This is a genomic window from Marinomonas mediterranea MMB-1, from assembly GCF_000192865.1.
GTDB classification, from domain to species: Bacteria; Pseudomonadota; Gammaproteobacteria; order Pseudomonadales; family Marinomonadaceae; genus Marinomonas; species Marinomonas mediterranea.
Genome location: NC_015276.1, coordinates 2190498 through 2651870, shown reverse-complemented (window position 1 = coordinate 2651870; position 461373 = coordinate 2190498). Strand labels below are relative to the sequence as shown.

393 protein-coding genes, 6 tRNA genes and 5 pseudogenes (2 of these 404 running past the window's edge) are annotated in these 461373 nt (G+C 43.6%); 178 read left to right on the top strand and 226 right to left on the bottom strand.

Translation table 11 applies throughout. The features are described 5' to 3' along the window. Window positions 1-754, top strand: the 3' portion of a protein-coding gene (locus MARME_RS12110; protein ID WP_013661551.1) for an SDR family oxidoreductase. It extends 53 nt beyond the left edge of the window; the window shows 754 of its 807 coding nt (coding positions 54-807); its start codon lies off the left edge, out of view; its stop codon occupies window positions 752-754. A gap of 290 nt (window positions 755-1044) precedes the next feature. Here MARME_RS12110 and maiA (MARME_RS12105) read toward each other — a convergent pair whose 3' ends face one another. The 7 genes from maiA (MARME_RS12105) to MARME_RS12075 all read right to left on the bottom strand — a co-directional run bounded on the left by maiA (MARME_RS12105) (window position 1045) and on the right by MARME_RS12075 (window position 7935). Beyond that, window positions 1045-1686 (bottom strand): maleylacetoacetate isomerase, encoded by a 642-nt coding sequence (gene maiA, locus MARME_RS12105; RefSeq protein ID WP_013661550.1) that lies wholly within the window; start codon window positions 1684-1686, stop codon window positions 1045-1047. Between the two features lie 18 nt (window positions 1687-1704). Further along, window positions 1705-3675, bottom strand: coding sequence for a TRAP transporter permease (locus MARME_RS12100; protein ID WP_013661549.1), 1971 nt, complete (start codon window positions 3673-3675; stop codon window positions 1705-1707). A 56-nt stretch (window positions 3676-3731) separates the two neighbouring features. After that, window positions 3732-4712, bottom strand: a complete 981-nt coding sequence (locus MARME_RS12095) for a TAXI family TRAP transporter solute-binding subunit (protein ID WP_013661548.1) — start codon at window positions 4710-4712, stop codon at window positions 3732-3734. 72 nt (window positions 4713-4784) lie between these two features. Beyond that, the gene (locus MARME_RS12090) at window positions 4785-5099 is read right to left on the bottom strand and encodes a non-heme iron oxygenase ferredoxin subunit (protein WP_013661547.1); all 315 of its coding nucleotides are present in this window, start codon (window positions 5097-5099) and stop codon (window positions 4785-4787) included. Between the two features lie 44 nt (window positions 5100-5143). Continuing rightward, window positions 5144-5620, bottom strand: a complete 477-nt coding sequence (locus MARME_RS12085) for an aromatic-ring-hydroxylating dioxygenase subunit beta (RefSeq protein ID WP_013661546.1) — start codon at window positions 5618-5620, stop codon at window positions 5144-5146. A 2-nt stretch (window positions 5621-5622) separates the two neighbouring features. After that, the gene (locus tag MARME_RS12080; RefSeq protein WP_013661545.1) at window positions 5623-6879 is read right to left on the bottom strand and encodes an aromatic ring-hydroxylating dioxygenase subunit alpha; all 1257 of its coding nucleotides are present in this window, start codon (window positions 6877-6879) and stop codon (window positions 5623-5625) included. 69 nt (window positions 6880-6948) lie between these two features. Beyond that, window positions 6949-7935, bottom strand: a complete 987-nt coding sequence (locus tag MARME_RS12075; RefSeq protein WP_013661544.1) for a 2Fe-2S iron-sulfur cluster-binding protein — start codon at window positions 7933-7935, stop codon at window positions 6949-6951. A 127-nt stretch (window positions 7936-8062) separates the two neighbouring features. On the opposite strand from MARME_RS12075, the gene MARME_RS12070 reads away from it, so the two are divergent. Next, the gene (locus MARME_RS12070; RefSeq protein ID WP_013661543.1) at window positions 8063-8968 is read left to right on the top strand and encodes a LysR family transcriptional regulator; all 906 of its coding nucleotides are present in this window, start codon (window positions 8063-8065) and stop codon (window positions 8966-8968) included. A gap of 273 nt (window positions 8969-9241) precedes the next feature. Here MARME_RS12070 and MARME_RS12065 read toward each other — a convergent pair whose 3' ends face one another. Further along, window positions 9242-9886, bottom strand: a complete 645-nt coding sequence (locus tag MARME_RS12065) for a LysE family translocator (protein WP_013661542.1) — start codon at window positions 9884-9886, stop codon at window positions 9242-9244. Between the two features lie 143 nt (window positions 9887-10029). Here MARME_RS12065 and MARME_RS12060 point away from each other — a divergent pair, with 143 nt between their 5' ends. Next, a complete protein-coding gene (locus MARME_RS12060) occupies window positions 10030-10752 on the top strand; it encodes an SHOCT domain-containing protein (RefSeq protein ID WP_013661541.1) in 723 nt (240 codons plus the stop codon). A 215-nt stretch (window positions 10753-10967) separates the two neighbouring features. On the opposite strand, the gene MARME_RS12055 is transcribed toward MARME_RS12060, so the two are convergent. Further along, window positions 10968-11834, bottom strand: a complete 867-nt coding sequence (locus MARME_RS12055) for a hypothetical protein (protein WP_013661540.1) — start codon at window positions 11832-11834, stop codon at window positions 10968-10970. Window positions 11835-11948: 114 nt separating this feature from the next. Here MARME_RS12055 and MARME_RS12050 point away from each other — a divergent pair, with 114 nt between their 5' ends. Continuing rightward, complete coding sequence (locus MARME_RS12050) at window positions 11949-12353, top strand: DUF1801 domain-containing protein (RefSeq protein ID WP_013661539.1); 405 nt, start codon at window positions 11949-11951, stop codon at window positions 12351-12353. Here the strand turns inward: MARME_RS12050 and MARME_RS12045 are convergent. Then, on the bottom strand, window positions 12325-13482 hold the full coding sequence (locus MARME_RS12045; protein ID WP_013661538.1) for an NAD(P)/FAD-dependent oxidoreductase: 1158 nt from the start codon (window positions 13480-13482) through the stop codon (window positions 12325-12327). The two genes, MARME_RS12050 and MARME_RS12045, sit on opposite strands and share 29 nt — an antisense overlap. 19 nt (window positions 13483-13501) lie before the next feature. Continuing rightward, window positions 13502-15523: a LodA/GoxA family CTQ-dependent oxidase gene (locus MARME_RS12040; protein WP_013661537.1), complete on the bottom strand. Its 2022-nt coding sequence runs from the start codon at window positions 15521-15523 to the stop codon at window positions 13502-13504. Window positions 15524-16306: 783 nt separating this feature from the next. On the opposite strand from MARME_RS12040, the gene MARME_RS12035 reads away from it, so the two are divergent. Then, complete coding sequence (locus MARME_RS12035; RefSeq protein ID WP_013661536.1) at window positions 16307-17920, top strand: methyl-accepting chemotaxis protein; 1614 nt, start codon at window positions 16307-16309, stop codon at window positions 17918-17920. 43 nt (window positions 17921-17963) lie between these two features. Here MARME_RS12035 and ilvY read toward each other — a convergent pair whose 3' ends face one another. Next, window positions 17964-18851, bottom strand: coding sequence for an HTH-type transcriptional activator IlvY (gene ilvY / locus MARME_RS12030; RefSeq protein WP_013661535.1), 888 nt, complete (start codon window positions 18849-18851; stop codon window positions 17964-17966). A 192-nt stretch (window positions 18852-19043) separates the two neighbouring features. Here ilvY and ilvC point away from each other — a divergent pair, with 192 nt between their 5' ends. Together ilvC and modF are read left to right on the top strand one after the other, a co-directional pair. After that, the gene (ilvC, locus tag MARME_RS12025) at window positions 19044-20516 is read left to right on the top strand and encodes a ketol-acid reductoisomerase (protein WP_013661534.1); all 1473 of its coding nucleotides are present in this window, start codon (window positions 19044-19046) and stop codon (window positions 20514-20516) included. A 99-nt stretch (window positions 20517-20615) separates the two neighbouring features. Then, on the top strand, window positions 20616-22076 hold the full coding sequence (gene modF / locus MARME_RS12020; RefSeq protein ID WP_013661533.1) for a molybdate ABC transporter ATP-binding protein ModF: 1461 nt from the start codon (window positions 20616-20618) through the stop codon (window positions 22074-22076). 238 nt (window positions 22077-22314) lie between these two features. Here the strand turns inward: modF and MARME_RS12015 are convergent. Continuing rightward, window positions 22315-23254 (bottom strand): annotated as a pseudogene (locus tag MARME_RS12015) (IS5 family transposase). Between the two features lie 325 nt (window positions 23255-23579). On the opposite strand from MARME_RS12015, the gene MARME_RS12010 reads away from it, so the two are divergent. The 4 genes from MARME_RS12010 (at window position 23580) to MARME_RS11995 (ending at window position 28586) form a co-directional block, all read left to right on the top strand. Next, complete coding sequence (locus tag MARME_RS12010) at window positions 23580-24095, top strand: DUF4410 domain-containing protein (RefSeq protein WP_013661532.1); 516 nt, start codon at window positions 23580-23582, stop codon at window positions 24093-24095. Between the two features lie 245 nt (window positions 24096-24340). Beyond that, window positions 24341-24607, top strand: coding sequence for a hypothetical protein (locus tag MARME_RS12005; RefSeq protein WP_013661531.1), 267 nt, complete (start codon window positions 24341-24343; stop codon window positions 24605-24607). A gap of 287 nt (window positions 24608-24894) precedes the next feature. Further along, window positions 24895-27642 carry a KAP family P-loop NTPase fold protein gene (locus MARME_RS21485; protein WP_013661530.1) on the top strand — a complete coding sequence of 916 codons (2748 nt, stop codon included), beginning with the start codon at window positions 24895-24897 and terminating at the stop codon, window positions 27640-27642. Next, on the top strand, window positions 27639-28586 hold the full coding sequence (locus MARME_RS11995; protein ID WP_013661529.1) for a D-2-hydroxyacid dehydrogenase family protein: 948 nt from the start codon (window positions 27639-27641) through the stop codon (window positions 28584-28586). The genes MARME_RS21485 and MARME_RS11995 overlap by 4 nt, the downstream gene beginning before the upstream one ends. A 58-nt stretch (window positions 28587-28644) precedes the next feature. On the opposite strand, the gene MARME_RS11990 is transcribed toward MARME_RS11995, so the two are convergent. Continuing rightward, window positions 28645-28980, bottom strand: a complete 336-nt coding sequence (locus MARME_RS11990; protein WP_013661528.1) for a hypothetical protein — start codon at window positions 28978-28980, stop codon at window positions 28645-28647. A gap of 259 nt (window positions 28981-29239) precedes the next feature. Here MARME_RS11990 and MARME_RS11985 point away from each other — a divergent pair, with 259 nt between their 5' ends. The 5 genes from MARME_RS11985 (at window position 29240) to MARME_RS11965 (ending at window position 31200) form a co-directional block, all read left to right on the top strand. Then, the gene (locus MARME_RS11985) at window positions 29240-29506 is read left to right on the top strand and encodes a type B 50S ribosomal protein L31 (protein ID WP_013661527.1); all 267 of its coding nucleotides are present in this window, start codon (window positions 29240-29242) and stop codon (window positions 29504-29506) included. Continuing rightward, window positions 29506-29649: a type B 50S ribosomal protein L36 gene (ykgO, locus tag MARME_RS11980; RefSeq protein ID WP_013661526.1), complete on the top strand. Its 144-nt coding sequence runs from the start codon at window positions 29506-29508 to the stop codon at window positions 29647-29649. Before MARME_RS11985 ends, ykgO begins: the two co-directional genes overlap by 1 nt. 157 nt (window positions 29650-29806) lie before the next feature. Then, on the top strand, window positions 29807-30277 hold the full coding sequence (locus MARME_RS11975) for a MarR family winged helix-turn-helix transcriptional regulator (protein ID WP_013661525.1): 471 nt from the start codon (window positions 29807-29809) through the stop codon (window positions 30275-30277). A 125-nt stretch (window positions 30278-30402) separates the two neighbouring features. Further along, window positions 30403-30828 carry an organic hydroperoxide resistance protein gene (locus MARME_RS11970; RefSeq protein WP_013661524.1) on the top strand — a complete coding sequence of 142 codons (426 nt, stop codon included), beginning with the start codon at window positions 30403-30405 and terminating at the stop codon, window positions 30826-30828. Window positions 30829-30918: 90 nt separating this feature from the next. Continuing rightward, entirely contained in the window at window positions 30919-31200 is a 282-nt protein-coding gene (locus tag MARME_RS11965; RefSeq protein ID WP_013661523.1) for a YciI family protein, read from the top strand. Between the two features lie 77 nt (window positions 31201-31277). Here the strand turns inward: MARME_RS11965 and MARME_RS11960 are convergent, their stop codons facing one another. The 4 genes from MARME_RS11960 to MARME_RS11945 all read right to left on the bottom strand — a co-directional run bounded on the left by MARME_RS11960 (window position 31278) and on the right by MARME_RS11945 (window position 37365). Beyond that, a complete protein-coding gene (locus MARME_RS11960) occupies window positions 31278-33905 on the bottom strand; it encodes a GDSL-type esterase/lipase family protein (RefSeq protein WP_013661522.1) in 2628 nt (875 codons plus the stop codon). A 163-nt stretch (window positions 33906-34068) separates the two neighbouring features. Further along, window positions 34069-34776 (bottom strand): hypothetical protein, encoded by a 708-nt coding sequence (locus MARME_RS11955; RefSeq protein ID WP_013661521.1) that lies wholly within the window; start codon window positions 34774-34776, stop codon window positions 34069-34071. A gap of 206 nt (window positions 34777-34982) precedes the next feature. Beyond that, window positions 34983-36593 (bottom strand): ATP-binding protein, encoded by a 1611-nt coding sequence (locus MARME_RS11950; RefSeq protein WP_013661520.1) that lies wholly within the window; start codon window positions 36591-36593, stop codon window positions 34983-34985. Continuing rightward, entirely contained in the window at window positions 36586-37365 is a 780-nt protein-coding gene (locus MARME_RS11945) for a response regulator (RefSeq protein ID WP_013661519.1), read from the bottom strand. Before MARME_RS11945 ends, MARME_RS11950 begins: the two co-directional genes overlap by 8 nt. 151 nt (window positions 37366-37516) lie before the next feature. Between MARME_RS11945 and fos the strand changes: the two genes are divergently transcribed. Then, window positions 37517-37915, top strand: a complete 399-nt coding sequence (gene fos / locus MARME_RS11940) for a fosfomycin resistance glutathione transferase (RefSeq protein WP_041648622.1) — start codon at window positions 37517-37519, stop codon at window positions 37913-37915. 113 nt (window positions 37916-38028) lie between these two features. Here fos and MARME_RS11935 read toward each other — a convergent pair whose 3' ends face one another. From MARME_RS11935 to MARME_RS11925, 3 genes are all read right to left on the bottom strand, one after another. Continuing rightward, window positions 38029-40200 (bottom strand): ATP-binding protein, encoded by a 2172-nt coding sequence (locus MARME_RS11935; RefSeq protein ID WP_013661517.1) that lies wholly within the window; start codon window positions 40198-40200, stop codon window positions 38029-38031. Further along, complete coding sequence (locus MARME_RS11930; protein WP_013661516.1) at window positions 40181-41362, bottom strand: ATP-binding protein; 1182 nt, start codon at window positions 41360-41362, stop codon at window positions 40181-40183. Before MARME_RS11930 ends, MARME_RS11935 begins: the two co-directional genes overlap by 20 nt. A gap of 213 nt (window positions 41363-41575) precedes the next feature. Beyond that, on the bottom strand, window positions 41576-42520 hold the full coding sequence (locus MARME_RS11925; protein WP_013661515.1) for a LysR family transcriptional regulator: 945 nt from the start codon (window positions 42518-42520) through the stop codon (window positions 41576-41578). Between the two features lie 103 nt (window positions 42521-42623). Between MARME_RS11925 and MARME_RS11920 the strand changes: the two genes are divergently transcribed. From MARME_RS11920 to MARME_RS11910, 3 genes are all read left to right on the top strand, one after another. After that, a complete protein-coding gene (locus MARME_RS11920) occupies window positions 42624-43289 on the top strand; it encodes an FMN-dependent NADH-azoreductase (RefSeq protein ID WP_013661514.1) in 666 nt (221 codons plus the stop codon). Between the two features lie 211 nt (window positions 43290-43500). Further along, window positions 43501-43998, top strand: coding sequence for a GNAT family N-acetyltransferase (locus tag MARME_RS11915; protein WP_013661513.1), 498 nt, complete (start codon window positions 43501-43503; stop codon window positions 43996-43998). 923 nt (window positions 43999-44921) lie between these two features. Beyond that, complete coding sequence (locus MARME_RS11910; RefSeq protein WP_013661512.1) at window positions 44922-45740, top strand: hypothetical protein; 819 nt, start codon at window positions 44922-44924, stop codon at window positions 45738-45740. 54 nt (window positions 45741-45794) lie between these two features. Here the strand turns inward: MARME_RS11910 and MARME_RS11905 are convergent, their stop codons facing one another. Both MARME_RS11905 and MARME_RS11900 read right to left on the bottom strand, forming a co-directional pair. Then, window positions 45795-46772, bottom strand: a complete 978-nt coding sequence (locus MARME_RS11905) for an IS110 family RNA-guided transposase (protein WP_013660754.1) — start codon at window positions 46770-46772, stop codon at window positions 45795-45797. A gap of 229 nt (window positions 46773-47001) precedes the next feature. After that, complete coding sequence (locus MARME_RS11900) at window positions 47002-47655, bottom strand: hypothetical protein (protein ID WP_013661511.1); 654 nt, start codon at window positions 47653-47655, stop codon at window positions 47002-47004. 509 nt (window positions 47656-48164) lie between these two features. Between MARME_RS11900 and MARME_RS11895 the strand changes: the two genes are divergently transcribed. From MARME_RS11895 to MARME_RS11860, 7 genes are all read left to right on the top strand, one after another. Continuing rightward, window positions 48165-49100: a hypothetical protein gene (locus MARME_RS11895; RefSeq protein WP_013661510.1), complete on the top strand. Its 936-nt coding sequence runs from the start codon at window positions 48165-48167 to the stop codon at window positions 49098-49100. A gap of 66 nt (window positions 49101-49166) precedes the next feature. After that, on the top strand, window positions 49167-49463 hold the full coding sequence (locus tag MARME_RS11890; RefSeq protein WP_041647911.1) for a type III secretion system chaperone family protein: 297 nt from the start codon (window positions 49167-49169) through the stop codon (window positions 49461-49463). A gap of 527 nt (window positions 49464-49990) precedes the next feature. Then, on the top strand, window positions 49991-50713 hold the full coding sequence (locus MARME_RS11885) for a helix-turn-helix transcriptional regulator (protein ID WP_013661509.1): 723 nt from the start codon (window positions 49991-49993) through the stop codon (window positions 50711-50713). 38 nt (window positions 50714-50751) lie between these two features. Then, a complete protein-coding gene (locus MARME_RS11880; RefSeq protein WP_013661508.1) occupies window positions 50752-51072 on the top strand; it encodes a hypothetical protein in 321 nt (106 codons plus the stop codon). Between the two features lie 598 nt (window positions 51073-51670). Then, window positions 51671-51973 (top strand): cupin domain-containing protein, encoded by a 303-nt coding sequence (locus MARME_RS11870; RefSeq protein ID WP_013661507.1) that lies wholly within the window; start codon window positions 51671-51673, stop codon window positions 51971-51973. 241 nt (window positions 51974-52214) lie between these two features. Next, entirely contained in the window at window positions 52215-52874 is a 660-nt protein-coding gene (locus MARME_RS11865) for an NADPH-dependent FMN reductase (RefSeq protein ID WP_013661506.1), read from the top strand. Between the two features lie 69 nt (window positions 52875-52943). Beyond that, the gene (locus MARME_RS11860) at window positions 52944-53387 is read left to right on the top strand and encodes a hypothetical protein (protein ID WP_013661505.1); all 444 of its coding nucleotides are present in this window, start codon (window positions 52944-52946) and stop codon (window positions 53385-53387) included. A 27-nt stretch (window positions 53388-53414) separates the two neighbouring features. Here MARME_RS11860 and MARME_RS11855 read toward each other — a convergent pair whose 3' ends face one another. Then, window positions 53415-53879: a DUF2867 domain-containing protein gene (locus MARME_RS11855; RefSeq protein WP_013661504.1), complete on the bottom strand. Its 465-nt coding sequence runs from the start codon at window positions 53877-53879 to the stop codon at window positions 53415-53417. Window positions 53880-53968: 89 nt separating this feature from the next. Next, window positions 53969-54244: a DUF1330 domain-containing protein gene (locus MARME_RS11850; protein WP_013661503.1), complete on the bottom strand. Its 276-nt coding sequence runs from the start codon at window positions 54242-54244 to the stop codon at window positions 53969-53971. 91 nt (window positions 54245-54335) lie between these two features. On the opposite strand from MARME_RS11850, the gene MARME_RS11845 reads away from it, so the two are divergent. Beyond that, window positions 54336-55256: a LysR family transcriptional regulator gene (locus MARME_RS11845; protein WP_013661502.1), complete on the top strand. Its 921-nt coding sequence runs from the start codon at window positions 54336-54338 to the stop codon at window positions 55254-55256. 357 nt (window positions 55257-55613) lie between these two features. Here MARME_RS11845 and MARME_RS11840 read toward each other — a convergent pair. After that, window positions 55614-56592 (bottom strand): annotated as a pseudogene (locus tag MARME_RS11840) (IS5 family transposase). Window positions 56593-57641: 1049 nt separating this feature from the next. Beyond that, window positions 57642-60155 (bottom strand): CoA transferase, encoded by a 2514-nt coding sequence (locus MARME_RS11830; RefSeq protein ID WP_013661500.1) that lies wholly within the window; start codon window positions 60153-60155, stop codon window positions 57642-57644. A 551-nt stretch (window positions 60156-60706) separates the two neighbouring features. Between MARME_RS11830 and MARME_RS11825 the strand changes: the two genes are divergently transcribed. The 12 genes from MARME_RS11825 to MARME_RS11770 all read left to right on the top strand — a co-directional run bounded on the left by MARME_RS11825 (window position 60707) and on the right by MARME_RS11770 (window position 74865). Beyond that, entirely contained in the window at window positions 60707-62290 is a 1584-nt protein-coding gene (locus MARME_RS11825) for a BCCT family transporter (RefSeq protein WP_041648612.1), read from the top strand. Window positions 62291-62396: 106 nt separating this feature from the next. Next, window positions 62397-63557 (top strand): iron-containing alcohol dehydrogenase, encoded by a 1161-nt coding sequence (locus tag MARME_RS11820; RefSeq protein ID WP_013661498.1) that lies wholly within the window; start codon window positions 62397-62399, stop codon window positions 63555-63557. 127 nt (window positions 63558-63684) lie between these two features. Then, window positions 63685-65181 carry a CoA-acylating methylmalonate-semialdehyde dehydrogenase gene (locus MARME_RS11815; RefSeq protein WP_013661497.1) on the top strand — a complete coding sequence of 499 codons (1497 nt, stop codon included), beginning with the start codon at window positions 63685-63687 and terminating at the stop codon, window positions 65179-65181. 248 nt (window positions 65182-65429) lie between these two features. Next, window positions 65430-66356, top strand: a complete 927-nt coding sequence (locus MARME_RS11810; RefSeq protein ID WP_013661496.1) for a LysR substrate-binding domain-containing protein — start codon at window positions 65430-65432, stop codon at window positions 66354-66356. A gap of 382 nt (window positions 66357-66738) precedes the next feature. After that, window positions 66739-69189 (top strand): DNA polymerase III subunit gamma/tau, encoded by a 2451-nt coding sequence (gene dnaX, locus MARME_RS11805; protein WP_013661495.1) that lies wholly within the window; start codon window positions 66739-66741, stop codon window positions 69187-69189. 15 nt (window positions 69190-69204) lie between these two features. Next, window positions 69205-69531, top strand: a complete 327-nt coding sequence (locus MARME_RS11800) for a YbaB/EbfC family nucleoid-associated protein (RefSeq protein ID WP_013661494.1) — start codon at window positions 69205-69207, stop codon at window positions 69529-69531. Between the two features lie 9 nt (window positions 69532-69540). Then, the gene (gene recR / locus MARME_RS11795; protein WP_013661493.1) at window positions 69541-70134 is read left to right on the top strand and encodes a recombination mediator RecR; all 594 of its coding nucleotides are present in this window, start codon (window positions 69541-69543) and stop codon (window positions 70132-70134) included. Between the two features lies 1 nt (window position 70135). Next, window positions 70136-71287, top strand: a complete 1152-nt coding sequence (gene rnd / locus MARME_RS11790; RefSeq protein WP_013661492.1) for a ribonuclease D — start codon at window positions 70136-70138, stop codon at window positions 71285-71287. A 14-nt stretch (window positions 71288-71301) separates the two neighbouring features. Beyond that, window positions 71302-71592, top strand: a complete 291-nt coding sequence (locus MARME_RS11785) for a YcgL domain-containing protein (RefSeq protein WP_013661491.1) — start codon at window positions 71302-71304, stop codon at window positions 71590-71592. Continuing rightward, a complete protein-coding gene (locus tag MARME_RS11780; RefSeq protein WP_013661490.1) occupies window positions 71592-72071 on the top strand; it encodes a YcgN family cysteine cluster protein in 480 nt (159 codons plus the stop codon). The genes MARME_RS11785 and MARME_RS11780 overlap by 1 nt, the downstream gene beginning before the upstream one ends. 111 nt (window positions 72072-72182) lie before the next feature. Then, window positions 72183-74090 (top strand): VWA domain-containing protein, encoded by a 1908-nt coding sequence (locus tag MARME_RS11775; protein WP_013661489.1) that lies wholly within the window; start codon window positions 72183-72185, stop codon window positions 74088-74090. Next, the gene (locus tag MARME_RS11770) at window positions 74083-74865 is read left to right on the top strand and encodes a class II glutamine amidotransferase (protein ID WP_013661488.1); all 783 of its coding nucleotides are present in this window, start codon (window positions 74083-74085) and stop codon (window positions 74863-74865) included. Before MARME_RS11775 ends, MARME_RS11770 begins: the two co-directional genes overlap by 8 nt. Window positions 74866-74959: 94 nt before the next feature. Here the strand turns inward: MARME_RS11770 and MARME_RS11765 are convergent, their stop codons facing one another. From MARME_RS11765 to MARME_RS11755, 3 genes are read right to left on the bottom strand one after another with little or no spacing between them, the layout of a single operon-like run. After that, window positions 74960-75553, bottom strand: coding sequence for an SIS domain-containing protein (locus tag MARME_RS11765; RefSeq protein ID WP_013661487.1), 594 nt, complete (start codon window positions 75551-75553; stop codon window positions 74960-74962). Between the two features lie 4 nt (window positions 75554-75557). Beyond that, window positions 75558-75950: a YraN family protein gene (locus MARME_RS11760; RefSeq protein WP_013661486.1), complete on the bottom strand. Its 393-nt coding sequence runs from the start codon at window positions 75948-75950 to the stop codon at window positions 75558-75560. Then, a complete protein-coding gene (locus MARME_RS11755) occupies window positions 75907-77760 on the bottom strand; it encodes a penicillin-binding protein activator (protein ID WP_013661485.1) in 1854 nt (617 codons plus the stop codon). Before MARME_RS11755 ends, MARME_RS11760 begins: the two co-directional genes overlap by 44 nt. Window positions 77761-77794: 34 nt before the next feature. Between MARME_RS11755 and rsmI the strand changes: the two genes are divergently transcribed. Further along, window positions 77795-78658, top strand: a complete 864-nt coding sequence (gene rsmI / locus MARME_RS11750) for a 16S rRNA (cytidine(1402)-2'-O)-methyltransferase (protein ID WP_013661484.1) — start codon at window positions 77795-77797, stop codon at window positions 78656-78658. 331 nt (window positions 78659-78989) lie between these two features. On the opposite strand, the gene MARME_RS11745 is transcribed toward rsmI, so the two are convergent. From MARME_RS11745 to MARME_RS11705, 9 genes are all read right to left on the bottom strand, one after another. Then, entirely contained in the window at window positions 78990-80102 is a 1113-nt protein-coding gene (locus MARME_RS11745) for a TfuA-like protein (protein ID WP_013661483.1), read from the bottom strand. After that, on the bottom strand, window positions 80102-81346 hold the full coding sequence (locus tag MARME_RS11740; RefSeq protein ID WP_013661482.1) for a YcaO-like family protein: 1245 nt from the start codon (window positions 81344-81346) through the stop codon (window positions 80102-80104). The genes MARME_RS11745 and MARME_RS11740 overlap by 1 nt, the downstream gene beginning before the upstream one ends. A 253-nt stretch (window positions 81347-81599) precedes the next feature. Then, window positions 81600-82382, bottom strand: a complete 783-nt coding sequence (locus MARME_RS11735; protein WP_013661481.1) for a hypothetical protein — start codon at window positions 82380-82382, stop codon at window positions 81600-81602. Window positions 82383-82594: 212 nt separating this feature from the next. Further along, window positions 82595-83380, bottom strand: coding sequence for a hypothetical protein (locus MARME_RS11730; RefSeq protein WP_013661480.1), 786 nt, complete (start codon window positions 83378-83380; stop codon window positions 82595-82597). Window positions 83381-83569: 189 nt separating this feature from the next. Next, window positions 83570-84727 (bottom strand): S53 family peptidase, encoded by a 1158-nt coding sequence (locus MARME_RS11725; protein ID WP_013661479.1) that lies wholly within the window; start codon window positions 84725-84727, stop codon window positions 83570-83572. Window positions 84728-84926: 199 nt separating this feature from the next. Then, the gene (locus MARME_RS11720; protein ID WP_013661478.1) at window positions 84927-85226 is read right to left on the bottom strand and encodes a DUF1330 domain-containing protein; all 300 of its coding nucleotides are present in this window, start codon (window positions 85224-85226) and stop codon (window positions 84927-84929) included. A 180-nt stretch (window positions 85227-85406) separates the two neighbouring features. Next, window positions 85407-86147: a hypothetical protein gene (locus MARME_RS11715; RefSeq protein ID WP_013661477.1), complete on the bottom strand. Its 741-nt coding sequence runs from the start codon at window positions 86145-86147 to the stop codon at window positions 85407-85409. A 12-nt stretch (window positions 86148-86159) separates the two neighbouring features. Next, window positions 86160-90533 carry a protein kinase domain-containing protein gene (locus tag MARME_RS21480; RefSeq protein WP_013661476.1) on the bottom strand — a complete coding sequence of 1458 codons (4374 nt, stop codon included), beginning with the start codon at window positions 90531-90533 and terminating at the stop codon, window positions 86160-86162. Between the two features lie 24 nt (window positions 90534-90557). Then, entirely contained in the window at window positions 90558-91607 is a 1050-nt protein-coding gene (locus tag MARME_RS11705; protein ID WP_013661475.1) for an FHA domain-containing protein, read from the bottom strand. 890 nt (window positions 91608-92497) lie between these two features. On the opposite strand from MARME_RS11705, the gene MARME_RS11700 reads away from it, so the two are divergent. From MARME_RS11700 to MARME_RS11660, 9 genes are all read left to right on the top strand, one after another. Next, the gene (locus tag MARME_RS11700) at window positions 92498-93274 is read left to right on the top strand and encodes a PAS domain-containing protein (RefSeq protein ID WP_013661474.1); all 777 of its coding nucleotides are present in this window, start codon (window positions 92498-92500) and stop codon (window positions 93272-93274) included. Between the two features lie 255 nt (window positions 93275-93529). Further along, on the top strand, window positions 93530-94282 hold the full coding sequence (locus tag MARME_RS11695; protein ID WP_013661473.1) for a 2Fe-2S iron-sulfur cluster binding domain-containing protein: 753 nt from the start codon (window positions 93530-93532) through the stop codon (window positions 94280-94282). Window positions 94283-94345: 63 nt separating this feature from the next. Next, window positions 94346-95590: an exonuclease subunit SbcD gene (sbcD, locus tag MARME_RS11690; protein ID WP_013661472.1), complete on the top strand. Its 1245-nt coding sequence runs from the start codon at window positions 94346-94348 to the stop codon at window positions 95588-95590. After that, a complete protein-coding gene (locus tag MARME_RS11685; protein WP_013661471.1) occupies window positions 95587-99387 on the top strand; it encodes an AAA family ATPase in 3801 nt (1266 codons plus the stop codon). Before sbcD ends, MARME_RS11685 begins: the two co-directional genes overlap by 4 nt. Window positions 99388-99776: 389 nt before the next feature. Next, on the top strand, window positions 99777-100532 hold the full coding sequence (minC, locus tag MARME_RS11680) for a septum site-determining protein MinC (protein ID WP_013661470.1): 756 nt from the start codon (window positions 99777-99779) through the stop codon (window positions 100530-100532). A 199-nt stretch (window positions 100533-100731) separates the two neighbouring features. Further along, window positions 100732-101541: a septum site-determining protein MinD gene (minD, locus tag MARME_RS11675; RefSeq protein WP_041648606.1), complete on the top strand. Its 810-nt coding sequence runs from the start codon at window positions 100732-100734 to the stop codon at window positions 101539-101541. A gap of 1 nt (window position 101542) precedes the next feature. Beyond that, on the top strand, window positions 101543-101797 hold the full coding sequence (gene minE / locus MARME_RS11670; RefSeq protein ID WP_013661468.1) for a cell division topological specificity factor MinE: 255 nt from the start codon (window positions 101543-101545) through the stop codon (window positions 101795-101797). 218 nt (window positions 101798-102015) lie between these two features. After that, window positions 102016-103233: a cytochrome-c peroxidase gene (locus MARME_RS11665; protein ID WP_013661467.1), complete on the top strand. Its 1218-nt coding sequence runs from the start codon at window positions 102016-102018 to the stop codon at window positions 103231-103233. Between the two features lie 173 nt (window positions 103234-103406). After that, window positions 103407-104459, top strand: coding sequence for an aldo/keto reductase (locus tag MARME_RS11660; RefSeq protein WP_013661466.1), 1053 nt, complete (start codon window positions 103407-103409; stop codon window positions 104457-104459). Between the two features lie 130 nt (window positions 104460-104589). Here the strand turns inward: MARME_RS11660 and fusA are convergent, their stop codons facing one another. The 5 genes from fusA to MARME_RS11635 all read right to left on the bottom strand — a co-directional run bounded on the left by fusA (window position 104590) and on the right by MARME_RS11635 (window position 111008). Continuing rightward, window positions 104590-106674 (bottom strand): elongation factor G, encoded by a 2085-nt coding sequence (gene fusA, locus MARME_RS11655; protein WP_013661465.1) that lies wholly within the window; start codon window positions 106672-106674, stop codon window positions 104590-104592. Window positions 106675-106864: 190 nt separating this feature from the next. Further along, window positions 106865-108037 (bottom strand): cation:proton antiporter domain-containing protein, encoded by a 1173-nt coding sequence (locus MARME_RS11650; RefSeq protein ID WP_013661464.1) that lies wholly within the window; start codon window positions 108035-108037, stop codon window positions 106865-106867. 39 nt (window positions 108038-108076) lie between these two features. Beyond that, entirely contained in the window at window positions 108077-108703 is a 627-nt protein-coding gene (locus MARME_RS11645) for a TIGR04211 family SH3 domain-containing protein (RefSeq protein ID WP_223294971.1), read from the bottom strand. 180 nt (window positions 108704-108883) lie between these two features. After that, the gene (locus MARME_RS11640) at window positions 108884-109363 is read right to left on the bottom strand and encodes a DUF934 domain-containing protein (RefSeq protein WP_013661462.1); all 480 of its coding nucleotides are present in this window, start codon (window positions 109361-109363) and stop codon (window positions 108884-108886) included. Beyond that, the gene (locus MARME_RS11635; RefSeq protein WP_013661461.1) at window positions 109347-111008 is read right to left on the bottom strand and encodes a nitrite/sulfite reductase; all 1662 of its coding nucleotides are present in this window, start codon (window positions 111006-111008) and stop codon (window positions 109347-109349) included. The genes MARME_RS11640 and MARME_RS11635 overlap by 17 nt, the downstream gene beginning before the upstream one ends. Window positions 111009-111302: 294 nt before the next feature. Here MARME_RS11635 and nfuA point away from each other — a divergent pair, with 294 nt between their 5' ends. After that, window positions 111303-111884 (top strand): Fe-S biogenesis protein NfuA, encoded by a 582-nt coding sequence (nfuA, locus tag MARME_RS11630; RefSeq protein WP_013661460.1) that lies wholly within the window; start codon window positions 111303-111305, stop codon window positions 111882-111884. A gap of 149 nt (window positions 111885-112033) precedes the next feature. On the opposite strand, the gene MARME_RS11625 is transcribed toward nfuA, so the two are convergent. Continuing rightward, complete coding sequence (locus tag MARME_RS11625; protein WP_013661459.1) at window positions 112034-113110, bottom strand: 3-deoxy-7-phosphoheptulonate synthase; 1077 nt, start codon at window positions 113108-113110, stop codon at window positions 112034-112036. Between the two features lie 96 nt (window positions 113111-113206). Continuing rightward, window positions 113207-113968 (bottom strand): sulfite exporter TauE/SafE family protein, encoded by a 762-nt coding sequence (locus MARME_RS11620; protein WP_013661458.1) that lies wholly within the window; start codon window positions 113966-113968, stop codon window positions 113207-113209. A 108-nt stretch (window positions 113969-114076) separates the two neighbouring features. On the opposite strand from MARME_RS11620, the gene cysB reads away from it, so the two are divergent. Further along, a complete protein-coding gene (cysB, locus tag MARME_RS11615; protein ID WP_013661457.1) occupies window positions 114077-115051 on the top strand; it encodes an HTH-type transcriptional regulator CysB in 975 nt (324 codons plus the stop codon). Window positions 115052-115078: 27 nt separating this feature from the next. Next, window positions 115079-115450, top strand: a complete 372-nt coding sequence (locus MARME_RS11610) for an MmcQ/YjbR family DNA-binding protein (protein ID WP_013661456.1) — start codon at window positions 115079-115081, stop codon at window positions 115448-115450. A 90-nt stretch (window positions 115451-115540) separates the two neighbouring features. Here MARME_RS11610 and MARME_RS11605 read toward each other — a convergent pair whose 3' ends face one another. Beyond that, window positions 115541-116437: a LysR family transcriptional regulator gene (locus MARME_RS11605; RefSeq protein ID WP_013661455.1), complete on the bottom strand. Its 897-nt coding sequence runs from the start codon at window positions 116435-116437 to the stop codon at window positions 115541-115543. Window positions 116438-116583: 146 nt separating this feature from the next. On the opposite strand from MARME_RS11605, the gene MARME_RS11600 reads away from it, so the two are divergent. Continuing rightward, on the top strand, window positions 116584-117186 hold the full coding sequence (locus MARME_RS11600) for a nitroreductase family protein (RefSeq protein ID WP_013661454.1): 603 nt from the start codon (window positions 116584-116586) through the stop codon (window positions 117184-117186). Between the two features lie 40 nt (window positions 117187-117226). Here the strand turns inward: MARME_RS11600 and MARME_RS11595 are convergent, their stop codons facing one another. The 5 genes from MARME_RS11595 to MARME_RS21475 all read right to left on the bottom strand — a co-directional run bounded on the left by MARME_RS11595 (window position 117227) and on the right by MARME_RS21475 (window position 124379). Beyond that, window positions 117227-118381 carry a putative manganese transporter gene (locus MARME_RS11595; protein ID WP_041647902.1) on the bottom strand — a complete coding sequence of 385 codons (1155 nt, stop codon included), beginning with the start codon at window positions 118379-118381 and terminating at the stop codon, window positions 117227-117229. Between the two features lie 390 nt (window positions 118382-118771). Next, window positions 118772-120682, bottom strand: a complete 1911-nt coding sequence (locus MARME_RS11590; RefSeq protein WP_013661452.1) for a methyl-accepting chemotaxis protein — start codon at window positions 120680-120682, stop codon at window positions 118772-118774. Window positions 120683-121050: 368 nt separating this feature from the next. Beyond that, on the bottom strand, window positions 121051-122043 hold the full coding sequence (locus MARME_RS11585) for an NADP-dependent oxidoreductase (protein ID WP_013661451.1): 993 nt from the start codon (window positions 122041-122043) through the stop codon (window positions 121051-121053). A gap of 166 nt (window positions 122044-122209) precedes the next feature. After that, a complete protein-coding gene (gene trmJ / locus MARME_RS11580) occupies window positions 122210-122968 on the bottom strand; it encodes a tRNA (cytosine(32)/uridine(32)-2'-O)-methyltransferase TrmJ (RefSeq protein ID WP_013661450.1) in 759 nt (252 codons plus the stop codon). A 25-nt stretch (window positions 122969-122993) separates the two neighbouring features. After that, entirely contained in the window at window positions 122994-124379 is a 1386-nt protein-coding gene (locus MARME_RS21475) for a J domain-containing protein (RefSeq protein ID WP_013661449.1), read from the bottom strand. A 178-nt stretch (window positions 124380-124557) separates the two neighbouring features. On the opposite strand from MARME_RS21475, the gene moaC reads away from it, so the two are divergent. The 3 genes from moaC to MARME_RS11560 are packed head-to-tail and all read left to right on the top strand — an operon-like array spanning window position 124558 to window position 125883. Then, a complete protein-coding gene (gene moaC, locus MARME_RS11570) occupies window positions 124558-125064 on the top strand; it encodes a cyclic pyranopterin monophosphate synthase MoaC (protein WP_013661448.1) in 507 nt (168 codons plus the stop codon). Next, window positions 125064-125318, top strand: a complete 255-nt coding sequence (locus MARME_RS11565) for a MoaD/ThiS family protein (RefSeq protein ID WP_013661447.1) — start codon at window positions 125064-125066, stop codon at window positions 125316-125318. The genes moaC and MARME_RS11565 overlap by 1 nt, the downstream gene beginning before the upstream one ends. A 58-nt stretch (window positions 125319-125376) precedes the next feature. After that, window positions 125377-125883, top strand: coding sequence for a molybdenum cofactor biosynthesis protein MoaE (locus MARME_RS11560; protein WP_013661446.1), 507 nt, complete (start codon window positions 125377-125379; stop codon window positions 125881-125883). Here the strand turns inward: MARME_RS11560 and MARME_RS11555 are convergent. The 3 genes from MARME_RS11555 to MARME_RS11545 form a co-directional block, all read right to left on the bottom strand. Next, the gene (locus MARME_RS11555; protein WP_013661445.1) at window positions 125880-127127 is read right to left on the bottom strand and encodes a tyrosine-type recombinase/integrase; all 1248 of its coding nucleotides are present in this window, start codon (window positions 127125-127127) and stop codon (window positions 125880-125882) included. The genes MARME_RS11560 and MARME_RS11555 overlap by 4 nt on opposite strands. Before the next feature lie 152 nt (window positions 127128-127279). After that, window positions 127280-128158 (bottom strand): protease HtpX, encoded by an 879-nt coding sequence (htpX, locus tag MARME_RS11550; protein WP_013661444.1) that lies wholly within the window; start codon window positions 128156-128158, stop codon window positions 127280-127282. A 234-nt stretch (window positions 128159-128392) separates the two neighbouring features. After that, window positions 128393-129610 carry a pyridoxal phosphate-dependent aminotransferase gene (locus MARME_RS11545; RefSeq protein WP_013661443.1) on the bottom strand — a complete coding sequence of 406 codons (1218 nt, stop codon included), beginning with the start codon at window positions 129608-129610 and terminating at the stop codon, window positions 128393-128395. A 97-nt stretch (window positions 129611-129707) separates the two neighbouring features. Between MARME_RS11545 and msrB the strand changes: the two genes are divergently transcribed. Continuing rightward, on the top strand, window positions 129708-130133 hold the full coding sequence (gene msrB, locus MARME_RS11540) for a peptide-methionine (R)-S-oxide reductase MsrB (RefSeq protein WP_013661442.1): 426 nt from the start codon (window positions 129708-129710) through the stop codon (window positions 130131-130133). Window positions 130134-130271: 138 nt separating this feature from the next. Here msrB and MARME_RS11535 read toward each other — a convergent pair whose 3' ends face one another. Next, the gene (locus MARME_RS11535) at window positions 130272-130841 is read right to left on the bottom strand and encodes a YajG family lipoprotein (RefSeq protein WP_013661441.1); all 570 of its coding nucleotides are present in this window, start codon (window positions 130839-130841) and stop codon (window positions 130272-130274) included. 182 nt (window positions 130842-131023) lie between these two features. Between MARME_RS11535 and MARME_RS11530 the strand changes: the two genes are divergently transcribed. The 11 genes from MARME_RS11530 (at window position 131024) to MARME_RS11480 (ending at window position 138645) form a co-directional block, all read left to right on the top strand. Next, window positions 131024-131099 (top strand) — tRNA-Glu (locus MARME_RS11530). A gap of 50 nt (window positions 131100-131149) precedes the next feature. Continuing rightward, window positions 131150-131224, top strand: a tRNA-Gly gene (locus tag MARME_RS11525). A gap of 21 nt (window positions 131225-131245) precedes the next feature. After that, window positions 131246-131321: transfer RNA gene (locus MARME_RS11520), tRNA-Glu, on the top strand. Window positions 131322-131405: 84 nt separating this feature from the next. Further along, window positions 131406-131480 (top strand) — tRNA-Gly (locus MARME_RS11515). A gap of 55 nt (window positions 131481-131535) precedes the next feature. After that, window positions 131536-131611 (top strand) — tRNA-Glu (locus tag MARME_RS11510). A 48-nt stretch (window positions 131612-131659) separates the two neighbouring features. Next, complete coding sequence (pabC, locus tag MARME_RS11505; protein ID WP_013661440.1) at window positions 131660-132535, top strand: aminodeoxychorismate lyase; 876 nt, start codon at window positions 131660-131662, stop codon at window positions 132533-132535. Then, window positions 132522-133550, top strand: a complete 1029-nt coding sequence (gene mltG / locus MARME_RS11500; protein ID WP_013661439.1) for an endolytic transglycosylase MltG — start codon at window positions 132522-132524, stop codon at window positions 133548-133550. Before pabC ends, mltG begins: the two co-directional genes overlap by 14 nt. A 32-nt stretch (window positions 133551-133582) precedes the next feature. Further along, the gene (tmk, locus tag MARME_RS11495; protein ID WP_013661438.1) at window positions 133583-134209 is read left to right on the top strand and encodes a dTMP kinase; all 627 of its coding nucleotides are present in this window, start codon (window positions 133583-133585) and stop codon (window positions 134207-134209) included. A 30-nt stretch (window positions 134210-134239) separates the two neighbouring features. Continuing rightward, complete coding sequence (gene holB / locus MARME_RS11490) at window positions 134240-135151, top strand: DNA polymerase III subunit delta' (protein WP_013661437.1); 912 nt, start codon at window positions 134240-134242, stop codon at window positions 135149-135151. Between the two features lie 7 nt (window positions 135152-135158). Next, complete coding sequence (locus MARME_RS11485; RefSeq protein ID WP_013661436.1) at window positions 135159-135965, top strand: TatD family hydrolase; 807 nt, start codon at window positions 135159-135161, stop codon at window positions 135963-135965. 220 nt (window positions 135966-136185) lie between these two features. Continuing rightward, window positions 136186-138645 (top strand): Lon protease family protein, encoded by a 2460-nt coding sequence (locus MARME_RS11480; protein WP_013661435.1) that lies wholly within the window; start codon window positions 136186-136188, stop codon window positions 138643-138645. A gap of 83 nt (window positions 138646-138728) precedes the next feature. Here MARME_RS11480 and MARME_RS11475 read toward each other — a convergent pair whose 3' ends face one another. Beyond that, the gene (locus MARME_RS11475; RefSeq protein ID WP_041647894.1) at window positions 138729-139025 is read right to left on the bottom strand and encodes a hypothetical protein; all 297 of its coding nucleotides are present in this window, start codon (window positions 139023-139025) and stop codon (window positions 138729-138731) included. A 311-nt stretch (window positions 139026-139336) separates the two neighbouring features. On the opposite strand from MARME_RS11475, the gene MARME_RS11470 reads away from it, so the two are divergent. The 8 genes from MARME_RS11470 to MARME_RS11435 all read left to right on the top strand — a co-directional run bounded on the left by MARME_RS11470 (window position 139337) and on the right by MARME_RS11435 (window position 149090). Beyond that, the gene (locus MARME_RS11470; protein WP_013661433.1) at window positions 139337-141202 is read left to right on the top strand and encodes a methyl-accepting chemotaxis protein; all 1866 of its coding nucleotides are present in this window, start codon (window positions 139337-139339) and stop codon (window positions 141200-141202) included. An 89-nt stretch (window positions 141203-141291) separates the two neighbouring features. Next, complete coding sequence (locus tag MARME_RS11465) at window positions 141292-141729, top strand: cytochrome b562 (RefSeq protein WP_013661432.1); 438 nt, start codon at window positions 141292-141294, stop codon at window positions 141727-141729. Window positions 141730-141823: 94 nt separating this feature from the next. Then, window positions 141824-142210 (top strand): hypothetical protein, encoded by a 387-nt coding sequence (locus tag MARME_RS11460; RefSeq protein WP_223294970.1) that lies wholly within the window; start codon window positions 141824-141826, stop codon window positions 142208-142210. 89 nt (window positions 142211-142299) lie between these two features. Beyond that, entirely contained in the window at window positions 142300-143379 is a 1080-nt protein-coding gene (locus MARME_RS11455; RefSeq protein ID WP_013661430.1) for an AraC family transcriptional regulator, read from the top strand. Between the two features lie 122 nt (window positions 143380-143501). Continuing rightward, a complete protein-coding gene (locus MARME_RS11450) occupies window positions 143502-145250 on the top strand; it encodes an acyl-CoA dehydrogenase (protein ID WP_013661429.1) in 1749 nt (582 codons plus the stop codon). A 138-nt stretch (window positions 145251-145388) separates the two neighbouring features. Further along, window positions 145389-147041 (top strand): electron transfer flavoprotein-ubiquinone oxidoreductase, encoded by a 1653-nt coding sequence (locus MARME_RS11445; protein WP_013661428.1) that lies wholly within the window; start codon window positions 145389-145391, stop codon window positions 147039-147041. A 159-nt stretch (window positions 147042-147200) separates the two neighbouring features. Beyond that, window positions 147201-147653: a YaiI/YqxD family protein gene (locus MARME_RS11440; RefSeq protein ID WP_013661427.1), complete on the top strand. Its 453-nt coding sequence runs from the start codon at window positions 147201-147203 to the stop codon at window positions 147651-147653. A gap of 147 nt (window positions 147654-147800) precedes the next feature. Beyond that, window positions 147801-149090, top strand: a complete 1290-nt coding sequence (locus MARME_RS11435; RefSeq protein ID WP_013661426.1) for an NAD(P)/FAD-dependent oxidoreductase — start codon at window positions 147801-147803, stop codon at window positions 149088-149090. A 109-nt stretch (window positions 149091-149199) separates the two neighbouring features. On the opposite strand, the gene MARME_RS11430 is transcribed toward MARME_RS11435, so the two are convergent. Further along, window positions 149200-150864 carry an alpha-glucosidase family protein gene (locus MARME_RS11430; RefSeq protein ID WP_013661425.1) on the bottom strand — a complete coding sequence of 555 codons (1665 nt, stop codon included), beginning with the start codon at window positions 150862-150864 and terminating at the stop codon, window positions 149200-149202. Between the two features lie 163 nt (window positions 150865-151027). Here MARME_RS11430 and MARME_RS11425 point away from each other — a divergent pair, with 163 nt between their 5' ends. Next, window positions 151028-152179, top strand: a complete 1152-nt coding sequence (locus tag MARME_RS11425) for an MFS transporter (protein WP_013661424.1) — start codon at window positions 151028-151030, stop codon at window positions 152177-152179. Between the two features lie 31 nt (window positions 152180-152210). Here MARME_RS11425 and MARME_RS11420 read toward each other — a convergent pair whose 3' ends face one another. Further along, window positions 152211-153089, bottom strand: a complete 879-nt coding sequence (locus tag MARME_RS11420) for a LysR family transcriptional regulator (protein WP_013661423.1) — start codon at window positions 153087-153089, stop codon at window positions 152211-152213. 97 nt (window positions 153090-153186) lie between these two features. Here MARME_RS11420 and leuC point away from each other — a divergent pair, with 97 nt between their 5' ends. The 7 genes from leuC (at window position 153187) to MARME_RS11385 (ending at window position 159511) form a co-directional block, all read left to right on the top strand. After that, a complete protein-coding gene (gene leuC, locus MARME_RS11415) occupies window positions 153187-154614 on the top strand; it encodes a 3-isopropylmalate dehydratase large subunit (protein WP_013661422.1) in 1428 nt (475 codons plus the stop codon). A 10-nt stretch (window positions 154615-154624) separates the two neighbouring features. After that, a complete protein-coding gene (gene leuD / locus MARME_RS11410; protein WP_013661421.1) occupies window positions 154625-155275 on the top strand; it encodes a 3-isopropylmalate dehydratase small subunit in 651 nt (216 codons plus the stop codon). Window positions 155276-155285: 10 nt separating this feature from the next. Further along, window positions 155286-156365: a 3-isopropylmalate dehydrogenase gene (gene leuB / locus MARME_RS11405; RefSeq protein WP_013661420.1), complete on the top strand. Its 1080-nt coding sequence runs from the start codon at window positions 155286-155288 to the stop codon at window positions 156363-156365. 81 nt (window positions 156366-156446) lie between these two features. After that, window positions 156447-157565: an aspartate-semialdehyde dehydrogenase gene (gene asd / locus MARME_RS11400; RefSeq protein WP_013661419.1), complete on the top strand. Its 1119-nt coding sequence runs from the start codon at window positions 156447-156449 to the stop codon at window positions 157563-157565. Between the two features lie 195 nt (window positions 157566-157760). Continuing rightward, window positions 157761-158153 carry a ribosome hibernation-promoting factor, HPF/YfiA family gene (gene hpf, locus MARME_RS11395; protein WP_013661418.1) on the top strand — a complete coding sequence of 131 codons (393 nt, stop codon included), beginning with the start codon at window positions 157761-157763 and terminating at the stop codon, window positions 158151-158153. A gap of 144 nt (window positions 158154-158297) precedes the next feature. After that, window positions 158298-159182, top strand: coding sequence for a hypothetical protein (locus tag MARME_RS11390; RefSeq protein WP_013661417.1), 885 nt, complete (start codon window positions 158298-158300; stop codon window positions 159180-159182). Next, window positions 159170-159511 (top strand): hypothetical protein, encoded by a 342-nt coding sequence (locus MARME_RS11385; RefSeq protein WP_041647891.1) that lies wholly within the window; start codon window positions 159170-159172, stop codon window positions 159509-159511. The genes MARME_RS11390 and MARME_RS11385 overlap by 13 nt, the downstream gene beginning before the upstream one ends. A 176-nt stretch (window positions 159512-159687) precedes the next feature. Here the strand turns inward: MARME_RS11385 and MARME_RS11380 are convergent, their stop codons facing one another. Both MARME_RS11380 and MARME_RS11375 read right to left on the bottom strand, forming a co-directional pair. After that, window positions 159688-162486, bottom strand: coding sequence for a bifunctional aconitate hydratase 2/2-methylisocitrate dehydratase (locus MARME_RS11380; protein WP_013661415.1), 2799 nt, complete (start codon window positions 162484-162486; stop codon window positions 159688-159690). Between the two features lie 317 nt (window positions 162487-162803). Continuing rightward, window positions 162804-164528, bottom strand: coding sequence for a formylglycine-generating enzyme family protein (locus MARME_RS11375; RefSeq protein WP_013661414.1), 1725 nt, complete (start codon window positions 164526-164528; stop codon window positions 162804-162806). 191 nt (window positions 164529-164719) lie between these two features. On the opposite strand from MARME_RS11375, the gene miaE reads away from it, so the two are divergent. Continuing rightward, window positions 164720-165331 carry a tRNA-(ms[2]io[6]A)-hydroxylase gene (gene miaE / locus MARME_RS11370; RefSeq protein WP_013661413.1) on the top strand — a complete coding sequence of 204 codons (612 nt, stop codon included), beginning with the start codon at window positions 164720-164722 and terminating at the stop codon, window positions 165329-165331. Window positions 165332-165440: 109 nt separating this feature from the next. Beyond that, window positions 165441-165755 (top strand): hypothetical protein, encoded by a 315-nt coding sequence (locus MARME_RS11365; RefSeq protein ID WP_013661412.1) that lies wholly within the window; start codon window positions 165441-165443, stop codon window positions 165753-165755. Window positions 165756-165888: 133 nt separating this feature from the next. Here the strand turns inward: MARME_RS11365 and MARME_RS11360 are convergent, their stop codons facing one another. From MARME_RS11360 to queC, 4 genes are all read right to left on the bottom strand, one after another. Then, window positions 165889-166659, bottom strand: coding sequence for a UDP-2,3-diacylglucosamine diphosphatase (locus MARME_RS11360; RefSeq protein ID WP_013661411.1), 771 nt, complete (start codon window positions 166657-166659; stop codon window positions 165889-165891). Window positions 166660-166665: 6 nt separating this feature from the next. After that, complete coding sequence (locus MARME_RS11355; RefSeq protein WP_013661410.1) at window positions 166666-167163, bottom strand: peptidylprolyl isomerase; 498 nt, start codon at window positions 167161-167163, stop codon at window positions 166666-166668. Between the two features lie 56 nt (window positions 167164-167219). Beyond that, on the bottom strand, window positions 167220-167870 hold the full coding sequence (gene queE / locus MARME_RS11350) for a 7-carboxy-7-deazaguanine synthase (RefSeq protein ID WP_013661409.1): 651 nt from the start codon (window positions 167868-167870) through the stop codon (window positions 167220-167222). Window positions 167871-168032: 162 nt separating this feature from the next. Continuing rightward, window positions 168033-168692 (bottom strand): 7-cyano-7-deazaguanine synthase QueC, encoded by a 660-nt coding sequence (queC, locus tag MARME_RS11345; protein WP_013661408.1) that lies wholly within the window; start codon window positions 168690-168692, stop codon window positions 168033-168035. A gap of 281 nt (window positions 168693-168973) precedes the next feature. Between queC and MARME_RS11340 the strand changes: the two genes are divergently transcribed. From MARME_RS11340 to cysS, 5 genes are all read left to right on the top strand, one after another. After that, window positions 168974-170005 carry a bifunctional helix-turn-helix transcriptional regulator/GNAT family N-acetyltransferase gene (locus tag MARME_RS11340; protein WP_013661407.1) on the top strand — a complete coding sequence of 344 codons (1032 nt, stop codon included), beginning with the start codon at window positions 168974-168976 and terminating at the stop codon, window positions 170003-170005. After that, on the top strand, window positions 169998-170753 hold the full coding sequence (locus MARME_RS11335) for an AzlC family ABC transporter permease (RefSeq protein WP_013661406.1): 756 nt from the start codon (window positions 169998-170000) through the stop codon (window positions 170751-170753). Before MARME_RS11340 ends, MARME_RS11335 begins: the two co-directional genes overlap by 8 nt. Window positions 170754-170759: 6 nt before the next feature. Beyond that, window positions 170760-171089 carry an AzlD domain-containing protein gene (locus tag MARME_RS11330; RefSeq protein ID WP_013661405.1) on the top strand — a complete coding sequence of 110 codons (330 nt, stop codon included), beginning with the start codon at window positions 170760-170762 and terminating at the stop codon, window positions 171087-171089. A gap of 89 nt (window positions 171090-171178) precedes the next feature. Then, window positions 171179-172852 (top strand): glutamine--tRNA ligase/YqeY domain fusion protein, encoded by a 1674-nt coding sequence (locus MARME_RS11325; protein ID WP_013661404.1) that lies wholly within the window; start codon window positions 171179-171181, stop codon window positions 172850-172852. A 10-nt stretch (window positions 172853-172862) separates the two neighbouring features. Next, window positions 172863-174248 (top strand): cysteine--tRNA ligase, encoded by a 1386-nt coding sequence (cysS, locus tag MARME_RS11320; RefSeq protein WP_013661403.1) that lies wholly within the window; start codon window positions 172863-172865, stop codon window positions 174246-174248. Between the two features lie 131 nt (window positions 174249-174379). Here cysS and MARME_RS11315 read toward each other — a convergent pair whose 3' ends face one another. Beyond that, window positions 174380-174826 carry a universal stress protein gene (locus MARME_RS11315; protein WP_013661402.1) on the bottom strand — a complete coding sequence of 149 codons (447 nt, stop codon included), beginning with the start codon at window positions 174824-174826 and terminating at the stop codon, window positions 174380-174382. A 63-nt stretch (window positions 174827-174889) separates the two neighbouring features. On the opposite strand from MARME_RS11315, the gene MARME_RS11310 reads away from it, so the two are divergent. Beyond that, window positions 174890-175366: a hypothetical protein gene (locus MARME_RS11310; protein WP_013661401.1), complete on the top strand. Its 477-nt coding sequence runs from the start codon at window positions 174890-174892 to the stop codon at window positions 175364-175366. 91 nt (window positions 175367-175457) lie between these two features. Here the strand turns inward: MARME_RS11310 and MARME_RS11305 are convergent, their stop codons facing one another. Next, window positions 175458-176246: a hypothetical protein gene (locus tag MARME_RS11305; RefSeq protein WP_013661400.1), complete on the bottom strand. Its 789-nt coding sequence runs from the start codon at window positions 176244-176246 to the stop codon at window positions 175458-175460. A 187-nt stretch (window positions 176247-176433) separates the two neighbouring features. On the opposite strand from MARME_RS11305, the gene topA reads away from it, so the two are divergent. The 3 genes from topA to MARME_RS11290 are packed head-to-tail and all read left to right on the top strand — an operon-like array spanning window position 176434 to window position 179819. Then, window positions 176434-179064, top strand: coding sequence for a type I DNA topoisomerase (gene topA / locus MARME_RS11300; RefSeq protein WP_013661399.1), 2631 nt, complete (start codon window positions 176434-176436; stop codon window positions 179062-179064). Next, on the top strand, window positions 179061-179537 hold the full coding sequence (locus MARME_RS11295; RefSeq protein ID WP_013661398.1) for a DUF6586 family protein: 477 nt from the start codon (window positions 179061-179063) through the stop codon (window positions 179535-179537). Before topA ends, MARME_RS11295 begins: the two co-directional genes overlap by 4 nt. A gap of 3 nt (window positions 179538-179540) precedes the next feature. Further along, on the top strand, window positions 179541-179819 hold the full coding sequence (locus MARME_RS11290) for a hypothetical protein (RefSeq protein ID WP_013661397.1): 279 nt from the start codon (window positions 179541-179543) through the stop codon (window positions 179817-179819). A gap of 204 nt (window positions 179820-180023) precedes the next feature. On the opposite strand, the gene lexA is transcribed toward MARME_RS11290, so the two are convergent. After that, the gene (gene lexA, locus MARME_RS11285; protein ID WP_013661396.1) at window positions 180024-180647 is read right to left on the bottom strand and encodes a transcriptional repressor LexA; all 624 of its coding nucleotides are present in this window, start codon (window positions 180645-180647) and stop codon (window positions 180024-180026) included. A gap of 69 nt (window positions 180648-180716) precedes the next feature. On the opposite strand from lexA, the gene dinG reads away from it, so the two are divergent. The 14 genes and pseudogenes from dinG to MARME_RS11215 form a co-directional block, all read left to right on the top strand. Further along, window positions 180717-182840 carry an ATP-dependent DNA helicase DinG gene (dinG, locus tag MARME_RS11280; protein ID WP_013661395.1) on the top strand — a complete coding sequence of 708 codons (2124 nt, stop codon included), beginning with the start codon at window positions 180717-180719 and terminating at the stop codon, window positions 182838-182840. 210 nt (window positions 182841-183050) lie between these two features. Next, on the top strand, window positions 183051-184382 hold the full coding sequence (locus MARME_RS11275) for a DEAD/DEAH box helicase (protein WP_013661394.1): 1332 nt from the start codon (window positions 183051-183053) through the stop codon (window positions 184380-184382). Window positions 184383-184505: 123 nt separating this feature from the next. Next, complete coding sequence (locus tag MARME_RS11270; protein ID WP_013661393.1) at window positions 184506-185924, top strand: protein adenylyltransferase SelO; 1419 nt, start codon at window positions 184506-184508, stop codon at window positions 185922-185924. 28 nt (window positions 185925-185952) lie between these two features. Then, window positions 185953-186972: an NAD(P)H-dependent glycerol-3-phosphate dehydrogenase gene (locus MARME_RS11265; protein WP_013661392.1), complete on the top strand. Its 1020-nt coding sequence runs from the start codon at window positions 185953-185955 to the stop codon at window positions 186970-186972. A 15-nt stretch (window positions 186973-186987) separates the two neighbouring features. Beyond that, the gene (locus MARME_RS11260; protein ID WP_013661391.1) at window positions 186988-187245 is read left to right on the top strand and encodes a DUF4389 domain-containing protein; all 258 of its coding nucleotides are present in this window, start codon (window positions 186988-186990) and stop codon (window positions 187243-187245) included. 78 nt (window positions 187246-187323) lie between these two features. Further along, on the top strand, window positions 187324-187800 hold the full coding sequence (locus MARME_RS11255) for a SixA phosphatase family protein (RefSeq protein ID WP_013661390.1): 477 nt from the start codon (window positions 187324-187326) through the stop codon (window positions 187798-187800). Between the two features lie 21 nt (window positions 187801-187821). Beyond that, a complete protein-coding gene (locus MARME_RS11250; protein ID WP_013661389.1) occupies window positions 187822-188682 on the top strand; it encodes an alpha/beta fold hydrolase in 861 nt (286 codons plus the stop codon). A 75-nt stretch (window positions 188683-188757) separates the two neighbouring features. Next, window positions 188758-189561 carry a DUF4892 domain-containing protein gene (locus tag MARME_RS11245; RefSeq protein WP_013661388.1) on the top strand — a complete coding sequence of 268 codons (804 nt, stop codon included), beginning with the start codon at window positions 188758-188760 and terminating at the stop codon, window positions 189559-189561. Window positions 189562-189752: 191 nt separating this feature from the next. After that, on the top strand, window positions 189753-190517 hold the full coding sequence (locus tag MARME_RS11240) for a hypothetical protein (protein WP_013661387.1): 765 nt from the start codon (window positions 189753-189755) through the stop codon (window positions 190515-190517). A gap of 94 nt (window positions 190518-190611) precedes the next feature. Continuing rightward, complete coding sequence (prmB, locus tag MARME_RS11235; RefSeq protein WP_013661386.1) at window positions 190612-191514, top strand: 50S ribosomal protein L3 N(5)-glutamine methyltransferase; 903 nt, start codon at window positions 190612-190614, stop codon at window positions 191512-191514. A 25-nt stretch (window positions 191515-191539) separates the two neighbouring features. Next, window positions 191540-192640 carry a chorismate synthase gene (gene aroC, locus MARME_RS11230; protein ID WP_013661385.1) on the top strand — a complete coding sequence of 367 codons (1101 nt, stop codon included), beginning with the start codon at window positions 191540-191542 and terminating at the stop codon, window positions 192638-192640. Window positions 192641-192796: 156 nt separating this feature from the next. Beyond that, window positions 192797-193360, top strand: coding sequence for an inosine/xanthosine triphosphatase (yjjX, locus tag MARME_RS11225; RefSeq protein WP_013661384.1), 564 nt, complete (start codon window positions 192797-192799; stop codon window positions 193358-193360). A gap of 64 nt (window positions 193361-193424) precedes the next feature. Beyond that, a complete protein-coding gene (yjjG, locus tag MARME_RS11220) occupies window positions 193425-194117 on the top strand; it encodes a pyrimidine 5'-nucleotidase (protein WP_013661383.1) in 693 nt (230 codons plus the stop codon). A 126-nt stretch (window positions 194118-194243) separates the two neighbouring features. Beyond that, window positions 194244-194840 (top strand): annotated as a pseudogene (locus MARME_RS11215) (acetate uptake transporter); the annotation flags it as partial. A gap of 74 nt (window positions 194841-194914) precedes the next feature. On the opposite strand, the gene MARME_RS11210 reads toward MARME_RS11215, so the two are convergent. Beyond that, window positions 194915-195667, bottom strand: a complete 753-nt coding sequence (locus MARME_RS11210; RefSeq protein ID WP_013661381.1) for a helix-turn-helix domain-containing protein — start codon at window positions 195665-195667, stop codon at window positions 194915-194917. 136 nt (window positions 195668-195803) lie between these two features. Here MARME_RS11210 and MARME_RS11205 point away from each other — a divergent pair, with 136 nt between their 5' ends. The 5 genes from MARME_RS11205 to MARME_RS11185 all read left to right on the top strand — a co-directional run bounded on the left by MARME_RS11205 (window position 195804) and on the right by MARME_RS11185 (window position 202687). Beyond that, window positions 195804-196133 (top strand): hypothetical protein, encoded by a 330-nt coding sequence (locus MARME_RS11205; protein ID WP_013661380.1) that lies wholly within the window; start codon window positions 195804-195806, stop codon window positions 196131-196133. An 80-nt stretch (window positions 196134-196213) separates the two neighbouring features. Continuing rightward, the gene (locus MARME_RS11200) at window positions 196214-197020 is read left to right on the top strand and encodes a DUF2145 domain-containing protein (RefSeq protein WP_013661379.1); all 807 of its coding nucleotides are present in this window, start codon (window positions 196214-196216) and stop codon (window positions 197018-197020) included. Between the two features lie 233 nt (window positions 197021-197253). Beyond that, complete coding sequence (locus tag MARME_RS11195; protein ID WP_013661378.1) at window positions 197254-199242, top strand: methyl-accepting chemotaxis protein; 1989 nt, start codon at window positions 197254-197256, stop codon at window positions 199240-199242. 266 nt (window positions 199243-199508) lie between these two features. Next, window positions 199509-199988: a MerR family DNA-binding protein gene (locus tag MARME_RS11190; protein ID WP_013661377.1), complete on the top strand. Its 480-nt coding sequence runs from the start codon at window positions 199509-199511 to the stop codon at window positions 199986-199988. Then, window positions 199985-202687, top strand: a complete 2703-nt coding sequence (locus MARME_RS11185) for a heavy metal translocating P-type ATPase (RefSeq protein WP_013661376.1) — start codon at window positions 199985-199987, stop codon at window positions 202685-202687. The genes MARME_RS11190 and MARME_RS11185 overlap by 4 nt, the downstream gene beginning before the upstream one ends. Before the next feature lie 477 nt (window positions 202688-203164). Here MARME_RS11185 and MARME_RS11180 read toward each other — a convergent pair whose 3' ends face one another. The 3 genes from MARME_RS11180 to MARME_RS11170 form a co-directional block, all read right to left on the bottom strand. Beyond that, complete coding sequence (locus tag MARME_RS11180) at window positions 203165-205195, bottom strand: hypothetical protein (RefSeq protein WP_049787825.1); 2031 nt, start codon at window positions 205193-205195, stop codon at window positions 203165-203167. 2 nt (window positions 205196-205197) lie between these two features. Then, on the bottom strand, window positions 205198-205791 hold the full coding sequence (locus tag MARME_RS11175) for a TIR domain-containing protein (protein ID WP_013661374.1): 594 nt from the start codon (window positions 205789-205791) through the stop codon (window positions 205198-205200). Window positions 205792-206195: 404 nt separating this feature from the next. Beyond that, complete coding sequence (locus tag MARME_RS11170) at window positions 206196-207143, bottom strand: AraC family transcriptional regulator (RefSeq protein ID WP_013661373.1); 948 nt, start codon at window positions 207141-207143, stop codon at window positions 206196-206198. A 116-nt stretch (window positions 207144-207259) separates the two neighbouring features. Between MARME_RS11170 and MARME_RS11165 the strand changes: the two genes are divergently transcribed. After that, a complete protein-coding gene (locus MARME_RS11165; RefSeq protein WP_013661372.1) occupies window positions 207260-208846 on the top strand; it encodes a phytoene desaturase family protein in 1587 nt (528 codons plus the stop codon). Then, on the top strand, window positions 208843-209082 hold the full coding sequence (locus MARME_RS11160) for a hypothetical protein (RefSeq protein ID WP_013661371.1): 240 nt from the start codon (window positions 208843-208845) through the stop codon (window positions 209080-209082). Before MARME_RS11165 ends, MARME_RS11160 begins: the two co-directional genes overlap by 4 nt. A gap of 200 nt (window positions 209083-209282) precedes the next feature. Here the strand turns inward: MARME_RS11160 and MARME_RS11155 are convergent, their stop codons facing one another. The 10 genes from MARME_RS11155 to MARME_RS11110 form a co-directional block, all read right to left on the bottom strand. Then, window positions 209283-209867, bottom strand: coding sequence for a cupin domain-containing protein (locus tag MARME_RS11155; protein ID WP_013661370.1), 585 nt, complete (start codon window positions 209865-209867; stop codon window positions 209283-209285). Window positions 209868-209912: 45 nt separating this feature from the next. Further along, window positions 209913-211043 carry an FAD-dependent oxidoreductase gene (locus tag MARME_RS11150; protein WP_013661369.1) on the bottom strand — a complete coding sequence of 377 codons (1131 nt, stop codon included), beginning with the start codon at window positions 211041-211043 and terminating at the stop codon, window positions 209913-209915. A 1-nt stretch (window position 211044) separates the two neighbouring features. Further along, entirely contained in the window at window positions 211045-211422 is a 378-nt protein-coding gene (locus MARME_RS11145; protein WP_013661368.1) for a Rieske (2Fe-2S) protein, read from the bottom strand. Next, on the bottom strand, window positions 211419-213929 hold the full coding sequence (locus MARME_RS11140; RefSeq protein ID WP_013661367.1) for an efflux RND transporter permease subunit: 2511 nt from the start codon (window positions 213927-213929) through the stop codon (window positions 211419-211421). Before MARME_RS11140 ends, MARME_RS11145 begins: the two co-directional genes overlap by 4 nt. Next, entirely contained in the window at window positions 213926-214987 is a 1062-nt protein-coding gene (locus MARME_RS11135) for a WD40/YVTN/BNR-like repeat-containing protein (RefSeq protein ID WP_013661366.1), read from the bottom strand. The genes MARME_RS11140 and MARME_RS11135 overlap by 4 nt, the downstream gene beginning before the upstream one ends. Further along, complete coding sequence (locus MARME_RS11130) at window positions 214984-216150, bottom strand: MFS transporter (protein WP_013661365.1); 1167 nt, start codon at window positions 216148-216150, stop codon at window positions 214984-214986. Before MARME_RS11130 ends, MARME_RS11135 begins: the two co-directional genes overlap by 4 nt. Before the next feature lie 245 nt (window positions 216151-216395). Continuing rightward, the gene (locus tag MARME_RS11125) at window positions 216396-217349 is read right to left on the bottom strand and encodes a VOC family protein (protein WP_013661364.1); all 954 of its coding nucleotides are present in this window, start codon (window positions 217347-217349) and stop codon (window positions 216396-216398) included. 22 nt (window positions 217350-217371) lie between these two features. Next, window positions 217372-218529 carry an alpha/beta hydrolase family protein gene (locus tag MARME_RS11120; RefSeq protein ID WP_013661363.1) on the bottom strand — a complete coding sequence of 386 codons (1158 nt, stop codon included), beginning with the start codon at window positions 218527-218529 and terminating at the stop codon, window positions 217372-217374. Window positions 218530-218689: 160 nt separating this feature from the next. Next, window positions 218690-220051 (bottom strand): DUF1329 domain-containing protein, encoded by a 1362-nt coding sequence (locus MARME_RS11115; protein ID WP_013661362.1) that lies wholly within the window; start codon window positions 220049-220051, stop codon window positions 218690-218692. Between the two features lie 15 nt (window positions 220052-220066). After that, the gene (locus tag MARME_RS11110) at window positions 220067-221665 is read right to left on the bottom strand and encodes a DUF1302 domain-containing protein (protein WP_013661361.1); all 1599 of its coding nucleotides are present in this window, start codon (window positions 221663-221665) and stop codon (window positions 220067-220069) included. A gap of 147 nt (window positions 221666-221812) precedes the next feature. On the opposite strand from MARME_RS11110, the gene MARME_RS11105 reads away from it, so the two are divergent. Then, window positions 221813-222724 (top strand): LysR family transcriptional regulator, encoded by a 912-nt coding sequence (locus MARME_RS11105; protein WP_013661360.1) that lies wholly within the window; start codon window positions 221813-221815, stop codon window positions 222722-222724. Window positions 222725-222753: 29 nt separating this feature from the next. Here MARME_RS11105 and MARME_RS11100 read toward each other — a convergent pair whose 3' ends face one another. The 13 genes from MARME_RS11100 to MARME_RS11040 all read right to left on the bottom strand — a co-directional run bounded on the left by MARME_RS11100 (window position 222754) and on the right by MARME_RS11040 (window position 239800). Then, the gene (locus tag MARME_RS11100) at window positions 222754-223653 is read right to left on the bottom strand and encodes a hydroxymethylglutaryl-CoA lyase (RefSeq protein WP_013661359.1); all 900 of its coding nucleotides are present in this window, start codon (window positions 223651-223653) and stop codon (window positions 222754-222756) included. Then, window positions 223650-225671, bottom strand: coding sequence for an acetyl-CoA carboxylase biotin carboxylase subunit (locus MARME_RS11095; protein ID WP_013661358.1), 2022 nt, complete (start codon window positions 225669-225671; stop codon window positions 223650-223652). The genes MARME_RS11100 and MARME_RS11095 overlap by 4 nt, the downstream gene beginning before the upstream one ends. A gap of 5 nt (window positions 225672-225676) precedes the next feature. Next, window positions 225677-226468, bottom strand: a complete 792-nt coding sequence (locus MARME_RS11090; RefSeq protein WP_013661357.1) for an enoyl-CoA hydratase/isomerase family protein — start codon at window positions 226466-226468, stop codon at window positions 225677-225679. 95 nt (window positions 226469-226563) lie between these two features. Continuing rightward, on the bottom strand, window positions 226564-228171 hold the full coding sequence (locus MARME_RS11085; RefSeq protein ID WP_013661356.1) for a carboxyl transferase domain-containing protein: 1608 nt from the start codon (window positions 228169-228171) through the stop codon (window positions 226564-226566). Window positions 228172-228193: 22 nt separating this feature from the next. Continuing rightward, window positions 228194-229129 carry an NAD-dependent epimerase/dehydratase family protein gene (locus tag MARME_RS11080; protein ID WP_013661355.1) on the bottom strand — a complete coding sequence of 312 codons (936 nt, stop codon included), beginning with the start codon at window positions 229127-229129 and terminating at the stop codon, window positions 228194-228196. Between the two features lie 112 nt (window positions 229130-229241). Beyond that, entirely contained in the window at window positions 229242-229754 is a 513-nt protein-coding gene (locus MARME_RS11075; RefSeq protein WP_013661354.1) for a cupin domain-containing protein, read from the bottom strand. A gap of 2 nt (window positions 229755-229756) precedes the next feature. Further along, entirely contained in the window at window positions 229757-230728 is a 972-nt protein-coding gene (locus tag MARME_RS11070) for a fumarylacetoacetate hydrolase family protein (RefSeq protein WP_013661353.1), read from the bottom strand. A gap of 487 nt (window positions 230729-231215) precedes the next feature. Then, window positions 231216-232148 (bottom strand): NmrA family NAD(P)-binding protein, encoded by a 933-nt coding sequence (locus MARME_RS11065; RefSeq protein WP_013661352.1) that lies wholly within the window; start codon window positions 232146-232148, stop codon window positions 231216-231218. 142 nt (window positions 232149-232290) lie between these two features. Beyond that, a complete protein-coding gene (locus MARME_RS11060; protein ID WP_013661351.1) occupies window positions 232291-233721 on the bottom strand; it encodes an aldehyde dehydrogenase family protein in 1431 nt (476 codons plus the stop codon). A 37-nt stretch (window positions 233722-233758) separates the two neighbouring features. Continuing rightward, the gene (locus MARME_RS11055) at window positions 233759-235279 is read right to left on the bottom strand and encodes a class I adenylate-forming enzyme family protein (RefSeq protein WP_013661350.1); all 1521 of its coding nucleotides are present in this window, start codon (window positions 235277-235279) and stop codon (window positions 233759-233761) included. Between the two features lie 62 nt (window positions 235280-235341). Beyond that, window positions 235342-237018: an FAD-binding oxidoreductase gene (locus tag MARME_RS11050; protein WP_013661349.1), complete on the bottom strand. Its 1677-nt coding sequence runs from the start codon at window positions 237016-237018 to the stop codon at window positions 235342-235344. Next, on the bottom strand, window positions 237018-238304 hold the full coding sequence (locus MARME_RS11045) for a (Fe-S)-binding protein (protein WP_013661348.1): 1287 nt from the start codon (window positions 238302-238304) through the stop codon (window positions 237018-237020). Before MARME_RS11045 ends, MARME_RS11050 begins: the two co-directional genes overlap by 1 nt. A gap of 44 nt (window positions 238305-238348) precedes the next feature. Next, the gene (locus MARME_RS11040) at window positions 238349-239800 is read right to left on the bottom strand and encodes an FAD-binding oxidoreductase (protein ID WP_013661347.1); all 1452 of its coding nucleotides are present in this window, start codon (window positions 239798-239800) and stop codon (window positions 238349-238351) included. A gap of 190 nt (window positions 239801-239990) precedes the next feature. Here MARME_RS11040 and MARME_RS11035 point away from each other — a divergent pair, with 190 nt between their 5' ends. Then, window positions 239991-240998 (top strand): AraC family transcriptional regulator, encoded by a 1008-nt coding sequence (locus MARME_RS11035; RefSeq protein ID WP_013661346.1) that lies wholly within the window; start codon window positions 239991-239993, stop codon window positions 240996-240998. A gap of 29 nt (window positions 240999-241027) precedes the next feature. Here the strand turns inward: MARME_RS11035 and MARME_RS11030 are convergent, their stop codons facing one another. From MARME_RS11030 to maiA (MARME_RS11000), 7 genes are all read right to left on the bottom strand, one after another. Further along, window positions 241028-241798: an IclR family transcriptional regulator gene (locus MARME_RS11030; RefSeq protein WP_013661345.1), complete on the bottom strand. Its 771-nt coding sequence runs from the start codon at window positions 241796-241798 to the stop codon at window positions 241028-241030. Between the two features lie 205 nt (window positions 241799-242003). Next, window positions 242004-243353, bottom strand: a complete 1350-nt coding sequence (locus tag MARME_RS11025) for a TRAP transporter large permease (RefSeq protein WP_013661344.1) — start codon at window positions 243351-243353, stop codon at window positions 242004-242006. An 8-nt stretch (window positions 243354-243361) separates the two neighbouring features. Next, complete coding sequence (locus MARME_RS11020; RefSeq protein WP_013661343.1) at window positions 243362-243994, bottom strand: TRAP transporter small permease subunit; 633 nt, start codon at window positions 243992-243994, stop codon at window positions 243362-243364. A gap of 251 nt (window positions 243995-244245) precedes the next feature. Next, the gene (locus tag MARME_RS11015; protein ID WP_013661342.1) at window positions 244246-245319 is read right to left on the bottom strand and encodes a TRAP transporter substrate-binding protein; all 1074 of its coding nucleotides are present in this window, start codon (window positions 245317-245319) and stop codon (window positions 244246-244248) included. A 258-nt stretch (window positions 245320-245577) separates the two neighbouring features. Further along, window positions 245578-246276 (bottom strand): fumarylacetoacetate hydrolase family protein, encoded by a 699-nt coding sequence (locus MARME_RS11010; RefSeq protein ID WP_013661341.1) that lies wholly within the window; start codon window positions 246274-246276, stop codon window positions 245578-245580. A gap of 44 nt (window positions 246277-246320) precedes the next feature. After that, on the bottom strand, window positions 246321-247352 hold the full coding sequence (locus MARME_RS11005; RefSeq protein ID WP_013661340.1) for a cupin domain-containing protein: 1032 nt from the start codon (window positions 247350-247352) through the stop codon (window positions 246321-246323). Window positions 247353-247390: 38 nt separating this feature from the next. Continuing rightward, a complete protein-coding gene (maiA, locus tag MARME_RS11000) occupies window positions 247391-248032 on the bottom strand; it encodes a maleylacetoacetate isomerase (RefSeq protein WP_013661339.1) in 642 nt (213 codons plus the stop codon). 427 nt (window positions 248033-248459) lie between these two features. On the opposite strand from maiA (MARME_RS11000), the gene MARME_RS10995 reads away from it, so the two are divergent. Both MARME_RS10995 and MARME_RS10990 read left to right on the top strand, forming a co-directional pair. After that, window positions 248460-249365, top strand: a complete 906-nt coding sequence (locus MARME_RS10995) for a LysR family transcriptional regulator (RefSeq protein ID WP_013661338.1) — start codon at window positions 248460-248462, stop codon at window positions 249363-249365. Window positions 249366-250219: 854 nt separating this feature from the next. Then, window positions 250220-251497 carry an RNA polymerase sigma factor gene (locus tag MARME_RS10990; protein WP_013661337.1) on the top strand — a complete coding sequence of 426 codons (1278 nt, stop codon included), beginning with the start codon at window positions 250220-250222 and terminating at the stop codon, window positions 251495-251497. On the opposite strand, the gene MARME_RS10985 is transcribed toward MARME_RS10990, so the two are convergent. Further along, complete coding sequence (locus MARME_RS10985) at window positions 251498-251851, bottom strand: YciI family protein (protein WP_013661336.1); 354 nt, start codon at window positions 251849-251851, stop codon at window positions 251498-251500. 101 nt (window positions 251852-251952) lie between these two features. Continuing rightward, entirely contained in the window at window positions 251953-252837 is an 885-nt protein-coding gene (locus MARME_RS10980; RefSeq protein WP_013661335.1) for a LysR family transcriptional regulator, read from the bottom strand. 105 nt (window positions 252838-252942) lie between these two features. Between MARME_RS10980 and MARME_RS10975 the strand changes: the two genes are divergently transcribed. After that, window positions 252943-253320 carry a DoxX family protein gene (locus MARME_RS10975; RefSeq protein WP_013661334.1) on the top strand — a complete coding sequence of 126 codons (378 nt, stop codon included), beginning with the start codon at window positions 252943-252945 and terminating at the stop codon, window positions 253318-253320. A gap of 129 nt (window positions 253321-253449) precedes the next feature. Here MARME_RS10975 and MARME_RS21470 read toward each other — a convergent pair whose 3' ends face one another. From MARME_RS21470 to gcvT, 8 genes are all read right to left on the bottom strand, one after another. Continuing rightward, window positions 253450-254325, bottom strand: a complete 876-nt coding sequence (locus tag MARME_RS21470; RefSeq protein WP_013661333.1) for a glycosyltransferase family 2 protein — start codon at window positions 254323-254325, stop codon at window positions 253450-253452. Between the two features lie 90 nt (window positions 254326-254415). Continuing rightward, the gene (locus MARME_RS10965) at window positions 254416-257589 is read right to left on the bottom strand and encodes an error-prone DNA polymerase (protein WP_013661332.1); all 3174 of its coding nucleotides are present in this window, start codon (window positions 257587-257589) and stop codon (window positions 254416-254418) included. Continuing rightward, window positions 257589-259097, bottom strand: coding sequence for a Y-family DNA polymerase (locus tag MARME_RS10960; RefSeq protein ID WP_190273403.1), 1509 nt, complete (start codon window positions 259095-259097; stop codon window positions 257589-257591). The genes MARME_RS10965 and MARME_RS10960 overlap by 1 nt, the downstream gene beginning before the upstream one ends. A 16-nt stretch (window positions 259098-259113) precedes the next feature. Next, window positions 259114-259848, bottom strand: a complete 735-nt coding sequence (imuA, locus tag MARME_RS10955) for a translesion DNA synthesis-associated protein ImuA (protein ID WP_013661330.1) — start codon at window positions 259846-259848, stop codon at window positions 259114-259116. A gap of 204 nt (window positions 259849-260052) precedes the next feature. After that, complete coding sequence (locus MARME_RS10950; RefSeq protein WP_013661329.1) at window positions 260053-260778, bottom strand: flagellar brake protein; 726 nt, start codon at window positions 260776-260778, stop codon at window positions 260053-260055. A gap of 41 nt (window positions 260779-260819) precedes the next feature. Next, window positions 260820-261947: a 4-phosphoerythronate dehydrogenase gene (locus MARME_RS10945; protein ID WP_013661328.1), complete on the bottom strand. Its 1128-nt coding sequence runs from the start codon at window positions 261945-261947 to the stop codon at window positions 260820-260822. After that, window positions 261928-262470 carry an elongation factor P hydroxylase gene (locus tag MARME_RS10940; protein WP_013661327.1) on the bottom strand — a complete coding sequence of 181 codons (543 nt, stop codon included), beginning with the start codon at window positions 262468-262470 and terminating at the stop codon, window positions 261928-261930. The genes MARME_RS10945 and MARME_RS10940 overlap by 20 nt, the downstream gene beginning before the upstream one ends. A 208-nt stretch (window positions 262471-262678) precedes the next feature. Continuing rightward, a complete protein-coding gene (gene gcvT / locus MARME_RS10935; protein WP_013661326.1) occupies window positions 262679-263773 on the bottom strand; it encodes a glycine cleavage system aminomethyltransferase GcvT in 1095 nt (364 codons plus the stop codon). A 360-nt stretch (window positions 263774-264133) separates the two neighbouring features. Between gcvT and glyA the strand changes: the two genes are divergently transcribed. The 5 genes from glyA (at window position 264134) to MARME_RS10910 (ending at window position 270181) form a co-directional block, all read left to right on the top strand. Then, complete coding sequence (glyA, locus tag MARME_RS10930; RefSeq protein ID WP_013661325.1) at window positions 264134-265411, top strand: serine hydroxymethyltransferase; 1278 nt, start codon at window positions 264134-264136, stop codon at window positions 265409-265411. A gap of 56 nt (window positions 265412-265467) precedes the next feature. Beyond that, entirely contained in the window at window positions 265468-265854 is a 387-nt protein-coding gene (gene gcvH / locus MARME_RS10925) for a glycine cleavage system protein GcvH (RefSeq protein ID WP_013661324.1), read from the top strand. Window positions 265855-266004: 150 nt separating this feature from the next. Next, window positions 266005-268863: an aminomethyl-transferring glycine dehydrogenase gene (gene gcvP, locus MARME_RS10920; RefSeq protein ID WP_013661323.1), complete on the top strand. Its 2859-nt coding sequence runs from the start codon at window positions 266005-266007 to the stop codon at window positions 268861-268863. Between the two features lie 379 nt (window positions 268864-269242). After that, window positions 269243-269551, top strand: a complete 309-nt coding sequence (locus MARME_RS10915; protein ID WP_013661322.1) for a hypothetical protein — start codon at window positions 269243-269245, stop codon at window positions 269549-269551. 36 nt (window positions 269552-269587) lie between these two features. Continuing rightward, window positions 269588-270181 carry a CBS domain-containing protein gene (locus MARME_RS10910; protein WP_013661321.1) on the top strand — a complete coding sequence of 198 codons (594 nt, stop codon included), beginning with the start codon at window positions 269588-269590 and terminating at the stop codon, window positions 270179-270181. Window positions 270182-270320: 139 nt separating this feature from the next. Here MARME_RS10910 and tusA read toward each other — a convergent pair whose 3' ends face one another. Beyond that, entirely contained in the window at window positions 270321-270563 is a 243-nt protein-coding gene (gene tusA, locus MARME_RS10905) for a sulfurtransferase TusA (protein WP_013661320.1), read from the bottom strand. 16 nt (window positions 270564-270579) lie between these two features. Then, on the bottom strand, window positions 270580-271167 hold the full coding sequence (locus tag MARME_RS10900; protein WP_013661319.1) for an alpha/beta family hydrolase: 588 nt from the start codon (window positions 271165-271167) through the stop codon (window positions 270580-270582). A gap of 370 nt (window positions 271168-271537) precedes the next feature. On the opposite strand from MARME_RS10900, the gene hemN reads away from it, so the two are divergent. Genes hemN through MARME_RS10885 form a run of 3 tightly spaced genes read left to right on the top strand, consistent with a single transcriptional unit; the run spans window position 271538 to window position 274262 of the window. Further along, entirely contained in the window at window positions 271538-272908 is a 1371-nt protein-coding gene (gene hemN, locus MARME_RS10895; RefSeq protein WP_013661318.1) for an oxygen-independent coproporphyrinogen III oxidase, read from the top strand. A 16-nt stretch (window positions 272909-272924) separates the two neighbouring features. Beyond that, complete coding sequence (gene fnr, locus MARME_RS10890) at window positions 272925-273692, top strand: fumarate/nitrate reduction transcriptional regulator Fnr (protein ID WP_013661317.1); 768 nt, start codon at window positions 272925-272927, stop codon at window positions 273690-273692. Window positions 273693-273719: 27 nt separating this feature from the next. Beyond that, on the top strand, window positions 273720-274262 hold the full coding sequence (locus MARME_RS10885) for an adenine phosphoribosyltransferase (RefSeq protein WP_013661316.1): 543 nt from the start codon (window positions 273720-273722) through the stop codon (window positions 274260-274262). Between the two features lie 147 nt (window positions 274263-274409). Here MARME_RS10885 and MARME_RS10880 read toward each other — a convergent pair whose 3' ends face one another. From MARME_RS10880 to MARME_RS10865, 4 genes are all read right to left on the bottom strand, one after another. Further along, window positions 274410-274970, bottom strand: coding sequence for a YfaZ family outer membrane protein (locus MARME_RS10880; RefSeq protein WP_013661315.1), 561 nt, complete (start codon window positions 274968-274970; stop codon window positions 274410-274412). Window positions 274971-274980: 10 nt separating this feature from the next. Next, window positions 274981-275817, bottom strand: coding sequence for a tRNA 2-thiocytidine(32) synthetase TtcA (gene ttcA / locus MARME_RS10875; protein ID WP_013661314.1), 837 nt, complete (start codon window positions 275815-275817; stop codon window positions 274981-274983). 109 nt (window positions 275818-275926) lie between these two features. After that, window positions 275927-276457, bottom strand: a complete 531-nt coding sequence (locus MARME_RS10870) for a SprT family zinc-dependent metalloprotease (RefSeq protein ID WP_223294969.1) — start codon at window positions 276455-276457, stop codon at window positions 275927-275929. 4 nt (window positions 276458-276461) lie between these two features. Continuing rightward, entirely contained in the window at window positions 276462-278189 is a 1728-nt protein-coding gene (locus MARME_RS10865) for a RecQ family ATP-dependent DNA helicase (protein ID WP_013661312.1), read from the bottom strand. 108 nt (window positions 278190-278297) lie between these two features. On the opposite strand from MARME_RS10865, the gene MARME_RS10860 reads away from it, so the two are divergent. Continuing rightward, on the top strand, window positions 278298-278972 hold the full coding sequence (locus MARME_RS10860) for a YecA/YgfB family protein (protein ID WP_013661311.1): 675 nt from the start codon (window positions 278298-278300) through the stop codon (window positions 278970-278972). A 103-nt stretch (window positions 278973-279075) separates the two neighbouring features. On the opposite strand, the gene MARME_RS10855 is transcribed toward MARME_RS10860, so the two are convergent. The 7 genes from MARME_RS10855 to MARME_RS10825 are packed head-to-tail and all read right to left on the bottom strand — an operon-like array spanning window position 279076 to window position 286861. Continuing rightward, the gene (locus MARME_RS10855) at window positions 279076-280233 is read right to left on the bottom strand and encodes a response regulator (RefSeq protein ID WP_013661310.1); all 1158 of its coding nucleotides are present in this window, start codon (window positions 280231-280233) and stop codon (window positions 279076-279078) included. An 8-nt stretch (window positions 280234-280241) separates the two neighbouring features. Then, a complete protein-coding gene (locus MARME_RS10850; RefSeq protein ID WP_013661309.1) occupies window positions 280242-280544 on the bottom strand; it encodes an STAS domain-containing protein in 303 nt (100 codons plus the stop codon). Between the two features lie 20 nt (window positions 280545-280564). Further along, window positions 280565-280873: a BolA family protein gene (locus tag MARME_RS10845; protein ID WP_013661308.1), complete on the bottom strand. Its 309-nt coding sequence runs from the start codon at window positions 280871-280873 to the stop codon at window positions 280565-280567. After that, window positions 280870-284310 (bottom strand): SbcC/MukB-like Walker B domain-containing protein, encoded by a 3441-nt coding sequence (locus MARME_RS10840; protein ID WP_013661307.1) that lies wholly within the window; start codon window positions 284308-284310, stop codon window positions 280870-280872. The genes MARME_RS10845 and MARME_RS10840 overlap by 4 nt, the downstream gene beginning before the upstream one ends. Before the next feature lie 7 nt (window positions 284311-284317). Next, window positions 284318-285064, bottom strand: a complete 747-nt coding sequence (locus MARME_RS10835; protein WP_013661306.1) for a DUF4194 domain-containing protein — start codon at window positions 285062-285064, stop codon at window positions 284318-284320. Further along, window positions 285064-286455: a Wadjet anti-phage system protein JetA family protein gene (locus MARME_RS10830; RefSeq protein WP_013661305.1), complete on the bottom strand. Its 1392-nt coding sequence runs from the start codon at window positions 286453-286455 to the stop codon at window positions 285064-285066. Before MARME_RS10830 ends, MARME_RS10835 begins: the two co-directional genes overlap by 1 nt. Before the next feature lie 28 nt (window positions 286456-286483). Beyond that, window positions 286484-286861: a sirohydrochlorin chelatase gene (locus MARME_RS10825; protein ID WP_013661304.1), complete on the bottom strand. Its 378-nt coding sequence runs from the start codon at window positions 286859-286861 to the stop codon at window positions 286484-286486. 165 nt (window positions 286862-287026) lie between these two features. Here MARME_RS10825 and MARME_RS10820 point away from each other — a divergent pair, with 165 nt between their 5' ends. After that, window positions 287027-287935, top strand: a complete 909-nt coding sequence (locus tag MARME_RS10820; RefSeq protein ID WP_013661303.1) for a TIGR01777 family oxidoreductase — start codon at window positions 287027-287029, stop codon at window positions 287933-287935. Between the two features lie 13 nt (window positions 287936-287948). Here MARME_RS10820 and MARME_RS10815 read toward each other — a convergent pair whose 3' ends face one another. The 6 genes from MARME_RS10815 to MARME_RS10790 all read right to left on the bottom strand — a co-directional run bounded on the left by MARME_RS10815 (window position 287949) and on the right by MARME_RS10790 (window position 292788). Then, window positions 287949-288377 carry a DNA topoisomerase family protein gene (locus MARME_RS10815; RefSeq protein WP_148231105.1) on the bottom strand — a complete coding sequence of 143 codons (429 nt, stop codon included), beginning with the start codon at window positions 288375-288377 and terminating at the stop codon, window positions 287949-287951. 84 nt (window positions 288378-288461) lie between these two features. Continuing rightward, window positions 288462-288836 carry a hypothetical protein gene (locus MARME_RS10810; protein WP_013661301.1) on the bottom strand — a complete coding sequence of 125 codons (375 nt, stop codon included), beginning with the start codon at window positions 288834-288836 and terminating at the stop codon, window positions 288462-288464. Continuing rightward, entirely contained in the window at window positions 288836-289552 is a 717-nt protein-coding gene (locus tag MARME_RS10805) for an HAD family hydrolase (protein WP_013661300.1), read from the bottom strand. Before MARME_RS10805 ends, MARME_RS10810 begins: the two co-directional genes overlap by 1 nt. 327 nt (window positions 289553-289879) lie before the next feature. Then, window positions 289880-290878, bottom strand: a complete 999-nt coding sequence (hemH, locus tag MARME_RS10800) for a ferrochelatase (RefSeq protein WP_013661299.1) — start codon at window positions 290876-290878, stop codon at window positions 289880-289882. A gap of 136 nt (window positions 290879-291014) precedes the next feature. Next, complete coding sequence (locus MARME_RS10795; RefSeq protein WP_148231025.1) at window positions 291015-291794, bottom strand: hypothetical protein; 780 nt, start codon at window positions 291792-291794, stop codon at window positions 291015-291017. A gap of 58 nt (window positions 291795-291852) precedes the next feature. Further along, the gene (locus tag MARME_RS10790) at window positions 291853-292788 is read right to left on the bottom strand and encodes a chemotaxis protein CheV (protein ID WP_013661296.1); all 936 of its coding nucleotides are present in this window, start codon (window positions 292786-292788) and stop codon (window positions 291853-291855) included. A 286-nt stretch (window positions 292789-293074) separates the two neighbouring features. Between MARME_RS10790 and MARME_RS10785 the strand changes: the two genes are divergently transcribed. After that, window positions 293075-294106, top strand: a complete 1032-nt coding sequence (locus MARME_RS10785; RefSeq protein ID WP_190273402.1) for an EAL and HDOD domain-containing protein — start codon at window positions 293075-293077, stop codon at window positions 294104-294106. A 99-nt stretch (window positions 294107-294205) separates the two neighbouring features. Then, window positions 294206-294973 (top strand): TatD family hydrolase, encoded by a 768-nt coding sequence (locus MARME_RS10780; protein WP_013661294.1) that lies wholly within the window; start codon window positions 294206-294208, stop codon window positions 294971-294973. A gap of 271 nt (window positions 294974-295244) precedes the next feature. Here MARME_RS10780 and MARME_RS10775 read toward each other — a convergent pair whose 3' ends face one another. The 5 genes from MARME_RS10775 to MARME_RS10755 form a co-directional block, all read right to left on the bottom strand. After that, complete coding sequence (locus MARME_RS10775) at window positions 295245-295913, bottom strand: TetR/AcrR family transcriptional regulator (protein WP_013661293.1); 669 nt, start codon at window positions 295911-295913, stop codon at window positions 295245-295247. Window positions 295914-295916: 3 nt separating this feature from the next. Then, window positions 295917-298496 (bottom strand): EAL domain-containing protein, encoded by a 2580-nt coding sequence (locus tag MARME_RS10770; RefSeq protein ID WP_013661292.1) that lies wholly within the window; start codon window positions 298494-298496, stop codon window positions 295917-295919. A 305-nt stretch (window positions 298497-298801) separates the two neighbouring features. Further along, window positions 298802-301198, bottom strand: coding sequence for a DNA polymerase II (locus MARME_RS10765; RefSeq protein ID WP_041647885.1), 2397 nt, complete (start codon window positions 301196-301198; stop codon window positions 298802-298804). Window positions 301199-301211: 13 nt separating this feature from the next. Further along, entirely contained in the window at window positions 301212-303668 is a 2457-nt protein-coding gene (locus MARME_RS10760; RefSeq protein WP_013661290.1) for an ABC transporter permease, read from the bottom strand. Between the two features lies 1 nt (window position 303669). After that, entirely contained in the window at window positions 303670-304347 is a 678-nt protein-coding gene (locus MARME_RS10755; protein WP_013661289.1) for an ABC transporter ATP-binding protein, read from the bottom strand. Window positions 304348-304376: 29 nt separating this feature from the next. Between MARME_RS10755 and MARME_RS10750 the strand changes: the two genes are divergently transcribed. From MARME_RS10750 to MARME_RS10725, 6 genes are all read left to right on the top strand, one after another. Beyond that, window positions 304377-305027, top strand: a complete 651-nt coding sequence (locus MARME_RS10750; RefSeq protein WP_013661288.1) for an arylesterase — start codon at window positions 304377-304379, stop codon at window positions 305025-305027. 9 nt (window positions 305028-305036) lie between these two features. Further along, window positions 305037-305972, top strand: coding sequence for a D-2-hydroxyacid dehydrogenase (locus tag MARME_RS10745; protein ID WP_013661287.1), 936 nt, complete (start codon window positions 305037-305039; stop codon window positions 305970-305972). Next, window positions 305973-306725, top strand: coding sequence for a pseudouridine synthase (locus tag MARME_RS10740; protein WP_013661286.1), 753 nt, complete (start codon window positions 305973-305975; stop codon window positions 306723-306725). 15 nt (window positions 306726-306740) lie between these two features. After that, window positions 306741-307085 carry a stress response translation initiation inhibitor YciH gene (gene yciH / locus MARME_RS10735; RefSeq protein WP_013661285.1) on the top strand — a complete coding sequence of 115 codons (345 nt, stop codon included), beginning with the start codon at window positions 306741-306743 and terminating at the stop codon, window positions 307083-307085. A gap of 161 nt (window positions 307086-307246) precedes the next feature. Beyond that, window positions 307247-308251, top strand: a complete 1005-nt coding sequence (locus MARME_RS10730; protein ID WP_013661284.1) for a GGDEF domain-containing protein — start codon at window positions 307247-307249, stop codon at window positions 308249-308251. A 21-nt stretch (window positions 308252-308272) separates the two neighbouring features. Continuing rightward, window positions 308273-308734 (top strand): acyl-CoA thioesterase, encoded by a 462-nt coding sequence (locus MARME_RS10725; RefSeq protein ID WP_013661283.1) that lies wholly within the window; start codon window positions 308273-308275, stop codon window positions 308732-308734. Between the two features lie 42 nt (window positions 308735-308776). Here the strand turns inward: MARME_RS10725 and MARME_RS10720 are convergent, their stop codons facing one another. Genes MARME_RS10720 through MARME_RS10705 form a run of 5 tightly spaced genes read right to left on the bottom strand, consistent with a single transcriptional unit; the run spans window position 308777 to window position 312675 of the window. Further along, window positions 308777-309619 (bottom strand): class II fructose-bisphosphate aldolase, encoded by an 843-nt coding sequence (locus MARME_RS10720; RefSeq protein WP_013661282.1) that lies wholly within the window; start codon window positions 309617-309619, stop codon window positions 308777-308779. Window positions 309620-309631: 12 nt separating this feature from the next. Beyond that, on the bottom strand, window positions 309632-310003 hold the full coding sequence (locus MARME_RS22695) for a 5-deoxy-glucuronate isomerase (protein ID WP_263053299.1): 372 nt from the start codon (window positions 310001-310003) through the stop codon (window positions 309632-309634). Between the two features lie 8 nt (window positions 310004-310011). After that, on the bottom strand, window positions 310012-310476 hold the full coding sequence (locus MARME_RS22690) for a 5-deoxy-glucuronate isomerase (protein ID WP_263053298.1): 465 nt from the start codon (window positions 310474-310476) through the stop codon (window positions 310012-310014). A gap of 14 nt (window positions 310477-310490) precedes the next feature. Continuing rightward, window positions 310491-311504, bottom strand: a complete 1014-nt coding sequence (iolC, locus tag MARME_RS10710) for a 5-dehydro-2-deoxygluconokinase (protein WP_013661281.1) — start codon at window positions 311502-311504, stop codon at window positions 310491-310493. After that, on the bottom strand, window positions 311497-312675 hold the full coding sequence (locus tag MARME_RS10705; RefSeq protein WP_013661280.1) for a Gfo/Idh/MocA family protein: 1179 nt from the start codon (window positions 312673-312675) through the stop codon (window positions 311497-311499). Before MARME_RS10705 ends, iolC begins: the two co-directional genes overlap by 8 nt. Window positions 312676-312933: 258 nt before the next feature. Here MARME_RS10705 and MARME_RS10700 point away from each other — a divergent pair, with 258 nt between their 5' ends. After that, window positions 312934-313962 carry a LacI family DNA-binding transcriptional regulator gene (locus tag MARME_RS10700; RefSeq protein ID WP_013661279.1) on the top strand — a complete coding sequence of 343 codons (1029 nt, stop codon included), beginning with the start codon at window positions 312934-312936 and terminating at the stop codon, window positions 313960-313962. Window positions 313963-314066: 104 nt separating this feature from the next. Here the strand turns inward: MARME_RS10700 and MARME_RS10695 are convergent, their stop codons facing one another. Together MARME_RS10695 and ygiD are read right to left on the bottom strand one after the other, a co-directional pair. Then, window positions 314067-315251: a Gfo/Idh/MocA family protein gene (locus tag MARME_RS10695; protein WP_013661278.1), complete on the bottom strand. Its 1185-nt coding sequence runs from the start codon at window positions 315249-315251 to the stop codon at window positions 314067-314069. 310 nt (window positions 315252-315561) lie between these two features. Further along, a complete protein-coding gene (gene ygiD, locus MARME_RS10690; protein WP_013661277.1) occupies window positions 315562-316425 on the bottom strand; it encodes a 4,5-DOPA-extradiol-dioxygenase in 864 nt (287 codons plus the stop codon). Between the two features lie 155 nt (window positions 316426-316580). Between ygiD and dgt the strand changes: the two genes are divergently transcribed. Then, entirely contained in the window at window positions 316581-318113 is a 1533-nt protein-coding gene (gene dgt / locus MARME_RS10685) for a dGTPase (protein ID WP_013661276.1), read from the top strand. Between the two features lie 150 nt (window positions 318114-318263). On the opposite strand, the gene MARME_RS10680 is transcribed toward dgt, so the two are convergent. From MARME_RS10680 to MARME_RS10640, 9 genes are all read right to left on the bottom strand, one after another. Next, the gene (locus tag MARME_RS10680; RefSeq protein ID WP_013661275.1) at window positions 318264-318653 is read right to left on the bottom strand and encodes a nuclear transport factor 2 family protein; all 390 of its coding nucleotides are present in this window, start codon (window positions 318651-318653) and stop codon (window positions 318264-318266) included. Between the two features lie 763 nt (window positions 318654-319416). Further along, complete coding sequence (locus MARME_RS10675) at window positions 319417-320577, bottom strand: MFS transporter (protein ID WP_013661274.1); 1161 nt, start codon at window positions 320575-320577, stop codon at window positions 319417-319419. 1 nt (window position 320578) lies between these two features. Then, entirely contained in the window at window positions 320579-321832 is a 1254-nt protein-coding gene (locus tag MARME_RS10670) for a metal-dependent hydrolase family protein (protein ID WP_013661273.1), read from the bottom strand. Beyond that, on the bottom strand, window positions 321829-322560 hold the full coding sequence (locus MARME_RS10665) for a type 1 glutamine amidotransferase domain-containing protein (protein ID WP_013661272.1): 732 nt from the start codon (window positions 322558-322560) through the stop codon (window positions 321829-321831). Before MARME_RS10665 ends, MARME_RS10670 begins: the two co-directional genes overlap by 4 nt. Before the next feature lie 17 nt (window positions 322561-322577). Continuing rightward, window positions 322578-322874 (bottom strand): cupin domain-containing protein, encoded by a 297-nt coding sequence (locus tag MARME_RS10660; protein WP_013661271.1) that lies wholly within the window; start codon window positions 322872-322874, stop codon window positions 322578-322580. After that, entirely contained in the window at window positions 322871-323329 is a 459-nt protein-coding gene (locus MARME_RS10655; RefSeq protein WP_013661270.1) for an ester cyclase, read from the bottom strand. Before MARME_RS10655 ends, MARME_RS10660 begins: the two co-directional genes overlap by 4 nt. Beyond that, complete coding sequence (locus tag MARME_RS10650; RefSeq protein ID WP_041647882.1) at window positions 323298-324695, bottom strand: pyridoxal phosphate-dependent decarboxylase family protein; 1398 nt, start codon at window positions 324693-324695, stop codon at window positions 323298-323300. Before MARME_RS10650 ends, MARME_RS10655 begins: the two co-directional genes overlap by 32 nt. Continuing rightward, window positions 324692-325258: a hypothetical protein gene (locus tag MARME_RS10645; protein WP_013661268.1), complete on the bottom strand. Its 567-nt coding sequence runs from the start codon at window positions 325256-325258 to the stop codon at window positions 324692-324694. Before MARME_RS10645 ends, MARME_RS10650 begins: the two co-directional genes overlap by 4 nt. After that, a complete protein-coding gene (locus tag MARME_RS10640) occupies window positions 325255-325695 on the bottom strand; it encodes a hypothetical protein (protein WP_013661267.1) in 441 nt (146 codons plus the stop codon). The genes MARME_RS10645 and MARME_RS10640 overlap by 4 nt, the downstream gene beginning before the upstream one ends. A 324-nt stretch (window positions 325696-326019) precedes the next feature. On the opposite strand from MARME_RS10640, the gene MARME_RS10635 reads away from it, so the two are divergent. Then, on the top strand, window positions 326020-326526 hold the full coding sequence (locus MARME_RS10635; protein WP_013661266.1) for an Lrp/AsnC family transcriptional regulator: 507 nt from the start codon (window positions 326020-326022) through the stop codon (window positions 326524-326526). 601 nt (window positions 326527-327127) lie between these two features. Here MARME_RS10635 and MARME_RS10630 read toward each other — a convergent pair. Next, entirely contained in the window at window positions 327128-327694 is a 567-nt protein-coding gene (locus MARME_RS10630; protein ID WP_013661265.1) for a nuclear transport factor 2 family protein, read from the bottom strand. A 77-nt stretch (window positions 327695-327771) separates the two neighbouring features. Here MARME_RS10630 and MARME_RS10625 point away from each other — a divergent pair, with 77 nt between their 5' ends. Both MARME_RS10625 and MARME_RS10620 read left to right on the top strand, forming a co-directional pair. Continuing rightward, on the top strand, window positions 327772-328734 hold the full coding sequence (locus tag MARME_RS10625; protein ID WP_013661264.1) for an AraC family transcriptional regulator: 963 nt from the start codon (window positions 327772-327774) through the stop codon (window positions 328732-328734). Between the two features lie 737 nt (window positions 328735-329471). After that, a pseudogene (locus MARME_RS10620) lies at window positions 329472-329930 on the top strand (IS110 family transposase); the annotation flags it as partial. A gap of 133 nt (window positions 329931-330063) precedes the next feature. Here MARME_RS10620 and MARME_RS10615 read toward each other — a convergent pair. The 9 genes and pseudogenes from MARME_RS10615 to MARME_RS10590 form a co-directional block, all read right to left on the bottom strand. After that, on the bottom strand, window positions 330064-330624 hold the full coding sequence (locus MARME_RS10615; protein WP_223295027.1) for a glycosyltransferase: 561 nt from the start codon (window positions 330622-330624) through the stop codon (window positions 330064-330066). Window positions 330625-330979: 355 nt separating this feature from the next. Further along, window positions 330980-331927 (bottom strand): GDP-mannose 4,6-dehydratase, encoded by a 948-nt coding sequence (locus MARME_RS10610; protein ID WP_013661263.1) that lies wholly within the window; start codon window positions 331925-331927, stop codon window positions 330980-330982. Between the two features lie 38 nt (window positions 331928-331965). Continuing rightward, on the bottom strand, window positions 331966-333000 hold the full coding sequence (gene gmd, locus MARME_RS10605) for a GDP-mannose 4,6-dehydratase (protein ID WP_013661262.1): 1035 nt from the start codon (window positions 332998-333000) through the stop codon (window positions 331966-331968). Between the two features lie 74 nt (window positions 333001-333074). Then, window positions 333075-334100: a glycosyltransferase gene (locus MARME_RS21465; protein ID WP_049787773.1), complete on the bottom strand. Its 1026-nt coding sequence runs from the start codon at window positions 334098-334100 to the stop codon at window positions 333075-333077. 74 nt (window positions 334101-334174) lie between these two features. After that, window positions 334175-334768: pseudogene (locus MARME_RS21460) on the bottom strand (hypothetical protein); the annotation flags it as partial. 39 nt (window positions 334769-334807) lie between these two features. After that, window positions 334808-335377 (bottom strand): hypothetical protein, encoded by a 570-nt coding sequence (locus tag MARME_RS21455; RefSeq protein WP_148231022.1) that lies wholly within the window; start codon window positions 335375-335377, stop codon window positions 334808-334810. Window positions 335378-335409: 32 nt separating this feature from the next. Further along, window positions 335410-335784, bottom strand: a complete 375-nt coding sequence (locus MARME_RS21450; protein WP_049787770.1) for a hypothetical protein — start codon at window positions 335782-335784, stop codon at window positions 335410-335412. A gap of 266 nt (window positions 335785-336050) precedes the next feature. Then, complete coding sequence (locus tag MARME_RS10595; protein ID WP_013661261.1) at window positions 336051-337019, bottom strand: transposase; 969 nt, start codon at window positions 337017-337019, stop codon at window positions 336051-336053. 767 nt (window positions 337020-337786) lie between these two features. Then, the gene (locus tag MARME_RS10590) at window positions 337787-339616 is read right to left on the bottom strand and encodes an NAD(P)/FAD-dependent oxidoreductase (protein WP_013661260.1); all 1830 of its coding nucleotides are present in this window, start codon (window positions 339614-339616) and stop codon (window positions 337787-337789) included. A 407-nt stretch (window positions 339617-340023) separates the two neighbouring features. On the opposite strand from MARME_RS10590, the gene MARME_RS10585 reads away from it, so the two are divergent. After that, window positions 340024-341994, top strand: coding sequence for a sigma-54-dependent Fis family transcriptional regulator (locus MARME_RS10585; RefSeq protein WP_013661259.1), 1971 nt, complete (start codon window positions 340024-340026; stop codon window positions 341992-341994). A gap of 3 nt (window positions 341995-341997) precedes the next feature. Here the strand turns inward: MARME_RS10585 and MARME_RS10580 are convergent, their stop codons facing one another. The 5 genes from MARME_RS10580 to MARME_RS10555 form a co-directional block, all read right to left on the bottom strand. After that, window positions 341998-342168 (bottom strand): helix-turn-helix transcriptional regulator, encoded by a 171-nt coding sequence (locus MARME_RS10580; RefSeq protein WP_223295043.1) that lies wholly within the window; start codon window positions 342166-342168, stop codon window positions 341998-342000. 178 nt (window positions 342169-342346) lie between these two features. Beyond that, on the bottom strand, window positions 342347-344503 hold the full coding sequence (locus tag MARME_RS10575) for a DEAD/DEAH box helicase (protein ID WP_049787769.1): 2157 nt from the start codon (window positions 344501-344503) through the stop codon (window positions 342347-342349). Further along, complete coding sequence (locus tag MARME_RS10570) at window positions 344500-346161, bottom strand: dsDNA nuclease domain-containing protein (RefSeq protein ID WP_013661256.1); 1662 nt, start codon at window positions 346159-346161, stop codon at window positions 344500-344502. Before MARME_RS10570 ends, MARME_RS10575 begins: the two co-directional genes overlap by 4 nt. A 1506-nt stretch (window positions 346162-347667) precedes the next feature. Further along, window positions 347668-347755: transfer RNA gene (locus tag MARME_RS10560), tRNA-Ser, on the bottom strand. A 102-nt stretch (window positions 347756-347857) separates the two neighbouring features. Further along, complete coding sequence (locus MARME_RS10555; protein WP_013661254.1) at window positions 347858-348424, bottom strand: nitroreductase family protein; 567 nt, start codon at window positions 348422-348424, stop codon at window positions 347858-347860. A gap of 215 nt (window positions 348425-348639) precedes the next feature. Between MARME_RS10555 and MARME_RS10550 the strand changes: the two genes are divergently transcribed. Further along, on the top strand, window positions 348640-350181 hold the full coding sequence (locus tag MARME_RS10550; RefSeq protein ID WP_013661253.1) for a coiled-coil domain-containing protein: 1542 nt from the start codon (window positions 348640-348642) through the stop codon (window positions 350179-350181). Between the two features lie 92 nt (window positions 350182-350273). Here the strand turns inward: MARME_RS10550 and MARME_RS21445 are convergent, their stop codons facing one another. The 5 genes from MARME_RS21445 to MARME_RS10525 form a co-directional block, all read right to left on the bottom strand. Then, window positions 350274-351020 carry an HvfC/BufC N-terminal domain-containing protein gene (locus MARME_RS21445; RefSeq protein WP_013661252.1) on the bottom strand — a complete coding sequence of 249 codons (747 nt, stop codon included), beginning with the start codon at window positions 351018-351020 and terminating at the stop codon, window positions 350274-350276. A gap of 3 nt (window positions 351021-351023) precedes the next feature. Next, window positions 351024-352025: an MNIO family bufferin maturase gene (gene bufB, locus MARME_RS10540; RefSeq protein ID WP_013661251.1), complete on the bottom strand. Its 1002-nt coding sequence runs from the start codon at window positions 352023-352025 to the stop codon at window positions 351024-351026. 3 nt (window positions 352026-352028) lie between these two features. Beyond that, window positions 352029-352661: a hypothetical protein gene (locus MARME_RS21440; RefSeq protein ID WP_013661250.1), complete on the bottom strand. Its 633-nt coding sequence runs from the start codon at window positions 352659-352661 to the stop codon at window positions 352029-352031. A 77-nt stretch (window positions 352662-352738) separates the two neighbouring features. Then, window positions 352739-354178: a ferritin-like domain-containing protein gene (locus MARME_RS10530; protein ID WP_013661249.1), complete on the bottom strand. Its 1440-nt coding sequence runs from the start codon at window positions 354176-354178 to the stop codon at window positions 352739-352741. Between the two features lie 373 nt (window positions 354179-354551). Continuing rightward, window positions 354552-355697 (bottom strand): M14 family metallopeptidase, encoded by a 1146-nt coding sequence (locus MARME_RS10525; RefSeq protein WP_013661247.1) that lies wholly within the window; start codon window positions 355695-355697, stop codon window positions 354552-354554. 36 nt (window positions 355698-355733) lie between these two features. Between MARME_RS10525 and MARME_RS10520 the strand changes: the two genes are divergently transcribed. Further along, window positions 355734-356249 (top strand): hypothetical protein, encoded by a 516-nt coding sequence (locus MARME_RS10520; protein ID WP_013661246.1) that lies wholly within the window; start codon window positions 355734-355736, stop codon window positions 356247-356249. Further along, window positions 356242-356730: a putative 4-hydroxy-4-methyl-2-oxoglutarate aldolase gene (locus MARME_RS10515; protein WP_013661245.1), complete on the top strand. Its 489-nt coding sequence runs from the start codon at window positions 356242-356244 to the stop codon at window positions 356728-356730. The genes MARME_RS10520 and MARME_RS10515 overlap by 8 nt, the downstream gene beginning before the upstream one ends. A 160-nt stretch (window positions 356731-356890) precedes the next feature. On the opposite strand, the gene MARME_RS10510 is transcribed toward MARME_RS10515, so the two are convergent. After that, window positions 356891-357802 carry a homocysteine S-methyltransferase family protein gene (locus MARME_RS10510; RefSeq protein WP_013661244.1) on the bottom strand — a complete coding sequence of 304 codons (912 nt, stop codon included), beginning with the start codon at window positions 357800-357802 and terminating at the stop codon, window positions 356891-356893. Window positions 357803-358082: 280 nt separating this feature from the next. Between MARME_RS10510 and MARME_RS10505 the strand changes: the two genes are divergently transcribed. Beyond that, window positions 358083-358847 (top strand): DUF4344 domain-containing metallopeptidase, encoded by a 765-nt coding sequence (locus tag MARME_RS10505; protein WP_013661243.1) that lies wholly within the window; start codon window positions 358083-358085, stop codon window positions 358845-358847. Window positions 358848-358988: 141 nt separating this feature from the next. Here MARME_RS10505 and MARME_RS10500 read toward each other — a convergent pair whose 3' ends face one another. From MARME_RS10500 to MARME_RS10485, 4 genes are read right to left on the bottom strand one after another with little or no spacing between them, the layout of a single operon-like run. Next, complete coding sequence (locus MARME_RS10500; protein WP_013661242.1) at window positions 358989-361715, bottom strand: Hsp70 family protein; 2727 nt, start codon at window positions 361713-361715, stop codon at window positions 358989-358991. Then, window positions 361715-363463 (bottom strand): Hsp70 family protein, encoded by a 1749-nt coding sequence (locus MARME_RS10495; protein WP_013661241.1) that lies wholly within the window; start codon window positions 363461-363463, stop codon window positions 361715-361717. The genes MARME_RS10500 and MARME_RS10495 overlap by 1 nt, the downstream gene beginning before the upstream one ends. After that, a complete protein-coding gene (locus MARME_RS10490) occupies window positions 363464-364057 on the bottom strand; it encodes a DUF2760 domain-containing protein (protein ID WP_013661240.1) in 594 nt (197 codons plus the stop codon). A gap of 5 nt (window positions 364058-364062) precedes the next feature. Beyond that, on the bottom strand, window positions 364063-366000 hold the full coding sequence (locus tag MARME_RS10485) for an ATP-binding cassette domain-containing protein (protein WP_013661239.1): 1938 nt from the start codon (window positions 365998-366000) through the stop codon (window positions 364063-364065). 264 nt (window positions 366001-366264) lie between these two features. Between MARME_RS10485 and MARME_RS10480 the strand changes: the two genes are divergently transcribed. The 5 genes from MARME_RS10480 to MARME_RS10460 all read left to right on the top strand — a co-directional run bounded on the left by MARME_RS10480 (window position 366265) and on the right by MARME_RS10460 (window position 372682). Next, entirely contained in the window at window positions 366265-367377 is a 1113-nt protein-coding gene (locus tag MARME_RS10480) for an efflux RND transporter periplasmic adaptor subunit (protein WP_013661238.1), read from the top strand. 11 nt (window positions 367378-367388) lie between these two features. Next, a complete protein-coding gene (locus MARME_RS10475; RefSeq protein WP_013661237.1) occupies window positions 367389-370514 on the top strand; it encodes an efflux RND transporter permease subunit in 3126 nt (1041 codons plus the stop codon). Between the two features lie 161 nt (window positions 370515-370675). Then, window positions 370676-371443 (top strand): motility protein A, encoded by a 768-nt coding sequence (locus MARME_RS10470; protein WP_013661236.1) that lies wholly within the window; start codon window positions 370676-370678, stop codon window positions 371441-371443. Between the two features lie 2 nt (window positions 371444-371445). Next, window positions 371446-372210, top strand: a complete 765-nt coding sequence (locus tag MARME_RS10465) for an OmpA/MotB family protein (RefSeq protein ID WP_013661235.1) — start codon at window positions 371446-371448, stop codon at window positions 372208-372210. A gap of 37 nt (window positions 372211-372247) precedes the next feature. Beyond that, the gene (locus MARME_RS10460; protein ID WP_013661234.1) at window positions 372248-372682 is read left to right on the top strand and encodes a PilZ domain-containing protein; all 435 of its coding nucleotides are present in this window, start codon (window positions 372248-372250) and stop codon (window positions 372680-372682) included. Window positions 372683-372803: 121 nt separating this feature from the next. On the opposite strand, the gene MARME_RS10455 is transcribed toward MARME_RS10460, so the two are convergent. The 15 genes from MARME_RS10455 to MARME_RS10385 form a co-directional block, all read right to left on the bottom strand. After that, complete coding sequence (locus MARME_RS10455) at window positions 372804-373976, bottom strand: O-succinylhomoserine sulfhydrylase (protein ID WP_013661233.1); 1173 nt, start codon at window positions 373974-373976, stop codon at window positions 372804-372806. Between the two features lie 126 nt (window positions 373977-374102). Continuing rightward, on the bottom strand, window positions 374103-375611 hold the full coding sequence (purF, locus tag MARME_RS10450; RefSeq protein ID WP_013661232.1) for an amidophosphoribosyltransferase: 1509 nt from the start codon (window positions 375609-375611) through the stop codon (window positions 374103-374105). 76 nt (window positions 375612-375687) lie between these two features. Next, window positions 375688-376221 (bottom strand): CvpA family protein, encoded by a 534-nt coding sequence (locus MARME_RS10445; protein WP_013661231.1) that lies wholly within the window; start codon window positions 376219-376221, stop codon window positions 375688-375690. Window positions 376222-376291: 70 nt separating this feature from the next. Next, entirely contained in the window at window positions 376292-376903 is a 612-nt protein-coding gene (locus MARME_RS10440; RefSeq protein ID WP_013661230.1) for an SPOR domain-containing protein, read from the bottom strand. Between the two features lie 14 nt (window positions 376904-376917). Then, entirely contained in the window at window positions 376918-378150 is a 1233-nt protein-coding gene (folC, locus tag MARME_RS10435) for a bifunctional tetrahydrofolate synthase/dihydrofolate synthase (RefSeq protein ID WP_013661229.1), read from the bottom strand. A gap of 4 nt (window positions 378151-378154) precedes the next feature. Continuing rightward, the gene (accD, locus tag MARME_RS10430) at window positions 378155-379021 is read right to left on the bottom strand and encodes an acetyl-CoA carboxylase, carboxyltransferase subunit beta (RefSeq protein WP_013661228.1); all 867 of its coding nucleotides are present in this window, start codon (window positions 379019-379021) and stop codon (window positions 378155-378157) included. Between the two features lie 19 nt (window positions 379022-379040). Then, the gene (gene trpA, locus MARME_RS10425) at window positions 379041-379853 is read right to left on the bottom strand and encodes a tryptophan synthase subunit alpha (RefSeq protein WP_013661227.1); all 813 of its coding nucleotides are present in this window, start codon (window positions 379851-379853) and stop codon (window positions 379041-379043) included. 1 nt (window position 379854) lies between these two features. Beyond that, a complete protein-coding gene (trpB, locus tag MARME_RS10420) occupies window positions 379855-381066 on the bottom strand; it encodes a tryptophan synthase subunit beta (protein WP_013661226.1) in 1212 nt (403 codons plus the stop codon). Then, entirely contained in the window at window positions 381063-381686 is a 624-nt protein-coding gene (locus tag MARME_RS10415) for a phosphoribosylanthranilate isomerase (protein ID WP_013661225.1), read from the bottom strand. The genes trpB and MARME_RS10415 overlap by 4 nt, the downstream gene beginning before the upstream one ends. A 1-nt stretch (window position 381687) precedes the next feature. After that, window positions 381688-382500, bottom strand: a complete 813-nt coding sequence (gene truA / locus MARME_RS10410) for a tRNA pseudouridine(38-40) synthase TruA (RefSeq protein ID WP_013661224.1) — start codon at window positions 382498-382500, stop codon at window positions 381688-381690. Then, window positions 382493-384811 (bottom strand): FimV/HubP family polar landmark protein, encoded by a 2319-nt coding sequence (locus tag MARME_RS10405; protein ID WP_013661223.1) that lies wholly within the window; start codon window positions 384809-384811, stop codon window positions 382493-382495. Before MARME_RS10405 ends, truA begins: the two co-directional genes overlap by 8 nt. A gap of 122 nt (window positions 384812-384933) precedes the next feature. Then, window positions 384934-385662 (bottom strand): EAL domain-containing protein, encoded by a 729-nt coding sequence (locus MARME_RS10400; protein ID WP_041648558.1) that lies wholly within the window; start codon window positions 385660-385662, stop codon window positions 384934-384936. A 191-nt stretch (window positions 385663-385853) separates the two neighbouring features. Then, window positions 385854-387491, bottom strand: a complete 1638-nt coding sequence (gene groL / locus MARME_RS10395; protein WP_013661221.1) for a chaperonin GroEL — start codon at window positions 387489-387491, stop codon at window positions 385854-385856. Window positions 387492-387542: 51 nt separating this feature from the next. Next, on the bottom strand, window positions 387543-387833 hold the full coding sequence (locus MARME_RS10390; RefSeq protein WP_013661220.1) for a co-chaperone GroES: 291 nt from the start codon (window positions 387831-387833) through the stop codon (window positions 387543-387545). A gap of 124 nt (window positions 387834-387957) precedes the next feature. Further along, on the bottom strand, window positions 387958-388431 hold the full coding sequence (locus tag MARME_RS10385; RefSeq protein WP_013661219.1) for an FxsA family protein: 474 nt from the start codon (window positions 388429-388431) through the stop codon (window positions 387958-387960). A gap of 51 nt (window positions 388432-388482) precedes the next feature. On the opposite strand from MARME_RS10385, the gene MARME_RS10380 reads away from it, so the two are divergent. Continuing rightward, the gene (locus MARME_RS10380; protein ID WP_013661218.1) at window positions 388483-388797 is read left to right on the top strand and encodes an MGMT family protein; all 315 of its coding nucleotides are present in this window, start codon (window positions 388483-388485) and stop codon (window positions 388795-388797) included. A gap of 50 nt (window positions 388798-388847) precedes the next feature. On the opposite strand, the gene MARME_RS10375 is transcribed toward MARME_RS10380, so the two are convergent. Further along, the gene (locus tag MARME_RS10375; protein ID WP_013661217.1) at window positions 388848-389333 is read right to left on the bottom strand and encodes a YajQ family cyclic di-GMP-binding protein; all 486 of its coding nucleotides are present in this window, start codon (window positions 389331-389333) and stop codon (window positions 388848-388850) included. A 167-nt stretch (window positions 389334-389500) separates the two neighbouring features. On the opposite strand from MARME_RS10375, the gene MARME_RS10370 reads away from it, so the two are divergent. Next, window positions 389501-390523, top strand: a complete 1023-nt coding sequence (locus MARME_RS10370) for a ketopantoate reductase family protein (protein ID WP_013661216.1) — start codon at window positions 389501-389503, stop codon at window positions 390521-390523. 165 nt (window positions 390524-390688) lie between these two features. Here MARME_RS10370 and MARME_RS10365 read toward each other — a convergent pair whose 3' ends face one another. Continuing rightward, window positions 390689-391522 (bottom strand): CvfB family protein, encoded by an 834-nt coding sequence (locus tag MARME_RS10365; RefSeq protein ID WP_013661215.1) that lies wholly within the window; start codon window positions 391520-391522, stop codon window positions 390689-390691. Between the two features lie 52 nt (window positions 391523-391574). Beyond that, complete coding sequence (locus tag MARME_RS10360; protein WP_013661214.1) at window positions 391575-392138, bottom strand: DUF1415 domain-containing protein; 564 nt, start codon at window positions 392136-392138, stop codon at window positions 391575-391577. A 182-nt stretch (window positions 392139-392320) separates the two neighbouring features. On the opposite strand from MARME_RS10360, the gene MARME_RS10355 reads away from it, so the two are divergent. Then, window positions 392321-393532, top strand: a complete 1212-nt coding sequence (locus MARME_RS10355; protein ID WP_013661213.1) for a DEAD/DEAH box helicase — start codon at window positions 392321-392323, stop codon at window positions 393530-393532. Between the two features lie 183 nt (window positions 393533-393715). Here MARME_RS10355 and ribA read toward each other — a convergent pair whose 3' ends face one another. Continuing rightward, window positions 393716-394336, bottom strand: coding sequence for a GTP cyclohydrolase II (gene ribA / locus MARME_RS10350; protein WP_013661212.1), 621 nt, complete (start codon window positions 394334-394336; stop codon window positions 393716-393718). A 144-nt stretch (window positions 394337-394480) separates the two neighbouring features. After that, window positions 394481-394954 (bottom strand): Lrp/AsnC family transcriptional regulator, encoded by a 474-nt coding sequence (locus MARME_RS10345; protein WP_013661211.1) that lies wholly within the window; start codon window positions 394952-394954, stop codon window positions 394481-394483. A gap of 185 nt (window positions 394955-395139) precedes the next feature. Between MARME_RS10345 and leuA the strand changes: the two genes are divergently transcribed. Next, the gene (gene leuA, locus MARME_RS10340; protein WP_013661210.1) at window positions 395140-396813 is read left to right on the top strand and encodes a 2-isopropylmalate synthase; all 1674 of its coding nucleotides are present in this window, start codon (window positions 395140-395142) and stop codon (window positions 396811-396813) included. A gap of 181 nt (window positions 396814-396994) precedes the next feature. Here leuA and MARME_RS10335 read toward each other — a convergent pair whose 3' ends face one another. The 9 genes from MARME_RS10335 to MARME_RS10295 form a co-directional block, all read right to left on the bottom strand. Beyond that, window positions 396995-397909 (bottom strand): GGDEF domain-containing response regulator, encoded by a 915-nt coding sequence (locus MARME_RS10335; RefSeq protein ID WP_013661209.1) that lies wholly within the window; start codon window positions 397907-397909, stop codon window positions 396995-396997. Next, on the bottom strand, window positions 397906-402357 hold the full coding sequence (locus MARME_RS10330) for a PAS domain S-box protein (protein WP_148231021.1): 4452 nt from the start codon (window positions 402355-402357) through the stop codon (window positions 397906-397908). The genes MARME_RS10335 and MARME_RS10330 overlap by 4 nt, the downstream gene beginning before the upstream one ends. Before the next feature lie 109 nt (window positions 402358-402466). Then, window positions 402467-404473, bottom strand: a complete 2007-nt coding sequence (locus MARME_RS10325) for a coiled-coil domain-containing protein (RefSeq protein ID WP_013661207.1) — start codon at window positions 404471-404473, stop codon at window positions 402467-402469. A 123-nt stretch (window positions 404474-404596) separates the two neighbouring features. Beyond that, window positions 404597-407233, bottom strand: coding sequence for an aminopeptidase N (pepN, locus tag MARME_RS10320; RefSeq protein WP_013661206.1), 2637 nt, complete (start codon window positions 407231-407233; stop codon window positions 404597-404599). Window positions 407234-407244: 11 nt separating this feature from the next. After that, entirely contained in the window at window positions 407245-408072 is an 828-nt protein-coding gene (locus MARME_RS10315) for a DUF2797 domain-containing protein (protein ID WP_013661205.1), read from the bottom strand. After that, a complete protein-coding gene (locus MARME_RS10310; RefSeq protein WP_013661204.1) occupies window positions 408065-408370 on the bottom strand; it encodes a YeaC family protein in 306 nt (101 codons plus the stop codon). Before MARME_RS10310 ends, MARME_RS10315 begins: the two co-directional genes overlap by 8 nt. 78 nt (window positions 408371-408448) lie before the next feature. Next, on the bottom strand, window positions 408449-409312 hold the full coding sequence (locus MARME_RS10305; RefSeq protein WP_013661203.1) for a rhomboid family intramembrane serine protease: 864 nt from the start codon (window positions 409310-409312) through the stop codon (window positions 408449-408451). Between the two features lie 38 nt (window positions 409313-409350). Further along, window positions 409351-410232 (bottom strand): NAD(+) kinase, encoded by an 882-nt coding sequence (locus MARME_RS10300; RefSeq protein WP_013661202.1) that lies wholly within the window; start codon window positions 410230-410232, stop codon window positions 409351-409353. Between the two features lie 185 nt (window positions 410233-410417). Further along, entirely contained in the window at window positions 410418-411404 is a 987-nt protein-coding gene (locus MARME_RS10295; RefSeq protein WP_013661201.1) for a 1-aminocyclopropane-1-carboxylate deaminase/D-cysteine desulfhydrase, read from the bottom strand. A 158-nt stretch (window positions 411405-411562) separates the two neighbouring features. Here MARME_RS10295 and ydiJ point away from each other — a divergent pair, with 158 nt between their 5' ends. Continuing rightward, window positions 411563-414628, top strand: coding sequence for a D-2-hydroxyglutarate dehydrogenase YdiJ (gene ydiJ, locus MARME_RS10290; RefSeq protein WP_013661200.1), 3066 nt, complete (start codon window positions 411563-411565; stop codon window positions 414626-414628). Between the two features lie 9 nt (window positions 414629-414637). Then, window positions 414638-415375, top strand: a complete 738-nt coding sequence (locus MARME_RS10285) for a fused MFS/spermidine synthase (RefSeq protein WP_013661199.1) — start codon at window positions 414638-414640, stop codon at window positions 415373-415375. A gap of 171 nt (window positions 415376-415546) precedes the next feature. Here the strand turns inward: MARME_RS10285 and pgm are convergent, their stop codons facing one another. Together pgm and MARME_RS10275 are read right to left on the bottom strand one after the other, a co-directional pair. Beyond that, window positions 415547-417184, bottom strand: a complete 1638-nt coding sequence (gene pgm / locus MARME_RS10280) for a phosphoglucomutase (alpha-D-glucose-1,6-bisphosphate-dependent) (RefSeq protein WP_013661198.1) — start codon at window positions 417182-417184, stop codon at window positions 415547-415549. A gap of 147 nt (window positions 417185-417331) precedes the next feature. Next, window positions 417332-418456, bottom strand: coding sequence for a beta-ketoacyl-ACP synthase III (locus MARME_RS10275; RefSeq protein WP_013661197.1), 1125 nt, complete (start codon window positions 418454-418456; stop codon window positions 417332-417334). Between the two features lie 236 nt (window positions 418457-418692). Here MARME_RS10275 and MARME_RS10270 point away from each other — a divergent pair, with 236 nt between their 5' ends. After that, complete coding sequence (locus tag MARME_RS10270) at window positions 418693-419853, top strand: patatin-like phospholipase family protein (protein WP_013661196.1); 1161 nt, start codon at window positions 418693-418695, stop codon at window positions 419851-419853. A gap of 66 nt (window positions 419854-419919) precedes the next feature. Here the strand turns inward: MARME_RS10270 and aceF are convergent, their stop codons facing one another. The 3 genes from aceF to MARME_RS10255 form a co-directional block, all read right to left on the bottom strand. Next, entirely contained in the window at window positions 419920-421872 is a 1953-nt protein-coding gene (gene aceF, locus MARME_RS10265; RefSeq protein WP_013661195.1) for a dihydrolipoyllysine-residue acetyltransferase, read from the bottom strand. A gap of 96 nt (window positions 421873-421968) precedes the next feature. Beyond that, complete coding sequence (gene aceE, locus MARME_RS10260) at window positions 421969-424635, bottom strand: pyruvate dehydrogenase (acetyl-transferring), homodimeric type (RefSeq protein ID WP_013661194.1); 2667 nt, start codon at window positions 424633-424635, stop codon at window positions 421969-421971. Window positions 424636-425373: 738 nt separating this feature from the next. Further along, window positions 425374-426165, bottom strand: coding sequence for a hypothetical protein (locus MARME_RS10255; protein WP_013661193.1), 792 nt, complete (start codon window positions 426163-426165; stop codon window positions 425374-425376). Window positions 426166-426324: 159 nt separating this feature from the next. On the opposite strand from MARME_RS10255, the gene nadC reads away from it, so the two are divergent. The 12 genes from nadC to MARME_RS10195 all read left to right on the top strand — a co-directional run bounded on the left by nadC (window position 426325) and on the right by MARME_RS10195 (window position 437700). Continuing rightward, window positions 426325-427179, top strand: coding sequence for a carboxylating nicotinate-nucleotide diphosphorylase (nadC, locus tag MARME_RS10250; RefSeq protein WP_013661192.1), 855 nt, complete (start codon window positions 426325-426327; stop codon window positions 427177-427179). Further along, entirely contained in the window at window positions 427176-428372 is a 1197-nt protein-coding gene (locus MARME_RS10245) for an acetate/propionate family kinase (protein WP_013661191.1), read from the top strand. Before nadC ends, MARME_RS10245 begins: the two co-directional genes overlap by 4 nt. 21 nt (window positions 428373-428393) lie before the next feature. Beyond that, on the top strand, window positions 428394-430499 hold the full coding sequence (pta, locus tag MARME_RS10240) for a phosphate acetyltransferase (protein ID WP_013661190.1): 2106 nt from the start codon (window positions 428394-428396) through the stop codon (window positions 430497-430499). A 198-nt stretch (window positions 430500-430697) separates the two neighbouring features. Next, a complete protein-coding gene (locus MARME_RS10235) occupies window positions 430698-431525 on the top strand; it encodes a putative metalloprotease CJM1_0395 family protein (protein WP_013661189.1) in 828 nt (275 codons plus the stop codon). A 100-nt stretch (window positions 431526-431625) separates the two neighbouring features. Further along, complete coding sequence (locus tag MARME_RS10230; protein ID WP_013661188.1) at window positions 431626-432081, top strand: pilin; 456 nt, start codon at window positions 431626-431628, stop codon at window positions 432079-432081. A 3-nt stretch (window positions 432082-432084) separates the two neighbouring features. Beyond that, a complete protein-coding gene (locus tag MARME_RS10225; protein ID WP_013661187.1) occupies window positions 432085-433029 on the top strand; it encodes a GspE/PulE family protein in 945 nt (314 codons plus the stop codon). A gap of 2 nt (window positions 433030-433031) precedes the next feature. Next, entirely contained in the window at window positions 433032-434159 is a 1128-nt protein-coding gene (locus MARME_RS10220; protein WP_013661186.1) for a hypothetical protein, read from the top strand. Beyond that, window positions 434149-434982, top strand: coding sequence for a prepilin peptidase (locus MARME_RS22865; RefSeq protein ID WP_083799765.1), 834 nt, complete (start codon window positions 434149-434151; stop codon window positions 434980-434982). The genes MARME_RS10220 and MARME_RS22865 overlap by 11 nt, the downstream gene beginning before the upstream one ends. Next, window positions 434982-435587 (top strand): dephospho-CoA kinase, encoded by a 606-nt coding sequence (coaE, locus tag MARME_RS10210; protein ID WP_013661184.1) that lies wholly within the window; start codon window positions 434982-434984, stop codon window positions 435585-435587. The genes MARME_RS22865 and coaE overlap by 1 nt, the downstream gene beginning before the upstream one ends. Beyond that, window positions 435577-435801, top strand: a complete 225-nt coding sequence (gene yacG / locus MARME_RS21850; protein ID WP_013661183.1) for a DNA gyrase inhibitor YacG — start codon at window positions 435577-435579, stop codon at window positions 435799-435801. The genes coaE and yacG overlap by 11 nt, the downstream gene beginning before the upstream one ends. A 22-nt stretch (window positions 435802-435823) precedes the next feature. Continuing rightward, window positions 435824-437029 (top strand): response regulator, encoded by a 1206-nt coding sequence (locus MARME_RS10200; RefSeq protein WP_013661182.1) that lies wholly within the window; start codon window positions 435824-435826, stop codon window positions 437027-437029. Between the two features lie 11 nt (window positions 437030-437040). Continuing rightward, entirely contained in the window at window positions 437041-437700 is a 660-nt protein-coding gene (locus MARME_RS10195) for a sensor histidine kinase (protein ID WP_013661181.1), read from the top strand. 102 nt (window positions 437701-437802) lie between these two features. Here the strand turns inward: MARME_RS10195 and MARME_RS10190 are convergent, their stop codons facing one another. The 6 genes from MARME_RS10190 to MARME_RS10165 all read right to left on the bottom strand — a co-directional run bounded on the left by MARME_RS10190 (window position 437803) and on the right by MARME_RS10165 (window position 444225). After that, window positions 437803-438513 carry a sensor histidine kinase gene (locus MARME_RS10190; protein ID WP_013661180.1) on the bottom strand — a complete coding sequence of 237 codons (711 nt, stop codon included), beginning with the start codon at window positions 438511-438513 and terminating at the stop codon, window positions 437803-437805. Continuing rightward, the gene (locus tag MARME_RS10185) at window positions 438510-440177 is read right to left on the bottom strand and encodes a response regulator (RefSeq protein ID WP_013661179.1); all 1668 of its coding nucleotides are present in this window, start codon (window positions 440175-440177) and stop codon (window positions 438510-438512) included. Before MARME_RS10185 ends, MARME_RS10190 begins: the two co-directional genes overlap by 4 nt. A gap of 31 nt (window positions 440178-440208) precedes the next feature. Continuing rightward, window positions 440209-440832 (bottom strand): GntR family transcriptional regulator, encoded by a 624-nt coding sequence (locus tag MARME_RS10180; RefSeq protein ID WP_013661178.1) that lies wholly within the window; start codon window positions 440830-440832, stop codon window positions 440209-440211. Between the two features lie 13 nt (window positions 440833-440845). Next, entirely contained in the window at window positions 440846-442009 is a 1164-nt protein-coding gene (locus MARME_RS10175) for a benzoate/H(+) symporter BenE family transporter (protein ID WP_041647875.1), read from the bottom strand. A 154-nt stretch (window positions 442010-442163) separates the two neighbouring features. Continuing rightward, window positions 442164-443576, bottom strand: a complete 1413-nt coding sequence (locus MARME_RS10170) for an ATP-binding protein (RefSeq protein ID WP_013661176.1) — start codon at window positions 443574-443576, stop codon at window positions 442164-442166. Beyond that, window positions 443566-444225 carry a response regulator gene (locus MARME_RS10165; RefSeq protein WP_013661175.1) on the bottom strand — a complete coding sequence of 220 codons (660 nt, stop codon included), beginning with the start codon at window positions 444223-444225 and terminating at the stop codon, window positions 443566-443568. Before MARME_RS10165 ends, MARME_RS10170 begins: the two co-directional genes overlap by 11 nt. Before the next feature lie 426 nt (window positions 444226-444651). Between MARME_RS10165 and MARME_RS10160 the strand changes: the two genes are divergently transcribed. Beyond that, window positions 444652-445608 carry a hypothetical protein gene (locus tag MARME_RS10160; RefSeq protein ID WP_013661174.1) on the top strand — a complete coding sequence of 319 codons (957 nt, stop codon included), beginning with the start codon at window positions 444652-444654 and terminating at the stop codon, window positions 445606-445608. A gap of 69 nt (window positions 445609-445677) precedes the next feature. Here the strand turns inward: MARME_RS10160 and MARME_RS10155 are convergent, their stop codons facing one another. Next, entirely contained in the window at window positions 445678-448146 is a 2469-nt protein-coding gene (locus tag MARME_RS10155; RefSeq protein WP_013661173.1) for an EAL domain-containing protein, read from the bottom strand. After that, on the bottom strand, window positions 448143-449261 hold the full coding sequence (locus MARME_RS10150) for an ABC transporter substrate-binding protein (protein WP_013661172.1): 1119 nt from the start codon (window positions 449259-449261) through the stop codon (window positions 448143-448145). The genes MARME_RS10155 and MARME_RS10150 overlap by 4 nt, the downstream gene beginning before the upstream one ends. A gap of 79 nt (window positions 449262-449340) precedes the next feature. Here MARME_RS10150 and MARME_RS10145 point away from each other — a divergent pair, with 79 nt between their 5' ends. Further along, window positions 449341-450402: a substrate-binding domain-containing protein gene (locus tag MARME_RS10145; RefSeq protein ID WP_013661171.1), complete on the top strand. Its 1062-nt coding sequence runs from the start codon at window positions 449341-449343 to the stop codon at window positions 450400-450402. Between the two features lie 159 nt (window positions 450403-450561). Here the strand turns inward: MARME_RS10145 and amt are convergent, their stop codons facing one another. Next, window positions 450562-453639, bottom strand: a complete 3078-nt coding sequence (gene amt / locus MARME_RS10140; RefSeq protein ID WP_013661170.1) for an ammonium transporter — start codon at window positions 453637-453639, stop codon at window positions 450562-450564. Window positions 453640-453953: 314 nt separating this feature from the next. On the opposite strand from amt, the gene MARME_RS10135 reads away from it, so the two are divergent. Next, entirely contained in the window at window positions 453954-455948 is a 1995-nt protein-coding gene (locus tag MARME_RS10135; protein ID WP_013661169.1) for a sensor domain-containing protein, read from the top strand. 119 nt (window positions 455949-456067) lie between these two features. Here the strand turns inward: MARME_RS10135 and queF are convergent, their stop codons facing one another. Genes queF through MARME_RS10120 form a run of 3 tightly spaced genes read right to left on the bottom strand, consistent with a single transcriptional unit; the run spans window position 456068 to window position 458584 of the window. Beyond that, window positions 456068-456880 (bottom strand): NADPH-dependent 7-cyano-7-deazaguanine reductase QueF, encoded by an 813-nt coding sequence (gene queF, locus MARME_RS10130; protein ID WP_013661168.1) that lies wholly within the window; start codon window positions 456878-456880, stop codon window positions 456068-456070. 10 nt (window positions 456881-456890) lie between these two features. Continuing rightward, entirely contained in the window at window positions 456891-457664 is a 774-nt protein-coding gene (locus tag MARME_RS10125) for an ABC transporter permease (RefSeq protein WP_013661167.1), read from the bottom strand. Window positions 457665-457669: 5 nt separating this feature from the next. After that, window positions 457670-458584: an ABC transporter ATP-binding protein gene (locus MARME_RS10120; RefSeq protein WP_013661166.1), complete on the bottom strand. Its 915-nt coding sequence runs from the start codon at window positions 458582-458584 to the stop codon at window positions 457670-457672. A gap of 94 nt (window positions 458585-458678) precedes the next feature. Here MARME_RS10120 and MARME_RS10115 point away from each other — a divergent pair, with 94 nt between their 5' ends. Next, window positions 458679-459086 (top strand): PA2817 family protein, encoded by a 408-nt coding sequence (locus MARME_RS10115; protein WP_013661165.1) that lies wholly within the window; start codon window positions 458679-458681, stop codon window positions 459084-459086. 82 nt (window positions 459087-459168) lie between these two features. On the opposite strand, the gene fabF is transcribed toward MARME_RS10115, so the two are convergent. From fabF to fabG, 3 genes are all read right to left on the bottom strand, one after another. Next, window positions 459169-460410, bottom strand: a complete 1242-nt coding sequence (fabF, locus tag MARME_RS10110) for a beta-ketoacyl-ACP synthase II (protein WP_013661164.1) — start codon at window positions 460408-460410, stop codon at window positions 459169-459171. A 121-nt stretch (window positions 460411-460531) separates the two neighbouring features. After that, window positions 460532-460765, bottom strand: a complete 234-nt coding sequence (acpP, locus tag MARME_RS10105) for an acyl carrier protein (protein ID WP_013661163.1) — start codon at window positions 460763-460765, stop codon at window positions 460532-460534. 129 nt (window positions 460766-460894) lie between these two features. Beyond that, window positions 460895-461373: the 3' portion of a 3-oxoacyl-ACP reductase FabG gene (gene fabG, locus MARME_RS10100; RefSeq protein WP_013661162.1), read on the bottom strand. It continues 256 nt past the right edge of the window; only the last 479 of its 735 coding nucleotides appear in the window; its start codon lies off the right edge, out of view; it ends in the stop codon at window positions 460895-460897.

Here is a 461373-nt window from a genome sequence, read left to right as displayed (position 1 = left end):
TGGACAAGCCGTTGCCGAACTATTTTTTGCTGAAGGCGCACAAGTCATTTTATCTGATATTAACGATGAACTAGGGCAAGCTGTAGCGGATAAGATAGGAGCCAACTCTAAATACCTTCATCTAGATGTATCGAAAGAATCTGATTGGCAAAGAGTGTCAACGTTTATTGAAGAGAACTATGGGCGGTTAGATATTGTCGTCAATAACGCAGGTATAACGGGTTTTCTTGAGACTCAAGGCCCGCATGACCCAGAGAATCTTGATATTGATAGTTGGCACAAAGTTCACGAAACAAACTTGGATGGTGTCGCACTTGGGTGCAAATACGCCATTAAACTAATGAAGAGTGCTACCCACGCCAGTATTGTGAATATTTCGTCGAGGTCTGGCATTGTTGGCATTCCAGCGGCGACTGCATATGCTTCAAGTAAAGCGGCCGTTCGAAACCATACAAAGTCAGTGGCTCTTTATTGCGCAGAAAAATCCTATCCTATTCGGTGCAACTCAATCCATCCCGGCGCAATATTCACACCGATGTGGGATATTATGCTGGGTCAAGGCGTGCAAAGGGAGCGCGCGATTCAAGACGTTGCTTCTGGCGTACCGCTTGGCGTGATGGGAGAACCAAAGGACGTTGCCTATGCCGCATTATATTTGGCGTCAGATGAATCTAAGTACGTAACGGGTATTGAGCTTAACATTGACGGTGGAATTCTTGCAGGCAGTTCAGCGGCACCTTCATCAGAAAAATAACGCCAAAACTCGGCGCTCAGCTTTTTCCATCGATGCGAGTTCTCCTGCTTCTAACTGCAGAGGCTTCAGATTTTTAAATCCCAAATTAGGGTTTGTGTTTTACGTGATGGAACGTGATAGGGCAATACCACCCTCATATTGGGCCACAAAGGGACGAGGTTCTGCTCCTCGAGATCGTTTCTATTTCATTGAAGTAGCTCTTCTAGCGTGCCTAATGTTTGCATTGTATGCTCCTCAATGGATTTTTATTTTTATTTGAGACCTTGGCGTCGCTCGTGACGTCAAGGTCTCTATTCGATAAAATCGGGCTGGCGTTGTGGTTCCGCTTCTTGAAAAGCCGCTTGTTGCTGACAGTGCTTATAGACCGCCATCACGTTTGGGAAGCCAGACATCGAGCAACCGAAGCGAATAGAGTTTGCGACTTGAGGGACAAGACAGCAATCGGCCAGTGTGGGTTGGTCTCCAAAACAAAAGGGGCCGACTCCATGACGCTCTAACAGTGTTTCAACGGCGGTTAGGCCTTGGTTTACCCAGTGCTGATACCACACTTTCTTGTCTTTATCTGAGATGTCCAAAACATTTTTTAAGTAACCTAGAGAGCGAAGGTTGTTAATAGCGTGCATGTCACACGCGATCACATTGGCTACTTCTAAGACACGTGTTCTCAGTTGCGGATCGTCAGGCAGCAACGCCGGAGTAGGGTAGGTTCTTTCTAAATAATCTAAAATGGCCATCGACTGGGTGAGACGCTGTCCATCATCTAAGATCAGCACGGGTACACCTTTTGACGGGTTTCGTGCGATGTGTTCTTCCGTCAGCTGATCGCCTATACGAATGTTGACGCCTTGATAATCGTAAGCCAGTCCTTTGATTGCTAATGCAATTCGTACTCGATACGAGGTTGAACTATTGAAAAAGCTATAGAGTTGCATGATACGCTCCTGTTGCAATCAAAGATGAGTTGATTTTGTGACGGAAGAATTAGGCTTTTTTTCGTGATCCTTAGAATGACCGAATCGGGTCGTGGCTACCGCTGCGATAAGCAGAATGACTCCGGCAACCTTTAATTCAAAAAACGAGTTGTCGCTGCCTAGATTTGGCCATAAAAATAGCCCACCAGCGGCCACAAATGCCAACCGATATAAAACATTTAGACGAACTTTAAAGAACCCTGCGAACCCTACTGAAACTGACCAAACGCCGATCAGGGCGCAACTGATGGTTACGACAATTTGCGACCAGTCTCCGATCAATAAAAGCGCGGGTGTCGTCACGAACAGGAATGGAATGATGTAGGCAGTCCAGCCCAATCTCATTGCTGATACAGCGGTTTTCATCGGGTCCGAGTCCGCTATGCTGGCGGCGAAAAAGGCACCAATGGCAATCGGCGGTGTCACCATAGACATCATACCGAGATAGAATATAAAGAGGTGCGCGGCAATGGGTTCAACCCCAACCTGAATAAGAGAGGGAGCGACGAGCACCGCCAGTAAAAGGTAAACGCCGACTGTTGGCATGCCCATGCCCAGTACAATGCAGACCAGAGCGGAGATGAGAAGCAGTACCAACAGGTTGCCTTGACCTAGCTCTACCAAAAAATACGTGAGTCCAAAACCCAGTCCCGTGATGTTCAAAATACCAATAATGAACCCAGCAGACGCGCCGATCATAATAATATCGACAATAGAGTGTCCGGTTTCTTGCAAGCACTCTTTAACGACCTTCGCGTTCATCTTTTTGCCTTTATATCCTTTTACCATACCGACAACCAAGGCACCGAGAGCACCCCATAACGCGGCGGTTTCTGGACGCTGGTTGAAGGTGAACAACGCTAAAATAACGGCGGCAAAAGGAATAATGAACACCCAACCATTGCGAAGAACGTGTCTTTTGGATGGGATCAGGTCTGGATCAATGGGTAAGATATTCTCCTTTGCGGCTTCTAGGTCTACTTGAATGTAAAGGGCGATGTAATAAAGAACGGCGGGGACAAGCGCAGCAAGCACAACGGCGCCGTAGCTGATTTGTAAAAACTCCGCCATCAAAAAGGCGACCGCTCCCATGACAGGCGGCATGATTTGCCCTCCTGTAGAAGCAACCGTTTCAATCGCGCCTGCCGTATGAGATTTAAAGCCGCCTTGTTTCATCATACGAATGGTCACGACACCCGTCGCGACAATGTTGGAGACAACGACGCCTGAAATAGAGCCAAAGAGTGCAGAGGCGATGGTTGCAATTTTGCCTGAGCCACCGCGACGTTTTCCCATCAACGCCAGAGCCATGTCATTGAAGAAATCAGCGCCGCCAGAGCGAAGCAGCAATTGCCCAAACAATATAAATCCAATAACAATGGTTGCTGCGACATTGAGTGTCAATCCCAGCATGCCATTGGTATCAACGCCGATGTAAACAAACAGTTGGTCTAAGCCGATGGCTCTGGTTTGCAGTGGGCCGGAGAAATGACTGCCGACTAGTGCAAAGGTCATAAAGAGCAATACGACAATAACAAGCGTTATGCCAACAACTCTGCGTAGCCCTTCTAACACCAATGCGAAAAGAATCGCTGAAACCATCAAACCATCCAATGGTAGATCAAGTTGATGTTCCACCAGATTGGGGTAACTAAAGGCCAGATATAGGCTGGTAACAAAGCCAAGGCCAGCGCAGATCAGATCGACAGTGAGTGTTAGACCTGAAGTCTGAACACGATTCTCACCCTTTTGTTTCTTTTGCTTCAGGAACACAAGCGCAAGACTCGCGCCGAGAATCACCGCCAAATATTGCTCTGTATAAATTGCTAACCCCAGCCGACTAAAAACGTCGGCGGAGAAGCAAATGGCAGCGATGGCAATAAATGCGCCTAGCGTATTAGATAACGTATCTATGTAGTTCCCTAGAGTCGTGGTTTGGCACGCTTTCATTGGATGTACCCTTGTCAAATGCATATATAACGACGGATTAAGTCAGGATGAACGCTTTAGTTCTGATCCTGCCAAAGCCCTTTTTCTTTAAAGTAGCGGATCGCGCCAGGGTGATAGTCAATTCCAGGGTAAGGCGTGTTGACCGTATCGACTGCGAGCGCACGGAATCCCGGAAAAATCTTGACCAGCGCATCGCGGTTTTCAAGAATGGTTTTGACCATCTTATAAACAGCATCGTCTGACACTCTGTTGTTCACAATGAGCACGTTGTCCCACGTCAGCATTGCTGTAGGTGCTTCGACCCCGACAAGGTGTGGTGCTGGGTTCACTGTCGTAAAGTAAAACGCAGGTCGTACTTTTAGTACGGCATCGAGTGATGTTTGATCTGTGCTAACAGGGAGGAATTTCACGCCGTCAACAGAGGCATCGACTTCCGCCACTTTGGGGCCACCCACGGCAAAATACGTGGCGTCCAGACGTCCAGACGATAAGTTGTCAGCGGCTCGAATAAGGTCGGGAACAGGTACTTTTCTGACGTCGTCCCAAGTTAGGCCGCCAGTTGCAAGCATTGCCGTCATATGAGGTCGGCCAATTGGAAACGCATTCCAGCCGGAAGCCACACGTTTTCCTTTTAAGTCTTCTATGCTGTTGATGCCTGAATCTTTGCGTACGAAAATGCCAATAGGTTGAGGGCTAATACGCATTGCGACGCGTAAGTTGGATCGTTTTCGATCCTTATAATCGGCCTCGCCTTGGTGTGCAACAATCGCATCGTTTACGTCATTAATCGCGAACTCTGCTAAACCTTGATTGACGGCATCCATCATAGCGCGGTTGCCGCTATAAGGTTGCACCACGAGATTGATGCCTGCTTTGGAGCGACCGATATTGGCAAAGCCATTACTCATTGTGTTCCAAACTGAGCCTTGAGGCGGTGATGCGATTGACATGATTTGAGCGGACGCGTGCCCAGACATCATGGTCAGTGTGGCGATTGTTGCGCCGATCGCAGCGACGGTTAAAAGCGACTTTTTCATTGTTGTTCTCCAGTGTATTTATAGTTATTTTTCTGGCTTTTTATTTAGGCCGTATTGTATGGCGGTCGTGCTTTATCCTAGTTTTATAAAGACCTGATCTCCCTCCGTTTTAGTCGGATAGGCCGTGATATCGTGTGTTAACGGTTCACTCATTGCTTTGCCACTTTTAATGCAAAAACGGCCTTGATGAAGAGGGCATTCGATTTCTCCGTCTTCGAGAAAACCGTCACTCAACAGGGCTCTTCCGTGAGAGCAAACATTGTCTGTGGCAAACACGCCGTCTTCGACTTTATAAAGGGCAATAGGGTGACCTTCTACGTTGATGCCGATGACATCGTCTTCAGGAATGTCATCCAATTGAATCGTTTTTATCCAGTTTTCTTGCATAATCGCCTCGTTATTAATGGTTGTTATTTGAGTCGGATGCTCCGTTAAATCGGATAGATTAGGGAGTTCAATATCATGTCGTTATCAAAAATACAGAGTCGTGATTCAATCTTGATTTTACCGTCTACTAAACGCAGCCGATCAAGGTATCGCCCGACGTTGAACACCTCGGCAATACCATCGTTTTTAGTGCGGTAAACGCTATAGTTCGCCTGAGATTCAATGATGTTTCCTGACGATGACTCACTTAGAATTAAGGGCGAGTTCACGGTATGAAGTTGGTGATACGGATCGTGAAATATGGTTTCTGTTATTCCGTAAATACGGTCCTTCAACATGCCGATGCCAGTGAGAGATAAAGTGGCCATAGGCAAGCTGCGGTCGTAGTTTTCTCTCGATTGAATTTTATAAGTGCAATCGTCGCTAAACAGAGCCAGCCAATCCTCCCACTTTGCTTGGTCGGTGATCGCGGCGTACTCTTGATAAAACTGACTGACCAGTAAATACTTTTCGGGCTGCATGGTTACACCTCCATCAATTTTCGCCAATAGTCATACATGCCTCGAATGAGGGTTTCTGAAACCATATGATCTGTTTCTTCTATTCCTTTGCCACCTAACTCGGCTAAAGAACGGTGGTTAGGTTTTTGCTCGAATCCTTGTTGTGAAAATTCGATGACTTCGCCGTCGTCTGCCGACACGAATCCAGCAGGCCCAAATAGATTGGCTTGGCGTAAGCGGCGTTCGGTCATTTCTTCTGTGTCGTCTTCGTAGCCAAAATGAGTCCACACAAAGTCAAATGAACCGTGTCCATTTGGCTGTATATGCCTTGTACTGACGCTGTTTACTTGTTGTTGCAGGATCACGCTTGGGAAAATGGTCATCATGACGGCAGTTGGGCCATCCCACCAAGGTTCCACTTCTACATCTAGGAAGCTTGGGTCGTTTAACGTCATTGACTCTTTGAAGCTCGAAACGTTCGTCGTTTGAGCGTTTTCGCCACCGGCGCCACGCGTTGATATCATTGCAGCATGACGAAAGTGATCATCCATTTTTAGCTCTGAGCGATTATCTGCTCGCCATAAACCAAATGTGACAAACCAAGTGTGCAGTAGGCCAGGGTGGTAGGGATCTTTGATGTTTTCCTGCATGAGTTTCCAGTTTCCTGGAATGCGTTGTTTGTTGTAGCCCAATAGAGTGAGCTTTCTACCGTTAAACATACGATCGAAATAGCTGAGGATCGTTGGACCGAGAAAATCTTCAAATGATTCGATATCGTGATCGAAGCTTGCGAATACGACACCGCCGCGTTGTGCAACGCGAAGCTTGGTAAGGTGATGATCTGCTGGTTTAAAGTCTTTTGGCATTCCACCTTTAACTTGCCCGTCTTGTTTTACACCTCGACGAAACGGCACGCCTTGCAGATTGCCTTCAAGATCATAATTCCATTGGTGATAGGGACAAGTGAAGCTTTTTGTATTGCCTTGCTTCTCGCGACAAAAACGCATGCCCCGATGCGCGCAGAGGTTTTCGACGACATAGATACTGCCGTCTTGATCTCTAACCATAATGACGGAGCGTTCACCTATGACGGTGCGTTTGAAATCCCCAGGGTCTGGTATTTCAGCTTCTAGGCCGACATAACACCAGTGCTTTTGATAGAAGAGGCGTTCAAGTTCTTTTTTATGAACGTCTTCATTGGTATAGGTCCAAAAAGGAATGCGACAGGTTCCTTCTTGGTTCCAAACATGTTCGTTTGTATTGCTGTTTATCTGACTCATTGTATTACCCTTTTTATCTTTATTTTTGGGTTAAAACGTTGTGTTACTCATTCCTGTTTATTTTTCCGGTCAAACACCACTTGGATAAAACGCATCCGCGTAAATTTGTTCGATGTTTGCTCCTCGTTTCGTACAAGCAAGCGATGCGGCTTCGACCATAGAGGGCGCGCCAGCTAGGTAAATGCGCCAATTGAGTAGATCGATAAAGTGCTCTGTAATGGCATCGGTCACCAGACCACGAAAGTAGTTGGTGCCCACTGGAAAATGGTCAAGCGTGATCATGTACTGAAAATTCGCGTACTTGTCTTCGAGCTGTTTAAGGACATCGGTGCCATATAAATCTTTTTCGGTACGCGCTCCGAAGATCAAATGAATGTCGTTTTTCATACCGGACTCAAGCGCTCCACGAACGATAGACAGTATTGGTGCTAGGCCTGTTCCTGTAGCGACGCACAGCATAGGGGACGTGGTTTTTCTGCGAAGGTATGATGCGCCTAATGGACCATTGAGTTTTATGCTTTCGCCGATTTTTACGGTATCGTCAAGACGCCCAGTAACGCGGCCATTGGGGACAATTCGAATGTGAAATTCCAACAGTTCATCTTGAGTGACGCCGGCCATTGAGTAAGACCGTGTGCCGTCTTCTCGCCAAAATGTCAGGTTTGAAAATTGCCCCGGAGCATACTCAAACGTTTTGCTTGGCTTTAATAACAAGCGGCGAACATCGGGAGATAACGTTTCATAGGCCACTATCTTGGCTTTTAGCGTTTTGGTTGGGTGCGTCACAATCTCATCGGGTTCTGGAATCTCAATGACGCAGTCGGACTCGAGTCTGCTTTGGCAGGCCAAAACATACTGACCATGTCTTGCAAGTTTGCCTTCCGCTGCTGAGGGCCCCGCGACTGCGCCGTCAAGAATCTTGCAACGGCATGTTCCACAACGACCAGACAAACAACTGTAGGAAATCGGGATGTCGTTTTCCATTAGGGCTTCCAATAAGGTGGTGCTGGAAGAAGCGTTAATGGTTTTATTGATTGGTTTGATTAGTATGTCCATCGTTGCTCTTAATGATTGTTGTTGGATATGTGTGCAATCGCGTATGGTCTAAACTATAGAGTCTGATAAGATATTCAGATATAAAATAACGATAATAATAGATATTCATGCTGGTGAGGTCTCAATTATGATTCGACTTCAAGACATCGATTTAAATCTTCTGGTTGTATTTCAGTTGATGTACCGAGAGCGCAAAACCGGCCCTGTCGCCGAGCAGTTAGGATTGACTCAACCTGCTGTTAGCAACGCGTTGGCGCGTTTGAGAAAGGCGCTTAATGATGAACTCTTTGAACGAACGGCGCGCGGTATGCGGCCAACCCCTTTCGCGGACAGTATTGCCGAATCTGTTGGGTATGCATTGAGTACGCTTCAAGACGGTCTGAACTACAAAGAGCGTTTTGATCCTTTAACAAGTGACCGTTCTTTCTGTATTAACATGACTGACTTGGGAGAGATGTACCTATTGCCACAGCTCATGGCGCATCTTGCTCAGTACGCTCCGAATGTGACCGTAAGTACAGTACGAGATCATGGCCACACCCTAAAAGAAGAGCTTGAGACAGGAAGTATCGACTTAGCGATCGGGCTACTTCCCCAATTAGAAGCGGGGTTCTATCAACGTCGCTTATTTGATCAGGATTATGTCTGCTTGATGCGAAAAGACCACCCTTTTGCTAAAGGTGAGCTGTCGCTTGAGGAGTTTGCAAAATCGGAACATATCATTATTGAAGCGCACGATACGGGACATGGAAGAGTAGAGAAAATACTGACGAAAAGTGGTATAGCAAGGGTTAGCAAACTCAAATTACCGCATTTCATCTCCGCACCCTACATCGTTGCAAATACGGACTTAATTGCAACGGTGACAGAGAAGCTGGCTTTACAGACAGCAGAAACCCTATCGTTAGAAATTAAAAAACACCCTATAGAGATACCGCCGGCGCAAATCAATATGTTTTGGCACCGGCGTTTTCATCAAGATTCAGGCAATGTGTGGTTTCGAAACTTGATATTTGAGATGTTCTCTGAGTAGAGTTATGGTTTTAGCATGGCAAGCTTTGCACCAAAGCCCATAAAAATAACGCCTGTCGTTGTAAGGAAGGTGTGAACAAGTCTACTGGCTTCAGCGTGTGGATAACTCTTCTTTATTCGAGGCAAGTTTCGCCGTCCAATATTGAGCATATTGGCAAGAAAGTTAACAAAGAATTAAAGAGAGTTTAGCCCTCGCCCTTTGGGTCTTTCAGAGAAACAGCCTATCTTCGTTAAGAGTGATTGAAAGGTATTAACATTCCTGCTCACTCTCGCCTTAATAAGCTGTTTCTCTGATAAGACTGAATTTCATAAGACTTATTCGTACCTTCCTTGACCATTTCTGGAACGTCTTGTTGCGGGTTGTGTTTGACAGTTTCGCTAACAGCAAGACCATACCTGCAAACCATGCGATATTTAGTAAAGAATGTACAAATACCAAAGTAAAAGCCTCTGTCGCATTTGCGCCAGCAGGCAAAAATTGAGGAAATGCCGCAAGGTAAAACATAGCCGTTTTAGGGTTCAGGGCATTGGTTAGGAAACCCTCAAAAAAAGCACCCATTAAATGGACTTTCTTGTCTTTATTTTGAGGCACATTTTGAGAGGCCTTCTGTGCTGTTGAGGCTTGACTTCGCCCCCACGCTGATCGAATTGCTTTTATTCCAATCCAGCATAAATAAGCAGCGCCTAACATTTTTACGATGAAGAAGAGTTGAGCGGATTGAGTCAGTATCAAAGCAATGCCCAATATTGACAGGCTGCCTTGTAAGAAAAAAGCCGTAACAAAGCCAAAAATATTTGCGAATCCGGCTGATTTTCCCGAGATTGGCACCGTTTTAGCGATCAATAGTCCGTTTGGTCCCGGCGACATAACAAGTAAAGAGGCAACGAGTGCAAAGCTAATAACGTTTGATAAATCCATAATTATCCTTTTTAGCTCAACAATTGAGCGTCTTGTCTGTTACATTACTGTATTGCGATATTTAATTCGAAATCAATTCTTTATAGAGGGTTGATAGTTCATGTGCACGCATATTGTCGAGTTTGGAAAGAGGAAGAATAGATATGATAAAACGTTGGCTGTTTCTCATTGTTGTTATGGTGGGAGTAAGTGGGTGTTCTACGCTTTATTATCCGTCTCCCATGTTGGAGACAGAAGTATTCAAAAAAATGATCAGCATTGAGCCTGTTGCCCCAAAAGAAAAGATTTATCGACAATATGTCAGTAATGGTTTGTATATACAGTTTGAGCGACTGGGTGAAGATAACGTGCTTTATGGCTGGTATACCTGTACGGATTGTACTTGGACGCGCTCCAAAGTGCTTGCGGTGTATGATGGAAGCTACTTGTATCTAACCTATGGTCATCACGAGGAGTTTTATCTTGAGGCTCCTCAACCTGTACGCCAACATCCTGATAATTCGCATTGGTCGTGGAGTGTGATTGAAAAGTTCCAGATAGAAGGTCGTAACCTAATCAAGCTTGGGCAAATACGTAAGTGCACCTATGACACCCAGTTAATACGAGAGTGGAAAAATAGGCCTTGGAGTGGGGGAGGTGACTATGATTGCCGCTACCAAAAACAAGGTTCCTATAATTCCATTTTCGTAGCAACAATCGATGAAACGATTACAGGTAAACGTAGCTCTATTGTGGGTGAAGAAAGTGACGTTATATCTAGCGAAGTACGTGTAAAATTACAGACATTGAAAGAGTTATTCGACGAAGGACTAATCAATAAATCTGACTTTGAGTCAAAACGTAAAGAGTTGCTGGATTCGCTGTAGCAATTCCATTAAACCACTCTTCACGAAGATAAGTTGTTTCTCTGAAAGACTCAAAGGAGATACGCTGGCTATCTTTATTGTGTCTTTGAGTGATTAAAAATAAAAAAGGAAGGCTTTATGCCTTCCTTTTTTATTTTTGCATGTTTCTTCGTTACTTACGCTGGTGTATTACATTGCATCGCTTCAGTGTTCTGGATCACATTACGACTGAATGGTTAAACGCCTATTATGTTACTGCATTGATCTGGCATGCCATCTCTTTTGCCATAGATAGGTCGATAACGTTTAACACCCAAAAACTCTTTTGTTTTCACGTAATCCATTAGGAATGGCGACTCATTCCATTTTGACGCAGCGTTATACAACTTACCTAAATTTAAGAGAATGATATTGTCCAAAATAAAGACCATATCATCTTGCCAGCCGCCTTCTTTGCCCAAAATAATTTTAAGGTCGCCCTCAGTAAGCGGGTAATGCGGTGGGTAAAAATCAGGTAAACTCGTTAAGAGTTTGACGCCAATCCCACGTGGATCGGCAATGAATTCGGCCAATTCCGGAAATATAGTCACTTCTTCAACCATTGCTTGGGCGAACATTAAGCGATAAAGCGTAATATTGAGAAACTTTTTCTCAATATTGTTTTCTAGTGCAACACACCCTTCATAGCGCTTAAAACCGTCCAATATGGTGGAGTTGTGAGCGATATACCATGTCTCTGGCGTTGGGTTGTTGATAAAGTTTAGCCAATTTAAGACAGGCATTGGGGCATCAGGGTTGGTAACGTTGTTTTCTTTCATTGCGCCTGCAAGTTCGGACATGAAGATGAAGTTGAGATTGGTATTCCTCCACCACACGCTGCCAGGCTGTTCTTTGTCGTCAAGAGGGTTTAAAACACCGCGTTTGATCTCCCATTTCAAAAACGCAATTTCGGATCGACCATAACTGTGTCCATCTTGTACGCAGTAGCCGTATTTTTCGTAGAACGCCTGTCGTACTTGCAATCGTTTTTCGGGGAAATTTGCAATGCTCTCGGTTAAAGCTCGTACTTCTTGTACCAGTTCGTCGTATGTTTTATTACTCACTTTGACACTCCTTAGTTTTAGACAATTTCACGTTGCAAACGTACAGAAAGTTGGCTTAATCTGTAATCTATATTGGATTCTAATTCGAGTAAATGACGTTTGAAGGTAACAAAAATGGATGTGCTGGTAAAAAACAAAGTTGATTTGTACCCTCGTGAAGCCGTGTCTGTTCTTATTCAAATTCGCCAAGCAATCTACGATATTGCAGACGAGTATCAACTTGGAAACGTCGAAGAGACTTTGAAGTGGGGGCAGCCAAGTTACCTCGTAAAAGGCGGAAGTACGGTGCGTTTTGACTGGAACCCCGACTTTCCAGAGCGTTGCTTCGTCTTTTTTCATTGTCAAACTAAGCTGGTGGAAACATTTCGCGAAGTCTATGGCGATCAGTTAGAGTACCAGGGAAAACGCGCTATCGTATTAAGAATTAAGGCGCCGTTTCCCTCTGTCCAATTAACGCATTGTCTGTCGCTCGCGTTGCGTTATCATTCGCTTAAGCAGTTGCCGCTTCTGGGTTGCTGATGGCGCTTTGATTTTCACTGTCTGAATCGCGTCGTTTCTCGTATCGGCATTGGTTTATCCAAAACTCGGTTTGGTAAAATCGTTTTGCTTGCTCATAAAGCGCGATTCTTTTTTGCATGTACACTTTTGCGACCTGTTTTAGAGTATCGCCATAGTGCTCTAGAGCACGCGTTCGATCTGGGCTGTTGAGTGCTTTATCGAGCATGCCCGCTGTGGCAATAGCGTTGTATATTCCCTGCGAGGAAACAGGATCAAAGCCAATTGCCGCGTCGCCACACGCAGCCCAACTTGAGCCAAAGGGTGTATCCAAAACAGAGCTTCGGGCATTATGCGTGTTGACTAATGTGTTCTTGAGTAGTGAAACAGGGAACGTTTTGGATATAAGATTGGTTTCGAGCAAACTTTCGAACCAAAGTGAATGATTATGTGCAGCTCGTACTGCAAAGCTTGAGTCAGTATGAAATACAAACATGAGCTTTCTATTAGGCAGTTTCGCCGCGTACCACCAACCATTATGCTGTGTTTCAATAAGCGTTTCGCTGCTAAGATATTGATAGCGTTCTTCACTGATTTCGACGCTCGCCCAGAGCGCGATCAAGGGTTCGCTTTTGTATTTTTTAACGTTTAATTTTCGTGCAATGAGGCCGCTTCGGCCGCTAGCATCGATAATAAATTGGCTGATATAAGGCAGAGAGCGTGATGTGGTGGATACACACCAGATGTGAGAGCCGTTAATAGCATCACTCTTGCCTAATTGAGTTGCTTGCGTTGAGACGACCTCGACGCCGCTTTGAATGGCTGCATCGAGAAGATCTTTTTCGAATTGCCGTCTATTTAGGCGCCAGTCTGATCCGTTTAAGTGCAACATAAAGTCGTATTTGACTCTGCTGCCTGACCAGTAGGCGTCGCTTCCTGCTATGCGGCAATGATGTTCGTCGGTCAACTCGGGCAGTCCTAGTTTCTTTAATAGAGGGTTGAAGCTAGCTGGAACGGATTCACCTACTTTTTCAGCGTGGGGATCTGAATTATCAATGAGAGCGACTGTTTTTCCTTGTCGAGCTTGTAGGGTCGCGACGGCAAGCCCCGCAGGGCCTCCGCCTAATACAATCAGATCGTATTGAGTATTCATATTGTCGAGTAGGTTGTTCCTAACGTTTTGTTGGTTTTCGTTGGCGAAGTTTTACTGCGTCTTGCAGCTGCTCTTCGCTTGCCCATCCAGCCTCGTCCAATTTGTGAGCTCGGCTTCCTTTTGTCAGAGTGGCAGCGGCTTGTAATAGTGTCTTAGCGTCGCTTTCTGAGTAGCCATTGTTTTCAACGTAAATGACGTCAGGGAAGTCTGGGTCGTCCTTAAATCCGGGGCGAGCTTCTATTATACCTTGCGCACTGAAATCTGCGATCATCCTATCCATTACTTGCGCGATACTCGGTTTATCGCCATTGTCGAGCGGCTTATCAATAAAACGATTCCAACTAACGCGGCGGCTAAACACCGCATAGCGTGCATCGCGATCAATGTTTTTGTCCATCACAAGCTCATAGTCTTTTTCGCTTAAAATGGTATTTGGAACGCGTGCAGGCCAAAAGCTTGGTTGAAACTGATCATACTCGATGTCATAACCTGCTCGGCAATAGGCGGTGTCTCCTTGCCAAGGTAACCCCATCCAGCGTGTAAGGCCGCCAGGAGGTTGCGCGTGCAAAGGACCCGTTAACGAGAGCGCTTGTTGTTGATTTAGGCTGTCGCCCCATTTATCCGCTTTTTCTTTTTGGTGACTTCGACGAATTCTAAAAGGCGCGGAATACATGCCAGGATGTCGCATTGGCCACGTCATTTCACACCCCGGGTGGAACGCATCGGCAAGACAAAAGTGCATTGCTGCTTTGTCTAACTCGTGAGGTTGTTGTTCGAGCTCCAAATCGTCTATAGAGGTGGCTTGAGTGGCCTTTGGGTCCCAGTCGTCGATGAACTGACCTTTTGCCCAACGTTGTAAATGAAGCTGCTGCAACGCTGGCAATGCGAGCATCGTATTAGGTGAGCTCTGAAACAAATTGCCACCAAAATCGTCTCCGTACAACCATGGCCACAATCGAGGGTCATTGAATTCTACTTGATTGGGTCGGAAGCTGTTCAAAAGGAGATTGCGAAGCTCGCCAAACGAGTCTATATCAGGGTTGATTAACGACGGTTTTTTGGAAAGCTTAGCGATTAAGGTGTCGTCGTCAAAATTCATTTGTGCACCGCTACCGAACATCGCAGCGAAACCTTTATTGACCCACTGTAAGTTAGACAGCCGTTTTAGTTGTGGTAGTACGTCGTTCGTAAAAGACGTGGTTTCAGGCACGGGCATCCAGCCATTGTCGACATAAACGTCCACCATTAAGTCGTACATGGTGCGCCAGCTTACAATATCTGGAGCATAATTAGGCGGGGTGCAAACTACCCATGCGCCTTCTACAGGAATGTCTTTGCCATCGATTATGACCGATGCGTCCACAGGGCCGTCTGACATATCGTCGTACCAATCCGCGGCATTATTAAAGGAATCACCGTTTTCTGGATCGTAGGGTGGTTTCCCAGAAGGGGAGTCAGATAAGCCGTGACCCCCTAAAAATAGCAGGCGCCCTTGTTCGTCGGTTTGCAGTTCACCAAGGTAAACGTTGACGTCTGTTGCATTCTTTACATCGCTGTTGAACGTGCCATTAAACTGGTAGTCGTTTCCCTTTGTTGATTGGCCCGAAATCGTGACGGGAGCGGGCGCGATAACAAGTTGTTCTCTATCCGAGCCTTTAACCGTTGGGTTCCGAGGTTTAACGACAAGGTCTTTTGTTTCAGGGATGTCCATTGCTGTAATAAAATGGAACCAGTTAGCCTTCGCATTTGCGACTTCTACTGTCCAGTTTATTGTCGCATCATCGGGCGTGATTTCCTTAACAACATCGCCGTTTTTGTTGTAGCCGAAGATGCGAAAGCGAGCGGCTTGTCGCTTTAACTCTCCTTCAGGCGTGCGATAGAAATTTTGCGGTGCAGAAGCGGGTGTGCTGACTTCGGGACCGATAAAAAAGTCGTCTTTGGCGTTGCCGACTCGTGCCACCCCGATCCCTGGATGAATTGCTGCTCTGACAATGTGGGTATCGATGTCTTTTGTATTGGGTTTGGAAGAAGTCGTTTCCATATCGCGTCCTTTAAAGTACTTAAGGTGAAAAAACACTGCGAAAAATTGAGTAAGACCGTGTGTGTATAACGCGATTTACACGGTCTTACCTAAGTTTCTGAAAGCAAAGCGGTCCTGAAAACAAAGGGGTTCTGTAAACAAATGGACTGTCAGTAAGACTATAAGATTTGACCGACATTGAAAATTACACGGCGTTACACGAACCCATTATTGGTCTCGTTGAGGATCATGAGCGCAAATGCACTGCTTACTTTCTTCACCTACCTCTCCGCAATAGTGAAAGAGTAATTTTTAGAATATTTAATAAATTATTTATGAAAAATATTTAATGGCGCTTTTATCTATAAAAAGCATGAAATATTTTAAGGAAGGTACGAATAAGTTGTATGAACCTCAGCGTTTTCCTTGTTGGCGTTCTAGTCAATATTCTCAATAATGGAGGGCGCTTGTTGCCTTGAATTCTCTGGGCTTTTGCCGAACTTTTTAGTGTTATTGGGCTTTTTTGTTTTTGTAAGCAAGCAATTGCCTAAAAGGTGGTTGCAAATGTAGATAGCTTCTCTTTAGTCCTATTTTTTTGCTAATTGTGAGAAAATAAGCAAATGAGCTTATTTTAGAAAATATTAACTAGAATATGTACTTAGAAGCAAGATTGGAAGATGTTCATGTTGCATAATAAGGAGAACGAACTTGGCTTGTTTGACCTGAAACGTCCTCTAAAACGCCACCGCTTCTACTTAATTGGATGAAAAAAGCCCCTCTTGGGCGTATAAAAAAAGGATTAACATGAATAATCTATCAATGAGAGCAAAGTTTATTGCACTTGTCAGTTCCATCATTATTGTGTTCTTAGTCGCATTAAGCGTAATGAAGTCTAAAAGTACCGAGTTGGTCGACAGCTTCAACCGCTTTTATAATGAAAATCACGCGACTTCATTAAACTTAGAGCGCATTAAAGAAGCTCAAGTAAGCATTATGCTTAATGTGAGAGGTCTGCAAATTGCCTATTTATTGTCTTTAGATAAGCAAATCCCACCGTATTTAGACGCCATATCAGAGGGCTATAAGAACACGCCCGAACTATTTTCAAACTTAAACGAAGGCTTCAATGGTGAAGCAAACGCGCTGAGAAAACTGCAAGATCTAACCGACGATTTTGAAGGTAGGACGCGAGATTTTGTCAAAGCGATGCAAGATGCCGATGACAACAAAGCACCGTTTTCAGTGTTTTCTGCGTTTATCACGTCTTACAATAAACTCATGGAGCACTTCTCTGATTTGACGAAACAAAATAATTCAGAGGTTCTAAAAGCCAAACAGGCAAGCGAAACGCTTGTAACGGAAATAGAATTTAACTTCTGGGGTGCCATCCTAATAGCTTTGGCCGTCTCGTTAACGCTGGGCTACATCATTTCCAACAACATTGTTAACGGGATTCGTACTGTTCGAAGCGCTGCTCAAAGCATGGCAGAAGGGTATTTGAATAAGCCTATTTCGATCGCTGGACACGACGAAATCTCGGACTTGGGCGGTGCGATCAACACCACAACCCAAAATCTGCGAACGGTGATCGATAATGTGTTGAGTTCGGTTAACACTGTTAATGAAAACAGCCAAGGTGTACTTAAGGCCAACAACGATGTTGCGGAGTGCTCACTGGAAATTATGGAGAACACTGAACAAGTTGTTGTTGCTCTTGATCAGATGTCAGCCAATAACCACACCATTTCTGACAATACACAGCAGTCTGCGGAAGCCGCCAATGAAATTCGGAAGGTAGCTCAAACCAGTCTATCAACCGCTCATAACACGCTGGATGCCATTAATGAATTGGTTGCTGCTTTGAAGGAAACCAACGGCGTTGTCAGTGAACTGCGTAACGAAACCAATAATATTGAAACTATTCTGGGTGTTATACGAGGCATTGCAGAACAAACCAATCTGCTTGCGCTAAATGCCGCAATTGAAGCGGCGCGTGCAGGGGAAAGTGGACGGGGTTTTGCGGTCGTCGCTGACGAGGTAAGAGGCTTGGCTCAACGTTCCCAAGACAGTGTAAATGAAATAGAAGCACTGCTACTGAAGCTAAACAACGCCAGCAATCGAGCGGTTAGCCAAATGGACAGTAGCCTAGTGCTCGTTGAGTCCTCTCACGATCAAGTTGCGCAAGGCAATGAACTAACGAGCAATATACTGGAGCGTATTGAAGGCATTTCTGACCAAACTCAGCAGATTGCGTCGTCCGCAGCGGAACAGATCTCCGTGTCAGAAGACATTAATAGAAAAATGCACTCTGTTCGCGATTTGACACAGCACAATGCTGAAATCGCGAAAAGCTCCGGTCTAGATATGGCAGAAAACAGCGTCGACGTACAGCAGCAGCTTAGCTTCTTTAAACTCTAGCGTTGTTCGCTCACACTTAAAGCGATGACAAGTAAATTGGACACTATTTACTTGTCATCAAACTCCAAAAGGCTTCTACCATTGGGTTCTCGAGGCTTTTATTTAGGGTGAATAAACCAATGTCGTACGGCGCGAGTTCTGGTTGAACGTTCCACACTTGCACGCGGTCTTTTAATGGACTGTTGTCCAACACGATTTTTGGCACAACGCCCACGCCAAACCCCAAACTCACCATACTAACAATGGCTTCATTACCGGCAACCTGCGCATAAATCGTAGGGGAGATGTCTTGCTTACGAAACCATTGATCAATGCTGTTTCTTGATACGCCTGCTTCTGACAAAATCATCGGAACCTTGCTCCAATGTTGTGCTGTTTCTGGCGGCGTGGTTGGCACGGTCGGTAAGTGCTGTTCAATGGGGGCGATAAAGACAAGAGGGGACATTGTAATGGGTTTAAACGCTAAGCTTTTAGCGACGGAAGTAGGGTGAGCAGCGATGGTAATGTCTTCCTTGCCATCTAGAATTCGGGCAATGGCTTCATCTGGATCTCCTGTATGGAGTTTGATTTCGATACCAGGGTGCACTTGTCGAAACTGATTAAGCAGTTCAAACAAAAAGCTGTAACTTGCAGTAACCGAACAATAAATACTGATTTCACCGTGCAATTGATCGGAGCTGTCGGTCAACTCGTGTCGAATGAGTCGCCATTGACTAACAGCATCGCGCGCATATGTCAGAAATTTCTTTCCTTCTTGAGTGAGCGTTACGGTTCGGTTATCACGCGTAAACAGTTCAACGCCTACTTCGTCTTCCAATTGGCGAATGTTTCTGGATAGAGCAGAAATACTGATATTGCATTCGTCGCTTGTTCGACCAAAATGCAAGGTTTCTGCTAACGCTAAAAAGTGTTTTATCGATTTTATATTCATAATGTCCATTCTAAATCAGTATTGCAAAAAATGGGACGTTATATTGCAAATATATCAATTTACGAAAGAAAGATAATTAATTAAAGTAACGCTTATTGTTTACATTGACCGCCAAAAGTCCTTGTAACACGTATTTAATATCAGTGTGGCTTGATCACTGATACCACTAAAACAGATTAGGAAATGCTTATCATGGCTAACTATTTCAATACTTTGCCGCTTCGCGAGCAATTAGAACAACTAGGCAAATGTCGTTTCATGGACAGCTCTGAATTTGCTGACGGCGTAGAAGCGCTAAAAGGCAAAAAAATGGTTGTGATCGGTTGTGGTGCACAAGGCCTTAACCAAGGTTTGAACCTGCGTGACAGTGGCCTTGATGTATCTTACGCTTTGCGTGAAGCTGCAATCGCTGAAAAACGTCAGTCTTGGAAAAATGCTACGGAAAACGGCTTCGTTGTTGGTACATACGAAGACCTAATCCCAACAGCTGATGTTGTATTGAACCTAACACCTGATAAGCAACACACTCCAGTTGTTAAAGCGGTTATGCCTCTTATGAAAGAAGGCGCTTGCCTATCTTACTCTCACGGTTTCAACATCGTGGAAGAGGGCATGCAAATCCGTGAAGACCTAACAGTAATCATGGTTGCTCCTAAGTGCCCAGGTTCTGAAGTACGTGCTGAATACGTTCGTGGTTTCGGTGTACCAACGCTTATCGCTGTACACGAAGACAACGATCCTAAAGGCGAAGGTCTTGCACTAGCGAAAGCTTACGCTGTAGGTACTGGCGGTCACAAAGCAGGCGTTCTAATGTCTTCTTTCATCGCAGAAGTTAAATCTGACCTTATGGGTGAGCAAACTATCCTTTGTGGTATGTTGCAAACTGGTTCTATCCTTTGCTTCGACAAAATGGTTGAAGAAGGCATCGACGCAGGTTACGCATCTAAATTGATCCAGTACGGTTGGGAAACAGTAACAGAAGCATTGAAATACGGCGGCGTGACTAACATGCTAGATCGTCTTTCTAACCCAGCTAAGATCAAAGCATTTGATCTTTCTGAAGAGCTTAAAGTGATCATGCGCCCTCTATACAACAAGCACCAAGATGACATCATCAACGGTACTTTCTCTCGCGTTATGATGGAAGACTGGGCGAACGATGATAAGAACCTTCTAGGCTGGCGCGCAGAAACGGCTGAGACTAATTTCGAGAAAACACCAGCAGGTGATGTTGAAATTTCTGAGCAAGAGTTCTTCGACAACGGTATCTTGATGGTTGCTATGGTTAAAGCAGGTGTTGAGCTTGCATTCGAAACGATGACAGCAGCGGGTATCATCGCTGAATCTGCATACTACGAATCTCTGCACGAAACACCACTAATCGCGAACACAATCGCTCGTAAGAAACTTTACGAAATGAACGCGACAATCTCTGATACAGCTGAGTACGGTTGTTACCTATACAACCACGCTTGCCTACCGCTTCTAGGTGACTTCATGAAAGACATCAAGACTGACGTAATCGGTAAAGGTCTAGATCTTGAAGACACTGGCGTAGACAACGCTCGTCTAATCGAAGTAAATGACGCGCTACGTAGCCACCCTGTTGAAGCAATTGGTGGTGTTTTGCGTGGTCACATGGCTGACATGAAGAAAATCGTTTAATCGGTTGATTCATTAGTCATACCTATAGAAAAGCCGAGTCGTAATTTGACTCGGCTTTTTAGTTTCTGTTCACACACTTTTTTGTTTGGTAAGTAAGATATGGATACTCAAAATAGCTTAGACGGCATTCGCCTAGAAAACCTAACCGTCAACTTTGATGAAAAATTTACGCTATGCAATATTGATTGGACAATTGAACCAAGCCAACATTGGGTGATCACAGGAACAAACGGCTCAGGTAAATCGGCGCTTGCTGCGATACTTGCAGGAGTAGGGGAGATTACGTCCGGTAAGATCGAAGGAGTACCGAAAAATATTGGGCTCGTGTCGTTCGAAGCTCAGGCAGAATTGATTGCCAATGAGCTTAAGAAAGACGATGCCGACATCATGGATGTTATCTCATTAGGAACACCCGTTCATGAAATGATCTTCACGGATTGTTTAGACCCAGAACTGGCGACTGAGCTGGTGGAAAAATTTGGCCTGACTTCGCTCATGGATCGTGCGTTTCGCAAGTTATCAACCGGTGAAACACGCAAGGTAATGCTTATTCGGGCATTATCGAACAAACCTGATCTACTGCTGCTAGACGAACCATTTGATGGGCTAGATGCAGACACCCTCGCCATGCTGCAAGCTCATTTGGCATCCATCATCGAAACCACGCCCATGATCATGGTGTTAAATCGTTTTGACGAAATGCCAGACTTTATTACCCACATCGCCTACATGGATAAACAGGGCGACAGCGCAGGACAACTGAAATACACCGTCAATCGACAAGATGACGTGGCTTATAATGAGCTTTACCAGTTATTGCACCTTAAAACGACGGATCTTGATGTCCCCGAGATGGATGAGAGCGAAAAACCGCCCGCGTTAGATCCAAGCCAGCCTTTAGTAAAGCTCACTGATATCAGCATCAAATACAGCGATACCGTGATTGTCGATAAGTTAAATTGGACGATTGAGCCCGGAAAACACTGGCAACTCAGCGGCCCAAATGGCTGTGGTAAAACAGGCATATTATCCCTAATTACAGGCGATCACCCACAGTGCTATGTAAACGACATCTTTGTGTTTGGTTTTCAGCGCGGTAACGGCGAAAGCATTTGGCAGATTAAGCAGTACATTGGCTATGTTTCCACCTCATTGCAATGGGAATACCGTGTCAGTACTAGTTGTCGAAACGTGATCATTTCAGGCTTTTTTGACAGTATTGGCATGTATTCACGGCCGTCAGATAAACAGAAAAAAATCGCAGACGAATGGCTAGCGTTGCTTGGTATGACCGACCGAGCGGATCAACCGTTCAATAAACTTTCTTACGGCGATCAGCGTTTACTTCTCATTGCCCGTGCGATGGTAAAACACCCACCGTTACTCATCCTCGATGAACCTTGCCTTGGACTAGACGACATGAACCGCCAACTGGTTTTAGCGCTTATTGAAAAGATCTGCGCAGGCTCAGAAACCACCGTCCTTTATGTAAACCACCATGCCGAAGACAAAATCAAAGGCATTGAAAACTACCTCGCCATGACGAAAAATAAAGGGTGAACTAAAAGTTCACTTTTACGAATGCTCCCTTGCCTTGAGATAGGGGGGGCTTAATAGCACCTACGGATTGTCAGATTCCCTCCCCTTACCAAGGGGAGGACTAGGGAGCCTACGAATAACTCAGTCTATTAGTCGCTCAGCGTTGAAGTTTTGCATTTGTGTTCTATAAACATAAATTTCGAGCGCTTTTAACGCCATTTTGAGAGTGTCATTTCCATTGTTTGGGACGCTAGACGGACTAACCCCGTGCAGATCGTATCAAGACGGCAAGCTTGTTGTCATTCTTCGACAAGCCTTTGTAGGCGACTTTTCGGAAGCCAAACTGGCATTATAGTATTCTAAACGGGTGCTCGACTTTGGCTCTGATACTGGCCTTTAAATACTCTGTTCGGATGGGGTTCTTATTTATACGAGGACGTTTCTTCCAAGCTCGTATCTTACTGGGCATTTCAGCAATCAACCAATCCAGCTTTTTTCTTTTAGTTTCCTCTCGTTTTTCTACACCACGGTAGCCTGAGTCAGCTGACACAAATGACTCGTCGCCATGTATGAGGTCATGGATTTGGTTTAGATCATGATCATTGGCGGGTGTAGTAGTAAAGCTATGCACTAAGCCGCGCTTTGCATCGACACCAATATGTGCTTTTAATCCAAAGAACCATTGATTTCCCTTTTTGGTTTGATGCATTTCAGGATCACGCGCATTCGATTTTTTTTTTGGTTGAGCTTGCAGCTTCAATAATCGTCGCGTCAACGATGGTCCACTTCCTTGAAGTGGACTCCTGAGTCAAACAACCATTTATTCACTTCTTTAAAGAGCTTACGACCAAGTTTATGCTTCTCAAGCAAATGACGGAAGTTCATGATGGTTATGTGATCAGGAATGGCACCCTCTAAAGACAAGCCTGCAAATAAACGCATAGAGGTTATCTCATACAGAGCATCTTCCATCGCGGGATCACTCATGTTGTACCAGTTTTGCATAAAGTGAATGCGTAACATGGTCGCAAGCGGGTAAGGACGTCGCCCGTTACCTGCTTTCGGGTAAAAGGGCTCTATTTGAGCTTCGAGTTTTTGCCACGGAATCAAAACTCATCCATTCGACCCAGAAAAAGCTCTGTGCGGGTTTTACGGCGTTTACTGGTGAATTCGGTATCTGCGAAGGAGAGTTGGTTCATGGTTGATTAGGAGTCTTGGTCGGCTTAAGTCGGTGAGATTGCCTCATGTTGCCGACTTATTCGCAGGTTCCCTAGCTACCCATAACTTAGTAATTAGGTGCTGTACACAGTACCCACGACATTGGCTTGAAGCGGAGGAAACACCAATTTATTGGAAAAAGTAAATAACATTCGATAAATCGGGGCTTCAGGAGGAGACTAAGTGGACGATAGAAAAATCGTCACTTGAACCAAAACTGTAAGGGATTTGGCTTGCCAATCTCCATATATTTGGGTGAAACTAAAAAGATAGAATTGTTATGTACTCATGGAGATTTAAGATTTAATGAAAAACTTTTTTTTGATCATGATCGTTTGTTTTATGACAGGCTGTGCGGCAAATGTTCAACAATCCGTAAAAACGTCAAACGTGCAGGATGGCACTATGCCAGATAGCATAACGCTTGATATATCCGCTTCTCAATCAGTTTCAAGAAGTAATGATTTATCAAAAAGTATCAATGAACTGAATCAATTAATTTCTACCGATTATAAAGGTAGCGTAATGCCTAAGGGCTCACCTAATGAAGCTGATATTTCAGTAGAGATAACTATTGAGCATTTTCGTTATGTTTCAGGTTTTGGCCGCCTGATGGCTGGCGCATTAATAGGCAATGCGGAATTAAGACTCAGCGTTAAACTTATCGATGTAGCCACCAATGAAGTCGTAAGTGAATCTCAGCTCGATACACGTTCAGGCTTTAGTGAAGGGCTGTTAGGCGCGACAACGTCGAGGCAATTAGAAGCGATGTCTAAAAAGATAGTTAGTATCATTAACTCAAGTGTAAATAACCACCAATAACGACCTTAAAAGAAGGCAAAGTGCTTGGCTTGCGCTCCTTCGGTGCTAATTTCAGTTAAGTTAAGCATTTTGTGTTCATTAGATATGCATCGTTAAAGCTAGACAATGTTGACGCAGAAGAAACTTCTAGTTTAGTAGGACTAAATTGTACAAGCGAGCTAGATTCACTGAATCGCGACATTGCTTATCGTTTTATATTTAAAGAGAACTAGTTTAAGAGTGGTAGTCTAAAAGGAGCAATTTAGATGAATCAATCTGACCCAAAAAAAGCCCGAGAGGCGATGCTAGCGGCTGTCGAAAACCAGCTAAAAGCGAATGATCCACCAAAGGTCAAAGAAACCTTCAATCGACTTGTTTCAATCGGCATTAGTAAACAAGATTCTAAGAAATACATTGCGTGCGCTTTGTCAGTGGAAATTTTCGGTGCCATGCAAAATCTCGAAGAATTTAACCCTCAAAGGTATGAGCAAAACTTAGACAGTTTGCCAGACATGCCGTGGGAAGATGAGTAGCCGATGCCTTGTCTGCATGAGCTAGTACAGCTCAGGCCTGATTACGTATTCTGCTCGTCTGTCACTCGCAACGCTGTTTTAACGTCATTATTGGCAAAGTCTACCCAAGTTTACCAATGCAAGGCCAGCTTCGGGTCTTGCTGCTTTTACCGCGCATCAAATTTAAATACTTCATCCCCATCGTCGACATCCATTTAAAACTGAGTGACGCTCGTTTTTAAAAACTGATATATTTGAAGGCATCTGCTTAACCTGCCTAATAATCACTGTCGCAAAAGGACATTGCTGTGCCAACAAACCAACCTCTCACTGTTGAAGAGAAAAGTAGTTTACAAGACAGATTAGAAAAACTCGATAAAGAAGCCATTTTGCTTTTTTCTGCCCGTTGTGCATTACGGGTGTTTCCATTATTAGCGCAAAAGAACGATCACAATGCGTCTTTTTATTATTGGGACGAGCAAGATAAAACCCGATGTTTGTTGGCTGTTTGGCGAGCATTACTGTTCTATTATCGCTATAATAAGAGTGACGCCAGAGCCGACGACGCCGCCGCCAGAGCCGCCTACGACGCCGCCGACAACGCCGCCGCCAACGCCGCCTACGCCGCCGACGCCAACGCCGCCAACGCCGCCTACGCCGCCGACGCCAACGCCGCCAACGCCGCCTACGCCGCCAGAGCCGCCGTCTACGCCGCCTACGACGCCGCCGCCGACGCCAACGCCGCCACCAGAGCCGCCAGAGCCGCCTACGACGCCAACGTCGCCACCAGAGCCGCCATAGCCGCCACCAACGCCGCCGCCTACGTGGATTATTTTCCAGATATTAGAACAGAGTTAGAATCCGATTTAATACAATTGAAAAAGGGCAACCGAGCTGTACTAGATCGCTTCCCTCTATGGCAAAAAACAGATCCAGACTATCTAAACTGGTTAGAAAAGCATCTTCCTGAGGCATTGAACGAGTTATCTGAAGAACAATCTGTACCAAACGTCAAAGCCATCATTGATGACATTTGGCCCATCTATAAGGGAATATTTGAAGGCAAACCAGATAAGGGAGCAATCAACCAAACACTTGGTCAACTGGAGTCGTTTTTTTCCCACAGTGATTCTGTTTCCGAAAAGAATAATGAGGATGAACCCCCATCCGAAGTGGATGTTAGCTCAGAGCAAAATAACGGCACGGCAGAACCACCTTATGATCAAGAAACGCCGATTGAGAGCATTGAAACTATCCCAGGTAATCGCCACAGCAGCCACCAACATGCGGCGGAAGATAAGCTCAATCGCCAACATTTAGTGAACAGCCTAGCAGCGTTATTGCGAGACAAAAACAACCCTCATCATCAAACCATCGGTTTATTGGGCCACTGGGGCGTGGGGAAAACTTCCGTTGTGGAGTTGCTAAAAACCGCCCTGAAAACAAGAATAGAAGCAAACGAGCCTGAGTTTCTATTTGCTGATTTTAATGCATGGGAATACGAGCACACGGACAACCTGCAAGCCGGTATTGCCCAAGAAATGATTAAGGCGCTTTCTAGCCCAGAGCCTGAGCCGACGTGTTGGGAAAGCACCTATTGGCCTCTTCGAAAAATCTGGCTGACTGCTCGGTTTGCATGGCGCCTTCATGGTTTAAAAGTATTGATCCCATTGTCCTTGTTTGTTTCGTCTCTCGCGCCGTTATGGATACCGGATTCGTTAAAAGAAGTATTATCCAATTTGGTTGAGCCATTGGGGACAGGCGTTGCCTCTATTTTCCCTTACGCTTGGATTGGCACTTTTTTGCTGCCTGCGCTAAAACATACGAAAGCCTTATTTGCGGGGCCATTGGCAAAAGAGTTGTTGACCTATTTAAAGCTGCCGAATTATGGCCAACACCTAGGCACGATTCCGGTGATGCGCGAGCACATTAAAAAGCTCACCAAAGTACGCCTAGGTAATAAAAAGCGTTTGCTGTATGTGGTGGACGATTTAGACCGTTGTGGGCACAAAGGCATTGTCAAAGTGTTGGAAGCGGTGCGTATGGTGTTGGATTTAGACAATGTGATTGTGGTGATCGCTGTGGATCAGCGGATTGCCCTTGCAGCGTTAGCCCTCCATTACAAAGAACTCGCTACACAGCACCACAATGAAGACCCTAAATTGATCGCCCGTGATTACTTGGCAAAAATCATTCATCTTCCGATCGTGCTTACGGAGCCAGATGATGCCTCTGTCACCCACTATTTAGAATACCTTTGGGATCAAACCAGTTCACCCGAAAGCAAAGAGCAGGGCGATGGCGCTTTAGCTAAAACGGATGACGGCTTGGCTAACGGATTGCCTAACGACAACACTGAGCGTGAAAATCAAACCAAGACTACAGAGAAAGTAAATCACGTTAGCCAAGAAGAAAATAATCCTCTCAAGACTGATCGAAATATTAACTCTGAAGCAACAGATGCTCCTTCTTTTACAGGAACGTTTACAGGGACTGAAGCTCATCCATCAACAGAGCCAGACAGGTTGAAAGAAACGCTTAAAGAGGCGCTTAAAAAAGAGTTTAAAGAAAAGTATAAAGAATTGAAGCAAGTCGAGCAGCTTACCGAACCACAAAAACGCGCTTTTGCCCACTGGATAAAACATTTCGGGCTGTCCAACCCACGTCAGATAAAGCGCTTACATAACAGCTATAACCTGTTGCTTAATCTATACCCTGATCAGGATAAAGAGTCCGTTGAGTTAACAAGGGAAGACGTTGAACCGCCATTAGCAGCGCACCATTTCCCGATGATGGTGACCTTGTTTGCTATGGAGTATTTAAATAACCTTGAAAGCATCACGATGCGCAAGGCGCTTAAAGAGCGTTTCAAACAAGAAGCTGGATCGAAAGACACAACTCCTGAAAGTGAAGAGCACGATAAAATCACGGACATCGTGATTAAACTAGGCCAAATGAAGGTGGCAGGGAAAACGGCGATAAAGGCCATTGAGCCTTTTGTGTTGCCAAGTATCGACATCGATGTAAATAGGGATAATGACGAGGAAGCCCCATGAAAATCGCGATTCTAGATGATTACCAAGACGTGGTAAAAAAACTCGATTGCTTCGCGTTGTTGAACGACCACGATGTCACGGTATTTACCGACACGCTTATCGATGAGGTGGCACTTGCTGAACGCTTGTTTGATTTTGACGCTTTGGTGCTCATCCGTGAGCGGACGCACATCACGGACAGCCTGCTTAGTCGATTACCTAATCTGAAGTTGATTAGCCAAACAGGGAAGGTGAGTAATCATATCGATGTGTCGGTGTGTGAAAAGCACGGTGTAAAGGTGTTGGAGGGAAGAGGTTCCCCTGTTGCGCCGTCGGAATTGTGTTGGTCATTGATCATGGCGGCTTCGCGTAACCTCCCTGATTACGTCGAACAATTCAAAGCGGGCGAGTGGCAGCAATCGGGCAGCCTTGATCTAGGAAGGACGTTAAGCGGACTCACTATTGGGATTTGGGGCTTCGGTAAAATCGGCCAACGTATCGCGAAATATGCCAGCGCATTTGATATGAAGGTCATGGTTTGGGGAAGTGAAAGCTCGCGTGATAACGCCGTTTCAATGGGGTTTACAGCGGCAGAAACGAAGCAGGCATTTTTCCAAAAGGCCGACATCGTTTCATTACACTTGAGGCTAAACGACGTAACTCGTGGGTGTGTTAAGCGCTCGGATTTAGATGTAATGAAGGCGGACGCTTTGCTAGTGAATACCAGCCGCGCCGAGTTAATAGAAGAGGGCGCTTTGTACGCAGCAATGGCGTCTAACCCGACCAAGCGTGCCGCTATCGATGTGTATGAAACCGAACCTGCTAATCTCGCAAACGAGCCATTACTTGGTTTGCCGAATGTCTTGTGTTCCCCTCATATTGGTTATGTTGAGCGCAACAGTTACGAATTGTATTTTAGCGTGGCGTTCGAAAATATCCTACAAGAGGTCGAGACCCATCCATAAAAGGTAAATTGGCGGGAGTGGCTGCTTGGAACCTCTCTCGCCTTATTGTCTTTGATAATTATACTTCTTGCAGCTTTCTTACTCGGCTTCCTACTCTTTTAGCCCAGTTAACATTTCCGTGTTGGAGTATCATAAAGTAGGCGTCTTCTTCGCTGTCTATTCCGAACATTTTTGCCAACCAGAGTTTGTCTAGTTTGTCGGTTTCTCTCACGTACTGTGCAAATGCGCTTGAAATAGTACGAAGGGCGGAATCTGAGTCATCATCCGGGTCAAGACCGTTTTGATTACAGATTATTGCTACATGGTCGAGGATTGAATCCCAGTTGTCATCAATTTTTGTTTCTAACACTCGAAAAATCAATTTAGTTAAAGCCGATACGATTGGATTGCTCATATTGTTCTCCTTTAGTGATCCTTGAGTTTTAATTGTCTGTTTTATGTACAGACAATTTGACGTTAGCATTCAAGCAAAATTATTGAAATGAACTTTTCGGAATATGAAATAGGTTTATATATCGCAGAGTAATTAACGAGAGTGTAGAGGCGGCTTATGAGATATAACTTATCTAAAAATACAAATGAAACTTGTTATCATTATTATTGTTATGATATAACATATCTTAACGATAGCTAGATAAACAAGGAGACTGACATTGCGTTCTAATATTCACCCTGATTACCGCAAAGTGGTATTTCACGACACGAGTGTAGATAAGTATTTTTTAATTGGCTCAACCATTCACACAACTCAAACCATTGAGTGGGAAGATGGTAATACCTATCCATACCACTCGATTGAAGTGTCTTCTGCGTCGCACCCTTTCTACACTGGTCAGCAGCGCTCCGCACAGTTGGAAGGCCGAGTACATAACTTTAAGCGCCGTTTTGGTGAGCGTAAACTGGTCGGAGGCAAGAAATAATGCAGGTTTTGTCTTCTTTAAAAAGTGCTAAAAAGCGTCATAAAGATTGTCAGGTCGTTAAGCGTCGTGGCCGCGTCTTTGTAATTTGCAAGTCAAACCCACGATTCAAAGCCGTTCAAGGGAAGGGCGGTAAGAAGCGATAGTAAAACGCGCTAAAGAGTACCTGCGCCGCAATGTCACAAACATTGCGGCGCTTACGACACATTAAACTGAGAAAAGAACGGATCAAAAACTTGCTATTAAATAGCGCGCTATGTAATATGATCACCATTGATAGATAAATGAGTGTTAGGTAAAGCGATGAGTGAGGAAAACAAACTAGTCCAAGCGTCCGAAAATGACGGGCAACTCGACTTGGACAACCAGCTTTGTTTTGCCTTATATTCAGCTTCGTTAGCGATGAACAAGCTTTATCGTAAGATGCTTAAACCATTGGACATCACCTATTCCCAGTATCTTGTGCTTCTCACTCTTTGGAAACAGGATGCGCTGTCCGTCACAGATATTGGGGAGCAGTTGTTTCTTGATTCTGCGACGCTAACGCCGTTATTAAAGCGCATGGAAAGTGCAAATTTAATCGAGCGTAGACGAAGTGAACAGGACGAGCGTCATGTCATTATTTCGTTGACGGAAGAAGGCAGGTTGCTCAAGGAGAAAGCGAAAGATATCCCAAACGAGGTGTTTTGTCATACAAACTGTGATTTGGACACCTTGTTGGAAACGAAAGCGAACCTTGAATCGCTACGCAAGAATTTACTGTCCCGTATTTAGGGTTGGTATTAAGTAAGGCAGAGATGCCTTTTTATTGACATATAAGTAGTGTGCTATTTAATAGTTGGCTATTTATTTTGGCGTATTTTATAACCGTATTTGATAAAAAACAGTAGGAGACGAAAATGTCCTTAGATTCTGTAGTATACACAGCACAAGCGAATGTTATTGGTGGTCGTGAGGGTCGGGCGACGGCAAACGATGGTGCCATTGACCTGAAACTGAGTACACCGAAAGTGCTGGGCGGCGCAGGTGGCGATGGCACAAACCCAGAGCAGCTTTTTGCCGCAGGCTATTCAGCCTGTTTTATGGGCGCTTTGAAACTGGTTGCTTCTCAACAAAAGGTGGTTATTCCAGCAGACACAACGATTGAAGGGATTGTTGGCATTGGTCCTGTTGGTCAGGCTTTTGGGATTCAAGTTGAGCTTAAAATCACGGTGCCAACTCTTGATAAAGCGTTGGTTGAGCAATTGGTTGCGACTGCGCATGAAGTTTGCCCGTATTCGAACGCAACACGTGGCAATATTGATGTCACACTAACGATCGTTTAAATCGAGACAAAACGAGTTTAACTGATTTAAGTAGGCTTTTGTTTTGTCGGTACGCGCTAGCATAGTCATTTACGTATAGGAGAGGTTCGAGTGTTTGTTGTTTCAATTACCTACAGTGTGGCGTTGAGTGAAGTCGATGCTTTGATACCGGATCATATCGCGTTTTTAGATCAGTATTATGAGCAGGGGAATTTCATTGCTTCTGGCCCTAAATTGCCTAGGACAGGCGGCGTGATCTTAGCGCAAGCAGAAAACAAAGAGGCTCTCTTATCGCTTTTGACTCAAGACCCGTTCTATAAAGCTGGCATTGCAAACTATGAGGTTACCGAGTTTGTTGTCAGTAAAAAAGCCCCGGCGTTTAGTTTCGAATAGTGTTCAAAGCCCAGCGCTATGCGTAATAAATACACATAGCGCTGGGGCTTTTTACGAAGGAATAAACTGCGCTTTCGCTAGCCTTTTCTTAACGCGTCGCGTATTAGCTTTCCGAGTAGACCATAACCCGCTAGGTTAACGTGCAATGGGTCATCATCATAAAAGGCGCCGCTTGGCGTTCCGTCTTGGTTAAGCATCGGTGAATGGAAGTCAATATAACGCCATTGATCGTCCTGTTCTATGGTCTGATATATCAACTCGTTGGCACGTTGAATTGCTGGAAGTAAATGCTTTCTAAATGGGCTCGGTTTAATGGATATAAAATAGCACTTCGTGTGCGGCAGTTGCTCATTGACTTCCGACATGAACAAGCGGAACTCATGAGCGACTTGATCACCAGAAGCGCTGCTTCCTATGTCATTATCACCCACATAGATGATGAGCGTGTCTGGGTTATGAACCGTAACGAGTCGCTTAAAATATGTTCTGCACGCAATTAGGCTGGCACCACCAAAACCTAAATTAATGATATCTGGCAAGCCGATGTCATATTCTGCGTCTTCCCAAAGTCGAAAGGTTGAGCTTCCGAACAGCGCGATTTTACTGCGTTGTTGCTTTTCCCAGAGTCGGCTTTCTAAATCTCTGACGTCCGTCTCGAACTCTTCTTCAATTGGGCTGACTAGGCCCGCATTGGTCACTAGCCCGTCTGGTAACGTGCCTGAATTTGACTGAACTAGATCAGCGAGCTCTCGAGCTTCTTCGACATAACCTCTGAATGTTTTGCGGTACTCGGCCAAAAACGTATTCATTTCGTCTTTGTCGTCGACGTTTTTAACGTAATCACTAATTTTAAAAGGCGGCTTGATTACTGCGGCGTAAGTCGTATGCGAAACCGGATAATCGAAGTTAGCCAGCGCAATCGGTACTAAATAAGGCTCAGGTTTGAGTTTTGCCGCTAATAAAAACGCACCTGATTTCAGTGGCCCGGGTGATGTTGTCGTAAGGTTGTCCTCGGTTTCTGATGTTCCTTCTGGTGCGATTGCCAGCGGTCGACCCTTGTCAAAAACACGTTGAGCCTCTAAAAATAGACGCTCTTTGCGTTGCTGTTTTTCTTCCGGTGTTTCGTCTATCCAATCGGAATCTGCGTTGTCGACAAAAATGTTATCGAGCCTTGCGTAGTAGCCATTACGCCAAAATTCCGTATTGCGACTAGAGCGAACGATGCGTTGTCCGCTGTCGCCGTATTTTGGTAGCAGTATTTTCGAACTGATGAACTGAGAGTCAATCGAGAACGCGTGGCCGTTGGCAAGGTCATTGTCCTCAATGGCGGCCAAATGATTGTAGAAGAATATATTCGTCGCGGTCTCTGGCAAATTCTCCATGCCCTTTATGACATAAGCGACTTGATCAAAGGCGCGGGCGAAATCTGAATTGGATAGCTCTCGGACTCGTTGTGAGGTCATGCTGGCTGGCGCGCCAGCAACGCGATTGTAGACCGCCGTAAGGCTTTTGAAAAAACGGTGCTGGCGTTCGACACCATGAAGCAAGTCAATCATAAGCCCAGCGATGGATCGTTCCGCATCGTTTCCATGAATGACCGCATCATAGATGGCGTTCAGAGCGTTGCCGACGGTAAAACGATTGCGCAAGCTATGAGGCGTGCTGTACAAGCTGGAGGTAACAGGGATGCGAGCTTTGTTGTCTTCAAGCAACGCTTCCATATGAGACGCAACGTCGTCGATTTCCCCATTAGCAAGACCGGCGGCGGTTTGTTGGTAGCGCCCAATTTGCCAGATTTGTTGTAGTAATAGGGTGCATGCCAATGACGGCGCTTCGTCGACTAAACGGCGCATGTTGTCTTCAGAGAGACATAACATGGTGGTATCACGCGAGGCGATCAGTGTATAAGGTGCGGGTAAACGTGAACGTCCGTTACTCCAAGACAGTGCCACACCTGGCCGTGCGACGGCGCGAGATTTTTGAGTCTGAGACTCTGAGCGGTTATCGGTAAAACTAGCAAGAAGGCGGCCTGAAAAGAGTATATTTACGTTGTTCGACGGCTCGCCTTCTTTGTTAATGGTCTCGCCTTTGGAATACAAGCGCAACTCAGAGAAGGGAATAAGCGCTTCAAGGCTTTCTTTTGTAAAAGGTGCGAAGAACGCTGATTCGCCAACGCGCCGGACAATATCGTAGTCAGTCGAGTGTGACACGCCTTTCGATACGTCTCCTTCTAGTGGAGTCGGCGATGTTTTTAAACCACGGGTTTGCCATAACAAAGAGGTTGCACAGGCTAGAACAAGAGAAAGAAACGCCGTCGCAAAAGCCGGGTCGCTAATGAATAACTCGCGCAGCTCTTTTAGCTGTAATGTAATGACTTCGCTTTTTTCCTCCACTTCAATTTGGGACATATAACGTCCCGGAGAGTTTAGGCCAGAGATACCCAGAGGCGAAAAGGCGACTTGCGTTGTTGCAATAGTGATCGCTTCAGAGGTTCTGTGTTTGGTAAATGTCGCTTTTCCATCCAGCAAAAAGCTTAAATGTTTCGCTATTCCGTTCTGTTCAGCAAGAACGGTTTGAGACGTAAAAGTAGTGCGAGAAGCGAGCGCTTCGAACTTTTCAATGGTTGCGTTGGACGCGTCGAAAGAAATATTTTGGTCGATCGCCTTAGAACGAAAAAGATCATACAGTGGAGTCTCTGCTGGCATGAACGTGAATCCTTTTCTGACTATTAGACTTTCATATTAACTCAGACAGGTAAAGGGTCAAGCACATCATTTCCCCGTTTGACGATAAACGGGGAAATGATTGGGGGAAGAGAAGAGGCAATTAACTAGAACTTATAAAATTGCATTAGAGTAGAGCGCGGGCTTAGAAGTGATACGCGACGGTAAAGTTAGCAAACGGTGCAGGGCCTTCTGTGTCGTCAATGATTTGTTTTCGTTCCGCTTCCAACTCAGCAGTAGAAATCGATTTATTTCCGCTTGAAGAGACGTTGACATCGGCTTTGCCTATGAAAGCGACGCCGAGTTCTGCTTGAAAGTCAAAACCAGGCGCGCCTTGAATTTTGTTACCCCAACCAAGGCTGACATAAGGGATCACTTTTTCTCGCGTAATATTTGCTTGAAATGAGGTTAGGTCGCTTGGGTTAATTTGCGTTGAGCCAACGGTATAAGACTTTCCTTTATCTGCATAGATGGTTGAATCTAAATCCAAATAGAGCGCTCCACCAGAGAAAAAGATTTTCTCCGTCCATCCGCTCTGCGATGGGTACCAATCTAACCCAAGCTGAAAAGCGTGGGAGTCGTAGTCGATTTTATCGTAATTGATCCCAGCGATGTCCGTGTCGTACCCACCTGTATCTCCTTCAATTGTACTCGCTATCGCGCGTATTTGGATTTGATCACCGCTTTTGATATGCCAGTCGGTTTTATGTGCTGCACTGAGTCCAAGACCAAAGTTACTCACACCGAGTCCAACTGAATACGACGGCGAGTTTTCATTGACGCTTAAATCAGCAGCTATGGTGGGTTGAATCCATACAAGCATGGATGCAGTTAAGGCAGTTAATATCTTCATTTCTATCTCCAGTCTCGTCTAAATGACAACGTTGTGTTGTTTCGATAAGAGATATGTTGAAGGAAATCAGACTCGAAGTATGTGGCGACTACTGGACAGAATGTGACGATGTTTTGGTCGCATTCTGTCCAATTCTTTTTTAGGAAATGGAGTGTGCAAAATACACGTAAAGTGAAGAACGCAAGTCAGTAAAAACAGTCGGAGGCTTAGCGCTTTATTGGCCACTTTATAGTGATTTTGGCGCCGCCAAGGGAAGACGATTCGATATAAGCTTCGCCGTCGTGCCAATCGGCAATTTGCTGGACAATCGCAAGGCCTAATCCGTGCCCTTTGGCAGACTCCCGTTGCTCGTTATCGAGTTGCTTAAAAGGTAAGAAAACACGTTGTCGGTCCTTTTCAGGAATCCCTAGACCGTCGTCCTCTACCGATAGATAAAAGTGCTCGTCGTGCAACTTAAAACCTACTGCGACCATCGAATTGCCGTATCTGAGCGCGTTGGTGATTAAGTTGTTCAGCGCGCGCAGCATGGCTTTTTGATCGACGAATACCTCAGTGTCTTGGAGTTCTTTTGATACGTTGCCTTGGAAAACGTGCGATGGATGCTCATCAGATTGAAAGTCTATCTCCGAGAGAATCAATTGCCCTAGTGGGTGATGACCAAAATGAGTAATGTCTGTTGCACGGCTATAGCGGGATAGTGCGAGAATTTGATTGATCAAATTGTCTAATGTGTGAATGCCTGACGCGATGCTTTTTTCATAACGTTTTTTTTCATCTTCAGAGATGTTTTCGGAGCGGAGCATTTCGAACGCAAAGCTTAAACGAGAGAGGGGAGTTCGAAGGTCATGGGCAATGGCGTTTGTAAGATCTCGTTGGCCCTTGACCATTTTTTCGATTTGGTCGGCCATGGTATTAAAGGTCGTGGCGACCTGTCGTATCGAGGAGAAACGACCAATTTTAGCGCGTTGGGTTAGATGCCCTTCACCAAACTTCGCTGAAGAATGAGCGAGCTTGTTGAGGTCTCTCCAAAGCGGGTAAATGAAGCTCAAAATACCAAAAGAGACACACGATACAATCACGAGAATGATAAAGAGAAGCGCCGTTAAACTTGAACCAGGCAACAGAATCGGACCTGCTACTAGAATGGATTCGTTATCGGGGGCGGTCATATAGAGATACGTCGTATCCTCTTCTGTGTCTCGCCAAGTGACTCTAATGTCTTGGAGTTGGCGTTTTTTTGCGTCGCTCAAGTCGCTTAAATCGGACAGTTCTTGTTGGGTTATTAAATCCAACTCGTAGCCAAAGTTTGGTTGAATGGATTTCAATGCACTGCGCCATTCTTCTTTTGGCGTGCTATTTAACAGCTCCATTAGTAAGCTGTGTGTTCCGGCGACTGCTTCAAGCACCGCTTGCTCTTCCTTAGAGTCAAGTTCCATATATAGGTACCATTGACCATCGTACAAGTGCTTTATTATTCCAGTCAGATCGCTTTCTTCATCGAACACAGACACATATTCGTTGGGTTTAAGCTTTGACAGGTCGCCTTGGTAATCTTCCACCGTGCCGTCAGCGGGCAGTAATTCAATGTGATACGCAAAGTCGGCGGTGATCTCTGGAAATTTTTCGGGCCATTGAGACGGAGGCAAGACGTTCAGCTTCTGCTCAATCAGGTAGAAGGTGCCTTTGTAGGCTTCGACAATCCTGTTATGAACAAAGTTGTGGTTAATGGCGGCGATAGGGCTGTAAGAACTCGATAAAATCAAAAAGAGTAACGGTACAAAAACGAAAAAAGACAGCCGAAAAAAGAGCTTAATCATCCAGTTTATTTCCTATCACCTTAATCGGTGCGCAGAGTAGGTAGCCTTTCCCTCGGATGGTCTTGATAACGCGTGGGTTGATCGAGTCGTCGTTTAGTTTTTTTCTCAGGCGTGAGATTCGACGGTCAATTGAACGATCTAAGCCATCGTATTCAAAGCCTCTTAAGTTTTGTACCACCTCGTCACGAGAAATAATCTCTCCTGCGCTGTCGATAAGCATTTTTAAAAGATCATACTCCGCCGTGGTGAAGCTAATAAGCGCGCCTTTATAAGTGATGCTTCGCTTCGAAAGGTCGATTTCCAACGCATTTGATTGGCTACCTGATTGACCGTCTGTCACATTAGAGCGCGAGGTATTCATGCTCTCAAGTTGCGTTTGGTTGACGACAGATCGTCTTAACAGCGCCTTGATTCGTGAGAGTAGCAAGCGTGGCTTTACAGGCTTGATGACGTAGTCGTCGGCGCCCAGTTCAAGACCAAGCATCTGGTCCATATCTTCGTCTAACGACGTGAGCATCAAAATAGGGTTATTGAATTGTGTGCGAACGGTTTTACACACGTCAATTCCAGACATTCCGGGCAGCATAATGTCTAACAGAACAAGATCGGGCTGTTCATTCAATATGAAATCGACGGCCTCTAAACCATTGGAAATGACATCAACCTCATAGCCGTTCTTCGACAGAAACTCTTGTACAAGTGACGCGAGTTCAATGTCGTCCTCTACGACAAGGAGTCTAGTGTTGTGTTCGTTTAGAGTATAGTTGTCCATATCGGCCCTTATCTTACAGTCTCTTATTATAGAAATTTTGTCATGAATCGCGATTCATTGCCTTTGAACTTTTGTGACAGTATTGGACAAGTGTATGATAAAAAAAGCGTACTTGGTGACAACTAACTTGAAAAATGCCGAGGAGTTTTACGTGGTATCTGGACTTAATCATATAACGCTTTCAGTAAGTGACCTAGCGCGTTCGCTAACATTCTATGTCGATCTTTTAGGCATGAAAGGCCATGTAAAATGGGATAAAGGCGCTTATTTGTCTTGCGGTGATTTATGGTTGTGCCTTTATTGTGACGATGTCTCCCCAGCGGGAGACTACACGCACATTGCCTTCAACGTCCAAGAAGCAGACTTTACCACCTGTCGTGATAAATTAAGACAGGCAGGCGTCACAGAGTGGAAAGTGAATTCAAGCGAAGGCGATTCCGTATACTTTCTTGACCCTGATGGACACAAACTAGAGATCCATTCCGGTAACCTCATGAGTCGTTTAGAAAGCCTCAAAGAAGCGCCTTACTCGGGATTGGTGTGGTTGTGACTGGCTTTGAATTACTCTTTAAATCACTCTTTTAATCACTCTGCTGCCAGTACTACCTTAAATTCACTAAATTCAGAGAATAAGCGCCTGATAGATTGAATGGCTAAAGTCCCTTATGAGTAAGTAATTGCTAGGTCATCAACTGTCGCCAGCATTTCTTCAACGGTTTCTTTTAGTTCTGAACCCATACGTAAATATTCATTCGGGTATTCATCTTTCATTAAACACATTAGCGTGTAATACAGAGGTTTGAGCTCTTCTGTTAAATCAAATTCGTTTAACCAGTTTTCTACTAGGTAAGTTTGTTTTTTGGCTAAAAAGAAAAGAATTAAATCATTTATGTATTCAATATTTTCTTCGATGCTTTGTGTTTCTATCATGCCCTTTAAGAGTTTTTCCATGGCTGTGGTTGCCGTATTTAACTCATTGTTCCATAGCGCAACAGATGTGAGGGCATATAAACTTAAGAAGTTTTCAAAATGGATAACGCCTTTTTTAGCATAGGCCAGCACTTGCTCTTTTTTATCAGATGAATTTTTTCCAAAATACAGCAATGCTATACGATAATAAGTATTAACTTCACCATGTTTGATAGCGTCAAGGTACATTTGTTCCGCTTTTGAAAAGTCGTTTAATTCAATATAGTATAAATCCCCTAAACATAGATAAGCCTCAGTTACTTCGTGCTTAATGGCCTTGAGGTAGTTCTCTTCGGCTAATTTGGGGTTGTTTAGTTTAAGATGGTACAAATTGCCTATTAATATATAGGCCCTAACGTGTCCCTTTGACGCTGCTTTTTCAAAACACTTAATTGCTTCGTCAAATTCTTCTTTGTCCATATGAGCATATGCTTGATCAAAATATTCTTTGCCGTCTATTTCAGGTAATGAACTTAGATAACTCTCATCACTTTGTTGTTTAAAGAAATCATGAGCATGCTGATATATCTGCTCTTTTTCATGGATGCTGATGGTTTTACAACCGAGTAGGGCGGAAGTGTAGGCTAACGTGCCTGGTAGGTACGCATCGTTATTTAGCCCAGATGAAAACTGAGCGATTCTGTGTGTTAAGTCTTCTTGGGTGCACCACATTTCAATAAATCGGGTTAACCAAAGTAATTTGTTTTTATCCCGACGGCGGCCATAGCGCATTAGATACCAAATATTGAAAAACCGTTCATGAATGCGGTAAAGATGGTTTTTATTGTCGGTAGGGATTTTCTCTACTATCCACTGCTTTTGTAATTGGGATAATTGAGCCGAGATGGTTTTACTGTTGATACGAGTCTTTTGCGCAATCTCTTTTACTGAGATGGCATCCCAGTGTTTGGCAATGGCGTGTACGATGGGTTTTTGTTGTTTACTGAGATCGTCCATCCGATGTTTGTATATCGGAGAGGCCATGTCTAGGGTGTCGTCTAAATAACCAAAGGTCGTGCCGTGAGGGCCTTCCGCTAAGATATCAAATAACAATGCGATGGTTCTTGGGACACCGCCAGTAAGCCGCCGAATGGATTCAATTTTTTCAGGTTGTTGCTCTATGGCTAAGGTAATTTGCTTAACAGCCTCTTCGCCTGCGACTTCTGCCAGTGCTAAGAGTAGATCCAGAGTTTCCTGCTTGCTTAGTGAGTGTAAGGTGATGACGTTAAAAAACTGGTAAAAAGGGTGTTGATGATCATAGAAGTTTTCAAGCGAAATCGCAGAGCCGCCAATGATTCTTAGGTTGGCACTTTGGCTTAATACTTCCCTAAGGGTCGCTATATCGACCTTAGTGAAGTGATCAAATAGTTCCGCAATATTATCAATGAAAATAATGATTTTTTGTTGCTGGTGGTTTAAAGCGTTGTTTAGGAGTTTGAACGCCATTTTTGCGTCTTCGCCATCTTCTTGCTCTATGTCTTCTATGTCTTCAGCGAGACCTTTAAAGTGTTTGCCGTATAGAGGGTGTTCTTCCAAATCTTCCGCAATGCGCAACCAAAAGCTAAACAAAGAACTGATGCCATATTCTTCTTCTTTTAGCTGAATGGGGATCAACCAACTTGATAGGGTATCGCTTTCTTCCACCTCAATACATAACCGCGTGAGTAACGTGGTTTTCCCTGCTCCTCTTACCCCTTGAATGATGTAATGTTGTTCAGGAGATTCCATGGTCGACTGTGATATCGCTTTCCATAAGCGTTTAAACTCCTTTAGCCTGATGGCAAAGGTATTTTTTAATACCGCTGTGGACGTATTTTGCGGATTGTACTTTTTGGGAATTTCGTTTTTATAAGGCACGGTTGGCATGTCTGTTCCACCAGTCTTTTAAAATGGGTGAGGTAAAGCGATAGGTTTTTGGTGATGTCTCAAAAATGTAGCCGTCGTGCTCTAAGCAATCGATGACGTAGCCATGTTGGGTATCTTGGTATTTTTCTTGTTGGCTAAGGTTAAAATAATCGTTATATGAGGCTTCTTCTGATCTGGCGAGCAAGTTTAAAAACGCTTTCGCCAATGCTCTTTCTGATGTTTCAAGGCGTTTAAGACGTTCAACCCAATGGTTAAAGTTGGACCGGTAAGTTTGCTCAAACAAGGCAGTATAAGCCATGTCTACATCGTCCGTTGTGGGCGTCGTTTTCTCAATATCGAAACAATGGTCTTCGAGGCTTTCCCACAAAATCTCAATATAGTAAGGCATTAACCATTGCACTTTGTTAAGCATATAAGCGGCAATGTCAGATTCGATTTGCAATGTGCTGTTGTTTTTAGTGGTTAGGAAGCGAATAAAGGCCACACCATCCGTTTCATTTAGAGTGGATATACTTAATTTCTGCTGATCATTAATAAGGTTGGAGACTTCTAGTCTATTGGCTAATGAATCTAAACCAATAGAGCCAGTGAAGATGAACTGTACCATGTCGTTGAGTGACGTATCCTGACACAAGGTACGGGTATTTTTCATGAATTTTTTGACCGCTGTTATACCGTCTTTTTCGTAAATGGACTCTATAAGATCTGGGTACTCATCAAACACGATGACTAATTTTTTATCCAATTGAAGCTTACGAATAACCGTTGCCAAGTCTTGATAGGTTATATGGCGGTTTTTGTCGGTTAACTTGACCCCTGAACCTGCAATGTTAATGCTATCAATGCTGTTTAATACTTTGCTCAGAAAATCTTTGCCCTTTTGGTTGGCTCTTTCTAGGTTTTTTATAAAATCGGTATCGTACAATTGATCAAATATTTGCTTGTAGAATTCCTGTTCTGTCGTGCAGGACTGAACCATGGTATATAAAAAAATGTAATCATTGTTAGGGTTTTGCTCTAAATGCCTAAGCAGGGATGTTTTGCCTGATCGCCTTGGCGCAAGCAAAATGATATGAGCGCCCCTGTCTAAGTATCGCCAGACCTTTTGCTCATCCTTGCGACGTTCAAAGTACTTTTCTCCGAATACAACCTGTCCTGACATGTAACCTCCATGTTGATTTGACTATGAATATTTTGTTAGGTTAGATGGCAATAAAAATATTGTCAAATTATTTAACTATAAAAAATTAGTTAAATCCCTCGAGATCCATTCCGGTAACCTCATGAGTCGGTTAGAAAGCCTCAAAGAAACGCCTTACTCGGGATTGGAGTGGTTGTGATGCAGTACGTCTCGAGCGTGTTGTTAAAGAGAGATTTAGCCAGTTTTCAACAAGAGTGTAAGCCAGTCTCTAAAAAGCACCGCCGCGTCTTTATTGATGTTCCAACTTGGAATCACGCAATAGTGATCAAGACCCTTCAAGCAAATCGATAGTTCCCTCGGTGCTTCTTCTAGCCACGTAGCCGAAACCGGTTTAGTGGCAAGCAACTCACTGACAACCGAGACACCGTTACCCGAAAGCGCCGCTTGAATGGTTTGGTTTTCATCCTCGAACGAGTGCAGTGTTGCGTTCTTTATCCCAAGATTTGAAACAGCTTGCGCCACATTAGACTGACTAAGGTGCGGATTCTTCCATTGGGTGTAGTAAATCTCGATGTCATGCGTGCTAGCTTGATATTGCTGCCAGAATCTCGGCGTTGCGTAGGCTTTTAGTTTTTCTTGGTGCAATAGAACATGATGATCACCGTGTTCGTTATCCTGCTTTGTATAGTGTCCCGACCGTATCGCAACATCGATGTGTCTGCTTTGTTCTAAATCGACGAGCTGATCATCGGCTTTTATTCTGACATCTATATTGGGATGCAATGCTGTAAAGTTCGCCAGGTTTGGCACCAACCACATCGCTGCAAATGCATTGGTCGTTCCGATCGTAAGCGTCGTAGGCGCGTCTTTTAATTCATCAATGGTTGCTTTAAGTCCCTTCATTAACTTGTGTGTAGATTGAAACAACGCGCGGCCTTCATCGGTTAGTAGCACCTCGCGCGTTCTTCGTTCAAACAAGATTACTCCCAACTCTTTTTCAAGATTGCGGATTTGATGCGACACCGCCGTAGACGAGACATTCAACTCATTCGCAGCGTCTTTGAAACTGCATAACCTCGCTGCGGTTTCGAAGGATCTAATACTGGTTAACGATGGAAGCTTTGCAAACACACTGTTCTCGATGATTTTATTGACGTGTATATATGCCTGAACTGACATAGATGAATTTAATTTTGTAGGTGTAAAAATAATACCTTTTGTCAGAAAATACTATCCGATGAACACTAAAGCCTCAAAACACCCCAAATTAAAGAGGCCATCTATGAATAATCTGTTAAAAGTCGACGTCAGTGTTCGCAAGCTTCATCATCAAGTTGAAGGTTACCGTTCCATTACTCGTCAACTTGGTGAAGAATTTAGTCGTTTATGGATGAATAAAAATAATGCATGTAATGTGGTTAATAGGGATCTTGCACTTGAACCACCATCGTTTATCACTGAAGCGTGGTTAGCAGCGGCATTCACAGAAGAGCAAAAGCGAACGACCGAGCAAACGACGGAATTAAGCGAGTCCAATACGTACTTTCAGGAAGTTCAGCAGGCCGATCTCATCGTAATTACTTCCCCTATGTATAACTATGGAATGCCTGCCGCCTTGAAAGCCTGGTTTGACCAAATAATGCGAGTGAACAAAACATTCTCGTTTGATCTGTCGAGAGGCGATTATCCTATTGAACCTATCTTGTCGGGAAAAATCGTTGTTCTTCTTTCATCGTGCGGGGAATTTGGCTTTAGCGAAGGGGAAGAACGAGCACACCTTAACTACCTCACTGGTCATATTCAACTGCTTAGCAAATACCTTGGGGCCACAGATTTCTATGAAGTGCGTTCTGAATATCAAGAGTTCGCCGATGATCGATACGAAGCCTCGCTGATGAAAGCCAAAAAGGATATGGCAACGGTAGTCGATAAACTTTCGAGTGTTTGATCTGTTGCGGCTGACTTTCTAAAAACATAGGCGTTGCAAGAAGGGTGAATTCAGATATGCATGTAAATAAGCAAATGGCGTAGCAAAGGTCGGGATTGCGAACTGTATGCCTAAGTATGTTGTTGGTTTTAGTTTTTGCCGTACCCGTTGCAGATAATTTCGCATTCATGTAAAAGCAGCGCTAACTATATAGGAGTAGGAGCTTAGCCGCATGGAATTGGTAGTACGCAAAGTCACCTTAGAAGATGCCGAAGGCATCACTAATGTTCTCAACCCGATCATTGTTGAAGGTTTGTTTACGGTTTTAGATACAACCTTTACCGCCGAAGAGGAAAAAGAATTCATTGCTGACTTCCCAGAGCGCGGCGTGTTTACCGTAGCGCTGTCTGAAGAAAATACGGTTATTGGATTCCAAAACATTGAGCCTTTTGCACAATATACAAAAGCGTTTGATCATGTCGGTATTATCGGTACGTTTGTTTGTGAAAGTGCCCGTGGACAAGGTGTTTCCAAACAGCTTTTTGAATCGACGTTTGAGGTCGCAAAGCAAAAGGGCTATGAGAAACTATTTGCGTATGTTCGCAGCGATAATGAGCGTGCTTTGGCAGCTTATGTTAGGCAAGGTTTTGAGGTTGTAGGCACTGCAAAAAAACATGCAAAGGTTCGTGGCGAATACGTCGATGAAGTTCTAATTGAAAAGTTTTTATAGCTTTCTTGCCAGGTAAATAAATAGGGCATAGAGGAGCGAGTGATTTGTAGAGTCTGCTGTCTTCATTCTATGTCGGATGCGTTTAAATTTATGAATTTAAGGGCACGGTACAGCTGGATTTCAACTTGCCTAAGCGCTTTTACCTAGAATTTACGAATGATCAAGGTGGGTCTGAGCAACCGATCATCTTGCATTAGGCCTAGGCCTTTTACGGCTTGGTAGAACGTTGGATCGGTATATTGCTCGAAGCATCACAAGGTGTATTGCTAGAATGGATACATCCTCAGCCTGTGGTCTTGGCGACAGTCAATGATTCCGTCTTGAACTACGTGAACATAACCCGAGCGAACTTATAACAACAAGGTATCAACGTACTATGTGAATTTGGAGATCACTCAGTGGATCGAAAATATAAAACGCAGCTTTGAACTTAAAATTCCTAACATCGTCGTTATCGGCGAACAAGGAACAAAAACTGGATTGCTTTCCTACTGTCGCGGTAAGCTGGTAGAGACAGTTGAAGGTCACAAAGTTGCCGATTTTCTATATGTAAGCAGGTGTTGTGATAAAAGGAGACCATTATGACAAGTGACACCTGATATGCCGAAAACATTGGCGGTCTTCTTATTTATAGGGAAGCAAAAAACTTGATTAGAGCGAATTTTAATCAACTGAAAGCTTGCTAATTCTTTATGATCACGTTAAAAATAGAGTGATAAATGAGCAGAAAAGTTCAAAAAAGAGTTTTTCTGCTCTGCTATAGTGGTAAGGTCACTCGAAAACGTACCGCAAAGAAACAGGGAGGTCTCACCATGAAAAAAGTAAACTTCCTATATAAATGCGGCTGCTAGAGAAGCGTTAAATGTGGCTGTTCCAGTGTATGACGCTTAATTGTTATGTCTAAATGTACGTAAAGGAAGTTTATGGTAAACACTAAGCAATACTTCGTTCTGACTGGGCTTGTCGTTGCAGGGTTGGTGTTGATTGTAATACAGCAATCTCTAGGAAATGAGCATTGGGCCAATAGTTACCTAAATGCAATTTCAAGCACTTTGTTTATGGGAGGAGTGTTAGGTGTTCTATATAAAAAATATATTGATGACGAGCATTATAAAGAATTGAAAAAACTGTTACGGATTCATGAGTCTATAGAGGACTCAGGGCTTCTTGAATACCATGTTAAGTCTAATGACTTCAATTACTCTCACCTGATTACTGATTCAAAAGAGTTGACAGTTGTAGTGAATGATGGGCATAAATGGGTAACTATAAATGCAAATGACCTGAGGGAGAGATTCAATAGAGATACAACTACGAGATTTATACATCTAGATGGAAATAACCCATTTGTCCATGCTCTTGTGATTAAAACTGGTTATCGGCACGATGAGTTTGTAAGTAAGCTGGACACAGCAAGAACTGAGCTGATTAAGATATATGAAGAAAGTAAAAAAAAAGGAAGATTGGAAATATACGCAATGGAAACATACCCAACTCATTCAATATATCTAACCGAAAGGAAGCTCGTAATAACTCCATATCAAATATCTTCTAAACGTTTGAATATTCCTGTTTATATATATGACGCAACCAGTTCGGATCGTGGATATTTTAAAGATGTAAAATCAGATCTAGAACATATAGTTTCCGATGCAAAAAGAATATTCCCTGCGCCTGAAAATGATATAGAAAGTCAAAGTGCTCGGACATCACTTAGTTCCGTCGAAAAGGCAAACGCATGAATATCATTTTGAATTTAGGGTTAGATACGTCAGGGTCAGATACCGTCTTGAATTTCAAGCATTGAACACTTTATTTTTGTCAAAAGGTTCATTGCTTTTAAGTACGCCATAGATGATATGAATTAGCTTACGCATCGCTGCGCCGATGATCACCATTTTGGTTTTGCCTTTCTTACTGAGTCGCTCTTTCAGTCCTTTAAGGGCTGGATTATATTTTAGTGCCACCATTGCTGGAAGAAAAAGCGATTTTCGTAAATGTGCTGAACCTATCTTTGACATCGGCCCCCGACCTTTTATTGAGGTTCCCGATTGGTACTCACGAGGTGCAACCCCACAAAATGAGGCTAACTTCTTAGCACTGGCAAACTTGTGAATAGCCGAAAAATAAGATAACACCGTTGCCATTGTCTTCGCACCAATACCTGGAATTGAGAGCAAGAGTTTTTTCTTTCTCTTCAAATCTGGATCAAGATTAATATGGTCTTCAATCTCCCCACGTATGTTGTTGATGCGTTGTTCTAGCTCTTTAATATGCTGGTGAATATCGCCTTGCACAACCTCATCAGAGACGTCGAGTCGATTGACTTCTTGTTGCCTCATATCAATCAGCATATCGAGCCGTCTAACCATCGCTTTTAGCTGCCGAGTACTAAGGGGTTCCGGCTGCCAAAGATCGGGTAAAAGTGATTCACAGAACCGAGCGATGAGCGCAGCGTCTTGTTTATCATTCTTTATACGCAGCAGCTCACTTTGCGCAAAACCTTTTATTCGAGTTGGATTGACGACGCTAACCTTATGGTTTTGATCATACAAGTACTCAGCTAACGCATTTCCATAAACATTGGTGGCTTCCATGCAAGCATGTGTCTGTTCGACATCAAGCTGGTTTAGCCAATGAGTAAGTTTTTGGAAGCCTTCACGGTTATTTGTGAACGCTTTATGTTTCCATTTTCCAGAAGGTAAATGGAGCGCTACATCAAATTTCTTTTTTGAAATATCGATGCCGAGAGTGGAGGTGATGGATTGATTCATGTTTTACTAACCTTGTGAATACAGGCTTTGAATGCCTAAGATACCGTCCAGTAAGAAACAAGAAGGTGAGGGAATAATCTGACCCACAGGTTGAATCACCCAAGATGAAAACATCCTCACTCACCCAGCTACATTACGCTTGTACAAACATAATGTAGCTGTTGATCAAGATACAAGATGAAAATAGATTCCAATTCTTCATCTGACCCTAAATTCACTAAATTCAGTATTAGCTGTTTTTAAACGCTATCAATGAGTCATCGCTGTCAGATTGAGTTCTATTTTCTATGTCGGATGGTAAATTATGTATCTGAGAGTATAAAGAGCGCTTAAGGATTGTTCTTCCTAACGGCGTAAGTAATACGCTAGACGGAGCACAGCATAATAGACCAGGGATAGTAAGTAATGTTGGTAGTATTAGGCTATTTTCGAGCGCGTTAGGCCCTGCAGCTCTATATAAAAGAGCATACCCGATAAACATGATCGCCATTAAAGAGACTATTGTTATCGCTAGTGTTTCTGAACGACGTAGGAACTCTGGAAGAACCAAGCCGACCAATATACCTAAAAATACTAAACTTAATAGAGCGCTAAGAAAAAAAACAGGCTCATTATAGAGTCCGGCATTCTTGATTTTAGTGAGGAAAATATCGCGTTGTTCGGGAGGTAGGTGTTCGGCAATGACATCACCATGGACTCCCTGCTGCTTAAAAAAGGTTTTGTTGTCATACTTTAGCTTTAAGCCATTGGCTCTTTCCTTGACTGTTCTGCTTAGACCACGATTCCATTCTACGTCACAGGTGATCCCTACTTCGTGTAGCTGCTTAATAAAAGAGGATAGTTTCTCTTGATCGAATACTTCGCTTCTAAATTGACCGCGCATATTTACATCTCCTTGTTGAATAACTTATATGCTTTAAAAATCACTATACTAGAGCTCTGATTCGGCATGATTCATAGTAAAGCCGCCTTTTTAGAAAAGTTAAGTTTTAATCTAAAAAAGGCATTACTACTGCAAAAATGATTTCCATATCAGATCCGAGTAGGCGCATGGTATATATTGTTATGATGAATGTAAATAAATGCTTTTGAATCTAGGGTTTGATGAAAAAATCCAATTCTCATTTGACCTCTTTAGTCTTGGGAAGGTACGAATAAGTCTTATGAGCTTCAGTCTTATCATAGAAACAGCCGAGCGAGGGCTAAACTCTCTTTAATCTTGTTAACTTTCTTGCCAATATGCTCAATATTGGACGACGGCATTTGGCCTTGAAACACTTGCCTCGAATAAAGAAGCGTTATCCACACGCTGAAGCCAGTGGACTTGTTCACATCTTCCTTAATGTGTCTCAGTAAATTTCTGGTGAAGATGGAAAAACATAAGGTGATGGTATGTCCATATCAAAAAGCTCAGGGTTTGCTTTTAGAGATGTCTCTGAAATAAGTCAATCTAGCGTAAATACAAAAAAGTTATTGGAACAAGGCAATCTGAAAATAGGGGATCACAACTACAAAGTTTCGCTTAGAAATGGCTCTATTGCAGTTGAGCGCCACCATCAGAGTTCTGGTAATAAAGTTAAGAGTTTTTTTAGCGCTGCGAAAGAACAGTTTACTCACCGTATGGCAGAGGGTTCCAAATTCTCCAGGAGTGATCGTGCTGCTGATGCACTGAACGGCATTAAAAATAATGAGGATTTTCACTCGGCCCAGCAGGCAAGAATCCAGAAAATTAAGAATCAGCGTACTCAGACACAGCCGCAGTCAAGCTCAACCCGTGTGAATCAACACGCTCCTACACTGCAATCTTTTAGTAGCTTCCGACAGAACGAACTTGACGCAGCCAGCCACTATGGAGAAAGGGCAAACGAGCGAGTTATTAAAGAAAAATACCAAGAATACACAAGTGCACGGAATTCGAATCAACAGCCAGAGGCTAGATTACAGACTGGCCTGAAACGCCAATCTAAGACTCAATTGCCACCGCCAAATTTGATGGATTATGCCAGTTTCAAAGAGAATGTTCGCGGCCAGGATCGTTACGAAAGTGTACACACGCCCGAACATCAAATTCGTCAGGAATACTCCCGTTATAAGAAGGGCGTTGAACAGGAATACAACCAGACCACAAAAGCGGAGCCACGGACAAGGCCTGCCCCCAAAACTCCTGAACGCTATGATTCAGTCTCTTCAAGTCAAAGTTCTCCTGCCAGTTCAAGGAGCCGCCAATCTGATGCGGACTATTACGGACATGAGTCTGGTCTAACAAAGCATGACAGTTTTATGGACGAAGTAGACGCATTAACGAGAAAGTACCTTGGAGAAGACTGATCTTCGGATCAGCCATCAAAAGAAAACGAACCGCAGTGATACTAAAGGCTGTGTTCAGGAGGAAAAATGTCGGATGTATTTATGAATACTCTCTTCTCTGATGTATTTATGAATACTCTCTTCTCTGATGTATTTATGAATACTCTCTTCTCTGATGTGTTTAAAAGCATGGGAATGACACTTGACGGTAGCGCAAATACTGGCGAGTACGAATTGGTGTTTGATGACGAGTATCCCGTTCTCATGTCCTATGACTCAAAAGCCGAACGTGTTTTATTAATCAGTATGGTTGATATCGAGACGGTTCCCCCAGCAATGCAAGGCAGGTTTTTCAAGAGAAGCGCTGAACCCTATCCGCAATGATAGCCCCGGCATTGGTATCGACAAAGATTCACATGTCTGCTTCTCCTATCTTGCATTACCAAGACAGTTTATCGATGCGAAAGCAGTTTGTGAAAAACTGGCAGAGTTGGTTGAGTGGAATAAAGGCCTGATCAGTCGGCTCGCTTGAATGTCATGATAGATGTTGTAACTGCGATACAAAGGCAGAGGGAGATTAATGTCTAGTACTAATGGCGACTAATGGAGCAGGGTAAAAGTTCAGTCCCTAAATTCTCAACAATGAAACAAGGCGCATCAGGCAAAAGGTTCTGAGGGCTTAGGCTTGCCAATCACCTACTATCTGGGTAAAACTACAGCGGTCGACGATCAAAAAGAGTCTTCTTAAGGGCAAGAATACTCGTAAACACACTACAAAGACACAGGGAGGTTACATCATGCAAAAACCAACCCTCCTATATAAAGACGCGGCGGCTCAACAGACGACTATAACTGCGACTGTGCCGTATAACCCTTAATTGTTAGGCTCGTTAGAGTACATCCAATAATTTATGAGTAAATCTGACAGGTTGTTTCAGCTTACTAATATCTTGAGAGCTCATCAGCCGATTACTGCAAGGGAGCTTTCAGAACGCCTTTGTGTCTCAGAAAGAACTATCTATAGATATATTGATGACCTTTCTGTGTCTGGTGTCCCTGTATATGGTGAAGCGGGCGTTGGGTATAAACTTTCCGAAGGGTTCGAACTGCCGCCATTACAGTTAACTGAACAAGAACTTGAGGCTTTGATTGTTGGCGTGAATATGACTTTTTCATGGACTGGACCAATGTTGAGTAAGGCATCTCGTTCTTTATTGAGTAAGATAGAAGCTGCTTTACCACATACAGTTTCAACTCAATCAAATAATCAACGAACTGTAAGGACGCCTGGAGAACATATTCGTGCAATTGATTCTTGTCATTGGGATGAACTTCATCAACTCATTCAAGAAAACCAATGGGCTCAGATATGTTACAGGTCTTTATCAGGCACAGAAACCAATCGTATAATTTTCCCGCTGGGTCTATTTTTCTGGGGAGGAAAATGGACTATTGGTAGCTGGTGTAGCTCTAAAAATGCGTACCGTGATTTCAGACTTGATCGTATAGATACTCTTGAGCCAGCATCTGCTCCTGTAAAACTACCAGACTCTGTTAACCTAAATAACTACATCGAATATCAAAAAAATCGATCGACGCACAATACCACTGACACAACGCTGTCAGGAGTATAGATCGACAATGATATCTCCAAACATAAAGGAGAGGATATATGATATTTCAAGAAAATACATTTGAATTTGTAGGGTTTGAGTTTGCAGTGTTCCAGCTAAAAAAAGGCGTTGTTGAAGAGCAGCTTTTAGCTTTATCCAAGGAAGTTGATGATAAGTTTCTATCTAACGAGAACGAGCTTTTGTCTCACTTCCTGTTAAAAGGTAAAGATGGCAAATACGCTGATGTCGCCATAGCTACAACTCAAGCAAAAGCAGAAGAAATATGCCGACTCTGGCTTCATAATGATGTAGCTCAAAGATATTTAGACTTACTTGATCACGACTCAGTCGACATGTCTTTTTGGTCAAGGATCAGCTGAAACATTAGTCTAATAGGTAAATCCTGAAGGCGATCTGATTTGGGCGTTGGCACAGCCCGCTAGGTCAAGTAAAACGCAGAGGTTCAGGTCTAATTAATAGACTAAATTTTCATTTCAAAATAGATGAGTGAACACGTCAGAAGAAGCCTACAATAGCGTAAGCCATTCACAACTTAGGGTCAAGGTGAAAATAAATTCCAATTCTTTATTTGACCTTAAATTCAGACCCTAAGTTCAAGGAAAATGCCATCAAATTGTTGGACACAAAACAAATAAGACCAGATTTGTGGGTGTTTTGCATTATAATAAGTATCAAAAAGAGCAACCATGATCAGGCGAAAGGTTCCGAGGGATTAGGCTTGCCAATCACTTATAATCTGGGTAAAACTATAGATATGGGTGGTCAAAAAATGATCAAAATGGATTTTTCTTAGCCTAGTTTAAGAATAAGAGCACTCGAAAACACACCGCAAAGCCACAGGGAGGTCGCATCATGAAAGACAAATCCCTTATAAAAACGATAACGCAGTGTTTCAACAGACATTTATAACAGCGGCTGCGCAGCCGTATAACCCCTTAATTGTTATGCATAAATCATATGAAGAATATATTTTCGCACATCGCCAAGATTGAAAAAGAATGGTTCTCTGAAAGTATAGGATCTCCAAATGGAAACCCTATATCTGTTAGGGTAATGAATGATATGGAAGCTAAATATCATACACATGAAAACTCTGATGAAATGTTTTTAGTGTTGTCAGGCCGAGTCAATATAGATACTAAAGACGGAACCATTGAGCTCTTAACGGGACAGTCACATACAGTTCTCGCTGGAGTTGAGCATAGGGCTCGTGTCAAAGGTCGAGCTGAATTAATTGTTTTCGGTGGGGCAAATACATAGCAATCAGTTCAACCCGATCTTCACAACGTTGGATGTTTTGTGCTTTTCCGCTGCTCTCGCGCAAAACATCCAACTCCGTTTCGGCGGTTTAACTGGCCGGTATGACTCCCCACGTCAGGTAAAACTTAGGGAGTCAGGCCTAATTTAATAGGCTATTGTCCACTTCAAAATTGAATTCATCCGAAGTCATGCATGAGGATTTGTGCGAATATTCGTTGTTCTGATTGAGTGGAGTGAAATGATGAAGTTTCTAGTGTTTCTAGGTAGTGTTCGCAACAGTACGCCGCCAAAACCTGCTCGCGTGGGTGAACGTGTTGCGAAAGCGTGTTTAAGTCGTTTCGTAGCGCGTTTTGAAGAGCATGAAATTGAGCTTATTGATGCACTGGATTATCTAATAGAACCGGTTTTTAAACCACATTTTTCCTATGTAAAAGGTAAAGCGCCAACGGCGCTGGATGAATTAGCTAAGAAGATTGCCGTCGCGGATGGTTATCTCATGGTAAGCCCAGAATACAATCATTCAATGAGTCCAGCATTGGCTAATTTGTTAAATCATTTTGGTAGCTCTATTTTTTCCTACAAGCCAAGTGGCATTATTACTTATTCAGCTGTTCAGTGGGGCGGTATGAGAGCCGCCTTAGGTATGAGAAACTTTCTAGGCGAATTGGGGTGTTTGTCAGTATCCGCTATGATTCATGTGCCTAAAGCACAAGACGTTTTTCATGAAGACGGCACTTTACAAGCGGATGAAGACGAAAATGCTTGGTTTGATTATTTCGATCGCTGCTTTTATCAGTTAGTTTGGTGGGCGGAAGCGACCAAGCAGCAAAGACAAATCGAAGACCCTTTTACCCATTCTAAAGCCTTTAATGCCTCGCCTTCGCAACGTAATGCACCCTGATGAAGTGTTAGGGTAAAAGGTGGCGCCTTCGCGACGTTATAAGCTTTCAATTTTAAGTATCGAGGATAAATGAAGTATTTAATAACGTTTTCTATCTTCTTGTTGTTTGGGTGCAGTCAAGATACTGAAACAGGACAATTAACCCCTGTTGCTTCTGGTGATTTTAAGGTTGGTAATCATTTGGCAAGTCAAGATGCCCTCAACACGTTTAAATCTTATCTCGATAGCCGACACATACCATACGAAATTATGCCAGAAGAGCCTTTTGTTGTATGGTGGCGCCCTTATAATAAAGAGCATGACGAGCTTATTGTGCGTGAAGCATTTGGTATTCCACCCAATCAAGTTCAAAAAATATTTGAATCTAAAAACCAGGCTGATGAGCTTTTAGATGTTTTAACTAGACTGAGCGTCGAGCATTCAAAAGGACCAATTGACGATGGTTATCTGGTTCTGTATTTCCTCGTTTCTGATGAGCAAAGACACAATATTGAAAGTATTCTTAAGCAATAGTCTTCCAATTCCCTATATTTCTTGTCCCTAAACTTTCACGCTACCTAAGTGAACTCGAGCCAAAGCATCGCGTGAAATCAATTTATGAAAAGGCATAATGGTTTTCAGGTACAGTCGCCCCAAGAGGTTGTTAGGGTGAACCCAAGTCGCTAAATAAATATGTCCATCTAGTGTCATCACAGAGACGCGAAAGTCCAAGTGTTTGTCATTAAAACCCGCGATCAGTTCTGTGGGGGTGTCCGATTCCACAGGAAAAAAGCCAACTTGATCTTCGGTTTTAGGACCTTCTTTTAATAGCCCAAATGGTGTGGTGACGATGTTTCTAATGCTCACAAGAAGTCGCGCCCATCCCGGAAAGTCGGTAATGATGTTGGCGGCTTGACGCGGCGAAAGGTTTGATTCAACGGAGTAGCAATCAACGAAGTCCTTTGTTTTCATACGATCGTGTAAGGTGCTTTTAGAGGGAAGATGCGTTGAAATAACCTTAATCATACTGACCTACATTGTTTAGTGTATTGGGAGAAATACGCTTGCAAGCAAACGTATTTCTATTGGCTTTATATATAGATGGTAAGTAGCCGTTAAAGCAAGTGAAACTGGCACTGTATTGCTTGTTCCCGAATGGGAATGATGGCTTGGTAAGCGTCGCTGTGATACCAGTTGATCGCACTTTCTTTATCTGGAAACTCAAGGATGGCTTTCAGTGGGTGCGGTTTGTCACCATGCAGTGCTTGGCTTTCACCTTTTGCGATAAAGTGGCCATTAAAAGGGGCGAGAGTTTCCGCAGCAAGGGCACTGTATTCTGCGAGTTTTTCTTTGTTTATTGGGGTTAAGTCAACGACAATGTAACTGGGCATGCTGTATCTCCAAAGTGATGATGGTTGACCTAGCTTAGGTTTGTATAAGATAGTAGACAATACCCATTAAATTAACGTGTTGTTTAAATATATGAACACTGTGAAGCTGGCGCCATTACTATTAATTTTTGTCGAAGTGGCAAAAAAACGTTCGTTTACTGCAGCGGCTAAAAAGTTGGGTATGAGTAAATCGGCCATTAGCCAACAAATAAAACGGCTAGAAGAGTCGATTGGTCACCAATTATTGATACGCAATACCCGGGGCGTGGTGCTGACTTCAGCTGGCGAAACACTGTTGGCTCGCAGTGAATTACTAAACGAGCAACTCAGTTTAACCTTGACTGAGCTGAACAGTGAAAAAGAGCAACCCAGCGGTCATTTTAAGGTATCGGTGCCGCCGTTTTTTGAAAAAGGCATTGTTATACCGGCTTTAAAGCAATTGTGTCTGGAGTTTCCAAAGCTAACCCCAGAAGTGGTGGTCACCGAGAAATGGCAAGATTTGATCGAGCACAATTTGGATGCGGCAATTTTTGGGGGCGACATCAAGAATTGCGATTATCGTGCGTTGTCTGTTGGTGTTGTCTCTGAGGTGTTCTGCGCTTCACCACGTTATTTGAAACAATATGGTGATGTGACCTCCATTGAAAACCTGTCTGAACATAAATACATTGCGACGGCTTGGCATCGTGAGAAGATACAGATATTTGCGAATGACTATAGCAACGAACAACGAATAGCGCTGCCTTACAGTGCTAAGGTCAATACGTTAACATCTGCCTTAGAAGTCGTATTGAACGACATGGGAGTGGCTTTACTGCCTGAGTTTCTCGCTCAAACGCACCTGAATCAAGAAAACCTTGTTAGAGTGCTACCTGACCTAAGAGGCCGGAGCTGGCATTTTTATTTTTTACATCAATATAAAGGTGAAAAACCGATTCACGTTACGCGTTTTTATCAGCTGTATCGGCATTACTTCAACAAAGGCATTGCCCCTTTTCAGCCTTCAACATGAGCCTCGTTCATACTCTATCTTTCAATTGGTTTTGGTGGGATTGGTCAAAAACGGTCTTTTATAAGGTTTGGAATGACGTTATATTTTTTCACTGGAAAAAGGAATAAATTGCTTTATCAGTAAGGTGTTATTTGGAGTTGCCTCAGTACCTGTCCCAAAAGTCAATCGTTAGGGGGAAATGTTTCCGGAGTTTAATTGGAGTGAATGATTATGAAAAAGTTAGGGAGCCTGCGAATAAATCAGTCTATTAGTCGCTCAGCGTTGAAGTTTTGCATTTGCGCTCTATAAACATAAATTTCGAGCGCTTTTAACGCCATTTTGGGATTGTTACTCCCATTGTTTGGGACGCTAGACGGACTAACCCCGTGCAGATCGTATCATTTGGTCGACTCGCAGTACGTTTCCAAGCGCAAATAAGACGGCAAGCTTGTTGTCATTCTTCGACAAGCCTTTGTAGGCGACTTTTCGGAAGCCAAATTGGCATTATAGTATTCTAAACGGGTGCTCGGCTTTGGCTCTGATACTGGCCTTTAAATACTCTGTTCGGATGGGGTTCTTATTTATACGAGGACGTTTCTTCCAAGCTCGTATCTTACTGGGCATTTCAGCAATCAACCAATCCTGCTTCTTTCCTTTAGTTTCCTCTCGTTTTTCTACACCACGGTAGCCTGAGTCGGCTGACACAAATGGCTCGTCGCCATGTATGAGATCATGGATTTGGTTTAGATCATGATCATTGGCGGGTGTAGTAGTAAAGCGATGCACTAAGCCGTGTTTTGCATCGACACCAATATGTGCTTTTAGTCCAAAGAACCATTGATTTCCCTTTTTTGGTTTGATGCATTTCAGGATCACGCGCATTCGATTTGTTTTTGGTTGAGCTTGCCGCTTCAATAATCGTCGCGTCAACGATGGTCCACTTCCTTGAAGTGGACTCCTGAGTCAGATAACCATTTATTCACTTCTTTAAAGAGCTTACGACCAAGCTTATGCATCTCAAGCAAATGACGGAAGTTCATGATGGTTGTGTGATCAGGAATGGCACCCTCTAAAGACAAGCCTACAAATAAACGCATAGAGGTTATCTCATACAGAGCATCTTCCATTGCGGGATCACTCATGTTGTACCAGTTTTGCATAAAGTGAATGCGTAACGTAACATGGTCGCAAGCGGGTAAGGGCGTCGCCCGTTACCTGCTTTCGAGTAAAAGGGCTCTATTTGAGCTTCGAGCTTTTGCCATGGAATCAACTCATCCATTCGACCCAGAAAAAGCTCTGTGCGGGTTTTACGGCGTTTACTGGTGAATTCGCTATCTGCGAAGGAGAGTTGGTTCATGGTTGATTAGGAATCTTAGTCGGCTTAAGTCGGTGAGATTGTCTCATGTTGCCGACTTATTCGCAGGTTCCCTAGTGAAGACACTATATCTAATCGTTTTTTTTGCACTTGTTTTTTTGGGGTTAGAGTATTCTTTTTCAAGGTTTTTTTTGCATGATGAAGGAGGAAAAGTATACGCTAATTATTATTCTCAGGTAGAAGGGAAAATGTTGAGTTCCGTTGAGTTTAATGAGTTGATGGAGATGGCCGATCGAGAAATAGAAAGACAACTAGAGAATTATGATCAGTCTGTAAAAGTATACTTCTTTAAATGGGCTATATTTGGCCTAACGGTGTCTTTCTTCACTTTGTATATTCTGTTTAATATTTTATCGAAATTCGACTTTTACGTTTCATACTTTTTTTCTCCTGTCATCGCGTCTTTTATTGTTTTTCCTATCTTCATGACTATAGCGTTGATGGTTTTTTTATGGGTGTTTTTTTTAGTGTTCAAAAGAAGGTTTAATCTCAATAGATTGATAGCTTGATTGGCCCCTTCAGTTTTGGCTCAGAACCTTGAATTTTATACTTTTTTCGCCAAAAACTTTTGTTGGGTGTTAAATGAATAGCTTCGAAATGTTGGCCTGTTCCACACAATACGATTTTGGTTGTATTTCTTCTAAGGCATCATAAGCTATCAAGTTCTCGCACGTAAGTGGCGCCCGCAAACCTTCCTCGAATTGGCAGGGCAAGATCACGTCTTGCAGGCATTGGTTAATGCGTTGCGTCAACAGCGTTTGCATTACGCCTATTTTATTCCTGAAATCTGAGGGCTTAATGCCTCATAATAATTAAAGATAGTAGATGTGAAAATTGTATGGGGTATATTGGCGAATGGGCAATACGCTGTTTTTGTTGGAGCCGTTTTAGAAGTCAGTGGTGGTGTTATAAGGGCAAACGTTACCGCCTAGAAAGAGCCATGTTTATTAAAAATTCGCGCTGCTTTATCAATTAAAAAGCCAAGCAAACCGACTTGGCTAGCTTGGCTCTTTTTATTTAAGATCAATTGTTTAGCTTGGTAGGAACTCGTTACTCCAACCTTTCGCTGCAATTTTTTTCTCTAGCATCAAATCAATTTCACTATTGCTGTAGCCTAGGCTGCTTAAAACAGTCTCGGTTGAATTACCGAATTTTTCAGCAGGTGTTACAGCGCTAATCGATGCTTCAGATGGGCGGATCGAATAGGGGTCAATTTGTGTAATGCAGTGGCCGCTTGGGTGATCTGGATAGATCGAGAATGAAAAACTTCCTCGATCTATCCCGGCTGTTTGATCTGCTACACGGCTATTGTGTTCACGTAAATATTCAATAGAAATTGGTTCTGCGCAGGCAACGTCAATTTCAATGAATGCTTTTAACCAATATTCAGAAGGCTCTTTGGCAAAACTTTCGCGTAAGAACTCGCCTAAATCCTGACATTCTTGAATTCCTTCAAGGCCTTTAATTGTCGCAAGTGTAGCAAGCTCTCCTTCATTTGAATCTAGGAATATCCAACCGCTCTTCGTGTGGTAGAAGTGTGATAGTTCGTTGTTACCTAGCGCTTCACGACCTGATGCTTCATTAAAAGGAGCACGTCCTTCATAATCAAAGGCAAAAGGAAGCTGGGCAATGTTAGTTACTGCGGCTAGAGAGGTTCTAACACGGGTGATTTTCCCTGTTTTGCGTTTTTGGTATAGAGCAATAGCCATACCTAAGCCGCCAGCGAAACCACAGTTTACATCAAGCGTGCCTATGTGGGCATGTTCTTCAGGTGTTTCCGGTTTGCCGAATCGACTCATAATTCCGCTGTTAGCTTGAATAATATCATCGTAACCGATGTAGTTTGTTTTGCTGCCGTTGCGAGGGGCACCGAAACAATCAAGACGACAGAAAAGAACCTCTGGGTTTATGGCGCTTATTGTTTCTTGGTCTAGCCCAAGAGGTTTTATTTGACGCTCAGGGGCATTGATAACAACAATATCCGCTTCTTTTACAAGGCGCTCTAGTACTTCACGGCCTTCTTCCGTCATGATATTAACCAAAGCGCTTTCTTTGCCGACGCCTGTTTGGAATGTATATAAAATTCCAATCAATGGGTCATACAGCGGTGTTATAGGGTCCAGTTTCGTAATTTCTGCACCGAAACGTGCTAAAAACGCTGTGGAGTGAGGGCCAGCAATAACGTTAGTTAAATCTAGAACTTTAACGCCTTTTAACCAGCCATCACCGCTAGCTTTATGTATTTCTTGACCGACAGGTCGTGGAGATTTGTCAAATTCAATTGCTTGCTGGAGGCGATTTAGCGCTGTCTCGAAGTCAACATCTTCACGAGAATTCGGTGTTAACATTGCGTCGGCTTCATTTTCAAACCAAACAATCGGGCCAGGCTGCATCATTTTGCCGAATTCTTTGTCTTCTACTTCGACAAACAGTCCTGACTCTTTGCTGTATTCACTGTTTACCCATTCTTGAGTTGTGCGGTGAGGAGCACCAGGGATCTGGCCTTCACCAAAAATAACACCCCATTCTTCAGAGGTTTTTTGTAAAAAGGCCTTTTTCATTTTTTTGGAAATTATATCCGCCCATTTTTTCGGTAGAGGGTAAACGCCAATAGATGTTTCGCCGTCCCACTCGCTGATAGGAGCGTGTAGATCCTTAACATCAGGCAGGCCTTCGGCAACCAATTCATCATAAATACCGAGAACTTTAAGTGCGCGTTTTGCATGGTTACGGTGAGAAGGGCAAACGCAATAGAACATGCGGCCGTCGGCACACGTATAAGTGCGAAAGAAAGGGTCTAAGTACTCTTGAAGTTCATCGTAACTTAGGTCCATTTCAATATTATTTTCTCTGCGGTGCTCAATTTCGAGTTCACGCATTGTTTTATAGCGCTCAGGAAGCTGATCAACTACATAGGAATTGTAAGACAGTCCTTCCATAAGAGCGGCTGCGATCGGCACTTCAATTTCATCACCACGGCCACTTTTTTCTCGTTCAAATAAAGCAAGTGCAACAGAGCTTGTTGCCAATGTAATTGCGTATGAGGACCCTAATGGAAGAGGAGAGAAACTAGGGTTAACGCCCATCAATACACGGTTGAATCCCATGTCTGTAAAGGCTCCACAGGTTGCTGTAACGATAGCTTCTGTCGCTTTCCAATCGCGACGTAACTCATCATTGCTTGCAAATCCAGGCATAGAAAGAGTAATCAATTCAGGACGTTGTTGACGCAGCTTAGTGAAATCAACACCCAGCTTTTGCATTTCGCCAGGACGGAAACCCTCAATCACAATGTCAGCATTAGAAATTAGCTCTAATGCCTGATTTAAGCCTGATGAGGTTTTCAAATCTAAGCTTAAAGACGATTTATTGCGATTTAAAACAGCGTTAGCGGGATGTTGCCAAGTTGGCCCATTAGGCGGATCTATATGTACAACGGTTGCACCTAGATCAGCTAAAACCATCGCGACGGCAGGTGCAGCAATTTGTTGTCCAAAATCTACAACACGAACGCCAGCTAGAGGTAATTGATTTTTTGTATTCATAACGCTTCAAGTCCTAATCAACCTAACTTCAGCTCATACGTAAACGATTAGTTGGCTGAAATTATTTATTTTTATACCGGTGAACCGGCTGCTTTTAGGTTTTGTGCGATATCGTTGGTATTTATATCTTTACTCAACGTAGTATCGAAGGCTGCATCTTAGGAGCGAATTTAAAAACGAACCAGCAATATAAAAATGGTCTGAGACATGATTTTTTTTATATCTAATTTGAAATAAATATGACTGAAAAATGATCCATAAAAATTAAGGGGTCTTAGATAGATTTTTTATTGCTTCTCAGTTCGGGATAGATTCATAACAATGATTTCTGCAACAACAATATGTAGAATTACCTTCCGTCTAAAAGTGTCACTTTTTTAGACTTCATAAGGTGTTTCTAATGAACACAATAAAAATAATAGCGAGAATGACTGCATGAATAATAAAATCAAGCTGAGTTCCATACTTATGGAGCGGTCACGACCGGTAGGTTTAATTGACATAGAAACAGATAATTATAATGAAACTATGAGGTTAACCCGATGAATCCGATGAATGACAAGTCTTATACTTTGCCAAAGACAGGGCTGTTTTCTGGCACACACCCTATATTAGCAGTTGGCTCAGCAGTGCTGATGGTTGCTTTTGTACTGTTTACTGTAATTAACCCCACATTAGCAAATTCGGTTTATAACGCTGCAAATGGTTACATATCGTCAAGCTTAGATTGGTATTACATTGGTCTAATTAGCTTTTTCTTAATGTTTGCTGTTTGGATTAGTTTTAGCCGATACGGAAATATCAGACTAGGTAAAGACACTGATCGCCCAGAGTTCAGTAATTATGCATGGTTCTCCATGCTTTTTAGTGCAGGCATTGGTATCGGTATCCTCTTCTGGAGTATCGCTGAACCAATCTACCACTTTCAAAGCAACCCGTTTATTGGTGAAGGTCAAGCGGGTACAGTAGAAGCTGCTCAAGTTGCGATGCGTATAGCTATCTTCCATTGGGGATTGCATGGCTGGGGGCTATTTGCGGTTATCGGTCTAGCATTGGCTTACTTCTCTTACAGAAAAGGTTTACCTCTTTCAATTCGTTCGAGTTTATACCCAATTTTTGGGGACCGTATTTACGGGCCAATCGGACATGCAGCTGATTTGCTAGCTGTATTTGGTACTGTATTTGGTATCGCTACATCTCTGGGTCTAGGTGCTCAGCAAATGAATGCAGGGCTTTCTTATCTGTTTGGGTTTGAGGTATCAACATCTAACCAAATTATTCTAATTGCTATCCTTTCTGTCATTGCTACGGGCTCCGTACTAACGGGTTTGAACAAAGGTATTAAGATTTTAAGTGAATGGAATATGCATTTGACCATTATTATCTTGGGCTTATTCATTATTTTTGGTCCAACGGTATATATTCTAGGTGCATTCTTCACTAACGTCGGCGACTACATTTTCCACGTTGTAGAGTTAGGTTTCTGGGTTGATCCTGATCCTGAAGGTCAATGGCAAGGTTGGTGGACTATCTTCTACTGGGGGTGGTGGATTGCTTGGGCTCCTTTCTGCGGTATTTTCATCGCTCGTATTTCTAAAGGTCGTACTATTCGTGAATTCGTGTTTGGTGTACTGATTGCTCCAACAGCGCTTGCCGCTTTCTGGATCTCTATTTTCGGTAATACTGCGATGTTCGTTGAATTGTTTGGTGCCGGTGGTATTACAGAAGCGGTAAACTCAGATACAACAATGGCTTTGTTTGCAACCATTGAAAGTATGAATGCAGGCGATTTTGTTACTATGGCGATCTCTGCACTATGTACAATTATGCTAGTAACGTATTTTGTTACTTCTGCAGACTCTGCAACATTGGTTATCTGTACTATAGTGTCCTTTGGTAATGAACATCCGCCAGCAAAATTCAGAGTATTCTGGGGTGCTGCTATTGGTGCAGTTGCTGCAGTACTTCTATACGCAGGTGGCTTAAAAGCATTGCAAACTGCTTCGATTGTGGCTGCATTACCATTTTCTTTTATCGTTTTGATGGCAGCCTACGGACTGGTTAAATCATTACGAGAAGAAGTGAAAGGTCAATCAACCGAAGACCTAACACCACTCACTGAGAATACTCAGTAACCGTTTAATATGAGAGCGGCTTAACAACACTATAATGTAAGCCGCTTACATATTTTTAAAACACGCTCTATCAGCTATTAGAAACGCTTAATGCTAGGAATAAAGTATGTCTACTCAAATCATTCTTCCGCGTATGTTACAGGTCGGCGAAAATGCAAGTCATGCCACTCCAACAGTTCTCGCAAGTCTTGGTTGCAGTCGTCCTCTTATAATTACTGACAAAATGATGGTGCAGCTAGGCTACGCCGCAAATGTCCAAGCAGTGCTTGCCGAACAAGGCATGCAGGCTGATATATTTGATGACACTGTACCTGAACCAACTGTTGCTTCTATTCAAGCAGGAGTGACAAAAATCTCAGAAGGTGATTACGACAGTATCATCGCATTGGGAGGCGGTAGCCCAATTGACAGTGCTAAAGCTATCAGTATTTTGGGTAAATTCGGTGGTGAAATGCGCGACTATAAGTTTCCGCGTGTTGTAACAGAATCTGGTTTGCCTATTGTCGCAATCCCTACGACTGCAGGTACTGGCTCTGAAGTTACAAAGGTAACCATCATTACTGATGAAACGACAGATGAAAAGATGCTTTGTATGGGCGTTGGCTTCATGCCAATTGCTGCGCTAGTTGACTTTAGTCTAACGCTATCTGTGCCGGCGAGAACGACTGCAGATACAGGTATTGACGCGCTAACGCACGCGATGGAAGCGTACGTAAGTAAAAAAGCAAGTCTATACAGTGATACGCAAGCCCTTGAAGCGATGCGTCTTATCGCTCCGAATTTACGTCGTGTTTACCATGATGGAGCAGATAAAGAAGCTCGCGAAGCGATGATGTTAGGTTCTACGCTTGCGGGAATCGCATTTTCAAATGCGTCTGTTGCTTTGGTACACGGTATGAGCCGTCCTATTGGTGCTGCATTCCATGTTCCTCATGGTTTATCCAATGCCATGCTTTTGCCTGCTGTTACCGAGTATTCAATTCCTGCGGCATCTGAGCGTTATGCTGATTGTGCGCGAGCGATGGGTGTGGCGTCTCAACAAGACAGTGACGAAGCTGCAAATGCTAAGTTAGTTGCTGAGCTTAAAGCGTTAAATGAAGAGCTGAAGGTTCCAACTCCTGAAGAGTTTGGTATCGATAAAGAACACTTCATGTCTCTTTTGGATACGATGGCAGAGCAAGCTTTAGCATCAGGTTCGCCTAATAACAATCCTCGTGTTCCAAGTGCTGAGGAAGTTATTGAGTTATACAAAGAGCTTTGGGCATAAATTATAAAATGGCGATATGAAACACACTTTTTAGATGTGTTATATCGTCAAACACTTTAAATATAAAACAAGAAAACGAGTGATATAAACCTATCATCTCCTTGAATTCTGATCTGAGGAAAACGAAATGAGCACAGTTGGACAACTTATTAACGGCGAAATTTTCATTGAAGGAACTCGTCAACAGGATGTGTACAATCCGTCAACAGGCGCGGTAACTAAGCAGGTAGACCTTGCTTCTAAAAAAACGGTTGAAGAAGCTATCACTGTAGCTCAAGCGGCTTACCCAGCGTGGCGAAATACTCCACCAATCAAACGTGCTCGTATCATGTTCAAGTTTAAAGCGTTGCTAGAAGAGCACGCTGACACTATCTGTAAAATGATTGGTGAAGAACACGGTAAAATCAGCCATGACGCTGCGGGTGAGTTGCAACGTGGTATTGAAAACGTTGAGTACGCATGTGGCGCTCCAGAGTTGCTAAAAGGCGAACACAGCAAAAATGTTGGTCCTAACATTGATTCTTGGAGTGAGTTCCAACCTCTAGGTGTTGTTGCCGGTATTACTCCATTTAACTTCCCAGCAATGGTGCCACTGTGGATGTTCCCTATGGCATTGGTATGCGGTAACTGTTTCATTCTTAAGCCGTCTGAACGTGATCCAAGCTCAACGCTTTTCATCGCTCAACTGTTGAAAGAAGCAGGCCTACCTGACGGCGTTATGAATGTTGTTAATGGTGATAAAGAAGCAGTTGATACATTGTTAAATGATGATCGTATCAAAGGGGTTAGCTTTGTTGGTTCAACGCCTATCGCTGAATACATTTACACGACAGCTAATGCTAATGGTAAGCGTTGCCAAGCTCTAGGTGGTGCGAAAAACCACGCTATCGTAATGCCTGATGCCGATATGGATAACGCTGTTAACCAATTAGTAGGTGCTGCATTTGGTTCATCCGGCGAACGTTGTATGGCTCTATCTGTCGCTGTTACAGTTGGCGATGCAGCAGGTGATGCTTTAATTGAGAAGATGCAAGCGGCTATGCAAGGCCTAAACGTTGGTCCATACTCTGATGCAAACAATGACTTTGGACCAGTAATCACTAAGGCTCACCAAGAAAAAGTTATTGGTTACATCGACAGTGCTGAGCAGCAAGGTTCAACCATTGTTGTTGATGGGCGTAATGCGAAAGTTGAAGGCTATGAAGATGGTTTCTTTGTTGGTGCAACGTTGATCGACAATGTAAACACTGATATGACAAGTTACAAAGAAGAGATCTTTGGTCCTGTTCTTCAAGTTGTTCGTGTTCAAACGATGCAAGAAGCGATGGATCTTATTGATGCTCACGAATACGGTAACGGTACTTGTATCTTTACACGTGACGGTGAAGCTGCTCGTTACTTCTCTGACAATATCCAAGTGGGTATGGTTGGTATCAACGTACCATTACCTGTACCTGTTGCTTACCATAGCTTTGGTGGGTGGAAGCGTTCATTATTTGGTGATCTGCATGCTTACGGTCCTGATGCAGTTCGTTTCTACACTAAACGTAAAACTGTGACTCAGCGTTGGCCTTCTGCTGGTATTCGTGAAGGCGTTGAGTTCTCAATGCCTACTATGAAGTAAAAGAGTTTAGCTAAGGACAGCAAAAATGTTAGCCTCTGAAAGCCATAGCCCTTATTAAGGGTTATGGCTTTATTTTATGTGAATTGTAAATTATAAATATAATGGTTAAAAAATTATAAAAATAAATATATGTAATACATGGCCATAAAAAGTCTATTAAGTTCAACTTCAGCTTATGTTTACTGAAATATGAAGTTTTGACACACCATTTAATAGCAAACATTGGAATATATGTTGAGATTACAAACATGAAGAAAAGACTGCCACCACTTAACTGGCTACGCTCCTTTGAAGCTTCTGCACGCCACCTCAATTTCACTCAAGCTGCTAATGAACTCAACCTTACACAAGCTGCAATTAGTCAACAGGTCAAAAGTCTAGAGTCGCAACTCGGTACAACTCTTTTTAAACGATTGCCGCGAGGGTTGGCATTAACCGATGCGGGTATGGCTTATATGCCTGCCATCCATGATTCCGTTGAAAGACTTACTGCTGTCACCGATGAATTATTCGGCCAAGGTCAGAGTCGGCAGGTTACAATCAGAGTTAGCTTAGTCTTTTTTACTACTTGGTTAGCACCCAAATTGCCGTTGTTTTATGAGCAACATCCGGATGTAAAAATTCGCTTCACAAGCAATATTTGGCAAGAGGAAAAGCAAAAGGACACCGACTTAGGCATTCGTTACGGTCAGGGAGTATGGCCTGACGTAAAAGCTGAGCGTTTAACTTGGGACGAACTGTTTCCTGTCTGCAGTCCCGATCTTTTAAGGGAATATGTTCAGACGACATCAGAACAAATGCTACCCTCACTAGAAGAAGTACTACCCAATCATACGTTGTTACATGTACTCGGTTACAAAGAGGGGTGGGGGTACTGGTTGAACCAAACGAGTACAGATTACACAGACAATGGTAAGGGTATTCAATTTGATACGTTAATTTCCGCATTAGAAATGGCAAAACTAGGCCAAGGTTTTGCTTTAGGTCGTACATCTGTTGTAAAAGACATGATTGAAAATGGTACTCTTATTGCACCTTTTGAAAAAACACTTGAGACTTCGGAAGCCTTTTTCTTAACCTACCCAACGCATCAATATCTTAGCCCAGGTGCAGAAGTTTTTAAGCAGTGGATTCTGGATGAATCACAAAAACAGAAAGCTCAAAAATTGATATAAAGCAAAATGATAGGTAAAAGCCAGCAGATTTTTGGCTTTTACCTACTGAGGCTTAAACAGTTCATTGGCAATATAATTTGTTCTTTTCCTCTCGTTATCTTGATGAACGTTGTCGTATCTATGCTCTGAATTCTATTCTTAAGTGCGATGCTCTTTGTTAAAATCGCTAAAGATACTTTTGATTATTTGGGGCGCCAGCAAGGCTTTTTATACAGGTTTTTTGTGTCCTGATCGTAAGTGGTTGTGGATTTAGGTTTTGGCTCAGAACTTTGAATTTTATACTTTTTTCGCCAAAAACTTTTACCGAGCGTTAAATGAATAGTTTCGAAATGTTGGCATGTCCCGTACAATACGATTTTTGTTGTATTTCTTCTAAGGCATCATGAGCTATCAAGTACTGGCACGTAAGTGGCGCCCGCAAACCTTCCTCGAAATGGCAGGGCAAGATCACGTCTTGCAGGCATTGGTCAATGCATTGCGTCAACAGCGTTTGCATCACGCCTATTTGTTCACTGGAACTCGCGGAGTAGGTAAAACAACCATCGCCCGCATTTTTGCGAAAAGTTTAAATTGTGAGACGAATGGCATCTCTCCGGAGCCTTGCGGCACTTGTTCTAGCTGTACTGAAATTGCTGAGGGTCGATTTGTTGATTTGATCGAAGTCGATGCGGCCTCTCGTACCAAAGTTGAAGATACGCGTGAGTTGCTTGAAAACGTACAATACGCGCCAACAAGAGGCCGATTTAAAGTGTACCTGATCGATGAGGTACACATGTTGTCGACGCACTCTTTCAATGCGCTTTTGAAAACGCTGGAAGAGCCACCCGAACACGTTAAGTTTCTGCTGGCGACGACAGACCCTCAAAAACTGCCTGTTACTATCTTATCTCGCTGTTTGCAGTTTAATCTTAAAAACATGTCAGCCCAGCGGGTCGTTGATTATTTGCACACTGTGTTGAATGCCGAAAACGTCGGTTATGATCAAGCCGCTCTCTGGCAAATTGGTCAGGCTGCAAACGGAAGTATGCGAGATGCGTTGAGTTTGACGGATCAAGCGATCGCATTTGGTGACGGCCAGATTACCGAGACAGGCGTAACGTCCATGCTTGGTCTGGTGAATCAAAGTCAGATTATTTCGTTGTTGGAAGTCGTTGCTGACAGAAATGCCGCACTGACGTTACAAAAGATCAATGAACTGGCTGACTATCAACCTGATTTTGCGGCGATTTGCGCGTCTTTACTCGATACCTTGCATCGCGTCGCGGTTGAACAGCAGGTGCCTGGTGTGCTTGTAGATCAACTCGGGGATTTAGAACGAATCCAGCACATTGCTAGAACCGTCATGCCGGAAGATGTTCAGGTAATGTACCAAAGCCTAATGGTAGGGCGTCGAGATCTTCATTTGGCTCACAGTCCCAAAGCCGGTTTTGAAATGTTGATGTTGCGTATGATTGCCTTTAGGCCGCAATTGGGTATGACAGTCAGTCACGATACGCCACCAACTGTCTCAGTATCCTCTTCACCAGCTTCGTCTACATCGCCTGTTTCAGAGCCATCCGTGTCTGCACCAGAGTCTGCATCACAGCCTACCGCGTCAATGGAGTCTACTGACTCGTCGGTGAGTCAGTACGGTGATGAGATAAACACAGGAGCGGTTCCGCCAAAAAAGCCGGAAGCGCAACCAAATGATTCTACGTTAGCTAATACCGTTTCGACTCAACAGCCAGTTGATAGCGCTGAAGTGGTTGTTAGCACAGATGCTGCGCCTAGCTATGAAACGACCGCGAGTAAAATCAGCATTGCTAACGAAACGGCTGCCGTAGCGATTAAAGCTGACGTGGCGGAAGAAGTAGAAAACGAAGTCGAAAAAGAAAAACGCCTACAAAGAAATGTGGCGGAAAAAAGCGTTGTAGAAGAGCGCATCGCAGAAAATAAAGAGCTTGATCATCAAGATACGCCACCGTGGGAAGAAAGTGTCGCGTCGGCACAGGTTGATGTCGCAACCGAAAGCGCGCCTTCACTAAATGAATCTGCGCACGCTGAGTCAAATATTCCAGCACCTCAAGAAGAACATACATATACTGAAGACGTCCCAGCAGTCTCCGATAACGCGTCTGCGGCGGTAAATGCCACAGACTCTGTGAAAGAGCATGATGGCGCGGCTCGAATGCGAGAAGTGAGTGAGCTTTTGTCACAGGCTCCTGTCGAAGAGCCCGATGACGAGGATGAAGACGAAGCGGAAGAACGTGCCATTGCTGAAACGGTTGATCCGTTTAATCCAGCGGCCGATTTGGTCGATAATATTGGTGTCTCCGACTCGCATAACGCTGATCAAGAAGAAAGCGCATCGGCGGAACAAAACAGTCAGCAAAAAACATCCAAAGTGGATTCAGTCACGCAACCTGCGCTTGGAATGCCACTACCGTCTATTGCTCACTTTAGTGAGACGACGATGCAAATTTGGTGGTTGATTGCACCAAGGTTGCCACTGACTGGATTGGTGTACAATATTGCAATGAATTCCTCTTTGATTTCGGCATCGGAACAAGGATTGCGTTTGCAAGTGCCGTTGGAATACGGGCACATGCTCAATCAAAGTCGATACGAACAAATACAATCTTCTCTGTCTGACTTTTTTAATATGCCCGTGCCGCTCATCATTGATACGGTGGAAGAGGTAGAAGGTGTAACAGCGGAAGAATTTGCTGCGAGTAAACGAGCAGAAGCGCTCCAAGCTGCAATAAATCATTTAAACAGCCACCCCGTCGTGCAAGCAATAAGCAATGCCTTTGGGGGGCAATTAATCTACGACACAGTAAAAGTAAAAGCTTAATTGGAGAAAAACACTATGTTTAAAGGTGGAATGGGCAACATGATGCGTCAAGCGCAGAAAATGCAGGAGAACATCCAAAAGGCCCAAGACGAAATGGCAAACATGGAAGTAGAAGGTCAGGCGGGTGCTGGTCTTGTTAAGGTTGTTATGACAGGTCGTCACGATGTTAAACGTGTTTCTATCGATGATTCTTTGATGGAAGACGATAAAGAGATGTTGGAAGATTTGGTTGCTGCTGCACTAAACGACGCAGTACGTAATATTGAATCGACTCAGAAAGCAAAAATGGACGCAGCGACGGAAGGCATGTCTCTTCCACCAGGCTTCAAAATGCCGTTCTAGGATACGACTTTGTTTAGTCCTCTTATCAAAGAACTGATGGAATCGCTTAGGTGCCTACCCGGAGTAGGCCCTAAATCTGCTCAAAAAATGGCGCTCTATTTGTTAGAGCGCGACAGTCAAGGAGCAGATAGATTAGCCAATGCACTTCGCGACGCGCTGGACAAAGTCGGGCGCTGCGCAACCTGTCGAACATTGACCGAAGATACAGAATGCTCTATCTGTCTGGATCAAGCACGCGATGGCACTAGGTTGTGTATTGTCGAAACGCCAGCAGATGTTATCGCAATGGAAAATGCTGGCTCATTCGATGGTCGATATTTTGTTTTATTAGGTCACTTGTCTCCAATAGATGGGATAGGGCCTGAAGAGCTTGGTTTAGATCGACTGGAAAATTTAGTCCGTAACACGGACGTTGAGGAAGTCATTATAGCGACGAACTCAACAATAGAAGGTGAAGCAACGAGCCACTACATCTCTGAGTTGCTGAAACCATTAAATATTGAACTAAGCCGCCTTGCTCAGGGAGTGCCAATGGGTGGTGAGCTGGAATATGTCGATGGCAATACATTGGCACTGGCGTTGAAAGGGCGAAAGAAACTTTAGTATGACAATAGTAGATCAGAGTTATGACATTGTTTGGGTGGAGACCGACGCCGAGTTGGCCTCTTGGTGTGAGTACTGGTCTACTCTGAATGTCATTGCCGTTGATACCGAGTTTTTACGCCGCACAACGTATTATCCGATAACGGGGTTAATACAAATAAGTGAAGGCGAAAAAGCGGTATTAATTGACCCTCAAACCATTACCGAATGGGCGCCATTAAAAGACTTAATGGTTAACCTTGATGTTATGAAGGTATTCCATGCCTGTTCTGAAGACCTTGATGTGTTTGATCGTCTTCTTGGCGTATTGCCAACGCCTTTTTACGATACTCAGATAGGTGAGGCGTACGCAAACGGCCAATGGTCGGTCAGTTACGTTAAGTTAATACAAGCGTATCTCAGTATTGAAGTCGCAAAAGACGAAACGCGTTCTGATTGGACCGTGCGTCCTTTGACGGAGGCGCAAAAACGTTACGCGGCTTTAGATGTGGTTTATTTGGCGAAGGTGTACCCTCAACAGATTGAAATGCTACAAAAGAAAAATATGTTGGATTGGGCGCTTGAAGATTGCGACACGTTAAAGTGGCAATACATGCAAAACGGCGATCCAGAGCAGAACTGGAGCAATGTTAAAGCGGCGTGGAGACTGAGTCCAAAGAGTTTAACCTTGCTTCGAATGTTGTTTATATGGCGTGAAGAACAAGCAAAATCAGAGGATGTGCCCAAGGGGCAGGTGCTCAAAGATCGCAGCTTGTGGGCCATCGCTAAATTTATGCCAGATCACCACAAAGCGATCTCTAAAACCGAAGATCTGACGGGTAAGCAGCACCGATTGTATGGCGATACTATTTTAGAGAAAGTAAAAGTGATTAAGTCGCTATCGGAAGATGAATATCAACTCATGCTACCGATGCCCTTACCATCGCAGGCTGGTGAGCTGTCAAAATCCATCAAGAGTTATATAAGAAAGCGTTCCGAAGAGTTGGGTGTTGCGCCAGAAGCGGTCATGAAACGGAAATTGTTAGACCCCATCGTCCGCCACTTATATGAGGGTGGTGAATTGGATTGGTCAAATCCAGCGATGGTAGGGTGGCGTAAAGACACGATAATTGAGCCAATTTTGAGCAATTTTGGTGAGCAATCCTCTAACTGATTAGTGAATTAAATATGAGCAGAATAATCATCGAAATATTTCGTTCTTCAAAAAAAGACGAAATGTATTTATATGTCGAAAAGTCAAAAGGATTGACGGAAATACCAGAAGCTTTGATGGAGCGCTTTGGCAAAGGCATCAGTGCAATGACGATGCTTCTCACAGAAGAGAGCAAGTTGGCACGTGCTGATGCGAGTGCAGTAATGAAAGCAATTCAAGAGCAAGGTTTTTATCTACAGTTGCCGCCAGTTCGCGATGACTATTTGCTGGATCTATATAAGACGCCAACGGAGGCGGCTTATTAATGATTGCTAAGCGTTACGAACCCTTTTGGAAGACAACCACGCTTGAGGACATGGAATCAGATCAATGGGAATCTATTTGTGACGGATGTGGCAAGTGCTGTCTTCAAAAGCTGCAAGACGATGAGACAGATGAGGTGTATTACACGGATTTGTCGTGTCATCAGCTTGATATTGCTAAATGCCAGTGCAAAGTGTACGAGACAAGAGAGCTGCTAGTGGAATCGTGTTTGACGCTGAAGGTAGAAGACATTCCAGAATTCCACTGGTTGCCTGATACATGCAGCTATCGTGTGCTGTCAGAGACGGGCGACTTGCCGAACTGGCACCCGTTGGTTGTTGGCGACGATAAAGAAATGCAACGCCAAGGGCTAAAAGTCTCTCATTACGCGGTAAGCGAATCCAAAGTGGACGAGGAAGACTGGGATACTCATATTATTCGCTGGGTTCATGGTATGCCTGAATCCTACGATCCTTTTTAAATTCGTGGCATCATGCGAGAAAAGCGTTAACTCAGATACACTAACCTAATAACCCAATGGGAGAAGCTTTCGCTATATTGTAGTGAAAGCCTCATACGCAAGGAGTAGAGAGTGATTCTTAGAATGCAATCTTTGTTATGTGGAGCATTACTTCTCGTATGTTCTATTGTATTTCCCAAAGCGTTTGCTGACACACAATTTCGTATTATTGTTGACGCGTCAGGCAGTATGGTTATTAGTGACCCTGATAAGCTTACATCCGAAGCGCTAAAACTGATATCCAATCTCGCGCCTGAAGAGCATGCCACGTTAGGCGTTTGGCTATTCGGAGAAGAGCCTCGTGTACTTCTACCGGAAGCGCCAATCAATAAAGAAACCAAAGCAAAGCTCGCCAGTTACGTTGACAACTATGTCACGCAAGACCTCAAAACCGATCTAGAATCCATTATTGAACTGCTTCTAAAAACACCTGATACACCCTCACTAAGCGATGGTTTTGACCGTCATTGGATATTGGTGACGGATGGTATGGTGGACGTGAGTCTGGACAAAGACGTTAACGAAGCCTCTCGTCGTAGGATTATGACGACGTTAACGGAAGCGTTGGAAAAGCGCGGTATTCATTTGCACACTGTCTCAATGACGGGCTATACAGATGAAGACATGCTTAAGCAGCTTGCGGTGAAGACCAATGCTTCTCATACGGAAGTGGCATCACCAGAAGAGTTGTTAGATACGTTTGATCGTATTTTTGCTCAAGCAGATCCAGCTGAAGAGTTACCATTTGAAGGGAATACGTTCTTTATCGATCCATCGATAGATGAGGTCACGCTGCTAGTTTTTCATGAAAGCTCAAACGTTACGCCTCAGTTATTGAAGCCCAATGCTGTGAATGTTCCGCTTGTGTCAAATGGGTCGGTTGCAGTGTCACGTACGCCTTATTACACGTTGGTTACGATTACCTCACCAGAAAGCGGGACTTGGGAAATCAAAAATGTTGATATCGAGAGAAGCTCGATTCGCATCATTACGTCTTTGAATGCGCAAGCAACAAAGATCTCGCCCGTTGTTTTTGTTAATGAGCCTGTTTTTTCAACGGTGGGATTGTTTGAAAGTAATAACCTAATTAAAGATCCGAAAGTATTGGATCTTATGGACGTTACTCAAGAGTTATCGTTAATCACGGGCGACAGTCGTCAAATTTTAGAAAAACAGCCAATGATTCAGGCTGCGAGTCAGTTTAAAAACAAGGTTGAAAAACTGACAACTGAAGGCAACTACTCGATAGCGAGCAAGGTTGATGGACAAACCTTCACCCGTAAATTAACACAGTATTTTTCAGTCTTCCCAGCGATTAAGTTCGAGTCGGCGAATAGAGGGGAGAATTTCGTTGCTTTTAGTGCGACACCAACGAATTTACGATTAAACACGCTTCGCAGTAACGTTAAGCTTGAGTTGGCTTATAAAAACGGAACGACGGAAGTGCAAGAAATGCCGTTCGTTGGTCAAGGATATTGGGAGAAAGTGTTCCCCATCGACCCTGAAAGCGTGATTAGGGCTAAAGCGAAACTGATTGGTATTACGCAAACGGGTATACGTTTTGAGTACGAATCCGAGCCTTGGACTGTTGAACGTAAAGCAGCGGGTGACGTAACGCTTTCAAAAGGCGATCAAGTGCTTTCAACAGAGGCGCTCACCGCTTTAGCGACGACAAATAGAGAGGTTATGCCAGTTGTTGTAGCACCACAAATTACCATCGTGGCAGAAGAAGACGTCGAAACTGAACCTGACGTTACTGAAGCGGCTGAAACGGACGCTAACGCAGAACCAGAAGTCGCAGACTCATTGCCTGAAACACCGCCAGAAGAAGTCGCGACGTTTGGTATGGGAGATTGGTTATTGTATGGCGGGTTGAACTTGTTGGCTGTCATACTGATTGGCGGAGGTTACTTTGTTTACCGCCGTATTAAACGTAATAAGCAAAATACAGAAGAGATTGAAGTAGAAGACGATGTGTGAGTTATTGGGCATGAGTGCCAATGTGCCAACCGATATATGTTTTAGCTTTTCGGGTTTGAGAGCAAGAGGTGGTCGCACTGGCCCGCATAAGGACGGATGGGGAATGGCCATGTATCGCGACCGTCAGGTGTGGTCGATTCATGATCCTAGGCCCAGTGCGGATTCCGATATGGCGGAAGTCATGAGTCAAACGTCTTTAAAATGTGACATCGTTATTAGCCATATCAGACAAGCCAACGTTGGTAACGTTTGCCTGCCTAATACGCATCCTTTTAGTCGTATGTTATGGGGTGAAACCTGGGTGTATGCGCATAATGGGCAACTTGAAGGGTCAGATAAGCTCGCGTTAGACCACTATCATCCGATTGGCTCGACGGATTCCGAACGAGCGTTTTGTTGGATCTTGGGGCGGCTGGCCGCTCGTTATGGAGATCAGCGCCCGAGCTTAGAGGTGTTATCCAGCTTTTTGTATGAGCTTACCAGCGGCCTCAAGCAAAAGGGTGTGTTTAACATGATGCTGTCTGATGGTGATTCTCTTTTTTGTTACTGCACAACAAAGCTTCATTGGATAACACGCAGGGCGCCCTTTAAGAAAGCGACGTTGTCCGATGAGGACGTCAGCGTAGACTTTAAAGAAGTCACAACCGACAAAGACGTCGTAACGGTCATCGCGACGCAACCCCTTACGGAAGACGAAGTCTGGAATCAGATGGAAGAAGGGGGGTTGTGTGTATTCAATGCCGGAGAAGTGGTGTTTAAGCGAAATACTGTCTAATGTTCGATCTATTCGCTTTGTTTAAACGCGCCCGTCTAGTTTAAACAAAAGGCGTTTTTTATGACTCAAAAACGCCTTTTATGATTCATGTCCTTTAGTCTTCGTAGCCGAATAACTGTCTCTCCAGCAAATCAACCAAAGTATGAATAACCGTAATTTGGCATTCCTGTACTCGCGCTGTTCCGGTTAGATTGATCTTAATTTCAGTATCATCCCGAGAGGTTAAAGACGAAACATTCTTCGCATCAGGGGTGGTCAAAGCAATAATTGCGATCTTACGCTCGTGAGCTGCTTGAATCGCTTGAATAATCGGAGACGTATTTCCTTTGTTCGCAATAACAAACAGCACATCTCCAGGGTTCCCAAGCGCTGTAATCTGCTTGGAAAACACATCGTGATAACTGTCATTATGCGTGATCGATAAGATCGTAGGTGCATCAGCGTTCAGCGAAAATGCTGGCAGTCCTGGGCGCTCCCTGTCCATTCGATCGGATAGGAGCGTGCTAAAGTACTGCGACAAATGGGCGCTGGTGCCGTTGCCGATACAAATGACTTTACCACCTGAAGCAATGCTGCCAAATAGCACTTTAGCAGCATGTTCTATATAAGGAGGTAAGCTCTCAAGAGCTTGCTGTTGTGCTTCAAAGCTCTGTGCGAATTGAGTGTAAATTGCTTCTTGAAGATCCATACTACTAAATGATTGCCTTAAGCCAGTTTAAACTTGTTTCATCTATAATTTTGTCGAACGTAACGGCGTCAAAACGTACTGGACTGTGCTCATGTTTATGTCGCTTGATCCAATATTGCGCGGTTAACAGTATCTTTGAAAGTTTCGACGGGGTGATGCTTTCAACGGCCTTACCCCGAGTGTGGTTTTTCCTGAATTTTACTTCAACAAAAACGACCACTTCGCCTTCCTTGCAAATAATGTCTATCTCACCATAGCGGCTATGAAAATTTCTGTCTATGACGGTTAAGCCATTGCGTTCCAGAAACTCGGCAGCTAAGTGCTCTGCCACTTTACCACTTGTGGAGTGCTTTTTACTGAGTTTCTTCTCCTTGAAACTTGAAAGCAGTTTGAGCATCTACGATTTTCCCTTTTCTGTAGGTGACAATATTTGGACGACGGTGAAAAACACCTTGCTCATCCAATGTGATAATGCCTGTTTTCGCTGACAGTCTTGCATTAGCAAGCTGTTCGAAAACAGGGTAGCGATTCGCAAGAAGTAGGGCATCCGATCCCATCGCCTTCAAGCGTAAAATAAGGTTGGAGTCTGTTGAACCCGTGTCGTTGGTTTCTACCAACAGCTCTGGAATTTCAGTAAATAATATTCTTTCGATGTCTTCTTTTTTGGCCAGCTTATAGGGTGGTGTGTCGTTGAGTGAATTTGTCGACAACAATGGAATATGATCAGCAAAGTAGAAATCGACCAGTGGACGAATTTGCTTGGCATCGGTTATTTTTCCAACGAAGAAGATGTAATCAAGGTCTTCACGTGCACGAGAGATACTTTCAATCGGTTCGCCTATCCATTTAGAAACCATCTTCTGCCTTTTTTCGCTTTCATCAACCAGAAGTATTTTCTTGATGGCGTTTTGTCGTCCACGGGGCGTGTCTTCATAGCTTAGGTTCATCGCAACGGGCACGGCCGCTTCTTCGGCGACGGCATTGAATTCGTCGCCTTGGCGCAGAGCCCAAGTAGCTTGTGTGGTTAAGATAGCCGCTTTCTCGGCCCCTGCTTGTTTCGCCACATTAATTAGCTCGCTGATGTCGTCTGCAACGTTCAGGGAGAAGTAAAAAAGGTTGTCTCTTGATTGGTTGTTTTCAAGACGATTGAGCGTAATCGTAGGAATACTTAAGTAGGTATTCGCCAGTCTTGCAACATTGCTTTTTCTCAATGGCCCAATGACAACGTCAGGCGTATCGCTTGTCGCATCCAAATACGCTTGTTCAACATGTTCGTATTGGTCTGTATCGATGACCTTTATTTTCGGGCGAAGTCCCGTCGTTGCGTAGTATGTTTTTAAAAAGCCTTCTAATATCGCATCTGATGCAGGTTTAAGCTCGTTGCTCATAGGCAGCATTAGCGCAATGGATGTCGGGATAAGGTCACCGAGAGAGGCAATAAGTTGAAAATCAATCGGCGGATTGATCGACGCAGGATGAGATGGGTGGCTTGTTCGCCATTGACTAAATGCGTTGAGTTGCTGCTCTAATGTTAAAGACTGGTCGCGCAATAGTGAGCTGACGTCTAACCAACCACGCAAAATAATATTGTTGTCGTTACGAAGGTAATCTAGCTCAACATTGGTTAAGTTCTGAGCCGCCAACCAAAGTTTTGATTGATTGTCTGCTCTTTGATCTGGCGGTAATGTAAGTGAAAGCTTAAGACGTTCTTTTAACGTCGCGGGCCAGTTTTCTAGCGCTTCAAGCACCAATGCACGTTGCAAACCAAGTTGATTTTCGGATGCGGGTGTTTGCGCGATAGGCAAGCGTTTTGCGCGTGACAAGGCGGACAACGCGTCCAGAGGCTTCTGTAACTCTGCATTGGCTTGTGCTAACAGTAAATATCCTTGAAATTGAACCGAGCTAGAAAAAGGCGTGACCTTTTCGTTTAAGATACTTGCTGCGGATTCCCATTCCTCAACAGCCATCATTTCCTTCGCCGCGTGGAAATAGAGAAGTATTGATTGTTCAATGCTTTCTGCGTTTTGGGCACGCCATAAAGCAAATTCTACCGGATCTGTGGGTGCTGTTTCCTCAACGATCAGTGGAATCTCAGGTTGAGAACCTGCCGCCGACGCCGTGTCTTCGTTTGTTTCGATCGATCCGCACCCAACAAGCAACAAAGTGAATGTAGATAGTGCTATGATACGCGAATGAAGAGATCTCATAAGCTCAATACTTCAGTTGTTTCAAAGAGGTAACATGGTAACACAGACCACGCCTGATGTGAGAGGAAGCTTTTACATCGTAGCGACACCAATCGGCAATTTAGACGATATTAGCGCCCGCGCTCTTAAGGTGTTAGAAAACTCGGACTTCATTGCGGCAGAAGATACCCGCCATAGCAAAAAGCTCCTAAATCATTTCGGAATTGAAACGAGGCTTTTTTCAGTTCACGACCATAACGAACGCGACAAAGTTGATTACATTAAAAGCCTACTGGACGATGGCAAAAACATCGCGCTGGTCTCAGATGCTGGCACACCGTTGATCTCAGACCCCGGCTATCACGTTGTTAATGGTTTAAGAGACGACGGTTATAACGTGGTCCCCGTCCCCGGCCCTAGTGCGTTAATCACCGCGTTGTGTGCGTCAGGTTTACCGACTGACCAATTTTCGTTTCTTGGTTTTTTACCCGCGAAATCCAAAGCTCGAAAAGACATTGTATCGAACTGGGTTAACGTACCTGGTACCGTTGTATTCTACGAGTCGACGCACCGTATTATTGACTCGGTCAAAGACATCAATGAAGTGCACGGCAACCAAGTAACCTTGTCTTTAGCGCGTGAACTGACGAAAACGTTTGAGACCTTTTTACACGGTACGCCAGCAACCATCCTTGATATGTTCGCTGAGGATTCCAATCAAACCCGTGGTGAATTCGTTGTCATGGCATCTTTGAAAAAAGACGATGTCGATGAAGAGGAAGCGAAAGCCAACGAGATGCTGGATTTACTGCTTCCCGAAGTATCTGTTAAAAAAGCGTCTGAAATTGTCGCTAAATTCCTCGATTTAAAGAAAAATCAAGTTTATAAGCTTGCTTTGGAAAAGAGCAAAAACGACTAGTATTGATCTACTTTTAGCGCTAAGAGTCGGCTGTATGTGTCTAAGTACGACGTCTGCTTTAAACCGCTTTAATTTGCTCCCTGACTTAAAGGGGAGGGAATAAATGCTGCTTGCTCCTCCCCCTTGCTTAAGGGGGAGGTTGGGAGGGGCTTATCTACTAAATACCCCAGTTAAACCTGACTCGCAACTTGCTCCTCCCCCTTGTTTAAGGGGGAGGTTGGGAGGGGGTCTTGTCTACTAAATCCCCCAGTTAAACCTGACTCGCAACTTGCTCCTCCCCTTTGTTTAAGGGGGAGGTTGGGAGGGGGTCTTACCTACTAAATACCCCCAGTTAAACCGACTCACCCGCTGCAAAAAGCGTCGCATCGATTATGTGCTCATTACCCACTTCAACTTGATAAGCGTAGGCCAATAACATAGCTTCCCGCTCGATCCAGCGGTCAAACTGTTGCGTTGATAGACCTAAAGCAAGCATCTTCTGGCTGACTTTCCCGAAGTCAATTTGCCCATCTTCGTCCACACAACCCCACTTAGTAACGACTTTGTGAAAGGCGGGGCGGACCCACGGCTTAAATTCAATGCCAATCGCTTCAGCGTGCTCCAACGCGCGTGCGCGAAGTGTTGCGTCGAATTTAGCCAACGGGTCGTCAGTATCAATACTGTCAGAGCGGTTTTCAGGCAGATCCACCTCGATACGTGTTGCTCGAGTAGGGGAGACATCGTTAATCAGAGTTTGCCAAGCGTCATTTTCCTGAAGTGTATAATCTACTTTCTTAGGAGCAAGATGAGCAAGGTCAATATCCGCCGCTAAACGAATCAACTGCTCAGCGTCCTGTTCCTTTAATGAGACAGCTTCATTTTTTAAGAAGGACTCTAATAACGTTAATGTGCGGGAATCCAACAGCGTATTTGCAAACGTAATCAAAGCCGCGTGATTACGCTCTGGATACCAAAGGCTTTTTAGGTGAGTTTCAATAGCTTGAGCGTGTTCTTCGGTCAGAATGCCATTGTTTTTAGCACAAGTTAGGTCATGGCGTAAATCGGCCATCGCGCGTGATATCGGCATAAACCCAAGCTCAGCTGGGCCGTGAGTCAACGCAACTTCATCATCGTCTTCGAACGTTAGGCTGGCGTAATTTTCAAAAATGTCACCGACACCCACCATACCAAATGGCACTAACTCAGCTGCACGCAATGCTCCCATGCTGGAGCTACCGTAAACATGTATGCCGTTAGACATGGCATACAAGACTTCCTTATGCCACACCGCAGGAACACTTTCGAAAAAGCCGTCAATTAGTAAGATAACCTGAGGTTTATCCCGCGTTGCAAGGTAAACATCGCCTTGCTTCGCAGGAGGGCGGACATCCGCTTCAGGCAAGGTTTCGAGAATTTTTTCTTTACGAATTGAAGGGCCTGCAAACACAATCATATTCGAACTCATTACAAAGACTCCTTAACCGCTTTAACGTTTGCTTGGAACGCCAATGCACGTTTACCGAACTTATACCCAGGCACATCGTGAATGCCTTCTAACCCAGGCGAAATAACCTTAACGACCGGAATATCAAACTCCGTCTTCGTTAAATCAATAAACAGCGGGCAAGGTAACCCCTGAGCAGCAAGCTTGGCTATCTGAAGTTCTAAATCTTCTTCAATCGTATCGAATATCCAACTATCAATTTTGTTAAAATCCACGAAAGAGGGCGTTTCCATCAACTCTTTGCGAATGCGTCTTTGGTATTCCATTTGTTGACGTGTTTCATAGATCTTGATGCTTGCATCGTCGCGCGAGCCTGAAATAAGTGTTAACCGCGCTTGAACGGCTTCCGTGATCGCTCGCATAATCGCAACATGTTTGTCTACATGCGTACCGGAACCCGACATAGAATACAGAGGGCGGTATTGGCTTTCGGTTTTATTGATAATAGTGCAAACAAACGTCGCAATGCCGATGTCCGAGGTGGCATCCCAAACACTCACAGCCACATCCGCTTCTTCCAATTTATTAAGCAAGCCGCCTATGGTGGGGTCGGTAATGGTCGATAAATCCACCTTTCGTTTACCTTGCTCCTCTGACGATAGAAAAGACCACAAGGTCATCGCATCCCGTTCGATCAACTCGCACAAAGCGTGGCTTGCTGCTTCATTAACGGTATTACCCGATGCAAGACCATTGGTACTTAACTGAAAACACCCGCTACCTTGAGGCAGTGGAAGGGTAAAGTCACAATGCGCAAGGTCATAAGGGACATAATACGAATGCTCTCGGTTTAAATCTTGCGCTTCAATCCAAAGACGGCGTTCATCAGGGTTAAAAGGTTTCACATCCATTTTAGGTAAGGTGTCTAAATCGACAACAACATGGTTTTCTTTTAACGCATTAAATGAGCAAAAACGCGTAGGTAGATCAATGTTCTCCGCATGCCAGGTCTCAATCGCCTCCATCGCCGCCGACGCCTTCGCCGCATCAACAGAAACGCCCTTGCCTTGAGAGACCGAAATCGCCTTCGCATTGGGGCGACAAGCCGTAATAACCGGCACACCAATATCATCTAACCCCGTGACATCAGCTAAACGAGTAATCCCCATTTTCAACAACAACGGCGTGATCTTCTCCAGAGTTTCCTTCGGCGAAACCGTTCGGTGCGTCCCCGTCGTATAAGCTTTAACCTGCTGTGTTTCCAAAACATCTCCTTATCGTAAAAGTTGCTAAACAGACCGTAATTCGGGACACGCTTAGAGTCAAGGTGATTCGCTCCATCGTACTAATACTCATATCGACAAAAGCGTAGGTCGGGCGAGTTTCGAAGAAACGACTCCCGACGTTGAAATGGTCGGGTGTATAACGCCTCATGCCAATTCTACATTGCAATGTCGGGAGACGGTTTTCTCTTCGGGTCAATACCTTTCCCGACCTACGTATTGTGATCTACTTTGTTTACCCTTTAAAAGTCCGCAAATTAGCAACGTAGCAAGTTAAGCACGCCATCGCCAAAGGAGATCCTTCCAAATCCATCGGACTCAACGCCGTCGCTTGCACACCCGTTTCTCCATAGTAGGTCTCTAAATGCTTGGTCGTAAAATCCACATTCGGCTCTAAGCCCTCATGCCCATCGGCCAATTTACCCAACAACTCTGCGGAGTATTCCCACTTGTCTAACTCTTCGGCGGTGATGTAGGCCACTGAGTAGCTGTAGAATTGGTTTATAGAGCGGGTTTTGTTTGGATGGTTGAAGAAGGCGAGGTAGAGGTGGTCTTGCTCTGGCGTTTCTTTTAGTTGATGTTGAAACGCCTCTGGCACCAACTGATAGCCTGAGTCCGATCTTGGTAAATCGGTAACGGCTTGATCTGCGGGGTAATTCGGTTCTTCCCCGATAAATATCATGCTTAAGCGATCCATCGACATGCGGCGAAGGTCGAGGAAGTAACCGGCTTGAGGCGTTACGTCTGATTGTTTCGGGTGTACTTTGGGTTCACCTTCGTCTGTTTGCAGGTTCCAGTCAATGACCTTGGTGACCGTTGGCCCAGCAAGGTTAAATGGGTATGAGCCGTCTTTGTTTAGAAAGAAACGCTGTGCATCGCCGTTTACCTCAACCGACTCAATGATTCGGCTTAGGTCAGAGTAGACACTGTATGGGAGGTAGGCGATCTTTCCGTTTGGACGCATGATAAACACATCTTGAATCGATTCTTCGTTGAACTCGTATGGACAATTTGACATAGCTAGTTCCTTGATATTCCTTCATTGATTAAAAACGCATTAATACTCATATCAACAAAAGCGTAGGTCGGGCGAGTTTCGAAGAAACGACTCCCGACGTTGAAATGGTCGAGTGTATAACGCCTCATGCCAATTCTACATTGCAATGTCGGGAGACGGTTTCCCCTTCGGGTCAATACCTTTCCCGACCTACGTATTGTGATTTACTTTGTTTACCCTTTAAAAGTTCGTATATTCGCAATATAGCAAGCCAACAGACATTGTGATGGAAAGGCACTCCCTTTGGTGTCCATCGGACTCAACGCCGTTGCTTGCACACCCGTTTCGCCGTAGTAGGTCTCTAAATGCTTGGTTGTGAAATCAACATTCGGCTCCAAGCCCTCATGCCCATCTGCCAATTTGCCCAACAACTCTGCGGAGTATTCCCACTGAGTCAGCTCGTCGGCGGTGATGTAGGCCACGGAGTAGCTGTAGAATTGGTTAATAGAGCGGGTTTTGTTGGGGTGGTTGAAGAAGGCGAGGTAGAGGTGGTCTTGTTCTGGCGTTTCTTTTAGTTGATGTTGAAACGCTTCTGGCACCAACTGATAACCCGAGTCTGATCTAGGTAAATCGGTGACGGCTTGGTCGGCTGGGTAGTTTGGCTCTTCCCCAATAAAGATCATGCTTAACCGATCTATCGACATACGGCGAAGATCGAGGAAGTAACCCGCTTGAGGTCGTATATCTGATTGCTTAGGGTGTACTTTTGGTTCACCATTTTCTGTTTGCAGGTTCCAGTCAATGACCTTGGTAACCGCTGGCCCCGCAAGGTTAAAAGGATACGAACCGTCTTCGTTTAAAAAGAAACGCTGTGCGTCGCCGTTTACCTCAACCGATTCGATAACGCGACTTGGATCGGAATAAAAACTGTATGGCAAGTAAGCGATCTTCCCGTTTGGACGCATGATAAACACGTCTTGAATTGACTCTTCGTTGAACTCGTATGGATAATTTGACATAGCTAGCTCCTTGGTATTCCTTCATTGATTAAAAACGCATTAATACTTATATCGACAAAAGCGTAGGTCGGGCGAGTTTCGAAGAAACGACTCCCGACGTTGAAATGGTCGGGTGTATAACGCCTCACGCCAATTCTACATTGCAATGTCGGGAGACGGTTTCCCCTTCGGGTCAATACCTTTCCCGACCTACATATTGTGATCTACTTTGTTTTCGCTCAAATACTGTTTAATGGCTGCCAATAGCTTCATACCATTAGGGCTACCAAGTCCCACACACGGGTTCCACTTGTGTCCGCTTGGATAACCATTTTCGCCTTCAATTTTAGAGTTGAATACGTCGCTGCCGATGTGTTGGTAAAGTAGGGCGTTGATGTCGCCAAAGGGGTTTTTAAGTTCAGTTTTGATGCGAGCGATTAGGGCGGTGAGTATTGGTGCGGATGTGCTGGTACCCCATGCTTTGGCGAGTTTTCCGTCGCGCATTACGGCGCTTGGGTATTCTATACTGGCATTGGCAGATAGGTCGGGCGTTGCGATATTGTGAGTGCCAATCTCAGGGTGACAATGGTTGTAATGACTTAGCGCTTCTGTTTGGAATTCGGGAGCGGGGGTCATTAAGCTAAAGCCGCCGCCAGAGGAAAAGGGCGCTTCATTCCAAACGGTTTCGATGCCGCTGGGAGTGAGCGCTGTGCCGCCACAAGCGATGACGTTGGGGAACCCTGCTGGAAGGTTGATGCCGGGGACGCGTCGTTTGGCGGTGGTGCCACTTTGGAAGATGCCTTCATCGCCGGATGCGGCAAGCAGAGTCACGCCGCGCTCACATAATTGATTGGCTTGTGAAAGCAGCGTTTCTTTTTCCTTTCGGGTTAGATATTTTTCACCGATGGCCCAGCATATATTAATAACGGATGGCGTGTTTTCCTTGTCATCAATAATGTCTTGGAAGGCGTCGCAAAAGTCTTTGCCATAGTACAAAACGATTTTTGCTTTCGGTGTTAGTCCAGCAATAAGTTGAATGTCCATATTGGTTTCAAGGTCAGCGAACTTCTTATTTTCTTCTGAAAGCACTGGCTCAGTGCCAACAATAGATACCTCAGGCATGTCGATATTGAAGTGTTTGCAATAGGCGTTTAATTCCTCTGGATTAAAAGCGCCTCCTAGTGTCATCACTCCAATGGTTTGACCTTCACCTAAGTTTTCTGGAAATTGATAGAAATCGGCGACGGCTTTAGGCGTATGATAATGCGATAAAGCTTGCTTCAAACGCTGTGATACAGAGTTGAGAAAAGGATTCTCTGATCCTGAGAAAGGCGTAGTAACCGACGTGTTAGGTGTGAACTGTTCCATGATCGTGACATCGTCCTTTTGAAGAGTGTGTCAATTCAGATAGTAAATTCACCATACCGTTCATGCTAAGTCAGTCTAAATTAAATCTGGATATGAGCTTTGCTAGGCTCATTGACAGAAATTATAGTATGGAGTGAGCTTAATGTTTAAATTAAGCTCACTCCATTGAGAAGCACTATTTAGGTATGAAAGTGCAAAATTAGCTTTCGCCGTTTTCAACGTCGATTAGCAGATAACGACATTTTGCTCCTTTTAAGCGAGCGTCTCTGTAAGGAGAATATTCATCTGAATTGTAAAACTCCTTTGCTTTTTCTCGTGACGGAAACTCAACGATGCCCATTAGCTGCGGTTTATCTGAGCCTTCGATCAAGTCTATTGTTTCAGTGGCCGTTACATAGCGACCTCCACATTTTAAAAGCATTGGAGTAACATTCTCGGAATATTTCTCCATCCAAGATGGATCGGTTACTGTTAGCTCTACTACTGCAAAAACAGACATAGTTACTCCATAGGAAATTGATTTTTATAGTGTCAGTGTTTTATTTTTTAATAAAAAAGTTTGTATTGTTGTGAATAGGTTACGAACACTATTTATATTCGCCGACTCTTATTACTCACTGTACAAAACTCATTTTTGCAACAGCATGCCACATCTCGACCATGCTGTTGCACATTTACATTATTTAAATGTTTCTAAGTTTGCTACATAACAGGCGGCAAATGCTAATGAAGTATTTACTTCTTGAGCCAAAGCGTCAGGAGAATAGCCAATATCTAGGGGATTAATCGATCCCGCTTGAACTCGAGTATCTCCATAGTATGCTTTTAGATGCTGTATAGAAACAGTATCAGTTTCGGATACTATATAGTTTTCGATATCGTCATGCGGAATGTATGCCACTTTGTAGCTATAACATTCTGAATCCGAACGAGTTTTGGTAGGTTCAGAAAAATACGCTATATATAGGTTGTTTTTTTGTGGAGTCTCTCTAAGTTGATATTTTTTTTCATTAGGGACTGGGATAAATAGATTGTCGGTTTTAGGTAGGTTTTGACTTGGAATCGGGGTGTCTGCTTCCGGACTATTATTTTCTAGCACATCTACCATGTTTACTCGATTCATTCCAAGCTTTCTTAGGTCTATAAAGTAACCTGTTTCTAAATTTTCACTATCTTCTAAGTTCCATTCTATAACTTTTGTTACCGCGGGGCTTAATAAATTTGAAGGATATACTCCTTCATAGTTCAAAAATACTCGTTTTATAAATTCACCATCTACGGATACAGATTCGACAACTCTATCTGGATTTTTATAATTATCTAGAGTTAAGTATGCAACTCTTTTATCTGGAAGGATGATGTATATATCATTCATTGATTCTAGTATGTCATTAAGAGTTTGTTGTTGATTTTCTATCATTTTTATATCCTTTTAAATTAGTTTGTGTTTTGATGTTACATTTTCTATTTTGTCTATTTCACTGAGGCCAATCTCCCCAAATGTAATGATCTCTCTTAGAGTTTTTACTATTTCTTCAGGTAATTTAGATTGTTTCTCTTTTAAGATTTCTTTCGCTAGATCTAGTTCTGTTAGCTGATTAGGATATACAATATCGCCATAGTATTTTTTCAATACGATAGCATGTAAATGTGATGTCCAAAGAAATGGGAATGCAATTTTTTCACCAATTTCATTCCATATGATCAAGCTTTCTTTTATGTTATGGCATGAATCACTATACTTTTTTTGCCTAAAGTAGCACCAAGATATATTCGCTAAAGATACTGCTCTATATTCCTCCATAGGTGAGGACTTAAGAACTAGTACAGCTTTTTCCGCATTAACTCTACATGAGTGGATATTCCCTGTTAAACGATAAGCAATCGATAGATATACTAAGCAACGAATAGTTAAGGTTTTATCACAGTTGCTCTCGGCTTGTTTTAGCGCGATTTCAAGGTTTTTGACTGCTTCCTTATATTCTTTACAGAGTATGAGGCTAAATCCTAAGCCAAACACGGTAGTTGCTAATGTTATCTTGCAATGCGACGACTTTGCATATTTAATTGCGTTTTTCGATGGGGCAATATAATCGTCGCAAGGAGCGTAAGATTTTATCCGGTATAAGAATTGAAGTTTGTTTAAATAGAAATGTGCAAGTTTTAAGTGGTTACCTAGACGGAATAGTTTATCTTCTAGGTCAATTAAAATAACGTGCATTTTTTCTGTGTCTACAAGCCAGTAATAGACATACACTTTGGCACTTTTTATCTCCAACCAAACCTGCCACCAGTTGCTTTTATCTGGCTCCTCGGAGTGCGGTGCTTTCTCAAGTACTGCTAAAGCCTGTTCATAGTATTTCAGTGCATCATTATGCTGGTGAATCACTTCGTAGGTTTTACCCAATGCCACTAAACTCGATGCCAACCACTCGTACTGCTTGTCTATTTCAAGAAGTGAATTGAGTTCTTCTAAGTAAGTTCGAGCATTTTCATGTTGGCCGTCGCGGCTAAGGCAGGCGGCAAGGCCGTCGAGTATGTCTTTGAGTTTTAGCGTGAGGGCTTCTGAGGTGTTCGAATTGTGGCTTTCATGCTGATCGTCAGTGGCTACGGCATTTAAGAGCGGTTGGTTTATTTGTGCTCTGCGAACGTTTGTTAGGGCAGCTTCATATAGGTGTATCGCATCGTCAATGGCGAAGGTGTCTTTCGCGGCGGTGGCGGCTTGGTTATACCATTGGCACGCTTGTTCAGGTACACCTGCTTTTTCGTAGTGCTGTGCCAGTTCGGTGGCAACGAAGCGGTCGCTTATGTCTGCATGCTCTTGAATTGCGTCGGCGATGAGGCCATGAATGGCAGGTCTTGCTTGTGTATCAATGCTGTCGTAGCCCGCGTCACGTACTAAGGCATGCTTAAACAGGTAACGGTCGCCGTCGACGTGTCGTTGTTGAATAATGACCTGATTGTTGATGAGTTCATCTAGGTCGTTTTGAACCTGAAGTTCACTGTACGGTGATGCGGCAACCAAAAGGTTATAGCTAAATTGACGACCAAAGGAAGAGGCCAGTTGCAAGGTGTCTTTGGCGTAAACAAGGTGGTCGATTTTGCTTTGAATCGATTCGCGCAAGCTACTCGGGATTTGGTCAATATTGTCTGGGTCGGTAAAGTCGACGGTGTTGTTTTGTATTCGTACCGTATTGTTCCGACGCATGGCAGTGGCCAGTTCTTCAATAAAGAGCGGTATGCCATCAGTGCGTTCTAGAAGGACGTTTTTTACCGCGTCGGAAATGTCTGCGCCCCCAAATAGCTCCGAAATAAAGGCTTCTGTTGCGGCTTGATCCAAGGGTGCTAGAGCAATCGGGTAGATACTGGAATCGTTAAGTTGGGCGGGCAATTCGTTTCTAGATGTGATGACGATCGACGGTTGGTCGTTATGTTCCGCTTTGTTTTCGTTGTTGCTTTCGCTTTTGTGCTGCGCCTTGCTTTCGTCATCGTATTCAGATGCCGATTTTAGGTCATCGGAATTTAGGTTATCAGAGCCTAGGCCTTGTTCTATTTGTGTGACTGTTTGCTCTGATTGTTGCTGTTTTGTCTGTTGCGCTGTGCTCTGCAGTGCGGCGATAAATTCCAATGTGGTGTTGTCGGCCCAATGGATGTCTTCGAAGATATACAAAGGATGCAGAGTGGTGTTTTCATGCAATAGGTAAGCAAGCCCTTCGAACAGCAGTTCTTTTTGTGCTGCGGGTGACAAGCTAGACAAGCTTTTATTGTCGATGTCTGGAAGGTTTAGCCAGATCGCTAATAAGGTTGTGATCTCGTCTTTGGAGCCCGTAAACTCTGCATCGACCAAGGTGTCTACAAGGTGGCGATACTCGCTGCTGTCTTCAAGTGTGTGCTGAGTTAGATGGCGTTTGATGACGGTGAGTACGGGGTAGAGTGCGTTGTTCTGGTGCTCTGGCAAACATTGAAATATTTTTTGTGAGCGAGTGCTTTCATGGCGGCGAAGTTCTTGAATCAGTCGGGATTTTCCGACGCCCGCGTCGCCATGAATGTAGACGGCTTGGTTTGTGTCTCTCGTGTTAGTCGTATTGTGAAGTGCTTTGTCTTCCGGTGCGTATTGTTCTGGGCGTGTAATAGAGGCGCGAATCTGATTCAGTTCGGTTTGGCGTCCAACAAGTGGGTAGGCGTTTCTTGTGCCACGAATAAAGCCAAACGCTTCGATGACACGCTCTGAGGTTAATTCAGCGTGACGTTGTGCTGTGTTGTTTTTTTCAGCGTGACGGTTTTCAGTAAAGTTATAATAAGGCGAAAGGATCGCTTGAGTATCGGCAGAGCAGAGTATTTGCCTATTGCTCGCTGCTTGAGCCATTTGTGTGGCAGTGTGTGAGGTGAAGCCTTCAGGAACTTGGTTACTGCGTTTTAGCATGATGCCGCTGTGTATGCCGCAGTTGGTCTCAAAGGTACAGCCGTGTTTTTTAGTGAGGTACGATGCTTGACGCTTAGAAAGGCTTAGGATTTCTAACGCGGTTCGAGCCGCGAGCCTTGCATCATGATCTGACCCCACCGGGTAGCCAAAATAAAAGACGCTTTGGTTGCTTAGGTTACCGACGTGGAAACCACCGTAGCGGCGAGCGACGTCGATGTATTGATTTTGTGTGGATTGAAACAAGGCTTCTACCACATCGGCTTCTGCTGCATCGTAACGGTCAGTGTGTAGCACGTTGATCGTGAGCGAGAGAACGGTCATATAGCGACGTTCGATTGACTGTGTTGCAACCGAGGGGATGAAATTTGGATCGTCGGTACGGAGTAAGAGGGTGGCGGTGTTGTTTGCGCCCGTATTTTCAAGTGAGTTTAAGCTGGTGGCGTTGCTTGAGTCCGGGAGTAGTTTGCCTACAAGGTTGTTAACGAGCAATGAACTTAAGTCGTCAAAAAGTACTTGTGCGTCGTCTATTCTGTCTTTCGGGTTTTTGCGTAGTGTTTTTTCGAGAAGTGCGCCTAGTGGATGATCAAGCAGTGGCGCTGGGATTTTTATGGGAACATCGTTGAGGTGTTGATGGTAAATCTCTGCAACGCTGGTCCCGGGGACGGCGGGGGCGCCAGTCAGGCATTCTATGAACACCAGCCCCCACATATATAAGTCGGTGCTGAATGTGGTTAATTCGCCCCTTAGTTGTTCGGGCGAGCAGTAGGTTGGGGTACCGAGCGATTCTTGGGTGATCGTGATGGCTCGGTAATCCTCGGGTTGCTGACCGAGTGTTAAGGTACTTATGCCGAAATCCAGTAATTTGGCGTGAAGCTTTGCACCAGAGTGGTTGAGCATGATGTTCGATGGCTTCACGTCGCGGTGAATAATGCCTTGTGAATGCGCATAAACGATGGCATCGAGCACTTGCAGCATGATGTCATAGGTTTCATTGATGCTGAGTGCGCCATGTTGTTTTATATGGTCGCTTAACGACGTGCCTTCTACGAATTCGAAAACACTAAAAACGGTTGTGTCGTCCATGACGCCTTTGTCGAGAAGGCGAACGATGTGAGCGTGGGATAGTTGAGAGACAATGTTGCTTTCGCGTTCAAATCGGGCCAATTGGCGAGCTTGCTGGCCAGTGTCTTTTTCTTGAGATATGTGTAGGAACTTGATCGCAACAGGTTGGCCTGTGCGTTTGTAGACGGCTTTATAGACGACGCCAAAACCACCTTCCCCAATTTTATGTAGGAGCTCATAGGCATTCGAAATAAAGCGAGTGCTTATGTTGGTGAACCTTTGGTTCACTTCGGTGGTAAGGTTATTCTCTATCTGTCTCACGTTTTCTCATCTTATGTTTGAGGTTTAGTGATGTTCCTTTCTGTTTTCCGAGTCATTTCCCTTAATTACGGTAATATTTTCGCTGTTAAAGCGGATTTCTCCGTCTTTTAATTGCAGTAGCTCACAGGCGTCGAATCCACTAAAACTGACGGAGTCTCTGAGCCTAGTACGCAGTCTATGGAGACGAATGCGCGTGTTTTCGGGTTCGATGCCTAGGGTTTTAGAGAGTTGCCTAAGCGCAATCCAACCTCGGTTGTTGTCTGAATACCCAGCCTCTTTGTCAGCAATGCTTTTACGTGCAAGGCAGAGCAGTAAATAGAGTTGGCTTTGGATTCGGTGTCCCGCGACTTCGGTTGTTTGGTGAGCGTCTTGGATAATGAGCTTGATGTGCTCTTCGTCGTCGGAGACTTCAAGTTTAAAGTCTAAGTCCGATGCTGAGTGCGCTGTTGGACGGTTTATTAGGGTATCGTGTTCGATTATGTTGGTTTGGAGTCGGTAATACGCGCCGCCACATTGAAGAAGTTCGCCATTTTGAATCGGGAAAGGTTGGCCACCTTTTGATCGATCGATAAATTTCCACCCCAAGCTTCCGTAGGTCATGCTGATGTTTTCATTGATATCGGTCTGGGGTTTGTTCAGTGGGATAGCAGGTTTAGACGGGTTGATATGAATGAGTAGGTCGCATGGTGGAAGTAGGCTCAAGACCTTAAACGATTCGCCGTCTCTCGACGATAAGATAATTTTATCGTTTATGTGTAATTCAATAGGGGTGTCTTTGGCGACCTTTTGATCGTTTATCCATACGCCATTGGTGCTTTTGTCTTCTAAGTGCCAGCGGTCGTTTTTCCAACAGATGAGTGCATGGATGCGTGAAATATCTTCTCTTGAGAGTAGTGTGTGACAGCCTTGCATGCGGCCAAAAGAGTGATACTGGCGTAAATAAATGAGTTGGCCTGAGCTAGATTGTAGAATGCCACCAGCGAATGTATTCGCAGAAATGGGTAACGCATTTTGATTGATGTCTAGTCCGTTTGTTTTGCCGGCTTTTGTATTTTTTTTGATAGCATCTGGCATGATCCCGCTCCTTTTTGAATTCCTTGTTACACGCCTTTATTGCTTTTATATCAACTAAGTTCGCCCTAGAAGATTTACACTGCCCACATAACTTACAACACTTGTTTCAATTAATAAAGCGTACATTTGCGTAATAGAATGTTAAATAGTTTATATCTTGTTTACATACTGAAACCTAGTCGCAGCTATGTAATAACTGTGTAAATATGTAGGGAAGGTACGAATAAGTTTTATGAGCTTCAGTCTTATCAGAGAAACAGCTTATCAAGGCGAGAGTGAGCAGGTTGATACCTTTCAATCACTCTTAACGAAGATAGGTTGTTTCTCTGAAAGACCCAAAAGGCGCGGGCTCAGCTCTCTTTAAATTCTTTGTTAACTTTCTTGCCAATATGCTCATATTGGAAGGCGACACTTGTCTTCAGACACTTGCCTCGAATAAAGAAGCATTATTCACACGCTGAAGTCAGTGGACTTGTTCACACCTTCATCTCGCTTGTAGTATGTATGTTTAGTTGGATTTAAATAAATGAGTAAGCGTTCCTCCATCCATCTGGCGTGATATTCTATAAAATTGAATGGTAGTTCATAAAATTTAAAGCGCCAAAGTTTATGACGTGTTGTCTACAAGCCCCGCTGTAACAGCGCCTTAGGCAAAGGGATGTTGAGGGAGTAAATAACGAATGCTTTTTCTGAATAGGCTCAATATTGGCCTTTTTGGTCACACTAAATTCTTAATTTGCTTACTTCTGTCACCCTATTACGCGCCAACAATCAAACTCATACAAAATGCTACAGAGCGAAAATGCAGCGGCTGCTAGAGTTTTAGTCATCCACTTTTTTGGTTAGATGGTGTGTTTTGACGAATTTAGACGTTGAGTGTTGGAGGTACAATGAAGAATAACGGCCTCTGTGTGGTTGTGCTGTCCTCTTTTGTTGGTTTTAGCTCCTCAACACTTTTATTTAAGGGATTATCGAGTGAGTACGGCGTACTTGCGTTAGCGCTGCTTATTTTTTCATTCATTGGGCTTGTTGTGTGTATTATTCGGCGCAAGAAAGAGCTTAAAGAGCTGCATTCAGTCGATAATGACAGTGCGATGCCTACTAGAAATATGTTTGACGGCATCGAAATGCTTCAGCGCTTCTCAAGAAAAGTTGGAAGCTTAACGCGGCAGCGTGATGAGGCTCGCCGGAGTCACAAGCATGCAGAGAAAGGGCGTCAGTTTGCTGAACAAATTCTTGAGGCGGTACTCAATAACCATCAGATAGCGGCGCTGCTGATCGACCGAAACGGTAAAATCATAGAAGCCAATGATTCTGTGTTGACGATCGTTGGCTCTCGTCGAGAGAAAGTGATTCATCGTAACGTTGAGTTTTTGACGTGCTTTCCTTTTTTACGTGATATCTATAAACGAAATTGGCTAGCCGAGCTGTCTGCCAATGGTCCTGCTATTTTAGGGCGATCACACGAAGGGATTATCTACTCTCACAATGGCGGCATTAGTCTGCGTTGTGATTGGGAAATGAAAGAAATTACACTGGATAATCAACGTATGTATCTCGCCTTCATTCAACCGTCGATCGGTCAGGTTGTGAAGAAACGCTTCACTCTAGTTAAGTCATCTTACGAACCTCGCGCTAAGCGACGTCCCCCCGCCCAACCTTTATAGCCCAATGCGAATCCGAAGTGTGCCATAATATGAACCATTAGAGCGGATCTAGGAATGAGTTTGTGTTTTAGAATGAGCCAGTGCTTAGCTTCTTCAACTTGGTTTTGCTCTTAGGTCGTTGACTTAGGTGGCTGAATTAAGTGACTAACTTAGATGTCTGGCTTAGGCCACTGGCTAGAAGCGGACTCAGAAGAGCATTACACAGAGGTCCGCTTCTGATCGTATAATATAGTCATTAGATGTTGCGGGTGGTCAATGAATGTAAATCTAGATGGCACGTTGTTTCAAACAGAGGAAGAGGGTGTAAACCTACTGAGTTTTCTGCTTGAGCGCGGAGTCGATATTGCCTACGGTTGTCGAGCGGGTGCGTGTTGCTCATGCAGAGTTCTTGACCTTGATTCAAACCGTGATTTGCTTGCTTGTCAGACGCCAATAAACCGTTCGTTTAATTTGTCGTTGGCGTCTCCCGAGGTTGAGAGCAGTCCCGTTAATGTTAATTTCGTTGAGTCATTGCGCTCAGGTACGTTGTTAGTCGGTGCGGCGCGCTGTTTGCTTACTTTGGGCGATAAAGTAAGCTTTGATGCTAAGCCTGATGTGTGGACGGTGGTCGGCGGTAATGCGAATGGCACGTGCTTTTGGTCGTCGAATAGTTACGCTTCTCCGTTACATTACAAAATGCTAACTCGCGCTCAAACACGCCCCTCCAAATCATCAGACTCAAATTTAACATCGGCGTTTGACGGACGAGTGCTACTTCTCGTCGAGCCATCGCTTTTTGAATTAGTTGAGTATATTGAAACGCTGTATACCGATCATACTGAGAACACCATGATAGAAGGTGAGGGCTATGATATTGATCTAAGCGCCTTTCGTTTCCAGCGCTTTCAGAGTGTTGTTATTGTTGGACAGGCATTGTGTTCTAGGGATTGGGAAAAGGTACTGTTAGAGGCGAAAATGCGCTCGGAGCATCTTATTTCTCTCCCTTTAGTGAGTGCTCACCGTTCTTAGTGTTTATGATTCGTTTCTTCTTTGAGCCTTCTTTACTCTACCGTCAGTGAAAATGTTACGTTAATGAAAATTTTACACACTTCTGACTGGCATCTTGGCCAGCATTTTATGGGAAAAACGCGTCACGAAGAGCATCGTCAGTTGATTGATTGGATGGTTTCTTTGGTTGAAGTTGAACAAATAGAGTTGGTTATATTGGCCGGCGATGTGTTCGATACGGGCGCGCCTCCGAGTTACGCGAGAGAGCTTTACCATTCGCTTGTTGTCTCTTTGTTTAATGTTAAGTGTCAGCTTCTGATTCTTGCGGGGAATCATGACTCCGTCAGCATGCTAAATGAATCGAAAAGCTTATTGTCGTATATGAACGCCAATGTCGTGACCGTCCCTGTGCTTGAACTTGAAGAGCGTCTAGACAATGTCTTGATGATGAAAAATGCAAGTGGAGAGCCTGCTGCCATTGTCTGTGCGGTCCCATTTTTGCGTCCTAAAGACTTGTATCAGTCATTCGAAGGTGAATCTGAGCAGTTTAAGAAAGATAAATTGTTGAGCCATATTGCGGCGTATTACCAAAAGCAGTTCGATCAAGCGTTGCGTTTGAGAGAGGGACTGGATCTTGCAGAAGGCCAAGCGGTTCCTATCATCGGTACCGGTCATTTGACTGTCGTCGGTGGCGATGCTACAGAATCAGTGCGCGATATTTATGTGGGCAGTGTTGATAATGTGCCTGGCTCGACGTTCCCTGAGTTTGATTATCTCGCATTGGGTCATATTCATCGACCGCAAAAAGTCGGACGTGAAGGGCGCATACGGTATTGCGGCTCACCGATTCCGTTGAGTTTTGACGAGGTCTCTCATATCAAGCAGGTCGTGGTGTTTGAAAGCACGGATATCGCTAACACCCTACGAGAAGTCGCTGTTCCTCGTTTTCAGCCGATGATGTCGATTAAGGGATCGTATGCTGAGGTTACAGAGGCAATAACCACTGAGACGTTTGATGGCGATAAACCAACTTGGTTAGAGATTAAAGTCGAATCGCTTGAATTTGGCGCCGATGTACAAAACCGTATTAATGATTTATTAGAAGGGAAAAACGCCGAATTACTTCGTTTAACTCGTGTTAAACCGCTCAATACTCTACAGCAAGATGTTGCAAACAATGAAACACTTGATGAGTTGTCTGTGACTGATGTGTTTGAGCGTTTGATTGATGAGGTGGACGGCGTTGACGATGAGCAAAAGCGGGTTCAAAGGGTTTTGTTTGCTGAGCTTTTGTCCGAAATGAATACGGACAAAGGAGCCGAAAAATGAAGATTTGTTCGTTAAGACTTAAAAACCTAAATGCGCTTAAAGGAGAGTGGTATTTAGATTTCGAGTCTAGCCCATTCGACGAAAATGGTTTGTTCGCGATTGTCGGTCCGACCGGCGCTGGCAAGTCCACCTTGTTGGATGCTATTTGTCTTGCTCTTTATCACGAGACGCCTCGCGGTCTAAAAGTATCGAAAAGTGTCAATGACATCATGACGCGTTCAACGTCGGACTGTTTGGCTGAGGTTGTTTTTGAGGTTAACGGTAAACGCTATCGCTCATTCTGGAGCCAGCGTCGTGCCAGAGGACGGTCTGATGGCAATCTACAAGACGCAAAATGTGAGATCGCCGATGGCGAAGGCAAGCTGCTAACGACTAAGACAAACGAGAAAATACGTTTGATCGCTGAGTTGACGGGACTGGACTTTGGTCGTTTTACCCGTTCAATGATGTTGGCTCAAGGTGGTTTTGCTGCGTTTTTGAATTCTAATGAGCGTGAAAAAGCGGAATTGCTGGAGGAGTTAACCGGAACCGAAGTCTATGCGCAGATTTCAAGTTTTGTGTTTGAGCGGTATCGCGAAGAGAAGCAGGCCATTGAGCAACTTGAGGCGATTCATGGCAGTGTCGAGGTTATGGAAGACGACGTACTGGATTCATTGCGTCTTGACCTAGATTCTGTGCAAGAAAAGGCAACTCAATTAAACACGCAGTTGCAAAATCATCAATACGCCTATCAATGGCTTCACGCTTTTCTAAGTGCTCAGTCTCAACTGTCTAACGCCACAGCGCGACAGGCAGAGGTCGTTCATCAATCAACGCTATTTAAAGATGAAGAAGCGCAACTGGCTTTTCATGAGAAAGCTGTGTCATTGAATGAGGTCCGTGCGGCGTTATTGGCTTCGCAGTCCAAGTTGGCAACGTTAGACAAGAGTCAATCTGATTTGATCACAACCGCCGCAAGAGAAGCGGACGTTATCAAGACCATAGAAGCGGAGTTGTCCCAAAGTCGACAACAATTAGCGCATAGCGAGCAAGCGTCGGACGCATTTGAGGAAAGCGTGAAGCGTGATATTGAGCCTTTGTTGCGTTCACAAGAAAGGGAGCAGCAAACGTCAGATGGGCTTTCTCTGGCATTGAAAGAGCAGATGCTTTCGCTCAATGGCATGACGACTCAATACGAGTTGGTGAGCAAGAAACAATCTGATTTGGTGGAACGCCAGACTAAGTTAGTCTCAGTGTTGTCTAACGCACCCGATAACGTACAAGCGCGAGTGAGTCAGCTGCCCTATGTGTTGAATCTAAAAGAACAGTATCTAGAGCTGAAACAGGACAACGCGCAACTGGCGCTGCGTAAAAAAGACCTCAATGCGACGAGTCAGCTCTGGCGCGATAAGGAAGAATCCACCAAGGCAGAGCAAACCAACACATTGGTTGTCACTCGTGAGCTCGACACTGAGCTCGAAGCGCTCTTAGATTCGGCGGAAACTGATCGACTTTCTATTGATCGATGCCATCGAGTGAAAAACCTACTGCCTAGTGTGATGCGTCATAAAGAGAAGAGCGATGCACTGGGTATGCTTAGTGCGACATTGGATGAGCATCGTGCGGAGCTTAATCGGCTCGAAAATAGCTCCGAAGTGGTGACTAACGAGCTAGGTGTATTAAGTGCTCAGCATGAGGAAGCAAAAGCCTTCTTAGAGCATTTATCGAAGCGAGTTGAGTTAGAGCGCCGTGTTGCGAGCCTAGAAGCAGAAAGGGCGCGACTGATTGATGGTGAAGCCTGTCCGCTTTGTGGTAGTGATACTCACCCTTGGGCAGAAGATACTCCAACTCATACGGACAGTTTAGAAATAGAGCGCCTTAAAAGGCAGGCTTTATACGACGACCTTGAGCACAAGTTGCAAGAAAAACGTCTTGAAGTTCGCGGTATGACCGAGCGTATGGCGTTAACGCGTAATACAATTGAGCAGCGAAGCCTTGAGTTCGAAGCGCAAAAACACGAGCTTGAGTCTATCGAGATTGATTTTTCTAGTGGGTTTGAAAACTTGGCGTTGATGTCTCCAACCGAACGTGTAGAAAAACTCGAAAGTGAGCTTATCGTGTTGTCGGGCGCAGTAACCTTGGCAGAAGAGCGAGATAAAGCACGTGACGATGCTAATGAAAGAAAGCGTCATTTAGCGAGCCTTCTAAAAGATCACCAGTATTCTCTTGTGAACATTGCTCAAGAGATAAAGCGACACACAGAATCGATTGGCGAGTTGGATCATCGTATTGATCAAAACACCAGTGCTATTGAGGATACGTTCGAAAAAATGAGGGTTGGCGTTGCTGAGCTTAAAGGCACGGGTAACATCGATGAGCAGCTCGGCACGCTGGATAATAACAATACTCTAGATAGTTTTCCTGAGGTGTATCGTTACCATTCAGAAAAGGAAGCCAGTCTAAAGGAATGGGATCTAAATAATGCAGAGCGGGAGATCTTTAAGGCGCTCGCGTTATTGGAACGGTGTTATCAAGAGTGGGTTTCGGCATCGACAGCGTTAGACCTTGTAGAGCGAGACCTCCGTGAGATAGAGATTAAACGAACACACCTAGAGGCTGGTAAGCGAGAGTTAACAGAAAAAGCCGATGCGCTTAAGGTTGATTTTGAGCGCGCTCAAAAAACGATTGCTGAAATTGAACAAGCATTGTTTAAGTTCTTAACTGGGCGTTCTCTGGATGCCGTGAGAGCAACGTATGTTAAGGCGGTGGATTCGTGCAGACAGAGCCTTACAGTTTTTGAGCAAAAGTTACATCGTCAGCAGGTATCAGTGGCGGAATTAAAGCAGAAAGAAATACTCAATACTCAGTTGATTGTGCAAGAACGAGAAGTGCTTTCGCTTGCCGATCAGAAATGGTGTGCTGAGCGCTTGGCAAAAGGCTTTCATGATGACGCTTCATGGGAGGCAAGTCAGTTAAATGATGAGCTGTATCAGTCAATGAAACAGCGTCAAGAACGTTTAGCTAAGCAATTGGAAGAGGCGACACGTGATGTCGATGCAGCGACGTTGGCGCTTGAATCCAGTAAAACGGGTAAAGAGGCGTTTGAGAAAAACGGCTTTCAAATCGAATTAAACGAAGAAGGTTTGCTTCAGTTACAGGGTGTTGTCTCTGAGGTGTCAGATTCTTTGAGTGCAACACAGCAGGAAGTAGGAGAGCTTAAAGCAACGCTTGAGCATGAGCTTGCTAAAAGAGCGCGTTTAAAGGAGCAGTTTGCGGCGTTGCACGCTAGAAAAGTGCAGTTTGAAGCGATTGCGACCTTGAATAACTTGATTGGCTCGGCAGATGGCGCCAAATTTCGCCGCTATGCGCAGAGCGTAACGCTCGACAATCTTGTTTATTTAGCGAATCGACGCCTGAAAACGGTGCAGCCTCGATATCAGCTAAAACGAAACCTACAGGAAGGTCTGTCGTTGTTGGTTGTGGATACTTGGCAAGCGGACATCACGCGTGATACCAAAACCTTGTCAGGAGGTGAGAGCTTTCTCGTTAGTTTGTCTTTGGCGCTCGCGTTGTCGGATCTAGTGTCGCATAAAACCAGTATTGACTCTCTTTTCCTCGACGAAGGCTTTGGGACGCTTGATGACGACACACTTGAAATTGCGCTAGATGCGTTGGATCAGCTTAATGCGTCCGGCAAACACGTTGGGGTGATTAGTCATATTGACGCGCTGAAGGAACGTATACCCACTCAGATAACCGTGTCGAAGCAGGCTGGATTAGGGTTTAGCCGTTTATCGGAGTGCTACTCTGTTCGGTAACGTTTCTTGATGCGTTTCATTAAGTGCTACTTGGTGTTATTACCTAATATTGCCGGAGGCTAATTGCATCTCGATAGAGAGGTTGTTTTCATGTTTTGCCTCTGTCATAAAATTGGGCAGAGGTTTTCCCCAGATATCTAGGTAAAACCTTGTAAATAACTTAAAAAAAGCCATAAAATACATAGAGTTACTGGCTTGGTCATATTTGGTATGTTTTACTGTAGTAGTGATCGATTAGTGCGCATTTGCGTAAATAGTGCACTGACATTTTATTAATCGCTTTGAAATTAATATGATGGACTTACTCATATCTTGTTAGAATACGGGGAAACGTCAAATTGCGCCGTTTAATGGCCTTGCTAGGCGTTGTACGTAAGAAGGAATAGTCGATGTCAGATATTAGCTTCCGCTTAAAAGGAAGTGTTGTAACTACCGTGCTACTTGAGATTCATGAACCTGAATTGGATCGCATTCGAAAGGATCTAGCTCAAAAAATTGAACAAGTGCCGCACTTTTTTAATCAAGCTCCCGTGATTGTTGATCTGGCTAAATGCAGAGCGGTTTCGCTGGATGAATTTGAGATGATGGTTAAACTCATTCGAGACCTAGGAATGAGTGTTATCGGGTGGCGGTCAAAAGATAATTTGCCAGATTGGTTGGACGCGTCGAGCATTCCTCAGCTTCCCGATTCAAAATCGCGTGATATTAAAGTCGCTCCAGTCAAGGAAGTGGTTTCTGACGTGAGCGCTTCTTCGAACGACGCTTCTGTGAATGAAGCGAGCGTGGTGATCAAGAAGGTCATTGAAGAGAAGCACATTAACCAACCTGCAAAAGTGATTACAAAGCCGATACGATCCGGGCAGCAGGTTTACGCAGAAGGCGACTTGATCGTCTTGTCTCAGGTCAGTGCTGGAGCGGAGGTGCTGGCGGATGGAAACATACACGTATACGGCGCATTACGCGGACGAGCGTTAGCCGGCGTTCGTGGTGATGAGCAGGCACGAATTTTTTGTAAAAGTTTGGAAGCGGAGCTTGTGTCTATCGCAGGGAACTTTATGCTTAGTGATTCGTTGCAAAAAAACGTTTGGAAAGAAAGTGCTCAAGTGGCGCTGGTGGACGACAATTTAGAAGTCGCGCCACTTTAGAGTGTTGAGCGGTCGATTGTAACGTCGAACGCAAGACAAGAGCAGAGCAAGAGAAGATGAATGGAATGGCCTATCTATTAGCGCTGTTTTTGCTTTCATTTAGAGAAATTAATATTCAGTAGGTTGTTCAGGGCTCTTTTTGAGTGACGCCAGAACAACTTACCAGAACCTATACGACAGAGAGTTGGGGGATTTAGCATTGGCGAAAATTATAGTTGTCACGTCTGGTAAGGGTGGTGTGGGTAAGACCACCTCCAGTGCTGCATTAGGGACAGGGATTGCACTTAGGGGTCATAAAACCGTTATCATCGATTTTGATGTTGGTTTGCGTAACCTTGATTTGATTATGGGGTGTGAGCGTCGCGTTGTTTACGATTTTGTAAACGTGATCAATAAAGAAGCGACGTTAAATCAAGCGCTGATTAAAGACAAGCGAACGGACGGGCTTTACATTTTGCCTGCTTCACAAACCCGCGATAAAGATGCATTGTCTTTAGAAGGTGTTGATGCTGTCTTGCAGGAGCTCGCGCAAGATTTTGATTACATTATATGTGACTCGCCAGCAGGGATTGAGCGTGGGGCGCAAATGGCGTTGTACTTCGCTGACGTAGCGGTGGTGGTTACTAACCCTGAGGTCTCTTCTGTACGAGATTCCGATCGTATTCTAGGTATCTTGCAGAGCAAGAGTCGTCGTGCGGAGCGAGGCGAAGCGCCGATTGAAGAGCATCTGCTTATCACACGTTATCACCCAGAGCGCGTTTCCGCCGGTGAGATGTTGAGTGTCGAAGATGTGGAAGAGATTTTGGCGATTCCATTGTTGGGTGTTATACCAGAATCTGAATCTGTCTTAAAAGCGTCTAACCAAGGTACGCCTGTTATTTTAGAGGCAGAATCGGAAGCTGGTTTGGCCTACTCTGATGCGGTAGATCGATTGATGGGTGAGGAGCGTCCAATGCGCTTCCTTGATGTGCAGAAAAAGGGATTCTTTAAGCGTTTGTTAGGAGGTTAACGTGGGTATATTTGATTATTTTAAAAGCAAAAGTCAGCCCTCGTCGGCGTCCGTAGCTAAAGATCGTCTTCAGATCATCGTTGCTCATGAGCGCTCTAAGCGTCAGCAGCCAGATTACCTGCCGCAAATGCAGCAGGAAATCATTGATGTGATTCGTAAGTATGTTCAGGTTGATTCTAAAGATGTTCAGATACAGCTTGAAAATATAGAAGATTGCAGTGTACTGGAGTTAAATGTCACTTTGCCTGATCAGTAGGTGTGACATTGTAAGGTTTTTGTAAGATTAGAATGAGCGCCTACTCCTACGGTAGGCGCTCTAATGCGTCGTCGACGTAAAAATAAGGAAATTGCGTTAATAGCTGATTCGTCGCAATTAATAGTCTGATCATGCGTGATATATTCTGAATCAACCGATTTATGTGATGGTTCATGTTTCAGCGCTGTCTTACGTTTTATTTTTATTGAGAGAAAGAGATGTATCGTCTACTCATTTCAAGCCTGGCCCTATCCGCTTTATTAGTTGGATGCGGTTCTGATGTTAATCAAGTGTCGCAAACTAATCATAAGCCTGTGAAGGCTCCCCCGGTAAAACGTTCAGATTTGCCAGTTCCGTTAGACGATTCCAAAGCGCTTTTGGGTAGCCAGCTTTTCTTTGATACCAATTTGTCGAAAGAACGAAATCAGTCCTGTGCCTCGTGTCATGATATGGGGGCCGCGTTTGTTGATCATCGTAACTTAGCGGGTGACGGGGCGGTTTCACTTGGCAGTGACGAGGTCTCTCAAGGCGATAGAAATGCACCTACCGCCGGTTACGCTGCATTTTCACCTCCTTTTCACCGTAAAGCGAACGGCGAATATCGGGGAGGGCAGTTTTTAGATGGCCGTGCAAATGGGTTGGCAGAACAGGCGGCAGGCCCTTTCTTGAACCCTCTTGAAATGGCGCTTAAAGATGAAACGGAAGTCATGGATCGTATTCGGGAAAATCCAAGTTACTTAACGCAACTTGAAGAGATTTATGGCAAAGATGTGTTGTCAACCGACAAAAAAGCCTATGCGGCGTTGACTGACTCTATTGCCTATTTTGAGCGAACGGAGTTGTTTATGCCGTTTGACTCGAAATACGACCGTTCGTTACGCGGTGAGGTCAAGTTAACGCCAGAAGAGGAGTTAGGTAAAACACTTTTCTTTTCTCAGCAATTTACTAATTGCAATGCCTGTCATCAACTTCGACGTTCTCCGATTCATCCGCAAGAAACCTTTTCTAACTACGATTACCGCAATATTGGCGTGCCCTCTAACCCCGATATCGTTGTTCACAATGAAAAAGGGTATGACATTGGTTTGCTGAACAATCCTGCGGTAACCGATCGCAAATACGAAGGGCAGTTTAAGGTGCCGAGTTTGCGTAACGTCGCAGTCACGGGTCCGTATATGCACAATGGTGTGTTTAAGGATTTAAGGACAGTCGTATTGTTCTACGATAAATACAACAATCCTAAGCGTAAAATAAACCCTGAAACCGGACAACCGTGGCGAGATCCAGAAGTGGCTAAGTCTATTGACTTTAAAGAGCTTGAAAAAGCGCCTGCGCTGGATGATCGACGTGTTGATGCGTTGGTTGCCTTTATGAAAACGCTGACAGACTCCCGCTATGAGCATCTTATTGATGAGTCGAGTAAGGGCAGCCTGTAGCGGGTTTGTATTTAAATGGGCCTAGATTGAGAGAGCCGTTCTGTTGTTGCAGGGCGGCTTTTTTGTGGGTGGCAAATGCACAAACTTTCCTTTCGTGACTCTGGTGCTTGAGCGTTAAATTGATTACATTGGATTGGTATGTTTGATTTAATTTTATTAAGGAACACTTAGCAATGAAGTATTCAACGTTAGGTCGTACTGGTTTAGAGGTGTCTCGTGTTTGTTTGGGGACGATGACATGGGGTACGCAGAACACCCAAGAAGACGCAGACGCGCAAATTGAGTATGCACTGGCTCAAGGTATTAACTTTTTTGATACCGCAGAAATGTACTCTGTGCCACCAACGCCTGAGTCTTATGGGAAAACTGAAACGATAATTGGTGATTGGCTTTCGCGTAACCCTCATCGCAGGGATGAATTTGTTCTGGCGACTAAGATTGCAGGCAATGGTCTTCGTTATATTCGCGGTGGTGGTGATATTACGGGGGAGGCGATTATTAGCTCTATTGACGCGTCGCTTGAAAGGTTGCAAACGGATTACATCGATCTTTATCAGATGCATTGGCCGAACCGTACGACGCCTCATTTTGCAAAACATCATCCTGGTCGTATAACTTTTACAGATGTTGATACCGAAGCGCATAAAGCACAAATGCTTGAGATCTTACAGGCATTAGATGAGAGCGTGAAGGCTGGGAAGATTCGTCACTTTGGCCTGTCAGATGATACGACTTGGGGTATCAGTGAATACGTTAAGTTGAGTGAAAAACATGGCTTGGCGCGTGTTGCGTCTATTCAAAACGAGTTTAGTTTACTTCACGCGAAAGACTGGCCGTACCTAATAGAGCAGTGTGTGCGTGATGATGTTGCGTATTTGCCTTGGTCGCCACTGGCGGCGGGTGCGCTGACGGGCAAATATTTGAACGGAGCGCGCCCTGAAGGTAGTCGTTGGAGCTACGCGCAGCGCAATGGCTTGTTCCGCGATACAGAGCTTTCTAATGCTGCTATCGCCGAGTATTGTGATGTTGCTCAAAAGCACGGTTTAATGCCCGCTCAGTTAGCGTTAGCATGGTGTGACCAAGTAGATGGTGTAACATCAACGATCATTGGTGCGACGAAAATGGATCAGCTTATTGAAGATATTGGTGCGTTTGAAATTGCATTGTCAGATGATGTTTTGAAGGATGTGGCAGACGTATTTAAACGTTATCCAATGCCTTACTAAAGATTTAGAGCTTAAAAGTTCTAAAGCGTTAACATTTGAAAAACCGTCTAGTCAAAAAACAGCTAATAAAAAACCCGGCATATGCCGGGTTTTTTTAATGCGTTAGATTATTGCGTATTCGCAATGAATCTTAGCTGTCACGACGCTCTTTTGCAGCTTCGATTACAGACTCAGCAACGTTCGCAGGACATGCATTGTAGTGAGAGAACTCCATAGAGAACTGACCACGACCAGATGTCATTGTACGTAGTTGACCGATGTAACCGAACATTTCAGAAAGCGGTACGTCTGCCTTGATGCGAACGCCAGTAACACCTGCTTCTTGGTCTTTGATCATGCCGCGACGACGGTTAAGGTCACCGATTACGTCACCAACGTGGTCTTCTGGAGTGAACACGTCTACTTTCATGATAGGCTCAAGAAGTTGTGCGCCTGCTTTCGGGATAGACTGACGGAAAGCGCCTTTAGCTGCGATTTCAAACGCCACAGCAGAGGAGTCAACCGCGTGGTAGCTACCGTCGAACAGTTCAACTTCAACGTCTAGTACAGGGTAGCCGGCAAGAACACCTTCTTCCATCATAGACTTGAAGCCTTTCTCAACAGCAGGCCAGAATTCTTTAGGTACGTTACCACCAACAACAGAAGACGAGAACGTGAAGCCAGAGTTTTGCTCACCAGGCTTGATGCGGTAGTCGATCTTACCGAACTGACCAGAACCACCAGACTGTTTCTTGTGAGTGTAGCTGTCTTCAACTTCGCGTGTAATTGTTTCACGGTAAGCAACTTGTGGTTGACCCACTTCAAGTTCTACGCCGTAAGTACGCTTAAGAATGTCAACTTTGATGTCTAGGTGAAGCTCACCCATACCTTTAAGGATAGTTTCGCCAGAATCTTCGTCTGTTTCAACTTGGAAAGATGGATCTTCTGCAACCATTTTACCGATTGCGATACCCATTTTCTCGTTGCCGCCTTTGTCTTTAGGCTTAACAGCGATAGAGATTACAGGCTCTGGGAAGATCATCGCTTCAAGAGTACATTCGTGCTTAGGATCACATAGAGTGTGACCTGTTTGAACGTTCTTCATACCTACAACAGCAAGGATGTCACCAGCTTGAGCTTCAGAGATCTCGTTACGGTCATCAGCTTGCATTTCAACCATACGGCCGATACGCTCAGTTTTACCTGTTGCAGAGTTAAGGATCGTGTCACCTTTCTTAAGACGACCAGAGTAGATACGGATAAAGGTTAGGGCGCCGAAACGGTCATCCATAATCTTAAATGCCAATGCACGTAGTGGCTCATCAGCAGAAACCGTCGCAACTTCACCAGTAGGCTCACCTGTTTCAGCATCTGTAAGAGGCTGAGGATCAACTTCTGTTGGTGCTGGTAGGTAATCAACAACAGCGTCAAGAACCAACTGAACACCTTTGTTTTTGAAAGCAGAACCACAGAAAGTTGGGAAGAAAGCAAGTTCGCGAGTACCTTTACGGATACAGCGCTTAATGTCTTCTAGAGAAGGCTCTTCACCTTCCATGTAGGCTTCCATTAGGTCGTCATCCATTTCAACAGCGCTTTCTACAAGCTGCTCATGGTATTCTTCAACCTGATCAACCATGTCTTCTGGTACGTCAGTGATTTCGTAGTTTTCAGGAAGACCAGTGTCATCCCAAATGTACGCTTTCTTAGTTAGTACATCGACAACGCCAGAGAACTCGTCTTCTGTACCGATTGGCAATGTCATAACAAGTGGGTTCGCACCCAATACGTTTTTAACTTGCTCTACAACGCGGAAGAAATCTGCACCTAGGCGGTCTAGTTTGTTAACGAAGATACAACGTGCAACTTCTGATTCGTTAGCATAACGCCAGTTAGTCTCTGATTGAGGCTCTACACCACCAGAACCACAGAATACACCGATACCACCGTCTAGAACTTTAAGAGAACGGTATACTTCTACTGTGAAGTCAACGTGTCCAGGAGTATCGATAACGTTTAGGCGGTGCTTTTTCCACTCACAAGTTACAGCAGCCGATTGGATAGTAATACCGCGCTCTGCTTCTTGTTCCATGAAGTCTGTAGTAGATTCACCGTCGTGAACCTCACCAGTTTTGTGAATCTTACCAGTAAGTTTCAGGATTCGTTCTGTTGTGGTTGTTTTACCCGCGTCAACGTGGGCAAAAATACCAATGTTTCTGTAGTGTGATAAGTCAGCCATTACTTTACTCTATAAGTTTGGGACGAAAATTTTCGCGATAGTATACAAGACTTTTTTGCATTTGTAGTCAGGTATTGGCGCGTATTCTATTATATTTTTAGTAAACAAAGAAAGGGGCGTTTTTAAACGCCCCTTTCTTTGTTCAATTTTTTTCGCTAAAAGCTGAATTTTCAGTAGCTTAACGCTTCTTTTAGTCTTTTCTTAAGCGGTCTGATATCGCAATTGGGTTAGGGTAGTTCAGGATAACCACATAGGTCGATAACGCGAAGCTTAAAATGGCCGTTGCTTGGATGACATGACTTGCTTCTACGCCGATTAATCCAATGGACGCGGCGAGATAGGCAATAAGCAAAGAGAACTCGCTGACTTGCCCTAATCGAAACCCAACCTCCCAAGAGGTTGATTTGTCTTCTTTCAAGCCTTTTAGAAGGTATCTAAACACCGTTGGCTTAATAAGTAGCGCACTCACAGCCAGTACGATCGCTGGGACAATAACCGTGCCGAGTAGAGCGAGATTAAAGCTTGCTCCTATTGAGAAGAAGAATAGGATTAAGAAAAAATCTCTTAGCGGCTTAAGGTTGGTGGCGATGTATTGTGAAATGGGGCTGGTTGCGAGCGCCACACCAGCGATAAATGCACCCATTTCTGCGGAGAGGCCTGCTGTCTCAGCCGCGACGGCCATCGCTAAACACCAACCGATAGAAACAAGAAAGATGTATTCATGAAAACGGTCAAACTTAGCGATGAGTTTAAGGAGTACATATTTCACAAATAGGAACGCGCCGCCAACTAAAATCGGCAATCCAAGAACGGGTTTGGCATACCGCATGAAATCGCTGGTGTCTTCACTGCTGCCAATGCTGTAAAGGACCAGTAATACAGCGATCGCAATAATGTCTTGTAAAAGCAAAAGTCCCACGACAAGTTCACCGGTGTGTTTGTGGTGTAATACGGTAGTGGGTAATAGTTTTATACAGACGATGGTACTTGAGAACATCATTGCCAAACCGACAATAATGGATTCTGTCTGTGTGTAACCAAATGCGGTGGAAACTAGGTATCCTAAGGCTGCAAATGCGATGGATGACGCGAGGGCAACCCAGGATGCTTTTTTGAGCATATTAATGAGGTGACTCGGTTGCATGTCTAGACCGAGCAAGAACAGCAGGAATATGATGCCTATATGAGACATTTCATCCATTAGTTTTGGTTCGTCTATCAACGAAAGTGCAGAAGGCCCAAGCAATACCCCCAGTGCGATATACGCGAGAATCATTGGTTGACGAGTATATAACGCGATAGAGGCGACGACCGCCGCCCCAGCAAAAATCAAAAAAAACGAATGTACGATCGATACGTCCATATAACTCGTTACCTTTTTAGCGTCAAGATCGTGTTGATTTTAGCTCCAAGAGCCCGTCGACGTTTTTTTCTTGCGTGTAGCTGGAAGGACGAGTCCTGCCAATACACCAATGATAATTGTCGTGGCTCCGATGATAAACCAGCGTTGTTCTTTGGACGACTTTAGCATCTGGTTTTCGCCTTGAATGGCATTCAGTTGCTGCTGTAAAGATTCGATTTTGTACGCTGATTCTTCGTTGGCTTCGACAATAGATCGCGCCTTTTGAGCAAGCTCATTAATTTCGTTCAGTTGATTTTGAAGAGAGGAGCGCTCTGAATTTAGTTGTTGTACTTGGTTAACTAAATCAGTCGTTTTCGCTTTTTCTTCATCGAGTGCTTCTTCGGCGTTTAATTTTGCCTCTGCTGCCTCTGTGAGTTTGGTTTCTAATCGCACTAGTTGATCACGACTTACTCGGTTCTCACTTAGAAAATAATCCGCTGCCCAACCTTCATTCCCTTGGGGGGTGCGAACTTTTGTATAGCCGCTGCTCTTATCTAGGACAACAAGAGGTGTGCCGCTTTTTAAACCGCGCTCGACGGCTCTTGTGTTGTTGCTTTGGCCCTCGCGAATAGCGATAAACTGGATATCTGAAACATAGACGGTTTCAGCCATAACACTGGTAGACATTAGGACGCCAAATGCAAGGCTGGTAAGACATTTTTTGAACACGTTAAGACCCTTTAACAATCAATCACTTCAGCACTATAAGATACTGGGTTCTGGTAGGTGTATGCAAATAAAAAAGGCTCCGAAGAGCCTTTTTTTAAGAACGACCCTGCATGTCGTTATGCAGGTGAGGGTTGTCTTTTAGCCTCGGCGAAGGAAAACCGGGCGAGGGTCAGCAACGTCCCCTTGATATGCCACGCTAAAAGGCTTGTGCAATTCGAGGGCTTTTTCAAGATTTACGTCTTGTTCGAAGTCAAAAGCACTGAACCCGCAGCGTAGTAAGTAGCCTAGTTGGTCAGGAATGAAGTTACCGATCGCACGAACTTCTCCCTTGAACCCAAGGCGTTCGCGAACGAGGCGACCGTAACTGAAACCACGGCCATCGGCGAACGCAGGAAAGTTAACTGCAACCACATCTAATTGACTCAGGTCTTGATTTTCCAATGCTTCGACACCTTCGCCAGCGTCAATCCAGATGCCCGCAACCTTACCAAGTGTGTCAGCGTTTTCGATCCATTGTTGCATTGGAACGATGCTATTCTCGCTGATTACTTGTTCAGCATCGTTCACTAATGAATACGTATTGTCGACGATCGCGCCGTCTTTAATTAGCTTTTGCATATGCGGCCTCTTTAAACGGTTTGATGCCGATTCGGCGGAATGTATCGATGAAGCGTTCTTCTTCTGTGCGCTGATCTACATAGAGGTCGATGATGCGCTTCATTACTGAACCGATTTCTTCTTGAGCGAACGAAGGGCCCAAGATTTTACCAATGCTTGCATCGTGGCCAGATGCACCACCCATGGAGACTTGGTAGAACTCTTCGCCTTTTTTATCTACGCCCAAGATGCCGATGTTACCAACATGGTGGTGTCCACATGCGTTCATACAGCCGGAAATGTTTAGATCAACTTCCCCGATGTCGTATAGGTAGTCTAGATCATCAAATGTGTCTTGAATTTGTTTGGCAATCGGGATGGATTTAGCGTTTGCTAGTGCACAGAAGTCACCGCCTGGGCAGCAAATCATATCCGTTAATAGACCCAGAGTAGGGGTCGCGAAACCAGACTCTTTTGCCGCTTCCCAAAGTTCAACAAGTTGGTCTTGTTGAACATCAGCAAGTACTAGGTTTTGCTCATGACTAACACGAAGTTCACCGAAGCTGTATTTATCAGCAAGGTCTGCCGCTTTATCCATTTGCTCTGACGTAGCATCGCCAGGCGCTTGGCCATTCTTCTTAAGTGTAAGCGTAACAATACGGTAGCCAGCTTTCTTGTGAGAGAAGGTGTTGCGTTCGTACCAACGGGCAAAACCAGCGCTGTTTGCTAATTTGTCGGTCAAAGACTGAGGTTGTTCTTCAAGTGCTTTGTAAGCAGGCTCTGTGAAGAAACCTTGTAAGCGTTCGAACTCGCTCATTGGCACCGTGCTTTCTTTTCCGCGCAGGTGTTCCCACTCAGCGTCAACAAGCTTGCGGAATGCATCGATTCCCAGCGCTTTAACCAGTATTTTAATACGAGCTTTGTATTTGTTGTCACGACGACCATTTTGGTTGTAAACACGGATGATCGCATCGAGATAGGTCAAAAGGTCTTCGCGAGGGACAAACTCGCTAATGGTTACACCAACCATTGGGGTACGACCTAAGCCACCACCAACGATGACTTTAAAGCCAATTTCGCCTGCGTCATTCTTTTTGATGTGCAGTCCTATATCGTGGACTTGTGTTGCTGCACGGTCTGCTGACTCAGTCGCATTTACTGCAATTTTGAATTTACGCGGTAGGAAGGCAAATTCTGGGTGGAACGTAGACCATTGACGAATAAGTTCGCAGTAAGGTCTTGGGTCAACAATTTCGTCTGCGATTACACCAGCATACTGGTCGGTCGTTGTATTACGAATACAATTACCACTTGTTTGAACCGCGTGCATTTCGACTTCCGCCAACTCAGCAAGAATGTCAGGGACAGATTCCAGTGTCGGCCAGTTAAACTGAAGGTTTTGGCGCGTACTGAAGTGGCCGTAACCTTTGTCATAACGGCGACCGATGTCGGCAAGGGTTCTAAGTTGCGCACTAGAAAGCATGCCGTATGGAATCGCCACTCGCAACATTGGAGCGTAACGTTGAACGTACAATCCATTTTGAAGTCGTAATGGCAAAAACTCTTGTTCACTAAGCTCGTTGTTTAGATAGCGGCGTGTTTGGTCGCGAAATTGCGCTACACGCTCTTGTACGAGCTGCTGATCGATAGCGTCGTATTGATACATAAGAAGACAAAACCGTTGTTAATAAATTTTTAGTGGCGGCATTCTAGCAAAGTTCGCTTATTCTAAAAATGAATATTTATCTATATCTTTAGGGTTTTTACTAATAAGTAATATAGGTAAAGTGAAATAAGAAAATAACGCTATGCCATTGATGAGAATGAGAATTCTTCTATTTTTATATCAGTCTAAAAAAACGTGCAAAAATACCTTACTTTTTTACTTGGTCTTTCGTTTTAATGCATGAAGCGTTATCATTTGGGTAAAGAAATTAAACGAAGTTCCATAAGGGGTGTTATGAATATCACTATTACTGACAGTGCTCAGGAATATCTATCAGGTTTGCTTGATAAACAAGGCATTGAAGGTATGGCCGTGCGTATGTTTATCCAACAACCTGGTACTCCCTACGCAGAGACGTGCTTGGCTTATTGCCGCCCTGATGAAGTCAATGAAACTGATGAGATTTTAAACCTTCCTAAGCTGAAGGTTTTTATCGAAAAGAACTCTGTTGCGTTTTTAGATGAAGCGTTTGTCGATTACGCAACGGAGAAAATGGGTGGTCAGCTTACTATTAAAGCGCCTAATGCGAAAATGCCTAAAGTAACGCCAGACAGCCCGATTGAAGATCAAATCAATTATGTTTTGTACTCGGATGTGAATCCTGGTCTTGCGGCACATGGCGGCGAAGTGAAACTGGTTGAAGTGATTGAGGGCGGTGTCGCTGTTCTTCAGTTTGGTGGTGGTTGCCAAGGTTGCAGTGCGGTCGACCTTACACTGAAAGAAGGTGTTGAAAAAACGCTGATTGAGAAGGTACCTGGACTCACCGCGGTTAAAGACTCGACGGATCACACCGTGACCGATAATGCGTTTATGTAATTAAGACCGTTATGCTTGAGTGTTGTGCGTTTAAATGCGACAGTGCTCAAGCTTAAACAGTCAATAAAAAAGGAGTGCCATAAAGCACTCCTTTTTTGTACAAATTAAACGCTTTTAATTCTGGTTCTGGCAAAAGGCGTTTTGTAGGGCTAGGCTCTTGGGCGTTTTGGTAGAACGTCTCGTAAAGCAGTTGCCATATCAATTAAGGTTTTTTCTGTTGTGTCCCAATCAATACAAGCGTCTGTAATAGATACGCCGTATTTTAGGTCGCATTTGTTTTCAGTTACTTTTTGATTACCCCACCCAATGTTGCTCTCAATCATTAGTCCCATAACTGAGTTGTTACCTTCTAGGATCTGGCGTGTCACATCCAGTGCAACTTCTGTTTGCTTTTCAGGTTTCTTTGCCGAGTTCTCATGAGAGCAATCTACCATAATGTTATGTTTTAGATTGGCTTTGTTCAGCGCTTCTTCACTTGCGCTCACATGTTCCGCTGAGTAGTTAGGTTTACCATTTCCACCGCGCAGTACAATGTGACCGTAGGCGTTGCCTTTAGTGTTGACTATGCTAACTTGACCTTCTTCATTGATGCCAAGAAATGAATGAGGGTGTGAGACGGATTGCATCGCATTGACGGCAACGGTCATTGAGCCATCTGTGCCGTTTTTAAAACCAACCGGTCCAGATAGACCTGACGCCATTTCACGGTGAGTTTGAGATTCCGTTGTACGAGCGCCGATAGCCGACCAGCTGATTAAGTCTTGGTAGTATTGTGGCGAAATAGGATCAAGCGCTTCAGTCGCAAGTGGAAGTCCGAGTTCAGACAAGTCAATCAATAACTGACGTGCGATCCCCATTCCTTTTTCAATGTCGAAACTGCCATCTAGGTTTGGATCGTTGATTAAGCCCTTCCAACCAACGGTAGTACGCGGTTTTTCAAAATAGGCACGCATAATGATGTAAAGAGTGTCACCCACTTTCTCTGAAAGCGCTTTTAAGCGTTTTGCATAATCGATAGCGGCATCTGTATCGTGAATAGAGCAGGGGCCTATTACGATCGCGAGACGGTGATCTTTTCCGTCCATGATGTTTTTGATGTCTTCTCTAGAGCGAGAAACAATATCGCGTACAGTTTCGGATAAAGGAAGCGTGTTTTTTAGACTAGCAGGTGTAACTAGAGGCGTTAACGAAGCAACATTCAAATCCTCTAAGCGTGTATCACTCATTACGGGGTACCCTAATTATTGATTTTAATTAAGGCGTAACCCTACCTGTTTTTTCGGCAATATTGAATATTTAATATAACTTTTTTCGCACTTTAATTAGAAGAAAAGATATTTAACGCCAAAAGCCATTAATGTCGAGGCTAAAATAGGTTGTAAAACTTGGTTTGGTACAAAACTGGCTAGCCGTGTTCCGACATAAATAGCAGGAATAGAGCCAATCAGTAGTCCTAACAACAAGAAATAATCGACGTTTCCAAGGAATACATGACCGATACCTGCCACCAAGGTTAAGGGGACAGCATGGGCTAAGTCTGTACCGACGACATTCTTTGCTTGCATAAGTGGGAATAAAAGCAACAGCATGGCAGTGCCAAGTGCACCAGCGCCAACCGAGGTGAGGGTGACTAGCACGCCTAAAACGATGCCACCAAAAAAGATGTACGTTCGACTTTGTTGTTCGGTTAAATTGGGGTTCAAAAAGCTAAGTAGACGCTTTCTAAATATGAGTACCGCAGCGGTTAATACGAGCATGAACCCCAGCGTTGCTGAAAGCGTGCTTTGGTAATGCTCAGGGTGCTCAAAGCCTGAGAGTACCCAAATGGTGATCAAGGAAGCGGGGAGACTACCCGCAGCCATCGCCCCCATTATTTTCCAGTTAACGTTGCCTCGACGCGCGTGCATATAAACACCCGTACTTTTGGCTATGCCGGCATACATGAGGTCTGTCCCTATGGCGATATGAGGGGGAAAACCAAATAACAAAAGCAGTGGTGTCATAAGAGAACCGCCTCCTACTCCTGTAATACCAACCGCTAAACCAACGCCAACACCCGCAGCAATGTACCAAAAAATTTCCATCGTGTTCGTTCTTTAAATGAATTAAGCTAGCAACACTAGAGGTTTTTCTCTATTCTATAAAGTAATATTTTTTTATGTTTTTAATTCTTTTTCGAATAAGGGCAGTCTATGAAGTTACAGCAGCTTCGATATATTTGGGAGGTCGCTAGGCATGATCTTAATGTATCGGCGACAGCTCAGAGTCTGTATACATCTCAACCCGGCGTCAGTAAGCAGATTCGGCTGCTAGAAGATGAGCTTGGAATTGAGGTATTTGCTCGAAGTGGTAAGCATTTAACTCATGTTACGCCAGCGGGTGAAAAGATTATTGAACTCGCGGGTGAAATACTAAATCAAACTCAAAACATAAAAAAAGTGGCGAAAGAATTCAGTGATGAGCGTAAAGGATCACTAGATATCGCCACCACTCACACTCAAGCGCGTTATGCTTTACCTAAAATTATTCACGACTTTATCGGTGGTTATCCTGATGTGACCTTGCATATGCATCAAGGTACACCAATGCAAATTGCCGAAATGGCGAACGATGGCGTGGTTGATTTCGCGATTGCAACGGAAGCCTTAGAGCTATTTGGAAACTTGGTCATGTTGCCCTGCTATACGTGGAATCGTTCGGTGGTTGTTCCTAAAGATCATCCGCTCGCTCAGACCTCTAAGCTGACGCTAAAAGAGCTGGCAAAGTTTCCTTTGGTAACGTACGTATTTGGTTTCACTGGGCGCTCGCAGCTTGATAAAGCCTTTCAAGATGCCGAGCTTGATCCGAATGTCGTGTTCACTGCTGCGGACTCTGACGTCATCAAGACATATGTGAGGTTGGGGCTGGGTGTTGGTATCGTCGCAACAATGGCACATGATCCCAAAATCGATTCTGATTTAGTGGCTATTGACGCGTCTCATTTGTTTGAAGACAGTACGACAAAAATCGGTATACGCAACAATACCTTCATCCGTGGTTATATGTATAAGTTTATTGAGTCTTTTGCTCCTCATTTAACTCCAGACTTGATAACGGAAGCGATGGAGCTGTCAAACAGGCATGGGGTTGAAGCTCTTTTCGAAGGGATTGAGCTTCCCAGATACTAAACTCTTTATTTGAAGGCGCCATCACTGATGACTTACGAGGAATTTAACGAGTTCTGCGCATCGTTGGTTTCAACTACTCATGTGATTCAATGGGGTGGTTCTCATGTTTGGAAAGTGGGCGGTAAGGTATTTGCGATTGGCGGCTGGCAGAAGTCAGGCGAGCTGGGCTTTACCTTTAAGGTGTCTGAGTTGCACTATGAAATATTAAAGGATGAGCCTGGATATCGCCCCGCGCCCTATCTTGCGTCTAGAGGTATGAAATGGATTCAGCAATATGATCTTCCCTCTAGTGCTGACGATTCTCTTAAATATTACATTACTGAATCCCATCGCATCGTTGCATCTGGACTGTCTAAAAAGAAGCAAAGAGAGTTAGGTGTTCTTGTTGAGAGCGAATGAGTGAATGATGGTTTTTTCACTCTTCTAGTTGGTAACCAGTTTTCTTGGATGGTTTACGTTCGCAGATAGTGGTAACCCGTTTATGTCTCTTCATTCGTTCGCAACACGATTCATTATTAGATCAATCATGGCTCGTACGATGGGTTTTTGAGCCGACGAGGCTTTCCAAACTAAATACATAATGGCGTTGTCCTGTTCCGTCAAAGATGCATTCCACGTTGGCAATACTTCGATCAAACTGCCGTTTTTTAAATCACGCTCAACGAAATACTTACTGACGAGTGCGATCCCTTGATTTGCACGTGCCCACATCAGTAAGGGAGTGCCGCCTTCTGAAGTCAGTGTCGGGTCGATGCGAACTTTTCTCTGCTCATTATTCTTTTCAAAATACCACCACGTATGCTGGCGAGACTTGTAAAACGCCAAGCAAGAATGAAGTTTTAGATCATCAGGCGATTCTAAAGGAGGCGCTTTCTCCAAGTAGTGCTCAGATGCGATGAGGATAGACGGCATCTTTTTTAATGGTCGAAAAATTAGGTTGGAATCGTCAGGGCGTCCATATCGAATGGCGATGTCGAAAGGGCTTTTGTGTAGGTCGGCGATGGTGTTGTCGAGACCGATTGTTACTTTTGTATTGGGGTGGGTGTCGCGAAATTCCGCGATGAGTGGCACCAGTACAGATCTTCCAAATGAGTCAAAGGTGGTGATGGCAATTGTGCCTTCTACACTCGTACGCTTTTCTATAAAGCTGTGTTTCGCAACTTGGACCGACTCGAGAATTTGCTTGCACTGATTGTAGAACTGCTCACCATCAGACGTAAGCTCTAATCTGCGAGTAGAGCGTATTAGTAGCTTTGTTTTGAGTTCTTCTTCAAGCTGGTCAAGTTTTCGTGTTAGTGAGCTTGGGCTTTTGCCGAGGGATTCTGCAGCGGCACTGAATGTGTGTAGCTCTACTATTTTGATAAATTGTTCCATTGCTTCAAACATTCGAAGACGCCTTTGATCTTATCGTGAACGTATTATTATTCAGTTTTGCGTTTTATGCAAAATAGGTGATGTAAGAAACGGTATTTTTGCAAGAATGATTGTCAGGCAATATGCGTATATCGAAATCAAAACCATTGGATTGAAATATGAGTGCACTAAACATTATCGAAACGCGACGTTCTATAAAGCATTTCGATTCAGATCATGCTATGCCTGATTCCACTTTTGAACGTATTCTTAATGCCGCCATCTTGGCACCCACCTCTTTTAATATTCAACATTGGCGTTTTGTGAGAGTAAAGAATCCATTGTTGCGACAGAAAATCAGAGAGGCGGCGTGGGATCAAGAGCAGATTACAAGCGCATCAGAGCTCGTAATAGTATTGGGTAACTCAAAAGCGTGGTCAGAAAACCCTGAAAGATATTGGAAAAATGCACCGACTGATGTGCAGGGAATGTTAGTCCCCATGTTGCAGCAATTTTATCTGGGGCGAGAATGGTTGCAGAGGGATGAAGCCATCCGTTCGGGGGCAATGGCGGCACAAAACATCATGCTCGCGGCAGAGGAAATGGGCTACAACACCAGCCCAATGATCGGAATAGATTTTGATCAAGTCGCGGAACTGATTAATTTACCCGATGATCATGTTGTTGTGATGCTATTAGCCATTGGCAAAGGCATACAGCAAGCCAAGCCCAGAGGAGGGCAGTTGCCTTTGCGTGAGCTATTGGTCGAGGATGCGTTTTAAGTACTCGCGTTGAGGTTTAAATGACTCGTTCCACTATCCATTAAATAACTCTTTCCACTATCCAGTAGTAGGCATAACCTGCAATCACTGCAGGGATAGTGGAATATACGGTCGCGAGAAAAGCGGCTTTGGGTGCAAGCGCTATTGCAGGAAAGAGCGCATCACCATCATTGCTAATGGCGTTAGCCAGCTGTGCGGACAATGGGATGGCGCCTTGAATATATAGTCCAGTTACCATTATTTGTGGCCCACAACCCGGTAGCAATCCCACAACAGTTGCAAACAAAATGCTTGTGCTGCCTAGGCTATGCAAAATATTGAGAACGTCCTCCCCGAAAATATGTAGGATCAATTCAAACACTATAAAGGCAACCACCACCCAGCTCGTCACAAATTGCGTGTCTTGCGCTACTTTTCTAATCCAATGTTTTGGCAGTATGTTCTCATTCTCTTTGGCCAGTTCTGAATAGCGGTCACTTTTTGCTGACATTGCCCAAAGACACAGGCAAGCAAACCCGGAGATAGCACCAAGTGTTTCGATGCTTTTGTCTGGGAGCGCTAATAATGCGTTTACGTCGTATTGCATGGCCAACAGAAAGGCAATTATCGTCGCTGGTATGATTAACATACACCAAAATGCAATGCTGATACGTGATAGCCAGATATCAGCGATTGTTGGCGTAAGAAGTGCTGTGTCGGGGTGCGCTTGCTTCTCTAGATTTGTATGCTCGGGGAGCAAATTTGGGTTCGGGTTAATTTTATTTACGACTAGTCCAGACACTATTCCTACGGAAACGCTGATCGATAAGACGATTATTGCGTCGACGGGCTTTTGGCTGATTAATAAGAATGCCGCGTCCCCCATTGTGCTGGTTAATACAGCGACAACGGCGCCAAATCCGATTTTACGTTGAGTGTATTGAGTGATGACAATGATGGCGCCACCGCAACCAGGTAAGACACCCATTATGCCTGCGAAGATAACTTCAGTGTATGGGCGATGCTGCATCCACTGCTGTATCTTTGATGAATTGAAGTGATGGCTAATCCCATAATAAAGGGCAAGTGTGGCAGCGACAAAAGCCGATACTTGCAGAAAAGCATCTGCAAGAACCGACGCAATATCCTCACTTAGTGTCGGGATGAACCAGAGCACTGCGACTAAAAAAGGAATAACCATCCTCTTGTTCAGCATTAGACTAGGGTGTCTTAGTATTTGGGAGGGCACAATTGCCGCATATTTGGTATTAATAACGCGCACCTAAATTTGTTAAATATGATCGTAATGAAAATGATTATTGTTAATTTACATAAGTAAATCAAGTAATGATTCTCAAGTTTTCGCTATGGCTCTAATAGGGCGTCTAAAATAGGGGTAAAAATAAGGCTGTAAATAAGGTTGGCGGTAAGGTAATTGTAGGATGGGAGCGCGGTTAAAAGTAAGAGCGAAAAGTGAGGTGGTAGGTGAGGCTGAGCGGATAAACAAGAGCCAGTGATTCTGTATTACACACTGACTCTTATTGCTTGGCTCTTAATACTCGACTCTTATTATTCAGCAATCAGAGCTAGATTACATGGAGTCTAGTTAGGTTTTGAAGTGGTTGATATTTTTAGCAAGCGCTTCCGCTAAGTGTTTTACTTCTTCAGATTGTTCTGCGCTGCGTTTTGCGAATTCAACCAATTCCAGAGAGCTGTTTGATACCTCTTCAGTATTGTCATTGATGTCTTTTGTTACGCTTGTTTGCTCTTCAGTTGCGCTGGCAATTTGAATCGCTCTTTCATTTATGTTGTTTACTGAGAGTAAAATAGTATCGAGACTGTTTTTAGTTTCATTGATATCCGCCACACTGTTATTCGCTTGTTGATAGCCTCGTTCAATACTTTCTACAGCAGATTTTGTTGTTCGTTGCAGTGTTTCAATCATCTTTTGTATTTCTTCGATTGAACTGTATGTGCGCTGACTAAGCTCTCTCACTTCATCAGCGACCACGGCAAAACCACGTCCTTGCTCGCCTGCTCTCGCGGCTTCGATTGCTGCGTTTAGGGCTAATAGGTTTGTTTGCTCCGCGATATTCGAAATGGTCGTCAATATGCCATTAATGTCGTCGGCATTGTCATTCAGTTCGTTGATCACCTCGGCAACGCCTTTGATGTCGGTTGCTAACGAACTGATGGTGTTTTGACCCTTTTCAACTTGTGCTTGTCCTACACGACTTGCCTCTAAAGAGTCATTTGCTTCTTGTGCTGTGGTTTGAACACTTGTTGCTATCTCTTGAGTCGCTTGGGACATCTCGGTGACGGCAGTGGCGACAAGGACAATCTTTTCCTGTTGTTTGTCCGACAGCGCTGCACTTTGTGACGACGTTTCGTGAGAATGCTGCACTTGCGCTTCTAAGTTTTGGCCGATGTTTTTTACATTTGTAATAGTTTGATGCAAGGTGCTGACGAACTTATTGAAGCTATTTACCAATGCCGCGATTTCGTCCTTAGAGGTGGTTTCGAGCCGTTGAGTTAGGTCTCCGTTCCCTGTGGCTATATTTTCCATCGTTGTGGTCACGCGACGCAAATCTCTAAGTAACCAATTAACCAAGCGCATGAGAATTAGAAAGGCGGCAACTAAGATCACAAGGCAAATAACCACGATATGAAAGCCGTAGCTTGAAATAGGGGTATTAAGTGTCGCCTTATCCAAGACGAGTCCAACGACCCAGTCGCTGTTTTTTAATGGTTTGAGGTAAAGGTATTTGTCATTGCCTTTTTCTTCAAAATCTATGAACTCACTCACTGGTGTGTTGAGGCTTGCCATTTTGGCCTTGGTAAGTTCAGGGGTAACCTCTGTGCTTTCTTTGAGGATCAGCGCTTTGTCTTTATGGGCAATGATCTTCCCACTGCGGCTTAATATGATTAAGTGGCCGTTACCAGCGACTTTGAGATCCAGAAGGGTGTCTAAGATACTATCAAGGAACACTAAGGTACCGATTGCGCCTTTAAACTGCCCACCAACTTGTACTGGTTCGACAAAGGTCATGGAGAGCTTTTTAGTCGATGATGAAATATAAGGGGCAGTGACATAGTCTTGGCCTGTCGACTTAGCTGTTTTGTACCAGCCGCGTACTCTCGGGTCATAACTCGCACTGTTAAGAGAAGGGTCGTGGCGATACATATGACCGTTCTCTAACCCGAAAAAGGTCATCCCAAAATTCAGACTTGATTGAGCCTGCTGTAATACAGGGAGAATCTCTTTTTCGTTTTCGCCAACGGAAGACAATTGTTTTTCAAAACGTGCCTTCAATGTCGCAGCGGTACTTTTTCGATCTGTCATCCAGCTGCTAAGGTAAGCTTCTATCGCTTCTGCCTGTGATTCAGCTTCTGAGAAGGTGGCTGTTTGAATGGAGTTACGGTATTCGTTGTAAGAGTAACTGCCAATGCTAATTGCAATGATGATAGCGAGTGCTATTGAAAAAGTTGTGATTTTTGTCTGAAGAGACATGGCCATAGGTAGAGTCCTTACTTTCGGAGATTAATTACGTCAAAGACCTTTTCAAAACGTTGAATAATTATAAAAGTTAGTTAAAAAACCTCGACGGCAATGAGAATGGCCGCCGTATTCAAACGATTTCTTTTGTAAGTTATGTAACTAGGATAGGTCTGAAAAGTGACAGGGAGGTTACTCTGAAGCAGCTTTTAGTCAAGCTATTAATCTTAACGCCGATCCGTTAAAGCAAAAAAGTTGACTATAACGTCAAGATAGAAGACTAGGTTAGCGTGTCAGGTCGAAAATACAGAGAATCATAACGAATTTTTCCGTATGTTTGACCCGATCGCTATACTGTATAAAGGCTACTGTGAGCAGGTAAAACGACGTTACAGCTTAACAATAAGCTTGCCTTTATTTTCGCCGCTAAACAGTAAGTTGATACCGGAAGTGGCGCTGTTGATGCCTTCGAGAGTGTGGGCTCTGTATTTAAGCTCGCCCTTCATCAACATTTGGCCAAGTGCTTTGCCATATTCGGGGAATTTGTGAAAATGATCGGGCATCGTAAAGCCTTGGATGTTTAAGCGCTTCTTGATTATACCAACCCAGCTCGGCCCTGCTGAGGCTTCGGTTTTGTTGTATTCTGCGATAAGGCCACAGACGGCGATACGGCCGTGTGCATTCATGGCATTAAAAATAGGGGCTTGTGCTGTCCCACCCGTATTTTCGAAAAAGAGGTCGATTCCGTTGCTGGATGCGTTTGTAAGCTGGTTTTGGAAGTCGTCGGCTTTGTAGTTTAAAGCATGGTCAAAGCCAAGTTCTTCTGTTAACCACTGACATTTTTCGTTCGTTCCAGCGACACCTATGACGGTAAGGCCAAGGTTTTTCGCCATTTGACCAACCAATGAGCCAACGGATCCTGCTGCTGCCGTAATGGCAATCGTTTGACCCTTTTGTGGCTTAAGGACCTCGAAAAGGCCGTGATATGCTGTCACTCCAGGAAGAGCGACAACGGAAAGGATCGCTTCTTGAGGTATCTCTTTGGGAACAATGTTCAGATTTGAACCATCACTCACAGCGTACTCTGTTAAGCCCATTAGGCCCATTACTCGGGTGCCAACCGGAAATTGCTCATTCTTAGATTCGACAATGTCGCCTACACCGCTTGCACGCATAACATCGCCAAGTTTCACGGGCGGAATGTAGCTGTTTTCGTCAGGGCTCATCCATCCTCGCATGGCAGGGTCGAGAGAAAGGTGACTAAGTTTAACCAGTACTTGTCCATCCAAAAGGTCAGGCTGGTTGAGTTCTACAACATCAAACAGGTCTTCGCTGATAACGGTTTCAGGGCGTTTTTTTAGAGTGATGGCTTTGTAAGACATTATTTAATCCTTCTGTTTTCATCGTCTAATTTAAGTTCTGTTAATGGTAGCGTGAAAAAACGAAGTGTTGTTTGGATCAAATATGGAGATTGATAGGTAGGCTGCTTAATAGTGGAGTGGTGATGATCTTTCACGTACCCCACGTCGTGAGTCTTTGCTATGTTTACTATTCTGAGCCGTCTTTTGCGTCGCTGTTCTTGGTCGAAGGTGTTAGATTGGCTTCGCGCTGAACGGCGGCTAATACACCGCGTAAAATACCAAGCTCTTGTTTTTCAGGGCGAGAACGATTGAAGAATCTTTGGAGTTTCTCAAGGACTTTGCCTGGGTGGTTTTTGATGATGAAATTTAAGCCGTAGAGCGTTTCTTCTAAATGCTCATGGAACAGGTCCATTTCTTTTTTACGAGGGTACTCGGCGGTTTCCTTCGCATGGATGGATTGATCTTGATTCGCCATCCAAATCTCGTAAGCAACGATTTGTACTGCTTGGGATATATTTAGAACCGGGTATTCGTCGTTAGCGTCGATATATACTTGGCGATGGCATTGAGCAATTTCTTCGTTCAGGAGACCTGTTGTCTCACGTCCAAACACAATGGCGACATCGTGTTGTTTTGCTTCTGGGATGACCGTTTCAGCACATTCTCGAGCATTCATAATAGGAAGCTGGAAGGTTCTATGACGCGCGCTGGTGCCAATAACCAAGCTACAATCTGAAATGGCTTCTTCAAGAGTGCTAACAATCGTCGCGTTTTCTAATAGATCAACCGCACCTGCCGCGCGACTGGTCGCTTCATCAGAAGGGTAGTCATTTGGATCCACCAGATACAGATTAGAAAGGCCCATATTTTTCATTGCGCGTGCAATCGCGCCGACGTTTCCAGGATGGAAGGTGTTAATTAAAACGATTCTGATGTTACTTAACATGAAACTTGTATTTCTCTATTAGGCCTTAAGGGCGCAATGTGATTGAGCGTTCAGTGCTCGTAAAATCAACAGAGTCCATTAAGGTGTGTTCTTGATCATTAAAAACAAAATGTTGGCAGGCGCGATGATACAGGGAACCTGTTTCTAAAACCAATTTGTATTTGCCTCTAGGGATGTAATTGGCCGCAAGGGCTTGTTTGGCATGAAGGTAGATGGCAAACGGAGGCGCTCCTTCTAACGACTCAAATCGCAACATGCTCGCGTGAGGTAGCTGATTGAGTACGCGTAACCGACTCTTGCCAGCGGGCTTTTTATGCGAGCCGTTAGTACGCTCTACTAATTCCCCATGATCGGGAGCGATACCTGGATGACCGTGACAGCCATAAATCTCAGCATTTTCAAACGTTCCGAAACCAAACTTTGATGCGCTTGCCCACCCAGTGTGATTACTAAATTTCAATGCCAGCCAATTCCCTTTCGCCTGTTGAACTGTGACGTTTAAATTCGAAGGGATGTCCATTAGGGGTGGGTTCGATGAGTTAGGCTCTGAATACATAGGCGTCACGTCTAGGGTATAGGCATCGCCTAATCTTAGATTGGGGTAGAGTCCAGCAATATAGCCAATTTCATCTTCTGCCGTGTTCGGGTTTGGCACATTTACTTCTTGCCAATATAGGGTTGTGTAAATGCCCGCTGCAAAACAGGCAATATATGTTGTGGCTCGAAAGGCGAGTTTTGCAGACTTTAATCTAATCGGACTTGTTGTTGGTTTAGGTTGTTTAGACGATGTATTGTCTGTATCGAAGGATGAAAATGGGTTTTGGAATGTTTCACTGTCAAACTGATATTGAGTGTTTGTCGTCGTGTCATTGTTTGGATTGATGTCTGAGTGCTTAAAGAGGTTTTCTTGTTGAGAGTCTGCGTCTGAATACGGCGATGAGCTTTTTGAACCGTAGTCGAATGATTTCTTTTGCTTAAACGCCTCTTCGTATAGGGCTTTTACCCTTCTTTCATTCAGGGTATTACGTGCGGCGCGTATTGCTTCGTCTCTTGCTTGGTCCTTTTTGGCGTTGTTGCGCTTCATTTCTTCATAAGCGCGCTGCCTCTCGCGTACGAGTTCTTCTTGTGCCGTATCATTTTTGAAGCTAAAGCCTGATTTCGTAAAAGATGAGGGCTTTGCTTCACTTGCAAAATGATAGGGTTGCCAGTCCTGAGGTTGCGTTCCCGACTTTATAGCGTCCAGCACGTTTTGATAGGCTGATTGAAGCCGTTGAAACAACTCCGTTGTATCGTTATCTGGGTTTTTATCCGGATGATACTGACGAGCTAGACGTCTAAAGGCTGCTTTAACATCTTGTTCCGTGGCCGTTGCCGGTATTTGTAGTATGTGATAATCGTCTATCAGGCTCATCGTGATTTAGTGTTTGCCTCTTGGTGTTTCAATATTATGCCCGAACTCACTCGAAGCGCAAACTATGGAGACGTTTCCCACTTAATTGTCGTAGCGATTTTGCATTTTCTCCCCTATGTCCTTGCAATTTTTCGTTTATTTTACAAGTATAGGTTGTTTGATTTTATTCGAGTTTTTTATGAGTACTGAAATAGGCACTGAGTCCTTAACGCATCTGGATGCGAAGGGGAATGCGCATATGGTCGATGTGGGCAATAAACAGATAACTGAGCGTTCAGCGACGGCAAGGGCGTTAGTTGAAATGAAGCCAGAAACCCTAGCGAAAGTCATTGCAGGTGGTTTGCCCAAGGGGGATGTGCTGGCGACGGTCAGAATCGCAGGTATTCAGGCGGCAAAGAAAACGCCGGACCTTATTCCGCTTTGTCATCCTTTGATGCTGACAAAAATAACGCTCGATATCGAGCCGATTAACGAGTCTCAAATTGAAATACGCTGTACGTGCAAGCTTAGTGGTAAAACGGGCGTAGAAATGGAAGCTTTGACGGGAGCCAGCGTAGCCGCGCTGACACTTTATGATATGTGTAAGGCGGTCGATAAAGGCATCACTATTAAAGAAACTGGCTTGCTGACCAAAACGGGCGGCAAGAGTGGAAATTGGAATATAGATCAAGAGGGAAGTAAGTGATGGCGAAAATTAAAGTGGTGTACTTTGCTTCAATTAAAGAAATGCTGGGCAAAGACTCCGAAGTAATCGAATTAGACGCGTCTTTATCTGTATCCGATCTCAAAGAGCGGTTAGCAAGTCAATACGCTCAGCCTGAGTTGGCGTCGTCGAAAACCAAAGCGGCTATTGATCAAGAGTTTGCGAGAGATGGCGATATTATCGATCCATTAAGTGTAACGGAAGTTGCGTTTTTTCCTCCAGTAACCGGTGGTTAGTTCGAGTGTATCTAGGTCGAGAGTTTCTAGTTCGAGTGTTTTTAGTTCGAGAGTGTAAATGGCATATCAAAAAGTAAATATAGACGTTAAGAAGTCAGTTAAGACTGTTATTAGCGTTCAGACCGACGACTTTTCAGTGGCAGATTTATACAGTGGTTTATCCTTAGACAAAGCGACGGGCGGCATTGCTATGTTTGTTGGTTTGGTCAGAGATTTCGCTGGTGCCGAACACCATTCGGTTGCTGTTGATGCGGCCTTTGAACTTGAGCACTATCCTGGAATGACGGAAAAAAACATGGCGTCGATCGTTGAAGAAGCGACGAATCGATGGGGGTTGCAGGCGGTGACCGTGGTTCATCGAGTGGGGCGGTTAAACATTAGTGACCAAATTGTATTTGTTGGCGCGAGCGCCGCTCACCGAACGGAGGCGTTCGAAGCGTGTGAATACATAATGGACTATCTAAAAAGCCGAGCGGCATTCTGGAAAAAAGAAACCGTTGCGGGCAAAGGTGCGTGGGTAGAAGCCAAAGACCATGATAAGCAGAGTTTAGACCGTTGGCGCTAAACAGGTCGTAGCGCTTTCTTTTTAGCACTGGCGTGGCGTTCACGATATTCTGTGTCTATGTATCGATCGGTTGTTGCCATACTTGCGTGCCCAGCGTCTTCTCTTACATGCTCTTTAGGTCTGACTTTTACATCCTCAGATATTCCCGTATGTCGTAGCCAATGCACGGTTGCAACGCGCAAATCTTCGGCGTCTGTTTTCATTCCGTCTTCACACATTCTCTGATAAGCCGAATCAAAACAAAATTGGACAATGTTTCGCACTTGACGTGAGCTTGTCATGGCGCCCTTGCCACGATTTTTAGGGATCACGGGCGTCATTTCTGCCACGGTAGGTAAATCAGGTAAGTCCCTAAAGCGGCGGTAACGCGTTAAAGCTGTTAGCATTTCATCCGAGACGCTCACTAGGCGCTCTTTGTTGCCTTTTGAGAGCACTTTGAACCACCAATGACCGTCGGCGTCTTTAATAAAGTCTCCCATAACGGGGGCAGAACGTTCATCTGCGACCAATTCAGAGATACGTAAGTACATCCCTAAAAGCGCGTTCATGATAAACAAGGTGCGCTCATGCATGTTCGGGTCTTGCTCTGCGAGCATTTCTGCCGTTTCTATCACGTAATCCCATTGTAGGTTTGAGATACGCCTAACTTGTCGCCTGGTAATTTCTTTTTTTACAAATTTACTTTTTTGACGAATCAGAGCAACTGGGTTTTGACTGATTGCCTCTTCTTGCATCAAGAATCCATAGTAAGACGACAGTATTGAGAAAATAGCGCGAATGGCGGCTTGAGAGAGTGAAAACTGCGAGGACTTAGGGTTTTCTCCATTTCTAAATTCGACCTTGGATATATGTGATACAAAAGGGCGCCATTCTTTATTTGGTACGCGTTGACCCATATGGTTTTTGTATCGTGCTACGTTTTTGGTGCCAATCCAGTCCTCTGGTGGCGACACGCAAAAATGTATAAATTCTTCAACTTGGTCTCGCCTTAAGCTGGAGGTAGGGGATTCATTAACAAACCAAGACCAGAGAATAAGGCGCTCAACCTCTCGGCGATAAGAATTAAACGTCGCCTTAGAGCCGTTGTAACTGTAGATGAAGCATAAGGCGAGCTGAAGGTCCCTTTTGTAATCGACTTCTTCTAGAAGTTTGATCTGCGTTTGCAGTGGCGAAACAATATGATCGAATTGAGTGAAAGGGTTCGCGAGTTGCTCTAAGTTATCGATTATCGGACTGGGCGTCATTTGTGGCTCATTAGTGTAGGCTTATGGCGATAGTAACAAAAAAATTATCGGAAATAAAAATGCCTTCCAGAAGAAGGCATTTTAGAGGCGAAACGTTCGCTTTATAACGTTACGTTCACGTTATGGGTGTTGTGCGGCTTCAAGTTCCGTGTTTAAAGCTGTTGCAACGCGTGTATGCGCTTTTCAATTGGAGGGTGACTAGCAAACAGTTCACCCAACTTTGGACTTCTGCCTAAGCGGATACCAAACGCTAGCATGCCTTCAGGCATATGTGATTCTTCGTGCTCTTGTTGCAAACGAGCGAGTGCCGCGATCATTGACCCTTTACTGGCTAGGCGAGCGCCTGCTTCATCTGCACGGAATTCACGGTAGCGAGAGAACCACATTACAATGGTCGACGCCAGAATGCCAAAAAGAATCTCGAAAATAAAAGACGTAATATAGTAGGTCATACCAACGCTGCCTTCTTCGTCATCTTTACGCATAAATTGATCGACAGCGTAGGCAGCAATACGTGCGAAGAACATGACAAACGTATTGACGACGCCTTGTACTAAGGTCAGTGTAACCATGTCGCCATTTGCCACGTGACCAATCTCATGACCCACCACGGCTTCTATTTCGTCTGGTGGGAACCGATCCATCATACCGCTAGAAACCGCCACGAGTGCGTCGTTTTTGTTCCAGCCCGTCGCAAAAGCGTTGGCGTCGTGTGAGGGGAATATCGCCACTTCAGGCGTTTTGATGCCGGCTTCTTTTGAAAGTCTGGTAACGGTATCGAGTAACCAAGCTTCTTTGTGATTTTGTGGCTGAGTGATGATATTTGCGCCCGTGCTTCGTTTCGCCATCCACTTCGATATAAATAGCGAGATGAAGCTGCCAGTGAAGCCAAATACGGCACAAAATATGAGCAGAGAGGTTAAGTTGAGTCCTGTACTTGAGATGTATCTGTCTACGCCGAGTAGGCTTAGAACAATACTCGCAACCACGAGAACGGCGATGTTTGTCACCAAGAAAAGTAAGATACGCATTGAGAGCTCCAATATAGTTATATGAAAGTGAGACAACTTTCCTTACAAGGAGTTCTTTGTCTCTCTTTCTGAGCATCATAGGGGCAGTGAAGGGTATTTCAAGGTAATGAAGAAGTATAAGCGAAATTTATTACTTGCTTGTGCCTCTTCATCTCTAGCGCTAATGGCGTCGCACTAATAAAGTCTGAGTTTTATCAGTGCAACGCTCGCTCAGATTGGTAGCGAATGCGTGGCTTATTTAGTGCGCATACGGTGTAGAAAGTCAGCAAAACGAGACATTGCTGGTTGTAGTTCTTCGACATGTGGCAAGAACACAAAGCGAACGTGGTCATGGGTCGGCCAGTTGAACCCAGTACCCTGTACTATCAGTACCTTTTCCTCTTTTAAGAACTGAAGCACGATGTCGATGTCGTTTCGAATGTCGTACATTTTACGATCTAACTTAGGGAACAAGTACAGTGCGCCTTCGGGCTGGTGGCACGTCACGCCAGGGATGTTGTTGAGTGTTTCCCATGCGACTTTACGTTGTTCGTAAAGCCTGCCGCCTGGCACTATCAATTCGTTTATACTTTGATAACCGCCAAGCGCCGTTTGAACTGCATGCTGAGCGGGAACATTGGCACAAAGACGCATTGAACTCAGCATGTCCAACCCTGCAATATAGTCCGTTACGCCAACTTTAGGGCCAGTTAGGATCATCCAGCCTGCTCTAAATCCAGCGGTACGATATACCTTCGACAAGCCTCCGAATGTGATGCAGGGAATGCGTCCTTCGGTCAGTGTGGAAGTTGGCAAATGAGTCGCGCCATCGTACAAAATTTTGTCGTATATTTCGTCAGAAAACAGTAATAAGCCATGTTCTTCTGCCAGTGCTACCAGTCCTTGCAGCGTTTCCTTTGTATATACAGCACCCGTTGGGTTGTTAGGGTTGATAATAACCAGTGCTTTTGTTTTGTTGCTTATCTTCGATTTGATATCTTGAAGGTCTGGTTGCCAGCCGTTGTCTTCATCGCATAAGTAATGTTTTACATAACCACCTGAAAGGGTAGCGGCAGCAGTCCATAGCGGATAATCAGGCGCAGGGACGAGGATTTCATCGCCGTCATTAAGGAGTGCTTGCATTGCCATAACAATCAACTCACTAACGCCATTCCCCATCCAAACATGGTTAACGTCTGCTGATTTGACGCCAAGCGCCTGATATTTTTGCATGACGGCCTTTCGGGCAGAAAAAAGGCCTTTCGATTCACAGTAGCCTTGGGCGGTTGGTAAGTTTTTTATAACGTCGACCAGAATTTCGTCTGGTGCTTCGAAACCAAATGGGGCAGGGTTACCTATGTTTAACTTAAGGATTCGTTGCCCTTCATCTTCCATGCGCATGGCTTCTTCCAAAACGGGGCCACGAATTTCATAACAAATGTTTGCAAGTTTATTGGATTTGCGAATTAGCACCTTGATTCCTTACTATTAACCCTCATCGATACGGCTATACTTTTACAAAACCGCAAGTTCGGTTCTAACGTACGATATTTATTTACGGAGTGTTCTTATGCCTCATGATACCCCTAAGACGGAAAAAGTCACGAAGTCGGACGAGGAATGGCGTGCTCAATTGACTGAAGAGCAATATGTGGTGACCCGCCAAAAAGGAACAGAGCGAGCTTTTACCGGGAAATACGACAAATTCTATGAAGATGGGGAGTACCATTGCGTGTGTTGCGGTGCGCCGCTTTTTACTTCTTCTGCAAAGTACGATTCGGGATGTGGTTGGCCGGCCTTTTACGAAGGCATAGAAGAAAACATTGATGAGCACGAGGACAACTCGTGGATGATGCGGCGTACAGAAGTCGTTTGTTCAAATTGTGATGCTCATCTTGGCCATGTCTTTCCTGATGGTCCTCAGCCAACGGGCAACCGTTATTGCATTAATTCAGCATCAATTGCGTTTTCAGGTGATGACTCAAAAGACGAATAGGGTAGAGCTTATAAAATCAAACTAACCCTTTATTAAGATAAAAGGGACGCAATGTCCCTTTTATCTTTTTGTAACACAACCTTATTACGCCTTGCCTTACTGTATCTTACGTCTATATAGCCTGTTTGATTCAGTGCTCTACTTTTGTAAGAGCAAAATGACGTTAGGGTCATTTAATAGTCGTGTGACGGTATCGGATGCTAATTGACTCATTGCCTCTTGAACTTCTTCTTGCGTAGGGAGTGAGCCATACTCATCAATCTTTTGAGAAACATAGTTCGCTCGGTACGTTTTGTTTTTGGCTTTTAGTTCAAGAGAGAGCGAGTAGTCTAATGTTGCTTCCGTTTTTAGTACCTTTTTCGTTGTCGTATAAGACAGCTTAGACAGAGTCACCTTTAAGTCCGCTGGTGGCTGCCCCCCTTTATTTGGTTTAAAGCCGAGCTTTATTAATCCTTCGGTAAGCGCTTTTTTAATATCCTCTTTCGATGTGGCTGACAGCATGATGTCTGCATGCTCACCGATGCCTGTATTTATTTCTCCAATTTTTCCATCAAAAGACGACAGAACCGTAATATCGATAATTTTGTCATTGGTAAGCGTGTTCATGCTTACTTCTGGGGTAGGGGTGATATTAATAGTGTGTGTTGTGCTCGCACAGCCGCCTACTATAAGCGCACTGACTAAAATGGGTAGGGCGATAAACTTCATAGGGTATTAACTCCATTTTGTACAAAAAATATAAAAAACAACGGACTAACCTAAAAGAGTGAGAGTTTTTTTAAAAAAACTGTTGATTTTCAGATTAGTAACAGTAATATACGCACCCGCTCACACAGCAAGACTTTAAACGCTAAAGCCACTCTACGTCGAGTTGGTTATGTGTGAATTGTGTCCCATTCGTCTAGAGGCCTAGGACACCGCCCTTTCACGGCGGTAACAGGGGTTCGAACCCCCTATGGGACGCCACTTAACGTAAGCGTTGAGTATAAAGAAGTTGTATTGCAATGTGAATGTTTGCGGGAATAGCTCAGTGGTAGAGCACAACCTTGCCAAGGTTGGGGTCGCGAGTTCGAGCCTCGTTTCCCGCTCCACTTTCTACGGAAAGTAATTGTGTCCCATTCGTCTAGAGGCCTAGGACACCGCCCTTTCACGGCGGTAACAGGGGTTCGAACCCCCTATGGGACGCCACTAATTTTAAAGATTTGTTGGTAAGGTTTATATCTTATTAACGAGTTAGCTAGATCAAACCGAATAGGGGAGATCAGCGACAATGCGGGAATAGCTCAGTGGTAGAGCACAACCTTGCCAAGGTTGGGGTCGCGAGTTCGAGCCTCGTTTCCCGCTCCAATGTTTAACGTTGGTTTATTTATAGAGTTGAAATCTTTCTACGGAAAGTAATTGTGTCCCATTCGTCTAGAGGCCTAGGACACCGCCCTTTCACGGCGGTAACAGGGGTTCGAACCCCCTATGGGACGCCACTTCCTTTTACGTTATGATACCAAACAATTCCTATTGGAAGCCGCATTATGGTTTGGTTTGTAAACTTTCAAAAAACAGAGCATCTTTCAGTCAATGACCGAGGTTTTTCCTATGGTGATGGCGTTTTTGAGACTATGTTGTTTCAAAATAAAGAGGTTCGACACTCCCAATTACATCAAAACCGTTTACGAAGAAGCTTGCAGCGTCTTTTTTTTGACGCAAAATCGTCCCTAGATTTGAATGGAATTTGGTCGTTTATCCACGCTAATGCCCCTTCGTTTGGCGAATCTGTACTTGTTAAGTTGATTGTTACTCGCGGTGAGGGTGGAAGAGGTTACCTCCCCCCTGAGCATCCTCAATTAAATGTTCTGATCTATTTTGGTAAGCCTCCTTGTTATGCGAATGAACGCGTGAATGGCGTTAAACTTGGTGTCTCATCTATTCCAACCAGTATTAACCCTTCTGTTGCGGGTTTAAAACACCTAAATAAGTTAGAAAATGTCATGGCGAAACGTGAATTAGCCTCTGGCTTTTATGATGCGCTGATGCTCGATCCAAAAGGCTATGTCGCGGAGTGTATTCAAAGTAATATAGGTTGGTTTAAAAATAATCTGCTTTATATGCCCAGTATTGTCGATTCCGGCGTGCAAGGAACAATGCGGAGCTTCATTTTAGAGGAGTTTGACGGTGTGATAAACGTTGGGCGCTTTACCCTTGACGATCTTTTACGGGCCGATGAAGTCTTTGTATGCAACAGTCTGATGGGGATATCAGGTGTTGTGTCTATTGAAAACCCGAGAACCTTGGGTTGTATTGGTATTGAAACTGAAATATCGGCTTTTTGTCGGTATTATTCTATTGGCGAAAATATAAAAAACGTACAAAGTCTTTTGGAAAGTAAGGAAAACCATGTCTGCAGTTAAATGGCTTGTCTCTTTAATTTTTTTGTTACTCACATTAATGGCCGCGGCTGCCGGTGGGGTCTACTACGGTGTTACACAACCGCTTATGATAGACGAGGCGCAAGAGTACGAAGTCCAGTCTGGTAGTTCCTCTACGCGTATAGGTCAGCAACTTGCTGCACGAGGTTGGATTTACCACCCTATGCTTACCAAGGTTGTTTCTCGCTTGAATCCAACTTTAGTTCCAAAAAAAGGCCGTTATTTGATTGAGCCGGGGCAAAACTTAATACAAGTTTTTCAGTTATTTGACTCGGGGAAGGCGATATACCACGAGGTAACCTTGCTTGAAGGCAAAACGGTTAAAGACTACATAAGCACGTTAGCGGCGAAGGGCAATATTGAAATGACGATGGAAGGGTTCAGTGCCGAGCGTGTTGCTGAGCACATGAAGCTAGGATATCCGTCCGCTGAAGGGTTATTTTTTGCAAATACCTACCGTTATCATGATGGTGATACGGACGTTGATATTTTACGTCATGCTAATGCGCTTTTAATAAAAGAGCTAAAGACAGCCTGGGGCATTCGCCACACTCCCATACCAATAAAAACGTCTTATGACGCTCTAATTTTAGCCTCTATTATTGAAAAAGAAACAGGTGTTCCATATGAGCGTCCGTTGATATCAAAAGTGTTTATGAACCGTCTTAAACGTAAAATACGATTGCAGACCGATCCTACGGTTATTTACGGTCTAGGTGATCAGTATAACGGCAATATTACGAGAAAAGACCTTCGTAGCAAAACACCCTACAACACTTACGTTATTAAAGGGTTGCCACCTACGCCAATCGCAAATGTAGGTAAAGAGGCAATCTTGGCAGCGGTGCAGCCAGGGGAAACGGCTGCCTTGTATTTCGTGGCAAAAGGAGACGGTACGCATGCATTTTCACGGACGCTTAGAGAGCACAATAATGCGGTGGCTAAGTATCAAAAGTTCCAGCGAAGAAAAGATTACCAATCTTCGCCAACAAAATAATACAGATTGTACGTTTAACGAGAGAGTATTTAGTGAAAGGTAAGTTTATTACGCTTGAAGGTGGGGAAGGAAGTGGCAAAAGTACCGCCATTGCCTGCCTCGAACAGTGGATGAAGGCCCAAGGCATTCCCTATCTTCTGACTCGTGAACCCGGTGGTACGCCTTTAGCAGAAGAAATACGTCAGGTCGTACTAAGTAAGCGTGACGAAACAGTTAATTCAATTACGGAACTTCTTCTTGTCTTTGCTGCAAGGGCGCAGCATGTCGCGCAAAAAATTGCGCCTGCACTTGAATCTGGTGTTTGGGTTATTAGTGATCGATTTATTGATTCCTCATATGTCTATCAAGGTGTGGCTCGTGGGTTGGATATCGAGGATATTGACAGTTTGGTTCGTTTAGCAGTTGGCGCAAGTCTTCCGGATAAAACGATTTTACTAGATGTACCCGTTTCAGTTGGCATGGCGCGTGTCTCAGCGCGGACTGGTAATGACAGGTTGGATGGTGAAAGCACGCAATTTCATGAAATGGTGCGTGCAGGCTTCTTAGATCTGGCGAAAAGAGACAGTCATCGCATTTCTATTGTGGATGCGAGCGTCCCTCAAGAAAATGTTTTTGAGCAGATTGTGACGATACTTGAACAAGTAAAACAAGCAAAGTAATAGAGGTGTTCTATTAGTATCTCCCCTTGGTTGGAATCATTACACAAAAAGGCGTGTGAGTGGCGTAAAAACGGTACATTTCACCATGCATTGATGCTCACTGGAGAAGAGGGTGTCGGTCAAGATGTGTTGGCTAGGGCACTAGCGGACCTGCTCATGTGCGAAGTGAAAGCTGCACCATGTGGGCAATGCCATTCCTGTCAGTTGATGGCAGCGGGTTCACACCCCGATTACCTCTTTGTTGACGGATCGGAAGGGACGATCAAAGTTGATGTTATTCGCCAACTTATTCAAAGAGTGTCTAAAAAAGCACAAGTTGGAAAAACGAAGGTTCTTTTATTTAAAGACGCACATGCCATGAATATCAATGCCGCAAACGCGGTGCTGAAGGCCTTAGAGGAACCGCCTGAAAATACGTTCTTTATTTTGACGACCTCTAACTCATTTGGGATGTTGCCGACAATACAGAGTCGCTGTCAAAAAATGGTATTGGACAGCCCTACAAAAGAAGAAGTGATTGCTTGGTTAGAGCGGGAAGGACATACGGAGGTAAGCGATCTCTTTTGGCTTGCACAACAGCCGTTTCACTTATTGGCTCTAAAAGAGAGTGGATATGACAAGTTATACCGCGCTTTGCCAGAGAAAGTGTGTTCGTTACTTCTAGGGGAAGACAGCGTTACCAATATCGTAAAGGGCGTAGATCAATCTAACATACACGCTCTGTGTGATGGCTATGCTGCGCTTATTCATCAAGTGATTCAGTATTCTGCTACCGGCCACCTGCCTGAAGAGCTTACCAATGTTTCTAACTTGATGCTTACCAAGCGAAGTATTTATCATTTAATGGATCGATACAAAGGAATGATTGATCTTAAACAGCGCCTTAAGCGCTCAAACTTAAACCCCGTTATGCAATTAACGCACGAATTAAATCAGTGGTAACTGTTACATGTTGATCGACACTCATTGTCATTTAGATAAGTTAGACCTCACTCCTTATAACGAAAACGTCAAAGGAGCATTAGATGCAGCGGCAAATAATGGCGTAAAACAAATTTTGACGATTTCTGTCGACTTGGCGTCGTTCAGTAACGTGCATGAATTTACGCGACAAAGTGGGGTTTTTTCTAGTTGTGGTGTGCATCCCTTACATACCGAGGGGTTGCTCGACGATGCTGAGAGGCTGATTCAATTAGCATCGTTAGAAAAAGTCGTCGCGATTGGTGAAACGGGTTTGGACTATTTCTATGAAAAAGATTTAGCGGTTCACGCGGCACAGCAGAAGAGTTTTGCGCTTCACCTTGAAAGCGCCGCCAAACTGAAATTGCCTGTTATTGTCCATACTCGTGAAGCGAGAGAAGATACCTTGGCTCTTATACGAGAGCATGGAGACGCAGACGTTGGTGGTGTTTTGCATTGTTTCACCGAAAGCTATGAGATGGCAGCGAAAGCGCTAGACGAAAATTATCTCATCTCTATTTCGGGCATCGTGACGTTTAAGAATGCTGCGGAGCTACGTGAAACGGTTAAAAAATTACCGCTTGATCGCTTGCTCGTTGAAACAGATTCCCCATATTTGGCTCCGATCCCTCACCGTGGGCAAAAGAATGAACCTAAATATGTGAAAGACGTTGCGCAATTTGTTGCCGATGTAAAAGGTGTTCGTTATGAAGAGTTGCTAGAGATTACAGCAAGAAACTTCCACGAGAAATTTCGAAAGGTCATTCGTGATGAGGTGCTCATTGAATCTTGTTGATTTACAAGAATAAAACGAAAAAAGAAGTGATTTTGATAGGATTTTGTATGGTCATGCATTACGCTTCTTAATATAACTTAAACAAATTACCCCTCCTAATTTTTAGAGCGAGTAAATCCACCTAAAAGATAAAGCGTGTTTTGAAAGAGTTTCGCACTGATATTAGGAGTTGCCAATTGCAGTTTGATGTCTGTGATTGGCTCATATAATAAGGACCTTCATGATGTCAAATACGGTTCAGCCTCTTAATAAGAGCGCGTTGTACGCTAGCGTCCCACCAGAAAACCTTCCTTTTGAAAAGCTTAGTGATATAGAACCTTTGAGTGGAATACTCGGTCAGGAAAGGGCTGTTGAGGCTATTCAGTTTGGTGTTGCTATGCAGCGCCCAGGTTACAATATTTATGTAATGGGAGACTCTGGTACAGGACGCTCTTCCTACGTTACCAATTATTTAAAGAGTGAGGCGAAACGAAAAGCCGCACCCAATGAATGGGCGTATGTTAATAATTTTACCGATACGCGTGCGCCAAAAACGATCGAGTTTATGCCAGGTAAGTCGTCAGTATTTGAGAAGGAAATCCGTTCACTTATCGATGCAGTGATGGCGACTTTTCCAGCCGCGTTTGAAAATCCAACTTATCAGCAGTACAAAAGTGCCATTGATCGTGCATTTAATGAAAAATACGAAGGTGCGATTAACTTAGTTGAACGTATGGCGTTGCGTATTGGCGTTGCCATGTTCCGTGATGCGTCTTCGGTCAGTTTTGCGCCCATGAGGGATGGAAAAGCATTAGAAGAAGCCGACTTTGCTGGCCTTTCGGATGATGAGCGAGACGCTTTTCAGGCTGCGGTATCTGAGCTAGAAACACAGCTTAATGACGAATTGCTTGGATTGCCTCAATGGAAACGAGCATCTTACGAAGAATTGCGTGAACTGAATCTAGAAACTATTAAAGAAGCGCTTGACCCTTTAATGGCGCCGCTGTTTGAGAAGTACTCTGAAAACACCACCATCACGGCTCATTTGAAAGACATGCGTGATGATCTGGATAAAGTGCTTATCGATCAAATTACGGATGAGCGCGCCGCAGAGAGTCGAGACGAAGTTAGCCGTCGCACTATGTACGAAGAGTTCTACCTACCAAATATCGCGGTTACTCACGAACCTGACGGAGGGATGCCGGTTGTCTATGAGCCTCACCCGACGTATCGAAATTTGTTTGGGCAGGTCGAATACAGCAGTGATCAAGGGATGCTTATCACCAGCTATCGGTTAATTCGTGCGGGAAGTTTACATGCCGCAAATGGCGGTTACCTCATACTCGACGCGGAAAAATTACTGACAGACCACTACCTGTGGGAAGCATTAAAGCGCGCTTTAAAAAGTAAGACTCTTCGGATTGAGCACCCTTACGCAGACATGGGGTTGATGAATACCACCACACTGTCTCCTGAAGATCTGCCTTTGCAAGTTAAAGTGATCTTGATCGGGTCTCGTGAAATATACTACCTATTGCAGGATGCTGATCCCGATTTTCAAGAAATGTTCCGTGTGCTAGTCGATTTTGATGACACGCTAAAACGTGGGCAAGGCTCTGAACATGCATTCGCACGTCTATTAAAGGATCGTGTTGATCAGGAAGGGTATGCGGACGTAACACGAGAAGGCGTCGCAAGGCTTATAGAATACAGTAGTCGCTTAGCTGAGCATCAGAAAGAAATGGTCGCTCGTATTGGAGATGTCTTTGAGTTATTAAGTGAGGCTGATTTTGTCCGAGATATGGCAAAAGACGACGTTATTTCAGATGAGCATGTAAAGCGAGCGCTGTTAGCGAAGAAGCACCGTACCGGCCGCGTAAGTGAGAAGATCATTGAAGAGATTCTTGAGGGAACGGTTTTGCTTGATAGTGATGGCGAAGCCATCGGTAAAATTAACGGTTTAACGGTGATGCAGATTGGGGACAGCAGTTTCGGCGCACCAGCTCGGATTTCGACTACGGTTTACCCTGGAGGTAAAGGCATCATCGATATCGAGCGCGAATCGAACTTAGGTCAAAATATTCACTCTAAAGGGGTGCTCATACTGTCAGGTTACTTAGGTAACAAGTATGCTCAAAAATACCCTCTGGATATTTCAGCGTCGATCGCAATGGAGCAAAGTTATGGATACGTCGACGGTGATAGTGCGTCTACCGCTGAGTTGTGTTGTCTTCTTTCAGCACTGATCCAAGTGCCATTGCGTCAAGACTTAGCCATCACAGGGTCTTTAAATCAATACGGCGAAGTGCAAGCCATTGGTGGCGTAAATGAAAAAATTGAAGGCTTCTTCAGTGTTTGTAAGGCTCGCGGTTTGACCGGAACTCAGGGTGTTTTAGTCCCTAAATCCAATGCCAATAATCTGATGTTAAACGACGATGTGCTAGAGGCAGTCGAGAAAGGGCAGTTTTATATTTACGCGATTGAGACGGCAGACCAAGCGCTTGAATTATTAACCGGTAAAGTAGCAGGTCAAGCAGATAAAGATGGAAATTACCCAGAAGGGTCTTTGTCTGCAATGGTCATAAAGCGTTTGGAAGAAATTTCAAAGCTCGGAGACGAAGAGAGTGAAGACGAAAAAGGCGAAGAGACAAAACAAGACGAGCAAAAAGGACAAGCTCAGACTGAAAAAAGCGATGCTTAATGGTTTTTTTTAAAGTAAGCGGCACGTCGTCCCTTTATCTTTAGAAGTGGTGTTGCTCTCTCAATGTCGTACTAGTGAGCAGCCTAGTAACGTCCTTTCGTCCGTTTGATCATGTGTGCAACGCAATCGTTGCTCACCAGAGTGTATATCGTGTAATACAAGTCGCCGGCTTTTATATAGCTGGCGACTTCTTTTCTTTTGCTAGGGTGATGACGTTTTAATACCTTAGCTCGTTTGAACACCTCTCCATTCATTAGCGCTTGGCTGTATTCATCAGCCACTTCCATTGATTTTTTGTCTGAACATTCCGCACCATAGGCGGTACTGCCCATCAAAATTGATAAGAATATTGCGGTTTTTCTGTGTTTTATTAAGTTCATATTTAGCTATTAGTTTTTGTGGCACATTATTGCCTTGGCTATAATTAAGATCCGTGCTTACTCAGGGGAGGGTGTTAATCTTAGATGTTGGCCACGGTTGATATAAGTCTCTACGATCAATAGAAACGATTGTAATTAAGCCTAATTCTGACCTAAAAATCAAAGGTTGTCATTGTGTGCTGAATTGTGTTTTATTGTTTCTCATAAAAATAAGTTATCTATTTGTTTACCCATCTTTTGTGGCGGTATTGTGATAGTAAGTGATAGTGGAAGATTAATACTTCCTGTTTTTTTTAAAAAGGTCCAAATTAATGACGTTGAAAAGAAAGTTCTCTTTAGTTGTGTTTCTAAGCGCGGTTTCCGTGGCGGTTATCATCGGTCTTTTTAGCTATTACCAGCTAAAAAACACACTTCTTGAAGGGATTAACCAAAAAATCGAGGCGATAGCAAAAGGACATTCGAATACCATTCAGGAGTGGAGTATCAGTAAGGCAAATGCGATTGAAGCGTTGGCGACTTATTTAGGGAAAGAAGACGTTTCCCAAGAGTCGCTTCAGTTGGCGTCAGATGCCGGTGATTTTAGCCTAGCCTACTTTGGAAGTAGCGATGGTAAAATGCTAATGAATGATTTGATGGATTCGTTGCCAGAGGGTTATGACCCAAGAATTCGACCTTGGTATAAATCTGCGGTAGTGTCTGGTAACGTTGAGTTTACCAAGCCTTATATCGATGCTACAACAGGTAAACTGATTATTAGCGCAGCGAAAGTGGTTAATAAAGGTGGCGCAGTCGAAGGCGTAGTTGGTGCCGATCTATACATTAATGCGGTGACATCAGCGGTCTTGAACGTCAACCTTGAAGGGAAAGGGGATGCGATTCTTGTTCATAAGAACGGTGAGATTCTCGCGCACAAGAATAGTGATCTGATACAAAAAGACTTTAGCACTGAGTTGGGTTACTCCTTTGATTCATTGTCTACCAAATCGCTTGTAGAAGTTTCTTCTAAAGGTATGGCATTGCTAGCGAGCAAAATAAGCATTCCTAACACGGACTGGCTCGTTGTCTATGAGTTGAATGAAAGCAAGGTACTTGCTCCACTAAACAGCCTTATCATCTTGTTGATCGTTGCTGCCGTGACAACAGCCCTAATTGTCAGTGGTGTGATGGGGGTTGTAAGTGCCAAATTATTGTCTGGAATTACGCAAGTTAATGCCGTTCTAAAACAAATCAGTCAAGGTCAAGGCGATCTAACGATCCGTATTCCACAAACCAGCAATGATGAAGTTGGTATGTTGGCGAAGTACTTTAATGATTTCCTAGAAACGTTGTCAGCAATGGTTCAAGACATTAAAGGGATGTCGTCGAATCTGAATGACTTGGCGCAAAATACGACGCGCTTAACCACTCAATCTACTCAAGATCTCCAAGTTCAGCTGGATGAAGTCACAATGGTAGCAACCGCGGTCGGTCAAATGTCTGCCGCGACTCACGAGATAGCTAGTAATGCGGACAATACAGCTACCTCAGCAAAGGCGGCTCATGACCAAAGCCTTGAAGGGAATAAGGTGGTGCTTAAGAGTAGTGACTCTATTAATAACCTAGCCGGCCAAGTTCAGAGTGCTGCAACGGTGATGGGGGATCTTGATGAGCAAGTGCAGGGTATTAGTTCTATCCTTCTTACTATCCAAGATATCGCTGAAAAAACTAACTTGCTTGCACTAAATGCGGCGATTGAAGCGGCTAGGGCAGGTGAGCAAGGGCGCGGTTTTGCGGTGGTTGCCGATGAAGTGCGCGTTCTGTCTCAGAGAACTCAATCATCCACTGAAGAAATTAAAGATAAGATCGACGGCCTTAATAAAGCCACCGTCAGCGCTGTTGGGTTGATGTCTGAGGGTCGAACACTTGCTGAAAGCACGGTTCAAGACGCAGAAGAAGCAGCAAGAACCCTTGAATCCATTCAAGAATCTGTTCAAGTGATTACAGATATGTCGATTCAGATCGCAAGTGCCGCTGAAGAACAAAATATCGTGACAGGCGACATTTCTAAAAACAGTGAGTCAATCAAAGGTATTGCGAACAAGTTAGCAAACGAATCGCAAGAAAGCTTAGAGGGTGCGAAGTCTTTGTCTGAGGTGGCTGCTAGATTGGAGCAGCAAGTCGGGCGCTTTACAGTTTAGGTGTTAAACTCGTTTTTGATCTAGGATACTATTAGTAAAATCGAGCTTTGTGGTAAAGCTCGGTAACTAACCAAAGCAAGGTGGGCTCTATGAAATTAACGAATATGTTTGCGGCAATGGGTATGGTTGTAGCTTCGTCAGTAGGTTTTGCTCATGGTCATGGGTCTTGTTCAGAGACTGAATTGCATGAACACATGATGTCCATTAAAACTGAACTGAGGTCACTTGCACAAGACGTCAAGTCAGACGATCTTGACGGTGCGAGCGGGCATGTTAAAGCGCTCATAGGCTTATTCGAAGATTCTAAGGCTGAAACGCCATACCTTTTCAAAGAGCAAAAGCTCACAGGCTCTGCGTTAGAGTCTAAGCAAGCTGATTATGTAGCCGTATTAGACGATGCTATTGTTAAGTTGAAGGACATCGACTCAAAAATCGCGATGGGTGATTCTGGTAAAATCGGATCTGCGGTTCGAGAACTGGGTAAATATCGTAAGATAGGCCACAGCAAATTTAAAGCGGACTGCTAGTGGTTAGGTAACCCTATTGCGGTTATTTAGCGCTTAGCAGTATATTAATTGCTGAACGTGCATTGTCTTACTATTCTACTTGGTGAACTCTTGTATGAAGATTGATACAATGAGGGATCGATTAGAGGTAAATATGGCACGAGTTAAGAAATCCAAAAGTATTAAAAGCCGATTAGGGCGTTCTGGCAAGACTGGCACAAAGGAAATGCTCAAAGAGCAAAATAAAGCGCGTAAAGCTTCCAAGCACAGTAAGTTTCAGTCTAAAAAAGCAAAAGAACGTAAAGATCAGGCACGTAAAAAACTAGAGCGTTTAGGAATTGCTCCTGAGGCCGAGTCAACGGTACAGGCACCTCGCCCTAGAAGGTTCACTATGCCCGTACGCGAGCAAAGTGTGCCCGATGTTGAGGTCGAAGCTCAGGTAGACTCTGAAGAGTTAACAACAAACGATCTACTTGACGCGCTTACCGAAACAGACCAATAATGCTTGATGTGATAGTGTAAAAAGGCTGCGTATGCAGCCTTTTTTGACGGAAAAAAATAATAAAATCAACGTTTATAAGGGACTGGGCTATGAATTCTAAAGCATCTGTGCCGATGTCTAGTGTGAAGTTTTTACTTAAAGCAGTAGAAGCGAAGGGTCACTGTATTCCTACTTTATTGGAAAGTTTAGAGATAGACCCTAGTTATATCGATAAAAATGACACTTTTCCCGCTTATGAGTACGGCATGCTCTATCAAAAGATCATGTGGTTAGAGCAAGATGAATCGTTCGCGATGCTAAGTGGCGGAAAGATGCCGAATGGCACGTTTCGCATGATGTGTCTTTGTATTATTCATGCTCAGAGCCTTGCTAAAGCGTTATATCGATGTAGCGACTTTTTCGATGTGTGTCGAAGCTCAACGATCAAGCCCGTGCTAATAAAAAAAGGGCGTTATGCGTTGGTAACATTTGCGCCTGTCGATTTGGTTGATGAAGACGTTGCTGCTGACATTATGGCAAATGAGCCAATCGAAAAGATCCGCACCAGTATGTCAATATGGCATCACTTTATAAGTTGGTTAATTGGTCGACGACTTGCACTCAAGGCCGCGTATTTTACGGCAAATCGCCCAACGGATGTTGATTATTATAAAACGCTTTTCCAGTCAGAAGTACGGTTTTCCCAACATGCGAATGCGCTCGTATTTCCCGCCAGCTATCTTGATATGCCGATTGTTCAAACAGAAGATACACTAAGAGGTTTCTTAAAAACTGCCCCCTATCAACTGTTAGTGATGGTCGAAAACGACAATAGCTTGAAATCCCAAGTAATGGCTTTGATCGGAAAAGATTTTTCGAGAGAATTGCCAAGCGCGGATGAAGTATCGTCGACCCTCAATATGAGCGTCTCAACTCTGCGTCGTCGCTTAAGTGACGAGAGTACCTCTTATCAACAGATTAAGGACGAATGCCGTAAAGAGGCTGCAATCACCTATATGAATGCACCGAGATTATCGATAAATGATATTGCCTCGTTGATGGGGTTTGATGAACCCAGTGCATTTTTCCGCTCATTTAAGAAATGGACCGGGATGACCCCTGGCGAATATCGAAAAAGTGAGCAATATGTCCGTTTTGAGAAATCTCTCAAAGACAGAAAGACTAGGTAACTAGAACAGTCGTGATTGGTTTTGTTATCAATATAGCATTCTAATGTTATTGCTGAAATTCAATCTGTTTACCATCCTATAACGATAGAATAACGCTCGAAAATAAGTCGGAGAATAAGAATATGAGCGACTATCGTTACCCTTATAAAGATGTATTGTTTGCACTCAATCACGTGGCTAACATCGGTCGGTTAAACGACCTTGTTGATGAGCCGCTTTCCCAAGATTTACTTGAAGCCATATTGACCGAGTCCGCAAAGCTCAGTGAGCAAATCATTGCACCTCTCAATTGGAGTGGCGATCAGCAAGGTGCTGAACTTAGAGAAGGCGAAGTATATGAGGCCGAAGGATTTAAAGAGGCTTTTCGCTCCTATGTAGAAGGCGGCTGGGCGTCTCTTTCTGGCGATGAGGTGTATGGTGGACAAGGTCTTCCTTCGACACTGGCAACGGCTGTAAATGAAGGGATTCAATCTGCTAACTTAGCGTTTTCTTTGTGTCCGTTACTCTCAAATGGTGCCATTGAGGCACTGGAGAAATATGGCAGCCAATTATTAAAAGATACTTACCTAGAAAAGCTCGTTAGTGGTGAATGGACTGGGACAATGAACCTAACGGAGCCAAATGCAGGCTCTGATCTTGCCGCCATACGAACCAAAGCCACTCCTCATGAAGACCATTTCCTGATTCAAGGGCAAAAAATATTCATTACCTGGGGCGATCATCAAATGAGCGAGAATATCGTTCACCTTGTATTGGCTCGTTTACCGGATGCACCAGAAGGTGTTAAAGGCATTTCTCTATTTGTTGTGCCTAAGTTTTTGGTTGACGAGAATGGCGCATTAGGAAGAAGGAATGATGTCAGTGTGGCCTCATTGGAACATAAAATGGGCATACATGCGTCACCGACATGCGTTATGGCTTTTGGTGAAACCAGCGGTGCTGTTGGCTACCTAGTCGGAGAGCCTAATCAAGGCTTAAAGGCGATGTTTGCAATGATGAATAACGCCCGTCAGGGTGTTGGTTTACAAGGTCTTGCTATCGCTGAACGAGCCTATCAGCAAGCGTTAGAATATGCTCAAGAGCGCGTGCAAGGATACGATAGTTCGAGAAAAAATCGTGTGGCTATTGTTGCTCACCCTGACGTTAAACGAATGTTAATGACAATGAAGTCATTGATCGATGCTTCTAGGTTATTAATATACGTGGCAGCGGTTGAGAATGACGTGTCTAAATTAGCCGTTGGGGATCAAGCTAAGACTGCTGCTGAGCTTACTGCACTGTACACACCTGTTGTAAAAGGTTGGATCACAGAGATCGCACAAGAAGTCACATCGCTTGCTGTACAAGTTCATGGTGGCATGGGGTTCATTGAAGAGACTGGGGTTGCTCAGCATGCTCGAGATGCCAGGATTCTTCCAATATATGAAGGCACAAATGGTATTCAGGCAATCGACTTAATTGGCAGAAAGCTATTAGGTGATAATGCGTCTGCGATGGCGACCTTGATCAATCAAATTGTGGCTGATGTTCACGCTTCTCAATCGAAATACTCCGAAGCGGTATTATCGGAAGTGGCGCTTTTTAAGCAGACAACGACGGTTTGTTTGGAGTCCATGAAGGAAAATTCCACACTTGGAACCTATAATGCTTACCCATATATGATGCAATTTGGGTATGTCCTAGGTGCTTGGCTGATGCTCAAGGCTCAAGCTGAAACAGCTTTAGAGGGCGAATCTGCTTCGAATGAAGAGCGTTTGCGTTGTGCCTCAATTGATTTCTATTGTCAGCAAATCCTTCCAAGAGCGCGATTATTTGGAAGTATGATAGAGAACGGTACTGAGGACGTAGATGTCTCTATCTTTAAGCAATAAATAAAACGTAATCATTAAATGAGATCCTTGTGCGGCTACTGTGCTTTTGTCTTCCCTTGCTACTTCGTGGAAGTGCACAGGTCTCGAAAAATAATAATATACACATAAGGTTTAACCCGCTTCTAAGGGGTACTGAGTATGATCGAAAGAGAAGTAATGGAATTTGACGTCGTTATTGTCGGAGGCGGACCGTCAGGACTTGCGGCGGCATGTAGGTTAATGCAAAAAGCGAAGGAGTTAGAGCTTGAGCTTACCGTCTGCTTAGTCGAAAAGGGGTCGGAAATAGGGGCGCACATTGTTTCTGGTGCCGTTGTTGACCCCAAAGCGCTAACGGAGCTTTTTCCACAATGGGAAGAAGATGGCGCGCCGTTGATTTCTAATGTTGGACGCGACGAAGTATATTGGCTTGGCGATGAAGCCAATTCAAGGAAACTAGCACATTGGATGGTCCCTAAATCGCTGCATAACGATGGTAATTACGTGATCAGTTTAGGGAATTTATGTCGTTGGTTGGCTGAACGGGCCGAGGCGCTAGGCGTCGAGATTTTCCCTGGATTTTCAGCTCAGGAGATATCCTACGACGACGCTGGTCACGTGCAAGGGGTAATAACGGGTGATATGGGAGTCGCATCCGATGGCTCCGAAAAAGACGGATACATGCCCGGTATGCTTCTTAAGGCTAAGCAGACGGTTTTTGCCGAAGGCTGTCGAGGTCATTTAGGTAAGTCCCTTATTGAACACTTTAACTTAGATGAAGGCCGTTCTCCTCAGCACTATGGCATCGGAATTAAGGAACTTTGGGATGTGCCTGAATCGATCAGTGAGCCAGGTGCTGTTATTCATACTGCTGGCTGGCCTCTAGGTTCCAACTCTGGAGGGGGCGGTTTTTTATATCATCTGGAAAATAACCAAGTCGTTGTTGGTTTAATTGTTGATCTGAATTATAAAAACCCTCACTTAAGTCCATATGAAGAATTTCAGCGTTATAAACACCATCCATTGATCTCGAATATTTTAAAAGAAGGTAAAAGAGTCTCCTATGGGGCGAGAGCAATTGCAAAAGGCGGGTTGAATTCCTTACCGCAAATGGCATTTGATGGTGGGCTGTTAATAGGGTGTGATGCAGGAACACTAAATCCAGCGAAGATTAAAGGCACTCACACTGCGATGAAAAGTGGCATGATTGCAGCGGAATGCATTGTAGATTTCTTGTCTAAGAGCGATTCCTATGGCCACAAACTTTCTGACTTTGAGTCTTCTATCAACCAATCTTGGCTTGGAGAGGAGCTTAAACAGTCTAGGAATTTTGTGCCAGTCATGCATTCTTTGGGAACATTTTGGGGTGGTGCGTATAATTGGATGGATCAAAATGTGTTTAACGGTAAATTACCGCTGTCTTTCAAAGACAATGTGCCAGATTATGCTGCATTAGAACTTGCTTCACAGCATAAGAAAATAGACTACGATAAGCCCGATGGTGTGCTGAGCTTTGATCGCCTCTCTTCTGTCTTTTTGTCCAATACAAATCATGAAGAAGATCAGCCTTGCCATCTACGTTTAATTGATGAAACGGTACCTGTTAACTACAATTTGGCTCAATATGATGAACCAGCTCAGCGATACTGTCCTGCGGGTGTTTATGAGATTGTAGAACAAGAGACAGGGCCTTCACTTCAGATCAATGCACAAAATTGTATCCATTGTAAAACGTGCGATATAAAGGATCCGTCACAAAATATTAGGTGGGTAACACCAGAAGGGGCTGGCGGCCCAAATTATCCTAATATGTAACTACGCTATTACCTAATTTCATCAAAGTTAAAAACCAATTGTATCTTCATCGTATAATTGGTTTTCTTTTGAAAGATAATTGATTTTTATAAACTTATGCTTGCAGCTACTGCCACTATCGCTGTTTAATAATAGCCCTGTTAAATAAGGGGTATTTCTATGCGCATATGGGTTGACGCCGATGCCTGTCCAAACGTCATTAAACAAATATTGTTTAGAGCCGCAGAGCGTGTTCAGCAAAAGTGTATCCTAGTGGCAAATCAAGCAATTAGCATTCCGCCGTCTAAATGGATTGAGCGACAAGTCGTGCAGTCCGGCTTTGATGAAGCGGATAACTATATCGTTGATAACCTCGTTCCTGAAGATCTAGTCATTACCGCGGATATACCGTTAGCGTCGGATTGTGTTGAAAAAGGTGCAGTGGCGATTAATCCGAGGGGGGAAGAATACACTAGAGAAAACATTCGTCAGAGATTGAATATGCGAGACTTTATGGAGCAAATGCGCTCTAGTGGCATTCAAACAGGCGGACCTCAGGCGTTTAATCAACAAGATCGTATGGCATTTGCAAACTCTTTAGATAGAATCCTTGCGCGTAAGTTAGGTCAATAATACGTAAGTCACCGATCTACTACCTGGTGGCATCTTCAAGAGGATGCCATTGAGTCATTTGCTAAGCTTTGAAATTTGTATTGCGATACTCAATACGTTTGAAAGCCAAGGTTTAGCAAATGATTTAATACTTTCGGGGCTATAAATATGAAAAAAATTGTTGTTGTAGGTGGCGGTGCGGGCGGCTTAGAGCTGGTTACCAAACTAGGACATACTTTCGGTAAAAAGCGTCAAGCTGAGATCACGCTTGTCGATCGAAGCCAAACTCATATCTGGAAACCACTTTTGCACGAAGTTGCGACGGGTTCTCTTGATATCAATACGGATGGTGTGAATTATCGTGCTCACGCAGCCAAGCACAACTATACTTTTCAACTTGGTAATGTCACCGCAGTCGACCCTAATGCAAAAACCTTGACGCTAGAACCTATTCAAGATGATAAAGGCCACGTGGTCTTGCCTGAGCGCGAGGTTAGCTTCGACATATTGGTTATGGCTGTTGGCAGTGTAAGTAATGATTTTGGTACACCGGGTGTGGCGGATCATTGCTATTTTCTTGATTCCCACCGTCAGGCGGATCGTTTCCAACAAGCGCTGTTAAATCAGTTTCTTCGTATTCATCAAGCGGGTGATGATACAAACTTAAAAATCGCCATCGTCGGTGGTGGTGCGACGGGCGTTGAGCTGTCCGCGGAGCTATTTCATGTCGCCGATTTGCTTAAAGCTTATGGAATGCCTGAAATGTCTGGTAAACGTGTTCGTGTTGAACTTATTGAAGCTGGACCTCGTATTTTACCCGCATTGCCTGAAAGAATAGCGGCCTTGGCGTCTAAAGAGCTTAAGCGCTTAGGCGTTTCCATTAAAGAAAACACTCGAGTAACCGAAGCGTTCGATAGTGGAATGAAAACCTTTGAAGGCGATGATGTTGAAGCGGATCTTATGATTTGGGCAGCAGGCGTCAAAGCGCCGGAGTTCGTGAAAGGGATTGAGGGATTCGAAACCACACGAAGTAATCAAATCAAAGTGCAGCGTACATTACAGGTACCAAACTTTGAAAATATCTTTGTTATCGGAGACTGCTGTGCCTGTGAGCAAGATGGTGGAAAGTTAGTGCCACCACGTGCGCAGTCTGCGCATCAAATGGCATCGTTAGTACATGAAAACATTAAAGCGATGTTCCGCTCTGAACCACTAAAGGAATACACCTATAAAGACCATGGCTCACTCGTGAATCTAAGCCGCTACAGTACAGTCGGTAGTTTAATGGGGAACCTAGGTGGCGGCTCGATGTTTGTCGAGGGACGAATTGCTAGATTTGTTTATATTTCACTCTATCGCTTACACTTGATTGCGATTCACGGTTGGTTGAAGGCGACCATTATCATGTCCGCACAACGAATCGGTAAAGTGGTGAAACCAAAGTTAAAACTTCATTAAAGCGACGTGCTTAAGAGATGTTTGTCTGCTAGTTGCAGCGTTTACTTAGCAGAGAAACATAAGTAAGTAGCGACATAGGTGAAAATGAACACCTATGTCGCGTTCACCCTTATAAGCTAGCAATATAGATGGAATACGGCGCAAGGTGGATGTCTGTGTCGACTCTTGTGCCTGACGTTAATCCTATCGGTATTTCGATCTGTCTAAGTGCTGTGCTCTCACTACTATCTGGAAACGCAAACTTTGCTTCAGACAGTGAAAGTGCCGCTTTTTCAGCGCCAGTGTTGAGTGCAATTAATAGCGTTTCGGTGGGGGAGGTACGCGTAAACATGAGCGTTTCTTTATCATCATGAAGAAACTCTATGTCTCCTGAAACGAGTGCAGGGTGCTGCTTCCTAAACGCCAGAAAGGTTTTGTAAGTCTGTAAGATGGACTCCGACTCTGCTTCCTGTTGTTCGGCGGCATAGGGCAGGTGTGCATCAACCACTGGAAGCCATGGCGTACCGTCTGAAAACCCTCCGTTTTGCTTACTGGTCCACGGCATAGGCGTTCGACAGCCGTCCCTTCCTTTGAAATCTGGCCAAAATTCGATTCCAAATGGATCAACAAGCTGGTCATAGGTTAGTTGGCCTTCAGGAAGGCCAAGCTCTTCCCCTTGGTATAGGCAAACGCTACCACGCATGGACAAAAGCATGGCCATATGGATTTTACTGCGTTCATGATTAATCTGTTCGTCTTTTTCAGCCCAACGTGATGCCACTCGCTCAACATCGTGGTTTCCGATCGACCAACACGGCCAGCCATCCCCAAGACCGCCTTCGATCTCTTCCATTGTTTTTCGAATGTGCGTCATGCTTGAATCATGGGTAAGAAGGTCAAACGAGTAGCACATATGCAATTTGTCGCCCCCCTGTGTGTACTTCGCCATTGTTTCGAGCGCAAAGTCACAACCCACTTCACCAACGGTAGTGGTTTCTGGGTACTCATCCATAAGTGCACGAAGGCGCTTGAGGAAAGCAATGTTTTCTGGACGAGACTTGTCGTACTCATGGAATTGATAGGCGTAAGGGTTATCAGCACGTACCCCAATACTGCCTTCTTCAACTTCTTCTTTTGCTGAGTTATTTCTAAGTTCAACATCATGGAAGAAATAGTTGGCGGTATCAAAGCGGAAACCATCAACGCCACGGTCTAGCCAGAACCTAACGGTATCCAATACTGCGTCGATCACGTCAGGGTTATGAAAGTTTAAATCTGGCTGGCTGGATAGAAAGTTATGGAGATAGTATTGTCTGCGTCGGCTGTGCCACTGCCAAGCTGGACCACCGAACACGGAAAGCCAGTTATTGGGAATGGTTCCATCAGGGTTTGGATCTACCCAAACATACCAATCAGATTTTGGATTGTCTAAACTGCTAGAGGACTCTTTGAACCACGCGTGTTGGTCCGACGTGTGATTTAAGACTTGGTCGATCAACACTTTTAAACCAAACTTATGTGCGGTTTCTATCACATCATCGAAGTCTGAAAGCGTTCCAAAAATGGGATCGACATCGCAATAGTCTGAAACGTCATAGCCGAAATCTTTCATCGGTGACGTGAAGAATGGGGATACCCATATGGCATCAACTCCGAGTGACGCAATGTAAGGGATTTTCTCAACTAACCCTGGTAGGTCGCCGATACCATCGCCATTAGAGTCAAAAAAGCTGCGAGGATATACTTGATAAATGACGCAACCTCGCCACCATTCTGTATTTTTAACGTCGGACATGGGCGTTTCCTTGAAATCTGGTTTGTTTGTTGCATTGATTCTTTGATTTACGTTGTAAGTAGCGGATACGTCCTTTAAATTCGGCCACTTCGCGCTTGCTATATGTATTACTAATATCCGATAGGGTTAATTACAAGTGTTAATTTATTAGGGAGTTACTATTATGTTCGATAAAAGGTCGCTTCCGATTGCTGTTCCTTTGTTTTCATACTTCTTTTTCTATTGTGCTGCTATCGGTATTTTGATGCCTTACATGTCTATTTACTACAGCTCAATCGGTTTGAACGGCTCTCAAATTGGTCGATTAATGTCTACCTTTACGTTGGCCTCGATCATGGTGCCGCATTTCTGGGGCTGGCTAACAACAAAATTTGGTTTGCCGAAGAAGGTGATGCAGATATGCATGCTGGGTACTATTCTGTCATTTTTTCCGTTTAATTTTACCGATCAATTTGACACTCTATTTATTCTTACCTGCGTCATGGCAATGTTTTATTCAGCGCTGATGCCCCTAGCGGATGGGCTTGCCGTCATGAGCATTCAAAATACTCGGATACCTTATACACGCATTCGAGTAGGGGGCTCGATTGGCTATATTGTCTCTGTTTCACTCATTGGTTTTGCGATAAAAGCGTTTGGCGTGGGTGTTGTCGTACCTTCAATATGTGTTTGCTTGGTTTTGGCGTTCATTACGAGCTTATTTATCAAAGAAAAGCCTTATAAAGTCTCATCCGCTCATACAGAAGGAAATTTCAAAGAATTATTGTTTAGAAAAGAAGTTGCTTTGTTTTTTGGCTTGGCTTTCTTGTCGTATATGGCACACGCGCCTTTCAATATATTTTTTGCCGTTCATCTTTCTGATGTCGGCTACTCAGGCGCAAAAATAGGCTTGTTGTTAGGTTTCGGTGTCGCCATTGAGGTGCTTCTGTTCTTGTATTGTGGTCATTTTGTTCAGCGTTACTACGCAATTCATCTATTGTTACTGTGTTTTGTGTGTGGTGTTATTCGATGGGCGTTACTGGCTTGGTTTGCTTCTTCTGTATGGGTCGTCTTATTTACTCAGCTTATGCACTGCATTACATTTGCGCTCTTTCATATGGTATCAATAGATCAAGTGCGACGACTTTTCCCAGACAGATTCGGAAGCCAAGGGCAGTCTACGTACAGTGCTTTTGCCGTTGGGCTTGGCAGTGGCGTCGGAATGATATTTGCTGGATACAGCTGGGACCTTATAGGTGGAAACTGGACGTTTACCGTCTCTTCTTTTATGTCCGTTGCTGCCATAGTGCTTCTGATTAGAAGTCAAAAAGAATAAAAGAATAATAGAGACCTTGCTTGGAATGATTCTAGCGAGGGTTGGGTTCATTTTGAAGCATGTCGATAAAAGCGCGTGCTGCTCGACTTAGCGTTCTTTGGTTGTGGTGTATTACGCCTAGCTTTCGTTCGACATTAAAGGCAGGTAAGTCCAATACTTTAAGTTGTGTATCCACTAAGGTAGATGGCAGAACCGACCAACCCCAACCGATGGTGACTAACATGGCAAGGGTTTCCAAGTTATTTGTGTTCATCCGCACGTTCGGTTTGACTTGATGGGAAGCGAACACCGTTTCGGCAATTTGGCGGGTGAAGGTATTTTCGTTAGGAAGGACGCATTGGTATTTAGACAGTGCCAGTACATCAACTTGCTCTTCGTCTGCTAATGGATGATCGTTACTAACAACGCACTTTAATGGATCTGACCAGATTGGTATTGAAGTGACGTATTGATCTGGTGAGCTGTTAAGTGTGATGATTCCTATTTCGACATCTCCCTGAATAACTTTTCGATAGGCGTCTTCCGACTGAGTAAACTCAATGTCTATTTGCGCATTGGGGTATCTATTTTGGAATTGTTTTAAAGACTTTGGCAGTCGATGCAATCCGATATGATGACTGGTTGATATGCGTAACAGTCCGCTTATTTCGTCCATTTGCAATGTCATACTGCGCTTTATATCGTCCAGATCGTTTGATATTTTTCTGGCTTTGGGCAGCAACCTTTCGCCCGCTTCTGTTAACTGGACTTTTCGTCCAATACGGTCAAATAGCTTCACGCCTAAGTTCGCTTCTAGCGACGCAATTCTTTTGCTGATTGCCGGTTGTGTGAGGAATAATTTGTCGGCTGCGTCCGAGAATGATTCTAATTCCGCAACTTGTATGAAAGTGATTAATTCGCCGATTTCCATGATTCCTGCCAGTAATCCAAAATATGAAAAATATGAATTTGAGTAATTTAAAGGAAGCGTATAGGATTGTCCACAAGTCAGCTTAGGAGAGAGAGAAATGGCAGGCAAAACCTTATACGATAAGTTGTGGGACGCTCATTTGGTTCAGCAACGCGACGATGGCAGTGCATTAATCTACATCGATTTACAGCTTCTACACGAAGTAACTTCCCCTCAAGCATTTGAAGGTCTTCGTTTGCACGGCCGCAAGCCGTGGAGAACGTCAGCAAGCTTAGCGACGCCTGATCACAACGTTCCGACGACAGTCGAAGAACGCAAGAGCGGCGTTAACGGTATCGAAGATCCGGTTTCTAAAATCCAGGTGACTACTCTGGATGAAAACTGTGATGAATTTGGTATCACAGAATTTAATATGATGGATATCCGTCAAGGTATTGTGCACGTTGTTGGGCCAGAGCAAGGTGCTACGTTACCAGGAATGACCGTTGTATGTGGCGATTCTCATACCTCTACACACGGTGCCTTTGGTGCGTTAGCGCACGGCATTGGTACGTCAGAAGTTGAACACGTTCTAGCAACTCAGTGTTTGGTCGCTAAGAAGATGCGTAACATGTTGGTGCGAGTTGATGGCCAATTATCGCCGTGGGTGACCGCTAAAGACGTTGTGTTAGCTATTATCGGTAAAATTGGTACGGCGGGTGGTACCGGTTTCGCCATTGAGTTTGGTGGTGAAGCGATTCAGTCTCTTTCTATGGAAGGGCGCATGACGATTTGTAACATGGCGATCGAGGCGGGTGCTCGAGTAGGCCTTATTGCTGTCGACGATACAACGATAAACTATGTAAAAGATCGACCTTACGCGCCGACTGCTGATCAGTGGGAGATGGCGGTCGATTCTTGGAAAGACTTAGTGTCTGATAACGATGCTGAATTTGACGAAGTGGTCGTATTGAAAGCGGAAGAGATCAAGCCGCAAGTAACATGGGGAACCTCGCCTGAAATGGTGATCCCTGTTGATGCATCGATACCAAAACCGGAAGATCAACAAGATCCTGTTCAGCGTGAAGGTTATGCACGTGCATGGAAATATATGGGTCTAGAAGGCAAAGAGACGCTTTCTGATATCACCCTAGACAAAGTGTTTATTGGTTCTTGCACTAACTCTCGCATCGAAGACTTACGTTCTGCCGCTGAAGTGGTAAAAGGTCGTAAAGTGGCGGATACGATCAAAGAGGCTATTGTGGTACCAGGCTCGGGTCTTGTTAAGGAACAAGCTGAAAAAGAAGGCTTGGACAAAATCTTTACCGAAGCAGGGCTTCAATGGCGCGAGCCGGGTTGTTCTATGTGTTTGGCAATGAATGCCGATAAATTAGGTGCGGGTGAACATTGTGCTTCGACCTCTAACCGAAATTTTGAAGGCCGTCAGGGTTTTGGTGGTCGAACACACTTAGTTAGCCCAGCAATGGCGGCAGCGGCGGCGATTGCTGGTCACTTTGTTGATGTTAATGAACTAGTTAAACATTAAGGAGACATAGATGCGTCCATTTACAGTACACACAGGTATCGCGGCTCCTTTAGATTTAGCTAACGTCGATACTGACATGATCATTCCAAAGCAGTTTTTAAAGTCGATTAAACGAACTGGCTTCGGAAAAAATTTATTTGATGAATTACGCTATGAAGACGAGGGGCAGCCAGATCAGGAATGCACCGGACGTCCTTTGCGTAAAGAGTTTGTCTTAAACCAAGCGCGTTATCAGGCGACCAGCGTACTGCTTGCTCGCAACAACTTTGGTTGCGGCTCTAGTCGTGAACATGCGCCATGGGCGTTGGATGACTACGGTATTCGTGCCGTTATTGCTCCTAGCTTCGCTGATATATTTTTCAATAACTGCTTTAAGAATGGCTTGCTTCCTATTGTGTTAGATGAGGAAGAGGTGGATGAACTATTTAAAGCCGTTGAAGCTAATGAAGGTTACGAGCTTACGGTTGATTTAGGCGCTCAAGTGGTCACAACACCGGATGGTAAAGAATATTCATTCTTAGTTGATTCGTTCCGTAAGCATTGCTTATTGAATGGGTTAGACGATATTGGCCTAACGCTTCAAGAAGCGGACAGCATCAAAGCATATGAAGAAAAACGCAAACAACAAGCGCCATGGTTGTTTGCTGAGCGCACTCTTTAAGGAACATAACATGACTAAAAACGTATTAATTTTGCCGGGTGACGGTATCGGACCAGAGATTGTCGAACAAGCTGTGCGTGTTCTGGATCAAGTAAACGCTTCATTTGACCTTAACATCGAACACGAAAGTGCGCTTGTAGGTGGATCAGCGTACGACGAAACAGGCTCACCATTGCCAGAGGTAACATTAGACAAAGCGAAAGCCGCTAATGCTATTTTGCTTGGCGCGGTTGGTGGACCAAAATGGGATGGGCTTGATATGTCGGTTCGCCCAGAAAAAGGCTTGCTTGGCTTACGCTCAAACCTTGAATTATTTGCGAACCTGCGTCCTGCGATTTTATATCCTCAGCTTGCAGATGCGTCTAGCTTAAAGCATGAAATTGTCGCTGGTTTGGATATTCTGATTGTTCGTGAATTGACTGGTGGTATTTACTTTGGTCAACCTCGTGGTATTCGCACGTTAGAAAATGGCGAGCGTCAGGGTTACAACACATACGTTTATTCAGAATCAGAAATTCGTCGTATTGCGCGTTCTGCTTTTGAGGCGGCACGTCAGCGTAATAAGCGCGTTTGCTCAATCGACAAGTCAAATGTTCTTGAAGTGACAGTTCTATGGAAAGAAGTCATGGAAGAAGTGGCTAAAGAATATCCAGATGTTGAATTAAGCCATATGTTGGTTGATAATGCCGCGATGCAACTTGTGCGCGCGCCAAAACAGTTTGATGTTATGGTAACCGGCAATATGTTTGGTGATATTCTTTCGGATGCCGCCGCTATGTTAACAGGCTCAATTGGTATGCTACCATCAGCGTCTTTGAATGCAGAAGGTCGCGGTATGTATGAGCCGTGTCATGGCTCTGCACCAGATATAGCGGGTCAAGGTAAAGCGAATCCATTGGCGACGATCCTTTCTGTTGCTATGATGTTGCGTTATTCGCTTGAAGCGAAAGAGGCGGCAGATGCAATTGAAACCGCGGTCAGTAATGTACTTGATCAAGGCTTAAGAACGGCCGATATCGCATCAGAAGGTTGTACAACAGTAAGCACTGCTCAAATGGGTGATGCTGTGCTTGCTGCTTTAAAGGCCTAGTGAACTAAAAAAGTCACAGGCAATCATTAGGGATACTGCTCTTGGTATGAGTGGGCCCACACTAAAAAAAGGTAAAAGACCATGTCAAAACAAACTGTAGGTTTAGTCGGATGGCGCGGAATGGTAGGTTCCGTGCTTATGCAACGTATGCGAGAAGAAAACGATTTTGATCATATTGATCCTGTTTTTTTCTCCACATCACAAACGGGTCAAAAAGGCCCAGAGATTGGTAAAGATATTCCTTTGCTTCAAGACGCGAATGATATTGAGTCTTTGAAGAAAATGGAAATTATCATTACCTGCCAAGGTGGTGACTATACGAAGGCGATTTATCCTAAGTTACGTGAGGCTGGTTGGAAGGGTTACTGGATTGATGCGGCATCATCGTTACGTATGGAAGACGAATCGATTATCATCCTTGATCCAGTGAACCAAAACGTCATCAAACAAGGTTTGAAAGACGGCGTTAAAACCTTTGCGGGCGGTAACTGTACAGTTTCTTTGATGTTAATGGCGCTTGGTGGTCTTTTTGAGAAGGGCTACATCGAGTGGATGACATCGATGACTTATCAGGCGGCATCGGGTGGTGGTGCTCGTCATATGAGAGAGCTTATCAATCAGATGGGATTGTTGAACCAAACGGTTGCCTCTGAACTTGCAGATCCAGCAAGTGCTATTTTAGACATTGACCGCAAGGTCGCAGAAAAAATGCGTTCTGCTGATATGCCTGTTGATCAATTTGGTGTTCCTTTAGCGGGGTCGTTGATTCCGTACATTGATAGTCAACTGGATAACGGTCAAAGCCGCGAAGAATGGAAAGCGCAAGCTGAGACGAATAAAATTCTTGGTAATTTTGGCTCTCAAATTCCGGTTGATGGTTTGTGTGTTCGTATTGGCGCAATGCGATGCCATAGCCAAGCGTTTACCATTAAGTTAAACCAAGACATCCCAGTGACCGATATTGAAGGCCTGTTAGCGCAACATAATGATTGGGTTGACGTTGTGCCTAATGATAAACAAGCATCAATGGAGCGTTTAACGCCTACCGTCGCGACAGGTACTTTAAGCGTGCCTGTTGGTCGTATTCGCAAGTTGAATATGGGACCTGAATACATCAGTGCATTCAGTGTTGGCGATCAGCTTCTATGGGGTGCAGCGGAACCGCTTCGTCGTATGCTAAGAATACTGCTTGAAGATTAATCCTCTGCAATGTTAAAAAAAGCCGTCTTTATGACGGCTTTTTTTGTCTCTATTGATCTGTGTAATGTTTCGTTTATTAAAGTAAATTTGGGGTTGAATTTGTCTGATAAACCCTTAAGTTAATAAGTGTAGTAAGTTGAAAAGGAGTAATGCACGCGTTTTCCATCCATCTAGAATAATAAGGAAAGTTTGCTTATGTATAAACTGAACATTAGCGGCCATCACGTTCAATCTGGTGAAGAAGTACAAACCGCTGTAAAAGAAAAATTAGACCATTTAGCCAGAATCAATAGTCACATCACCACAATTAATGTCATTTTAAATACTGAGAAGCATAAAGCGCATGAGCTTATTGTTGAAGCCAGCGTCCACATCCCAAATCACGATCTTTTTGCAACCGTTAAAACAGACAAGCAGCTTGCTCCCGCATTAGATATGCTGGTAGCAAAACTTGAAAAGCAATTGCTAAAATATAAAGCGAAACACGAGGGTAGAAAGCATCATCCTGACTCGAGAGATCTAGAAAGTGATCGCGAGAGGGAAGAGCAAGATGAATTCAACGAGCTTGCTGAGCGTAGCGTTCTATAGAGGCGTTTTCCAAAAATTGTAATATTAGTCCACTCTTGAGTTTGGATTAAATAAGCTCAAGAGTGGTATATTTCTAAGTTCTATTTGTCGTCAATAATCGCCATATCATCCAACGGATAGGCATGATTTCATTAGGTTAGAGATATGGTCTGTATAAAAACTTCAATCAATACCTTTCTCGTCACAGTGTGTTTTTCAATTGTTTGTTTTTCTTCTGCCAGTGTTAATGCGTTTTCTCTTGGTGATCTTGATGATTATTTGGATGACGCTGAAACGGATATTCAAAATGAAATTGATACGATCGAGCAACAAATAGAAGAGTTGGAAGAAGGTCAGACCCCGACACAAGCACTTCAAAACCAAATTGATAAGAATGCACAAGATATTCTGGCGCTAGCTGAAAATGTGAAACAGAACATTAGTTCTGAGCTTTCAAATGTGCGAACCGATACAAACAACCAATCTGATCAAGTTGCTGCCACTCTGGAAGAGGCAATACTAAAGTATGACGATAAAAAAACATATTATGAATCATTAGCGAAAGCCGCTGGTGAGCAAGGCCAAGCTTCATTAGAGAATGCGTATGAAGAAATGGCAAACGCATGGGCGTTGCGGTTATCTCAATATGAAGCTGAGCTTGAAAGCCAGTATCAGACTATTTTAGAAGATATTACAACGGCTGAAGAATCAAATATCGTTCTTATTGGTCAGAGTGCGCAATTTGAAAACGTTGAAGAGGTTGATGATTCTTCACCACAATTGTATCCAAACTCTTCAGTTGGTCTGAGTGCTTCCTCTGATGGCTATATTATTCCATTTAACTATACCTTTTCAGATTGGGCTCAAGTTTCTATGGCGGCCCCTTATTCAAATGGGACCTTTAAGGCCCCTTTGTTGACGTTAGGTGTGTTCGTAAACGATTGGGTATTTGATTATATCGGTGTGCGTGGTCAGGTTTTAGCTGACGATGAATCTAAGTATGGTTATGGCATAAAGCTAAAAGAAAGGCTGGAGCATTGGCGTTGTTAGTTGACTACGCTTCCGGTCAGACTAACTACAAGTACGATTATGTCAGTTGGCGCTATGGGGTAGGGTGGCAATTTGAGGCGTCTTTATTGTATGGCTTATACAATGATATGAGGGTTGCTCCAGATCATAGTGCGGTTCGACTCTTTTCAAATGATGTGACGCTGGGGGTTCAAAAAAGAGTAATGTTATTTGGTCTTTACCCTCCCGGTATTAATTTTAATCTCAGTGTCACTACGCCTCAAGAGAACGAAATGCAATTCAATGGAAAAACCAGGTCATTGGATGGTGAGGATTGGCGTTATGAACTTGGCTTGAATGCTAAGTTCTAATCGTTTCCGTGTGTTTGAGGTTGCTCTAATTGCGCCGTTCTAGTTTTGAGAGCCCATGCGGTCATAAAAAAACTTGTTTTAAAATGACTTGTCTTAAAAAGAGTGCTCCTATAAAAAGAGTCGTCATAAAAAAGCCCGCAATTGCGGGCTTTTTAGTTCAAAGGTTTAAATGATGATTAGTTAGCGCTTACAGCGATAAGTTCTGGTTCCGCAGTCATTTCTTCAGCTGGTGGAACGAAAGAAGTCAAATCAATTCCGTCAACGGCTGATAAGTACTCGTCCATTGTAGGGAATCGACCCAAGATGGTTGAAAGTACGACCAACGGGGTAGAACCTAGTAAAGATTCACCTTTTTTCTCAGCTGAGTCAGCTACAACTCGACCTTGGAATAGGCGTGTAGATGTTGCGATAACAGTGTCACCTGGTGCCGCTTTTTCTTGGTTACCCATACATAGGTTACAGCCAGGACGCTCTAAATACAGAATGTTTTCGTAAGAAGTACGCGCTGCATTTTTTGGATTTGAATCATCGAATTCGAATCCAGCGTATTTAGCTAGAATTTCCCAGTCGCCTTCTGCTTTTAGCTCGTCAACAATGTTGTATGTTGGTGCTGCAACAACAAGAGGTGCCTTAAAGGAAACGCTACCTTGTTTGGATTCAATGTTGCGAAGCATTTGAGCGATGATTTGGATATCGCCTTTATGCACCATACAAGAACCAACAAAGCCAAGGTCAACAGGCTTCTCATTGTAGAAAGAAACAGGGCGAATGACGTCATGTGTATAACGCTTAGACACATCATCGTTATTAACGTCAGGGTCAGCGACCATTGGCTCAGCGATTTCATCTAGGTCTACTGTGACTTCTGCGTAGTACTTAGCGTTGTTGTCAGGTGCAAGAGCAGGTTGTTCTCCTGACTTGATGCCCGCAATACGTTTGTCCGCTAGAGCGATCAAACCGTGCAATGTTTTCGCTTCGTTTTCCATTCCTTTGTCGATCATAATTTGAATACGGCTTTTCGCCAATTCAAGAGATTCGATCAAAGTATCATCCGTTGAAATACAGATAGAAGCTTTCGCTTTCATTTCTGCTGTCCAGTCGGTAAACGTGAATGCTTGGTCAGCAAGTAATGTACCGATATGAACTTCGATAATGCGACCTTGGAAAACGTTTTCGCCGCCAAACTGCTTAAGCATTTGAGCCTGCGTTGCGTGTACGACGTCACGGAAATCCATATGACTCTTCATATTGCCTTTGAAAGTCACTTTTACAGAGTCAGGGATTGGCATCGCTGCTTCGCCTGTAGCAAGTGCTAGCGCAACAGTGCCGGAGTCAGCACCGAATGCGACACCTTTAGACATACGGGTGTGAGAGTCACCACCGATGATGATCGCGCGGTCATCTATGGTAATGTCGTTCAACACTTTATGGATAACGTCAGTCATTGGCAAGTATACGCCTTTTGGATCACGTGCTGTGATCAGACCGAATTTGTTCATAAAGCTCATTAGTTTAGGGATGTTGGCTTTTGCTTTGTTATCCCAAACAGATGCTGTGTGACAGCCAGACTGGTAGGCGCCGTCAACAATAGGAGAGATAACTGACGCAGCCATCGCTTCTAGTTCTTGAGCTGTCATTGGGCCAGTTGTATCCTGAGAACCAACGATATTTACTTTAACTCGAACGTCAGAACCTGCGTGTAATGGTGTTTCTGATGCCACGCCAACTGCGTTATTGTTGAAAATCTTTTCTACGGCCGTTAGACCTTGGTTTTCAATAGAGATTTCTTTCGACGGTGCGTAGACTTGAGGTGCATCAACTCCTAATGTCTCTGCAGCAAAAGTTTGCAGCTTCTTACCGAAAACAACGGCATAGGAACCGCCGGCTTTCATGAACTCAACTTTTTGTGGGTCAAAAGAGTCAGATACGTCAGCAAGCTCTGTGTCACCGTTGTATAGTTTTTTCGCTTTCGTGTCGATTGTTAACACGGTGCCAGTTGCAACCGAGTAAGCTTCTTCCAAAACAGGGTCGCCGTTCGCATCAAGGACTGTGTTGCCTTCCGCGTCAACTTTTTTGACCCAGTTTTTAAGATCGATACCAATACCGCCAGTCACGCCAACAGTTGTTAGAAAGATTGGCGATATACCGTTAGTACCAGCAACAACAGGGGCAATATTGATGAAAGGAACGTATGGGCTTGCTTGTTTACCCGCCCACAATGCAACGTTGTTCACGCCAGACATACGAGAAGAACCGACACCCATTGTGCCTTTCTCTGCGATAAGCATGACTTTCGCATCAGGGTGTTTCTCTTTTAATTCTACAATTTCTTGCTGAGCTTCTGGAGAAATCATGCACTTACCGTGCAGTTCACGGTCTGCACGAGAGTGAGCTTGGTTACCTGGAGACAGTAAATCGGTAGAAATATCGCCTTCACCTGCAATGTAGGTAACGACTTCAATTTTTTCTTCGATTTCAGGTAATTTAGTGAAAAACTCCGCTTTAGCGTAGCTTTCCAGAATGTCTGTAGCGATCGCATTGCCCGCTTTGTAAGCGTCGGATAGTCGATCCATATCTGCTTCGTACAAAAACACTTGAGTTTTTAGAACGTCAGCCGCCGCAGATGCAATTGCCGCATCGTCTGCTAAAGCAAGGTCAATGAGTGCTTCAACTGATGGGCCGCCTTTCATGTGAGAAAGGTATTCGAAAGCGAGTTCAGGACTAATTTCTTTAACTGACTCTTCTCCTAAAATAATTTCTTTTAGGAACTGAGCTTTAACCGCCGCAGCGCTTGTTGTACCGGGTAGCGTGTTGTAGACGAAAAAGTTTAGAGACCCTTCGCGGTACTTGTGCTCAGTGTCTTTAATTTGAGCAATGATTTCAGTTAGCAGTTCACCGCTGTCGATTGGCTTAGGGTGTAGCCCTTCACCTTTGCGGTCTTCAATTTCGTTTAAGTATTCTTGATACAGGCTCATTTAACACCTCTAAACTTTTAATAGCGAAAATATTACGTATATAAAGGACCTACTCAGAGATCCACCTTTATTATTAAGGAAACTTCCCTAAGGAAGCTTAGGGTACAAATACGAAGCTTCCATTGTAGTCTATACGTTTGGCTTAATTATAGTATAGGAAAAATTGCTTCAAGAGTGGCTATCCGCCATAACAATATCGAATAGGTGACATTTAGCGAAATTATTCTGCTACTTCTAAGGCTTTGTTTTGGTTAAGAAACCGACGACTCACTCTGTGTTTTTGTGCGCAATTCATCTCTTCTCCTGTAGCTAGAACGCTAGTTTTTTAAGACTCTGACCAATCGAAATCCCCAGTTACTGGCACGCATGTCCGGCTCTGCGGGGTAGCGGGTTGCACTTCGTCCTACTGTCGGCTCATCAAACCAAGAACCACCTCGAAGTACTCTCTGCTCGCACTGGTTTGACAGCCAAATGCTATTCGTCGTTGGGGCACCTTCGTAGCTGGCGTGATAGCAATCTTCGACCCACTCTGCGACATTACCATGCATATCGAATAGGCCAAATGGGTTGCTTGCTTGTGACCCTACTGGTGCAGAAGAGACGCTGTCCCATTGTGTTCCACAGCTTTCACAGACGCTAAAGCCTTCTTGTAGGTTGTCTCCATACCAATACGCCGTTTTGGACCCTGCTCTAGCAGAGTATTCCCATTCTATTTCAGTGGGTAGTCGATAAGATTTTCCCGTTTGCTCAGAAACCCAAGCTGCGTAAGCTTTGGCATCATACCAAGAGATATTAATAACTGGGCGATTATTGCGTCCCCAGCCATTGTCTGGCGGGAGGGCTCTTCCGGTGGCTTTAGCAAACCGATCATATTGAGCAAAGGTTACTTCATGTTTACTCAAGTAAAAGCCAGTAGGGATATTAACTTCATGTTTCGGTAATTCGTTCTCGTAACCGTAGCCATTCAGGTCGCCCATTTCGAAAATGGCCGGTGCAATCTTTTCGACTTTTGGGGCATTCCCTCCGTCTTTAAGCGGTTCTTCGAGGACTTGCGGTAAGCTTTGAAAGTCGTTCTCAACAACGTCAGGAATGTCGGTTTCGGTGTCGGAAAAGTTGACTAAACCAAGTATAAAGGGGAGTGCTATGGCGGCACTTGTTAATGTGAGTGCAGGTATGCCTATTTTTAGCCATCGGCTTCCGCCGCTGTTTTGTTTGCGTGGTTTGCTCTTCTTTGGTCTAACGGTTCCGTTGGATGTTGTGCTTTCATAGAGGTCCGCTCGTAAAATGCGCATTACCTCGACCAGCGATTTAGGGCGATGCCTAACCGCAGGGCGGCTCCAGTTTTTTATCTTGTTCCAAGCGTCTGGACTAAGAGAATCAATTTCCTTAGGTAGGTTGTTGGTTGCTCTGTCGAGAATGGATTCTCCAAGTAACGCGGCGAGTAGCAACTTCATGAACATGTATCGATCGATCGATGGGCTGAGCGTTTGGTGGCGTTTTTTGTATTCAGGTGGAAAAAATCGTGCGTCCATGTCTTGGCCGGTGATTTTGTTCATCCAATTTAAGGCGCCAAACCCCGTCATTACGCCGCTGCCGTTTACGACATGAACGCTGTTCAAATCAAGCATTCCGTGCACTAACTCTCGTTCATGTACCTGATCCAATGTTTTGGACATAGAGTCAAATACGCTTAATACGATATTCAGTGGCGCGCCGTCTGGGTATTTTCCAAGAAAGCTAAATAGGCGTTCACCCCCACACACCGCAGAACAAGAAAAAACCCACAAATTTGAGTAGAAAGGAGGGTAGTTAGGCGTGATTGATGAATGCTTTATTTGCGTATATTTACGCGCGTTGGACAAGAAGTCTTCGAGTTCGCCTCGTTGTGGCTCATAAAAACGCAAAACAAATGAGCGGCCACCTTGATCGGCGACCCAAGCTGTTTTGCTCTCATTGAGAGGGTAGTTGAGGGTGTATGGATCGAGCTCCATCCCAACATGTTGACCAATTCTTAAATTGTTTGGGTCGTAATACTGCTTCATGAGTGACTTGATATCCAAATCAATATCTACGGAGCATTAAATAATGCCAAAGGTTCAACAGAAAGAAGGATGCATATGTGTAACTTTCTTTGCTATGACTGAAACTTAGGTCAGTTATTCGTTGCTTCCATTAATGCGTGGTTATTCATTCCAGAGTATAATCTCGTTTTTTAAAAGAAAAAGGTAGAGAAATGTTATCTGCATATCCTGAGTTGGTTGAATTTCTTCCCTGTGCTTCACCGGATGCATGGGTGAAATGGGCGATAGAGAATGAAACCACACTTCTAGTTGATCATGCTCACTGCGAAAAGAAAGCAGCAAGTACAGCAATGAGTTTAATGTATCGCTACGTGGATAGGGATAATTTATTGCATAAAATGTCCCGCTTGGCTCGTGAAGAGTTACTGCATTTCGAGCAAGTTCACAAAATAATGCGTAAGCGTAATATGCCTTACGAGCATTTAACGGCCTCTCGTTATGCTGACGGTCTACGCAAACACATTCGAACCCACGAGCCGGCTCGCTTAGTTGATACCATGATTATCGGCGCTTTTGTGGAAGCTCGTTCGTGCGAGCGCTTCGCTGTGTTAGCTCCACACTTAGATGAAGAATTATCCAAATTCTATATTTCCTTGCTCAAATCAGAAGCACGTCACTTCGAAGACTACCTTGAGCTTGCAAAGGAATACTCAAACGAGCCAATCGATGAGCGAGTGGCCTTTTTTAGGGCGTTAGAAGAGAAGCTCATTACAGAGCCAGACACAGAGTTTCGCATGCACAGTGGGCCACCTAAAGCAGCATAATGCGACATTATGTTACTTAATAATTACAAGGTGTTGCAGTTTTTAGCTCACACTAAGTTCATATCCTGCTAGACTCTTCGTTACTACTCATGAAACTGGGGAGGTTGTGATGAGCAAGCACACTACTGAGCAGTTGCCAGAAGTTACTTATTGGTTGGCACTGCAAATAGCGAAAAGCAAGCCTTCAATCGATCTGGAGAAAGTCTATGAGGGAACCATTGAGCTTGATTATCTTTATCAGGTTTTGACAAATAAGGCGCAGCAACATTGGTGGTCATCTTATGGGGTGGAGCTTAATCCCGTTACTGTAAATAATGCCTTTTTTAGGGCAATTGCAGTTTTGCATGATCGAAATCTAGAATTTAAGCGCTCTCGCGGTGGTCAAGAAACAGCGTGGGTGAAAGAACTTCTTCATTTAACTTAAAGTGAACTTAGCAAAACTGGCTTCCCTGATGTAGCGAAGCTGGTTTTATTTTTTTTCTTTTTGTACGGCCCCAGGTTTTTATCTGTTAGGGCTTCGTCGCTACTGAGTCTGTGGTTTAAACTCACAAATCGTCTTAAAGTTGAAGTGCGTGCTGTGTATCTAAAGATTCAAAGCCTTTTTCACAAAAGCTTTCTACACTTGCGCGTGCCTGTGACAGTGAATTGTCCTCTAGTTTGGCGACCCAAACAAAAGTATCCCAATCCCCAAGTACTAGGCGCTTACCAAAGGTTTGATCGTGAAGTTTTGGTCTGTGGGTGTGTCCGTGAATAAGTACCGAAGCGCCTTGCTGGTGCATTGTGGATGCAATGGTGTTTTCATTCACGTCCATGATGCTGCTTTCTTTATCTGCTGACATCGATTTACTGTCATTTCGAAGCTGTTGCGCGAGTGCCAGTCGTTGCTCGATTGGCATTGCAAGTACCGTGCTTTGCCATGCTTCTGTTCGATTCTGTGCGCGAAACTGTTGGTAATCGATGTCGTCTGTACAAAACTCATCACCGTGCGCTAAACAGATAATGTTGCCACGGTGATTCAATGAGCTGATTTCTTCTAAGAGTTCTGCCCCTGTTCGTTCACACCACGTATGTTTAATTAAAAAATCACGATTTCCATGTATGAACTTAATGCTGTGTCCTGACGCATGTAAAGAGGTGAGGGCGGTTTCGATGTCTTTGTTCCAAAGTGGTTGGTAGTCGTCGCCAATCCAAGCCTCATAAAAATCCCCTAATATGTAGAGCGTGCTATCTGGGTATTTTTTTATTTCATCTGTTAGAACGACGAACGCCCGGATCAAATCCGGGCGTTTATCATACAGATGTAGATCTGATATGAAGAAGTCTGTCATGAAACGTTATTCTGCAATCAGCTCTGCTGATTCGATAACAACATCTTCAGCAGGGACATCTTGATGGCCTGCTTTCATTGTTGTTGGTACTTCTTTGATCTTGTTTACTACGTCCATACCAGCAGTCACTTTACCGAATACCGCGTAACCCCAACCATCTGGCGTTTTTGATCGGTGGTTTAGGAAGCTGTTATCAGATACGTTGATAAAGAACTGAGCAGAGGCGGAATGTGGGTCCATTGTACGTGCCATAGCCAGTGTGCCAGTTAGGTTTTCTAGGCCATTGTCAGCTTCGTTTTCAATAGGAGCACGAGTCTCTTTCTGCTTCATGTCAGCGTCAAATCCGCCACCTTGAACCATGAAACCATTGATCACGCGATGGAAGATCACGCCATTGTAATGACCAGCAGTAACATACTCTTCAAAGTTTTTAGCAGACTTCGGTGCTTTTTCGTAGTCTAGCTCGATAGTGATATCACCGAAATTAGTGTGTAGAACGATCATGAATAGGTCCTTATAATTAGCGTTTTTGTCAGCGTTATCTTAGTGAAAAGCAACGCTTAGTCGATATTTAACATTTTATGCGTTTGTAAGCTTATACGCCACAGCGGATTTTCCAAGCAGTATTTTAATGTTGCGCTTTGGGTGTCCGATGCGATGATATTTTGCTTTGGTACCGCACTTAAATCCATTGGTTGGAGGTAAAAGTGCTCAAATTCAAGCCCTTCATAGTCTTTAGGGTTTAAATTTGTTTGCGGATAAACGAATTTGAGCTCATTGCCTGCATTGACGACAAGCGGATCTGTCGTTTTAGGGCTTACACAGATCCAATCAATGTTGTCTGGGAGTCTAAGTGTGCCATTGGTTTCGATCGCTACCATAAAACCATAGGATTTAACGGCACTGATTAGCGCTTGATCAAGTTGAAGGGCTGGTTCACCGCCGGTGAAAACGACGTATTTGTTGCCGTGGCCTTGAGGCCATTGATTGGCGATGTGTTTGGCAAGCTCATCGGCGGATTTGAAGCGGCCGCCATTCTGGCCATTGACGCCGTTGAAATCGGTGTCGCAAAACTGGCAGTCAGCGCTTAAGCGGTGTTTTTCTTTACCGCTCCAAAGGTTGCAGCCTGTAAAGCGGCAAAATATTGCTGGGCGCCCTGCGTGAGCACCTTCTCCCTGAAGGGAGTAAAAAGATTCTTTTACGTTGTACATGGTTATTTCTTCAATCACTCGAAAACAGTCGAGGCTGGGTCATAACATTGAATATTACCTATCTAGGTGATATTCAGTTCGAAAATCGAGCATCTGTGGAACAGAAGCCGACGGCATTACACTATTAACGAATTCTAACTAAGTCTCATATGCGAGTGTTCTTTATACTTCATACGCAAGCGGGTCGGTCGTGTTTTGCTCAGAGAACGCTTCTAAACGTTCAGTGCATGCGCCACATTTCCCACAGGCTTTTTCTCGCCCGTTGTAACAGGTCCATGTGTTTGCATAATTTAGACCCATAGTTAAGCCATCCTCTAAAATATCGCCTTTAGAGTTACTTAAATAGGGCGTAACGATCTCTACTGATTGATAGTTTGCGATCTTAGAGACATCGTTCATTGCATTTACAAAGGCTGGACGACAGTCAGGGTAAATATGATGGTCGCCCGAATGCGCGCCATAATACACTTCTGGCGCTTCTAAAGATACCGCGTAGGCAATGGCCATTGAGAGAAGCACCATATTTCGATTGGGTACCACCGTCGACTTCATGCTTTCTTCAGCATAGTGTCCCTCAGGTATCTCGATCTCATCGGTTAGTGAAGAGCCTGCCATGAGTTCATTGATCGCTGATATGTTCACCACTTTATGTGGGATGTTTAGATCTTGGCATACTTTTGCGGCCACAATAAGTTCTTTGCTATGCCTTTGTCCGTAGTTAAACGACAATGCGTACACGTCTTTGCCATCTTTTATTGCTTTGTTCAGAACGGTGAAAGAGTCCATTCCACCAGAGTAGACGACAACGGCTTTATTCGTCATTGCTAATAACCTCAATTTAAACGGATTTATAAACGGATTTAAGAGAGGCTTTCGTAGAAAAAGCGCTTCTTGAAAAACGACGCCATTCTAACAGAAAAAAAACTGACCATATAGTTATGGAAGGCGTGAACAAGTCCACTGTCTTCAGTATGAGGGTAACTCTTATTTATTCGATGCAAGTGTCGCCGTCCAATACCCAAGTTTTTTTCGACTGACGCTTGATTAATGTACATGTTAGCTTAATATATGTAACTGGTTACGCATATGTTTAAGGAGGGTGTGTGGAGCAATTTGGGATTTTGTCGTTTGGCAGTCGGCTGAAGCGATTGAGTGATTTCCTGTACGGAGAAGTGCAAGCGGTTTATCTAGCGTCCGATACGCCCATTTCTTCAACTTATTTTCCTATTCTTCGATTGCTTAGCTTTGAAGGTGCGCTAGGTGTCGTTGAAATATCTGAGAAACTAGGAATAAGTCATCCAGCGGTCAGTAAACAAGTCAATAAAATGGTGCGTGATGCGCTGCTGGTAAAGAAAGCGGATTCGTTAGATCAGAGAAAAACGCTTTTGGCACTCTCCGATTCTGCGAGCCAGAGTATGGTTAGGGCTAAACCCGTATTGGAGGCAATTGACCTTGAACTAACTAGATTGATTGAGTCGTTTTCCTTGAGTTCGACATTTTTGGCATCTTTTACAAAGGTGGAGCAAGAAGTTTTGTCATTAGGGTTGGCAAAGCAGGTAGTTACCCAGTGCAAGTTTCAAAATAAGTTGGAATTAAAGCCGCTTTCTGAGGTTAGAGTTGACTCTTTTCGAGAGTTAAATATGTCTTGGTTAAATCAGTATTTTTCAGGTCAGATTACTGAGGAAGACAGGTGTGTATTAGAGACGCCGATTGAAAGTATTGTCGAGAAAGGCGGGGAAGTGTGGGCAGCTGTGGTACCAGAGGAGTCTGCCTCGAATGAAGAGGGTGACAATAAAGAGAGTGGCTATAAAGTAGTGGGTGTGTTTGCGCTACGCCCCTCTAAACTAGGGTTGCAGGCGAAGAGCGGAGCCAATGAGATGGAGTTAATTAAAATGGCTGTTACAGAAACGGAGCAAGGCAAAGGATTGGGGCACTATCTGTTACTACATGCTTTGCGTCGCACTCGTGCGCTTGGTAGTGACAAATTGGTATTGGAAACGGCAAATAAGTTGGTTGCAGCGATGAAGCTCTATCAAGGTTTTGGTTTTGTTGAAAAAAATGTCGATCACTTTTCTGTTGAAAGGGCAGACGTATTTATGGAATTAGAGATAAACACGGGAGCGTCTTGTGAGTGACTTTGTAAAAAATTATAAGAAAGGCTTTATTGCATCCATCCCCATGATGGTGGGTGGAATGCCATTTGGACTGTTGTTTGGCTCGCTCGTTTCTGCGAATGATCTCCCTATTTGGGTTGCTATCGCTATGTCATCATTGGTGTATGCAGGCTCTGCTCAGTTTGTTGCGATTGGGATGATCGCGTTAGGTGCGCCTGTTTGGGTCATTATATTGACCACCTTTTTTGTTAATTTACGCCATTTGTTGTACAGCGCGGACTTGGTCAAATTTGTAAAGCATTTGCCGATAAGGTTGCGTTTGTTTTTAGGGTTCGGGTTGATCGATGAAACGTATGCGGCTGTGCGACCTATGTATCAAGACAAAGCGTTTGTGCTGAAAGGTCATCAAGTCTATATCGGTTCCTTTTTGTCATTCTATATTATGTGGAATATTACAACGATAGTCGGTGTGCTTGCGGGCGAGTTAATTCCAGGTATGAGTGAATGGGGATTGGAGTTTGCCATGGTTGCGACCTTTATCGGGATCATCTCGCCTTATTTAAAAAATGTCCCATATACCCTAGCCTTCGTCGGCGCAGGTTTTTCTTCCATTGTGCTGATTGACCTTCCTAACCAACTGGGGCTTGTTGTTGCCGCTTTGGTGGGCGTAACGCTTGGTTCGGTCAGTGAGTTGTTGTTAAAGCGTCCAAAAAACCAAAATAATAAAAATGACGTCGCTGACGAAATGATAGAGTTGGAAAAGGAGTAATTAAGTATGAGCACTTTAAATCTGTTGTTGGTCATTGGTGGTATGTTTCTAGTTACTTATGGCATTAGAGTTACCTTGTTTATGTCTGCTCAGAAAACAGTCATGCCGCTGTGGCTAGATTCGTGTTTGAAGTACGTCCCCGTCGCGGTATTGACCGCGATTATTATGCCAATGATGTTGCTCCCTTCTGGCGAAATCAATTTGGGGATCAATAACCCGTGGCTAATAGGTGGGTTGGTTTCTTTTTTTGTCGGAGTGGTGTTTAAAAAGCAGCTTCTTACGATCACATTGGGGGTTATCGCTTTTTTTGCGGCAAAATTACTCATGTCTTTATAGAAAAGCGTATGACCTGTATCGCGCTTTATCACAAATCAGATATACTAGCGGTCTAATTTGAAAGCACATTATCGGGACACTTACAAAATATGTCTGAAACGTCTAAGCCTGGGAATTTCATTACCCAAATCATTGATAAAGATAGCGAAAACGGAAAGCATGGCGGCAAAGTACTAACGCGTTTTCCACCAGAGCCAAATGGCTACCTTCATATAGGTCACGCAAAATCAATCTGTTTGAATTTTGGCATAGCACAACGTTATCAGGGTCAATGTAACTTACGTTTCGATGATACAAACCCTGAAAAAGAAAGCGTTGAGTACATCGAGTCCATCAAGCGTGATGTAACCTGGTTAGGCTTTGAGTGGAAAGAAGAGCCTAAGTTTGCGTCTGACTACTTTGACGCGTTGTTCGAGTTTGCCTGTGAATTGATCAAGAAAGGCAAGGCTTACGTTTGTGAACTTAATGCAGATGAAATGCGTGAGTATCGTGGTACGTTGAAGGAGCCAGGTAAAGACAGCCCATATCGTGATCGTACGGCTGAAGAGAATTTGGCGCTTTTTGAAGCGATGCGTGACGGGCAATTTCCTGATGGCGAAAAAGTGTTGCGTGCCAAGATTGATATGGCGAGCCCAAACATCAATCTACGTGACCCTATCATCTATCGTATTCGTCACGTTCATCACCATCAAACGGGTGATAAATGGTGTGTTTATCCGATGTATGACTTTACACACGGATTGTCAGATGCAATTGAGGGCGTTACTCATTCGATTTGTACGCTCGAATTCCAAGATCATCGACCACTCTATGACTGGATCTTGGAAACATTAGAAACGTTCCACCCGCAGCAGATTGAGTTTGCTCGACTAAACCTAAATTACACAGTGACAAGTAAGCGTAAGCTGAAGCAACTGGTTGATGATGGTCATGTTGAAGGTTGGGATGATCCGCGTATGCCAACGATCTCAGGAATGCGACGTCGCGGGTACACAGCACAATCAATTAGAAATTTCTGTGAACGGATTGGCGTAACTAAATCGGACAGTGTCGTGGATGTTGGTATGCTAGAGCATGCTGTTCGCGAAGATTTAGATGCCAATGCTAACCGTGCAATGGTGGTGTTGAACCCTATTAAGGTGACGTTAACAAATTACCCAGAGGGCAAAGAAGAAATTTTTACGGTTTCAAACCACCCTAAAAACGAAGACGCAGGCACGCGTGAGGTGCCGTTCAGTAAGCATTTATTTGTAGATCAGGCTGACTTTGCAGAAGTGCCTCCTCGCAAATGGAAGCGAATGACACCGGGTAGTGCGGTTAGATTACGAGGTGGTTATGTCATCACCTGTGATGAAGCGATTAAAGATGAAAACGGCAATGTCGTTGAGCTTCTGTGTCGTTATGATGAGAATACGTTAGGCGTCAACCCCGAAGGCTACAAGCCAAAGGGTGTGATTCACTGGGTAAGTGCTGAGCATGCATTGGATGCCGAGGTTAATCTGTATGACCGTCTTTTCAATCATGAATCTCCTGACGCGAAGCATGAAGATAAAACCTTCTTGGATTTTATTAACCCAGAAGCTTTGACGGTTGCGTCTAATGCTAAGCTAGAGCCGTCACTGTTGAATGCAGAACCGGGTGTTGGATATCAGTTTGAAAGGGAAGGTTACTTCTGTCGCGATTTGAATGCTGAACGACTGGTGTTTAACCGTACCGTAACCCTAAGAGACTCTTGGGCGAAAATTGAAGCAAAAGGAAAATAGTGAGCGCAAAATGTTAAGAATCTACAATACGTTAACTGGCCAAAAAGAAGAATTTAAACCCATTGTCGAAGGCAAAATCGGCATGTATGTGTGTGGTAACACGGTTTATGATTTCTGTCACATTGGTCACGCGCGCGCTATGATTTCGTTTGATGTGATTAGTCGCATATTGCGTCATTTAGATTACGATCTTACTTATGTGCGCAATATTACGGATGTTGATGACAAAATCATTAAACGTGCTGCTGAAAACGGTGAGCTGCCAAGTGATTTGACTGAGCGCATGATTGAAGCTCAGCAAGAAGATGAAAAAGCATTAGGTAACTTACCGCCAGATCGTGAGCCTAAAGCAACTGAGTTTATGCAAGAAATTATCAACATGATTAAAACGCTTGTTGATAAGGGCTTTGCCTATCAGAGCGACAGTGGCGATGTGTTTTACCGTGCTTCTCGATTCACAGATTACGGAAAGCTGAATAACCGTAAACTGGAAGAAATGCTGGCGGGTGCTCGCGTTGAGGTAACGGAGTCAAAAGAACATCCAGCGGACTTTGTGCTTTGGAAGCCTGTTAAAGAAGGAGAGGTTCATTGGGATTCTCCTTGGGGTAAAGGGCGACCTGGCTGGCATATTGAGTGTTCTGCTATGTCAACGAACTGCTTAGGTGATCACTTTGATATTCATGGCGGTGGACCCGATCTTAAATTCCCTCATCATGAAAATGAAATTGCTCAGTCTGAAGCAGCGACAGGCAAAGACTATGTTAACTACTGGATGCACTGTGGTGCCGTTCGTGTAAACAATGAAAAAATGTCTAAGTCATTGGGCAATTTCTTTACCATACGCGAAGTGTTGAAGCTTTATAATCCAGAAGTATTGCGCTATTTGATGGTTTCTAGTCATTATCGCAGTCCGATTGATTATTCTGATCAAAGCTTAAATGACGCAAAAGTGGCACTAGAGCGCTTGTATAACGCATTAAGAGATCAGTCATGCTCTGAAATTCCAGAAAGCAGTGACTATCGAACTCGTTTTACGGCTGCGTTAAACGACGACTTCAATACGCCAGTTGCGCTTTCTGTGTTGTTTGACTTGGTGCGAGATCTAAACAAAGCCAAAACCGAATCGGCTGAGTTGGCTGAAACGCTGGCGGCGGAGTTGACGAATTTGGCGTCTGTTTTAGGTCTTTTGTACCAAGATGCAGACTACTTTCTTAAGAACGGTACATTTGATGCTGAAGGTATTAGTGCAGATGATATTGAAAAACTTATTGAAGAGCGTAAGCAGGCTCGTAAGGATAAGAATTTCTCTAGAAGTGATGAAATTCGCGACTTACTAGCGGAAAAAGGCATTGAGCTTTTAGATAGTCGTGAAGGTACAAGCTGGACGCGTAAATAGCGCTCACTGTGGTGTGTTACGCACCATTAACAACTGAAAAAGGGAAGCGTTCGCTTCCCTTTTTATTGTATTGAATCGCCTTTGTAATTTTATTGGGTCAATAGGTATTGCCCCGCCCAAAAATGCAAAGGTTATTTCTCTTTATTTGGATCATTAACCTTAACCGCAAGAACATCGCATGGAGAGCCGTGTAGGACGCCATTTGAAGTTGAGCCTAACAATAGAGCTAGGCCGTGTTTGCAGTGGCTACCAACAACAATTAAGTCTGCGTGTTTCTCTTCGGCAATACGATGGATTTCGCTTTCAATGCCGCCTTGGGTAATTTGGTAGTTTTTGTTCGGCGTGTCCAGTTGGTCGAGAAGTAGTGACATTTTATCTTCAGCCGTTTGTCTTAGCTGGTTTTGAATGTCTGTAATGTCAATGGGGACGTCACCGCCGTAGGCGTAGTTTAATGACTCAATGACATGCACCACGTGCAGTTCTGCGCTAAAAGCGTTGCATAAAGCAACGGCTTTGTTGGCGACTTTGATGCTTTCGTCAGTAAGGTCGACAGCTAGAATGATACTCTTATACAACATAAATAACTCCTAATCTGGCTCCGTTAATTACCAGTTTAGTTTACTTTTTAAAAGAGGCACTATATGACAGCATTAATTGTGATCTTGATCACAGTCTCTCTCATGGGGTCAGCACTTTGGGTTTTGCCATCCAAACGAGAACGACAAAAAATGGCACTTCGGATGCACGCTAGAAAGTGTCAACTTACTGTTCAGCTTACCTCAATTGATCTTCCTGACAAGTGGGATAAGGTAACAAACAGTCAAAAAACCTGTGCTTATCGTTATATTCGCCCGAAAACGGTAAAAGGTTTTGGCCCTGTAATTTTATTTACACCTTATGAAGTGTGGAAATATGTAAAGGTAGATGGGAGCTGGTGGGTTTCAAAAGAGGTTCCAATAACGCAAGCTATACATGATGGAATGATGGCTCTTGAAGGGATTGCTGACGCTGTTGAGGTCACCGAATCGACGGTCAGTGTTTATTGGAATGAAAAAGGCGATGAAAAAACCGTTGACCGTATCGCGAGCTTGATTAAGTCATTGAGCGAGGTTCGATAATATTCCTTTATTTGTCTAAACGTTGCGTTCAGCGTTTAGACAAACGGTTTAGGTAAGAAGTCTAGATTAGTACTGAAGCCCATTATACTTTTTAACTTTTCTGTTCCGGTTGCTCTTCTTCGAGTAACGATTGATCCGATGCTTCACCTAAATCAAGAAACAGCTCTTCTATCACTTCCTCCGGATTTTCAGCGTTTTGTAGAGCCATGATTTGTGGTGCTACGATTTCTTTCATTCGATCCTGAATGAAATTTTCTAATTGATGCTTTTCTGCGCGATCAATTGTGTTTGATTTTAAATTTGAGAGAATAACGCCGTATAGGGTTTGGGCAACACGTAAGTCTCCACTATGGTAGTTTTTATTCGCTTGTATGAGCTGGCGATTTAGTTGTAGCCACATATTTAACCAGCGTAAGTAATCATAGCAAAGTTTGTAGTGTGTGTGGCTTATACGGCCTTTTCTGCGCATGTAGAGTAGCATTTTTGCGGTTTTTGTTAGGCGCTCTTTGTAGGTGGTTTTTTCTTGAAAACTGAGTTCGTCTGGTTCCGGAACGAAAGGTTGAGGGTCAGCGGCGCGCTCTTCTTCCGCCTTCGCGATTAGGCCTTCAATCTTTTCAGGATTGTCAGAATAGTCTATAAGTTCTCTCAAGCAATCGATATAAAAGCTATACAAAGCATCAGTTGCTATGTTATCGGTGTTAATAGGTAAGATGCCTCGAAGATGCTGTTCGACACGCTCAGCTCTATTTGATAGCTGAAGCTGTTTAAATTTGCGTTCGGTGGCTTCTTTTTCTTTTTGTTGGGCTCTTGTGCCAACGACAACGGAGATGATGACAATGATAAAAAGGATCGCAATTGTTAAAATTTGGAGTGTTGCCATGATTGTCCTTGGGTTATTAATTAAGTAAGGTAAAAGCAAATACGTTACTTATTACGATAAATATGCGAAACAATACCTTGATAGCTTGTCATATAAAAGGTGTTTGCTTAATATCTGCGCCCCGAAACACTATTCTGCATACATGCGCAGCTTTTTCGACGTTTTAATATAAGGCTCAAACAGTTCAATGGGAAAATCACTGGTTATCGTGGAGTCGCCTGCAAAGGCCAAAACCATCAACAAATACTTGGGTAACGACTATGTTGTTAAGTCAAGTGTAGGTCATATCCGTGACCTACCAACTGGCACGACCTCTAAATCGACGCCTCAAGAGCGAGCAAAACAGGCTGCGCTTACTCGAAAAATGAGTCCTGAAGAAAAAGCGGAATACAAAAGTAAAAAATCACGCCAACAGCTTATCGCGAGAATGGGCGTTGACCCAGAAAATAACTGGGAGGCGCACTATGAAGTTTTACCCGGTAAAGAAAAGGTCGTAGACGAACTTAAACGTCTTGCTAAAAACGCTGACACAATCTATCTCGCGACCGATTTGGACCGCGAAGGGGAAGCGATAGCTTGGCACTTACGTGAAGCGATTGGCGGTGACGAAGCTCGCTACAAGCGAGTGGTCTTTAACGAGATTACAAAGAATGCTATTAAATCGGCGTTTGATGAACCGTCTGATTTGGATATGAATCGAGTTAACGCTCAGCAGGCTCGACGTTTCTTGGACCGCGTCGTTGGCTTTATGGTGTCACCGCTACTTTGGTCTAAGGTCGCACGTGGCTTGTCAGCGGGTCGAGTACAATCGGTTGCCGTAAGGTTAATCGTAGAGCGTGAAAAAGACATTCGTGCGTTTAACCCTGAAGAATTTTGGGAGTTAGATGCACTACTGGCTACCGCGTCGAAAGAACAAGTTAAATTCGAAACGCTAAAATACCTAGGTAAAGAATATCGACCCACGTCACAGATTGAATCTGATGAGCATGTGGCGCGTATTCAAAACTCAGGGTTTGTTGTCAGTAACCGTGAAGATAAGCCTACGCGCTCTAAACCTTCTGCGCCGTTTATCACATCGACATTGCAGCAAGCGGCCAGTACACGATTAAGCTTTGGCGTAAAAAAGACAATGATGCTGGCGCAGCGTCTTTACGAAGGTGGTTATATTACCTATATGCGTACTGACTCGACCAACTTAAGTAATGAAGCTGTGGAAGCGTTGCGTGATTTTGTTGGTGAAAAGTATGGTGAAGCATATTTGCCCAAAGAACCTATTCGTTATTCTAGCAAGGAAGGCGCTCAGGAGGCTCATGAGGCAATTCGTCCGTCTGATGTGACTGTGACGCAGAATATGCTTCAAGGGATGGATAACGACGCTCACAGGCTTTATGAATTGATTCGCAATCAGTTTATTGCGTGTCAAATGACACCAGCTGAATACACGTCAACAAGTATTACGGTTACAGCAGGTGATTACGAACTGAAAGCGCGTGGTCGAATCTTACGCTTTGATGGTTATACCCGTGTTCTAACACCTGTAGGAAAGAAAGCAGAAGACATGATTCTGCCTGATATTCAAAAAGGCGATACACTGGGTTTAAATGAGTTGTTGCCCGAGCAGCACTTTACTAGACCACCTGCGCGCTACAGTGAAGCAAGCTTGGTTAAAGAACTTGAAAAGCGAGGGATTGGCCGTCCGTCAACGTACGCCTCAATCATTTCGACCATTCAAGATCGAGGGTATGTGCGTGTTGATAATCGTCGTTTCTATGCTGAAAAAATGGGCGATATCGTAACGGAACGACTTGTTGGCAGCTTTTCACAGCTAATGAATTTTAGTTTTACCGCTCAAATGGAAGAGCAGTTGGATGAAATTGCCCAAGGCGAAGACGATTGGATTAGAACGCTGGATGCATTTTACGCTGATTTCAGCAATACGCTGACAAAAGCTGAACACCCAGAAGAAGGTATGCTGCAAAACCAGCCAACACCGACCGATGTAGAATGCCCGAAATGTGGTCGTCCAATGCAGATACGTACTGCAGCCACCGGCGTGTTTTTGTCCTGTTCTGGCTATGCGCTTCCGCCAAAAGAACGTTGTAAAGCGACGATTAACCTTGTTAGCGGTGACGAAGCGGTTGCGGTGGACGATGATGAGGGTGAATCTAAAGCACTTATTAATAAGAAGCGCTGTAAGATTTGTGATTCGGCAATGGACAGCTATCTGATGGATGAAACTCGCAAGCTTCATGTTTGTGGTAACAATCCAAGTTGTTCGGGATACGAAGTCGAAAAAGGCGCTTTTAAAATTAAGGGTTATGATGGCCCCGTTATTGAGTGTGATAAATGTTCCTCTGAAATGCAGCTAAAAACAGGTCGTTTTGGCAAGTACTTTGGTTGTACAAACGAAGAATGTAAAAACACTCGGAAGTTATTGAAAAACGGTGAAGCGGCGCCACCAAAAATGGACCCTGTTGCGATGCCGGATTTAGCTTGTCAAAAAGTGGAAGACCACTATGTGTTAAGAGATGGTGCAACGGGCCTATTCTTAGCGGCTAGCCAATTCCCACGTAAGCGGGAAACGCGTGCACCACTTGTATCAGAGTTGATCCCTTATATGGATCAGATTGATCCTAAATATCATTTCTTCTCTGATGCGCCAGTTATGGATAACGAAGGACGCCCAACTGTGATTCGATACAGCCGTAAGACGAAAGAGCAATATGTCATGACAGAAGAGAATGGCAAGCCGACTGGTTGGAAAGCATTCCATCAAAATGGTAAATGGGTTGTTGAAGAAGGCAAGAAAAAGAAATGAGCCCTCTTAACCCAGCAAGCCTAACGAATCAGCGATTAGACAGCGCACGACGACTTATCAGTGAGATTAAGTCGTCTGACGGAGATTGGTTCACCCAAGGTCACGAACCGACCGTAACTTTTCTTCTTCGTAGTGCGTTGAATGGTTTGCTTCAAGAGGTCAAGATAGCCTATGGTTTAACGGCTGATTTGACAGTAGAACAACTTATTACAAATGCGACGGATAATGAACTCACAGTGCCTGTACTTAGTGAGCTAAAGCTTTTGAGCGCCGACTCAAATTCTTGGTTTAGCATGTTGCTTGCGTCTTTCGATACGTATTTCGAATGCAGGCCTAACCCGATTAGCAGTCAATTAAGTGATGTTCAAATGATAGGAGCGTCAGCAAGCGACCTCGGCGGATCAGTCAAATCCTATTTGGATTCTTTGGTTGAGTTGGTGTTGAGATTTAGAGAAGAATCCTCAGAGTATTAAAGAATGAAAGACGCTTACCTCGAAATAGTCGAGTTAGATAATGGTGATATTGTGCTTCGTCCGGTGGCTGAAGATGATTCAGATGCCCCGGAAAAGCCTCTTGCTGTATTGCAAATTCCAGAAGACACACGCTCATTGTTAAAAGATCGCTACTTTGAGTTGGCAAAACGCATGTTTCATGCGGGTATTGATTATGTCTATTCTGATGATTTCTCAGATCAAATGGATATGGATATGGATATGGCGGAAGACATGGATATGATGCCTAAGGTTTTGCACTAGTTAAGGCCTTTCTCTGTAAAAACAGGGTGAAAGGTTTTCGCTCTATCGCCAAATAAAAAAAGCAACGCTTAAATAAATGAGCGTTGCTTTTAAGTTTTAGAGCCATTGGCTTTTTAGATATTCTAAGTGCTTTGCTTTCGGTTAGGAGGTAATGTCGTTTACAGTCGCTATACGAAAGCTTAAAAGTCTACTTAGGTGCCTTAACTAGATGCCTTGACGAATAACGCCGACAGATAAGCCTTCGATGGCAAATTCTTCGCTCTCAAGATCCACTAGAATATCATCGAACTCGGTGTTTTCGGCAATAAGTCTTACCTTACTGCCTTTCTTTTCAAATCGTTTTACCGTCACTTCTTCGCCAATTCGAGCGACGACAATTTGACCATTTCGAACGGCGTGGGTTTTATGGACAGCAAGCAAATCGCCATCCATAATGCCAACGTCTTTCATGCTCATACCGCTGACGGATAGTAGGTAGTCTGCTTTAGGTGAAAACATGCTGGGGGGGACGGAAATGTGGGTCGCGACGTTTTCTTGCGCTAGAATAGGGGCGCCTGCGGCGACCTTACCGACAACGGGTAGGCCCAGGTCAGAATCGTTTGCGCCTGCTGGCGTTTCGTTTATAAGGCGAATACCACGCGAAGCACCGGACAACATTTCAATGGCACCTTTTTTAGAAAGTGCTTTTAAGTGTTCTTCTGCGGCATTAGGTGAGCGAAAACCCAATCGAGCGGCAATTTCTGCACGAGTGGGAGGGAAGCCGGTTTCGCTAATGTGTTGGCGAATCGTTTCCAATACGTCAGACTGTCTTTTGGTTAATTTAATCATAATTCATCTGTTTGTTTGTACAGTTACTGTTATTATATACAGTCTATTTAAAAATACTCAACAAGATTAATGCTTTCCGACAAAATAAAGAACGAAATTCAGTCTGCGTATCGTGCGTCCCTTGAATCTAAAGGTCATAAACCTCGGGTAGGGCAGCGCCAAATGATTGCGACCATTGCTCGAACCTTAGGTGGGATAAAGCAAGGCACTGAAGGCGAACGCCTCGGTGAAAAGCATGTCGCGGTAGTAGAGGCCGGTACTGGTACAGGTAAGACGTTGTCTTATTGTCTGTCGGCTATTCCAATTGCAAAAGCGAAAGGGGTAAAGCTCGTCATTTCGACAGCAACCGTAGCGCTTCAAGAGCAAATCCTATTTAAAGAGCTGCCCGACTTGCTCGAACATACAGAGGTTGCTTTTCGATATACGTTGGCAAAAGGTCGCGGGCGGTATCTTTGTTTAAATAAGCTCGAAGACTTCATGGGCAGTGAAGAACTTGCGACGGACGATATGTTTGCGGGGTTGCTTGAGCAGCATTTACAAACGGATGATGTGAATACCGCCTTATACCAAAAAATGGACGAAGCGCTTAAAAATAGCGATTGGGATGGTGATAAAGATAACTGGGAAGGTATCTTGAGAGATCAAGATTGGCGGCGACTCACGACCGACCACCAGCAATGTACCAATCGAAATTGCGCTAACTTTTCGGCGTGCCCATTTTTCAAAGCAAGAGCTGAAATAGAGACAGCCGATGTTATTGTCGCAAACCACGATCTTGTTCTAGCGGATTTATCGCTGGGTGGCGGTGCTATCTTGACCCCACCTGATGAAACCATTTATGTCTTCGACGAAGGCCACCACTTGCCAGATAAAGCAATTGGGCACTTTAGGCACGAAATTAGATTGCAGGGCAGTATTAGTTGGCTGCGTCAACTGGAAAAAAATCTACTGACGCTCAAGCAAGAGCTGACTCAAGAAGTGAGTCTAACGGGGCAATTGTTAATGAAAATCCCCCAGCAAATACAAACCGTTGTTAATTTTATTCAGTATGTGCAACAAGGGTTAGCCCCTTACATACAGCAACTTGGGCTTGATTTAGAGAACAATCAACACCGTTTCGAATTTGGTGTCGTCCCCGAAGAGTTGCGACAGTTAGCTTATAGCTTGTCTACCTCTTACCAAAAACTGTTTGGCCAAATTGAAAGCATTCAAGATGAATGTAAAAAAGTAAAACAAAACGAAGGTATGGGGGTTACCCAAGAAACTGCCGAAAATTGGCAGCCAATCTTAGGTGTCATCTTAGGGCGTTTAGAGCAAGCCGTTGAGTTGTGGCGTTTGTATTCTCATCAGGATGATCTCAATTACCCTCCGAATGCTCGATGGCTCGAAGTGGTTGGTCAAGGTTTAGAGCAAGATATTGAGCTTGGCGCTTCGCCAATATTGGCGGCTCACACATTAAGAATGCAACTCTGGGATAAGTGCTTTGGCGCTGTCGTTACGTCTGCCACCTTGACTGCGCTCAATCAGTTTAATCGATTTAATATGCGTTCCGGTGTGCCGAGAGAATCAGAATATCTGCGTGTTCTTAGCCCGTTTGACTTTGCCAACAAGGCAGAACTGATTGTACCCGACTTCGTTAGTGAGCCGAATAAGGCCGATGACCATACCAAAGAGATTGTACAGTATTTAAATAAGCACATCGATCTAACGCAAGGTAGCTTGGTCTTGTTTTCCTCTCGCAAGCAAATGGAGTCAGTGGCAGATCAAGTGAACGACTCGTTGAAAGCCATTTTGCTTATTCAGGGGGAGCAATCAAAGCGTATTATTTTAGATAGCCATAAAGAAAGGCTAGATAAAGACAAAGGCAGTTTGTTATTTGGTTTGGCGAGTTTTGCCGAGGGGGTCGACTTGCCAGGTAAATATTTAACACGCGTATTTATTGCGAAAATACCGTTTTCCGTGCCTGATGACCCAGTGGAAGCAACGCTCGCTGAATGGATTCAAAAACGAGGTGGTAATCCATTTATGGAGATTTCGATTCCAGATGCCTCACTGAAGCTTGTGCAAGCAACAGGGCGTTTGCTACGAAGCGAGAGCGATGAAGGTGAAATCCACATTATGGATAAACGCCTTAAGACAAAACGCTATGGCTCTCAGCTCATTGCGAGTTTGCCACCTTACAAAATGAGGTAGTTAAATTGGAAATGGCTTACCTTGGCCATTGGTGCCGAGGTAAAGCGCGTATTATTAGTGCTTAATGAACCTTTTGAACACCTTTATTTACAAATACATGGTACGAGAGAAAACCTAATTGCGAATTAGTAATGATAAAATCCGACTGTTTAGGTAAACTCTCTACCCAAATTTAACCATCAATCTCTAAAAGGTCACATAGACTACAAAATGGATACTAAAAACGAAGACATTGCTAAAGAGCAGAACTCAAAACCCAGTCGCCCTCGACGCTCGCGCAAGCGTAATCGCGCTCCAGCAAACAAAGCCGCTAGTGATTCTGCTACTCAAGTGACTTCAGAAAAAATCTGGTCTATTGATGACTTCCAAGTACCTGAAGTGGAAGGTAAAGTTCGGTTTCATGATCTTAACTTACCCGATCGTGTACTTAAATCTGTTTCAGAGATGGGCTTTGAATATTGCAGTGAAATACAAGCCGCTACCTTGCCTGCAACGCTTGAAGGTTATGACTTAATCGGACAAGCGCAAACGGGAACAGGTAAAACGGCTGCATTCCTATTGGCGATGGTCAGTGACTTCTTGGATTACCCTGTTGAAGAGGAACGTGCTCGCAACATGGCGCGTGGTTTGATTATTGCTCCAACGCGCGAGTTGGCTCTACAAATTGCGGACGAAGCGGAAAAGATCACGCAGAACTGTTCGCTTAACGTTATTTCACTTGTTGGTGGAATGAGTTATGAGAAGCAAAAACGCGCGTTAGAAACCGAACGTGTTGATATTCTGGTTGCGACGCCCGGACGCTTGTTGGATTTCGCTCGCTCGAAAAAAGCGATGTTGAACAAGGTAGAAGTGTTGGTATTGGACGAAGCAGACCGCATGTTGTCGATGGGCTTCATTCCTGACGTGAAAAGCATTATTCGCATGACGCCTCATAAAGAGCGTCGTCAAACTATGCTGTTCAGTGCGACCTTTCCAAAAGATATTCAAAACCTTGCTCGTCAGTGGACATACTTTCCGAAAGAGGTGTCTGTTGTTCCTAAAGAAGCGACGAACAAAAACATCGATCAAGTTATCTACACTGTTGAAGCCGATCAGAAATGGCCAGTACTTAAGAGCTTGATCGAAGATGACGGTAATCAGCGTACCATTATTTTTGCTAACCGCCGTGACGAAACGCGCGAGTTGTACGAACTTCTGAAAGAAGCGAAAATTAATTGCGCGATCCTATCGGGTGAAGTTAGCCAAGATAAGCGCGTAAAAACGTTGAAAAACTTCAAAGATGGCCGCATCCAAGTACTGGTAGCAACGGACGTCGCTGGTCGCGGTATCCATGTTGATAACATTGAGTTGGTTGTGAACTATACTCTGCCAGAAGATCCTGAAGATTACGTTCACCGTATCGGTCGTACTGGTCGTGGTGGCGAAATGGGTAAATCAGTAAGCTTTGCTAGTGAAGACGACGCCTTTTTAATCCCTGAGATTGAAGGGGTAGTTGGCGAAAAAATTCGATGTGAATACATGGTAGGCACCGTCGTAGAGTAAGCGTCTCTAAGCGATGTTATGACTGTTTTGCAAACTGCGCGCTATAAACTACGCGTGTAGTTTGCTATAGGCCGCCTTCTCTTAAAAGGCGAGAATCCAGATTAATCATCAATTGGAGTGCGGATGTTTTTGCATCATCGTTTTCACGGGTTAGGGCCAGCCTTTTATTCAGAAGAACGTATCAAACCTCTAAACGAACAGCGATTAGTCGAGATAAACGAACCCCTTGCTCAATTCCTCAATGTAGATTTTAAAGATCCTACAACACTTGATACGTTAAGTGGTGAACTCGACATCCCCAAATGCCTCAGTATGGTCTACGCAGGTCACCAATTTGGTGGTTTCTCTCCTAAACTTGGCGATGGTCGTGGCGTTTTACTCGGCGAGTTAGAAACGCAAAATGGCGATTTTTATGATTTGCATATTAAGGGAGCGGGGTTGACCCCATTTTCTCGAATGGGTGATGGTAGAGCGGTGCTTCGATCTTCTATTCGTGAATATTTAGTTAGCGAATACATGCATGCACTCGGGATTCCCAGCAGTCGTGCGTTGGCTCTGTATGACTCAACGCAAGCCGTTTACCGGGAACGACCAGAGCTCGGCGCTATGCTCGCACGCGTTGCTAAGACTCATATCCGCTTTGGTCATTTCGAATACTTCTATTACTCAGGCAAAACCGATGAGCTGGATGCGCTTATGCAGTATTGTCTTGAGCACCATTTTCCTCATTGTTTGGATGAAGAACTCCCCATCCTTTCAATGTTTCAGGACATTGTGCTACGAACGGCCAATATGATTGCTCATTGGCAAGCCGTTGGTTTCCAGCATGGCGTCATGAATACTGACAACTTCAGTATTTTAGGCGAAACGATTGACTACGGACCTTACGGTTTTATGGAAGAATACGACCCTAGTTGGGTATGTAATCATTCCGATCATGAAGGGCGTTACGCTTTTGGTCGACAGCCTAGTGTTGGTCTTTGGAATTTGAATTGCCTTGCTCGCAGTTTCTCAAATTACCTCACTCGTGATCAGTTGGTCGATTCCTTAAAGCAATATGAAACGAGATTAGAAATGCATTTTTCACGATTAATGACCGATAAAATGGGCTTGTCCAAAGGTGCCTTGACGGAAGAACTCCTTAAGGAATGGTTGGCTATCATTACAAAAGAAGGCCTCGATTATACATCGGCGTTTAGGTTACTGAGTACCGTTTCTAAAGCGTCTCCAGCCACTTTACTCGATGAAGTGGTCGATCGGAGTGCAGCATCCGAGTTTCTAGATCATTACTGGAGTCAGCGCGATGATGGTCGTGATCAAAATGAGGTGTCAGCGAGCATGCTGAAAGCCAATCCTAAATTTGTTCTCAGAAACTACCTGGCGCATGAAACGATTGAAAGTGCAGAGCAGGGGAATTATTTACCGTTTAGAAAACTGTTGAGCGTGTTATCTAAGCCGTTTGATGAGCATGAAGAATGCAAAGAGTTAGCTATGCCGTCTCCAGAATGGGGCAAGCGACTCGAAGTGAGTTGTTCATCTTAATCCACTTATTCATAAAAAGAGACAAAATATGAAAAAGCAATCGGTGTGTGTTCTTGGTGGTGGTAGTTTTGGTACCGCAATGGCAAACATCATGGCGCAGAATGGACATCAAGTAAGCCAGTGGATGCGTAACGAACAGCAAGTGGAAGAAATTAATTTAACGGGGTTGAACAGCCGTTACTTACCCAACGCTCCGTTACATCAAGAACTGCTTGCGACGAATAACCTAGAGGAAGCGATAAGAGCCAGTGACACCATTTTTGTGTCCATTCCCTCTAAATCGTTTGAAGATGTTGTTGAGCGCATTGATCGTCTATTGACGCCAGAGAAGTTACTCATCAGTACAACAAAGGGCTTTAATCCGAAACGTTTTGAGCTCATGAGTGACATATTGAAACGAAACTCAGCAACGCAAAAGATTGGCGTTTTAAGTGGGCCAAATTTGGCGAAAGAAATTGCAGCTGGGCAGCTCACGGGGTCGGTTATAGCAAGCGACCATGCAGAACTGCGAGAAACAGTCATAGAATTACTGAAGTCGCCAACCTTTCGTGTCTACGAAAATACCGACATTGCAGGGGTTGAGTTGGCTGGTGCTTTGAAAAACATCTATGCGATTGTTTGTGGCTTAGCGAAAGCACTCAAAGTGGGCGAAAACACGATGGCAATGATTATGACTCGAAGTCTCGCTGAGATGAGTCGTTTTGCCGTGCATTTCGGTGCTAATCCAATGACGTTTCTTGGGTTAGCAGGCATGGGGGACTTGATTGCGACCTGTACATCCCCATTAAGTAGAAATTACCGAGTTGGGCACGCATTGGGTTCAGGACAAACTCTCGATGACGCCATTGAAGCGATTGGTGAGGTGGCCGAAGGAGTAAACACCTTGCGAATGGTGCGCGAAGAGGCCAGCAAACATGGGTTGTATATGCCCTTAGCCGAAGGACTTTATCAATTGATATTTGAAGGTGCAAAGCTCGAAACACTGATCGGCACGATGATGACGGGCGGTCAAAAGTGGGATGTTGAGTTTGCAACTTACGAAAAATAACGATAGGAGAGTAAAATGAATAAAGCGGGGTATCAAAGTCAGTCATTTTGGATCCGACTTGTATTTATGTTGGTTTATTGGGGGCTTTTGAATATTGCTTTGACTCTTTTTGGTCTACTCTTATTCATTGTCACGATAGTAAAGCTAGGCTCTAAACATGAACCTACGACACTTAATGGTTGGCTTTCAGGTATAAGTTCGTTTATTCGAGACACCATAAAATTCCTCTCATTTGATGTAGAAGATAAACCATATCCTTTTAAGCCTTGGTAGTTTCGACATGTTAACGGCACTTTATTGTATTTAAGGTGTCTTTTGTCGAATGTGTACAGAAAAGAGTGATTAAAAGTTATGAAAAAGCTTTATATAATGCGACACGGAAATGCCGAGGCGTACGGTTATCAGAACGACGCTGAGCGTAACTTGACTGACTTTGGTCGAATGGAAGCTCGTAATTCCGCGCACCAATTTGTCGAATGCAGCGACAAGATCGACGCCATTTTCGTAAGCCCTTACGTCCGCGCTCAACAAACAGCCCAAGAGTTTTTGAGTGTTTATCCGTTTGATGGTCCATTGGTTACAGAGGGCGGTATCACGCCAAGTGGTAAGGAGCTTGATGTCGCACTATGGCTAAATGAGCAGCCTTATGACTCTATTTTACTTATCACGCACCAGCCATTTGCACATCAATTGGTTGAATTGCTCGCTCAAGAACCGCTCCCAGCGAGCTTTGGAATGACGACAGCAACGATTGCAGCACTAGAAGGTGAATTGTTTGCGACGGCGTGCTGTCATTTTCAATGGTCAATACACCCGACTAATAAGTAAATTTGGTGAAGCTGAAGGAATATGCCAAACGACGTTTTTTACACACTACGACATACACGCCTTGCTGCAAAGCAATGGCGATCTACAAACCCCAATGCGCTTCGCGTTCTCGGCCTTCATGGTTGGATGGACAATGCCGCAACATTTGATCATTTAGCGCCTTATCTCAATGAGTTTAACTTTACTGCGTTAGACTTGGCGGGCCACGGCTTTTCCGAGCATCGATCTGATGGCGCATTTTACCATATGTGGGACCATGCACTTGATGTCATCAGCGTATTACAGCTGAGCAATGAAAGTTCATGGCTAATTGGCCACAGCATGGGAGGTGGTGTGGCTTTGTTGGTTGCTGCACTTGCTCCAGAGAAAGTAAGGGGTCTTATTATATTAGACAGTATGGGGCCAGCGACATCTGACGCTCAGGAGCGAGTATCGACCATGCAGCGCGCTGTTCAAAAGATGTTAAAACTCAATGTGAACCGACCAGCAACTTACCCCAGTATTGAAGATATGGTGTATGCACGTGCGAATGGCTTTACTCAGATGAGTATGGACAGTGCTCGAATATTAGTTGAACGAGGCGCGTATCAGGATGACGAAAGCTGGTATTGGCGGCACGACAATAAGCTAGCTTTCCCATCGCCTTATCGTATGGATGACGATGCTGTGGCGTCGTTTGTTCATGAGGTTAAGTGTCCTACATTAGCTTTACTCGCGAACCAAGGGCTGTATGTCGATAAGAAAAAGCAAGTCGATAAACGTGCGAATGAGTTTTCTTGGATTAAAATGCACTGGCTCGAAGGCAACCACCATTTTCACTTAGAAAAAGAAAGTGTTCTGTCTTTGGCTGAGCACATTACACATTTTATTGATAAAAACTGATCCCTTGCTGAAATGTATGAGTTAAGGGAATGATGGGTAAAGTGAATTAACGTTCGCTAAAAAGGGTGGAAGTATATGAATAAACAATATGTGGCAAAGCTTATCCTAGGATGTGGTTTAGCGTGGTCTTCTATTGCTCAAGCCCTTATTAGCGATATTGAGCTTTATCGCGGCGCGCAACTTGTCAAAAGTGTACCGGAAGTAGAGGTAGACACAGAGATACCGCTGGCTAAAATTCAACGTGTTGGAAGAGGTTGGGAGCCAGAAGTCGTTCAACGTGTTGTTGGCAACGTGCAGAAAAACCTCTACAAGATAGGTCGAAATGTACCGCTCGAAAATGTGATCGAACACTACCGAGAGGCGTTGCAATCCTTGGATGGCGCAACAGTCGAATACCAGTGTGAGTCTCGAAGCTGCGGAAGCTCTAATGCTTGGGCGAACAATTTCTTTAAAGATTATCTACTCTACGGTCCTGATGGTAAACAGTTCTTAATGGTGGTTTCTGAAGCATCGGGGGCTTATCAGGTGCTTTATATCAACCGCCGAGGCGCGGGTGATATTATGGTTCGATTGGATGAAATTGTGCCAGAGCAGGATAAATCCGTTGATTTAGAAATTGTTGCTCAAATGTCTGCCAGTGATCAGCCCCGCATTCGCCGTTTTTTAGACGACCTTTCTAATGATGAGCGTGTTGTTGGGTTTGTCACTAGCTCAGGTTCGTTGGATAAAACAGCGCTGGCGATCGGCGATGAAACCATTGAAACGATTTTAGCGGGTCTTAACGACAGCCAAAAGCAAAAGGTGAAGTTCGTAAATATTGCGAACTTGGGACGCGCCACTTTAGGTGACGATCGAATTATCTTTATCTACTCACAATAGAGCCAGTTACATAGAATGGAATCCATTACTAGTGCACGATAACGCTGTCGAGATTGTTTAAACATCGTATAGTGTTATCTTATGTACAGCCGCATAGGCAACTGTGTGTTATGGCTGAATCTTCCCTGTCTATTTTGATAATTTAGAAATATAATTTATTTCAATTACTGTATTTGAGAAGGTTTCATGGCATGGCTCGTAAGGCAAACATATCCAGAGAAGAGATCATCGAAGCGTGTTGGCGCTTATTGGAACAAAATCGTTTCCCTAACATTCCAAGGTTGGCGGCGCATTTCTTAGAGCTAGATGGCCGAAAGTGTTCCAATACCACGTTGCTAAATGGCGTAAGTGAGTGGGAAGAGCTTTATCAAGAATATAAGAAGAATGAACTTTCTGAATTAGACGCTTTGCTTGATCCCGCGTTAAAGCGCTTCTCTCGAGATGTTACTCAAACATTGGCGTTACTGCTGGATGAAAAGTCAGCGGATATAGAAGAGCATTTCTCGTTGAAGCAAGGTTCGCTCTCCGGTCAATATCTATCGCTATCGAATGTGGTTGCTGATCAAGAGGCGCAAATAGACCAGCTTCGTGAAGACAACGTTACACTTAACGCAGAAAACCGACTGATCCAGCAAGAGTTGTCTCAGGTTAGCGAACGTTTAGACAATCAATTGTCCCAAACGCGAGTTCAGCAAAGTCAGATTTCAGAGCAGGAAGCCGAATTAAAAGAATTAAACTTGAATCTTGCCCAGCGTGAAGTGGATCTCGCTAAGCAAGACGCAGAGTTGAGAAGTCTAAGAGAAGAAAACAAACGACTGTCGTCTGAACTCGAATCACAACGGGCATTAGCTCAGAACAAGTTAGAGCAAACTGCACTAATCGAACAAGTGTTGAGCAAAGTAGGCGACTTGACGCAGATTGTCGAAAACAAAGAAACACCAGCGAAACAAAAATGATCCTCATGTACCGTAATACTCTATGGGCGCTGAATTCAAAACACGCTATAATCTCGCCGTTTTCAACGGTTACCGATATTAATAAAGAGATGACATGAGCCGAAATCAGTCAGCTATACGAGACCTTCATTCGATTAAAGATTTTATTCGCTGGACCTACAGCCGCTTTCAAAGTGTGGATTTGTTTTATGGTCACGGAACGGATAACCCATGGGATGAAGCGGTACACCTTGTTATGGGAGCATTGCGTCTGCCATTGGACTTTGATAAGGACATGCTTGATTCTCGACTGACTATCGATGAAAGAAAGCGCATCGTAAAGCTTGTTCATAGTCGTATATCAAAGCGAGAGCCGTTGCCATATCTATTAGGTAAAGCATGGTTTATGGGGTTAGACTTTAAAGTTACCAAAGACACCTTAATTCCTCGCTCGCCAATCATGACGCTAATTGAAAATGAGTTTCAGCCTTGGCTTCCACATTACCCGATGAATGTTCTCGATATGTGTACAGGCAGTGGTTGTATCGGGATTGCGACCGCGTTGGCGTTTGAAGACGCGGAAGTAGACCTATCAGATATAAGCTCAGCGGCGCTTGATGTAGCGCGCTATAACGTATCTGATTATGATCTAGATGATCGAGTGTCGGTGATAGAGTCAGATATGTTTGATGGTTTAGCAGGTAATAAATACGACCTTATTGTCTGCAACCCGCCTTATGTCGACGCGCAGGATTACAGTAGCGCTCCTGCCGAGTTCCACAATGAGCCTCAGTTAGCGCTAACATCAGGAGACGACGGGCTTGATTTTACACGACGATTTTTAAGTCAAGCTGCTAATTACTTGCATGACAGCGGTATCGTCGTATACGAAGTAGGTAATAGCGAAGTTGCATTGCAAGCCGCTTACCCTGATACAGAGTTCATGTGGGTTGAGCTTGAGCAAGGCGGTAATGGCGTCTTCGTATTAACAAAAGAACAATTAAACACTTTTTTATAAGATTATTTAGAGAGTACTTAGCACTATGTCTGGCAATACGTTTGGTACATTATTTAAAGTGACCACTTTTGGTGAAAGTCATGGTTTGGCGCTTGGAGCGATTGTAGATGGTTGCCCTCCAGGTGTTGAGATTAGCGAGGAAGACCTTCAGAGAGATCTTGATCTTCGTAAGCCTGGTACGTCTCGCTACACAACGCAGCGCCGCGAACCGGATCAGGTAAAAATTCTTTCTGGTGTGTTCGAAGGTAAAACAACCGGCACGCCAATCGGTCTATTGATTGAAAATACAGATCAAAGGTCGCGTGACTACGGCAACATTAAAGATACCTTTCGTCCGGCGCATGCTGATTACACCTACAACCAGAAGTACGGCTTTCGTGATTATCGTGGCGGTGGTCGTTCATCTGCACGTGAAACAGCAATGCGCGTCGCGGCTGGAGCCATTGCTAAGAAGTATCTTAAGCAGCGTTTCGGCATTGAAATCCAAGGTTTTCTGTCACAGCTTGGTCCTATTAAACTTGAAATGAAAGATCTCACTCAGGTGTATGAAAACCCTTTCTTCTGCCCTGATCCAGAGGCGATTCCAAAGCTAGAAGAATACATGACTGAATTACGTCGCGAAGGCGATTCAGTTGGTGCGAAAATCACCGTGCTGGCGAAAAATGTTATGCCTGGCCTAGGCGCTCCCGTGTTTGATCGCTTAGATGCTGATATTGCGAAAGCCATGATGGGTATCAACGCGGTTAAAGGTGTTGAAATTGGTGATGGTTTCGACGTTGTTGAGCAAAAAGGCAGTGAACACCGCGATGAAATGTCAGCAGACGGCTTCCTAAGCAATCATGCTGGCGGCGTTCTTGGTGGTATCTCATCTGGTCAAGATGTCGTGGTTCATATGGCATTAAAACCGACAAGCAGTATTACTGTTCCTGGTAAAAGTATTGACCGTGAAGGCAATGAGATCGATGTCATCACTAAAGGTCGTCATGATCCATGCGTTGGCATTCGTGCAACACCAATTGCAGAAGCGATGCTTGCGCTGACTTTGATTGACCATCTGCTGCGTCATCGTGGACAGAATGCAGATGTTGAGTGTGATACGCCAGTGATTAATGGGTTAGCTAAATAAGTTTGCTTTCGCCAAACACTGCTTGGTAGTGGTAAGTGCGAATAAAAAGTGAATTCTGAGTTTTGATTTTAAAAAAGCCGATGCATCTAGATGCATCGGCTTTTTTGTTTGGTACCATTTAAACCGAAGTTTTACGGTCAGTGTTGAGGAGTGGTTGTGTCCGTTGTTATTCGAGTGTTAGTCGGTTCTAAAAATCCTGTAAAAGTCGGCGCTGCTTATAAAGCGTTTTCAAACGCGTTTCCAGATCATGCTATCCACTGTGAGGGGGTGAACGCCCCGTCGAAGGTCGCGGATCAACCGATGACAGAAAAAGAAACTCGAATAGGCGCGGAGAATCGAACTGCTTATTGCGAACAATCGGACAGTGCAGACGATTACCACTATTACGTTGCAATGGAAGGTGGTGTTGACAAGTTCGCTGAAGGCCCTTCGACGTTCGCCTATGTGTCAATTCGCGGCAAGCACGGCGACAACTGGCCAAGTCGTCATTCTGTTGGTCGTTCTGCCAATCTGCCACTTCCTCAACGTATCTTTGATCGCTTAAAAGCGGGCGAAGAGCTAGGGCATGTTATGGATGACGTATTTAATCAAACCAACATAAAACAGAAGGGCGGAGCGATTGGGTTGCTAACCAATCATCTTGCCACGCGGGAAAGTATTTACATTGATGCAATCACGCTTGCGTTGGCGCCGTATTTTCATCCAGAGCACTACCAATAGAAAAGCGCATCCGAAAAACAAATTTGAAAAGAAACTTAGAAGACTGAGCCTAAAAGGATAAACAATGCCCCGACAATACGACTACATTATCTTTGATGCGGATGAAACTTTATTTCACTTCGATGCACAGGCGGGTTTACGAGATTTATTTGAAAAATACGATATAGAATTTACTAAAAAAGACTTTGAAGAATACCAACAAGTCAACAAACCCCTTTGGGTTCAGTATCAAGACGGCGACATAGACGCCAAAACACTGCAAATCACCCGATTCGATTCTTGGGCCACTAAGTTAGGCGTATCGCCTGAATCATTAAACGATGGCTTTTTGGAATCGATGGCAGATATTTGTAAGCCACTGCACGGAGCGCAAGATCTTGTTAAGAGTTTAATTGAGCGGGGGATTAAGCTCGCCATTATCACGAACGGGTTTACAGGGCTACAACAAAAACGCCTACAACGCACCGGTTTTTGGCCTTACTTCGACCATGTCGTTATCTCTGAACAGTATGGCATTGCTAAACCTCATGTTTCCATCTTTGAGCATACGCTATCGCTTTTAGATTGTGATGATAAAAGCAAGGCGCTGATGGTTGGTGATACGCTTGGCTCCGACATAAAGGGCGGCAACAACGCAGGGATTGATACCTGCTGGGTGAATCACGATCAACTATCGAACGCCACGGATATCATTCCTACGAAAGAGGTGCGGAACCTTATTGAGTTGAGAGATTGGTTAAGTCTGAGCTTGCATTAAGGGAAAATCTACGCTGAATCATGTTTTTTACTAGCAGTGTTTTGTAATTAAATAGCGCTGGTTTAAGCGGAAGAGGAACTCTATACTGCGCCCGAATTTTCACTCGTATTTGATTATAAGGTAGCGCAGATAATGTCGACGCAGTACGCTAACCCAGCCCCTCTTGGGTTAATGGGTTTCGGTATGACCACGGTTTTGCTTAATATCCATAACGCTGGTTTTTTCCCAATAGATTCGATGATCCTTGCTATGGGGATCTTTTACGGCGGTTTAAGCCAGGTGATTGTCGGGATAATGTGTTTTAAACGTGGTGATACGTTTGGGACGACTGCTTTTACATCATATGGTTTGTTTTGGTTGACGCTTGTTGGTTTAATCGTTTTACCGAAAATGGGCTTTGCCTCTAGCCCACCTTCTTTTATGGGTTGCTATCTAATGCTTTGGGGGATTTTCACGGGCTTTATGTTTATAGGCTCTTTGCGTTACCCCTTCGCTAAGCAAGTGGTGTTTGGCTCTCTCACTGTGTTGTTTATGCTTTTGGCTGTCCGCGACTTTACTGGTAATGAGACGATCGGGGTGATTGCTGGGTTTGAAGGTATATTCTGCGGCGCGTGTGCGATTTATTTCGCCATGGCACAAGTGTTGAATGCTGAATATGGGCGTACCATTTTGCCTATCGGGCAACCGCGAGTTCGTGATTTTAACAGCGCGGCGATAGCCTAGTTTTCAAGTAATACGTGATTTCTACGAGAGTCAGCTTTCGTAGAAATCGTTCTTTTAGATAATACCTTTACGTTTTAGTCTTTAGGTATCTCTTCAGTACGTTCTAGAGACTTAATAAAATCCGACTCCCACGGTCTCATCGCGAACAACATGCCCGTCCGTTGTCTTTTAGACATAGGTAAAACCGAGTCTTCTTGGTTTAGAGCCGAAGCTTTAAAAGCAACTTTTTCTAACATTTGCCTAATAATTTCGATAGACGATTCTGAATAACGTCCACTTAAATACAGTCGATAATCCCATTCTTCTCCTTTCTTCGCCTTCATAAAGCTCGATAGTATTTCTTGTTCAATAAAGGTTTCTAACGGCCCACCAGGTAACCAACGAAAATCGTGCGCTATGAGCGAGCGATAATGATTGTTGGGTAAAAACTCGATGACTTTGAGCTTGTCTAGTTTGGACATGAGTTGAATCCCTTCATGTTCCGAGATGTCATAGAAGTCGATCATTTCTTGGAACGACCAGCTGTCTCTTATACAAATCGCAGCCACTAGCAGCTTTGGAGAAGCGAGAAGCTCGTTTTCTTGCTCTTGCGTAAGCTGACTGACTTTTTCAGTTTGCTTTTCTGACAAGATAAAAAGATCCGATAGCGTCATTTTTAGGAGACTACAAATTTGCTCTAGGCGATCTAACGTGAAACTTTGCGTAGAGAAAATACGCTTTATGCTGGCTTCACTCATATCCAACTGATCGGCAATGTCTTTATAAGTAATTTGACTTTGTTTAAGTAAACGTTTCAAGGTGAGATTGACTTGATTTATTTGGCTCATTGGCGCTTCCTGCCTGTAAAGTATCGATAAATAATACCTTTAGTCTTGAATATATCAACTTCTCAGGTTTGAGTTTACCGGAGAAGATCCTTGCTCTAGATTTTGTCTCACCAAACACAAAAATGGAGTTTCAACTATGAAGTTAATTAAACATTCTATCATCATCGCTTTATTTTCTGCCGTAGTCTGTTCGACGTCTTATGCCTCTAGCGATCATAGCACGCAAGCGAGTAAGCATTTATCCCTTGGTGTGAGTCATGGTGTTGCATCAGTTGCTCAACCTGTTAGTGCTGTAGTTGCATCGCCAATCCTTGTTTCTGGAGCTGTTGCTGGGTCAGTCGGCGCGGCCAGCACTCAAGTGGGAGCGAGCACGTTAAACGCACACAATAAGATCCCTGGCGCTTTTAATATCACTGAGCAAACCGTGACAGCCGGCCCATCACCAGATCAAGCCATTCAAGAATAACCTCGAAATGACCACAAAGGAGTAGGGCATATCTCATTATGCCTACTCTTGCTTTCACCATTTGAACTAGGGATTGGAATATGAAAATTATCATTGTATTTATCATGTCGCTTATTACGTCTGTGTTAATACCCATGACAGCTTGGGGTGGCAGTCAAGCAAACCAAAACGCCAAGATCTCTGCCGATAGGATCGTCACCTTTGCGAAAAACGTCGAAAAATACGCGGCCTCACAACAAGCGAGAGCTTTTATTATCGCCAGAGTTGGTCGTCCCGAAAAAGATTTACCAAAAGGCATTCGCTATACGCATACAGCGGTGGCGATTTACTCGGACATACAGTTAAACGACGGCGAAACGGTGCAAGGGTATGCGATCCACAATTTATACCAACTGGACAACGCCAGAGATAAAAGCCAGCTTATTCAGGATTATCCGGTCGACTTTTTTTGGGGGGCGGAAACACTTAAGGCAGGCATCATTATTCCGAGTGAAGCGGTTCAAACTCGATTGATTGCGCTGTATGCAAACGGAGACGACAAAAAGCTCCATAACCCTAATTACTCAGTGATTGCGAACCCATTTAACTCGACGTTGCAAAACTGCACTGAGTACACATTGGATCTCTTGAATGCAGCCATCTATCAAACAACGGACCGAGAACAGCTTAAAGAAAATGCTAAAGCGTATTTTGACCCTCAAATGTTAGACGTGAGTCCACTAAAACTGACTTTGGGTTCCATGTTTGTAAAAGACGTCGCTACACGAGACCATTCGGGAGATGTTCAGACAACGACCTTTACCTCAATTTATCGTTATTTAGACAAATTCAAATTGGTAAACAAGGGAATTAGCTTTTACGAAGATCAGCACGTTGTAACGCTTTGATTCTACGAAGGCTTGTTGTTTATCTATCTTAAAGGAAGTGCTATTGGGGCTGTAGCGCTAACAGAAGAATAAAATTGAAAAGGAATATTTTACTGGTATATACCAAAAAACTTGCTCTTTAACCTAATATTACATAAGTTATAACTAGTTACATAAATGTAACAAATAACAAATAGTATTGATTATGTTGATTTTAATGTAATCCCTCCCACGTCTTAGGTTAAGGAGCAACGATGAGTTTTAAGAATTCCTTGTATTTTGGGTTTGGTATAGTCCTAATTTTACTGGTGGTCGTCGGTGTCACTTCATTCGTTACGATGGAGAAAGCGGAAGACGGTTTTAGTGACTATAAGCAACTCGCAGCCACAACTTCTATCACAGGTCAGTTGCAAGCCGACGTGTTGATGATGCAGATGAAGGTGAAGAACTTTATTATCCGTTCGAATAATGAAGACAAAGAAGCCTTTCAAAAATACCTTGATGAAACCCACAGAATTCTCACCCAAGCAAAATCTATCATGACGGACTCAGAACGTCTGTCTATTATCGATGCGTTACACACGCACATTACAGAGTATGAGCAAGGTTTTGAGAGTATCTCTCACTTGATCGAAGAGCGGAGTTCACTATTAAGAGACTCGATATCTAAAACAGGCGTTCACATTGAAGAAACACTGTCTTCTTTGATTCAAGAGACGGAGATCAACGACAATTCAGAAGCATCGGGGCTAGCCTCTATTGCGTTGAAGAACTTCATGTCGGGCCGATTAAATTTATCGAAGTTTTTAGAAACCAGCGCCAATGACGACATTGAGCATGGGAAAAAAGATTTTGGTGAGGTGAACGTCAACTTATTCGATTTCTTAGATTATGTTTATAACGACGCACGCATTGAGACGACCATCCAACTACGAAAAGATCTAGAGAACTACAGAGCAAGTGTCGATCGATTGGAGCAAGTTATTGTTGCGCGCAATAGCATAGTGGAAGAAACCCTAGAACGCATCGACCCATTACTGGCAGAGTCTATCGCAGCCATTAAAAAATCCGTACGTGATGATCAAGCATCGATGGGGCCGGTATTAGAACGACAAAGTGACATAGCAAAAGCGCTGATTAGTTCACTTGTCGTATGTGCTATTGTATTGGCTGTTGTGGTTGCCTTTGTGATTACGAGACGTACCCAACTAAGATTAGGCGGCGATCCAGCCGAGGTAACCGAGATCGTTCAGCGTGTTTCTCGTGGTGAACTGGACTTCGATCTGCCAAATACAAACGAGCGCAAAGACAGTCTTTATGCCTCTGTCCGCGATATGATCGATGCACTGAAAGCAAAAGCTGCATTTGCGCAGAAAATCGCCGACGGCGATCTATCGTCCAATATCACTTTAGCCTCTGAAAACGACGTATTGGGTAAAGCACTATCCGACATGAACCACCAATTAACCGGTATTTTGCGTAACATCCAGCAAGCGGGTGATACATTGGCGGTAGGGATCGACCAAGTTTCTGAAGCGAGTCAATCGCTTGCAGAAGGCGCAACCCAACAAAAAGACAGTGTAGAGTCTATCTCAACACTGTTAGACAACGTGTCACAACAGACTGCATCGAATGCGTCGGATGCCAAAGACGCAAATCAATTGGTTGTAGACGCTCAGGCGACTATTTTCGAAGGCCAAAAACGCATGGAAGAAATGACACAAGCCATGCAAGCGATTCGAAAATCCAGCGAAAGTATCGTCGAGTTTATTCGCAACATTGATGAAATTGCGGAGCAGACGAATCTTCTCGCCCTTAACGCCGCTATTGAAGCTGCGCGCGCAGGCGAGCAAGGACGTGGTTTTGCCGTGGTAGCAGACGAGGTTCGAACACTTGCTTCCAAGAGTACACAAGCAGCAGAAGAAACCACTCGATTGATCAACGCAGCGCAGGCTGATTCTGTCAACGGCGCAAACATTGCTGAAAAAACCTCTGAATCCCTTCAGTCTATTATTAAAAGCATTGAATCGACCTCGTCACTCGTATCGAGAATTGCCGAATCAAGTGAGCAACAAGCGTCGGGCGTTAACGACGCTTACCGCCAAGTGACTGACATCGATCAAGTTGTCCAGCAAAATGCCGCTACCTCAACTCAAACCGCCAAGTCGAGTGAAGAGTTGATTGATCAAGTCTCTAATCTTAAAGACATCATGAAGCGCTTTAAACTCGAAGCGGAAACATAACCGTCCAAACCATTGTCAGCCCTTTTCCATGTTTGATTAACTTTCGAGCATGGAAAGGGCGTCGCTTATTTGCCATCACTTACTTGCCAAGTGGAACCTTCTTAAAACTCCTTTCAAAAAAAACATCGCTTCCAAAATACACTTCTCTAACAACACCTTTCTAAAACAATTTCTATTTAAAAACACTCCTTGACCTTTGTGTTACACATAGCTTTTAAACTGTCTATATACTAAGAACACATAGCGTGCAGCCAAGGTGGTAGACCATGTTAACGAAAGAGCTGGCCGATAAGGCTGGAGTAACGGCCGAAACGGTACGTTTTTATACTCGTAAAGGGCTAATTGAGGCCGTCAAAGATCCGAATAACGGATACAAGGTATATAGCCAAAACGCGCTTGCGCGACTTCGCTTTATTACCCAAGCCCGATCGATTGGGTTTGGTTTAAAGCAAATCGAAGAGATCATCGAATTTTCCCAGCAGGGTAGCTCGCCATGCCCGACAGTCAGAAGCATGCTAGATGATAAAATACAGGAAACGCATCGGAAAATTGCCGAGTTTCAGCGTCATCTTGAAATCATGGAAGAAGCCAAAAGCACATGGGCCAGCCTCCCAGATACCGAGCCAAACGGTCAGTCTATCTGTTGTTTGATCGAAGCATGGTCGGATAAAAGAAACGCGTCTTTTTCTGAAATAGAAGACAAAATAAAAGAGAAAATTGAAGATATAAAGGGAGTCAGCTTATGACATCATACACCTTTGAGCTGTCGCTTGCGAAAGTATCCTGCGGTGGTTGTGTGCGAAAAATTGAAGCGCAACTAAAAAACCAAGACCCAAACCTTGAAATCGAAGTAACCACGACGCGTGATCGAGCCCATATCACCACCGTAATGAAAGCGGCAGAGGTAATTGAGCAGATAACCCAACTGGGTTACGTCGCTGATTTAATCACGCCTAATATTAACGACGCTTCTGATAAAAAAGAAGACATAAAAGAGAGCAAAAAAGATAACAAAAATGATGACAAGGCAAGTAATCACCCTGTCATTGAAACACGTGTCGCTGAAACAAATGCGATAGAAACAGATAAATCCAATGCTGAAGAATCACAAGCGCGCGAGTCATTATCCGAGCTGAATCTACTGTTAGAAGGTGTGACTTGTGCGAGCTGTGTAAACACCATCGAAAAAGCGCTCGATAAGCCAGAACAGATACAATCTCTCAATATTAACTTTGCCAACCGAACCGCTCATCTCAATACCTCCTTGTCGAACAACGAAGTGATCGCGCTCATTGAGTCAGCGGGGTATGGTGCAAGTGTACTCTTCGATAGCGAAAGGCCTAATCCTGAAAACAGTGCTAGCCCTGAAGACCAACGTGCCAAACGCGACGCCAAAGAATACAACCAAAAAGTCACCCACAGCAAACTAGCTCTGGCGTTAGGCATTCCGCTTATGCTTTACGGCGTGCTGGGTGGCAGCATGAGTGTATCGACGCCAACTGAGCAACTAATTTGGTTTATCGTCGGTGTGCTTACCTTGTTTATTCTTGTATACGCTGGAAAAGGTTATTTTACCGGTGCATGGAAGGCGTTAAAAAACTGCCACGCCAATATGGACACACTTATAGCGTTAGGTACCGGAACGGCATGGCTTTATTCTATGATGGTGGTTGTGCTCCCGTCAGCCTTTCCAACGGGTTCAGCACACCTCTACTTTGAAGCGTCCGCCATGATCATTGGTCTAATCAACCTCGGTCAGGCGCTAGAATTAAAAGCCAGAGGCAAAACCTCCGAGTCCATTCGACGTTTGCTGGATCTAAAAGTAAAAACGGCACAGGTTGTTCACCATGACAAAGACGTAGAAACGGCAATTGAACGCGTTGCCGTTGGCGATAGGGTTCGGGTGCGGGCAGGCGAAAAAATCCCACTCGATGGCCGCATTGATGCAGGGCAAACCACGATCAACGAATCAATGCTCACTGGCGAACCGATCCCCATTGAAAAACAAACGGGCGATATGGTGTCGGCGGGGACCATCAACGAGGAGGGCAGTTTTACCTTTGTGGTCACTAAAGTAGGCAAAGAGACGCGTCTATCTCAAATCGTGAACCTAGTCGAAAAAGCGCAAAACTCAAAACCGCCTATCAGCCACTTGGCTGACCGAATTTCGGCGGTTTTTGTGCCGACCGTTATGGTCTTAGCTATCGTGACCGCGTTGGTTTGGTATAACGTTGGCATCGAAAACAACGTTGCCTATATGATGGTCGCCGCAACGTCCGTCTTAATCATCGCGTGCCCTTGCGCGTTGGGGCTGGCAACGCCGATATCCACTATGATTGGCATCGGCAAAGCGGCAGAACACGGCGCTTTGATCCGAAATGGCGAATCGTTACAGCAAGCCAGTGATATCGACGTCATGTTGCTTGATAAAACAGGCACCATCACACAAGGCAAACCAAAGGTTGTTCATTATCAGTCTTTTTCAGATCGTGTTTCTGTATTGGATTATGTCGCCGCGTTGGAAAAAGGCTCAACGCACCCATTGGCACAAGCATTGAGTCAATTTTCAGCAAACAGCGAAAGCTGGTCTAGTGAAAGCCAGTCAAGAGAAGCGACAGCACTCGACATAACAGACTTTCAAACACACACAGGCATGGGCGTGTCGGGGGTTCTTAAAGGGGAAGGGGAAGGGGAAGGGGAAGGGGAAGTCGATGCAGACGGAATAAAACAAAAACGCATTCTGCTTGGTAACAAAGCCATGATGCAACACTTTAATATTGCCATCGAAGGCGACGCCGTAAAGTACGCCTCCGCTTGGCAAGACGAAGCCAATACACTGGTGTATTTCAGTATCGATAATGAACTCACCGCTATGTTTGGCATTACCGACCCAATAAGAGAAGACGCCACAAGCGCCATTGCGCGTTTTCACCGCCAAGGCATTCATGTCGTGATGCTCACGGGGGATAACCCACAAACCGCCGAAGCCGTTGCCAAGCAAACGGGCATTGACGAGTTTCACGCCAACTTAATGCCAGACGACAAACTGGCCCATATCAAAGCGTTTCAAGCTAAAGGTCGTATCGTCGGCATGGTGGGCGATGGTATAAACGACGCACCCGCTCTAGCCCAAGCCAATGTTGGCTTTGCGATCGGCAGTGGTACCGATGTCGCCATCGAAAGCGCCGACATTACATTATTACGAAGTTCACTGCACAGCGTCTCAAATGTAATCGCACTGAGCAGTGCCACTATGAGCAACATAAAGCAAAACCTTATGGGGGCCTTCTTATACAACAGCTTAGGCATTCCAATTGCAGCAGGCTTGTTGTTCCCAATGACTGGTTGGCTACTAAGCCCCATCGTGGCAGGGTTAGCCATGTCATTATCCTCCCTAACTGTCGTCACCAACGCCAATCGGTTGCGTTTTTATTCGCCGCGCTAATCACCTTTCGAGTCGCCCAACTAGAGAAAGGGGAAAAGCGAAGAGGGTGAAAGCAGATTAATAGTCTTCATTGGAATTGGGCTAATTGTGTTTATTGCATGGCGGCTTTTAGCGAATGTTTAACATCTGAAATCAAACGTCAATACGTGGATCAATAGCGTTTGATCCACGATACCTCAAGCCTTAATGGGCCAGACTTCGGCCCTTATCTCAGACTCCTCCTTCTGGAGCCCTTATACCTCGGGGCTTCTAGAGCCATTTGCGGCGCAGACTTGTAAAGAACACCCTGACAATGCTGAGATAACCCTTAAATAACTACTTTTTCCTTATAAATCAACGTGCGGCGCACTTTTGTTTATTTGAACCTATTTTTAACTGTTTTACACTATCCAAAAAGGCTCACTTGTTGTGCTGGGCGGCTGTCCCTGCCATTGCCCTAGCTGTCCCTGCCATTGCCCTAAAGGGATAAACATAATGCTATCTTCTCTGGGTTATAGCGATGTTATTTAGTCCTTTTAAAACAATATGAACGCATTCGTCGATAAATGGCGACGTCATTAAGTGTCGATATTCGTTTAACTCTAGCCCTGCGTTTTGTGCAAGTTGCTCAAGGTCAATACTTTCTAGTGTGGCTTCAATGGCAGCATAGTTTGCATGGTGGCCTGTTTGCCTCGCTTTGTCTTGCAGGGCTTGATAACCCTCAGTGTGATGTATTTGCCATGATTCGGTCAGTGGCTCGGTGACACTTTTGTGTGTTATTGATTGGCATACTTCTCTTACAACACCACCAAAACCACCTAGCAGGTAAAGTGGTTTATTTTGCTCTAGGGCAAGCAAAATTTCTTCTAGTACACCTGGCTTTTTACCAGAATAACCTGAAAGTTTACCTCCAGCACAAATACGGGCATCGGACGACTGTATAGACTGCTGGCGCATTTGCGTTAAGCAACGTGACCAGACGTATTTATTCTCCTCGTTACTTGGGGCGAGGGCTGTATTTTTATCTACCTGATTTGCAATGTCGGCTGGGATATCGTGCTCCACCGTCTTTATGATGCCATTGTATTTGGCTCGCCAAGCTACTATTTCTGGGGCTGATACATACAAAGGCCATGCTAGGTGGTTTTCAATATGGATAGAGTCGGAATTAAGGCGTGACTTTAATACAATGGCTTCATCGAGAATAAATTGCGTGAAGCCATCTTTGCGTAAATCACCACCGTAAATAAGGGTACCTGCACGCGCAAGTACATGCCTAGCAAGATCCTGAGACAGTCGTTTTAAATGATCTGGATGTAAATGGTGGCGAGCATAGCCGTTTGTTGGAAACTCTGAAACGGAAATACCGATCCGTTTATTTTCCAGCACTTTGTCTTCTTTCTTGTTCCACAGTGGCGTAAAGGCCTTCACGCCAAAATGACAAAGCCAATCGGATTCTTCCATATAGACTGAGGGTTCTGGGTAGCAAATAGAAGTTTGTCCATTCTTCGTGATGTCGATGACCTGACGTAACTCAGGGGGTCTTGAAGTGATGGCGCAGTCACTGGGAATCCATTCTTGGCTCTGGTAATACGCCAGCATTTTTTGAGCATGTGTATGACGAATGGTTTCTAATAATGTTGCTATAAGTATGCGTAATATATCCCGTTCACTGAGGTTTGCATCCGCTGATACATGCACACAGGGGACATTTGATCCGGCAGGAAAGACTCTATCTTCAAACTCTTCTAGGCAGTCAACAGCAAGGATCGGGCGTTGATCGTGTTTGGCGCAAAGAATTTCTCGCTGACACCAATATCGCGAGGAATAAGCATCGCTGCCAATGGCGATTAATGTGGAGTCTTTTATATGGTTGATGATTTCTTTATCAAACTCGAATCCCGGTGCTATTTCTGTAGCATCGAAGAAGCGGGACATGTTGGTATTGTCAATGTATCTATAAATCGCTTCGGCATGGAGCCGCCCAGTGTCTCCGGCCTTAGCATGACTTAAAAAGAGCTTGATAGAAGAGTCTTTACCATGATCCTCTTTTTTAATCTCAACCAAACCATGTCGATAAATCTCATGGGCCATACATAGCAACGCCTGTTGTATTCGCGTTTCTCCTTGCCATTGGTACGCCCTTAAAAAATTCAGATTTTTTAAACAGCCGTCACTTCCATGCCCTAACCCCTCTCGATTTATTGCAACAGGGATGGCTGGAAAGGCACTTGATAGCGGCAGCTGCTCAATGTAACCTTGCCATTCTTTCCAACCGAGCGTATTCACACTGGTGAAGACAAAAATAATGTCTCTCTCAGCGCGTTGCTTTGGGTGATCCGCAGGCGGCGTATTGGGGCTTTCCGAACTATAGAAGAACAGCGGTATATTTAAGCCACGGGAAAAAGGACGATCCACATCTCTTGCAAAGTAGGATCGCACTGCATCAAGAATCGGCTGAACCGACTCTTGATCACTTGGATGCCAGATAAAGTGCAAGGCTAAGGGAGGAGCGAAAGCATTACTCATGGTTAAGACTGCCATTGCTGCTGATAGTCTGGGCGATTCTTTGCAAAGCTGGGAAAGCTATTATCAGGGGTAACTGTCTTTCTTTTCTCAAAGGCATCATGAATCCACTGGCGTAACTCATCGCCATTACGAGGCCAAGAGTAGATTTTAGCAAAGCCGCATTTCACATTGTCGTAGAGACGAGGAGGAATGGTGTAGGGGTTGTATTGACCAGAGTTTTCTGCGTTTTCCAATTCATAAAAACTGGAGCCCGAAGTTGAATAACTTGGTAATAAAATTCCAATCAACCCTGTTCTGGGGTTGTTTTTTGTATCACGAATACTGGAAGCAATTTCCCAATCTACATGCTTTCTACGCCAAGTTCCTTGACCGATAAGCACTACTGTGACCGTTGCATCCTTAATAAATTTTTCTCGTATAATACGACGAATATCGTCAGTCTTTTTATTAGGATCAATATCGCCATCTTGCACGGATTTGGAAACATAACCATCAAACTGCTGGCTAAAGTCTCTTTCAAATTGTTGGCGTTGTTCCTCATCGGCATGATGAAAGCTGATAAAGGTTTTGTGTTTTTTGGTAGTGTAACCATACATAGGAAAATCCTTGTAGTTAGTGTTTTGGTTTCGGCATGAGGAGGTCTGTGTAGTTTCCTGTTGAAGAATCGTATTCAACAAAGCAAACGTCCTTTATGACATGGTGCGTTAAGTTGACCGCCGTTAATAACTTAACACTAGTACAACTTAACATCGAGTAAACGGATTGGAATTAAAACAATCACATATCAAGGGCATTGAGACGGAGCGCTTCGCGGCTCATCTTACTCTAATTCTTTTTCGACGATTTTTACTTCATGTTCTGCCGGAAGGTTTTATGTGAGTTAGACGCTATGGCTATATGTCGAATGCGATCCAACGAAAGAGCCTTTTTAGCTTGATTGCGCTGTCGTGTAACTCTTAATTGTAATAGATACTCATTGTCTTACAAATACTGAATTTCTCTAAGAATATGAGTTTCGATATGCACTGGGGGATTTATTATAAGTACGTAAAAAGTGTTTTCTAAAGTGCTGACTGTTTGCATACCCCAGTTCCAGTGCAATCGTTTCAACATTCGCTTGCGTCTCTTTCAGTTTTGTTAGAGCCAGCTCCATTCGGTGTTGGTGTAAGTAATTCATTGGTGTGTTATCGAGTACCCGGTTAAATCGATTTGCGAACGCGGTTCGTGACAATCTGGCTTCTTTTGCCATCAACTCAACGCTCCACTTTTTCTGCGGTGTTTTATGTAATGCGATCAACACAGGTTGCAAATAGGGATCTTTGATTGCCGCCAGTAATCCTGATGAATAGGGTGTTTGAGCAACGTGGGCACGTAACTGGCTCACTAAAAGCGCTTCACTTATGTGATTTCTAATCGCGTATTCCCCGGGTTGCATATTGGTTTTCTCTTGAGCAATGGCGTAGAGGGCTGAACGGATCAAATGAAATTCTTGGCATTCATGTTTACGTAACACTAAAAACTGCGGCAAGGCATTGAATAAACTGCTTCGGCTTTGTTCTTCGATTTCAAATACTAAACTCAGCAAGCGCGTTTTTTCACCACCGCCTCCCCAATGCGTTTCGTAATACGCGCCCGGTGGATGTTGATCAAACCCTTCGAAGTGTTTTTCTTCAGAGTTCCAGACGTCAGCAACAGGGTGAATCTCTACTTGGTGATCTGAGCTGAGTGACATGCTTCCACCGCGAGGAAAGATGAAAGAATCGCCGGAGTGAAGTTCAATCGGCTCTTCCCCTTCAGGTGTTATCCAACAACTGTTTTCAATCACATTAAAGCTGAAGCCATAGTCAAAACCCAATGAACTAAACCCCCATGGGGCACTTAAATGATAAGTGCCGATTAACATATTCTTTATTTTTAAAGACAGCAACGTTTCGCTTAAGAGATCCATAACTTATCCTCGTGTACGATTTGATCTATTAAAAGGTGTATATCGCTCTAATTGTTTTTTTTAAGGAAGGATAGACTATAACGTAATCAATAAAAAAAATAATAGGAGAACGTTAAATGAGTAATTATGATGTTGTTGTAATGGGCGCAGGCCACAATGGTTTGGTTGCGGCCGCATACATGGCGAAAGCAGGCAAAAAAGTGATTGTTTTAGAGCGGCAACCTTTTTACGGCGGCGGGGTAACCACAAGAGAGTTGATGACTCCCGGTTATTTTAATGACGAGCATTCCGCAACGCACGTTATGATTTTAGCGAACCCCTTAATTCAAAATGACGAACTGGGACTGCAATCTAAGTTTGGTTTGAGCTATGACTTTATGGATCGCAGTGTTGTCAGTGTTTGGGAAGATGGTACTGTCCTCGTTTCTTGGAAAGATCTTGATCGAACATGTGAAGAAATTGCAAAAGTTTCGCCTCGCGATGCACAAGTGTATCGAAAGTTTGTCGAAGCAGGGCAGAAAGTATTACCCATGATGATGGCCGGGTTGGCGATTCCTCCCACTCCATTAGGCGCGTTTGTCGCGATGATGGACCAATCTGATCAAGGGCGTTTTATGTTTGATATGATGCAGCGTAGCGCTCGCGACATTATCGAAGAAACGTTTGAAAATGAACTGGTCAAATTGCATTTGCTTCGTGCCGTAGCTGAGGCGCTAATTAACCCCGACGATTTAGGAACAGGCATAGCGGCTTTCTTGTCTAACGCCATGCTGCACACTTATGGCGGCGGAGTACCGAAAGGTGGATCAGGCAAACTCTCAGAATCTTTAGTTAAGTGTATTGAGCACTACGGTGGGGAAGTACGTTGTAATGCTGAAGTAGCGCGCGTCATCGTATCTTCGGGAAAAGCAACTGGTCTCGAACTGATTAATGGCGAAACCTTTATGGCGAAAGATGGTGTAATTGGTGCAATCCATCCGCACGTTTTGGATAAGTTCGTAGAGGGTGTTCCTGAACCTGTTGTTAAAAGAGCGAAACGTGTAACCACCACAGAAATATCTGTAAACATGATTCACTTGAACTTGAAAAAGCAAGCGACCCTGAAAGTTGGCAAAGAGTTCCACTCTCATGCAGTGGAGCTTATGGATTTTTATACAGTACGTGACATGTGTATGGAATTCGATAAACTTCGACGTGGAATTCCATCTCCTCGTTTGATTGGTGGGTTTGATGTTACTCATACAGACCCTTCAAGAGCACCCGCTGGAAGCGGTGTGTTTTACGGTGTTCACCTCGTGCCCGCTAAACTACATGACGGTGGATTAGAAGGATGGGATGAGAGAAAAGAAGCCGTTGCTGACGAAGCTTTAGCACAATATCGTAAGTTTTATGATGGCCTTGACGATGACAATATTATTGCCCGTCATATTGGTTCACCAATGGACCATCAACGTTATAGCCCGAACAGCTTCCTGAATGGCGATATTCATGGTGCGGCAAATCCGTTCTATCAAAGTATGGGGCATCGACCGACTCCAGATCTTGGTGATTTTAGAGTCCCTGATGTAGAAGGCTTGTATCTCGTTGGTCCTGCTATGCACCCAGGTGGTGGCGTGACAGGCGGAGGCCGTGCAACGGCTATTCAAATGATGGATGACCTTGGTATTGATTACGATAAAGTATTCAATGAGGAGGTGCGATGAGCCGTTCTGACAAAAAAAAGCAGATGATGGTTTACGACGGCCAGGGGAAGGAACTGATGACCATCCGAGCGCTGGAGCAAGATGGCGACGATTTGGTCATAACAGGAAAGATATTTGGATCGATGCCGATGAAAGCGCGTCTTAAACCTGAAGAGGCCAGAGCTGCTCTTAAGTTGCTTAATTTCAAAACGATATTATTCGTACTGACCATTTTATTTCGTCGTTCGAAATCGTAACCAATTAAACGTCCTGTATTGAGAGTAACGATGGTTTTATGTTGCTATTCTCAATGCAGGACGTTTCAATTTGGACGCTCGCCATCTATTCTATTTTCCTGAGAATCCGTTGTTTTCGGGAATGTCACTGCAAAGACTTATCCTGTTTAATAACAAAAAAGCCATTCCGCTGGAATGGCTTTTTGAACTTTGATTATTGGCTAATTGTTAGCGGTTAAAGCCTTGTCTAATTCCGCGTCATAACAAGCATCAACCAAGATAAAGACAATTCGGCACATCTTGTTGGATTTATTCGCCCAAGCATGATTTGTTCCTCGTTGTATGACCACACTGCCAGGTTTTAGCAGTGCCTCTCCATCGTCCACAATAAGGGTCAGCTCTCCTTCTAAGACGATGCCGTAATCGACGGATTCTGTCCTGTGCATTAGAGGATGAGGTGAATTTTCTTTTACCGTTGAAAACTCACTACTACCAATGCTCGAAAAGACCCCCTCCATTTTGTCTTTACCCTGAGTTAAAAACTCTTCCGTATCTGGCGGGATATCGACAAAACGAATACGTGTCCCATTCTTTGGCGGCGATAAAACAACTGGCCCTAATGTTGGGTCTTGATCATCAAGATTAATGAGACTTGGTGTTTCCGTGGTGTTCCATATCTCATGAAATTTTGTCCCTGGAATGGCGTCGAAATCCATCGTAGTGGGTATTGGGCCATTTTCGACAATAATGGCATTACCCTCTTCATCATGACCCGTTATAACACGATGAGTTGTCGGAAGAGTCATACGGCTTTACTCCTATAGTACAGCAGGTTAAAAAAAGAAGGTTCATTAAATAGGCTGAGACAGAGCGATTAAAGATTCACGCATAATGGCGGAATGTTCTTCTTTGTCACCACCATGAATCTCGATGTCACAGAGGCGAGCCGAGTTTTCAACAACCATTCTGCAGCGTTCCCAACGACGTTCGTGAAATCTTGCAAACGCGTTGTCTAGATCCTCATTTCCGGCTAACTCATCTGCTAAAACGATGGCACTTTCAATACCAATACCTGCACCCGAAGCAAGATGAGGCGTAGTAGCAGCAACCGTATCACCGATTAGTACAAGGCGGCCACGGTTCCACGGCATTTTAACTAACAGATTAGCAAGCGGGCGATAATCAATGCTCGCACGTTCGTCGTAGGCACGGGGAATCAAAGACTGGACAATGGGATCGGTAAATTCCGACATTAAATCAGCAAATACTTTTGGCCAAGTGGATTTATCAATGTGTTCTTTCTTTGGACGATCTTCAGTAATGAACATATACATGAGCGAATCAGAGACGGGGTTTACACCTAGTTTTAGATGTTGACCTAACCACATGTGAACACGATCAATCTCTTCTGGACGAGGCATAATGGCACGCCATACACCTTGACCAACGTATTCAGGATCTGACACTTCAGGGAAAAATTCTTGGCGTAATTTTGAATGAACTCCATCCGCACCAACAACGAGATCGTATTGACTGGTTGTCCCGTCAGTGAATGAAACTTCGGCTCCGTCTTCTGTTTGAGTAATGTTGTTATAAGTACAACCCAAACGTACATTAACGCCTGCTTCAAGTGTCGCGTTGGACATAATGCGGGCCAGAGTCGGTCTAAAAATACCGCCGCAACCGCCCACATTTGAACCGGCCGGACTTGGTGTCGGTAAGTTTGTTAGTAGCTGGCCGTCACTTAAATACATACCAATGGTATCGGTTACACAGCCTTGTTTAACGACTTCGTCATATAGGCCGAGGATCTCTAATGCACGCATGGATACGCCGTTAATGGTAATACCTGCGCCTAGCTCACACCAATCTGGGTCGATCTCGACTAGGTCGACATCAAATCCATTACGAGACATTCTAATTGCTGCGGCCATTCCAGAGAAACCACCACCAATAACCAAAACTTTATTTACTGCTGCCATATCATGACTCCTTATTCTTATTTTTAAGCTCTAATATTGAAATAACGCCTTCAGAACTAACGAAGAGTTCAACTTTTTCTAATGTCTTACCAAGACAAGGTCCTTGAATACAAAGTCCAGTTGTCGGTTCAAACAATGCGCCGTGAGCAAAGCAGGTAAGGTGCGTTTTCTGAGTATTCAGATACTGATCCTTACGCCACGCCATTGGCGCTCCTTGCACATGCGGACACGCATTTTTCCAACCGTAAAGTTTGTCATTTTTCTTTACGATAAAAATAGCATCCTGGCCATTTTCGTTTTCTATGAAACCTTTTGAACTGTCATTCTCTATCTCATCTATGTGACATAGAAAATGACATTGGGACGCGCTCTTACTCATACCGAGGTCGATGCCGTTGGGCCAGTTGTATCAGGTAATGTTTTTTCTGATGACGAGTTGGCTATCGGCGTTGTTTTAGATGTTTGTACTGACGCAACGCTTTGAACGCGGTTATCACTTATTTCCTGCTGGTTTGCATTTGCGTAATTAGGCTTTAATAAAAAGTGCGCTAACGCAGGTAATAAAATAAGTGCTCCTAACATGTTCCATAGGAACATAAAGGCCAGCAATAAGCCCATATCCGCTTGGAATTTAATCGGGCTAAGTACCCAAGTAATAACCCCAATCGATAGCGTTATCCCTGTGAGCATGACCACTTTTCCAGTGAAGTTGAGTGCTCTTAGGTAGGCTTTTGATAGGCTCGAACCGCGACGTAATTCCATCAAAGTAATCGACAAAATATACAGGGCGTAATCAATACCGATACCAACTCCAAGAGCGATAACGGGTAGCGTAGCGACTTTTACGCCCATATCCAGCTGCACCATCAAGGCTTCTGCCAACACGGAGGTCAGCATTAACGGAAGCACCGCCACCACGACCGCTCGCCATGAGCGAAACGTAACAAATGAAAGAATGATCACCGCGCCGTAAACAAGGAAGAGCATGTCGTACCACGCTTCTTTTACCGTTATATTGGTTGCGGCTTGAATACCTGCACTGCCTGCCGCTAAAAGAAACTGAACGTCCTCGGTATTGTTTTGAGCCGCGAATTCTTCGACGTGGGAAACAATCCTGCTTAACGTGTCGGCCTTGTGATCTTCAAGATAGGTATAAATAGTCAGTAAATTACAACTGTTGTTGTACAGCCCACGGGGCGCACCAGCAGTGATGTAATTTAACATTCTTTGGTTTTCTAAAAATTCATACCATTTTGGGTTACCTTCGTTTAATCCAGATAACACTCTACGAGACAACAAAGTGAGGGAATTAGTGGATTCCACGCCCGGTAATTGGCGTAACTGCCATTCTAACGCATCAATTTTATTGAGTGTTTGGTACTGAGAGCATTGACCGTCCGGCGTTTTAACCATTATGGCCAACACGTCACTGGACGCTCCATAATGCGTATTCATGAAGGCGACATCTTGGTTATATCGGCTGTCTTTACGCAGCTCTGGTGCACCCTGATCCAAATCACCAATTTTTAAAAACGTACTTTGATAATAACCGCCTCCTGCTAGCGCTAACCCACCGATCAAAGCGAACGTAGCCCATTTTCGTTGAGTAAATTTATCCAATAGACGCCACAACACGGGCGCTGTTTTGGTTTCGTCAGACGTTATATCGTTAACAACACTGCGTTGTGCCGCCGAAGCACTGACACCTACGAACGAAAGCAGGATCGGAAGTAGAATTAAATTGGTGAAGATCAGTACAGCCACACCAATAGAAGCGGCTATGGCTAATTCTTGAATGACTTTGATATCAATCACTAATAGCACGGCAAAGCCTACCGCATCAGCAAGTAAGGCGGTAAGACCCGCTAGAAACAGCCGTCTAAAGGTAAATCGAGCCGCGACAAGTTTGTCAAAACCTCGGCCTACATCCTGCATGATGCCATTCATTTTTTGCGCCCCATGGCTCATACCGATCGCAAATACTAAAAAGGGCACTAGGATGGAGTAGGGATCAAGGTCATAACCGAGCGTTGGCAATAGTCCTAACTGCCATACCACGGCCAATAAAGAAGCAAACACCACTAAACCGGTTGAGCGAACACAGCGTGTATACCAAAAGACCATTAACGTTGCGATGATAACCGCGGCAATGAAGAACCAGATAACCGTTTGAACGCCCTCAATGAGGTCCCCCATCACTTTTGTGAAACCCGTTATGTGAATTTCCAGTCCTTTTTCTTGATATTTAGAACGTAGCTCCTCCAGTTTTTCAGAATAGTTCGCATAATCAAGAGCACTACCCTCTGAATCTTGACTCAACAGCGGCATATAAATCACAGTCGACTTTTCGTCTGCGGCGATGAGTTGGCCTATTTGTCCTGAGCGGGCAATATTCGCTTTAAGTTGTTGTAGGCTTTCTGGCGAACCATCATAACCTTCTGGTATAACAGGCCCGCCTTCTAAACCTTCTTCAGTGACACCGATCCAACGAGTTGAAGGAGTCCAAAGCGATTTCATTTGGACGCGATCCACGCCAGGCATTAGAAAAATTTCATCGCTTAACTGACGTAAGAGTTCGAGATATTGCGCGTCATAGAGAGTGCCGTTTGGGTTGGCGACGGCAATTCGAAGTGCATTCCCCAACCCTGTTAATTCTGTCTCATATTCGAGGTAATTTTTAATATAGCTTTGTTCTGTAGGAAGTGTTTTTTCAAAGCTAGCATTAATGGTCAACTTACTGGATTGCCAACCTAAAATGACAGATAAAACAGTAAAGATCATCAAGACAATCATTCGATTATTGAACAATATTCTCTCAATTAATTGCCCGGAGTTTGGGTCAAACTGCGCGTTTTTGGTGTCGGAAACGGAGGTTTCATACTTCATTTTGAGTTTCCTATGTGTACAGGAATGGAACCACTAATACTAAGAGCAAGAATGTTGCCCTTGGAGGTCTCAATGAGATGAGTTAGTGGAGGATAAGGCTTGTGAGTGATAGGGAACAGCTTGTCATTCGATAATGACAAAATCATGCCTGCCTGATTTGACATAAATACCTGTCCATCTTTACTTACAGTTGATCCGGTGATAGAAGCAGGTATAGGATTCATAATCGTATTCCAAGAGGCGCCGTTATTATGAGAAACAAAAGCATTTCCTCGTAGGCCTGCAACAATCAAATCGTTATTTGGGAGCAATTCTGCAGTGAAGAAGCTACCTTCATACGGCGATTCTATGGTGGAAAAGGTCTGTCCATTGTCCATTGATAGCGCAATGAAGCCTTGTTCACCCGCGATCAAGATATGATCACCTTGTTTTTTGATGGCATATAGGTGGTAACCGAAAAAGTTTTCGATTCGTCCCATCCAAGATTGCCAGGTTTCTCCGCCATCTTTGGTTTCAATCGCAAGTCCGTAGGCACCGACTGCAACGACATGTTTTGGGCCTAACTGTAAAAGATCAAAAAAAGGCTTATCAGGACCGTCATCTACTAAGCGTTGCATTTCTCGAATGGCATGTTCATCGCCGTCACTTTCTGCCTCGATAAGCAATTGTTTAGCTAACTTCACCCCGTTTAATTTGATTTCCCAGCTTTCTCCGCCGTTCTTAGTCGCTAAAATAATGCCACTGTGTCCGATTGCGTAACCATTGTTCTCATCACTGAAAGAGATATCCGTTAAGGTAACGCTCACAGGAGAGGGGACTTGTTGCCAAGTTTTACCGTTGTCGCTAGAACGTAGAATCAAACCTCTTTCGCCTACTGTAAAAAGTGGAACGCCTGCATAGGCGGCACCCAACAAAACAGATGTACTGCCTAAATTTGATTGAACCGCTGCGCGTTCCATTGCATCTGCTGTCGCAGCGAGACTCTTGTTGATAGAAAAAACAAACAAAAGTAGCAACGCGATAGGATAGAAAACGTGTTTTTTAACGAGTGACTTCATACTGTTTGCTCCGGTTTAATGACTAAAGGAGCACTTTGAAAAATGCGCATGAAACAAAAAACGGAAATACAACCAAAAACAACGGCGGCAATACCGATACCATGATACCCAGCTATTTTTACAATCGTTCCACCAAGAACAGGACCGACTGCAGCGCCAATCATCAAGACCGCAGGTGTGGCGGCTAATGCACGTCCAGAGGTGTCTAATTTTGCTAACAAACCAAACACGAATATGTGAGTGAACATGATTAACGAAACAAACACGATAGAAGCGGCACCAAATAAAGGCAGCGACGACGAGTTCATAATAATATTGGCTAAAATCACTTGTATAATCGGACCAAGAAAAAGCACTAAACGGGTAGAAATACGTTTTTCCGAAATACCTGCCATGACGGTAGCGAAAAGGTTAAACAGCGACAGACCAACGAGAATTACGGTGATTTCCTGAGCATTAAAACCTCTTTCACGAGCGACTCGCTCCATAAAGCTGAAGGTCATGGCTTGGGTCACTACCATAACGCTGATTCCAATCATGCCATACCAAACATTAGCGGGTATTTTTCGACGTGGTGCTTTTTGGGTTATATTAAGATCTTGTTGATCAAACTTGATGCGAGGGAAGGCAAACGCACAGATCAGAGCGGCTAACGTCAGTATTCCACCAAAAATTATGAACAGTGTGTGTCCACCGTATTGATCGATAATGGTTGGCGCAACCGCCATAAAAGCAATACCCAACACGCCTGAGGCGAATCCTGTCATCGCATACAGTCGATGTGGATTTTCTCCCCGTGCAATAGTGCCATGGGTCATACTAAGTGCAGAACTAGCGCAGGCACCTGCGATCACGTGAAGTATTGCTAGGTATATAAAACTATCTGTTTGCGACGCAATAAAAAAACAGCCTCCAGCAGCCAAATAGCCGATTGATGTGACCAATCTATGATTTAATTGTTTGAAGCGAGGCGCGATTGATAGGCTAGCGCAAACGGCGCCTATCAGGAAAAGTGTGACTAGGGCGCCAGCTTGTTGTGAATCGTAATGATAAGCCGCTACTAACACACCTATCCAGAGTGGCAAAGCAACTAAGTCGAGCATGCCTGCACAGTTTGAAGCCATCAGAGCAACATTACCTTTTAAACCAAATCGCTGACTCATAACAGTGCTCCCAATTGAGAAGTAGTCGGTCGGCAAGCGTGAACTCTTGCCGTAGCTTTGCCAAAGCTCATTTTTTTAGTCATTCTTAGTATTAACATTTTGATCTCCCACGTTACTTATTTTTATCTTGTGGTAGCGGAGGTTTAACTCTGTTTTCAGGCGTCTCTCCCTTAGTATTCACCAAGGGAGAGTTTTGCTCCGTACTACTCTTTGTCATCTAAAAATGACTTTCTGACACCGCTTTGTTAGTCATAGTCTCCATTGTGGGGAGTGTCTGCCCCAGGCGCCCATTTCTTTCGATTTCGCATCAAAAAAGCCTGTGAAGCATCTGCTCCCATTGGTGAAACACGAGGCGTCCAATTTTTGTCGTGAAGATCCATGTCGGCGTCCATTTCAATATGGCAAGCAAACGGGCTGTTGAAATACCAGAACCAGTTTGAACCTAAAATATGACGACCTGGTCCCCAAAAGGCTTGATAACCTTTTTTGATAAAACGCTCGCCATTTTGCATCAACTCAGTCGGGCCACTAAAATGGAAGGTAAAATGCTCAACACCTTGCATGAACGGCGGTGCACCAATTAAAAAATGAGTATGATGTTCTAAACTGCCGCTCGGTTGTAAAAACGGCCCAATGTCTTCAAAACGATCGGTACAGCGAAAGCCCAGTCGTTCAACATAGAAGGCTTCTGCTTTTTTTACATCTGGCACAAAATACACAATGTGAGACAGGCTTATCGGACGAATTTGTTCTGCATCGACGTCGACGCCCAATTGGTTAACCGGTCTTTGAAATGGCGAGCCTGGAAGGTTTGAAATTTCGCCCACTAAGTTAATCTGCTTTTTCTTAGAGATTTGAAAGCCGATGGCGAAACCTGAGTCATCATGAGATTCGATAGACCCATCTGCTAATGTTTCGACTGCACGGTCTTTACTGAGCTCAGCATACAGGTCGTCAAGACTTTGTTGGTCAGCGACGCCCATGATTGTTTTTCGCATCATACAGCCATTGCCAACACTGGCTGGCAGACTCGGATCCTCTGTTTTAGCCAGAACAACGCCTGTGCCATCCAGCGCCTCAAAGCGCCCACCTTCATCAGTAACATCGACTGGAATGAGACCATAATCGGTTAAAAAGGTGGCGCAAGAAGGGATATCGTCTACCCCAAAAATAATGGTTTCTAAACCTACAACTTTCATATCTCTTTCCTCTAGTAAGTGGTTAGGCTGTATGACCACCGAGCGTTTCTGCCACCCAGTCGACTAAGTAGGCACCTGCATTGGCGGAGTTATCAAAGCTAGAGTGCTGTACACCACCTTCTCGATCAGTGAAAATTTTAAGTTCTCGTTTAGGGCTATTGACGAGTTGCTCATAGGTTCGGTACGCCCATTTAAGAGGGATCTGAGAATCTTTTTCACCATGGGTGACGAGGAATGGCACCTTGATTTGATCGAGTACACCATCAAGGTGGACGTTTTCAGCGATTTGCATAAATTCGTCCATGTCTTTTGCGCCCCACACCCAACGTACATGATCCCAATAGTGCGGAACGGGAAAGTCACCTTCTTTTTCTAAGCGACGTTTTTGTACATCACGCCAATCATGGTTAGCACCCCATACAAGGCCACAGGCAAATCTAGGTTCAAAAGCAACGGCTCTTGGGCAGTAATAACCGCCGAGGGAAACCCCTTGTAAGCCAATTCTTTTGGCATCAATTTCGTCACGTGTTTCTAACCAATCGACAATTCGACTGGCCCAATGTTCACTGTCATAGCGGGCAGTAAACCCTTGTAGGCGTATGGCTTCGCCTGTACCTGGTTGGTCAACGATGAGAGAGGAAATGCCACGTTTTGCTAATAATTGAGGCACGCCTACGCGATAGATCATCTCTTTAATAGAATCTAGGCCATTGACTTGAACGAGAATGGGCGCTTTGCCTTCCACGCCTTCGGCGCGAACATATAAGGCGGATATGTGTTTACCCTCGTAAGGAATCTCAACGCGTTCACAGTTTTCTTTCGCTAAGGTCGTTCCTTTAGCGAAGACTTGTAAAAAGTGTTTATATAGGGTTAGTCGACTTTCGCTTCCAAGTCCTTGCAAGCGTTCAGCTGTGCCATAATAGGTTGCTGCTCGAGCATATTTGTCACCAGCCGATAACAATCGACCCTTGTCTTCGTCTTCTTGTGCCAAATCACACAGCTTATCCGCCATGCGTTCCCAGCTTTCTCTAAAGGCTATTGAACCTGCTTCGTCTTTAGCTTTAGCCGCTTCTTTTAGCGGTGCGCACATCTCTTCAATTTCCCCTATACGAGCCCCCATTTCTAGCGCCAGATTGATAGAAAGGTCCCATGGATAATTGCTTGGAAAATAGCGAAACATAAGTACTCCAGTTATTTTGTTGCGGCATTAATAATGCGTGTAAATTGTTTGATTACGGCGTCTTTTAAAAAGCAGTTTGCACCAAGAAAATGAGGTGATCTAAAGGGGAAGAAGAGCATTCATTTTCTAAGGCAAACTGTTCAACTCAATTTATTTAATGCTATCTAGTACCTTGTCGCGCGATCCCTTGGCCCGTAAAGGTGCTGGTTGGGAAACGTTTTGTCGGTAGGTATTGATATTTCTTGTCATTCATTACGTCGGCTACATAGCCTTCGCCTGATAGCAAGTTATAGAAACCGAATGTTTGCGGAAGCGTTCCAGGGAATTCCGGCATTATGTAGTTGAAGTTCCAAAGCGTTTTCCATAACTGCCCCTTTGAATCCCAACGGTCACCTAACATTGCCTGCCAAGTATCTTCATCAAGGTAGTATTTACTGCGTGCTGCTTGGTGGCGTTTGCCTTCCGCCACAGTTGCTTCAACCACCCAGACTCGATGTAGTTCCCAGCGAACCGCATCTGGATTTAAGTGATTTCCAGTGATGATGTCTTTGTCTGGGTATTGCAAAAAGCGATTTTGGTTATAAGGCAGTAGAATTTCTTTTTTGCCTAATAACTTCCAATCAAAGGTTTCGGTACGCCCAGAAAATACGTTTATTTCATCGAAAGACATTAGTCCTGCAGTGGCCGGTGTCGGTGTATCACAACATGGGTTCGCCAGTTTTCTTACGCGACGTTGTCCAGCTAAGTACACGTAGGACTTAGTTTTGCTTGAATCAAGGTTGGTTTGTCCACCGATCAGTTCACCAGCACGAATTGGTGGCCCATAGTTTTTAAGTAAAATTTGTTCGTAGAAGCCATTGAAATCTTCGCTGGATCCTTCTTCAAAATACAAGGGGACTTGACGCTTGATAATGCCATCGGTTGTAAGCACGACTTTACCGCTAGAAGTAATTTGATATTGGTTAAATTCAGCTCGCCAACTCACACCTCTCCAAGAAAGTCTGTGGTTATTAATGGCTTCCAGACCGGTTTTAGGAATAGGGAAGGGGATGCCGCCATAGACACCGGAAAGTTGATGGCCATCTAGTTTTGCTTTTACCGCATTTTGGTGAGTAAAGTTATAAACCCACTCCGGTGCTATCGCCGTTCTGTGTGTCGGGTAGACATCTAAGCGATATGTATCTGGGTATTTTTTTAGCATGGCCTTTTGACCATCCGTTAAGTGCTCAGCATATTTCAGCATATTCTGCGCTGTTACTGAGTAAAGGGGCTTTTCATCTTTATAGGGGTCGAGGCGTTTTCCACCTAAAACTTGGCCTGGAATAAAGTCGTTATATCCTCCCGTCCAAGCTGGAATGGTGCCTTCACTGTTGCCAGCAATTTCTCCACCAAAAGGTGTTAAGTCTTGACCTAGTCGCGCTGCTTCTTCTGGACTGACCGCCGCCAAGCTTAGCGACGCTACACTGCTCAAAAGGGCGGAGGTGAAAAGAATTTTTAAACGATGTTTTTTGTTGTTATACATTTCGTTCTCCAATAGTTAAAAGGTGGTATTGATAGAGGCTGCGAGAAAATCCCGATCTTTAAGCGATTGTTTGTATTGCGTATGGTTGCTTGAATCGAGATAGTTGCCTTCTTCACCCAAAAACTTGGTGTAGCTTAAAGACATATTCCAACGGTCTAGGTAGACAGCTTTAACGCCAATATTGACATCACCGCCCCCATCGACACCAAATGCACTTACTGCCGAAGATTTACCCCAAGTGTGACCGAAACCAACAGAAGGCGTAAGATCGATGCCGTCAAACACCTGACGATATGTTGGGCTATAAGTCATTCTCACACCGACCGCCGACCGATCCGCATTCTCATTCAAAAAGCTTTCATTTTTTGTTGTCTTCACTCGAGTATTCCAAGCAATCTCACCGGCGAAACTTGCTTCATCGGAAATAAAAGTGGGGCCGAAGCCTGCAAGCCATGAAATTTGCGCGTGCGCCGTTTCACCTACGGCATAACCTGGGTTATCGTTGTTGTCGTATTGTGTTCCTACGGGAGTGATAACAGCTCCGTTACTTTCTAAAGGCGCATTTTTACGATAAGAAATTTCAGTTGCTAAGCTCCATACTCCAACGCTTTTTGCCATGCTCGCACCGTAGGCTTCGATCCCTTCTGCATAAGCGAACTTGTATTGGGTGGGATGAAAAGTCGAATCTAAATAGGTATATAAGTTACTTGCGCCGTAAGCATTGTAGCGAATGGCGTATAAACCAAAGTCAGCATCGAGATCATCGTCAGTCCAACGTACTTGCAAACCGTACTGACCCGTATCACTGGCTTCTTCATCATCGACTTTTTTAATGGTGCTTGTGCCAGCCAATATAACTTCTGAGCCAATGGCGTCACCACTTGACAAGTAGGCACCAGCTGGTGGGATGCGAGACGCTTCCCACTCGTAACCATAGTAAGCGCCTATCGTCACTTCATCGCTAACGGGTATGTCTACCGACAGCTTACCTGTTGGTCTAACGACTTCTTTAAATGTTGAATTCGGCACTGACAGTAGTTTTACTACATCGTTAGGTGCTTGACCCCCTGCGATACCATTGGCACCAAAAAACAGGCTTTCGCCCCATAAAAGCGAGTGTCGACCTAAACGAACGGTACCTTCCATACCATTCATAACAGGGAAATATCCATAAACGAATGCGTCTAACAACTCAGCATCATTACCCATAATTTCTGTGGTGTTATCAGAAAATTCACTTGCTGGCGAATGGTTGGATGTACTGGTTGTATTATCGGTTGAACCGTTATAAACATCGTCGTACCAAGCAGCGCCACTGATCCGAAATCCTATATTTTTGTAGGAAGCATCGATTTCAGAAAACAAATCAAGTCGATTCGAAACAAGCCCTTTATCAAAGTTATTGTTACCGTCATCTTGGTTTGCATCGCTTGTTAAGCCGGGGGACGCTTCTTCTAATCGAAACGCGGTACTGTACTTAACCGAGTTATTTAGGCTGAGCCTAAAGTCGGGGTTTCCAGTGTCTATATTGAAGCCATAGGCGGTTGACGTACTGGAAATAATGGCGACAGCCACAGACGTAAGCCGAAATGACGCGGAGTTAAATCTACTCATTTGTTCTTCCTCTCGTTGAAGGTTTTATTTTTATCGTTAAGAACAAGTCCACTATAAGCCAGCTTTATCATTCACAAGAGCCCTTTAAATTGAATCGATGATTCGATACTATCGAATGATTAAAATAATAAAGAAGGGTTGATTCCCATGCGTTTTAAAAAGCTTGATTTGAATTTGCTGGTGGCATTAGACACCTTGCTGACGGAGCAAAGCATTACCAAAGGGGCGGAGAAACTGAATATGAGTCCCTCGGCACTGAGCAATTCTTTATCTAGGTTGAGAGAGTATTTTAATGATGACTTGCTGGCACAAGTGGGTCGAAAAATGCTGATTACACCGTTTGGTGAGAACTTAAAAGTGCATGTACGCAATGCCTTGAACAACATAGAAAGCACGATTCTTATTCAGCCTACGTTTGAGCCACAGAACACAGATAGAATTTTTAGCATCTTTTGTTCCGACTATACGCAAACTGTTTTTATTCCCTACTTACTTGAGGTGGTTGGGCAGCACAAATGCACAGCGCGTTTTGAGTTTTTAGCGCAAATCGATAACCCTCATGAGCAATTGGAGCGCGGTGAAGCAGACTTATTAATCATTCCTTCCGATTTTGTTTCGAAGGAGCATCCCAACGATGTTTTGTATGAAGAAGAGTTTGCCTGTGTTGTATGGCAGCATAGTGAGCTGGCAAAAGGCGAGTTGACTAAGCAAAAATATGCTGAGGCAGGTCATGTGGTGATGCGCCCAGGTGGTATGAAAAAAGGCTTTTTTGAACTGTCTTTTGCGAACCAACACAATATAGAGCGTCGTATTGCGGCGACTACCTTCAGTTTTGCGTCGTTGCCCGCTTTAGTCATTGGCACTGACAATATTGCGACGATTCACGCGAGGTTAGCGCATAAGATGGCCCAAGCATGGCCGCTAAAAATTCACCCTCTGCCATTTGATATTCCAGTCTTAAAACAATGTGCCCAGTGGCACCAGTATCGTCACAAAGACGAAGGGCTTATTTGGCTACGAAATGCCTTTCAAGAGGCGGCACAAAACATGGGATCCTAATGGATCCCATGTCAGCCTTATAAGCATCTTTATTGCTGAGAAAGGGCGTGAGCTACTTTAGACGCATTGTTCCGCCCAAGAGCAGAGCTGATGAACTTCCCAGCTTCGATCAGTTTTCCTAGATTCACCTTATGCTCAATACCTAAACCATTGAGTAGATAGACCACGTCTTCTGTCGCCACGTTCCCAGATGCGCCTTTGGCGTAGGGACAGCCGCCTAATCCAGCCACGGACGCATCGACCACAGAGATACCACGCATTAAGGCGGCATAGATATTCGCCACCGCTTGCCCATATGTATCGTGCATATGCATTGCCAGTTTGTCTGTTGGGGTATTGGTTAAAACCTCATCTAACAAGCGTTCAACGGCAGCTGGGGTGCCCACGCCTATGGTGTCGCCAAGGGAGACTTCATAGCAGCCCATGGCGAGTAATTGTTCTGTCACGTCTGCGACCTTACTGGGGGCAATATCGCCTTCATAGGGGCAGCCTAAAACACAGGACACATAACCGCGCACCGCTACTTTTTGCTCGTTGGCGGCGGCGATCAGTGGTTCAAACCGCTGTAAACTTTCGGCTATCGAGCAATTAATGTTTTTTTGAGAAAAAGCTTCTGAAGCAGCGGCAAAAATAGCCACCTCAGAAGCCTTTACGTCCATTGCCCGTTGGAAGCCTTTTAGATTGGGCGTTAACGCCGCATAGGTAATGTCGGGCAGCCGTTCTATGCCGCTAAATACCTGTTCGCTGTCGGCCATCTGGGGAATCCACTTAGGGTTAACAAAGCTGCCTGTTTCAATATAGCCTAAACCACTTTCAGCGAGCTTTTTAACCAGTGCAATCTTGGTTTCAGTTGAGATGATCTGCGACTCATTTTGCAAACCATCTCTTGGGCCGACTTCAACGATTTTGACCCTTTTAGGTAAGCTCATAGAGCGGTCTCAGCCTCCGTATTAAAGGACATAAGTTGCGCACCACCATCGACCAAATCACCAGCGGTGAAATAGAATTCTTTTACGTAACCGTCGGCTGGCGCACGAATACTGTGCTCCATTTTCATTGCTTCCATGACGAGTAATAGGCTGTCTTTGCTAACCTTCTCACCGGCTTTGACGGCCAGCTCAACCACTGTGCCGTTCATGGGTGCCGCTAGCGCGCCTTGTGACTGGCTGGCATCCTCCATGCCTAAATCGACTTCCGGCAAGGTGAATTCAAGCCTTCCTTGCTGAGTAAATAGCATCCCTTTGTTATCCTGGAGCGACACGGTTGCTGTTTGTCGGTGTCCTTCAATGTGAGCGATAAGCTCGTGTTCAAATCGTTCCCCAGCGACAAAATAGTCTTGTCCGTCATATTCAATCCTGTAGCCATCAAGTGTATCTCGCGTGGTGGCTTGGACTTTGAGAAGGTGAGGCTCGTCATCGATCAATAGCGTGATGTGTTGGCAATGAACTAAATTCATGCGCCAGTCATGTGTTTCCAACCAAGGTGAACGCTTATCGACAGATGAATGAGCGTCGCCAGAATGGTACTGACTTTCTTTCAGGAGCATGAATAATGTGGCGAGTAGTAAATGCTTTGTCTGGTCAAATTCATCGGGCTTGAAGATCTCCTGCTCATGGCGCTCGATGAATCGCGTGTCCAGATCAGCATGGGCAAACGCATCGACACTGGCCAACTTGTAGAGAAAAGGTAGGTTGGTTTTCATGCCTGCAATTTGGTAGTCACGTAGGGACTGGCGTAAGCGTTGTAACGCCGTTTCTCTGTCTTCATCCCAAACGATGAGTTTGGCAATCATGGGGTCGTAGTAAACGCTGACCTCATCGCCTTGTCGAACGCCGGTATCCACTCGAACATTATCGTTATCGGCTGGGGGACGTAGCAAATGCAGTTGACCGGTAACGGGTAAGAAATCCTTATCGGGGTCTTCAGCGTATACCCGAGCTTCAAATGCATGTCCATGAATCGTTAATTGCTCTTGTCGGCAGGGTAATGTTTGTCCCGCGGCGACACGCAGTTGCCATTCTACTAAGTCTTGCCCCGTAATCATCTCGGTAACAGGGTGCTCCACTTGTAAGCGAGTATTCATTTCCATAAAGTAAAAGCGGCCATCATGATCAAGCAAGAACTCCACTGTACCAGCGCCTTGATAATCAATCGCTTGGGCTGCTCTGACTGCGGCTTCACCCATTTGTTGGCGTAAAGAGTCTGACATGCCGGGAGCAGGAGCTTCTTCAATAACTTTCTGGTGACGGCGCTGTAATGAGCAATCGCGCTCAAATAAATAGACGGCATTGTGGTGTTGATCACAAAAAACTTGAATTTCCACATGACGAGGCTCGGTCAAGTATTTCTCCACTAACATGGTGTCGTCACCAAAACCATTCATCGCCTCGCGTTTAGCGGCCGCTAAAGCTTCATCAAAATCCTCGGCTTGCCAAACTTGGCGCATGCCTTTACCACCACCTCCGGCGGCGGCTTTTAGCAGTACGGGGTAGCCCATTTGTTCCGAACTTGCTCTAAGTAACTCAGGGTCTTGATCCGCGCCATGATAACCCGGTACTAATGGCACATCGGCTTTTCCCATGATGTCTTTGGCAGCCGATTTTGACCCCATGGCTTCGATCGCACCAACAGGCGGGCCGATAAAGACTAGGTTGTTGTCTTGGCAAGCTCGACAAAAATCGGCATTTTCACTTAAGAAACCATAACCCGGATGAATGGCTTGAGCCCCAGTTTGTTTTGCCGCTGCAATGACTTTTTCTATGACGAGGTACGATTCGCGAGAAGGGGCATGACCTATGTGTACGGCTTCATCCGCCATCTCAACATGGAGGGCGTGACGGTCAGCATCGGAATACACAGCAACAGTGCGAATGCCCATTTTTCGAGCGGTTTTTATCACTCGGCAGGCGATTTCGCCTCGATTAGCAATGAGTATTTTGTCAAACATCTTGGTTATTCTCCTATCCACGCGGCAGGGCGCTGGTCAAAAAAGGCGCTTAATCCTTCTTGACCTTCATCCGACACACGTATGGCAGCAATGCGCTCAGAAGTGTCTTGTATTAAAGCGTCATCAATGTTTTTGTCGGCCACATCAAAAACCAATTGCTTGGCCTGTTTGAGTGCTTGAGGGCTGTTGTTAAGTAGCTGATTAACTAACTGATCTAGGGTTGAATCCAGTTCATCGTGACTTGCTATTTTTGTTACCAGTCCTAACTGTTCAGCTTCTTTGGCCGAAAAGCGTTCGCCAGTCAGAAAGTAACGGCGTGCGGCTCGTTGACCGATGGCGGCAATGACATAAGGGCTGATGGTGGCGGGAATTAAGCCGAGTTTTACTTCACTGAGGCTAAAAGAAGCCTGTCCACTGGCAATCGCAAAATCACAGCAGGATACCAAACCCACCGCGCCACCAAAGGCCGCACCTTGAACACGGGCAATGGTGGGCTTTTCAAGAAAGTTGAGCGTTTTCAGCATACTTGCTAAGCCTTGAGCATCACGAAGGTTGTCTTGATAATCATATTGCGCCATGCGCTTCATCCAATTCAGGTCAGCGCCAGCGGAAAAGCTTTTTCCTTCTGCGGCCAATATCACCAACTTCACTTTAGGGTCGTCAGCAGCACGTTGGAACGCCATTTCCAAATCGGCAATGACCTTGTCATCAAAGGCGTTATGCTTTTCCGCTCGGTTTAAACACACCGTTGCGACCCCCGACTTATTCAGGCTATAAAGGACAATTGAGTCAGACATAAGTGTTCTCTTTAATGGTTTTACTCACTTATTCAACGGATTACGAAATAGACCTCGCAAGGTATAACAAGTGAATCCGCAATAATTAGCATTCGTTACATTCTGAAGACACCAAATCGTGTTTCTTCAATAGGCTTATTCAATGCAGCAGAAAGGCTTAAACCGAGTACTTTTCGGGTGTCTGCCGGGTCAATAACGCCATCATCCCAAAGTCTTGCTGAGGCATAATATGGGTGCCCTTGATGCTCATACATGTCTAAGATGGGTTGTTTAAAGTCCGCTTCTTCGGAGTCTGTCCAACGCTTGCCCTCACGTTCATATTGCGCTTGTTTAACTTGCGCCAGTACGCCAGCGGCTTGTTCACCGCCCATGACTGAGATGCGCGCATTTGGCCACATAAACAGGAAACGTGGATCGTAACTGCGGCCACACATACCATAATTACCTGCACCGTATGAGCTGCCGATTAACACCGTCAGTTTGGGCACTTTTGCGCACGCCACGGCATTGACCATTTTTGCGCCATGTTTGGCGATACCACCCGCTTCATATTGTTTACCCACCATGAAACCGGTGACATTTTGTAAGAAAATGAGCGGGATTTTTCGCTGAGTACAGAGCTCGATAAAGTGCGCGCCTTTTTCAGCGGACTCGCCAAACATAATGCCATTGTTAGCCACTATGCCGATGGGGTAACCATAAAGTCGAGCAAAACCACAGACTAGGGTGGTGCCATAAAGTGCTTTGAACTCATCAAATTCTGAAGCATCGACGATACGAGCAATGATCTCGCGAACATCAAATGGCTGTCGTTTATCTTTCGGTACTATGCCGTAAATCTCTTGGCTGTCATACAAAGGTTCACGGGAGGCTTGTGTATCAAGTTGGCTAGGCTTAACTCGATTAAGTCGAGATACAGATTGACGGATCAGTGAAATCGCGTGCTGGTCATTTTGAGCATAATGATCGGCGACACCGGACGTGCGACAGTGGGTATCAGCGCCTCCGAGTTCTTCAGCACTGACTACTTCCCCCGTCGCGGCTTTGACCAAGGGTGGTCCCGCCAAAAAAATGGTGCCTTGTTGTTTGACGATAATGGATTCATCCGCCATTGCTGGTACATAGGCTCCACCAGCAGTACAAGACCCCATCACAGCGGCAATTTGCGGGATCCCCTGTGCGGACATATTGGCTTGATTGAAAAAAATACGACCAAAGTGTTCTCGGTCGGGGAAGACGTTGTCTTGATTGGGTAAATTTGCACCGCCGGAATCCACCATGTAAATGCAGGGTAGATTGTTTTCTTCGGCGATGGTTTGTGCGCGTATGTGCTTTTTAACGGTCAGTGGGAAGTAGCTGCCGCCTTTTACGGTGGCGTCATTAGCGACAATCATGCATTCTTGGCCTGAAACCATACCAATGCCAGCTACCACCCCGGCACAAGGTACGGGGCTATCATACACTTGATAGGCGGCTAACTGAGACAACTCTAAAAAAGGCGATCCTTTATCCAGCAGAGCGTTAATTCGATCTCTGGCTAACATTTTGCCTTGTGAAACATGGCGTTGGCGATACTTGTCCCCCCCGCCTTGACTGACCTCCGCTATTTTCTCTCTAAGGTCGTCTACTTGAGTTTGCATAGCAGACTGATTTTCTATGAACTCCGCACTACGCGTATTCACTTTGGTATTTAAAATTGCCATAAATATGCCTTATCGTCATTGATTAACGTGACTGAATGTCGGCTAATGTGTTGCTGATCAGTTGCTCTACGCTGCCATCATGTTCAAACCCAGCTTTTTCAGCATTCGAGGTCGTAAGGGGAGAGTAAGCGCCAAAAGCGGCTTCTAACTGAGGATCAGAGTTATAAAGAATGTTTTCTTCTGAGGTGCTTGTAGCCTTTGAAAGAGCATTAATAAGGTCGCCCATTACAACGTGAATAGCGGGTAGCGTAACGACTCTATCTTCAGGCATGGTTTGACTGTCTAAACTGAGGGCGTGAACGAAATTGTTGACTGTTTGAGTGCGAGACATTAACCAAACTTGTGCCGCTTTAGAGACGGGCATTGTCATCGTTTTACCCGCGAGCATCACATGAAAAATATCGTTCATAAACGCCGATTTAAAACCCACAGCGCCTTGTGGTCGAGCCACGACACCCGGTAAGCGAATACCAACACCATCAATTGTTCCACGACGAGTAAAGGTTCCCAGCGCGACCTCAGACATCATTTTGTGCATGGCGTAATGCAGTTTAGGTTGTAAAGGCGTGTCATCATTTACGCCTTCAGGTGGAATCGCATCTCCGTAAACGGCTATGGCGGAGGCGTAGACGAAACGACAGTTCTCTGTACTCGCACCGGCTAATTGAATAAGATCAACGGTTGCTTCCACATTGACCTTAAAAGACAATTCTGGAGCACTTTCTGCCCCGCCGCCCGGGATGGTTGCAAGGTGAACCACCGCATCTATAGTTTGATCAAAAAGCGAAGCACGAAAGGACGAATCTGCGAGATTGCCTTGCTTAAGGGTTAAGGCTTGGTGTGGCGTTAGTGTATTCAACTCACGATCTGTCGCGACGACGGACTTGCCAGCCTTTAACAGCGCTTCTACAATGCCGGAGCCAATAAAGCCGCCAGCGCCTGTTACTAAAACTGTCATTTGTATTCTCCAGTGCTTTAAAACGTTTTTATAATATGAATACCGGTTCCTAAAGTGATTGAACCCATAGAAACCGGCGTTTAAGCGAATGGCACGATATAAGCTCAGCTCATCAATGAAAACCGTCCATATCCTCAGGTTTAAGATCGTCCAGTGGTACGCCATTGACTAAATAGGGCTTGGCTTCGGTTAATACAAAGACAATACGGCACAGCTTGTCGCTGACGTTTCGCCATGCGTGTATCGTTCCGCGCTGCACAATAACGCCTCCGGTTGAGACTATGGTTTTGACGCCTTTATCGAGCTCAAGCTCAATTTCGCCTTCTAACACGATGCCGTAATCAATGGAGTTAGTACGGTGCATGGGAGACTCCGAACCCGGTGGCGTATCAACCATGCGAATCACAGACCCGCCTGGAAGAGTTATCCCAGCATTGCGGTCTCGACCGTCTGTTTCATCGTTGTTATCCACAGGGAGCTCTGGGGCGGACCAAATTGTTGCAAAGCCGGCGCCATCTGCACCGGGCATTTCAGTTGGAACAATACGTTCATTTGAACAGATAATAGCGTGACCTTTTTTATCGTGTCCGGTGACAACGCGTTGGAAGGGTTTATAAACTGTCATAGCTAGCTCCCTGGTCGTGTCACTTTTTGCTCAATAACACCAAATACGACTCGCTCGTCCGGTGCTTTTGCTTCCATACGAACCGTATCGCCATAACGCATAAACTGGGTTTTCGCCTCGCCCTGATCGAGCACTTCAATGCCACGACGTTCAGCAATGCAAGATGACCCCACCTCTCGGTATTCATAATTGGAAACGGTTCCGGATCCGATGACTGTGCCAGCGACTAAAGTACGTGTTCTAGCGGCGTGAGCAACAAGCTCGTCAAAGCCGTATTGCATATGACCGCCGTGCGCGTGACCAAATTTTTTTCCATTCCACTCGACATGAAGGCTAAGCTGCACTTGGCAATTTTCCCAATGCTCGCCAAGTTCTTCTGGCGTCACTGCAAACGGAGCGACTGAACAAGGTGGCTTAGCGTGAATCCAACCAAAGCCTGTGCTTATTTCAGGGCCGGAATACGCTCGTAACGACCAATCGTTTATTTGCACAACTAATTTGATATGTTTACGTGCTTCCTCTGGGGTAACGCCCATTGGAACTTCATCAACAATAATGCCGAACTCGCCTTCAAAATCGATCCCATCGGCTTCGCTGGCCATCGGTACATCAGCAGTCGCACTGAGAAAGGTATCGGACAATCCTTGGTACATTAATGGGCGGCCTTCGAGAGTCTTAACTTCCATTCCCGTCACGGCGCCCATAAGGTCGGCATGACTTTTATATACTGAGCCATCAAGCCATTGCCATGCACGAGGAAGTGGGGCGCAGAGTTCTGAGGTTTGAAAGGTTTGCCCTGCGAGTGTGCCGTGATTCAGTGCGGTTGAAATGGCTTCTAATGAGGGTTCAAAGCTCGTCCAATTTTCCAATGCGGCTTGCATACTGATGCCTGCAGGCGCATAGCGTGTACCATCGTTGGAGATAACGACCAATTGACCGTCTGGAGTATTATTGTTTAATGTCGCAAGTTTCATCTTGATAGGCTCTCGTATTAGATAGATAGGAGCGGCCAGAACAAATTTTAATTTGAAGAAGGTTAATCCTTTGCAAGATAAACCTTGGTGGCTCAAGCGTTGACGGAGATAATGGCTAACTACATTAACCAAATAACGTTAACCAAATCGAAATGATGATTTGGGTTCTTATCTCGTGTCGTTCCTATCTAGTAAGTTTTATTTTTATCGTTCAGAACTATGCCAATATAGAGCACCCATGGTTTTACAGAAAAACCCTTTAAATCGAATTGATCGTTCAGCATTATCGAACGATCAATTCGTCAACAGTCCATGGTTTGGTAAAGTATATGAGCGCCTATTGAGAAGCTGCGTGCGAATTTTCGTAGCTTCTCTCGGCATGTAACGCAAACCAATGAAAGTGACTGACGTAAAGATACTGCTGTGCAGGTATCTAAACGGTACTCTTGTAGGTTCATTGAGTATTAACAGTGAGAGTTATTAAGAGTTATCCAATTAACGCATCACGATTTTCTTCAAGCCAAGCACGGAATGATTTTGGCTTACGACCGATCATTCTTTCCACAAAATCGCTCAGAACCCAACCTTCTTCATAAGTAGCTTCAAACTCAAAAAATCCCCAAATCATCGGGGCAGCTGGGCCAAAAATACGAGTGTATTCTTTGACAAAAGCTTCTTTATTGCCGACGTAGTCAATCGTAACGCCTAGAACTTCTGACATGATCTCAGCGACTTCGTGACCGCGTAGGTTATCTTGACCATTGTTTAAGGTGTGTAGTTGACCTATGTGGCCTTGGTTATCGGATAGCAACAGTTGTGCAGCCACTTCTGCTATCTCGTTGGCATCAATGTAAGGGACTTTTCTTGGAGGCCAAATCAACTGTTTGTCTTCTTTAATGGCTCTATTGGCACGAGTGGAAAAGTTGTCCATAAAGCTAGCGCCAAAGTTCAAGAAAGTGGTCGGCAAATCGTTTTCTTCGTAAATTCGTTTTGTGACCAAATCAGGGTACTCGTCGCCCATCATTTTCTTCATAGGTTCTGGCATTAGGCGGTAGTTGTACCCCGGAACCATGGCCACCTGACGGATGATGTGAACGGCGGTACCGCTTTTCTTAACCGCAGCAACAAAATTGTTTGTTACAGGTAAGAACGGGAGTTGATTAGGGACTGACATATAGATGCCTTCCATGCCATCTACAGCAGCTTCCATTGAAGCGAGATCTAAGTAATCTGCTTTTACTACTTCGGCGTTAGGGAACTCTTTACGCAGTGGTTCAATGCCTTCTTCGCGGCTAGAAACCAATCTGAGTTTAATTTGAGGCGCGGTTTTTTCAATAAATTTCGCCATGGGTTTGCCGATGTGATTACCCGCACCAAAAATCAAAATGCTTTTGGGAATCTGTTTTTTGATGTAGCTCATAAGTGTTTCCTAAGAATTATTTAATACTAAGTAATCAAATACTAAGAATGTGTTGTACGTCTTTAACGACCAGAATTTGGGTGAACAGGATCAAACAGTGCTCTTTCATAACCTATTTGATCCTGTTAAAAAAGCCGAATATCTAAGCCTGTTTATTTCGTGTAATGGTTTGCCAGTTGGTGTATTCCATTAAACCATGCAGCGAGTTTTCGCAACCAAGGCCGGATTGTTTATGACCACCGAAAGCTTGTGCCGGAGAGTATTGATGCACTTCATTAATCCATACTGTACCAGCTTCGATTTGTTCCGCGATGCGTTGGGTTGCGTCTTCGTCATTGCCCCAGATACTGGCACCTAGGCCATAAATCGTATCATTGGCGCGGGAAACAACGTCCTCTTCATTGGACCAACGCAGTAATGGCAGGATAGGGCCGAATGGTTCTTCAGTAACAATGCGAGAATCTTCCGCTGGGTTATCAACCAGCGTCACAGGGACAAACCAGCCTTTGGCGTTATCGTCAATATCACCGCCAACAGCAAATTTTTGCCCTTGATCTATGCAGTCTTGAAAGTACATTTGTACCTTTTCAAATTGCATGCTGTTTTGAATAGGGCCAAGTGTGGTATCGGCGTTAGCACCATCGCCAACAATGACTTCATTGTTAATATAGTCAACCAATGCGTCGCGTACTTGATCGTAGACAGCATCATGGATATACAAACGTTTAGTTGCGTTACAGAACTGCGCATTATTTTGGAAAGCAGCCCAAAAAAGTTTCGGAGCAACTTCTTTCGGATTTACATCCGGCAGAACAATAGCTGGATCATTGCCCCCTAGTTCCAAAGTGACCCGTTTCACAGTGTCAGAACAGGCACTCATCACCTTACGTCCAGTGGCAGTAGAACCGGTAAAAGCAATTTTAGCGACGTCTTTATGAGCGGTTAGCCATTGACCTTGCTCGTTACCACCACTGACACAATTGAGCACACCGGCTGGAACAATGTCTTTTGCCATTTCAGCAAACTTTAGATTACACAGTGGTGTATATGGCGATGGTTTAACAACGACAGTACAGCCAGCCATCAATGCAGGCGCGATTTTCCATACCGATAGCAAAATAGGGAAGTTCCAAGGCACGATTGCACCCACCACACCAAGCGGCGTATAACGTGTAACAACAGAGCGTTCGTCATTCTCGTCAATAACTTCATCTTCTAGCGTTTGTTCTGCAATAGCACGTAACCACGCAACGGAACCGAACACTTCCCATTCTGCGCCAGAACGAGGTTTACCTTGTTCACGAGTTAACAATGCCATGAAGTCTTCTGCATTTTCTTCAAGCGCATCCGCAAGCTTACTAACCACAGCCTTACGTTGATCAAAACTGGTTTTTGACCAACTTTTAAAGGCCGTTTTAGCACTGTATACCGCGGTATCAAGACACTCTTTCGGACAGTCGGGTACCTGCGCAATGGTCTCTTTTGTTGCTGGGTTAAAGACCGGTAAAGTCTTTTCCGTGGCAACAAGTTCACCGTTAATGACCATCTGATAGTGATTATGTGCATCGAACATAGTTATCGCTCCTAACTGATTGACAGTTTTTTTATTGTTATTTATCTAAGGTATGGAGTTTGCGGCGCATCACTTTACCGCTGGAAGTTTTCGGTAAATCATCAACAAATTGAATCTCACGAGGCACCTTGTAGGCAGCCAAGTGTTCACGACAATAAGAGATAATTTGATCAACATCGGGTGAGGTATTTTGTTTCGCAACAATATACGCTTTTGCGAGTTCACCTTTGGCTTCATCTGCAATAGGCCCCACTGCCACCATGGCGACATCTGGGTGATTGGCGATCACCCGTTCTAATTCGGCGGGGTAGATGTTGAACCCTGCGGTAATAATTAGATCTTTTTTTCTATCGACGACAAAAATACAGTTATCCGCGTCCATTTTGGCTAAATCACCGGTATGCAGCCAGCCATCGGCAGTGACGGCTTCTTTGGTGGCTTCTGGGTTGCCATAATAGCCTTGCATAACCAAAGGACCGGAGATCATTAGTTCGCCAACGTCTCCTCGCGTCATCTCTACTTCTGCGTTGTCGACATCGACAATTTTGGCTCCGGTATACGGCAATGCCACACCGATAGAACCGTGTTTGTATTCACCGTCGTGAGCGAAGGTGCTGCCGAGGCCGCCAATTTCTGTCATTCCCCAGAGTTCGATGAGCGGACAGGCAATAGCTTCTTCAACGGCTTCCATCTTGCTGGTTGGCATGGTTTGTCCGCCAACTGTACAGATCCGCATGTGAGAAAAATCCACACTGGATAAGTTGGGGTGATCCAGCATATATAGGTACATGGTCGGTACCCCTTCAAACATGGTGGCTTGATATCTGTTGATTGAGGTAAATACCTCCTCTACATCAAACAAGCTGTGCATGACTAAGGTGCCACCTTTATAAAAAGTGCTGTTAAAAGCGATGTTGCCGTACACATGAGGGCAGGGTAATGCCGAAACGACGGTATCGTTTTCCGAACGACCATGCATTTGCGCCGTCATCAAAAAGTTAGTGATCACCGAACGATGGGACAGCATCGCACCTTTCGGATTACCTGTAGTGCCAGAGGTATAACAAATGGTTGAAAGACTGTTTATGTCTACTTCAACACTTGAGAATTCATCACTGCCGAGATCTAGGAAATGGTCGAAAGACTCAGCACCTTCAGGGATATCCTTACCGTACAAAATAAGGGTTTCAACGCCCGTTTTTTGCTGGATTCCCACAAGCGGAGTCCCTTTAGATTGCGAAGCGATGATGACTTTCGCTTCGCAATCTTGAACGACAAACTCAACTTCGCTCGGCGTAAGCATGACATTAACTGGATTTACTACAGCACCTGTTTTTAAAATGCCGTAATAGCTGACAAGCCATTGCCATGAGTTTTCACCGTAAAGCGTCACTTTATCGCCTGGCCCAACGCTGTTTTTCTTTAGAGCGCTGGCTAAACGATTAGATAGCCGATTTATTTCACGGTAAGTGAAAGATTGCTGGTTGTAAATTAACGCTGTTTTATCACCGAACTTATCTGCCGACAGGGTGATGACATCGCTTAAATTTTTTATCATTGTTCTCACCTCCAAATTTCTTTTTATTGGTTATATTTTGAGATCAGCAACGCAGTAACTTATTACTTGGAGTCGTCCTTACCGAACTCCTTAGTTAGAATTTTCCTAAAGATTGGTTTACCCCAAGGGTGGAAGAATATTTTCTTAGCAATCGGCCACGCTTTTGATTCTTTTGCGGCTTCAGGTTGAATGTAGTGCTTCGAATCCGAGAGATTATTCGGATCCCACGTGTTTTTAACTTTACGCATCCATCTATTGGCATGACCAAGTTTAGGACCAAATAAATCGCTGGCCTCACCGTGTACAAAGAGGGCGGCACCCAGAGGTTTCTTCTCATTACTAATAAAACTACTGAGGATAAAGTCCACACAAGCGACAATGTTTTTAACAAAACTACGAGTACTAGCAGGGTTATTTTCTGTCCAGAAGTGTCGACCTTCTGATAACCACATCCAGTTTTGTTCAGTGTCGACTTCCATCATCTTACCGCCGGCTTTGGTCTCTTTATCGCCAATATCGTCATTGGTTCGTTTGACAACATCTGGAATAAGATTGACTGAATCGAGTACACCCATACTTACTCCCGCACAGTCACCCATACGGTTGAAGCGCGCGACGTAATGGGAGGTCAGAACAGCCGCCGTGAGAATATCGCGCTCACGTTCGGAGATGTCCATCTTACGGCCATTGGTTTCAGCGAGAATTTTATTCAGTACCGCTTCATTCCAATCAAATTGCGCTTTCGTCCACGCCATGGTCGTGACAGACCAACCAACTGCATTGGCCTTAGTGGCAATGTCTGGTAATTTTCCAGCACGTTGCAAATCGTAATATTCACGGTTAGTCGCAGTAAGGCAGTGGCCAACAGCAGCGGGTGGCATGCGATTAATGAAGGCCACCGCCTTGCTGTTTTTCATCATCTGAGTGGCTTTTGTTGCATCTTCCCAGTTATCCCAATCAAGCTGGTAGGTGGCGAAATTTTCTGGCGGTGGTGTGCCTCGGTACGGATGTGGGCCACTCCATTCAAGTGTTTTCGGGCCAGCCCACGGGTAAAGTTTTATGCCTATTTTTGTGAAGACACCTAAACCACCTGCAGCTCCATAAAGACCGCGTATCATGCCGCGGAATCCTGGGCCAGGGCCTTCGCCGGTAAACCAGCCTGCGTCCGATCCGCTACTACCAATACGCACGATTTCACCTTCGGGAGTGACCCACTCCAAAGACAACATGTTGCGTGAGTTGATACTGGTATGATTACCTGCGACTCCAACCCCCACAAATGAGGTGGCAGAGGCGAGCGGGGAATGGATTGGGCCAGCACCAATGATGTGACACATTAGTTGATGCTTATGGGCTTCAGAGACCAATTCACCTGCGGTGGTATAAGGTTGGATAATCGCCATACGACTTTCTGGGTCAATTTCTAAGCCTTTCATGCGGCATAAATCGATGGATATAGAGCCCTTAGTACCTACGCCAGAATAGTTACCATAACCGGTACTGTGTGCTTTAAACTTCAATTTATATCGATTACACACTTTAACGACACCAGCGACTTCTTCTGTCGATCCCGGCATTACCACTGCGGCCGGCGCTTTGCCTAATAAATTACGAGTAGAAGGGTCTGCGCCTAACCCCATCCAATCGTGACAGTTAACAACAAAATCTTCGTCTGATACATTGTCGGCGCCAACGACGGCTTCAAAGGCTTTTAATATGTGTGGAGGTAGGTTGCTCATTATGCGTCCTCCTGAATTGAGGCTTCTAATAAGTCAAAGAGATAGGCGACTTTGACGGAAGAATTGCTGCGTTTCGCGGCGGCTGCCATGTTTGCCTGACAGCAAGAAGAGCCACTGACTAACACTTCGGCTCCCACAGATTCGGCTTCGCGCAAAAGCTCTTGAGCTGCGCCATCGGCCATATCGGGGTAGGTTTCTTTTACGCCGGTGCAACCACCGCAACAAAAGGAATATTGGCGAGTACGTTCCAGCTCGACCATATCTAATCCGTCTACTCTTGATAGTAACTGACGCGGCGCGTCATAGTTGCCATCGTTACCGTAATTGACTTTACGAGGCGTGTCGGTAACCGCCATGGTGTTCAGAACTCGAATGTATTCGCCGTTCCAAGGTATGTACTCTTCACTGCGTCGTCCAAGACGACAAGAATCGTGGTAAGCAACCTTACCTGTGTTTTTCATGCCGAGTGACAACTTGCCTTGCTGCAACAATTCTTCGAAAAACTCAGTGGTATGCAAAACACGTACAGAAGAAAGTTTTTTGTTTAGGCGCGGATAGACATTTTTAAAGGCGGAATAGGCTTCCGCACTGATGGCGAGAAGGGTTTTTGCCTGACTTTTTTGAACCAAATCCGCCCATTCTTGAGCCAGTTTGTCGGCAACAGAGCGGTAGCCAATTTCGTACGCTAAACCCCCACTGTCACTTTCTGAATCATAAGCAATACCAAAGTCGACTTTTGCGCTTTTTAACAATTTGACGATAAAACGAAGGTTATCCCATTGTTTTTCGCTATAAGCTTGGCCACTGCCGATATGCAGGAGCACGTCGACGGTTTCTTTACGGGCATCTTTGATGTCTAACCCTTCCGCCCAGCGACTACGCTCATCACGTTTGCCATGAGGTGCGCCTTCTTGTTCTAGGTGTTTGACCATGTTGCTCAAGGTTTCGGGAACCTTGCCATCTTCAGCCAACTGCGCACGGAATTCCAAAATGGTATCAAAGGGCTCAACATTGTCACCCATATGGCTTTTACACATAGTTTCACAAGCGCCACACATGCTGCATGCGAAGACGCTGTCGATCATCTTAGGCGAGGCCTCAATGAGATTTTTGTGGTAACCGTACGCCGAGATAACTTGTCCTCCTGCTGAGGAGGCATGAAAGCGGCTTTGGTATTTGCTTGGACAAATACTCGAAAATTCCTGACTTTTAGGCATGTGCACAAACTTGCACTGAGAGCAGCGATTACACTGCTCGATATTATGAATTCGATCTTCTAAGGACATAATTTTTCTACCAGGTTATTGTTATTAGATAGGTCTCAAAAAACTCAGTAGCACAGTTTCCCGGGGCTTAAAATTCCAGCCGGGTCGAAAATCTCTTTTACCCGGCGAAGGTGAGGCACGATGGTTTCATTGCGAGAAAATGCGTCCTCAGACCACTTACCGTAAGGTCGGCTGAAGAAGCCTCCGTTATCCGCTAACGCCGTAACCAGTTTCATTTCAACGTCGGCAAGTTTTTCGCTTTGCTCATTGGTATGGAAAAGCGAAATTTCGACGTGGCAATTTGTTCCTTGAATCATCGGCTGCAAATACACGCCCACCTGAATATTAGAAATGCCAGCCAACAACGAGTGGGCGACGTTGACCAGATCGGCCGCGTTACTCATTTGAGTAATGCAAAATACGTCAGTATGAGTACCGTAGGGCACATCTTTATAGAACTCTTTAGATGGCGAGTGGAGGCGTGTTTCCAATTCAGAAAGATAATTTGGCGATTGTTGCGAAATACACGTTACTGGCAAGGTATCGACCATTGATAACAAGTCAGCAAGTTGCCATTGCATGCTTTCTTCTGGCATTACTTCACGTGAAGCAATGTTCACGTATAAACACCAAGTCGGCATATCGTCTTTAGAAAACGTTTGTACCAGTTCAGCGAAGTGAATACTGTTTTTGGCCAGTGCAGCTGCTAGTTGAATCCGATTTAGAATAAAATACTGTGCGCCGAGTTGATGCAATGCAAGATGACGCACAATGGATACAAGCGTGCTCACATCTTCTGCACCATAAAGGAAACCCTGTTCAATATCAGGGATACGCTCACAATAAATAGACGCCCAAGACGTAATACCTAATGTGCCTTGAGACCCTAGCATGACACGGGTGTAGTCCGTACCGATTGGACCAGAAGCCATCATTTGACGCGCACCGTTTTTCAATGCTTCGTCAAGGTCGTCATACAGTGCCGCACCGCCTGATCGAAAACTCTCGCCATTTCCCATGGTTAGACTTAGGCTTGCCAAAGGGTCGGTGGAATCCCAATGTTCATTCGGTAACGTTGTCGGCTCACGTTCTAAGTAACAGGCTAATACTGATTTAGATGCTCTTGGCAAGAAGGGTTTGATCGATCGGAGTTTGTGTTTCTTCAATTGAACATCGAATTCAGGGAAAGTCACTCCCGGCTCGATAACGGCAATGGCATCGTCGCTATCAGCATGAATTACTCGAGACATCTTCGACATATCTAGGACAACAAAAGGAGCATCCTTTAAACCTGCGAGTCCATGTCGACGATTACCTGAAGGTGAACTTAGCGGGACAAGCGTCACTTCATGTTGATTGGCCCACTGAACAAGTTGTATAACTTCCTGTTCGTTTTTTGGCCTAGCGATGCCTTGAACTTTGAGTGAATTGTCGGCAGAAACACCTAAAAATTCTTTAGCCGTTGCTGCGTTTTCATACTGGACAAATTTAGGAAGCGGAAACGCGTCATTAGTCATTAGTATATTCTCATCATTTATTATTATTAGATTACAAGGTGTACTATAGGACTTGAATGAAGACTAAACCGCTGTATAAATCTTTCATGACGACTAAATCGTCTTAATTATTGCCTTTTGAATAAAAAATAGAGGTTCATTTGGATTAGATTAGCGGTGACTTTTATAAAAAATCTGACATACTTACTTCATGAAACTTTCAACTCGTTCTCCTAATATTCCGATTGAACCCAACTCAAAACGAGACTTTCTTGATGATGTTTTATCCTCTTTATTGGTTGCCGACTCTGCCGTAGTCTTTTTTGAATTTACCGCGCCTTGGGCGATAAAAATTGAGTATGAGGTTCCTATAAGTTGTACGGTGGTAGAAGGGGAACTGTGGCTAAGTGATCAAAACAGAGTGACGCAATGTTTTCGAGCGGGTGATACCTTTGTCTTACCAAAAGGCATGCGTGGTAAACCGTATTACATTTCATCTTCGGAAGAGTTTCCGCAAAGTTGGATCACCGCGAATGAACTGTTTGATAAAGGGCAACATATTCCATTTAATCTTTCAGACCCACAGCATATAAGTTGGGGCGGTGGGGGCAGCGTGGTACGGATTTTTTCGTTTGCCTTTCATTGGTTTGATCAATGTTATGGGCCTCTGATTGATACTTTGCCCGAGTTGATGCGTATTAACGTGGAAGATGCAGGCACGACTTTGCAAAATCTCATGGTGAGTTTTCTGTTCAAAGAGGCGCACCCTGAGCAATCAGGTTTTGGTTCTCTAGTTGCTCAAACCGCACAATTATTTCTAATTCACGCTATTAGAACCTTTGCCGTGACTTATGGAAGTGATCGCGAAGGGTGGTTAAAGGGTTTTTCCGACCCAAGAATTGCCAAAGCACTGACTTGTATTCACCGTGATCCCGGCAATAAGTGGAGTGTTGAAACACTGGGGAAAGCAACAGGAATGTCGCGATCTGTCTTCTCTAAGCGTTTTACTGAAGTGATGGGGGAATCTCCGATGGATTATGTATGCGCATGGCGTATGCATCTAGCGCGATTAGCATTGGAAACCACCGACACAACCGTTACAGCATTGGCACAACAGTTGGGGTATCAATCGGAGGCCGCATTTCGGACCGCTTTTCGAAAAATGACCGGACAAAGCCCAAAAGAATACTCTAAAAGTAACGCCTCCAATTTACCGTAAGTAATGCATTAGTCAGCAGGTTACTTGGCTTAGTCTACTTCTTCGGCAAGGCTTCCTATTTCAACCGCAGCCGCACGTAATTCAGGAATAAAATGCATCAGCTCGTCGAGATTATTGCGTATAACGGGAGCGTGACAGAATAGACAGGCAATCAGACGTCCATGACTGTCCTTTACGGGAACAGAAATCGCCACCATGCCATCGATAAATTCTTCGTTATCGGTTCCTATGTCGGTTTTTTGAATATAGAGCAATTCGTTTTCTAAACGAGCTAGATCCGTTTTGGTATTTCGAGTGTACTGTTTCATGGGAATCGAACCAAGAATCCGCTGCCGACGGCCTTTACTGAGCGAGCTCAAATAAAGCTTGCCGCTGGCAGTGCAGCAAATTGGCGTGTGAATGCCAACGGGTAAGTGGATTTGTAACGGCCAGTTAGTTTGTGCGCGGTCGTAGTAAATCATATCGGTGCCGCTTGGAATCGCAAGGCCGCACGTTTCGCCAATTTTCTCAGCCAAATGTTGTAAAATAGCTTGCCGTTGAGCCTTAAAACGACTGGAATAGATAATCCCCAATGCAATGTCATGTAGGCGATCAGCAGGTACTAATAAACCTCGCATATTGGTTTGTAGAAAACCTTCGGATTCGAGCTGTTGCAATAGCCTGTGTACGCTTGGTTTAGGAATATTTAATAATACGGACAAATCCGCCGCGCTGAGAGGGTGTTCAGCCTTAGAAATAGCTTCAATGATCTCAAGTACACGAGCGATATTTGAACCTTTTTCCCGAGGTTGCGTGCTCATAAATAAACCTTATATAACTGCATTTTATAAATTAAAAAGAATGAGACCTTTGCACGAAGTCACGAGCAAAGCCAAGGCGAGTCTCTTTTTAACACTGTATTGGAGAGTGCAGTCGTCGTGCAAAGGTCTCAGAATAAATGCCGAATGAATATACAACAAGGGCGACTCCCGAGTTTTGTGTTGGAGTCGCCTTTTTGGTTAATACCTAATATGCAATTTTAGGCAACCAAGTCACAATGCCTTCCCAATAAAAAACGATAGCGAGCCCAAGTAGCTGTATTAAAATAAACGGAATTACACCGCGGTAAATATGGCCAAGGCGAATTCCGATAGGAGCAACTCCTTTTAGATAAAAGAGCGCAAAGCCGACCGGAGGTGTTAAGAAAGAGGTTTGCAGACACACGGCAAACAATATCGTAAACCACACGAGATCAAACCCTAGCCCTGAAACGACTGGAGCAACTAACGGCAAGATAATTAAGGTAAGCTCGATCCAATCTAAGAAAAATCCAAGAATGAAGGTCACAAACAATATGGTGATCACGATACCTGTTGGGCCAAACGGCAAGCTGGTTAACGCGCCTTCGATTATTTCATCCCCACCTAAGCCCCGAAATACCAACGAAAACGCCGTTGCACCGAGAAGTAGGGCAAATATAAAAGCCGTCGTCTTGGTAGTTTCACGACCCACTTCACGAAGCACTTTTACATTTAACCGTTTCTTGCTCAATGCTAAAAGCGTTGCGCCAAATGCGCCGACACCTGATGCTTCTGTAGGAGTAGCAATACCGAAGAAAATGGAACCAAGCACGGCGAGAATAAGACCAGCAGTAGGCAATACGGCTTTAAAAACGTTCCAAAGAATAGCGTATGTTACTCTTTCACTGTCTTTTGGCGCTGGTGCAGCATGTGGCTTCAGCCACGCATAGATCATGATATAAGCAACATACATTGCCGCCAGTAAAAGCCCCGGTAATAAGGCACCGAGGAATAGATCGCCGACGGGAATACCAACCCGATCTCCCATCATTACCAACATAATGCTGGGTGGAATCAAAATCCCTAGAGTCCCCGTTGAACAGACCGTGCCACAGGCGAGTTCTTTACTGTAGCCTTCACGTAACATCATTGGAATGCCGAGCACAGCCAACAAAACGACAGATGCACCAATAATTCCGGTAGAGGCCGCCAATAGCAGACCGACGAAGGTTACGGTAACGGCAAGGCCGCCGCGCACTCTACCAAACAATCTCGCCAAGTTGCCCATAAGATCTTCAGCAACACCTGATCGATCCAGCATCAATCCCATGAAAACGAACATGGGTAATGCGACTAACACCCAGTTTGTCATCACGGCCCAAATGCGTTGAACCGTAATTGATACATAATTCCAATCCACACCGATAAAAGCGTCTAACCAATAATCTGCAGCCATAGCGATAACAGCGAATACGATTGCAATGCCACCCAATACCCAAGCAACCGGAAAGCCACTGAATAGGCAAACAATAAAGGTTGCAAACATTGAGATAGCGAGAATTTCGTTGATTTCCATGATCTCTCCTAGAGGGTGGTCGCAGTAGGTTGAATGTCAGATCGCTTACGATGAAACAACAAGGCAAGCACGCGCGATAGACGGGATATGGTCGCCAGTGCTAATAAAACGAAACCCACTAATAGACTCGATTTGATCACCCATCGGTAAGGCAAACCACCGGGTGCGGAGGAAATTTCATGCATTTCCCATGAATAACTAATAAAGGGAACCGAATACCAAATCACCGTACAGGTAAACGGCAAGAGAAGAAGTAATATTCCGAACAGCTCAATCCACGATTTGGTTCGCAAACTTAAATGACCGTGTATCAAATCCACTCGAACGTGTTGATCATAAGCAAAACAATAGGACAGGCCAATAAGCCATCCAACGGCGTAGAAATGCCATTGAAGTTCCTCAAATTCAATACGGCCTTCACCCAAGGCATAACGCATAAACACATTAAGGATGATGATTCCCATAAGTAGGATCCAAATCCAAGAAGCAGCATTGCCGATGGCTTGTAATACGCCGTCTATACGCTTGGAAAGGGTCGTTTCTGGCAATTGAGTATTTGATGGCTGAGAGTTAGAAGACTGAGAGTCTGAGTCATTATAAGAGCTGAGATCTTCAGCCTTGTCGTTAGGGGTAAGTTGCATAAAATCCTCCGGAATAATTGCGGACAAATAACACTGATATTCCCACACCCATTTCCTGTGAAGAGTGACGATAGGAGGTCACTTCATTAGGCTAGAATTAAGCTCAATGGGCGTCAGCCTTGTTAGAAAACGCAGAAGTTAGGTCATTAGAGAAGGAGATATACCGTCTCTAATGACCACTCTTGAACTTATTTGTTGTTTACTAGCGGTTAACTAGGCCGTTAATGGAAATGGAAACAGTGATTTGAAAACTAAAGATCTAAAGGAAGATACGCGAGTTTACGCCACGCTTTATATTCTGCTCTAAAGCTCTGTTGAGAATCGTAGATTTTTTTAAAATCTTCGTCTTCTGCAGAAAGCTCTGACATGACTTGATTCGTGATGTTCTTCAGGCCGGTAAGCATTTCAGTATTCAGCGTCTGAGTTTTTATGCCTTTTTCTTGTAACTCATTGAGGACTTTACCTTGGATCGCTTCGCCGTGAGTTAGCGCGCGGAACGTACTTGCAGTGCAAGCCATATCAATGGTCGCTTTGGTGGAACTAGCAAGGTCATCCCAAACATCTTTGTTAATGACTAAATGGGAGGCTGTGAAGGTTTGATGCCAACCGGGGAAATAGTTGTTTTTCGCAACTTTATCGAACCCCATGATCTTATCTATCGCAGGCATAGAAAATTCCGTTGCATCGATCGCGCCTTTTTCAAGCGCAGGGAAAATTTCGCCGCTTGGCAGAACGGTAACGGACGCGCCTGCTTTTTGAAGGACTTTACCCCCTAAACCCGCAAAGCGAATTTTAAGACCGTGAAGGTCTTCCATGGCATTGACTTCTTTTTTGAACCAACCTGCTGTTTCAGGACCAATGATGCTACATAAGACAGGGTGTACATTGTGTTTGGCGTACAAGTCTTCAGCTAATTTTTTACCTTCACCCTCATACCACCATGCGGAGTATTCCCAGGGTTCCATGCCAAAGGGAACGGCGGATAACAAGGCCGAAGCGGGAATTCTACCTTGATCGTAACCTAGCCAAGCATAGCCAGCATCGAGTTGGTGGTTTCTGACGGCCTCGGTGATGCTAAAAGGAGGAACAATTTTTCCCGGCTCATAGACCTTAAATTGTATTTGGCCGTCTGTCGCGGCTTTGAGTTGTTTAGCAACATGTACGATGGGATCCCCTAACCCGGGGAGGTGCGTTCCAAATACAGCTTGGACTTTCCAACGAATTTTATCTTCAGCAGCGAAAGTGGAGGTGGCAGTGGTAGCGAGAAGTGTTGACACGGTTGCAGCAACACAAGTTTGTTTGACCAACGTTTTTATGTGGAGCATGACTATCTTCCTATAAGTGCCTGAGAATACTCTCAGTTTTATTTTTATTGTCCTACACAAATGTATCCTTTTGATACGATATTTATCATTATGTATATTTTCATCCTAGTCAACCTAGAAAATAGTCTATAGTGATAATAATTATATCGCTATAGCTTACTTGTTTAACTTTAGTCATAATCGCTTTTTTAGTGCTTAAGTAAGAAAGCTCTCTTATTATTTTGGGAGCTTTCTAGTGGCGATGTTTCGGCGGGCTAATTAACGGATAGTGAGCTCTATATCGCCAATCCCTTCGATACTTCCGGTTATTTTGTCTCCAGAAACGACGGGGCCAACACCATCTGGTGTACCAGTGTAAATCAAATCACCGGGTTGTAGATGATAAAATTTAGATAAATCAGCGATGATTTCACGCACATTCCAAATTAACAAATTGATATCCGAAGATTGTTTGGCTTCGCCGTTAACTGCCAATTCAATTTTGCCCTCGTTTAAGACACCTGTTTTACCGATTGGCACAATGGGCGCCAAAATCGCAGACTCTTCAAAGTCTTTCCCCAGATCCCAAGGACGGCCTGTTTCTCTCGCTTTTAACTGGAGATCTCGACGCGTCATGTCCAAACCGCATGCATAGCCGAAAATAATGTTTTCGGCTTTCTCTTCACTGACATTGAAGCCTTCTTCCCCAATAGCGACAACAAATTCCATTTCATAATGGTAGTTGTCTGTTTGGGGTGGATAATCAATGCTTGCACCCGTTGCAACATAAGTACTGGCATCTTTAATAAAGTAAAAAGGGCTTTGCACGCTTTTATCGACTGTTGTGCCCATTTCCGCCGCATGAGCATGGTAATTTCGTCCCACGCAAAAAATACGATGGATGGGAAACAGGCTATCGGAGCCTTCAATAGGAGCCAAAACGGTTTCTTTAGCGGGAAATACGAGTTTATTTGTCATGGTCTTTCCTTTAGTTACTTTTATTAATCGCGGTTTGATAAGGGTCAAAAAATACCGAGGTAACGATGCAGTGGCGCTTCGTCGGCAGTGATAATGAATGCCGGTTCCGTTGCAGAGGTGTTGCTGAGCGTTACCTCGCTGTAACCGGGCGCGCTGAGCGTGTCCTTTTCTGTCCATTTCAAAGCGTCGTTTGAATCCACTTGTAGGGTGCCTTGACCCTCGACAATATGAAAAACACAGGCGGTTGTACGCTTAGGCAACGCTAGAGATTCGTTAGGGCGTAGCATCATGGCACCAAAGCCAATGCTGGGAAATAAGCTGGCTCCGTTTTCTGGGTTGACATAAGCGATGCGGATTGGACGGTCGCTGTAGTGCTGAGCCATTTCTATTAAACAAGCACGAGTTCTTGACCATGGGTAGCGCAGCATCGGCGAATTGGTATTCTCTCTTTTAAAACCCAACTCTGGTACCACGCCTGCGGCGCTGTATTCGGCAAAAGACTTATCCCGTTCCAGTACGTTGGTTTGAGTTTTTCCCTCAATAGCCCAAGAGCCTTCTAGTTGATAAATCAAAGGCAGATCGAGTATGTCTAACCAAATGATCGGGCCATCACCTTCGTGCTGGTGTTCGTGCCACTTTCCGGATGGCGTCAGAATTAAATCACCTCGCTCCATGATGCAAGGTTCGCCATCAACAATGGTCGTTGCGCCTTCGCCTTCGATGATAATGCGCACGGCATTCGGTGTATGGCGATGATTAGGGGCGGTTTCGCCCGGTAATATTAGCTGCAAGCCCATATAAATACTGGGAGTAGCTTGCATGTTAGTCAGCCCGTGTCCTGGATTAGCCAGCACCAATACGCGACGTTCGGCTTTTTCCATCGGCGTTAAATCGCCCGCTTCGATTAAAAGAGGGCGAAGTGCGTCAAACTGCCAATTTAACGTTTGGGTTTTACGGCTCGGAACTTTATGAGGTAATACCGCACGCATATTTGGCCAAAGTGGTACTAGATTTAAGTCGGTTAGTTTATCGCGGTAGGATTGGGGTAAATCCTCAAGAGTACCTAATGATTGCATGGGAAACTCCTTATTATTTATTTTTCTATTTCACAAAATTAAGCGATGAAATCGGGTTGTTGGTTGGGCGCGGCTTGCTGAAAAACCGTGTTTTTTTTGCAGTGCTCATAAATGCTTAAGACTTTCGTAAAAGACGACAAATCACAGCCGAAACGCAGAGCATTGGCCACTTGTGGGACTAAGCAACAATCCGCCAATGTGGCCTGATCGCCAAAACAATAATCACCATAGCCGTATTCGTTTAAACGGCTTTCCAGTGCTTCGAACCCTTCTTGAATCCAGTGTTGATACCACGCCGTTTTTTGTTCATCCGTAACCTCTAGTTGCTGCTTGAGATAGCCTAGGATGCGAAGGTTATTAACCGGATGCATGTCGCTTGCAATCATGTGACAGATTTCTAAAACCCTTGCCCGTTCTAATGTGTCTTTAGGCAGTAACGGCGAGTCAGGGTAGGTGAGTTCTAAATAGTCCAAAATAGCCATGGATTGTGTGAGTGTTTGGCCGTCATCCGTAATCAGCACAGGGACGCCCTTTGCTGGATTGAGTTTTATATGGCTCTCGGTTGCTTGCTCACCAATACGAATGTTGACGCCGTGATGTTCATAGCTTAGTCCTTTTAAGGCGAGTGCAATTCGCACTCGGTAGGAAGTTGAACTGTTAAAAAAGTTATATAACTGCATGGTTTTTCCCCAATCATGGTTCGTTTGAAATCGCTAGGTTGCGTAATTTCTGCTTCAAACTCGACATAACACCAATGGCTCTTGTAAAAGAGTTTTTCGAGCTCCTGCTTATGGATCTCTTCATTTGTATAGGCCGAAAAAGGAATCTTACTGGTATCTTCATACTTCCAAATAGGCATCAATGAAATACGATTATCCTGACTCCAATGTGCCGCGAAAAATGGATAAAGTTGGCGCAAGCCCTGTGCCTGTTGCGACACATAACATGGGAATTGTCTGATTGTTCGGTTTCCATCGTCGCTCTTATTTATTATTGTTTGATTAATTAATGCGCAAACCTTCAATGTCATTAACTATATTCGCTGTTAAGATATTCAGACATATAATAACTGTGATACTACTTATTCACATTAATGAGATCTCTATCATGATTCGACTACAAGACATTGATTTAAACTTGTTGGTTGTGTTCCAACTGATGTACCGAGAAAGAAAAACAGGAGCGGTTGCTGAACAGCTTGGGCTCACACAACCAGCTATTAGCAATGCACTTGCTCGCTTACGGCTTGCGCTGCACGATGAACTGTTTGAAAGAACCGCTCGCGGCATGCGCCCAACGCCGTTTGCTGACAGCATTGCCGAATCGGTAAGCTATGCCTTAAGTACCTTGCAGGATGGATTAAATTACCAAGAACGCTTTGATCCTCAATCAAGTGATCGCGTTTTTTGCGTCAACATGACGGATTTAGGTGAGATTCACATGCTACCACGCCTAATGGCTTATCTTGCGGAGCATGCTCCCAACCTTTCTATTAGTACGGTAAGAGATAATGGCCATTCTTTACGGGAGGAGTTAGAAACAGGCAGTGTGGATCTTGCTATTGGCCTGTTGCCGCAATTAGAAGCAGGTTTTTATCAGCGGCGTTTGTTTGATCAAGAGTATGTTTGCTTAGTGCGAGAAGGGCACCCGTTAGCCGAACAAACACTCACCTTAGACAACTTTTCCAAATCCGAACATATCATTATAGAAGCGCAAGATACTGGTCACGGTAGAGTAGAAAAACAACTGGCGAAAAGTGGCATTTTACGAGTAAGTAAATTAAAACTGCCACATTTTATCTCCGCACCTTACATTATCGCCCACACAGATCTTGTCGCCACTGTGACTGAGAAGTTAGCGTTGCAAATGGCAAACAGCCTAGATTTAGTGATAAAGCCGCACCCCGTTGATATTCCTGCCGCACAAATCAACATGTTTTGGCATCGCCGATTTCATCAGGATTCAGGAAATGTGTGGCTGCGCAATGTATTTTTTGAACTGTTCTCGGAATAGTGAGCGTGGAATCATACGAGTTATTTAAAATCGGCTTAGTGCATTAGTTCGTCATTACCTAACTGCTGCTGTTCGATACGTGCCGCCTTGATCGATAACACGCATGACGGCGTTTTTTACATTCGACAAAGTACCGTTAAAACGCAATTGTGAAACATTGCCACGGCTTAACAAGCGTACAGGGTCGTTTAGAAATTGCTGATATTGGCGTCAGTCCATTTGTTTGGCTGTAGGGGCTAAGTATCAACAAAAAGAAGGGAGGCTGGACGATACGCTCGTACGAAGAACGACATTGGTTTTTCGTAAGGGTGGCTTCTTTGTACTTTGTCTGCCTTGCTTGTTGGCCTGAGCAAACATCAAAAGCATTCTAGAAAAATTTAATGAGTTTGACTTAGCGGGTTAAGTAAGCACTGGATTTGAGTGAATTGAAAAAGATGGTTAGAACGCCTAAAGGAAGGCCACGTAATTCCATACACTATTTCCGATAAATGTGATTATCGGAAATAATATAATGTCCGTAAATTCGGTCTCTTTTAGTGTATTGCCTTGTTTATACGGCTTTCGAACGTTACTCGTTTCTATTGTTTTGGCTATGAATAAATTTATTTGGAAATAAGACATTTACTGTACGTAATGTTTGAGGCTTACGATACACCAGTTTCATCCTTGTGAGCCGTCCTCGCGACAATACTCGATTCAATATTTTCATTCTTAGTAATGCTTACTTCGCAGACTGTTTTCCGCTCTTGTTTTTCGGCTGCTGGTTAACAGTCTGCACAATTCGCTTATGCCTTTCACTGTAAATCCTTTATGATTAACGTTCGCTATTTAAATGTTTCATATGAGGCTTGCGTGTGTCTGTTAGTCAGTTCACCGTTCAAAATACGCTTGATACCTTATATCGCCAAGAATCACCTAAGATGTTGGCGTCGTTGCTGCGTATCTTTGGCCACCATAATATTGACCTTGCTGAAGACATGCTTCAGGAATCGTTCCATACGGCGCTAACAACCTGGTCAAGTACCGAGCTGCCTGATAATCCTACCGCGTGGTTGATTCAAACGGCTCGAAATCGAGCTATTGACGTGATTCGTACTCAAAAAAATCGCCTAAGGTTGTCGGAACAATACGCTGAGTTACTTGAAAGTGAATGGACAGCAGCTTTATCGGTGGATGAAGCGTTTCAAACACCTTATGTCGAGGATGAGCAGTTACGTATGGTGTTTTTGTGCTGTATGACAGACATTAAACTGCAAAATTTGCTCCCATTTATCTTAAAGTCTCTTTGTGGGTTTAATGTCATTGCAATCGCTAAAGCGCTTATATTACCCGAAGAAACAGTTAAAAAACGCTTATCCCGTACTAAGGAACAGTTTAAGAAAATGCCTTGGTCGTTACCTGAAAATGAGCAATATGAATCGGTTGTTGAGCGTGTTCATTTAGTTCTATATCTGCTATTCAACGAAGGGCTTCACTGTTCAGATACAAAATCGCCCATTAGGAAAGAGTTGTGTCAGGATGCGATCGCCCTCCTCAAATTGCTCGTTGAGCACCCTCACCTTGGCAATAAAGAAACAATATCTCTGTATGCCTTGATGCACTTTCATATTGCGAGAATTGAGGCTCGATTAGACGATAATAATGAACTAATCCCGCTTAACAAACAGGATAGAAAACGTTGGAATCAGGGCTACATTAATGCTGGAACTTTTCTACTCAATACGGTTTCTGAGTGGACAGACTCTCACGTAGGACGTTTTCAATTAGAAGCCTTCATTGCTCTTGAGCATTGCAGAGCGGATACGTTTGAAGCGACGGACTGGCGGAAGATCGTCCATTGGTATCAGTGTTTAGTGGCCTTAACCAAGTCTGACATCGCAAAAATAAACTTGGCGGTGGCACTCGGTTATGCTGGCTTTTCTGAACAGGCTATTCAGATTGTGGCGGAGTTAGGTGTATCGTCTGCCTTATTGTCTAAGTCTCATATGGTTGATTCAACGCTAGCACATTTGTATGCGATGAGTGGTCAGAAAGAAAAGGCCCTTGCACATGCAAAGGCCTCTTGTGAGAAAGGCGGAACGCTGACAGAGCAGGCACTGATGCTTCAGCAGATTGAAGACCTTCTTGCCTGACTAGACGTTCATTTCCATGATTTCTCTCACCTCAACAGTGCAGCCTGGGTGACTAAAAATCGGACATGTTTTGGTAATTTCGACCGCTTCGTCATAGTTGTTTGCTTTGACAATTGAATAGCCGGAGACAAGTTCTTTAAATTCAGCTGCGGCAATATCGGTAACAACGCCTTCAGCCGTTACACGTTTTCCACCGTAATTAAGTGGATCACCGCCGCTAACCAGCTGATCTTTTGATTGTAGGTTTTCCATCCATTGGGTCCATGCTTGCATGGCCGCTGCCATTTCTTCTGGTGTTGTTTTTGCCGCCCATTCTGGATCGCCACCTAAATAGATCAACATATAGTTACTCATAATACATTCCTCATTAAACGTTGTTAAACACTCAGCTAACTGGCTAAGCTGTCTATTAGACGAGTGAGTATTTTGATAAGGGACACTTTGCCTTAAAAAATTTACGTTTTTTTAAAGCTATTCCATAGCTCTGTCGCAACAGGGCCTAATAATTTGTCATTTCGTTTTATGAGCTTGTAGTCAAACTCGATGCGACTTGCGTAATCATTTAGTTCTATCTCAAGGAGTTCGCCTGATTTCAATAAGTCCTTTACGAAATGCTCAGGAAGACGCCCCCAACCCATGCCAGATTGAATCAATGAAAGCTTAGTTGCAAAGTTGTTTACATACCAATAGCGTTGCGCACTTTGTACTCCGACATTGACGCCTGTTGTCATAGAGCCAGAATCCTGTACTACAACTTGGTAGGTGTCTATGAGCTGTTTTACACTCGTTAACGATTCGAACTTGTTGACCAATTTGGAAGCTGCCACATTGATTAAGGCACCTTTGCTCACGTGTAGGAATTCCAACTCACCATTTTTTTTAAATTCTGCTTGAATCGGGGTAATCGCCAGATCCACTTCACCTTTATGGATTTGTTCTACAGGGCCTGAGAGGTACTCTTGCTTTATGACTATTTGAGTGGATTTATGACGTTGTTGCAGTGGTTCAAGTTTTGAAAAAATAGTCTCTAACTCAAATGACGCTTCGATCGCGAGAGAGATTCGCTCTTCCTTTCCTGATGCATAGTTGTGTGCTGTCTGAATAAATTCTTGGTGTAATTCGATCACTTTTTTGGCTTTTTGATAAAGAATGTTGCCCTGATTCGTCAGGCTTAGCCGATAACCTTCTCGATTAAATAGCGATACGTTTAACACTGACTCAAGTTGCTTAATCGCTGTCGTTAACGCAGGCTGTGTCTTTGAGACTTTCTCTGCGGCATGGCTCAAAGATCGACTTTCAGCAATGGCTATGAGGATTTTTAGCTGATCTATTGTGGCCACTTAATAATCTCTTTTTATGTAGTTTATAAAAATATATCAATATTTTTAATTGTATTTTAGAGACACAATTTAGCCAATAAATATTGATTATACGAGAGACGATTTATGAGTATTGCAAAGAAAATTAAAAATTGGTTACCTGTTGTTTTGTTGGCGTTGCCTATGATTGCCATCGGTGGCGCTAAATTGGCGGGTGTCCCTGAACTTCACCAAAGTTTTGAAATGATGGGATTGCCTAGTTGGTTTGGTTACTTTATCGGTGCGGCAGAGCTTACGGCAGGCATTGGATTATTTGTTCCACGTTGGAGTGCGCTTGCTGCATCTGGACTGTTTCCTATTTTGCTCGGAGCGATCTATTTCCACCTGACTTACGGCGTACCGTCTGCGGCACCGGCTGCTGTGTTTGTTGTTCTTGCTGTCTTGGTTGTTTTCATGCGTCGCAAGCAAGCAATTTGGTTTCCTGGCGTTGCTAGTCACGGATAACTAGTCACGGTTAATAATCCGTACTTAGATAATATATGTGCTTGAATAATATAGGTGCTTGAATAATATAGGTGCACAGATAATCAGTGCCCATCGCCTACTTTTATAGGTTTAAGATGGGCATTGATGCTAAGCGTTAATGACGCTTTTTCGGAAGGTTTGAAAGTCTAATTCTGGCGTATGAAGGCGTGCTTTTTCATACATTTTGTTGAGCTGTATTTTTTGCTTAATCAGTTGAATAACTTGGTGGTGAGCATGCTCACTTTCGAATCCGAATCCGTCCTCTTCAAGCCTAAGCAGTGTATATTCATAGGCCTCCTGAAAAACACTTCCAACGTTTGTGCCGTGACACATGGACTCATCGTGTACTCGGTACTCATGCAGTGCTTCGTTATGAAAGGCTGCCCAACCCGCTTTTTCAACCGCTCTCATATTAAACAGAGTATCGCCGCCGCGAGAGACATTCTCCCAATTGTGTGTGGCAATGCTCTTATGAAACAACATCAAGAGTGGCGTGTCTGTTTGAAAGAAATCAGGCAATGTGATTTTACCGCCTAACGTTGTGTCGTTTATATCTGCGCGCTCTTTAATGTAACTAACATCGAACGCGGTATCGATATGCTGCTCATTTTGATCGTTGACGACATTGACATTGTCGAGTGCCACTCCTGTCTGGTCAGCCGCTTTCAGTAAGGTTGCTAATCGTTGAGGGTAATAAAGGTCGTCAGCATCTAAAGGTGCAATCCAGTCGCCATTGGCTATTTTTTTAGCCGTATTGCGAGCGATGTTCGGGCCGCTTTTGGCCTTTCCGGTAAACACGAATTTAAGGCGCTCATCTTTAATGCCTTGTTGCTTGAGCCAACTGAGGTAATCGAAGCCGTCGTCTGATGCGATGATGCATTCCCAGTTTTCGTGACTTTGACCGAGCAGCGATTGAACAGCTCTGACCAATGTTTTTTGCCCTTTGTAGACAGGGGTGATGACTGAGACGAGTGAGTTTTGCATAATTCAGATATCCTTACTTCATTATCCAAACCTATTTTGCCACGACTGTGTTTCTTTTACGTTATTCGCTTTTAAAAAATAATTTGTATTTTAGTGAAAGTTTCGCGACTTGATGGAAAGTGTTTCCCATAGATGAGTTCTATCTATTAGCCGTCCGGCAATCACATGGACGACTTTTCCTTCTTTCTCCAATACACCGTGCACTTCTAAAATCGTTGCACCTAAAAAGGCCTTCTTTTGAACGCTGGCGGTTGCTTGCCAGACCACGACATTCGTATTACCAAACTCATCTTCGAGTGTAATGAAGGTAACACCTGATGCGGTGCCGGGCCGTTGTCGTCCGGTGACAAGACCGGATACGCGAATCAACTGTTGATGCGTTCCCTGTTCAAGCTCATTACTCGGTGTGCACTTATAACATGCGCCTTGCTCTCGGAGAAAGCGCATTGGATGTTTACCCAAGCTGACGCCCATGCTTTTTAAGTCTTCTAGTGTGTCTATCTGCTCAGAAGGCGTTGGGAGTGCGATTTTGGTTTCGTTATTTAGCTCTAAGTTCAGTTCTGTTTCTTGTTGGTGACCGAGAATGTCCCATCTAGCCTGAAAGCGGTTACCTGAAAGCACTGAAAATGCGCCACTTGATGCCAAGGCTTCTTTGTCTCTTTTGTTTGGTTTAACTCGATTAAGGAACTCTTCAAGTGACGTGAAAGGTGTATTTCCTCTTTTTTGAGTTAAACGGACACTGCCTTCATGGGACATGCCTTTGACTAATCGAAAACCTAAACGGATCGCAAATTGCTTATCTTGTTGATTTTGTTGTTCAGACTCACTCAAGCGCTCTAAGGTATGGTCCCATTCACTGTGCTGGACACAAACCGGCTTTACGATAACGCCATTTCGTTGCGCGTCTTGAATCAGTTGGTAAGGTGTATAAAAACCCATAGGCTGACTATTCAGTAATGAACAGCAAAACACTGTGGGATAATAATGCTTTAACCAAGAAGAAAAGTAGACAAGGATAGCAAAGCTTGCGGCATGGGATTCAGGAAAGCCGTATTCGCCAAAGCCTTGGATCTGCATGCATAATTGATCGGCAAAGACTTCGTCGTATCCTCGTTCTAACATGCCTTGTTTTAATTTATCTTGAAAAGGCTTTAGACGCCCTGTACGTTTCCAAGCCGCCATCGCTCTCCTTAATTGATCCGCCTCTCCTGCGCTGAAACTAGCAGCCACCATGGCGAGTTTAATGACCTGTTCCTGAAAAATAGGCACGCCTAAGGTTCTATTTAATACGCTTTTGATTTCAGCACTTGGATAGTTAATCGCTTGCGTTCCAGCTCTGCGTTGAAGGTATGGGTGCACCATGCCGCCTTGAATTGGTCCAGGTCTAACGATTGCGACTTGGATAACAAGATCATAAAAACAGTTAGGCTTTAGCCGAGGCAACATATTGATTTGAGCGCGTGACTCAATCTGAAAGACACCAATGCTTTCCCCTTTTTGCAACATGTCATATACCTTGTGATCTTCTCTTGGGATGCTTTGTAGGGTAAAAGGTGCTCCTTTTATTTTGCTGATCAAGTTCAATGATTTTTTAATGGCCGTCAGCATACCGAGTGCTAGCACATCGACTTTAAGCAGCCCCAGTGATTCTAGGTCGTCTTTGTCCCATTGGATAATAGTACGACCTTCCATACTGGCATTTTCGACCGGAACGAGGTGATCGACACGCTCTGCTGCAATTACAAAGCCGCCAACATGCTGTGATAAATGACGAGGAAAACCGAGAATCTCTTCAACCAGTTTTAGAAAGAGTTGAAATTGGTAAGAAGGCTTTGCGTTACCATAGTCTGACAGTTGCTTTAGCCAAGGTGTGGCCTTATCTCTTCGATCAAGTTTCTTGATGAGCTTGCTCAAAAAGTGTTCTTCATACCCTAGTGCCTTACCTACGTCTCTGATCGCGCTCTTTGCGCGATAGGTTATAACCGTTGCCGCTAACGCTGCACGCTCTCGACCATACCGTTGGTAAAGGTATTGTATTACTTCTTCTCTTCGTTCATGCTCGAAGTCCACGTCAATATCAGGAGGTTCATGCCTTTCTTTTGAAATAAAGCGCTCAAATAGAAGGTCTGTATTAGCGGGATTTACTTCCGTTATCCCTAGGCAATAACAAACGGCCGAGTTTGCAGCAGATCCTCTCCCTTGACAAAGTATGTTGCGCTTTCGGGCGAATTTAACGATGTCCCAAACCGTCAGAAAATAATGCTCAAACTTTAGCTCTTTAATGATGCTCAGTTCTTTTTCGATTTGCTTCTCAATAGCTTGTGGCACGCAGTCTGAATAGCGTCGATGCAGTCCTTCATAGGTAAGTTGCTTTAAATAGCCTGAAGGCGTTGTACCTTCAGGGACCAAGTCTTTCGGATAGTCGTACTTCAATTCATCCAGTGAGAAATGACAGCGTTCCAGTATTGTAAGACTTTCTTCTAACTCTTGATCACTGTAAAGCTTACGAAGCTTTTTGGGTGAACGGAGATGTGTTTCTGCATTAGGCGCTTGCCTCCCATTGAGCTTGTTCACTGAGGCGTGAAGCCGAATGGCGGTCATGACATCTCGTAAGGGCTGGCGACTGGGTTCGTGCATATCAACACTGCTTACAGCGGTTACGGGCAAGCGCAGCATACTGAATAAACGATAAACCGTCTGTTTTTTTGCCCTGTCTGTGGGGGTCAATAGCTGCTGTAACCCCAGCCATACGTTATTAGGGTAGCAATCACTTATCTTCTTAATGTTAGAAGTGATTGAAGAGAAGCTTTGTTCCAGAGTGTTGTCTGTAATGACGATAATGAATAAACAACCTTGCAGTTCTGATAGGTAGTCTTCTAACTGAAGGTGGTAGTGCCCTTTCTCTGCATTTCTGCGCCCTTTCGTTATGAGCATGCTTAGTTTTCTGTACGCTTCAATTGAAGGCGCTAAAACGATGAGCGAAAAGCCCTTAACTTGAAATGTGCTGCCTATTATTAACGGAATACCATGTTCTTTGCTGGCTTCATGAGCTTTCACGACTCCAGCCAATGAGCATTCATCGGTTATTGCTATGCCAGCATAATTTAACTTTTGAGCACGCTCAACTAGTTCCCAAGGGTGAGATGCACCCTGCTGAAACGTATAACTGGATATGACATGCAGTTCAGCATAGCGAAGTGCTGTTGCTTGATGAGTGACAGTTTGCCTGTTCTCAGGCTGATGGTTTATGCCTTGGTGTTTCATTATCCAAACCACCCATGCAAGTACCAAGCACCTGCATCATCTCTAAACACCCACGCTTTTCGCCCGTCTACCCAATGTGCAATATAATAATCTCTTCTGAATGTGTATTCGGTGCTTGTCTCACACCACCATGCACTGCTGATTCTTTCTGGTCCTTCTAGTATGTTAAACTGTCGAGGAGAGATCCTTTCAGGGTGGTGAATTTGCCAAGTTGGGCGCTGAGCTAATTCTCTGGTATCTATCTGCTTTTCTGTATTCTTGCCTTCTTGTTCTTCACCTATTTTACTTTTCTGCTTTCTTTGTTTGTCGTTCTTTTGGTTTTCATTGTTGCAGATAGAAATAGGTTGAAAACACATAGCTTGTTCAGGTAAGTGATCATTCGTTAGTGTTGCAGCTTGAATCGACTGATTACCTAAGCGTGCTTGTAGACGACTGAGAAACAGGTTTTGATCCCTTGTTTGCTGTTTTGTGTCGTTAAACAAATCCCCTGACTCTTCTTCAGACTGCTCCATTTTTACGATGTCGATACGCATCGATCGAATGGGGGCTTGAAGGCTCAAACGATTTAATTTGAGTTCAGTCAGCTCCAGCCATAATTGAGCATCATCACTGCCTAGGTCATGTTGAACCCGTATGATAGGTTGCCGTTCTTGCTCAACAGACCAAGCTAACGTCAATGAAACATCAAAGGCATACATCACCTTTCGTCGATTCTTTAGAAATAAGCACATTGATTGAATGATGGGTCTTAACGGAAACAGTAAGCCAAGGCTGTTTTCAATTTCGTATTCAAATATTCGTTCACGAGTAAACATTTCCGGGGCTTGATAAGGCGTGTAAGATTCTTTAATAAACCCCAACGCGTGACCAAATTGAGTGTATAAGCCGACTCCTAGATGGCGTCTAAGTAAGGCTGTAGGCAGTCGGTATAGGCTGGTTAAGGAATCAAAGCCCATGCCTTGTAGTCTCTGTATGTGCTCAGGGGACCAATCAAGTCTGTCTATTGGTATGTCTTTAATCCAGTCATCTTCATTGAGCGTTTGCCAATTAGGTGACGGTCGTAATGGCTGTTCAGAGAGTGCCCGCCAAAGTGCAAGTTTTCCTGATTTAGCAAAGCCAACTTGATAGGAGTCAGAGAACATTCTGAGCGCCATATGTGCTTTTTGCGCTATTACTGTTTCATTACCGAAGTAACGCAACATGCTGGCGACTTCGATCAATATCGCTTGTGGTGGACTGATACTCACGGTTGCAGAGAACTGGTTTAGACAAAGTGCTAAAGCTTCCAACTGTTCTGATTCTGCTTGAGGGTCAGCTTCTCGTAATTGCAGCTCTGAATCAAAACTATAAGCAAGAGACAAAGACATTCCTTCTTTTAAGCCTTTGCTTTGTGCTTGTTGATTGCATAGAAGGAGTTTTTGCGTCTGTTGACTGATAAGTGCAACAGGTTCGCTGCCCTTATCAATGCCCAATGCTTCAAGTGATAGTTGAGGAAAATAGAAAGCCATCCACATAATACTGCGCTCATATTGCTGAAAGCGTTAATAGTGAGTCCGAGCCCATGTTTGACGAAGGCGTTGTCGTGTTAGGTTGGGGAAGTCGTCTATAATACGTGTGCATTTCAATCGAAATTGTGTCTGTTTCCCACCCCCCTCTTCGTTTCAAAAAGCAAATATCTACGCCGTTTTCGTTTGGCTTCATGTGCATTCGATAGGGAAAAAGCGTCGACTGATTCATTGCTTTTTCAGAGCGAAACGAAACGCCTAATGTATTGCTGTCTTTTGCCGCGAGTTGTAGTTTTCTGGTGCTTGTCGTGTCTGCCTTTATCGGACTCCACATTAGAACAGCGCAACAGAGTCCAGACTTGAGACATTGATACTGTGCCCATAAAGTGTCTTTCTTGTTTGGCGTGTTGATTAACCATAACTGTTGAGACGCAACACCTCGCAGTTCCAACAGCTTCGCGTTTGGGATAAAAGGAGGGTTTATAAAAGCGACTTTCTTACTTTTACTTGCCTGTTTAAGCCAAGGTGTCAATAAGCTTAATTCTCCAATACCTGGTTGAGGGGTTAGAATTTCCATGACGTCCCCAGAGGGCCACCCTTTTGAACCTAATAAAGCGTCAAGTTGCTTGAAGCCAGTGCTACTGCGCTCCGCGTTATCATGCTCTACGCTGTTCTGTAAGGTTTTAGAGGTAGGGTTATCTCCGTGCCAAATCAATCCTTGCTTAGAGAGTAAGTTTAAAGATGGGGAAAGCATATAAATACCACAATACTGTATATTTATACAGTATTGTGGATTATCTAAAAGAGTTCAAGTAATTTTGAGATGCAGTCGAAGAAATGAATCTCGTCATTCAGTCAGTGTGGTGACCATCGTTCTAAAAAAGTAAGTGATGAAAGGTCTTTGAAGTGGAAGTAAAAGTGAAGAGATATGAAGGGATATGAAGAGAAAAGAGCGTTATTAACGCCCTTTTTCTCTTTGTTGTTCTAATATGTGGGCAATCAAAGGGACTCCCGTCTCTTTCGGTAGGTCGTTGAACTTAATACCGTATACATAGAGATATTCGACCCCCATTCGAGCTAAAAATGCATTGTCTGTTAATGTGGATTGTAGCTTTTCAATATGTTCGATTTCTTGGGATCGGAGCTCACATAGAATCTTCAAGTAGAAATCATAACCTGAGATTTTTAGGCGTAATGATAGGTTCATCTTTTGGTTAACTGACCCAAAATCCTCTTTTGAAAGCAGTTTAGCACCGCCCGCACTCAGATCCACAATAATGCCGGTTGCAGGGGCAAAAATACTGTCAGGATCATTGGCAATCGGATCAAGACTGCAAATTGCTCGCGTTTCTATGCGCGCAGCCTGACGTACAACGGAGGTTTCTACGTAATCGGGGTAGGCTATGTGCAAATGAGCGGCAGGATCAAGGTAGCTTTTTGCGACTTTACTTGAGAAAGCACACACAGAAGTATCTAACATCAGTCGAACATTGACCACTTGGCTTTCTCGTACCAAGATGTTCTTGCCGTTAACTTTGGGCGTTGAAAGAATAAGGGAGCGCCCCGGAAGCCGTCCGACGACTTGAACGGTGTGGCGTCCAGGTGGTGAAATAAACTCTAACTGTACCAATGTCCCCATTGGTACATCTATTTCACTAAAACTGGTCTGGACTACTTCAGCCATTTAGGCATTACCTCACCTTGTTCTTATTTAATTTAAGTATGTCATGTATTTAAGTGCTTAAAGCCAATAGCATTTAACTCGTCTTGGTATGAGGTTTGAGTCGCGATACATGTGTTGAATTCATCTCTTTCAACATAATGCTTACGAAGCCAATCAAACGTTTCAAATGACGGCGCATTTCTGTATTTCCGTCTTAGTCGAGTGTCATCTCTTGAAATATCATAAATAGCTAGAACAGCTCTTGCGATCGCTTCATGCAAGTTAGCGTCCTTATTTAAGGACATTTCGGTAATGTTACCTTGGCTGATAGCTTTGGAATAGTCTAATTTAGGGTTAAGATTCAAAAACTTACAAAGTGCCAGATAAACCATCCATGTCCCTTTTTCTCTTCCCTGTTTACTATAGCCAGCTATATGAGGAGTTGCGAGATCCACTTTGTCTAGAAGAGCGGTGTTTATATGAGGTTCACTTTTCCAAACATCCCAAACCAGATTAAGCTTCCCTCCTAGTTCATCATGACGAATAAGTAAGCTATCCTCGCACACCACACCACCTCGCCCTGCTGAAATAAGGGTGGTATTCGGTTTGAGCTTTTGTAATTGCTCTTTACCAAGCATTTTATAAGTTGGATGTAAGCCTGTTTTAGTTAATGGCGCATGTAAACAAATAATGTCGCAATTTAGCACTTCATCGAGTGATACAAGTCGAACAGAATCACTTTCTACGAACGGATCGTAGGCAACCACATCGCAACCAAGCGCACTAAAGCGTTGATATACTGTTTTTCCAACATTGCCATGGCCAATAATACCAATACGCTTGTTGAGCCACTCCAGCTTCTTATTCAAATAAAGGTGCGATAACGCACTGAAAACATAATCCGCCACAGCATCGGCGTTGCAGCCTGGCGCGCTAGAAAAACAAATATCGTTTTCTGAAAGATACTCAAGATCAATATGATCCGTGCCTATTGTGGCGCTACCAACAAATTTGATATTGCTGTTTTCTAACAATGTTGCCGTTACTTTGGTAACAGAGCGTACTAGTAGAATGTCGGCGTCTTTTATTTGTTCGCTTGATAGTGAACGTCCGGGAGTGAGAGAAACCTCTCCAATAGATGAGAAAAGAGTGGAAACATTGGGCATGTTCTCATCGGCAATGATTTTCATAGCATTCCTGTAAATGTTGGCTAAGTGTCAAAGTGGTATTAGGGAAGCGTAAGCTATAAAGTGCGGATGCAAAACATAGAACGCGTTCAGGTATATTAGGTAAGAGAGAAAACACTTTCTCCAACACACGGTTTTGAAAAGGCGTACTGTCATAGTCTGGCAGCGCTAGGTTATCGGCACTAACACGAAACGCCCTTCCTAATGACCATTGAAAGAGGCATTCATACGCTTGCGGTAAGACTTCTACATCTTCAAATATCTTTTGCTGCGAAAGGCTGCGTGAATCAGGCTCGTACCAGTAACCGAAATCGTCGTGTTGTCTTCTTTCTGTTCCAGCAACACACCAATGTGCCGTTTCATGTAGCGCACTTGATATATAATCATGTCGATACTCGATACGCGCGGGTTGGCTGTTCACTGACGCTCGGTAAAAAGGTTCTTCAGCGTCCCCCATTAAGACAGTATTAAATTTTTCAAAGAAACATGTATGGAAGACGGACTCTATATCACGCGAAACAAGCACTGGTGACCTTATTGGCTATCGAAGGGTTATTTGATTGCATTAAAGAAGAATTATTGCATAGATACAGCAAAGCATCCAACAGACGTCATCTAATTTGAATTAAAGTGTCTCAATTTGAATTTGAGAAGGAATGACAGGCTCGTGCTACGGTGAAGTTCTAAAGAGCTCCATTGCAACATGAGCCTGTATCGTTTGATCTTTTGCTATTTTAGCCGCGATAAAAACGAGCAGGCACAAAAGGCATTTTCGTTTGAGTCAATGGAAGTTGCTTGCCACGTACCAATGCAAATAAAGGCGTGTTGAGATCAGCAGTATTAACATAAGCCATAACAATAGGCTGGCCTAATGACGGAGCAAAGCCACCACTGGTTACCGTTCCTACAGGTTCGTTTGCTTCATTCACAATTTCGACACCTTCGCGAACAGGTGCCTTGCTTTCAACGACAAATCCGACTCTTTTTCGGTCTAAGGTTTGTCCAAATTGCGGTAAAATAACCTCGCTACCGACAAAGCCACCTTCACGCTCGCCACCCGTTCGGCGAACCTTTTGGATCGCCCAATTAAGAGAGGCTTCGATAGGGCTTGTTGTTGTGTCTATGTCATGACCATATAAACAAAGACCCGCCTCTAAACGTAAAGAATCACGAGCACCAAGGCCAATCCATTCCACTTCTTCCATAGAAGTTAGCGCAGATGCTAATAAAATAGCTTGGTTAGCAGGAACAGAGATCTCATAGCCGTCTTCACCTGTATAGCCTGAGCAGCTTACCCATAGTTCGATGCCTTGCCATTCTACTTTTATAGATTGCATAAACACCATGCTCGCAAGTTCAGGAATCAGTGCTTTCGCAGCTTGGCGAGCTTTAGGGCCTTGAAGCGCCAAAAGCGCACGGTCTTCAATTTCTACAACGGAACTGGTTTTAAGCTGCGCTTTTAAATAGGCAATATCTTGCACTTTACAAGCGGCATTAACGACCATGAATACTTGATCGCCCCAATTTGAAAACATCAGGTCATCCGATATTCCACCTTCTGGTGTTGTAAAAAAACTATAACGCTGAGTATTTAGAGATAAGCCTAATACATCGACAGGTAAAATGGATTCTAACTCTTGTTTCGCGTTTTCACCGCTAATAATGACTTGCCCCATGTGAGACACATCAAATAAGCCTGCATTTTCTCGCACCCATAAGTGTTCCTTTTTTACGCCTAATGGGTACTGGACGGGCATTTGATACCCAGCAAATTCAACCATACGGGCTTGAGCGTCAATGTGAGCGTCATATAAGGGAGTGCGTTTCATAAAAACCTCTATGTAGAAAATTTGGATCGTTGTTTCCAATTGGAAACAGCATAAAGGCTAACGACGTAAAGTTTCAAGGTTTTGCCATAAAAATTTGCAATTAACAGGCGCTCATTCGCTAAAAAAGCCTAACCAACTGGTTCAATAACGGAGTTTTTTGGGATGAAATAAAAAAAAACGACACTTTTGTTTCCAATTGGAAACTTTTTAATTATGATGTGCTTCAATTAGCTCGAAAGCACACAAAATAAACTCGTATGAAGTTGACCTTTTTTCATTCATTTGAACGTATGAAGTGTTAATATATACGCGAATTTTTGTGTCATTTGCAAAAATGTTAATTTGAGAGGAAATTCCATCATGGCTAACACTGAAGTATTTTTCAGCCAAGCGCTTTCTGAGCGCGACCCAGAATTGTTTGCAACTCTTACAGAAGAGCAAGAACGCCAAGAGATTGGTATAGAGCTAATCGCTTCCGAAAACATTGTTTCGAAAGCGGTACTAGAAGCACAAGGTTCTGTTCTTACGAATAAATACGCTGAAGGTTACCCTACTCGTCGTTACTACGGTGGTTGTGAGGTCGTTGACGTTACTGAGCAATTGGCTATTGATCGTGCGAAGCAACTATTTGGTTGTGAGTTTGCAAACGTACAGCCTCACTCTGGCGCGCAGGCTAACGGTGCGGTGATGCTTGCACTGCTTCAACCAGGTGACACCATTTTGGGTATGTCTTTATCTTCTGGTGGACACCTAACTCACGGCGCGCCGCCAGCACAATCTGGCAAGTGGTTCAATGCTGTTCAATACGAAGTGAACGCTGAAACACTACTAATGGATTACGATGCAATAGAAGCGCAAGCCGTTGAGTGTCAGCCAAAAATGATCATTGCTGGTGGCTCAGCGATCCCACGTGAAATCGATTTCAAACGTTTCCGTGAGATTGCCGATAAAGTTGGTGCTTACTTAATGGTTGATATGGCACACATTGCTGGCTTGGTAGCAACAGGGGCTCATCCTTCTCCACTTCCGCATGCACATGTTGTTACGACAACAACTCACAAAACGCTTCGTGGTCCTCGTGGCGGCATGATTCTATCGAATAACTTGGATATTGGTAAGAAGATTAACTCTGCTGTATTCCCTGGTTACCAAGGTGGCCCACTAATGCACGTTATTGCTGGTAAAGCAGTGGCATTTGGTGAAGCATTGAAGCCTGAGTTTAAAGACTACATCAATCAAGTCGTTGCAAACGCTAAAACATTGGCAGAAGTTATGGTTGAGCGTGGTTGTGACATCGTAACGGGTGGTACAGATACTCACCTAATGCTGGTTGATCTACGTCCTAAAGGCCTAAAAGGTAACGTTGCAGATCAAGCACTTGAACGTGCTGGTATTACATGTAACAAGAACGGTATCCCATTCGACACAGAGAAACCAATGGTTACTTCTGGCGTTCGTCTTGGTACGCCTGCTATTACTTCTCGTGGTTTCGGCGAAGAAGAAACACGTAAAGTCGGCCACCTTATCAGTGACGTACTAGACGGTTTGGTAGAAAAACCAGAAGGTAACCCTGAAGTTGAAGAGCGTGTTCGCAAAGAAGTTCTAGAACTTTGTAAGCAATTTCCTCTTTATCGTTAATATTAAATGCCCGAGATACGTTATCTCGGGCTATTTTTACTAATGGGACTATTAAAATGAGCAATATTCCAACTAACCTTAAGTATGCGGATTCACATGAGTGGGTGCTTGATAATGGAGACGGTACTGTAACCGTCGGTATTACAGATCACGCACAAGATCTGCTTGGCGATGTTGTTTATGTTGAGCTGCCAGATCTAGATGCAGACGTGACAGCAACAGAGCAATTCTCTCTGGTTGAATCTGTAAAAGCAGCCTCCGATATCTATGCACCAGTAACAGGTATTGTTGTCGAAGTGAACGAAGCGCTAGAAGACTCTCCTGAGTTAATTAATGAGTCTCCATATAATGACGCGTGGATCGCAAAAATTAAATTAGCTGAAGACGCTGATCTTAGCAAACTTCTTGATGCTGAAGGCTACACAGCCTCAATCGAAGAATAAGCTGTCCGCTTAAAAAAGAATTCCAATAGTGCCCTTTACCTTTATAAAAGGTGAAAAACGAGAGCGATTGCATCCTAATGCCAAATCACTTTCATTGGGCACTCTTACCCTCACATACAAAACATCATTTATTGTACAGGTGATATCATCATGACTTCGTGCATCCGCGATTTATTAGGCAAGGATGAGTTTTTAGCTCGTCACATTGGTCCCGACTCGTCAGAAAAACAAAAAATGCTGGACACTATTGGCGCACCCTCTCTAGATGCGCTGATTGAGCAAACCGTTCCAAGCGCTATCCATCAAACAGATATTGATTTGACCGAGCAACCAATCAGTGAAAATGATGCATTAACTGAGCTTAAATCGATCGCCGTTAAAAACACCATTGCACGCAGCTTTATTGGTATGGGGTATCACGATACATTTGTACCTGCACCTATATTACGCAACCTTTTGGAAAATCCTGGCTGGTATACTGCCTACACGCCTTATCAACCAGAAATCTCTCAAGGCCGACTTGAAGCGCTACTTAATTTCCAACAAGTTGTCATTGATTTAACTGGAATGGAAATATCTAACGCCTCTTTGTTGGATGAGGCAACCGCCGCTGCTGAAGCGATGACACTAATGCAGCGCTCCAACCGTAAAAAAAGCAATGTGCTTTTTGTTGCTGATAATTGCCTGCCGCAAACAATTGATGTTGTAAAAACACGTGCCGAGCTATTAGATATTGAAGTAGTCTGCGCTAGCATAGACACATTGGATCAACACGACGTATTTGGTGTTGTGCTTCAGTACCCGGGGCTAGACGGCAATGTTGTAGATCTAACTGACGTTGTCGAAAAAGCGCACGCACAAAAAGCCCTTGTGACTACGTCGGTGGACTTATTATCTCTTGTACTTCTTAAGTCGCCTGGCGATTTTGGCGTTGATATTGTTGTTGGTAGTGCACAACGATTTGGCGTGCCAATGGGCTTCGGTGGTCCGCATGCAGCCTTCCTTGCAACCAAAGATAAATATAAGCGATCAATGCCTGGACGTGTCATCGGTGTGTCCAAAGACAGTCATGGCAAGCCTGCACTGCGCATGGCAATGCAAACTCGAGAGCAACATATTCGTCGCGAAAAAGCGACTTCTAATATTTGTACTGCTCAGGCTCTTTTAGCAATGATGGCAGGGTTCTACGCCGTATATCATGGGCCGGATGGCTTAAAGAAAATTGCTTCTCGCGTTGCTGGATTCACAGATATTCTTGCTAAAGCTCTTAAAGCAAAATACACGCTGAATGACACCTACTTCGATACATTGGTTATCGAAACAGGGTCAAATACCGACGCCATTTTGTCTGCGGCTGAAGCCAAAAACATCAACCTGTTTAAAGCAAGTGATGAAACAGTTTCTCTTTCTATGAGCGAAACAACCGCTTTCCAAGACTTGATTGATCTTGCTGGCGTATTTGGCGTGACACTTGACGAGTCTGCGCTAGATAATGGTGTAGAGTTTGGTTTCAATGCTGAGCTTGCGAGAACGGATGCAATACTAACGCACCCTGTTTTCAATACTCACCACAGTGAGACTGAACTAATGCGTTATATGCGTCATCTTGAGGTGAAGGACATTGCCCTAAACCAAAGCATGATCCCTCTTGGTTCTTGTACAATGAAGCTGAACGCAGCATCTGAAATGATTCCTGTAACTTGGGCTGAATTTGGTCGAATCCATCCATTCGCACCAAAAGCACAAGTAGAAGGCTATCATCAGCTTCTAGATGAACTGATTCAAATGCTTTCTAAGGCAACAGGGTACGATACGATCTCACTTCAGCCAAACTCGGGTGCACAAGGTGAGTACGCTGGTCTTGTAGCAATTGACAAGTATCATAAGTCACGCGGCGATGCTCATCGCAATATTTGCCTTATCCCAAGTTCTGCTCATGGAACGAATCCAGCGTCTGCCGCACTCGCCGGCATGAAAGTGGTTATCGTAAAATGTGACGACAATGGCAATATTGATCTAGACGACCTCACAGCGAAAGCAGAACAGCATGCTGATAACTTAAGCTGCATTATGGCGACCTACCCTTCTACACACGGTGTATTTGAAGAGCATATTCGTGAGGTATGTGAGGTTGTTCATAAGTTTGGTGGTCAAGTATACATCGATGGCGCCAACCTTAATGCCTTATTGGGTGTTGCACCTCCAGGCTCATTTGGTGGAGATGTATCTCACCTTAACCTGCATAAAACATTCTGTATTCCTCACGGCGGCGGCGGTCCAGGTATGGGGCCAATCGGTGTTAAATCGCATTTAGCACCCTTCCTCCCAGGTCATGCGGTGAGTCCTGTTACGCAACAAAGTGAGCAGCATGGTGCGATCTCGGCTGCTCCGTACGGCAGTGCAAGTATTTTGGTCATCACTTGGATGTACATCAAAATGATGGGAGACAGAGGTCTTCGAAGTGCGACACATCACGCTATTCTAAATGCAAACTACATTGCTAAGCGTCTAGGCGATCATTACCCTGTTCTCTATACTGGCGCAAATGGCACTGTGGCTCACGAATGTATTATTGATATTCGCCCGATAAAAGCAGAGTCAGGAATCAGCGAAGAAGACATTGCTAAACGCTTAATGGATTTTGGCTTTCATGCTCCAACAATGTCTTTCCCTGTTGCTGGAACACTCATGATCGAGCCAACTGAATCAGAAAGCAAAGAAGAGCTGGATCGCTTTAGTGACGCCATGATTCAAATTCGAAACGAGATTCGCAAAGTTCAGGATGGCGAATGGTCAATCGATGACAACCCACTTGTTAATGCACCTCATACTGCCGCAAGCCTTCTTGAGTCAGATTGGGCGCACGCCTACTCAAGAGAAGAAGCTGCGTATCCGTTAACATGGATTAAATCTCGAAAATATTGGCCGCCAGTGGGCCGTATAGACAACGTTTATGGCGATAGAAACTTATACTGTGAGTGCCCTCCTATCGAAAGCTACGAGAACTAGTCAATAGACTCTTATTTGAGCGAAAAAAAACTGATAAAAAACCACCCATGAGGTGGTTTTTTTTGTTCTTGTGCGTACTTAGGCTCTGGCTGGTGGACTTTCGAAAAACAAGCATCAATAAATCACGTGAGTTAAAACTTCGGACAATTTTAGGGTCAATATCTAAGACGAAAAATACCACTCGTTCAACGAGTGAGCAAATTACCAGCATGCTCTCTGAAATAGAGTCTTATAAATTGACATCTTAACCTTTTATGAACAATGCTCTAAAAAAGTGTAATAAATTGGATTTATTGGTATTGGTTAACAATAACTAATTGCTAATCCGAAATAGATAGCGCTAGACTAAAAGCATTCAGAATCATTAAGGCGTGTCTCAATGAATCGTGTCATCGCAATCTATTTGTTGCTTATACCACTACTGCTAACACTGTGCAGTAGTGTGCAAGCACTTGAGCGTGACTTTGACTCAGGCATCGCTAGTGCTTCCGTCTCAATTCTTGTTGTCGATCTAAACAAAGATATTCCGCAGCCAGACATCGACTTACTTGGTTTGCTTGTTAGCGTCAACCCAAAGGATGCGCTTTTACCAAGTCACCCTGTTCCGGTCGACGTTAATGTTACTCCTACGGACTACTATTCCTTTGTTGGTAGAGCTCCCCCTCTCACTTTCTTAATCACCAGTTGAACTGCTTTTTTTATTTAATCGATTAAGGAATACAAAATGAAAACTCTTACTTATGTTTCTGCGAAAGAAATTACTGATTTAGTGTGGCCTGAAGTTTCTGAAGCGACAGGCTTATATTCTCCTGCAACGAAAGTGTTTACTGATTTTAATACGAGAATTCCTCGTATTATTGAGCCAACGCTGCGCGCTGACATTCTTGTTAATGTCATGAAAAAAGAGCACGTTAGGATGAAGCTGGTAGTCGATGCGGATAATAAATTCATAGGAGTAGTCAGTCTGGAAGATCTAAGTGATGAAACATTCATCAAGCAGGCTGCACAAGGCTATAGCCGAGAAGAACTTCTTGCTATCGATGTAATGAGAGCGAAAGAAAACCTGCTTGCGCTTTCTTACACTTCATTGAAAGGAGTGGATGTAGAGTCTTTGCTGTTTAGCCAGAGAGAAAATAAGTATCAACACCTTTTGGTTGTGGATGAAGAGTCTCAGGCTATTCGAGGCTTGGTTTCAGCGCATGATATTATTAGGCAATTGAAAATCAATGTAGACCTATCTCGCCCTACTAGCTTCGCAAGGCTTTATGAAGTAATTACAAAAGACTACGCCAACAGCCGTAGACTAAGAGTCGCGTAAATCATTTCTTATTGAGTGGCTCATATATTGAACCACTCGACTGCTGAGATAGTAAAGCGTCATTGTCTTAATTCAGGTGATGGCGCTTTGTGCTTTTATGGTCTTGTGAGTTTTAAAGGCGCCATTTTTTTAAAAGCCGCTACTTTTTCTCAAGCCAATAGAGGAACACCTCTCCTTCTTGAGTTTGTTTTCGCAATGGGTGCCCTAAGAAATTACAAAACTTTGGAATATCCCTTTGTGTCGATGGGTCCGTTGCCAATACTTTAAGTATTTGTCCAGACGCCAATTTTCTCATTTCTGCATGCAGCATCATGACTGGCTCAGGACAGTAAAGGCCCTGTGCATCTAATGTGGCGTGTTCCGCAAAATCCGAATCTACCATTGATTACTTCCCCTTATTAAAGGCAATTCTTTGTTATCCATGTTTGTGTCAATTGGCTTAATTGATGTAAGAGCTGACTTAAGGTTGTATTGTATTTTTTAGCTCTTTTGAAGTCATGATCCGCGCCTTCTACCCAGCGAACATCAACCGTTTCAGGAAGTACTTGCTGCTCAACCCACTCCTGATTGCCCAACGTATCACGATCCCCTTGAAATATGAGGCAAGGCTTAGTGACGGCTGCTAAGTAGCTGAGCCGATGCTTCTCTGTCTTTCGGGCGGGGTAAAATGGAAAGCCAAAACAGACGACGCCTTTTACATTGTGGCTAACGGTTAACTGGGTTGCGATTCTCGCTCCCATCGACTTTCCTATGATGATGCAAGGTTCGTCGGATGGGATCAAACCTTTAACCTCATCGACGAGTTTTTCAAATTTTGGAGGCGGTCGTCTAGAGAGAGTCTCTTCCATCGTTTTCATATAAGAAAGCGTTATCGCTTTTACTTCAAGGCCTGTAGCAGAGCTTAGTTGCTCATTAAGTTCTGTCAGAAACTCACTAGTGTGCCCTGCACCGGCTCCATGCAATAGATAAATTGTGATGTTGTTCATGGTACTCAAAAGAGATTAATAAGAGCGATAAGGTTAAATGTAAATTGTCTCGAATTCCAGAAAAATAGAGTGGGTCTCGCGGAGATACTTTTCCTTAGATTACTATTAATAATTATTGTAAAAATTATACGTATAATTCTTTTAATCTTATTTCACAGCTCTTCACACCAACACCCAAACACCTGCCACAAGAAGCCAAGCTCACTGACGACTAGAACATTCCTTCACCCCTCTCAAATCTGACCACCTTCCAAAATCCGAATAACCAAACTGCAGTTTCCAATACGGAAATCAGTTTATTGACTCAGATCAGAAAACCACTTTTAGGAAAGAGTAAACTAAGTATTAGAAAATTTAATAGGACATACAAATGCTTTGGGATTCTAATCTAATCCAAAAATATAATATTTCCGGTCCGAGATACACATCCTATCCGACCGCACCTCAATTTACGGGTGATGTAAGCAAGATGGAATTGATTGGCAGAATGATGGAAGGATCAAACTTACCTATTAGTTTGTACTTTCATATTCCGTTCTGCGCTCATCTTTGTTACTACTGCGCTTGCAATAAAGTAGTGACTAAAAAATACGACAAAGGTGCAGAATATGTTGAGTTGCTTGCAGAAGAAATGCGTTTGCGCGCACTCATGCTAGATCGAGACAGAAAAGTAACTCAGCTGCATTTGGGAGGTGGAACCCCTACTTTTCTATCTGTCGATAATATGCGCACTCTTTTTAAGCATGTTGAAGAAAATTTCAACTTGGTAAAAGATGATAGCCAGGACTTTAGTATTGAAATTGATCCTAGAGAAGTCGATAACGCTCAACTTGTGCTTCTAAAAGAGTTCGGGTTTAACCGAGTTAGTCTTGGCATACAGGATTTCGATCCTGTCGTGCAAAAAGCAATCCATAGAGAACAAAGTCGAGAGCTTGTCGCAAAAGTGCTCGATGACGTGAGAACAGCGGGATTTAAGTCCGTTAACTTCGATTTAATCTATGGGCTTCCTCATCAGACGACCACCTCATTTATGCAGACTATTGACAGCGTCATTGAATTAAATCCTGAAAGGATTTCCGTATTTAATTATGCTCATCTCCCAAGTCGCTTTGCTGCCCAACGTCGTATAAACGATGAAGACTTACCTTCAGCTGACGAAAAAATGTCTATACTAAAAGAGTCGATCAATGCGCTAATGAGAGCGGGATATCGCTATATAGGCATGGATCACTTCGCAAAGCCAGACGATCCATTAGCCGTTGCCCAAGACAATCACGAATTACAAAGAAATTTTCAAGGATATACGACCAATGCAAATACTGATCTAATTGCCTTCGGCGTGTCAGCAATTAGCAAAATAGATGGAACTTACGTACAAAATCACTCTGATCTTGCACTGTATCAAAATAGCGTTGAGAATGGTCAACTTGCTATAATGAAGGGTTACATCAGCACGCGTGATGATATGATTCGTCATGATGTTATTATGAAGTTAATGTGTGACTTTTGTTTAGATTCGAGAGAAATAAGCACAAAATACCGCCTTAATTTTATGCACTACTTTACCAAAGAAATTGAGGGCCTTGAACAGCTTAAGAAAGACGGCATTGTAAGAATTGATCGAGAGACCGACCATATAATAATAACGGTAACCGCTGTTGGTCGATTACTGGTACGACGAGTATGCATGCTTTTTGACCAGTACCTAAACAAACAAACTACATTTTCAAAAATCATTTGAGATCAGGGAGCGTTCCATGGCGTACACACACACTCAGCAAAACAGATTTAACAGCAAGCTTACTTCTCAATGTCAGAATTGCAGTCTTGCTGCGCTATGCTTGCCCATTGCGTTGGTCGATGAAGACGTTAACCGACTTGATCAAATTATTGAGCGCAAGCGCCCCTTGAAGAAAGGTGAACTACTATTTCGCCAAGGGGAAAAGTTTGACTCAGTATTTGCTGTCAGAACCGGGACCTTAAAAACCTTTAATCTAACAGGAAATGGCGAAGAGCAAATCACAGGCTTTTATTGCCCGAGTGAGCTTTTGGGACTTAGTGGTATTAATAATGACATCTACCCTGTGTCAGCGAAAGCGCTTGAAACGACAACTGTGTGTGAGATCCCCTTTTCTCATCTAGAAGCACTCTCAGAGCAAATCCCATCACTAAAGCGACAGCTATTCAAGATTATGAGCCGCAAAATCTGTAACGATCAAGATATGATGGTATTGCTAGGTAAAAAAAGTGCAGATGAAAAAGTCGCTTCTTTTTTAATTAATTTATCCGATCGCTTTAAGCGCCGAGGCTATTCTGCAACTGCATTTAGACTTTCGATGTCACGCGGAGAAATTGGTAATTATCTCGGCCTAGCTGTCGAAACGGTAAGTCGTGTTATGACCCGCTTTCAGAAAAATGAGCTAATCCAAGTAGAGGGAAAAGAAATTACCTTAATCGATATCGATGAGATGCAAAAACTTGTTGGTAAGAACGAAGATTGTGATAGTATTTTAAAGTTTGAATAAAAGTAAAATGCTAAGGCACCTCTATTTATGCTTTACGATGATTTCTATGTAAAATCTCTAATTCGCACGGTTGAAGACTGGCCAAAACCAGGTATCAGCTTCCGAGACATTACCCCTATTTTTAGCGACCCTAAAGGGATGCGCATGGTGGTAGACGCATACGTACACCGATATATCGATAGTGATATTAGCCATATTGCTTGTATCGATGCTCGTGGTTTTTTGATTGCCTCAGTGTTGGCGTATGAACTTCGCAAGCCGCTTATACTAGTGCGAAAAAAAGGTAAGCTACCAGGCAAGACTATCTCACAATCGTATGCTTTAGAGTACGGTGAAGCCGAGCTTGAGATACAAGAAGGCAGTGTTCACGAAGGTGCACAAGTTTTGTTGTTTGATGACCTAATCGCAACGGGTGGAACGCTTTTCGCTGCTATGTCTTTGCTTAAACAGCAAGGCGCAAATATAAAGGAAGTCGCAGCAATCATCGATTTGCCTGATTTGGGTGGTAGTCAAAAAATACAAGCGTCAGAAACACCTGTATTTGCGTTATGCGCTTACGAAGGTGATTAAAAACACCTCGTAAAATACAGTACAAATAAAAAAGGTGGTCTTTTTAGACCACCTTTTTTATTTCTTTAGCCAAACAGCGCACTTACATTACAGCGACCTTTAAACTGACGCCACGTTAAGCTGCAAGCCTATTGAGCTTCCGCTGAATTAAAAGTCTGCCACAACACCTAGACCAATACCTTGGTTCATATCAACGGCATCATTTCGATTATCAAATTCGACACTGGTTTGTCCGTAACGAAGGAAAACACGAGCATTTTTCAATGTTTTGTATTCACCACGCACTTCGCCTTGCCATAGGTTTTCAACATTCTCAAAAGAAAGTACTTCTGGTGAGTAATACAATGAGCCGTATAGGCTAAAACGGTTTGCCTTTGGAAAAGTGTAGCGATAAAAGCCACCTAGACCGACTGCAACACCCGTATCATCTCCACCTGCATCGGCATCAACGGCAATAAAACGTACACCTAAACCAATTTGAAGCGGATAATCTTTACTTGTCTCAATGTCTTCAATATGAGCACCAACGTAACCGTATGATCCATCGTCAGTATGGTACATACCGCCAACATCCAAAAAGTAAGTCTGCTGACTAAGACTTACGTCTACTTTAACTGATTCATTTGATAAGCTGCCTTCGAATGTGTTTGCATTCGCTGCGGTTGCAAAAAGACTTGCTGCAATAATGGCGGCAAATTTTGTACGCATAATCTCAATCCTATAACGACACAATATTCAGTTTTTTTAACGCGTCTTCAGACTGCGTTAATCCTTTAAAATCAAACAACTCTGTATCTGCAAGATGTGATGGAACAACATTCTTGATGGCAGTAAACATAGTGTCTGTACGACCGGGATATTGTTTTTCCCAGTTCTGGAGCATTTCTTTGACAACTTGTCTTTGCAAATTCTCCTGAGAACCACAAAGATTACAAGGAATAATCGGAAAAGACTTATAATCGGCGAATTTCTCGATGTCTTCTTCCTTGCAATAAGCAAGCGGTCTGATAACAACATGCTTACCATCGTCGCTTAATAGCTTCGGAGGCATGCTTTTTAATTTACCACCAAAAAACATATTTAAGAACAATGTCTCTAGAATATCATCCCTATGATGGCCAAGCGCTATCTTAGTCGCGCCAATTTCTTCGGCAAATCCATAAAGTGAACCACGACGAAGTCTTGAGCAAAGACCACACGTCGTCTTACCCTCGGGAACCACTTCTTTAACAATGCTATACGTATCGCGCTCTAAGATATGGAAGTTCACTCCAATATCTTCAAGGTATTTCGGTAAAATATGCTCAGGAAAACCAGGCTGCTTTTGATCTAGGTTAACAGCAACAATCTCAAACTCAATTGGCGCGCTCGCCTGAAGGTTCAAGAGAATCTCAAGCATAGTGTACGAGTCTTTACCACCAGATAGGCAGACCATGACTTTGTCGCCGTCTTCAATCATATTGAAGTCAGAAATTGCTTGCCCCGTGAGTCTTCGGAGGCGTTTTTGGAGCTTATTCAACTCAACTTTATTTTTCGGGTCTTGAGACAAATCCATCACTAATAATCGCTATAAAATTAACGCCGCTATATTACTACATTCACTTCTTGGGTGCTATTTATCAAAAGCAAATTCTAAGTCATTGCCTGCTAGCGAAACCTACTTTTTACACCTCTTCCGCCTGACGTTTTTTGATTGTCCCCGTATATTTTAAGGTCGTTCGACATTTTCTACACATGTACTCCGTACCTTTACGCGCCCTACTATGTCGGTGCGCTGTAAATTCGTGTACTGAACAAGCGCAACGGTATTCATAGCCCTCTTTTCGGGGAGGTAATTTAAAGTTATGAGTTCGTGCTGCCGGAACGCCAAACAGACGTTCCATTATAGCCTTCCATTCTCTGCCATGAGGAGAAACCTCAGAGCCGTATATTTGATAGACAACAATGTGTGCGACTTCGTGCGGAATAACACTCTCAATAAACTCATCCGGGGATTGGGCGTACATATATGAGTTAAGGCGAATCTCATTTTTCTGTAGATAAGCCGTACCAGCCGCTCTCCCTTTTTGTTTAAAGTTAAAGCTAGGGGTCCTGAGTGTCGTACTAAAATATTGTGACGCAATATTCATACACTCACGCACTTTTAGCTCAACGCGCTCATAATCGATTATGATATCCATATTTGAAACAGACACGGGCCTAATTCATCTCCTCACGCAGGTTACACAAGGCATCGGCATTTATAGCCTTTAGTTCTGACATCGATAGTCCAGTCAATCGACTTAGTGCAGCCGGTGTCTGTGGTTTCAACTCAGCAATCCTTAACAGTAAATTTTGACTAATTGCACCCGCTTGATTAAATTGATGCGACCATCGCAAGGTATTTTTGACAGCTTCATTGTCCATGTTTACATCATAATCCGCTGAATAGTAATAATCGTCTGACATAATCAGTTGTATTTCACTGCGCAAAATTTGTCGCGCTTTTTCAGTTAGACTGAATAACATCGGCCCAGAATCATAGGTCTCTACAAATCTCATCGCGATCAACTTTCTGGCCAATGTCTTCCATTGAACTTCCGACAGTTCTTTTCCTTCACCAAATACGTTGTAATTCTGCAACCTATTATTTTGTACTGCTTTCGTTCTTTTTCCAATGAGCGCTTGTATCACCGCAGTGATCGGTGCCGTTCCCTTAGAATAATATATATAGGAAAGCAATTTCTGCGCCGCAATAGTGACATTATGCTCTGAAGACTTACGCAGACAGCGATCACAGTTGCCACAGTCGTCATGCATTTCGCCGTAATGTGCCAGCATTGACTTTCTTCTGCACCCTCTTTGCTCTAGAAGTGCCACAAAAGTCAGAAACGGTGTTTTGTCTTCATTTTGATGATCTAGTTGCTGAATCCCTCGCATAACATCTTGCAGCCCATATAGTAATAGCGCCTTAGCGGTTTTTCCTGAGCGCCCTGCTCGCCCAATTTCCTGAAAGTACGCATCAATACTAGGCGGTAAATCGGCGTGGGCCACAAAGTAAACATCGGCTATGTCAATTCCCATGCCGTAGGCAGTCGTGGCAACAAGGACATTTATTTTCCCTGCTGCAAACGCTTCATGTCTTTGTGTTTTTTCTTGCTCTGAAAGCGCTGCGTGAAAAAAGGTCGATTCTATGTGATTAGTGTTAAGCCAATGAGAGATTTCTTCCGTTCTTTTACGAGATCGACAGTAGATAATGCCTTTTTGACCAAAGGCTTCTTTTAAGATGAAGGAAAGAAGTTGCTCTTTTGCCTTTCTTTTTTGAGATATCTGCAGCGTTATATTGGGACGATCAACAGACTCCCCGTAATGTTTAGGGGAGACTAAATTTAGCCCAGATACAATTTTTTCGAGACCTGCTTTATCTGACGTCGCCGTTAATGCCGCGATAGGGGTGGTAGGGAAATGTTGTTTAAGTTCTCCGAGTTGCCCGTACTCAGGTCGAAACGCTCTCCCCCATTGAAATATGCAATGCGCTTCGTCGACGGCAATGCATGAAACCTTAACGGAGTCGAGAAGCGCTAACACACTTGGCTGAAGAATTTTTTCTGGGGATAAATAAATGATATCAAGGTGCCCGGATCGGATTTCCATCTCTAAATCGTAGCGTTCGCCTTTATTTAGACTCGAATTTAAAAAACGCGCATTAATTCCATTTGCTTTTAAGTCAGTTACTTGTTGCTGCATCAATGCAATAAGTGGAGAGATAACAACCCCAACCCCGTCTCCCAATAAACTGGCGACCTGATAAATGAGGGACTTACCCGAACCAGTCGGAAGATTTAGGACGCAATCTTTACCAGAGTCCAAGCATTCGATCGCGGATCTCTGAACAGAGCGTAGTTCAGAAATGTTAAGTTTGGCTAGAATTGTCGACAGTGTATCCATATGAGGGATTATCTAACAAACGCTTAAGGACTTCATCGATTTTTTGCTGTAGATTCGCTATGATCCATTGGTAATTACACTCTAGATTAATTAGGAAAACACTGTTTTATGGCACATCAACCTCTTGACGATCTTGAACTGGATGAATTAGAAACGTTTTTAGAATCCCCCTCCGTTCATGAGGAATGTCAGACATTTGTAATGGCCCACGGATTTCTTACCGCTTTGGCTATATGCCCTTTTTCTTTGCCAACAGAAAAGTGGCTACCAATCGTTTTTGAAGAAGAGCCTAATTTTAAAGGCGCTAAAGAAAAAGAGCGTATTGAAAAGTTAGTCATTAGGCTTTTTGGCGACATACAAAAAGAACTCGAATCAGAAGAAGATTTCCTTGTCCCTTGTGAACTTGAAGTAAGTCAAGATGAAGAAGAGTTTAGCGAGCTTCAAGATTGGGCTTGCGGTTTTATGGAAGGCGTTTTTCTAACAGAGAGACACTGGTTTGAGTCGGAAAAAGAGGAAGATGTTGCAGAGTTGCTTATTCCTTTCATGGTTGCTTCCGGGTTATTCGATGACGAAGAAGTTACAAAAATTCGCAGTAACCCTCAGCTAACTCAGTCATGTATTGATAAGATTCCAGATGTCGTAACAGATCTATTTCTAGCACTTAGAACGGAAGTAGAAAAAAAACGCACTCCTTTTCCTGCGAACAAAAAAGGAAATAAAAAATCGGGGCCAGGTAAGCATGGCGGGAAACACAATCAAGGGAACAAAAACACACGCTCTTAAATAAAGCAGATTTAAACGTGTGTTTAGGCAGAGAATACAGAGAATACAGAGAATACCAGTAAAAGTAATTGCGCCAAAGAGAACCCTTTCGGCGCAATTACTTTTAGCGACGCACCATAACAAAGGTCATGTCGTCCTCTTGAGGTTGTTCACCTCGAAATGCTTCAATGCTTGCGGTTAATTTTCTATCAAGTTCCGACAACTTCTCTAGATCTGATTGATTCGACTCAGTCAGCAAGGCACTGGTTAACGATTGCATTCCTTCGGTTCCGAGCCGACTCCCAGACTCTCCAAGCTGCTCACTTGCTCCATCCGTCGCCATCAATATTAACTGCCCTTGTTCGAGATGAAAATCTTGAGGCTCAGCATCAAATTCATTGTCAGGCAGTACACCTAAAGGCATATGAGAAGAATGCAATTCCGTCACATAGTCTTCATCGGCAAATATTGATAATGGAGGCATGCCACCACTCCAAAGTTGCGCGCTTCCATCGGACTCTAATGATAAAATTTGCGCCGCACAGAACATATAGTCCGGCGTAACATCGTATAACACACGATTCAGCCGACGAGCCAAATCAGGAAGAGAGGCATCCAGCTTGGCTGAATCCAAAAAGGACTGCGCAACGGGCAGAGCACCGACTGACGCTTGTAAACCATGCCCAGTGAAGTCTCCTAAGAATATAAGCAGCCTACCCGCCTTACACTCTTTGACCATGACTAAATCACCATTAAAACTGTCTACAGCGCGTCGATTAACGCGAACATTGTCAGTGTTTTCATCACTGTGCACTTGAATATGGTTCAACACTTGGCGAGCCATATCGTGTTCACGTTCTGTGATCCGATGATAATAGGTTAACTGGGCATTTTTTTCGGTTAACTCATTAATCAACGTAACTTGTTGAATGTGATGACGGAGGCGAGTTCGAAATAAAATCTCATGAAATGGCTTGGGTATGAAGTCGTCGCCACCACAATGAAAGCACTGGTTCATCACGGCATCGCTGCTTTGCGATGTGAGGAAAACGCATGGCACAAAGCGTTCGCCCGCCATTTTCTTTAAACGTTTCACAAGCTCTAGTCCGCTGCCGCCTTTGACCACCACCTCTAATGTGACAATATCAGGCTGCCAGCTCTCAAATAGCTCCAGCGCTTCGCTGTAACTAAATGCCGCTTTTATCTCAATTTCTTTGCGACTTAAACTTAATTCGATAATTTCGTGATATATCTCTTCACTGTCTATCGCTAATAATTTCATTTAGCGCATTACCTAATATTAAATCGTTTATCGAATCGGGATATCATCAAGATGTTTCTAATAAAGTCATTGGGGTTAGCGATGTCAATATTGACCTCACTTCCCAAGGCATTTCTCATACTCAATAGCATGCCGAGCGCAGCACTATCGAGATATTCAACCATTTGCATATCAATGACGAAATTCTCGTATTGGCCGACATAGTCTGCATAGGTTGTACGAAACTCATTGAACAAAGAAAAGTCAAAGCTTCCTACAACCGTAATCTCTACGGTGTTGTTATCATTATCAACATTTACGGTAATGCTCATATATTTGTTAAGCCGATATTCTATCGGCCACCTCCATGACAATTAGGTGATAACGGGGCTGAGTTACTTCTCTTGGCCCACTCATCAGTGGTGTAAAGGTGAAGAGCAAGGGCATGAATTTTCTGCATTTGTTCAGTTAAAGCACCATATATCATTTGATGTCTTTGAACCAAACGCTTTCCAGAAAACTCATTACTCACTAATGTTAACTTGAAGTGCGATTCACTGCCTTCCGGTACATTATGCATATAACTTTCGTTAGTAAGATCAAGCACCTCTGAATCGAAAGTGCGCTCTATTAGCTGACGAATCTCCTGCTCAACGATCATAGTGAGTCTGTAACCTCTTCCTGCTCTTTAACCTGTTGTAGGTCTTCTGTGCTATTTAGCAATGCCTGACCTTTCATTTTAGGATACGCGACATCTAAGGATACCGCACCTCCTTCACGCCAAACACTGATAATCGTGTCCATGTTTGCAGCCATGACCGCTCGCTTATCGTCGGGTGCGGCGGCAATAACTTGTAGGCCGATGTCTCGCATAAAGCCCATACAGGTAGCTGTCTTAGCCATGTCAATTTTGTTAAATGCTTCATCGAACATAGCGAGAGAGAAGCCACCCACAATATCGCCTTCCATTGTTTCATGTAGGCGATACGTTGTAGAAAGCGCCGCCGCAATCGCCAAGTAGAATGGAATTTGGTGCTCACCACCAGACCCTGTTTGAATACGTTGACTCAAGGTCGTCTTCATATTGCCATTCATATCAAGAATGTCGACTTCGAAGTTATAAAACTTCCGATAGTCCGCCAAATCTTTTTGCTTCTCTTCATCAGAGATAAGTTCCTGAATGGCATTCAATGCTCTTGCATGATCTGGATCGCCAGTGAACTCTGGGTCAAAAAGCCCGCCTACATTGGCTTGATCTTGCGCACTAAATCGTTCCACTAAATCAAGAATGTCCTTCATATCGCCGTTAGGGTAATACTTAAACTGGTAAACTTCTTGGTTAAATGGACGTCGCTTAAGACTATGGTTAAGCTCACGAATGATTTGAGCAACTTGATCCAGCGAATCCTTAAGCTTAGAAACGTAATCACTTCGGAAGGTTTCTTCAGCCTCACGTCGAGCTAACTCTGCACGCTTAGCGTATTTAGCAAGCTCAGTTTCACTTAGAACGTCGATTTGATAGTTGACGTAATGCTCAAACTCTTCAAATTTGGACTCAAGATAATCCAATTGAACATCATCATCGAGGTTTGCTTGATGATAACGTGCATAATGGTCAGCCACCTCTTTACGCACTTTCTGATCAAAACTTCGGGCTTTTTCGGATGCCTTGTCAGCGCGAGAAATGGCTTCTTTATAGATCGCAGCACCGTTTACCATACTCGATTCAAGTAGCTCGTAGCGTTCGCTAGCATACTCAGCATTAAACATAGAATTAGCCGTTAACTTCGTTCTGTCTTCATCCAATGAACTTAATGCGGCGCTCAACTGATTCTTCTGAGTGGTTAATGCGCCATACTGCTCCGAAATTTGTTGGCGTTCACGATCGAGCTTTTTCTGTTCGAGTTCGGTGGCTGCAATACGTTCTTTGAGTGACTCAATTTTTTCCTGCAATTCAGTATCATCATGCGCCTGCAACGATTCGATCTGCTCGTTAATATCGTTTAGCTCATGCTGAGAATGCGTATTGGCTTTATTCGCTTCAGATAAGCCTTCAACATCAAATTGTGATGAGGCCATAACGCGACCTAGAATTGAATCAGCTTGTTCAAGCCTTTGATCGGATTTCAGATAATCCATCAACTCTTGAGTCAATTCACCAAGCTGTTTCTCTCTTGACTGTCGCATTCCATCAGTATTAATACCCACCATCATGTGAGGTACAAACCGAATGGTTGAAATGGTGCCGGACAGTTTCAACATGCCGTCGTAGGTCATGGCGCTGTCTTCTCGGAGCAGTTGTCGCTCTGTTTCAACTGGCTTAATGCCACCTAAGCGTCGATTCAAATACGCCTGCGCATGATCATTATTACAACGAATAAACTGGAGAACCGACCCTCTGTCGCCACGATTCAACCATAATCGTGTTTGCGTCGTATCAATTACTCGACAGCCCATCAACTGACGTCGATGAGCTCGGAAAATACGAATCGCTTCTTCCGCGTCGTCAGGATCCACAATCAAAGCTTCGCGTTGACTGCCTAAGTAACCTTCAATCGCATCTTGCCATTTGTGGTCAGTAACTTCTGCAAGATGGCTTAATGGTGTGGCATCGATATGAGCCTGTTTTAGTAAGCCGATCAAGCGTTTCGTGTTTTGTGACAGCGGACTCGAACCGCCCTTAAGCGACGACACATCAGCTTCTAATTGCTTGCAATCATCTTTCAGGTTTAGGATGGTTCGGTTTAACTGAGAGCGTTGCTGAAACACATGACTTTTTTCATCGTCAAGCGTTTGGTTTAGCCCTTCAAAAAATTTGACCAGCCCTTTTAAATCACCTTGAACTTTTCCTTGATCGTCAATGACATCTAACTGGTTGCCAGCTTGTTCCAGAATGGCTTTCATTGTGTCGCTTAAGACATCGTTAAAAGGAGCCATACCACCGAGCAGCATAATAGCTTGTCGAGCTTGTAACAGCACTTTGATGTCTTGTTGCCCTTGCAACTCGATCAGCTTTTTACTCTGTTCTAGCTGTTGTAACTTAAGTCCGACATCAGAATGCTCGTACTGCTGTTCTAGGCGAACTAGTTGGCCTTGTAGCTGCTTTAACAACGTTGAACGTGTTCCAAGCTCGTCCTGAATTTCCTCTTCACGATCACGATGAATTTCATACTGATCTTGAATATCATCCTGCTTAGAACCTAATTCATCGAATCGAGCTTCTGTGGCAACCCATTGATAGTTTACGGCTGTTTGTTCTTGTTGGTGCTTTTTATCACACTCAACTTGAATAGCCTTTAAGTCATCAATGCGTTTCGCTACTTCCTGAGTTTTTGACTCTAGCTGTTTATATTCCGCAAGCGACTTTTGATAAGCCCCAACTTGCAATGGTGCTTCGGTTAATACGAAGTCTTGAACAAACCGAGTAGGTGATGCAATAGGGACAAATTTTAATGCATTCTTAAAGTTCTTAAGAAAGCTGTCCAGGGTAATAATGTGATCTGGACTTGGGCTCAGCTCTTCTAGGTAACGGTTAATATATTGAGTAGCGGAAGCGCTTCCTGACTTAATGTAAGGATCGAGACAGGCCTTTTTCATGGCTTCACGGACTTCTAGCCAAGGCTTCGCTTTGTAGCTTTTCGCCCCTAGCATTTCCACGAAGTCGTCACGACGTATCCCATAGTTTGGGAGGATGAAACGTCCGAGTATGTCTTCTTCTGGTGAGGCAAGCGAGGCGCTCAAACACAAGCCAATCGTGCTTTCTTTACCTGTGTTCGAATCTTCAAAAACAAGACCAAGGTAACATATGGCATCCTGTCGTGGTTCCGTACCGACAACTTTTGGATTGCCCTGACCTGAGTCGATCATCCCCAGAATATAGGAGCGTATGCTACGACCGGATGCTTTACCATCGTTAGCACTGGCGTTGTAATTTAGATGTCGCTTGCTTGCTCCAGTAAGCACCGTCTGGATCGCATCAAGTAACGACGATTTCCCCGAGCCAGTTGGTCCGATAATCGCAGTATTTCCGCGAATATCGATCTCTTCTGCTCCGAGCAAATACCAATTGACTAAAACAATTCGATTTAACTTTTTCATAATAGACCTATTGGTTCTCGTCTTCTTCTATTACTTGATGTTCCACGTTGTTCTCTGTGGCGTCTTGCTCGGATATCACGCCGCTATCCGGTGTTGTGTTTTGCTCAGTCGATGTCGCGTCATCTGACACGTTAACTTCACTGGACGAACCTGCGTCAAGGTCATCATCGTCAGGATCGCTACCATTAAAGGATTCAAGCTGACGCAAATACGCTTCGGTGACAATAAGTCGGACAACCGGCGTGATGTTTATCATCATATTTTTGCTGTCTTCATCGTAGGTTTTGCCACGAATAATGACGCCATGACGACTAAAGAGCGTCAAAATCTCTTTAAAACGCGTTTCTGTTGGGATTTCACGTTTTACAAGTTGAACAAAACGCTCAAGAATAGTGTGAGTGTTTGTTGTAACAAAGCCGTTATCTACCTCGAAATTCTCGATTTTCTCTTCGTAAATCTGTCGCAACACGAGCAACAACAATGTCTCGTCTGTTTTTAAACGAACAAAGGCTTCCCGTTGAACTGGTAAGATGCCGGCTAGTCGCTCATTTTCGTTGATGTAGAGCTTCATCCCAAGCGCGTCGAATAACTTTGAAAAGTAGTCTTGGTACATTTCGACTAACAAGAAGTGCTTGCGCTGTCCGTGCTTGTACGCACTGACAAATTGATTAGCGACTAAATAGTTTGCGGTTTGCTGAAATTCTTGTGGGTCTTTGGCAGACTCTTCAACGACTTTTTTTAACTCTCTAAGCATTAAGCTCTGCTCCTACGTACCACGTTGAATTCACGACATTCAACAAACTCGTGTACATCAACATATTGATCGGTGAATATAACTTCGTATGATTTTTCGACTTTTTTAGCGGATACACCTAATGCACCAACATAGCGAATGTGATCGAAACAAACAAAGTCTTCAACCGATTCGATGGTGAAGTCCAATATGTGTTTTGAATCATTTTCGATTAGCTGTCGATCGAGGTACCCTTCTAACTTCGCAACAGTAACTTGTCGAGCTTCATGGAAGCGACGCTGACGGTCACGGAACTCTAATGCAGATTCGGATACTTCTCGTGTCGTTATTACTCTAGGCGGTGGTGGGTCTTTACGTTTTATTGGTTGAGCGGCGGATTCAACGCCCACTATTTTACTTCCTACCACGCTCTTTAATACTGGTAGTGTTTCGAACTTAGCAACGTCGGTAATAATGCCCGATATTTTATTGGCCATACCCGGGCGTGAACTGTCCATATAACGAGCGGTATCGGCTGCTCTTTTCTCTAGTCGATAGCGATATTCATCTATTCGTTCTAATCGTTGCTCAATACTAGAAAAAGTTTGGATGATATCTCGACAGTCTTTTTCGACTAGACTTAACGCCGCTTCCATCGAAATAAGCTGCTGATCCATGTAGCACTGTGCAACCTTAGAAGTCAGCGTTGTGTCTGCAAGGAAACCGTTAGCAATTTCTAAAATCTGACGACGAAAGCGAAACGGGTTGTTACTTGTCTTAATCGTTTTATAGTCCGCAATCAAAATGCCTTCGACAAATAACTCAAAGAAACCAGAAACGATCTCTTTTGGGTTTCGGCGCGTAAATAGTTCTCGTTGTAGCGAACGAATACCAAGCAAAATTTGGTTAAGATGGGCCGAAAACTCTCTAGAAGCTTCTGCGGTTTGACTTAAGGTTACGCCACGTTCAACCGGATGTTTAACTACCGATTCAAGGTTGCTCAATATACTCAACACGGTAGCGCCATAGTTTCGTTTACCATGGCGACTTATTTCGACAAGAGATCTAAGTAACATTGAGACCTGAGGAGACATTAATACACTGACTCGATAGAGTTCTTGCTCCTCGATTAGCCATCCCGTATTCACCAAACGGTGATAGATTCTTAGCGCATAGTCATGGATTGTTTTTGGCGACTCAAACCCTTCCTTATGCTCATCATGCCACGCTAACGTATCGAGCTTATGTAGTGTGTCCTCAATTGATTCGATGATGGCAGATTTTTCTTTAATTGGATCTTCTGCGTGATCATAAAATACATCGGACAAATCAAATAAGACGGCCTCGATAAGCCCTTTATTGGACCCAGAAAGCGCTTGAAAGATTTCGCCCGGTAAATGAGTAAAAAGCATTCAGTTTAAATCCGTATGTTAAAATTCTTCAATTACTAAGTCGACCGATAATCGACTGTTCGATCGCATCACGCACAGCGTTGTCATCGCCAATAGGAGGCAATAAGGTGATATCGCGATTTTGAGCCTGACTAATGTCTTCTATTTGCGCAGGGACATCTTGACGTAAATGACGCCCAACGGCTAGAAATAGAGGCAATACGGCAAGCTTTTGCTTTGAAACTGGCAGAGATTGAATCACATCTTCTAGTGTCGGTGTCGTGAGCTCCATAAAAGCGAGGCTAACGCGATCAGAACCGACTTTTTCAACTATATTGGATGTTATCACTTCGAAAGGTTCTTTCCATTTAGTGTCTGGGCTACCATGCGCTAGCAGTATAATGTGATCGAATGAATTGAGTTGCATTTTTACGCCTTAATTTCTTATTACTCCCATTCTAACGAGCCTGATGAGGAAAAAGAAGCTTTTAGCGCGATAAGAATACATACTTGTTAAAATTGTTTATAAATCAAACATGTACCTGATCTAAATGGCGTGCAATGCCGTAAAAGGTAATTTAAGGGTAATTCGATGAATATATTGATAACGGGATGCACAGGGTTTGTTGGCCGTGAGTTAATAAAAGCTCTATTACGTGTTCAAAATACAACAAATACGATCTCTCTATATGGCTTAGTCCGTCGAAAAAATCATAACCTCGAACCGAAAGTTAAGCCAATCACCCTTGATCAAATCGCAGATCATTCTTTCGATGTGTTAATAAATCTCGCAGGAGAATCCATCGCCGAGAAGCGCTGGTCGGAATCTAGAAAACGTGCCCTTTATGAAAGTCGGGTGAGTCTTACTGAAGCGATTTATGAAAGGATGAATACCTCACCGAAGGTAGTAATATCCATGTCTGCCGTCGGATATTACGGTTACGATGACAGCGTACGTTTTAGCGAAGAAACACCACCCAAAGGCGGGTTCACTCATGACTTGTGTCGACAATGGGAGCAATCCGCTTTAGCGTTTGAAAGTAAAGGTTCACGTGTTTGCGTGCTTCGCCTAGGAGTCGTATTAGGTTGTGGCGGAGCACTGCAACAAATGCTGATCCCATATAAACTTTGCTTAGGCGGTAAAATTGGTACCGGCGCACAAGGGTTTCCGTGGGTTCATATAGACGATGCTTCTAATGTCATTGTTAATTCCATTTCAGATGATCGCTACACAGGCTCGATTAACCTAGTGGCTCCTGAGCAAGTGAATCAGGCTCAATTCGCCAAAAGTTTCGCAAAATCACTCAATCGCCCCATTTTGATGCCTACTCCAGCCATTGCTCTAAAAATGCTGTTTGGAGAGATGTCAGAGCTGCTTACGAAAGGTCAGTTTGTCCTACCTAATAGACTGGAAAAAATAGGGTACTCATTCAAGTACGATACATTGGACAGTGCGTTAGTCGAATGTTCGAAGCATTTATCTTTTAGTAAAAGCACTTAAGATAAGAGCTTCTTTATGATTTCTTTTTTGATTTTCGAGGTCTTGGTAGACCTTGATCGTCATCAAGAGTATTTCGACAAGTGGGATACTTAATGCACCCCCAAAAGTATCCCTTGGCCCCTTTTTTTCTAACTAAATAGTGGCCGCAGACTCGGCATGGATACTTTTTCGTTGTGGCCGGAACGCCGTTGTCGTCCTCAAGCGTCACTTTACACTCAGGGTAATTGGTACAACCCCAAAAGGCCTTTCCGTTATGTTCACGCTTTCTCAGTGGATTTTGACAAGATGGGCAAAAATATCGTTTTTTTCGTACTGGCCGTCCATCAACATTATCCGCAGTATAGTCACACTCTGGATAGTGAGAACAACCCCAGAACTCGCCTTTTTTACCCGATTTTAACGTTAGTTCGTTCTTGCATTTTGGACACAAATAACGAGTCATCGGCGTACCGATTTTACTCTCAGCTTGATCGAGAAACTCCTTTTCCCATTCATTATTTGGCTGATCAGTTACCAAACTTCTACCCTATTTCTCTTCACAACTATTAAAAAAACTGGATTCACATTCGTTCTTTTGAGGGTTGCTTTCCGATTCTTCGTCGTCAGTCATTTCTTTAACTTTTGCAGCCCCCTCTTCAACGTACCCTGCCGCTGCATTGCCAGCTTTTTTGACACCACTCCAAATATCTAAACCGATTTCCTTAGCCTTATCTGATGCGTCACCGCCTACTTCCGAAGCTTTCTCAGTGGCTTTTTCATACACTTCTTTGCCTTTTTCCAATGCACTGTCGCTCAGCTCAGAAGCCTTTTCTTTTGCGGTTTCAAGCGTACTTTGTTCAGCATGCACTGATATGCTTACAATACTGGCGCAGAAAAACGCCATTGTGATCAACTTGTTCATTAAAACCCTTTAATTTGATATGTGTTCATTAAAATATCCATCGCACTATCCATTCCATTAGCCTCTAAAATATCATATTTCGATAAGGTGGTCTTATCGACTTGTTCATGAACCCAAGTTGAGTGGTAAGGCACATGGATCGCATTGGCTCCGAGGTCTAATACAGGCAGTATATCTGACTTAACAGAGTTACCAATCATCAGAAACTCCGATGGCACGATTTGGTAGCGTTTAAGCAGCTCACTATAGGTCTGCACATTTTTTTCGCTGACCACTTCAATAAAATCAAAATGCTTAGCCAGTTTAGAACGTGCTACTTTTCCTTCTTGATCAAGCAAATCCCCTTTCGTAATAATCATGAGTTGCACGCGCCCTTTGAGTAGATCGAGTGCCGCCTGAACACCATTCAAAATCTCTACGGGCGCTTGTACCATTTCTTTGGCGAGTTGGATAATTTGATGTATTTCGTATCCCGTAATTCGCCCTTCAGTTAACCCTATCGACGTTTCAATCATAGACAAAGTGAAACCTTTGATACCGTAACCAAAGTGGCTGATATTTTCGATTTGAACGCGCTCTAGATGACCTTTTATGTAATCTTGATCATGATACGGACTTAATAAATCAAAAAAGCGCTGTTGAGCATGGGTGAACAGCTCTTCATTTCGCCAAAGCGTATCATCAGCGTCAAACGCTACTGTTGTAATGGTTGTCATAGTTTTCTCCATTCATTTCAAGACAGAGTCGCACTCTAGGGAAGGTACGAATAAGTCTTATGAGCTTCAGCCTTATCAGAGAAACAGCTTATTAAGGCGAGAGTGAGCAGGAATGTTAATACCTTTCAATCACTCTTAACGAAGATAGGCTGTTTCTCTGAAAGACCCAAAGGGCGTGCCGTACGTTGAGTTAAATTCGCGCTTTCTTTAATTCTTTATTAACTTTCTTGCCAATATGCTCAATATTGGACAGCGACATTTGTCTCCAGACACTTGCCTCGAATAAAGAAGAGTTATCCACACGCTGAAGCCAGTGGACTTGTTACCCTAGGGCTCATCTCTCCATGCAACCGTGTTTTCCAATATAATATCTTTATATAACGCGATATGCTCTGACGTGTCATTGAGCGCGGGAATATAATCGAATACTTCCCCACCGTTATGCTTAAACTCATCGCCCAACTCTAGAGTCACTTCCTCAAGTGTCTCAATACAATCGATAGAAAAAGCGGGACTGATAACATTGATTCGTTTTAAACCGGAGGCTGGCATCGATGCTAATGTTTTATCCGCGTAAGGCTGTAACCATTCTTCTCTGCCAAAGCGCGACTGATACACGTGCGTCCATTCATCTTCATTTAACCCGAGCTGTGTTGCAAGTAACGCACTCGTCTTCTCGCAACGACGAGCATAAGGGTCGCCATTAGTCACATAACGCTTGGGGATACCATGGTACGACAACACTAAATGTCGTTTTTCTCCTTGTGCTTCCCATTGGCGAGTGACGCTTTTTGCTAATGCTTGGATATAAAGCGGATGATCCGCATAGTCATGATATAGATTTAACGTGGGCCAATCTGGACATTTTGCTAATGAGTTCATTAACCGATCGTAAGCCGCTGCGGTGGTCGTACCCGAAAACTGTGGGTACATTGGTAATACGAAAATGTGCGAGACACCTTCTCTTCTAAATTGATTTGCAGCACTTTCTACGTTGGGAGTACCGTATGTCATCGCACTGGCAACAACGTATTGATCTTCTAACTGATCAAGAGCATTCTGCACGCCATCACGTAATCGATTCCCTAAAACAAGAAGTGGTGACCCTTCGTCCATCCATACCTGCTGATAGACTTTTGCCACTTTACGAGGTCTAAGATTCAAAATGATGCCATTTAAAATGGGCTTCCATAATATCGGCGATAAGTCGACGACTCGTCTATCCGACAAGAATTCTTTTAAGTATTTACGAACGGCTTCTGGAGTCGGTGCTTCAGGCGTTCCAAGGTTCATTAGCAAAACGCCTATTTTTTTGCTGCTAGCCACAATTACTCCTTTTTTGCTTCATACACAAAGGCACGAGCGAATATATATTAGTTAAAACCTGTGAGTTGAGTCTTTACGTCCCAAAGCCTCATTAAGATTAGGAGATTATCCAACATTTAAGCTTTAGATGTGTGTTTTAAGAAAATATTGCCCACAGACTGAAATCAGAAGACAAAAACGTCGCGTCCTTAAGCAATACGGAAAAACAAAAGCACATTGCAGACACATCCATTACCACTCTATCCGCTTTGGATTTTAGTTCTAGCTTAATAAAAGAAGACACAATAACCCCCATTAAAGACGCGATGATAGGCATTAGAGCTGAAAGCGTTACATTGAACGTATTGTCGACAGGTAGGATTATTAAACCAACACCCATTCCTAAAAACAAAAATAGGCTTTTTAAATGATCGAGCAGCGAATAGTGATCTTGGCGGCTTTTTGTCGCCATTGTCATATCAAAGAGCGTCAAGCCATAGACCATGTTGGCAATAAGACTGCCTACCAACGTTTTTTCCAATGGGTGACGAAAAGCCTCTAACCGGGCTTTGAATGACGAAGTAAGAACATAAAAAAGGCAATAGACACAGGTCACGATCGTAAGCATGGCCATATTGTAGCTTGTGAGACCAATAATCTGCCCAGCAATGACACCACCAAGTACGCACCCCGTAAGCGCCAGAGCAATACTTTCGACATTCAAGTGTTTTTGATTAACTTGCTTTACAAATAAGACCGCATTGCAAACTACAAGTACTAAGCAGCCATGAAGTACCATTGAACTAACTGGATAAACGTCCTCGCTCATCATTTGTATGATAATGAGTCCACTCCACAATACCGGTAGCGAGAACAAAGACAGGCGGTGGTACTGAAACACCAAGAAGCCAAGTAGGAAATAGAAAAAAATAGACATAAAAATATTCGAGGGACATGAAGTCCCTCTATAGTGCCCTTTCAAAAGGCCGTGTTAGCTAGTCGCGATTAATAACGTCTCTAATACGGTCTTGAACAACGGTCGCAAGCTTATCTGGCTGGAACTTCGATAGGAAATCATCGCACCCAACCTTTTGAACCATCGCTTTGTTGAAGCTACCACTTAACGATGTATGCAAGACAATGTATAGATCTTTCAATCTAGGGTCCTCACGAATTTCCCGCGTTAATCGATAGCCATCCATTTCTGGCATTTCCGCATCCGTTATCATCATCAGCAATTTATTCGGTACATCCTCGCCAGCAGAGGCCCAGCTTTTTAAACGTTCAAGACCTTTTTTACCGTCCATTTCTTCGTGAACAGTAATACCTAAATAGTCTAACGTTGAGCGGCATTGTGACAAACCAACCATAGAATCATCAACAACAAGTACTTCTAGCCCTTTTGCTAAGGACAATAAGTCTTTATCGATGACTTCGTCAGAAATTCGTGAGTCGTACGGCGATATTTCTGCCAATACTTTTTCCACATCGATTATTTCAACTAAACGTTCGCTGATCCGAGTAATCGCCGTTAAATAGTGTTGGCGGCCAGTACCGTCTGGCGGCGGCAATATTTCGTTCCAATTCATATTGATGATTCTATCAACTTCACCAACCATGAAACCTTGTACTGTATTGTTGTATTCCGTCACGATCAAGTTACAAGGCTGATCTCTATCGATTGGCTTCATGCCAATTGATTCTGATAGATCAATAACCGGAATAGTCCTGCCGCGAAAATGTGTAACGCCTGCAACCGAAGGGTGTCGATGCGGCATTAAATTAAGTCGAGGAAGTTGAACGACTTCCTGAACCTTGAATACGTTAATAGCGAACATTTGCATTCCACCTAAGCGGAACATCAATAACTCGAGGCGGTTCTCACCTACTAACTGCGTCCTCTGATCGACGGCGTCTAACATGCTTGCCATAGCGTACTCCAAGTGCTTCTTTCAAAGTGATACTACAATTATAACCATGATAATATAGATCGTAGCTTGTTAAAGTAACTTTTTGCATGAATAATGCATAAAAACTTACAAAATTATGAGAACCAACTTCCTATTTTGCAGAGAGAACATTGTCGATTCATTACTTAAGACAGAAGCTTATTATATAAAGCATTCTACTTATAGTGATTCCTGCAATTTTTCTTCCGAAAACTCAGAAAAGAGTACATTAATCAATGCTCTTTTCTTTAGTAGCCATGTAAAAGATGTGCTACCGAACCGCCCGTTGTTCATACAAATCCCGGTTGTCGATCTCGTAAGCTTACCTCCGCGAAATGCGTTAAGAGCCACCCTATTCCTTAAGTCAGACGAGCTGATTGGCCCAGAGATACTTTCTAGAATTAAAAAATTGCGCATGGAGGGGTTTGAATTTGGTATCGTCAACCCTTCTTGCGACACACCTGACGAGATTCTCAGAAATTTTACCAGCGTATGCTTTGAGCTTAGTAGAACAGGAATCACCAAGGTGCTTCAGAGTATCGAACTGCCTAGTATTTCACCCAAAAAAATATGGGTGTGTGATGTGCACATACAAAGTCAGCTAGATAAACTCGTTGCGACTAAAAAAGTTAACTCGTTCAGCGGCCCTTTTTTGACTCAGGTTGAACATATAAAAGGCAAAACTTTTCCGATATACAAAATCATCTTGGCGGAATTAATCGAAAAATTAAACAACCATACGTCTACCATTCGATCTTTGGCAGACACCGTTGAACGTGACCCAAACCTAGCTTTTCGGGTGATAAAATTAACCAAAGCGGTGCCTTATCATCGTCAATTTAGCATCCCAAATGTCCAGCGCGCATTAGAAATCATCGGATTAAGAGACTTGCTCAAATGGGTTACGCTTGCCATGTTTTCGAGTGTTGAAGGAAAGCCCGATTGCTTGACTAGCATGGCGCTTAGTCGCGCTTATTTTTGCCAACTGCTCGCCCATGAAATCTTTCCGGAACAACAAGGCGCTTTTTTAACGGGGTTATTTTCCTATTTACCTGCGATCTTTGAAGAAGATATGACATCTTTGTTAGAAAGCATACCGTTAGACTCACAAATCAAAGATGCCCTTCTGGCTAAGCGAGGCAACCTCGGTAGCATTCTCAAAGTTGTTTGTGATTTTGAAGCGGGACGGTGGGATATTCTACCGCTGGCTCAGTTAGAGCAACACGGCCTTGACGCCGACGGTTTGAGAAACGTCTATTTAGATAGCCTAAAGCAGGCAAAAGAGCTGAACATGCTTTAAAGAAGGTGTGGACTTATTCGTACCGTCCTTAACAATGCTTTGGTTTTTTTCATGCACGCACTTCTAACCACTACACACATACAGTAAACCTTATTCACTATGATAGACATCGGCGTAAACATTAATCACTCCCTATACCTAGACGATTTAACGTTGTTTCAAGATGAGTTAAAACAAAACGACGTTGAAGGTGTCATTTGCATTGCCTCCGATCTCGAAGAGACAGCGATCATTTCTGATCTTTGCAAAAATCACTCTAATTTCTGGTTCACGGCTGGCTGCCACCCCCACCAAGCCAAAACTTGGTCTGAGAACTCAGAAATAGCACTCGAGCAGTATATTCCCCACTCCGTTGCTATAGGGGAGACAGGGCTTGATTATAATCGTAACTACTCAACCCCACATCAGCAGCGCCTTGCTTTCGAGGCACAGATAAACTTAGCAAACAAACACAATAAGCCGCTCTATTTACATGAGCGAGATGCTCATGATGATTTAGTGGGCATGCTTAAAGAATTAAAATCGGAAGGCACAAAAGGGGTATTGCATTGCTTTACGGGTGGTGTCGATGAGTTGAAAGTCTATCTAGAACTTGGACTGTATATTGGGGTGACAGGCTGGCTGCTGGATGAGCGACGCGGCGACGAACTTAAAGAAGCGGTCAGGTATATTCCTGACGATAGGCTGTTGATCGAAACAGACGCTCCTTATTTGGTGCCTAGAAATATACGACCTCGCCCCAAAAAGAACCACCCCAAATACCTACCCTATATTGCACAAGAGCTCGCACGAATTCGCTCTGTGAATGTGGAGACAGTCGTTCACCAAGCTAGAATTAATACCAAAGCGTTATTTTGCATTGATTAGCACCTGGTTCCAAGCAAGCATTCGTTAACGCCCAAACATGTCCTTCTGATGATCCAGAAGGACATGTTATTCAACGGTTAGCAAGCCACAATTCTAGGGAAGGTATGAACAAGTCCACTGGCTTCAGCGTGTGGATAACTCTTCTTTATTCGAGACAAGTTTCACTGTCCAATATTGAGCATATTGGCAAGAAAGTTAACAAAGAATTAAAGAAAGCTTAGCCCACGCCCTTTGGGTCTTTCAGAGAGAAGATCCTCAACGGACTCCCTTTCTACACATAGCCTGCCGCTTGATGTTCATAGCTGAGTATGGATATAGGCAATGGTGCCAAAGGCGTTACTGGACAAACCTGAGTGCTCGCGCTGTCTAATCGGCTTTCACTTACTCCAACCGTAGACAAAATAAGTTTAGCAATAACTGACATGTCTTTATCACTTAGTGCTGAGCTTTCTTCGTACGCTTTTTTGAGTATAGGAAAAGCGCCCTGCTCTAAAAATGCCGCAGCCAGTTTAACATTATCAACCCTAAAAAGACCTTCTTTACTCCCTTCCAACAGCATAGGAATAATTAAGCTCTGTAAACCACCTTCTAATCTCTCTTCGAACGCAGCCCCTCTAAATAGATAATCCGCCCAAGATGGTTTACTTTCTACCAGTGTTGCAAAATATTTAAAGAGAATAGCGAGTTTTTCAATCGCATTAGACTGGGTGTTTACCAAAATCGAAACATCTTTAAATAATAAATCAGAAAGGCATTGCCTAACGTCTTTTAGCGCCTCGTCCTTACTATCATAATAATTGTAAAAAGTACCAATCGAAACATCGGCGTATTTGGCGATATCTTGTACAGTTATCTCCTGCCATTTACTTCCTAATACCATTTTTTGTACAGCTGTTCTTAGACGGTTGTGCGTTAGTGTTCGTTTATTCGGTGACTTCATATTTCACTCAATAATAGATCCGTTATTATTGAAGGCGAAAGCCCATTCTAGAAAAAGCTCCTTTGACATTGGTTTTCCATAATAAAATCCTTGACAAATAGAGCATCCAATTGACTTAAGCTTGGCTTCAATTAATTTAGTTTCCACCCCTTCGGCAACGACATGCATGTTAAGCTCCTTCCCTAGGTTAATAGCTACTTTAACTAAACTAAGGCTTCGCTGATTATGCTCCAAGTCGGCGAGGAATGACTTATCGATTTTTATCTCTGAAAAAGATAGTTCATGAAGATAAGAAAGAGAAGAATAACCTGTACCAAAATCATCTAGAGCAATATTAACACCCAACGCGTCTAGCTGAGCAAACGTTGTTTTACTCTGTGGTGAGTCTCCTAAAAAGGCGGTCTCTGTTACTTCTAGCGTTACATGATTTTCTGGCACATTATATTCAACGAGTATTGCTCCGATTCTATGAGCAAGTTTCTCATCTTCCAAGTTTCTCGCTGACAAATTGATTGCAATTTGTATTTGGCTATTCAGTTGTCGCTCATACTCCTCAACAAACTCGCATGATTTTCGGGTCACGTAGTCAGTTAAAGGTCCAATTAAACTACTCTGTTCAACAAATGGAATAATTAACTCTGGAGAAATCCAACCGTATTCGATGTCATGCCAACGCAATAGTGCTTCAGCCCCACGCAGCGACCCGTTATCGGTGTTAATTTGCGGCTGAAACCACACCTGTAACAAATCGTTTTCAAGCGCCTTTTTAAACTTCATTAACAGGCGCCCGCTGTATTCTGGATCGAGCCCCATTTTGTCGCTATAACGTAGCGAATCGATTCGTCTCTCTGAAGCTTCCTTTGATGCAACTTGAGATCGTCTAATTAAATTTTGCACTACATCGCCTGTGCGATAACGACACACACCAATGGTTAAATCTACTTCTAAAGATAGCCCATTAACAATCATCGTGTCTGAAAGCGTCTGATGCATTTCTTTTATCATTCGACTTTCTATCACAGGATCCAGTTCCATAGATATTAGACATAAGTCGTGGGAATCCAATACCACCACTTTTTTTAGGGTCCAATCCAAATCCAGAACAAGAAAATTACGCTTGTTTTGAGCGTACTTCATTGCTCTGAAATGAAGCTGCTTGATCATCTCATCCGCGACTTGGTGACCAAAAGCAAGTACTTGGTCGTAATACCCCTCGAAGTGAACGATAACCGCTGTTAGAGAGGCATCCTTGGGGATATCGTTAATAATTCTAGGCCAATTATTGAAAAGTACATCTTTTTTTGGAAGATCAGATAATGAGTCGTGAGTCGCTTGAAAAACCAGGTGGCGCTCCGCTTTTGCGCGCTCTTCAGACGCTTTCAAGCTTTTGATTGTTAAAGCAAACTTTTCTTTATGCTCTTGATTATAGCGATCAAATAGCGCTGAAAGTAGGAAAAATACGGCAAGAACCGAGCTCATGGCTGACGCGTTGTTTACAACTGATGTTGGCGGGAGTATACCAATCACACCTAACGTGGAGGTGACAATACCGATTAGCATTACCACCCAAGCACATAAAAAATAGTTTAGCGATACTTCAGTGTGTTTGGTCTTGCGCATGTTTATAAACGTCAGAATCACGGATAAAATACACGCAATAATTAAAAGGACGACACCCAGTTGGCTTAAAAGCGAATAAGAATTCGGGAGCAATGCCAAAAACAATGCTGTCGCACAGAGCCATTTAAATATTTTACTTAATTTACGAAAAAAGCCCTTGGAATAGCTTAAGTATGACTCTACAAAAGCAAGCTGAAAAAATGCGCTAAGGTAAATAACAATTAAGGTAAAGATTCCGTTTATTCTGGGCATATCCGGCCATACCCACTGAAACAAAAAACCAGATAACTGCAAATTTAATAGCCCTATAAAGGCAACGTATATCGCACACAAAACGAATCTTTTTTCAGTCGTCGTCACACTAATAATAAGACTGGTGATCAACATTAAGAGCATGTAACCGACGTAGCTGCCAATCAATAAATTGGCGTAAATAGCGCGTTGAACTTCCCCTCGCCTATCAGTAATAAAGAGAGGTATTTTTAGCGTCCCCTGTGAAGAAACGCCAATTAATAATTCAGATTGATATTTAGCTGAGCCAATCGGGAATAGAAATTTTTCGGAGGGTAAATAACGTGATGAAAACGCTTTGCTATCGCCTGTTTCCCAACGCTTAGAGGTGCCATCTGAAAATGACCTAAGCACGGTCACATGATCCAGCAACGGGTAATCCAGTAATAAAAATTGGTCATCACCTTTAATTGGTGGCAATTCAAATTTCAACCAAACACTGCCATCTCTATAGCCAAATCTGGCTGTATTATCGTTTAACGTCTTCCAGTTGTCTGAGCGCGGCCTTTTTATGTCTTCAACTGACGCGGAGTCGTATAAATAAAGAGGGGCTCCCCATTCATCTGACGCATCCTCCATAGATGAAAAGTGAACAGAGGAGTTATAACTCCAAAACATAGCAACAAATAACAGAGTTGCTAAATAATACACAAAAGTCTTTGCTTTAAGCATATTTTATCCTAAGACAGATTTCTTTTAGCCTCTATCTAAAAAAATGTTCACTATTAGATAGAGGCTAAAAGGAAAGTCACGCACAACAATCACTTCTTTATTTGTTTAAGGCGTTTGAATTACAACCACTTTAAGGAAGGTATGAACAAGTCCTCTGGCTTCAGCGAGTGGACAACCCTTCTTTATTCGAGGTAAATCCCACTCTCCAATATTGAGCATATTCGCATTCCTACCTGCTTTCGCCTTAATAGGCTGCTTCTCCAATAAGACTCAAGCTCATTAGGCCAATTCATACCTTCCTTAAACTAAAGGAGTTCTATTTGTTTCGTCAATATTTTTGCCAAAGATAAACCAAAAAACGGCAAAATACCGTCAGCGATCGGTGTAATCTGTTTTTCGATGTAATGATCATAGTCAGCATTCGTAATAAGGTCACCATTTTCGAAAGGTGTCACTCCAGAATGTTGATAATAAAAACTAACTCGCTTTCTTCCATGGCTGTATTCTAAAGGTTGATTTAGCTCCGCTCTTTTTGAGTCAATTATAATCGCAGCTCTTACATGCGGAGGAATCGTTTTTGAATAATGAGAGATAGGTCGACTTAGCTGCTTGGTATAAACTATTTCTTCGTCTAGTTTTCCCGCTTTTAAGTCATTGACGAACGATTGAATATACGCTTTTGGATCTTCGTCTTTGAACACCAGGTCAAAAAGCTCTTTTTGAAAGCGCTTTGCCAATGGCGTCCAATCGCTTCGAACGGCTTCTAGACCTTTAAAAATCATTTTTCCATCGGTAATTCCCGCATAACGCTTTTTACTTCCCTCTTCTTGCCCTCGAATCGTTGGCATATAAAAGCGTGTATACAGTGTTTCGAACTCCAGCTCTAAATAGGAGTCTAATCCAGCGAACTCCTTACACCATTTTTTTAAACCTTCATTAATTAAGGCGCATAGCTCACTGCCACGGTCTTTTACTTCTTCATCAGGGCAAGACAAGGTCACAAACAAAGAATCTGTATCGCCGTAAATGACTTTCGCGCCCTGCTCTTCCATCCACTTTTTACTTCTATCGAGCAACTCATGTCCGCGCATGGTGATGGAGCTGGCCAGTTCAGCGTGATAGAAACGACATACGTTTGAGCCCAATACACCATAAAACGAGTTCATTATGATCTTAATTGCGTAACTCAATATCTCGTTTCCGTTGCGCTTAGCCTCTTCCCTCGCTTGGGCAAGCTCTGAAACCAACGCGGGTAAAATCGCGACGGATCGGTCGAAGTTCGCTCCCAAGTAGCCAGGAACAGGCTGTTCGTCATCTTGATCATGCTGACCATTATCTAGATTTAATTTAGTACTAATGTCAGTAGGAGTGTCGTTGGGAGTCGTGACGCTTGCTAGATGACTTGCAACTGCGCGCGCCAAGGGATCGACATAGAAGGTACGGATGATACTTGGGTACAAACTCTTAAAGTCAAAAACTAAGACGTTCTTGTATAAACCCGGGACTGAGGACATGACAAAACCACCGGGACTTGGAACAAACGGCTCATCTCGCCACGCAGGAGCGACCCAGCCAGCTTTATGCAATCTTGGTAGATACAGGTTCTCAAATGACGCTACAGAGCCTCCTGTTTGCTCTAAGGGAATCCCTGTTAAGTCTATACGCGTTTTTTGGAGCTCGATCAAATTGAGCTTGTCGAATATTCGCTTAACCAATTCGCAGTCCTGTAGGTTATAGGCAACAAACTGCTCCATCTCTTCAGCATGCAAGCGCTCAATCTCTTGCCATCGATCACCGCCGTGAATGAGTTTCCCATCGTCCAATAGAGATTTGGACACTGAATTTAAACTGTAGGAGTCGAATTGGTATCCCCCTACTTTAAGTAACGTAATGCCGTCTAGCACTACACGTCCTGGAATCGTGGCGAAATATTTGCCTTTACCTTCTACCGTCCGAATGCTCCACGCTTCTCCCAATGCACCAAACGCAGGTTTGATGCCAAGAAATTTACAGCGCTTATCGAGAAAGAGCAGATCAAATCCGATGACATTCCAGCCAATAATAATGTCTGGGTTGTGACGTTTAAAAAACTTTATTAATGCGAGTAGCAAATGTTGTTCATCAGGGAAGAAATACGTATTAGGCACGTCTTGAGGTTTGTCGCTCACAACAAAAGCGATTTGATTAGTTTGTGACACTATCCCGACTGAAAGTAGCTCGTTTCGACTCACTGAGGTTTCAATATCAAGTGACCAAACTTTCCAGTCTGGCGTGAAGTCGCCAGGAATGATTTTAGCGTCCGTAAACGTATTACCGTCTCGCTTGCCTATAAAGCGTACAGCACCCCGTATATTTCGCTCCATCAGGTAACGATCTTGAGGTTTAACGTCTTCTTCGTATACGAGATATTCGCCTTTTTGAATAAAGGCAATCATCTGCTGCTGAAGTACGACACTGCCACAACGAACCATTAGTGTGGGGTCGTTATTGAAGTCTCTCAACCCAGACTCTTTTACATCAACGTTTTGAATCTCTGTTGGAAAGTAATCTAACGGAGCATTGGTAAAAAAGGTACTGAATTGCCGTTCAGGAATCACCCGAACGGTTTCTGATTCAATTTTAACGTAATACGTTATCTCTAAAGCGCCATTTACGTCTTTCGAATGGCGGCTCATTATGTAACCGTTGTGTTCTTCGAACATGTCCTTCACTGTATTAAAAAGCTCGCAGTAATTTTATCGGCGGCACTTTTAACACAGCTCGCGACGCAAATACACCTATAATAGTAACAATTATAGTGCCAACGATCGGGCCGAGTATCCAAATTAGTGGGTGCAAGGTAACATCCTGTTTGAAAAGAACAATCTGAAGAGCCATCAAACTCAGCTCGGCGGCGAGAGAAGCGATGCAGCCTGCAAAGAAGCCAAGTGCGCCAAATTCAACCAATAGCGCCTGACGTACCAGTTTTTTATTTGCACCAAGAGTACGCAAGATAGCGCCTTCTTCGAGACGTTCATCCAACGTCACTCTTATACTTGCAACCAATACGAGACCACCAGCACTCAAAATAAAAAACAACACCAACTGTAATGCATTGGAAAGTTGATTAACGATGGTTTGAATCTGCTTTAACAAGTCACCAACGTTTAACATTGAGACCGTCGGGTAGTCCGCCATGCCTTTATAAAACTCTGGTGCGTCTGACTGAGTTAAAAATACGCTGCTTACGAAATTCGCAGGGAACTGTGATAACGCCGCCTTTGGCAATATAATATAAAAGTTCGGTTGCATACTCCCCCAATCCACCTCTCTAATCGAGGTAACTGGGTAAGTAAGCTTTATACCACCGATGTCCAACGTCAGCTCATCGCCAAGTCCGACATTGACCTCTTTGGCAACCTCTGATTCGATCGAAATTCCACCAGCGTCAAATCGACCAGATATAACACGACTGCCTGCGCCTGAACTGTTGGCCCATGTTAAATTGATCTCTCTATCCACCAAATCTGGTTCATCCGCTCTGCGAGGATACAGATCACTTACGGCTTCTCCTTTTATTTCAATTACACGACCGCGAACCATTGGATACCAATCAGAGATCGGAATGTCATTGTCGGTCGCTAGCTTGGTGATACCATCCACTTGATCACTCAGTACATTAAACAGATAGTGGTTTGGCGTATTCTCTGGCAGTTGTTTTTGCCAATCGCTTATTAGATTGGCCTGAATACCATACAAAATTAGCCCGAGCATAAGTATGACGGTAAACACTAACAGCTGAAAAAGGTTGCTTAGCAATCGCCTATAGAGTGATGCTAATCCAATTTGCCAGCCAGTCGTAGCTCCCTTAGTCTGAGCTCGACCAAAACGGAATAAGCAATAACCTAAGCCACCAATTACAAGGGCGATCACCACAATGCTTAAAAACATGATGGTGGGTAACGCAATCCCTCCTGTATAGATGAACATCAATGCGTACATCCCCACTAACCCCGCAACATAAATTGCCAAAGCATTCGCTTGAAAAGGGGCAGAAGGATTTAGTACAGACAAAGGACTAACTTGAATAAGTCTGGCCATTAATGGAACACAAAAAGCAATCAAGGAAACAAAACCCGTCGCGACGCCGAGCCATAGCTTGCCAAAATCGGGGGCGGGTAATTCGATTGACATAAGGTCTTGGAGCAACAACCCAATGACAAACTGGATAAGAAACCCGAGCAATAGACCGATGGCCGCGCCGATAAAAAACAACACACCTAACTGATAAACAGTAATCTTGGTCAGTCGTTTTGGCGTCGCTCCCATGGTCTTCATAACCGCAAATTGTATTAAATGCCGTTTTACATAACGAGATGAGGCCAACGCCATAGCAACTCCTGAAAGCGCCACAGCAAGTGTGCCCGCTAAAAGAAGAAATGATTCCGCACGAGAAATGGTTTCACCGATACGTTCCCCTCTTTGCTTGGGCGTTCTAAGCCTAATACCATCCGTTAGTTTAGGCTTGAGCCATTCATCAAACCCTTGCAGTTCATCCTGCTCGCCAGATAACAGCAAATGGTAGCGAACACGGGAACCAGGAATAATTACTTCCGTCTTTTCGAGGTCATCAATGTTTATTACCGCTCTTGGTGCGATCGAAAAAACAGACCCCGTGCTCCCAGGATCTCTAACTAAGTATCGTGTAATAGCGAACGACGCCTCTCCAACGTCTACCGTATCCCCTATAGAAACATTAAGAAGGCTCGCTAATCGAGAAGACAGCCAAATTTCACCTGATTTAGGGCCGGAGGTGGTTTTTACGCCAGTACCAAACAGTTCAGTGTCTGCAAGATATGCATCACGTAAGGGATACGCCGAACTTACCGAACTGATTTGACCCAGTTGTAGCCCTGAATCCGAAAATACCATAGATGAAAATGAAACTCGGTTTGCTGTGTTTAGACCATCATTAGAGGCTTTTTGTTGCCATTGAAAAGGAATGGGATCGTCGCTACTAATCACTCTGTCTGCAGCGAGCAAATTAGCTGCACCAAGCTCAAACGATTTCTGCAAACGGTCAACAAAGAAACCGATCCCCGTGACGGTGCCCACGGACAGGACAAGCGCAATAATGAGAGTCATGACGTCGCCCGTCTTAAACTCCCGTTTTAGCATTTTCCACGCTAACATATTACGACCCCTTTAATTCGCCAGCGTCGATCTCTACAAATCGATCACAACGTTCGGCCAGTTTTGAATCATGAGTCACCATGATCAGGGTTGTCCCCTTGTCTTTGTTCAAAGAGAACAATAAGTCGGAAACCAAAACGCCATTTTTGCTGTCCAAGTTTCCAGTCGGCTCGTCTGCAAATAGAATCTTTGCATTTGAGGCGAAGGCACGCGCAATTGCAACCCGTTGCTGCTCACCGCCTGAAAGTTGCCTAGGGTAATGATTAAGACGGTGGTCTAACCCGACTTTGGTTAGAAGCTCAATCGCAGCATCGCGCGCTGAAGGGTCACCTTTAAGCTCTGCTGGGAGCATGACGTTTTCCAACGCAGACAAACTTGGAAGCAAATGAAATGACTGAAAAACAAACCCAACATACTGTGATCGCAAGTCAGCACGCGCTTCTTCGTCTAATGAACTTAGCGCATGGCCCTGTAGATAAATTTCGCCGCTGGTGTGACGGTCTAAACCCGCTATCAAGCCAAGTAATGTTGATTTGCCTGAACCGGAGGCACCAACAATGGCAACACTTTCGCCTTGCTTGATTTCAAGGTTAATTCCTTTCAGTATGGTAAGCGGCCCTTCCGACGTGTTTACTGTATGGCCGAGATTTTGAGTTGTCAGCGCTTCCGACTTTGTCATTCGTCAAGCATCCTTAAAATAGGTATAAAATGAATTACTTACGTACATTACTTATAACGACCACAATACTACTCGCAAGTTTCCATCTCAACGCTCAAAGTGTTTCTAAGGTGCCACTTAACGAAATTGACGGCACCCTATTGATCATGGGAGACAGCTTAAGTGCAGCATATAATTTGTCAGTCGAACAAGGATGGGTGGCCTTAATGACAAAAGAGTTAAAGCCTAAAGCGCCCAACCTAAGTGTAATAAACGCAAGCGTTAGTGGAGAGACTACGCAAGGCGGGCTCGCTCGGTTCTCTTCTTTGCTTAATATGCATAAGCCAAAATGGGTGTTCATTGAACTGGGGGCAAACGATGGTCTGCGAGGCTATCCCTTAAACAAGGCGGCAGATAACCTTAAAAAAATGATCAAAATGACACGTGATTCGGGTGCCAAGCCTTTGTTAGTGGGCAACCATCTACCGAGTAATTATGGCAAACGATATACGCGTGTTTTTTTCAACATGTACAAGAACTTAGCAGAAGAAGAAAGCATTGCCTATGTCCCCTTCATGTTGGAAAATGTCGCTTTGAATGAACGTCTAATGCTAAATGATGGCTTACACCCGAATGCCAAAGGGCAAGAGGTTGTTTTAACAAACCTTAAGCCATTTATTATCGAGCTTATAAGTAATTAGGGAATAAACATGAAAGCCGTATTTTTAGACCGAGGATCGTTTCCCTCGCACATCGATATTCGAATGCCTGAGGGTATTGAGCTCATCAACTATCACAACACATCAGAAGCCGACGTTGCAGAACGAATTGTCGATGCTGACATCGTACTTACCAACAAAGTGCCGCTTAAGAAAGAGGCGATCGAGCGAGCGACAAAACTGAAATTAGTGCAAGTAATGGCAACAGGCACAAACAACGTCGACAGCGAGTTCTGCCAACAAGCAAATATCGCTGTTCAAAATGTTGAGGGATATTCGACCGTCAGCGTCCCAGAACATACCTTCTCGTTAATGCTCGCGCTGCGACGCAACCTATTCCAATACATTGACGACGTAAAAAAAGGCAAATGGGGCCGTTCCGAGTTCTTTTGCTTTATGGATTACCCTATCAAGGATCTAGCTGGCAGTCGCATCGCGATTTATGGCAGCGGTGCCTTGGGAACGCAAGTCTCAGTGATTGCAAAGGCGTTCGGTATGGAACCGTGTTTTGTAGAACGTAAAAACGCACCTCATGTGAGAGATGGCTACATCGCCTTTGAGGAAGCGATCACCACAGCAGACATTCATACTTTCCACTGCCCCTTAACACCAGAAAACAAAAATACCATCAGTGATTCTGAGTTTGACGCTATGAAACCCTCTGCACTGCTCATTAATACCGGTCGCGGCGGCCTAATTGATGAAGAAGCATTGATTCGTGCGTTAGAAAAAAATAAAATCGCTGGCGCTGCGTTTGACGTCGCCACAATAGAGCCGATGCCGAAAACACACCCATTAAATACGTTGCAAGACTTCCCTAATTTCCTACTCACGCCTCATATCGCGTGGGCCAGTGATGGAGCAATGCAAAAGCTTGTTTCTATTGCGGTTAGCCGAATCTCCAACTTCATCGAGACATCTCAGTAAGTGTTAGAAATATTATATCAAGATGATTTCCTAGTCGCCGTTAACAAACCAAGCGGATTGTTAGTGCATCGCACAGAATTAGCGAGAGGGGAAATGGAAGCCGCTGTTCAACTCCTTAGAGATCAGATTGGTCAGCGCGTCTATCCAGTGCATCGCTTAGACAGAGGCACCAGCGGTGTTCTTCTCATGACGCTAGACTCTGAAAGCGCATCGCAGCTAGGTGAGCAGTTCATGAATAGAGAGGTAAAGAAAGAATATTCTACCCTTGTTCGTGGCCATATTCATGATTCTGGCTCTATTGACTACCCGCTCGCCAAACTCAACGAAGAAAAAGGTCGTTCTCGATTTAAAATTGAAGGGACAGAACAGGAGTGTGTGAGTCACTATGAGTTAATCGAAAAATATACCGTGCCGATCCCTGTTAGCAAATACCCGTCCACACGGCTTTCGCATATTAAAGTTAGGCCTGAACAAGGGCGAAAACATCAGATCAGACGCCATTTTAAACATGTGTTCCACCCTTTAATTGGTGACACACGATACGGGTGTCGGCATTGTAACCATGTTTTTAGAGAAACATATAACCCTGATTTAAGGCTTATGCTTCACTCTGCCTCGCTGACCGTTACACACCCGAAAAGTGGGGATAACCTAACGATAACGTCTGATAATCGAGGCGTATTCGACGATTTTTTAGCCTTTATTGAGCCTTACGCCTTAAAGCATTCTGATATAGCGCAAGACAGTAATTAGAGTTGGAGTAAAAGAATGGCCAAAAAGCGCCTTGTATACAGCACAGACCAAGGGCAACTGTGCCCAGATTGCCGCGAACCGGAAGATGATTGCACCTGCAACCAAGGGCAACTTATCGGCGATGGCAACATCAAAGTCATGCTAGAAACCAAAGGACGTAAAGGAAAAGGCGTCACTCTGGTATCTGGATTCGCTCTTTCATTAGAAGAAACAAAAGATATCGCAAAAAAGCTAAAAGCTACTTGCGGTTCCGGTGGATCTGTGAAGAATAATGCCATTGAAATTCAAGGTGACCATCGAGATAAGGTCATGGAGTTTCTAAAGAAAAATAATTTTAAAGCAAAGCGCGTTGGTGGCTAGTCACTAAAGCGCTAACAGCAAATACCAATACATAAAAAAACGTCAGACGAAGGATCTCAATTATTAGAACAGGGACGAAGCCTTAAGCGCATTTTTGAAACACGCAGTGATGTGTAACCGATCCAAATTGGCTCGAAGTACACTGCGATAAAGAGGCAGTAATGCAAGACGAAGGTCTTAAAGAAGCGAATGAAATATTGCGTAAGGCTGTCCCCCTTATGCAGCGACTGAACATCGCCCCTACACCCTACAACTATGGTGTGTGTTACGAGTATTCCTCTAATCGCACTCCCAAGCTAAACAAACTAATGGATGCGACCATTAGAACGCTTGGCGGTGTGCCTGATTACTTAACCAAAGAACTTTTTCACCAGTTTGTAATTGATGACTCACAGTTTAACAACGAGCATCAAGACAAAATTGAAGCGCTTATTGAAGCGTCTCAAAAAGGCTCCAAAGAAATGCAAAGCTCCCTCGATGAGCTAGATGACGTACTTAAAAAAAGTAAACGTGTATTGGATCGAGCCGATCGCCAAAAGCACGTTGAAAAGGTGTTGACCTATTTAGAAAAAGGCACCCAAAAAGCGATTCAAAGCACTGTTAAGTTTAACGAAAGTCTCAACGTCGTACGCTATGAAATAGACGCATTAAAGAGCGAAATTGAAGCCCTTAAAAATAATGTCGAGTTAGACCCGCTCACTCAGCATTATAATCAAAAGGGACTTGAACGTTACATGTACACTTGGAAACAAGGCGCAGAAGACGATTTGTCACTAATGCTCATTGACATAGATCGACTTCAAGGGATTATTAAACAGCATGGTCGACGTGCAGGAACGTCTTTAATTCGTTATCTCGGCAAACTGATAAAAGACGCTAACGTACAAAACAGTGTGTTGGCGCGCGTAGAGGGTGGTACCTACGCCCTATTGGTTAACGAACTGGAACTGTCACAAGCGACAGGATTAGCAGAGCAATTGCGCGAAAAAATGTCGTTGCAAAAGATTCGCTATAAAGACACCAAGAAAGAAATGACGCGACTCACGGTTTCCATCGGCGTTGCCACCTTAATCGGTGATGAGAGCGTATCTAGTTTGCTAGCCCGTACGCGAGTGTATTTGGAAAACGCAAAACACCGAGGCCGAAATCGGATCTCTTCGAATTAGGGACAGATATTTAATATTGCTATGACTCAACAAATACCAGAAAGCTCAGCCGCTGCTCAGAAAAACACGCTCGTCGACGCGATACATACTATTGATATTCAAGTTCGAGACTACGAATGCGACATGCAAGGTATTGTCAATAATGCTGTCTATCAAAACTATCTTGAACACGCCCGACATGAGTTTATAAAAACAAAAGGTTTAGATTTTGCTGAAATAACCTCTCGCGGTATTCATCTTGTCGTCATCAAAGCAGAAATTGAGTATAAAGCCTCGTTACGCAGCGGTATGGTGGCTCGTGTTAGTACTCAAGGAAAGCGATTGTCCAAGTTTAAAGCGGTGTTTGAACAAACGATTATGATTGATCACCCTGACAAAGAAGAGCCAGCGAAAATATGCACGCTTGCTCAAATCTACATTGCTTCTATTAGCGACAACGGCAAGCCTGTACGCTGCCCTGAAATGGATCAACTGTTTGCTTGATCCATTTCCCCTTAATCTCCCGCGCCTCTAATCTCAGCAGCTCTAATACGAAGCGGCGCTCATTAAGCCAATAATGCGTTTCGCCTCTGCTTCTACGTACGACATTGCCTTGGTCATAAAATACAGTTTATCGAACTTGTCTGGTTCTTCGTTCATCAAGCGCCTTAAATTGTGACCCATCACTTGGCGCAAAGAAGTACCAACGTTGAACTTTGAAATTCGTCCTGCCTTCAATCTTGTAATGTCTTCTTCACGTATCCCTGTTGTACCGTGAATGACCAATGGAATATTGGGTGCTTCACGAGTAATGTCATTTAACAAAGCGTAATCAATCACAGAGTTAGGAAAATTGAGCCTATGGACATTGCCTATTGCGATTGCCATCGCATCCACGCCACTTTCTTCTGCAAAACGCTTCGCTTCTATTGGATCGGTCTTTACGGATTGAATGTGATCCCGTCCTTCATGGTACGCAACCGAACCAATCTCTCCTTCAACGCTTACTTCTAAAGCATGAGCAACGTCTACAACGTTTTTTGTACGACGAATATTATCCTCTAACGCGCACTGAGAGCCGTCAAACATGACGGAGGTGAAACCGCAGTGCATCGCCTTAAAAATCGTTTCTTCTTCGTACGTGTGATCGAGATGAACGCAAATTGGCACTTTGCTCAACTCCGCTAAGTTAACCAACATATTTGCAACCGCCTTCACGCCCATAAACTCAACCATATCCTTGTTCGCAGCAAGAATAACGGGGGCCGAAAGCGATTCTGCGGCCGACACGATTGCCTTACCTTCTTCAAACCCAAATACATTAAAGCACGGTATTGCATATTGACCATTGGCAGCAGCAGGAAGCAACTCATTTAAATTGACTAACATCGCAGCACCACGCTATTTGAATTTTTTAATCATGTCTTTTATTCCAGGGATCGTATGCACCTGATATTCATGGTGCGGATCGAAATATTGGATAAGGGACTTTGAGGATTCACCCACGATAATGGTGAAGTAATACATCTCGTAACCAGGGGCAGCGACACAAGGGTGATACCCTTTATCAATCGCAATGACACTAAGGTTTTTGATGTGATAGACAGGGCCATTATCGTCCTCATGTTCATAGAGAAACTGAGCGCCGAAGCCCTGATCTGGGTTGAACCTGAATTGATACACTTCTTCGAAACGTGTTTCAACATCACCGCGTTCGGTATCGTGCTTATGGGCTGGGAAACCAGACCACCCTCCTGCACCAACCGTAAACAACTCACTGACTAAAAGACGGCCACGCTGTGGGGCATTTTTTGTCCCAATATGTGCTTTATCTTACGATGTGTTTTTGTCTCATCGCTACCATACTGAACATGATCAGTATCCTCAGGCCGTATTTCAAATGACTCTAAAGCCGTCTCATAGCGCCCGCCTGCAATCATAATGTCGGCTTCGTCAGATACACACGTAATGAAAACATCAGCTCCAACTGGCGCATACACAGCAGATGGATCACCAGACCACACATTTTCTCGGATGCCAACATGCTCATATCGTTTTTGATTGACTGTGATATTGCACGTTCCGCCCGCCAGTACAATCGCCGATTCGTAATGTGATAATTGATAGCGGTGGGTCTCGCCTCGTTTTAAAATCACTGAATTAAAATACACGCAGGGCGTCGTATCGTCGTCAACATCGATTATTGGCGTATTCTTATTGTCATAGGCTGGAATGTGTTTACCCATCTTTAACTCCCCCCTTATTTGAATTTGGTCTGTTCATTACGCGCCATGAAAGACAACAATTCCGTTAACGACAGCATTGCTTCAGTACAGGAGTCACGGGAGACATTAATCGCTGCCGCAGCCGAGCCTCTGCGAATACACGTCTCAATGTCTAACCCTTTAATCAGTCCATGTATAAGCGTCCCAGCGAATGCGTCGCCTGCTCCAAACGGCTTTTTGACCGATACGGGATAAATCCCCTGTTTAAGGCACCTCCCATCCTTCGTAAACGCCTGCGAGCCATCTTCTCCTCGTTTAACGATAATCAGTTCTGCAACCCCTTGAAAATACGGCTTCAAAAAAGCCTCTAGTTTATTAGGTTGCATGTCGTATTCGAGTGAGGCGTGCGTGCTAAGAATATTGATTTCTTCAAGGTTACCAATAATGACATTTGAAGCGCGTGCTGCGATTTGATAATACAGCGAGGCCTCTTGCTCCGAGGCCCAAGAATAGGCTCTGTAATCTAGATCTAAAACGACGAATGTATTTACTGAGCGAGCATGCTCAATTGCAAGCAAGGTCGCCTCTCTTGACGGGCTTTTAGATAAAGCGGTGCCTGACACTAAAAGTATTTTTGCTTGAGCGATGTGATCCAGTTGAATGTCATCCATAGAAAGCTGAAGGTCAGCGGCCCGATTGCGATAAAGCACCACTTCCCCCTCGGTTGGTTTCATTTCAGTAATCGCAAGACTTGTACGAGCGCCTGAGGCGTCGAAGCGTACGGCTTTGATATCGATGCCTTGCTGATTTAAATAATCGACTACGTAACGCCCAAGCCCGTCGTTTGAGACAACGCTGATGATGGCCGCTCGTCCACCCAACCTCGCAAGTGATACAGCGATATTCGCGGGTGAACCGCCCACAAACTTTTTAAAACTCGCGACTTCGGTTATATCCGTATTTTCTTCTGCCGCATATAAATCAACGCCGGCACGCCCTAGACACAATACATCGATAGATCTGCCGTGTTCGATAGAAAGATCATTCACGATACGCCACCCACTTTTCGTCGTTATCCGCAGACTCGACGCAACGCTCTAGCCATCGAACACCTTCTATTCCAGCGTCGACATCTGGGAACCAAGTTGCGTTCACAGTTTGCCAATCGTTTGCGTTGGCGGCGTTTATAACAACTGCAAAACGAGCGTAGACATTCGCCCATGATTCAAAGAAACCTTCGGCATGGCCTGCACCGATACGATCACTACTTATCGCGTCGTCATGCGAGTCAAGGTACCCCATGCCTCGTTCTAACACTTGAGAGGGTTTGCCCTGCTCCTCGTAGATAAGTTGATTAGGGCGCTCATCCCACCATTCAATACTGGCTTTTTCACCGACTACCCGTATTTTCTGCTGATGCATTGACCCAGCATTGACTGCGCTAGCCCAAAGCATTCCTACTGCACCATTTTCGAAATGCATCATAACGTGAGCGTTGTCTTCTAACGGAGCACGAGATTTAACAAAGCTTTGCCGCGAGCAACACAGTTTTTTTACTGCAAGTCCCGTGATTAATTGACCAAGATAAAACGCGTGAGTGCCTATATCACCCAGTACATAGGTAGGCCCTGATATGTTTGGGTTCATTCGCCATTTTGCACCTGGGTCATTCAATTCGACTTCTTGACTATGGAACCCGTGAGCGAATTGCATGTTGATAACACGAATCTCCCCCAACAGATTGTTCTGCACTAGCGAGCGCGCTTGGTGCACCATCTGAAAGCCTGAATAACCGTACATCACCCCCAAGATCAGGCCGTGATCTTTTGCAATCGCTTTAAGTTCTTCTGCCTCTTTAAGCGTAAAAGTAACGGGCTTTTCACAGACGACGTGTATCCCTGCTAACAAAGCGCATTTAGTTATCTCATAATGAGTCGAGTTTGGTGTCGCTATCGATACAACGTTAATTCCATCGTCTCGCTTAGATTCTAGCGCGAACATCGTTTGATAATTGTCGTAGCAACGTTCAGGCAATACACCAAGCTTTACACCAAATTCTCGACCTCGTTGCGGATCTATATCAAACGCCCCAGCGACCAATCTAAATAGACCATCGCGCGTCGCACCGCACCGATGAGCGTACCCTATTTGGCTGCCTTTACCACCTCCCACCATTGCCCACCGTAAGGTTGGCAATTCGCGTACTTTGTCATCAAACATGACTCACCCCCTAAACAACAGAAGAGACCAATAGGCATTGGAAAAATACGACGAGGTAACTCTTGCCTGAGCATGGTTTGTTAGCGCGTTAGACCACATCGTGCTTCTCTTATTCTTATTAGACACTCAATTGAGATTAGTCAGCTTTCACAGGATTGCAAGCGCTTGCAATTCATCGATTTTGCTCATATTGTTTAATCGAATAATGAATTTTTCATTAGAGTCGTCACCCTTGTCTTTAAACGTAGAATACACAATATGCCCAATTCCACTGATAGGCCTATCACGCAAAAAGACGTCGCAGAGCTGGCCGGAGTGTCTCTTTCCGCGGTATCGAGAACCTTCACTTCCGGTGCAAGCGTGTCTCCCGCAACAAGACAAAAAGTGCTTATTGCCGCCAAGGCGTTAGGCTACAAAACCAATATCCTCGCTCAATCATTAATGACGAATCGAACTCGCTTGATTGGCGTTATCTCAAGTAACTTCGAAAACCCCATGTTTACAGAGGTGTTGGACCAATTGACCAAAGCCCTCCAATACCGCGGCTATCGAACTATGGTGGAGAATGTAAGCGCCGGCTCTAAGCCAGAAGACGTATTAGAGCAGCTCTTGCAATATCGAGTCGATGGCGTGCTGTTTCTCTCTTCCGTTCTACCAACCTCTTTTGCGCAAGCTTGTAGCGCGGCGAACTTACCTGCGACTATCCTGTTTGGTCGTACCGAGCAAGACTATCGCCACAAGGAACAATCCATTAACGTCATCACTGCCGACAATGTTAATGGCGCAAAAATGGGAGCGGAGCTATTAATTGAAAAAGGCTATCGAAACATTGGGTTCTTAGGGGGGCCGGAAGAGGCAACGACAACACGGGATCGAAAGCAAAGCATTGTCGAGACATTAAACAAACATCAACTAACACTCGTCGCTGAACAGCATTGCGATGCGTATACCTACGACGCTGCGCTCACTAAATCAAAAGAAATGCTAGCAGCCTACCCCGATCTGGATGCGGTATTTTGTGGCGACGATGTATTGGCGATTGCGGTGTTAGACACCCTACGCGAACTTGGCGTTGACTGCCCTAATCAAGTGGGCGTATTGGGTTTTAACGATATGGCCATTTCTACGTGGGGCGCTTACCAATTAACCACGATTAGACAGCCTGCAAAGGCCATGGTCGAAGCCGCTATCGAGCTGACACTTCGTCAGATTGAAGAGCCAACTTCGCCATGTGAATACAAAATACTGCCTTGCGAAACTGTAATCCGCCGTACAATTAGGCCGTAGACATTCTGCGGATGAAGCGGCTCTTAAATCAGAGAGATTTTTGATATAACGCCATTCGATAGATAGCTTTTGGCTTTCTTTGAACTAAAGACAACTAAAGATAACTAGAGATCATCTTGGGCAGCAGGAATGGCTACCCACGAGCCATTTTGTTGATGCGAACGCAGCGCCGCGTCAACAAACCTTACCCCTTGAGCGCCCTCTTCAATTGTCGGAAAAACACGCTTTTGTGAGCGCGGCTGCTTGCCATTCTCACGATCAACAATTGCTTCAGCGAGGTCGGTATATAAGTTTGCAAAAGCCTCTCGATAGCCTTCTGGGTGTCCAACGGCGATACGAGAGACTTTCTTGGCAGCTTCGTGTAACCCTTTGCCACCCTTTTGCAATACTTGAGTCGGTTCATCTAGCCAACGAACAATTAATTGATTAGGTTGCTCTTGATGCCACTCTATACCGCCTTTTTCGCCAAACACACGTAAATACAAACCATGATCCGCACCTGCCGCAGACTGTGTTATGACAAAGGACCCGCGAGCACCATTCGCATAACGCATCAAAATTCCAGTATAATCGTCCGCTGCGCGGTCTGGCACCAACGTCGCAATGTCGGCGCAAATTTCGGACGGTTCCCGCCCAACAACAAAGGCAGCTAAGTGATAACAATGAGTTCCAATGTCACCCAAAATTAAAGATGGGCCGACCATATCCGGCTTCATATGCCAGTTGCTTTGCTCTAACTCACCTTGCGTCAACGCCGCTAAATGGCCTTGGACATATTCGCTTTGTACCATGCGTATTTCACCCAGCTCACCGGCTTGAATCATTGCTTGAGCCTGTCTAATCATAGGGTAACCACTATAAGCAAACGCAATACAGCACTCTCTTTGATGTTTTCTAACGGCGTTCACCAAACTTAGCGCTTCGTCTACCTTATTTGTCAGCGGCTTTTCACACATCACATGAAAACCGAGCTCTAATGCGCGATTCACCAAGTCAAAGTGACTATTATTCGGCGTCATAATCGCGATAACATCCGCTTTATCTTTTAGCGTCACTTCGGTTTCAAATAACGCCTCTGCGGACGCGTAACCACGGGGAATGCCGATGTCCTTCGCATATTGCACACTCTTAATTGGATCGGATGAGAGAACCGAGGCGACGACCTCATAATGCTCTTCAAGCAAAGCCGCACCTCGATGAACCGTACCTATAAATGAGCTTGGCCCACCGCCGATCACGGCTAATCGTAACTTTCTTCCTTGTGATGCAATCACAGGGTTATGCAGCATACAGTCTTCCTTTTATCGTTATTTTTAGATTAAAAACCGCGTCTCTATTTCTCAGAAAGATTTAACACCTCTTTCTCAGAAAGCGCTAACGTCTGATTCTTAGAGTGTTACTTAATTAGGGCGTCTTCAGAAGATTTTTTGTAACGGTAACTAACAAGTTAAGGCTATAGTCCAGATTAAAGCAATGACGTGAAACAACAAGGAATTAAACAAAATTGCAGACGAACGCCTGCAATCACACAATGAGCGTGGCTAAACTGACGATGTATTCGTTTAGTGCAACGCGCTGCTACTTAACTAAAGCAGCTACTTAACTAAATAAGACAGAACGCATCGATATTGAGCCAGACTCAAACCCTTCATACGGAAAGCTAACTGTATCTGATTGCGTCGACGCTCCAAATGCATACAACAAAGGCACATAGTGCTCGATGGTTGGGTGAGACACATTCCACAGCGGATATTTAGTACGGTCTTGAGCCAACAGTTGCCCTAAATCTCTTTCTAATAACGCCTGCTTAATCAAGCCATCAAATTCGACCGACCAATCTGCATTTTTAGCATTAGGTGAGCGATTAATCATGCCTAAGTTGTGCACGATATTGCCACTACCAATAATCAGGATACCTTGATTCCTTAAGCTTTGTAGCGCGGCACCGACCTCTAAATGCTCAGACATCGTCAGTTTAGCGCTCATTGCTAACTGAATAACGGGAATATTCGCCTCAGGGTACAAATGATGCAACATGGTCCACGCACCATGATCTAGGCCTCGGTTCTTATCAATGTCGCCATCAAATTCGCTTAGTTGGGTTGCAAGTCGAGTGGCAAGACTTGGATCTCCATCACAGGGGTACGTCATTTGATATAGCGTCTTAGGGAAACCGCCAAAATCGTAAATAGTCGTCGGTTTTTCAGTTGCACTTAGCATTGTATTATTTGCAACCCAATGAGCAGATACGACAACAACCGCACGAGGCGTCGGTATTGTCTTACCAAGCTGATTAATATGTTGAGTAAACGCATTGTCTCGCAGAGCATTCATGGGTGACCCATGCCCTAAAAATAACACCGGCATACGCTCGCTGCTGCTTGCCAAAACACGCTGGGGATTCAATACACTGCTGGCCGCCGCAACGGCCAAGATAGACTTAACGAGATCTCTACGATTCATAAATGACTTAATAGTGGTTTAAACAGACTAATAAATAGAGCATTATTAACGATAAAAGTTCCCAAATAATGGACCAATTTATGTTCTTTTAGCTTATAACAAACCCACTTGAGTAGTAATTATATAATTTGAATCTTAAGGAGTGAGAAAAACCAATGACCATTAACTTTAACCGAAAAGTACGTGGAACAAGGGTATACCACAATAATGCGACAGTATCTCCCCGCCCCCTTGAAGACCTAAACGAAATAGCTGCTCAAGGCAGCTTCGAAAGCGATCGAGGACGAATTCTCAATTCAGCAGCAATACGTAGACTTCAACAAAAGACCCAAGTTTTCCCCTTAGAACGCAATGCGGCAGTTCGCAGTCGATTAACTCACTCTTTAGAAGTCCAACAAGTCGGGCGTTACATAACACAACTTATTTTTCAGACGCTGCCTGATACAGACCTCAATAAATACAAACTTGCAGGCTTGGAGCGCCAAATAGAGTCAATTGTCGAAATGTCGTGCCTAATGCACGATGTAGGGAATCCGCCATTTGGACACTTTGGCGAACAAGCAATAAACGATTGGTTTTCTCGACACTTAGTCTCACTTGTGATGGATAACCAAGGCAACCCAAGAATCGATTTACCTGCTCCGATTCTGCAAGATCTTACAAACTTTGAAGGTAATGCGCAGGCTATCCGTCTGGTTCACACTATTCTTGGGCTCAACCTAACATACTCACAAGTTTCCGGTATCGTAAAATATACTCGTCGAGGGGATCAAGCCTCCCCTAAAAAACAACCTAACTCCAGTCAATTCAAGCGCTATGACTACTTGATGAAAAAAGTTGGCTATTACCTTAGTGAACATCGTTACGTTGAATCTTTAAAGACTGCACTATCAATGGACTCCCACTGTCGCTCCCCCTTTTCCTACATTATGGAAGCAGCAGACGATATATCTTACGGTATCGCTGATATTGAAGACGCTGTTGAGAAAGGTATTATTACGATCGAGCAACTAGAACGCGCGCTAGTGACAGAGTTTAAGTCAGTTATTGAAGAATATGGATTAGCGGAAACATCAACGATGCAAAAAATTGTTAATGCTGCTAATTCAAGTGCTTCGAAGGCGAATAATTGCGCTGACAGCCATTTTTTTGTCACTCTACGAGTAGAAGTAAACAAATGTCTGCCACAGCATGCTTGTAAACAATTCATCGACAATATCGAGGACGTATTTCATGGAACATTCAATAGAGCGCTCATTGAAGACAAAAGCGAAAACCATGCACTCGTAAGCACACTAAAAAATATTGCAAAAAACTATGCTTTCTGTGACCCAGAAGTTGAAAAAAGTGAATTGCAGGGGTATAGAATAATCACCGGACTTTTAGAAGCATACAAGCCTTTGCTAATGCTGGACCGCAATACTTTTACTAATATCGAATCTGCCCCTCTGTACGAAAAAAGGCTCTATAAAAAACTGCCAAACAAGCATCTAAGGGCGTATGAAATTGCGATGCAAACATTAGAAAAAGAAAAAAACAAAGTGCCTAATACAGCTTATTTACCTTATGAATTTGATCATGAGATCTGGGAGTTTTACTTCCGAGTGCGACTCATTCAGGACTATATCAGCGGTATGACTGATCAATATGCTTTTGATGAGTATCGTGCTCTTAATGTTTTAGATTAAAAGCTGTAAGGGCGTAAACTAAAGAAGAATATACGAAATAACTGGGTTCTGTCCTTAGTCGCTATTCGTTTTAAAATCGATAACCTCCTCGTCTCTGAGGAAGTTATCGAAACGAAGGACGTAACATAAATACTTGTCCGTATTTAGAGCTTACTGGCCCCAGAAAGCGTCTTCTTGTGCTTGATTGCTCGAATACAGCCAAACTTCAACGATCTTGCCGCCTTCAATACGAATAAGGTCCACACCCGGCTGTTTAAGCTTGATATCGTTGGCTTCGCCAGAAAATTCCACCGTGATCGCAACCCAATCGCCATTAGCCATATAGTGATCGGCACGTGTAATCGCAAATGTTCCCTTAGAGACTTCCATCATCTTGCCCAGCATCGGACCGACTGCGGCCATACCTCGATGTATACCTGAAAACTGGTTGTCTCCTGGCTGATGCCAAACTACATCTGGTGAAATAATGCTACCTAACGTCGCTTGATCGCCGAATTGCACAGCTTTTATGTAGGTCTTTGCGATGTCAATATTATTCAAAGTGTACTCCTGTGTTGATGTGGTAGTAGATGATGTTTGTGCCATTGCCGAAACATAGCCCCATGTCGATGAAAGCATGATGTAAAAGCGGATTTTCCGCACTTAGCAATAGTCTGGTCAGGACAAGGTTTTTAAAACCGAGTGTGTGTGAGACAGCTAAGTACGGATCTCATTAGGGCCAGAAAACAGACCAAAAGATGTTTTCATAATAGGCCGGATATATGTCAGTACGACCCTTTATTCATGATGATTGGCTAGAAAAGATCAAGATCGGTTAGTAAGAAAGTAAAAAATCACCCTGAAAAGAGTGATTCGGTTAAGTGCGGCTTGACCTAGCCGGAGCGTCCATATAGGTCCTACTAAATGTTAATTAAAACTCCCCTTCTGCGACATCCTCTTCAAGGGTAAGGTACCAGGGAGTTATCTCTTTGTTTTATATTATATTTTCCTCCTTTCAAATACGCTTTATGCCTAAACTTTATTCCTCTCTGCTGACGGGAGCTTTGTATTTACTAGTAATGCAGTTTCCATTCAAACACTTTGATCCATAAGTTTTATTACGCCCTACTGGGCGTGAAACTTTTGCACAACGCTACAAAAGTAACCAAAAGAGCTCTTCTAAGAGTAATGCATAAGTTCTTCATAGGTACATGATTGTTACCTACGCTCAGTATATTAGTATTTTTGAAGACATTTTAATTCCTCTCTTTCTCTGTAGAAGAATTCTGTAACATCAAGATCTGCTCCAATTTCGTCCTTTCATTTATAAAGTAATTCTGTTGTGACGCTTTAGCCTGTATACGATCAGGAAGGCAAACATGCATAATAAAGCAGAGGTAATCAATATATAATGGAAGCCCCCATATAAATAGAGGACACCGTAAGATAGTGCAGCGACCATTGTTCCTCCATATGATACAGCGCTATATATACCAATGAGTCTTACTCGTTGACGATAATCTAGCTTACTGAGAATTGATACAAGACAATTTAAGGCGATCTGATTAATTAGTCCCCAAAATGCGCATCCGATTAGTAAGCTCCAATAGTGATTGGATAGAAGCAACAATAACAAGTAGATTCCACATATTAATAGTAGAGAAGGAGATATAACCTCCCATGAGTCTCTTTTATCAATAAGTTTCCCTAAAAATATTCCAGCAAAACCAAACCCAAATCCATAAGATAAAACAACCATACCAGCATATACTACGGAATAAAGTAGCTTCTGTTGTATATAGCTTCCCAAAAATGTGTAGATTCCATAAAAGCTAACCATGTACAAAAAAGTTATCATAAATATGGGCTTTGCCATTGGAACTTGAAAGGCAGACTTTAGGGAGGTAACGTTAGAAGAACTTTCTTTAGAAGGAAGTAGAGAATATCCTAATGTAGATAGAAATGACAATATGAAAACAAAAAAATAGGAATATCGCCAAGATAGTAATTCTGAAATAAAAGCACTTAATGGAACCCCAGCAACCATAGCTAATGACCAGCCAGAAATAACTTTTCCTAACGTTGCAGACTCTTTTCCCTTTGGTGCAATAATAGCTGTCATCGAATACAAGGTTGGAAGTAAAACTCCAGCACTTAACCCTGTTATAATTTGTGCTACTACAAGCATGATCCAATTTGTTGCAAGACCTGTAATTAATATCCCAATAGAAAGTATTGTTCCTGTTAGGAGTAGAGTTGATTTCGAACCTATACGTTGTGGAAGGCCAGTTAAAAATAACCCTCCTAAAGCCATTGCTCCACCATACGCAGATATTGACAAAGCAATTTTTGTAACATCTGTATTGAGAGATTGAGCAATATTACTCAAAATTGGACTCATTAAAAAAGCATTTGACCCAATTATACTAACACCGACTAGTAAAATAATTGTTTGGAATAAAAATTGTTTTTTTTTCTTGAACATATTAAATTTCACCAAAAATAGATTGAACTATATGACCTTTTTGAATTAGGCACTGAATGTTTCCATCATTATGTATTGATGAAAATTTCTTTGAAGGGTCATCTTTCATGATGATTAAATCCGCGATATAGTTGATGGCAATAGCTCCTATTTTACCTTCCATTCCAAGAGTTATTGCATTATCGCTTGTTGCTGCTTTAATGGCCATTTCAGGAGAGTAACCAGCATATTTTACTAGCATATCAAGTTCTAGAGCATGATATTTACCATATTTCATTATAGGGCTATTTCCTGAATCTGTTCCGCATAGTAATTTTATATTAAATTCTTTTGCTAATTCCAGCATAATTATTGATTGATCTAAGTTATATCTCATTTTGTCAATTATCGATTGGGGCACTCCATGCTCATTTCCGTAATTACATACAACTTCTAGCGCTGAAATAGTTGGCATGATTGGGATTTTTTTTTTGGCCACAATTTCTAACTCTTCTTCTCTCGCATAATCTGCATGCATAATCCAATCTACACCTGCATTTGCAGCTATTTGTGTTGAACCAGCACCTCTAGCATGAATAGTGACTTTCCTTTTTCGTCGATGAGTTTCGTTTGTAATGACTTTCAGCTCTTCATAAGAAATCATCTGCTCATCTCCCCAAGGACTATCGCCTACTTTAATTAAATCAACACCATTCTTAACCTGATACCTTACTTCCTTTAGCATTTCTTCCTTTGTATTGGTTAGAACTCCAATGCCTAAATGAGGTGATTCAATAGAGGTTGGAGAAGTATCGGCAATAGAACCATATGTTGAAATGAAACGCCCTGCTGCAAAAATATGTGGCCCTTGAATTATTCCGTGTTTAATAGCATCTCGAATTGCAACATCTGTAAACCAAGCACCTCCTGGTATTGATATTCCAGTCACGCCTGACATTAACACTGATTTAGCATTTTCTGCAGCTCTAAGCGTACATAGTTCAGCACTTTGTACATTACCGTCACCTATAATTGGTGACCAATCAGGGTGTCCAAAGGTGAGATGACAATGACCATCTATTAAACCAGGCATAATCCATTTGTTTGTAGCATTAATTTTTATAACTTTAGGGTCAGATAGAAGTTGATGACTTTCATTTTCTTCTACTCCAACTTGTTGAAAAATACCATTTTTAATTATCAAACCTGGATTTTTTTTAACAGGATCACCTAAGCCGTTGTATAGTTTTCCTCCTTGAATTAATATAGTTTTCATATAAATTCATCCCTTAGTTCTTTAAAAAAACAAAACATGACTTCTATTGTAGACTGTGTGTTTTGACCAGTAATTAGTTCCCTATCCTTTGTCAAAAAGGATGTCCATTTATCACCTTTTTGGTATTGCATTCCAGCTAAAGATAGTGCCTCTTGAACATCTATATTTAGATACGGTCCTAATTCAGTATCTAATTCTTCTTCACTACTAAAAGCAGTAGTTCTATAGCCTTTATAAGCAAAACCGCCTTCGGTAAATTGAGTACTTAGAAGGGCAATTGGTCCATGACAGAATAAAGCAGTGGGTAAGCTATTTCTATGGAAATACCACAATATTTCACCTAGAACTTCACTTTTTACTAAGTCAACCATTGGAGCATAACCACCTGGAATGAATACTCCATCAAAGCTTTTTAAAGTTTTCTCATCTAAATTTTTAAGAGAAATTATTCTCTGTTCAGAGATTAGTTTTTGATGCAATTGGATACCATATTCAAATAAATCAGGATTTTCCCAATTTTTACATACACCGACAGAATCAATTTCCGTACTAGCAGGATCTGGTACGGGGTCTTTTCCAGTAAGAGTGGCAACAGTGATTTTTATATCTTTATCAGAAAAAAATTTATATGGAAGAGCAAACTCTTCTAACCAATAACCAGTGTCACGAATCATTCCATCAATCCCTTCAATTTTAGAAACTTCACTTAATATTATTAGTATATGCATAGCCAACACCTCTTAGACTAAATTTCATTTCCGCCTTTAATTCGATATCCATAACACCAACAATTTGTTGAGTTACCAATATTATGAACTGAATGAGGAGAATCAGATGGAACAAAAACTTCTTGATTTATATCAAAATTAACTTTCTCTCCATTTACAATAAAAACTAGCTTACCTTTTAAGAGAACAACAACCTCGTCCATTGGATGAATAATTACAGGCCAATTTTTTTTTGGTGGATCATGCCAAAGAAAAAAGCTGTATCCTGCTCTTTTCCACCGATCTTGAATTTCTTCTATCATACTATTGCTCATAGCGGGATATCCTCTTTCAATTGAATAGCATTCGAACTTAATAATTGAGATAAGGCAAGTTGATCAAAAATAGTAACAATATCGTAATAGAGACGTATATGTATGTCTTTTACATTTTTTGATTCAACAACCATACAAGCCTTCCACGCGACAAATAATCGTGTTGGCGGAATTACACCATCAGCAACTGGATATGAACCAAGTTGATGTCCTTCAAATAAAAGTTCACAAACTTCCATATTGTCTGATTTAAAATAGCAATTCATATTTACTATCAGATCAGGAAAGGTCGAGGCCAAAGAATCGATGTATTCAATAAGCTGTGGAATGTTAGTCGTTGTTTGTGTTGTAGCCATATCCTGGAAAGATACTTTTATATGATCCAAAGCTTCTAACTCTGACCATTTTCCTGTATTAAAAGTATCAACTATCAAATGAATAATTTTTTTTTGCATAATTCTCTCCGGATTCCATAACGTCAGCAGTTGCTTGTTTAATTCGATTACATATTTCATCTATAAAAATAAGGTGTTCAGGTTTCATCAGACAAGCGCGCAAACATGTAATAAAATTATTATCATCATCTATATTTTGATGTTTTTCTAAAAACATCCGGGTTGGTATTTTAAATAATGCAATGTGTATATCGTATTTAGCACATTGGTCGAAAATATTATGAGATATATTGGATATTTCACTAGCACTTGAGCCTCTAGGCGCCCACACAACAATGTCTAAATCTGGTTTCCACACAGTTATGTAATTTTTACTGGACTCAACAAATTTAGCTAGTTTTTGAGCTGCTTGTCTGCTTTTTTGTAATCTGTGTGAAAAGTCCCCTCCCTGCTTCAAGGGGAAAGCTTTCATAGTTGAATATAAGGCTACTGCTGATGCTCCCGCTCGAGAACATTCGAGACTAATTTCTCCTAGATGTAATTCTTTAGAGCTAAAATACGTATATGGTGAGTCGTGTCTGTAGTGATGACTGATTGATTTATCAGAGAACAAAACACATCCACAACCATAGGGTTGAAGACCATGTTTATGAGGATCAACAACCAATGAATCAACATATTCAATGCATTCGAAATGAGTTTTAATATTTTTTTCTAGACTATCATCTAAAATAAAATAACCACCATAAGCTGCATCAACGTGTATTCTGAAATCATATAACTCTCGTAGTTTTAGAATATCTAACAGAGGATCAATAGCTCCAAAACCAGTATTTCCTAAGGTAACAACCACAGTACCAATTTGATATTTTTCTAAACTTTCAGTTAAAAAATTAATATCCATTCTTCCATTTTCATCATTTTTTATTTCAACAAATGGTAAACCTAATACTTTGGATATACGACGATGGGTATAATGTGCTTGTTCAGAAGCTGCAATAGCTTTTTCAGGAGACTCTTTTCCAGCAATCCACAATGCTTCTAAGTTGGCAATTGTACCACTACTTGTTAAATGACCAGTTCCATCATAGAAACCAAACATCGATGATATATCTTTAATAACTTCTTTTTCCATTTCAGAGCTTGCTATACCTCCATCCAAAGCATGATTATTTGGATTAATTTGCATAGCAAGCTGATATGCAAGTCTAGCAATAGGGTGAGGTGGTTTTAGCATTTGTCCCAAATAAAATGGATGAAAATAGGGATAATTATTCGTTAATTTATTAGCTACATCCATAAGAATTGATTCTATAGCTTTATAGTCAGTGTTTTCATATATCTCAGGTAAGTTCGAAAAACCTAACTCTAATTTAGTTATAGATTTTTCTAAAATAGCCATTTCTACTGATAGCTTACTCATCATTTGACCTCTGTTTTGGAAGAGTTTTGATGCTGTTTTGGAGATAGGTGTGAATCATTTTCACCGATATTTTTTAGGCGTTGTTTCTTTATTTTACTTAAGGACTCAGTTGCTGATGCCTGAGAGCTAACAGCCCGTAAACTACTCTCATCTTCTACAAATTGATCACAAACATAAATATGCATGTCATAAGCCTGTGACAGAGATTTATTAAATATATCTTTGGCCTCATAAAGCTCTTTTGGTAAGGATAGAAGGAATGGTTTTATTCTCTTCATTACATTGATCATTTCTTTGTGATCTACCATGTCAAGACCACTAAAATTCTCTGGCATTGAAGGACGTATTACATCTAGGTATTGTTTTTTAGAAAAGCTAGATGCTAACTTCATTGAAGAAGCAGATGCAGATAATAGTTTAGACGCATCCAATAATTCTTTTCTTGCTAAACCTAGCTGTTTTTTTTTAATATTATCTTCGAAATTCAAGAGACATAATATTATTCCTTGTATAGTTACAATGAATAAATGATGACCTACAATCCATCGATCCATAGCAGTGTTCATATAGAAATCTCCAGTTCCTCTTTATATGAATATGGAATATTGAGAACTTTTTCAGTAACTAAAGGAAGAATCAATAGTATCTTCTCCAACTCATGAGAAGGAATTTGATCCTTTTGATGATAAATATTATTCAAAGCGTTCTTAAATACTTTCAGGTAAGAAGTAATAATAGAAGCTCTATTATTACTTAATATACGATTGATATTGAAGTAACTATCAAATATTTTATTTTTATTGGTAGGAGATTCAACATATACGAAATCACAATCTTTAAACTGGTAAATCAGCTCATTTAGTAAATTTATTTGTTCTGATTTACCTATGGTCTCAAATTTTTTTAACTTTAAAATGGATTTTGACAGTTTGGTATCAACAATATCCATTTCTTTTTCTTTAATATTGGGAAGAGGCAATTCAATTTTAAATAAAGTCGTCATATATAATCTCCATATTTAAATTTAATCTCTTTGTGGTTCATTCCTCACTATTTAAAGTCAAAGGATCTTGATCATTGAAAAATCAAGAAACATTTATTTTATTATCAAATTTAAATCTAATGAAAAATCGATAATCTACTTTAAATTCAATGAGTTATAGTTATTGAGGCATCAACTATAGAGCACTTACTTTAACATTGAGCTCTTTGAAGTTCTCAACTTTATTATATGGGTTAGTTTTAATTACAAGTCTAATGCTTTAGACTCGAAGTTCATTGAAATTATTAACGTAATTGATGAAGGTTAACAAGGACTGGAGTTCATATGGGTTTAAAAACGAATAATATTAGGTCTAGTAGGTCTAAAAGGCTTAATTTAGATAGAATTGACCGAAAACTATTAAGGTTGCTTGTTGAAGATTCTGATAGAACTTATTCAGAGCTTAGTGAATTGGTTTTTCTCTCTCCTCCTGCTGTGCATGAAAGGGTGCAAAAACTTAGGAAAAATGGTGTTATAAAGGGAAATCATGCAGTTTTAGATGGACCTAGCTTAGGGTGCTCGTTATTAAGCTTTCTACATGTTGAATCAGAAGGTTCTGTTAGGATGGATGCGCTAAATGAATTTTATTCGATTGCAGACGTTGAAGAAATACACTCGGTTGCGGGCGAAACGAATATTATATTTAAAGTCCGTACTAGGGATTCAATTGCTTTGGAAGCGCTAATTGAAAAAATTCACGCTATTGATTTTGTTAAGAAAGTTAAATGTTTTGTTGTTCTTAGCTCTAAACTTGAACGTGGCCCTAAACCAGAAACAGATGACCTTTCTTAGCTACTCCTAAATTCAGACAACAAGTGCGATACGGCAAAGCAGGTATAAAAGAAGCCAACTGCTGAAGTTGGTATGATTCTTCTTACCACAAAAACATGCTTAACAGGACACACAGGTTAAGAAACCAGTAAAATCAAGGGTTTTAGCATGTGTGATGAGATGGACGCTCCTCATTACGGCGTCAATGCGCCAAACTGTATGTACCAAACAACAGTTATATAACAATTCGAATGGGTGTATTGTGTAACCCTTGTTAAATTTATATAAAGTTCCCTAAAGATAGCTAAAAATAAGCTCCTTAAGACTATCGTGTGAAAAAACGACTTATCACAAGGATAACACTAACCTATCTTCCTAAGATCAGCATTCGAAAGTACCCTTTAGAAAAGTACCGTTAAGGAAAGTACTCATCAGAAAGTGTCACTAAAAAAGGATAAGTAACGAGCGGGATAAACAGAATTGGCTAAATGAAACCAAATAAACAAAAATGACAGCATCTTTTCATTGGCTGCTATTTATATACAACATGATCAACTCCCTCGTCCCTGAGGAAGTTATCGAAACAGAGGACGTAAAATAAATACTTGTCCGTATCTAGTGCTTACTGCCCCCAGAAAGCGTCTTCTTGTGCTTGATTTCTCGAATACAGCCAAACTTCAACGATCTTGCCGCCTTCAATACGAATAAGATCCACGCCGGGCTGTTTAAGTTTTATATCGTTGGCTTCGCCAGCAAATTCCACCGTGATTGCAACCCAATCGCCATTAGCCATATAGTGATCGGCACGTGTAATCGCAAATGTTCCCTTAGAGACTTCCATCATCTTGCCCAGCATCGGACCGACTGCGGCCATACCTCGATGTATACCTGAAAACTGGTTGTCTCCTGGCTGATGCCAAACTACGTCTGGTGAAATAATGCTGCCTAACGTCGCTTGATTGCCCAATTGCACAGCTTTTATGTAGGTCTTTGCGATGTCAATATTATTCATAGTGTACTCCTGTGTTGATGTGGTAGTAGATGATGTTTGTGCCATTGCCGGAACATAGCCCCCAGCAAGACCAGCAGTGAGTAAAACGACGCTTAGCACGCCGCGATATTTGATTACTCTGTTCTGCACAGCAGATGTGTTGATGGTTTGATCGGTTTTATTAGTCTTAGAGCTCATTACGCATCCTTTTTAAGGTTGCCGTTTAGGGTTATTATGAGACAATAAAAGCGCAATAAAACGGTAAAAATCGAACTATGAATGATACTTTTGAGACATTTAGAGAAAATACGGAGAAATCTAAGTCAGACCTATCCGCGTCTAAACGACCGAAGACGGAAAGCGTTATTCAAAGCCTGAGCTATCGGCCGAAGTCTCACTATCAGCTTGATTTGGATGTCTTTACTATGGCTGATTTGAGATTACGAGGCAGCAAAGCAAAAGTACAAACGACACATCGATATGAGTTCTACAGCTTGACGGTCATAACAAAGGGTATGTGTTCCCAAATGGTTGATTTTAAGTCAGTCCACTGCAAGCCGGGGTCACTGCTCATACTTCGTCCAGGACAAGCGCATAATTATGGTCATGATGAAGACTGGGATGGCTGGAACATTTTATTCCGCCCCGAGTTTGTCTTACCTGTTTCTAACGCCCCTCGCGAGCTAAAACTCGCCACCAACCCAGACAGACTGCCAGAGCAGATGTTTTTAAATAACCATGAATTGCAAAGAATGACGGACTCAATTCAGCAAATGCAAGAGGATATGCTCATTGATGCCCCACAGGACGATGTACATGCATTATTACGTCATCAACTCTATGCTCTCTTGGCACGGTTAACGATATTGCAAGGCCGCCATCAAACACCCGCGTCTCTAATATCAGCTTCTTCACAACGCTTTACGCGTTTCGAACAGCTTGTGAATGAACGTTTTTCTGATTGGCATAAGGTAAGCGACTACGCAGCGCACCTTGGCTATACAGAAAAGAGCTTGGGACGTGCCGTGACGGCAGCGACAGGCGTCACGGCCAAAGCGTATATTACCGCTCGTATTAATCTTGAAGCAAAGCGCCTGCTCGCGCACACAGACTTGCCCGTCTCTACTATCGCAGAGAGACTTGGTTTTGAAGAAGCCACTAACTTCAGCAAGTTCTTCAAACGTGAAACCGGTGCGCCGCCAGCGGAATTTCGTTTGCAGTACCAAGGTTTAGTTTAACGGGCTGAGGACTTAGAGAACTTTATAAAGCATATGTACTATTACAAAGGAATCAATAGTTGGGCTCTAGCAACTGGTGTTGGTTAAGGGGTGTTAGGATTTTAGCTTTTTAAACCTAATAGCCAGGATATATAACTCTCGCTTAAAAATAATTTCTATATTCTTAGTCTCGATTTACAGGCCAGTGAACGCGTTCTATGCAGTGTAAACGAAGTGCCTGCAAAATCGTTTAAAACTTGTCACTAATAATGAGAAAAGCCAGGTGGTGAAAACCAGCGAAAGCAATTTCTAGGCTTCACGTTTAAGAGCGGTCGAATCAAATGGTACCCAAAGACGTTGCAAAAATTTAAGCAGCGAATACGGGAACTCACCAACCGAAACTGGGGCCTCAGTATGCGCTACCAGCTTTGCTGCGATCTAGATCATTGGATTCGCAGCAAAGTCCGTGTGGCATACTGGCGACGGTGGTGAAAGCCGCACACTAAAGCAAGAAATCTATTAAAGCTTAGCGTGTCGATAAAGTCAGCAGTCGGTTGTGGAATGACAAGCAAAGGCCCATGGCGTAGTTCGAAAACACCAGGAATAAATCAAGCATTGAGCGATTCTTATTTAAAAAAAACCGGATTAGTATCGCTGCGTGATGGATGGATTAAGCTTCACCACTCAAAGTGCGGAGCCGCATGCAGGGTGTTTTGGGGCTGGTACCCGATTATATTAAAAGTGTTCAAACCTAAAGATTGTCTGACCAAAGCATATTATTTATCGGTTTGGACACTTATAAAGAGTTTATCCAAATCGCTTATATTGAGCGCCAACGGGGGGCTCAACCCATCCACTTCGGCCGTATATCTAGCACCAAAATAGCCATTATAAAGTTTGCTCGCCAGATGTAATCCAAGTACCTAGCAGCAATGCTTCATTTCGTCTACGAAGCAGGACCGTGTGGCTATTGGATTTACGGACTTCTCACGAGTTTAGGCCATTGTTGCTATGTCGTTGACCCTTCCTTAATTCCTAAAAAGCCTGGCGAAAAAATAAAGACAGACAACAGAGACGCACTAAAGCTCGCTAAATTGCTTAAAATTGAAGACCTCACACCTATTTACGTACCAAAGCCCGAAGATGAACCGATTCGAGATTTATCACGCACTCGTGAAACCACAATGAAAGATCTTAAAGACGCAAAATATCAACTAAATAGACATTCAGGACACGTAACTGACTCGGGACTTAATTCCTCTAAGCCACCACAAATAATCTTTGCGAATAAAAACTCTGCAGAAATGGGACACGATCAAAATAAAATTTTCCTCAAGTCTTCAAGGTTTATCAGGATATTGAACGATAAACTCTAGCCGTCTCTTGTGCACATCGCGCCCATGAATAGCACATAGCTTGTATCAGCCCTTTTTGAGAATACTCTTTTTGCTTCAGGGGACTCCCAAGAATCTCTGAAATTTTGACATTCAATTCTTCAGTCTCATCTGTCTCGCAAAGCAAGCACACCCCTTTCGCAAACTCAGCCATAGACGTTCCCGCCCGGCAAATAACAGGCACACCGCTGCTCATTGCTTCTAAAACGGGTAATCCGAAGCCTTCATATACGGATGGGTAAGCAAATAATGACGCACCAGAATAAAGCAACAGCAAAGCATCCGCAGAGACATAATGTAAGTCGCGAATAATTCCTTGAGCTTCAAGTGACTTAATACGTTGAAGCATCTCGCTATTGCCCCAGCAAGTACCAAGGGATAAGTCCGCTGAACCGAATCTGGCAGCGCACCAAGCACCAAGCATCAAGCAGAACCTCAACACGTTTTCTCGGTTCAAACGTACCCACGAATAACACATACGACTGATGCGCCAGCCCAAACTAGGAGAGAAACTCATCTGTCAACTCTTGGCTTCGGGGGTGAAACCGCTCATCAGCTCCCAAATAGACTGTTCTGATACGTTCTTCTGGCACATCCAATAATTCTATCAGCTGCCTACGCACTACTTCAGAGTCAGTAATAATGGCGTCAGTTCGGTCGAGTGTCGTGAGGGATCTCTGGAGCGTCAGCGCCCGATAATGCTACTAACTGCAACTGCTCATCCGCACTAAGCAGATTACTCTCGTTAAAACAGTCGACCCGTTCAAATTCGGGAGTTTTAGCAAATTGCCGCAACAGGTTATGGGTATAGCTACCAATCTCCGTTAACTGCGGGAGCAGCGACTCGGTGTTTAATAACAGCTTCAAAACATCTATACCTGCTCACGCCAGTGACCTAATAACTCGGCCAACGTATTCGATAAATCGTAACTGGGCTGCCAACCAGTCAGGGAGTGGATACGAGTGCAATCACCCGCTGCAAGAGGGATATCCGAAGGCCGCATACGCTCTGGATCCAGCTCTACCGCTATTTCCTGAGAGCTCTGTTGCAATAACAGCTTGAGTACATCATCAATCCGGCGAGGCTGCCCAGAGGCAATATTAAATATTCGATCTTCGATATCGACAGTCTTCAATTCCAGCAACGCCACATAGGCGTTGCAAACATCCCTAACATCGAGAAAGTCTCGCTGCGCATCTAGGTTACCCACCTGCAATATCGGCTTCTGCTTACCCGCTTCAATAGCCGCAATTTGTCGAGCAAAAGACGCGGAAACAAATTCTGGTGACTGACCAGCACCGATATGGTTAAACGGCCTGGCAATAGCCCCGGCTAAGCCTTGACGAAAATACTGCTCAATCGCTAGTTCAGCTGCGCGTTTGCTGGCCGCATAAGGGTTCATAGGCTTGCAATCGGCCGACTCCGCCGTTAGCTCTGCAGCTTTGAAAAATTCACCATAGACTTCGGAAGAGCTAACAAAAAGAAAAAAAGCCTCACTACAGTGCGTTTTAACTGCCTCAAGCAAGTGAAGCGTACCCATAACATTCGTTTGCCAGGTTTGTGCTGGTTCACGAAAGCTCGTGGGCACGTGACTCTGAGCAGCCAGATGTATCACATGACTAGGTTTAACCTGCTCGATCACACAAGACACCGCCTTAGCATCATTAATATCAAGAGTGACCCATTCCGCTGCACTGCCCGCATGGGAAGATGCTAACCTAGAAGCACAAGTCACACGGTAGCCTTTAGCCAGCAGTATAGGCAACAGAACTTTACCGACAAAACCGCAAGCACCAGTTAAAAATACATGCTGATTCACAAGCACTCCGAGTTAATAGTTCCTAATAGATTGCACATTTAGAATGAAAAACCCGCCTCATTACGACGCAAGTCCGCCTTCACCATCATCTGACACAACTCTTCTAATGTAGTTGTTGGCTCCCAGCCCAAATCATCTTTTGCCTTTTGCGGATTACCAATTAACAAATCAACCTCTGCCGGCCGATAGAACTGTGGATTCACCTTAACGACAACCTTATTGGTCACAATATCAATAGCAACTTCATCCTCCGCTTCACCCTCAAAGCGAACATCAATTCCAGCCGCCTTAAATGACATAGTCACAAAATCGCGTACAGTCTCGGTGCGGTTAGTTGCAAGCACATAGGTATCAGGCTTATCGGCTTGCAACATCAAATACATGCCTTCGACGTAATCTTTAGCAAAACCCCAGTCACGTTTTGCATCCATATTACCAAGCTCCAAGGCATCTAACTTACCCAACTTAATTTTGGCAATTGAATCTGTAATTTTACGCGTTACAAACTCTTGACCTCGCAGAGGAGATTCGTGATTAAACAAGATTCCACTAGCCGCAAAAATATCGTAAGACTCACGATAGTTAACTGTCATCCAATGAGCGTAAAGCTTGGCTACCCCATATGGACTGCGCGGATAAAAGGGGGTCGACTCTTTCTGAGGAATTTCCTGAACCTCACCGAACATCTCTGACGTAGATGCCTGGTAGAAACGTATATTCGGGTTAACGATACGAATCGCTTCTAACAAATTTAATGGGCCAATGCCTGTGATCTGAGCAGTAGTATGCGGCTGATCAAATGAAACACCCACAAAACTTTGCGCAGCTAAATTATATACCTCGGTAGCCTTAGTTTCTTGCAGTAAGCGAATACTGGCCCCTAGATCCGTTAAATCGTATTCAATTAGATGGAGATTATTATGCCTGTCTATCCCCAACTCTTCGATACGCCAAAAATTGACCGAACTGGTGCGACGATAGGTTCCATATACCTTATAACCTTTATTCAATAGGAGTTCAGCCAAATAAGCGGCATCTTGACCTGTAATCCCTGTAATAATTGCTGTTTTCATTTTTACCTTTAGATTTCAATTTAACCAAACTGGTTGTAACCCAAAACAATATCGATAAGCTGTTGTGCACTTTGCTACCAAGTCAACCAAGGCATATCATCTGATCGCGGAGCTTTAGATTTGGTATTTAATTCTAACCAGTTCGTTACAGCCCCAGCAATGTCTTGCGGATTTTGTGAATCTTTGAAATAGAATGCATATTCGGTCGCCACTTCACGGAAGACTGGAATATCTCGGGCAACAATAGGTAATTTATATTGAGCGGCTCCAATGAGCGGCAGACCGAGTCCTTCAGCCTCACTTGCCGCGATCAAGCAAGAGCTGGCCTCATAGATCTTTTCCAAATATTCATCGCTAATACCCTCAAGCCAAAAAAGTTTCCGATTGTACTCTGTAGAAGATTTAATTTTGTCAAAAAACTCATTCATGTTCCAGCCCTGTTTCCCGACAAAAACCAGATTAACATCAACACCTTTATCCCAAATCAGCTGGAATGCAGCTAAGGACTGGGCATAGCCTTTACGTGGCTCGATTGTCCCCACCATTAAAAAACTAATATCCTGTTCTATTGACCCGACGGTTGTTAAGTAATCGTCCGGACATCCTTTTGTCGGCACGCAAGAGCCAATGTCTGCACCCAAATGAAACCAGTCAATACTGAAAGAGCTAAGATCTGCATCTGTATTTTTCTTAGCCCAGACAGTCAGCTCATCCGCAACTGATTTTGAAATACAAACCGTGCCATCTAATTTAAAGACTGCCTCTAACCAAAGTTTGTGATTTAATTCAACTTCATTTTCAGCAGGAAAGTAAGACGGAAAAAGGATCGGTAAAAGATCGTAAGTTACAGTCTTAATCTCGACTCCATCACGCCTTAAATCATCATATATACCTGAGAGCATTACATGATATAGCCCCCCCGACATGAAATCCACAATCAGTAAAAAATCGCTAGGGGCGCGATCAATTGGCTCATTAACTGCCCTCTCACTAGAACGCCCCATAATCTGAGAAGCCCATTGTCTCGTGTAGCGATAATGCCAACCGCCACCTTTATCCGATAGATATACAGGCTCAATCCGATATTCCGGAAGGTCCATTTCAATCAAAGCTCTAACAATAGAACAGACTACCCTCTGAATACCTGTACGTATATCATTTTCCGCTGTTGGAGTCACATCAACAAATAGCTGTCGCTTTGCGGTTCGCAAAGGAAAATTTCGCGACAACCGCTCAGCGATATCGACACGTTCATTGACTCCCAGTGCTGGGGGCCAAGACGGGCTATCTCTTTCATTAAAAATTGAGCGTCATGTAAAGATAAATTTCTATCGTGCTCAATAACTTCCGCATACCGCTTGACACAATATTGAGGTGAATGCTTTGACCTTATTGTTTGCGCAGCATGTACACCTATAGGTTGACGTTCATCTTCACTACTCCATAAACGCTCCAATGCAAAGCATAAATCACTATTGAAAAGCTTATGATACAAAACCACAACATCATTATCGGAAATCTCAGCCATTGACCCGCGGGCATTGACGATTGTGGCGAGGCCATCATTCATGCAATCAAGCACTGCAGCTGAAGTTTCACCACGAAATTCAGAGCGCAGCTGCACCGCTACATCTGCAGCACTCAAGTAATTATGGTACGTTATATCGTCAACCCATCCGGTAATAACTATATTTTCATGGCCTTTTATAGCATCGAGAACAGATTCCCCATAACTATCATTAGGTAGCCCACCAACAAAAATCAGCTTGCATTCTCTCTGGTTAGCAAGTGGGGATGAGAGCCAAGTCTAGATCAACCGAATATTCAATTTATTCCGCCCAATAAAACCAAAGCTGCATACAACAAAGTCACCCGACTTAAGTCCCAAACTTTTTCTAACTTCCGTTTTATCCGCCAAGTAAGCGGGCTGCCGCAATAATGGAATAACATGACAGGCACTAGATTCGATATTACTGTAATATTTTCTCGCTAGCATTTTTGCAAAAGCAGAGTGAACAACAACACTTTTTGATTTCTCAAAAACATCGAAACGCAGTAAGTATATCATCTGAGTTATTAACACCTTCAGCGACTGTCCTATAGCCACTAGAGAAATAAAGCGCTCGTTCAAACCAAAAGCTCTACCTTCATGGATGTGCATGTGATAAGCCAAGTCACCCAAATAGAAATTATGTAACACAACAACGCCTGGAACTCGCTCTAAGAGGGCGTACATATAAGAGTGAAAATAAGAATTACCAAAATGGTAAATAACCCGCTCATATAACTCACTATTTGTGATAAGGTACTCTGGCGTATAAACACCGCAATTATCTGTAATCCATGCATCCTCAATGAATTCTCTATCGACTATCACATCCACATCATAATATTGGCTTAAGGCTGGAATTAACTCCGCGCTATAAAATACAACGCCACTTTTTCTGGAGGAAGCGGCGAAACAAACGCTAGTTTAGGTCTTTCTCCTGCCTCTAACAAAGCATCAATAGCGCTTTCAGCGTTAATCTTCGCTTTACAGAAATCAGTTATGATCTTTAGCCGTTCAGATACCTTTAATTCGTTGGACGCCAATGCATCAAGTGCATATATACATTCATGATCAGTGGCACCCGCTAACGTTATTGTGGATTGAGTTGCTAAAGTCACAACCGGATAAGAAGGCGATCCGACAGAAAATACTCCCCCTGTACCGTTGTTGTTAATATCCCCAGGAACCAAAACAACATCAGGGACTAAACTAAAGATTGCAAATTCACGTATCAACTTACCAACCTGGCAGTTCCACGAAGAAGCCTCTGAAATTTCCGGTGGAACGCCTAAAAGACACCCACTACATAGAATCAGGAAATACTTCCCAGCTCTATAATCAAATCTATCGATTTAAAACCAGAGGTTAAACTGCCTATCTTGGAAATTCACAGTGAACCGGAGACTATTCTCAGTTTTCACGCGAGAAGCGGCCTCATACCACTCACATTGTATGACCTTAGATCCGTTTAGGAATGATGGGGGATTATCAGGAAATTAAATTACGCGAGTAGCCTAGTGCACCTTCGGTTTGGTCTGGCTTTAGGATTTGAGTGCGAATATTCCTTTATGCTTGCTTCCGCTCCTACGATACTGCTTGAGTTTGATTCGAACTGAGTTGCAATCGTTATCCAATTTTCGTGAGAAATGCCTACTCTTTGTAAAATAGGCGAAAGTGATAGATCGATTGACCCTCTTTTATCTTCGCGAACAATACGTCCAGTCAGATCAACAAGATCAAGGTAGTCTTTGAGTTTAAAAGCAATTCCAGTCGGTTGGTTTTCTCTTTCGTTGCCGATAAATGGCATCAACTCTTTTGGTTGCTCTGCACGCTTCGCTGACTTAACTCGTTTCTTTACGCTGGTAAATTGAGAGGTTTCAGGCGTGTCTGCGATATTCGCTCTAAGTGGATTGAGATCGACATACGCCATGCAAGCAATTAACGCAGCTTCATCCAAGAGTGCCTGAGACTTGAAGCGCCCTTCCCAGAACCGGCCTGTACAATTATCTTCAAAATTTGCTTGCCTTGCTATTGGCTCACTGAGATTCCTCATGAACCAGCTAATATCCATGAGCCGTTGACGATAAGTCTCGGCTGTCACTTCCAACATTTCCATCACAGCCTTTGGCAGCTCTTCACCTCGGATGTACTTCTGAGTGAGCACTGTTCCCTTATGGAGTTTGTGCCAGCGCTCAATCACTTCACGAGTTGTCCAGTCCTTGGCGTCTTGCGCATTCACATGCAAAACAACATGAATGTGGTTACTCATCACAGCATAGGCACACACATCGATGGCAAATATTTGAGCAAGAAATAAAAGACGGTTTTCGATCCAACCACGACGATGTTCAAAGCTTTTGCCCGTGACGACATCCTCTCCACAAAGAAAAGCGCGGCGAACACAGCGAGAAATACAATGATAATAAGGAGTATCAGACAAGCTGACCTGTTGACTTCTTGGGCGCGGCATACGGAAATTCCTTTTTCCAAACAAAATACACTGTTTATTTATACAGTTTAATGTATGCACCGTCAAATCGAATGGGTGTCTTGTGTAACCCTATTTTGTCGAAATAATACAAATTAATACAAATTAATACAATCCTAATCTTACAGTTTTTAATGAGCAAGGTCTTTAGCACTATTTACTTGTGTTAATTAGCCATATTGCGAAAACTTAAAACAATGGGTAGATGGTATCGCTAAAGACCAATATCAGAACTGTGATATTTTTTGATGAGGTTTAGCTTAGATTATATTTGTTTAATCTCTATTGTTAATTCCTACTTGGAGCCACCTTTGCACCTCCTCTTACCAGGCAGCTGCTCTTTACTGATTTGTGCCTTTATTACCATTGCACCTGCCCTAAGCAAAAAGAGCCACAAGAGTCCTTAAAGTGATCTATTTGCTAGGTTTGCCATTGCCACTATATGCCATTACTTGATTGACCTCTGGTTGTGCTCGGCCAGTTTCCTTCTGAGTCTGGATTCATTAAGCCCATGCTGCACCAACTTTTCACCGCCCTTCCCATTCAGTCGTATAGGTTAGTCTATCGATGCCCCCTATTTTCTTCTCTTTAAGTTAGTTCACCACCGCAGATTGCCCTCACATCAACCGACTTTAACAAGCACTCTTGTTGATCTTAGAAAAGAACATAACAGCGACCACTAGAGCGGTCGCTGTTTAACGTGATGGCGTTTAGGCTACTTTAACTTGATAGCCTAAACTCTCGCTTTGCTAGCTTAAATGGTGGACTGGCTCCATGCCATAAACCGGGGTTTCTATCCCTTCCATACGGGCTTTGAGTTGTAGTGATAAATATTGCGAATAATGTCTGGATTGATGCAAGTTACCCCCATGAAACCAGAGCGCTTCTTGATGAGTGGGCTTCCACATATTGCGAAGCTCTCCTTCCCAAGGTCCAGGGTCTTTCGCTGTGTTTGAACCCATCCCCCAGCATTTACCCACTTTATCGGCTACGTCTTGAGAGATGATCTTCGCGGCCCAACCATTCATTGAACCAAATCCTGTGGCGTAAACGATCAAATCGGCTTCGAGTTCTGTGCCATCTGTCAGCACAACGGATTTTGGTTTAATGCGTTCAATGGAAACACCCGATTTTAGTTTAATATCGCCATTGGCCACCAAATCAGATGCCCCCACATCGATGTAGTAGCCCGAGCCACGACGCAGATATTTCATAAATAGTCCCGAGCCATCTTCGCCAAAATCAAGCAAGAACCCGGCATCCGTTAAGCGCTGATAAAAGTCTTTATCCTTTTCTGCAACCGCTTGATAAGCGGGAATATGGAACTGTGGCATGATTTGAAACGGAATGGACGCGAAGGTCATATCTGCCTTATAGGTTGTCATGCCATTTTCAACCGCTTCTTCTGAGTATAACCCCCCTAAGACGAGCTCCATCAGGGAGTCAGATTTGATGATATGCGTTGAAGAGCGTTGGATCATGGTGACATCCGCTTCGTTTTCCCAAAGTGCACAACAAATATCATGGGCAGAATTGTTACCTCCTAATACAATGCATTTCTTACCTTTGTAAGCTTCTCCGCCAGGGTGTTTGCTGGAGTGGTGTTGCTCCCCTTCAAACGTATCCATACCAGGGATTTCTGGTATGTTCGGAATACCAGACATACCTGTTGCTAAAACAAGCTGTTTGGGGCGAAGTGTCAGAGCGACACCATCTCGTTCGACACTGACCACCCACTCTTGTTTTTCTTCATCAAATTGTGCATTCGTGCAACGAGTTGAGCCCCAGTAGTTTATTTCCATAACCTTGGTGTACATCTCCAGCCAATCACCTATCTTGTCTTTGGGAGTAAATACGGGCCAGTTTTCAGGAAAAGGAAGGTATGGCATGTGGTCATACCAAATGGGGTCATGCAGGGATAGCGACTTATACCGATTACGCCATGTATCCCCAGGCTTTGGTAAAGCATCAATTACGATGGTTGGAACATCTAGTTGGCGCAGGCGAGCCGCTAATCCAATACCGCCTTGCCCACCTCCGATGATGAGACAATATGGTTGCTCTGTGTAGCCAAGTGTCATCTCTTCATGTTGGCGTTTTTCAAGCCATGTTTGACGATTTTTATTGGCACCATGTTCTGCGCCTTTTGGACGACGTTTGTTACGCTTTTCTGGATAATCTGTGAGCTCGACCATGGTGGTTAAAAACGTCCAAGCAAGCCCATCACGCAAACGAAGGTAGGCACGACCTTTAGCAACAGCGGTATCAAACGTAATCCAAGCATCAATAACACCGTCTTTTTCGGTGACGTCTTCATCCAATTGCCAGTTTGTAGGGCGGATATGGCTAACCGTTTCGTTGATCATGTCACGGATAGCCGTACGACCTTCTAATGTTTTTATGTTCCATGTAAATGCGACCAAGTCTCGCCAGTATCCATCCTCTTCAAACAGAAATGCGGCATCGCTGGGAGTATTTGAATGAAATGCACTCGATAGTTTTTCAAGCCATTGGGTAACCGTGACATTGGGTTGATGTGTTGTGCTCAGCGCTGATTGCTTAGTTGCTGACTGGGTCATAAGTATCTCCATTGCAGATTATTGTTTTTGTTACTGCGTTTGCCTAAAAAGACAACCAACTCAGATCCTTTTGCATGTACGCTTGAATCGTGCTGGTTAATTACAAGAGCAGCATGCGTGCCAACAATCTGTTTTAATCATGATCACACTTACAACTTTATGATTCTTAACACTTTACTCTGAAAGGTATGGTTATCGCTCGATGATGTAATAAGTTTTTCTGTTTTCCAGATGATTACACCTGTCACACTTTTTATTACAGGTGTAACGCTGAATGTTACAGGTGAGATCTTGAGTTTTCGGCGGCGAAAGAGGTTGTTGCAAAGAAGGCTAGAAAGGTTCTTTCTTCGGGGTTAGACTCAAGACAGTCAAAAATAACTATAAATAGACCAAAGCTAGGTATCAGCATGAGCAATATGAGTCAGCAACGCCGTCATATAGAAACGATATTGCGTTATGACGGTCACCGATTGAACGGTAAAAGCGCGCTTCCCCCAGAGTTGATTGGCCGCTCTTGGCAACGCTGTATCAACGAGTATGGTTTGGATCCTAGTCGACCTAGACCGGCACGCATTGTGACTCAGCAGACCTTGCTAGAACATCAAGACTCGGTGGATGAGTTGTTAAATGTTGCACGTGCGGGTGTAGAGCAATTATTCACACAAATTGCAGGACTCGGTTATGTTTTATTGCTTAGTGATTACCGAGGTATCACTGTTCAATTTTTGGGGAATAAAAAAGATGATGATCGACTGCAGAAGGCAGGACTTTATTTAGGTGCGGATTGGAGTGAGCAATACGCAGGTACATGTGCTGTGGGTACCTGCATCCAAGAGCAACAAGCGCTAACGTGCCACCGTACCAATCATTTTGATAGCTCTCATATTGGCTTAACCTGTACCGCCGCACCCATCAAAGACCCTTTTGGCCAACTCTTGGCTGTTTTGGATATTTCTGCGTTAAATTCATCTCGTTCGCCTGACAGTCAAAATTTTGCGCTGCATTTAACTCAGCTCTACGCTCGACTGATAGAAGATGCGTATTTCTTGCGGCGCTATCGACACAGCCTGATATTCAAATGCGATCAATCGCGTGAGTTAGTACAGGTAAATGGACAACTGCTATTCGCATTAGACGAACAAGGTCAAGTGTTAGCGGCAAACACAGCAGGACGTCGTTTATTGTCACAATGCCAAGTCATTGGCCAACAATGCATTTCGCTACCAACATTGTTGGAGTGTCAATGGCGGGATATTTTATCCATTACATACGAAAGTAAAGATGGTATACGCGCTTTTCGTTTAACGGGCACTCAGCAAACTTTGTTCGGTATGTTGATCGAACCAACTATGAACACGCCTTACCAAAAGCACCTTTCCAGTAATCTCACCGATACAGAAGAATCTGTTCCCAGCCTAGACTGTTTGTGTGCCGATGACCCAGCGATGCGAAAAACCATTCGCTTGGCTAAACATTTACGCCATAGGGATATGAACTTACTGATTTTAGGAGATACAGGAACTGGTAAAGAAGTGTTAGCCCAAGCGCTTCATGTTAGCAGTAATCGCTCCGACAAGCCTTTTGTTGCTGTTAATTGCGCGGCAATCCCAGAATCGTTGATTGAAAGTGAGTTGTTTGGCTATGCCCCTGGAACCTTTACTGGGGGGCGAGCAAAAGGGGCAAAAGGGTTAATTCAACAAGCGGATGGCGGCTCTCTCTTTTTAGATGAGATTGGGGATATGCCACTGCATTTACAAACACGCTTACTGAGAGTGTTAGCCGAAGGGTTGGTTTTACCATTGGGCGCGTTACAACCTATAGAGGTCGACATCCGCGTATTAGCGGCTACACATTGTGATTTGTTACAACGCATAACCGACGGACGTTTTCGGGAGGATCTGTTCTATCGTTTAAATGGAGCAACATTAAAGCTGCCAACGCTGAATGCACGCGCAGATAAGCAATATTTAATTCAGGTGTTATTGAAAAAGATTAATCCAGACGTGAGATTACGGGCTGATGCCATGAGTGCATTATTGGCATACAACTGGCCAGGCAATATTCGTCAGCTTAAAAATGCGCTAACGTTTGCGGAAGCTGTCTGTGCAGGCGACGAGATTACGGTCCAGCACTTACCCGAAGAGTTTATCACTCATCACCAGCATCTGAATCAAACACTCCCCGAGATCCAAGCGACGACGCATTATGCTGCCATCTCTAAAAACCTCCCCCAGCAAGCGGAACAACCCTCTTTATTGGACTTACTTCAACAGCATCGATGGAACGTATCCTCTGTAGCCAGGGTATTGGGTGTATCACGACCTACTGTCTATCGACGGATGGTAAAACAGGGGGTTGTACAGCCAAAGAATTGGTAAATTTTACCCTCTCTGGCTGATCTTATCACATAGCCATTTATGAACTTCCTCTTCAATCCAAGCGACGGCCCTAGGTCCTAGCTGAATGGGTTTTGGGAAATTGCCCTTTGACATGTAAGCATAGATTGACGATCTAGAAAGCCCAGTTGTGTTGATGACTTCGTTTAATTTCATGACTCGCATATTGATGCCCTCGTATTGATTCATCAAAGTGCGTTGATGTAAATTTTTACAGAAATGGACTGTTAAACACCTAACAGACACCCACTACATAGAATCAGGAAACACTTCGAATGGGTGTCCTATATAAACCGGTTTAAGCACTAAGCTAATACAATCTAAAAAATTATGATTACAATGCAAGTCGAATAAACATCCTATCGATAGCATGTAACCTTTCGGATTTTTTGTAGTACATGCGAATATATCTAGACAATGTTTCAATACTTGATGAACTCACGCGTTCAGTAACTAGCTTTTCCAGAGTTTCTATTGCTATCCCCATTTCCTCTAAAGCTGAGAATGCTGTAGGCAAGTGTGAGTTTTCAAATATATGAACCAAGTACCCAAAATCAGTCACAACCTTAATATCCAATTGGTCAAATTGGTAATTTAGCAAATCTTGTAAAAGCATTAGGGCTCTAGGGATTGAGTGTTTAAAAATGTTTCGAGCTATTTTAAACTCCCAGTCAGTACCCTCAGAAACTCGCTGAACCCCTTCTCGGTGACTGTATATATATTTCAGCCTTTCACGAATATAATCGGTATGGCTCTCGGCATAAATATACCAAGCCATTCTATTTTTTAACTCGTCATTATCTTCGAAGTGTAAGCTTAACTTTTGAAGAGCTCCCGCTTCTAAAATTTTTATAAATTGAACAAGCAGTTCTAAGTTATAACTATCTGGAGTTTTCTTTTTCGATAGAAGTTTCATATCTTCAATGGAAAGCTCAGTAATGAAACTGTATGCAGATTCGATGCTAAGAACATTGTAAGAAGCGTGCTTTCTAATTAAATCTAATGGCACTTTGGAAGACATATCAAATTGAGAAAGAGATTCACGGCTCATATCAGTCAGATGCTCGCTTTGAATTCCAGCAAGCAGGTTCAAAGGTGTTTCGACATTCTGATGCCCGAGAGGTAATTCAACTACGTTGGATTGAAACTCTCTGCTTGGAAGGGATTCCAAACAGAATACGTTACCTATCAGATGCTGATTCATTCGGCCTGCTCGACCTGCGATATTCTTATGAGTAAAGTCATCAATAGATGCGTTAGCTCTTCTATTATCATAAATTACTACATTTTCAGCTACCGTATTTACACCTTCTATTAATGTCGATGTACATACTAAGTACTTGATTTTATTTTTATTAAAAAGGTCTACAGTTTTTTGCTGTAATGCACGTGGCAAAGCTCCGTGATGAACCCCGATACCAAGTTTTAAGGCTCTAGAGTAGCACCAGTTACTACCATAAAACCTTTTTAACCAACGGTAATAATTTTTAATTTCACGAGAAGGTTTATCAAAACAAATATAATCCATTGAAGTGACAACCTGATCAATCGACTTTTGCGATCTGCAATAGATGATAGTCTGTCCTTTATAGGTTTCTAATATTTTTTTTAACTGACTATTCTTAGAAGCAACATCATTTGGTTTGATGTTGTATTCATTAACATTTAATGCAACAGTATTGAAATCAGATGGAACAAATACATATTCTTTTTGTAAAGCATCCATCCCACGCATAGCGTCTATATATGGGCCAATCATGTAAAATTGTTTAGAGACGGATAGCAATTTACTTAGAGCAATATTCAAAGAAATCGCTCTTGATTTATCTTCATGGCTAAATGCTAGTTTATAGAACTCATCTACAACAAAGAGGTCTATATTCTGTAAGTCCTCTCTCTCATTGACACGTTCTTGTGTTAGAACATAAATAGTTCTATCTTTTCGACGTTCCTGTGAACCATGATGGATAACTTGGAACTTTCTACCAAAATTTTTTTGAATGCGTCGCCTTGTTTCATCTATTAATGCAATGGTTGGTACGACGACGACTAACCGATTAAATCTATTGCTTGCAATCAATGAATCGACAATAGCGCTTTTCCCCATGCTTGTGGGCGCACTCAGAACTACATTCTTTCCGGAAATTAAAAGGTTGTAAATCTTTGCCTGCATCGAGTGAAAAACGAAATCTGGACTAATTTCACTTTGGTACAGTTGTAACAGCAGCTCTATATCAGGTGCTTTAGTTGAAGAAAAAAACTTTATTAAGTACGGGTACAAGCCTGCTTTTCGAACTAGGTTTTTTAGTAGTTGACTTTGACTTTCAAATTTATCAAATTCATCAAGTGCGCGAATTACGTACTCCCTGCCAATTGATTTATGACTAGGAGACGATAAACACTTATTAGCATGTTTTAAGTACATAAATGGGCTTAAAACGTCGTTTCGAACATTTTCAATACATACTTTTGGGTTTAGGTTAAACATCATACTTCCTCTACCACTTTTCTTACTGAGGATTTAAGCGTGTCAATAGAAGGGATTGGGCATAGGTATACGTATATATGTAGGTCTTCAAAAAAATCATCTTTTTCAATGAGAGAGTCAATTAATTTTTGAAAGTGAGAAATAACTTCCGCTTCTAGTTCTACCAAATACTCTTTAGACATTTCACATTGGTTGCATTTTAGTATATCTGTCTCATAACCTAAAAAGAAAGCAAACCGAAAGCGCGATATGTGCTCATCTAAAGATGTATTTGATTGCAAAATTTCATCAATATCATGCTTAAGTAAGTAACTATCTTCTTTATCCTCTAATATTTTTTCATTTCTGGAGCTAAATGCATCAGACTCGAGTAATTCATCGAATTTTTCTACAATTTTCTCTAGTGAACCGTCTACATCTCCTTCGATAAGGTGACTAAAGCCCATGATTAATGAGTCTGGCTCATGATCATTGAGTAGAATATGTACATTGTCAAAAGAAGTGCCTTTTTCATCGTCGATATAAAGATGTGCTGGTATAGGTTGAGAGTTGTAGCTTGTACGTATAGTTGAGTGAAGCAAAACGTTGGCTATTAAGCTGTCTAACGTAGATAGAATATGTGCTTTTTTTGAGGCATAACTTTGAATTTTATCTTCTAATTTTTCAGGGGATTGATCTGCAATTTCACTAGGGCGAAGTAATACCTCTGGCAACCACTTTGTGATCCCCTTTGAAATGCTCTCATACTTGTATTTTTTTCGGTGGTATTTTCCTTTAATTCCCCTGCAGGATTTATCACCTTCAAGCCTGTATAGGTTATCATCAGTTAAAAAAGTATCTAGAATTGCAGTTAGCTTAGCACTATCGGTGGTATATACTTTTAACTGATTTCGGGCTTGATTGCCGTAGTGTTCGACCTCTTTCTTAAACCAATAAATAAAGTCTTTCCTAGTATAAGTTTTTTGATCTTCACTCCGTAATACAATAGAAGTCGCACTTTTTTCAATTAGATTTGTAAGCAAATCATTCAGAATTCGCTGTGGGTCACGCGTAGGGTTTAAATGCACTCCACAATATTCATAAGCCACAGTCGTTATTATTTTAAATGCAGCTAGTTTGATTTGTTCATCAGTTGCAATAACTTGCCAAGTAGCATGGTCCAACCAATACTCCACATTGTTTCCATTCGGGGATTCATAGTCCCTTAAGGCTCCTCGTAATGACTTGAGGATACCCTCTCTTCGTGGATTTCCAGAACGTTCACTCAGAGGTATTTTAAGATATGATAAATTTGCGTAAACATCACGAGGAGTAACAATACGAAATAACCCATTTAAATGTTCTGCATCGCAGTCTAATGATTTATGTAGAATAGAATCATTATTGTACTTTTTTCTCTCCCTTCCCGTCTTAGTTTTGGTTGTTTTATATGATGCCTTGGTAAATTCACTGAGTTGCCAAGACTTGTCTGCTTTAGTTGTTTTTACTTGGATATATTCAATGTGATCGTCATAAATGATGTCTATATCATCTGATACTTCGCATCGGACTTTTTCAATACTTTTGTCATCCAACATTTTGAGTGTGTACAGGGCTGCAACATAATCTTGATACAAAAAGCCTTTTTTTGCACCAATACCACCACTATCTGATTTCGGCATATTATTCCCTATCAATAAGTTCCCACTAGCCACTAACAAAAATAAATGACATACAATGTAATACGAAATTAAATTTTCAACTAAAGCTCAGTGCTTATAACAATTAAGGGTTATAAGGCGGCGCAGCCGCAGCTATAAGAGTCTGTTGAACTGCCGCGTCTTTGTATAGGGAATTTGCTTTTTTCATGATGCGACCTTCCCTGTGTCTTTGCGGTGTGTTTTCGAGTGCTCTTGACCTTAAATTAGGCTAAGAAGACTCTTTGTAATCGTTTTTTATCGTCTATATCTATAGTTTTACCCAGATCCTAGGCAATTGGCAAGCCTAACCCCTCAGGCTCTTTGACCTGATTCTATTTTCGCTGACGTTCATGTTCGTTTTATGCCACCAGCCTGTTCTTAATCTTTTTCGATTCCAGCGGTTCGAGGAGACTTCACCTATGTAGTGTGCCGACGCGTCACCGCATACTGGACAATGACAACATCCCGTTACAGGTGTGTCCTGTTGGGTGCTTTTTTCTTCCGGCTCCTTTTTATCTTTTTCCGGACGGGGCGTGTCTTGTGCTCGTATTTTTTCAGGCGTGACCAGATATGAAAATGATAGCTTGGCCAATTAATATAGACCATATTGATAGCCATAGGTTTACAATGCTGATTAAAATTATTCGCTTTATAATCGGTTTATAAAGCCGCATATAAATAAAAGTAGCGCCAACAATACAAAAAACTATGGATATGGGGATTAGAATTACTTCTGACATTACTAGGTTCATAAATACCGCTGGTAATGTCAGAAGTAGCCATAAAGATAGAAAGCCACTAATGCCACAAATATGGAAAAGAAACGTTTCCGCAAAATCTAGTCCATAAGCATTCGGCTCGATATATAAAACAGAAAAAAAACCGGGAAGCAAAAAAATAAATAGCTGTATAAGCAAATATTTGACACGATCATTCATATGATTCTACTTCAAGATAGTAAGCGAGTACTCGTAAACCTAACTCACGTATTTAACAGGTGATTTTTAAGAACCTTGTTTTCGCCACTTAGGAGTGTTATTAAATCGCTGTTCGCTATCTAGTATCTAGTTTCTAGTTTCTAGTTTCTAGTTTCTAGTTTCTAGTTTCTAGTTTCTAGTTTCTAAAAAACTAGATACTAGATAGTCGAGAAACTTCAAATAGTAACAAAAAATATGTTCTTTTCTTCATGTGGCCTCGGTGTTTTTGTGTCGTATTTCACTTATAGATATGAATATTTTTACTTTTATCATAGAAACTTAGCAAATCCTATCCTTCTTTGCTTTCCTACCGAATACGAGTATTCGACAACTCAATTGGTTACATGACTAAACTCCGACCAACAAAGTGCTCAGAAATGGGCTATCGCAAGGTTATATATATTTTCTATTCACCCAAAAGAAATTGCAAAAAAGATAGGAACGAAAAATGAAAGGATTGAAATCAAAAAAGCCGCTTAAGAAATGAATCCTAAGCGGCTTTTTTAAATAATGGCGGTGAGCAAGAGATTCGAACTCTTGATGCCTTTCGACATACACACTTTCCAGGCGTGCTCCTTCGGCCACTCGGACAGCTCACCATAACTTTTTGAATTGTTCGTCGCAATTCGTGCGGCGTATAATATTGATGAAGCTATTGAATTGCAACTATTTTTTCTAAGTTTATGAACAATTATTAAAGATTATTCTGAGACCCACTCAAAGCGCCCTTCTAGGTCAACTGGTTTCACTGTAGCAGAAGACGTCTCTGGCGTACCGACGTAGATTAAGCCGACAATTTGATCTGTTTTCTCAAGCCCTAATAAGCCGTTTGTTTGTTCTGTGAAGCAGGCTGGCCCCGTACGCCACATTGCACCGTATCCGAGTGCGCTTAATCCCAGTAATGCTTGTTGAGCCGCCGCGGACACCGCCATGATTTGTTCAGCCGCAGGGATTTTTGGATGCTCTACAACGTGTGTGTAAACAAGCAATACTTGTGGTGCTCTGAAGGCTTTTTTAATAAAGGAGTCTTTTTTATCTTCTGGCAGGGAGTCGACTTCTGATTTCGCGTGCTGCCAGTATATTTCGCCAACTTTTTGGCGCCCTTCTCCCTCATAGACTTTGAATCGCCATGGCTTTAGACCGCCATGATCGGCAGCGCGGCTGGCGGCCTCTAGCACGTCTTTCCATTCTTCTTTCGTCGGGGCTGGTGTGCTTAATTTGGGTTCAGATACGCGATTGCGCATAAATGTTATAAAATCTTTACTCATAGAGTCTTTCTTTCCGTTAAGATTAATAAATACCATTCACCGCCATTAATGAAATACAAGTTGAGTCAGGCAACAGGTTAAACGCCGCGAATCTATGAGCAGCGGTTTAACGAATACAAAGAATGACGTTTTAGGAAGTGTATCTGACACTGTAGACGATGTATATGCAACTGGTTTTCATTAACGTCGTTACAATGAGGAGTTGGGAGGAATAAATGGAAAAGTGGCAACTTTGGGTACTATTAGAGAGTTCAACGGTTTTTGCGCTCTTGACGGCTTTGTTCGTTTGGCGCATTCGAGTGTTAAAAAAACGACTTGAGGACAATCAAGAATCAGCTCAAGCAGATGACGCTTCGTCCGCTTCTACTAGTGACATTGAGACATCCAGTCACGACACATCCGAACCTGACCTCACCGCTTCCTACCAACGCTTGGGGGCTTTTATTGAACGCCAAGTCAGTCACGCGGTGGAATCAGTTAAAGCCAAACTGCACGAAAAAGACGAACTTGGAACCACAAAATTCAAAATATGGGGCACGCTTCTAAAAGCGGAAAAGGCTATTATCATTAATGATAATAGCCAAAACCCTCGCCCTATTTTAAATCGCTTCCTTGCTAGCATTCTGGCAGCACTCGACTTTGAAAGCCGTAATACAAGTAAATCCGACCTAGAACAGAATCTAGAAGAACTAGATCAAGAGTTCATGCAAGCGGGTGAGGTACTGCTGACGAAGGAAAACCTCATCGCAAATCAAAAAGAGCTGCATGAAGATCTTCGCACTAACATTGAACGGACAAAAAAACGTATTGCTCAACTGTCTATCAAAGAACGCGAGTTAGAACGATTAAAATCAGAGCAAGTTAAGCTGCGTGAGCAAATCAATTCAGTTAACAGTCATTCAGCGCACTCATACGATGTAACAGCCGAGCCGACTACGCCACCAGTACAATCTCCGGTAAAAAAAGCGCACTCTTCACGCCACTTGGAATCGCTGAAGCAATTGTCCTCTCGTCAGCAGACCGTTATCGAAAAACTTCAAGAAGCCCTCGATAGTCAACGATCTGAGAAAACCGACGATTCTCATACGGAATCACAAAAAGTGGCCATTGAGCGTTTGGAACGAATGAGCGCAGAATCGCTTTCTCTTATCGAACAGCTTAATGCCGAACTCGATACGACAAATTTGTCCATTGAGTCTCTAAGACAAGACATCTCAAGTAAAAATAAGGCATTACAAGACATCGAGCAAAAGCTCAAAGAAACCGATACATCGGTCATCTCAGGCTTAACCAGTATTCAAGCGAATAAGAAAGAAACCTTTGATTCGATTAAACTTGGACTGACAGAGGTGCAGGACAATGAAAATACACACAATGACTTTTTTATCAATGAACACGCCAAAGAAGTCGAGAATTTAGAACGACTTCTTCAAGAGTCTGAAACCTGTGTTGAGTTGTTAGCTCAAGAGTTGCAAACGTCAGAGTCTGAGACAGACGAACTCGAAGCGAACATTCTAAAAGCTGTCGCTGAACAAAGTGGCGGTGATCAAACTTCTGATGAGCTTAATGCACTACGAGAAGAGAATAAGCAATTGGCGAATCAAACCAGCGATATTAAAGCGCAAATTATGGAACAAGCAACGAACACTGACGAACGCGCACTTCGTACAGAATTCAACCGTAAAAACCTTGAATTAGACAGACTGCAACTCGCTTACAGTGACTTAGAGCGTAAGTACCTCGCTACTCTGAGCTAATCTGCTTTCTTTGTATAACGAAGAATCACAGCAAGAAAGAAATGCCAGGGCTTCTCAAGATAGGCTGTCTTCATATGAGAAATACGGAGAAGCTAAACGAGAAGCCCTTCGCCAGCCCACCGTTTCTCCACAGCTTCCAACCAATTCAAATCATTAAAGAAGAGACATGCGCTGTCCCAATCATTGCCTCGCGCTAGTCGCTTAAACAGTTCTATTTCCTGATCGTCTAGAACGTTTAGCATCACAACTCGATAGTTGTGGCGAAATAGAATACAGAACTCTCGTTGAGGATACGGAATATCAGCGTTCGGATTTTCTTTTATATCATTAAAATATCGACATACTGGATATTCGTGAGAACACAGACGTGCACTTCTGTTTAGACGCCGTGACTCTGTAGCGATAACGTTCCTAACCGAAGCATCGTCATCTACTTTTAGATCGAAGACATCATTCACATGGTATTCAAAACGCGCAAGCTCAACGACGAAAGCGGGCCAGTTTTCTTCATTGTTAGGATCTATCGCAGGTCTTGTTGCTTCTAAGTGCTCCGCGAATCGCGCACCTAAGTTGTTTAGAGTGTAGCTGTGGGATGGAAAAGCACGTAGATAGTCGGCGGTAAACAGTGAAAACAACTCATCCCCTAATGCTGTTTTAAGTGCGGAGAACTGTGACGCCATACACTGCTGCAATCGCGCGATGTAACTGCGTTGATAGATTGCAATATGCTGTGCTGCACTAAGGTTACCGCAAGGCTGAATTTGATCTAAGAATTCACCTGTCGCCCTTGGATCAATCAGTGCCTCCATAAAATCTGTTTGTAGCTGTTTTAGAGACATTAGTTAGTCTCCCATCGATGGAACGAGAAAATCCAATGGCGTCGCAATGGAGTGTTTATTCGTATCATAAACAGAGCTGAGAGAGTGGTCGTTTCCTATGGTGTCGCTGTCAACTTTACTTTTTAACAGTACCTCTTTCGCTTTAAGTAGCTCATTCAGATACGCATCAAAACTTGGAATATTACCATCCCATTCCAGACAAGTTGCGACGCCTTCGGTGCGGTTCCAGGCGTATTCGAACAGCGGCCACACTTCTTCAGAAACGGGTCGATCATGAGTGTCTACGATGTAGTCGCCACAATGTTCGTGTCCCGCTAAATGCATTTGACGAACGTGTTTAAAATTAATCTTTTCTAGATATTCATGTGGATTGGTTTGACTGTTAAAACAAGACACATAGACATTATTGACATCTAACAGCATTTCACAGCCAGTTCGGCTAAACATCTCGTTAAAGAACTCCCATTCGGGAATATGAGAAGCTTTAAATTGCATATAAGTACTGGGGTTTTCTAAAACAAGCGGACGACCTAGGTAATTCTGAACTTTTTCGATACGTTCACATACATGTATAAGCGACTCTTCCGTCATCGGCATTGGAAGCAGATCATGCGAGTTCAACGTCATGACGCCCGTCCAACAAAGATGATCGCTAACCCACTTCGCGTTCACTTCTGATGCGAGTGATTTAAGGCGAGTTAGATAACCATAATCTAGCTCGTCGACACTGCCTATCGATAAAGACACGCCGTGCATCACGATGGGGTAGCGTTCTGCTATCTGGTTCAACATGTGCCTCGGCCTTCCCCCTGAATCCATAAAGTTTTCAGAGATGATTTCAAACCATGAGACATTTGGGTTTTCGTTTAAAATATGCGAAAAGTGCGTACTTCGAAGACCTAGGCCTAGCTGATCGCCAATGCGCTGTTCAAGCGCACGACGTTCAGTTTCAGCTTGCTCAGGGTACTTACTACCATTGCTTGAATCTGATTTTTCCTTTATCACGATTTACTTGTCCTTAGTGCAATCGCAGTCTTCGACGGTTTGCTTTAGTTCTGCTTTACTACGCGCTATCATTTTTTGCGCGTTTTTCGCAGGATCATTGAACCCGAATGAACAGTACTTATCACCGGAGCTACCACAGGAATCATAGCCGCCATCGAGGGATTGCAACCACTTTTGTGGCGGACCATCTGGCATCGGTGACGGGCCAACATTTCGCTTAGATTTCTCCATGCGCTTTTCAAACAACTCTCGGGCTAATAACCACACACTTTTACCCGTATTCGCCCCAAGCGTTGAGATACGTTCCGCTTGTATTGGTGTCGCACAGCTCCCCTGAAACGCACAATCGTTTTCAGCGGGTTTACACTGTTCGGCGGCGTCGCCATATAACCCGCAACCACCTTGCCCACGGCAGTTGTTAAGGGTATGGCACACATGGCTTTGTGTTGCACACTGCCCCATTCCCGCACAGTCATTTGTAGCAAAGCGATCATGGCCTTTGCATGCATTCAGCCCCATACAAGCATGCAGCTCTTTCGGTACAATTTGTTCATCGGTCGTTGAGGCCGGTGAACGCGGCGTAGATCCACAACCGTTACTTGAAGGTGATCCACACCCATTTTGCGACTTTGACATAGTAAGACTCTCCTTTACCAATTCGTATTTGCCACTCATATCTGCAATTAAGATTGGGCAAACACTGATTCATTCAATTAAGCGAGAATAGGTTGTTTTGGTTTGGCCAAATACGGCTCCAAAGGAACATTTGGAAGATCCAATATTCTGTCCTTCATATAGGCAATACCTGGGTAGGCGGCGACAGCGTCGTTAAATAATTCAATAATTTGCTGTTTTGGCGAACATACCGCAGAGAAGCGATAGTTCTCAAAGGTCGGAGCGGCTTGGTATTCTCGTCCGTCCGCGCCGATATAACTCATCCCAGGCAGCTCACCGCATAAAGAGCCGAGAATCCACATCATCGATTTATGAATGCCAAACATGAATATTTCATATTGAGTATGTTTGTCTGCGCTATAGCAGGCTTCTGTCATTACATACAAATAGCTGTAAACAGCGTTGGTCAGGTTGGATACTTTTTGAATAACTGATGGGTAATCAGTGGTACTAGGGTTGGCTTCAAAGTTATAGATAAAGAGTTGCTTTGGGTCCAAATTCTCACCAAAAACGGCAGCGAATTCGGTGTCTAAGCCTTTCATCTCACACCAGAGTTGATTGAATTTGTCAAAGTGAGCAAGTTCACTGCGTGATTTATCATCATAATCATCGGCTTCAAAAGGAGTGCACGAAACGCAATCTTCGCCATCAATATTGATAAAACCTCGACCGTGACACCCCTCACCCTGCTCTACAATTTCATCAAGCGCTTTTATGGCCGACTCTTTATCAACAACATGAATAAGGTCGCCACTATCCGATGCGTTTTCAAATTTGGGCTTGTGCTCTTTGTCGTAGTAAAGCGTGTTCACGTCATTTTGAGCGTAATAACCCATCTTGGGAACAAGCTGAGGTCGATCCCAGTGATAGTAACTATCATCTTTAAAGTCTTCCTCAATGCACTTTTTAACAAGTCCGTAAAAATCACCAATCGTGGTGTATTTAATGGCCGTCGCTTTATTATCTGATCCGTCTAGCGTATTCGGGCTTTCAATTTGCATAAAGGTGTATAACTGATCGAACGTCAATTTGGCGCGGTTTATAGGGAACGGTGGCTCATGTCCCGGAAGAAAGGCAGGCCAGACTTCTGGGCTTTTGTTAACGAGCTCCGGCTTTCCAGCCAGCGCTTGCTTCACATTGGAAGACAGCGACATATGCAACATTTCTTCGATCACGACACTGATAATCGACGCGCCCGCTTTGTTGGCAAACACCATAATCTTGGTCGATAAATCAGTAGCTAACGCATCAATGGTTTGCGTCGGCGCATCGGGCGATATACTCGATTTACCGTCTGCAATGAGTTGTTTGATTTTTTCCTCTATCGCGCCCTGATCCGGCGTACGATTAATAGAGTAGTAGGTGAATAGATATACGGGGATGGTGGCAATTTCGATTTCAATAGCTTGTTGCATTGCGTCGGAAAAGTTTTCCGGCGTGACCTCTTTCGGGTTTGATTGCAAAAATGTCGATTTCATAATGCAATGTTCCTTATTATCGATTTTGATACGTAAGGCGGGAATGCACTTGTTCGAAAACCGTTTAGTCTTGTCTTTTTATTGTGTCAACCAAACAGAGATCGGTGCGGCTACCGCGCGTTTTTTTATAGCGACGGCATCAATCATGGCAACAAAGTTAAAAACTTTCGATTACACGGGATTACACTTGTTTTTGAATGAAAATCAATCGTATTTTTAGGCAGATATATCACGCTTTATAAGCAGAAATCTAAGATAGAGTATTTTGAATGGTGCACGCAGAAATAAGCATTTATAGGTAGCAGTAAGAATAGATATGATTTAGGCGCGTTGGACACCGACCTGATAACGGCGTCCAACGTCAAAAACCTAATTAAGACATGTTTTTGCTATTCACCACTTGGTAAATGGGATACAGCACATCGGCACCCAAAATTTTAGAGCGCTCTGGAGACCAGCCGACTTCTTCATCGGGCAAATTTTCGTTGTCTTTAAACGGCATTTCTAACGTCAAAGACAAACAACGATAAGTATTGCCGACCCATTTTGCTGCGACAGATAAGTTCGCCTCTCCAAAGTGGTCTTGTTCATAACCTTTCTCTGTTTGAAAATCGGGGCTTACAGCAAGCAGCGTCTCGGAGAAAAGTGCTTCCATGGCTTTCATACGCGAATCAAAGTTCGGTACGCCACCACAGCCGTCAACAAAGTTCACTGGCAGCGCTTCGTCACCGTGGATATCAAGATACATATCAACGCCAACCTCAGCCATTTTCTTTTGAACCGCTAACACTTCAGGGCTGTTTTCTTGAGAAGATCGCTTCCACTCTCGATTTAAATTAACGCCTTTACTGTTAACTCGTAAGTTCCCATGCACGCCACCGTCAGGATTCATGTTCGGTACGATGTAGAATCGACATTGCTTTAGAATTGCTCTAGCAACTGGGTGTGATTCGTCAAATAGTCGCTCTAATAGGCCTTCTACAAACCATTCGGCCATTGTTTCGCCAGGATGCTGACGCGCGGTAATCCAAATATTTTTTGCCAGGCCTTGGGTTTTGCTTACTTCTAGCAAGGTAATATCACGTCCTTCTGCCGTTTCACCTAAATGATGAGTCACACAATCTTCGTGCGAGCTGGCCCAAGAAAGCATATCAAGGTGACGCTCATAACTGTACGGCGCAAAATAAGCGTAATAAACGCTATCCTGCTCCGGCTGATGTTCAATATTAAGTACGCCGTCATGATAATTTGTTGGCACGCGAAACCAGTGCTCACGGTCATACGATGCTACGGCTTGGTAATTCTCCCAACCATCCGGATAAGCCGCACCTTTTGCATTTTCGAAATAAATTGAGCACTGTTCGCCCATACCGCCTTGTAAACGAAAATAAAACCACTGATAGAAATCTGACTCTGTATCTTTCGGAATACTTACTCTAATATTGTCAGGTTCCGCCGCGTCGATCACGGTTATGTTTCCGCCATCAAAAAAGCTGCTAATCTTGATACGACTGGTCATTCAATATTCCTTACTAAACAGGCTGTTACTTTTAATATGGCAAGTTTACCTATATTCATCACCGCTGTCGCCAATTCTGCCGACGAGCCGTCATTTCCTTTGTTATTTACTTGGTCTACGCACGATGCTGAGATCAAAGAAGTACTCGTTACCCCTGACGACGACTGGCTTCATTCCGCTGCTGTTGAATCTAACATTCAAAATATCGACGAAAACCAACTTTATGAGTTTGGCTATGAAGCCGGCGATATCCTTTCGGAATGGACAAGTGAATTCGATACAGATACGGTTTATGCACTTCAACCACAGAATTTAGCCTTGCTCGTTGAAGCAATATTTGACTCTAAAGGACTGGAGCCGACATTTGAAGTATTGGACATTTATGACTGGTTTTTAGAGCGAGGATTGGACTTACGTAATGAATGGTCCGCGCTTGGTAACCCAACACCACTGGAGTTAATGCCTCCGGATGAACAAATTGCCTCATTGCTGCAAATCGCAGCGGAGAATGAATTAATTGAAGCCCCTGAAAGAGAAGCTGACTATGACTGATTTAACACCCGACCTTTGTGATCATTATGCCGACAGCATTACGATTGCCGACTCAATTTTTCAAGATTTTGGAGGGAACCACTGCTTTTATGGTGAAGTCGTCACCGTATCTTGTTTTGAAGACAACAGTAAGGTTCGCGAACTGGCCTTCTCTCAAGGCCATGGTAAAGTCATCGTGGTAGATGGAAAAGCAAGCTGTAGAAGAGCGTTATTGGGCGATATGCTAGCTGAAAACGCAATGAAAAACGGCTGGAAAGGCATTGTTATTAATGGCGCGGTTCGAGATGTCTGCACGATTTCAAAGCTAAACTTCGGTGTTAAAGCACTATGTGCATTTCCATTACCGACTGAAAAAAAAGGACTTGGCGAAATCGGTGCTCCTTTAGAGTTTGCGGGAATTCAACTCATGTCAGGCGATTACATTTATTGTGACCGCAACGGCATCGTCGTTTCAAAGACAGAACTGAAACTCGATTTCTAATTGCGGTGTATTTAACGTACTTAATCTAAGTAACACTATGTGCCGTAATGAGTTACTGAAATAAAAGTTAATAATAAAAAAGGAGAGCACTCGCTCTCCTTTTTTATTGAACTCATTTTAATAAACTCAACTTACAAGTATCATAATTGCCACTCGTATACTAAGCCAATTCGTTAGACATTGCTTCAATGTGCTCAGGCCCAATGCCGCAACAACCACCAACAAGTGTTGCGCCATCAGCAACCCAATGTTTAACCCAATCCAAATACGCTGGTGGGGACAAATCTTCGCGCAATTCATCTAACCCGTCGTTAGCCGTTGCTTCTTTGGGCTGTGGAGGAAATGCGTTGGCATAGGCACCAATTTCAATGGTATCGCAACCTAACTCGGCCAAAATATCACGTGTAATTTTAATGGCTTCGCCAATGATTTCAGGCTGACTGCAATTAAACAAAATCGCGGCAACCTTAATATCAACCATTGCTTTAATTGCTTCACGTACCAATTCACCCGAACGCAATTGTGGCTCAATTGTCGGCTCAGAATCTTCTAATGTAAAGGATACCCAAAATGGCTTGCTCTCACTGTCATGTTTATCAACAAGCGATTTAACCGCCTTCACTTCTTCGACTAAGCACTGAGTTTCGTTTAGCCAAACATCAACGTTGTTATTTAAAGCTTGAATAAGCGGCGTTGCCACTTCTTCGACTCTATCAGCTCTAAATAAATCAGCACGATATGAGCCGAACAACGGTGGCAATGAGCCTGCAACCAGAACATTATGTTTGCTTTCAGCAGCTGCTTGGCGCGCGACTTCTCCAGACAGTTCCGCAAGCGAATACCCTTGCTCAGCGAACACTTCCTCTCCGATGTGAAACGGCACAAGGGAATAACTGTTTGTCGCAATGACACGAGCGCCGCTTTCAATAAAGTCGTGGTGAACTTCTTTGACAATCTCAGGCGCCTGCATCATTGCCAGCGCGGACCACTCAGGCTGTTGGAAAGGCGCATTTCTTCGGTTTAACTCTCTGCCCATACCACCATCTAAAATAGTAACGCTTGGTGCATTCATATCCAAAACCTCAGTAAACTAAAAATAAGCGCGAATTTTAAAACGTTTTGTATAGAATCTCTACGAAAAAAACGTTGAAGAATTCTTTCGAGCGCATAATCTTTATAGTTAGTTTTTTATCAGGTCAGCACACGAAGTCATGAGCGACGCCACAGCAAGGCAAAGACAGATAAAAAAGCGGAATTTGTAGGCTCTGAAGAAGCGTTTAGATCTATTTTTCACAGTATTAAAGGGCGCTGGCGCCGTGTAAAGGTCTCTTTATATCTCTCACGGAGAAATTATGTTGTATCGTTTCATACTCAAAACCCTTTCGTTGATGACGTCTATCGCCTCTTGTAGTCTCTACGCCTCAACTGTCTCTTTTACCCTCGATACGCCGACAACAGTGGAAGATAAGTCGATACATTCGGTGATTAGCCAAAGCCAATTGCTGGACCATATCACTGAGGTTATCGATACCTATTTTGCGTTCACATCGCCTTTGGATGTGCATTTTGGTGAAAATGATGGCCCCTACTTCGACCCCGAAGAAAACGCGGTTTATATTCCGTATGCCTTTGTATCTGACTCTAAGCGATATTTCGAAAAAAATGACTATGAGAGCGAATACGGTGTCACCGAAATGAACGCGGCGCTCGATACCTTAGCGCACACGATATTTCATGAAGTAGCTCACGCTTATATTATGGATCAGCAGATCCCAATTCTAGGAAAAGAAGAAGATGCAGCTGACAACCTAGCAACATTAATGTTGATAGAAAACATCGAAGACGGCGATATTGTCGCAATAAGCGCGGCAGATATGTTTGCATTTGAATCTGAAGACGGCCCTGATTACTATGATAGCCTTGACTACATTGGCGAGCACAGTTTTGACCTACAACGTTATTTTTCAACCTTGTGTCTTGTATATGGATCCGACCCGGAAAAGCACAAGCACCTTCTCGATGAGGTTGACTCAGAAGCACTTGGTGAGCGCAAGGAATTATGCGAAGAGTATTTTCAATCCGTTCAATCTAACTGGCATGTTTACTTAAAAAACTAGCATTTCGATTTAAGACTCTCGTTATCCGAACAATAGCAGGCGGACTACTCAGCCACGTAAAAATTAGAAAGCAAAAAGGAGCCATTAGGCTCCTTTTGGAAGTACCACCTCTTACGTGGTTTAGCTCTGCTAGTAAGCAGACTAAATTAAGCTTAGACCAATAGGGAGAGTTTCGCCTACTAATTTCGATAGACTTGCTTCATCGATTGATTGTGTTTCATTTAGCCTTTCTAACCAAAGCGCAGGACATTTGTCTTTCTTGAGTTTAACAGCAATTTTCTTACGCAACACCGAGAGCTTGTCAGATTCTACCTCTGTCATTTGCGACATAAGAATTGCTGCGAGACCCGCTTGTTTACGTTTTTTCCAATCTTCTTTAAGTGCTAATTCAATCTTTGCCGCTGCAATGTCTTCTGCAAGTAGAAAATCGTTTTCCTGAATCAGCAATTGCCGCGACGCCATTCGACCAATAGCCCACCAGCTGGTATCGCTTTCAGACGACTTTTTAAGGCGCTTTGTCAACCAATCCATGGTTTCTATTTTCGTCTCGTTAGATAAACGCTCAAGAGCACCAACGAGTCTTATTAGATCATCACCTGAACGGGTCTGAAGTTGCTTTTGCTTATCTCGCGATTTTTGCCCAGAAGGCGAATAAAACTGACTAAATTGCTTATACAACACGGCCTGCTGGTCTATCGATAAACCACCTGCCACGCGTCGGAATAATGTCCAATATTGCGCCCATACGGCCGAAGTATCATACTTTGCGCCATTTTTCGTAAGGTTAACCACTTGGGTAACACGTTCTTCATCGCCAGCATACCCGTACCCTGGTCGAAGACAAAAGCCTGTCATTTGCAACCAAATCCGCTCATGCTGGGCACTTTTCGTGCGTCCAGACTTAAGCGACAGCAATTTATCAGACAAACGTCGAGATGTTGCGATATTCCAGCTTTCTCGATCTCCAAGCTGATTTTCCAAATCATTCCTGAGCGTTTTCACCAAATCTGGGGCCGCTTTTTGACCAGCACCCGAGAAACACCGAACAAGCAACTCTTCCGCTTGCCCCATATTTTTGTGTAATGTTTCCGTACCTTGGTCTTGGGCGTTGGATTCACTTGGTTCAGTACTAAAACTAAGATCCCAGTATTGGTCGCTACCGACCGCTTTTAGTTGAACTTGTACCACCCCAACTTCAGACAACTTCGCAGAGACCTGAACGGTTGCACTGTCTTGCTCGTTGTTACTTTGCAACTCAGAAAGCAGATTGGATACAAAATGCATCTTGCTGTTGTCTTGAACAATACGTCCAACGTCACATTGTAAATCATCATCCGAGCGATAAAGTGGAAACTGAACCTGCTCACCTAGCTTAAGAACAAATTCGTTTTTCAACGCTACTCGCTCTTCTTTTGGCGTGCCTTTTGGAATCAGACCAACAAAGCTGGAATCTGACATTTGCAAATACAAACTGTGGGAAACGCCACTCTCTATACGAGGAGCATCGCCGTGTAGGGCATTTAGATAATGCGCGGCTCCTTTCGCAACTGCATCATTTGGCTCAGAAGAATCACATACCTTAATGTCTTTTTCTGCCCATTGATTTAGTTGAGCAATAAAGCGGTCTTTAATAACGCGGCTGTTAAAGAATCCACCGTTAAACAGCACCGCATCCGGCATGGCTTCGCCAGTTAGAGACTCTATTTCAGACTCATGATCAGATAAAAATTGCGCTAAGTGACGTGTAAAAGCAGCATCTGACTCATAAGGTAACCCTAATGCGTGTATCGCATAGCCGGCTTTCTCAACTTTTTCAGTTTTGTCGACTAGGGGTACAAAGCCTTGTTCTATTTGAGTTAATAACTTCTGCCTTTCAACAACAAACTTTTGAGAGCCACCGATTAGTTTACTGCCTGCTCCGAGTACAGTCAGAGTAACGGATTCTTGCACCTCTGAATGTGCTCCACCGTCAGAACGTGCGCTGCTGTCCGAAAGAAGTGTCTCTTTTGCCTTTCGAGTTTGTTGTGTCAAAGCAGCCAAGCGTGACGCGGATAAAGCGGAAATTTGACGAGGGTCGAGTTGATACGCGAGCGCTTGGTCAAGGTTGTCACCCCCTAACAATAAGTGCGATCCAACCGCTATACGCTTTAACGCTAATCGGCCAGTCTCAGTAGACTGTATATGTACAAGGCTAAAATCCGACGTTCCACCACCAATATCGACAACCAAGAGCATCTTACTGGCCTTAAGCGATGCAAGTTGTGCTTCATTTCTGATGAAGTAGTAGCACGCTGCTTGCGGCTCCTCCAACAGATACAAATCACGAATACCTGCATTTCGTGCCGCTTCAAGCGTCAACGACCTTGCCTCTTCATCAAATGATGCTGGTAAAGTCAGAGTAACTTGTTGATTCTCTAATTTCGACTCTGGAAACTGGTGATTCCAAGCCTCTTTGATATGGCGTAATAGCACTTCGCTGGCTTTTAGAGGACTAATCTTACGCTTTGCTTCACTACCCCAAGGTAAAATGGCGTCTCTTCGGTTGACGCCTTGGTGACTTAACCAGCTTTTTGCACTTTGAACGAGTTGACCTACACGCCGCTGCCCAAGCTCTAATGCACCTTGACCCACGATAAAATCGCTTTTATCACTGTGCCAAGGCAATACTGGTTTGATCTTAGTACGTTCGTCTTCTGCTAGTAGGTATATTGCACTAGGAAGTGACGTAAACTCTTGTACGGCACCATCCCCCATATTCTGGGGAATGGTTAACAGGTTAAGTTCACTATTAGTGGAATCTGGATCAAAGTAAGAGACAACGCAATTGGTCGTCCCAAGGTCGATCCCAACTCGATATGTCTTACTCATTAACTTTCCCTAGTTTGAAACTCTATTTGCCATACATGATCAGAGTTAACATCGTGCGCTTGAAGCATCAATAAGCCCAGCTCATTGACATGGGCAGAAACACACACTCTCACCATTTCACCTGCACTGTATTGTTTAGCATCTAAATAAACAGACAGTGGTGGCAATTCGGTTAACGTAGGCACAGAGAAGGAAGCAATGACTTTACCAACAGAATCCACGTCGGCGTTATTCGATTGGAAGAATCGGAAGATAACTTGCTCACCAACAACGAGTGAAAACTCATTTGGCAACATGACTTCTTCAGAACCTTCTTCCAGTCCAAATGGTGCAACACAAACCGCATCGACAGGTGGGGCCATACCCGGAATGGCTGGCATGGGGCTAGCGACACCAATGTAGTAGTTTGCCGCCAAACCACTTTTTACTTTAACGCCACCTTCATACTGCGTAAGTTCATAATACGCAGCGCCCTTTGCAACCGCATGATCCAGATGACTTGGAGTAAGCATCTCCAACGTTTGACCCTGTCCGCACAGAGCATCAAGACGTTCAGCTAACAGCTTACGAATGGGATCAGCGTTAAAAACGCCACCATTGAATAGAACTTTCGTTGGTAGCGCATCAGAGTTCGCTAAAAATTCCGAAATGTGTCGTGTAATCGCAGGGTCGCTTTCATAATCCAAATTTATCGCAGCAAAACCGGATCTAGGCTGACTCTGAGCACGCTCACCCTGCTGAACTTCAGGGAAAAAGCCAGCCAGTATAAGAGTTTGAATATCTTGCTGAGTTAACGTTGCTTTAATCGCGTTGTTAAACAAACTGCGCCCTCGGCTCGGCACCGTAACGGTCGCTTCCGTTAACTCAGTGTTTGCCAAAAGACGTTCTTTGGCCTCTCGACAAGCCTGAGTCAAACCAGATATTTGCCAAGGTTCAAGTTGAGTGCCTTGCTGAGCCAGTTGGCCTGCAACATGGTATGTCAACGTCATATCCATATTATCGCCGCCGAGCAAGATATGACGCCCAACCGAAACACGTTCTAATGCTAACGCGCCATCATTGTCCGATGCTTGGATTAACGATAGATCTGTCGTACCACCACCAACATCAACCACTAATATATGATCACCAACCTCTAAGCTTGTTGTCCAATCTGCTTGCTCTGACAACCACGCATAAAAAGCCGCAAGAGGCTCTTCAATTAATCGAGCTTTTAAACCGAGCTTTTGTGCAGCCGCTTCCGTTGTCGCGCGAGCCGCGGGATCAAATGATGCGGGCACGGTGATAACGAGATGTTGATGTTCTAGCGCGTTTTCAGGGAATGCGTGATTCCAAGCATTAACCAAATGCTCTATTAGCCATTCCGTTACTTGAGCAGGCGAGACTTTCTCCACCTCTTCCAAGGCATCGACTGGCAATACTTTTTCATCGACAGAAACACGAGAATGGCATAACCAGCTTTTGGCGCTTTGTATCATCCGACCTTGGGATTTAGCACCAAGTTCTCTTGCGAGCGCACCAACAATGTGTTCACTTTGTCCCCAAGGTAATAAACGATCACTTTCAAGCAATTCTGTTTGATGAGGAAAATACACAAAAGACGGCAATAGCGTTTTTTCTTCCATTCGACCTGGTGCAGTCAACTGAGGAATATGCAGTTGCTTTAACGATGCATTGGTGTCTTTTTCTGCGTAATACAGCGCTGAATGAGTGGTACCTAAATCAATTCCGACAAAATATTCTGACATTTAAACCTCAACTTCCGCAGGTGCGATAATTGATAAACCGCCAGTATCACTTACCTTCGGCAGCTTAATGTCCGTTATTTTCCAGCCGGGATGAATAAGCGTTCCAGTATAAGGCCCGTCGCCTTGTACCAAGCCTTCAAGCTTTATCTGTTGAGGGCTATAATCGGCTGGCACTTCAACGCGCGAGTTTTCAGTGGCTTCGTGAACGGAATCCAATGAGAAGTATTGCTGAATGACTTTTGAGCAACCAGAATGGATTTGACGAGCAGCGCCTCCAACCTCTTCATCCGAATACGCATCAATCGATTCTTGCGTAAAGTCGATGAAACGCGCTTCTTTTTGAAGTAATTGCAATAACTGTAAAGCACCATCAGTATTTACTGTGTCGAGCTTAGGCGCTTCGATCTGTATTTCGCGAATAACTTCGACTTCTTCTGTGATTATTTTGGGTTCGACTTCAAATTCGAATTTACTGCCGCTGCTAACTTCATTGCAACGCGCGGCATAATTACCGTTACCCATGTATTTAAAAAACTGTCCGAATGCCCCGAAAAATCTCGGAACAAATCCAATTGCATTAATTTCTTTACTCATAGACCTTATCCGTTTTGCATTTCTTCAAGTTCAAGCCAGCGCTCCATTGCTAACTCAAGCTCTTCTTCTTTTGCAGCCATTTTCGCTAGCGTATCTTGTACTTTTGTTTGATCCCCTGCATAGAAATCCGCTGCGCTGGTCGTTTCTTGTAATAACTCAACATCGGACTCTAACTTAGCGATCAAGTCAGGCATCAAATCAAACTCTCTTTGTAACTTATAGCTGAGTTTTGATTTTTTCTTCGCCGGTGCCGTTTCTTCCTTTGCTGGAGAAGACTCAACTTTTGTGTCACCGTTGACCGGAGTAGTCTCTTTTATATTTTCTTTTTCAATGGCTTTTTCAATTTTGTCTACCGGAAACTGGCCTCCTTGACGAACCCAGTCCTGATAACCGCCCACGTATTCTTTCGCGATGCCTTGCCCTTCGAACGCAATGACGCTTGTTACTACGTTGTCTAGGAATGCACGGTCATGGCTAACCAGTAATAATGTACCTTGATACTCAGTTAACAACTCTTCCAATAGTTCAAGTGTTTCAACATCAAGATCGTTGGTAGGTTCGTCCATGACCAATAAGTTGGCAGGCTTAGTAAAAAGCTTAGCAAGCAACACACGATTACGCTCCCCCCCTGACAACGCTTTTACTGGCGTTCTAGCCCGCTCTGGTGGAAATAGAAAATCTTGTAGATAGCCAATGATGTGGCGGCTTCGGCCCTCTATCTCAATGGTATCTTTGCCTTCACCCACATTGTCCGCAACGGTTTTTTCTGGATCTAGCTGTTCTCTAAGTTGGTCAAAGTAAGCAACATTAAGCTTGGTGCCTTGACGAACGGTTCCAGATGAGGGTTCTAACTGACCAAGTAAAATTTTAAGGAAGGTACTTTTCCCGCAGCCGTTTGGACCAATTAATCCGATACGGTCTCCGCGTGAAACAACCAAGTCGAGTGGTTTTAAAATTGTTTTATCATCAAACGCATGCGCAACTTGATTAAACTCTGCCACTAACTTGCCGGAGCGTTCGTTAGATCCGAGTTTCATTTTCGCATTACCTTGACGATTCACTCGCTCACTGCGCTCTTCTCGCAGAGCTTTTAAGGCACGTACTCGACCTTCGTTACGCGTACGGCGTGCTTTGATACCTTGGCGAATCCAAACCTCTTCTTCAGCCAGCTTTTTGTCAAACAACGCATTTGCGCGCTCTTCTTCTTCAAGCTGCTTCTCTTTAAAGACAAGAAATTCGGATAAACGACCCGTAAAGGACAGCAGGTTTCCTCGGTCCAGCTCTACAATTCGATTAGCTAGGTTTTCTAAGAACCGTCTATCGTGGGTAATAAATAAAATCAAACCACGAAATTGTTTTAACTGGGATTCCATCCATTCTATCGTTGGGACATCCAAATGGTTAGTAGGCTCATCTAGAAGGAGAATATCCGGTGCACTTAGCAAGGCTTGAGCAAGGATGACGCGTCGCCGCCAGCCACCTGATAGTTCAGACATGAGCTTATCTGCTGGCAATGCAAGGCGTTGTATCATGTTATTTACACGCTGCTCTAAGTCCCAACCTTGCGTTTCATCTAACTTAGTTTGGATAGCTGAAAGCTCATCCGAATGATCAACCGATATATCTTCTAGTAAACGGAAGTAGCGATTTAACAATTCATGAGTCTCACCTGCGCCTTCGCTGACAACTTGCCTAACGGTTTTACCGTCTGCTGCAGGTAACTCTTGAGGAAGTTGAGCGACACGCATGCCACCTTCAATTCGCACGATACCGTCATCGGGTATTTGTTCGCCAAATACGATTTTTAGAAAGGTAGATTTGCCGGCGCCGTTACGACCGATTATAGCGACACGCTCACCTCGGTCAGCGGAAAAGCTGATATTAGACAAAAGCGGGTGATGACCAAACGCAACGCTCACTTGATCGAGTGATAATAAACTCATACTTATCCGTCAATTATTTCAAATTTTAGTTCATACTATATTATCACTGTTGGTGCGGGAGATTTAACTAATACTGTGTTTTAACTTGATTTTTTATCGAAATAGGCAAGCCAAAAAACACTAATAACCGATAACCGTATAAAAAATACCCTTTATTTCCATATATCGCCGTTCGTCATATCTCTATAATGTTTTTCAACTAATACATTAGTGTATGATCTTAATGATGACATTTGGAATAATAGAAACGGAGCACTTAGTAGAATGAGCCTAAAAAGTAAGTTAGGTCCGATTAGCGCTGTTGCGGTTGCGTCTGCCGCTGTTCTTTGGATGTACTCTGGAGGGCACGGTATAACTCATGCTCAAGCAAGCGACCAACAAGCGAATGAGACACATTCTGAAAGTAAAGTAGACACACCTTCAAGCTCTACTGATACGAGCTTATTTTCCGTACAGGTCAAAACGCTGACCGCTCAATCTATCGAAAATACACTTAAATTAAGCGGTGAAACTGAGTCAGATAAAAGTCAGGTTTTAGTAAATGCCATCGCAGGCAAGGTATCCGAGCTCACTGTATTAAAAGGAGACTATGTAAAAGCAGGTCAGAAACTGGTCGCCTTCGATACACGTTCATTAAAAGCAAACATCTCTCAAGCGAGAGCACTTGTTAAACAAAGAAAAATTGAATTAGACGGAATTAAACGCCTAAAAAGAAACAACCTAACGTCGCAAGTTACATTGGCGCAAGCAGAAACGGATTTAGCCAGTGCCCAAGCAACGCTGAAGTCTTATCAAATCAATTTAGAAAATGCGATCATTACTGCGCCGTTTGCTGGTATCGTCAATACGGTAAACGTTGAAAAAGGACAATATGTTGCCGTGGGCAGCGGCATTCTAGATCTAGTGTCAGTAGACCCTATCACGGTTAAGGTAAACCTTCCGCAAGCTCATCTATCGAAAGTGGCTGTAGGTACCATTGCGGATGTTGCCTTACCTAACGGAACTCATGCTTCCGGCCAGGTTGAGTATGTTAGTCGAGTTGCCAACAACGCAACGCGCACCCTTCCAGTAGAGATAAACCTTCCCAACCCCGACAACAACATCCCAGCCGGAATATCCGCTGATGTTAACTTCATTCTTAATGAACAAAAAGCGCATTCATTCTCACCCGCGTTAATTAGTTTAAATGACGCAGGAAAAACTTCGATCAAAACGATTGCGCCGAACAATACTGTCCAAAGTGAGCAGGTAGAGATCGTTAGAGAAGAGCGAGATAAAGTTTGGGTAATCGGTCTGCCAAACACCATTAATATCATAACGGTAGGTCAAGGTTATGTATCAGTCGGTGATCAAGTGGATGTTCATTTCAAGAACTAAGGAGATAAGCAATGCAGACGATCATTGAGGCCGCATTAGCCAGATCTCGCACCGTATTAATGTTTTTCGTACTGATACTGATTTCCGGTACAGTGTCGTACATAGAAATCGCGAAAGAAAGCAACCCAGATATCACCATTCCTATGGCTTATATCTCGGTCTCTCTTGAAGGGATTTCGCCAGAAGACGCCGACAGTTTATTGGTCCACCCGCTTGAAACGGAGCTTCGCGACCTAGAAGGCCTTAAAGAAATAAAATCAACGGCCTCCGAAGGTCATGCGTCTATTATTCTCGAATTTGAGACGGGAACTGATATCGACCAAGCACTTATCGATGCCCAAAACAAAGTCGATAGAGCCAAAAGTGAGCTGCCAAGTGACGCGGATGAACCGACCGTTAATGAGATAAATCTTTCAACCTTCCCAGTGCTTCGAGTCAACCTTTCTGGTAATACGGATTTTGCGACACTCAGTCGAGTCGCAAACGACCTAAAAGATGAAATTGAATCCGTACAAGGCGTACTTGAAGCGGACATAAGTGGCGACAGAGATCAGCGCGCTGAGATCATTATTAACCAACAGAAACTTGATGCATACAATTTGGTTTTAACCGACGTTGCAAACCTTGTTTCTAACAACAACCGCCTTGTCGCGGCGGGTACACTTGATACTGGCGCAGGCAGATACCCTCTTAAAGTCCCCGGTCTACTAGAGACTAAATCGGATATTTTAGAGTTACCTATAAAGGTGGATGGTAATGATGTCGTTCGCCTAGGAGACATTGCTGAAGGTGAACTGACGTTTGAAGACGCAACTAGTTATGCTCGCGTCGATGGCCAACGCAGTATCACTCTAGGTGTCTCGAAACGAGTTGGTGCGAATATCATCAATACAATTGATGCTGTAAAAGAAGTCATCAAGAAAGAAAGCGCTAATTGGCCTGAAGGGGTTGAATACAGCCTATCTCAAGATGAATCCGTTAATATTAAAACGTCATTAAATGACCTCTTTAATAACGTTTTAGCGGCTACTTTGTTGGTGATGGTCGTTATCCTTTGGGCGCTTGGTGTACGTTCTGCGATTCTGGTTGGCCTAGCCATCCCAGGTGCGTTTCTTTCCGGCATACTGTTACTTAACGCTCAAGGCTATACCATTAACATGGTAGTCCTGTTTGCTTTGATACTGAGTGTCGGGATGTTGGTCGACGGCGCGATCGTTGTAACCGAATACGCAGATCGAAAACTCGCAGAAGGTGCCTCTAAACGACAAGCTTATGCCGAAGCCGCCAAACGCATGGCATGGCCGATCACCGCTTCAACCGCAACGACATTGGCGGTATTCATGCCACTACTTTTCTGGCCAGATATCGTCGGCGAGTTTATGCGATATATGCCAATTACGGTCATCGCAACTCTATCGTCCGCCCTTGTCATGGCTTTGATTGTCCTACCAACCATCGGATCAATCATCGGTAAAAAAGGCGCCTATTCAGAAAAGACAATAGAAACATTGCGTCTCACTGAATCCGGTGATTTATCTAAGCTAAAAGGCTTAACTGGGCTATATAGCAGGATGCTTAGTAGACTCGTAAATTACCCTATTGTTATTCTGTCGTTCGCGATTGCATTGCTAATTGGTGTTTTCATAAGCTATGGAAAGTTTGGGCACGGCGTAGAATTCTTCCCCGATATTGAACCGGAAGTGGCCAACCTTGAAATAAGAGCAAGAGGCGATTTATCTTTAGATGAAAAAGACGCACTTGTGAAACAAGTTGAACGATTAGTTGTTGGCCACCCTGAAATTAAAAACTTGGTGTCCACCACCTATTCGTCTCCTAAAACTGACGGCGCCCCTGATAATATCGGCACACTCTCAATGGAGTTTATCGATTGGTATAAGCGCCGTCCTGCTAGCGTTATTCTGGATGAAATTCGCGAGACAACGCGATCGGTACCAGGAATTGAAGTCCGCTCTGAAGTGCAACAAGGAGGGCCTCAATCCGGTTCCGACATTGAGTTGCAGCTTTCTTCTGCTTACACAGATGTGCTCAATAAAGCAGCAGCCGAAATTTCCAAGAAACTTCGTGCTCGTGAAGAAATCGTCAGCGTGAGCGACGATCGCTCACTGCCTGGAATAGAATGGCGCATGGATGTTGATAGAGCAAAAGCGGCGGAATATGGCGTCAGCGTAAATACACTGGGTAACGTGACCAAGTTAGTCACAACAGGGATCGTATTGAGCGATTTTCTACCAGAAGGCGCAGACGATAAAATCGATATCGTCTTACGCTACCCTGTGGAACAGCGCAGCTTAGGGCAACTGGATGAGCTCCATATTACATCAAATGAAGGACCTGTTCCGATAAGTAATTTTGTCACCCGCTATGCTGCCCCGAAACAAGGCATTGTAAATCGTGTTGGCGGTAAAAAATCGATTACTATAAAAGCTGACGTTCAAGATGGACTGGTCGTTGACCAAGTTATTCAAGGCATTCGCTCAGAACTCGTCGCTTCGGATCTTCCAGACACGCTGCAATTTGAGTTTAGAGGAAATACTGAAGACCAAGAAAAGAGCCAATCCTTTTTGATGAAAGCCTTTGGCGTCGCATTCTTTATTATGGCGATCATATTGGTGACGCAATTCAATAACTTCTTCCAATGCTTACTTATTTTGAGTGCTGTCATATTCTCTACCATGGGCGTACTGATTGGTTTAATGCTTAAGGGCGAACCATTTGGCATTGTAATGAGTGGCGTAGGCGTCATCGCGCTTGCAGGTGTTGTCGTTAACAACAACATCGTCTTGATAGACACGTTTAATGGGTTGCGCAAGCAAGGAATGAGAGTGAAGGAAGCCGCAGTACGCACAGGTGTTCAGCGACTTAGACCGGTAATGTTAACCACTATCACGACAATCCTAGGCTTGGTTCCTATGGTGTTTCAGTTAAACATTGACTTGGTTCACCAATCAATTAGTGTTGGCGCGCCATCAGCTCAATGGTGGACACAGCTCTCGACTGCTATTGCTGGCGGCTTGACCTTTGCAACACCACTAACATTGATCTTAACACCCTGCCTACTTGTATTAGGCTACAGAAGGGCTGAGCGCAAACAAATGAAAGCGCTTGGTCAAATTTAGTTGTAGCGATACCCATTCTCATAAAGCGCCCAATTTTTCAAAAATTTGGGCGCGCAATTGGCTGATATCAAAGAATTTTTCCCCCTCGCCTTGTCACAGCGCTTTTTGCTATACATAATGTCAGTACACTACATAGAAATTGCAAGCTAGGTGAACACTCAATGGATTTCGCATCATTTATAGGCATTATTTCCGGTTTAGCGCTAATCATATCAGCGATATTTCTAGGCAGCAGTGACATAGCAATATTTTTAAATATTCCTGGGATCATGATTGTGATCGGCGGGACGATTGCTGCAACGCTTGTAACTTTCCAATTTAAAGATACGATGTCTGCGTTTAGAGCCGCATTCATTGTATTTAGTCAAGACAAACAAAACCCACAAGCAATGATCGCAACCATGCTGCAAATCACTAAGATCGCTCGACGCGAAGGCTTGGTTGCTTTGAGCCGTGTAGATGCAGACTCCCCTTTCTTAAAGCGCGCGATGAATATGGCGTCTGATGCCTCAGATGAAGACTATATAAGAAAGACGCTTCAGGCAGATATAGACTCCCTTAAAATGCGTCACTATGTCATCCAAGATGTGTTCAAGAAAATGGGATTATATGCACCTGCATTTGGCATGTTAGGTACACTAATTGGTCTAATTCAAATGCTTGCACAACTGGACAACCCAGAGTCAATCGGTCCCTCGATGGCCGTTGCGCTGCTCACCACGTTTTACGGGTCTTTATTATCCACCGTAATTTTTAATCCAATAGCTGGAAAATTGAAAGCACGAACTATACTTGAAATTCAGACATTAGAAATCATTAGAGACGGTACGGTGAGTCTTCTGGGTAGCAACAACTACTTAGCCGTTTACGAGCGACTTTCATCTTACGTACCCGCTCATCAAAGAAAACCTGCAGGAATGGGAGAGTAAGAGTGCAAGACCCCCTTTTTGAAGAAGAGGAAGTCGCTGGCTGGATAGTAACCTATGCGGACCTCATGTCTCTGCTTCTCGTATTTTTCATCTTGCTTTATAGCCTTTCTAAGCTTACGGAAAGCACATTGGTGAGCGCCCTCTCGTCCATTCAAATAGCACTAAACAGCGAGGGTGCACTTACAAGGTTAAACCCGACCCAATATTCAGGAGGCGGAACTGAAATAATAAAACCTGCAGACCCTCAACTTGCGACTAATGACGATTTAACTTACTCAAAAGAACCGATTGACGATGTAGAACGAGAACACGTTAAAGAAATTGCAAATGATACCGCAAATAAGTTTGCAGCTGAAAACTTAGACTCACAAATTGCCGTATTTGAAGATGGTGAAAAAATCACGATTCGAGTCGATGGCGCTTCTTTATTTGAATCAGGCGAAGCGGACGTTCTGTGGAGTGCTGAGCCAATATTCGAAGCGCTTTACCGTATATTTGTGACCTACCCTGATTACAATATAAGCATTAAGGGACATACGGACAACATTCCAATCAATACCACCCGTTTTCCTAGTAATTGGGAGCTCTCAGCCATACGCGCCACAACAACGTTACGCTACTTTTTAGAGAAAGGAATTCCACCAGAGCGCATGACAGCAACGGGCTATGCCGATGTTATTCCTCTCGTGCCAAACGATACGCCAGAGCATCGCGCTCAAAATAGGCGTGCAGAATTTGTATTACAGCGAAATAAGAACAATAATTAAACATCGCACCAAGTAAAATCTTGGAAGGAATACGGATATGGAAGACACTTCCGCAATACACTATGAAAGCTCCGAACGCAGAAATGCTGTTCGGGTTGAACCGCTTGGCTGCACTTTGCAATTCAGCAATGATGGCAATAAATTCCAATGCGTAGATATAAGCGTCAATGGCGTTGCCTTGTCCTTAACGAATGACCCCCCTACCCCACTCCCAAAGAATGGCGCTTTAACTGCATTCATTGTTGATCAGGATGGCATTGTAATTGGAAAAGTGGTGGCGAGAAAAATCTACCAGCAAAATGAGCGCTCAGGCTGGGCTTTTATTCAAGCAGAAGAACGCGTTTTAACATTTGTTGAAGAATTAGTGTTAGAAACTCAAAAAGCAGTTTTAAGACAAGCATCTTCAGAACGAAAAAAACACGAAGAAGAAGCAATTCTAGGGATTATTGAGATTGACGAGCCTACCACCTAACAGATTTAGGAATTTATGCAGACTCAATCGACCAGTCAGATTATACCGCTTCAGCGAGATAGAGCATAATCCGACTTCATTGAGGGCGTCCTTTCCCGCAAATTCTTACTCTTAGTTAGGCTTAAATTGTATTTAAGGCCTGCTCAACATCTTGTACGATATCATCTATATCTTCTATACCAACAGAAATACGAACCAACCCTTCAGAGATTCCCGTAGCTTGCTTTTCTTCTGGCGTTAAACGGCCGTGTGTCGTCGTAGCAGGATGGGTCACCAATGTTTTGGTATCGCCTAGATTTCCGGTTATCGACATAAGCTTAACATTATCAATAAACTTCCACGCTGCGTCTTTGCCTCCATTAAGCTCAAAGGACAGTAACCCACCAAAGCCTTTCTGTTGCTTCTTAGCTAGCTCATGGGATTTATGATTAGGCAGCCCACCATAATTAACATGTTTTACTTTAGCGTGTTGCTCAAGATACTTCGCTAAGTGCAAAGCATTAGAGGAATGCGCCTTCATGCGCAGTTCAAGTGTCTCTAAACCGTTCAATAAAATCCATGCATTGAAAGGACTCATAGTTGGTCCTGCACTGCGCATAAAGGCGACGAACTGTTCTACAATTTCTTTCGATGAAATCAACGCACCACCAAGACTGCGACCTTGGCCGTCGATGAATTTCGTTGCAGATTGCATGACGATATCAGCACCTTGAACCAACGGGTTCTGCAACGCAGGGGTTGCTAAGACAGTATCAACACAAAGTAAGGCGCCTTTCGCTCGCGCAAGCCTAGACACTCGCTCAACATCTACTACCTCATACAGGGGATTAGAAGGCGTTTCAAAATAACATAGGCGCGTATTGCTATTAATTGCAGCTTCCCAAGCGTCATAATCTGTTGCATCTACATAGACAACTTCAACACCGAACTTCACGGTATACGCATTAAAAAATTTGATTGAAGAGCCAAAAATATTTCTAGAGCAAACTACTCTGTCGCCTTGCTTAAGCAGGCTATAGGCGAGCGTCATAAGCGCTGCCATCCCTGATGCTGTTGCAACAGCCGCCTCACCTTTCTCCATCGCAGCGAGTCTTTTTTCGAACATTTCTACAGTAGGATTTGTGAAACGAGAATAGATATTTCCACCCTCATCACCTCCAAACTTCGCGGCAGCCTCCGCTGCTGAGCCGTAGGCAAAGCTGGACGTTGCAAAAATAGCTTCGCTATTCTCTTGCTCTTGAGTCTGGCGAACACCTGCATGAATCGCAGTCGTTGCGTTTTTGTACTCAGACATCTTTTCAATCTCCCAAATCCACTTTAAAAGCAGTCTACCGTAAAAACAAAATAGCCAGACTAAAAGACTGGCTATTTTTCATCATTAATAAGTCAGCTTCATATATTTTGAAGCTGACTTATTCAGTTACATCGGATATAGCATATCACTAGATACAATAGTCTCTAATTTATTCTTTTTTGCGTCATTTCTCAATGCCGCTAAATTAGCTAGGTATTCTTCAGTGATGTTGCCCGTGATGTAGTTTCCATCAAATACCGACGTATCAAACTCACGCACGTCAGAATGTTTTTCGTCAATGCACGCACTCTTAAGGTCCGCTAAGTCTTGGAATATTAAGCCATCAGCTCCGATAAGCTCACAAATCTCATCGACATTACGATTGTGTGCGATTAGCTCTTCAACGGCTGGCATATCAATACCGTAGACATTGGGGTAACGTACTTCAGGCGCAGCAGAAGCAATAAATACTTTGTTAGCCCCTGCATCACGAGCCATTTCAATGATCTCACGACTAGTTGTACCACGGACAATCGAGTCATCAACAAGCAATACATTCTTGTCTTTGAATTCAAACGGCACTGGATTTAACTTCTGTCTAACTGATTTTTTACGTACAGTCTGACCAGGCATAATAAACGTACGCCCAATATAACGGTTTTTAACCAAGCCTTCTCTAAATGGAATGTCCATTGTTTGAGCAATCTGCAATGCAGCGGTTCGACTTGTGTCAGGAATAGGAATCACGACATCGATTTCAAGATCGCCCCATTCACGTTTTATTTTTGCAGCCAGAGCATCACCCATATTGATACGAGCTTTGTAGACTGAAATATTATCTATAACCGTATCAGGTCGAGCAAAGTATACGTACTCAAACAGGCACGGACGCGCAACTTTTTCTGGCGTACATTGACGAACATGTACATTGTGATCAACATCAAAGAACATGGCCTCACCTGGACGAATATCACGCTCAATTTTGAAGCCTGCCGCGTCCAATGCCACACTTTCTGAAGCAACCATGTACTCCATACCGTTTTCTGTCTCTCTAGATCCATAAATCAATGGACGTACACCATCTGGATCACGAAAGGCCAAAATACCGTAACCAGTGATAAGAGCAACAACTGCATAACCACCTTCGATGCGCTTATATACACGCTCCAGCGCATTAAAAATATCATCGGGCGTTGGAACAAGTTTCGCCTCTTCATGCAGTTCATGTGCTAACACGTTTAGAAGCACTTCAGAATCAGACGTCGTATTGATGTGTCGAAGGTCTGACTCAAATACTTCCTGCTTCAGCTTAGCCGTATTGGTAAGGTTTCCATTATGTGCGAGTGACACTCCGTAAGGAGAGTTAACATAGAAGGGTTGCGCTTCAGCAGAGCTTGACGTACCAGCTGTCGGATAGCGAGCATGTCCGATGCCAATATTACCCAATAATTTTTTCATATGGCGAGTGCGAAACACTTCGCTCACAGGGCCGTTGTCTTTTCTCAAGCATAAACCGCCATCATGACTTGTTACCATCCCTGCAGCATCTTGACCTCGATGCTGAAGAAGAGTTAATGCATCAAAGATAGTCTGGTTAACCATCGAAGTGCTAACAACACCAACGATACCACACATTAAAATTCACCTCATGTTGGGGAAGGGTTTTCACCCTGTATATTCTAAGCAGCCTTTTTAAGGGCTTAACTACTACTTAACTATTAAAGGTACGCTCAATAAGAGAGGGATCTATCATATCGCTCCCTTTGCCTAACATTTCACGCACCCAATCTTTCATTATAACTAACTGTGGAATAAGCTGAGACGTTTGCCAAAACTGAGTTTTTTCAATCGCCGGACTTAAACTAAGCAGAGAGACAAACGCGATGACAACCAAACTACCGCGAGCGAAACCGAAAACCATTCCCAGAACTCGATCAGTACTACTGAGCCCTGTAACTTGAATTAAGGAACCAAGCAAAAAGCTAACTAACGCGCCGACTACCAAACTTGCCACAAATAACGAAACAAACGAAACAACATAGCGAATCTGATCATTCTGAACTTGGTCTATTAAAAGCGATTGCAAGTTACCAGCAAATTTCACTGATACAACAAATGCAATTACCCACGTCACAAGTGAAAGAACTTCTTTAACAAACCCTCGCTTCAAGCTAAGCAAAGACGAGAGAATAACGACCGCAATAATTAGCCAATCTAAAGTAGATATTGAGCTAAGTTGTTCCATAAGTTCCTCTAAATTTCAGCGAGGCAGTTTAACAGAAGCTCGCCTTTTTCCAAGCCTAATATTATCGATTTTAATTAGGAGAAAATTTGACAACGATCCCCTTCAAAAGAAACTCTTTCTCTATGTCATTTCTTGACGCTTCAGCGGAGTCTCTTTTGATTTCAGGGCCAACGAAAACTTTATGCAATGACTGAGTTGTCACCCGGTATGCGGGGTAACCTGCGTCTTTAAGCTTCTTAACCAATCGGCTTGCATTTTCACTACTTTTAAATGTCGCTATCTGCACTGTCCAGCGCACAGCAGGCTTGAGCTTTTCAATCTTTTTGACTGAGGTTTTCTTTGGTTCACTCGATACATTAGCTTTTTTACTTTCAGACTCTGAGGCATCAGCAGGATTGGGTGTTGGCTGGGCTGCATTCTGAGCCGTAGCGAGCTGACCACTATCCGTTTTGGGAATGAGTTTAATCTCACTCGCACTCGGCTCTACTGATTCATTTTTTGCTAATGGCTGAACAGGCTGTATGACCGGCACCACCAAAGCAGGTGGTTCTGGCATATTAATGACAATATCAAGTTCAGCAGGCTTCTCACCATCTAGAACCATAGGAAGCACGATGGCAGCACACACAATCATTATGCCCGCGCCCACTAAACGATGTTTAGATGTGCTATCTAAAACCATAAGGTATCCCTAATCTATAATTCACGCATTTCAAGATAGTGTGAAACCGTTACAAATGATCCAAATATAACAACGGGGCGATTTTCCACTCGAGCTTGCTTGACCGCCTCACTATAGGCGCCTTCAAATTCATCAAATCCCTTTACATCGCTCGGAAGTAACGCTAAAAGCTCGCTTTTACTCGCTCCGCGAGGAACGTTTAAACTGCATACTTTCCAGGACTGAAAGGCGTCTTTTAATATATCGAGAACACTCGCAATATCTTTGTCTTTCAACATACCTATTACGGCAATCGGTTTTTTGTCGAATTGCGACACACGACTCTTCAGCTCATTTGCCGCTTCTGGGTTGTGAGCAACATCGATATAAACAAACGGATCTTTCTCAACTAGTTCAAAGCGCCCTTTCAGTGTTGCGTTAGAAAATAAAGCTTCCAACTGAGCTTGGCTTACACCTTCGTCGAGCAGCATAAGGGCTTGAATTACGGTAGCTGCATTTTCAATTGGCAACTTAGGCCGCGGCAAATTCGAATACTGAGCCTTTTCAGAGCTCCAAGACCAGTACTGCCCATCGTCTATTGCATAAGCAAAGTCGCAGCCTTTTTGATATAGAGGCGCATTAAGTGCTTGCGCCACCTCAGAAATACTACTTGGAGGGTTAACAACACCCGACACCAAAGGTTTGCTAGATCGAGCTATACCTGCTTTTTCTCGGGCTATAACGTCCAGTGAATCACCTAGCCAATCGGTATGATCTAATGATATTGACGTCACAACAGCCAAATCTGTATCTATCATATTAACCGAATCCAAACGACCACCTAATCCTACTTCGAGCACCCAATAATCAAGCTCTAGCTCAGAAAATATCAACAGAGCGGCAAGAGTAGAAAATTCGAAAAACGTTAACGGAGTGTCTTTTCGAGCATTTTCTATCTTTTCAAATGCGTTAATTAAAAGTTCATCACTGCATTCGCGATCATTTAGGGATACACGCTCATTAAAACGAAGAAAATGGGGAGAAGTATAAGTTCCGACCGTTCGACCTATCGAAATGAGATATTGAGTGATCAACGCGCAAGAAGAGCCTTTACCGTTTGTCCCTGCAACTGTAATGACTTTTTTATTGGGCCGCTTTAGATCAAGCTCAGCTAGAACTTTTAGACCGCGATCTAAGCCCAATTCAATTTCAGAAGGGTGTTGACTCTCGATATATGAGAGCCAATCCGATAATGACTTCGCCGCCATTAATTTACGCTACCTTATGAGTAAGTATCGACAAAATGTTATGTAAGCGATCACGCATTTCATGACGCGTTATGATCATGTCAAGTGCGCCCTTGTCCAACAAGAACTCACTTCGCTGGAATCCTTCTGGCAATGTCTCTCTTACGGTTTGTTCGATAACACGTGGGCCAGCAAATCCGATAAGTGCGTTAGGTTCTGCAACATTCAAATCGCCCAGCATCGCCAAGGAAGCAGATACACCTCCGAACACCGGGTCAGTCATTACTGAGATGTAAGGAAGCCCTTGCTGCTTCATCTTCTCTAGCGCTGCTGATGTCTTTGCCATCTGCATCAAAGAAATTAACGCTTCTTGCATTCGTGCTCCGCCACTGGCAGAAAAACATACTAGTGGAACGCGTTTTTCTAAACATACGTTAACTGCTTGAATGAATCGCTCGCCAACAATCGCTCCCATTGAGCCACCTAGAAAACTAAACTCGAAAGCAACGGCCACGACAGGCAAACCGTTTAGCGAACCTTCCATCGCAACAAGCGCATCTTTCTCGCCTGTTGCTTTTTGAGCTGCTGACAAACGATCTTTATAGCGCTTAGAGTCTTTAAACTTTAGTTTATCTTCCGGTTCTAGATGAGCGCCAATTTCTTCGCGCCCCTCTTTATCTAAAAACAGATCAAGACGTCGACGTGCACTAACGCGCATATGATGGTCACACTTAGGACAAACATCCTGATTCTTTTCTAACTCGGGACGATATAAAACATTGTCACATTTAGGACATTTCTTCCAAAGGCCTTCTGGCACAGCAGAATTCTGTGCACGCTTAGATTCGCTTCTTACGATCGATGGAACAAATTTATCTAACCAGCTACTCATTTAATTCTCCAAAACTTAATCAAGCCTGACGGTCCATTGCATTACGCATAGGAGTTAGTACATTTTCTAAGGCTTGAGCAATATATTCTTTGTCTTCGTTTTTAGACTCAGCGATTGTATTAACTAAAACACTTCCCACGATTACGCCGTCCGAACACTGACTAACAGCGGCTGCTGTTTCAGCGTCTTTAATACCGAACCCAACACCAATAGGAAGGTTTGTTACGCCTCTTAGCTTCTCAACATGCTCACGCACACTATTTACATCTAATGTTGCGGAACCTGTGACGCCTTTTACAGAGACGTAGTACACATAACCACTCGCCAAGTCACATATTTTCTTAGCTCTCGCCATAGTCGTGGTAGGCGAAAGTAAATAAATTAGGTCAATTTCCTGACTGCGGAAGTATTCTACTACATCTGTCGCTTCTTCTGGAGTCAGATCTACTAATAAAACACCATCGACACCACTTGCTTTTGCATCTTTGGCAAAGTTCTCGTAGCCATAAAATTCAATAGGATTCAGATATCCCATAAGCACAACAGGGGTAGTCTGATTTTCAGCACGAAATTCTTTTACAGAAGCCAAGACGGATTTAACACTGGCGCCCGCCTCTAGCGCCCTTTCACAAGCAAGCTGAATAACAGGCCCGTCAGCCATTGGATCAGAAAAAGGCATACCTAATTCAATGATGTCTGCACCACCTTCCACTAACCCACGCATGATAGAAGCAGTATAGTCTGGCGACGGATCCCCTGCGGTTACATAAGGAATAAGCGCCTTACGCCCCTTCTCTTTCAATTCAGTTAGGCAACTATTAATTCGGCTCATTTTAGACCTCTACACCATCTAATGAAGCGACAGTATGTATATCTTTGTCACCACGACCTGATATATTCACAACAATAAACTGATCTTTAGACATTGTCTTCGCAAGTTTCATACCGTAAGCAACGGCGTGACTAGATTCTAAAGCAGGCATAATGCCCTCGATCTTTGTCAGCGTACGAAAACCATCCATTGCTTCATCGTCATCGATAACAACATAATCAGCTCGACCACTGTCTTTCAACCAAGCATGCTCTGGCCCCACTCCAGGGTAATCAAGACCCGCAGATATGGAGTGCGTACCCAAGATTTGTCCATCATCATCGGCCATAACGTAGGTACGATTACCATGTAAAACACCTGGTCGCCCCGCTGACAATGGCGCAGCATGCTGCCCTGTTTCCAACCCATACCCACCTGGTTCAACACCATACATACGGACTTCGGTATCATTAATGAACGGATGAAACATTCCTATTGCATTAGACCCACCGCCAACACATGCTACAACTGCGTCCGGTAAACGACCTTCGCGCGCGAGACTCTGTTCTTTTGTTTCTCGCCCAATGATCGCTTGAAAGTCTCGTACCAACATCGGATAAGGGTGCGGGCCGGCAGCAGTACCTATAATGTAGAAAGTATCGTCAACATTACTTACCCAATAACGCATCGCTTCATTCAGCGCATCTTTTAACGTTTTAGTACCTGAATCTACAGGAATAACCTCAGCACCAAGAAGCTTCATTCGATACACGTTTAGTGTCTGGCGTCGAATGTCCTCTTCTCCCATAAACACCTTACAATTTAAACCAAGTCTTGCGGCAACCGTCGCAGTCGCAACGCCATGCTGCCCCGCTCCAGTCTCAGCAATAATATTAGGTTTACCCATATGCTTAGCGAGCAGCGCCTGACCAATCGCATTGTTAATTTTATGCGCGCCGGTATGATTTAGATCTTCTCGTTTAAGATAGATTTTCGCTCCGCCCGCCTGTTCAGTTAGACGCTCGGCGAAATACAAAGGCGAAGGACGACCAACATAGTGAGCAAGATCATTATCGAAGGCAGCTTGAAATTCTGCACTCTTAGACAATTCTTGATACATGTTAGTCAGGTCATCAAGTGCCGACATTAACGTCTCAGAAACAAACACTCCACCAAAACGTCCAAATCGGCCCCTTTCATCCGGCAAATCTGAATTAAATTTGTTATCGCTCACTTTTTGCTCCAACCTTTAGCTTCAAATATAAAGTCTCTTACTTTAACGAAATCTTTTTTTCCTTTAGCGAGCTCAACACCACCACTCACATCAACAGCATAAGGTGACACACTTGAGACAGCCTGCGAAATATTACTAGGCGTTAGACCCCCAGCTAAAATAATAGGGTTATTTGAGGACTTCGGTATTCGCCCCCAATCAAAGACTTCTCCTGTGCCCCCTGGTACGCCAGGCTTATAAGCATCTAACAAGATAGCTGATGCTCCAATATAGCGATCGAACTCAACTCGCAAATCGAGTTCCGGCTTCATTCTTAACGCTTTTATATAACTTACTCCGTAAGAATCACATTCTTTTGGAGATTCATCGCCATGGAATTGAACAACCCAACGGGAATTTCCCGAAACCACCGCATCCACCTCAGATGCAGAAGCATTGACAAATAACGCCACTGGCGTAATAAATGGAGGAAGTTGATTGACAATTTCGTTTGCTAAATTAGGTTCAATGTAACGAGGGCTTTTAGAATAAAATACAAAGCCTATCGCATCGGCACCAGTTTCAATAGCAAACAAGGCATCCTCTAAATTCGTAATACCACAGATTTTTACTCTAATCATATTAAAGCGCCTCGTCTTTAAAAGGGAGAAAGTGCGGACCTAATGGAATTTTAGGAACGTCAAATTCATCTGGGTACTGAGCATCTACAAAATATAAACCATGGGGTGGGGCCGTAACCCCTCCCTGCGTTCGATCTTTAGCATCCAAAACTTGCTTCGCCCACTGAACTGGTTTTTCGCCCGCGCCGATCGCCATTAATACGCCTGCAAAATTTCGAATCATATGGTGCAGAAAAGCATTGGCTCGAATATCGAGCACAATATACTGACCAAATTTGTTAACTGAAAAATTAAGAACAGTTCGGATAGGGCTGCGCGCTTGACAGCCAATAGCTCGGTAAGAGGAAAAGTCGTGAGTTCCAATAAAACAGGCAGCGGCTTGCTGCATCTTTTGCTCAGACAAATCTTTGTAGGTCCAAGTCACCCCTTTTGCCATTATTGCGGGCCGGAATTCAGACTGATAAATGACATATCGATAACGACGCGTCAACGCACTGAATCGTGCATGAAACTCATCAGCAACATAATTCGCCGCAACAACCGAAATATCGGGAGGAAGATGGGTATTTACACCTAAAGTCCACGCTCGGATAGGACGTTCTGAAGCCGTTTCAAAGTGAACCACCTGCGAGCTGGCGTGAACGCCAGCATCAGTGCGCCCAGCGCAAATAACGCCAACGCTGTGATTGGCTATTTTAGACAATGCGTATTCTAGTTTTTCCTGAACAGTATCAACATCAAATTTCTGGGCTTGCCACCCTTTGTAACGCGAGCCATCGTATTCGACGACTAAAACAACTTTCTTTTTACTCACTTGGGAACATTCGCTCCATCATACTTTCAGCCTCGGCAACCTGTTGCTCGTTGCCTGTTTCAATTACATCTTCAAGTATAACACGTGCTCCCTCTTCGTCGCCCATATCCATATAAGCGCGTGCTAAATCGAGTTTTGTAGCAACTTCATCACCACTTGCATCGAAGAAATCAATATTTTCTTCATCATCGCTGACTTCTTCATCCGCAGCAGCTTCAGCTTCACCGAACTCAGGAATTTCCAAGTCATCTTCTGAGACTTCATTTTGAGCCTCAGCTAAGGACTCTTCAATAGACTGTGCGAGAGTGTCACTTGGCTCTTCGTCAAATACAGAGCTTTCGTCGACATCATCTTGATCAACGTCATTTAATAAATTACTTACAAACTCTTCTTCTTCCGAGTTAGACTCGTCCTCTTCTGAAATGTCGCCTATACCTTCCAGGTCATCAATATCAGAAGACGCGTCAGCAATCTCCTCAAGTTCGTTTTCACCAGCTGAATCAAAGTCATCTAACCCTCCAACGTCCAACTCGTCGTCATCTGCGACTTCATCCATTGTTGGAATCTGCTCCTCCTCAGACTCGAGCTCAGGGAATGCATCCTCAAGGTCAGCAGCCTCTGCATCATCTTCATCCGCCAACTCATCCATTTCGGCTTCAAGCGATGCCAAAGGATCAAACTCGTCATCTAGAGAATCTTCAAGAGGTGTTTCCGTTGATAAGTCATCAACAGACGCGACGCCTTCATCGACATCATCAAATTCGTCAAATGCAGAAGCATCTTCTTGTGCATCCGTATCAAAATCAAAAGCGAAAGGATCCTCTTCCTCTAACTCTTTTTTCTCTTCAAATGGATCATCTATTGGCTCTGGCGCACTTTCTTCGGCTTCAGCACTGGCTGCCGCAACGGCAGTTGTCGCAGCGGCAGCAGGTATTGCAGCATCAGACAAATCAAATTCATCCATTGATGTATCTTGCTCTAACTTCTTCTTGCCTGAGCGCTTAACCAACATACCGACCAAGAAACCCAATAGGAGCATTACGACGCCCCCAATTGAAAGTACGATTGGGTTTCCAAAAATTTTATTCACCCAAGAATCAGCTTCCGCTTGGGCTTGCTCCCTACGTAGTTGATCTGCCTCCAAAAGCTGATCAACTGTATTCTTTTGCTCTTGTAGCGCTTGTTGGGCACTTGTAAATTGTCGCTGCAACTCAGCCATTTGCTTGTCTTTCAGGCTGATTAGCTTCTCCAATGTATCAAGCTGAGAATTGAGCTCACTCAACTGACCAGACAGCTCTTTTTTCTCTCTTAGCTCTTTATCAAGGCCTTCCTGTGTTGCAGACAGTTTATCTTCGAGTTCTGCCAATTTGGCACTTTCGGCTGGATTAGAACTGGCGTCTTTTTCAGGTAATTCACTCTGCCCTGATGCTAATGTTAATTTAGCATCCTTATCAGCAACGGGAGCAGGGATGGTATTTGAGTTAGCCTGAGTGTTTAGCTGAGCTCGTTCAACAAGAGATTTCAATCCACCAGCCTGCTTGAGCGCAACCCAAGCCTGATGCTGCCGCTCAAACTCTTCCTTAGAAGCCGTACGATTAAACAGTTTAATCTGCTCTTCTGTCGGAAGACGTAGAACCGTCCCTTCTTTTAAAAGGTTAATATTGTTAGCGATGAAAGCTTCACGATTTAACGATTGAATCGCCATCATCGTTTGGTAGATGGTCAGCTGATTAGTTGTCTGATTGCCTTTCGCAATAGACCACAGCGTATTACCTTTCTGAACATTCTTCTGACCAAAAGAGGACAACTGCTGTGCTGCCTGCCCTTCTTTCTCAAAAGGTACTGTGTCAGCCTTTACTCTACTGGATGTAGGAGATTGTTGAGTAGATTGAACAACTTCTGGCGATGCTTTATCTACTAACGCAGACGCTGCGACCGGTGTTTGATACTCTCTGACAACCTGACCACTAGGCCACCTTGCCGCAAGCACAAACTTTAGTTCATCTGCATCTAACGGTGCATCTGATTGAACTAAAACGACAAGCTGGCCATTTTCTCGCGCGACTTGAAAAGACAGTTGTGATAACACGCGCGTTGGAACCAGTCCCGCTTGCTTAAATTCACTTTCAGAGCCTAATCGAACACGAACATCCTGAGGAGATAAGCCTGCAACATCGCTTAACTTAATTTCCCCTCGATAGGGCTCATCCAATTTAGAGCGAGAAGTTAATTCACCTAACTCTAAAGCATAACTACTGGAAACATATAGCACACCCGACACAGCAATACTAACGAGCGTTTTTTTAAGCATATATAGTTCCTTCTCTTCTAACAAAGTCTATATGGATGAGTTTTAAGTATCTTACACAGGTCGACATTTATCAATAGCTTTAGAATCAATGGTTTGGACTATATCACAAAATAAGGCGAACTCTACGGCTTAACTGTCAAAAAGCGGTCTCTAAAATAGAACCCTTGGACAAAATCAACTCCTAAACTCCTTGCAAACTCTAGATCATCTTGATTCTCTACGCCTTCTAAAATTATGTTTTTATTGGTTAACCTAGCAAATTCAATCATCTTCTCAACAAACAGCATAAAATTTTTGTCATGCTTCATACTTACAACATGTTTATCAAGCTTCACCCAATCAACCAACTGCATAACTGAAATTGAAATCATTGACTTTGGGTTACATAAATCATCGATTGCCGTCCCAATTCCTAATGCAGAAAACGCTTCTATCATGGTGAGACTCATTAGCGCGTCGTTAACCTCCGAGTTTTCAATTAGCTCAATCACCACTCGCTCCCTGCCATATTCCTTAGCGAGATGCATAAAAGGGCAATTAAGCGCATCCGTGCCAGCAGCAAAAAAAGCATCTTGGTCAAGGTTTACAAACAACATTTTCCCCGAATCTGCGTTTGCTAGTTGAATTTTTTTCTGGGCATATTCAACTTGAAACAGAGTGATAGGGTTATCGTGGAGAGCGGCATAGACAAAATCAGGGCGGACAGCATTTCCACTTTGATCAAAAAAGCGTGACAACGCTTCATATCCAAATGTATCACCAGTAGCAAGTGAAACAATCGGTTGATACTCAACTCCATAACGCTGCTTTTGAACAATGTCGATTAATATAGATTGTGACAATCCTGTCATGGACAACTGACTCACCATAAGACCTCTAATAAAAACAAAACCTTACAATTGTAAATGATTATCACAAACTAAAAAATAGTTTTCTGAATCCTAACCAAAACTAATAATAACGATTAGCAAAAAGCAATCTCAAAGCATAAAAAAAGGCCATCAGAGTAAATCTGATGGCCCTCTATAAAGACTAGCGTGGGTTACATCATGCCGCCCATGCCGCCCATGCCGCCCATATCAGGCATAGCAGGAGCATCATCTTTTGGGATTTCAGCGATCATTGCTTCAGTTGTGATCATAAGACCGGCAACAGACGCTGCAGCTTGCAACGCTGAACGCGTTACTTTTGCTGGATCAAGAATACCCATTTCAATCATATCGCCATATTCGCCAGTTGCAGCGTTGTAACCGAAGTTACCTTCACCCTGCTTAACTTTATCTACGACAACAGACGCTTCGTCACCCGCGTTTGATACGATTTGACGCATTGGAGATTCCATTGCGCGCAACGCTAGATCAATACCTACTTTCTGATCTTCGTTGCTACCTTCTAGAGAAGCGACTTTAGACAATGCACGTACTAGCGCTACACCACCACCAGCAACAACACCTTCTTCAACGGCAGCACGAGTTGCATGAAGAGCGTCATCTACACGCGCTTTCTTCTCTTTCATTGCCACTTCAGTCGGCGCACCAATTTTGATTACTGCAACACCGCCAGCAAGCTTAGCAACACGCTCTTGAAGCTTTTCTTTGTCGTAATCAGAAGATGAATTCGCAATTTCAGCACGAATTTGCTCTACACGACCTTGAATGTTAGCTGCATCACCTGCGCCATCCACTACAGTCGTATTTTCTTTTGTTAGTGTAACGCGTTTAGCGGTACCCAACTGATCAACCGTTGTTCCTTCTAGAGACAGACCTACCTCTTCAGAGATCACTGTCGCACCTGTAAGAATAGCGATATCTTCTAGCATCGCTTTACGACGATCACCAAAACCAGGCGCTTTAGTTGCCGCAACTTTCACGATGCCGCGCATGCTATTAACAACCAATGTCGCCAATGCTTCACCTTCTACGTCTTCTGCAACAATAAGAAGAGGACGAGAAGACTTAGCAACAGCTTCTAGCGTAGGTAGTAAATCGCGGATGTTTGAGATTTTCTTATCAACAAGAAGGATGAACGGATTTTCAAGTTCAGCGCTCATCGTTTCTTGATTGTTGATGAAGTAAGGAGAAAGGTAACCACGGTCAAACTGCATACCTTCTACAACGTCTAGCTCATCTTCGAAGCCAGAACCTTCCTCAACAGTGATAACGCCTTCTTTACCAACGCGCTCCATTGCTTCAGCAATTAGCTTACCAACGGTTTCATCAGAGTTTGCAGAGATAGTACCAACTTGCTCTACAGCACGATTGTCAGAACAAGGCGTTGAAAGCGCTGCAATCTCTGCAACAACAGCCGTAGTCGCCTTATCAATACCACGCTTAAGGTCCATTGGGTTACGACCCGCCGCTACCGCTTTTAGGCCTTCAGTCACAAATGATTGAGCCAAAACAGTTGCTGTTGTCGTACCATCACCAGCAACATCATTTGCTTGTGATGACACTTCTTTAACCATTTGAGCGCCCATGTTTTCGAATTTATCTTCTAATTCGATTTCTTTCGCCACAGACACGCCATCTTTGGTTACTAGTGGAGCACCAAACGATTTTTCGATTACAACGTTACGACCTTTAGGTCCTAGAGTAACTTTTACTGCGTCCGCTAGAACGTTAACGCCTTGTAGCATTTTCTGACGCGCGCTATCTGAAAATTTTACTTCTTTAGCAGCCATTTTCTTTATCCTAAATTGTGAATTTCGTTATGTTATCAAAACGGTTGGAGATTAGGCTTCAACGATGCCGTAGATCTCTTCTTCTTTCATAATAAGCAGTTCTTCACCGTCAATTTTAACAGTTTGACCAGAGTACTGACCGAACAACACAGTATCTCCAGTCTTAACAGCTAGCTCGCGCACGTCACCGTTTGATTGAATACGACCCGTGCCGACAGCTAGGACCTCACCTTGTGTAGGCTTTTCTGTAGCTGATCCAGGCAAAACGATACCAGATGCGGTTGTTGTCTCTTCTTCTTTACGGCGAACAACAACACGATCGTGCAAAGGACGAATATTCATTGATCTTAATCTCCAAAATTAATCAATACCAGGAATCCCCTGGCCGGACTGCCCTACTTTTCATAGTAGGATTCTGTATCGACTTTTTAATGTGGTCGAGAAAACACATTTCAACCCTAAAGCGTTACTTTTTTTCGATAAAGTCGTTTTCTTCTTTTGAATATTCGCCGTCGATCGGCGTCTCGGATTTTGAAGCCTGAGCATCAAAAGGGGAATGATCCCATGCGGAGCGCATGTTCATTCTATTCTTGAGAAAATTCAAGGCGATCCCAGAAGCAACCACTTTACGTAATGGGGAGATAAGCATCAACGCCCCTATCGCATCGGTCACAAAGCCTGGTATCAGCAAGCAAAGCCCAGCAAACGCCAACATAAAACCTTCCGCAATTTCCACTGCCGGAATTTCGCCCCGCTGAAGCTTCTCTTGAGCCTTAAACGCAGCATCTATACCTTGCTTTCGTATCAACGAGACACCGATCGCAGCGGTTAAAAATACAAGTAAAACCGTGGTTAAGCCACCTATTTGACCACCAACTTCTATCAGTACGAAAAGCTCCACGACAGGAACCAATATAAACAATAGTAACGCGTATCGCATATTTACCTTCTTCGATTTATCATGTTCATAATTACTATTTTGGGCCATTCAATGACGAATCAAGAACAACAAGACTTTAAATCTCAAGTCTTCCTTCTTTTATCTAGCTCGGATGCGGGAGACATCTTCTCGTATGGGCAACTCGCCAAACTTGCTGGCGCACCGAGGCATGCGAGACTCGTTGGAAGGATACTACGAGAATTACCAAAGAAAAGCACTTTACCTTGGCATAGAGTGATTAACGCGCGCAAAATGATCAGCTTTCCTGAAAACAGCGAAGCCTATAATAGACAAAGAGAGCGACTCGAAGCCGAGGGATGGGTCATTACGGGACAAAAGCTACTCACCAAAGAAGAAAGCAAGTAGCTAAATAGTCGTAGGCAAATTAATAATTTTCAGCCTCTAACGTGGCATAATCAGTCACGAAAATTATTAAATTGAACAGGCACTTCAAGATCCGCACCCTTTAGCATCTGCATCACTTGCTGAAGGTCGTCTCGCTTCTTACCCGTTACACGTAATTGTTCGCCCTGCACTTGAGCTTGAACCTTAATTTTGCTGTCTTTTATAAGTTTGACAATTTTCTTAGCGGCAGCCTGCTCAATACCTTCTTTCAATGTAATCGTTTGCGTTGCACGCAAATTACTCTCAACCATATCGCCTTTATCTAAGGATTTAAGATCGATGCCACGATTAATGAGTTTCAGCCCTAACATCTCGTTCATTTGTCTTAGCTGCATTTTGTTTTGCGCTTCCAAAACAAGCGTTTTCTTGTCTTTTAGTTCAAACTTTGCATCGACACCCTTAAAATCATACCGAGTAATTACTTCCCTGTTAGCCTGATCAACGGCATTAGTAACTTCATGTCCGTTAAGCTCGGAAACAACGTCAAATGAAGGCATTTTTCGCTCCTAAAGTGATAATATGTGAGAATTGTAAAAGCTAAAGACCATCGACACACGGTCTAATGAGCTCACTAAAAATATAAAAAGTATTCGTACTTTATTAAATTGGGCGCGATAATACCAAGGTTAATAAAAAACCGCTAATTCTCATACACACTTACAATATGACTCAAAATACCTGTTTGATAATCGGAGCTGGCGCGGTAGGACTACTATGGTCAGCCAAGCTTGCAAGCCGAAACACTGATGTGCACCTGCTCTATCGATCGCATAACCCAGGCAACCATATCCACATTGAAGACGATGCCAGTGAGGCAGGCCTCGGTGATGATGCTCGCGATATTGACGACCTTTCAGGGAATGCAATACTCGACCCCGTCACTAAAGTGAAAAGCCTAACAGTGGACGAGCTAGATCATAAATACGACAATATTTTGATCTGTACAAAATCGTTCGACCTTGTTGACGCGTACCAATCAATTCGCGAATTCACAAAAAAGAATGCCAACATTTGGACACTTTGTAATGGTATGGGCATGCACGACGAACTACTCCCTCACCTAAAAAGCGGACAAAAACTGTGGGCAGGAGTAACCAGTGAAGGCGCACTAAAAATAAACCATAACACAGTGAAGCGAACGGGATCGGGCGATACATTCTTCGGCATATATAAACCCTCGGATAAAAGTAACGATGTGGAGACGACACAACCCTTCCTCGAAGACACCATTTTTCATAGCCTCCTAGTTCCAAACATTACGCATAGAATGCTCGAAAAGCTTGCTGTAAATTGCGTCATCAACCCAATCACAGCCTTATTTGAAATACGAAACGGTGAAGTGCTAGACGAACCCTATAAGTCGCTTGCGGAACAATGCACAAAAGAACTCGCTGATTGCTATCTAGAAGCCCCATTGCAACCCCTGATCAGCAACGCTGCCAGCTTTTCTTTTTTCAACTTAGTAAATCGGGTTTACACCGTTGCACAACTAACGAGACTCAATCACTCTTCGATGCACGAAGATCTAAAATTCGGACGAAAAACCGAAATCGAAAATATTAGTGGCTACATGATCAAACAGGCGACAAACAACCTTCCATTGCAAAGCACCCTATTACATGCAATTTTATCCCCGACAAAACGGGAACAACATAAAAAGGCACTTCTGGAAATCGCTACTTCTTAACTAGGGAAGGTGCGAATAAGCCTTAAGAGCTTCAGCCTCACCAGACAGAAGTAGGTTGGTAGAAAAGCATCAAATCACTGACGCTAGGACAAGAAATCCACGCGTCATTCTCAGCATGGATTTCTAAAGAAAGGAGATAGAAGCCGCTTATCTATAATGAGATATTTATAGGAGCGTCACTTTGTCTTTCGACAATAGAATTTTCTTATCTTTGTATAGTGCACCAATTGCTTTTTTAAACGTCGCTTTACTGACTTTAAACACACGATTGATTTCATCGGGAGAGCTTTTATCAGTGATTGCCATCTCTCCTCCATTCGCTTTCAAATGTTCGATAATATCATCCAAGATATTTTGAACTTTTTTATACCCAACAGGCTGTAAGCTTAAGTCTATTTTGCCATCTTCTCTTACGCGTTTAACAAAAGCCTGAGCGCGCTCTCCTTTACGCAATTGCCTAAAGGCATCTTGAAAAAACAACACTCCCCAGAACCTTTGATCAATAATGCACTTAAAGCCAATATTTGTTTTGTCACCAACTATAACCTCAACCTTATCACCTGCACGGTAAGGTGGCTCGTCGCGATTCAACAGCGCATCAATTTTAGTTGTCGCTACAATACGGTTGGTATGCTGATCTAGATACACAAATACAAGGTGGGTTTGCCCCTCTTCAATTGTATTTTTTTGCTGACTAAACGGAACAAGAAGATCTTTTGGCAAGCCCCAATCAAAAAATGCACCAACCTGATTAACCGCAATTGCTTTTAGTCCGGCAAATTCCCCTACTTGAACTTCAGGCATCAGGGTCGTGGCGATAAGTTCGTCTTCAGAGTCAAGATAAACAAATACATCCAGCTCATCACCTACCTTAGAGTTTGCTGGAACATAGCGTTTAGGCAGTAGAATTTCACCTAAGTTAAGTGCATCGAGATACACCCCAAAGTCTTTCTCTTTAACAATACGCAAATTATTTACGCGACCAATTTGGGTTGCCATACTCACTCCAGCAAAGTAAAAGGAAGGGACTATACTCAGATAATCACTTTAATCAAGAAGGGCTGTTTAATTCCATACAAGTTTTCATAAGCTTTTCGAGCTCCGCCTCCCCTTTCTCTTCCATAAGTTCGATGTTTCTATCTGGTATTGTAGAGGTGTCGCCGTAATGCTCGATCGCTTTTTCTACACTCTGCTCCCGAAGTATGTGCAACATAGGATAAGGCGAACGATTAGTATAGTTTGAAACATCGCTCGGCTCTGCCCCTGAAAAACAATAATTGGGGTGGAATGTCGCAAGCTGATATACACCTTCACACCCTTGCTGATACATCAACTCTTCAGCGAGCTCGACAAAGTCCAAGTATCTATGAAAATCGGCTAAAAGAGTTGGAAAAATAACCAATGTCGTTTCTGTTTCAGGATTCTGGTCAAGCCAGTTAATCTCATTCATCAATTCTTGAAGCGCAACATCATTCTTTTTTGTTCGAATGACAATGGATCGGATAGATTGTCGCTCCACTTCTCGTTTCGCGAACGGACAAACAGATAGGCCAACGATAAACCTCTCCACCCAGTTTTCAGTTTGAGAAATGACCACTTCATCTGTCAATTGCATACGTTTACTCTATAGTATTTTTTCGAAGTGTAATTCATGCATCAAGAGAGGTCTAATTTTTCGCTCCCAACGTTATTCATCCCGCCTTTTGCTAACACACCTAAGATTTAACGCTAAAGTCCATACTACTGACACTAACATGTTATAATGCCTAAAATTTTTCATTATACCCGAGTACCCCTATGTCCTTTGAAGACTTAGATTTAGATTTCACTATTGAACAAGCCATTTCCGATATGGGGCTAACGTCTCCAACACCTATTCAAATTCAGGCAATACCAGCCGCACTGGATGCTCAAGATATATTAGCTAGCGCACCGACAGGCACTGGTAAAACAATTGCATTTGCCGCACCGATTATTCAACATATTTTGGATAGGGACGAAGAGTCTACCCTTGCTCCAAAAGCATTAATACTCGCTCCAAGCCGAGAGCTAGCTCGACAAATATTTCAAGTAATCGAAAAGCTTCTGACACATACTCGCATACAGTTACAACTTATCGTTGGTGGCACGCCTTATGGAAACCAACAAAAACAGCTTAGCGAACCCTGCGACATTTTAGTTGCAACCCCTGGCAGGCTAATTGAGCTAGACCAAAAAGGATGGCTCGATTTATCCGATGTCTCCATGTTTGTTATTGATGAAGCCGATCGAATGCTCGATATGGGCTTCATCGACGCAGTTACAAGCATTGCAAAAGAACTACCAGCACATCAAACGCTATTCTTTTCGGCAACAATTGAAGGCGAAAAGATGGGGAGATTTGCATCAACACTGCTAAAAGAAGACGCCACCCAAATTCAATTATCTGAGTCGGTAAGATCTGTTCCGTCTCAAATTACTCAGCTAGCCATGAGGGTCGACGATGAACCTCATAAAGAAGCACTCTTAAAACATATCCTAGAAAAAGACGAAACCAATCAAGCTGCTGTTTTCGTTTCTAATAAAGATCACGTTGATATTTGGGTTCAAAAAATACGCAATTGGGGTTTACGATGCGATGGCCTTCATGGAGACATGAAGCAAGGCGACCGAAATGATCACTTAAAACAAATGAAGAAAGGCCGCCTTAAAGTTCTCGTCGCTACTGATGTCGCTTCTAGAGGCTTAGATTTGCCTGAAATCAACACAGTGATCAACGTACGCCTACCACGAAAGGCCGATGCATACGTTCATCGCGCGGGACGTGCATCAAGGGAAGGGAACCCAGGTAAATGCTATTCGTTAGTAGACATCAACGACCTACCTATGATGGAAAAAATTCAGCGCTATATGCAAGTCGCTGTTAAGTTCACCAAAATCGAGGGTCTAGAGCCTAAAATGAAGGTTCGTTCTCCGAGCCGAAGACCAAAGAAGAAGAAATCAACGAACACGAAAGCAAAAAGCAAGTAGCATTACTCGCTCTAGCAAAAGCCAGATCTTGCCTTAATCAAGACGCCTGAACGATTGCCGTGCTGGCCTACAAAAAAAAAGACAAAAACAGCCATGTGTTTTTGTCTTTTTTTATTCCGTATAACGAACGCTTTTTAGAGACCATAAAACCGGCTCAATACCTCACCTCAACACAATGAGCAGCTACTCAAACCCTTCGCCATCTAAATCTAAAGTATGCTGCTTACGCTTCGCTTTGGTTTCAAGGTATTGACGATTATGCTGATTGACATGCACCTTTGTAGGCAACAGCTCTACGACATCAATACCATTTTCTTTAAGCTGCTCTGCCTTGTCTGGGTTATTTGTCAGCAGCCTAACTTGATTTACACCTAAAGACTTAAGCATTTTTGCAGCAATACCGAAATCCCTTCCATCATCAGGCAAATGCAGCATTTCATTGGCTTCATATGTGTCATATCCCTGATCTTGCAGTGCGTAGGCTTCCAACTTGGCATATAACCCTATACCTCGGCCTTCCTGCCTTAAATAAAGGATATACCCCCCCTCTGCATTGATCTTATCAATTGCCTCATCTAACTGTTCACCACAGTCACAGCGTCCTGACCCAAAAACATCGCCCGTTAAACACTCTGAATGCAAACGCACAAGGGGAATATCATTTTTACTCGCTGAAGTACCGGTAAAACCAATACCAATGTGCTCCTTGCCGGATTCGTCGCCATCAAAAGATATGAACTCCGCCATAACCTCTCCCGCTCGCATCGGGATGACTACGCGACGTTTTACCGTCAATTCATTCATCGTTTACTGCTCTCTAACAAATTTTTTAATGGGTGCATTATTAGGGCTTTCTTATATTTTTCAACTAATAATCACTTTTACGTAAGGAAATTAGGCATAGTACACCCAAATTCCTCTATTGTTGCTCGGTGTGGTCAGGTATTATCAGGTTAAGTGATCAAGCGGCAAGGACGTTCGATCTATCACTCGCCTTAACAAAAAGCTCGAATGTACACCTGTTACACCTTCAATTCGCGTCAACTTACCTAATAAAAACTCATGAAATTCGTCCATATCACCAACGATGACTTCCAATACGTAATCGGCGCTTTGACCTGTAACTAAACAGCAAGATTTGACTTCCGAGTAGGTATCCACCAGCGCTTCAAATACTTCGAACCGATCAGGCGTATGCCTGTCCATACTGATTTGTATGAACGCAGTAAGCTTCAATCCCAGCTTTTTTTCATCTAATAACGTTACACTTTTTCGAATAATACCTGACTCTTCTAGCGCCTTAACCCTTCTTAAACACGGAGACGGAGATAGTCCTACATTATCAGCCAGCTCCTGATTGGTTAAGCTAGAATCTTGCTGTAATTGTTGCAAAATTCGAATATCAATTCGATCTAACTTCATATAGGTCACACATATCAGCCAATATTTATATTTATTTAGCAATAAAATTCCAATTTTATCAAGTTGACCTGAAATTTAGCAATCTTATGCTACTAAAGTTGATGTACTATATAACTATTGAAACAAGCTAACCAATTTTGACTAAAAACTGGGTTATCGCCCAGAAAAACGACAAGGACAAAACGATGACGTCTTTTGACCATACTAAATACCGCCCATTTCAACCGGTAGCGATTGAAAATCGCACATGGCCTGATCAAGAAATTAAGCACGCTCCAAAGTGGTGTAGTGTTGACCTTCGCGATGGCAACCAAGCACTGGTTGAGCCAATGACAGTAGAACAAAAGAAGCAGTTTTTCGCCCTTCTCGTTGATGTTGGTTTCAAAGAAATTGAAGTTGGCTTTCCTGCAGCGTCTCAATTGGATTTCGATTTCGTTCGCTGGTTGATCGAAGAAAATCAAGTTCCTGATGACGTTTACATTCAAGTATTGACGCAAGCACGACCAGAACTTATCGAGCGTACCTATGAGTCTTTAAAAGGTGCGAAAAAAGCGGTCGTTCATGTTTACAACTCAACATCAAAAACCCAACGCGAACAAGTCTTCCGTTTAGATAAAGATGGCATCAAAAACATCGCAGTAAATGGCGCTAAATGCGTATTAGAACATGCAACGAAACACCCAGAAACAGAGTGGGTATTTCAATACTCTCCTGAGAGCTTTACAGGTACAGAGACAGATTATGCTGTCGAAGTATGTAACGCTGTTATTGATGTTTGGCAGCCAACTCCTCAGAAGAAATGCATCATCAATTTACCGGCAACAGTGGAAGTGACAACACCCAACCGATTTGCCGACCAAATTGAATACTTCTGCCGACACGTCAACAAACGTGATTCCATTGAAGTGAGTCTTCATACTCATAATGACAGAGGATGTGGTGTCGCTGCCGCTGAATTAGGAATGATGGCAGGCGCTGATCGTATCGAAGGCACCTTACTAGGTAACGGTGAGCGTACAGGGAATATGGATGTCGTGACAATGGCGATGAACATATACAGCCAAGGCGTTGATCCTAAATTAGCCTTAGGTGACATGGACCGAATCGTAAGCGTAGTGCAGGCGTGCACTCAGTTACCTGTCCATCCTCGTCACCCCTATGCTGGCGAACTTGTTTTTACCGCATTCTCTGGCTCACATCAGGATGCGATTAAGAAATGTTTAGCGCACCAACAAGACGACCAACCTTGGGATGTAGCTTACCTTCCAATCGACCCTACTGACGTAGGCCGTTCTTACCAAGAAGTTATCCGCGTAAACAGCCAATCAGGCAAAGGCGGCATGGCTTATACGCTAGAGCAAGAATATGGTTTGGCGCTACCTCGTTGGTTGCAAGTCGAATTCAGCCCAATTGTACAAAGGTTTGCTGAAGAAGATGGCGGCGTTATTGACGCAGAAGCAATGAAACAATTGTTTGAGTCAAGCTTCTTAACAGGAAAAGCACCATACTCACTAGGTCGCTACGAGCTAAGCAAGTCTGAGAATGATACTGTCCATGCAGAATTAATTGACAATGGCGAAGTCGTTCAGGTTAGCGGTCAAGGAAACGGCGCACTTTCTGCGTTTGGCGAAGCGCTAGGCAACTATTTTGATTTGAAAATCGACATCGTCCAATACCAAGAGCACGCACTAACCGTCGGTAGTGATGCCCAAGCTATCGCCTACGTCCAAGCAAATATCAATGGCGAACGCTTTAACGGCGCCGCGATTGATAACGACATAGTTTCAGCGTCAATTCAAGCTTTGTTAGCAACACTAAACCAAAAAGTGATTGCTGCAAAACAGGCGAACGTAGCATAACTACTAAGCCTAACCTTTGAGAGGCGGCAAAACTGCCTCTCTTTGAGCCGAGCGAATAACCCCCGCTCGGCTTTTTTAATTTAATAGAAATGCACGTGACTTCGTGAAAAGACCTCTATTCGTGCAAAGACTTCTAATAGGTGAGTGCTTTAACAATAAAAAATCTAATAAGACCCCCCCCCTAATTGTAGACAATACGATCCCTTCCCTCTTGCTTCGCTCGATATAACAGCTCATCTGCCGCTTTCATTAGGTCATGCTTGGACGCGTGATCAACATCCATAGAAGCAATGCCCGCACTTAAAGTAATCGTAAACTCATCACAACCATAGGACAATGGTTCGCTGGATAGTACGATACGGTAGCGCTCACACGCAACAATGGCTTGCTCAAGGGTCGTAGAAGGCAAACAAATTGCGAACTCTTCCCCTCCTATACGCGCCAACACATCACCTTTTCTAGCGCCAGCTTGCAAACGCGCAGCAACGCTACTTAGAACAAGGTCTCCTGCATCGTGACCATATGAATCATTCACTCGTTTAAAATGGTCAATATCCAATATAGCGATACTCAACGGTATATCGTAGCGTTTTGCTTTAGCGATCTCATCGTCTAGCGAACGCTCAAAGCAACGGCGATTAGAGAGCCCCGTTAAAAAGTCCGTCGTTGCTAATGCCTCGAGTTTTCGATTTGCTTGCAACAACTGTGCTCTCATATCCGCTATCCGTGCCATAGCGTGTACTTTTGCAGACAGCACTTTTGGCTTTATGGGCTTGGAAAGATAGTCATCTGCTCCAGACAATATGCCAGCCTCAATATCTTCATCGATCGTTGAGCCGCTCAAAAAGATGATAGGAATCCAATCTAGCTTGGATTCGTCTTGGAACGCCCTGATGCGCTTTACAGCTTCTACACCAGAGATTTTAGGCATATTAAGATCTAAAATAATTAAATCTATATCTTTCCAGTTATCCTTGTACGCGGATATCACGCTAGAACCGTCTTCAGCCTCTAATACCGAGTGCCCCATTTTCTCCAAGTACAGTTTCAGAATAAGCCTGTCCGTTTGTGTGTCTTCCGCGATCAAGACCATCATTTAGCAATTCCTTTTATCGTTAAAGCTGATATCACAGCGTCATATTCCGCCTTTAATTCTGAGACGGCGCACTCTATATCTTCTACTCTCTCCTCTCTCGAAAGCGTTTCGCATTCCCTTGATTTAGCTTCTAAACCTTTCGCACCTATATTCGCACTAATCGACTTTAAGCTGTGAGCAGCCCTAAATAACGATTGATGACTATTATCGATCGTATTTAATTCCGCAAAAATGTTCTCTGCGTCTTTTATAAAGGCATCAATTAATATACTGACATCACCACCCAACGCTTCTTTTAAGGACTCAATGACCGAAAAATCAACGACATCATCTTTTAGAGCATTTTCATCCGCAGCCTTCTCTGTATTTAAGCTTGTATCTTCCCTGTTGATCCGCTGCTTATCTAAGCGCAGCGACTGATCTATCGCCGTAACTAGATCGTTACGTTGAAACGGCTTAGAAATCAGCCCATCACCACCCGCTCTCTGCACATCCAACAAGCGCTCAGGTAAGGCATCCGCTGTCAATGCATAGATAGGAACCCGTCCTCCGCTTATCTGTTCTTCATAGCGAATGCGCCGCATCGCAGCAAACCCATCCAAGACTGGCATATGAAGATCCATAAAGATTAGATCAGGCTTGTGATCGCGCCATTTATCAATCGCTTCTTGGCCATTCATTGCCTCAATCACATCAACACCAAATGTCACCAACATCCCTCTAACGACCGCCATATTAGCTTGCATATCTTCCGCTACAAGCACCTTACCCGAATATTTATGAGCCTGTTTATGATCATTATTAAGCACTTGAGCTTTAATATCATGATCCGTAATTAACGTCGTTCTCTCTCTATCAAATGCTTTGCTTAATGCTGCCAACAAGTCAAAGCCACTCATTGGCTTAGAAATACAGGCATTTACTTTTGCATCAATTAGCGACTCTCGGGATATTTGCCCTGCTGAAGAAGCAATCAGAATAATGGGTTGTTTTTCAGGCGACAACGTAGAACGTACCGCTTTAGCTAGCATTATGCCGTCGATAGACGGCATAAGGTAATCGAGAACCAAAATATCAAAAGGAGCTACAGAAGACTCATCGATAATTTGTGCAAGCGCAACACTCGGATTTGCCTCAGTCATCACCTCTAAATGATTAAATAATAACTGTCGCTCCATTATTTGAAGGTTTGTCTTGTTATCATCAACAACCAAAACCCGTTTACCTTTCAAACACGGTTGCGACGCTTCTTTCTCAACGCTTTCAGAAAGATGAGACTTTGGCAGCACCATTGAAACCGAGAAGCAGGAGCCTTTACCCAACTGCGACTCTACCTCTATGGTGCCATCCATTAAATTTGTCAGTTGCGACGTTATCGCAAGGCCCAATCCAGTGCCGCCATATTGGCGCGTTGTTGAGCTGTCGGCCTGTGTAAACGCCTTGAACAAGTTTCGCTGGACGCTTTCTTGAATACCGATCCCCGTGTCCGACACACTTAATCTTAAATCAACGCCCCCTGACGGCAAGGGCTTACCAGACACTCTGATAACAACCTCCCCTTCAGAGGTGAACTTGATGGCATTGCTTACCAAGTTAGTAATGATCTGTTTAATGCGATACACATCGCCAACAAGCATCCGAGGACAACGTTGTTCAAACTCAACGAGCAATTCTATCCCTTTATCTTCTGCTTTAACGATTAGTAGATGTGCGATGTCAAAGATGGCTTTTTCTAAATTAAAATCAATGCTTTCAAGTACTAAATGCCCAGCCTCGATCTTTGAAAAATCGAGAATTTCATTTATCAGTTCAAGCAAGCCTTCACCAGAATCTCGTATAACATCAAGTTGAGTCAGCTGCTCTGGCGATAGATCAGTATGTGACATCAATTCAGCCATGCCAAGCACCCCATTCAAAGGCGTACGGATTTCATGGCTCATAGTAGCGAGAAAGTCGCTCTTCGCTTTACTGGTGAGTTCAGCTTGTTCCTTGGCTTTTTGCAGTACAAGTTCGGTTTCTTTGCGTGTCGTAATATCGAGGTTCACCCCAATCATTCGAATAGGGTCGAAAATCGCATTGTAGGTAATTTTAGCGTTTACTTTGATGTATCGAGTTTGACCATCTGGTCGAGTGATCCGATAGTCACTGTCTAAAAATTCACATTTTTCCTGCGCCAATTCATCGATCTCGAGAAGCAGGCGCTCGTAATCGGATGGAAACAGCAACGACTGCCATTTATCGAAGGTTTCATCAATAGAGCATTCCTCAAAGCCAAATATTCGGTACATCCATTCATCAATTTCTAACTGATTCGTCGTAACATCCCACTCCCAGGTGCCAATACCGACTGAATCTGCTGCCATACTTAAGCGTGATTGGCTTTTAAATATCTCTTCCTCGGTTTTCAGTTTCTCCGTGATGTCACGTAGGTGAAGAATAAAACCAACGGCTTCGCCATCCCTATCACGCAAAACAGAGCCGATACTGTCTAAAACATGCTCAGAACCATCGAACATTTTATATGTGGACTGTTTTGATTCTAGAACCTTTGTTTCCTCATCAAACACATGAGTTAATTCAAACTGAGCTCTATCCTTTTCGGCACACAGTGCTTGCAGGGGTGTTGCAACAAGATACTCTTCACTTGCTCCGTATAAGTGGCAAAAGGCAGGATTAACCATTTGTATAAGGCCATTTTTGCCCACCACAACGACCGCTTCTGGCGCATCAACAAAAAGCGATTTGAAAAGCTGAATTTGATCGAAAAGCTGTGCTTCGAATTTGACTTGCTCAGAACAATCCTGAAAAGTAAAAACACTCCCTTGATAGCGATCATTCTCATCTGTTACCGTCGCCACACTAAAACTAATGGCAATCGCCTGACCGCTCTTCTTTATCAAGTAAACACGACGATCTTGCACATCTTTTTTATCTAATATTGCGGTCGATATGACACAAGGGGTATAACGATCTCCGTTTTTATCAACGGAATAAAAGCACTCCACAAAAGGTCGCCCTACTAACTCCTCTTGGGAATAAGACACCAGCTTAGCGACCGCTTGATTCACAAAGGTGATTTGACCTTCGGAGTCAATACCAATTATGCCATCGTGAGACGAAGCGAGAATAGACCTCTGCTTCGCTTCAATACCTCTTATAGCTTGATGACTCAACTCTCGCGTCAACTCATTGCCAACCCATGTTCCAAGTAACTGTATAAGCTCATATTCATCTTCTTGGAAAGGTAATCTTCGTTTATCAGGGCCGCTAAAATTAAGCGTTCCCCATGGCTTACCATCGACGATAATTTGAACACCAATATAAGATTCAAGCTGAAACGTTAAATAGCAAGGATGCTCTTTTATATCGCTTTCGCTTGCATGATGGAAAGCCGTTGGCCTATTATTGCGCAATGTATGAACGCAGTAAGACTCCCCTAACTGAAACACCATATCTGTAGTTAATTCCCCCGTAGGAGAATGGCAATATCGCACAAAGTACTCGTGTCCCTTGATCTCGCTAATGATCCCAAGGGGCAAGCCGTACTGGTCACTTCCAAGACGGAGTATATTCTGAAGCTTCTCATCCAAGGATAAGCGACTATCTGATGTGATCAGATGTAGCGCCTTTAACGTATCTAGCGTACGTCGAAACGAAGTTTGATCTTGTAAGCTTACAAAATAACCAGTCAGTTCATCGTCTTCGACTCTTGAAGCATAGTACGCGTGAACATATTTAATAGACTCATCAGCAATTGGCTTTACCTTGATAAGTTCATCTACCTTGCCTTCGTTCCTCACTCTTTCAATCAGAGGTTGTACAGACTCAAAATTATCAGTAATGACATCTGGGACACTTAACCCTTTCCACTCACCGTCCTCTAAACCTAATACATTTTGATAAGCATGGTTCATAAATTCATAATTAAGGTCAGTGTTATAGTACGCGACAGACAAAGGGAGATTATTCATCATATGAGTCATGTTACGTAGTTCAGTTGATTGAGCTTTGGCAGCCTTAGACGCCTCATAATCTTCTAACGTTTTACTGCATAGGGACGTCAGTGCAGTCAGCGCTTTGCCAGTAATACCCTTGCAGATAAGTACTCCGATGATTTGGTCGTCGCATCGCATCACATAACTATCATCTAAGTCTAAAAGTGACTCAAACTTGACTATGTCCCCACCAACATCCGGCACCATGTTTGAGCGAGACCTCCAACAGGCACCGTCACAGGAGATCACCATCCACGTTGCCGAATCCGCGATCGTTACCGTTAATTCAGCAAGATGCTTAAAAGCCTCGAATCGAGCGTCCGAATGATCCATTTCGAATAACGAAACCGCGTCTTGATTATTTTTATTTAAATCCAATTTAACCTCTAACATGCCACAGAGCTTTGACGTCACTAATACCTTAAGCCTAAGTGTAAACAAGACGTTGCTCAAACTTTTTCTTAACAGTTTTTTTCATTACTCAAAAAAAAACCGCATGCCTATATAAAATAAGCATGCGGCTCGGCTACCGGACAAAAACGCTCAACGAGCGCAGCATTATTTAAGCTTTCGGTCGACCAAGTTTACCCACAAGAAAACCGCCGCCCAATGCAGCAAGAATCGCAATTCCCCAGAGCCCGTATTTTTCGAATAAATTATTATTCTGGAGTTGAAGAGAATTCTCTCCTTTAAAAACAGGGCGTTTGATAATGTCTTCTTGATAATTCATTTGTTGAGTGATAACAAGATTAACCGTTGCTTTCGGGATTTCAGCCAATCCCCCCAGACGCCATCTAAAACTAACAGCACCCTCTTCCACAACCGCTTCAGCCTCACGCGCACTTAACATATCAATAGAGCTATCTACGTAAAGATCAGCCAAATACGTTTGCCCAAGAACAGGGTTTTCAATATTTGCGGACACTAAGACTTCAAAAACATCGTTTACAATCGCTTTTTCAGGGATAGTCCACGAAACATCTGATATTTTTGACTTCAGCTGTGTCTGTAACGATAAAACAGCGCCTTCAAACGGAATTAAATTATTTACTTGAGCTTCTAATGCTGCTTTCTCTTCAGACCTCGTTTGCGCAAGCTCTTCTAACTGCCCAATACTTTCAAGAAGCGCCTGTTTTTCGGTATTTAAGGCTTCAAGACTCTGTGACAGTTCGTCTTGCTTTTCTTCACTTTTAGCCAACATTCTTTCAACCGCTCGAAGCTCTGCCATTAGCAAACGATTCTCTTGTTGAGCGTTTTCTAATGCCTGAGCAAGAACACGCCATTTTTCCTCAAGCGCTTCGTATGCACCATCGCCTTTTTGCAGCGTAGCTTCGAGCGCAAAGACCTGACTCTGATAATCCGAAATCACCCTATTCTGTGCTTCTACCTCTGCTTCTAAGCGCGCTATTTTCGCATTTAGTAGACTTTGATCGGAGGCTTCAGCTTTGTCAGTTTGCGGGGGATTTGTTAGTGATGCTTCAGGTAGCGTCGTTGCGTTATTAGTACCAGTACTAATCGGACTTTGCGCGGCCAAGTCACCTCGCTCATTGGATGCGCTTGGTAATTGTGTATTCGCTGATTGCGCATTAACAACAATATTGCTTGCTTGGGACAAGCGTGCATTATCGCTTTCTAGGCTCGCAATCACGTCACTTTGAACTCGGATTTTATCCCAAAGTACTTGATGCTGTGCACGAGCTTCAGAAAGTGCACCACCCAATCGAAGATTTTCTTTTTTTAGTCTACCAATCTCTGATCGGTTGTTTTCATTCTGCTCCGATAGCAGATCACGCTGACTTTTCATGTCAGCATATTGCAACTGCAAATCGCGGTAATTTTTGCTTAGTGCCAAATGAGCAGAGTCAAGCGTTCTAAAGCTTTCGTTTAATGCAATAAACTCCGGGTTTGGAGAGTCGTCTATTTTCGGTGGTGTTTGGCTTGAGTCACTACTGGCTTTCGAGTTTGGGTCACCTGCACTAGGCGTATCTTGATTATTTAGAAGCGCTAATTCAGTTCTAGCGCCAGCCAATTCATTGGAAAGCTTCGCATTTTCTTCACTGAATGCTAAAAGCTGATCTCTCAGCTGTTCGTTTTCTAGTTTTAGGCTGGCATATTCATTTTCGAGCTCGTCGCGTTCAGCTCGCGTCCGCTCAAGTTCATCTAGATTTTCAACAGAATTGCTTGATGCTTCAGAAATAGCCAAAATGCGGCGATCTTTTTCATCTAGCTGAACATGTAGTTGAGAAATAGTTTCGTTATTTTGCGCAATCTTCGACTCTAACATCGCGATATTGGTTTCGCGGTTTTGAAGTTTCGCTTCGAGCAATGCGATTTTTTCGTTCGCTTGTGCGAGCTCTTCACTATTAGATGTTGACGACGATTCAGCGCCCTCTTGATTAAGATTGCTGTCTGATTCGCCCGTAGGAATATTGTTATCTGAAGACAAAACAGGAACGGTATTTACATCAGTTTGGCCCAATTGCGATTCACTCTCTTTGCTCGTCGTACTACAAGCCGACAAGAGCACGCCAAGAGCAACCGGCGCCAACACTGCATAACGATTCTTCATAACAACTCCAAACAATCCTCGATTAGACAAGCATTTACTCACTTATGCCAGATTTCAAGCTCAATTGCAAAAAAGCCGTTTCTCAGAAACGGCTTTTTTGCAATATTTTCGAAAGAGACTACGCTACCCTTCTAGGCTTTTAGTAATCACTTCATATACGTCTTTCGAAAGTTCTTCTTTTTGAATTCGGATTAACTCCGACTTCATTAAACCACTCAATATTGATTTGTATTTTTTCCATCGCGTGAGTGGCGTACACATTCGAGAGGCAAGTTGAGGGTTACGCTTATTCAAATAAATAATTTGATCGGCCAAATAGCGATAGCCACTTCCATCTTCGTTATGGAATACCTGAACACTTCGACTCATCCCGCCTAATACAGCACGAACCTTATTCGGGTTTTTGATATCAAATGCTGGGTGAGACATAAGTTCATTCACTTTCTCAAGCCCTTTACGGTCCTCTTTACATGCTGACAAGGTTAACCACTTGTTTACTACTAATGACTCATGGAGCCACTGGTCATAAAACGTTGCGAGCATCGAGTCTGCTTTATCAATATTGGCTTCAACTGCTATCGCTAAAGCTGCATATTGATCAGTCATGTTATCCGAGTTTGCAAATTGCTCAGTTAATGCTTCTAACGCTTTAACATCACCACTTTCTACCCAATAACGAAGCGCGGTATTTTTGAGCGCGCGTTTTGCAATTTGAGCGGCGTTCGGCTCATAAACCGTTTCTTCTGTGTTTTGAGAGTAAACCGAAGAAAACTCATTTTGCAGCGCCTTGGCAATCACTTTAGTCAAATGGTCACGCGCCGTATAGATTGCCTGCGGATCAATTTCCGCTTCTAACTCGGACAAATACGCCTGACTTGGAAGTGTAAGGATCAGAGCAACCATCGCTGGATCAAGCTCTTCATTTAACAACAATGCCTTGTAGCCAGACACTAAATCAGAGGATTCAATTAACGTTTCGCTGTTCTTTACCTGATCAATTAACGCTTTAAGTTCTCTCACCGCCAACTGCTGACCCGCATCCCAACGATTAAACCCGTCGGAGTCACATGACATAAGGAGCAACAATTCCTCTGTCGAATAGCCATATTCAACCTTCACAGGTGCTGAGAACCCTCGCAGAATCGAAGGTACAGGTTTGCTTTCAACATTAAAAAATTCAAAAACGGTTTTTTCACCTTTTAGGTGCAATACATGCTCGCGCTCACGACAGTCATCGTAGGTAGACTTAAGCTCTTTGCCGTCATGCGAGATCAACCCTAGCTTAATAGGAATATGCAGCGGCAATTTAGTGTCCTGTCCAGGTGTTGGCTGAGTAGTCTGTTGGACAGTTAATGTGAATGTTTTACTCGACTCTGAGTACTCGCTGCTCAGAACTAGCTCAGGTGTCCCTGCTTGAGAGTACCAACGCTTAAACTGGGACAAATCGATGCCACTTGCGTCTTCCATAGCCGTGACAAAATCATCACAAGTGACCGCTTGACCGTCATGGCGCTCGAAATAGAGGTCAGCACCTTTACGGAAGCATTTTTCACCCAACAACGTGTGGATCATACGTACAATTTCGGCGCCTTTTTCATACACAGTCAAGGTATAGAAGTTAGATATTTCAATAAATGAAGCTGGCCTTACCGGATGCGCCATTGGGCCTGCATCCTCTGCAAATTGAGCCGTTCGAAGAAAAGAAACGTCTTCAACTCGCTTTACGGTTTCAGAATGCATATCGGACGAAAATGTTTGATCACGAAATACGGTAAAGCCTTCTTTAAGACTCAATTGAAACCAATCTCGACAGGTAACTCGGTTACCGGACCAGTTATGAAAATACTCATGAGCAACAATTGCTTCAATTCGTAAATAAGCATCGTCTGTTGTGGTTTCAGGACTTGCTAACAAACAAGAGGAATTAAAGATGTTTAGCCCTTTATTCTCCATCGCTCCCATATTGAAGTCATCAACCGCGACCACCATAAAAATATCAAGATCATATTCTCTACCGTAGGCCTCTTCGTCCCACTTCATGGAGCGTTTTAACGCCCCCATAGCATAATCGACTTTATCGATATTATGCTGCTCGGTAAAAATTCTCAGCGTAACCGCTCGTCCGCTTTTTGTTTTGAATACGTCATCCTGAACAGCGAGATCGCCCGCTACGAGCGCAAACAAATAAGCGGGCTTTTTAAACGGGTCGTGCCACGTTACAACCGTTCTTCCATCTTCTGTCATGCCGCGTTCAACTTCATTACCGTTTGATAGCATGACTGGATACTTGTTTTCATCCGCGATAATAGTCGTAGTAAACACTGACATCACATCAGGTCGATCCAAGTAATAGGTTATGTGGCGGAAACCTTCAGCTTCACACTGTGTGCAAAACATAGAAGACGAACGATACAAGCCTTCTAAGCGAGTGTTATTTTGTGGTTCGATCAATGTCTCGCAGGTAAGAACAAACTCATCAGGCACAGTAAATATTTCAAGTTGCTGACTCGTTAGCTGATAGTCTTTTGAAGCAAGAGGATTATTGTCAATTGCAACACCAATAAGCTTCATATCTTCGCCGCCGTCCAACGCTAACGAAGCGGACTGATCGTTCGACGCGCTATTGCGACGCATATGCAAGCGAGCGGTAACAACAACGCTCGCTTCGTCTAGTTCAAATGTCAGTTCCGTTTTATCGATCAGGAAATTTGGGACTTGATAATCCTTCAGATAAATAGCAGACGGCGAACTTTCTTTCATTGGAATCACTCCTAAATATTTAGTAAGGCTTCATAACCCGTATACTTTCTAATGTTGATGACACCAGTATCTAGTATCCAGTATTGGCCTTTAATTCCCATCAAAGTGCCTTCTACTAACGGCGTTTTCTCTGCATTAATGCTTACCACTTTCGTGGGATACTCAAGCACAGGATAACGAAATTCATAAGTTTGATTTTTATCAGATAGGTCTTCAATCGCCTCAATGCCGAATTCACTTTGCAGTGCATCCAACCCTTCGTAGACCTGCTCTATCAGGCGCTCTTGCTCCTGATACAAATTGAAGTCTACATCGAGGCCTTTCAGCATATTTCTCCAATTTGTCTTATCGGCGACGACGTCCTTGAATACGGTTTCGACTAAACCAGATAAACGACGATTCGCGACATGAAATATTGGTCGAGCTTGAGTCGCTCCCTGATCAAGCCAACGAGTCGGTAACTGATCGCCCCTCGTAATCCCGACCTTTAACGCAGACGAATTTGCGAGATAAACATAGTGCCCCTGCATACAGTGCTTCTCTGCCCATTCAGGTTCACGGCATGTGCCTTTATGGAAATGACACTTTTCGGGGCTCATGATGCATGTGTCGCACGCGGCGAGTTTTTTAAAGCACGGAAAGCAAAAACCTTGGCTGAAAGATTTTTTACTCGTCTTACCACAATTTATACAGTGAATTGCGCCAGAAAATGACAGCGATATTTTTTTACCAAGATACTCATTTAACGGAACGATGTGGTCACCTATTCGCATCTTATACGAAACATTAGTGTCATCATCTACATCCGCCTGCATTTTCCGAAGATCGCCGTTAATCATCCTCTTTCGAACTTCCTTGCTGCGTATTTGAGTCGGAGTTTTCTACCCATTTAACCGTCTCGTGACGCAATGTATCTGTTTTACTGTCACACCCCTTGTGTACTTCTCGGTCAATGAAGCCAACGCGCTGCTCTTCGGGCTTATTGGAATAGTCGTATGTAATTATGGCTTGCAGACAAAGTTCTTTTTGCTCGTCTGTCAGTTTTACGCCATTTGCCCACTTTCCAAGTTCGACTGCCTGTTTGAGTCTACCATAGACCTCAGGAGACATATTATCGATCATGTCTTTAAAATTCATTAATTCGTACCATTTAAAAATACTAAAAAACACGGATAGAGCGTAACGCTAGACCTCTACCCTTTAAATAAGTCTTGCTTAAACTTTACGGTTTCGCGCAGCCAATCCATATAGGGCACCGAAGCCCAAACCAAATACCAACCCGGTGACGTGTGCCGTGTTTGCGATTGCCCCGAGCCCGATACTTTCAGTCAACGAGGTAAAACCAATAGCCAGCCAAACAACAAAAAACACGAACAGAGGCTTGCTAATCAGTATTGGTATACCTCCTGATAGATAAGGCGCAATCCAACCAAACCCGACCAAGCCATATACAAGCCCTGACAATCCACCGAAAAAAACGGTATCAGATATTAAATACTGAGCGACATTGGCGCCGATTGAAACAAACAACGCACCTAGCAGCCATTTAATACTACCAACATACCTTTCTATCTTCCGACCTAAATCCCACACCCAAAGCGCATTAAAAATGACGTGCAACGCACTAAAATGTAAAAAGGTCGGAGTGACTAATCGCCACCATTCTCCAGATTGGAGCACTTGCGTCAAAGGAAAACTGACTAACTGCCCAGCTTGGACGTAGATCGGAGAAATCAAAAAATATCTTACCACCTCAAGGTTCTCTCCTAACTGAGTTAGAAAGCAAACCACAAAGGTCGAAAACAAAAAAAGATAAGAAATCGGCGTCTCCTTCAAGGCGCCTTGTAAAGTCTGTTTATCCTGTTTAGAACGATCTAGCTGAACGAGGGGAAGTTTTTCTGGATCATATTTCCATATATTAACGACTTCAAGCGCTGCTTGAACATACTTAGGGTCCGTCACCCACAGCTGGTCACCATTAGAACTAGACACAATCTGGTGACCGACTTTGATGTTCCAAAGTGCTTTTGTCAGCGTAGATGGGTCCTCGTTTTTTTCAAAAGTATAGACGAGGTACATAGCAACAAGGCCTCCAATACAAACGTTAAGACGACAAGCTAATTGGTATAACCTGTTTGCCAACCCAATTTATTTCTACAAACATCGTAAAAGTCATGGTTTTTGGGGTGAATTAAGCGGATTGCTCCTTCTTTACGGGTGATGTGAATTTCATCACCGGGAGCAGCGGTAATGTTTAATTGACCGTCACAACTGACACTTGGATACGTTAGATTAGACTCACAAACAACGATACGAATTTTCGCATTTGCATCAATTACAATAGGACGATTACTCAACGTATGTGGATGCATTGGTACGAGGACGAGCGCATCAAGTTTAGGAAGGATGATGGGGCCGCCAGCAGACAAAGCGTAAGCGGTGGATCCAGTTGGTGTCGCAACGATGAGACCATCTGATTTTTGGTTCATGACAAACTGGTCGTCAATAAACAAATCAAAGCGAATCATTCTCGCGGATTTACCAGGATGAAGAACCAGATCATTTAATGCGACCCCTTCACCACTGGGGCGATTTTGCCGCTTGATCTTCGCTTCGATCATAAAGCGTTTTTCTTCTAAATACTCGCCGGCAAAAATAGGATCTAACTCTTCTCTAAAATTTGTCGGTGATATGTCGGTGAGAAAGCCCAATGTTCCTCTATTCACTCCCACCACAGGAACATCAAAGCCACATATTGCCCTTGCTGCACCCAAAAAGGAGCCGTCACCTCCTATAACCATTACTAAATCACACTTTTTTCCAAGTTCTTTTAGTAAGGAAATATCAACTTTAACGCCGGGCATCATCGTGGCCAAATCGCTCTCTAGAACAGGTGCAATTTGTTTTTCTTCTAAATAATCCATTAGACGCTTAACAGTGTCTAATATCTGAGGTTTGTCTAATCGGGCAATAATACCAACACGTCTAAAAAGACTCATGTGTCATCTCTTCTTACAATTGTTCTATTAACGAGCAATAGCTTATTACACTGTTCTTGTTATCTTTTTTGCGCACGTAGCACCGCTATATTGCTACGCACTTTACCATGATCCATTAAAAGGTACTATCTTATGAAACTTTACGTTGTTATGTTTTTGATTTTGAAGACACTCTTAATCTAGTTCTAGAGAAACTCGGGGTATGGAATTCGTTCGCGCTTCACGCCACGCCAGCCTTGTAGGCCGCCAGTATGAATAATTAACGCACTCCGAAAACGCCAGCGGTTCTCCTTTATCTTACGCCAAATATTATATACGAGCTTTCCAGTATAGACTGGATCTAATCTTAACTCCGGATTCATGACATACAATGCGCGTAAGAATTCGGCAATTTCGTCAGGCAATCCCCCAAAACGTCCACAGTTTCTTGAGTGCCAAAACGCCATTTTCGAAAATACATCTTGAGCACTTATACCATCATAGGTACGAATAAAGTCATGCGTTAACGCTTCTATTGTATTTTCTATGCCTTCGGCACCCTTTAACGCATTGAACACCTGTAACCTTTTCACTGCATTAGAACAGGCCAACCCGACTGCAGTCGTGCCCGTTCCACTCGCGACACACCATGTATCATAAGGTTGATTATTTGAGGAACCTAAACGAGTGACACTCGCACCGTCAGAACCCGCTGAGAATGCTGAAATTGAATCAGCCCAATCACGACAGCCTAACACCCCTAACTCGCCACCTCCGCCTTCAGCTATCCAATAAACATTCGCGTACTCTTGCTCAACTTCATTCTTAACACGTGACTCTAAACCGAGTCTGTAGTCGTCACGATCAGTCGAAAATAAAACAGCACCATCGTCAGCACAATCTCGCAATGTCGGCGTCAAACCGATTTGAAGCTCTCCTCTTACAATGATCAAGGGAGCAAAACCCGCATTAACAACCGTTTTTGAGAAGGCGTGAAGATGATTGGAATAAGCACCACCAAATGTCGCGATATGGATTGCTCCAAGCTTTTCCGCTTCTTTTAGGTGGTAACGAAGTTTGTGAAATTTGTTACCTGGGGCAATCCTATTTTCGAGATCACCACGATAAACATCTAACCTATGACTCGCGCGCTGCGTTTCACTTAAGTCAGGTAACACTATAGTCTGAATCAAGGTTTTCCCTACTACGATATCGATATACGGTTGTAAAAATGCAACCTAAATGCCTCAATTTAGCAAAAACAGTGAGACAAATAAAAAATGACTGGGTAAGCGTACAATATAACAAATTCAATTATACTATGGGCCGCAAAATTTCAGGAGACAGCCAAATGATTCCAAAGCTTTCAGAGATTTCCCCTACCCAATCAAAATATTTGCAGTTTATTGAGCGATTGAAAGCTTCATCATTTCAAGGAGAGACGAACCTCGATTACGCTAATCGCGTTGTGCTTTCTACAGACAACTCGATCTATCAGGTTCTTCCACAAGGTATCATTTATCCGAAATCAGTTGAGGACATTAAGCTCGTCACTCAATTGAGCAATAACCCCGACTTCCATGACATTGTACTCAGCCCTCGTGGGGGCGGAACAGGGACTAACGGCCAATCCCTATCCGATGGTCTGATCGTCGACTTGTCCAAGCATATGAATAAAATACTTGAGATCAACAAAGAGGAAGGCTGGGCCAGAGTTCAAACAGGGGTGGTAAAAGACCAACTCAACAGAGCGGCAAAGCAGCATGGGTTATTTTTTGCGCCAGAGCTTTCGACCAGCAACCGCGCGACAATTGGGGGAATGATTAACACGGATGCAAGTGGTCAAGGCTCCGTCATGTATGGTAAAACCCGTGATCACGTCATTGAACTAAAGACCGTCTTGCTTGACGGCTCAATCATAGACAGTACAACGCTGAAGGATGAATCACTCGACGCCATCAAATCAGGCGACAACAGAGCGGCTCACATACATAAAACCATTGACGCTATCCATGCTAATAAACGCGATGAAATAGCACGTAAGTTTCCCACTCTTAATCGATGCTTAACCGGATACGATCTCGCCCACATTCGTGACCAGAACAATCAATTCAACCTGAACAATATTTTATGTGGTTCAGAAGGGACATTGGGGTTCATCGTCGAAGCGAAAATAAACTTGCTCGCCATCCCTTCTGTTGCGGCGCTCGTCAACATAAGATACTCCAGTTTTGAACATTCATTACGTCACGCACAAGAACTTCTCAAAGCGAACCCCACTTCTATTGAGACAGTTGACTCCAAGGTACTTAACCTGGCTCAAAACGATATTATTTGGGAATCCGTCGAGCCATTTTTTCCTTCTAAAGCAAACGAAGACACACAGGGCATTAACCTAGTTGAATATACTGGAAATAGCGTCGAAGAAGTTCAAGCACAGATAGCCAAGTTAACCAAAACACTGGAAACTAACAGCGATCAAAGCAGTGGTGTGATAGGTCATACCGTGGCGTTTGGCCAAGACGAAGTGAACAAAATTTGGGCCATGCGCAAGAAATCTGTAGGTCTCTTGGGCAATGCAAAAGGCGAAAAGCGCCCCATTCCCTTTGTTGAAGATACGGCGGTTCCACCTGAAAACCTTGCTGACTTTATTATGGAATTTAGAGCCGTACTCGACAGCTACTCGGTTCAATACGGCATGTTCGGTCATGTTGATGCAGGCGTACTACACGTTAGACCAGCGCTAGATTTAAAGGACGAATCTCAAGAACCAATGATTAGAGAAATAACCGATAAGGTTGTTGCGCTAACGCAAAAATACAACGGTCTACTTTGGGGAGAACATGGTAAAGGTGTACGTTCAGAGTACGCTCCCGCATTTTTCGGAGATCTTTACCCATCAATACAAGAAATAAAACGCGCTTTTGACCCAAGAAACCAGCTAAACCCTGGAAAAATAGCAACACCGTTAAAATCAGACAGTCAGCTTCTTAAAATCGACGAAGTACCGCTTAGAGGTAAGTTCGACAGAACCATTCCGTCCAAAAACCGCGAGCAATTCAAAGAAGGAATGTATTGTAACGGCAACGGCGGTTGCTATAACTTTGATCCTAACGATGCTATGTGTCCCTCTTGGAAAGGAACAAGAGAACGCGTTCACTCACCCAAAGGACGAGCCTCGCTAATGCGTGAGTGGCTTAGGGGAATGAGTGAACAAGGGATTGATGTTGTATCAGAAAGCCATAAAGCAAAACAGAAGAACGCCGTATTTAACTTCGTACCAAAGCTGTTAAATACATTGTCCAAGCGGCGCGGTGATTACGATTTTTCTCACGAAGTTCATGAGTCCATGATGGGGTGCCTTGCTTGTAAATCATGCGTAGGACAGTGCCCTATTAAAGTTGATGTTCCTGAATTTCGTGCGAAGTTTTTAGAGCTGTATTACGCTCGTTATTTGCGACCCGCAAAAGACTACCTAATTGGCTCGTTAGAATACGTAATGCCTTACGCATCACATTTTCCGACTCCCTATAACTGGTTGATCAGTCGTTCATGGACTCAACACTTAACCAGCAAATACCTAGGATTCGTTGACGCTCCTAAGTTCAGTAAACTCAACCTAAAAAAAGAAAGCCCACGCCGCGGTATTCGCCTCGCAACACCATTAGCACTTGAAGCGTTAAGCCCGAAAGATCGCCGACGCGCCGTTATTATTGCCCAAGACGCGTTTACCAGCTATTTTGAGACCGAACTGGTACTCGATATTATGGAGTTGTTAACTCGACTAGGGTTCCAAGCGTTCTTGGCACCTTACAAACCAAATGGAAAACCACTTCATGTTCACGGTTTCATGAAATCCTTTGAGCGTACCGCCAAGAAAAACTTAGACATGTTGCAAGGTTTGCGTTTCTTCGGCATCCCTATTATTGGTGTCGATCCATCTATGACACTAACATATCGATCTGAATACGAGAAAACCTTCGGCACGAGCCGAAAGGTACCCAATATTCAACTGCTGCAGGAATGGCTCGCAACTCACACTGAACATTTGAATAAACGAAATATTAAATTCGAAGAAGAGACCATTCATTTGTTAGGCCACTGTACAGAAAAAACAAATGCACCGTCGTCAATTAAACATTGGCAAACAATATTCTCTCAGTTTGGGCTCAATCTGGAATCCGTTGCGGTTGGCTGCTGTGGGATGGCAGGCACCTATGGACACGAGAGCAAAAACCTAGAAACTTCTAAAACCATTTATGGTTTGTCATGGAAAGAGGCGATAAACAATCCTGCGTTTTCAGACAGCTTAGTCGCAACTGGGTATTCTTGTCGCTCACAAGTGAAGCGCATTGATGACAAAAACCTACCTCACCCAGCTCAGTTATTACTGACCAAATTAAAGGCCGCAGAGTAATCACCTCATATGGAAGCACTGTATAAAGATTCAGATTCATTTGGCGAAATAAACGTATTTGACGATGGTAAATATCGGATACTTTCATTTGCAGAAGGCGATGAGCAAAGCCGAATGCAGATTGCCGCCCCCCATGTTCTCCAGAATGACTACACACAAGCGATGCTATTGTCGCTTTTATTTACCCCACAACCAAAACGCGTGTGCATTTTAGGACTTGGGGGCGGCTCACTGCTAAACGCGCTTTATCACGCAATCCCAAAAGTGAACATAGCCGCCATTGAATTAAGAGAAAAAGTCATCGATGCAGCGAATCGTTTTTTCAAGTTACCTATCGGAAAGCGAATAGAGATCATCAATACAGACGCCCTGCTATTTCTCACCGACCACAAGTATCGTAAATTCGATATTTTATTTACTGATATTTATCAAAGTAATGGCATTGACGAAAAGGCATTAACCCAACATTTCATAGAAGCAAGCGCAGGCGCAATAAAAGAACAAGGCACTTTAGTGATCAACTGCTGGGATGACCAAATAAACAATCAGACACTAGTTGAAACCTTAAATGAGAAGTTTCAACAAATTATCGGTGTCGATACGGGATCAGGAAACTGGGTAATTGTCGCTACAAACAGCAGAATCGAGCCCAACAACAAACAAACTAAGCTTGAAGCCACCAAGCTTTCGAACAAACTTGAAATCCCCCTGACCAAGTGGACCTCAAAGATCAAATATATCAAGTAGATACAAAAAACCTGTGTATCACTCGCTAATAGCGATATACAGGTTTCACGTTTCAAATACTTCGTCTTACTTATATCTCATCCGCTAACCTACCTTCCTTAGAACCTAGCCAACTCACTTTAGAAGCCAACTTTCCTTAAAACCTAACTCAGCTCAGGCCAAACGGGCCTATTACGCTAGAACATTGGACACCAATGCTTTTGCCTCTTCTTCAAGGCTTGCAAGGTGCGCTTCTGAAACAAAGCTTTCTAGGTATATCTTATAGATATTTTCCGTACCAGAAGGACGTGCTGCAAACCACCCATTCTCGGTCACCACTTTCAAGCCTCCAATCGCAGCACCATTACCTGGCGCATGCGTTAAAACGTCCGAGATCGGCTCGCCTGCCAACTCCGTTTGAGTAACATTGCTTTTATCAAGCTTACCAAGAATGGCTTTTTGCTCTGATGTCGAAGGCACATCAATGCGCTTATAAAAAGGCTGCCCATATTTAGCAACTTGCTCTTCAAATAATTGAGCAGGATCTTTCCCTGTTTTCGCAAGAATTTCGGCTGCTAACAACGCCAAAATAAAGCCATCTTTATCCGTTGACCATACTGAGCCATCTCGTCTTAAAAAAGACGCACCAGCACTCTCCTCTCCACCAAATAAAAGTGTTCCATCAAATAAACCGTCAACATACCATTTAAAACCAACGGGCACCTCACAGAGAGATCGGCCCAATCCTGCCACAACGCGGTCTATCATCCCACTCGACACAAGCGTCTTACCAAAGCCAGCCTCTTTAGACCAGTTTTCTCGGTGCTGAGCTAGATATTCAATCGCAACGCCAAGATAGGCATTAGGGTTCATAAGACCACGACCTTTACACACAATGCCATGACGGTCGTAGTCAGGATCATTACCCACCGCAATATCAAAATCATCTTGTAGCGCAAGTAAGTTCGCCATAGCATACGGCGATGAACAATCCATTCGGATCTTACCGTCTTTATCCAATGGCATAAAACCAAAAGCAGGATCGACTTTTGTATTGACCACTGTAATATCTAAGCCGTACTTTTCGGCAATTGGATTCCAATAGTCAATACCGGAGCCACCCATAGGGTCAACACCAATTTTGATATTCGCATCCGCAATCGCCTGCACATCGATGACGTTACTCAAATCTGAGACGTAATGATCAATATAATCGAACTCCTTCACAAAGTCTGATGCTCTTGCTTCTGCCAACGACATACGTTTTACGTCAATCAGACCCGTTAACAATAACTCGTTTGCTCGTTCAGCAACCCAATTGGTAATGTCTTTATCGGCTGGCCCACCTTTAGGGGGGTTATACTTAATGCCCCCATCCTCAGGAGGGTTGTGAGAAGGCGTTATCACAACGCCATCTGAAAGCGCGGAATTGGAAGCATTAAACGTCAAAATAGCGTGAGAAATAACAGGCGTAGGCGTATAGCCATCCCCTTTTTGAATCATGACGTTAACACCATTAGCGGCAAATACTTCGAGAGCAGTCCCAAATGCACATTCTGACAATGCATGCGTATCTTTACCAAGAAACAATGGACCGTTGTAACCCTGTTGCTTTCGGTATTCCGCTATTGCCTGACAAACCGCTAAAATATGATCTTCATTAAAGCTCGTTTGCATCGCCGAACCTCGATGACCAGACGTGCCAAAACTTACTTTTTCAGTTGCAACAGATACATCAGGTTTAAGCTGGTAGTAGGATGAAACCAATTTAGGAATATTTACCAAAGATTCGTGAGACACAAGCTTTCCAGCTTGATGATGAATTGCCATATTTAAAGCCTCGCTATTTGTCGTTGCTACAATATTCCCTTAAAAAGGCTTTTATTTCAATTCAGTAGATCACTTCTTTAGACCCAAAAATAATCATTATCACCAACGCTACCTAATATAGCCCTTCTCGAGACCTTAACGACTCACCTAATGCTTTCTAAGAATCAGACTTCCTATTGAGTAGCCAGCGCCAAAAGAGCAAAGTACGCCTAGCGCCCCAGAAGGCATATCAACATGGTGCTTTGCCAATGCGATAATAGAACCTGCCGATGCAGTATTGGCATATTCATCAAGTACAATAGGCGCTTCTTCGGCAGCCGCGTCTCGCCCTAAGAGACGCTTAATAATTAAGGTATTCATATTAATGTTAGCCTGATGAAGCCACCATCGATTAACAGCATCTGACTGTATATTTAACGAATGAATATGCCCCTCGATATGAGCTGCCGCCATAGGGCATACCTCTTTAAATACTTTTCTACCATTCTGATGAAACAATTTGTCATTTGCATACGGATCCTCGTCCGTTGCATGCGTAATATAGCCAAAATTAGAACGAATATTATTGGAATATTCCGTAACACACTGCACACCCAGTACTTCAAACGCATGATCAGACACCACTTCTGAACCTGGCTCTACAACAAGAGCTGTCGCCACGTCACCAAAGATAAAGTGAGAGTCACGATCTTCATAATTAACCTGCGGAGATGTCAGCTCAGGATTAATAACGAGAACCCCTTTTGATGAGCCAGCAGAGATCGAATCGACTGCTCGCTGCAGACCGAATGTGGCAGAAGAGCATGCAACAAGCATATCAAAGGCATGACCTTTGATGCCCAGTTCTGCCTGGACCTCTATCGCAATAGCAGGATAGGAGCGCTGCGTATAGGCACAAGCAACGATCACTAAATCTATGTCATTAGAGGTTTTACGTGCAGACTCCAGTGCCGCTTTTGCAGCATTAACTGCTATTTCGGCTTGATGTGAAAGCTGAACATCATCCCTCACCGCTATTTTAGGTCTCATGCGCGCAATATCAAGAACGCCCTCTTTCTCGTAGACATATCGCTGCTTTATACCTGACGCCTTTTGAATAAATTCAGCACTGGAAAAAGGTTTCGACTCTAACGCTCCATTTTGAATAGCTTCCTTGTTTTTACGGTTGTATTCTTCAGCCCAACTATTGTAACTCTCAACTAACTCTTCATTGGTAATAGTATTAGCCGGAGTCCATAGACCGATTCCGCTGATTGAGGCTTTAACTCCCATATTGAAAATCTCTTTCTAATTATGAATTTTCTAACTATTCTAACCAATTAGCCACCAAAGTAGTGTGCCGTGGAAACTCGGTTTTAGTGACAATTTCGCTCAAAAAGAGCAACAAAACAGTGAAATCTCAGGTCACACTTATATAAAACGCCAACTTTCCTACAAAAACATGTAAGCATGACTCATAATGAAGTTAAGTGTATTGACATTTATTACAGATTTTACAAGGTGTCGTAATGAAGAATAGCGCACTTATCCTATCTGGCGGGGGAGCCAGGGCAGCCTACCAAGTTGGCGTTCTTTCAGCCGTTGGTAAAATTTTTTTTAGAGGCCATCCTCTGCCTTTTGACATACTGTGTGGGACCTCAGCGGGCGCGCTGAATGCCGCAATGCTCGCGACTTACAGCGAGGACTTCAGGCTAGCGACAGGCCAACTTTCATACGTTTGGAAACACCTAACGCACGACCAAATTTACAGAGCAAGTCGCTGGCCACTTGCCTCCTCCCTAACAAAAAGCGTCATTTCAACCTTTAAAAAGCAATCTGATGGCGACAGCTTATCACTGATGGAGAACACACCGTTAAAGCACTTACTTGAAAGGTACTTACAGCTCGATGAGGTTCAAAACTCGATCGACCAAGGCCGACTAAAAGCACTGGTTATTTCAGCCATGAACTACAGCAACGGGAAATCCGAATGCTTCTTTCAAGGAACCAGTAGCTGTGAAGAGTGGAATAGCGAGAAACACTCAGGCATTAGACAAAATATCAATCACGACCACCTACTAGCCTCTAGCGCGATTCCTATTTTATTCCCTGCTCAAAAGATAAATACTCACTATTATGGCGATGGCGCCATTAGGCAGAGATCCGCACTTAGCCCAGCACTAAAACTCGGAGCGACAGAGCTTTTTATTATAGGGGTTAGTAGAAAACGCAAAAAAGACAGAGTAACAAACACTGAGGAAACACCTTCTCGCCCTCCTTCCATCGCTCAAATCGCGGGCCAGCTTATGAACAGCGCCTTTATCGACAATCTTGAAGAAGACATAAAGAGCTTAAGCACTATAAATAGGCTATTGGCCAATTCAAATCAGACCAATGAAAACGAGACACTAAAAAAGACAAACACGCTTATTGTCTCGCCCTCAGAAGAAATAAATGACATCGCGCTAGAGCACATTGAGACACTGCCAAAAACCGTATACAACGCATTAAGACATCTCGGCGCTAATTCGGATTCAGGCATGGCTACCGCAGCAAGCTATTTGCTTTTTTCTCAGCCATATTTGAGGGCTCTTATTCAGCTAGGGTATAAAGATGCGATGTGGGAAAAAGACCGGATTGAAGACTTCTTTTATCAAAAGAGCCTACAAAAAATAGAACACAAAAAATAGAACACAAAAAAGCCGCTGAAACAGCGGCTTTTTTTCGTCTAATCTAATTTAGATAAGACAATTACCTTAAAGCGTCATGCGACGTAAATCACTCAACAATCCATTTAGGAATGTCATAAAGCGACCCGCATCAGCACCGTTCACCGCTCGGTGATCATATGACAGACACAACGGCAACATAGTACGAGGTTCAAACTCTTTACCCGTCCAACGTGGTTCTACATCTGCTTTAGAAACACCTAGAATACCCACTTCTGGTGTATTGACGATTGGAGTGAAGCCCGTACCACCCATAGCACCAAGACTAGAGATAGTGAAGCAGCCACCCTGCATATCGGCAGGTTTAAGCTGCTTAGCAAGCGCTTTCTTAATCAAAGCATTCGCTTCTACTGCAATCTCTTTGATCGACTTCTTGTCTGCGTCTCGCAACACAGGAACAACCAGTCCAACCGGTGAATCAACCGCAATACCAATATGCACATACTTCTTCTTAACGATACTTTCACCATCAGCATGAAGCGACACATTAAACGAAGGATTCACAACAAGCGCTTGAGCAACGGCTTTTATCAAGAATGGAAGCGGAGTAAGTTTAATCCCCTCTTTCTCCATTTCAGCTTTTAAGCCTTTACGGAACGCTTCTAAGTCAGTGATATCAGCTTTATCAAATTGCGTAACATGTGGAACATTCAACCAAGAACGAGTCATATTGTAAGAGGTGATCTTTTGGATCTTACTCATCTTAACAACATCAACGTCTCCCCATTGGCTAAAGTCGATTTCTGGCACACGAGGTATACCAGCACCTTCCGCAACAACTGACGGTTTAGAAGCACCTGATTCCGCTTTCTTAACAGCGTCTTTTACGTACGCATGCAAGTCTTCTTTAGTGATTCGACCACGAGGACCTGACGCACGAACAAGCGTTAAATCAACGCCCAATTCTCGAGCTAACAACCTAACTGCCGGACCTGCATGCACCTTCGTAGAAGGCGTTGAAAGAACGGCAGACTGCGCAGGAACCGTCGCTTGAGCCTTTGGAGCCTCAGAAGTGACTACAGGCTTCTCAGCAACTGGAGCAACAACCTTTGGAGCCTCAGCCACAACTTGAGCTTCAACCTCAAGATCAAGGATCAAATCACCCTCAGATACCTTATCACCTTCTTTGATCACGATAGATTTCACCGTGCCTGTTTTAGGAGCAGGAATGTCCATGGACGCTTTATCAGTTTCCAAAACGATCAGTGAGTCACCTTCGGATACAACATCTCCCGCAGCGACACTTACTTCAATGACATCAACCGCTTCCGCACTACCAATATCAGGAACAACAACTTGCTCAACACCACCAGGAATAATCGTTGGCACTGCAACTTCAGCCGGCGCCTCTACTGCTGGAGCAGGTGCAACAGCCACAACAGAACTCACCGAATCCTCTACAGATTCAACAGCAAGCACTAAAATAGCGTCACCCTCGGAAACCGTATCGCCAACATTAATGGAAACACTTACGACTTTACCGGCACTAGGTGCAGGGATGTCCATCGATGCTTTATCGGTTTCTAATACAATTAAAGAGTCACCCTCAGCGACGGAATCTCCAACCGCTACACACACTTCGATGACATCTACATCCGTAGCACCACCAATATCTGGAACTGAAACAGGTTGTTCAGAGCTTACAGCCTTTGCTGCAGGAGCTTGCTCAATGGCTTTAGAAACTTCTGGCGCAGCTTCAACAGGCGCCACTGCTTCAGGCGTCGCTGTATCTGCAACAGAACCAGAAACCTCTAGAACAAGAACCTCGTCACCCTCGGAGACGGAATCGCCCTCTTTCACAGTAATACTGACCACTTTTCCTGCTACTGGAGACGGCACATCCATAGAAGCCTTGTCAGTTTCTAAAACAATAATTGATTGATCTACCTCAACCATATCACCAACTTGAATACTTACTTCGATGACATCAACATCAGTAGAACCGCCAATATCCGGTACTCGAATAATTTCAGTACTCACGGAATTCTCCTTTGTCTAAAAAGACGAATCTTTCTTGGTACAAACCAAGCCTGTGATTAGAATAACCACAAACTTGATCCCTAATTATGTTGCAACTTATACAGTTACAGGGTTTGGCTTATTAGGATCCAGACCAAACTTAACAATGGCTTCTGCAACCACAGACGCTTCAATCTCACCATCTTTCGCTAACGCTTCAAGAGTCGAAACAACAACCCAGTAGCGATTTATCTCAAAAAAGTGGCGAAGTTTTTCACGTGTGTCACTACGACCAAAGCCGTCAGTACCAAGTACGTTGTATGTAGAGCCAATGAATGGGCGAATCTGATCTGCGTACAATTTAATATGGTCAGTAGACGCAACAACAGGGCCTTTACCAGCTAAACACTCTTCAACGTAAGAAACACGCTTTTCTTCTGTTGGGTGCAGCATATTCCAACGAGTTGCATCCAAACCTTCACGACGCAATTCATTGAACGAAGTAACACTCCAAATATCAGAATCAACACCAAACTCTTCTGCCAATATTTCAGCAGCAGCTTCAACTTCACGCAAGATAACACCAGCACCAAGTAGCTGAGCAAAAAGCTTATTACCCTTTTTGGCCTGCGACTTCAGCTTATACATGCCTTTTATGATGCCGTCTTCAACACCTTCTGGCATATCTTCATGCGCATAGTTTTCATTCATTACGGTTAGGTAATAGAAAACGCTCTCTTTCTCTTTGTACATACGGCGCAAGCCATCTTGAACGATAACAGCTACTTCGTAAGAGTAAGTCGGATCATAAGACACACAGTTTGGAATCGTACCAGCCATGATGTGTGAGTGACCGTCTTCATGCTGAAGACCTTCGCCGTTTAGCGTTGTACGACCTGCAGTTGCACCGATCAAGAAACCGCGCGCCTGAGAGTCACCTGCCGCCCACGCCAAGTCACCAATACGCTGGAAACCAAACATGGAGTAGTAGATGTAAACAGGAATCATAGGTAGATTACTGTTACTGTAAGACGTAGCTAACGCCAACCAAGAAGAGAAAGCACCCGCTTCGTTGATCCCTTCTTGTAGAATCTGACCATCGTGAGATTCTTTATAGTACATGATCTGAGTATGATCATGTGGCGTGTAACGCTGACCTTCAGAAGAGTAAATACCCAACTGACGGAACATGCCTTCCATACCAAAAGTACGCGCTTCATCGGCAAGAATTGGTACGACACGAGGACCAATTTGCTTGTCTTTCACCATCACATTCAATGCACGCACGAACGCCATAGTCGTTGAGATCTCACGACCTTTGGTGCCAGCAATTTGCGCTTTAAATGCTTCAAGAGAAGGCACCTCAAGCGCTTCACAGTCTTTGCGGCGAACAGGGAAATCACCATGAAGTTCAGCACGGCGTGAACGCAAGTACTTCATTTCAGGGCTGTCTTCAGCTGGACGGTAATACGGTAAATTTTTCAGCTCTTCATCACTGATTGGGATACCAAACTTATCACGGAACTGAGCCAAAGACTCTTCATCCAGTTTTTTCGTTTGGTGCGCAGTGTTTTGCGCTTCAGCAGCCTTAAACATGCCGTAACCCTTGACAGTTTGTGCCAAGACAACGGTAGGTTGACCTTTATGAGAAGTCGCTTCTTTATAAGCAGCGTAAACTTTGTATGGGTCATGGCCACCACGATTAAGGTTCATAATGTCGTCATCAGACATATCCTTAACCATTTCTAGCAACTCAGGGTATTTACCAAAGAAGTGTTTACGCGTGTAAGCGCCGCCGTTAGCTTTATAGTTCTGAAGTTCGCCATCACAAACTTCATCCATACGCTTAACCAAAAGACCCTTATCGTCTTTTTCAAACAACGGATCCCAGTGACGGCCCCATAAACACTTAACAACGTTCCAGCCAGCGCCACGAAATACGCCTTCAAGTTCCTGAACGATTTTGCCATTACCACGCACTGGACCATCTAAACGCTGAAGGTTACAGTTAATAACGAAAATCAGGTTGTCAAGGTTTTCACGCCCCGCAAGAGCGATAGCTCCCAATGATTCTGGCTCATCACACTCACCATCACCAAGGAACGCCCAAACTTTACGGTCACCATGGTCAATTAAGCCGCGGCTATGTTGATATTTAAGAACATGGGCTTGATATATGGCTTGTAGTGGGCCAAGTCCCATTGAAACGGTTGGGAACTGCCAATAATCGGGCATCAACCAAGGGTGCGGATACGATGAAAGACCTTTACCATCGACTTCACGACGGAAATTATCCAACTGCTCGTCGGTCAAGCGACCTTCAATGTATGAGCGAGCGTATATGCCAGGTGCGATATGGCCTTGGAAAAATACCATATCCGCTTCTTGTTTATCACTGGAACCACGGAAAAAGTGGTTAAAGCCAATATCATATAGAGTTGCGGCAGAAGAGAAACTAGTGATGTGTCCACCAAGTGTGGAATCTACGCGGTTGGCCTTCATTACCATTGCCAATGCGTTCCAACGTATAATGGAACGAATACGACGCTCCATAAACAAGTCACCTGGTAGCGGCTTTTCTTCATGTGGCGCTATCGTGTTCTTGTAAGACGTTGTAATTGAGGCTGGCATTGGTGTGCCTGCTTTCGCAGCCTCTTTGGTCAAACGATCCAAGATGTATTGTGCACGCTCAGGACCTTCTTCACGAAGGACAGAATCGAGTGCATCAACCCACTCTTTAGTTTCGATCGGATCGATATCGTTGAGGATATGCTGCTCCGTCATAGTTTTAATAACCCCGCTATTAGAACAGAACTTCAAACTCACATTTCAAGCTTGTAGCTAGATATATGAGCGATTTAAACAAGCTATGTCTAGAAGCACGCTTAACATGCATTCAGGCCTAGAGACTGCTGCGATATGCATCTGATAGACACCTCACCCATCGCAAAATAAAGACTCGTTCGTTTCACCTAAGATATTTTTATTATTAATTTTTTCAAAGGCAAACGAGACCACCCTAATTAGGTTTATAGCTTGCTTCCGTATTTTGGCTTTCGGTTAAAGCCGATTGAGCTCAGACAGCTTTGTATAACGTTGTACGAAATACCTGCCTTCACAGTTACGTCCCAACCAAGTATTCAACCAACAAAATTGATCGATTTAGAGCTCCTTGCTCACGTTGTTCTTCTCTCTCTATAGCCATTAGAAACAACGTTTTGGTTGTTTTTTCCTTTGTTTTAACATAGAAATTTCGAGCGCTAGGTTAACACCTAAAATTCAAAACGCCTAGTAATCTGTATCAATAGTCGCCTCCACAAAGACTTTTGGAAGTTATTATTTACCACTTGCGCACAAATAATAAACAACCTAAGACCTGACAATTGACACTAAAGATAAAATTAAGAAAACCAATCAGACTCTCGATAAAGCGAACCTAACGTAGTTGCACGTCAACCAGCCTATCACCAGACCATCATCTACTATTAAAGTCTACTTTAACGTACAACCTAAAAATATTTATCACAAAACAACATAGACAGAGTAACAGAATAAGATAACGTATACGGCGCGAATCAACAGTGTTCTAAACTCTTCAAACGCGCCCTCTCCCTTTTCAGCCTCGCCTGCCGCTGCAATCACGTTACCAATAAAGACACCTCGACCATCTATTAACTCTGAAAATTGAAACTGCTTACATTCTTGAATGACCGCACTAAAACTGCCAGAGACAGCAGTAGGAAAGGTTGTTAGAAGGGCCGCCGGGCACTCAACAATCTTTTTCATGGCATCTTTAAACAGACTGTTTTCCTGTGTCGGCACCGCATACAAAAAGACGTACAGCAACAAACCAAACAACCCCAAAAAGAGATAACAAAATAAAAGCACGAACACAGATAAAAAGTAATAGTTTAGTGTTTTGATTTGAAGTTTGCTTTGTAATGCAGAAAGAGGCTGCCCTTTGTCATCAACGTGCTCATCGCCAAATTGATTTATTAAGGCGATCAGCTCACCTCGCTCACTCGATGACACCGTGTGCGTTTTAGTCCATAAATCAAACTGTCCCCACGACAAGAAGCACCATATAAAAACGACTCCTGCCAATAAATCGACTATCCAAGCCCCGAACCATTCACCAAAAACAGAAATAAGCGCTAACACACCAATCAAGACAACGACCTCAGCCCCTACTCCCTTGATATCAAATTTATCCGAAATAACACCCGACGCTTTTTCGTAGATTGAAAAGGTCATCGGCGAAGAGCTAAACATAACCCTAATGAGTATCGCTGCAAGAAAAAACAGTAATTCCATCTCTACCTCTTTTGATATCAAGCAAAAAAATCAATGATATTAATGATATTAATGATCTCATAACACTTTTCGCACTTTAGAAACTTAATCTTAACTGACGAAACAGAAATATGAAGTTACAATACGCTTTTTTGTTACTTAGTAAAATACGGAGCCAAAATGACATCTTTGGATGCGCAGCTCAAAGAAAGCCTCATAGCACAGGTAAAAGAAGCCCTAAATGAAGACATTCAAACTGGCGACATCACTGCACAACTAATACCAGAAGAAAATACCTTTTCTGCTACCGTGATATCACGAGAGAAAGCCGTATTGTGCGGAATACCTTGGGTGAATGAAGTATTTCAGCAATTAGATCAAAGCGTGTCTCTAGAGTGGCACTTCTCAGAAGGTGATGAGTTAGCGCCAAACACTCCTTTTCTAACATTATCAGGAAACGCGCGAAGCATTTTAACAGGCGAGCGCACAGCATTAAATTTCCTTCAAACATTATCCTACACAGCAACCGTATCGCGACAATATTCGATGCTGGTAGAAGGGCAAAAGCTCTCCATCCTCGACACACGAAAAACAATACCGGGATTTCGTCTAGCACAAAAATACGCAGTAAAGGTTGGTGGAGCCTCTAATCATAGAGTTGGCTTATATGACGCTTTTTTAATTAAAGAAAATCACATTATGGCAGCAGGTTCAATTGGCAACGCCATCGCCAAAGCCGCTCAAATAGCTCCTGGAAAAACCATTGAAGTCGAGACTGAAAGTTTGGACGAAGTTCGTCAAGCCGTTCATGCAGGCGCCGATATAATTATGTTAGATAATTTCAGTCTAGAAGACATGAAACAAGCGGTTGAAACCTACAAAGGGCAAGTCCGATTTGAAGCGTCCGGCAATATGACTAATGAACACATTCAAGCGGTCGCAGCAACTGGCGTCGATTATATTTCGGTCGGAGCGCTGACAAAACATGTTCAAGCAATCGATTTATCTTTGCGAGTAAGTAAGGAGCCCGCATGAATAACAACGTACTTGTCATAAACTGCGGTAGTTCATCCTTAAAATTTGCCGTTATGTCAACACCAGACAACACCGTATTAGTTGAAGGCATTGGAGATAGACTCGGGATTGATGGCAGCACCATTTCCTTCAAGTTTGAAGGAAAAAAAGAAACCATCTCTCTGTCGGAAGGAAGCCACCACGAAGCCGTGACTGAAATTAAAAATTGGCTGGATCAGCGAGTAGACATTCGCGACGCTATCGTTGGAATCGGTCACCGAGTTGTGCATGGCGGCGAGACATTCAGCTCTTCTGCCGTTATTGATGAAGATGTGATCAAAGGAATTGAAGATTGCGCGCATTTTGCGCCTCTTCATAACCCAGCTCACATCAAAGGCATCCGAGAAGCTCAGAATCTTTTTACAGGTCTCCCACAAGTAGCTGTATTTGATACTGCATTCCATCAGACATTAGAGTTAGACCAATACCTCTACGCCATCCCTATGGAAATGTACAGAAACCATCACTTTAGAAAGTATGGTTTCCATGGAACAAGTTACCGTTTTATTTCCCAAGAATTGGCGCAGCTTGAGCCAGAAAGCACTAAGCAAGGCATCATTGTTGCGCATTTAGGTAACGGCGCATCGACGTGTGCCATTCAAAACGGCAAAGCAACCGACACAAGTATGGGCATGACACCACTCGATGGCCTTATGATGGGGACTCGATCAGGCAGTGTTGACCCAAGCTTAGTTTCGTTCATCAGCCACGCCGAAAACATCAGCGGTGATGACGCTATCAACCTCTTAAACAAAAAAAGTGGTTTACTAGGTATTTCGGAAATATCAAGTGACTGCCGTACCTTAGAAGATGCCGCCTTTGCAGGCGATGAAAGAGCAACACTCGCTTTGGATATGTTTGCATCACGTGCAGCAAAGAACCTCGCAAGCGTTGCAACAACATTAGACAGCTTAGACCACTTAGTCTTTACTGGTGGGATAGGAGAAAACTCTAATTACTTGCGCGGAAAGATTTGCGAATCATTGCGCACATTAAATATTACGATTGATGCTGATAAAAATGACAACGCTCCAAGAGGCGACGTCAGTGTGATATCAGAAGAAGACGCAAATGTTAAGGTTTGGATTCTTCCAACAAACGAAGAACTCATGATTGCAATGGACACAATCAGTTTAATTCAACAAGCGCACTAATTTTTTGGGGACGACAAAAAAATGCCTATAAATGTATTAATGACAGTACCAACAGGTCCCGGAGTTGGACTTACCTCTGTTTCCGTTGGCCTCGTACGTGCGCTAGAACAACAAGGACTAAAAGCGAGCTTTTTCAAGCCCATCGCGCAGCCTCAACCTGGCGATGAAGGCCCAGACCGATCTGCGGCAATGGTCGCTCAAGGGTCCACACTGACGACAGCCGAATCTATACCACTACAAGAAGCTGAACGTTATTTATACAACGACAACATCGACGAACTGATGGAAGAAGTCGTAGGTCGCTTCCAAGACAGCATTGAACCCGATTCAACGGTCATCGTCGAAGGCCTTGCCCAAATACCGGGCCACCCATATGCAACACGCTTAAATAAAGCGATCGCAAAAACACTTGATGCCGACTTAGTACTCGTTACAGCGCCAAACAAGATGCGCGTTAAAGAGCTAGAACACCATGTGGAAATTGCAGCAGGCTCTTATGGTGGCATCAAAGCGGCTGACGTGATTGGATGCATCCTTAACAAGACGACACCCGGATCACTGGGTGCCAAATCCTATGGGGATTCATTCGCACAGCGCAGCATTTTTAAACGCAACTTCAAACTGCTAGGTCAAATCCCTACCGCAGAAGAGCTGACTTACCCTCGAGTACAAGACGTAGCTGATTACCTTGATGCTCGCATCATAAACGCTGGAGAAATCGAAACCCGCAGAGTGCAATCGTACACTTTGTGTGCTCGCGGCGTTGAAAACATGCTTGAAGCCCTTCAACCTGGCGTGCTTGTTTTTACGCCTGGCGACCGAACCGATATCATAATGGCGACAGCAATCGCTGCACTTAACGACACGAAAATCGCAGCGCTTGTATTAACGGGTGGATACCAGCCTAGCGAATCTCTCATGCAACTGTGCGGCAAGGCCATGGCGAAAGGCCTACCTGTTTTATCAGTAGACTCAAACAGCTGGGATACTGCAATTAACATGCAGTCTTTCAACAAAGAAATCCCGCTAGATGACAAAGACCGAATCCTTCTGGTAAAAGAGCACATTGCACGCTGTATCGATCACGATTGGATCAACTCATTTGCCCGCAACCAAGAAGAACGCAAACTTTCACCTCCAGCCTTTCGATACCGCCTTATTGAAACGGCTCGTGAACTTAACAAGCGTATTGTGCTGCCTGAAGGCGAAGAAATTAGAACCATTGAAGCAGCGTCTATTTGTGCTGAACGAGGGATTGCAAGACCTGTTCTGCTAGGCAATAAAGCAGAAATTCTGCGCAACGCTCAAAACAACGGCATAGAAATAGGCAACGGGGTCGAGATCATTGAGCCCACGACCATTCGTGAACATTACGTCTCGCCTATGGTCGATATCCGTAAGCACAGAGGACTAACTGACATTGTTGCTTTGGAGCAACTCGAAGATAATGTCGTCCTCGGTACCATGATGCTTCAGGAAAACGACGTCGATGGTTTGGTATCTGGCGCAGTTCACACGACAGCAAACACCATTCGCCCTGCCCTTCAGCTTGTTAAGACATCTCCTGACGCCTCTTTGGTTTCTTCTGTATTCTTTATGTGTCTGCCCGATCAGGTACTTGTTTACGGTGACTGTGCCATCAACCCAGATCCAACGGCTGAGCAACTCGCTGAAATCGCCATTCAGAGTGCTGATTCAGCGTCGGCATTCGGCATCACGCCTAAAGTGGCAATGATTAGTTACAGTACAGGTGGGTCTGGCAGTGGTAACGACGTTGACAAAGTAAGAGAGGCAACACGTTTAGCGCAAGAGAAACGCCCTGACATTTTGATCGACGGACCGCTCCAGTACGATGCAGCCATCATGGAAAAAGTAGCTAAGCAAAAAGCGCCAAATAGCAAAGTTGCGGGTAAAGCAACGGTCTTCGTATTCCCGGATTTGAACACCGGAAACACGACCTATAAAGCGGTACAGCGAAGCGCAGATGTTGTCAGTATTGGTCCGATGCTACAAGGCATCAGAAAACCTGTGAACGACTTGTCTCGCGGAGCACTGGTAGACGATATTGTCTACACCATTGCAATCACAGCCATTCAAGCAGGCCAAGCTGAAGCAAAAGCGAACTAGCAAGTTAACCAAAACGAGCTTTGACTAAACACCTCCTAAAAAGCGAGACAATAAATCGTTTCTTACTATTTACTGGCTCGCTTTTTCATTTTGCCCCCGCTTTCTATAGAGACCACCTTCCAAGCCAGAACGACACTAAGACTGGATAAAAAATCATCTCTGGTTTAAAATTAGAATAAGCTTAAATTCGGATTTTTTATGTCAGGTAGTGTATCTCTCTCCATTGAGTCATATTCAGCCTATTCCTCACGCCAGGAAGGTGTTGCTGTGTCTAGCAATAGTGTTGATACTGAGGATTCAATTGGATTAAGAGCGGCGAGCGATTACTCTGTCACACTGTCCGAAGAATCCCAACAGGCTTTCAGTGATGATGCTGCTCGTCAAGAAAGTAACAATGTAGAAGACGAGCCCACTATTGACTCAAGCAAGGAGTCAGATTCTACCGAACAAGCAGAGTCATCCGATGACAGCTCCCCAAATGAACTGTCTGAAGAAGAACAGCAGCAAGTAGAAAAACTTCAAGACCGACATGATGAGGTTGTTACCCATGAACAAGCTCACGCCAGTGTTGGTGGACAATATGCAGGCTCTCCGCAATATTCATATGAACAAGGCCCAGATGGACAAAGGTATGCTGTAGATGGTGAAGTTCAGATTGATGTTGGTAAAGTTTCTGGCGATCCAGAGGCAACCATTGCAAAAATGGAGCAAGTATACCGAGCAGCTCTTGCACCAGCTGAACCTTCCGCCGCTGATCAAAATGTCGCGAGAGAAGCGCAGTCTAATATAGCCGAAGCTAAAGCAGATATTGCCAAGAGCACTACAGAAACAAGCTCTGGAAGTGAGACGGTTAAATCTGGAGAAAATGATTCTGAGGCTGGCAAGTCCAACTCAGAAGAACCAGCACAATCTGGTAATACAATCGATTCTTCTAAAGCCACACAAGTAAATTCAAATCAGACTCTGTTATCTGCCTATGAAAATAGTTACACTGGCAACCAGAGCGTGTTTTCCGCTATCGCCTAGCGTAACAGGCCTATCAAAAACATCCCATTGCTAACTAAAATCATACGGAATTTGATTTAATTAAAGCGACTTTAAATTCATATTCTTCATGGAGGAAGAAATGAGAAATACCCCTTATCGCACTCAAAAAGGCTTCACACTCATCGAACTTATGGTGGTGATTGCCATCATAGCAATACTGGCTTCAGCAACTGCACCATCTCTACAACGCCACATAACGAAAGCAAAATTAGTCGAAATAGAAACGTACGGAGGACAACTACAGTCTGCGGTCGACGAATATCAGATCCATAAAACCTCATTTCCTACCAAAGCCATTCTCAATCAGTACGTAACAAATAGCTCATCTGATCTGTTAAATTCATATTCGGTAAGCGATATCAATGGAATATCAGGGACAATTACCCTCTCTTTGAACAACAACCTAAGCATCAATACAGGCAGTTATATTAAGCTTACGAAAAGTGCCGCTGGGCAATGGAACTGTACGAGTAACTTAGACGCCACAATCACACCAAGTTACTGCGTATCCGCCACTTCAGTTGACGAGGAGTAAACCATGACACTCGAACATTTACTCTCCGAGTCACTTCAGTTGGGTGCTACGGACATCCATATACATTCACTGAAAACCAACATGGTTATTCAAAGGCGTATTAGCGGAGTTCTCCGTGAAGCTGCACATACTGTAAAGACACTAAATCTAATCAACCGCATTAAGGTACTCTCGAACTTAGAAACGTCTGAAACAAAAAAGATTCAAGAAGGCCAATTCATATTTTCTCATGATGGGGAGGAAATTCCCGTTCGAGTAAGCATCTTGGCCACAACACGAGGAGAGAAAGCCGCATTACGACTCCTGCCGCAAAAGTCGCTTAAGCCAATCGCCGAACTTGGACTCACCAATGCACAACAAAACTCACTCATCAAAGCGACCACCTTGCATTCGGGGCTGTGCTTAGTTTGTGGATCAACCGGAGCAGGGAAAACAACCACTCTATACTCTTGCTTACAACACGTTAACGGTGGCGAGAAATCGATTTTTACTATTGAAGACCCTGCTGAATATCCAATCCCCGGCGCATTTCAATGCGAACCGAACTTAAAAATTCAACAAGACAGCAAAAGAATACTAAAGTCCCTTCTCCGACAAGATCCCGATATTATTATGATCGGAGAACTAAGAGATGCAGAGAGCGCAGACCTTGCGGTATCTGCTGCGCTCACCGGACACCTAGTTCTTGCCACCATTCATGCGAATTCTGCCATTGATGTTATTCACCGATTCAAGCATTGGAATGTTGACTACTTTTCATTTGCCAGCTCGTTAAACATCATTGTCCATCAGTTCATGACATACCAGCAAAGCGCTGCGAACCCTATATTCAGCACATTATCACCCGCTTGGACAACAATGCCTTCCAGCTACGACGCAATGCATCAGAATATGCACTTATGGAAAATTAACGAGGGCAAAACAGTAGCTAAGCGAGGTGAGCAGTAAACATGGCGTGGTATAAAGTATTGTCAAATGAACAACCTGCTTACTCTAACCTTACTGAGGAAACACAAGACAATATAGAAACGAATAACACTATTGATCGCAACTATTACATTCGATGGTTCGAAAGCTCTCGCGACGTTAAAAAACATGCGGTCAAAAATAGACGCCTTCCCAACCGTTATCTAGTTTTGAAACTTCGCAAGTTATCAACAAAGGCGTTTTATAATTTGTTACAGCAAATATCTCTAGACTGCAAACAAGGGCTATCAATCAAAGACTCTTTGATATCTCAACGCCAGCAAGACAAGAGCTCGTACTCAATAGAAGTGATACTCATAAAAATACAAGAAGGGACTTCACTTAAAGAGTCTATCGCCTCGATGTGTGATCAACGACTGCATTACTATACAAATTATCTTATTGATGACTCGACTCATGAAGTCACATTGACGATGATAGAAGCAGCAATTAGCGAATTGGCGAGTTCCATTGAGTTAAGTAAATCACTGACAAAATCACTGCTTTACCCATTTTTCGTCGTACAAGCATCGTTTATGCTACTCGCGCTAAACGCCTTGATGGTGAACACTAATCCCGACAGATCAACAATACCATTGGTGCTCATAAGTTGGGCGACCATCACCCTAATACAAACCGCCATTGCGATATGTGCAAAAAATGGCACACTGCTTAACCTACTCGAGCGCCACTCTAAGGCACTTCAATTAAAAAATCTTTTCCAACTAAGTTTGCATTTAGTCAAATCAGGAATACCGACTCACCTAGCAATAAAATCCGCTCGACACAATCTAAGATCACCACAACTCATCGCACAAGCGTTGAGTTTTGAACTAAATATTCGATTAGGTATCAAGATACAAAGAGCGCTTCCCAAAACATGGTTCGATTCAGATGGTTATAGTATAATCTCAAGTTCTAGAACGGGAGAAAAGATAGAAAAAGCCCTTATAAGAGGCTACGAATATAACTCGCAGCGCTGTGTATCCTTATTATCATGTATAACGAAAACGATGCCTGTTCTTTGTCTATTAGTCGCTGGTTGTTTAGTCGGTTTTACGATTTTAGAAATATACAGCCCTCTTTTGGAAGCAAAACCCATTGGATATTAACGTCGCACTACCAATACTCTACACAGTTTTTGTATTCATTATAGGAAGTGCGGTGAGTAGTTTTACATGGCGCTTCCCTCTTCGCAGCGAAAGAGAGTGGCAGCTCGAAGCGAAACATATTTTGGAGTCTTCTCGTGACACGAGCTCTGCACACAAAACCTTAGAGAGTGACATCGATACACCACCCTCTTTCACTTCAGGTAGATCAATTTGTCCAAAATGCAATCACACGTTAGGTTTTTTAGACCTAATCCCTGTTCTAAGCTTCATCCTTCACAAGGGCCGTTGCCGACATTGCGAAAGCCCTATTTCGCCGAGATATCTTCTGATTGAGATTAGTTTTGCAGTGATCTCATTCCCACTCATTTTACTTACGTCATCCCCCTTGCAATTCGCGTCCCTATTTCTCATATTTTTAAGTCTATTCATTGCGGCCGTCATAGACATTGAAAACAAATGGATACCGGATGAATGCTCCCTAATGATAATAGCTAGCTCGTTTGTCGCTCTTTTGCTTAACGCACAACCTTTAGCAGATAACGTGCTTGGCCTTATTTGTGGGTACGCATTAGTGTATTTTTTAAGACTTTTTTATCTGCACTTTCGACAAATAGAAGCGATTGGATTAGGAGACGCAAAGCTATTGGCTGCCATTGGCGCTTGGTTAGGGTTTTCCAACCTCCCTTATGTCATTATGTTTGCTGCCTCCTTAGGCATGATTGGCGCCTTGATAATAAGGGCAACGCGGTCAACAAGAATTCCATTTGGTCCATTTTTAGTAATATCTTCTATTAGTCTATTTTATTATTTAAGGTTAACTTAATGACTCCTCCTATTATTGGCCTTACTGGCGGTATCGGTTCGGGAAAAAGCACCATTGCATTAGAGTTTAATAAGCTGGGAATAGAGACCGTAGATGCTGACGATGTCGCGCGTGAAGTCGTGTCAGCAAATTCGCCAACCTTACAACTAATACAAGATCACTTTGGCTCCGACATCATCGACGAACAAGGCGGTTTAAATCGAACAAAGCTAAGAGATATTATTTTTTCAAACAATGATGAACGACTCTGGCTAGAGTCCATCACACATCCGGCGATAAGAGCACTTATTCAACAAAAATTAGCGGCAGTAGGCTCGATTTATGCAGTTCTAGTCCACCCTCTTTTATTTGAGAAAGGACAAGAATCACTCTGCGATGCTGTTATTTCGATCAGTGTTCCAGGGGCTATTCAAGTTGAACGAGTAACTAAACGTGACAATCAAACCGTTGCACAAGTTCGAAAAATAATGGATGTTCAGTATTCGCAATCTGACAGGGACGCAAAAGCAGACTACATTATTAAAAATACTGGAAAAACAGGAGCCTTGGGTGATAAAGTGAAACATGTACATATAAAAATTCTAGAGACCTTACATGAGCAGTAGTGAATCTACACCGCGAATAGCCTGCCCTACCTGCGGAACGAAATCCCCTTGGTCTACAAAAAACCAAAATAGACCGTTTTGCAGTGATCGCTGTAAGTTAATTGATCTTGGTGAATGGGCAAATGAGAGTTACGCAATTCCCCAGCAAACTTCAGAAGAAGATGAAATATTTTCGGAAGACCTTGTTGTTCAGCAAAACAGATCATTCCTTTAGTAAGTTGTAGTGAGAATGTGTTATGAACCCAGAAGACTTTTCTAAAAAGAAAGCTCTGTTAATCGAAGATATGGCCGAAGCCAGAATCATGCAGAAAAAAATGCTGACTGATTTTGGCTTTAAATCTATCGATATCGCTATGAAGGCAGAGACAGCTATTGAGCTCCTGAAAAGTCATAAATACGATATTATTCTATCCGACTATAATTTAGGAAAAGGCAAGGATGGTCAACAGCTCCTTGAAGAAGTCAGGTATTCACATCTTATAAAAAACACCTCAACCTACCTTATGGTCACTGCTGAGACATCAATTGAAATGGTAATGGGCGCCATTGAATATCAGCCAGATGGCTACATTACAAAACCTTTTTCCCAAGCAACTCTTCAGCGCCGCTTAAGTAAGCTCATTGCCATGAAAGATAAGCTGAGAGACGTAAACGTCGCATTAGACGCCAAAGATTACGCAAAGGCGATTGTCGAAGCCAACAAGGTTGCAACAAATCATCCTTCATTAGCGAGTAAATGTGGTCGAATTATTGGTGATTGCTTGCTAACGCTAGAGCGATACAAAGAAGCACTCAGCGTCTTTGACAGCCACCTTAAAGAACGCAAAATGCCCTGGGCTCTATTTGGCAAAGCTAAAGCGAACTATTACCTCGAGCGACTTGATAAAGCCGAATCTGGTTTTAGACAATTGATGCTAGACAATAAATTCTTCGTTAATTCCTATGACTGGCTCGCCAAAACACTCGTAAAAAGAGGTGACCTAGAAGAAGCTCAGTCGGTTTTGGTCGATGCAGTAATGCGCTCACCGAAAAACTTATTGAGGCAAATAGAGCTCGGTAAGTTAAGCATGACCGTCGACGATAGTACAACCGCAGAGATGTCCTTTAGACGTGCAGTATTTCTTGCAAAGAACTCCTGTTTCAATGACGCGGATGTTTACGTTGATCACTTACGCTCTATCGTTGCGATTGCAGAGGCAGGAGAGTTTACGCCACGACAACGAGATAACTTTAATGCGACGTTAAAGAAAATACACCAACAATTCTTTGAAGATCCCACAGTAAGAGCTCACACTTATCAATCAGAAGTGTCGCTATATAATGCAAACGGTGACGAAAAAACAGCGAAGCAGCTTCTAGAAATGTGGAGGCACGAAGCAGAAAGTGGTATGGCGTCCGAGCCGGACAACGAATTCAAACAAAAATTCAGCAACTTGTTCTAAGGTAGAGCGTCATGAAAAAGATAGATATCAGCACCATTTTGGCGAGCGCCATTCATGAAAGCAAAAACCAAGTTGGCACACTACTCTATCAGCTTCAAAGTATAAAAGACGTCGTAAGCTCGGACTCAGGCAAACAGCAAGTTGAAAAACTGGAAGAAGGTCTAAAACAGCTCAATGACGAATGGGTCGAATATTTATATCTTTACAAGCTTGCTTCTGAGGGGTATGAACTACATTGCGATTTCTGCTCTTTAGATGAGTTTCTTGACGATCAGGTCTTCGCGCTAACCCAGTCTGCCAACGCCAAAAAGCTTGAACTCTCCTATAGCACAGACGACGACCTTGTCGCTGCATTTGACGAACGATTGCTCACAGCTGTTGTAAGTACGGGTGTATACAACGCATTAAGGTTTGCTCAGAGTAAAATCCAGATTTCGGCGCAATTAAGTAACGGCTTTTTAGAAATTGCGATTGAAGATGATGGAAAAGGATTCGATCATAAAGACCTGCAAGAAGACGAGTTATTATTCGAAGCAAATACTGGCCTAGGCCTCTATTTTGCCGAATTATCCGCTAAAGCTCACGTTAAGTCAGAGAAAGAAGGCTACATCGAAAAAGGTAGCTCAACGTATTTAGGCGGTGCTAAATTGTCAATTTTCTTACCTCAATAGAAGAGCACATACGTCCGTATTTTTGCCCGTCCCTACACATAGAGTCTCTTTTAGTATTTAGACACAATAGTTCACCTGTCCAGACACATAACATCTCCTTTTCTAAGGGAGGTATATTTCGAAACGACCGCCTTCAAGAGAGCTAGAGTTACTCAAATCAATCCTACCTTTTAGATCGTGGTTCTTATGTATTTCCATAATTGCATTGCAATAGTACCAAGCCAACGCTTGCGCACTTGTTTCAGATGCTTGATCCCCAGCAAGTAAGTTCGAAAACTTCTCAAGAATAAAATCGGGATAACCATCGCCATTGTCATCAATCGCAATCAATACAGAGCCCTCAACTTGCTCCACCTGAACGTTAACTCGATCACGCGTGTATCTACTGGCGTTCACCAACCCTATGTTAATAACACTCGACACAAGGCTAGCGTCGATATAGGCGCATAGGTCTTCATCTCCAGCGACATCGACCTGTATATTTTTCGTTTTCCATAGCGTCGCATTGGCAGCAACCTGTTCTTCTACGATGTCTACCACATAGCTTTCATTCATCTGAATGGTCAGCAGGTCCCTTTCAAACAAATAGAAATTTTGTAGTTCCGTAAGCGTATTCTGCATTCGAGTTGCTTCATACTGGACCATCGCCAACGCGTTCAAGTCGATACCGTTTGTCGCGTCCTCCTGTATGAGGTCCAATGTTTGCAAGACGAGACTTAAAGAGTTTTTCATATCATTGACAGAAGCAGGCAACACTTCTCGAAAAGCAGGATAAGATAAGCTCGACTCTTGTGTTAACGTTTTTCCCTTCATAACTTCGCCTCATATTGCCCTACAAGATTCTTAAGGCCTTCATAACGTTTATGCTGCTTGTGACCAGCCGAAATATGCTCGACTCGCTTTAGCGCTTTAATACATTCATGAACGATTGCTTTGCTTTTCGAAACATTTTCCATTTGTCTCAACAAACTTTGAACCAAATTTAAGTTTAACCCCGGATGTCGGGGCGAATACTCTAACGCCTCTTTAAACGCCTCTACCGCTGCGAGGTAGTCCTTCTTAGCATAGTTTTCCAACGCCACCTTATTGAGGTCTTTAGCTTTTGCTCGACTGGTCGTCGATACTGGCTCATCCAAGAAATCAGAAGCAAGCTGTTTTAACGACGGGGCGGCATCGTCCGACTCTATCAACGCGGATAGTAGCTGTTGAGACTCATCTTCCTGCCCAGCCATATATAACGACTTACCCAACTCCAGCACCACTTCAGGCTCACCTAAGCTAGGATTTTCCTTCATTTGCTCACTGGCATTTTGCAAACATTTATCTCTTAGGACTACATTACCTTGAGATGCATACAAACGACTTTCAGCCAATGTCTTACGCAGACGCACTTTATCATCAGCAGTGTAGCGTTTGGATACTTGACCTAAAGTAGACAAAGCTTCATTACTGAACCGTTTTCTTTCACTAGCATTATCGGTGGACTGAACACTTTCAGTGAGCGCATCTGCCAACCTAATATAGTCATCTGGGTTTTCGTGTATCGAGTTAACCGCGAGCTTTAAAGTATGTTGACTAGCCTTCAACGCAGATTGAACATCGCCATTTTCCATACTCACAACCGCCATATCTCGTTGGCGTTTATGTATTCTGGGAGAAATACTTAAAGCATCTTCCAGCACTTTTTGAGCTTCTGGCAACTTGCCTTTTTCTTTGAAACATTCTGCCAGCAAGTCATACCCTGCTATAGCTTGCGGGAACAACTTTAATACGTGCTCAAGGTGTTTGATTGCCTCATCCCACTGCTTCCTTGCAATAGCCAGTTTCGCAAGACCAAGCCAAGCCCAATCATAATCACGAACTTCTAACTCACTTTTACATAACACCTCAAGCTCCTGCCATCGCTCTAACCCCAAATAAGCGTCAATGAGGGCTTTTTTACACCACGGTGAATATCTTCCCTCTTCTGATACATGCTCTTTGCACAATGGCACTAGCTTCTCATAATCATTGTTCGCTAAGAAAACTTTCATTTTGGAAAGGGCCTTAGTCTGATTGAAAAGCCTTTGCAGGCGTTTCTCAAGCACGCCTTGAGTAAAAGGCTTCCCTAGGTATTCATCGGGTTGCGATTCCATGATCCCCATTACTACATCACGACTGGTTTCGGCTGAAATTATGACGAAGATAGCATCACTTTTTAGCAATTTTGAATCACGCAACTCTTCAAAGACTTGTTGGCCATTCTTACTGCCACCTAGCCGAAAATCACACAATATAAGATCGTATTTTTTTGAGCGACATGAATCGATAACGCCTTTGCCCGTCGAAATGACATCGACTTGCTCCAAACCGAGTGCAACAAGCATCTTGCGAATTGACTGACGCGAGTTTTCAAACTCATCGGCAACCAAAGCACGCATTTTAGCGTAAGGGGATTTTTGGGTGTTTTTCCCCGCTAGAAACGAACTATCAACCAAAGGATTTATCTTCCTATCTTTTTATATCTCTTTAGAGAGCTTTTAAATAATCAACCAATTTTATTCCAGCTTGAAGTATGTGAGCTCTTAGTAATTCTTGAGCCTCATCATATTGGCGCTCCTCTATTAACCGTAGCATATCTTGATGTTCTTGCTGACTAACGTCGCGATACGACATCGGTCCGTATTGAAACCCTAGATACTGAATTGCCTGGATATTCAAACGCTGAACCGTTTCAAACAAAGTGACTCGATTAGCTGGGGCATACAAAATAGCATGAAATTGCCAATTTAACTTGCCCTTTTCTATCAGCAATAACGTGTCGTTATCCAATAATAAATTCGTATCTTTCGCTTTTCCCAGTTGCTCGTGAGTCATGTTAGCAAATGCCAAGCTGAGCAATTTAGGCTCCAATATCGAACGCATCCAATATAAGTCTTCTGCGACCTGAGCATCCAAATTGGGCACCATCACACCCGCTTTACCAGCTTTAACAAGCCACCCCTCAGCTTTTAGTTGTGTAAGACTGTCTCTTACAGGGATACGACTCACGCCATATCGCTCGGACAAGAATTGTTGTCGAATAGGTAAGCCTCTCTCAAAGACACCAGCAAGAATATCGGATTTAATTCTATCGATTAGATCAAGCTTCAATGGATACCACCGCTTAACGCCATTTTTTCTGAATTATTAAGCATATGACACCAAAGACAATACCCCAAAACGCAGATGCAATACCAAAAAGAGATGCGCCTGATGCGGTCATTAAAAATGTAATCAGCGCAGCTTCGCGTGTCTCTTCAGGGTCCAATGCCGTCCTTATATTGTTACCAATCGTTCCAAGCAATGCTAATCCAGCTAATGCCGCCACCATTTCGATTGGCAAGCTCGCGAATAAAACAACAATAGAAGATGCAAATACGGCAGCCAATAAGTAAAAGAGTCCGGCTGATAGGCCTGCGACATAACGCTTAGTCTTATCTGGGTGGCTTTCATCACCAGTGCAAATCGCTGCCGTAATAGCAGCCAAACTAATGGCATAACCACCAAACGGCGCTAAAACCATTGATGCAACTCCAGTCCACCCGACTAAACTCGAAGCGGGAACTTGGTACCCATTTACTTTTAAAACCGCTGCCCCAGGAATATTCTGAGAGGACATAGTAACTAGAAAAAGCGGCAGGCCCACGCCTAATATCGCACCAAGGTTCCATTCTGGAGAGGTCCATATCAATGCCCCTATTGTAAAGCTTGGGTTATTAAACACGACATCATTATCGAGTACCAAATATGCAAACCCAATAAAAAGAACCACTAGAATAGCGTACCTTGGGTAGACCTTTTTAGACAATAAATAGCCGAGTGTCATTGTAACAACCATTAGCATCTCTGATTGTAACGACGTAAATATGGAAAGACCAAACTGGAGAAGAATTCCTGCAAGCATCGCACATGCGATAGGTAAAGGAATCAAGGCCACTAAACGATTAAACATGCCCGTCACGCCAACTAGAACCATGAGTAGTGCAGAGAAAATAAACGCACCAATCGCCTCGGGGTAACTTGCGCCCTCTAGACTTGTCGCTAGCAGAGCAGCACCAGGTGTCGACCACGCCGTCACTACTGGCGCTCTATAATAGAGAGACAAACAAAACCCAGTTGTCGCCATGCCTATTCCAAGTGCTACGATCCAAGATATTTTAATACTATCACTCAACATCAACGCATCAGCGGCATGAAAGACAATAGCAACGGAACTTGAAAACCCAACCAAAACCGCAACAAACCCGGCTAAGACGGCACTTACGCTTATGTCTTTCAAGATTCTCATACCACTACCCCATAGTTTTATTGGATTAAGCACCAACACATAATAGGTGAGCAATGAAAAAATGTATACATTTATTATTTTATATATTTTTAGTGCAAAAAATGGAGCCACAAGGCTCCATTTACATAATTGACAGACTCTTTTAACGCCTTCCCTAGTCTAGTTTGAACAATATAAAGACACTCAGACCATGCGGAGTCGTATCTTCTATACGAATCTCTGCTTCATAGATATCAACAATAGACTTCACTATAGACAAACCTAGGCCTGCTCCCGCCTGCTCACCTGATCTAAAAAATCTCTCTAATAGTCGCTCTCGATTCTCGGAACTGACTCCAACTCCTTCATCGATCACAGACAGTTGAAAATGGGTCGTGTCTATCATTTCTAAACCAATCTCTATCGTACTGTTGTCATAAGAGAATTTAATGGCATTTGAAACCAAGTTCTGTAGAAGGATTTCTAAATGCCCTTGGGAAATGGGATATGACAACACATCAAGTGACTCGATCAGCTCTAAAGTCACACTTCGCTCCCAAGCAATCGGGTACAAGCCAGCTACAACAGAACGCGTCACAGTTAGAACATCAATATCTTCTACAGTGGACTGTACTCGTTGATTTTCTACTCGAGCTGATGCGAGAAGCTGCTCAACAATTCTAGAGCTTCTATCCACGCCATGCGATAGTTGAGCGAGTGCCTCAGCTCTTACGCCTGCGTCCTCAGCTGTGCTTGCATTTTGCGCATGCAACTTCAACACCGCCAGCGGCGTTCTCAATTCATGCGCCGCATCCGCTATCCACCGTTTCTCACGCTCCATTACAAGATCAATTTCGCTAAGCAGCGTATTGAGTGCGGTTTGGATGGGTGTTAACTCTTCTTGCATATCATCCATCTCGATGACTTCAAGTTTATGCGGATTAAGCTTTTTAATTCGCTGAACCAATAGATTCAATGGGTCTAAACCAAGCCGTACCGCCCCCCAAACCAAAAGCGCTAAGATAGGAAAGGTAACCAAACTGGAGAAAAAAGCTTGGGCTGCTATCTGAGAAATCGTTTCACCTCTAATATCAGAGCGCTCGCCAACTACAACAGAAACCTTCTTACCACCTTTGTCTATCGTCAAAGAAAAGGTATACCAGTGATGATCATTTGCTTCCGCTTTGCCAAAACCATACTCATCCATTTCATAAGGCTGAAGCTGCGTATCGCCTGAAATAACCACCAGCTTATCATCGACAAAGAGCTGGTAGTGCAATTTACCTTCATACTCTAATCCCGATTCATCCTCGTCGTCTTCATCTTCTTCAAGCACCATGGCGGGATAAATCACAGTGGTTTTACCATTAAAGTTTTCAACATCGGTCATTTGTGCGAGTTGACGTGCTTGTTGAGCAAGCCGAGCATCAAATAGCTCTTCCACTTCATGTGCAGATAAATAGGTTCCTATCACACCAACTATTAGGCTAGTGAACCCAATGATCGACATAACAAAAAGTACGGTACGTTTCTTTATTGAACTTGGTAAATGAGGTGCGACTCTTTCATGATAAAAATTATTCAGCATCGACAATATAGCCCACCCCTCTGACAGTTCTCACAAGCCCGGAAAAAAGTTTTTTACGTATATGATGAATATGAACTTCAAGCGTATTACTTTCGACATCATCTCCCCATCCATAAAGTAATTGCTGTAGTACATCACGCGTAAATACATGCCCTGGATGGCTCACCAACTCAACAAGTAACGAATACTCTCGACGGGTTAACGTAACTTCTTTATCTTCCATAAAGACTTGCTGGGCGTTCGGCTCAATACGAATATTCTTATACTCAATATGAGCACTTGCTCTGCCCGACGCTCGACGAATCAGCGCTCTTACTCGTGCTTTCAGTTCATCCACTTCGAATGGTTTGACGAGATAGTCGTCTGCACCGGCATCTAATCCCGTAATTCTATCTTCTATAGCATCACGCGCGGTTAATACCAAAACTGGGATTTCAGATTTTAGTAGCCGCATATTTTTCAATACTGAAAAGCCGTCCATTCGAGGTAAACCAACGTCAAGGATAACTAAATCAAAATGCTCTGATTGAAGCGCTTGAGACGCGTGTAAGCCGTCTTTTAGCCAATCAACAGTGTAACCATCCTGACCTAATGCAGTGCATAATCCAGAGCCAAGAGATTCATCGTCCTCAACCACCAATATTCGCATATATTCACCCTTCCCAATGTTTAGCGTCATGAAGAACGTTTTAACCAAGCTCCCCAATCGAAATCCGCCGATACGGCTTTAAATTTAAAGCAACTTACAACCTGTAATAAACCCAATTTTTGTAGAAATTATAATGCCACACTAACATTAACAGAAGCTTAAGTGTCTGATTAAGCATGGAAATCTTATGCCAGAGAACATAATTGCAAACCTTTACAAGCGCCGATTTGAATTATCCACGGTTATAGACCAAGCTTAAAAGAGAGGTCGTTTTAGATATCCATCTAAGGCGTAACCCACACCGTTTTATGTATGACAGTCATGATTAAGGCCCTTAGTAAATGCAGTAGTTTCTAGCAACATTTCCTTTAGAAAGACAAAAAATAATCGGCCTTATTACTTCTCTGCCATCGTCGGAGATGAAGTATGAAGCTTTCAAAAAAAATCAACTTTAGCCTTATAACTACCCTAGTGCTGTTTATCGGATGCACTAGTCAGTACGCTTTCACCTTTGACGAAGAGGAAGCAAAGCTGAATGAAAAACCTTTATATCGAGCAGCTATCATTGACCGTTTTTTCCCGCCCAGTGAGCCTTTTTTAAATGCAAAAGACAAGGAGTCGCACACGTGGATGTATGGTTTGGTAGACGTAGATCGGGACAGGGTTAAAGAGCCTTACTATCATGGAGACATTGTACAGATCATAGCGGCTTCACCTCAGATTGCTTTCACCCGATATCCAATTGAAGGCAAACAAAAGCCGATGAAAGAAATTTTAACAAACTTACGTGTCATTCTAGCAAGAATGCCAACCCTTCCAGTCGATTCTTTAGTCTTGTCTTGGGAATCATCAACACTAATCAGCGCCTTCCCAACACCTTTTGAAAAAAGGTACAGCGAGCGTTATATTCAAGTTTTAAAAGCGTGGGGGAAAAATGACGAGATTTGGTCCGATACTTACCAAGTAATAAGAGCCCTCGAAGCTTTGACAGAGCAAGGAGTGAAAGTATTTACCATTGCAGGCAATAGCGGAGCTCGGACAGTGAACACACTCTCATTCGCTAAAGGAGTGACGACCGTAGGCGCAAAAGAGCCTGAGCTCAGTTACTTTATCACAAATAACGTCTTCGTTGACGTCTATGAGCAGGCCGCTTATGAAATTAAACGCATCGACAACCAGATAGGCCAAACCGTTGGCTACGATATAAACAATGACGGTTGCGAAGACATTCCATTGGCGTTGATTTCTCGGACCAAACAAACAACTCTTCCAGCAAAAGTATGGCCACCAATCAAAGGAAGCTCATTCGCAGCACCTTTAGCGATGAAAAAAGCACTGCTTAATTTACAAGACAATCAAGAAATCGTTTGCCCCACACTATAGTAGAGGTCACTTTTTGGACCTCAAGAACACACTTTCTTCATGTTAAATATGTACGGTTCGAGCGGTTGACTAAAGTAGACGTGAACTCTTCAATATTTCTAGCCAGCCGCCACTGGGAAGCGGATGAGAATACATAAAGCCTTGCATCACGTGGCAACCCGCTTCGCGAAGTTTATTCGCTTGCTGCTCTTCTTCGATACCTTCTGCGATTACCTCGACGTTCAGTTCATGTGCGAGCGACAAAAATGCCTTAACAAACGCAAAGTCATTTTCTCCTGAACTAACGTTATGAACAACAGTACGATCAAGTTTCATATAGTCGAGAGGCAAGCCTTGTAAAAATGACAACGACGAACGGCCTGTTCCTATATCATCGATGGCTACTTTGTAGCCCTTTGTTCTTAGATCTTGAATCAATTCACGGGCATAGATCGCGTTCTTCATGACATCTTGCTCATGAACTTCAAGCGTAAGCAGCTCGACAATCTCAGGCTTTTCTTCATTAAACCGATCTAGGCGATCAATTAATTCAGCAGAGAAAAATTTCCGCCCAGATATATTAACGGAGATTCTCAGACTTTCGAGCGAAAGGCCCTGCTCAAGCCAACTCTCTACGTCCGCACTGACTCGACCAAAGACCCAATCATCAAGCTCGGAAATAATGCCAGTTTCTTCCGCTACATCAATAAATTCCGCTGGTAACAAAAGTCCTTTTTCGGGGTGGCGCCATCTCACTAACGCTTCCGCCCCCACTAGCTTCCCTGTTAATAGGTTGTATTGAGGTTGATAGAATACGTCGAGTTCACTCTTATCGATCGCATTGTGCAAACCTGTTGATATAGATACCCTCTCTTTGGCTTCTTCAGTTAAATTATCCGTATAGATTTGATAACCATCACGCCCTCTCTTCTTCGTCTCATACATTGCCGTATCTGCATTACGGATCAATACATCTACATCTTCCCCATGATCCGGATACACGCAAATACCAATACTTGATGAAACAAAGATCGTCTTATCATTTAAAAAATATGGTTGTCTTAGCGCTTGGTTAATGGATTTCGCAATGGCTTCCGTTGCAGTAACGGAGCTAACTTTATCCAATATAATCATGAACTCATCGCCACCCATTCGGGCAACCACACCGTAGTCACTCACTATTTCATTCAGGGTATTAGCAACGTTCACAAGGAGGTTGTCTCCGGCATCATGGCCGAGAGAGTCGTTAACATTCTTAAATTGATCGAGATCTAGATACAAGAGTGAAAAAAGTTTTCTTGTTTTTTTGTTTGCCTGAATAACTTCCTTCAAACGCAGCGTTCCTAGTAAACGATTAGACAAACCTGTAAGCGGGTCATGATGAGCAAGATAATTAAATTTCTCGCGTTCAGTATCAAGCTGCGAATAACTTTCTTTCAGTTTCCGAGCCATACTATTGAAGGCTGTTTCAATAGACCGCCACTCATCTGCACGGCCGAGGTCGAGTCTTAAATCAAACTGACTTTTTTCCAGCTTTCTTAGTCCTCGAACCAATCTATTTAGAGGCTTATTGATGTGTTTACTAACTACGATATAAATAAAAGCCAACCCGACTAACAAAGCGCCCAGTGTGACTATGGTTACTTGTGCTCGTGATTGCGCCACGTTTTTTTCTAGCTGCTGCTTTAATCCAAGAGCACTGGACTTAACAGACTCTTCATTAATTTTAACCACGTTAAGCAATAAGTTTTGCGACTCAACCAAATCGTCCATTACGTTCCACCGCTGCTCTAAATTCGCTTTCATTTTTCGCAACGACATTTTGTATTTTTTAATTGTACGTATCATTTGCTTCTTGCTGCGGTTGAATTCTAACGCCACTTTAGGGTCGGAAGACAAATGAAAGTTTTCAAGATGAAGTAAAAGGATATCGAGTTCTTTCTGAACCTCAATAATAAGAACTTTTTCAGTCTCTGGTGCAATTCGACTGCGAATGGAGCCTATTTTTTTCCCTATCGTAAGATACGTTTCTCGGATCATATTCATAGGATCTTCAAAGACATGGTCGAAAAGTTCTCCGTCGCTCTGTCTTCCAAGCTGATAATCCGTGTATTCGAAATCTAACTGCTCAATCTCTCGCCCCATACGATTATCGAGTTTGTTTATTTCTTTAATGACCTGATTCAATGTGATTGAACTTCCCAAAAAACGATGGAAGTTATGCACAAACTCATCAATACGCTCGCCAAAACCACCATTATCGGACAGGTCTTTTAGCGCCTGCAAGGGCTCCCCAATATTAAAGCTTTCCTCAATCAGCACTGACTCACTATAAAGGATTGCCTGTTCAAGTAACTGAACGCGAGTAACAAGATCAAAAACTTGGCGACTGGCTTGCGAATTCTGCGTTAAAGACTGAATGTGATCAGATGAGCGCTCTTCGAGCGTCGCTTCAACCGACGCTAAAGACCTTATAACGACATAGAAACCAATACCACAGATAGCAAGTAGTATAAAAATCGACGCGTACAATCGCGCTGCTAATGAGGATACTTTCATTGCTCTTCCCCTTTACCGCTTTTACCAAGCCAAATTGAGAGATAGGCTTCGCGGTAGTTATTTCTAGGCTCATAGACACCGGACTTACCGATGAGCTTAGTCACGTTTTCTCGCGTGATGATGTGCACGGGGGCGGTATATCGACTAGGCGGTGATGAATTGAAACTTCGGTTCAGCTCATCAACAACTTGCCAACCTTGCATGTAAAGAGGCTCTGGGACCGTAGCAAGCTGGAACTGTCCTGTTTTAATGCGGTCATATGCAGCCATACTGCCGTCACCGGCTGATATGTTCACAGGGATAGACATTCCTTTGCTTTGAACTTGTTCATAGACAGGCGTCGCAAAATCGATATACAAATCGTTGATTACTAGCAAGTGAGTAACTTGCTCATCCGATATAAGAGTCTGGACTACTTTATGAGTATGGTTTGCGACTTGATCCAACGGAATATCAAAGTAATCAATGAGTAGACATCGACTGCACTTCTCGACCGTTTTTTTCATAACATTGGCTTTTAACGTAGCAATGCTGTAACGCCTATCGGTAAAAATCGCCGCTTTCATATCACCAGCGCCTTCAGTGATCGCTAAAAGCGCACTTATCTCTGCTACTTCCATTGGGTCAGTAGTAATATTAGCAAACAATCCAAGCTCTTCGTTTCCCTCTGTAGAGTCACTCGAATGCCAACCAACGACTGAAATCCCAAGTTTTTTAGCGACTTTGAGAGCCTCTCTATGGTGCTTTATGTCAATACCACCCAAGATGATGCCATCTGGTTTCATTGCAACGGCACGACGAAGTGCTGCGCCTTGCCTTACTTCTGACCCAAGCGCATCAATAAAGCGAAGTTCCCAGTTTATATGGCTAGACGCTTCAGATACGCCCTGAGCAACACCGTTTACACCGCCATTACGTAGGTCAGAAGCAACAAAAACTATTTTTTTACTGGGTTCGGCCAAAGGACCTTCTGTCGGACCATCCCATCTATCAGCAATAGAAGTAGCACTCGCAACTCGGTCTTTCGCATAATTTAAAAACTCAGTATCTCCTGCCAATAAGGTCTGGCAAAATGCAGCAGATAACAATAACGCGGTGAACTTCAATTTGAACATAAATGTTGATTACTCAAGGGTGACCCGATAATAATATGCTAGATTATTATAATAACCCTAATATCAGAGTCGTACCTCCATGACCTTACAAAAAACTACGTTTCTAACCTCATTCTTTGCACTGTCAACGGTGGCAACAATTGAGTTGGCGAATGCAGATATGGATATTTCTTTCAACGATGCCGTTAGTACAAATAGCGTTCCGGTAACGCAAGAAATAGACTCGCCTATAAGAATTGCATTGATATACCCGAGTGCCGATATTTCAGATTATTGGATTCGTAATTACAAGGCTTTGGTAGGAAGGCTGTCAGAATTAAATATTCCATACACAATTAAAGAATACTCATCTCGTCAGATAGAACACTTTCTGCAATCAAAGTACGTTGAAGAAGTTGTGGGCAATGAAACAGATTTCGACTTTGTTATTTTCGGCCCTACAGAATTAAATATACAGTCCAAAAATATACAAAAGCTTTCTGCAAGCGATGAGTTCTACACCTTTATTTGGGCTTTTCATACACCAGACCCTGATTGGAAGAACACTCCAGATGCCTGGTTTGATTTTTCCAGTGCTATAGGCGCTAAGGCGTTGTGTAATACATTATCAGAAAAACTTGGCTCCGATGTTTATTTTGCGCTCAATCGAGGTATACCTGGTATAACAGACACTCAGCGGTCTCAACTTTTCTCTGATTGTGTAGAAGAAAAAGCAGATTGGCTTAATGTGTATGAACATTTTGGACAATATCAGAAAGGCGGCGGCGCCGATGGAGCGCATTTAGTCGCTAAAAACTTTCCTGAAGTAACCCTACTACACAATGCAAATACGGCCATGACCATGGGCGCAATTGAGGCGTTAAAAAAAGATAATAAATTAGACGACATATACGTGACTGGTTGGGGTGGTACCGCTAAAGAGATAGAAAAAATAAAATTGGGCGAACTAAATGCCACCCCTATGCGCATGAGCGATGACGCAGGCGTCGCGACAGCCGAGGCGATAAAATATTACGTACAAGGTAAGAAAGACGAAGTACCCAATATTTACTTAGGAAGAATTACTGTTGTAACCAGTGACATGGATGAAGCAGAAATTGATGCACTTTCTGATGAAGCATTCCGTTATTCAAGTAAATAACTATACAATCCCCCACCTACTTTAGAATCGTTGACGAAGTAACAACCTCCTCAGGCAAGGCAGGAATAGACGAGAAAATTATGGGCTGTAAATGAGTATTTATAGCCCATTTATAACATTGTCTCTTAAAGAACACCGTAGACGTGCAAACATCTCATGCTATATTTTTGCAGCCTTGTTTTTCCTGGGCTCCACTAACTCTTTTAGAATAGAAACAGCTTTTTCCTCGTCGACAGGATGGCAATAGTAATAACCTTGATGTTTGTTACAGCCCCATTCAATCAAGGTTTCTGCCTGTTCATTCGTTTCGACGCCTTCTGCGATTACTTCGAGAGCAAGGCCTTGCGCTAGGCGTATTATGGATTCACAAATTGTATGCCCTTCTGCTAAATCATGACACTCCTTCACAAAGGATTTATCGATTTTCAGTGTGTCAATTGGCAATGATTTCAAATAATACAAGGATGAATAACCCGTTCCAAAGTCATCAACAGAAATTTCAATTCCAAGGTGTTTTAGTCGCCTCATTACGTCAGCGCACAGTTCCGTATCGTGAAGAAACACCCCTTCCGTCACCTCTACTTTAACAAAACGTCCATTGATCCCATAAAATTTGAGCTTGTCTTCCATGTACTCTATAAAACCACTTGCCATCAAATGCCGACCTGAGACATTGATCGAAATCGGGACAATGTCTATATCTTGCTCGGTGAGAGAAGCAATCAACTTAAGACTCTCATCGATCACGTACTCTCCAATGAGACAGATCAAATGTGACTCTTCCGCAATAGGAATGAAGTCAATGGGTGGAACATTCCCTTTATCAGGGTGATTCCACCTAATCAAGGCTTCAAACTGAACAAGTTGATTAGCGGACGCGTCATAAATAGGCTGGTAATGCAATACAAACTGACGTTGGTCCAGCGCAACCACGAGCTCTTTCTCTAATAGATAGGCATCATTTAGTTCCAATGACATATGCTCATCGTAGAACCTAAGTACGCCACGGCCACTTTGCTTTGCGGCGTACATTGCGGAATCAGCTCTTTGAATCAGTTTTTCTGCGGTCTCATCTTTTTCGGACAAAGCAATACCAACACTGGTCGCCACTTCGACAGGCTTGCCTTCAAGTAAAAAAGGCGTTTTCATCGCGGTAAGGATACGATTCGCCAAATCCTCTATACGAGGTTTCGAGACTTTATCCGTTACCATAATAAGAAATTCATCGCCCCCCCATCTCGCAATAACATCGTCAATATGGCTAATGGAATTCAAACGAGAGGCAACCTCACATAACAGTTCATCTCCTGCTTTGTGTCCCAAAGTGTCATTAATTAACTTAAACTTATCCAAATCTAAAAATAGAAGTGCAACCGTATCACCGGCTTGATTGGCGACTTTTATTGAACGCTCTAATTGTTCGGCCATAAAAGTACGATTATGCAAACTTGTTAACGGGTCACTGTACGCTAGAAACTTTAATCTCTGCTGTAATTTAATATGGCGCGTTATGTCTCTAATATGAAGGGTAAATTCTTGAAATTGCCCATGATCATTTACTGCCTTAGTAATCGTAATTTCAACTGGGAAGGGCTGCGTCTCCCCTCTTAATAACGTGAAATTATTCCGCCGATTTAACACCAAACCCTGAGAATTTGAAAAGCCAAGAGAAAGACTCTGTGACATTTCAACACGTTTATCTTTGCCAACAAAAAGCGAAATAAAATTCTTTGCTTTGACCTGCTTTTTTAACATTCCAAACGTTCGTTCTGCAGCTGGATTAAACTCAACAATCGTTCCTTGACCATCAATGGTCACGATCGCATCCATCGACGAGTTTAATATTGCCGTTTTTCTCATTTCACTTTCTTTGAACCAAAACAGCGCCTGATCACGCTCAGCGATCTCTTGATTCACTTTTTCTAGAACAGAGTTGTACTTTTTAGCGATTTGACCGACTTCAGTAAAAGGCTCGACAGGGACCTGAGACGAGAAGTCAGCTTTATTGTGCTGATCTTCCATCGAATCTAACAAATCTATTAGCTCAGTGGTGGCAAGGTGTTCTGCTTTGTTAAGTCCTTGCTCTTCATCCTGAATAGACACTCGCATCGGCACCCAGCGCGACAAGATGCGAATGAAAATATAAGAAACAACAACACAGTATAGACCGATACTAACAACGCCAATGAGTTGAACTTCAAACTGGGCTAGGCGTGAATATCCAGTTCCAAACAACGCTTTATCTCCCAACAAAGCAACCGCTAATGTGCCCCAGATTCCTGCAAAAAGGTGTGCAGGAACCACATCGAGAGCATCGTCTAGCTTAAGATGCTCCATTAGCTGGCTACCCAAAATAACGATTATTCCACTCACAATACCGACAATACTTGCGGATGCACCTGACATTACGTGACACCCTGCGGTAATCCCTACTAATCCAGCGATAACGCCATTAAGGAGGTGAGTAACATCAACATAACGCTTTGACAGATAAAAACTGACCGCCGCCGCCGCCCCACCCCAAGCCGCAGACAAAAACGTATTCATGATGATCACAGATACGTGACTATTGAGCTCCAATGCACTGCCACCATTAAAACCAATCCAACCAAACCAAATTAAAAGCGCACCCAACCCCGCCAGCGGTAAATTACTCCCCTGAGGGATATGAACACCTTCTGAAAAACGTTTATGGCGCGCCCCAATAACGTAAATAGCAATCAGTGCAACCCAACCACCGACGGAATGCACAACAGTAGAGCCAGCAAAATCAATAAAGCCCATTGCTTCTAGCCAACCTTGCGTCTCGTTTCCAGAGTACACACTATTCCAAGCCCAATGCCCTTGAATTGGATAGATAAATACACCCAGAACCAACGTAATCAGAAGGTAACCCATGAATGTCATACGCTCTGCTACCGCTCCAGAGACAAGCGTCGCAGCGGTGCCACAGAACATCATTTGAAATAATAGAAAGCTTGCACCATAGCCTTCCAGCGATAAGCTGTCAGGCGCGAAATAAGACACACCTATGACACCAGAATAAGATTGACCAAACATCAACCCGAAGCCAACCAACCAAAAAGACAGAGAGGATAAAATAAAGTCGGAAATATTTTTAGCGGCTACATTAATGCTGTTTTTATTGCGAATGCGCCCACTTTCAAGACATAAAAAGCCTGCTTGCATAATAAAAACCAATGCAGCGGACACAAGTAACCAAGCGGTATTTCCCATTAAACAAACTCCTTAGTGACAAGCGCGTCGATTCAACAGCACTTTTCAATAACTCAAGTCTACATCAATACTCGTTAAACTCAGTTTTCATAGAAAATGTGGTGATATAAATAAGTACTGCATTCAATTCTTAGGCCAACTATGTAACATTACGCTACATAACCAACAGAGAAGCACCGGAAAAAAGCGTATGATTTGTAAAACATTACAGTTCTTTTGGTTGGTATAAACTAAGGTTTAACTTATTCTATGTCAGCTAAGGGTGAGGCTACACGCCCTTTAAATGACTATATTAACCGATCGGATTTTGATCTATGGACGAGCTTTTGCTGTTACGCAGCGTCTACAATCGTGTTGAACTTCCCGTATGGGTATTCGATGTCGACACGTCGCATATTATTTGGGCAAATAAATCGGCCCTAGAGCTTTGGGATGCAAAGCAGCTAACAGACTTATTGGATAGAGACATGTCAACTGACATGTCTCCAGCAGTCAAACAACGGCTCAATCAATATTTAGCAGACTTCAAAAAAAATGAGGTTGACTTCAAAGAACAGTGGACGCTTTACCCCAATGGACAGCCGGTCACCCTTAATATTCGTTTTTCCGGCATTGAGCTGGCACAAGGTCGATACGCTATATTGTGTGAAGGGTACGATGTTCAAGAAGCAAAGCCAGATGCGATTCGTGGCATAGATGCCCTACTGCACACTCAACTTATGATATCGCTTCATGTAGCTTATGGGGAAACGCTGTATATGAACCCTGTCGCGAGACGCACATTTGGTAGCCCAAACACAGATTTATCCGATCGTTTTTACGACCCTAATGACTACCTTAAACTAATGTCGGATATAAAGCGCACAGGAGACGGCACTTGTATCTCCAAAGTTTTCACTTCGACTGGCGAAAAGTGGCATGAAATCATCGCCCGATCGTGTCACGATCCAATTAGCGGTAAACCTTCAGTCCTAGTAAGTGCAACTGACGTTAGTGAATTGAAGGCGGCTGAAGCTCGCGCTCACCAAATAGCCTATACCGACGCGCTTACAAAGCTACCAAATAGGCGATCGTTGACTCGTATTTTTGAGCGAGTTGTAAAACAAGCTTCTCAGAAAGGGCGCCTACTAAGTATTCAGTTTCTAGATCTCGACGAATTTAAAGCCATCAACGATACACTTGGCCATAAACAAGGCGATAAAGTACTAATCGAGATCGCACATAGGCTGCGCTCGATGGTTAAAGTAGACGATGAAATAGTTCGTCTCGGCGGTGATGAATTCCTGTTATTTATACAAGCCGATGAGCAATCAGATGCAATTAGGCTGTCTGATGAGGTGTTATCCAACCTATCTCATCCTATTACGCTTGAAGATGCCAACATTAAAATCACGCCAAGTATTGGGATCGCTTTTTACGAAAAAGAGGGGGACACAATCGACACACTCATGCAGTGTGCAGACATTGCAATGTACTGTGCAAAGTCCGCAGGTAGAAATCAACACTGTGTTTTCAAAAGCGATATGAAAAGCCGATTGGATCGTGAACATAATCTTATAAAAAGCGTAAAGCACTACCCACTAAGCGAACAATTTAGACTGTATTTTCAACCTCGGTTCAATCTTAAAACCAAACAGATACATAGCTTAGAGGCGCTCATACGCTGGGAGCACCCGATGTATGGAATGCTGTATCCTGAAGACTTTATCCCTCTTCTGGAAAAATCCAATCTTATTGATGCGGTTGGTAGCTGGGTCATTGAAGAAACCATTCAGCAGCTCTGCAATTGGCGACAACGCTCTATTTTTGTTTCGCTGTCGGTCAATGTTTCGATTAACCAACTGCATAGCGAAGAATTTTCAAAATTTATTCTAGATAACCTTGAGCGTGAGCAATTGCCTCCAGAATCAATAGAACTTGAGCTAACGGAAACATCTATGTTTAAAAACAGCCCAGCAGCACAGCGAAATATTGAAAACCTACAAGCAGCGGGTATTAAGATTGCCATTGATGATTTCGGTACAGGGTATTCAAATTTAGCCCGTTTAACACAAATGTCGGTCGACTGTATCAAGCTGGATAAAAGCCTAATTAGAAGTTTGCCTAAGAATGAAAAAATTGTTGGTAAAGTGATTGAAATATGCCACGCGATGAGTGCATCTGTGGTGGCCGAAGGCATTGAAACTCAAGAAATGGCCTACCTTTGTGAGCAACTGGGATGCGAAGAACTTCAAGGTTTCTTTATTGCTGAAGCTTTACAACCGAATGATGTTGAAAAGTTTCTTTCGGACGTTCCTCATATACTCTAGTAACATTTACTATTGGCATGAAATATTACTAAAAAGATCGCCCATTACAACCCAAAAGAAATATATAAAAAAAGCGGCTTTCACCTGAAAGCCGCTTTTTTCAACTTACCTATGACTTATCATTGTCTGGTTAGTCGATCATTTCCTAGAACAATCTCAGTAGAAGATCTATACGGGTTTATATCCAACCCTCCACGTCTTACATATCGTGCATACACAATCAGGCTTTCAGGCTGACAGCGCTGCATAATATCAATGAAGATTCGCTCTACACACTGTTCGTGAAAATCTGTGTGCTCTCGGAACGATACAATGTATTTTAATAAAGAGGCATGATCGATCTTCATACCTTTGTAGTCGATAAATACCGAACCCCAATCAGGTTGATTTGTAACGGGGCAGTTAGACCTCAATAAATGGCTTACTAAACGCTCCTCTACCACACCATCATGCTCGCGCTGCAATAACTCACTATTTGGCTGGTAGGTATCAATATCAACATCGATCTCGTCTATACAGTAGTCTGGGGTCAGTACAACCAAAGACTCCATTGAATCAACGTCTCGAAGTATAACGGTGACAGGAGCACCTGCTGCCGCGCTTAAATCGCGTTCCATAATCGCTTGCACGGAAGCAAAATGCTCATGCTTCATTTGATTAAATGAATTGAGATACAGCTTGAATGATTTAGACTCAATAATATTCGGCGAGTCATGTGGAATACGAAACTCTCCTAAAGCGACAACCGGCTTACCTTTTAAATTAAGCCAAGATAGTTCATACGCATTCCAAATATCCTCACCAAAAAAGGGCAGCCTGTCCTCTTCGATACCCATTTCGCCCCATTTATCAACGCGGGGAATTGGAAATAACAGCGACGCATCGTAAGTTGATACGTATTCTGTCTTTTGACCTAGGGGCAACACACCCATAACATCTACCTCAATCTCTAATACCACGACCTTGATTTAATCTGTTTAAACCAAAGCAATACAATAAAACGATAAACAAACAAACAATAATTAGTGCCCAGTATACATTAATATCAGACACACCCAGAATACCGAATCTAAATGCATTAACCATATATAGAATTGGATTCAATAAGGATACGTTTTGCCAAAAGTCAGGCAACAAGTCAATCGAATAAAAAACGCCACCAAGGTACGTAAGGGGCGTAAGCACAAACGTCGGTATGATCGAAATATCATCGAAACTTCTTGCATACAGAGCATTCACAAAACCACCTAATGAGAACATTATCGACGTCAAGATCACGACCAATATAGTCAAGAAGACGTTTTCCAATGGCAAATGTGAAAAGAACAACGACAGGATAGTCACAATAAAACCGACCGCCAGTCCTCGAGCGACACCACCTAAAACATAGCCAAGAAGAATGACATAATTTGGCGTTGGTGATACCAACATTTCCTGAATACTATGTTGAAATTTAACAGAGAAAAACGAAGACGCTACGTTAGAGTATGAGTTGGTTATCACGGACATCATGATCAAACCGGGAACGATATACTGCATATAGCTAAAGCCGCCCATTTCACCGATTTTTGAGCCGATCAGATTACCAAAAATAGCAAAATAGAGCGTCATAGTGATTGCGGGCGGCAGCAATGTTTGTGGCCATATTCGCATAAACCGACGAATTTCACGTCGAAAAATAGTAAAAAAGGCAATCCATATTTCTGAGTTCTTCATTCGTCTTACCCGTTTGTTAGTTTTACAAATAGCTCTTCAAGTCGATTCGATTTATTTCTCATACTTAGCACCTGACAGCCTAAACGATCCAACTCTAAAACAACGCCATTTAAAGATTGACCTTTCGTCACTTCAATCTCCAACGACATGCCGTCTGCGGAAGTGCTAATTTTATAATCAGGAAGTGCAAAATCGTTATCGATTGACTGGCTTAAATCTAATATAAAGGTTTCTTGGTTTAGTGTTTTAAGCAATGCTTTAACACTCGTATTTTCGACAATTTCACCCGCGTTAATAATCGCAATATTACGGCAAAGCTGCTCCGCTTCTTCGAGGTAGTGTGTCGTCAGTATTATTGTTGTACCGGATTCATTTAACTCCGTAATGAACTCCCACATTGAACGTCTTAATTCGATATCGACACCCGCAGTAGGTTCATCAAGTATCAAGATTTCTGGCTCATGAACAAGAGCACGCGCAATCATCAATCTTCGCTTCATGCCGCCAGACAACATACGTGATTGCACATCTTTTTTATCCCAAAGCCCTAATTGCTTGAGGTACTTTTCTGCACGCTCTTCTGCGACCTGAGCAGGAATACCATAAAAGCCAGCCTGAGTGACAACCACATTAAACACGGTTTCAAACACATTAAAGTTGAATTCTTGTGGGACAACACCAAGATGCTGTTTCGCTTTAGCGAAGTTATCGTCAATATCGTTACCGCTAATAGAAACCTTGCCGGATGTTTTATTTACCAAGGAGCACATTATACCTATGGTCGTGGACTTCCCGGCGCCATTGGGTCCTAATAGAGCAAAAAAATCGCCCTTCTCTACTTTTAAATTAACGCCCTTTAACGCCTCAAAACCATTGTCATATCGTTTCTTTAAGTCACTAATTTCAAGTGCATATGTCATAATATAGATCTCTGTGGCTTAGCTAACATCTATCGTACAATGCGCAATATAATTAACAGCATATTGCTACACAATCAAAATGAAAGGTTAAACTGTGAATATACGTACCGCGTACATTATCAATACGCTCAAACAACTTAATGATCGCCTTCTAGAACACGACCCATTTAATAGAGAGCATTTAGCAGAGGAAGAATCTGATTTCATCGAAAAGATGGGCGACCTCTTTACTATTCCTGCAGAAGGGAATCCCGAGTTCCTATTTGAAATTCAGGAGCTGCTTTCAAGATTTGTTCGCTGCTACCCTAACTTAGTTCCTCTAATGAAACGCGAGCTTCTATGGTTTGCTGGCGGTGAGTGCCTACACTTTCTAGGAGATGAAGAACTGTCTGTATATGAATTATTGGAAGAAGAAATTTATCAACTCGAAAGTTCGAGTCAAGAATATAGTATTTCTGAACTTTTAGAAAAAATCAGAAAGCCCAAACAACCTCTTCACTAATAATTTCTTATTTATGTTGGTTTATATTTCAAAACAACTATAAACCAACATAAAAAAATCTTGAACGCAACATATCTAAATACTAGCTAGCCTTGCGGAACACTAGGGTTCCATTCGTACCGCCAAACCCAAACGAATTATTAAGCACCAGCTCAATATTTCGCTTCTGAGCAGTCATAGATACATAGTTCAAATCACACCCGTCACTAGGATCATCTAGGTTAATAGTAGGCGGAGCAACTTGATCTCGAATGGCTAGGATGGAGAAGATAGACTCTACTGCTCCAGAAGCACCCAATAAATGACCTATCATCGATTTGGTAGAGCTTATAGCAACATCAGAAGCATCTGCGCCCATCAAACTTTTCACTGCTTCGCTTTCTGCTAAATCACCAGCAGGTGTCGAAGTACCGTGAGCGTTTATATAATCAATATCCGCAGGTGAAGCCTTAGCATCTCGCAATGCGGCAGACATCGCTGCGATCGCTCCAGAACCTGTTTCTGGTGGCGCGGTAATATGATGTGCATCATCGCTCATACCAAAACCAGCAAGTTCAGCGTAAATCTTCGCACCCCGCGCTTTTGCATGCTCGTACTCTTCAAGTACCAACACTCCAGCACCATCTCCCATGACAAAACCATCGCGGTCTTTATCCCATGGACGGCTAGCCGTTTTCGGGTCATCATTTCTAGTAGACAGCGCTCTAGCAGCACCAAAACCACCAATACCAAGTGGCGTAATTGCCATTTCAGCGCCACCAGCAATCATAACGTCAGCATCGCCATAAGCAATCATTCTTCCAGCCATGCCAATATTATGCGTTCCAGTCGTACACGCAGTCACTATTGATATATTTGGACCTTTAAACCCAAATCGTATAGCTACGTGCCCAGAAATCATATTAATGATCGCACCAGGAACAAAGAATGGTGAAATTCGCTTAGGACCAGATTCATTTAGAAGCGCTAAATTTTTTTCTATCATTGGTAAACCACCAATGCCAGAACCAATCGCACATCCGACACGCGACAAATCTGCAGTCGTTTCATTGATATCTGCATCATCAAGTGCTTGCACAGATGCTGCGATACCGTATTGGATAAACACATCCATTTTTCTAGCTTCTTTCACAGACATATACTGCGCAGCATCGAAATCTCGTACTTGCGCCGCAAATCGCGTCGAAAATGAGCTAGTATCAAAATGTTCTATATCGGATACGCCACTTTTCCCTTCTAGCACCTTATCCCATGTGTCTTCCACATTGTTGCCAAGGGGTGTCACCATTCCCATTCCTGTGACCACAACTCGACGACGAGACATAGAAATCCTCCAAATTACGCTCTTCCTAGGTCGTAGGCAATTCCACCTATTACCATGAATAAGAAAAGCCGCTGTACAACAAAATACAAGCGGCTTTTCGGAAACTCAGATCACTAGAGTATTACAAGTTAGCGTTGATGTAATCGTTCGCAGCTTGTACAGTAGTGATTTTTTCAGCTTCTTCATCAGGAATTTCAGTTTCAAATTCCTCTTCAAGAGCCATAACAAGCTCTACAGTATCTAGGGAATCAGCGCCCAAGTCATCTACGAAAGATGCTGAAGCAACAACTTCTTCCTCTTTAACACCTAGCTGTTCACAAACAATTTTTTTAACGCGTTCTTCAATGCTACTCATTGGAAGTTCCTACTCTACTCGTCAATAGCTCATTTGAGCATATTATAATGTTCTAACGCCTGCTGGCGTGATTCTCAATCTGAACCGGAGACGTATTCTCGTTGAATTCGATATAAAATTCAACCCAAATTATGACATGTACATGCCACCGTTGACATGCAACGTTTCTCCAGTTATGTATGCCGCACCCTCAGACGCCAAAAAAGCAACCGCAGAAGCGATTTCTTCAGGCTGACCCAAGCGAGCAGCAGGCACTTTAGATACCAGATTCGCTTTATGCTCTTCTGGTAAAACTTTTGTCATATCGGTTTCAATAAAACCTGGAGCAACACAATTCACTGTGATGCCACGAGAGCCAATTTCCGCAGCCAATGAACGACTAAAACCCTCAAGCCCTGCTTTTGCAGCTGAATAGTTTGTTTGCCCTCCATTGCCCATTGAACCGACAACCGAACTAATACTAATTATGCGGCCAAATTTAGCCTTTGTCATGCCTCTAAGGCAGGCTTTGGATACACGGAAAACAGAGCTCAAGTTTGTATTGATCACTTGATCCCATTCGTCACCCTTCATGCGCATCATGAGATTATCACGCGTGATGCCTGCAT

Coding starts and splice junctions, on each gene's coding strand:
- maiA (WP_013661550.1), bottom strand. CDS start 1,686: ATGCAACTCTATAGCTTTTTCAATAGTTCAACCTCGTATCGAGTACGA.
- MARME_RS12100 (WP_013661549.1), bottom strand. CDS start 3,675: ATGAAAGCGTGCCAAACCACGACTCTAGGGAACTACATAGATACGTTA.
- MARME_RS12095 (WP_013661548.1), bottom strand. CDS start 4,712: ATGAAAAAGTCGCTTTTAACCGTCGCTGCGATCGGCGCAACAATCGCC.
- MARME_RS12090 (WP_013661547.1), bottom strand. CDS start 5,099: ATGCAAGAAAACTGGATAAAAACGATTCAATTGGATGACATTCCTGAA.
- MARME_RS12085 (WP_013661546.1), bottom strand. CDS start 5,620: ATGCAGCCCGAAAAGTATTTACTGGTCAGTCAGTTTTATCAAGAGTAC.
- MARME_RS12080 (WP_013661545.1), bottom strand. CDS start 6,879: ATGAGTCAGATAAACAGCAATACAAACGAACATGTTTGGAACCAAGAA.
- MARME_RS12075 (WP_013661544.1), bottom strand. CDS start 7,935: ATGGACATACTAATCAAACCAATCAATAAAACCATTAACGCTTCTTCC.
- MARME_RS12070 (WP_013661543.1), top strand. CDS start 8,063: ATGATTCGACTTCAAGACATCGATTTAAATCTTCTGGTTGTATTTCAG.
- MARME_RS12065 (WP_013661542.1), bottom strand. CDS start 9,886: ATGGATTTATCAAACGTTATTAGCTTTGCACTCGTTGCCTCTTTACTT.
- MARME_RS12060 (WP_013661541.1), top strand. CDS start 10,030: ATGATAAAACGTTGGCTGTTTCTCATTGTTGTTATGGTGGGAGTAAGT.
- MARME_RS12050 (WP_013661539.1), top strand. CDS start 11,949: ATGGATGTGCTGGTAAAAAACAAAGTTGATTTGTACCCTCGTGAAGCC.
- MARME_RS12045 (WP_013661538.1), bottom strand. CDS start 13,482: ATGAATACTCAATACGATCTGATTGTATTAGGCGGAGGCCCTGCGGGG.
- MARME_RS12040 (WP_013661537.1), bottom strand. CDS start 15,523: ATGGAAACGACTTCTTCCAAACCCAATACAAAAGACATCGATACCCAC.
- MARME_RS12035 (WP_013661536.1), top strand. CDS start 16,307: ATGAATAATCTATCAATGAGAGCAAAGTTTATTGCACTTGTCAGTTCC.
- ilvY (WP_013661535.1), bottom strand. CDS start 18,851: ATGAATATAAAATCGATAAAACACTTTTTAGCGTTAGCAGAAACCTTG.
- ilvC (WP_013661534.1), top strand. CDS start 19,044: ATGGCTAACTATTTCAATACTTTGCCGCTTCGCGAGCAATTAGAACAA.
- modF (WP_013661533.1), top strand. CDS start 20,616: ATGGATACTCAAAATAGCTTAGACGGCATTCGCCTAGAAAACCTAACC.
- MARME_RS12010 (WP_013661532.1), top strand. CDS start 23,580: ATGAAAAACTTTTTTTTGATCATGATCGTTTGTTTTATGACAGGCTGT.
- MARME_RS12005 (WP_013661531.1), top strand. CDS start 24,341: ATGAATCAATCTGACCCAAAAAAAGCCCGAGAGGCGATGCTAGCGGCT.
- MARME_RS11995 (WP_013661529.1), top strand. CDS start 27,639: ATGAAAATCGCGATTCTAGATGATTACCAAGACGTGGTAAAAAAACTC.
- MARME_RS11990 (WP_013661528.1), bottom strand. CDS start 28,980: ATGAGCAATCCAATCGTATCGGCTTTAACTAAATTGATTTTTCGAGTG.
- ykgO (WP_013661526.1), top strand. CDS start 29,506: ATGCAGGTTTTGTCTTCTTTAAAAAGTGCTAAAAAGCGTCATAAAGAT.
- MARME_RS11975 (WP_013661525.1), top strand. CDS start 29,807: ATGAGTGAGGAAAACAAACTAGTCCAAGCGTCCGAAAATGACGGGCAA.
- MARME_RS11970 (WP_013661524.1), top strand. CDS start 30,403: ATGTCCTTAGATTCTGTAGTATACACAGCACAAGCGAATGTTATTGGT.
- MARME_RS11960 (WP_013661522.1), bottom strand. CDS start 33,905: ATGCCAGCAGAGACTCCACTGTATGATCTTTTTCGTTCTAAGGCGATC.
- MARME_RS11955 (WP_013661521.1), bottom strand. CDS start 34,776: ATGAAGATATTAACTGCCTTAACTGCATCCATGCTTGTATGGATTCAA.
- MARME_RS11950 (WP_013661520.1), bottom strand. CDS start 36,593: ATGATTAAGCTCTTTTTTCGGCTGTCTTTTTTCGTTTTTGTACCGTTA.
- MARME_RS11945 (WP_013661519.1), bottom strand. CDS start 37,365: ATGGACAACTATACTCTAAACGAACACAACACTAGACTCCTTGTCGTA.
- MARME_RS11935 (WP_013661517.1), bottom strand. CDS start 40,200: ATGCCAACCGTGCCTTATAAAAACGAAATTCCCAAAAAGTACAATCCG.
- MARME_RS11930 (WP_013661516.1), bottom strand. CDS start 41,362: ATGTCAGGACAGGTTGTATTCGGAGAAAAGTACTTTGAACGTCGCAAG.
- MARME_RS11925 (WP_013661515.1), bottom strand. CDS start 42,520: ATGTCAGTTCAGGCATATATACACGTCAATAAAATCATCGAGAACAGT.
- MARME_RS11920 (WP_013661514.1), top strand. CDS start 42,624: ATGAATAATCTGTTAAAAGTCGACGTCAGTGTTCGCAAGCTTCATCAT.
- MARME_RS11915 (WP_013661513.1), top strand. CDS start 43,501: ATGGAATTGGTAGTACGCAAAGTCACCTTAGAAGATGCCGAAGGCATC.
- MARME_RS11910 (WP_013661512.1), top strand. CDS start 44,922: ATGGTAAACACTAAGCAATACTTCGTTCTGACTGGGCTTGTCGTTGCA.
- MARME_RS11905 (WP_013660754.1), bottom strand. CDS start 46,772: ATGAATCAATCCATCACCTCCACTCTCGGCATCGATATTTCAAAAAAG.
- MARME_RS11900 (WP_013661511.1), bottom strand. CDS start 47,655: ATGCGCGGTCAATTTAGAAGCGAAGTATTCGATCAAGAGAAACTATCC.
- MARME_RS11895 (WP_013661510.1), top strand. CDS start 48,165: ATGTCCATATCAAAAAGCTCAGGGTTTGCTTTTAGAGATGTCTCTGAA.
- MARME_RS11890 (WP_041647911.1), top strand. CDS start 49,167: ATGTCGGATGTATTTATGAATACTCTCTTCTCTGATGTATTTATGAAT.
- MARME_RS11885 (WP_013661509.1), top strand. CDS start 49,991: ATGAGTAAATCTGACAGGTTGTTTCAGCTTACTAATATCTTGAGAGCT.
- MARME_RS11880 (WP_013661508.1), top strand. CDS start 50,752: ATGATATTTCAAGAAAATACATTTGAATTTGTAGGGTTTGAGTTTGCA.
- MARME_RS11870 (WP_013661507.1), top strand. CDS start 51,671: ATGAAGAATATATTTTCGCACATCGCCAAGATTGAAAAAGAATGGTTC.
- MARME_RS11865 (WP_013661506.1), top strand. CDS start 52,215: ATGAAGTTTCTAGTGTTTCTAGGTAGTGTTCGCAACAGTACGCCGCCA.
- MARME_RS11860 (WP_013661505.1), top strand. CDS start 52,944: ATGAAGTATTTAATAACGTTTTCTATCTTCTTGTTGTTTGGGTGCAGT.
- MARME_RS11855 (WP_013661504.1), bottom strand. CDS start 53,879: ATGATTAAGGTTATTTCAACGCATCTTCCCTCTAAAAGCACCTTACAC.
- MARME_RS11850 (WP_013661503.1), bottom strand. CDS start 54,244: ATGCCCAGTTACATTGTCGTTGACTTAACCCCAATAAACAAAGAAAAA.
- MARME_RS11845 (WP_013661502.1), top strand. CDS start 54,336: ATGAACACTGTGAAGCTGGCGCCATTACTATTAATTTTTGTCGAAGTG.
- MARME_RS11830 (WP_013661500.1), bottom strand. CDS start 60,155: ATGAATACAAAAAATCAATTACCTCTAGCTGGCGTTCGTGTTGTAGAT.
- MARME_RS11825 (WP_041648612.1), top strand. CDS start 60,707: ATGAATGACAAGTCTTATACTTTGCCAAAGACAGGGCTGTTTTCTGGC.
- MARME_RS11820 (WP_013661498.1), top strand. CDS start 62,397: ATGTCTACTCAAATCATTCTTCCGCGTATGTTACAGGTCGGCGAAAAT.
- MARME_RS11815 (WP_013661497.1), top strand. CDS start 63,685: ATGAGCACAGTTGGACAACTTATTAACGGCGAAATTTTCATTGAAGGA.
- MARME_RS11810 (WP_013661496.1), top strand. CDS start 65,430: ATGAAGAAAAGACTGCCACCACTTAACTGGCTACGCTCCTTTGAAGCT.
- dnaX (WP_013661495.1), top strand. CDS start 66,739: ATGAGCTATCAAGTACTGGCACGTAAGTGGCGCCCGCAAACCTTCCTC.
- MARME_RS11800 (WP_013661494.1), top strand. CDS start 69,205: ATGTTTAAAGGTGGAATGGGCAACATGATGCGTCAAGCGCAGAAAATG.
- rnd (WP_013661492.1), top strand. CDS start 70,136: ATGACAATAGTAGATCAGAGTTATGACATTGTTTGGGTGGAGACCGAC.
- MARME_RS11785 (WP_013661491.1), top strand. CDS start 71,302: ATGAGCAGAATAATCATCGAAATATTTCGTTCTTCAAAAAAAGACGAA.
- MARME_RS11780 (WP_013661490.1), top strand. CDS start 71,592: ATGATTGCTAAGCGTTACGAACCCTTTTGGAAGACAACCACGCTTGAG.
- MARME_RS11770 (WP_013661488.1), top strand. CDS start 74,083: ATGTGTGAGTTATTGGGCATGAGTGCCAATGTGCCAACCGATATATGT.
- MARME_RS11765 (WP_013661487.1), bottom strand. CDS start 75,553: ATGGATCTTCAAGAAGCAATTTACACTCAATTCGCACAGAGCTTTGAA.
- MARME_RS11760 (WP_013661486.1), bottom strand. CDS start 75,950: ATGCTCAAACTGCTTTCAAGTTTCAAGGAGAAGAAACTCAGTAAAAAG.
- MARME_RS11755 (WP_013661485.1), bottom strand. CDS start 77,760: ATGAGATCTCTTCATTCGCGTATCATAGCACTATCTACATTCACTTTG.
- rsmI (WP_013661484.1), top strand. CDS start 77,795: ATGGTAACACAGACCACGCCTGATGTGAGAGGAAGCTTTTACATCGTA.
- MARME_RS11745 (WP_013661483.1), bottom strand. CDS start 80,102: ATGAGTTCGAATATGATTGTGTTTGCAGGCCCTTCAATTCGTAAAGAA.
- MARME_RS11735 (WP_013661481.1), bottom strand. CDS start 82,382: ATGTCAAATTGTCCATACGAGTTCAACGAAGAATCGATTCAAGATGTG.
- MARME_RS11730 (WP_013661480.1), bottom strand. CDS start 83,380: ATGTCAAATTATCCATACGAGTTCAACGAAGAGTCAATTCAAGACGTG.
- MARME_RS11725 (WP_013661479.1), bottom strand. CDS start 84,727: ATGGAACAGTTCACACCTAACACGTCGGTTACTACGCCTTTCTCAGGA.
- MARME_RS11720 (WP_013661478.1), bottom strand. CDS start 85,226: ATGTCTGTTTTTGCAGTAGTAGAGCTAACAGTAACCGATCCATCTTGG.
- MARME_RS11715 (WP_013661477.1), bottom strand. CDS start 86,147: ATGATAGAAAATCAACAACAAACTCTTAATGACATACTAGAATCAATG.
- MARME_RS11705 (WP_013661475.1), bottom strand. CDS start 91,607: ATGCCAGATGCTATCAAAAAAAATACAAAAGCCGGCAAAACAAACGGA.
- MARME_RS11700 (WP_013661474.1), top strand. CDS start 92,498: ATGAAGAATAACGGCCTCTGTGTGGTTGTGCTGTCCTCTTTTGTTGGT.
- MARME_RS11695 (WP_013661473.1), top strand. CDS start 93,530: ATGAATGTAAATCTAGATGGCACGTTGTTTCAAACAGAGGAAGAGGGT.
- sbcD (WP_013661472.1), top strand. CDS start 94,346: ATGAAAATTTTACACACTTCTGACTGGCATCTTGGCCAGCATTTTATG.
- MARME_RS11685 (WP_013661471.1), top strand. CDS start 95,587: ATGAAGATTTGTTCGTTAAGACTTAAAAACCTAAATGCGCTTAAAGGA.
- minC (WP_013661470.1), top strand. CDS start 99,777: ATGTCAGATATTAGCTTCCGCTTAAAAGGAAGTGTTGTAACTACCGTG.
- MARME_RS11665 (WP_013661467.1), top strand. CDS start 102,016: ATGTATCGTCTACTCATTTCAAGCCTGGCCCTATCCGCTTTATTAGTT.
- MARME_RS11660 (WP_013661466.1), top strand. CDS start 103,407: ATGAAGTATTCAACGTTAGGTCGTACTGGTTTAGAGGTGTCTCGTGTT.
- fusA (WP_013661465.1), bottom strand. CDS start 106,674: ATGGCTGACTTATCACACTACAGAAACATTGGTATTTTTGCCCACGTT.
- MARME_RS11650 (WP_013661464.1), bottom strand. CDS start 108,037: ATGGACGTATCGATCGTACATTCGTTTTTTTTGATTTTTGCTGGGGCG.
- MARME_RS11645 (WP_223294971.1), bottom strand. CDS start 108,703: ATGTCTACCAGTGTTATGGCTGAAACCGTCTATGTTTCAGATATCCAG.
- MARME_RS11640 (WP_013661462.1), bottom strand. CDS start 109,363: ATGCAAAAGCTAATTAAAGACGGCGCGATCGTCGACAATACGTATTCA.
- MARME_RS11635 (WP_013661461.1), bottom strand. CDS start 111,008: ATGTATCAATACGACGCTATCGATCAGCAGCTCGTACAAGAGCGTGTA.
- nfuA (WP_013661460.1), top strand. CDS start 111,303: ATGAATATCACTATTACTGACAGTGCTCAGGAATATCTATCAGGTTTG.
- MARME_RS11625 (WP_013661459.1), bottom strand. CDS start 113,110: ATGAGTGATACACGCTTAGAGGATTTGAATGTTGCTTCGTTAACGCCT.
- MARME_RS11620 (WP_013661458.1), bottom strand. CDS start 113,968: ATGGAAATTTTTTGGTACATTGCTGCGGGTGTTGGCGTTGGTTTAGCG.
- cysB (WP_013661457.1), top strand. CDS start 114,077: ATGAAGTTACAGCAGCTTCGATATATTTGGGAGGTCGCTAGGCATGAT.
- MARME_RS11610 (WP_013661456.1), top strand. CDS start 115,079: ATGACTTACGAGGAATTTAACGAGTTCTGCGCATCGTTGGTTTCAACT.
- MARME_RS11605 (WP_013661455.1), bottom strand. CDS start 116,437: ATGTTTGAAGCAATGGAACAATTTATCAAAATAGTAGAGCTACACACA.
- MARME_RS11600 (WP_013661454.1), top strand. CDS start 116,584: ATGAGTGCACTAAACATTATCGAAACGCGACGTTCTATAAAGCATTTC.
- MARME_RS11595 (WP_041647902.1), bottom strand. CDS start 118,381: ATGCTGAACAAGAGGATGGTTATTCCTTTTTTAGTCGCAGTGCTCTGG.
- MARME_RS11590 (WP_013661452.1), bottom strand. CDS start 120,682: ATGGCCATGTCTCTTCAGACAAAAATCACAACTTTTTCAATAGCACTC.
- MARME_RS11585 (WP_013661451.1), bottom strand. CDS start 122,043: ATGTCTTACAAAGCCATCACTCTAAAAAAACGCCCTGAAACCGTTATC.
- trmJ (WP_013661450.1), bottom strand. CDS start 122,968: ATGTTAAGTAACATCAGAATCGTTTTAATTAACACCTTCCATCCTGGA.
- MARME_RS21475 (WP_013661449.1), bottom strand. CDS start 124,379: ATGAGCCTGATAGACGATTATCACATACTACAAATACCGGCAACGGCC.
- moaC (WP_013661448.1), top strand. CDS start 124,558: ATGAGTACTGAAATAGGCACTGAGTCCTTAACGCATCTGGATGCGAAG.
- MARME_RS11565 (WP_013661447.1), top strand. CDS start 125,064: ATGGCGAAAATTAAAGTGGTGTACTTTGCTTCAATTAAAGAAATGCTG.
- MARME_RS11560 (WP_013661446.1), top strand. CDS start 125,377: ATGGCATATCAAAAAGTAAATATAGACGTTAAGAAGTCAGTTAAGACT.
- MARME_RS11555 (WP_013661445.1), bottom strand. CDS start 127,127: ATGACGCCCAGTCCGATAATCGATAACTTAGAGCAACTCGCGAACCCT.
- htpX (WP_013661444.1), bottom strand. CDS start 128,158: ATGCGTATCTTACTTTTCTTGGTGACAAACATCGCCGTTCTCGTGGTT.
- msrB (WP_013661442.1), top strand. CDS start 129,708: ATGCCTCATGATACCCCTAAGACGGAAAAAGTCACGAAGTCGGACGAG.
- MARME_RS11535 (WP_013661441.1), bottom strand. CDS start 130,841: ATGAAGTTTATCGCCCTACCCATTTTAGTCAGTGCGCTTATAGTAGGC.
- pabC (WP_013661440.1), top strand. CDS start 131,660: ATGGTTTGGTTTGTAAACTTTCAAAAAACAGAGCATCTTTCAGTCAAT.
- mltG (WP_013661439.1), top strand. CDS start 132,522: ATGTCTGCAGTTAAATGGCTTGTCTCTTTAATTTTTTTGTTACTCACA.
- MARME_RS11485 (WP_013661436.1), top strand. CDS start 135,159: ATGTTGATCGACACTCATTGTCATTTAGATAAGTTAGACCTCACTCCT.
- MARME_RS11480 (WP_013661435.1), top strand. CDS start 136,186: ATGATGTCAAATACGGTTCAGCCTCTTAATAAGAGCGCGTTGTACGCT.
- MARME_RS11475 (WP_041647894.1), bottom strand. CDS start 139,025: ATGAACTTAATAAAACACAGAAAAACCGCAATATTCTTATCAATTTTG.
- MARME_RS11470 (WP_013661433.1), top strand. CDS start 139,337: ATGACGTTGAAAAGAAAGTTCTCTTTAGTTGTGTTTCTAAGCGCGGTT.
- MARME_RS11465 (WP_013661432.1), top strand. CDS start 141,292: ATGAAATTAACGAATATGTTTGCGGCAATGGGTATGGTTGTAGCTTCG.
- MARME_RS11460 (WP_223294970.1), top strand. CDS start 141,824: ATGAAGATTGATACAATGAGGGATCGATTAGAGGTAAATATGGCACGA.
- MARME_RS11455 (WP_013661430.1), top strand. CDS start 142,300: ATGAATTCTAAAGCATCTGTGCCGATGTCTAGTGTGAAGTTTTTACTT.
- MARME_RS11450 (WP_013661429.1), top strand. CDS start 143,502: ATGAGCGACTATCGTTACCCTTATAAAGATGTATTGTTTGCACTCAAT.
- MARME_RS11445 (WP_013661428.1), top strand. CDS start 145,389: ATGATCGAAAGAGAAGTAATGGAATTTGACGTCGTTATTGTCGGAGGC.
- MARME_RS11440 (WP_013661427.1), top strand. CDS start 147,201: ATGCGCATATGGGTTGACGCCGATGCCTGTCCAAACGTCATTAAACAA.
- MARME_RS11435 (WP_013661426.1), top strand. CDS start 147,801: ATGAAAAAAATTGTTGTTGTAGGTGGCGGTGCGGGCGGCTTAGAGCTG.
- MARME_RS11430 (WP_013661425.1), bottom strand. CDS start 150,864: ATGTCCGACGTTAAAAATACAGAATGGTGGCGAGGTTGCGTCATTTAT.
- MARME_RS11425 (WP_013661424.1), top strand. CDS start 151,028: ATGTTCGATAAAAGGTCGCTTCCGATTGCTGTTCCTTTGTTTTCATAC.
- MARME_RS11420 (WP_013661423.1), bottom strand. CDS start 153,089: ATGGAAATCGGCGAATTAATCACTTTCATACAAGTTGCGGAATTAGAA.
- leuC (WP_013661422.1), top strand. CDS start 153,187: ATGGCAGGCAAAACCTTATACGATAAGTTGTGGGACGCTCATTTGGTT.
- leuD (WP_013661421.1), top strand. CDS start 154,625: ATGCGTCCATTTACAGTACACACAGGTATCGCGGCTCCTTTAGATTTA.
- leuB (WP_013661420.1), top strand. CDS start 155,286: ATGACTAAAAACGTATTAATTTTGCCGGGTGACGGTATCGGACCAGAG.
- asd (WP_013661419.1), top strand. CDS start 156,447: ATGTCAAAACAAACTGTAGGTTTAGTCGGATGGCGCGGAATGGTAGGT.
- hpf (WP_013661418.1), top strand. CDS start 157,761: ATGTATAAACTGAACATTAGCGGCCATCACGTTCAATCTGGTGAAGAA.
- MARME_RS11390 (WP_013661417.1), top strand. CDS start 158,298: ATGGTCTGTATAAAAACTTCAATCAATACCTTTCTCGTCACAGTGTGT.
- MARME_RS11380 (WP_013661415.1), bottom strand. CDS start 162,486: ATGAGCCTGTATCAAGAATACTTAAACGAAATTGAAGACCGCAAAGGT.
- MARME_RS11375 (WP_013661414.1), bottom strand. CDS start 164,528: ATGAAGCAGTATTACGACCCAAACAATTTAAGAATTGGTCAACATGTT.
- miaE (WP_013661413.1), top strand. CDS start 164,720: ATGTTATCTGCATATCCTGAGTTGGTTGAATTTCTTCCCTGTGCTTCA.
- MARME_RS11365 (WP_013661412.1), top strand. CDS start 165,441: ATGAGCAAGCACACTACTGAGCAGTTGCCAGAAGTTACTTATTGGTTG.
- MARME_RS11360 (WP_013661411.1), bottom strand. CDS start 166,659: ATGACAGACTTCTTCATATCAGATCTACATCTGTATGATAAACGCCCG.
- MARME_RS11355 (WP_013661410.1), bottom strand. CDS start 167,163: ATGATCGTTCTACACACTAATTTCGGTGATATCACTATCGAGCTAGAC.
- queE (WP_013661409.1), bottom strand. CDS start 167,870: ATGTACAACGTAAAAGAATCTTTTTACTCCCTTCAGGGAGAAGGTGCT.
- queC (WP_013661408.1), bottom strand. CDS start 168,692: ATGACGAATAAAGCCGTTGTCGTCTACTCTGGTGGAATGGACTCTTTC.
- MARME_RS11330 (WP_013661405.1), top strand. CDS start 170,760: ATGAGCACTTTAAATCTGTTGTTGGTCATTGGTGGTATGTTTCTAGTT.
- MARME_RS11325 (WP_013661404.1), top strand. CDS start 171,179: ATGTCTGAAACGTCTAAGCCTGGGAATTTCATTACCCAAATCATTGAT.
- cysS (WP_013661403.1), top strand. CDS start 172,863: ATGTTAAGAATCTACAATACGTTAACTGGCCAAAAAGAAGAATTTAAA.
- MARME_RS11315 (WP_013661402.1), bottom strand. CDS start 174,826: ATGTTGTATAAGAGTATCATTCTAGCTGTCGACCTTACTGACGAAAGC.
- MARME_RS11310 (WP_013661401.1), top strand. CDS start 174,890: ATGACAGCATTAATTGTGATCTTGATCACAGTCTCTCTCATGGGGTCA.
- MARME_RS11305 (WP_013661400.1), bottom strand. CDS start 176,246: ATGGCAACACTCCAAATTTTAACAATTGCGATCCTTTTTATCATTGTC.
- topA (WP_013661399.1), top strand. CDS start 176,434: ATGGGAAAATCACTGGTTATCGTGGAGTCGCCTGCAAAGGCCAAAACC.
- MARME_RS11295 (WP_013661398.1), top strand. CDS start 179,061: ATGAGCCCTCTTAACCCAGCAAGCCTAACGAATCAGCGATTAGACAGC.
- MARME_RS11290 (WP_013661397.1), top strand. CDS start 179,541: ATGAAAGACGCTTACCTCGAAATAGTCGAGTTAGATAATGGTGATATT.
- lexA (WP_013661396.1), bottom strand. CDS start 180,647: ATGATTAAATTAACCAAAAGACAGTCTGACGTATTGGAAACGATTCGC.
- dinG (WP_013661395.1), top strand. CDS start 180,717: ATGCTTTCCGACAAAATAAAGAACGAAATTCAGTCTGCGTATCGTGCG.
- MARME_RS11275 (WP_013661394.1), top strand. CDS start 183,051: ATGGATACTAAAAACGAAGACATTGCTAAAGAGCAGAACTCAAAACCC.
- MARME_RS11270 (WP_013661393.1), top strand. CDS start 184,506: ATGTTTTTGCATCATCGTTTTCACGGGTTAGGGCCAGCCTTTTATTCA.
- MARME_RS11265 (WP_013661392.1), top strand. CDS start 185,953: ATGAAAAAGCAATCGGTGTGTGTTCTTGGTGGTGGTAGTTTTGGTACC.
- MARME_RS11260 (WP_013661391.1), top strand. CDS start 186,988: ATGAATAAAGCGGGGTATCAAAGTCAGTCATTTTGGATCCGACTTGTA.
- MARME_RS11255 (WP_013661390.1), top strand. CDS start 187,324: ATGAAAAAGCTTTATATAATGCGACACGGAAATGCCGAGGCGTACGGT.
- MARME_RS11250 (WP_013661389.1), top strand. CDS start 187,822: ATGCCAAACGACGTTTTTTACACACTACGACATACACGCCTTGCTGCA.
- MARME_RS11245 (WP_013661388.1), top strand. CDS start 188,758: ATGAATAAACAATATGTGGCAAAGCTTATCCTAGGATGTGGTTTAGCG.
- MARME_RS11240 (WP_013661387.1), top strand. CDS start 189,753: ATGGCTCGTAAGGCAAACATATCCAGAGAAGAGATCATCGAAGCGTGT.
- prmB (WP_013661386.1), top strand. CDS start 190,612: ATGAGCCGAAATCAGTCAGCTATACGAGACCTTCATTCGATTAAAGAT.
- aroC (WP_013661385.1), top strand. CDS start 191,540: ATGTCTGGCAATACGTTTGGTACATTATTTAAAGTGACCACTTTTGGT.
- yjjG (WP_013661383.1), top strand. CDS start 193,425: ATGCCCCGACAATACGACTACATTATCTTTGATGCGGATGAAACTTTA.
- MARME_RS11210 (WP_013661381.1), bottom strand. CDS start 195,667: ATGAGCCAAATAAATCAAGTCAATCTCACCTTGAAACGTTTACTTAAA.
- MARME_RS11205 (WP_013661380.1), top strand. CDS start 195,804: ATGAAGTTAATTAAACATTCTATCATCATCGCTTTATTTTCTGCCGTA.
- MARME_RS11200 (WP_013661379.1), top strand. CDS start 196,214: ATGAAAATTATCATTGTATTTATCATGTCGCTTATTACGTCTGTGTTA.
- MARME_RS11195 (WP_013661378.1), top strand. CDS start 197,254: ATGAGTTTTAAGAATTCCTTGTATTTTGGGTTTGGTATAGTCCTAATT.
- MARME_RS11190 (WP_013661377.1), top strand. CDS start 199,509: ATGTTAACGAAAGAGCTGGCCGATAAGGCTGGAGTAACGGCCGAAACG.
- MARME_RS11185 (WP_013661376.1), top strand. CDS start 199,985: ATGACATCATACACCTTTGAGCTGTCGCTTGCGAAAGTATCCTGCGGT.
- MARME_RS11180 (WP_049787825.1), bottom strand. CDS start 205,195: ATGAGTAATGCTTTCGCTCCTCCCTTAGCCTTGCACTTTATCTGGCAT.
- MARME_RS11175 (WP_013661374.1), bottom strand. CDS start 205,791: ATGTATGGTTACACTACCAAAAAACACAAAACCTTTATCAGCTTTCAT.
- MARME_RS11170 (WP_013661373.1), bottom strand. CDS start 207,143: ATGGATCTCTTAAGCGAAACGTTGCTGTCTTTAAAAATAAAGAATATG.
- MARME_RS11165 (WP_013661372.1), top strand. CDS start 207,260: ATGAGTAATTATGATGTTGTTGTAATGGGCGCAGGCCACAATGGTTTG.
- MARME_RS11160 (WP_013661371.1), top strand. CDS start 208,843: ATGAGCCGTTCTGACAAAAAAAAGCAGATGATGGTTTACGACGGCCAG.
- MARME_RS11155 (WP_013661370.1), bottom strand. CDS start 209,867: ATGACTCTTCCGACAACTCATCGTGTTATAACGGGTCATGATGAAGAG.
- MARME_RS11150 (WP_013661369.1), bottom strand. CDS start 211,043: ATGGCAGCAGTAAATAAAGTTTTGGTTATTGGTGGTGGTTTCTCTGGA.
- MARME_RS11145 (WP_013661368.1), bottom strand. CDS start 211,422: ATGAGTAAGAGCGCGTCCCAATGTCATTTTCTATGTCACATAGATGAG.
- MARME_RS11140 (WP_013661367.1), bottom strand. CDS start 213,929: ATGAAGTATGAAACCTCCGTTTCCGACACCAAAAACGCGCAGTTTGAC.
- MARME_RS11135 (WP_013661366.1), bottom strand. CDS start 214,987: ATGAAGTCACTCGTTAAAAAACACGTTTTCTATCCTATCGCGTTGCTA.
- MARME_RS11130 (WP_013661365.1), bottom strand. CDS start 216,150: ATGAGTCAGCGATTTGGTTTAAAAGGTAATGTTGCTCTGATGGCTTCA.
- MARME_RS11125 (WP_013661364.1), bottom strand. CDS start 217,349: ATGAAAGTTGTAGGTTTAGAAACCATTATTTTTGGGGTAGACGATATC.
- MARME_RS11120 (WP_013661363.1), bottom strand. CDS start 218,529: ATGTTTCGCTATTTTCCAAGCAATTATCCATGGGACCTTTCTATCAAT.
- MARME_RS11115 (WP_013661362.1), bottom strand. CDS start 220,051: ATGTATAACAACAAAAAACATCGTTTAAAAATTCTTTTCACCTCCGCC.
- MARME_RS11110 (WP_013661361.1), bottom strand. CDS start 221,665: ATGAGTAGATTTAACTCCGCGTCATTTCGGCTTACGTCTGTGGCTGTC.
- MARME_RS11105 (WP_013661360.1), top strand. CDS start 221,813: ATGCGTTTTAAAAAGCTTGATTTGAATTTGCTGGTGGCATTAGACACC.
- MARME_RS11100 (WP_013661359.1), bottom strand. CDS start 223,653: ATGAGCTTACCTAAAAGGGTCAAAATCGTTGAAGTCGGCCCAAGAGAT.
- MARME_RS11095 (WP_013661358.1), bottom strand. CDS start 225,671: ATGTTTGACAAAATACTCATTGCTAATCGAGGCGAAATCGCCTGCCGA.
- MARME_RS11090 (WP_013661357.1), bottom strand. CDS start 226,468: ATGTCTGACTCAATTGTCCTTTATAGCCTGAATAAGTCGGGGGTCGCA.
- MARME_RS11085 (WP_013661356.1), bottom strand. CDS start 228,171: ATGGCAATTTTAAATACCAAAGTGAATACGCGTAGTGCGGAGTTCATA.
- MARME_RS11080 (WP_013661355.1), bottom strand. CDS start 229,129: ATGACAGTTTTAGTAACAGGCGCTGGCGGCTTTATTGGCTCCGGCATT.
- MARME_RS11075 (WP_013661354.1), bottom strand. CDS start 229,754: ATGACAGTTTATAAACCCTTCCAACGCGTTGTCACCGGACACGATAAA.
- MARME_RS11070 (WP_013661353.1), bottom strand. CDS start 230,728: ATGAAACTTGCGACATTAAACAATAATACTCCAGACGGTCAATTGGTC.
- MARME_RS11065 (WP_013661352.1), bottom strand. CDS start 232,148: ATGAGCTACATCAAAAAACAGATTCCCAAAAGCATTTTGATTTTTGGT.
- MARME_RS11060 (WP_013661351.1), bottom strand. CDS start 233,721: ATGTTCGATGCACATAATCACTATCAGATGGTCATTAACGGTGAACTT.
- MARME_RS11055 (WP_013661350.1), bottom strand. CDS start 235,279: ATGATAAAAAATTTAAGCGATGTCATCACCCTGTCGGCAGATAAGTTC.
- MARME_RS11050 (WP_013661349.1), bottom strand. CDS start 237,018: ATGAGCAACCTACCTCCACACATATTAAAAGCCTTTGAAGCCGTCGTT.
- MARME_RS11045 (WP_013661348.1), bottom strand. CDS start 238,304: ATGTCCTTAGAAGATCGAATTCATAATATCGAGCAGTGTAATCGCTGC.
- MARME_RS11040 (WP_013661347.1), bottom strand. CDS start 239,800: ATGACTAATGACGCGTTTCCGCTTCCTAAATTTGTCCAGTATGAAAAC.
- MARME_RS11035 (WP_013661346.1), top strand. CDS start 239,991: ATGAAACTTTCAACTCGTTCTCCTAATATTCCGATTGAACCCAACTCA.
- MARME_RS11030 (WP_013661345.1), bottom strand. CDS start 241,798: ATGAGCACGCAACCTCGGGAAAAAGGTTCAAATATCGCTCGTGTACTT.
- MARME_RS11025 (WP_013661344.1), bottom strand. CDS start 243,353: ATGGAAATCAACGAAATTCTCGCTATCTCAATGTTTGCAACCTTTATT.
- MARME_RS11020 (WP_013661343.1), bottom strand. CDS start 243,994: ATGCAACTTACCCCTAACGACAAGGCTGAAGATCTCAGCTCTTATAAT.
- MARME_RS11015 (WP_013661342.1), bottom strand. CDS start 245,319: ATGCTCCACATAAAAACGTTGGTCAAACAAACTTGTGTTGCTGCAACC.
- MARME_RS11010 (WP_013661341.1), bottom strand. CDS start 246,276: ATGACAAATAAACTCGTATTTCCCGCTAAAGAAACCGTTTTGGCTCCT.
- MARME_RS11005 (WP_013661340.1), bottom strand. CDS start 247,352: ATGCAATCATTAGGTACTCTTGAGGATTTACCCCAATCCTACCGCGAT.
- maiA (WP_013661339.1), bottom strand. CDS start 248,032: ATGCAGTTATATAACTTTTTTAACAGTTCAACTTCCTACCGAGTGCGA.
- MARME_RS10995 (WP_013661338.1), top strand. CDS start 248,460: ATGATTCGACTACAAGACATTGATTTAAACTTGTTGGTTGTGTTCCAA.
- MARME_RS10985 (WP_013661336.1), bottom strand. CDS start 251,851: ATGAGTAACTATATGTTGATCTATTTAGGTGGCGATCCAGAATGGGCG.
- MARME_RS10975 (WP_013661334.1), top strand. CDS start 252,943: ATGAGTATTGCAAAGAAAATTAAAAATTGGTTACCTGTTGTTTTGTTG.
- MARME_RS21470 (WP_013661333.1), bottom strand. CDS start 254,325: ATGCAAAACTCACTCGTCTCAGTCATCACCCCTGTCTACAAAGGGCAA.
- MARME_RS10965 (WP_013661332.1), bottom strand. CDS start 257,589: ATGAAACACCAAGGCATAAACCATCAGCCTGAGAACAGGCAAACTGTC.
- MARME_RS10960 (WP_190273403.1), bottom strand. CDS start 259,097: ATGGCTTTCTATTTTCCTCAACTATCACTTGAAGCATTGGGCATTGAT.
- imuA (WP_013661330.1), bottom strand. CDS start 259,848: ATGCTTTCCCCATCTTTAAACTTACTCTCTAAGCAAGGATTGATTTGG.
- MARME_RS10950 (WP_013661329.1), bottom strand. CDS start 260,778: ATGGCTGAAGTAGTCCAGACCAGTTTTAGTGAAATAGATGTACCAATG.
- MARME_RS10945 (WP_013661328.1), bottom strand. CDS start 261,947: ATGAAAATCATTGCCGATGAGAACATGCCCAATGTTTCCACTCTTTTC.
- gcvT (WP_013661326.1), bottom strand. CDS start 263,773: ATGAAACGCACTCCCTTATATGACGCTCACATTGACGCTCAAGCCCGT.
- glyA (WP_013661325.1), top strand. CDS start 264,134: ATGGCTAACACTGAAGTATTTTTCAGCCAAGCGCTTTCTGAGCGCGAC.
- gcvH (WP_013661324.1), top strand. CDS start 265,468: ATGAGCAATATTCCAACTAACCTTAAGTATGCGGATTCACATGAGTGG.
- gcvP (WP_013661323.1), top strand. CDS start 266,005: ATGACTTCGTGCATCCGCGATTTATTAGGCAAGGATGAGTTTTTAGCT.
- MARME_RS10915 (WP_013661322.1), top strand. CDS start 269,243: ATGAATCGTGTCATCGCAATCTATTTGTTGCTTATACCACTACTGCTA.
- MARME_RS10910 (WP_013661321.1), top strand. CDS start 269,588: ATGAAAACTCTTACTTATGTTTCTGCGAAAGAAATTACTGATTTAGTG.
- tusA (WP_013661320.1), bottom strand. CDS start 270,563: ATGGTAGATTCGGATTTTGCGGAACACGCCACATTAGATGCACAGGGC.
- MARME_RS10900 (WP_013661319.1), bottom strand. CDS start 271,167: ATGAACAACATCACAATTTATCTATTGCATGGAGCCGGTGCAGGGCAC.
- hemN (WP_013661318.1), top strand. CDS start 271,538: ATGCTTTGGGATTCTAATCTAATCCAAAAATATAATATTTCCGGTCCG.
- fnr (WP_013661317.1), top strand. CDS start 272,925: ATGGCGTACACACACACTCAGCAAAACAGATTTAACAGCAAGCTTACT.
- MARME_RS10885 (WP_013661316.1), top strand. CDS start 273,720: ATGCTTTACGATGATTTCTATGTAAAATCTCTAATTCGCACGGTTGAA.
- MARME_RS10880 (WP_013661315.1), bottom strand. CDS start 274,970: ATGCGTACAAAATTTGCCGCCATTATTGCAGCAAGTCTTTTTGCAACC.
- ttcA (WP_013661314.1), bottom strand. CDS start 275,817: ATGGATTTGTCTCAAGACCCGAAAAATAAAGTTGAGTTGAATAAGCTC.
- MARME_RS10865 (WP_013661312.1), bottom strand. CDS start 278,189: ATGGATACACTGTCGACAATTCTAGCCAAACTTAACATTTCTGAACTA.
- MARME_RS10860 (WP_013661311.1), top strand. CDS start 278,298: ATGGCACATCAACCTCTTGACGATCTTGAACTGGATGAATTAGAAACG.
- MARME_RS10855 (WP_013661310.1), bottom strand. CDS start 280,233: ATGAAATTATTAGCGATAGACAGTGAAGAGATATATCACGAAATTATC.
- MARME_RS10850 (WP_013661309.1), bottom strand. CDS start 280,544: ATGAGCATTACCGTAAATGTTGATAATGATAACAACACCGTAGAGATT.
- MARME_RS10845 (WP_013661308.1), bottom strand. CDS start 280,873: ATGATCGTTGAGCAGGAGATTCGTCAGCTAATAGAGCGCACTTTCGAT.
- MARME_RS10840 (WP_013661307.1), bottom strand. CDS start 284,310: ATGAAAAAGTTAAATCGAATTGTTTTAGTCAATTGGTATTTGCTCGGA.
- MARME_RS10835 (WP_013661306.1), bottom strand. CDS start 285,064: ATGCTTAGAGAGTTAAAAAAAGTCGTTGAAGAGTCTGCCAAAGACCCA.
- MARME_RS10830 (WP_013661305.1), bottom strand. CDS start 286,455: ATGCTTTTTACTCATTTACCGGGCGAAATCTTTCAAGCGCTTTCTGGG.
- MARME_RS10825 (WP_013661304.1), bottom strand. CDS start 286,861: ATGCAACTCAATTCATTCGATCACATTATACTGCTAGCGCATGGTAGC.
- MARME_RS10820 (WP_013661303.1), top strand. CDS start 287,027: ATGAATATATTGATAACGGGATGCACAGGGTTTGTTGGCCGTGAGTTA.
- MARME_RS10815 (WP_148231105.1), bottom strand. CDS start 288,377: ATGACTCGTTATTTGTGTCCAAAATGCAAGAACGAACTAACGTTAAAA.
- MARME_RS10810 (WP_013661301.1), bottom strand. CDS start 288,836: ATGAACAAGTTGATCACAATGGCGTTTTTCTGCGCCAGTATTGTAAGC.
- MARME_RS10805 (WP_013661300.1), bottom strand. CDS start 289,552: ATGACAACCATTACAACAGTAGCGTTTGACGCTGATGATACGCTTTGG.
- MARME_RS10795 (WP_148231025.1), bottom strand. CDS start 291,794: ATGTCTATTTTTTTCTATTTCCTACTTGGCTTCTTGGTGTTTCAGTAC.
- MARME_RS10790 (WP_013661296.1), bottom strand. CDS start 292,788: ATGGCAAGCATGTTAGACGCCGTCGATCAGAGGACGCAGTTAGTAGGT.
- MARME_RS10780 (WP_013661294.1), top strand. CDS start 294,206: ATGATAGACATCGGCGTAAACATTAATCACTCCCTATACCTAGACGAT.
- MARME_RS10775 (WP_013661293.1), bottom strand. CDS start 295,913: ATGAAGTCACCGAATAAACGAACACTAACGCACAACCGTCTAAGAACA.
- MARME_RS10770 (WP_013661292.1), bottom strand. CDS start 298,496: ATGCTTAAAGCAAAGACTTTTGTGTATTATTTAGCAACTCTGTTATTT.
- MARME_RS10765 (WP_041647885.1), bottom strand. CDS start 301,198: ATGTTCGAAGAACACAACGGTTACATAATGAGCCGCCATTCGAAAGAC.
- MARME_RS10760 (WP_013661290.1), bottom strand. CDS start 303,668: ATGTTAGCGTGGAAAATGCTAAAACGGGAGTTTAAGACGGGCGACGTC.
- MARME_RS10755 (WP_013661289.1), bottom strand. CDS start 304,347: ATGACAAAGTCGGAAGCGCTGACAACTCAAAATCTCGGCCATACAGTA.
- MARME_RS10750 (WP_013661288.1), top strand. CDS start 304,377: ATGAATTACTTACGTACATTACTTATAACGACCACAATACTACTCGCA.
- MARME_RS10745 (WP_013661287.1), top strand. CDS start 305,037: ATGAAAGCCGTATTTTTAGACCGAGGATCGTTTCCCTCGCACATCGAT.
- yciH (WP_013661285.1), top strand. CDS start 306,741: ATGGCCAAAAAGCGCCTTGTATACAGCACAGACCAAGGGCAACTGTGC.
- MARME_RS10730 (WP_013661284.1), top strand. CDS start 307,247: ATGCAAGACGAAGGTCTTAAAGAAGCGAATGAAATATTGCGTAAGGCT.
- MARME_RS10725 (WP_013661283.1), top strand. CDS start 308,273: ATGACTCAACAAATACCAGAAAGCTCAGCCGCTGCTCAGAAAAACACG.
- MARME_RS10720 (WP_013661282.1), bottom strand. CDS start 309,619: ATGTTAGTCAATTTAAATGAGTTGCTTCCTGCTGCTGCCAATGGTCAA.
- MARME_RS22690 (WP_263053298.1), bottom strand. CDS start 310,476: ATGGGTAAACACATTCCAGCCTATGACAATAAGAATACGCCAATAATC.
- MARME_RS10705 (WP_013661280.1), bottom strand. CDS start 312,675: ATGTTTGATGACAAAGTACGCGAATTGCCAACCTTACGGTGGGCAATG.
- MARME_RS10700 (WP_013661279.1), top strand. CDS start 312,934: ATGCCCAATTCCACTGATAGGCCTATCACGCAAAAAGACGTCGCAGAG.
- MARME_RS10695 (WP_013661278.1), bottom strand. CDS start 315,251: ATGCTGCATAACCCTGTGATTGCATCACAAGGAAGAAAGTTACGATTA.
- ygiD (WP_013661277.1), bottom strand. CDS start 316,425: ATGAATCGTAGAGATCTCGTTAAGTCTATCTTGGCCGTTGCGGCGGCC.
- dgt (WP_013661276.1), top strand. CDS start 316,581: ATGACCATTAACTTTAACCGAAAAGTACGTGGAACAAGGGTATACCAC.
- MARME_RS10675 (WP_013661274.1), bottom strand. CDS start 320,577: ATGTTCAAGAAAAAAAAACAATTTTTATTCCAAACAATTATTTTACTA.
- MARME_RS10670 (WP_013661273.1), bottom strand. CDS start 321,832: ATGAAAACTATATTAATTCAAGGAGGAAAACTATACAACGGCTTAGGT.
- MARME_RS10665 (WP_013661272.1), bottom strand. CDS start 322,560: ATGCATATACTAATAATATTAAGTGAAGTTTCTAAAATTGAAGGGATT.
- MARME_RS10660 (WP_013661271.1), bottom strand. CDS start 322,874: ATGAGCAATAGTATGATAGAAGAAATTCAAGATCGGTGGAAAAGAGCA.
- MARME_RS10655 (WP_013661270.1), bottom strand. CDS start 323,329: ATGCAAAAAAAAATTATTCATTTGATAGTTGATACTTTTAATACAGGA.
- MARME_RS10650 (WP_041647882.1), bottom strand. CDS start 324,695: ATGATGAGTAAGCTATCAGTAGAAATGGCTATTTTAGAAAAATCTATA.
- MARME_RS10645 (WP_013661268.1), bottom strand. CDS start 325,258: ATGAACACTGCTATGGATCGATGGATTGTAGGTCATCATTTATTCATT.
- MARME_RS10640 (WP_013661267.1), bottom strand. CDS start 325,695: ATGACGACTTTATTTAAAATTGAATTGCCTCTTCCCAATATTAAAGAA.
- MARME_RS10635 (WP_013661266.1), top strand. CDS start 326,020: ATGGGTTTAAAAACGAATAATATTAGGTCTAGTAGGTCTAAAAGGCTT.
- MARME_RS10630 (WP_013661265.1), bottom strand. CDS start 327,694: ATGAGCTCTAAGACTAATAAAACCGATCAAACCATCAACACATCTGCT.
- MARME_RS10625 (WP_013661264.1), top strand. CDS start 327,772: ATGAATGATACTTTTGAGACATTTAGAGAAAATACGGAGAAATCTAAG.
- MARME_RS10615 (WP_223295027.1), bottom strand. CDS start 330,624: ATGAGTTTCTCTCCTAGTTTGGGCTGGCGCATCAGTCGTATGTGTTAT.
- gmd (WP_013661262.1), bottom strand. CDS start 333,000: ATGAAAACAGCAATTATTACAGGGATTACAGGTCAAGATGCCGCTTAT.
- MARME_RS21465 (WP_049787773.1), bottom strand. CDS start 334,100: ATGGACCTTCCGGAATATCGGATTGAGCCTGTATATCTATCGGATAAA.
- MARME_RS10595 (WP_013661261.1), bottom strand. CDS start 337,019: ATGCCGCGCCCAAGAAGTCAACAGGTCAGCTTGTCTGATACTCCTTAT.
- MARME_RS10590 (WP_013661260.1), bottom strand. CDS start 339,616: ATGACCCAGTCAGCAACTAAGCAATCAGCGCTGAGCACAACACATCAA.
- MARME_RS10585 (WP_013661259.1), top strand. CDS start 340,024: ATGAGCAATATGAGTCAGCAACGCCGTCATATAGAAACGATATTGCGT.
- MARME_RS10580 (WP_223295043.1), bottom strand. CDS start 342,168: ATGAAATTAAACGAAGTCATCAACACAACTGGGCTTTCTAGATCGTCA.
- MARME_RS10575 (WP_049787769.1), bottom strand. CDS start 344,503: ATGATGTTTAACCTAAACCCAAAAGTATGTATTGAAAATGTTCGAAAC.
- MARME_RS10570 (WP_013661256.1), bottom strand. CDS start 346,161: ATGCCGAAATCAGATAGTGGTGGTATTGGTGCAAAAAAAGGCTTTTTG.
- MARME_RS10555 (WP_013661254.1), bottom strand. CDS start 348,424: ATGAGTAAAGATTTTATAACATTTATGCGCAATCGCGTATCTGAACCC.
- MARME_RS10550 (WP_013661253.1), top strand. CDS start 348,640: ATGGAAAAGTGGCAACTTTGGGTACTATTAGAGAGTTCAACGGTTTTT.
- MARME_RS21445 (WP_013661252.1), bottom strand. CDS start 351,020: ATGTCTCTAAAACAGCTACAAACAGATTTTATGGAGGCACTGATTGAT.
- MARME_RS21440 (WP_013661250.1), bottom strand. CDS start 352,661: ATGTCAAAGTCGCAAAATGGGTGTGGATCACCTTCAAGTAACGGTTGT.
- MARME_RS10530 (WP_013661249.1), bottom strand. CDS start 354,178: ATGAAATCGACATTTTTGCAATCAAACCCGAAAGAGGTCACGCCGGAA.
- MARME_RS10525 (WP_013661247.1), bottom strand. CDS start 355,697: ATGACCAGTCGTATCAAGATTAGCAGCTTTTTTGATGGCGGAAACATA.
- MARME_RS10520 (WP_013661246.1), top strand. CDS start 355,734: ATGGCAAGTTTACCTATATTCATCACCGCTGTCGCCAATTCTGCCGAC.
- MARME_RS10515 (WP_013661245.1), top strand. CDS start 356,242: ATGACTGATTTAACACCCGACCTTTGTGATCATTATGCCGACAGCATT.
- MARME_RS10510 (WP_013661244.1), bottom strand. CDS start 357,802: ATGAATGCACCAAGCGTTACTATTTTAGATGGTGGTATGGGCAGAGAG.
- MARME_RS10505 (WP_013661243.1), top strand. CDS start 358,083: ATGTTGTATCGTTTCATACTCAAAACCCTTTCGTTGATGACGTCTATC.
- MARME_RS10500 (WP_013661242.1), bottom strand. CDS start 361,715: ATGAGTAAGACATATCGAGTTGGGATCGACCTTGGGACGACCAATTGC.
- MARME_RS10495 (WP_013661241.1), bottom strand. CDS start 363,463: ATGTCAGAATATTTTGTCGGAATTGATTTAGGTACCACTCATTCAGCG.
- MARME_RS10490 (WP_013661240.1), bottom strand. CDS start 364,057: ATGAGTAAAGAAATTAATGCAATTGGATTTGTTCCGAGATTTTTCGGG.
- MARME_RS10485 (WP_013661239.1), bottom strand. CDS start 366,000: ATGAGTTTATTATCACTCGATCAAGTGAGCGTTGCGTTTGGTCATCAC.
- MARME_RS10480 (WP_013661238.1), top strand. CDS start 366,265: ATGAGCCTAAAAAGTAAGTTAGGTCCGATTAGCGCTGTTGCGGTTGCG.
- MARME_RS10475 (WP_013661237.1), top strand. CDS start 367,389: ATGCAGACGATCATTGAGGCCGCATTAGCCAGATCTCGCACCGTATTA.
- MARME_RS10470 (WP_013661236.1), top strand. CDS start 370,676: ATGGATTTCGCATCATTTATAGGCATTATTTCCGGTTTAGCGCTAATC.
- MARME_RS10460 (WP_013661234.1), top strand. CDS start 372,248: ATGGAAGACACTTCCGCAATACACTATGAAAGCTCCGAACGCAGAAAT.
- MARME_RS10455 (WP_013661233.1), bottom strand. CDS start 373,976: ATGTCTGAGTACAAAAACGCAACGACTGCGATTCATGCAGGTGTTCGC.
- purF (WP_013661232.1), bottom strand. CDS start 375,611: ATGTGTGGTATCGTTGGTGTTGTTAGCACTTCGATGGTTAACCAGACT.
- MARME_RS10445 (WP_013661231.1), bottom strand. CDS start 376,221: ATGGAACAACTTAGCTCAATATCTACTTTAGATTGGCTAATTATTGCG.
- MARME_RS10440 (WP_013661230.1), bottom strand. CDS start 376,903: ATGGTTTTAGATAGCACATCTAAACATCGTTTAGTGGGCGCGGGCATA.
- folC (WP_013661229.1), bottom strand. CDS start 378,150: ATGGCGGCGAAGTCATTATCGGATTGGCTCTCATATATCGAGAGTCAA.
- accD (WP_013661228.1), bottom strand. CDS start 379,021: ATGAGTAGCTGGTTAGATAAATTTGTTCCATCGATCGTAAGAAGCGAA.
- trpA (WP_013661227.1), bottom strand. CDS start 379,853: ATGAGCCGAATTAATAGTTGCCTAACTGAATTGAAAGAGAAGGGGCGT.
- MARME_RS10415 (WP_013661225.1), bottom strand. CDS start 381,686: ATGATTAGAGTAAAAATCTGTGGTATTACGAATTTAGAGGATGCCTTG.
- MARME_RS10405 (WP_013661223.1), bottom strand. CDS start 384,811: ATGCTTAAAAAAACGCTCGTTAGTATTGCTGTGTCGGGTGTGCTATAT.
- MARME_RS10400 (WP_041648558.1), bottom strand. CDS start 385,662: ATGACAGGATTGTCACAATCTATATTAATCGACATTGTTCAAAAGCAG.
- groL (WP_013661221.1), bottom strand. CDS start 387,491: ATGGCTGCTAAAGAAGTAAAATTTTCAGATAGCGCGCGTCAGAAAATG.
- MARME_RS10390 (WP_013661220.1), bottom strand. CDS start 387,833: ATGAATATTCGTCCTTTGCACGATCGTGTTGTTGTTCGCCGTAAAGAA.
- MARME_RS10385 (WP_013661219.1), bottom strand. CDS start 388,431: ATGCGATACGCGTTACTATTGTTTATATTGGTTCCTGTCGTGGAGCTT.
- MARME_RS10380 (WP_013661218.1), top strand. CDS start 388,483: ATGACGAATCAAGAACAACAAGACTTTAAATCTCAAGTCTTCCTTCTT.
- MARME_RS10375 (WP_013661217.1), bottom strand. CDS start 389,333: ATGCCTTCATTTGACGTTGTTTCCGAGCTTAACGGACATGAAGTTACT.
- MARME_RS10370 (WP_013661216.1), top strand. CDS start 389,501: ATGACTCAAAATACCTGTTTGATAATCGGAGCTGGCGCGGTAGGACTA.
- MARME_RS10365 (WP_013661215.1), bottom strand. CDS start 391,522: ATGGCAACCCAAATTGGTCGCGTAAATAATTTGCGTATTGTTAAAGAG.
- MARME_RS10360 (WP_013661214.1), bottom strand. CDS start 392,138: ATGCAATTGACAGATGAAGTGGTCATTTCTCAAACTGAAAACTGGGTG.
- MARME_RS10355 (WP_013661213.1), top strand. CDS start 392,321: ATGTCCTTTGAAGACTTAGATTTAGATTTCACTATTGAACAAGCCATT.
- ribA (WP_013661212.1), bottom strand. CDS start 394,336: ATGAATGAATTGACGGTAAAACGTCGCGTAGTCATCCCGATGCGAGCG.
- MARME_RS10345 (WP_013661211.1), bottom strand. CDS start 394,954: ATGAAGTTAGATCGAATTGATATTCGAATTTTGCAACAATTACAGCAA.
- leuA (WP_013661210.1), top strand. CDS start 395,140: ATGACGTCTTTTGACCATACTAAATACCGCCCATTTCAACCGGTAGCG.
- MARME_RS10335 (WP_013661209.1), bottom strand. CDS start 397,909: ATGATGGTCTTGATCGCGGAAGACACACAAACGGACAGGCTTATTCTG.
- MARME_RS10325 (WP_013661207.1), bottom strand. CDS start 404,473: ATGAAGAATCGTTATGCAGTGTTGGCGCCGGTTGCTCTTGGCGTGCTC.
- pepN (WP_013661206.1), bottom strand. CDS start 407,233: ATGAAAGAAAGTTCGCCGTCTGCTATTTATCTGAAGGATTATCAAGTC.
- MARME_RS10315 (WP_013661205.1), bottom strand. CDS start 408,072: ATGATTAACGGCGATCTTCGGAAAATGCAGGCGGATGTAGATGATGAC.
- MARME_RS10310 (WP_013661204.1), bottom strand. CDS start 408,370: ATGAATTTTAAAGACATGATCGATAATATGTCTCCTGAGGTCTATGGT.
- MARME_RS10305 (WP_013661203.1), bottom strand. CDS start 409,312: ATGTACCTCGTCTATACTTTTGAAAAAAACGAGGACCCATCTACGCTG.
- MARME_RS10300 (WP_013661202.1), bottom strand. CDS start 410,232: ATGAGTCTTTTTAGACGTGTTGGTATTATTGCCCGATTAGACAAACCT.
- ydiJ (WP_013661200.1), top strand. CDS start 411,563: ATGATTCCAAAGCTTTCAGAGATTTCCCCTACCCAATCAAAATATTTG.
- MARME_RS10285 (WP_013661199.1), top strand. CDS start 414,638: ATGGAAGCACTGTATAAAGATTCAGATTCATTTGGCGAAATAAACGTA.
- pgm (WP_013661198.1), bottom strand. CDS start 417,184: ATGGCAATTCATCATCAAGCTGGAAAGCTTGTGTCTCACGAATCTTTG.
- MARME_RS10275 (WP_013661197.1), bottom strand. CDS start 418,456: ATGGGAGTTAAAGCCTCAATCAGCGGAATCGGTCTATGGACTCCGGCT.
- MARME_RS10270 (WP_013661196.1), top strand. CDS start 418,693: ATGAAGAATAGCGCACTTATCCTATCTGGCGGGGGAGCCAGGGCAGCC.
- aceE (WP_013661194.1), bottom strand. CDS start 424,635: ATGACGGAGCAGCATATCCTCAACGATATCGATCCGATCGAAACTAAA.
- MARME_RS10255 (WP_013661193.1), bottom strand. CDS start 426,165: ATGGAATTACTGTTTTTTCTTGCAGCGATACTCATTAGGGTTATGTTT.
- nadC (WP_013661192.1), top strand. CDS start 426,325: ATGACATCTTTGGATGCGCAGCTCAAAGAAAGCCTCATAGCACAGGTA.
- MARME_RS10245 (WP_013661191.1), top strand. CDS start 427,176: ATGAATAACAACGTACTTGTCATAAACTGCGGTAGTTCATCCTTAAAA.
- pta (WP_013661190.1), top strand. CDS start 428,394: ATGCCTATAAATGTATTAATGACAGTACCAACAGGTCCCGGAGTTGGA.
- MARME_RS10235 (WP_013661189.1), top strand. CDS start 430,698: ATGTCAGGTAGTGTATCTCTCTCCATTGAGTCATATTCAGCCTATTCC.
- MARME_RS10230 (WP_013661188.1), top strand. CDS start 431,626: ATGAGAAATACCCCTTATCGCACTCAAAAAGGCTTCACACTCATCGAA.
- MARME_RS10225 (WP_013661187.1), top strand. CDS start 432,085: ATGACACTCGAACATTTACTCTCCGAGTCACTTCAGTTGGGTGCTACG.
- MARME_RS10220 (WP_013661186.1), top strand. CDS start 433,032: ATGGCGTGGTATAAAGTATTGTCAAATGAACAACCTGCTTACTCTAAC.
- coaE (WP_013661184.1), top strand. CDS start 434,982: ATGACTCCTCCTATTATTGGCCTTACTGGCGGTATCGGTTCGGGAAAA.
- yacG (WP_013661183.1), top strand. CDS start 435,577: ATGAGCAGTAGTGAATCTACACCGCGAATAGCCTGCCCTACCTGCGGA.
- MARME_RS10200 (WP_013661182.1), top strand. CDS start 435,824: ATGAACCCAGAAGACTTTTCTAAAAAGAAAGCTCTGTTAATCGAAGAT.
- MARME_RS10195 (WP_013661181.1), top strand. CDS start 437,041: ATGAAAAAGATAGATATCAGCACCATTTTGGCGAGCGCCATTCATGAA.
- MARME_RS10190 (WP_013661180.1), bottom strand. CDS start 438,513: ATGAAGGGAAAAACGTTAACACAAGAGTCGAGCTTATCTTATCCTGCT.
- MARME_RS10175 (WP_041647875.1), bottom strand. CDS start 442,009: ATGAGAATCTTGAAAGACATAAGCGTAAGTGCCGTCTTAGCCGGGTTT.
- MARME_RS10170 (WP_013661176.1), bottom strand. CDS start 443,576: ATGCTGAATAATTTTTATCATGAAAGAGTCGCACCTCATTTACCAAGT.
- MARME_RS10165 (WP_013661175.1), bottom strand. CDS start 444,225: ATGCGAATATTGGTGGTTGAGGACGATGAATCTCTTGGCTCTGGATTA.
- MARME_RS10160 (WP_013661174.1), top strand. CDS start 444,652: ATGAAGCTTTCAAAAAAAATCAACTTTAGCCTTATAACTACCCTAGTG.
- MARME_RS10155 (WP_013661173.1), bottom strand. CDS start 448,146: ATGAAAGTATCCTCATTAGCAGCGCGATTGTACGCGTCGATTTTTATA.
- MARME_RS10150 (WP_013661172.1), bottom strand. CDS start 449,261: ATGTTCAAATTGAAGTTCACCGCGTTATTGTTATCTGCTGCATTTTGC.
- MARME_RS10145 (WP_013661171.1), top strand. CDS start 449,341: ATGACCTTACAAAAAACTACGTTTCTAACCTCATTCTTTGCACTGTCA.
- amt (WP_013661170.1), bottom strand. CDS start 453,639: ATGGGAAATACCGCTTGGTTACTTGTGTCCGCTGCATTGGTTTTTATT.
- MARME_RS10135 (WP_013661169.1), top strand. CDS start 453,954: ATGGACGAGCTTTTGCTGTTACGCAGCGTCTACAATCGTGTTGAACTT.
- queF (WP_013661168.1), bottom strand. CDS start 456,880: ATGGGTGTGTTGCCCCTAGGTCAAAAGACAGAATACGTATCAACTTAC.
- MARME_RS10125 (WP_013661167.1), bottom strand. CDS start 457,664: ATGAAGAACTCAGAAATATGGATTGCCTTTTTTACTATTTTTCGACGT.
- MARME_RS10120 (WP_013661166.1), bottom strand. CDS start 458,584: ATGACATATGCACTTGAAATTAGTGACTTAAAGAAACGATATGACAAT.
- fabF (WP_013661164.1), bottom strand. CDS start 460,410: ATGTCTCGTCGTCGAGTTGTGGTCACAGGAATGGGAATGGTGACACCC.
- acpP (WP_013661163.1), bottom strand. CDS start 460,765: ATGAGTAGCATTGAAGAACGCGTTAAAAAAATTGTTTGTGAACAGCTA.